This window comes from Curtobacterium sp. TC1, assembly GCF_019844075.1.
Lineage (GTDB): Bacteria > Actinomycetota > Actinomycetes > Actinomycetales > Microbacteriaceae > Curtobacterium.
The window spans coordinates 3,594,912-3,954,930 of the sequence record NZ_CP081964.1 but is presented as its reverse complement, the minus strand read 5'-3'; the positions used below and the strand labels follow the sequence as shown (position 1 = coordinate 3,954,930).

Below are 360,019 nucleotides of genomic sequence, written 5' to 3'. Positions count from 1 at the left end.
GTCGCGCTCGTCTCCAGGTGTGTGTCGTGCGTTCGGTGCCGGACCGGGGTGCGTCCTGCTGGGTCGGACGTGCCGGGGCGCCGCGGGTGGTGGCGCTCAGCGGACCGTGTCGTTCGCCGGCGGTTCGTCGGTGGCTCGGGGGCTTCGTCGACGCCTCGTACCGCGCGTGTTCCCACAGGGTTGTCCACAGTGTTGTCCACGACCGCCCGGATCCGTCGGACAGGAGTACTTCCCTGTCGTACCGGGGCGCGGGGCCGATCGATGACCCCACTGTAAAGGACCGGGCCGGGTGGCACCGAACGGAAGTTGTCCCCAATGTGGAGAATGGACCGCGGCGGTGTCGACGACGCCCCGGCATCGAGGCCGGCCCCGATCGGCGTTTGACCTGCCCGCTGCTGTCACGTACCGTTAACCAGTTGACTGCGGCCGATTGGTCGCGCCCATCTGCGTCGTTCGACACCGAGCGATGACACATACATACGTGACGGCTCGCCGCGAGCAGCCGTGTGGAGAGATCATGAGCAAGCGCACCTTCCAGCCGAACAACCGTCGCCGCGCCAAGAAGCACGGCTTCCGCCTCCGCATGCGGACGCGTGCCGGCCGCGCCATCCTGTCGGCGCGTCGCGCCAAGGGCCGCACCGAGCTCTCGGCCTGATCAGGCTCATCGCCTGATCCGGTCCTCGGTCTGACCCCGGCATCGCAGTGTTGGCCAGCGCCAACCGCATCGTCCGCGGGGACGACTACCGGAACGTCGTGCGTCGTGGTCGCAAGAGCGCCACGGCGCACGTCGTCGTGTCCGTGGTCCGTCGTTCGGCGGACCCCACCGGACCGTCACGGTTCGGGTTCATCGTCGCGAAGACGGTGGGCAACGCCGTGACCCGGAACCTGATCAGGCGGCGGCTCAAGGCGATCGCGCACGGCATCCTCGCCGACTCCCCCGTGGGGTACGACGTGGTGGTCCGAGCACTGCCAGCCGCATCGCAGGCCGGATGGCCTACCCTGCTCGAAGACGTCGTGCGCTCCTACGCGCGCGGGGTGGAGAAGGCAGCATGAACCGCATCCAGTGGACCCGGCTGGCCTGGGTCGCCGCGTTGCTCCCACGCAACGCGTGCGTCGTCGTGCTCCGCGCCTACCGTGCCGTGATCTCCCCGCTGTACGGCAACGTCTGCCGGTACCACCCGTCGTGCTCCCGGTACGCCCTCGAAGCGATCCAGCAGTACGGCGTCGTCCGCGGATCCGCGATGGGCGCCTGGCGCATCGCTCGCTGCAACCCCTGGGCTGCAGGCGGCATCGACGACGTCACGGAACGTCGTCGCCCGTTCGTCGTCAACCGGTTCGGGTTCGTCCTCGCGCCGATCCCGCAGCAGCCGCACCCCGCGGTCGGAACGGCCCGGCCGGTCCTGCTCCCCCAGCGCACTCGAAAGGCGTAGCCGTCCCCATGGACATCATCGGTACGATCCTCTGGCCGCTCAAATGGGTGGTCTCCGCCATCCTCGTCGGCTTCCACTGGATCTTCGAGAGCATCGGCATGGACCCGGGCGCGGGTATCACCTGGGTCCTCTCCATCATCTTCCTGACCTTCGTGGTCCGCGCCGCGCTGATCCCGATCTTCGTGCGGCAGATCAAGTCGCAGCGCCGCATGCTCGAGGTCGCGCCGCAGCTCAAGAAGATCCAGGACAAGTACAAGGGCAAGAAGGACCAGTTCTCGCGCGAGGCCATGAGCCGCGAGACCATGGCGCTCTACAAGGAGACCGGTACCAACCCGCTGAGCTCCTGCCTGCCGCTGCTGCTGCAGATGCCGATCTTCTTCTCGCTGTACTCGGTGCTGCACGAAGCACAGATCAACAAGACGGGCATCGGCCTGCTGACGAACGACCTCGCGGCGTCGTTCGGCAACGCGGCCCTGTTCGGCGCTCCCCTGCACGAGACGTTCACCAACGCCTCCGGGTGGGAAGTCCGTGCGATCGCCGGCTTCATGATCGTCGTCATGACGGCCTCGCAGTTCATCACGCAGCTGCAGCTCGTCGCCAAGAACATGTCGCCGGAGACCAAGGCGTCGCCGATGTACCGCCAGCAGAAGATGATGCTGTACATCCTCCCGCTGGTCTTCGTGATCTCGGGTCTGAGCTTCCCCCTCGGCGTCATGTTCTACTGGCTCGCCTCCAACCTCTGGACGATGGCGCAGCAGTACTTCGTCATCCGCAGCATGCCGACGCCCGGCTCCGAGGCGGCGCTGGCGCGTGAGGCGCGTCTGGCCAAGAAGGCCCAGCGTCGCGGGATCGCCAACCCGGTCCTCGCCGAGGCCGGTGCCGGTGCTGGTGCCGCCGAGGTCGAAGCCGTGCGCGTCACCACCCAGCGTTCGCAGCCGGTCGGCAAGCAGCGCTCGAAGAAGAACGGGAAGAAGTAAGTGACCGAGCAGGACACCGCCGCAGCCGTCGACACCACTGAGGTCCCGGACGAGGACGCCCGTGACGAAGCCGACATCGCTGCGGACTACATCGAGGAACTCCTCGACATCTGCGACCTCGACGGAGACATCGAGATCGAGGAGCGCGCCGGTCGCGTCTACCTGTCGGTCACCGATGACGGCGAGGCGCTCCGCGTCCTCTCGAAGCCGGACACGGTCACGGCCCTGCAGGAACTCACCCGCATCGCCGTCCAGGCCGAGACGGGCGAGTTCAGCCGGCTCATCCTGGACGTGGGCGGCTCCCGTGATGCTCGTGCCGACGAGCTGCAGCGACTGGTCGACACCGCCGTCGAGCGTATCGAAGCCGGATCGTCGTCCGCAGCACTCCCCCCGATGTCGTCGTACGAGCGCAAGTTGGTCCACGACCTCGTCGCTGAGAAGGGCTTCCACTCGGAGTCCGAGGGCGAGGGTCGGGACCGCCACACGGTCGTCACCCGATGACAGATGACGCGGTGTCCACGGACGTTGCTCCGGTGCTCGAGGCTGAGCCTGCGGCTGCGTCCGTGCTCTTCGGCGATCAGATCGAGACGGCTCGGTCGTTCACGAACGAGCTGGCTCGGCGGGGCGAGGAGCTGGGCCTGATCGGCCCGCTCGAGTTACCGCGACTCTGGACGCGACACATCCTCAATTCTGCGTTGCTGGCTCCCCTCCTGGAGGCCCGTGGCCGGGTCGCCGACGTCGGCTCGGGTGCCGGGTTGCCCGGTCTCGTGCTCGCGATCGCCCGTCCGGACGTGCACTTCACGCTCATCGAGCCGATGGAGCGTCGGGTGGACTGGCTCACGTCCGAGGCGGCTCGACTCGGCCTGTCGAACGTGACCGTCGTCCGTGCCCGCGCTGAGGACGTCTCTGATGACATCGTGGTCGACCAGGTCACGGCCCGCGCCGTCAGTGCACTGTCGAAGCTGATCCCGATCACGGTTCCGCTCGTTCGGTCCGGCGGTCAACTCATCCTGATGAAGGGTGCGCGGGTTGACGACGAGATCGAGAAGGCTCGGAAGGTCATCCTCCGCACGCACCTCTCGGACGTCGAGGTCCTCGAGCTCGGGGACGGTGTGGTCGAAGAGACCACACGTGTCTTCCGGGCTACAGTTGACTGACGCTGCGGCCCGGACCAACGGGTTCGACCATCAGTGGCTCCACGTTTCACGTGAAACATCGAACCGGGGAAGAGGCATTCGTTGAGCTCATCGACCGATTACGACGCGTCGACTCCGCTTGCTCGCGAAATCGCCGACTTGAACCGCCGGCGTCGGGCCATCGCGACGCAGCAGTTCCCACTGCCATCCAAGACGCGCATCATCACCGTCTCGAACCAGAAGGGCGGCGTCGGGAAGACCACGACGACCGTCAACCTGGCTGCAGGCCTCGCCCACGGCGGGGCTCGTGTCCTCGTGATCGACCTCGATCCGCAGGGTAACGCGTCAACGGCGCTCGGTGTCGACCACCAGGCTGAGGTCGCCAGCATCTACGACGTCATCGTCGACGAGGCTGCGATGGCCGACACGGTGCAGCGGTCCCCCGAATCCGACACACTCTGGTGTGTTCCGGCGACGATCCACCTGGCCGGTGCGGAGATCGAGCTCGTGTCGCTGGTGGCGCGGGAACAGCGCCTGCGTACCGCGCTCGACCTGTACCTCCAGTCGCTGGAGGAGCCGTACCACTACGTCTTCATCGACTGCCCGCCGTCGCTCGGCCTCCTGACGATCAACGCCTTCGTCGCGGCGCAGGAAGTGCTGATCCCGATCCAGTGCGAGTACTACGCGCTCGAGGGACTCAGCCAGTTGTTGCGGAACATCGAGCTCATCGAGCGGCACCTCAACCCGAATCTCCGGGTCTCGACCATCCTGCTGACGATGTACGACGGACGGACAAACCTGGCGAACCAGGTCGCAAACGACGTGCGTGAGCACTTCGGTGACCAGGTCCTCAAGGCGATGATCCCCCGATCAGTCCGGGTGAGTGAAGCGCCGAGTTACGGACAGAGCGTCGTGGCGTACGACGTGAACTCCACAGGGTCGCTCTCCTACCTGGAGGCGGCCGCCGAGATCGCAGCACGAGGAGCGCAGGACTGATGGCACCCAAGCGAACAGGATTGGGCCGTGGCATCGGCGCGCTCATCCCGACGGCAACGGACCAGCAGGATCGTCCGGTCGACGTGTTCTTCCCCACCGGTGGTTCCCCGGCATCGGCGCCGACGGCCGACGAGCTCGTGGCCGTCCCGGGTGCGCGGCTCGCCAACCTCAATCCGCTGGACGTGATCCCGAACGCGCAGCAGCCCCGCAAGGAGTTCCGCGAGGAAGAGCTGCAGGAGCTCGTCCACTCCATTCGCGAGATCGGCGTACTGCAGCCCATCGTGGTCCGCCCGATCCCCGGGGCTGCGGGGACGGAGCCGCAGTACGAGCTCATCATGGGCGAACGGCGGCTCCGTGCGACCAAGGAACTCGGACTCAGCGTCATCCCGGCGATCGTCAAGGAGACGCCGGACGACGCGATGCTCCGTGACGCCCTCCTCGAGAACCTCCACCGCGCGCAGCTCAACCCTCTCGAGGAAGCTTCGGCGTACCAGCAGCTCTTGGCAGACTTCGGGATCACGCAGGAGCAGCTCGGTCAGCGCATCGGCCGATCGCGCCCGCAGATCACCAACACCATCCGTCTGCTCCGGCTCCCCTCCCCCGTGCAGCGCCGGGTCGCCGCCGGTGTCCTGTCCGCTGGACACGCTCGCGCGATCTTGGCTGCTCCGGATGCTGAGGCGATGGAGTACCTCGCCGAGAAGATCGTCAACGAGGACCTGTCGGTCCGTGCTGCTGAGGCCATCGCGCAACAGCTCGCGACGAAGACCCCGCCGAAGCAGGCACCGCAGCCCTCCAAGAACCAGGCGCACTTCAACGACCTTGCCGAGCGCATCGGTGACCGGTTGAACACGCGGGTCAAGATCGCTGTGGGCGCCCGGAAGAGCTCCGTGACCATCGACTTCGCGAACGGCGACGACCTGAATCGGATCCTTTCGGAGCTCGGGATCAGCGACGTTTCGTCCTGACGGCCCGCCAACGGCGCTGTGCGGCCCGTAGCGGGCTTCGCAGGTCCGGTGCGGGTGTCCGGAGCAGCGAGGGAGCATTCGGCCCGATACGGGGCGCATAGCCGTTCAGCTGGTTGAGGTTCACGAGCAGCGAACGCGAAAGCCGAACGTTTCACGTGGAACACTGCCAAGCTCGCACCATGAGATCTCGCAATCCCGAGCCGCTCTGGCGTGACGTCGTAGGTCGAGAACTCCGCGCTCGTCGCCGCGGCCGCGGGGACACCCTGCACGACGTCGCTCGTCGCGCAGGGGTGTCACCGCAGTACTTGTCGGAGATGGAACGCGGGCGGAAGGAGCCGTCGAGCGAGATGCTGGCAGCAGTGGCCGGCGCGCTCGAGAGTTCCTTGCTGGACCTGACGGCAGCCGCAGCAGAACAGCTCCGCGAGCGAGCACGTTCCGCAGGTACTGGTGGCGAACAACTGCGGAGCAGTTTCGTCCTCGCAGCCTGAGGCGTCGTCGGGCAGCGCCGTCCGTCAGCGTCGAGTGATCACGTGGTCCACGAGCCCGTACTGCTGGGCCTGACGGGCGGTGAAGACGCGATCGTGATCCGTGTCGGCCCGGAGTCGCTCGACACTCTGGCCGCTGTGCTCGGTGAGTAGGTGCTCGATCTCGGCCCGTATCCGGACGACCTCGTCAGCCTGCAGGATGAGTTCGGGAATGGCCCCCTGTCCCTGCGCCGCGGGTTGGTGGAGCACGACCCGAGCATGCGGCAGGGCCGACCGCTTTCCTGCTGCGCCCGCGGCGAGCAGGACGGCTCCGACACCGATCGCTTGCCCCACACAGGTGGTCGCGACCGCGGCGCGGATGAACCGCATGGTGTCGTAGACGGCGAGCATGGCACTCGGGTCGCCGCCGTCGCAGTTGACGTAGAGCTGGACGTCCGAGTCCGGGTTGTCCGACTCGAGGAAGAGGAGTTGCGCGATGAGGGCGTTGGCGACGCCAGCATCGATCGCGGTACCGATGTAGATGATGCGCTCGGTGAGCAGGTGCGAGTAGACGTCCAGGACGCGGTCGCCGCGAGCATCCCGCGCGATGACGTTCGGGATCGTGTACGCGCTCAACGGTCTCCCTCCCCGACCGCAGGTCCGCCGAAGCCGGTCACGGTGGAGCTGGGCTGCTGGGGCCGGATCACCGAGAAGTCGTCGACGATCACGTCGACGAAACCGTAGTCGAGGGCCTCCTGCGCGGAGTACCAGTGGTCGTGCAGCGAGTCCTCGAAGATGCGGTCGACCGTCTGACCGGTGTCCGCTGCGATGAGTCCGAGCACGGTGTCGCGGGTGTCACGGAGGTGGTCTGCCTGCAGCGCCACGTCCACTGCACTCCCCCCGATCCCTGCAGATCCCTGGTGCATCAGGATCCGGCTGTGCGGCAGTGCTCGTCGCTTGCCGGGAGTACCGGAGGACAGCAGGAACTGGCCCGCGCTGCAGGCGATCCCGAATGCGAGGGTGCTGACGTCGTTGGGGATCACCCGCATGAGGTCCCGGAGGGCGAGCATCGCCGGGACCGAGCCTCCGGGCGAATGGATCCAGAGCGCGATGTCGCTCCAGGGGTCCGCCGTCGCGAGCTGTACCAACTGCGTCATGAGGACGGTGCCGTTGTCGTCGTCGAGGGCGCCGTCGAGTACGAGCACGCGATGGTCGAAGAGGGCACGCCGGTACTCGATCGTGAAGGCTGCGGGTGGTGGTGAATCGGTCATGCGTCCACCGTGCCCCGGGAGATGACCACACGCATCCGATGCTGCTCAGAGCGGATCAGCTCTCAGCAGCGAACCGCGGGTGCCGACGTTCCACGTGGAACATCGACTCTCGCGCACTCCGATGTTCCACGTGGAACGTCGAGCTCGCGGATCAGGCGTGGTGGTCGCGGATCGCCTGTTCGGCGAGCTCTGCGTACGTCCACCCGAGATCGAAACCGGATGCGGAGAGTGCCTGCGGCAGCAGGGAGGTCTCGGTCAGACCCGGGAGCACGTTGGCTTCGAGGAACCAGGGCGTGCCCGCTCCGTCGATGATGAGGTCCACACGCGACAGATGGCGGAGGCCGAGCGCCGCGTGGGCTGCGACTGCGGCGTCCGCTGCAGCTGACGCGAACTCGTCCGACAGCCTGGCCGGGGTGTAGAACGTCGTCTCCCCCGCGTTGTACCGTGCCTCGAACCCGTAGATCCCGTTCCGCGGCACGATCTCCACGGCGGAGAGTGCCACGGGCCCGTCGCCGGTGTCGATGATGCCGACTGCGACCTCGGTGCCGCGGATGAGCTGCTCGACCACGACGTCGTCGCAGTACGTGTACGCGGTCACCATGGCGCGCGGCAGGTCGTCGACGTCGTCGACGAGGGTCACGCCCTGCGCGCTGCCACCGCGTGCTGGCTTCACCGCGAGTGGGACCGGGTGCTCGCCCGCGATGGCCTCGAGCACTCCGACGGCACCGAGTTCGCGGAACACGTCGTGGGACAGCGTGACGGAGCGAGGGGTTCGCACGCCTGCCCGCGCGACCAACGCGGAGGCCGTGGGCTTGTCCCATGCCAACCGTGCCGACGTGGAACGTGAGCCGACGAACGGGATGTCCACCGCCTCCAGGATGCCCCGCAGGGCCCCGTCTTCACCGGAGGCGCCGTGCAGAGCCGGCCACACGACGTCCGGGCGGGTTTCGGCGAGAGCCGGCAGGAGCAGTGCGTCCGCGTCGCGGAGGTCGACCTGCCAGCCGTACCCGGTCAGCGAGTCGGCGACCCGTCGACCGGAGCGCAGGGAGACGTCGCGCTCGTGCGAGATCCCTCCCGCGACGACGACGACGTGACGACGGGTGAGCTCAGCCATGGGGGTCCTCCGGTGTGGAACGACGGTGCTGGTGGGCTTCGCACCGCAGAAAAGCGCTGATCAGGAGATGTTCGGCGGCGGGGCGCTGACCGAGGACGTCTCACGCACGACGCCGTTCGGCCGCGTGCTCGGGCCGAACGTCTCGATCAGCTCGAGCTCGTCGTTCACGACGTTGGCGAGCCGCTTCACGCCGACGCGGATCTGCTCGGGAGTGGGGTAGCAGAACGACAGACGGATGTGTCCCCCACCGCGACCGTCTGCGTAGAAGGCCGTCCCCGGCGTGTACGCGACGAGCTCCTTCACCGCGCGCGGCAGCATGCCCTTGGAGTCGAGCGACTCGGGGAGCGTGAGCCAGACGAAGAAGCCACCGTTCGGCTTCGTCCAGGACAGGTCCGGCAGGAACTCCCCCAGGGCGGACAGCATGGCGTCACGACGCTCTGCGTAGATGCCCCGGAAGGTGTCGACCTGACCCTTCCAGTCCGCGGCGTCCAGGTAGGCGTTCACGACGTACTGGCCGAAGGAGTTCGGGGCGAGGACGGCCGACTCGTTGGCGAGCACGAGCTTCTCGCGGATGGCATGCGGCGCGAGCGCCCAGCCGACGCGGAAACCGGGTGCGAGGGTCTTCGAGAAGGACCCCAGGTACACGACCCCTTCTTCGTCGATGGAGCGGATGGCCTGCGGTGCCGGCTCGTCGAACCAGAGGAGCCCGTACGGGTTGTCCTCGAGCACGAGGATGTTGTTCGACCGGCAGATGTCGAGCACCTCGATGCGGCGCTCCCGACTCATGGTGACGCCGGCCGGGTTGTGGAAGTTCGGGATCGTGTAGAGGAACTTGATCCGCTTCCCCTGCGTGCGCAGGTTCGCGATCGCCTCGCGCAGCGCCTCGGGCACCAGTCCGAGTTCGTCGGTCGTCACGTGGACGGTCTCGGCCTGGTACGACCGGAACACACCGATCGCGCCGACGTAGGACGGGGACTCGGCGAGCACGACGTCGCCCGGATCGATGAACAGCCGCGTGACGAGGTCGAGTGCGTGCTGCGAGCCCGTCGTCACGACGACGTCCTCGGCGCTCGCACGGATGCCCTCGAGGCTCATGACGTCCACGATGTGCTCGCGGAGCGACCGGAGACCCTGACCGCCGCCGTACTGCAGCGCCATGGCGGCGTGCTCGTTCATCACGCGGTCCAGGGAGCCCGTGACGAGCTCTCTGGGCAGTGCGGAGACGAACGGCATGCCGCCGGCCAGCGAGACCACCTCAGGGCGCGAGGCGACGGCGAACAGGGCTCGGACCTCGGAGGCGCTCAGCCCGGCGGTGCGCTGGGCGTAGGAGTCGTACCAGGGGTCGAGGCTGTTGCCGTTCGTCATACCGTGCTCCGATCAGTGAGACATTCCCGCCACACTACGACATCGACCCCGGAAACCCGGGCTCCGCGGCGGGGGCCGATCCGCAACGGGTGGCACGCGAACGCCCCGCCCGCGTCTGCTGAGCAGGACGAGGACGGGGCGTTCGGTGGTGCTGGTGCGACCTACGCGAGGAACTCGGCGAGGTCGGCCTCGAGCGCGGGCTTCGGCTTGGCGCCGATGACGGTCTTGACGACCTCGCCGCCCTTGAAGACCTTCATCGCCGGGATCGAGGTGATCTGGTAGTTCATGGCCGACTGGGGGTTGTCGTCCACGTTGAGCTTCACGATCTCGATCTTGCCGGCGTGCTCTTCGGCGATCTGGTCGAGGATCGGCGAGACGGCGCGACACGGGCCGCACCACTCGGCCCAGAAGTCGACGAGGATCGTCTTGTCGGACTTGAGGACCTCGTCCGAGAAGGTGGCGTCGGTGACAGCCTTTGCGTTGGACATGGGTGTCCTTTCGTGAGAAGTCGGTACTGGGTGTGGAACCGCGGACGGGCCCCCGGCATTCCGGGGGCCGTACGGGTCAGGCGGAGATGGTGACCGGCTCGACCGGGGTCTCGCCCACAGCAGCGTCGGTCAGCGTGTCCTCGAGGTCGGCGAGGTACTTCTCCGCGTCGAGGGCAGCGACCGCACCGGAGCCGGCAGCCGTGATGGCCTGGCGGTAGGTGTGGTCGAGCACGTCACCCGCGACGAAGACCCCGGGAACGCCGACGGCCTTGGACGTGCGGCCCTCGACGGCGATGGTGCCCTCGGGAGCGAGCTCGAGCTGACCGTGCACGAGGTGCACACGGGGGTCGTTGCCGATCGCGATGAACAGGCCGTCGAGGGCGAGTTCGCTCTCGGTGCCGTCCACGGTGTCCTTCAGGGTCACGCCGGTCACTGCGGAGTCACCCTGGATGCCGATGACCTCCTTGTTCCACGCGAACTCGATCTTCGGGTCGTTGTGGGCACGGTCCTGCATGATCTTCGACGCGCGGAGGGTGTCCTTGCGGTGGATCACGGTGACCTTGTCGGCGAAGCGGGTGAGGAACGTCGCTTCTTCCATCGCGGAGTCGCCACCGCCGACCACGGCGATGTTCTTCTGGCGGAAGAAGAAGCCGTCGCAGGTCGCGCACCACGAGACACCGTGGCCCGAGAGGCGCTCTTCGTCGGCGATGCCGAGGTGGCGGTACGCCGAACCGGTCGCGTAGATGACCGCGAGGGCTTCGTACGTCTCGCCGGAACCGACGGTGACCTTCTTCACGTCGCCGGTGAGGTCGACGGAGACGGCGTCGTCGTACAGGACCTCGGCGCCGAACTTCTCGGCCTGTTCCTGCATCTTGATCATGAGGTCGGGGCCCTGGATCCCCTCGGGGAAGCCCGGGAAGTTCTCGACCTCGGTCGTCTTGGTGAGTTCCCCGCCCGTCTCGACACTGGACGCGACGATGAGCGGCTTGAGCTCTGCGCGCGCGGCGTAGATGCCGGCGGTGAACCCGGCCGGACCGGAACCGATGATGATGAGCTGGCGCATGCCTGACTGCCCTTCCGTTGCGTGCTGACCGGGTCAACACATGGTACCGGCGCGGCATTCCGCGACGTCCGGGAAGCGTGCGGTCAGCGACCGAGCTTGCTCCTGACCATCCCGACGGCGTTCTTGATCTCGCCGTTCTTCGCGACGACGAGCGCCCCGAAGTACACGAGGACCATGACGGCGCCGGTCAGGACGATGGTGATGAGTGCCCCGGTGCGGTCGGACATCGCGAACCCGGCTGCGGAGAACGCGCCGAAGAAGTTGACGACCAGCAGGCCGACGACGCCGGCGATCAAGGCCGCGATGATGAACTGCACGTGCGAGCGGGTCACGACCGCTCCCTCGATGCTGCCGAGCTTCCGACGCACCAGGACGAGCGCGACGATCGTCTGCGCGGTCCCGGCGAGGGTGGTGCACGCGGCCACACCGATGCCGATCACGGAGGTCGGGAACGTCGACACCGCGAGGGCACCGATGACGAACAGGACGGACTGGATGCACTGCATCAGGAACGGCGTCCGGTGGTCGTGCATGGCCCAGAACACGCGCTGGATGATGAACAACATGCTGAACAGCACCAGGCCGGGCATGTAGGCGACCAGGACGGCACCAACCTGCAGGGCGCTCTCGAACGTGCCCTCGTACAGCCGGCCGAACGGCACCGCGACGACGACCAGCGCCACCGACGCGAACACGGTGAAGAGCCCCACGATGCGCAGGGACAGCGACAGGTTCCGTCGGACGGATGCCAGGTCGCCGCGCGCAGCGTCGTGGCTCATCCGGGTGAAGTACGCCGTCGCGATGGACACCGTGATGATCGAGTGCGGCAGCATGAAGATGAGCCACGCGTTGCCGAGCACCGCGTTGCCGGGTCCGTCACCCTGACCCTTCCACGCGACGGCCGACTGCACGATGCCGGCGACCTGCGTCACCAGGATCATCGCGAAGAGCCACCCGGCAGCGGTGCCCGTCGACTTCAGGCCGACGCCGCGCCACCGGAAGTCCGGTCGGAACGACAGCCCTGCTCGCCGCCAGAACAGCGGGAGGAACGCCGCCTGGGCGAACACCCCGAAGGAAGCGCTGCCGGCGAGGAGCGCGATCTTCGCGGGTGTCCATTCGTCAAGGGCGCTGCCGCTGGTGCCGTACAGGGCGATGAACACGACGAGGCCGGCGATCGCGATGACGTTGTTGAGCAGAGGAGCCCAGGTGAACGGCCCGAAGACCTGCTTGGCGTTGAGGACCTCACCGAGCAGCGAGTACATCGCGTAGAACAGGATCTGCGGCAGGCACCAGAACGCGAAGGCGATGGCGAGGTCGGTCGCAGCGGGACCCCGGGTGTCCGAGGACGTCGTGTACAGGCGCACCAGGAGCGGTGCCAGTGCCGTCGCGACGATCGTGATGACGATGAAGACCGACCCGCCGAGCGTCACGATCTTGTTGACGTACGCCTGCCCGCCGTCCGTCCCGTTCTTCATGGCGCGGACGATCTGCGGGATGAGCACGGCCGACAGCAGGCCGCCTGCGATGAGCGCGTAGATGTTGTTCGGCAGCTGGTTCGCGACCGCGAACGCGTTGGCCGAGGGGCTCTTGTTCTGCCCGATGGCGTAGGCGAGCACGAAGGTCTTCGCGAAGCCGAGGATCCGGCTCACCATCGTCCCCGCCGCGAGCATCGCACTCGCCCGCCCCAGGCTGCGCTCCGCGACCGGTTCCGCGTCGACGTCGGGCTGGGGCTGGGTGGCGCTGATGGTCGGCTCCTCGGGGTCGCGGGCGTCCGCGACGCGGCTGGTACGGGCGTCGGACGGGAGGCCCGGTTCGGCCCCGGCACGGGCGATCGCGTCCTGCAGGCGGTCGCCGCCAGGAGCTGCGACAGCGGCCGGCACGGCGGACGCGCCGGGCGCACCCGGCTGCACGGCGAGCGGGCGGTTGGGGTCGTCGTCGTCCTCGTCGTCGAGTTCGCCGTTGCGACGGCGGATGCGCTTCCGGATGCTGCGGAAGATGCCGAAGCCGAAGATCGCGATCAGGGCGACCGCGGCGGCGGCGGTGATGACGGTCTCCCACTGTGCCTGGACGTTGAGCTCGACGGTGGCCGGCTGCGCGACGGCGACGCCGGTCGGGCTCGACAGCGACATGGTCAGCTCGACCTTGCCGTTCGCGACCGACTGCACGGGCACGGTGGCACGGGTCGACGAGTCCGGCTGGATCTCGACCACGATGTCGTTGCGGACGATGCGGAGTGCGGAGTTCGACGGCTGGACGGCCAGGTGCACCGTCACCGGGTAGTCCGAGCTGTTGCGGATCGAGACCGGGAGCGACGACCGGTCCCCGAGCAGGGTCAGGCTGCTCGAGTCGACGATCCCGACCTCGGTGGTCTGCTTCGCCCAAGCCGCGGTGCGGGCGTCGACCGCGGCCGTGAGTCCCTCGTCGTCGCCGCGCCACGCGTTCGAGGCGAGGGCGAGCAGCCGGAGGCGTGCCGGTGCCGTCAGTTCGGTGGGGGTGTCGAGGATCGTGGCGAACGCGGAGAGCCCCTGTTCGCCCTGCACCAGGCGCTTGAGCTGCGCGATGCGGTCGGCGCCGGTGGACGCACTGTTGAGGGTGAGCGACCCCGCGACGGCCTTCGACGCGGTGGAGAGGTCGGCCGGCGCGACCCAGGCGGTGCTCTCGAGGGCGTCGAGGGTCTGGCTGAGGCGCGTGGAGTCCGAGGGCCAGTCGCGACCGAGGGTGAGCAGGATCGGCCCGGTGGTGCCGCCGTCACGCGCCGAGGTGGCGAGCGTCGCGGTCAGTTCGGACATCGCCGACGACCAGCTCTGGCGGTCCGGTGCCGTCGCCGCATCGCGCAGCAGGGACGACATCGACTGGTCGGAGACGAGGACGTGGTCGTCGCCGATCTTCTCGGACGCCGAGATCGTGGCGTTCGCGCCGGCGGAGGTGTTCCCGCTCGAGACGATGGTCGTGTCCTTGTCGGCCCGCTGCAGCGCCGTCAGGTCGGCCGCGGTCACGGTGCCGTCCGCCGGCCATGCGATGGAGTCCATGGAGTAGGGGAAGTCCAGCAGCTGTTCCGTGGTGGGCAGCGTCTCCGTGGTCTCACCCGTGCCGGAGCCGGAGCCGGCGTCGGTGGTGGCGTCGTCGCTCGGGGTCGCTGTGCTGCTCGGGCCGGAGGTCTGCCCGGGGGTGGCGGTCGGCGTCGGCGCGGGCGTCTCGGCACCGGGGAAGTTCTCGGACTTCACGGACTGGTCGAGCGAGATCGGGGAGAGGATGCCGTCCGACCCCGCCTGGCGCAGGCCGGTGACGTCGGCGTCGGCGTAGGGCAGCGCGAAGGTCTCGTTGCGCAGGGCCTCGAGCCGCTGGAGCCACGCCGTCGCCGCGGACGGGGCGTTCTCGCCGAGGATCCGGATCGAGGCGATGATGCGTGGGTCGACCGCGACGGCGACGTTGTGGTCCTCGGCCGCGTCGAGCTGCTGGGTGAGGGTGCCGTCCACCGAGGTCGCGGCGGCCAGGACGGCCGCGCTGAGGATCCCGTCCGTGGACTTCGGGACGGTCACCGGCATCGCCACCGAGACGCTGACCGGCACCTGCTCGAAGTCCGGGTACCAGGTGATCGCGGAGCGGGCGACGGCGAAGGTCTCACCGGCCGTGTACTCCGCCGCGATGCGCCGCGCACCGAACGAGGAGTACCCGCCGAGTGCCACGTTGCCCGAGACGATCTCGACCGAGTCGATGGTGACCGATCGGTGCGCCGGGACGGCCGGGATGTCCACGGAGTCCATCGGGGCGCCGAGGTAACCGGTCGTGGTGGTGTCGGCAAGCCACTCGGCGAGGACGTCCCGTGTGCTCACGGAGCGGAAGATGTCGAACTCCGCGGTGCCCGCCGGCAGTGCGGTGTCGGTGTCGTTGGTGACCGTCACCGAGAGAGTGAGGCCCTGGTCGCGCTGCACGATCCCACGGTGCGCAGGAGCGACCGAGATGGTGGCCTTGCCGGCGTCGGCGGCAGCCGGATCGGCGAGGTGGGTCGTGGCCGACGAGACCGTCGCAGCATCGGCGTGCGGGGCGCTGACGGGCGCGACGACCAGGCCGAGCGCGACGAGGGTCGACGCGGCTGCGGCGAGCGTGGTGCGGAGGATGTGCATACGGAAGCGGGCCACGGGGTCGGTTCGGGCCGAGCACGAGTGTATGAGGCGCGACCATGAACAGGTCCCGTGCGCGCGGGGTTGGGGAGAACTCGGGGCGTCGATCTGGGAGGATGAGGACCGTCATGCAGTCCGTTGCCCAGGCCGTCGAACGACTCGACGCACTCGCCACCACCGAGCCCGTCGACCTCCTCGCTCGGGCCTTCGCCGACGCCGGACACGAGCTGGCCCTGGTCGGCGGTCCCGTCCGCGACGCCTTCCTCGGTCGTCCCGTCACCGACCTCGACTTCACGACGAGCGCCCGTCCGGACGACATCCTGCGCATCGTGGAGCCGATCGCGAGCGCCACGTGGGACGTCGGCCGCCAGTTCGGCACCATCGCCGCGCGGGTCGGTGGCGAGCAGGTGGAGATCACCACCTACCGCAGTGACGTCTACGACGGCGAGACCCGGAAGCCCGAGGTCGCGTTCGGGGACACCATCGAGGACGATCTGCTCCGTCGCGACTTCACCGTCAACGCGATGGCGCTCCGGCTGCCGGCGCGCGAGCTCGTCGACGTGCACGGCGGCGTCGAGGACCTGCTGGCCGCCCGACTCCGCACCCCGCAGGCCGCCGTGGTCTCGTTCCGCGACGATCCGCTCCGGATGATGCGGGCAGCGCGGTTCACGGCGCAGCTCGGGTTCACCGTCGACGACGACGTCCGTGCCGCCATGCAGGACCTCGTCGACTCCATCGACATCGTGTCCGCCGAGCGGGTGCGCGACGAACTCGTCAAGCTGCTGAACACGAGCGACCCGGTGCCCGGCATCCGGCTGCTCGTGGACACCGGCCTCGCCGAGCGGTTCCTGCCCGAACTGCCCGAGATGCGGCTCGAGATCGACGAGCACCACCACCACAAGGACGTCTACGAGCACTCCCTGACCGTGCTCGAGCAGGCCATCGGGTACGAGGCCGAGCGGCACGCGGGCGACCCGCCGGACACCGTCCTGCGGCTCGCGGCGCTGCTGCACGACATCGGCAAGCCCGCCACCCGCAAGCTCGAGCCCGGCGGCGCCGTCAGCTTCCACCACCACGACCTCGTCGGCGCGAAGCTCGCGAAGAAACGACTGCGCGCCCTGCGCTTCGACAACGACACGATCGCCGCCGTGTCCCGGCTGATCGAGCTGCACCTGCGCTTCTTCGGGTACTCCGACGGTGCCTGGACCGACTCCGCCGTCCGCCGCTACGTGCGCGACGCCGGACCGCAGCTCGAGCGGCTGCACGAGCTCACCCGCTCGGACGTCACCACGCGGAACCGTCGCAAGGCCGACCGCCTGGCGTTCGCGTACGACGACCTCGAGGACCGCATCAAGGTCCTCGCCGCGCAAGAGGAGCTGGAGTCGATCCGGCCCGACCTGACCGGCGACGACATCATGCGGATCCTCGACATCCCGCCGGGGCGTGGGGTGGGCGAGGCCTACCGCTTCCTGCTCGAGGCGCGGATGGACGACGGCCCCCTCGGAGCGGACGCCGCCGAGGCGCGCCTGCGCGACTGGTGGGCCGCGCGGGACGCCACCAGCTCCTGACGCGACGCCGGCGCACTGGACGCGACCGCCCGACGGGCGTGACGGTTCTCCACAGACCGGTGGCGCGCCTCCAGGCCGTCGGGTAGTCTGTGCAGGTTGCCCGGCGCGTGTCTGCGTGCCGTGGCACATGCATCAACCCTCCTGCCCCGGGAACTGCCCGGGGCCGCTGAGACCAGAGGAGGTGGGTTCCGCATGCACCAGTACGAACTGATGGCGATCCTCGACCCCGAGATCGATGAGCGCACCGTCGCTCCCAGCCTGGACAAGTTCCTCGCTGTCATCCGCAACGACGGTGGCTCCGTCGACAACGTGGACGTCTGGGGCCGTCGCCGGCTCGCTTACGAGATCGCCAAGAAGTCCGAGGGCATCTACGCCGTCGTCGACTTCACGTCCTCCCCCGAGGCCGCCAAGGAGCTCGACCGTCAGCTCGGTCTCTCCGAGGCCGTGCTCCGCACGAAGGTCCTCCGCGCCGAAGAGGGCATCGCGCAGGTCGCCGCCCAGAAGCAGCGCGACGAGGCACGTGCGGCCCGCAAGGCCGCCAACGCGTCCGCAACCGCGACCGCGAGCGCCGAGTAACCCGTGGCCGGCGAAACCGTCATCACGGTGGTGGGCAACCTCACCGCGGACCCCGAGCTGCGCTACACGCAGAACGGGCTCGCGGTGGCGAACTTCACCATCGCCTCCACGCCTCGCACGTTCGACCGTCAGGCGAACGAGTGGAAGGACGGCGACGCGCTGTTCCTCCGCGCGAGTGTGTGGCGGGAGTTCGCCGAGCACGTGGCGGGGTCACTGACGAAGGGCTCGCGCGTCATCGCGCAGGGTCGTCTGCGTCAGCGTTCCTACCAGGACCGTGAGGGTCAGCAGCGCACGAGCATCGAGCTCGAGGTCGACGAGATCGGCCCGTCGCTCCGGTACGCGACCGCACAGATCACCCGCGCAGCGGGTGGCGGCGGCGGTCGTGGCCAGGTCGGCGGCGGCAACGGCGGCGGTCAGCAGGGCGGCGGCAACGGCGGCTGGAACAACAACGGCGGCGGCAACGCCTCCGCTGGTGGCCAGTCCGACGAGCCGTGGTCCCCGCAGGGTGGCCAGCAGGGCGGCGGCAACGCACAGTCGAACGACGTGTGGAGCACCCCCGGCGGCAACTTCGACGACGAGACCCCGTTCTGATCCTCCTGGTTCCGACGGACACACAACTCTTCTTCTAAGGACAAATCACTATGGCTGGAAAGAGCACCGGCGACCGCCGGAAGCCTCGCGGCAAGGGCGGCAAGAACGCCGCTCCCGCGAAGTCGATCAAGGTCGGCGTCATCGACTACAAGGACGTTGCGACCCTTCGCAAGTTCATCTCGGAGCGTGGAAAGATCCGCGCCCGTCGCATCACCGGCGTCTCCGTCCAGGAGCAGCGCCTCATCGCCCGTGCCGTGAAGAACGCCCGTGAGATGGCGCTCCTCCCCTACGCCGGCTCCGGCCGCTGATCGGAGGTCGACACATGTCGAAGCTCATCCTCACCCACGAGGTCTCCGGCCTCGGTTCCGCTGGTGACGTCGTCGACGTCAAGAACGGCTACGCCCGCAACTACCTCATCCCCCAGGGCTTCGCTGTCGCGTGGTCCAAGGGCGGCGAGAAGCAGGTCGAGTCGATCCGTGCCGCGCGCACCGCGCGTGAGCTCGCCACCATCGAAGAGGCACAGGACCTCAAGATGAAGCTCGAGAACGCGACCATCTCCCTGGCGGTCAAGGCCGGCAAGGACGGTCGTCTGTTCGGCTCCGTCCGTCCGGGCGACGTCGCTGACGCCGTCCAGGCGCAGGGCGTCGGCTCGCTCGACAAGCGCAAGGTCGAGGTCCCCGCGACCATCAAGACCGTCGGTGACCACGAGGCCACCGTGCGTCTGCGCGAGGACATCACTGCCGTGATCTCGCTCAAGGTCGTCGCTGCCAAGTAGCACTGACGTTCCGCTCCACGACGGGCGGGTCTCCTCCGGGAGGCCCGCCCGTCGTTGCGTTGACGGGTGCTTCGCATGGTGCGGGGCGCGGGGCGTGCGTGGTTTCACTTGGTGAGCAGAAAAGGTCGGGTCCCGCTCCCCCACTCGACATCTTCTGCTCACCATCAACGCACGGTCGTCCAGTGCGGACGGGAGGCCCGGCTCGGCTTGCACGGGCGGGCTCGGCTTGGCTGGCTGGTTACCTCTCAGGCACGATCCGGCTTGCTGGGAACGGCCCGAGAACACTCCCCACAGGGAGGGCGCTTGTCAAGTCGTTTTACACAGCAGAAACGTGTCAAATCGGAACCTTCAACGACTACTTGAACCCCACTTTTCCACACATGGTGTGAAGTGGAAAACCCCAGGTCAGGCGGTCGAAAGTGTGTTCCCATAGGCCTGTTTCCACAGGCCCGTCCACAGTTGTCCACACAGCATCCCGGCGTGTTCCGCAATCCCTCCACAGAGTTATCCACAGGGCCGTTTGTTGGGGATAACTCTGCGGCCGTAGCTTGGCCCAGCGACTCGGGGATGTCGGTTGCTGGGGGTAGAAAGTCGTTGCGGGTGTCGGGCCGTCGTGTCCGGTCCCGCGTCGTTCAACAGAGGAGAGAGTGTGTCGATCGCGCATCTTGAGCCCGCACCGCAGGAGTACGCGGAGCGCGGCATGGAACGCACCCCGCCGCACGACCTGCTGGCCGAGCAGTCGACCATCGGCGGCATGCTGCTGTCGAAGGACGCCGTCGCCGACGTCATCGAGACGGCCCGCGGCGTGGACTTCTACGTCCCCAAGCACGAGGTCATCTTCGACGCGATCCTGTCGCTCTACTCGCACGGCGAGCCCACCGACGTCATCGCCGTCACCGACGAGCTGACCAAGACCGGACTGCTGTCCCGTGGCGGTGGCGCCGAGTACCTGCACAGCGTCACGAGCATGGTGCCGACCGCGGCGAACGCCGGGTACTACGCCGGCATCGTCGCCGAGAAGGCCGTCCTCCGTCGCCTCGTCGACGCCGGTACGCGCATCGTGCAGATGGGGTACGCGTCCGAGGGAGAGGTCACCGACCTCGTCAACAGCGCCCAGGCCGAGGTCTACAACGTCGCCGGCGGCGTGCAGACCGAGGACTACGTCCCGCTGACCGACGCCATCTCGGCCGCCCTCGACGAGATCGAGGCCGCCAAGGGGCGCGACGGCCAGATGACCGGTGTGCCGACCGGCTTCGCGCAGCTCGACGGCCTGACGAACGGCTTCCACCCCGGGCAGCTCATCATCGTCGCCGCACGACCGGCGCTCGGTAAGTCCACTCTCGCGCTCGACCTGTGCCGCGCAGCCGCGATCAAGCACGACCAGACCGCCGCCTTCTTCTCGCTCGAGATGGGTCGCGCCGAGATCGCGATGCGACTCCTGTCCGCCGAGACCAGCGTTCCCCTGCAGAACATGCGCAAGGGCACCGTCGACTCCCGCGACTGGACCACCATCGCGCAGACCCGCGGCCGCATCAACGACGCCCCGTTCTTCATCGACGACTCCCCCAACATGACGCTGGTCGAGATCCGCGCCAAGTGCCGTCGACTCAAGCAGCAGCACAACCTCAAGCTCGTCGTCATCGACTACCTGCAGCTGATGACCTCGGGCAAGAAGGTCGAGAGCCGCCAGCAAGAGGTCTCCGAGTTCTCGCGTGCACTGAAGCTGATGGCGAAGGAGCTCCAGGTCCCCGTCATCGCGCTGTCGCAGCTGAACCGTGGCCCCGAGCAGCGTGCCGACAAGAAGCCCGCGATCTCCGACCTCCGTGAGTCCGGGTCGATCGAGCAGGACGCCGACATGGTCATCCTGCTGCACCGCGAGTCGGCGTACGAGAAGGACAACCCGCGGCAGGGTGAGGCCGACCTGATCGTGGCGAAGCACCGCAACGGGCCGACGGACACCATCACCGTGGCGTTCCACGGGATGTTCTCGCGGTTCGTGGACATGCCGCAGTAGGCGCGTGTCGCCGCGCACATAATCTGTCTCCTTCGCACACAACTTGTCTCCATGCGCGCGGGCGGGGGCGACGGTTGGTCGCTCACCCTGAGTCCTGGGAGCGCGCGCGAAGCGTCCGCATGACGCACCTCCACCGATAGGAATTGCGGACCACCCAATTGAGACAAGAGCTCCGGACAGCCTGCGCTAGCAGGCGCGTCAGCGGCGCACCGATTCGCCTACGGCAGGTAACTCCGCGTTCTCGGTGTCGCCGAGTCCGGTCGACGACCGGCTAGCGGGACGCGATCTGCGGCATGCTTCAGGCATGCCCAAAGTGAAAGCACTCGCTCCAAGAGGTTTGGCGCTCGTTCGAGTCCTTGCAGTGTGTGCGCCGCTCGTTGGGGCGGCAGCAGTCATCTTGGGCATCGCGCAAGCTCGATCCGGAGACGCCATCGGCTACCTACTTGTCGCCCTCGGCGCCTTGATGTTCCTGCTCACGTACTACTTCATCCGAATCATCCGAATCATCCGGATCGTTCGCCGCTGAGCCATCGCGATGCGAGACCGTGCGTTCGCCGTTACGTTGAGCCGGTGAAGTTGCCAAAGTACCCGCGCCCGTTTGCGTGGTTCATGGTGATCGCAGCCAGTCTCATGCTCGCCCTCGGACTGCTGAACCTCATCATCAACACCACCAAACCCGGATCGTGGCTTCTGTTGATCGTGCTCATGCCGTGGGCACTGTACGCAGGCCTGAAGAGCTTGCGGGAGGGCGACGACCGGTAGCGGATCGTCTATCCAGACGGTCAGTTAGTGCCGCCAGGAGCTAAGTTGAGCCGATGAGCAACCCGAATGCTTCTCAACGTTCGAAGACGACTCTGGTCATCGCCGGGGTCGTCCTGCTGGTGGCGGGCATCGCGATGGCCATAGTTGGCTTCAGCGACTCCGGCGCGTTCCTCGGCGTGATGGGATCGATCATCGCCGTATGCGGTGTCGCCGCGTCGGTGGTGGCGTTCCGAAGGAAGCCGGCCCGCTGACGGATCGGCTATCGGACGCGTGAGCTGAGACGATGGGGTGTGCCCGATACGACTGCGCTTCTTGTCATCGATCTGCAGCGCGGCGTCTTGCAAGGCTGCTTCGACGCCGACGGCGTGCTCGGTCGCACCGCGCAGCTCGTCGAGCGCGCGCGATCGACCGGCGTGCCGGTGGTGTGGGTACAGGACCACGGCAGCTTCGCGGAGGGCACCGATGCGTGGGCACTCGCGGCACCGCTCGAACGCAGGGCGGGCGAGCCGCTCGTCCGGAAGGAGTACCGCGACTCCTTTGCAGACACGCGCCTCGCCGACGTCCTGGACGCTTTGGGTGTGCAGCACCTCGTCGTTGCCGGCGCCCAGAGCGACTACTGCGTCCGGACGACCACTCAAGCAGCGGCCGCGCGTGGGTTCGACGTCACGCTGGTGTCCGACGCGCACACGACGACGGATGCCGAGTACGACGGCGTCCTCATCACCGGCGAGCAAATCGTCGCACACACGAACATGTTCTTCGACAGCCTGCGCTACCCCGGCCACAGGTGTGCCGCCGAGCTGCACGACCAGGTGCAGTTTCAGGCCGGCCGGTGAGCGATCGGCTACAGGACGTCTTGCAGGACGCTGCTTTCTTCGGCGGCCGACAGACCCGAGCGACGTGAGCGGCCCAGCCCCCGGAATCGTTCATCCTCGAGGACGTCGGCCACGGTCGATTCGAGCGGTCGAACACGTCCAGTCATCTGCTGGAAGATCCGCGCAGATCGCTGGGCCATGGCTGCGTCAGATAGCGGCAACCACAGCGGCAGCGATCGGGGTCCTGCCCAGTACCGGACGTCGTGCGCAAGCAGCACCTCGTCCTCGACCTCCTCGAATGCGCCATCGAAGTTGGTGACAGCCGAGACTCGTTCGAAGAACGTACTCATGGGGATGACATCCCCAACGGCATTGGCGACTCCGACGTAACCGCCCCGCGCTGCCCGGCTGAGCCAGGCCGCGAGATCAGCGACGTCGATCACTTGAACGAATCGACCGGCCGTTTTCGGAATGAGCGTTGGACCGCTGCTGCTCAATCGTGCCGGCCAGTACCCAAATCGGTCGCTCGGATCGCCGGGGCCGACGATGAGGCCAGGTCGGGCAACGAGCAGTCGGGCGCCCAGCCGGGCCGTGCTGCTTCGCTCGGCCGCGACGTTCGCGTCCGCGTACTCCGCGAGGTTCGTCGGTTCCACCAGCGTTGCTGACTCGTCCGCTCCTGGCTCATCGTTTCGGGCGTACACGGAGACCGTCGACACAAGTGTCCAGTGCGCTGCAGTGTCAGCAAGTTCCGCGAGGGCTGGTTCTACGAGCTCCGGCTCGCTGGACAGTTCGATCACCTCATCCCACGCGCCCCGCACCGACTCGTATGCGTCGGCTGCAAGCCGATCCGCGCGCACGAACCGTGCGCCTTCCGGCACCGCTCCAGACTCGCCTCGCGCAAGACACGTGACCTCGACTCCCGCCGCTACGAAATCGCGCACGATCGCTCGCCCCAGCCACCCAGTTCCACCCAATACCAGTGCTCGCATGCCCCCAGCCAACCGACCCGACGGCTCCGCCGGACGCACGTCCGCTCAGAGCGCACGCGCACGGGCGCCGGGACAGATCCCGTCGAGCCCTCCCTCTCGGTTACGCGCCTTGGCTAGACCGTCCGCTAACCGATCGGCTGCCGGGCAGATGCATTGACATCTCCTGATTGCCCCGGTGAGCGGCTGAGATTTCGGAATCGGTGCACCGTCGCTTGCGGGACATGATCAGGAGGCCGTTACGGTCGAACCATGGCGAGCATCACCTACCCGGCGCCGCTCCGAGCAGGGGGACGCATCGAGGTTCCGGCACCGTCGATGGGCGTCCCCGCGCATCTCCTCGCGCGTTTGCACGCTGCGGTCGATGCGCTCACGACCCTCGGCTTCGACGTTCGACTGCGCCCGCACGCGGTGACGGGTGGTCTGACCCCGGCGCCGGCTGCTGCGCGAGCGGAAGACCTGCACGCTGCGTTCGAGGGAGCTGACGTCGTCCTTCCACCATGGGGCGGGGAGCTCGCCATCGAGTTGGTCGAGGGGATCGACTGGAACGTCCTCGCCGAAGCTCGCCCGTGGTTCGTGGGGTGGTCGGACATCTCGACGTTGCTGCTGCCCCTGACCACGCGGACCGGGCTCGCGACGCTCCACGGCGCGAATCTCATGGATGAGCCGTACGAGCTCCCCACCGAGTTCGCGCGGTGGACCGACGTCGCGGGGCTTCCGCCGAACAGCACCTTCGAGCAGTACAGCGCACCTCGCCGACGCAGCCGTCCGTGGGGAGCGTGGGCGGACGAGCCGTTGGACCGCGATCGGGCCTACGACGCCCCTACGAGGTGGCGGTCCCTCGACGGAACGAGTGACGTGAGGATGCGCGGCCGTCTGATCGGTGGCTGCCTCGAAACGGTGTCGTTGCTTGCTGGAACGCCCTACGGTGACGTGCCTGGATTCGCGCGGAAGTACGCCCCGGAGGGCACGATCGTCTACCTCGAAGCGGCGGAGTCGAACGCGATCACCGTCCTTCGGATGCTCACCTCGCTGCGTCTCGCGGGCTGGTTCGATGACGCGAACGGCATCCTGATCGGGCGTACCGACGGCGCCGCAGTGCCGGAACTGAGCCAGGAAGACGCCGTGCGACACGCGCTGGGCGACCTCGACGTGCCGGTACTCCTCGACTTCGACACCGGGCATCAGCCTCCGCAGATGCCACTGGTCAACGGCGCCCTGGCGGAAGTCCGACTCAACGGAGCGGGCAGTTCGATCGTGCAGCACCTGGTGCCGTGATGCGACGGCTCGGCGATCCCCCAACCGAACGCGTCGGAGCTACAGGCCCTTGCGCTTGTTCGTCTCCCAGTAGCCGAGTACGACGTCGTGCTCTTGCGGCAGCTCTCGTTCCACAAGGAGAAGGAGACGACGTCCCTGACGTTCGTGGGAGCGGGCGGCAGCCTCGGTCGGCCAGCCCGCTTCGATACCGTAGTTCTCGGTGAAGTCGCGGGCCCAGGCACGGATCTCGCTCGTGAGACGCGGCGAGAAGGACGGTGTGCCCTCGGCGCACGGCCCGTCGTCGTCCCACAGTGGCCAATCGACGTTGTACTCGTTCATCAGCCGGTAGTGCACATCCGAAGGATCGCACAGGTCGGAGCCGTTTCCGATGCCCGCCGGTTGTCCACGGACACCGGATAACGTCTGCGCATGACGTCTTGGTGGGACCGCACCGATCCGACGGACCGCCCGGAGTTGACGAACCTGCAGCACAATCCGGTGGCGCCGAACGGCACGGCCGCGCTGAAGCAACTGTTCGCGGCTGGCGCGCAGTTCCCGGCGCAGCAGTCGGTCATCTCCCTGTCCTACAACGACATCGTCTGGACGTTCTCGCAGCGGGTCGATGCGAAGTCGGGTGACCCGATCCTCGCCGCCGACCTGTTCCGTGTCGACAGCGGGAAGATCCGTGGGCACTGGGACGTGGTGCCGGCCAGCTGAGCGCGGGCATCCGAACGAACGACCCAGCGTCACCGGTGCGCCGGACCCGGACCTGCGCCAGAATCGGACCATGACCGACAACCGTGGCGAGCAGCCGCGCGTGATCGCCGTGAGCCGGGACGACGTCCATCGGTTCAGCAAGCCCGTCGTCGACGAGGTCACCCTGGTCGCGGGCTGGGGCATCGAGGGCGATGCGCATGCCGGGACGACCGTCCAGCACCGTTCACGAGTCGCGCGTGACCCTTCGCAGCCGAACCTGCGTCAGGTCCACCTGCTCCACGCCGAGGTGTTCGACGACGTCGCCGAGGCCGGGTTCCGCGTCGAGCCCGGCCAGATGGGCGAGAACGTCACGACCCGCGGTGTCGACCTGCTCGGTCTGCCCACCGGGACGCTGCTGCACCTCGGCGACGAGGCGTGCGTCCGTGTGACGGGCCTGCGCAACCCGTGCCAGCAGATCAACGGGTTCGAACCGGGCCTGTTGCGCGAGGTGCTCGGGCGGGACGAGGACGGTGCGGTGGTGCGGAAGGGCGGCGTGATGAGCGTCGTCGTGACCGGCGGTGTCGTCCGCACGGGTGACAGCATCCGGGTCGAGTTGCCCTCCGGCGAGCGGCAGGCGCTCCAGCCGGTCTGACGGGCACCCGAGCACGCGAGCTCGGCGCCCTACTCCCCCGCCGCCGCGGCCTGGTCGTACAGACTCGTCGCCAGGTCGTTGAGCACCTCGTGCAGCTCGCCGCCGTGTGCGCCGTCGACCGCCCGGAGTATGGCGGCGTACCGCTGCCGGTAGTCCGTGACGACGTCGTCGCCGGCCGGCAGCAGCCGCAGCAACGACCCACGACGGTCGTTCGGGTTCGGCGCGCGCTCGAGGAGTCCGGCGGTGCTCATCCGGTCGATCATGTTCGTCACCGCGCCCGAGGTCAGGCCGAGGTACCCGGCGACCTCGGTCGGCGTGGAGTACCCGGTGTCGCTGATGAGCACGAGCGCCCGGAGGGCGTTCTCGTGCACTCCGGCGCGCGCGCTGAGCTGGTTCACCAGGCTCGCGTTCGCGCGCACGACAGCGGTGAACGCGGCCATCAGGTCGGCGGCGTCGTCATCGTGTGCGGCGGGTGTCACGGGGGAATCCTTCCATGTCGGGAACCAGGGGGACACGAGCGTCCCCCGCACTGGGGTAGGTGTGCGAGTGGCTAACTTGGTCAACCGATGACTATCTTAATGATTGAAGCAAATCCGCCCGAGTGACTTGCTCCCCAGACCACCGCGAACCACCGAACCGATGAGGTAACACCGTGTCCACCAAGCTCCGCACCTCCGCACTGAAGCGGATCCGCTTCGCACCCGTGGCCCTGCTGGCCGGCATCTTCGCCGCGGTGCTCCTCTCCCTCTCGCTCACCGGCACCCTGTCCGGGTTCGCGGCGAGCATCACGAACAGCAGCAACACCGCCGGCAGCGGCACGCTGATCATGCAGGAGCAGAACGCCGGCGCGACCGTCACCTGCCTCAGCACCGACGGTGGTTCGGTCTCGACGAACTCCGCGACCTGCTCGACGATCAACAAGTTCGGCGGCAGCACCACGATGACGCCGGGCAACACGGTGAACACCGCGATCTCCATCAAGAACACCGGGACCGCGGCCGCCAGCACCTTCACGCTGAACCCCGGCGCCACCTGCACCCAGTCGGCGAACGGCTCGGCCAACGGCACCGCGACCGACCTCTGCGCCAAGATGAACCTGGTCATCACGTCCGGCTCGACCACCGTCTTCAGCGGCACGCTCGCCAGCTTCAAGGGCGCCGCAGCGTCGGCCTTCACGATGCCGCAGGCCCCGGCCGCCGGTGCCAGCGTCCCGTTCAACTTCGCGGTGACCCTCGACTCGTCGGCGGGCAACACCTACCAGGGCCTCGCGGCCTCGGTCCCCATGACCTGGACGTTCACGGCCTGATCCCGCTCCGGGCCGGCACCCCCCAAGCCGTCCCGGGACGTCCCGTGACCCCAGACCGGCGACGCTCGACCGACCCCCCCCTCCGGTCGAGCGTCGCCACCCCCGTCCCACCGAGCGCAGCACGCGCTGAGCCGCACCCCACCGAGCCGCAGGAGCACGACATGAGCCAGACCGCAGCGATCCCGCTCAGCGGCACGCTCGACCGTCCGGTCCTCCGGGGCCGTGCGGTCACCCGCTCCGAGTCCGTCCTCGCCTGGTTGCTCGCCCTGGTTGCCGCTCTGCTGCTCACCGCGGCGATCCTGTTCCTGTCCGCCGGCGGCCGTTGGTTCGTCGTCGAGACCCCCTCGATGGGTGAGGCCGCCCCGGTCGGCACCCTGGTGCTCGACCTGCCGGTCGACATCACCACCCTGCACGTCGGCGAGATCGTCTCGTTCGAGACCTCCGCGAACCCCGACATCGTCTACACGCACCGCATCATCGCGATCGACGCTGACGGCGGTCTGCACACCCGCGGCGACGTGAACGGCGCCGTCGACCCGTGGACGCTCTCGCAGGCCGACGTGATCGGTACCCCGGCGCTCCTGGTCCCGCACCTCGGCTGGCTGTTCCGTGCCGCCCCGATCCTGCTCATCGGCACGCTCCTGATCCTCACCCTGACCAGCGCCTTCACGGACCGGGTGACCCGCACCTGCCTCCGGATCGCCGGCTCCGCGCTGACGGTCTCGTACGCCGCGTTCGTCCTCAAGCCGTTCGTCAACGTGACGACCATCACGAACACCTCGAGCCCGACGGGCGTCGAGGCCACCGTCATCTCGTCCGGCATCTTCCCGGTCCGCGTCGACGCCCACGGCGGCAACACCGTGCACCTGGTCGACGGCGAGGTCGGCCGCGTGGTCATCCACGAACTCACGAAGAACGGGCACTACCAGCTGACGTCGAACATCGACCTCGACCCGCTGGGGTGGGTGGCGCTCATCGCCCTGTGCCTGGTCCCGCTCGTGGCCTGCCTGGCGGTCGGCCGCGTCGAGGCGGTGCGTCCCTCGTGATCCTCCGTCACCTGCGCGACGGCCGCGTCGTCGCCCTCCTGCTCGTGGTCGCCCTGGCCGTCGTGGTCCTCCTCAACCAGTTCGCCCCGACGCGCTCGGCCTACAGCGCCACCGTCCGGAACGACACGAACACGGCCGCGACCGCCCCGTACTTCACCTGCACGGGCGCCGTCGGAGCGGACACCGCGAACGCCCTGTTCGCGTACCGGCTCACCGAGTCGTCGAACGCCAGGACCGCCACGGACTGGTCCGGCCGCGGCGTGAACGGCACCTACCAGGGCTCGATGACGGCGGCCACCCCCGACCCGATCGCCTGCCCGCGCGACACCGGCAGCGCCTACGTGCTGAACGGCTCGACCAGCTACGTCACCGCCTCGCGCTCGTACGCCAACCCGACCACCTTCAGCGAAGAGGTCTGGTTCAGGACGACGGTCGCCGGCGGGCAGCTCATCGGCTTCGGCAGCAGCCAGACCGGCGGATCCGGCCAGCACGACCGGAAGCTCTACCTCAACACCAGTGGACAGCTCGCGTTCGGCACCTACAGCGGCACGACCCAGGTCGTCACGTCACCCAGGGCCTACACGGACGGCACGTGGCACCACGCCGTGACGACGATGTCGCCGACGAACGGCATGCGTCTCTACGTCGACGGCGCGCTGGTCGCCTCGAACGCTGCGTTCAAGGCCCCCGAGAACTTCACCGGCTACTTCCGCATCGGGTACGACACCGTCAGTGGGTGGCCGGGCTCCCCCGCGAACCCCTACTTCACCGGGTCCATGCGGTACGCGGCCGTCTACGGGACGGAACTGTCGGCCACCCAGGTCGCCGCCCACGCAGCAGCCGGACGCTGACGCGCCCAGAGCCCCCGCCGCGCGAGGTTCCGAAATTTTGGGACCTCGCGCGCGTGCGGCGCCCCGATCGGAACCTCGGCGGGTCGCACGCGGTGTGTCGTGGAACCTCGGCGGCACGCGGGCGGGGTGTCGTGGAACCTCGCGCAGCCCGACACCGCCGCGAGCCTTCCGTCAGGAACCGGGGCGGGCGCACCAACCCCCGAATTCGGGGCGACGAATACCGCTGATCAGGCCTTTTCGTGCTGGGTACCGTGCCAGGATCGTCAGGTCCTGAGACGTCGGCGTCTCCGTCCGACCGTCTCGAAAGGCGCCGCCCCCATGTCGTTCTGGGCCCTCTTCCTCATCGCGCTCGGTGTCTCCGCAGACGCCTTCGCCGTCGCCCTCGGCAAGGGCCTGCACATGAAGCGCTTCGACGTGCGGCACGCCCTCGTCATCGCGCTGACGTTCGGTGCGTTCCAGGCGCTCATGCCCCTGCTGGGCTGGCTGCTCGGGTCGGCGTTCGCCCGCTCCATCGCGGACTTCGACCACTGGATCGCGTTCGGGTTGCTCGCGCTGATCGGCGGCAAGATGCTGTGGGAGGCGTTCTCGAAGCACGAGGACACCGAGCAGGACACCGACCGCCTGCCGATCCGTGAGCTCCTGGTCCTGGCGATCGCGACGAGCATCGACGCCCTGGCCGTCGGCGTCACGTTGGCGTTCCTGCCGGTGTCGATCGGCGGCGCGGTGCTGCTCATCGGTGTGACGACGGCGGTGCTGTCCTTCGTCGGCGTGGTGGTGGGCCGCCGTGTCGGAGCCCGGTTCGGCAAGCCCGCCGAGATCGCCGGCGGTGTGGTGCTCATCCTGATCGGCGTGAACATCGTGCTCGAGCACACGGGCGTCATCGGCTGAGGCTGCGGAACGGGCGCCGTCCGTCAGATGTCGAGGACGCCGTCCACCGCTTCGTCGCGCGGCGCGATGTGTCCGCTGCCGATGTCCTCGTCGAGGTGCACCGTCACGTACGTCCAGTCCTCGACGTGGCCGGCGTCGTCGAACACGCGGTACCGCCGACGGAGCCGCAGGTACGGCACGTCGCTGTGCTCGAACGACACGACCACCTCGGTCGCCGGCCACTCCCCCTCGACGACGACCTCGACGGCCCGGTAGGCGCTCGCCGCACGGCGGGGCTCCGGGTGCTCGCGGGTCCACAGGATCCCCGGGTCGGCCAACGACTCGAACACACCGACCAGTTCGGCGACCGCCCGCGCCTTCGTCGAGTCGTCCGTGTCGTGCAGCGGCCACCGGGCGCCCTCGACCCCGCTGAGGTCGAACCGCTCGGTCCACGGGGCGCGAGCCGCTTCGAGCCGTGCTTCCTCGGCCTCCCACGACGACTCGTCCTCGTCGTCGTCCACCGTCCGTGCCGGCGGGGCATCGGTGGTGATCGAGGTCGGCAGTCCGTCGGTGACATCGACGTCCACTTCGCGGTACTGGTACGCGATGCCCCTGCCACCCATGGCGTCCGGAGCCCGGCGCGGGCCGGTCGGCGCGAACCGGACGGTCAGCACCGAGCCCTCACGACCGACGCCCTCGACCAGGTGGTCGACGGCGATCGTCGCGCGGGTGCCGTCCGGTCGCACGAGCACGAGGTCGGTCGCCGGGGTGGGCAGTGGCGGACCCGGGTCCGCGAGGGGCTCCATCGACGTGACGAAGCCCTCGGACTCGTCGCCGAAGCCGAAGCTCCAGGTGTACGGGCCCTCCTCGTCCTCGTCGTCGAGGAGTTCTGGGTCGTCGTGGGCGTGTTCGGCGGCCGCCTCGGCCTCGACCGTCGCCGCCCACTCCTCCGGTGTCGGCCAGAACGGCTCGGCCGGCGCCCACGGCAGGGTCTCCGGGTCGACGCCGTCGAGCGGATCGTCCCCGGCAGCGTCGTCGGGATCTGCGTCGACGTCTCCATCGACTTCTGAGACGTCTTCCTCGTCGTCGTCCATCCACATCGATGCGTCACGAGGGTCACCGATCCACAATCCGTCCACGTCGGCACCGTGCGGCCGACGATCGCCGAGCTCGACCGCGCACGTCACACCGGTCGGCGTGACGTGCACGGCGGATCGGGACACCTCGTCGCCGCCGTCACCGTGCGACTCGTAGACGATCCACGCGCCCTCGGTGGTCGCCAGGACGCGGACGTCGTCGACCGCACGTCGTCACCCGTGACGACCGCTGCGACCGGACGCGTCCCGTCGGGCACGATCGTCGCGTCGCCGACGGCGACGGCGTCCGCGGGGTCGAGGAAGCTGCTCATGCTGCGACCGTACTGCAGCCGTGTGGCCGGGCCGAGAACGGACGGGAGGCGCGGTGCGGGCCCGCCCCGCGCCTCCCGTCCGCCCCGCTGCTGGTCCACCTGCCGCACACGCCTCCGCCACCCGGCGCATGATGGCCACATGTCCCGCATCCTCGTCACCGGATCGACCGACGGCCTCGGGCGGGCGACCGCCGACACCCTGTTGCGCGACGGGCACGAGGTCGTCGTGCACGCCCGAAGCACGGCACGGGCGGAGGCAGTCGCCGACCTGCTCGACCGTGGTGCCACGCTCGTCGTCGCCGACCTGTCCGACCGCGACGCGGTGATCGCCGCCGCGCGCGATCTCGACGCCGGCGACCCGATCGACGCGGTCGTGCACAACGCCGGCGTGATCTCCGGCCGTGCGCTGATCCCGGTCAACGTCGTCGCGCCCTACCTGTTCACCGCCCTGCTCCGGACGCCGACCCGGCACGTGTACCTGAGCAGTGGGATGCACCGCGGTGGCCGGCCCCGACTGGACGGCGTCGACTGGGACGGCACCGCGGAGACGAACACGTACTCGGACACCAAGCTCTTCGTGACCGCGCTCGCCGCCGAGGTCGCCGAGCGCCGGCCCGGCGTCCTGAGCAACGCCGTCGACCCGGGCTGGGTGCCGACGAAGATGGGCGGCGCGGGGGCGTCGGACGACCTCGAGCTCGGGCACCGCACGCAAGAGGCCCTCGTGACCGACCCCGACGCAACCCTCAGCGGCGGTTACTGGTTCCACGGGCATCGGCAGGAGCCGCACCAGGCGGTCGCTGACCTCCGGTTCCGCCGCCAACTCGTCGACGCCCTCGCGACGGCGACCGGCATCACCTTCTGAAGCAGGACAGGAGCGACATGTCGACGGTCAGGGTCCACAACTTCGCGATCTCGCTCGACGGGTACGGTGCCGGAGCGGACGACGGCTGGACCGGGTGGTGGGGCGACGAACCGCCGTTCCACACGCCCGTGTTCGTGCTCACCCACCACCCGCGCGAGCCCCTCGAGATGGCGGGCAGGACGACCTTCCACTTCGTCGACGCCACCCCGGCGGAAGCGCTCGAGCTCGCCCGGGGCGAGCGCCTCTGGGACGGACTCGAGGGGATCGAGGAGCGCTTCGCCGTCGAGACGGTCGCGTCGCCGTCGGGGGTCGTGCACCGCACGTTCACGCGGGCGGCGCGCTGATCGCAGGGCGGGCACTGATCGCACCGACGTGCGAAAGGGAGGCGCGGTGCCAGGCCGCCACGGGCCTCCCGTCCGCACTGCGCGCCACGTCGACGGCCGCCGGCCGGGTCCTGGGGGTGCCCCGCGGGTGGCAGGATGGATCGACCCCCTCGCCGACCAGATGTGGAGCGTGCAGTGACACAGGCCCCAGGCCGTCGCGAGCGGAACCGACAGGACAAGCTCGACCGGATCACGGCTGCTGCCGGCGAGTTGTTCGCCGAGCACGGTGTCGACGACGTGACGACCCAGCAGATCGCCGAGCGCGCGGACATCGGAGCCGGCACGCTCTTCCTGTACGCGAAGACCAAGGGCGAGTTGCTGCTGCTGGTGCAGAACGCGAAGTACGACGAGGCCCTCGCGCAGGGCCGTCGAGCTGCTGAGGCGACCGACGACGTGCTCGATGCGGTGCTCGCGCTCGTGACGCCGATCGTCGCCTGCAACCGGGTGCAGGTGTCCAACGGGCGGACCTACCTGCGGGAGATGGCGTTCGGCGATCCGGGCGAGCCGCACCATGCGCGAGCGCTCGCGATCTCGGGTCAGACCGAGCAGTCGGTCGCGGGGATCCTGATCGACCGCGGTGGTCTCGACGACGCACGGGCCGCGACGCTCGCGCACGTGGTCTCGGCGGTGGTGTTCGTCTCGATGGTGTCGGCCGTCGACCCCGAGACCACCGTGACGAGCGTCGTCGAGTCGATCCGGGCGCAGCTCGAGGCGGTCCTGCCGCGCTGATCCGGGCCGGGTGTCAGGCGGCGAGGAACTCCGCGGCGACCGGGGCGAACTGCTCCCAGTACTGGAAGACGCCGCCGTGGCCGGAGTTCGGGTAGATGACCAGCTCGGAGCCGGCGATGCGGCGGTGCAGGTCCTCGGAGAGGACCGAGGGCACCATCCGGTCGTGGTCGCCGTTGGCGATCAGGGTCGGCTGCGTGATCACGGACAGGTCCGACGGTTCGGACCGGCCGAAGCGCTGGATGGCTTTGAGCTGGGTTCGGAACGCCTTGGCGCTGATCGCCTCGTCGCGGTCGGTCGTGCGTTCCTCCAGACGCGCGATGAACGCCTTGCCTGCCTGCTGACCGACGGCATCGCGGTTGAAGAACAGGAACTCCTTCGGGTCCGACCGGGTGAGCGTGGCGCGCAGGATGTCGTAGTACGTCGTGCGAGCGACCTTGTCCATGTCCTTGCCGCCGCGGGGTCCGGTGCCGGTCAGGACGAGGCGGCGGACGAGACCCGGGTGCGCGACGACGAGGTCCTGCGCGATCATCCCGCCCATCGAGAACGAGAACACGTCGATCTGTTCGTGGCCGAGGGCGGTGATGAACGTGTACGCGTCATCCGCTGCCGTGTCGAGGGTGTCGGGGAAGGTGCCGCTGGAGACGCCGACGCCGAGCTGGTCGAAGGCGATCACGTGCCGGGTCGCGGCGATCGCGTCGACGATCCGCGGGTCCCAGTTGTCGAGCGTCGCTGCGAGGTGCACGAAGAACACGACGGGGATGCCACCGGTCGGCCCGAGCTCGCGGTACGCGAAGGTGGCACCGCCCGCGTGCACGGTCTTGGTCGGTGCGTGGGCGTACGAGGTGATCGCGGGGTCGGTGGCGCTCATGGTGGCGGATCCGTTCGGTCGTGGGTGGGGTGTCAGTTGCTGGTGACGACGGTCTTGCCGCGCACGCGGCTCGTCCCGATCGACGCGAGCGCTTCGGGGGTCTGGTCGAAGTCGAACGTGGCGCCGACCACCGGGCGGATCGCGCCGGCCTGCACGAGGTCGGCGATCTGCTGGAGCTGCGCGCCGTCCGCTCGCATGAACAGGAACTCGTACGTGACCCCGAGTCGCTTCGCCTGCGCGCGGACCTTGCGGCTGATGCCGGCGATGACCAGTCGGATCACCGGGTTGAGCCCGGCCTCCTTCGCGAAGGCGGGGTCGGGTGTGCCGTTGATGCTCACGACCTTCCCGCCGGGGCGCAGCACGCGCAGGGACTTCTCGAGGTTCTCGCCGCCCAGGCTGTCGAGGACGAAGTCGTAGTCGGACAGTTCCTGCTCGAAGTCCTGGGCTCGGTAGTCGATCACCACGTCGGCACCGAGCTCGCGGACGAACTCGGCGTTGGCGGCCGACGCCGTGGTGGCGACGTGGGCACCGAGGTGCTTGGCGAGCTGGATCGCGATCGTCCCCACGCCACCGGAGCCCGCGTGGACGAGCACCTTCGTGCCCGGTCCGACCCCGCCCTTCTCGACGAGCGCTTGCCACGCGGTCAGGGCGACGAGCGGCATCGAGGCAGCCTCGGCTGCGCTCACGTTCGACGGCGCGCGGGCGACGTCGGCTTCGTCGACGGCGATGCGCTCGGCGAACGTGCCGATGCGGTGGTCACGGGGGCGGGCGAAGACCTCGTCGCCGGGCTTGATCCGTCGGACGCCTGCGCCGACCGCGATCACGGTGCCGGCGACGTCGTGGCCGAGGACGAGCGGGGTCTTGTACGGCAGGATCAGCTTGAACTCGCCCTGGCGGATCTTCTCGTCGAGCTGGTTCAGGCCGGCGGCGGTGACGGCCACGAGGACGTCGTGGTCGCCGACGACCGGTTCGGGGACCTCGGTCTCGCGGAGGGGCTGCTTGTACTGGTCGAAGGTGAAGGCGCGCAGGGGGTACTCCGGGAGTCGATTCGATGAGAAGACTCAATTCTGAGTGCACTCAGTAACTGATGTCAATCGCCCGACCCTGGGCGACCCCGACGACAAGGGACTACCGTCGGCCGCAGGTGACCCGAGCCCCCGGCTGCCGGCACGATCTCCCCGTCCGATGCCGACCGGAACAGGCCATGTCCTCCTCGCAGTTGAACGTCCCACCAGCCCCCACTGGTCTGTCTCTGCACGAGTCGACGAGCTGGACGGCCCTCGACGGCGAACTCTGGGAAGCCCACGCCGGCCCGTTCCACATCGGCACCGTCGTGTTCACGCACCGGTACGAGGTCCGTGGGTGGTCCGGCGAGGTGTTCGGCGACCACACGAGCCTGGAGAGCGCGAAGGCACAGCTCGAGGCATTGGCGCGGTGGAGCCTCGGTGAGCGACCGTGGTCACCCGACGCGATCGCCTGACCCGTCCATCGCGTCGTCGTAGATCCCGATCAGGCGGTCCAGGAACGCCTGTACGGTGGCGCGCTCGCTGTCGTCCATGTCGGCGACGACGTCTTCGATCCCCTCGATCAGCGGCAGCACCAGGTCGTGCGCACGATCGGACGACCGCTCGGCTGCGGTGACCACGAGCTTGCGGCCGTCGCTGGGGTGCCGCTCCCGCGTGACGTGGCCGGCGGACTCGAGTCGGTTGAGCACGAGGGTCATGGCAGCGGTGGAGATCTCCAACCGTCGCGCGAGCTCGGTCGGAGTGGACTGGCCGTGGCTGATGAGGTGGTCCATCGCCTCGAGCCCGGCCGCGTCGACGTCGAGCGCTCTGGCGAGGTGTCGCTCGAACCGCTGCTGGCGGACCCCGACCTGTTGGACCCGTGCGCGGATGTCGTCGTCGGGCAGCGCTCGTCCGTCGCGACGGGCGGCTTCGCGGTCGCGTCGGTCCTCGCGGTCGCGTCGATCGTCGCGGTCGCTCCGCGCGTCGCGGCCTCGTCGTCCGTCGGTGGGCGCTGTCGGTTCGTCGTGCGGCACGGGGTCGATGGTAGTCGTGTACATTGCCAATCTCATTGGTAATCAAGATTCGAGGCAACATGTCGACCGATCGCAAGCGCGTCCTCATCTCCGGTGCGAGCATCGCCGGGCCCGCCCTGGCGTACTGGCTGGACCGCTACGGCTACGAGACGACGATCGTCGAGCGCGCCCCCGAGCTCCGGACCGGCGGCCAGAACGTCGACGTGCGGGGTGCTGGGCGCGAGGTGTCGCGACGGATGGGCATCGAGGACGACATCCGCGCCGCCACGACGGGTGAGGTCGGCACGCGGTTCGTCGGCCGTTCCGGCTCGGTGATCGCGGAGTTCCCGGCGGGCACCACGGACTCGGGCGGTGCCACGGCTGAGCTCGAGATCCTGCGCGGTGACCTCGCACAGCTGCTCGTCAGCCGGACCACCGACACCACCGAGTACCGCTTCGGCGACCGCATCACCGGCATCGCGGACAACGACGGCGGCGCCGGCGACGGCGTGACCGTGCAGTTCGAGCACGCCGCGGACGAGCGGTTCGACCTGGTGGTGGCAGCAGACGGCATCGGGTCGAGCACCCGGCGTCTGGTCTTCGGCGACGAGCCCGAGATCCGGTCCCTCGGCCTCGAGACGTCCTACGCGACGATCCCCCGGACCGACGCCGACGACGACTGGTGGCGCTGGTACAACGCACCGGGTGGCCGATCGGTCACGCTGCGCCCGGACCCGCACGGCACGATCCGCGCGACGCTGTCGTTCGTGACCGACCGGACGCGGGAGCGCGCCGGCTCCGAACGACGATCGATCGAGGAACAGCGCCGACGCCTGCGCACCGTGTTCGCGGACGCCGGGTGGGAGGCGGGTCGTGTGCTCGAGGGCATCGACGCCGCCGCCGACCTGTACTCCGAGTCGATCGGGCAGGTCCGTGCGCCGCGGTGGTCCGAGGGTCGGGTCGCGCTCGTGGGTGACGCCGCCTACTGCGCCTCACCGGTCAGCGGCATGGGCACGAGCCTGTCGCTCACCGGGGCGTACGTGTTGGCCGGTGAACTCGCTGCCCACGTCGACCACCGCGATGCCTTCCGCGGCTACGAGCGCATCATGCGGCCGTACGTCGCGCAGGCGCAGCAGCTGCCGCCAGGGGTCCCGCGGGTCGCGAACCCGAAGAGCCGGCTCGGGATCGCTGCGTTCGGTGCCGCGGTCCGGGTCGCCTCGACGCCGTTCATCGGTCGACTCGGCGATCGGTTCTTCACACCTCCGGCGGACGCGATCGACCTGCCCGACTACGCGCACCTGGGCTGACGTGCCACCTACAGGAGCCCGGTCAGGACGCCGCCGTCAACCCGGATCGCGGCGCCGTTCGTCGCGGAGGACAGCGGGCTCGCGAGGTAGGTGACGAGCGCCGCGGTCTCGGCCGGGTCGATGAAGCGCTCGAGCAGGCTGGTCCGGTTCTGACCGATGATCGTGGCCCGCATCGCCTCGACCGGAAGAGCCTGCGCCTCGGCGATCGCCTCGACCGTCGTCGCGACACCGTCGGAGTACGTGGGACCGCCGAGGACGGTGTTGATCGTGACCGGGCCGCACCACGCTGGTGCGGTAGGTTCCTGCCCAACGCATTCCGGACGCGAGAGAGGGGACGCGGATGGCCCAGGGACACCGCTCGCCCCCCACGATGAGCGACGTCGCAGCCGTCGCCGGCGTCTCGAAGAAGACCGTCTCGAACGTCCTGTCGGGCTACGAGCACGTCTCCGCCCGCACCCACGACCGGGTGATGGCTGCGGTGGACGAACTCGGCTACGAGCTCAACGTCTCGGCCCGGAACTTCCGCGCCGGCCGGTCGAAGGTCATCGGCCTGGCGGTGCCGGAACTGCGACAGGCGTACTTCGCCGAGCTCGCCGACGCCGTGATCCGCGCCGCCGGTGCCGTCGGGTACACGGTGCTCATCGAGCAGACCGCGAGCGGCGTGCGCGAGGCGGACGCGATCACCCGGATGCGCGAACACTCGATCGACGGCATCATCTACAGCCCGCTGACGGTGCGGTCGAGCGATGCTCCTGCGCTCGAGGTGAAGTTCCCCCTCGTGGTGCTCGGCGAGCCGATCCCGGACAGCCCGGTCACGTTCATCACGATGTCCAACGCAGACGCCCTGCACGACGCGACGGCGCACCTGCTCGACGCGGGCCGTCGATCGATCGCGTTCATCGGGTCAGAACCGTCGGGGCCGGTACGGACGGCGCAGGAACGCCTGCGCGGGTACCGCGAGGCGCTCGCCGAACACGGCGTCCCGTTCCGGCAGGAGCGGGTCGTGCCGACGGCGCTCTGGCACCGCGCCGAGGGTGCGGCGGCGGCGCGGGCACTGCTCGACTCCGGCGTCGAGGTCGACGGGATCGTCTGCTGCAACGACGCCCTGGCGCTCGGGGCGATGAGTGCGTTGCAGCTCGCCGGTCGGACCGTGCCGGACGACGTCGCGGTCGTCGGCTTCGACGACATCGAGGAGTCGGCGTACGCGACGCCCGCGCTGACCACGGTGTCGGCCGACCTGGACCGGGTCGCGGCGACGGCGGTCGGGGTGCTCGTCGAGCAGCTCGAGCAGGACGCGGCCGTCGGCCCGGGTGTGCTGCGCTCGCCGCATGCACTGGTCGTGCGGGCGTCGTCGGCGCCCGTCGCCGTGGAACGCACGGTCTCCGTCTGAGGTCTTGACCTGCCCGACGAGCACGGACTACTGTCCAGATTTACACCGGTGTAAATCCGGCATGGACGAGGTCCCGCACACCGATGTGCGGGACGGATGGCAGGTTTTCGATGAAGAAGCACATCGCGGTCGTCGCGCTCGCAACAGCGGCGGCGATCTCCCTGGCCGGGTGCGCCGGCTCCCCCGGATCGTCCGCGAACGCCCACGTCGACCTGACGTTCTGGCACGGGTACACCGAGGCCGACGGCAAGGTCCTGGACGGGATCGTCAAGGACTTCAACGAGTCGCAGGACAAGGTCACGATCACGACCCAGACGAAGACGTGGGCGGTCATCGACGACACGATGCTCCCCGCGCTGACGGCGAAGAAGGGCCCGGACATCGTCGCGATGACCTCGGACCGACTGCCCGTCTACGCCGAGAAGCAGGCCCTCGTCGACCTGAGCGACTTCTACGACGACGACACCAGCAACACGGGGGAGCTGAAGGAGCAGGCCGTCGCGATGGAGCAGGTCGACGGCAAGGAGTACGGCGTCCCGAGCGGCTTCGTGCCCCTGTCCGTGATCTACAACAAGAAGCTCTTCGCCGAGGCCGGCATCGACGCGTTCCCGACGACGTGGGACGAGTGGGTCGCCGACGCGAAGAAGCTGACGAAGGACGAGAACGGCGACGGCACCCCGGAGCAGTACGGGCTCGTGCTGCCGGACCACCAGACGGTCGGCAACGGCATCTGGCCGAGCCTGTTCGCCGGCAACGGCGGCTCGATCACGAACGACGCCGGGACCGAGTCGACGATCGACTCCGCTGCGAACGTCGAGACGCTCGAGTACTGGGCGAAGGCGATCCGGCAGGACAAGATCTCGCCGACCGGTGTCGACGGCATCGCGGCCGACAAGCTCTTCACCGCCGGCAAGACCGCCATGGAGATCGGCGGCCCCTGGATGGCCGGCGTCGCGAAGGCGTCCGACATCGACTACGGGATCGCCGCGATCCCGGCCGGGCCGAAGGCGCAGGTGGCCTCCGCCATCGGCATCTCGCTCGGCGTGACCGCACAGACCGACGACCCGAAGCAGGCCGCTGCCGAGGACTTCCTGCGGTACTTCAACGAGAAGAACGTCGCGACCAAGTGGGCGCTCGGGTCGGGTTGGCCGTCCCTGCGCACCGACGTGACCGCCGCCGACGTCGACGCGAACCCCACCGTCGCGGCGCTGACCGGTCTGCCCGGCACGACGATCCCGCTCCTGCCGGGGGTCGTGAACAGTGGCGACGTGCTCACCGCCCTCGACACCGCGACGCAGAAGTCGATCGCGGGCGGCGACCCGGAGTCGCTCCTCGGCACCGCCGACACCGACGTGCAGTCAGCCCTGGAGTAGAGGACCACGATGACCACGCAGCAACTCGGCCGACGCCGTCGGTACCGACCCCCGGGACAGCTCGGCGGCCGGACGCCCCTGAACGGGACCTTCCGCCGCCGTGCGACCGTCGTCGGATTCCTCGCACCCGCGATCGTCATCCTCGGGGCGTTCGTCCTCTGGCCGATGCTCTCGGCGCTGCGGCTGTCCTTCACGGACGCCAGCGGGTTCGGTGACCCGAGCTGGGTCGGCTTCGCGAACTACGTCCGGGTCTTCACCGACCCGGACGTGGTCCGGTCGATCGGCAACACCGCCCTGTACTCGGTGCTGTTCACCCCGGTCGCGATCGCCGTGGCGCTCGTGCTGGCCCTGGCGCTCAACCACCCGGCGCTGCCGTTCCGCGGGTTCTTCCGCTCGGCGCTGTTCCTGCCGTTCATCGTGTCCTTGGCGGTCGCCGCGTTCGCGTGGTCGTACCTGCTCGACCCGCAGATCGGCCTGCTGAACCACTGGCTCCAGGTGGGCGGCATCCGGCTCGGCAACGTCCTGCAGGACCCGGCCCTGGCGATGCCGACCGTGGTGCTCGTCGCGGTCTGGAAGAACTTCGGCTTCTACATGGTCATCTTCCTGGCGGGGCTGCAGGAGATCCCGACCAGCCTGTACGAGGCGGCGCAGCTCGACGGTGCGAACGGCCGCCAGCGGTTCGCGAACGTGACGTTCCCGATGCTCAGCAACACCATGGCGTTCGTCGTCATCGTCGCGCTCATCGCCGCACTGCAGGCGTTCGACCAGATCTACGTCCTGACCGGCGGCGGGCCGTACCGGTCCACCGAGACGATCGTCATGCAGATCTACCAGTCCGGGTTCAAGGACCTCGACCTCGGCTTCGCGTCCGCACTGGCCTACGTGCTGCTCATCGCGACCCTGCTGCTGAGCCTCGTGCAGTTCCTGTTCTTCGGCAAGCGCGGAGAGGACACCGCATCATGACCGCACTCCCCCGTCCGGCCACCGCGGTCCGGCGCAGGACCGTGGCCCGGCGCCCACCGTCGATGCGCTGGCTCGGCTTCGCCGCGGTGCTCATCGTCACCCTCGCGGTGCTGCTCCCCGTGCTCGTGATCGTGTTCACGGCGTTCAAGCCGGCGAGCGAGGTGAACGCCTACCCGCCGACGCTGTTCCCGCACACGTGGACGCTCGACAACTTCCGGGCGATCTTCACACAGCTGCCGTTCGGCCGGCTCATCCTCAACAGCTTCGCCTTCGCCGGCGGGGTGACGGTGTTCGCGCTGGCGTTCGACGCGCTCGCCGCCTACGCGCTGGCCCGGCTCGACTTCCGGGGCAGCAAGGTCCTGCTCATCGTGATCATCGCCAGCCTGATGATCCCGTTCCAGGCCACCCTGATCCCGATCTACCAGCTCGTGTCCGACCTCGGGTGGGTGAACACCTTCGCCGGCCTCATCGCACCAAGGGCGGCGGACGCCTTCGGGATCTTCTTCCTCCGGCAGTTCTTCGTGTCGCTCCCCCGCGACCTCGACAACGCGGCGCGGATCGACGGGGCGTCCGAGTGGCGGATCTTCCGGAGCATCATCCTGCCGAACGCCGTACCGGCACTGCTCACCCTCGGCATCTTCACCTTCGTCAACAACTGGAACGACCTGCTCTGGCCGCTGGTGTTCACCACCGACCAGGACATGGGGACCATCACCTCGGGGCTGACCCTGCTGACCGGACCCGGCGGCATCATCCCGCAGGGCGTGATGATGGCCGGCGCCCTGATCGCCGTGCTGCCCCTCGCCGTCATGTTCCTGCTCGTGCAACGCCGCTTCATCGAGAGCGTCGCCAGCACCGGGCTCAAGTGACGACGACACCGCGCGTTCCCCTCGGGGGAGCGCCCACCACGAAACGAGACACCATGCACTGGTCCGACGACGGGCGGCTGCACTTCGCCCTGGGCATCGAGGACACCTTCGTCCCGCAGGCCCGGCCGGGTGAGCGCCCCATCGACGAGTACGAACTCACCGACCACTACCGGCAGTACGCCGCCGACCTCGGTCTGGCGGTCGACGTGGGTGCCGAGCTGCTCCGCTGGGGCGTGCCCTGGTACCGGGTCGCCCCGGAGCCCGGTGTGTGGGACTGGTCGTGGGTCGACGGTGTCATGCAGCGCTTCCGTGAGACCGGCCTGCGGCCCGTCGTCGACCTGCTGCACTACGGCACACCGCTCTGGCTCGACGGTCAGTTCGCGAACCCCGACTACCCCGCGCACGTCACGGAGTACGCCGCCCGGTTCGCCGCCCGGTACGGCGACGTCGCGACCGACTACACGCCCGTCAACGAGCCCGTCATCCACGCCCTGTTCTCCGGCGAGTACGGGTACTGGCCTCCGTACCTGACCGGCGCCGAGGGTTCTGCCCGGATCGCCTCGGCGCTGGCGAAGGGGTTCGTCTCCACCCAGCACGCGATCGCCCGTGAACTCGGTGACGCCGCCACCTTCGTGCACGTCGACGCCGGCATCCGGTACGTCGGCGACGTCGATGCCCCCGAGCACCGCGACACCGTGGCGCGGCTCCGCGCCCAGACGTTCCTGGTCGAGGACCTCGTGACCGGCGGCGTCGACGAGAGCCATCCCCTCGTCGGACGGCTGCGCTCCGGCGGGGTCACCGACTCGGACCTCGACTGGTTCCGCCAGCACGCGGTGCGGCCGGACGTGATGGGCGTCAACTACTACCCGCTGCACTCCACCGAGGTCTTCGAGACCGGCGTCCACCACGGCGGCGGCTTCGCCGACCCGCGTCCGTACCGGGACACGGGGGCCGAGGGGCTCCGCGACGTGCTGACGACCTACGCCGAGCGGTACGGCGCTCCGGTCATGCTGACCGAGACGTGCGTCACCGGGTCCGTCGACGAACGCATCGGCTGGCTCGACGACTCCGTGGCCGCCGTGCACGAGCTCCGGGCCGAGGGCGTCCCGGTGGTCGGGTACACCTGGTGGCCGCTGTTCGACATGTACGAGTGGACCTGGCGGCACACGGACGAACCCCGCCAGGAGCACCTGCTCACGATGGGCCTCTTCGACCTCGTCGAGGACGGCGACGGCGGGCTCGACCGCCGTCGCAACCCGGTCGCCGACGCCTTCGCCGCGCACGCGCGGCAGGAACGAGCCGTGGCAGCGGCCCTGTCGGCGACCCAGTGACGGTCTGGAGGCGCGGGTCGGGTCGGTCCCGAGCCTCCAGTCCGTCTCCGCGCACCACCACTGCACCACCAACCGAACGGAGCACCATGTCCCTCCGCCTCGGCGCCGCTCCGGCGCCTCGTCGACGCCGAACGCTCGCGCTCGTCGTCACCGCTGCCGCCGCTGCGGCGGCGCTCGTCGCCGGTGTCACCGGCCCCGCTCCCGCCCAGGCGGTCACGACCGGCAACGGAGCCCTCGTGTACTCGCCGGCAGCGGGCACCGCCTTCAACCCCGAGGGCGGACGTGCCGCCGGCACGACCTACGCCAAGAACATCGTCCTGAAGAACAGCGGATCGGCGAACGGCCAGCAGTTCGTCACCTTCGACCAGCTCGTGCTCGAGAACGGCGTGCAGGTCTACCCGATCTACCGCAGCACCGACAACGGCACCTCGTGGAGCCGCGTCGCCACCGTGAAGCCGAGCACGCAGTTCCCGACGCTCACTCGCACCGCGCAGCCCTCGCTGTACGAGACCCCGATCCAGCTCGGCACCATGCCCGCCGGCACCCTCCTGCTGAGCGGCATGATCATGCCGACCGACCGGTCGAGCAGCCGCCTGGTCATGTACAAGAGCCTCGACCACGGGCTGAGCTGGTCGTTCGTGAGCACTGTCGACACCGGCGGTCCGGCCACGTACGACCCGAGCCCGAGCTCGACGACCTCGACGGTGTGGGAGCCGTCCGTCGCCGTCGATGCGAACGGCGGGCTGGTCACGTACTTCTCGGACGAGCGGCAGAAGGCGAAGGGCGTCCTGCAGGCCGTCAGCTACCGACGGTCGACGGACGGCGGTCTCACCTGGGGCGGCCTGGTGAACGTCTCGGCGCCGACGAACAAGAGTGACCGGCCCGGCATGATCACGGTGACCCGGATCCCGAACGGCAACTACGTGGCGACGTTCGAGGTCGTCAACCGACCGAGCCAGACGAACAACACGGCGCCCGTGTACTTCAAGACCTCGCCGGACGGGCTGACCTGGAGCCCGGAGACGAGCATCGGCACGAAGATCGCGCTGCCGGACGGCCGTGGGGTCGGTTCCTCGCCCGAAGTCCGCTGGGTCCCGACGACGGGCAACGCGAACGGCATGATCGTGGTGTCGTCGAAGTGGTCGCTCGACAGCGCCGGCAACATCGACGGCGGGCAGAACTTCGTCGTCAACCGCAACCAGGGCTCCGGTTCGTGGGAGCAGCTGCCCTACGCCGTCACGTACGACGCCCGCGACGCCGAAGGCGGCACGTTCAGCGGCTTCGCCCAGGGCTTCGACTCGAGCGCGGACGGCAAGACGCTCTACCAGGCGACGAACGTCGAGAACCTGGCGACGACCTACAACGACGTGCGGGTCGGGTCGATCCCGATCAACGCGCTGCGGTACGAGGCCGAGTCGGCGGTGCGGAGCGACACGAGCACGGTCACCCAGGCCGACGCCGTCGGCGGTGCGAAGGTCGGCAACATCAACAATCCGACCAGCTCCGTGCAGTTCACGGTGCAGGCGGCGACCGCGGGGACGTACACCGTCAACGTCCGGTACGACAACGGCACCGGGGCGACGAGCACGCACGCGCTCGCCGTCAACGGAACGTCGGCCGGGACGGTCAGCTACGCGCCGACCGTCAACTGGGGGCGCTTCGGGTGGGCGCAGAAGACCGTCACCCTGAAGGCCGGCGCGAACACGCTGACCTTCACGAAGGGCACGGGCTTCGCGGAGCTGGACCAGATCCAGGTGTTCCAGCCCTGACGCCGCACCTGCTGCCCTGGTCGTGACCAGGTGGCGGACGGGCGCACCCGCTCGGCGGCGACGCGAAGCGTCGCGCGGGTGCGCCGACCGAGCCTGCGAGGGAGGATGTGCGGGCGCGCACCGTGCCTCCCGTCCGTTCTGGCGTTCCGTCTCAGGCCGCGACCGCTCCGTCTGCCGGCTCGCGCAGCGCCGGGCAGTGCTCGGCGGTCGGGTGCTCGCTGATGGCGATGACCTCGTCCAGCCGACCGCGGGCTGCTTCGAGCTCCGCCATCTGCGCCGTGATCCGATCGCGCTCGGCGACGAGCAGCGCGAAGGACTCCGGGGTCGCGTGCCCGCTGTCCACGCACGGCAGCAGCTGCACGATCGTGCGGCTCGGCAGGCCGGCGGCGAACAGCTGCTGCACGAGCTGCACGCGTTCCACCGCCGGTGCGTCGTAGACGCGCTGCCCGCTGGTCGTCCGCGACGCCGTGAGCAGTCCCTGCTCTTCGTAGTACCGCAGCGAGCGCACGCTGGCGCCGGTCTCCGCGGCGAGGTCGCCGATCCGCATGCCGACTCCGATCCGGGGCTTGCCCCTGACATCCATGTGAGGTCTTAGCGTAACCGAGCCGCTGCGGGAGACACCCGCACGGCAGGAGGAGACACCATGGACATCGCTGGATCGGTCGCACTCGTCACCGGCTCGAACCGGGGCATCGGACGCCGCTTCGCCCTGCAGCTGCTGGAGCGCGGGGCCACCAAGGTCTACGCGACCGCACGTCGACCGGAACTCGTCGACGTCGAAGGCGTGGTGGCGCTGCCGCTCGACATCACCGACCAGGCGTCGATCGAGGCGGCGGCCGCAGCCGCGGGCGACGTCACCCTGCTCGTGAACAACGCGGGCATCTCGACGACGGGCTCGCTGCTCACCGACGACCTGACGGACGCGCGCCGCGAGATGGACACGCACTACTGGGGGAACCTCGCGATGATCCGAGCGTTCGCACCGGTGATCGAGCGCAACGGTGGCGGTGGCATCGTGAACGTCCTGTCCGCGCTGTCCTGGTTCGTCTACCCGGGATCCGGTGCGTACGCGGCGGCGAAGGCCGCCGAGTGGAACCTGACGAACGCCGTCCGGCTGGAGCTCGCCGGCAAGGGGATCAGCGTGCAGGGGCTGCACCTCGGCGCGGCCGACACGGACATGATGGACGGCTACGAGGGACCGAAGGTCGACCCGGCCGACGTGGCGCGGGCTGCGCTGGACGGCGTCGAGCGCGGCGCGGCCGAGGTCGTCGTCGACGAGTGGAGCAGCGCGGTGAAGGCGTCGCTGTCGCAGGACCCGTCGGCGTTCTACGCGCAGTTCGCCTGAGCGGGGCGGCGCCGGGGTCGCACCCGGCGCCCCGCCGCGGTGCAGGGCGGGGCGCGTCCCGCAGCCGGTCGGCTGGGAGGGCTCACATCCCCGGGTCCCACACTGACGCCACGGTGTCGCCGTACCGAGTCCGAGATCCTCTCGTGCTCCCGCGGGGAGCCGCCAAGGGAGTCATCATGACGGACCAGTCCGAGGCGGCCTCGACGCCGCTCGCGCTCACGAGTGTGGTGGCCTCCGGCCTGCCCACCGAACTCGGCAAGCCCACGGCGGCGAAGTACTACGACGTCCCGGCGGTGTTCAACCGCCGACCCGACGCGGTCGAGATGGCGGGCCTGCGCGGTGCCGAAGGGCACGCGCAGCTCGTGACCGCCGGCTACCCCGACGTCACGCTGGACGTGCAGGACCGGCGTCTCGTCATCGGCAACACGAACCTCGGCCAGCTCGAACGCGGTCTCGCGACGGTGGTGGCGACGATCGTCGACGTCGTGAGTCGGGCCGCGCTCTTCGACAAGGAGCAGGTCCGCGACGCCGCCCGCATCGAGTTCGACGACCGCGCCGCTCGAGCCCGCGAGGTCACGCGGGCGGCGGAGCGGATCCACTTCGTGCCGGAGCCCGCGCGCCTCCACGCCGGGTGACGGTGTCCGGGCCGTCGACGGCTCGTGCCGTCGCCGGCACGTGCCGTCGACGGCCCGGGCAGGCGACGGCTGCGGAGCACTGCGCTAGCGTGGCAGCACGCGGGGACCGGATCAGCCCCCGCGTTCGACCCGGACCAGGACGGTGTCCCTCTGATGAACGACTTCACGACGGCGGTGACCGCACTGCAAGCCGCCCCCGACGGCGCGGACATGTGCCCGCCGTTCCTGTCGACGCTGCCCGTCACCGGGGTCGGCATCTCGACGCTCGGCAACCCGCTCGGGTCGGGGACGGTGTGCGCGAGCGACGCGCGAGCGGAGCGGATCGACGAGATCCAGTTCGACCTCGGCGAGGGCCCGTGCTGGCAGGCGCTGACGACCCGCCGCCCGGTTCTGGAGTCCGACCTGTCCAACACGACGAACACCGGTTGGCCGCTCGCACTCGAGGAACTCCTGCGCGCCGGGGTCGGGGCCGTGTTCTCGTTCCCGATGCGCATCGGGACGATCCCGGTCGGCGCGGTCGACCTGTCCGTGGACAGTGAGCGCACCCTGACCGTGGGCCAGATCCGCGGCGCGGTGGAACTCACCGAGGTCACCGCCCGTCGGGTACTCCGTGGTGCGCTGCTCGCGGCGGCCGCGGACGGGCGTGCCGACATGGAGACCAGCCGGTACTCCCGACGTGAGGTGCACCAGGCGACCGGCATGGTCGCAGCGCAACTCGGGGTGGACGTCTCCGACGCCCTCCTCGTGCTGCAGGCGCACGCCTTCGCCACCGAACGCACCGTCCGCGACGTCTCGAACGACGTCATCGCTCGCCGCATCGACCTCGCCCGGCCGTACGGTTCCGAGAACTGAGGAGCACGCCCCATGGCACCGACCCGCGAGCGCCGGCTCATCGACACCTTCGTCACACTGACCGACACCCTCGTCGACGAGTACGACGTCGTCGACCTGCTGCAGAACCTGGTCGACAGCGTCGTCGACATCTTCGACGCCTCGGCCGCGGGGATCCTGCTGGCGAACCAGAACCAGGAACTCGAGGTCGTGGCGTCGACCAGTGAACGATCGAGCTTCGTCGGACTCCTGCAGCTCGATGCCGGCGAGGGCCCGTGCGTGGAGTGCTTCGCGACCGGGCGTCCCGTGTCCGTCGGCGACCAGGCGGAGATGCAACGCCGGTGGCCGACGTTCGCCGCCGCGTCCGCCGAGTCGGGGTACGCGTCGGTGCACGCGATCCCGATGCGGTTGCGGGACACGACGCTCGGATCGCTCAACCTGTTCCGCGAGACCGAGGGTGCGCTGAACCGTGACGACGCGCTGGCCGCGCAGGCACTGACCGACGTCGCGACCATCAGCATCCTGCAGCAGCGCACCCTGCAACACGCGGCACTGACGCAGGCGCAGTTGCAGCGAGCGCTCGACAGTCGGGTCGTGATCGAGCAGGCCAAGGGCTTCGTGGCGTACACGCACTCGGTCGAGACCGATGCGGCGTTCGAGCTGCTGCGACAGTACGCGCGGTCCCACCAGGAGCGGCTCGCCGACGTCGCCCGCGCGATCGTCGAACGCCGTCTGGTCCTCCCCGCCTGATCCCGTGTGTCCCCGGTCCTGACCGGCGTACGATCACCAGCAAGTCGTAGCCCCGGACCCCGGTTGCAGCCGCAGCACTGGATCCAGGAGGACACCATGGGCGACGAACTGGTCGTACCGACGGGCTACCGGAAGACCGAACGACGGTCGCCCCGAGCCGACACCACCTCGACGTACACCGCGCTGCTCGCGCAGGTGCGCACCGCGGGGCTCCTCGGCCGGCGCACGGGCTGGTACTGGGGTCTCATCGCCGTGCTCGCCGTGCTGCTCGGCATCACGGGTGGGGCGTTCGCCGTGCTCGGCGGCTCCTGGTACCAGCTGATCGTGGCCGGCGTGCTGGGCGCACTGTTCACGCAGTTCGCCTTCCTGTCCCACGAGGCCGCACACCGTCAGGTCTTCGCGTCGCACCACTGGAACGACCGAGCGGCCCGCTACGCCGGCACGTTCCTGACCGGGATCAGCTACGCGTGGTGGATGAACAAGCACACCCGGCACCACGCCAACCCGAACACGGTCGGCAAGGACCCCGACATCTCGTTCGACGCGATCTCGTTCCGGCCCGAGGACGCCGCCAGCCGGACCGGCTTCCTGCGCGTGCTCGTCCGGGTGCAGGGCTACGCGTTCTTCCCGATGCTCTTGGTCGAGGGTGTGAACCTGCACTGGCAGTCGATCCGCACGTACACCAGCCGCGGCCCGGTGAAGCGCCGGTGGGCCGAGGGATCCGTCTTCGTCGGGCGGTTCGTGCTCTACCTGGGCGTCGTGTTCTGGTTCCTGCCGGTCGGCATGGCCTTCGCGTTCCTCGGCGTGCAGCTCGCCGTGTTCGGGTTCCTCATGGGCATCGCGTTCGCACCGAACCACAAGGGCATGCCCGTCATCGAACCCGGCCGCCGCGTGGACTTCTTCTCACGCCAGGTCCTGACCTCGCGCGACATCGGGGGCGGCGCGTGGGTCGAGTACTTCATGGGCGGGCTGAACCACCAGGTGGAGCACCACCTGTTCCCGAGCATGGCGCGCCCGAACCTGCGCGCGGCCCGGGACATGGTCCGGAAGTACTGCGCGGACCAGGGCGTGCCGTACACCGAGACGACGCTGGTGCACTCCTACGTCATCGTGGTCCGCTACCTCAACGAGGTCGGTCTGGCGGCGCGCGACCCGTTCGCCTGTCCGATGGTCGAACGGCTGCGCTGACCCACCGCGACGGCGGAGCAGGGCCTGTCCTGTTGGCGCAGCCCTGGACCTGACGGGTACCCATCGGCGAGCATGGACCCGATCAGGGACGGCGGGCACAGGGGCTCGCCGCGGGAAGGGCAACCATGCGTCCTGTCAGGAACACGCTCACCACCGGGGCGGTCATCGCACTCGTCGTCGGCCTCACCGCCACGGCGGCACCCGCGCAGGCGGCGACGCCGAGCGCGTCGGCGGCCGGCAGCCGTTGCGCCGCGGGGACGCTCTCGGTGCAGACGCTCCGGACGGGGTGCACGGTCGCGTCCGGCACGGTCGTGTTGCCGGACGGCCGCACGTTCGCCGTGCCGGACCCCGGTGAGAGCGTGATGGCGAGCAGCTCCGCGGCGCCGGGTGCTCCCGAGCTGGCGGAGGTCGTCATCGCGAACACCGGCACCGGGGGTGTCGCGGTCCGCATCGACGAGGCGTGGAGCGGTTCGGCACCGGCGGTGCGCCGGGAGCAGGCGCGGAGCGCCGCGGCCAGCGAGGCGGCTGCCGCGCCGGCCGCCACGACCGCGGCCACCACCAAGTGCACCAGCACGGCCAACGCACGGAACGGGTACCGCTGGTCGAGCACGGTGCAGTGGTACTACAACGAGTCCGGCCAGAAGTCGTCGTACGCCAAGGACGCCCTGCGCAAGGCGGCGAACGCGTGGACGGGCACGATCTCGTCGTGCGACCGCACCGTGACCTCGTCCGCGCGGAACTCCTACGTGCGCCTGGCGACCCAGGCACCCGGGCTCACCGACAAGGGCGCGTGCTCGAAGAGCAACGGCTACAGCGTCGTCGGGTGGGGCAAGCTGCCCTCCGGGACCCTCGGCGTGACGTGCGTCTGGTACGACGGCAACGGCATCGCCAAGGAGTCCGACCAGCGGTACGCCACGAGCTACAAGTGGAGTTCCACGGCCACCTGCTCGGGCGCCCGGTTCGACACCCAGGCCGTCGCCACGCACGAGTGGGGGCACCTGTACGGGCTCGGCCACGTGAAGACCGGCACCGGTCAGGTCATGGAGCCGTCCGGCGGGTACTGCGACACCGGATCGCGGACGCTCGGGCTCGGTGACATGACCGGCATCGCGGCGATCTACTGACGCGTGGCACCGGGCAGCGCCCGACCGTCAGACCTGTCGACGCCGTCAGACCTGTCGACGCCGTCAGACCTGTCGACGCCGTCAGACCGCGTCGGCATGCAGGAAGTCCGCCACCGGCGTCGATCCCGAGTTGAACCGGATGGTGTTGCCCGCCGTGCCGGGGGTCTCGAGCACGTCGGCGATCACGTGCGCGACGTCGCCACGCGGCACGTCGGTCGAGGAGCCGTCCCAGTCCACCGAGCCCGTCGCGTCGTCGTCCGTCAGGGTGCTCGGCGCCACGATCGTCCACTGCAGACCGGAGTCGCGCACCACGGCGTCGGCGATCGCCTTCGACTGCGCGTAGGCGAAGAAGTCGTCGTCCTGCGGCACCCCGTGGTCGAGCTGCGACCCGGACCACGAGACCATGACGTAGCGGTCGACGCCGGCCTGCTTCGCGCCCTGCACCGACAGGATCGCGGCGTCGCGGTCGATCGCCCACGTCCGGTCGACGGACCCGCCGCCGGCACCGGCGGACCACACGACGGCGTCGTGCCCGCGGACGAGCTCCGCGAAGTCGGTCAGGGACTGCTGCTGGATGTCCGCGACCCGGGGCTCGCCGCCGTGGGCCCGGATCTCGTCGGACTGGTCCGCGTCGCGGATGACCGAGGTGACCGTGTGGCCGCGCTCGCTGAGGATGCGGGTGGTGAGGAGTGCGACCTTGCCGTGGCCGCCGAAGACGATGACGTTGCTCATGCGGCGGACGCTACTCGGGCCGGCTCAGTACCCGCAGTTCGTGAGGACCCTCGGAGCGCTCGCGGCCCACGTGCGTACGGTCGGACCTGATCACGACTGGAGACACGATGAGCAAGCAGCACGAGCAGCACACCCTGGTCCGCACCCTGGTGCTCGGCATCCTGAGCGGTGGCCGCAGCGCCACCCCGCTCGCGGTGCTGGCGCTGAACCACGACCGGTCCTCGCTGAAGGGTTCGTGGCAGGACTGGAAGGTCTTCAGCACCCCGCTCGGCCGCGGACTCCTCGTCGCCTCGGCCGTCGGTGAGCTCATCGGTGACAAGCTGCCGATGACCCCGAACCGCATCTCCCCCGCCGGCCTCGTCGGTCGCATCGGCTCCGGCGCACTCGTCGGCGCCGCGCTCGGGACGACCGGCAAGCGCGACCTGCGCATCGAGGGCGCGATCCTCGGAGGCGTCGGTGCGATCGTCGGGTCGTTCGTCGGGTGGGGTGCCCGCAAGCTCGTCGGTGCCACCACGCGCCTGCCCGACCCGGTCGTGGCGCTCGCCGAGGACGCCGCGACCATCGCCGGCTCCGTGAAGGTCATCACCGCCGACTGATCGGCGCGAGGCGGCGGGCGGCACGCCTCACCGCGCGGCGAGCACTCCGGCGGTCGCGAGCCGGACACGTTCCCGGGCCCGCTCTTCGTCGTCCCCGAACCGGTCGACCCCCCACGACACCGTCGTCAGCAGTTCGAACACCGCAGCGGCCTCCACCGCGGACGCGGTTCCCGCCGCCCGAGCACGATCGAGCAGCTCCGCGGTGCGTGCGGTCAGTCGTGCGCACAGTGTCCGGATCGGGGAATCCTCGTCCTCGATCGCGTCGGCGATGCACGAGGGCAGGTTCTGCCACACGCGCAGCTGCCACGTCAGTCGGAACATCCACTCGCGCAGCGCCGAGTCGGCGTCGAGGGCATCCAGTCCCGCCGAGTCTTCGATGATCGCGCGGACGCTGTCGTCCATCACGGCCGCGAGCAGGTCGTCGCGGGTGGGGAAGTTCCGGTAGAACGTCGCGTTCCCGACTCCGGCGCGGGTGGCGATGCCGTCGATGGGCGCGAGTATGCCGTCGGCGTCGAACACCTCGCGCGCTGCGGCGAGGATCGCGTCCCGGTTCCGCTGGGCATCGGCACGCATCTGCACTCCTGGCTTGACGTAAGTGGGGAACGTCCCCACATAATGATCCGGGGAGGTTCCCCGTTTCGTCAGCCTACTGCAGGAGTGATCATGTCCAACCAGCTCGAGAACCGCACCGTCCTCGTCACCGGCGCCAACGGGGGCCTCGGAACCGAGTTCGTCCGGCAGGCGCTCGATGGTGGTGCGCGCCGGGTCTACGCAGCGGCTCGCTCGCCGCGCGCGTGGGAGGACGACCGTGTCCAGCCGCTCGTGCTCGACCTCACCGACCCGTCGTCGATCGCGGCCGCAGCCGCGGCGGCGCCGGACGTCGACCTGCTGGTGAACAACGCGGGCATCGCGCCCGCTGCGGACGCCTCCATCGCCGCACCCTCGGACGAGTCCCTCGAGCGGGTCTTCGCGACGAACACCTTCGGCACCATCCGGATGTCGGCCGCGTTCGCACCGATCCTGGCGGCGAACGGCGGTGGTGCGATCCTCAACGTCTTGTCGCTCGCCGCGTGGACCCCGATCCCCACCGTGTACGCCGCGTCGAAGGCGGCTGCCTGGTCCGCGACCAACGGGCTCCGGGTGGAGCTCGCACCGCGGGGCACCACGGTCACGGGACTCATCGTGGGCATGGTCGACACGGCGATGGGGGCTCGGTTCGACGTCCCGAAGTCCCGCCCGGAGGACGTGGTCGCCCAGGCCTACGAGGGCACCGTCGCCGGTGTGTTCGAGGTCCTCGCCGACGACGACTCACGTTTCGTGAAGAGCCTGATGTCGGAGCCCGCGGAAGCACTCGCAGCCGCGACCGAGGCCGCGATGCGCGCCGTCGTCGCGGAGCCCTCCGCGTAGCGGGTGGAGGCACGGCGCCGCGCGCGCTTCGTGAGCAGGAACGGTCGGGTCGCTCATCGGCACCCGACCGTTCCTGCTCACGATCCGAAGCGGCTCGGCCTACCGTGTGCCGCATGCGCATCGTCGTCATCGGAGCCACCGGCCACATCGGCACGTTCCTCGTCCCCCGCCTCGTCCGCGGCGGTCACGAGGTCGTCGCCATCAGTCGCGGTACCAGTACCCCCTACGCCGACTCCCCCGAGTGGCAGCAGGTCGAACGCGTCACCGCGGACCGCGAGCAGGCGGATCGCGAGGGTACGTTCGGCACGCGGATCGCCGCGCTCGGCGCCGACGCCGTCGTCGACCTCGTCGGCTTCACCGAGTCGTCCGCCGCCGCCCTCGTCGAAGCGCTCCGCGGGACGGGCACGCACCTCGTGCACTGCGGCTCGATCTGGCGCGCGGGTGCATCCCGTGTGCTGCCGATCACCGAGGACGACTTCACGCCGCCCTTCGGTGACTACGGCGTCCAGAAGGACGCGATCGCCCGGATGCTCAAGGAAGAAACCGCGTCAGGGGGTTTGGTGACGACGACGCTGCACCCTGGCCACATCAGCGGGCCGGGCTGGATGCCGATCGGTCCGCTCGGCAACCTCGACCCGTCGGTGCTGACGCGGCTGTCCGCCGGCGAGACCATCGAGGTCCCCGGTCTCGGCGCCGAGACGATGGCCCACGTGCACGCCGACGACGTCGCCCAGGCCTTCCAGCTCGCCGTCGAACGCCGCGATGCGGCGGTCGGCGAGGACTTCTTCATCACGGCCCCGACGGCGCTCACCGCGCGTGGGTACGCCCACCTGGCAGCGTCGTGGTTCGGCCAGGAGGCCCGGCTCGAGCCCGTCAGCTGGGACCGGTTCCGCGAGACCACGACTCCAGAGCACGCTGACGCCAGCTGGGAGCACCTGTCACGCAGCCAGGTGTTCAGCGTCGAGAAGGCCCGCCGTCTGCTCGGCTACACGCCCGCGTTCACCGCCGGACAGACGGTGCTCGATGCCGTCCGCTGGCAGGTCGACCACGACCAGCTCGAGGTGGCTGGCCCCCTCGTCATCTGAGGAACGCACCCTCACCACGTCGTTGCCCTTGCGCTCGATATTAGTTGCAGCTATTATCAGTCGCAGGTAATGTCGCCGCACGCAGATCGGGACCTGGACTCCGCTCCGGTTCAGGACACCGCGATGATCAAGCGTGTACGGCAGTCCAAGCAGCATCCGATCTGGCTGGTGTCACACCCCTACGTCGCGGGAGTGGCGCTCCGCTTGATCTGCTGGTTCCCGCCGGACGAGGACCGAGTCGTGGTGGCACTGTTCTCCGGCGACAAAGCGTCAATGGGTGACGTGTTCTACGACACGGTCGGCGTCCGAGCTGATCGCCTGATCAACCGATGGCGGAACGAGACCGAGGAAGCATGATGGGCAAGGAAGACTTCGTACGTGGGAACGACCGCCTCGAACAGATGATGCAGCGGCCGGGCGTCGCAGACGCGGTGGCCGCACTCGAGGTCGAAGCGGACGAACTCGACCGCATCCACGCGATGAGCCTCGCGATGGTCCGCGAAGCCGGCAAGCGCACCCAAGCCGAGATCGCGCACGAGCTCGGCATCAGTCAGGGCGCGGTGTCCCAGATGGAGCGGCGAGAAGACATGCTGCTCTCCACGCTCCGCAGCTACATCACCGCGACCGGTGCCGAGAACCCACGCATCATCGTGACCGTCAACGGTCACGACGTCGAGCTCGCGATCTGAGCGTCAGTCGGCCGGCGCACCCTCGTTCACCACGGCGAGCCCGTTGAGCGTCCGTGGGTAGCCGATCACGGGCACCAGGACGGTGAGCACGTCGAGCAGTTGCTGCCGGGTGTTCCCGACGTGCAGGTTGCCCGCGACGTGTCCCTCGACCTGCGCGTCCGCACCGCCGAGCGCGACGAGGACCGCGAACGTCAGCAGCTCACGTGTCGGCAGGTCGAGCCCGTCCCGTCCGACGGTGTCGCCGAAGCAGTTGCCGGACAGGAACCGCTGGAAGTGCACGGTGTCGTCGGCCGCGTCCTCGTACATCGCGTCGACACGTCCGGCGCCGACGACGGCGCTCTGGACCGCACGGCCCCGTTCGAGTCGGTTGCCGGGGGTGGTCGTCGACTGACCCGGCAACGGTAGCTCGACACCGCGCGCGATCAGCACGTCGTTCGTGATCGTGAGGAAGTCCGAGGCGCGCCCGGACCCGACGTAGGCGACGGCCTGGTACCCGATCTCCTTCGCCTCGACGGGCGTCAGCGAGCCGTCGAGCGCGGTGCCGAGCAGCTGTCGGAAGGCAGTCTGCGCGCCGGCGGCGATCATCGCGCCGAGCTGCACGACCGCGCGGTCGTGGCTGCTGAGCGACGCGTGCTGCAGTGTCTCGTCCACGAAGTCGGCGTGGTACTTCGCGAACTCGGGGTCGGTCTCGGCGAACGTCATGTCCCGACGCTACGACGGCCCCGCCGACCGAGGGAGGTACGGTCCTCCCCCCTTTCACCGTGGATGACCGGCCTAGCGTGGCAGCCGTGCCCGGCGAGACCCGCGGGCACGGAGAGGAAACCATGGAGTACCGCCAGCTCGGACGCACCGGCGTCGAGGTGAGCCCGCTCGCGCTGGGCACCATGATGTTCGGTCCGTGGGCGAACGCCGACGTGGACGACTCGATCCGGATCATCCACCGCGCGCTCGACGCCGGCATCAACTTCGTCGACACCGCCGACGCCTACTCGGACGGCGTCTCCGAGGAGATCGTCGGCAAGGCCATCAAGGGCCGCCGTGACGACGTCGTGCTCGCCACCAAGTTCTTCATGCCGATGGGCGAGGGCCCGAACCGTTCCGGGGGCTCGCGCCGCTGGATCATGCAGGAGGTCGAGAACTCCCTGCGCCGCCTCGGCACCGACCACATCGACCTGTACCAGGTGCACCGTCCGTCCCCGACGACGGACGTCGAGGAGACCCTGGGCGCCCTGACCGACCTGGTCCGTCAGGGCAAGGTCCGGAACATCGGCTCGTCGTCGTACTCGGGCGCCGAGATCGTCGAGGCCCAGTGGGCCTCCGAGCGCCGCGGCCTGGAGCGCTTCCGCACCGAGCAGCCGCCCTACTCGATCCTGGTGCGCGGCATCGAGGAGGACGTCCTGCCGACCACGCAGCGCTACGGCATGGGCACCCTCGTCTACAGCCCGCTCGCGGGCGGGTGGCTCAGCGGTCGCTGGCGCAAGGACGCTCCCGGCACCCCGACGGCGAAGCACCGCCCCGCGGCCCGGTTCGACATGTCGACGCCCGCGAACCAGCGGAAGCTCGACGTGGTCGAGGAACTCGCGCTGCTGGCGGAGTCGCAGGACATGTCCCTGATCGAGATGTCCCTGGCGTGGGTCATCCGGCACCCCGGCGTCACGAGCGCGATCATCGGCCCGCGCACCATGGAGCAGCTCGAGTCGCAGCTCCCCGCCGCCGACCGTGTGCTCAGCGACGAGGTCCTGGACCGCATCGACGAGCTCGTCGCACCCGGCGTGACGATCAACCCCGACGACAACAGCTACGGGCAGCACACCCTCGTGCCGGCCGCACGTCGTCGGTGAACGCGACCGACTGACGGACGGGAGGCCCGTGGCGGCATCGCCACGGGCCTCCCGTTCGCCGTCTGGTCACGCGCAGTGCCGGTCGGCGTCAGCGACGCCGGAACAGCTCGCCGAGGTGCCACGGGCCGGGCGCGAGCCGCACGGCGGCCTCGGCGCGAACGCGCTCCTCGAGCGCACGGTCGCGTGTCAGCTCGTGGATCTCCTGCTCGGCGCGCCAGCGGAACCGAACCCGGCCCAGGAACCCTGGCGGTGTGGCGGTTGCGGTCGTCGGGACGGACTCGGTCTCGCTCATGCGTCCTCTGGTTCCGGGACGGCTGCGGCCGTCGTGGCGACGAGGTTCGCGAGCAGCTGCAGGCGCTCCTCGGACGGTGAGCCCGGCTCGGTGCCGTAGGCGATGAGCGTCAGACCGGTGTCGGTCGTGAGCTCCATGGTCTCGTAGGTCAGGTCGATGTCGCCGACCTCGGGGTGGTGCACCCGCTTCTCGCCGTTCAGGTGGCGCATGACGCCGTGCGCGGCCCACCGCTGCCGGAACTCCTCGCTGCGGGTGGAGAGCTCACCGATCAGGTCGGTCAGGCCCTTGTCGTGGGGCTGTCGGGCGGCCTCGGCGCGGAGCACGGCCACCATGTCGCTCGCGACGATGTCCCAGTCGCGCCAGAACTCCCGACCGCGTGGGTCGAGGAACGCGAAGCGGGCGGTGTTCGGGGTGCCGGCGGGGTCGAGGAACAGCGGCGAGTACAGCGCGCGTGCCAGGGCGTTGCCGGCCAGGAAGTCGGAGCGGCCGTTCCGGACCCACGCGGGCATGGTCATGCCGTCGAGCATGCGCTGCACGGGCGGCCGGACCTTCGACGTCGGGGGCTTCCGCCGCGTGGTCGCCGAGGTGTTCTGCACGCGGGCCAGGTCGAAGAGGTGCGCGTGCTCGGCGTCGTCGAGGCGCAGCGCACGCGACAGTGACTCGAGCACGCTCTCCGAGACGCCGGTGAGGTTCCCGCGCTCGAGGCGGATGTAGTAGTCGACGCTCATGCCGGCGATGAGCGCGAGCTCCTCGCGACGGAGCCCCTTGACCCGTCGGACGCCACCGAAGTCGGGCAACCCGACCTGCTGCGGTGTGACCCGCTCGCGGCGGGTGCGGAGGAAGTCGCGCACTTCGCTTCTGGTGTCCATGCGTCCACGGTAGGACCGTGCGGGCCGGGGAAGCAGGGGTTGCTGGTACCCGTCAGACGACGTCGTGGGCACGTTCCGCGATGCGTTCCGTCGCCGCCCACGAAGCGAGCAGGCGGAGCGCGTCGGCGGTCGGGCTGCCCGGGGTCGCCGGGTAGATCGTCAGCGCGAGTCCCGGGTCCTCGGCGAGTTCGAGCGTCTGGAAGTGCAGCTCGAGCGGGCCGACGACGGCGTGGTGGAAGGACTTCACGCCGGCGTAGTGGCGCCGGACGTCGTGCGCGGCCCAGAGCGCGCGGAAGTCGTCGCTCCGCATCGAGAGTTCCCCGATGAGCGCCGCGAGGTCACGGTCGTTCGGCGTGCGGCCGGCCTCGCGCCGCAGGATCGCGACGTTCGTGTGCGCCGCCCGCTGCCAGTCCTGGTAGAAGTTCCGCGCCTGCGGGTCGAGGAAGATGAAGCGCGAGAAGTTCATCGGTCGGGCCGGCGCCGACACCAGGTCCGAGTGCATGGCGTAGCCGAGGGCGTTGGCGGCGACGATGTCCTGGCGGTTGTTGATGATCATCGCCGGAGCGTCGGTGATGACGTCGAGCAGGTACTGCAGCTCCGGGCGGACCGCGGCGACCGGCACGACCGTGCCCGCCCGCCGCGGGGTCGCGTTCTGGTGCCGGGACAGGTCACGGAGGTGTTCCAGCTCGGCCGCGTCGAGCTGCAGTGCGCCGGCGATGGCCTCGAGCACGCTGTCCGAGACGCCCTGCAGGTTCCCCCGCTCCAGTCGCGTGTAGTAGTCGATGCTGACGCCTGCCAGCCGGGCGACCTCTTCGCGCCGGAGCCCGGTGACCCTGCGGCGGGTGCCGAACGTCTCGACCCCGGCCTGCTCGGGGGTGATGCGGGCGCGACGGCTGGACAGGAAGTCGCGGGCTTCGTCGCGGTGGTTCATGTCGTCACGGTAACGGGCCGGGGAGCGTGCGAGCGAGGGGCTGTCGGAACCCCCGTGGCAGCGCTCCGTCGGCTCACCCCGCGGCGCGGGTCAGGGGCACGGACACGATGCGGTCGTCGCCCTCCACAGGGTCACCGCGGCCGTCGGTGTTGTTCGTGACGAACCACAGCGTGTCCGACGGTCCCTCGAGCACGGTCCGGATCCGGCCGAAGTCGCCCTGGAAGTACTCGGTCGACGAATCCGGGTCGTCCGCCGGGATGGCCCGGAGCACCTCGCCGCGCAGGTTGGCCACGAACACGGTGTCGTCGACGACCGTCAGGCCACTCGGGGAGGCCTCGTCCGTCGACCACTGCTGCACCGGGTCGACGAAGCCCTGGTCCTCGCCGCCCTCCCCCTCGACCTCGGGCCAGCCGTAGTTCTCCCCCGCCTCGATGACGTTCAACTCGTCGAGGGTGTTCTCGCCGAACTCCGACGCGAACATCGTGCCGTCGGACGACCAGCCCATGCCCTGCACGTTGCGGTGCCCGAGGCTCCACACCGGGGACCCGTCGACGGGGTTGTCGTCCGGCACGTCGCCGTCCGGGGTGAGCCGCAGGATCTTGCCCGCGAGCGAGTCCTCGTCCTGCGCGTCGCTGCTCGCGCCGGCGTCCCCGACGCTGGCGTAGAGCATGTCGTCGGGGCCGAACGCGATCCGGCCGCCGTCGTGGAACGTGTTCGACGGCAGTCCGTCGATGATCGTCGTGGCGTCGCCGAGCGCCCACGAGCCCGTGGTGCCGGTCAGGTCGTACCGCTGGATCCGGTTGCCGTCGTCGGCCGTCGAGTACACGAACAGGTCGTCGTCGTGCAGGGCCAGGCCGAGCAGTCCGCCCTCGCCGCCGTGGCGGACGCCCTCGACCGTGCCGACCTCGCGCGTCGTGCCGTCGTCCTGCAGCTCGAGGACCTTCGCGGAGTCGCGCTCGCTGACCAGGGCGTCGCCGTCGTCGCCGGTGCGGACGACCGACCATGGTGCGTCGAGCCCCGTGACGACGTCGGTGGTGTCGCCGTCGGGCGCGACCTGCCCGGTCGGCAGGTCGGCGGGGGCGGTGGCGCGGGCGCTCGCCGACGAGCCGCGGTCGTCGTCGGGTGCGGCACCGGCGCAGCCGCTCAGGGCGAGCGCGGCCACCGCGGCGATGCCCGCTGCGGACCAGGCGCGTCGGGCTCGGGCGGGGCTCGGGTGCTGGTGCGGGTGTTCGCTGCTGTCCACGGTGGTCCTCCCGGATCGTGCGTCGATCACACACGTCGTGTTCGGGAAACGGCTGAGGGGTACGACCGGCACCTCCCTCCGGTGCGCACATCGGCCTACCGTCGGGGCCATGGAGATCCAACCGAAGCAGCCGACCGTCAAGAACCCGGCCGCGCAGTTCACCGGCGACGTGTACCTCGACGCCATCGCCAGCCCGAAGGAGGACGGCCAGTCGATGACCGTCGCCAAGGTCCGGTTCCTGCCCGGCGCGCGGACCGCGTGGCACTCGCACGCCAAGGGGCAGACCCTGCACGTCACCGAGGGCGTCGCGCGGATGGGGACCCGTGACGGCGGCGTCGTCGAGGTCCAGACCGGGCAGACCGTCTACACGCCGGCCGGTGAGGAACACTGGCACGGTGCGACCCCGACGGACTCCATGGAGCACCTCGCGATGCTCGACCTCGCCGACGACCCGGCGACCACCACCACCTGGCTCGAGCACGTCACCGACGAGGAGTACTCCGCATGACCACCATCGCCATCATCGGGGCCGGCAAGGGCCTCGGACTCGCCGTCGCCGAGCGCTTCGGCCGTGAGGGCTTCTCGATCGCCTTGGTCTCCCGCAACCAGGACCGGCTGGACGGCCTCGCCGCGTCGCTGCGCGAGCAGGGCATCACCGCCGCCGGGTTCGCCGCGAACGTCCGTGACGGCGACTCGCTCCGCACCGCCCTCGAGCACGCGACCGAGCAGCTCGGCCCGATCGAGGTGCTGCAGTACAGCCCGCTCCCCGCCAAGGAGTACATGCGCCCGGTCCTCGAGACCACCGCCGACGACCTGGTCGGTCCGATCGAGTTCTCGGTCTACGGCTCGGTCAACGCGGTCCGGCAGGTGCTGCCCGGCATGCGGGCGATCGGCCACGGCACGATCCTGTTCGTCAACGGCGGCAGTGCGGTCCGGCCCGGCGCCCGAGTCACCGGCACCTCGGTCGCGTTCGCGGCGGAGAGCGCCTACGCCCAGCTCCTGCACGACGCCGTGCGCGACGAGCAGGTCCACGTCGGCCAGCTCATCATCCCGTTCGGCATCGACGACGGGCAGCCGGAGCACTCCGGCGCGTCCATCGCGGACCGGCTGTGGGCGATCCACGCGGAGCGCGGCGAGTTCCGCACGTACGCGGAGGCGCTGCCCGACCCCGCCTGAGCGCGGTCGTCACCATGTGACGGACGGGAGGCCCGGTGCCAGCTGGCACCGGGCCTCCCGTCCGCCCTCGGGTCACGTCGAGAGCACCGCGACGGCACGCGCGGCGCGTGCGGCGACCTCGGTGGCCGTCGGCGCCGGAGCCAGGCCGAGCAGGCGCTCGCGGTGGAGCTCCCCGAGCAGCAGCGTGAAGAGTTCGGCGGCGGTCTCCGGAGTCGCGCCGGCACGGACCAGGGCCTGCTGGGCGGCGATCGGGCCGGCCTCGTGGAACTCGCGGGCGAGCTCGGGCGACCGGGTCGACTCCGCGATGACGAGCCGGTGCAGGGCGACGGCGCGGTCCGAGAGCAACGCGCCGCCGATCGACGACGCAGTGGCCTCGAGGTCGCGGGTCGGCCCGTCCGCGTACGTGTGCTGCCGCCGGACGACCGCGCGGAGCAGCGCGGGCTTGTCGCCGAACGCGGTGTAGAGCGTGCGCTTCGTGACCCCGGCCTCGGCGGCGATGCGATCGAGCGCGACTCCTGTGAAGCCGTGCTCGAGGAACAGGTCGGTCGCGACGTCGAGGATCCGCTCGTCGCGGGCGACCCGCTCGTCGGCGGTCGGACGTCCTCGCTTGTTCACGAGACCAGCCTACCCGTAATGATACGCTCCCGTCTCATTGACGAGGAGGGTCCATGACCGATGTGGTCTGTCACGTGGCGATCGCCGACGACTGGGAGATGAGCCGCGGGTTCGGCGAGTACGAGGTCGCGACCCGCGGGGTGCCGCTCGAACCCGACGGGTACGTCCGCGCGACGACGCCGGACCGGGTGTCCGAGGTCGTCGCCGAGCGGTACGGCGACCTCGCACTGCCCCTGCTCCGGATCGACCTGAGCGTCGCGGGGCTCGCGGCCGCGGGGGTGCCCGTCGAGTGGGTCGACGGGCTCCCGCGGATCCGGGGGCCGATCCCGATGGACGACGAGGTCGTGCTGGCCGAGGTGCCGATCGCGATGGGTCCTCGGACGTAGCAGCGCTGTCAGGGGCCGCCGCCCGGCGGTCGAGGCCCTAGCGTCGTGACGTGGATCCGAACGCGTTCGACAGCGTGGCCGGTGTCGGGCTGCTGCTGCTCATGCCCGTGTCGGTGCTGTTCGTCGCCGCCGCGCTCCGACGACTCGCGGTGCCGCGGTGGTCGTGGGTGTTCTACCTGCTCGGGGTGGCCGGCGTCCTCGTGCTGCTGCACGGCGCGGGGCACACCCGGTACGAGGTGGAGGACCACTCGCACTTCGGGTGGCACTTCGGTCAGTTCGTCGGGCTCGGTCTCGGACGCATCGGGGTCGGTGTCAACGCGGTGGTGGCGACGGCGTGGATCGTGTTCCGCTCGCCCCGCGCCGACGAGGTGCTGCCCCGGCGGGAGACCCGGCTGGTCGTCGCGTCGTACCTGACCATGGCGCTCGCGGCTGCCCTCCCCGCGACGTGGTGGGCCGTCGGGCTCGGGATCGTGCCGATCGCGGTCGAGCTGCCGGTGGTCGCAGTGGGTCTGTCGTTCCTCACCGTCGCGGTGTGGCTGCGCGAGCGACGGGTCCGCAGGGCGGGCGAGGTCCGCCAGCAGCCGGAGTCGACGTGGCCCCTGGGCGCGGTGGTCGCGATCGCGGTGGTCGGGTCGCTCGCCGTCGGTCCGTTGCTCACGGGGAGCGGGTTGCCGGACGGGTCGGTCGGCCCTGCTCCGGACGTCGCGGTGACCGCCGCACCGACGACGGACCCGGACTGGCCCGGGCCGGTGCCGACCACGACGACGACGCTCGACGCCGACGCGATCGAGGCGGACACCCGCTCGTTGCTCGAGGACACGGTCCGCTGGGCCGGCCCCCTCGACGACCTGTCGTCACCGACGCCCGCCGCTGCCCGGCCGCCGCAGGACCTGGCACCGCGGGTGCAGGCGGGGTGGGACGCAGCGGGCTACGCGGCGGTCGACCGGGCGATGGGCACCGACCTCGTCATGCCGCTCCGCGGGGACGCCGCGGTGGAACGGATGCGGCTCGGCGGTGGACCCGGCGGGGTGCACGTCGACGTCGAGTCCTTCTGCACCGGCACGTGAGCACGACACCCGCGCCCTAGGCTGGAAGGGATGTCCAGCGTCCTCCTCACCGTGCACGTCGTGGCGGCGCTGCTCACCCTCGGGCCCGTCGCGGTCGCCGGGAGCACGTTCCCGAAGCCCGCACGCGCGCTCGTCGCCGATCCGGACGACCAGGCCGCTCGAGCCGTCGCGACGGTCCTGCACCGGATCTGCCACGTGTACTCGATCATCTCGCTCGCCGTCCCGACGTTCGGCACGGCGCTGGCGTTCGAGGTCGGGGCGCTCGACGAGGCCTGGCTGCTCGTGTCGATCGGTCTGACCGCCGTGGCTGCGGCGATCCTCGCGCTCGGGGTCCTGCCGGAGCAGCGCCAGGTCCTCCGCGGCAACGGGACCGAGCGATCGCCGCGGAAGCTCGCGGCGCTGGTCGGTTCGTTCAACCTGGTGTGGGTCGTGGTCGCCGTGCTCATGGTGGTGCAGCCCGGCGCCTGACCGGGCCGCCCCGCCTCAGTGCGCCCGCCGCACCGCCACCCGGCGTCGGCCGTGCGCGGTGAGCCACGCCCCCGCGGTCACGACCAGCGGCAGCCCGATCGCCAGCAGGGCCAGCATCGACCAGTCCGGCACGAACGGCATGTGGTTCGTCCCCACCACGGGCTCCGTGAACCGCAGGGTGAGCGCCCGCATCGGCAGCAGCCCCAGCAGGGTTCCGATCACCGCGCCCACCGAGGCCAGGATCGCCGCCTGCCAGGTCGACACCCGCCGCCGGAGTCGTGGTGCCGCACCGATCGCGTCGAGCACCTCGTCGTCTCGGCGGCCGTCGGACCGTGCGAGCCCGATGGCCACCGCAGTCGCACCGATCGTCACGGCCGCGGCCAGCGCGAGCACGATCGCGCGGATGAGCGCGCCGTTGTCGACCGGACCGGCTTCGTAGGAGAACTGCGGGCCGTCCCACCGGGCTCGGTCCGCGCCGCCGAAGCTCTGCCAGGCGGAACTCAGCTCGTCCCACTGTTCGGGGGCGATGTCCCCGGGCAGCGTCGTGACGAGCATGCCGTCGACGGCCGGGACCCCGTACTGCGCAGCGGTCGCCTTCGTCATGAAGACGCCGACCTGGATCCGCGGCGACTGCACGTCGAGCACCGCAGGGATGGACAAGCTGGCGTCCGGCTTCGTCCTCGTCGTGATCGTCGGGCTCTCCCACGTGCGGTCGTGGAACGTGTCGATGCGGACCGCGCCGTCGTGGGCGTACTCCGGCCACAGGGACACCGCCTTGCCGCCCTCGAGCGCATCCCGCACGGCAGCCGACGGGCGGTGGCCGGTGAGCACGGCGTAGTCGTCGACGGTGCCCGTCCAGATGTGCGGCGTACTCGCGTCAGCGGTGTCGAGGTAGTACGCGCAGCCGGTGGTGTCGTTCGCGGGGCAGTCGAAGTCCGTCCACCGGTGCGGCAGCGTCACGGACGACGGGGTGTCGCCCGCCCAGCCCTCGGCCACGCCGAGCACCCGGATCCGGTCGTGGTCGAACACCCGGGCCACGACCTTCGCCGCGTGTGCCGTCAACGCCGCGTCGTGACCGCTGGAGGCGCCGTCCTCGCTGGAGAGCTGCACCTCGGTCGTCGCCACCCCGACGGCCGTGCGGTACTCGTACCCACGGACGTACTGGGCGTGGCTCGACGCACTCCACGTGATCACCACCGACGCGACGAACACGACGCTCATCACGCTCGCGAGCACCGGCACCGTCCGGACCGGGTTGCGCCGGGCATCGCGGGCGGCGAGACGCGCCGACAACCCGAGGCGCGACGACAGCCGCGTGACGAGGGCGAGGAGCCACGGCGAGCAGATCGCGATGCCGAGCTGCATCAGACACGGACCGAGCGCGACTCCGGCACCGGCCACCCAGGCCCAGTGGTCGTCCTGCACCGGGCGGTCGTTGAGCATCAGCACCCCGACGCCGCAGGCCAGCGTCATCACGGCGCCGGCGACGACGAGCGCCGGCCCCCAGACGCGGCGCCGACGGCGGGCCGGACGGTCGACGGGCGCGGGACGGAGCGAACCCCGCAGCGCTGCGAGCACGTTGATGCGCGTGGCGGCCCGAGCGGCGACGAGGGCCGAGACCAGCCCGGCCAGGATGCCCGCGGCCGCGACCACGAGCAGCAGGAGCGGGGGCACGTGCAGGCCCGGGAACGACACGACGTCGCCGTTGTCGATCAGTCGGAACACCACGACGCCGAGCCCGGTGCCCGCCGCGACGCCGAGGACCGCGCCGATCGACCCGAGCACGAGGCCGGACCCGGCGACGATCGTCCGGACGAACCGCTTGTCCCCGCCGACACTCGTCACGATCGCGTACGAACGGGTGTCCGCCCGGGTCCCGACCAGGAACGCGGCCCCGGCGAGCAGCGCGACCTCGAACATCGCGAAGACACCGAGCAGCGCCATCGCACCGAGGTACCACAGGAGCGAGGAGCTCATCTGGCCGCCGGGCAGGCGGGCGTCCGGCGGGTCGAGGACCACGGGGCGTGACTGCACGACGATGCCGTGCGCGTTGAGCTGCCGGATCTCCGACCAGGTCGGGGCGTCGGACGGCAGGTAGACGGTGACGTCCGTCAGACCGACGTCGTCGGTGGTGTCGGTCGTCGACAGCGTCGTCCCCCAGGGCAGGAACACCCCCTGCTCGCTCGGCGCCGAGCCGAGGTCGCGCATCGTCCCGGTGATCGTGAACCGCTTCGTGACGGGGTCGGTGAGGTCGACGGTGTCACCGATGTGCGCACCGAGCCGGTCGAGGGTCGCGGGCGTGACCATGAGCTGGTTGCGTGCGGTCGGTGCCGAGCCGTCGAGGACGCGCCAGTGCCCCTCGAGGGACGGGTCCCAGACGCTGCCCTCCACCGCGGCCAGACCCACCGGGCCCCGCGGACCCTGCACCACGACGGGGGTGCTGCCGACCGGGATCGACAGGGCACCGTCCGGCACGTGGGCGAGGACGTTCGCGAACGGGGCGTCCTCGTCGGCCTTCGTGACCGGGCTGTTCCGCTTCGAGTCGGTGAACTGCCACTGCACCGGGTCCTGCCGCATGCCGGGCAGGTCCGGTCCGGACACCCGCATCTGCGCCGCCGCCTTGCCGAGGTCGTAGTCCAGCGACTCCGAGGTCGTGGGTTGCGTCGACTGCACGACGACCGCCACCGCGGCGAATCCGGCGGTCGGGATGCCGATGAGCGCGATGATCAGTGCCGCACGACCGGCCTTCGCGAAGGCCAGTCGACGCCCCAGGCGGAGCGCCGGTCGGAGGGCGAACGGCGTCCGGCCGATCCCCCGACGCCGACGCCGGCTCACGACGCGTTCCGGTCCGCCAGGGCGAGTTCGACGCCCGAGTACACGGTCTCGTCGACCACGCGACCGTCGCGCAGGAAGACGATCCGGTCCGCCCAGGCCGCGTGCCGGGCGTCGTGGGTGACGAGGAGCGCACCGGCTCCGGCGTCCACGTGTCGTCGGAGCATGCGGAGCACGACCTCGCCGGTCTGCGAGTCCAGTGCGCCGGTCGGCTCGTCGGCCAGCACGAGCCGACGTTCACCGACCACGCCCCGGGCGATCGCGACGCGCTGTTGCTGGCCGCCGGACAGGTCGTCCGGGTAGGCGTCGGCGCGGTGTGCGAGTTCGACGTTGTCGAGCGCCAGTTCCGCGGCGCGGCGGGCCTGCGATGCCTTCCAGCCGTCGAGTTCGAGCGGCAGCGCCACGTTCTCGACGGCGGTGAGCGAGGGGATCAGGTTGAAGTCCTGGAACACGAACCCGATGAGGCGACGGCGCAGGGCCGCGAGTTCCTTGGCAGGCCGATCGGACACGAACGCGGCGTCGATCAGGACCTCGCCGCTCGTGGGCGGCAGCAGGGTGCCGGCGCAGGCGAGCAGCGTCGACTTGCCGGAGCCCGAGGTCCCCATCACGGCGACCATCTCGCCGCGCTGGACGGCCAGGTCGATGCCGGCCAGGGCCGTGACGGCCTTCGCACCGGAGCCGTAGTGCACGCTGACGGCGTCGAGCTGCAGGAGCGGTGCGGCGCTCACCGTGCGCTCCGCGCGACGTCGGCAGCGGTCGGGGACGAGGAGCCGGCGTCAGCCGCCGGGTGCTCGTCCGGCCGGTACCGCGCCACGGTCGACTCCACGTGGTCGAGCCAGCGCACCTCGGCCTCGGCCTGGAACACCATCGACTCGAGCACGAGCGACCACGCCAGGTCGGTCGCCGGGTCGGCCGTGCGCTTGAGCCGCGTCAGGTCCTGCAGGTTGCGGATCGCGGCCCCGCGCTGCACCTGCACGAGCTTGGCGACGTCGACGCCGGGCACGGTGACCGCGAGGGCGAACTTGATCGCCAGCTCGTCGCGGCCGCGCTTGGCCGGCACCGGCTCACTGAACCAGCGCGCCACTTCCCCGCGACCCGCGTCGGTCACCGTGTAGACGACGTGGCCGTCGTCGTCGGTGTCGCCGCGGGCCACGAGGCCGTCGCGTTCCAGGCGGTCGAGGGTCGTGTAGACCTGGCCGATGTTCAGCGGCCAGCTCCCGCCGGTGCGGTGCTCGAACTCCCCCCTGAGCTGGTACCCGTACCCGGGTCCCCCCACCAGCAGCGCGAGTACGCCCATCCGTACGCTCATGACACTTCCCCCGTCTCTCGTCCACCGTGGACATACCGAGTATGCCCATACCGCGTATGCATCCGCAAGCGCGGAGGTGGAAAGCGCGGGAGACGGACGGGAGGCACGGTGCCAGCTGGCACCGTGCCTCCCGTCCGCCCTTGGGTCGCGTCCGCGACCGAAGGGTCAGGAACCCAGCTTCGACAGCTCCTCGAACTCCTCGTCGGTGAGCTCGATGGTCGCGCCCTGCAGGTTGTCCTCCAGGTGCGAGACGCTCGACGTGCCGGGGATCGGCAGGACGACGGGCGAGCGCTTGAGCAGCCAGGCGAGTGCGAGCTGTGCCGGCGACGCGCCCTTCCGCTCGGCGATCTCGGTGAGCGGCGAGTCCTCGCCGGTCAGGCCGCCCGTCGCGAGCGGGAACCACGGGATGAACGCGATGCCCTGCTCGGTCGACCAGTCGAGGAGTTCCTCGGCGTCGCGCTTCTGCAGGTTGTACAGGTTCTGGACGGAGACGATCGTGGCGATCTCCTGCGCGGCCTTGACGTCGTCGACCGACACCTCGGACAGCCCGATGTGCCGGATCTTGCCCTCGTCCTGCAGCTTCTTCAACTCGCCGACCTGGTCCTCGAGCGGGACCTTCGGGTCGATGCGGTGCAGCTGGAACAGGTCGATGCGCTCGAGGCCCAGACGGCGGAGGCTCATCTCCGCCTCCTGCCGCAGGTACTCCGGACGGCCGACCGGCGGCCACTCGTTCGGGCCGGTGCGGGTGAGTCCGGCCTTCGTCGCGATCACGACGTCGTCGCCGTAGGGGTGGAGCGCTTCGTGCAGGAGGTCCTCGGCGACGTAGGGGCCGTAGGAGTCGGCGGTGTCGAAGAAGTCCACGCCGAGCTCGACGGCGCGCTTGAGCACGCGGACGGCCTCGTCGTGGTCCTTCGGGGGTCCCCAGACGCCGGGGCCGGTGAGCTGCATGGTGCCGTAGCCGAGACGGTGCACCTCGAGGTCGCCCCCGATGCGGAAGGTGCCGGAGGCGGCGGCCGGACGGTTGGTGGTGTCGGTGCCAGTGGTCATGCCCCCGGTCTACGCCGGAGGCGTTGCCGGTCCCTGAGTCGGTGTCCCCCGGGTGTCGCCCTCGTGCTCGTCGAGCCAGGTCCGCCAGGCCGCGGCGTCCGGCAGCACCAGGTCGACGATGTCCATGCGGTCATCGTAGGACGCGGCCGGTCGGTCGGCCGGCCGGCCGGCCGACCCGAGACTCGGTGTGGGCGACTGTTCTCGCGGTGCGCGCCACGAGAACTGTCGCTCACACCGAGACTCGCGTGCGTCGGGCCGAGACTCGTGCGTCAGACCCAGTTCGGCTGGTCCAGCACGCCCGTCGGGTCCGCCTGTTCCGCGATGCGGTGCAGGCGCGAGGTGTTGTCCCCGAAGTAGGCCGACGGGTCCGTGATGGCCGCGTCGCAGTAGTTCGCGTACGCCGCGTCGCCCCACGCTGGACGCATGGCCCGGCGGAACCCGCGCACGTACGCGTCGAACGGTGCGGGGTCCGCGCCGTCGGTGAAGACCGCCGTGTACTGCACGGTCATGAGCGCGGACCGCCACGGGAACGCCGAGTCGGTGCGGCCGACGTCCGCCACGACGCCGCCGAGGGCGTCGAGCGCGACCCCGCCCTCCAGGTTGCCGTCGACGTCGCCCGCCGCTGCCGCCTGCGCGACGAGCACGTCGATCTGTGCGTCGGTGAGCTTCGTCGATCCGATCGACGAGGTCGCCGCCTCGGACACCCGCTGGGGCTTCCCCGCCAACGCGGACATGGCGGCGCCGTAGGTCAGTTCCTGACCGGTGTGCGCCAGCGGCTTCGCACCCGTGGCGGCGATGAAACCGTCGACGGAGGTGTCGGCGCCGGTCTTCGAACCGGTCCACACGCCGGTCACGGTGACCGTCGGGGCGGTGTGCCGACTGCCGTTGAGCAGCTTGAGCGTCGACCACAGCTCCGGCTCGGCGGTGGGCGCCCAGTCCTGCCAGGCGCGCACCACGGCAGCGGCCGCCGACCACGCGAACGTGATGGTGAAGAGCAGGACGGGAGGCGCGGCCTGCGTCCGGTACGTCAGTGCGGTCACGACGCCGACGGTTCCACCGCCCCCACCGCGGCAGGCCCAGAACAGGTCGGGTTCGCGGGACGTCGAGACCTCGTGCACGGAGCCGTCCGGGGTGACGAGCGTCACGCCGGTGAGCTGGTCGCAGGTCAGCCCGAACGAGCGGACGAGCACGCCGACCCCACCGCCGAGGGTGAGCCCGCCGATGCCGACGGTCGGGCAGGACCCGGCGCCGATGGCCCGACCGGCCTTCGCGAGCGCGGCGTAGACGTCCCCGAGCTGCGCGCCCGGACCGATCGTGACGGTGTCGTCGTCGTGCAGTTCGATGTCGTCGAGGTCCTGCGTGCTGATCACGAGCGACCGCGGGACGTCGGTGCCCGGGGCGCCACCGGCCGACCACCCCGTGTACGAGTGCCCGCCTGCTCGCAGTGCGACGGGCGTGTGGGTCGTGCGCGCGAACGCGAGGCCGGCCTGCACGTCGGGGATCCCCGCGACCCGGAGGATCCCCTGTGGGTCGGCGTCGTCGTAGCGCGGGTTCTCGAGCACGCGTGCGCCGTCCCACCCGTTCGACCCGGACCGGAGCAGCGTGCCGGAGACCGCGGCGGCGAGGGCGTCCCACGAGTCGGGGCCGCCCGGCGTCGGCGTGCTCGTCGGCTCGGCGGAGCCGCTGGCAGTCGGGCGCGGCGAGCCCGAGGGAGCGGGGCCCGGTCGGGTGCACGCTGCCAGGACCCCGGCGAGCCCGAGTCCGACGCCCCCGGCGAGCAGGGTGCGCCGGGTCGACGTGCGGCTCACGAGCCGGCGAGTCCCCCGCCGGCACCGGTGATGCCGGGGTGTGCGGACTTCGCGAGGCCCTCGGTCATCGAGTGCGCTGCCTCGGCGTCGGCGAGGGAGCGGGCGACGAGGGTCGGGTCGACCGGTTCGAGGTGGGCGAGGCGCTTCGCACGACGGCGGTTCTGCACCTCGAGCACGGTGAGCAGCGCGGCGATGGCCACGACCACTCCGACGACGATCCACACGACGACCATGACGTTCCCCTTCCGTCCCGGGGCGTCCACCCCGTGCTCGCAGCGTAGCGCCGGCGGTGCGACGCCATCCAACGGAGCCGGGATCTGTCGCCGTTCCGTGACCGTCAGGCGGTGCTGCTGATCCGGACGGCGCCCGCCCACCCGTGCACCCACTCGGGCAGTTCGCGGTCAGCTGGTGCTCCGCCCACGGCGATCACACCAGAAGGCCGCGCTGCCCCCGCGTGGACCTTGGAGGATCCACACGAACGGTGCCCGTGTCTGACCGGCACCGGCAGTGCCTTCCTCCGAGCGGCGCACCCGGAGTAGACCTGCAGCATGCAGACACGCAAGCTCGCAGACCTCGAGGTCGGACCCGTCGGCCTCGGCACCATGGGCATGAGCGCCTTCTACACGGGCGCCGGAACCGACGACGCGGAGTCGATCCGCACCATCCACCGCGCGATCGACCTGGGCGTCACCCTGTTCGACACGGCCGAGGCGTACGGTCCCTACACGAACGAGGACCTGCTCCGCCGGGCCCTCGCCGACCGCCGCGACGACGTCGTGATCGCGACGAAGTTCGGCCTGATCACCCACACCGCCGGCGAGGAGACGCCCGCCCGGGGCCGCGGCATCAGCTCCGCACCGGAGTCCGTGCGCGAGGCGCTCGAGGGCTCCCTCCGCCGCCTCGGCACCGACCACATCGACCTGTACTACCAGCACCGCGTCGACCCGGCCGTCCCCATCGAGGACGTCGTCGGTCAGCTCGCCGGCTTCGTGCAGGAGGGCAAGATCCGGCACATCGGGCTGTCCGAGGCCGGACCCGAGACCATCCGCAAGGCCCACGCCGTCCACCCGATCACCGCCCTGCAGAGCGAGTACTCGCTGTGGACGCGCGACCCCGAGGGTGACGTGCTCGACACCCTGCGTGAGCTCGGGATCGGCCTCGTGCCGTACTCGCCGCTCGGCCGCGGCTTCCTGACCGGTGCGATCACGAAGCCGTCCGACCTGGACTCCGACGACTTCCGCCTGGCGAACCCGCGTTTCCAGGAAGAAGCGTTCGCGCTGAACATGCGGATCGTCGACGCGGTCAAGGAGATCGCGACCGAGGCCGACGCAACTCCGGCGCAGGTGTCGCTCGCCTGGCTGCTCGCCCAGGGCGACGACATCGTCCCGATCCCCGGTACGAAGCGGGTCTCCCGCCTCGAGGAGAACGTCGGCGCCGCCGACCTGACCCTCACCGCGGACCAGCTGTCGCGCCTGTCGGCGCTGCCGGTCCCGACCGGCGACCGCTACCCCGACATGTCGACCATCGGTCGCTGACGCAACCGGACGACGGCCTGGAGGCCCGTGGCGGATCCGCCACGGGCCTCCAGTCCGTCTCGGCGTGCGTTTCGGGCCGGAGCCCGGTGACCGACGCGACCCACGTCCGTCATCCCGGGGAAACACGAGCTGCATAGCGTCCGGAGCACAGGGAGACCACCGCTCGAAGGGGACGCCATGACGACCGAGAAGACACCGCGCACGACCCGGAGTGACGACGGAGTGGACTCCGTCCCACCACTCGCGAGACTCCTGCCGCTCGGCCTGCAGCACGTGCTCGCGATGTACGCGGGCGCGATCGCCGTCCCGCTCATCGTCGGCGGTGCGCTCGGGTTCGACAGTGCCGACCTGGCGTTCCTCATCAGCGCGGACCTGTTCGTCGCGGGCCTCGCCACGATCGTGCAGTCCGTGGGCTTCTGGCGGTTCGGGGTCCGGCTGCCGCTCGTGCAGGGCGTCACCTTCGCCGCGGTCGGCCCGATGATCGCGATCGGCACCGAGCACGGCATCACCGCCGTCTACGGGGCGACGATCGCGTGCGGGGTCTTCATGGTGGTCGTCGCGCCGTGGTTCGCGCAGCTCGTCCGGCTGTTCCCGCCGATCGTCACCGGCACGGTCATCCTCATCATCGGCTTGTCGCTCATGAGCGTCGCGGCCGGTTGGGTGACCGACGGCGGGGAGGACGGTGCTGCGGACCCGCTCGACGTCGCGTTCGCCGCCGGGGTGCTGCTCGCGATCGTCCTGGTCGAACGCTTCGCTCCGCGCGGTCTCGCGCGGGTGTCGGTGCTGTTCGGGCTGCTGCTCGGCACCGTCGTGGCCCTGTTCGTCCCCGGCATGGTCGACGGGTCGGGCATCGGTGACGCGGGCTGGTTCGCCGTCGTCACGCCGTTCCACTTCGGGCTGCCGACGTTCGACCTCGCCTCGATCGTGTCGATGCTCGTCGTCGGACTCGTGATCATGACCGAGACCACCGGCGACGTGATCGCGGTCGGCGAGGTCACCGGCCGCCCGGTGTCGAAGCGCACGCTCGCTGACGGCCTGCGGGCGGACGGGCTCGGCACGGTCGTCGGCGGGGTGTTCAACACGTTCCCGTACACGGCGTTCGCGCAGAACGTCGGGCTCGTCGCACTGACCGGCGTGCGCTCCCGGTACGTGGCGACGGCGGCCGGCGGCATCCTCGTCGTGCTCGGCCTGGTGCCGAAGGTCGCTGCGGTGGTCGAGGCGATCCCGCACGCGGTGCTCGGTGGTGCCGGCGTCGCCCTGTTCGGCATGGTGGCGGCTTCGGGCATCAGGACGCTGTCGAAGGTGCGGTTCGACAACCGGAACGTCCTCGTGGTGGCGCTGCCGCTCGGCATCGCGCTGCTGCCGACCGTTGCCCCGGAGATCTACGGGCAGTTCCCGACCTGGTTCACGCTGGTGTTCGACTCGGGGATCTCGGCCGGTGCCGTCGCGGCGATCCTGCTCAACCTGCTGCTCGGGTCGCGCTCCGTGGCCGAGCGGTACGGCGAGGACCCGGCGGTCGGCTCGTACGACGGGGTGCGGTCGACGGCGCCGATCGCGTTGCCCGACTCGGGCAGGTCAGGAGCACGTTGATCGACACCCGTCCCGAGGACGGAATCAGAACGTCGTGTCCCTCGGCTTCCGCTTGAACCGTGATTCCTTGTAGGCATCGACCGCGGCGCGACTCGATCGCCATTGTCCATCAGTCCCCCTGATCGCCTCGAGTCGCCCACGAGCCGCCGCTGCTTTGAGGGCGACGAGGGAGAAGTCGTCATCGACCAAGGCGGGAAGCGGAACGTACTTCGCGGGGCCAGCGATGTTCGGGATGAGGGTGTGCAGGTTGTCGATGACTGACCGGCTCAGCAGTTCCGCCAGCGGACCGAAGTCTTCGTTGTCTGCGCGGTCAAGCGCTTTGAGGTACTTCTTCCGCTGGTCCTTGAAGACGATTGCCGGTGGCCAGCCGAGTCGCACCAGGATGAGGTTCAAACAGAGGCGGCCGGTACGGCCGTTCCCGTCGATGAACGGGTGGATGTGCTCGAAGTTCCGGTGCATCTGCGCGAGCCACTCCGGGACTTCGGCCAAGAGGATCGACCCGTCGGCCACCCCGACGCCGAAGTCGTTCGCGCGGTCGACCCAGTTCGTCAGTTCCGCATGGACGAGCGGGAACGACGGCGGTGTCATTCCGTGCGCGAACGGCGCGATCTCGTGTTCGCGGAAGTTCCCGGGACCCTCACTGTCGTTGGCGTCCGGATGCGGCGTCACGTCCCAGGCGCCGCTGAGTGCGACCTTGTGGATCTGGCGAACCTCCTGCAGGGTGATGAGCTGATCGCCCGCCGCTGGCTGGAGAGCTTGCTCGTAGACCCATTTCGCAGCCTCGCCGTACCCGAGGACTTCGAGGTAGTCCTTGAGTTCTTTCGCGCCCACCGCGCGCCCCTGCTCGAGAAGCTGTTCCACTTCGCGCAGCACGAGCGTGTTGCCCTCGATCGCGGTCGAGTGGTGTGCCTCGAGATGCCAGAGCCTGTCCCAGAGTCCCTTTGCTTCGTATGGTTTCGGGAGACCGCCGTAGTTCGCGAGCTCGTCGATTGCAGCTTCGAACCGTTTGTCCACGGCTTGGCGGGCCGGCCGGCCCCGCTTCGGTACGGAAGCTGATATTTCGTAATTTGTCACGGCTCGCCCTCGCTAACGAAACAGAACAAGATCGATCCTGTCACGGCTCAGCCGCTGGATGAAACACATCAAATATCGCGGTGAGACGACGGCGTGCAGGTGCTCCCCGGGACTGGTCGACGAGCAGTGCGAGGAAGTCCCAGGCGCGGTGCGGTCAACTCCCTCGGTAGGTGCTGTAGGCGAAGGGGCTCAGCAGCAGCGGGACGTGCAGGTGCTCGGTGCCCGTGACGCGGAAGGCCACGGTCACGAACGGGTGGAAGGTCGGGGTCCCGGCATTGGCGAAGTAGGCACCGGTGTCGAACCGCAGGACGTGGTCGGTGCGCGCGAGCACGTCGGGGCCGAGCGCGGCGCGACCGTCGGCGTCCGTCGTGCCGGTCGCGACGACGGCACCGTCGACGGTCGCGGCGCGACCGTCGGCGTCCGTCGTGCCGGTCGCGACGACGGCACCGTCGACGGTGCTGAGCGTCAGGCCGACGCCGACCGCCGGGGTGCCGCTGGTGGCATCGAGCACGTGGGTGGTCAGGTGCGGGACGGCGAAGGTCGCACGGATGCGGTGCAGGGCGATGTCGGCGAGGGCAGCCGCGGCTTCCTGCGTCTCGACCGCCGGGTCGCCCGCGAGGCGCCGGTCGAGCTCGGCCAACAGCTCCTCGGGGGTCCGGCCGGCGGCCCGCACCAGGAACACCCGACCGAAGCGCTGCTCGTACGCGGCGTTGCCGTCGGCGATCCGGCGGGCGACGTCGTCGTGGGCGGTGCGCATCGACGACTGCTCGCGGGCCGACGAGGCATCGGTCGTCCGTTCGCCGATCCGCGGGTGCTGGGCGAGGGCGTGGTCGAGTTCCGGCGCACCCCACGACGCCGCCTCGGTGCGCGCGCGGTCGAGCAGCGCCGGCACCGTGCCGAACGGGCGCGCGGCCACCAGGGCGTCGACCCACGCGGGCACGTCGGCCCATTTCCGGATCACCGCGGCAGCGTCGGGGGCGGTCGCGTCGTCGAGGTCGCCGAGGTCCATGCGCCGAGGCTACGGAACGACCGTTTCACCCGCGTTACCGGGCGGTTTCCCCCGCAACGCGACCCGCGGCCCTGAAACGCTCGCGTCTGCCGGACGGGAGGCCCGTGGCGGCCCCGCCCCGCGCCTCCCGTCCGCCGTCCGTCGCGTTGCGGACGCGAGACGCCGGCGTCTCAGACCTCCGTTGCGAAGAACGCGGCCCGCAGCTGCAGGTCCTCGATGCGCCGCAGGCGCGCGGCCTCGACGTCGTAGCCCTCGTACGCGGGCGGCGGCAGCTTCCGGACGTTCCGCGAGCACTGGAAGTCCTGGCAGACCAGCGTGCCGACGGTGTTGCCGTTGCGGCCGGCCGGCCCGGACCGCTTCGCGCTGTAGAACGCGACGTCGTTCGGCAGCTTGACGTCCTGGCACCACGAGCACTGGGCGCGCGAGCGCGACGAGGCCTCGGCCTGCCGGAACAGGATGCCGATCAGTTCGCCGTCCAGGGTCGGCACGACGGCGTACGCACGCCGACCGATCTTCGGGTCGCGCCAGCCCAGGAAGTCGAGGGCGTCCCAGTCGATCGCCTCGAAGTCGGCGGGCAGCGTGATGTCGGTCGTCTCCTTGCGGGAGGCGTTGACGAAGGACGTGCGGAGGGTCTTCTCCGTGATGGGGAGCATGGTGCATCGCTTTCGAGCGGGCCCGGGGCGTGCGGACGCACACCGCACCGGGCGGAGGAGGTCAGGGTTCGACGAGGGCGGCCGTGCCTGCGGGCACGACCGGGGGCCTCACGCCCTGATGCCGGCGAAACGGGCGCCGACCACCTCCTGGAAGCTCACGCGACCAGCCTACGTCGACGTGTCAAGCGGCGGGGACGGCCGTCACCAGGACGAGGGCGCCCTCGTAGGTCGGCCGGATCCGCAGCGCCCCGTGCCGCCGGTCCCACTCGCCGGAGTCGAGCGCGGCCACCGAACGCCGTGCGGTGAGCTCGTCGACGAAGCTCCACGCCGAGTTCGCCTTCCGGGCGCCCGGGTCGAGCAGGCGCTCCGGCCGGGCGTAGTACGCCTCGGAGAAGCCGTCGACGCACGTGAACGGGATCGGCAGCGGGGTGTTCGTGACGGTGTCGTCGCCCAGTGCGGCGGCGATGCGGTCGAGCGCGGGGTAGCGCCGGGCCTCGGTCGCCATCACCTCTGGTGCGTACTCGGCGAGCCAGAAGTCCTCGACGCGGGCCGGGTCGCACGTCAGGATCACGATCGGACCCCGGGTCACCCGGCGCAGCTCGGCCAGCCCGCGCTCGAGGTCGCCCCACTGGTGCACCGAGAACGTCGTCATCGCAGCGTCGAACGTGTCGTCGTCGAAGGGCAGGTCCTCGGCGGTGGCGTCGATCGCCGTCGACAGGGTGTCCGGTCGTTGGGCGCGCATCGATGCCGAGGGTTCCACCGCAGTGACCTGCCGGTCGGTCGGCTCGTAGGACCCGGCACCGGCACCCACGTTGAGGACGGTGCGGGCGTCGCCGAGGGCCTTCGCGATCGCCCGGGCGAACGTCGGCTCGGGGCGCCGGTACTGCCGGTAGTCCTGGCCGATGCGGGCGTAGTCGGCGTCCCCCGCTGATCCGTCCGTCGTCCTGGTCACGTCCCCAGCCTACGAACCGTGCACCGGGCCGACCAGCGGTTCAGTCGACCGACTCGGACTCGGACTCCGCCGCGCGCAGGGCCGCGTACTGCTCGGCCCGCTCCGTCGCCGCCCAGGTGCCGAGCAGCGCCAGCGACCGTTCGGTCTCGCTGCCCGGCTCGGCCGAGTACGTGAACAGTGTCAGGCCGGGGTCGGCGACCAGGTCGAGCGCCTCGTACGCCAGCCGGAGTTCCCCGACGATCGGGTGGTCGATGCGCTTCCCGCCGGCACGCTGCAGTCGGACGTCGTGCGCGGCCCACCAGCCGCGGAACTCCTCGCTGCGCGTGGAGAGCTCCCCGACGAGGGTGATGAGTCCGGGCTCGCACGGGTTCGACACCGCGGCCGCACGGAGCACGGCGACGGCGTCCTTCGCGGTCTGCGCCCAATCCGGGAAGAAGTCTCGGGCCGCCGGGTCGAGGAACGTGAAGCGGGCGGTGTTCACGGGGCGCCCGGGGCCAGCGAACATCGGCGAGTACAGCGCGCGACCGAGTTCGTTCGTCGCGACCACGTCACCACGCTCGTTGCGTACCCACGCCGGCGCCCCGGTGATCGCGTCGAGCAGGCGCTGCACGCCGGGGCGGACCCGGGTGGGCACGTTCCGGTGCATCGTCTTGACGCCGGAGTTCGCCAGTCGGGTCAGGTCCCACAGGTGGACGCGCTCGTCCTCGTCGAGCTGCAGTGCGCTCGCGAGGCCCTCGAGCACGCTGTCCGAGACGCCCTTCAGCGATCCGCGCTCGAGTCGTGTGTAGTAGTCGACGCTGACGCCGGCGAGCATGGCGACCTCGTGGCGCCGGAGCCCCGGGACGCGGCGGACGCCGCCGCCGAAGGACGGCATGCCGACCTGCTCCGGCGTGAGGCGCGCCCGTCGGGAGGACAGGAAGTCGCGGATCTCGTTGCGCACGTCGATACCCATGGGGAGAGCGTACGTGGCGGCGCTGTCCGTCCGGCAGGCACTGGCGGTACCCGCCGGGCGGACGGGAGGCCCGTGGCGGCGCCGCCACGGGCCTCCCGAGCACCAGCGGTCGCGTCTACCGGCCGACGTCGGCCGTGATCCGCACCCGCGCCACCCGGTGACCGTCCATGGCGGTCACCTCGAGGCGGTGGCCGCCGGCGGCGACGACGTCGCCGACCTCGGGCACGCGGTCCAGGTGGACCTGCACGAGCCCCCCGACGGTCTCGTAGTCGCCGTCGGGCAGCGCCGGGCCGCCGTCCGCGACGAGGTCCTCGAGCACCGTCGACCCGTCCACGCCGTCGTGCTCGGCCGTCGGTTCGTCGTACTCGTCGCGGATGCGTCCGACGAGGTCCTCGAGCAGCGCCTCGAGCGTGACCATGCCCGCGCTGCCGCCGTACTCGTCCACGACCAGGGCGATCTGGTGCCCGTCGGTCCGCATGTCCGCGATGGCGCCCGACAGCGACTTCGTCTCCGGCAGCGCCAACACGGGGCGGACCAGGGTCGACACCGGTGCGGACGGGTCGCTCGGCCGGAGCAGGTCGCGGAGGTGCACGAAGCCGTCGACCTCGTCGCGCCCGCCGGAGGTCACGAGGTACCGGGTGTGCCCGACCTCGATCGCGTGGTCGGTGGCCTCGGCGATGGTCAGTGCGGCGTCGATCGTCGACACGTCGTACCAGGGGCGCATCGACTCGCGGAGGATCCGGTCACCGGCGTCCAGCGCGCTCCGGGCGATCCGGCGGCCCTGCTCGTCGACACCGGTGTGCTCGTCGACGAGTCCGCGGAGCTCTTCGGTGCTCATCGACTCACTGCGGGCGTTCGGGTCGCCGCCGAGTGCACGGACGACCAGGTTCGTCGAGGCGGACAGCACCCAGATCACCGGGCGCATCAGGGTCGCGAAGCGGTCGAGGGTCGGCGCGACGAGCATCGAGAAGCCCTCGGCGCGCTGCAGGGCGAGTCGCTTCGGCACGAGTTCACCGAACACGAGCGACAGGTAGGCGATGACGAGGGTCATCAGCACGAGGGCGACCGTCTCGGCGGCGCCCTGACCGAGACCGAGGCCGGTGAACAGGGGCGCGACGTCGGGTGCGATCGACGAGGCACCGTACGCAGCCGAGAAGAACCCGGCGACGGTCACGCCGATCTGCACGGCCGCGAGGAACCGGTTCGGGTCGCGTCCGAGCTCGGCGACGCGAAGGCCACGGGAGCCCCGGCGTTCGAGTTGCTGCAACTGCGACTCACGGAGCGAGACGAGTGCGATCTCGGCAGCGGCGAAGACCCCGCCGACGAGCACGAAGAGGATGACGAGCCCGAAGGCGATCCAGGTGTCGGCGCCCATCAGCGGGCAGCTTCCTCGGATCGACGACGGGCGGGCGGTCTGTGGTGATCGTCCATGCCTGTGAGTCTGCACAGGGCTGCTGGGATGTCACCCCACCAGCGCTCGACGTCTGCTGTGCGTGCCTCGGCGCTACGTGGTGAGCGAGCGGCCGATGCGGGCTTCGAGCCACGCCTCGGGGTCGATCGGGGTCACGCCGTCCATCAAGACCTCGAGGTGCAGGTGCGCGCCCGTCGAGACGCCCGAGGAGCCCACGAGGCCGATGAACTGGCCCGCCTCGACCTGGTCGCCGACCTTGAGCGGCGACGACCCCGGGATCATGTGCCCGTACAGCGTCGACACCTGGCGGCCGTCGATCTCGTGGTCGATGATCACGGCGTTGCCGTACGAGAAGTACGTGCCCGAGATCCGGACGGTGCCGGCGGCGACGGCGCCGATGGGCGTTCCCATGCCGGGCGTGAAGTCGAGGCCCTGGTGCAGCGAGGAGCACGCGCCGCACGGTGCCGCGCGGTAGCCGAAGCCCGAGCTCATCTGCACCGGGCCGGGGAACGGGGATCGGACGGCTCCGCCGTAGGACACGGCTTCGCCTGCGATCCCGCTCGCGTCCGCCGTGCCGCCCGCCGTGACGACCGTGCGTGTCGTGCCGCCGCCGACGGTGAACCCGTCGCGGTCGAGCCCGGTCGCGGTGACCGCCTGGGTGACCGCGTAGTCCTGGGTGCGCACGATCGGCGCGATGGTCGAGGTCGCCATCGAGGTACCGGCGCTGGCGTGGGCGGGCATCGCCGAGGCGGCGAACATCGCGATCGCCGCAGCCGCGCTGGTCAGGGTGATCCGCCCGGCTCGACCGGACCGGGAGGCCCGTGGGGCCTTCGTGACGCTCGTCACGGTGGCAGCGGGGCGGCGGACCACGCGCGTGATGCGGGTGTCGACGTGTTCGGTCGTCGCGCGGGCTGCGGTGGCGCGGCGGCCGACGGGCTTCGCGACCGTTGCTGCTTCGATGACCTTCGCTGCCTTTGCGGGCCTCGCGACCTTGGCGGACTTCTCCGGCTTGTCCGCTCGGCGCTGGGGCTTCCGGGCTGCGGCGCGCTCGGCCTCGAGGGCAGCGCGACGGGACAGGTGCACCACCGGGGTCTCCGGGTGCTGGTCGAGTTCGGGTGCAGTCGTCATGGCCGCCCACCATTCTGCACGACTCTGTCGCTTTGTACAGGCCTCACCGTGATCTTTTCGTTACCGCAGGGCTGGGAGGCACCTGATCACCGCGGGCCCCGACGTCCCCCGACCGTCCGACATCGGTAGCGTCGTGGGAAAGCGACGGAAGGACCCGCACCATGGCCCGATCGCCGCGAGAGCGGCCCGCGCAGGTCGACCTCGGCACCGCCGACGTCGTGCTCGCCGGCACCCAGGAACTCCTGCCCGTGCTCCGCGCCGCCGCGGTGCGCGCGGGCATCGACGCTGCCCGCATGCGGGTCATCGGGGTCGACGACCTGCCGGACCCGGAGGAGACCTGGGACGCCGAACTCGCGGTCATCGCGATCCGCCGCCCCGGTGACGACCCCGCGTTCCACCGCGCACAAGAGGCCGCCGAACTCATCGACCCCCTGCTCGTGCCGCACGCCGTCCGGATCGTCGTGACGGTCTCGGGTCTGACGCGGCTGGCGCCAAAGGTCGAGCGCACCCTGACCTCCGAGGTGCTGCACCAGATCGACGCGGCATCGGCACCGTCGGGGTTCGAGCGGCCGTTCCGCAGCATGCGGATGCGGCTCGGGCTCGCAGCACTCCGGGCCGCCGGCGTGCGGGTGTTCCGCGTCTCGATCGGCACCTGACCGGCGTGACAGCCGTCAGCGGGCAGGCGCCCCGCGGAGCTCGAGGGCGATCTGCTCGGCGTCGAGGTTCTGCAGCATCGACTCGAGCACCTCGGCGTCGAACGTGCCGTCGTCGCGGGCATCGAGGATCGCCGCGCGCTGCGCCTCGAGCACCGCGAGCCGTCGGGCCTTCTCGCGGCCCATCCACGCCCGCAGCTCGGCCGGGTCGGCGGCCCGGAGCTCCTCGTTCGTCGCCGGCGGCTGCTCACGCGTCCCCGGGACCTGTTCGGCAGCACCGCGCATGAGGTCGAGCAGTCGCCGGCGTTCCTCGGTGTCCTTCGCAGCGGTGTCCGGTGCCGGTGCCGCGATCCGCCGGAGCAGCGGGCCGATCGTGCCGCCCTGGACCACGAGCGACAACAGGGCGACCGTGAACGCGATGAAGACCAGGAGCGATCGCTGCGGCGTGCCCTCGGGCAGGGTCTGCGCAGCGGCGACGGTCACCGCTCCACGCATGCCCGCCCAGACCACGGCGGTGCCCTCCCGCCAGCCCAGCGGTGCCTTCGTGTAGTACGCGATGTCCGCCAGGGTGCGGCGGACGCGCGTCGTGAACCGGTCGAGCTCTCGTTCCGAGGGTGCGCGGTTGCCGGGCCGGTGCTCGCGGATCACCTCGCTCATCGCGTCGCGGTCGCCGGCGTGCATCTCGGCGAAGCGCTCCTGCATCCGCTCGCCGCGCTTGGCGCTCGCCGACAGCGCCAGCAGCAGCGGCACGACGTACGCCGCACGGACGAGCACGGTGAGCACGAGGGCGCCGACGGCGATCAGCAGCGCCGGAGCGATGCCCGCGTGCTCCCGCTGGACGTCGCCGAGGATCGACGCGAGTTCGAGCCCCATCGTCAGGAACACCGCGCCCTCGAGCACGAGCTCGATGGTCTGCCAGTTCTGCGCGTCCGACAGTCGGTGGCCCGGCGGGAGTTTGCGCGGCCCGACGATGCCGGTGAACAGACCCGCGACGACCGCGGCCACGAGCCCGGATCCGCCGAAGTGCTCGGTCGGCAGGGCAGCGACGAACGGCACCGCGAAGGACAGTGCCGTGTTCACCGCGGCACTCGGCACCCGGGCGCGGACGAAGACGTTCAACCAGCCGACGAACCAGCCGATGGCCACGGCGATGGCGACGGCCTTCGCGAAGTCGCCGAGCGCGCCCCAGAACGAGAACGATGCACCCGCGGTGAAGATCGCCGTGCGCAGGAGCACGAGCGCGGTCGCGTCGTTGAGCAGCGATTCGCCGTCGAGGATCGAGATCGCCCGGCGCGACACCGAGGTCTGCTTGACGATCGAGGTGGCGACGGCGTCGGTGGGACTGACGATCGCCCCGAGGGCGATCCCCCACCAGAACCCGAGGTCCGGCACCACCCAGGCGAAGAACAGGCCGAGCACCAGGCTCGACGCGATGACGAGCAGCACCGACAGGCCGCTGATGGCGCCGAACTCGCGCCGGAAGTTCATCGACGGCATCGACACCGCTGACGAGTACAACAGCGGTGGTAGGACCCCCGCCAGGATCCACTCCGGTTCGATGTCGGCGTCCGGGACGAACGGCAGCAGGCTCGCGACGATCCCGACGACGACGAGCACGAGCGGCGCCGCGACCCCGATGCGGGGCCCGAGCACGGCAGCACCCGCGATGGCGATGACGGCGATGACGCCGACCACGAGGAGTTCGGTCACCGGTCCAGCGTGGCACCGTCCGCGCGATCAGGTCCCGTCGGGCTCACCGCTGTGGAGAACACTCGCCTGGACCGAGGGGTGTGGAGGGGCGGCGTGGGCGATGACCGCGACGCTGCCGACGGCGAGCACGAGGGCCAGCGCTCCGGCGGTGCAGGCGGTCCCGAACCTGCGGAGTCGCCCGCGCCCGCTCCGGTCGCGCGGGGCGAACCGTGCCGGCCCGCGGCGGGGCTCCGGGCCGACGAGCCACGGACCGGACCCGTCGACGTCGTACGAGAAGGGCCCACTGCCGTCCGGGGCGTACCGGTACGGGCCACTGCCGTCCGAGGCGTAGGCGGAGCGCAGGTCCTCCGCGGTCCACCCGAAATCCTCCGGCGTCTGACGTGTCGTCGACATGGTCACCCTCCTGCGGCTCGGGAACTGCGGAAGACCAGTCCACCGGGCATTCCTATGTGTCGCCAGTGCGCCTCCAGGACGTCTGCCGAGCACCTGCCGAACGCAGGTCGCACCATGTATCTTGATGTCGAGACATCCTGCGCCACGAGTACCGTGGACGTACCGACGGTCGAACAAGGGAGTACCCGCCAGCATGGCCAAGATCATCTACACCCTCACGGACGAGGCGCCGTTCCTCGCCACCCACTCCTTCCTCCCGGTCATCCAGGCCTTCGCCGGCACCGCTGGTGTCGACGTCGAGACGCGCGACATCTCGCTCGCCGGCCGGATCATCGCCCAGTTCCCCGAGCGGCTCACCGACGAGCAGCGCGTGGACGACGCCCTGGCCGAGCTCGGCGAGCTCGCGAAGACCCCCGAGGCGAACATCATCAAGCTGCCGAACATCTCGGCGTCGATCCCGCAGCTCAAGGTCGCGATCAAGGAACTGCAGTCGCAGGGCTACGACCTGCCGGACTACCCCGACGAGCCGAAGACGGACGAGGAGCGCGACGCCCGCGCCCGCTACGGCCGCGTCCAGGGCAGCGCCGTCAACCCCGTGCTGCGCGAGGGCAACTCCGACCGCCGCGCGCCCCTGTCCGTCAAGAACTACGCCCGGAAGCACCCGCACCGCATGGGTGCGTGGAGCAGCGACTCGAAGACGAACGTCGTCACCATGGGCGTCGACGACTTCCGGTCGAACGAGAAGTCCTGGATCGCCCCCGCCGACGACGTCCTGACGATCACGTTCGTCGCCGAGGGCGGCGAGACCCAGGTCCTCAAGCAGTCGATCCCCGTCGTGCAGGGCGAGGTCGTCGACGGCACCGTGCTGCACGTCGCCGCGCTGGAGACCTTCCTGCAGGAGCAGATCCAGCGCGCCGCGGCCGAGGACGTCCTGTTCTCCGTCCACCTCAAGGCCACGATGATGAAGGTCTCCGACCCGATCATCTTCGGCCACGTCATCAAGGCGTTCTTCCCGTCGGTGTTCGAACGCTTCGGGGCCGACCTGGCCGCCGCCGGACTCACCCCGAACGACGGCCTCGGCTCGATCCTCGCGGGGCTCGACGTGCTGCCGAACGGCGCGGAGATCAAGCAGGCCTTCACCGACGGCATCGCCGCGGGCCCCGAGCTCGCGATGGTCGACTCGGACAAGGGCATCACGAACCTGCACGTCCCGAGCGACGTCATCGTGGACGCCTCGATGCCCGCGATGATCCGCACCTCCGGCCACATGTGGGGCCCGGACGGCGACGAGCACGACACCCTCGCCGTGATCCCGGACTCGAGCTACGCCGGCATCTACCAGACCGTGATCGACGACTGCCGCGTCAACGGTGCGTTCGACCCGGCGACGATGGGCTCCGTCCCGAACGTCGGCCTGATGGCGCTGAAGGCCGAGGAGTACGGCTCGCACGACAAGACCTTCGAGGTCCCCGGTGCCGGCGTCGTCCGCGTGACGAACGCCGCCGGCGACGTCGTCATCGAGCACGACGTGGAGCCCGGCGACATCTGGCGCGCCTGCCAGACCAAGGACGTCGCCATCCGCGACTGGGTCAAGCTCGCCGTCACCCGTGCCCGCGCGTCGGAGACCCCGGCCGTGTTCTGGCTCGACGAGACCCGTGCGCACGACGCGAACCTGATCGGTCTGGTCCGCGGGTACCTGGGCGAGCTCGACACCGAGGGCCTGCAGATCGAGATCCTGTCGCCGGAGGACGCCATGCGCTTCTCGCTCGAGCGCATCCGCCGCGGCGAGGACACCATCTCCGTCACGGGCAACGTCCTGCGCGACTACCTGACCGACCTGTTCCCGATCATGGAGCTCGGCACCTCGGCGAAGATGCTCTCCGTCGTCCCGCTGCTCGGTGGTGGCGGACTGTTCGAGACCGGCGCCGGCGGTTCCGCGCCGAAGCACGTCCAGCAGCTCGTGCAGCAGAACTACCTGCGCTGGGACAGCCTCGGCGAGTTCCTCGCGCTGGCGGTCAGCCTCGAGCACCTCGCCGGTGTGACGGGCAACGAGCGGGCGAAGATCCTCGGTGAGACGCTCGACCGTGCCACCGGGACCTTCCTCGAGCAGGACAAGTCCCCGGGCCGCAAGCTCGGCTCGATCGACAACCGCGGCAGCCACTTCTACCTGGCCAAGTACTGGGCGGAGGAGCTCGCGGCGCAGACGCAGGACACCGAGCTCGCGGCGGCGTTCGCCGACATCGCCGGGAAGCTCGACGCCCAGGAGCAGCAGATCGTCGACGAGCTGAACGGCGTGCAGGGCCACCCGGCCGACATCGGCGGCTACTACCGCCCCGACGACGCCAAGACGAGCGCGGTCATGCGCCCGTCCGCCACGTTGAACGCGACGCTCGCCGCGCTCTAGGAGCACCACCTGACGGACGGGAGGCCCGGTGCCAGCTGGCACCGGGCCTCCCGTCCGTCGTCACGCGCGCCGGCCCCCGCTCGTCGCCCCCGTCACCCGCCCGTCACCCGCCCCCGAGGTTCCGAAATCTCGGCATGTCGCGTCGCGCACGGCTCGTTTCCGGAACCTCGGCGAACCTGAGCGGCGTGTTGTGGAACCTCGCGGCGGCGCGACCTCGGGACGGCGCGACCTCGCGGCGGCGCGACCTCGGGACGGCGCGACCTCGGGACGGCGCGACCTCGGGACGGCGCGACCTCGCGGCGGCGCGACCTCGCGACGGCACGAACTCACCGCCCGCGCCCGTCAGGAGCGCGGCACGGGCGGACCCGCGGCGAGCAGCACCACGAACACCAGGGCGACCGCCACCACCCCGATGCCGACCGCGACCACCGGACGACGCACCACGAAGAACAGCAGGCGGTCCCAGAAGCCCGAGTGCGCGTCCGGCGAGCGGCGCCACGAGCCCTCGAGCATGCCGCGCCGGGCCACCGCGACCTCGAACGGCACCGTGGCGTACGGCACGACGGCACTCGCCCAGCCGAGCAGGAGCGCGCCGACGGACCAGCGCTGGTTGACCGCGACGACGGTCGTCACCACCAGGTAGGCCAGGAACACGAAGCCGTGCACCCCGCCGCCGATCCGGACGCCCCAGTCGCCGGCGTCCAGGCCGTACTTGAGCACCATCCCGGCGATGAGCATGGTCCAGGTCACGAGTTCGGCGACCGCGGCGGCGCGGAACAGGGAGCGGGGAGTCATGCCCACATCGTCGCGGACCGCCCCTGGAGAAGACCCGCTAGCGTGGAGCCATGTCAGTGCCGACCGAATCCCGTCCCCTGAACATCGTCGTCTGGAACGAGAACGTGCACGAGACCCGCGGTGACGCGACGGTCATCGGGCACTACCCGGACGGCATGCACACCGTGATCGCCGCAGCGCTCCGCGAGCACCACCCCGACGCCACCGTGAGCACCGCCACGCTGCAGGAGCCCGACCACGGCATCACTGCCGAGCGCCTGGCCACGACCGACGTCCTGTTCTGGTGGGGCCACGCCGCCCACGAGGAGGTCAGCGACGCCGTCGTCGACCTGGTCGTCGACGCCGTTCACGCCGGCATGGGCCTGGTGGTACTGCACTCCGGGCACTACTCGAAGCCGTTCAAGCGCCTGATGGGCACCACCTGCTCGCTGAAGTGGCGGAACGACGGCGAACGCGAGCTCGTCTGGACGATCGCGCCGGAGCACCCGATCGCCGCCGGGGTCCCGCACCCGATCGTGATCGACCGGCAGGAGATGTACGGCGAGTTCTTCGACATCCCGCGCCCCGACGAGGAGGTCTTCCTGTCGACGTTCGCGGGCGGCGAGGTGTTCCGGTCCGGCGTCGCCTACCGCCGCGGTCTGGGGAAGGTCTTCTACTTCTCCCCCGGCGACCAGGAGTACCCCGTCTACCACCACTCGGACATCCAGCAGGTGTTGTCGAACGCGGCGTCGTGGGCGGCCCCGGTGTCCGAGCGGCGCACGCTCAGTGCCGACCCCCACCCGCGGGACTGGTTCCTGACGGACTGAGCGGGTAGACAGGGCGTGTGACCAACCATCTCGACGGTGCGGACCGACGCACCGCGGTGATCGAGGCGCTCGAGGTCTTGGGGGCAGGCCCCGAGGAGCGTTTCGACCGCATCACCCGCATGACCCACGAGGCGTTCGGCGTGCCGCTGACCTTCCTCAACCTCGTCCACAGTGACGTCGTCACGACGCAGTCGACGTTCGGCTGGCACCAGGGTTCGAGCGTGCCCGCGAGCGAGCAGTTCTGCGCCACGACGGTGCTCAGTCCGGAGCCGATGGTGATCCCCGACGCCTCGCTCGACGACCGGTACGCGCACACCGCGGCGGTGGCGGAGCACGGGATCCGCTTCTACGCGGGGGCGCCGTTGACGATGCTCGACGGCACCCGGGTCGGCACGCTGTGCATCATGGACGCGACCCCGCGCGAGATGTCGGCCGCGGACCTCGACCTGCTCCGCGACCTCGCGCGCTGGGCCGAGCGCGAGCTCGGTCAGGCGATCGACCGTGGTCGGATCAGCCGTGTGCGCGAGAGCCTGGTCCCCGAACGCGTCGAGGTCCCCGGCCACGACCTGGACACGCTCGCGCTGCGTCGTCAGCAGGGCGGCGGGGACGTCGCCGACTGGCGACTCGCCGCCGACGGTGCGCTGCACGTCACCGTGGGCAGCGTCGCGGCGGCCGGCCGCGCGTCCGGCCTGCTCGCCTCGGCCGTCCGTGGTGCCGTGGTCGCGCGGACCGAGACCGCCATGCCGGACGCGATCGGCGGTCTGGAGGCCCAGATCACCGCCGACCTGTCCGCTGCGGACGCCGTCGGCTCGCTCTTCCACCTGCGGCTCGACCCGACGTCGGGGCACGTCGACTTCGGGGACGCGGGCCACGGCCTCGCGGTGCTCATCCGCGCCGACGGCAGCAGCCGTGCGTTGCACTCGCTCGACCTGCCGCTCGGCCTGCAGCCGGAGTCCGTGCCGAGGTCCCCCGCCACGCTCGACCTGGCGGCGGGCGATCGGCTGGCGGTGTGCACCGAGGGTGTCCTGGCGCTCGAGGGCATCCGGCACCTCGATGACCTGGCCGACCTGGTGCGGTCCGAGCCGGCCGGTGCCGCGGCCGTCGAGCGGATCCGCGCGCTCGTGCAGGCGGACAACCGCCGGGACGTCACCGTCGTGCTGCTGGGCCGTCACTGAACGGCGTCCTGCCGCACCGCGGTCAGGAACGGAAGCGGTCCTGCCGTGATCGCGGTGCCCCGGTGAGCGCGACGACGAGCAGCGTGGCCAGCAGCCCGAAGCCGGCGAGCTCGATGCCGAGACCGGCCAGCTGCCAGTAGGCGCTGCCGACCACCTGCGGCTGCGTGATCGACTCGGGCCACCACGCGTCGATGAGCGGGAACGAACCGGGGAACGGGTCGAGGCCGAACACCACGAGCCCGCCGAGCAGCAGCACGACGCCGAGCAGGGCCATCGCCCCGCGGGAGCGCCCGAGCATGTGCACCACGAGCGCGGCCGCCATGCCCGCCAGGCCGACGACGGCGATCAGGAACGCGACCACGACCACGGTCTGCGGCGCGAGGGCCACCCAGTCGAGCACCGCGATCGGCAGCAGCAGCCACCGTCCGGTCCGCGCCCACCGCGCGGGGTTCCGCCATCCGTCCATGGCCGCCAACCGTAGGGCACCCGCCCGGACGCGGGCCGTGCGTGCCCCGGGAGCGGGACTACGATCGGGAGGTGATGGCGCAGGACGGACGCACCCGGCAGCAGCGCGCGCTCGAGACCCGCGCGGCGATCATCGGGGCCGCGGCCGCCGAGTTCGACGACCGCGGGTACCTCGGTGCGTCGATGGACGGCGTCGCCGAGCGGATCGGTCTGACCAAGGGTGCGCTCTACTTCCACTTCGCCTCGAAGGCCGACCTGGCCGGCGCCGTGATCGTCCAGCAGCACGAGGTCTCCCGGCGGTACGGCGAGGCCGCGATCGCCCGGAGCAGGACACCGCTCGAGGCCCTCATGTGGATGTCGCAGGGACTGGCGACCCAGATGGTGACCGAGGTCGTCGTGAGCGCCGGCATCCGTCTGTCGACCGAGGTCGCGACGCGCGACGTCCCCCGTCAGGACCCGTACACCGACTGGATGGCGGTGATCGCGCAGACCGTCCGCCAGGCGATCGACGCCGGCGAGGTCGACGCCCGGTGGGACCCGGACCTGGTGGGTCGCGTGGTCATCCCCGCCTACACGGGCGTGCAGACGGTGTCGGACGTGCTCGCCGACCGCACCGACCTGTACGAGCGCCTGCGGGAGCTCTGGACGGTGCTGCTCGCCGCGCTGGTCACGGAACGTCTGCGACCCGAGGTCCCCCGACTCGTCGCGATCATCGCCCCGGAGTGACGCGGGTCCCCCCAGGGAAACACCCACGTCACCGTCCTCCCGAGGATACCCAGCGGTCGGTTTCCGCACCCGCCCCCGTTCGCGGGCATGTGTCCGGCGGCCCACTAGCCTGGATCGGTGCCCACCCCACCGGCAGAGGTCGACGTCGACGTCCCGCTCGTCCGGGCGCTGCTCCACGACCAGCACCCCGACCTGGCGGACCTGCCGCTCGTGGTGGTCGCCAACGGCTGGGACAACGTCATCGTGCGGCTCGGCGACGAGTACGCCGTGCGCCTGCCGCGGCGGGAGCTCGCGGCACGCCTGGTCGAGCACGAGCAGCGGTGGCTGCCGGAGATCGCCGTCCGCGTCGCACCGATCGCGCCTGTGCCCGCCCCCGTGCGCGTGGGCCGTCCTGCGCTCGGGTACCCCTGGTCGTGGAGCGTCGTCCCGTGGCTCCCCGGTGCGCCCGTCGGTGAGCGTGCCGCCGGGGTACGGGTCGCCGAGGCGCTCGGGGAGTTCGTGCGACGGCTGCACGTGCCGGCTCCGGCCGAGGCGCCGGCGAACCCGTTCCGTGCGGTACCGCTGGCGACGCGCAGCGACGCCGTCCTGGCGCGACTCGCCACGCAGGACGTGCCCCGGGCCGTGGAGCTGGCAGCGGCCTGGCGGACCGCGGCGGCGCTGCCGACGCACACCGGGCCTCCCGTCTGGGTGCACGGCGACCTGCACCCCTTCAACGTGCTCGTCGACCGCGCGCCGGACGGCGACGAACGCCTGTCGGCGGTCGTCGACTTCGGCGACGTGACCTCGGGGGACCCCGCCGTCGACCTCGCCACCGCCTGGCTGACGCTCGACCGGGAGGCCCGCCACGCGTTCCGGGCGCTGGTCGCCGCCCCGGACACCACCTGGGGACGCGCCCGCGGGTGGGCGATCGCGCTCGCCTCCGCGCTCGCGACGTCCGACGAACGCGCCTTCCGGAGCGTCGCCCGGCGCAGCATCGACGCGGTGCTGGACGGCTGAGACCCCGCGGGGCTATCGTGACCGCACCAACCGTGCACAGCCGATCGGAGGGGCCCTCATGACCCTCGAGTTCCGCGTCCAGCACGACGTCGCCACCGACGCCTCTCCCGCTCCCACCCGATCCGACCGAACCGGCCTGCGCGGGTTCCTCGACCGCCTCGCCGAGCGCCGCGCCGCCGCGCGTGTCCGACGGGTCGAGGCCCGGCTGCAGGAACTCGGCGAGCTCGAGCACCTGCTGTCCGAGGCGCGCGGCGTCGTCGAACGCGGCTGGATCCAGCACGCCTGGTTCGCGTACCTCGACGAGCACGGCCGGACGCGGAACGCCACGAGCGCCGCCGCGATGGACGTGCAGGGTCGGCCGCTCGTCGCCGCCTGCCTGGTCGGCGCCGTCGTCTCGGCCGCCGGCGGACCGCACGCCGTGCACTCGCCGCGGGTCCAGCACTCGCTCGACCTCGTCTGGCACGCGCTCGCCGTGGACGAGGGTGCGCCGGTGCTGTGGTGCCCAGCGCCCGACGTCCGGATGGGCCGCGTGCGTGACCTGACGAGCTGGAACGACGCCCCCGCGCGGACCTCGGCCGAGGTGGCCGGGCTGCTGCTCACCGCGGAGCGCGTGGCCGTGCAGGAATCGGCACGCCTGCAGGACGTCGTGGTGGCTCGATCGAGGGCATGAGCAGCACCGACGCCGTCCCCGAGGTCCACCCCGCGACGACCACCGGTCTCGCGTCCAGCGGGAACGCGGCCCTGTCGGACGAGGGAGCATCGTCGGACACCGATCCCCTGGCCTCGGCCGCCGGGGTGAAGCGGACGCTGCACCGGTACCTCCAGAAGCACCGCGCCGCGCTCCTCGGCAAGCTCGACGGCCTGGCCGAACGGCAGGCCCGCTGGCCGGTGACCCCGACCGGTACGAACGTGCTCGGACTCGTGAAGCACGTCGCGGGGGTGCAGGCCGGCTACTTCGGCGAGGTGTTCGGCCGACCGCTGCCGGACGCGCCCGCCTGGCTCGACTCGGAGGACGGCGACGACATGTACGCGTCCCTCGACGAGACCCTGGACGACGTCGTGGCCTTCCACCACCGCAGTGCCGCGCACGCCGACGCGACCATCGAGGCACTCGACCTGGACGCCCGCGGCACCGTCCCGTGGTGGCCGGAGGAGCACCGCGAGGTCACGCTCCACCGGATCTTGGTGCACATGGCGTACGAGACCGCCCGGCACGCGGGGCACGCGGACATCGTGCGCGAGATGCTCGACGGACTGGCGGGCGACGGGGACGGCAACCTGGCCGACAAGAGCCCGGAAGAGTGGGTCCTCTGGCGCGAGCAGCTCGTCGACATCGCCGAGCGCTCCGGACTGCGGGGCCTGACCACGTAGCCGATGGCCCCTCACGATCGTTACCGTTCTCTCAGGCTCGACGGTCGAACCGCCCGTTGAACAGGGGTTCTCGTCCGGCCACCTGCACAGGAAACGATCGCTTCCACTGCGCTTCGTCGTGCGACCGGTCCGTGCCCTGCGTAGCTTTGGCGCAGCTTGTGCCCCGACCCGTGGGCAGTTCGGCCGACCGGAAGGGGAGCGCCCACCCGTGTTCCAGTACGTCGTGGAGCGATGGAGCCAGATCTGGTTCTCGTCGTGGCAGCACTTCTCGCTGGTGGTCCAGTGCACGGTGCTCGCCACGGTCATCGCCGTGGTGCTCGCCACACTCGTCTACCGCAGCCCCCGGCTGACCTCCGTCGCGAACGGGGTGTCCGCCATCGGCCTCACCCTGCCGTCCTTCGCGGTCATCGGCCTGCTCATCGTCCCGCTCGGCTTCGGCGTGCTGCCGTCCGTCGTGACGGTCGTCTTCTTCGCCGCCCTGCCGATCCTGCGCAACGCGGTCGTCGGCCTCGCCGAGATCCCGCCCAGCGTCGTCGAGTCGGCGCGGGGCATCGGCATGAGCCGGTTCCGGACCCTCGTGCAGGTCGAACTGCCGATGGCCTGGCCGATCATCCTGAGCGGCGTCCGCGTGTCCGCACAGATGGTGATGGGCATCGCGGCCATCGCCGCGTACGCCCTCGGTCCGGGGCTCGGCGGCTTCATCTTCTCCGGACTCTCGCGCCTCGGCGGCGCGAACGCCCTGTACTCCGTGGTCGTCGGGGTGATCGGCGTCGTCCTGCTCGCCCTCGTCCTCGACCTGCTCCTCATCGGCCTCGGCCGCCTGACCATCTCGAGAGGTATCCGTGTCCAGCACTGACTCCGCCACCACCACCGCGCCCGACGGGGACGTCACCGGCCGCAGCATCCTGCTCGACGAGGTCACCAAGCGGTACCCCGGACAGTCGAAGCCCGCCGTCGACGGCATCACGCTCGAGATCCCCGCCGGCAAGATCGTCATGCTCGTCGGCCCGTCCGGCTGCGGCAAGACGACCACGCTCAAGATGATCAACCGGCTGATCGAGCCCACCGAGGGCCGCATCGTCGTCGGGGACGACGACGTGACCGGCATCGACGCCGACGAGCTCCGCCGCCGGATGGGCTACGTCATCCAGGCCGGCGGCCTCTTCCCGCACATGACCGTCGCCGCGAACATCGCGATCGTGCCGAGGATGCTCGGCTGGTCGAAGGAGAAGATCGCGGCGCGCGTCGACGAGCTGCTCGACCTCGTCTCGCTCGACCCCGACACCTACCGCGACCGCTACCCCCGCGAACTCTCCGGCGGCCAGCAGCAGCGCGTCGGCGTCGCCCGGGCGCTCGCCGCCGACCCGCCCGTCCTGCTGATGGACGAGCCGTTCGGTGCGGTGGACCCGATCACCCGGCAGCGGCTGCAGGACGAGCTCCTGCGGATCCAGGAAGAGCTGCACAAGACGATCGTCATCGTCAGCCACGACTTCGACGAGGCCGTGAAGCTCGGCGACTGGATCGTCATCTTCACCGAGGGCGCGCACATCGTGCAGTACGACACCCCGGAGCGGATCCTGGCCGAGCCGGCGAACGAGTTCGTCGAGAACTTCATCGGCTCGGGTGCCGGGCTGAAGCAGCTCACCCTGAACCGGGTCCGCGACGTCGAGGTCGTCTCCGCGGTGACCTGCTCCCCCGGCGAAGAGGCGAAGGCCGTCCTGCAGCGCATGCAGGAGGCCGGGGGCCACGGGCACGCCGTCGTGGTCGACCGTCGGCAGCGGCCGATCGGCTGGCCGTCGCGCCGGCAGCTCGAGCGCCTGGACCGGATCCCGGACGGCGTCGACCCGGAACTGCCGATCGTGGGCGAGGCCTCGACGCTCAACGACGCGCTCGACACCATGCTCGTCTCCAGCGCGGGCGCCGCACTCGTCACCGGACGGGGCGAGGCGTTCCGCGGTGTCATCACGGTCGAGGTCGTCATGGAGGCCATCACCCGGTCGCGTGCGGCCGCCGCTGACGACCGCGCGTACACGCCGGTCGGCACGAACACCAACCAGATCGAGACGCTGCCGTCCTCGCCGGCGGCGCCCGTGATCGCGCCCTCCGGGGAAGACCTGTGAGTGCTGTCGCCGCCGGGCCCGCCACCGGCGCCAGCACGTCCTGGAAGGGCCTGCTGTTCCAGCCGATCGCGATCCTCGTCGTGCTCGCCGGGTTCGCGATCTGGCTCGCCACGGCGGACCTGACCCCGACCGAGCGCACGACGCTCAACCCGTCGGACATCCTGGCGCTCACCGGGCAGCACCTGGTGCTCACGCTGCAGTCGACGGTGCTGGTGCTCGTCATCGGCATCCCGCTCGGCATCGTCCTCACGCGCGGACCGCTCCGTCGGGCGAGCCCGTACGTGCTCGCCGTCGCGAACTTCGGGCAGGCGGCCCCCGCGGTCGGCCTGATCGTGCTCCTCGGGGCGTGGCTCGGCCTGAACTCGTGGTCCGCCGTGGTCGCGCTCGTGCTCTACGCGATCCTGCCGGTGCTCCGGAACACCATGATCGGTGTGCAGAGCGTCGACGCCCGACTGGTCGAGGCCGGCCGTGGCATGGGCATGAGCGCGTTCAGCGTGCTGATGCGCGTCGAACTGCCGCTCGCGGTGCCCGTGATGCTCTCGGGCATCCGGACCGCCCTCGTGCTGCTCGTCGGCACGGCGAGCCTGGCGACCTTCATCGGCGCGGGAGGCCTCGGTCTGCTCATCACCACCGGGGTGAGCCTGTTCCTGCCGAAGGTGCTGGTGTCCGGCGCGCTGCTGGTCGCCCTCCTCGCCCTCTCCATCGACTGGCTCGGCCGCTTGGTCGAGACCGTCGCACGACCGAAGGGACTCCGATGAACCGCCGTACCCGCCGCCTCCGCCGCGGGGCCGCCGTCGCCCTCGCCGGCACCACCGCGCTCGTCCTGGCCGGCTGTGGCCTGCAGCCCGCGACGTCCTTCGTCCCCGAGGCCGGTCCCGGCACCATCGAGCGCATCGACGACCTGCCGGACGACGCCCACATCACCGTGACGTCGAAGAACTTCACCGAGCAGCTCGTCCTCGGCAAGGTCGCCGTGCTCGCGGCGAAGGCCGCCGGGTTCGACGTCACTGACGAGACGAACGTGCCGGGAAGCGTCCCCGCCCGGCAGCTCATGACCACGCACGACGCGGACATGACGTACGAGTACACCGGCACCGCGTGGCTGACCTACATGGGCCACGCCGAGGGGATCCCGGACAAGACCGAGCAGTGGGAAGCGGTCAAGCAGGAGGACGCCCGCAACGGGCTGACCTGGCTCGAGCCGGCGCCGATGAACAACACCTACGCGTTCGCGGTCCGGGACGAGGCGGTCAAGGAGCTCGGGGACGTCACGACGCTCTCCGACATCGCGAGGCTGCCCGTCGACCAACGCACCTTCTGCGTGGAGTCGGAGTTCAACTCGCGTGCCGACGGGTTCAAGCCGATGCTGAAGAAGTACGGGTTGGAGCTCGGCGGTTCGGGTGAGAACGGGATCCCCAGTGACAACGTCAGCATCCTCGACACCGGCACGGTCTACACGGCCACCGACCGCGGCAAGTGCAACTTCGGTGAGGTCTTCACGACCGACGGCCGCATCAAGTCCCTCGGTCTGACGGTGCTCGAGGACGACAAGGGCTTCTTCCCGGCGTACAACGTCGCCCCGGTCCTCGACTCGAAGACGCTCAAGGAGTACCCGCAGCTCGCCGACGTCTACGACCAGATCTCGCCGAAGCTCACCGACGCCGTGCTGCAGGAGCTGAACCGTCAGGTCGACGTCGAGGGGCGCGAGCCCGCCGACGTCGCGTTCGACTGGATGGTCGAGGAGGGCTTCATCACGAAGCCGTGATGCGGGCCGCGGCGTCGCGGATCGACGCGACCACCGCGGCACGCACCTGCTCCGGGTCGGAGCCCTCGTGCCGGGCGGCGCTGCGCAGTCCCGTCATGCACATGCCGAGCAGCATCTCGGCCGCCTGCGGTGTCGCGGCGTCCGGCCCCCAGGCGGGGTCGCGTTCGAGGATCGTGCGCACCGCGCCGGTCATCGCCTCGGCGACCGTGGTCATCCGCGCGACCTGGCGGCGCATCAGCTGCGGGAACCGCACGATGACCTCCTTGCGCTCGAGTCGCTCGTGCTCGTCGCCGAACGACGAGCCGAACACCAGGAACGCCAGGTCGACCACGGCCTGCGCCGCCGGCTCCCCCGCGACGGCGGCCAGGTGTGCGTCGAGGGTGGCAGGGTCGAGGTCGAGCTCGGTGTGCCCGAGGACCGCGTCCTCCTTGCTCTCGAAGTAGTTGAAGAACGTCCGCGGTGACACCTCGGCGCGGGCGGCGATCTGCTCGATCGTGGTGCGGTCGATGTCCTGCTCGAGGGCCAACGATCGAGCCGCCTCCGCGATGCGGTTGCGGGTCTCGATGCGCTTGCGGTCGCGCAGACCCATCTCGGTGGCGGGCGCGGTGTCGGACATGGCCCGACTGTAACCGGAACGTCACATGATCTACAGCAAACGCAAACTTGCAGTCGTGCACCGGACACTACGGTGGGGCCATGACCACTCCCGTGCTCGAGGCCCGTGACCTCGCCAGGACCTACGGCCGAGGCCCGACGCGGTTCGACGCGCTCAAGGGGGTGTCGCTCCAGGTGCACCAGGGCGAGAGCCTGGCGATCGTCGGCAAGTCCGGCTCGGGCAAGTCGACGCTCATGCACCTGCTCGCACTGCTCGACAAGCCGTCGACCGGGCAGGTCCTGCTCGACGGCACCGATGCGGCGACCCTCGGTGCGCGGCAGGTGAACCGCACGCGCAACAGCACCTTCGGGTTCGTGTTCCAGCAGTTCTTCCTGACCCCCAAGACCTCGGTGCTCGACAACGTCGTTCTCCCCCTCAAGATCGCCGGCGTCTCCGGTGCTGAACGGAAGCGCCGCGGCATGGCGGCGCTCGACTCCCTCGGCCTCGCCGACAAGGCGAAGAACGACGCCAACGACCTGTCCGGCGGGCAGAAGCAGCGCGTGGTCATCGCACGCGCGCTGGTCGGCGAGCCGAGCGTCATCTTCGCCGACGAGCCGACCGGCAACCTCGACACGAACACCGGGCAGGTGGTCGAGGACATGCTCTTCGGCCTGCAGCGCGAACGCGGGATCACGCTCGTCGTGGTGACCCACGACGAAGAACTCGCCGCCCGCTGCGACCGCAGCGTCAACGTCCGCGACGGACTCATCGTCGGCGGATCGGACGGCGTGCCCACGGCCGGCGCCGCCGTCGACCAGCAGGCCACGCACGGAAGGCACTCCGCATGAACTTCCTCGACCTGCTCCGCACCGCGGTCGCGAACACCTTCCGGTCGAAGCTGCGCACGACCCTGACGGTCATCGCGATCTTCATCGGCGCCTTCACGATCACGCTCACCTCGGCGATCGGCACGGGTGTCAGCAACTACATCGACACCCAGGTCTCCTCGATCGGCGACACCGGCTCCCTGACCATCACGAAGGCCGTCGACACCGCGTCGACCGACAGCGGCCCCGCGGAGTACGACCCCGACGAGTCCGGCCAGAGCGTCGACCGTGGTCCGGCGTCGTTCTCGTACCTGTCGCAGTCCGACGTCGACGACATCCGTGCGATCGACGGCATCGAGAGCATCCGTCCGGCGGTCGCCCTCGCACCGAAGTACGCCGAGCACGGAGACGACGGCAAGTACGTCGTCTCGCTCACGGCCAACGCCGGCGAGCTCGACGCCGACCTGGCGAGCGGGAAGCAGCTCGACGACGACACCGACACGAACCAGGTGATCCTGCCGACGAACTACCTGGAGAACCTCGGACTCGGCAGCGCGAAGGCCGCCGTCGGCAAGGAGCTCACCTTCGCGGTGGACGACTACCAGGGCAAGGAGCACACCCTCACCGCCACGGTGGTCGGTGTGCAGAACGAGTCGTTGTTCGGAGGCGGGGCCGGGGCGAACGCCGCGCTCACCGACGCGATGCAGGCCGCGCAAGAGGTCGGCAAGCCGGACTCGATCGCGACCTCGTACGCCAGCGCCACCGCGACGCTCGACTCCGGGGCCTCCGCGACCACGGTCAAGAAGGCACTGTCGGACGACGGGTTCCTCGGGCAGACCATCCAGGACCAGCTCGGTCAGTTCCAGACCGTCATCAGCGGCATCGTCGGGGTCCTGAACGCCTTCGCCGTCATCGCCCTGGTGGCGGCGGGCTTCGGCATCATCAACACGCTGCTCATGAGCGTGCAGGAGCGCACCCGCGAGATCGGCCTGATGAAGGCCATGGGCATGGGCGGCGGCAAGGTGTACACCCTGTTCTCGCTCGAGGCGGTGTTCATCGGGTTCCTCGGCAGCGCGATCGGTGCCGGTGTCGCGATCCTGCTCGGCACGGGCATCTCGAACGTCCTCGCCGGCACGGTACTCAAGGACCTGCCGGGCCTGCAGATCATGCAGTTCGCACCGAGTTCGGTGGCGACGATCATCCTCGTCGTGATGTTCATCGCGTTCCTCGCCGGCACCCTCCCCGCACGCCGCGCCGCACGGCAGAACCCGATCGAGGCGCTCCGGTACGAGTAGGGCTCCGCGTGCATAGTCTCTGACGGGTGGCGGCATTCGGGCGGGACCTCGGCGACGGGTACACGCTGACGCTGCGCGACCTGACGACGGTCGACCCGGTGCTGGAGCTCGTGCGCGCGAACCTGGACCGGCTGCGTGCGGCCGAACCGTGGGCGTGGGACCCGCAGGACCGCGAGACCATCGGGCTGCACACCGAACGGCTGCTCGGCCAGTTCGCGATGGACCGCGCGCTCCCGTGCGTCATCCGGTCCGACGACCGCATCGTCGGGGTGGCGTCGCTGACCTTCGACCCGTACCTGGGCCAGGCGTCCCTCGGCTACTGGGTGGACGCCGGACACGAGGGTCGTGGTGTCGCAGGGCGGGCCGCCGGCGTGCTGGTCGAGGTCGCGCGGGCACGCGGCACCGCACGGCTCGAGATCCGGACCGGCGTCGACAACGTCCGCAGCCGCGCGCTCGCCGAACGGCTCGGGTTCGCCCACGAGGGGACCCTGCGGGGTGCGCTGCCGCTCGGGCCCGTCCGCGCCGACGTCGCCGTCTACGGCCTGCTGCTCTAGGCGCGTCTCCCCCGCCGACGTGCGCGCGCGTCAGGAGCTTTGCGTCAGGAGCCCTGCGTCGCGCCCTGCCAGACGGCGAACACACCGCCGACGACCGCCAGCACGAGCAGCAGGATCCAGACGGCCAGCGCGACGAGGTTCAGGAAGATCCCCCACCCCGCGCGACCACGGGCGAGCGGTTCCCGGCTCCGGGAAGCGACCCCCAGGCACAGCCCGACGATCGGTGCGACGAACGTCCATCCGGCGAGCAGCGAGCAGATCCCGAGGACCAGGCTCGCCGTCCCGAGACCGGTGCGGGGGGATTCCGAGTACGTGACCATGCACCCGACGCTACGGAACCGCTCGGGGTGCGTCGTCCCTCCAGGGCCTGATCCGGGTCCGCCTGCGGACGGATGGTCACCCGCCGCCGGTATCGTCGGAGCATGGCCTTGTTCGGACGACGCAACCACGACGTGCGCGATCGACCCATCAGCCAGGTCGAACTGAAGCGTGCCGTCGACGAGGGCTTCCTCATCGCGAAGGCCGCGGTCACGATCGCGGTCGGCAACCGGATCATCACGAACGCGCTGCGTGACCAGGGCTACTTCGACCACGCGCTGATCGCCGAGGCTGCGCGCGAGGAACTCCACCGCATGGCCGAGGAACAGCGTGGCGACGCTGCCCGCATGCGGGAGATCCGGTCGACGTCGAGCAAGTCGAAGGGTCGCTCACGCCACCAGCACGACTACCGGCGGGGCGACGACCTCAAGCTCCGCACGCGTGAGGCGACGTACGAGCAACTCGCGACGATGCTCGACAAGCGCCGCGACGACCAGCACTTCGTCGACGGCATCGTGCTCGCTGCCCGAGCCCGCGCCTGGGACGACATCGGCACCACGGTCGTCGGGCGTCTCGGCTGGGCCCAGCGTCCGGCCGACGACTACGAGATCGGCCGTGACGACCGCCTGCAGCAGATGCTCGACGAGGACTTCGCGACGTTGCTGGCCGAGCACCCCGTGGGCTCGACCCCGGTCGACGCCGACGAGCCCGACGACGCCGACGGCGACGAGGACGGCTCCGACCCGGCCGACCCCGACGTCGCCCGCCCCTGACCGCTACCACGCGCAGACACGAGTCCCTAGGCTCGGACCATGGTTGATGCGGTGGTCGTCGGGGCCGGACCGAACGGACTCGCGGCGGCGGTGACGCTCGCCCGAGCGGGCCTGTCCGTCGAGGTCGTCGAGCGGAACGACACCATCGGCGGTGGGGCGCGCACCGCGGAGCTCACGCTGCCGGGGTTCCTGCACGACGTCTGCTCGGCCGTGCACCCGATGGCGCTGCAGTCCGAGTTCTTCCGGCTGTTCCGGATGGAGGAGCGCATCGAGCTCCGCCTGCCCGAGGTGCAGTACGGGCACCCGCTCGACGGCGGTCGCGCGGGCATCGCGTACCAGGACCTCGAGCGGACGGCCGCCGAGCTCGGTGTGGACGGCCCCGCCTTCCGGAACCTGATGGGCCCGCTCGCCCGTTCCGCCGACCAGGTCGCCGACTTCGCGACCGACGCCCTGCTGCACGTGCCGCGGCACCCGCTCACGGTGCTGCGGTTCGGCCTGCGCGCCCTCGAGCAGGGCAGCAGCGCCTGGAACGCCCGCTTCCGGCAGGACGCCGCGCCGGCGATGGTGTCCGGCGTCGCCGCACACTCCATCCAGCACATGCCCTCGCTGTCGACGGCCGCCGCGGCCCTGTCGCTCGGCGCCTACGCACACGCCCGCGGCTGGCCCGTGCCGATCGGCGGCAGCCAGGCGATCGTCGACGCGCTCGCCGACGACCTCGTCGCGCACGGCGGCCGCATCGTCACCGGGCACGAGGTCCGGTCGCTCGGTGACCTCACCCCGGCGAAGGCGGTGCTGTTCGACACGAGCGTGCCCGGCATGCTGCGGATCGCCGGTTCGCAGATCCCGACCCCGAAGCGCGGTGCGCTCCGCCGGTTCCGGTTCGGCAACGCGGCCGCGAAGGTCGACTTCGCACTGTCCGACCCGGTGCCGTGGACGAACGAGGCGCTGCGCAGGGCGGGCACCGTGCACATCGGCGGGACGCGAGCCGAGATCGCCGCGGCGGAGGGCTCGGTCGCGCACGGCCGACACGCCGAACGGCCGTACGTGCTCGGTTCGGAGCCGACCGTCGTCGACCCGACCCGTGCACCGGGGGGCAAGCACGTGTTCTGGGCCTACGCGCACGTGCCGGCGGGGTCCGACGTCGACCAGACCGAGGCGATCACGCGGCAGGTCGAGCGGTTCGCTCCGGGGTTCCGCGACACGATCCTGCAGTCGTCGAGCCGCACGGCGGCGCACATGTCGGACCACAACCCGAACTACGTCGGCGGCGACATCGCTGCCGGTGCTGCGAGCTTCTGGCAGCTCGTGAAGCGCCCGGTGCTGTCCAGCGACCCGTGGCGGATGGGCGGCGGCATGTACCTGTGCTCGGAGTCGTCCGCGCCCGGACCCGGTGTGCACGGCATGGCTGGTTGGCGTGCCGCGAAGAGCGCGCTCCGGCACACCTTCGGGCTGCCCGACGACGTCGACCTCACCCCGGAAGGCTGAACACCATGGCCAAGAACGTCCGCATCCTGCACTGCTCGCCCGAGGACGTCTTCGACGTGCTCGCCGACGGCTGGCTCTACACGACCTGGGTGGTCGGCGCCTCACGCATGCGCGCGCAGGAGCCCGGGTGGCCGCAGGTCGGCACGCACCTGCACCACTCGTTCGGCGCGTGGCCGGTCGTCATCGACGACGTCACGACCTCGTTGGTGTGGGACCCGCCGCACCGCATGGTGATCCAGCCGAAGGGGTGGCCGATCGGCGAGGCACGCGTGGAACTGACCGTGGAGCCGCACCGCAAGGGCTGCAAGGTGACGATCGTCGAGAACGCGGTCGCCGGTCCGGGCTCGTACGTCCCAGACTTCCTCATGCAGCCGCTCATCTGGGTCCGCAACCACGAGACGTTGCGCCGGCTCGGGTGGGTGGCCGTCGGACGCGCGGCGAACGCCTGAGACGTCCCCACGGACGGACGGGAGGCACGGTGCCAGCTGGCACCGTCCCTCCCGTCACGGCCGTCGTGCCGCTGGCGCGTCACGCCGGAACCGGCGTGTGGGGCCCACCTCCCGTCCGTCCTCGTGGTTGCGTCGACTACTCGGCGCGCGAGAACTCGCTGGCGCGCGCCACCTGGTCGTCGGTCAGGGCGACGCCCGTGTAGCGCTCGAACTGACGTGCTGCCTGCAGCGCGATGACCTCGGCTCCGGTGATGACGTGCTTGCCGGCCTGGCGGCCGGCGCGGACCAGCGGGGTCTCCGACGGGAACGCGACCACGTCGAAGACCGTGTGGGCCGCCTCGATCCGGTCCTGGGCGAAGGCGAGCGCGTCCTGCTGGTCGCCGCGCATGCCGAGGGGCGTGACGTTCACGACCAGGTCGGTCTCCCCCGCCTCGCGCTCCTCGGCGACCCACTCGTAGCCGTACTGCGACGCGAGTGCCGGGCCGGTCTGCTCGTTGCGGGCGACGACCGTCAGGTGGTCGAAGCCGGCGCCACGGAACGCCGCGGTGACGGCCTTCGCCATGCCGCCGGAACCGCGGAGCAGCACGCGAGAAGCGGTGTCGACGTCGTGCGAGGCGAGCAGCGCGGCGATCGCCTCGTAGTCGGTGTTCGACGCGGTGAGCACGCCGTCGTCGTTCACGACCGTGTTCACCGACTGGATGGCGGCGGCGGACTCCTCGATGTGGTCGACGAGCGGGATGATCGCCTCCTTGAAGGGCATCGACACCGAGCAGCCTCGGATGCCGAGGGCACGGATGCCGGCTACGGCGCCGGGCAGGTCGGTCGTGGTGAACGCCTTGTACAGGAAGTTGAGCCCGAGCTCGTCGTACAGGAAGTTGTGGAACCGGGTGCCGATGTTGCTCGGCCGGGCCGCGAGCGACATGCAGACCTGCATGTCCTTGTTGAGGATGGGCATGTCGCCCAGTCTCCCACCGTCACGCCGATGGAGCGGTCCACGCGGACCGTTCGTCGTGCTCGGGGTACCGTCGGACGCGATGACTGAGATCCCGGAGACCATGCGCGCTGTCCGCTTCGACGAGTGGGGAGACCGGTCCGTGCTGCACGTCGCCGAGGTCCCCGTCCCCGAGGCCTCCGCCGGCCGGGTGCTCGTGCGCGTCCGCGCCGCCGGCATCAACCCCGGCGAATCGGCGATCCGCCAGGGGCTGTTCGACGGCGGGTCCGCAGACGCGCTGCCGTCCGGACAGGGCACCGACTTCGCCGGCATCGTCGTCGCGGTCGGCGAGGGCGTCGACGGCGTCGACGAGGGCGAAGAGGTCCTCGGGTGGTCGTGGGACCGCGCGAGCCAGGCGGAGTACGTGTCGGTGCCGGCCGAACAGGTCGTGCAGAAGCCGCGCCTGCTCGACTGGACCGTCGCCGGCGGGCTCGACATCGTCGCGACGACCGCGGCCGCCGCCGTCCGTGCCGTCGATCCCCGTCCCGGCGAGACCGTCGTCGTGTCCGGGGCTGCCGGTGGTGTCGGCGGGTTCGTCACCCAACTGCTGACGAACGAGGGCATCGACGTCATCGCGATCGCGTCTGAGGCGAACCACGAGTGGCTCCGGTCGAAGCGAGCACGACCCGTCGCGTACGGCGAGGGCCTGCAGGAGCGGATCACCGAACTCGCGACCAACGGCATCGACGCCGTCATCGACACCTACGGACCCGAGTACGTGCACCTGGGGATCGCCCTGGGCGTGCCGGTCGACCGCATCGAGACGATCATCGCGTTCGAGGCCGCAGCCGAGGTCGGTGCGAAGGCATCCGGCAGTGCGGACACGGCCGACCCGGAGATCCTCGGCGCCCTCGCGATGCAGGTGGCGAACGGCGAGGTCGAGGTGCCGATCGCGGCCACCTACCCGCTCGACCGGGTGCAGGACGCCTACGAGCAGCTGGAGCAGCGGCACACCCGCGGGAAGATCGTGCTGATCCCCTGACGGGTGCCGGGGGCCGTTCGGCGGCTCGGTGTGCGGCGGGGGCTCGGGGGTCGGGGGTCGTTCGGGGGTTGTCCCCACCGTGCTCCGGGGTACTGCCCGGATGCCCTTGCTCGTCGCTGGTGCGTAGCGTCGTCCCCATGAGCACACTCTCCCGTCCCCGCAACGGCCGCATCCTCGCCGGTGTCTGCGCCGGCCTCGCCGATCGCTTCCGCCTCTCCCGCACCCTCGTCCGCATCGGCTGGGTGATCCTGAGCCTCTTCCCCGGCCCCTTGTGGATCGCCTACGTCGTCCTGTGGTTCGTGGTGCCGGCCGAGGGCAACGCCCGCCGCTAGCCCACGCGCCGAGTCTCGCGGTGAGCGACAGTTCTCGCGCTCGTGGGTCCGTGATCTGTCGCTCAGCCCGAGACTCGACGCGGCCAGTCCGAGACCCGGTCCGTCCGGACGGGTTAGTGTGGCGGCGTGCCGGTCTCCGTCTTCGATCTGTTCAGCGTGGGTGTCGGTCCCTCGAGCTCGCACACCGTCGGGCCGATGCGGGCCGGTGCCGAGTTCGCCACCCTGGTGGCCGGGCTCCCGGTCGCGTCCGTCGCCGTCGACCTGTACGGCTCGCTCGCGTCGACCGGGCAGGGCCACGGCACCCTCGGCGCCGTGGTCGCCGGCCTGATGGGGTCCCACCCCGAGACCGTCGACCCGGACGCGATGTCAGCGGCGCTCGATGCCCTCGAACGGGACGGCGTGCTCCGACTCGACGGCGGAGCGCCCGTGCCGTTCCGGCTCGCCGACATCGTGCTGCACCCCCTGACCATGCTGCCCCGGCACCCGAACGCCATGCGGCTGCGCGCCCGTGACGCGTCCGGTACCGACCTGGCCGACGAGACCTACTACTCGATCGGCGGCGGCTTCATCGCGCGCGACAGCGAGGACGAGGGCGACGGGGCCGTCGTCGCGGGCGCGGCGATCCCCGTCGACGACCGTGTCCCGTTTCCGTTCTCCAGCGGCGCGGAACTGCTGGCCGCCTGTGCCGCGTCCGGCCTGCCGATCAGCGGGGTGGCGCTCGCCAACGAGTCGGTCACCCGGACCGACGCCGACGTCCGCACCGGACTGCTCGGCATCCACGCCGTCATGGACTCGTGCGTCGAGCGCTCCGTCCGACGGGACGGCTGCCTGCCCGGTGGCCTGGACGTCCGCCGCCGCGCCAGCACCTGGCACGAGCAGCTCACCCGAGAGGACCCCGACCACGACCCGCTGTTCGCCATGGAGTGGGTGAACCTCGTCGCCATGGCGGTGAACGAGGAGAACGCCACCGGTGGCCGGGTCGTCACCGCGCCCACCAACGGCGCCGCCGGCATCATCCCCGCCGTCCTGTACTACGCGCTGACGTACGTCCCCGCGATCACCGCCGCCGACCGGGACGACGCCGTGGTGCGGTTCCTGCTCACCGCGGGCGCCATCGGCTCGATCTACAAGGAGCGTGCGTCGATCTCCGGCGCCGAGGTCGGGTGCCAGGGCGAGGTCGGATCCGCTGCCTCGATGGCGGCCGCCGGGCTCGCCGAGGTCCTCGGGGGCACACCGGAACAGGTCGAGAACGCCGCCGAGATCGCCATGGAGCACAACCTGGGGCTGACGTGCGACCCCATCGGCGGCCTGGTGCAGATCCCGTGCATCGAGCGGAACGCGATCGCGGCGAACAAGGCGATCAACGCCGCACGCATGGCCCTGCGCGGGGACGGTGTGCACCACGTGTCACTCGACCAGGTCGTCGAGACGATGCGGCAGACCGGGGCGGACATGTCGTCGAAGTACAAGGAGACCGCCATGGGCGGGCTCGCGGTGAACGTCCCGCTCTGCTGAACGGGCTCCCTGTCGCTGCGGGCGCTGGCGCTGCTCGCGTTGTCGCTGCTTCCGCTCAGCCGTGCAGGAGCGTCAGCAGTCGTGCGGTCTCAGTGGAGATCGCCTCGCGCCCCGCCGACACGTACTTCCGCGGGTCGACCAGGTCGGGTCGCTCGTCGAGCACGGTGCGCAGGGCACGGGTGAACAGGCCGTTCAGGTGCGTCGAGATGTTGATCTTCGTCATGCCGGCGCGCACCGCCCCGCGCAGTTCGTCGTCGGACAGACCCGACGAGCCGTGCAGGACCAACGAGACCGGTACCGCGTCGCGCAGGCGTTCCACCAGGTCGCGGTCGACCGAGGCCTCGCGGGTCTGCATCGCGTGCGACGTCCCGACGGCGACGGCCAGGGCGTCCACCCCGGTGTCGGCCACGAACGCGGCGGCGTCGGTCGGGTCGGTGCGGACGCCGGGAGCGTGCACACCGTCCTTGCCGCCCACCTCGCCGAGCTCGGCCTCGATGGCGACGCCGGCGGCGTGACACCGCACCGCGAGGTCGTGGGTGGCGGCGACGTTCGCCGCGAAGTCCAGGTGGGAGCCGTCGTACATGACGGAGTCCACGCCGAGGTCGATCCCGGCGGCGACGAGGTCCGGGTCCTCGATGTGGTCGAGGTGGACCAGGACGTCGACGTCGGCGGCCCGGGCGATCGCCTGGGTCGCGGTCGTGATCGGCGCGAGCCCGCCGTGGTACCGGACGCAGTTCTCGCTGATCTGCAGGATGACGGGCAGCCCGGCCTGCTCGGCCCCGGTGACGATGGCCTCGGCGTGCTCGAGCAGGACGACGTTGAACGCGCCGACCCCGCGGTGTGCCGTGCGGGCGGTGTCGAGCAGGCCGGTCAGGGCCAGGTCGGTGATCATGCTGGGGTCCTCGTTCGGTCGGGGTGGGTCAGGAAGCGGTGGACGTCGCCGGGGTCGACCTCGCCGGCCACCGGGCGCAGGACGGCGGCGGCCCCGTGGGCGGCAGCGGACCGGAGGGCCCGGAGCAGGGTGTCGTCAGCGAACGGTGCACCGGGGACCTGCTGGGTACCCGCGCCGACCAGAGCGCCGACGAGACCGGCGGTCGCCGCGTCGCCCGCGCCCGTCGGGTTGCCGGACACACCGGGCACCGCCGGGACCTCGAGCACGCGGTCCGCGGTGTGGGCGGCGATGCCGTGCGCCCCGCGGGATACCACCACGACACCGGCACCGAGTTCCAGCAGCCGGAGCGCGCCGGCACGTTCGTCCGTGGCACCGGTGGCCTCGAGCAGTTCCTCGCGGTTCGGCTTGCAGACCGTGGCGCCGGCGCTCGCCGCCGCCAGCAGTGCGGCACCGGAGCAGTCCACGACGCTCAGGACGCCGTGCCCGTGCGCCGTGGCGACCCAGCTCGCGACGACGTCGGGCGCGGTTCCGCTGGGCAGCGAACCGGACACGACGAGGGCGGTGGTGTCGGCGTCGGCGAGCAGTCCGCCGACCGCCGTGGCGACGGCGTCCCACTCGACGGCCGTGAGCACCGGGCCGGGCTCACCGAACATCGTCGGGTGGGCGATGTCGTCGACCACGGTGACCGTCGTGCGGGTCGTACCGGACACCACGACGTCGGTGTGGTCGAGGCCCAGGCGGTCGAGCGCGGTCGAGATCCAGCGGCCGGGCGTCTCCCCGAGGGGCAGGACCGCGTGCGTCGCGACACCGGTCGCCGCCAGGACCCGGCCGACGTTCAGGCCCTTGCCACCCGGGTGCCGCGCGACGTCGAGCACCCGCTGGGTCTCGCCGATGCGCTGTTCGGCGACCCGGTACGTGACGTCGACGGCGGGGTTCGGCGTGACGACGACGATCACGCGACCACCGCCGGTGTCAGGGGGCTCCGCACCGAACCGGTGTCGGGGTCGAGGACGAGGAGGTCGGCGGGCGCGCCGACGGTGAGCGGCGCCGGTCGACCGAGCAGCCGAGCCGCGCGGGTGGCAGAGGCGGCGACGACCTCGGGTACCGCGACCCCGCTCGTCAGCAGCCGGCGGACCGCGTCGGCGACGGTGATCGTGCTGCCCGCCAACGACGACCCGTCGGCGAGCATCGCGACACCGCCGCGGACCGAGACTGCGGACCCGGCGATGGTGTGGTCGCCGTCGGGGCAGCCCGTCGCCGACATCGCGTCGGACACGAGGACCAGGCGGTCCGGTGCGCTCCGCTGGACGAGCTCGATCGTGGTCGGGTCGAGGTGGTGTCCGTCGACGATGCACTCGAGCAGGACCCGGTCGTCGGTCAGGGCGACCCCGACCGGCCCCGGCGTGCGGTGGTGCAGCGGTGGCATGCCGTTGAACAGGTGAGTGACGACCGAGGCACCGGCGTCGATCGCGCGGCGGGTCTGCTCGGCGGTGGCGTCGGTGTGCCCGATCGCCACGACGACCCCGGCGGCGACGAACCGCGCCACGGTGTCGAGGGCGCCGGGGAGCTCGGGTGCGAGCGTGACGATCCGCAGCGCGCCGTCGGCGGCCGCCAGGTACGCCTCGACCTCGAGGGGGTCCGGGGCGTGGAGCAGGTCCATCCGATGGGCTCCGCGGCGGGCCGGGGACAACCACGGCCCTTCGAGGTGCAGGCCCGCCAGCGTGCCGTCCGAGGTGAGCGGTCGAAGGCGCGTGAGCGCTGCGACGGTGTCGTCGGGGCGTCCGGTGGCGATCGAGGCGACGAGGGTCGTGGTCCCCCGCGACCGGTGGTGTGCCGCCGCTGCCCGGGCATCCTCCGTGGAACAGGTCGCGAAGTCGTGGCCGAGGGCGCCGTGGGCGTGCAGGTCGACGAAGCCCGGCACGACGGTGCCCTCGACGGTGACCGCAGTGCCTGCGCGCGGCGGTGTGCCGACACCGACCGCGAGCACGGTGGCGTCGTCGCCGAGGAGGATCCAGCCGTGGTGCAGGTCGTGGGCAGCGGTCACGATGCGCGGCGCGCGGACGAGCGTGGTCACAGCAGGACTCCGCTCTCGAGCAGCCGCCGAGCGAGCAGGCCCGCGCCGATGGCTCCGGCAGCGTCGCCGTGGGCGGCAGGCCGGACCTCCGGAGCGCGGACCCCGACGAGCCGTTCGGCCACCGCCGTGCGCAGCGGCCCGAACAGCAGCGGGCCGGACTCGGCGAGTCCCCCGCCGACGATGACGGTGTGGCACCCGGCGACCGCGGTCGTCCACGCGAGCGCGTCAGCGAGGACGGCGACGCAGTCGTCCCAGACGGCGGTCGCCACGGGGTCGCCGTCGCGAACCCGGAGCATGGCTGCGTGCGCCGACGCGGAGCCGGAGCGGCGTGCGACTCCCCCGGCCGACGCGATCTCCTCGACCCGGAGCCCCGCGTGCGGTCCGGACGGGATCAGCACCTGGCCGATCTCCCCCGCCCATCCGCCCCCGGACACCACCTGGCCGTCGACGACCAGCGCACTGGCCAGCCCGGTGCCGACGGGCACGAAGGCGACCGATCCGTGGGACAGCGCCGTGTCGCCGGTGTGGGTCTCGGCGAGGGCGCCGGCGCGGACGTCGTGGCCGAAGGCGAGCGGGACGTCGATGCCGCGGCGGACGAGCTCGGCCTGCACGAGGCCACGGATCGGCACGTCCTGCCATCCGAGGTTCACCGCGAGGACGACGGTGCCGGCGGCCTCGTCGACGACACCCGGCGTGACGAGCCCGACGGCGTCGAGACGACCGCGGTCGAGCGCCCGGGCAGCCAGGTCGGCGACGGCGACGGCCAGTCGGTCCGCCGACGGGTCGTCGCGCGGCGTCGGGACCCGGGTCTCGTCCAGGACGAGTCCGTCGGTGTCGGTCAGCCGAGCCTTGGTGCCCGTGCCGCCGACGTCGACCCCGAGCACCGCGCCTGCGCCCGCCATCAGGTGAGGATGACCGACCGCGTCAGGGAACGGGGGTTGTCCGGGTCCAGCCCGCGACCCTCGGCCAGGGCGACGGCGAACCGGTGCACGACGACGAGCCCGGCGATGGGGTCGAGGTCGTGCTGCACGAAGCGCGCACCGGTGGCGGCGACCTCGTCGGAGAGCCCCTGCGGCGCGGCGCCGAGCGACCAGACGAGCCGGCCGGGCTGCGCGATGGCGATCGGCCCGTGCCGGTAGTCCATCGCCGGGTAGGACTCGGCCCAGAACTGTGCGGCCTCCCGCGTCTTGAGCGCGGCCTCGAACGTCAGACCGACGGCGGCACCACGGCCCACGAAGGAGACCTGCTCGGCGTCGAGCAGGTCGTCGATCGGCACCGTCAGGGCGGTCTCGGCCTGGGTGGCGAGGGCGTCGACGTCGTCGCCGATCGACGCGCGCAGCAGGGCGAGCGCCGTGGTGGCGAACCGGGTCTGCACGACGGAGCGCTCGTCGGCGAAGGGCAGTGCGACCACGTCGTCGGCGACGGCTGCGGCGGGGCTGTCCGCGACGGCCGTGATCAGGACGGTGCGCTGCGACGGCAGGGCCTGCAGCAGGTCGACGATCTCGGTCGTGGTGCCCGAGCGGCTGATGGTGAGCACGCGGTCGTACTCGCGCGATGCGGGGTACTCGGAGCCGGCGAAGGCGTCGGTGACCCCGAGGCCGGCCTGTTCACGGGCGACGGCGTAGCTCATCGCGATGAACCAGCTCGTGCCGCAGCCGATCACCGCGACGCGTTCGCCGGGCTGGGGGAGTGCGTCCGAGAAGGTCGGCAGGAGTGCTGCGGCAGCGCGCCAGGTCTCCGGCTGGGAGGCCAGTTCGGCGCTCACGAAGGTGTCGGTCATGGGAGCCTTCCGGTCCGGTTCGATCCGGGTGATCGATGATCAGGAAGCGTAGCGAGCGATCGTGCGCGATGGAAGACCAAAGCGTCATTTCCGATCACCGAGCGGTCGCAACGGCACCGTAGGATGGCCGTCATGACCCCCCAACAGCGGCTGAACGCCCTGCTCGAACTGGTGAGCGAGCGCGGCAACGTGTCGATCGCCGAGATCGGGGAGCTGCTGGGGATCTCGGCGGCGACGGCCCGACGGGACCTCACGACGCTCGCCGACCAGCGGCTCGTGACGCGCACGCACGGGGGAGCAGCGGCGCTCGGGGCCGGCTACGAACTGCCGCTGCAGTACAAGATCGTGCGCCAGGCCGAGGCGAAGACCGCCATCGCGCGCGCCGCCGCACGACTGGTGCAGCCCGGCGAGACCGTCGGGCTCAACGGCGGCACCACCACGACCGAGGTCGCGCGTGAACTCGGCAAGAGCGAGCGGTTCATCCGGGCCGATGGCGAGTTCGGGATCACCATCGTGACGAACGCGCTCAACGTCGGCTACGAGCTGTCCGTCCGCGCAAACGTCAAGATCGTGGTCACGGGCGGGGTGGCGCGGCGGCAGTCGTACGAGCTCGTCGGACCGCTCGTCCGGGACGCCCTCGACGAGTTCGCACTCGACCTCGTGGTCCTCGGGGTGGACGGCCTGACCGGGCAGTACGGCGCTACGACCATGCACGAGGGCGAGGCCGAGGTCAGCCGGCACTTCGCGTCGGTCGGGCGACGGGTCATCGTGGTCGCCGACTCGACCAAGATCGAGCGGTCGACCTTCGCCAGGATCTGCCCGCTGGACCGCATCGACGTCCTGGTCACCGACCAGCCCGTCCCGCCGGCCTTCGCAGCCGACCTCGCCAGCGCCGGCGTGGAGCTCGTCGTCGCCGACTGAGCAGGCGGACGAGCGCCCGGATCCCGGGCGCGACGTTTCGATCGTGTAAAACCCTCCCGCCGTGGACCCATGAGCGATCCGTGAGCGCCTATTGTGCATTCATGATCGATTCGGCATCATTGGCGTCACAATCACGCAAGGGAGCGAGATGAGCATGGGCGTTGACAACGGGAAACTCCGCGTCGCGGTGATCGGCATGGGCCAGCGGTCCGCCATCGCACGGCACGTCGCCGAGGCGGTCGCCGCGGAACCGGCACTGCGGGCGCAGGTCGTCGCCGTGGCGGACGTCACCGCAGCGGGCCGCGAGCGCGGGCGGGCCGAGTACCCCGACGCGTTGGTGGTCGAGCACCACCGGGACCTCACCGGCCAGGTCGACGCCGCGATCGTGACCACCCCGGACCGGACGCACGCCGAGATCGCGATCGACCTGCTCCGCGCGGGCATCGCCGTCTACCTCGAGAAGCCCCTCGCGATCACGGTCGAGGACGCCGACGCGGTCCTCAACACCGCCGCCGAGACGGGCACCCCGCTCTACGTCGGCCACAACTTCCGTCACGCGGCCGTCGTCCGCCTGATGCGCGAGATCGTCGACCGCGGCGAGATCGGCGAGGTCAAGGCCGTCTGGTGCCGGCACTTCGTCGGCAACGGCGGGGACTACTACTTCAAGGACTGGCACGCCGACCGCGCGAACGTCAACTCGCTGCTCCTGCAGAAGGCCAGCCACGACCTGGACGTCATCCACGCGCTCGGCGGCGGGGACACCAGCCGCGTCGTGGGCATGGGGTCGCTGTCGGTCTACGGCGACGTCACCGACCGGAGGGACCGCAGCGGCGAGCTGATGGGGGACTGGTTCTCCCACGACAACTGGCCGCCGCTCGCGCAGACCGGGCTGAACCCCGTCGTCGACGTCGAGGACGTCTCGATGGTGATGATGACGCTCGACAACGGCGTGCAGGCCAGTTACGAGCAATGCCACTTCACCCCGGACTACTGGCGGAACTACACGGTCATCGGCACCGAGGGCCGCCTCGAGAACATCGGCGACACCGGCGGTGGCGTCGTGAAGGTCTGGACGCACCGTCGTGGCTGGGACACCGCGGGGGACCGCGAGTACCCGATCGACGGCGTCGAGGACGGCCACGCCGACGCCGACCTGATCACCATGACCGAGTTCCTGCGGTCCGTCGCCCTCGGCGAACCGACGGAGCTGTCCCCGATCGCGGCGCGCGCCGCGGTCGCCGCCGGTGCCCTGGCGACCCGCTCGCTGCGGACCGGCTCCGTCCCGATCGACGTCCCGCCGCTGCCGACCGAGACGATCGCGCACTTCAGCCGGCCCGCCACACCCTCCACACGACCCGCTCCGCACCCCACCCACCCCGCCCAGACCGTCGGTTCCTGACGGCCGTGCGAAAGGACCTCCCGATGACCGCACACATCCCCGCCCGAGGGACCGGCGTCCGCCGGATCCTCGTCGGCGCCGTCGCCGCGCTCGGCGCGGCCGCACTCCTCGCCGGGTGCTCCACGTCCTCCGGGGCGTCGAGCTCCGGCGGTGACTACACCGCTGCCGCGAAGGACACCAAGGCGAACCTGACGTACGCCGTCTGGGACGAGAACCAGGTCAAGGCGATCAAGGCCAACCTCAAGGGCTTCAACGAGGAGTACCCGGACATCAAGGTCAGCGTCGACGTCACGCCGTTCGCCAACTACTGGACGAAGCTGCAGACCCAGGGCTCGAGCAACACGCTTCCCGACCTGTTCTGGATGAACGGCCCCAACTTCCAGCTGTACGCGGCCAACGGCAAGCTCGCGCCGATCACCGGCGAGATCAAGGCCGGAGACATCGACCCCGCGAAGTACTCGAGCGCGCTGAACGACCTGTACACGTACGACGACACCCAGTACGGCGTGCCGAAGGACTTCGACACCATCGGCGTCTGGGTGAACAAGGCCCTGTTCGAGAAAGCCGGCATGGACCTGCCGTCGAAGGACTGGACCTGGGACGACTTCCAGGAGACCGGCGCCGAGCTCAGCAAGAAGCTCGAGGCCGACGGCGCGTACGGCGCTGCCGGCGGCATGGACGGCCAGACGACCTACTACGACACGATCTTCCAGGCCGGGGGATCGGTCGTGAACGCCGACGGCACGAAGTCCGAGTACGCCTCGAAGGCCTCGGAAGCGGGCCTGCAGTTCTGGACGGACCTGATCGACTCGGGCGCTTCGCCCTCGATCAAGCAGCTCACCGACACCACCGCCGACCAGTGGTTCACGTCGGGCAAGCTCGCGATGTACCAGGGCGGCAGCTGGTTCCGCTCGGCCCTGACCGGCACCGCGATGGAGAAGGACGTCGTCGTGTACCCCCTGCCGAAGGGCAAGGAGCAGGCGACCGTCATCCACGGTGTCTCGAACGTCGTGTCCGAGGCGAGCAAGAACAAGGCCGCGGCGCAGGCGCTCCAGGTCTACCTCGCCGGCGAGACCGCCCAGCAGCAGCAGGGCGACATGGGCGCCGTCATCCCCGCCTACGAGGGCACGCAGTCCGCCTTCACGAAGACGATGCCGGACGCCGACCTGCAGGTGTTCCTCGACGCCGTCGACTACGCCAAGCCCCTGCCGGTGTCGAAGAACACCGCCGCCTGGAACACCCTCGAGACCAACCTCCTGCCGAACGCCTTCGACGGTTCGACCCCGGTCGACGACGTCGCGAAGCAGCTCGCGCAGAAGATGGACGCCGCCCTCGCCAAGGAACAGTGAGTCCCGAGCCGATGACGATCAACACCGAGCGGCCGCAGGCCGCCTCCGCCCACGCCCGGACGACGCGGTCGTCCGGGCGGGGCGCCCCCGGCCCGACGGCCGGCGGCACGCGCGCACCCCGACGGACGGACGGCTGGTGGCCGTGGCTGTTCGTCCTGCCGCTGCTCATCGGCGTCGGTACGTTCTACATCTGGCCGATCATCCAGACGTTCTGGTACTCGTTCACCAGCTGGGGCGTGTTCGGCGGGGCGACGTTCAGCGGCGTCGCCAACTACGTCCGCCTCGCCGGTGACCCGCAGCTGTACCAATCGCTGCTCAACACGATCGTCTACACGGTCATCGTCCTGGCCGGCATCCCGATCGCGGTCTGGCTCGCCAGTCTGCTGAACACCCCGGGCCTGCGGTTCGCGCAGTTCTACCGGGTCCTCTTCTTCCTGCCCTACGTCGCCATGCCGGCCGCGATCGCCCTCGTCTGGCGCATCATGTTCAACGGCGACTACGGCATCGTGAACTGGTTCATCGGACTGTTCGGCATCGACGGTCCGTACTGGATCTCCACGCCCGGGTTCGCGCTCGTCGCGGTGAGCTTCGTCGGCCTGTGGTCGTCCCTCGGGTTCTCGATGATCATCCTCGGCGCGGGTCTCAAGGACATCCCCCCGGAGCTGTACGAGGCCGCCGAACTCGACGGCGCGAGTCGCTGGCGGCAGTTCCGTTCCGTCACGGTCCCGCTGCTCAGCCCGAGCATCTTCTTCGTGGTCATCGTCACGACGATCTCGAGCTTCCAGCTGTTCGACCTGCTCTACGCCATCCTCGGCAGCACCAACCCGGTGATCCCGAAGACGATGTCGCTCGTCTTCTACTTCTACAGCGCCGGGTTCATCGACAACGACAAGGGCTTCGCGGCCGCGATCGCCATGGTGATCTTCCTGCTCATCGGCATCGTCACGCTCGTGCAGTTCCGCGTCCAACGGAAGTGGGTGCAGGCATGACCGCAACCGTCACACCGCCACGGGCCGCACGCCGGCCCGGCCGCCGCGGCGGCAGCCACTGGTGGATCCACGTCGTCCTCGGCGTCGGCGGCTTCGCGATGGCGTTCCCGTTCGTGTGGCAGATCATCATGTCGCTGTCCACGAACGCCCAGGTGCAGTCCGTCACCCCGACGTTCTGGCCGGGAGAGCTGCAGTGGCAGAACTACGCGCAGGTGTTCGAGCGCCTGCCGTTCCTCAGCCAGCTCGGCACGTCCGTGTACGTCACGATCATCCGCACGCTGGCGCAGATCGTGCTCTGCACGCTCGCCGGCTACGCCTTCGCCCGCATGCGGTTCCGGGGCCGGGCGGTCCTGCTCGCGATCGTGCTGTCGATCCTGCTGGTGCCGTCGCAGGTGTACCTGATCTCGCAGTACCAGATCGTGCAGGGGCTCGGATGGCTCGACACCCTGATGGGGATCGTCGCACCGGGGCTGTTCAGCGCGTTCGGCACCTTCCTGATGCGGACGGCGTTCCTGAACATGCCGCCCGAGCTGGAAGAGGCTGCGCGCATGGACGGCGCCAACCCGTTCCAGACGTTCTGGCGGATCATGCTGCCACTCGCCCGTCCCTCGATCAGCGTGCTCGCGATCACGACCGTGCTGTGGTCGTGGAACGAGCTCCTCTGGCCGCTCGTGGTCTCGACGCGTGCCGAGGACATGCCCCTCGCGGCCGGCCTCGCGACGCTGTCGAGCGACCGGACGATCGACTACCCGGTGCTCATGGCCGCGAGCCTGATGGCCATGGCCCCGGTGCTCATCATGTTCGTCGTCCTGCAGCGGCGGGTGATGGACGGGCTCGCCTCGTCCGGTCTGAAGTGACCGCCGACACCCCCGGCCAGGAGGCCCGTCCCGCGTCCGTCGCGGTCCTCGCCGCCGCCGTGGGGTCGCCGGACGACTCCGCCACGGTGGCGGCCGCACTGGCCGCCACCGTCGCCGACGCGGACCCCGCACAGCGGGACGCCCTGCTGGTCGCCGCGTTCCGCGCGGCCGTACCCGGCAACGCCGTGGCGCTCGAGGCGCGGGGGCTCCCGCGCAGCCTGGCCGAGGCGTCCGTCGCCGACGTCCACCGGAAACTCGACCGGTACGGCCTGCGTGGCACGGGGGTGGACTGGCTCGTCTCGGTGGCGACCGGTCGCGTGGTGGCCGTGGGGCGCCTCCAGTACGAACTCGGCGACCGCCTGCCGGACGGCCGGCCGGCCTGGGGCGTCCACGTCCCGGAGACCGGGCCGCTCGACCCGGACGCCTGCGACCGGTCGTTCGCCCGCGCGCCGGAGGTCCTGCGAGCCCTCGCGCCGGCGCTCGCCGCCGAGCGGTGGCAGTGCCGCTCGTGGATCCTCGACCCCGGCCTGGCCGCGGTGCTCGGTCCCGAGGCGAACCTGGTGCGCTTCGCCCGACGGTTCCGGCTCGCACCGCCCGGCCCGCACGACGGCGCCGAGGGCGACGAGAGCGTGGCGAAGTTCGTGTTCGGCGTGCCGCTGGCCACAGCTCGGGCCTCGAACGCGTCCGGTCGCCTGCCCCGGGCGGTCCTCGACCGGTGGGCGGCCGGGGCGCACTGGACCGAACGGACCGGGACCGCATCCGTCTGATCGCGCGGAGCCGTCAGCGCGTACCGTGCAGCGCATGACGAAGCCCGACCACGACCACCTCGACGACGGCGTGGACATGACGTTCGAGGAACGACGCCAGGACACCTTCCGACGCATGTCCGGGTCCGACGCGCACGACGCCGACCCCCGGGTCGAGGTGTCCCGCGCCGAGGACGGCGACGTGCGCATCGACGTCGCCGACACCGCAGCCGTGCGCCCCGGCGGTCCGAAGCGCGCCTGAACCGCCACCCCGTCAACCAGTGACGGTGGGGCACGGCATGATCGTCCCGTGCACCTCGTCCTCCGCCGCGTCGACGGCGGCGTCCTCGCGACGCCCCTGACCGACGCGGGGACCGCTGACGGCGAGCCGATCCGCCTGGACGAGCCGGGCCTCCCGGCCTTCGTCGCCGCGCACGACGCACCGGGCGTGCGCTGGGTCTGGGACGACACCGCACGCTGGTACCCGGCCGTCCTCGCCTCCGGTGGGCGCGTGGGCCGCTGCGTCGACCTGCGGTTGTGCCGACGGATCCTGCGCGCCGCGCTGGCTGCGCGTGGTTCCGCACTCGCGGCGGCACCGGCGGACGCGCTCGACGCTCCGGCGGCCGAGGTCCGGGTCGTCCGGCCGACGCAGGCACAGCTCTTCGACGACGCCTTGTTCACCGCGTCGGAGCCGGACGACGACCTCGACCCGGTCGCCGAGTTCCGGGCGCAGCTCGCGGCGGTCGCGGGGTCGACGGCACCCGGCGCGCTCCGGCTGCTGACGACCGCCGAGTCCGCCGGAGCCCTCGTCGCAGCGGAGATGCTGCACGCCGGCCTGCCGTGGCGCGCCGACGTCCACGAGCGGCTGCTCGAGGAGACGCTCGGGCCGCGTGTGCCCTACGGTGTGCGACCGCGGCGGCTCGAGGAGATCGCCGCCGTCGTGCGCGAGCGCCTCGACGACCCGACGCTCAACCCGGACTCGCCGGCCGACGTCCTGCGATCGCTGCGCCGTGCCGGGCTCATGGTGACGAGCACCCGCAAGTGGGAACTGCAGGAGATCGAGCACCCCGTCATCGAGCCGCTGCTCGAGTACAAGCGACTCGCACGGCTCCTGACGGCGAACGGGTGGACGTGGCTCGACGACTGGGTGCGCGACGGCCGGTTCCACCCGAAGTACGTGGTCGGCGGCGTCGTGACCGGGCGCTGGGCGGCCGACGGCGGGGGAGCGATGCAGTTGCCGAAGGGCATCCGCGGGGCCGTCGTCGCGGACCCCGGCTGGAAGCTCGTCGTGGCCGACGCTGCACAGCTGGAGCCGCGCGTGCTCGCGGCGATGGCCGGTGACCGGGCGATGGCCGCCGCCGGCGACGGGCGCGACCTGTACGACGGCGTCGTGGCCTCGGGCGCCGTCGAGACCCGGCAGCAGGCGAAGGTGGCCATGCTCGGCGCGATGTACGGCGCCACCCAGGGCGAGGGCGGACGGCTCGTCCCGCGCCTGGTGCGGGCGTTCCCGCGCGCGCTGGACCTGGTCGAACGCGCCGCTCGGGCGGGGGAGCGCGGCGAACCCGTGACGACGTTGCTCGGGCGGACGTCGCCCGTGCCGGAGGCGTCGTGGTTCGAGGCGCGGAACCAGGCCTACACGGTCGAGGGGACCCCGGCGATGCAGCGTGCCGTCGAGTCGCGGGCCCGGAGCTGGGGGCGGTTCACCCGGAACTTCGTGGTGCAGGGGACCGCGGCCGAGTGGGCACTCGCGTGGATGGGATCACTGCGTTCCCGGCTCACCGCACGGTTCCCCGGGGCGGTGACGGACGGCCCGCACCTGGTGTTCTTCGTGCACGACGAGATCGTGGTGCACGCGCCGGAGGAGCACGCCGAGTGGGTGGCGACGCAGATCCGCGAGGCCGCGGTCGATGCCGGACGCCTGCTGTTCCAGGAGTTCCCGGTGACGTTCCCGCTGTCGGTCGCGGTGGTGGGCGCGTACTCCGAGGCGAAGGACTGACCGACCGGGCCTGGTTCCATGGTGTCGTGACGACTCCGTACCGAAGGTCAGACCACCAGGGTGCCGCTGTGCTGCTCACCGTGCTGGCGGTGGTCTGCTGGGTGGCCACGCTCACGCTGCCGATCGTCGCCCTGTCGTTGATGCTCCGCGTCGAAGCACCGGTTGAGCGGGCCGTCCCGATCGTCATCGCGTGGTTCCTGACCCCCTTCATGGCCGCGGTCGGGGTGACCGTCGGTCTCGTCATCCTCCAGCGCTCTCGCCGGAGTGTTGCGGCGGTGCGAGGCGGCTCTCCCGGCCGGTGAGGCCTGCAACCGGCCGATCCAGGGTGAACATTGTGTCGGTGACATATGTATGCCAGTGTTCTCGCATTGACGAAAGGAATGCGATGAAGCACTCACTTGCCAGCTTTGCAGCAGCGGTCCTCCTGGCCGGGAGCCTGGTCGGCACCAGTCCAGCGACTGGTGCCCCGTCCTCGGTGGCGGCCGGACCGTCTGACGTGGAGATCGTGAACGCGCTTGCATTCGGCGCTGGCGATCTCGCCGGGCGACTGGGCACTGAGGTCGGGACCGACGTACTCGTGTCAGACGATTTCGACGTTGATGGCTACCGCGCGAAAGCGCGCGCAGCCAGCTCGGAGGTGTTGTCCGCCGAGAAGGAACGTCTGCGGCCCGTCCTGCAGGGTCTCAGGAGCGGGAATGTGTATCGCGTCCAGACGGCTTCCGCCGAGCTCGGTGTGATCGTCGTCGATCACACACGCAAGCAGATGGAGGCGGAGGGTGTCGACCCTGCGGCTCTTCCGTCAGCACAGGGGAGCGGTCGGTGCGGCGTCGCGGTGGTGTGCGTCGCGTACGCGGCGGTCGGCGCACACAACGCCGCGGTAGCGACTGCAGCGGTAGCGGTCGTTGTCTCCGTAGCGCTGTGGTGCGGCGCTTGGACCTGGTGCGGGAAGGCCGCGACCGGGTCCGAGAGCACAGCGGCGCGAGAGCGTCTCGCCGTGCAGGTCGCCTCGATCATCCAGTAGGCGTCGGTGCTCAACCCAGAGGTCCGTGCCCTTGCGCTGTGCGTGGCGGTGGTCGCCGTCACCGTGAGCGGTGTGACCGCGCTGTCCCTCCCCACGGCCGATCATCTCGGGCCTGCCTCGAAACGTGTGGCCAACGTGGCGCGGGAGGTCATCCCGGAAGGGTGGTCTTTCTTCACGAAGTCGCCACGAGAGTCGTTCGTGGTTGCGTACGACGACGAAGGCAATGCAGTGGGCACTGCCCCGAACTCGCAGGGGAAGTGGTCCTTCGGGTTGAACCGCGCTTCTCGACTCGGCGGGATCGACGTCGAGCGGGTCATGCGGAAGCTGGACCCTGGGGATTGGCGTCGCTGTGAGGAAGGCATGGACGTCACCGTGTGCGGCGAGGGACTGGAGCATCAGTCAGTCCGGGTGACGAATGAACTGAACTCCTTGTGCGGGAAGATCACACTCGCACGGGAGGAGCCCGTGCCTTGGGCGTTCCGCGGCATGGACCCGCTCATCGAGGAGATCGCTGTGGTGGAGGTTCGGTGCAGATGAACCTGCAGTCCCTCGCCCGGGGAGTGCGTTCAGAGTGGAGAGATCCGGCCTCGGCAGGGCGGGGACTCCTGGACGCCGCAGTTCGGTTCATCGATGAGGTCTCGCCGTACAGCTCATCGCTGGCGGTTGCACGCACTCTCCTCGCGCTGTCCACGCTCCTCACGGTGCTTGTGACGCCGAGCGCAGCGCTCTTCATCGAGACTCCGGACAACCCGGATGGCGTCGTGTGTGACGCAGCAACCGCTCGGTGGTCATTGTTCTGTATGGCTGGAGGTGCCACGCCGGCGACCATGACTCTCGTGGTCGTGGTCATGCTGGCGGTACTGAGCGGTTACCTCCCCGCGGTCACCGCAGTTCCGCACTGGTGGGTGGCCTGGAGTCTCAACATCTGCTCTCCGATCCGCGATGGCGGGGACCAGGTGGCGGCCGTACTCACACTGCTCTTGGTCCCGCTTCTCCTCCTCGACCGTCGGCGCAGTCACTGGTCACCAGACCGTCGGTGGAGTGCGCGGCCGTGGGGAGTCCGAGGGGTGGCCTGGGGTGTCCTGGTGATCGTCTGGGTCCAGGCCTCCGTCTTGTACGCCAACGCGGCGATCGCGAAGTTCGCCGTGGCGGAGTGGGCGAACGGGACCGCGCTCTGGTACTGGATCCAAGAACCCAGCTTCCGGCCCCCGGCGGCGTTCCTCTGGCTTGCCGAGGTCGCACAGGACGCGCTCGCTGGCGCGGTCATCGTCAACTACGGCGTCCTGGCACTCGAGCTGCTGGCAGCGGCGCTGCTGTTCGTGCGTCCAGAGGTCAGGAGGATCGCCCTCCCGATCCTGCTCGCCTTCCATTTCTCCATCGGTGTCATGTTCGGTCTCTGGTCGTTCTTCCTCTCGATGGCGGCACTTCTGGTGCTCTACCTCCGGGCGCCCCGCAACGATCGGATGGACGCATGAGTGTTCTCTCCTGGCAACGCTTCGACATCGGCCTCCGACTCATCCTCTGCAGCGGCCCGCTGCTGGTTTGCGTCTTCTCCCTCGCCGAGTTCCCGGAGGCGAGTGGCTGGTGGATGCTCGGTGTCGGGAGTGGTGCGCTCGTGATGATGCTCGTTGCTCCGGTGGTGGCGATCATCGCCACGCGGGACGCAGTCTGGTTCGTCGCAGTGCCCTTCTGGGCAGTCCGCATCGCGATCACCGACATTGCATCGGTGAACAGCGTCGACGTGCGCCCCATGGAAGACTTCGGAGGATGGGGCGTCAAAGGAGCAAGTCGCCGCGGTGGCCTGCTCCTGGCCGCGCAGGGACAACAGGCTGTGCGGATCGCCAGGCCGAACGGACAGGTGTTCCTCGCCACATCCGGCGATGCGGAGCGCGCAGTCGCAGCGATCGATCGTGCGCTGGGTGCACGCCGGTAGCGCCGGTGTCACCGTGGGGCGGGACAGCGGGCGACCGGGTGCTCCCGCATTCGACGACGAGGTCCTCGAGGCCGTGCACGGCCTCGATCGCGTCGACGGACGGCGGAACCCCGTAACCGACCCCACCGCACCTGGGCAGGGTGGACGGATGGACACCGAACGCGGGAACGCCGCCGACCGCACCGTCGGCGAGGTCGACCTCACCCGCTGGCGCACCCGCGCAGGCCGCGCGACCGCTCGGGGTTGGACCGCCCTCGGCCACCGGTACGGCGCGATGCCGCTCCTGCTCCTCACGCTGGCCGTCGGCATCGGGATCGCCGTCGTCGCGACCTGGATCGCCTCCGAGGTCTACGACGCGGTCCGCGAAGCCGACGACGTCGCCGTGCTCGACCGGCCGGTGCTCGACTGGGCGCTCACCCTCCGGTCGCCCGTGGGGGATCGTCTGGTCACGTGGTGGACCGACATCGCGGGCACGATCGGGATGCCCATCGTCGCCCTGGGCTTCCTGGTCGGCTTCACGATCCAGCGCCGTGCGTGGACGCCACTGGTACTCCTGGTCGCCGCGAGCGGCGGTTCGCTGCTCATGACGATCGCGGGCAAGGACCTCATCGGTCGGGCGCGTCCGCCGCTCTCCGACGCGGTGCCACCGTACGAGCACTCGCCGTCGTTCCCGTCCGGCCACACCCTCAACGCGACGGTCATCGTGGGGACGATCGTGTACCTGTTGCTCCTGCGGCAGTCGCGGGTCGTCACGCGGGTGTGGACGATCGTCGTCGGGACTCTGTTCGTGCTGTCCGTCGGGGCCTCGCGGGTGTTCCTCGGGCACCACTGGCTCACCGACGTTCTGGCAGCCTGGGCGCTGGGACTCGCCTGGCTCGCCCTCGTGATCACGGCGCACCGGCTGTACCTGACGGCGCTCCGCCACGGTGCCGAGCCCGCCCCGGACCGAGCCGGATGAGTGGCCCCGTCAGCCGCTACCGGTAGGTTGCCCGTCATGGAAGAACGGGTCTTCGGCGGCAGGTACCGCGTCACGGGCACGCTCGGACACGGTGGCATGGCGTCCGTGTACCGGGCGGTCGACGAGCAGCTCGGACGTGAGGTCGCCGTCAAGGTGTTCCGCATCGGACCGGTCGACCACGGTGAACGCGCGCGTGCCGAGTCGGAGATCCAGACCCTCGCGACGCTGCGCAGCCCGGCCCTCGTCACCCTGTACGACGCAGCCCTCGACGACGCCGACGGCGACTCGTACCTCGTCATGGAACTCGTGCCCGGCAGTGACCTGGCCACCCGGCTGCGCGAGGGACCGCTCGACCCCACGACCGCCGCCCGCGTCGGCGCACAGGTGGCCGACGGGCTGAGCGCCGTGCACGCGCAGGGCATCGTCCACCGCGACGTCAAGCCCGCCAACGTGCTCCTCGAGCGCGACGGCAGCCACGTCAAGCTCGCGGACTTCGGCATCGCCCTGCTGCGTGACGCCTCGCGTGTGACGGGGACGGGCACCGTGATGGGGACCGCCGCGTACCTCGCGCCGGAGCAGGTCCTGGCGCAGGAGATCACCGGCAAGGCCGACGTCTACGCGCTCGGGCTGGTGCTGCTCGAGTGCTTGACGGGCAAGACACCCTTCCCGGGCAGCGCCATCGAGTCCGCGACCGCACGACTCACCCGCAGCCCGGAGATCGACCAGCACCTGCCGACGGCCTGGCGCACGCTCCTGCACGTGATGACGGCGCAGGACCCGTCCGAGCGCCCGAGCGCGGGCGAGGCGGCCGAACGACTCCGCGCTCTGGGTCGCGACGAGCCCGGAGCCGCCACGCAACTCCTGCCCGGCGGCCCCGGAACGCTGACGGCAGCGGGCGCCGGCGCGGCAGCGGGTGCAGCCGCCGCCGCAGCCACGGCTCCGATGGCCGCGCACGCGGACGACGCGACCCGCGTGATGCCGGCGAGTGGTGCCTCCCGTCCGGGTGGACAGCCGGGCGCGGACGACGCGACCCGCGTGATGGACGCCCAGCAGCCGAACGCGGCGGACGACGTGTCGACCACCGTCCTCGGTGCCCAGCGCGGCGCCGGCGGCCCGACCGGCGGCGGAGGCGGGGTGCCCCCCGCGGCCCCGCCCGTCCGACCGGGCTCCGGTGACGACCCGTCGAAGCGCGAGAAGCGCCGCAAGGGGCCGATCATCACGGCGATCGTCGTGGTCGTCCTGGTGCTGATCGGCATCGGGGTCGCGGTGTTCGCGCTGAACGGCGACGACGACGGCACACCGGCCCCGACGGACACGACCTCGACCGCACCGACCGAGCAGCAGCCCAGCGAGGAAGAACAGCAGCCGAGCCAGGAGCAGCAGCCGAGCCAGGAGCAGCAGCAGCCGAGTCAGCCGGCCGAGCAGCAGCCCTCCGAGCCGGCGGAGCAGCCGTCCGAGCCGGCCGAGCAGCCGAGTGAGCCCGCCGAGCCCAGCCAGGAGCCGTCCGTCGGTCCGGAGCCGAGCGCGCCGGTCTCGAACCCGGTGCAGGAGCCGCAGGACGGCGCCGACCCAGCCGACGGCGCGGCCGACACCACGACCGACACGTCGGCGGACGCAGGTCCCGGCAACTCGGAGAACGCCCCCGGGCAGAACAAGGGCTGACACAGAACAAGGGCTGACACGCCGAGCGTTTTCGTCCAGACGCTGGAACAAATACGCTGGACCCGTGCGAGAACTGCAACGGAGCGGTGGGCCGACGACGGCCGTCGCGGCGCGGAACGGTGTCGGCTTCGGATCGTCGGAGGGGTGGCTGGTCGAACGACCGGCGGGTGACGGTGCCGTGGTGGCGCTCGTCCCCGGCTCCGGCGGCCGGGTGGTCGCACCCGGCGACGAACTGTCGTGGGTCTGGTTCCCGGAGCGCACGCTGCCGCAGGGCGCGGCCGAGCCCACCGAGGCGGACCTGCCGCACTTCTGGGACGCCACGGCCTTCGCCGTCGACGTCGTCTTCACCGACGGCACGCGACTGAGCGACCACGGGCCCGCGCGCGGCGGACACGCACGCGACCAGTACGGCGACGCGCTCACGCCCGACGCGCAGGACACGGCCCGCAAGCAGTGGGTCGACCAGTGGAACCGTCGCGCGGTGGACCTCACGCCGTTCGCGGGGCGGGTCGTCGACCGACTGGAGGCCCGGCTCGGCTCCGACACCCAGCCGTCGGACGCCGACGGCGAGCGTCCAGCCCTCCGCGGCTGGCTCGACGACGTCCGCATCGGCCCGGCTCGGCCGACGCCGGCCACGCCGCTCGACCACGTCCGCACCACCCGCGGCACACAGGCTTCGTCACGGTTCTCCCGCGGCAACAACGCCCCGCTCGTCGGCGTCCCGCACGGCGGTGTGTTCGGCCTGCCGATGACCGACGCGTCGAGCAACCGCTGGCCGTACGCGTACCAGGAGCACGCCCGCACCGAGGCCGACGGGCGGGTCCGGCCGGCGATCCAGGCCTTCGCGACGAGTCACATCCCGTCGCCGTGGATGGGCGACCGCGGCGTGTTCCAGGTCATGCCGTCACCCCTCGACACCCCCGACGTCGACCGGGCCGCACGTGCCCTCGGGTTCGACCACGACGACGAACTCGACGGTCCGCACCGGTACCGCGTCGCCCTCGACCAGGGTGTCACGGCCGAGATGACCGCGGGGGAGTTCGCCCTCGGGTTCCGCTTCACCGGGACCCGCAGCATCGTGCTCGACCACCACGGCCGGGTGTCCGACGTCTCCGTGACGATCACCGACGGCACCGCCGTGGTCGAGGCCGTCCTCGACGACCGCCCCGGCACCCCGCCGCACCACGTGCACGTCCGGATCCCGTCCGTGACCGCGGACCACACCAGCATCAGCGAGCACGAGCTGCGCGGCTGGCTGACCGTGGACGGCGGCGGTCCCGTCGACGTCCTGCTCGGTATCTCGACGGTCTCGATCGAGGACGCCCGCGCGAACCTCGACGACGCCGGCACCTTCGACACCATGTGCACCCGCGCCGAGGCGCTCTGGACGGCGAAGCTCGCGACGCTCTCGTTCGACGGAGCCACAGAGGACCAGCTGACGAGCCTGTACTCCGGCCTGTACCGGCTGTTCCTCTACCCGAACCGTGCCGGCGAGACCGCCCTGACCGGATCGCCGCACCACCGCTCGCCGTACGGAGCCGTCCTCGCCGACCCGATCCGCGACGAGCCCGGGCCGGAGGTCGTCGAGGGGCCGTTCACCACGACGAACGGGTTCTGGGACACCTACCGCACCGCTTGGCCGCTCCTCGGGCTCCTCACCCCGGAGACCGCCGGTGCGCTCGCGCAGGGCTTCGTCGAGCACCACCACGACGGCGGGTGGACCCCGCGCTGGAGCGCCCCCGGCGCCGAGGACTGCATGACGGGCACCACGAGCGACACCGTCTTCGCCGACCTCGCGGCGAAGGGCATCACCGGGTTCGACCTCGCCGAGGCGTACCGGAGCGCGGTCCGGAACGCGACCGTCCCGCCGCGTGACGAGCGGGTCGGACGGAAGGGGAGCCTCCCGGGCGCCTTCCGTGGCCACGTCGACACGGCGACGTCCGAGGGGATGTCCTGGACCCTGGACGCCGCGATCAACGACTGGGGACTCGCCGTCATGGCGGGCCTGCTCGCGTCACGGGCGAACACGCCCGCGGACCTGTCCCGGTACGAGGCCGAGGCGGAGTGGTTCGCCCGTCGATCGCTGCAGTACCGGCACGTGTTCGACTCCGAGCGGGGCTTCTTCATCGGCCGCGACCCCGACGGCTCGTGGCGGGTCGGCACCGAGTTCGACCCGCGTGACTGGGGCGACGACTACACCGAGACGAACGCCTGGGGCACGGCCTTCACCGCACCCCACGACGGCGCCGGCATCGTGGACCTGCACGGCGGGCCGGCGCGGTTCGACGCCGCGATCGACGCGTTCTTCGCGACACCCGAGACCGGCGCGACCGTCCGTTCCGGCGCGTACGGCTTCCCGATCCACGAGATGACCGAGGCCCGCGACGTCCGGATGGGCATGCTCGGCCTGTCCAACCAGCCGGCGCACCACATCCCGTTCTTCCCGATGTTCACCGGGCGGCACGACGACGCGCACCGCATCGTGCGGGAATCGCTGGAGCGGCTGTTCGTCGGCTCCGACCTCGGCCAGGGCTACCCCGGCGACGAGGACAACGGCGAGATGAGCGCCTGGTACGTCTTCGCGACGATCGGCCTGTACCCGCTGGCGCCGTCGACCGGCACCTACGTGCTCGTGCCGCCGTCGGTCCGCAGGACGGTGCTGCAGCAGCCGGGAGGAACGCCCACCGTCATCGAGGTCGCCGACGGTTCCGCAGGTGCGTACGTCGCGTCGGTGACGGTCGACGGGTCGCCCTGGACGTCGGTCAGCATCCCGCACCACGTGGTGGTGTCGGCGTCGCACATCGTCTTCACGCTGTCACCCGAACCGCAGGGCTGGGCGTCGGACACCCGCCCGGTGTCGGCGTCCGAGGTGCACGGCTACCGGGACGCCCCCGTCGACCTGCTGCCCGTCGGGGCGTCGCCGCTGGTCGACGACACCGGGCGCACGGTGTCGGCGCTCGCCGCGGGGGAGTCGGTCTCGTTCGACGTGGACTGCCCCGCCGCCTCGCTGTACACGGTGACGGTCGCGACTCCGGGGTCGTACTCGTGGCAGGTGTCCCTCGGTGAGACGGTCACGGCGGTCGACTGTGCCGAGTTCACCTGGGCCGGGCAGACCCGGGTGTTCCGGATCATCGGCGGCGGCTCGTCGTTCGTCTTCACCGCGGGCACCGACGTGGCGCTGACGCAGCTGGAGCTGATCGCGGCGGACGGACAGCGTTGACGCGTTGTTCACCAGGCCGGAGCATGCTCGGCCCATGTCGATGAGCACACCGTTCGATCCGGAACAGCAGGGCGCCGCCATCCCCGTGGACGGCTCCGACGAGGCGGAACTCGAGATCGAGGAGGACCGCGGCGCCGACGTCGGCGAGGACTCCGCCGACCCGAGCGTCTCGCCCGTCAGCCACCACGACGAGGACGAAGCCGGCGGTGGCCCGGTGTTCCGGCGCCCGCAGGCCGGCGAGCGGCTGCACCCGGACGACCTCTGATCGCTTCGGGGGTCCACGGGGGTTTCTTGGGCGATTGCCAAGCGGCTCGGGCATGCTCGTGCGCATGTCGATCGCGAACTCGTGGGACCCGTCTGGTGGCCGTGCAATCCCGGAGGACCAGGCGAAGGAGGACGGGCTCGAACTCGACGAGGACCCGGCGATGCTCGGGATCTCGTTCGACGTCGTGGGCGGTGCCTCCGCGGACCCCGCCGGGGTGTCCCCGGTCGACGTGCACGTGCCGACACCGCGGTCTGCCGACTCCGCCTCCGACGACTAGCGCGCGCCTGGTCGAATCGGGCGTACCTGGTCCGGAGTTTCGACCAGGTACGCCCGGAAGCACCTTGCATCGCGCGCGTTCTGGGAAGGAACGTCAGCGTGCGCCGACGCCGGGGACGCGGTACTTGAACCCGACGTGCGAGCCGGTGAAGCCGAGGCGCTCGTAGAACCGGTGCGCATCCGTCCGGGCGGCGTCCGAGGTGAGCTGCACGAGCGGGGTCCCGAGGTCCGGAGCCGCGATGTCGGTGACCCAGCGCATCAGGGCACTCCCGATGCCGCCGGACCGGAGTGCGCTGCTGACCCGCACGGCCTCGACGAGCAGCCGGGTCGAGCCACGGCGGGCCATCCCCGGGATCCGGGTGAGCTGCAGCGTGCCGACGAGCCGCCCGTCGGCGTCCTCGGCGACGAGCAGTGCGTTCGCCGGGTCGTCCGCGATCGATCGGAGTGCCGCGGCGTACTGCGGGCGGTCCTCCGGCGCGGCGACGTCCCCGCGAGCGGCACTGATCGGGTCGTCGGAGAGCAGCGCCATCAGTGCGTCGAGGTCGCTGTCGACCGCGTTCCGCACCACCACCGAACCGGCGCGGGCGGACAGACGGACGGGCAGGGCGAGGTCGTGGAGCACGACCCCACCCTGCCCGATCGACTCACGGAACGGTGTGCCCCGCGGCGTCGAAGATGCGGTACCACTCCTCGCGTGACAGCTCGACGTCCGAGCCGGCCGCCGAGTCGCGCACGCGCTGCGGGTTCGTGGTGCCGAGGACGACCTGGAAGTGCGCGGGGTGGCGGGTGATCCACGCGACCGCGATGCCGGTCGGTGTGACACCGTGCGCGGCGGCGACCTCCTCGAGCACGTCGTTCAGCTCGGCGTACTGCTCCCGGTCGCCCAGGAAGACGCCGTCGAAGAAGCCCTTCTGGAACGGCGACCAGGCCTGCAGCGTGATGTCGTTGATGCGCGAGTAGTTGAGGATGTCGTTGTCGCGGGAGATCGACTGCTCGAGGCCGCCCATGTTCGCGGTCAGGCCCTGCGAGATGACGTTGGCGTGGGTGATGCTCAGCTGCACCTGGTTGAACGCGAGCGGCTGGCGGACGTGCTTCTTGAGCAGGTCGACCTGGCCGGGGATGTGGTTCGAGACGCCGAAGTGGTGCACCTTGCCCGCGGCGTGCAGCTCGTCGAAGGCCTTCGCGACCTCTTCCGGCTCGACCAGGGCGTCGGGGCGGTGCAGCAGCAGGACGTCGACGTGGTCGGTCTGCAGTGCCTCGAGCGACTCGTGCACGGACTCGAGGATGTGCTCGTACGAGAAGTCGAAGTACGCACCCTTCGGCGTCGGCCGGATGCCGACCTTGGTCTGCAGCACGATCTCTGCGCGCTCCGCGGGCGACAGCGTCACGGCGGCACCGAACCGCTCCTCGCAGCCGTGCCACTCGCCGTAGACCGCGGCGTGGTCGAACATGTTCACGCCCGCGTCACGCGACGCGCTGTAGAGCGCGCGGATGTCCTCGTCGCTCATGTCGTTGATCCGCATCAGGCCGACGACGACGTCGGATGCGGTGAGGTCCGTCTGTGGCAACTCCAGTGTCTTCACGCCGTCGATCCTGCCAGCCGGTCCCCGGCACAGGCAGGCCCTGCCAGTACCTCAGGCGCCGAAGGACCTAGTGGACCGAGAACCCGCCGTCGACCGCGATCGACTGCCCCGTGACGTACGCCGAACCGGGACCGGCGAGGAACACCGCGGCGGCGGCGAAGTCCGAGGCGAGTCCGTTCCGGCCGACCAGCGTCCGTGCCGCGAGGGCGGCGACGGTCGCGGGGTCGGCGCTGAGCCGCTCGTTGAGCGGGGTGCGTACGAAACCGGGGACGAGGACGTTGGAGGTGACCCCCTGCGCGGACCAGGCTTCTGCCTGGGACCGGGCCAGTGCCTCCAGGCCGGCCTTGGAGACCCCGTACGCGCCACTGGCGGCGAAGGGGCGGTGGGCCTGCTGCGAACTGATCGACACGATCCGCCCGTACCCACGGGCCGCCATGCCGGGTGCGAGCCGCTGCCCGAGCACGAACGGCGCGTCGAGGTTGACGGCCATCGTGGCGTCCCAGGTGGCCTCGTCGAGGTCGGCCATCGGTGGCCGGAGGTTGATGCCGGCGGAGTTCACGAGGACGTCGACGTCGCCGGCCTCAGCGGCGAGTGCGTGTGCTCCGGCGCGCGTGGACAAGTCCGCGACGATGCCGTCGGCCGAACCGCCAGCGGCACGGATGTCATCGACCGTCGCATCGATGGTGGACCGTGTCCGAGCTACGACGAGCACGTGCGCTCCCGCGTCCGCCAGGGCGACCGCGATCGCCTGTCCGATGCCGGAACTGCCTCCCGTCACCAGGGCGGCGCGTCCGTCGAGACCGAAGAGCTGCTGCAGCGACATCCGGCCAGGCTAGCCAGGCCCCGTACGCTGGGCCGGTGCGTGACGACCTGCTGCCGATGCTCGCCTGCCCCGTGTGCGCCGAGCCGCTCGGCCGGGTCGACGGCGGCCAGGTCGGCTGCGCGACCGGGCACCGGTTCGACGAGGCGAAGCAGGGCCACCTGACGCTCCTGCCGGCGAAGCGTCGGGCGCTCACCGCGGACACCCCGGAGATGGTCGACGCCCGGCTGCGGTTCCTGGGGCGGGGCCACTACGCGCCCGTCGAGCGGGCGCTCGCCGCGGTCGTCGCCGAGGCGACGGCGCCCGGCATCGTGCTCGACGTCGGATCCGGTCCGGGGACGTACCTGGCGCATGCGCTGCGCGCGGCGGACGGGAGGCTCGGAGTCGCGTTGGACTTGTCGGCGGTCGCGATCCGACGGGCGGCCCGCGTCCACGAACGTGCCGGAGCCGTCGTCGGGGACGTGACCGAGCGCCTCCCGGTCGTCGACGGCGCTGCCGCGGTCGTGCTGGACGTCTTCGCGCCGCGCAACCAGACCGAGTACGCGCGGGTGCTGCACCCCGAGGGCCTCCTCGTGGTGGTGACCCCGCGCACCGGACACCTGGCGGAGCTGGCCGAGGCGACCATCACGGTGGATCCCGAGAAGGAGCGGCGGCTGCACGACTCGCTCACGCCGTCGTTCGGGCTGCGGTCCTCCGACGACCTGACGTGGACGATGGACCTGTCCGCCGAGGACGTCCACGACGTCGTGCACATGGGGCCGAGCCACCACCACGTCGACCCCGAGCAGGTGTTCGCGCCGACGAGCGTGACCGCGGCCGTGACGGTGAGTACGTGGAGCCGCGTGGGCTGATCCTCCGACCGGGTCAGCGCTCGGCCACGTCCCGCGGACTGCCCTGTTCGGCCCGCCGGCGCGCGGTGTGGGCTCGCCCGCGCGCACGGTCGACCGCGATCCCGATCCGGGCGAGCAGCAGCACGGCGCCGACGCCCCCGGCTCCGATCGGCGTCACGAACAGGCCGAGGTCGATCCCGGGCATCCGCCACCAGTCGATCGACCACGCGGCGACGAGGGCGAACGCCAGCAGCAGCCCGGCTCGCCACCACCAGCGTCCCGGCAGCCGTCCGACGCCGAGCGCAGCCAGTACCAGGAGTGCCCAGCACCCCTCCGGTGCGAAGGACCGCGGGTCGTTCGTCCCGCAGGTGGACACGGCGCACTCCCACTCGACCTGGTCGGCCACGCCGGCGTACCAGTGGAACAGCAGCGCGGCAGCGACGACGGCGACGAGTGCGACCGGCGGCCCGATCCAGCGCCACACGCGGCCGAACCGGGAGCGGCGTCGGCGGGCGGCCACCCGTCCGTCCCCGAGCTCGTAGCCGGGCATCGGACGGAACTCGGGCATGCCAGCACGCTACCGGCGGCCGCTTTCCGTGTGGAAGCGGTTCACAAACGTCCGAGCGTCGGTACGGCCGGGACCGTCCCGGCCGCACCGCCGCGTCACTCGGTCGGCGCCGCGACGTCGAGCTGCCAGACCACGCCGAACCGGTCGCGGAGCTGCCCCGCGAGTGGCGCCCAGGCTGAAGGGGCGAGCGGCTGCCGGATCTCGGCCCCGTCGGACAGCACGGCCCAGTACCGCTCGATCTCGGTGGTGTCGTCCCCGTGCACGAACACGTAGAAGGCGTTCGATCCCTGGTCGTAGGGCTGCCCGGGCCAGACGTCGAAGGCCATGACCCGGAACCCGGCGTCGGTGGCGACCTGGCCGAAGACGACCCGGTCGGCCCAGGCGGGATCGTCGAGGGCGCCCATCTGCCCGTAGGTGGCGGCGGTGACCTCGCCGCCGAAGACCGATGCGTAGAAGTCGAGGGCCTCGCGGGCGTTGCCGTCGAAGTTGAGGTGGGTTGTCGTCTCGATGCTCATGGAACGAGGATGACCGGCAATGCGGTCAGATCATGTCCGCTTCTTCGCCGAGGATGATCGACATGGCCGGACCCTCCTCGCGCATGCTCGCGCTGCTGTCGTTGTTGCAGGTGCACCGCGACTGGCCGGGCGACGAGCTCGCCGGCCGTCTCGAGGTCAGCCCTCGCACGGTCCGCCGCGACGTCGACCGCCTCCGTGAGCTCGGGTACCAGGTCGAAGCGCTGCGCGGTCCCGCCGGCGGGTACCGGCTCGCAGCGGGCTCCGACCTGCCGCCGCTGCTGTTCGACAACGACCAGGCCGTGGCGATCGCCCTGGCGCTCGCCGTCGCACCCGCCTCCGGAGCGGACATCGCGGAGTCAGCCGCCCGAGCGCTCGCGACGGTCCGGCAGGTCATGCCCGCGCGGCTCCGGTCGCGGGTCGACGCGGTGCAGGCCGTGACGACGTCCGGCCGGACCCGCACCGACCCGGACGTGCTCGTCGCCGTGAGCAAGGCCGTGCACCTGCACGAGGTCCTCCGCTTCACGTACGCGGGCGACGACGACCTGCACCCACCCCGCCGCGTCGAACCGCACGCCGTCGTCGCACGGAACGGCCGCTGGTACCTGCTCGGCTGGGACCTCGACCGCGGCGACTGGCGCACGCACCGCATCGACCGGATCACCCCGCGGATGCGCACCCGGGTCCCGTTCACGCCGCGACCCGTCCCCGGCGGCGACCCCGTGGCCTTCGTGTCGGCGCGGTTCAAGGGATCGGCGCAGGCAGACGTGTGGCCGTGCACCGGCTCGGTGACGATGACGGCCGCCGACGCCCGGACCGTCACGCCCTACCTGCCCGAGGACGCCGTCGTCGAGTCTCTGCCCGACGACCGGAGTCGGGTCACGCTCGGCTCGTGGTCCTGGCCGGGGCTCGCCGGAGCGTTCGCGGGGTTCGCGGTCGACTTCGTCGTCGAGGGTCCGGACGACCTCCGTGACGCCACCGTCGCGTCGGCAGCTCGACTCCGGGCGGCGAGCGCGCGTTAGCGGGGCGCATGCGTCCGCCAGGGCGGCGTGAGGAAACCGTTAGGAGCGGTCGGGAGGCCCGGTGCAGGACCCAGCATCGGTCTCGGCACCACACGTGGTGCCGTCCGCGTCGCCCGGCGCGGACACCGCAGACCTTCTGGAGTCCCTCGTGTTCGACGTGTTCGTCGTCGCCGGTGTCCTCGCCGTGTTCGGCGTGGTGGCACTGATCGCCAAGGGGGTGGAACGGCTGTGATCGGCATCACCATCGCGGCCGCCGTCCTCGGCATCGCCGCAGTCGTGTACCTCGTCTGGGCGCTCGTGCGTCCGGAGCGGTTCTAGTGGGCGCCGTGGGCGTGGGCGCCGCCGACGTCTGGGCGGGGATCGTCCAGGTCGCCACGCTCGTCCTGCTGCTCGTCGTCGCCTACCGCCCGCTCGGCGACTGGATGGCGAAGGTCTTCACACCCGTCCGGCACAACCGGGTCGAGCGCGCGGTCTACCGGCTGATCGGGGTCGACCCGGACGCCGAACAGTCGTGGCCCGTGTACCTGCGCGGCGTCCTGCTCTTCAGCGTCGTCGGGCTGCTGCTCGTCTACCTGCTGCAGCGCGTCCAGGTCGTGCTGCCCGGCGACCTCGGTCTGCCCGCCGTGGGCCCGTCGCTCGCGTTCAACACCGCGGCGTCGTTCGTCGCGAACACGAACTGGCAGTCGTACTCACCCGAGGTGACCGTCGGCTACACCGTGCAGATGGCCGGCCTCGCGGTGCAGAACTTCCTGTCCGCCGCCGTCGGGCTCGCCGTCGCCGTCGCCCTGGTGCGCGGGTTCGCCCGCCGCAAGTCCGGCACCCTCGGCAACGTGTGGGTGGACGTCGTCCGCGGTGTCGGTCGCCTGCTGCTGCCCGGTGCGTTCGTGTTCGCGATCGTGCTCGTCGCCGGCGGTGTCATCCAGTCGTGGGGGAGCGGCACCGACGTCACCACGCTCATCGGTGGCACGCAGCACATCCCCGACGGGTTCGTCGCGTCGCAGGAGGCGATCAAGGAACTCGGCACGAACGGCGGTGGCTACTTCAACGCCAACTCGGCACACCCGTTCGAGAACCCGCAGGCGTGGACGAACCTGGTCGAGGTCTTCCTGATGCTCGTCATCCCGTTCTCGCTGCCCCGCACGTTCGGGCGGCTCGTCGGTGACGACCGCCAGGGGTACGCGATCCTCGCCGTGATGGGCGCGATCTTCCTCGTGTCCCTGTCGGTGATGTCGATCGCCGAGCTCGGCGGCGGCGGACTCGCGACGCACGCAGCCGGAGCGGCGATGGAGGGCAAGGAGACCCGGTTCGGGATCCTCGGCACCACCCTGTTCGGCACGACGTCGACCGCGACCTCGACCGGTGCGGTGAACGGCATGTTCGACAGCTTCACCCCGATCGGCGGGATGATGGCGATGCTGAACATGATGCTCGGCGAGGTCACCCCGGGCGGTGTCGGCTCCGGCCTGTACGGCATGCTCGTGCTCGCCGTCATCACGGTGTTCATCGGCGGCCTGCTCGTCGGCCGGACGCCGGAGTACCTCGGCAAGAAGATCCGCGCCAAGGAGATGACCTTCGCGGCGCTGTACATCCTGGTGACGCCGACCCTGGTGCTCCTCGCCACCGGGCTGTCCCTGGTCATCCCCGGCGTCCGCGAACAGGTGCTCGGCACGTCGATCTTCAACCCCGGCAACCACGGGCTGTCCGAGCTGCTCTACGCGTTCACCTCGGGCGCGAACAACAACGGCTCGGCCTTCGGTGGACTCACCGCGAACACCACGTGGATGAACTCCTCGCTCGGCGTCGTGATGCTGCTCGGCCGCTTCGTGCCGATGGTGTTCGTCCTGGCGCTCGCCGGGTCCCTCGCCGCCCAGGACCGAGTGCCGGAGACCGCCGGCACGCTGCCCACCCACCGCCCGCTGTTCATCGGGCTGCTCGGCGGCGTCGCCGTCATCGTCACCGCTCTCACCTACTTCCCGGTGCTCGCACTGGGCCCGCTCGCAGAAGGACTGTCATGACCGTGACCACCGAGCCGGAACCGCGCACCGCAGTGGAGCCGGCCACCCGCTCGTCCGCATTCGGACCCCGTCAACTGGTGGCGGGCCTCCCGGGCGCCCTGCGGAAACTCGACCCGCGACTCATGTGGCGGAACCCCGTCATGTTCATCGTTGAGGTCGGCGCAGCACTGACGACGGCCGCCGCCGTCGTCGAGCCGTCCGCGTTCACCATCGCGATCGCGGTGTGGCTCTGGCTCACCGTCGTCTTCGCCAACCTGGCGGAGTCGGTCGCCGAGGGGCGAGGCAAGGCGCAGGCCGACACCCTGCGGAAGACCCGCTCGACCACGAGCGCCCGCCGGGTGCTCGGCTACGACCAGGCCGACGCAGCAGCGGACGGCAACGAGACCGAGGAGGTCGCATCGGTCGACCTGGCCAAGGGCGACGTCGTGGTCGTGGTCGCCGGCGAGGTGATCCCGGGCGACGGCGACGTCATCGACGGCATCGCGTCCGTCGACGAGTCGGCCGTCACGGGGGAGTCCGCACCGGTCATCCGCGAGTCCGGCGGTGACCGCAGTGCCGTCACCGGTGGCACCCGCGTGCTGTCGGACCGGATCATCGTGCGCATCACCTCGACCCCTGGTGAGACCTTCATCGACCGGATGATCCGCCTGGTCGAGGGCGCCGCACGCCAGAAGACGCCGAACGAGATCGCGCTGAACATCCTGCTCGCCTCGTTGTCGATCGTCTTCGTGATCGTCTGCCTGACGATGCAGCCCATCGCGGGACTCGTCGGTGCGACGGTCAGCGTGCCGGTGCTCATCGCCCTGCTCGTCTGCCTCATCCCGACCACCATCGGGGCCCTGCTCTCCGCGATCGGCATCGCCGGCATGGACCGGCTCGTGCAGCACAACGTGCTCGCGATGTCGGGCCGCGCGGTCGAGGCCGCCGGAGACATCACCACCCTGCTGCTCGACAAGACCGGGACGATCACCTACGGCAACCGTCGGGCGTCACGGGTGGTGCCGGTGCCGGGCATCGACGAGGCCTCGCTCATGGAGGCAGCCGCGCTGTCCAGCGCTGCCGACTCGACACCAGAGGGGCGCTCGATCGTGTCGCTCGCCGCGGACGCCGGGGTGACGCCGGCACTGCCCGACGGCGCCGTCGAGGTGCCGTTCACCGCGCAGACGCGCATGTCCGGTCTGGACCTGCCGGACGGGTCGCAGATCCGGAAGGGGGCCGCTGCTGCTGTACTGGCCTGGGCGGACACCCCCGACGCTGGTCTCGTGGCCGCGATCGACTCGACCGTGGCGGAGATCTCCGACCAGGGCGGGACGCCGCTCGTCGTCGGTCGCCGCTCCTCGGACGGCGCGGTCGCCCTGCTCGGCGTCGTGCACCTGAAGGACGTCGTCAAGGACGGCATGGCCGCACGGTTCGCCGAGCTCCGGTCGATGGGAATCCGCACGGTGATGATCACCGGTGACAACCCCCGCACCGCGGCCGCGATCGCGCACGAGGCCGGCGTCGACGACTTCCTCGCCGAGGCCACCCCGGAGGACAAGCTCGCGTACATCAAGCGCGAGCAGGAGGGCGGCAACCTCGTCGCCATGACCGGTGACGGCACCAACGACGCCCCGGCCCTGGCGCAGGCGGACGTCGGCGTCGCGATGAACACCGGCACGACGGCGGCGAAGGAGGCGGGCAACATGGTCGACCTCGACTCCGACCCGACCAAGCTCATCGACGTCGTCCGCATCGGCAAGCAGCTGCTCATCACCCGCGGGGCCCTGACCACCTTCTCCATCGCCAACGACGTCGCGAAGTACTTCGCGATCATCCCGGCGATGTTCCAGGCGGCGTTCCCCGGGCTCGCAGCGCTCAACGTCATGGGGCTCCACAGCCCGTCGTCCGCGATCCTGTCGGCGGTCGTCTTCAACGCGCTCGTCATCGTGGCGCTCATCCCGCTGTCCCTGCGTGGCGTCAAGTACCGCGCGGCCGCAGCGTCGTCGATCCTCGGCCGCAACCTGCTCGTCTACGGGCTCGGCGGCGTGGTCGTCCCCTTCATCGGCATCAAACTGATCGACCTCGTGGTCGGTCTCATCCCGGGGTTCTAGTCATGGCATCTGCACGTTCCACCGTCCGTTCCACCGGTGTGGCGATCCGCCTCACCCTGCTCGCCACCGTCGTGCTCGGCGTCGGCTACCCGCTCGCCGTCTGGGGGGTCGGCCAGGCGGCGTTCCACGACCAGGCCAACGGCTCGATGGTCACGGACTCGTCCGGCACGGCCGTCGGCTCCTCGTTGATCGGGCAGTCGTTCACCGGCAAGCAGGCCGATCGCTGGTTCCAGTCGCGGCCGTCCGCCGCCGGCGAGGACGGCTACGACGCGCAGGGCTCGTCCGGCTCGAACCTCGGGCCGAACAACCCGGACCTGCTGCAGGCCGTCGAGGAGCGGCGTGCGGCACTGGCAGAGGCCGACGGGGTCTCGGAGGCGGACGTCCCCGCCGACGCGGTCACCGCCTCGGGTTCGGGTCTCGACCCGGACATCAGCCCCGAGTACGCGTCGCAGCAGGTCGCGCGCGTGGCAGCGGCGCGGGGCGTGTCCGAGGACACGGTGCGGCAGTTGGTCGCATCGCACACCGAGTCGCGGCAGCTCGGGTTCCTCGGCGAGCCCGTGGTGAACGTGCTGGCCCTGAACCTCGCGCTGGCGAAGCTGTCCTGACGTGCGGTCACCTCGCCGCCCAGCTCGGCCGTCCGCCGATGCCGCCGATCAGATCGTCGTGCTCGTCGATCAACCGTCGGACGGCATCGGCGTGACGGTCGCACGGGCCGACGGTCTCGGCGAGGTGTGCGAGCAGTTCGAGGGAGTGCACCGGCGTGCGCTTCGGCAGCCCTTCGAGTCGAGCGACCAGGTCGGCGGGGGAGCGGAAGGTCGGCGGCGGGATCCGGAAGCTGCGGCCCCAGAGTCGCGTGTGGTGGGCGCAGCAGTTCCGGACGTGCGTGATGTGGTGCAGGCACGGACGGAGCGTTCCCGCAGGCAGGCGGAACGCGAGGGCCACCGCATCGTGCAATCGGGGTTCCAGGGCGCCCGTCAGCCGCGACAGTTCACCGAAGCTGAGCTCCTCGGCCAGCATCCCGAAGGGAACCTGATCGAGCGCTCGCTCTCGCCAGACCTTCTGCGTCACCGGGTCGTTTGCTCGGTTGAGTACTCCTGCTGCGCGCCGCAGCAACGAGTCGTGGTCGAACGTGTCCCGGAACGCCTTCGGGTCAAGGTGCCAGAGCTTGCCGAAACGGTGCCGTGCCGCGCGGTCGACCCGCCCGCGCAAGGCGATCTCGATCCGTTCGGTCAGTGCAAGCGCGATCGATCGGAACTCGCTGTCGAAATCGTGCGTCCGCAGGACGGATGCGTCGGATGTGTCGAGCGCACGCACATGCAGTGCATGGCGGAACTGGTCGGCACGGTACAGCGACATGGGGATGCTGGCGTGCGCCATGGTGCGACTCCGAGATCGAGCGAAGAACGTGGGATCTCGGGCAAGCCGGCAGCAACTACAGCATGGGGAACGAACGTGAGCGAAGAAAAGAGTGCCCCGCGCCGACAAGCGACGCGGGGCGGTACAGTCCCACCCGATTTGAGGAAGCCGAGGCTCGAGCCTTGGTGGGAACGGTTACGAGGAGAATATCAGTCGACCGGCTGCCCCGCAACAGCGGACGCGAGAGGATGAGCACGTGAAGCGCGGCAAGCTGCGGGTCCTGCTCGGTGCCGCACCGGGCGTCGGCAAGACGTTCACCATGCTCGAAGAGGGCCGCCGGCTGCTCGACGAGGGCCGTGACGTCGTCGTCGCCGTCGTCGAGACGCACGAGCGCGCCGCCACCGCCGCCCTCGTCACCGGACTCGAAGTGGTCCCCCGCCGCTCGGTCGCGCACCGTGGTGTGGAGCTCGACGACCTCGACCTCGACGCCGTCATCGCCCGGGCACCCGAGGTCGCCCTCGTCGACGAACTCGCGCACACGAACGCTCCCGGCAGTGCGAACGAGAAGCGCTGGCAGGACGTCGAGGCACTGCGTGACGCCGGCATCGACGTCACCTCCACGGTGAACGTGCAGCACATGCAGTCCCTCGGCGACGTGGTGCGGGAGATCACCGGCACCGTGCAGCGCGAGACCGTCCCCGACGCCGTGGTGCGCGCGGCCGACCAGATCGAGGTCGTGGACCTGGCCCCGGCAGCGCTGCGCGAACGGCTGTCCGACGGACTCGTGTACCCGGCCGCCCGGATCGATGCGGCGCTGTCGAACTACTTCCGGCTCGGCAACCTGACGGCCCTGCGTGAGATCGCGCTGCTCTGGCTGGCGGACGAGGTCGACGACGCGCTGAAGGCCTACCGCGCCGAACACGGCATCGAGCACCGCTGGGAGACCCGGGAACGGGTGCTGGTCGCCCTGACCGGCGGGCCCGAGGGCGAGACCCTGCTCCGTCGCGGTGCCCGTATCGCCGCCCGCAGTGCCGGGGGCGAACTCGCGGCCGTGCACGTGACGACGAACGACGGTCTGCGCGTGCGGCACCCGGGGGCGCTGGGCAAGCAGCGGACCTTGCTCGAGCAGCTCGGCGGCACGTACCACCAGGTCGTCGGCGACGACGTGCCGTCGACCCTCGTGCGGTTCGCGCGGTCGATCGACGCGACCCAGATCGTCATCGGCGTCAGCCGACGCAGTCGGCTCGCTGCCGCGATGACCGGTCCGGGGATCGGCAACACCGTGATCCGGGAGTCCGGCGACATCGACGTGCACGTCGTCACCCACGAGCGTGCCGGCGGCGGGATCACCCTGCCGAAGCTCGGTGGCAGCCTGTCGCGCGGGCGGGTCCTCGCCGCCTTCGTGCTGTCGGTCCTGGTCGGGCCCCTGCTCACCTGGGCGCTGTCGATCGGCAGCGACCCCGACGCCATCACCGTCGACGTGCTGGCGTACCAGTTGCTCGTGCTCGTCGTGGCGCTCGTGGGCGGGATGTGGCCAGCGGTGTTCACGGCCGTGCTGTCCGGGCTGAGCCTCGACTACTTCTTCGTGCAACCCCTCTACATGGTCACCGTCCAGCAGCCGTTGCACCTGTTCGCCCTGGTCATGTACGTGATCAGTGCGGTGCTGGTCAGCTTCGTGGTCGACCGGTCCGCGCGCCGATCACGTGCCGCCCGCCGCGCCTCGGCCGAGTCCGGGCTCCTGATGGGCATCGCCGGCAGCGTGCTCCGTGGTGACGACGCCCTGCAGGCACTGCTCGACCGCACCCGTGAGGCCTTCGGCTTCGCCGGCGTCCGGATCCGCCAGGGCGACGAGGTGCCGGCCACCTCCGGCGAGTTCGGCTCGACGCCGGACGCGTCCACGACGCTGGCTTCCGGGGCCGTCCTCGAGTTCGCGGGTGTGCCCGACGACCCGACCCAGCGCCGACTGCTGCGGGTCGTCGAGCAACAGCTCGACGCCGCCGTCGAGCACCGCGAGCTGACCCGCACGGCCGTCGGCGCCGAGCGCATCGCCGCCGCCGACCGGGTCAGGAGCGCGCTGCTCGCGGCCGTCGGCCACGACGTGCGCCGACCCATCGCAGCGGCCTCCGCCGCCGTGCAGACGCTTCGTGCGCCCGACATCGACCTGTCACGGGCCGACCGGGAGGCGCTGCTCGCGACCGCCGACGAGAGCCTCGGTCAGCTGGCGGTGCTGTTGGCAGACCTGTTGGACGTCAGTCGCGTGCAGGCCGGTGTCCTCGCGGTCACCCCGGCTGCGATCGCGCTCGAGACGGTGGTCGCCCCCGCGCTCGACGAACTGGAGCTCGGCCCCGACGACGTCGACCTCGACCTGCCCGCCGACCTGCCGCCGGTGCTCGCCGACCCGGTCCTGCTGCAGCGGGTCGTCGTGAACCTCCTCGCGAACGCGGCCCGGTACGCCCCGGACGGTACCCACGTGCGGATCGCCGCGAGCGCGTTCGCCGGCGGGGTCGAACTCCGTGTCGCCGACCACGGCCCCGGGATCCCCGAGGACCGCCGCGACGAGGTGTTCCAGCCGTTCCAACGACTCGGCGACACCGACAACGAGACCGGCCTCGGGCTCGGCCTGGCCCTGGCGCGCGGGTTCACCGAGGGCATGGGCGGCACGATCGAGGTCGACGACACCCCGGGCGGTGGGCTCACCGTCGTGGTGCGGCTGCCGATCGCCGGGCACGTGGGAGTGGAGCTCCGATGAAGGTGTTGATCGCCGACGACGACGCACAGCTCGTCCGGGCGCTCTCCGTGACGCTCGCCGCACGCGGGTACGACGTCGTGACGGCGAAGGACGGCCGCGCTGCGATCGACGCCGTCATCACCGAACGCCCCGACCTGGTGCTGCTCGACCTCGGCATGCCCCGGCTCGACGGCATCGGTGTCCTCGAGGGCATCCGGGGCTGGTCGCAGGTGCCGGTGCTGGTGCTGTCCGGACGGACGGACTCGTCCGACAAGGTCGACGCGCTCGACGCCGGCGCCGACGACTACGTGACGAAGCCGTTCCAGATGGACGAGCTGCTGGCGCGGCTGCGGGCCCTCGGACGGCGTCGCGTCCCGACCGGCGTGGACACCGTGCCGACGATCCGGATCGGCGACCTGGTCGTGGACCTCGTGGCGAAGCAGGTGACCCCGGCCAGCGGTCCCGCGATCCGGCTGACCCCGACCGAGTGGCGTCTGCTCGAGGTGCTCGTCACGAACCCTGACCGGCTGATGACCCGCGAGATGCTCCTGACCGAGGTGTGGGGACCGTCGCACGGCAACGACTCCGGGTACCTGCGGCTGTACATGGCGCAGCTGCGGCGGAAGCTCGAGCCCGACCCAGCGCACCCGCGGTACCTGGTGACGGAGTCCGGCATGGGCTACCGCTTCGCCCCCGTCGGGGTCACGCCCGGGAACTGAAGGCCGCGAGCTCGGCACGGGTGCGGGCGCCGTGCTTCCGGAGCAGGTTCGCCACGTGGTACTTCACGGTGTTGACGCTGATGCCCAGGCCCTCGGCGATCTCGCGGTTGCCGACGCCCGTTGCGAGCAGCCGCAGCACGTCGCGCTCCCGCGGGGTGAGGTCGTCGTCCGCGACCGAGTCCACCTCGGTCGGTGACGGGTCGAGGGGCAGCGAGATGTCGAGCACGGAGCCCCAGTCGGGTGTGCTCGACACCTGGACGCGCCCGTCGAGGGTCACGACGCGCTCCGCGATCGGCCGCATGGCGTCGTCGTGCACGTCGAGGGTGCCGGACCCGTCGTCACGGAGCTGCATGAGCAGGTTCCGGCCGTCGCAGTCCCACTGGATGCGGACGCGCTTGGCCGCACCGCCGTCGACCAGGGCGAGCACGGCGGTCCGGACGATGGCCCGGGCCGCGTGGGCGACGTCACCGGGCAGCGCACGGCCGGTCGTGGGCGGTTCGACGAACTGCACGTCGAGGTCACCGAACCGGACGAGCGGGCGCAGGTCGGCGCGCAGCCGTGAGAACGCTCCGGTGACCGGCTCGAGCAGGGTGCTGCGCTGGTGATCGGTCTCGGTGCGGAGGTCGACGAGCGCGGCTGACGCGATCTCGACGGCCTCGGCCCGCGCGGCGGCGTCGGACACCCGCGGTGACCGGAGCACGGCGAGCACGGACTCGAGGGTGAGCGCCTGACGGTCCGCCTGCTCGGCGACCGTCCTGGCGTGTTCCGAGGCGGCGAGCCGACTGGCGGAGCCGCCACGGGCCTCCCGGTCCGTTCCCGATGCGTCCATGGGAGCCGAACCTACCTGTCCCACCCGTGCGGACGGGGCCACCCGATCGGGTGGGGAGCCTGCCGACGCGGGTAGCGGTGCACCAGGCCGCGTGGCGGCATGCTCGTGGACATGGCAGAACCCACCGTCCCCGCAGCGTTCGACGTGATCGTGCGCGAGGTCACCGACCTCGCCGCGAACGTCGACGACGCGTCGGCTGAGCGCGCCCTCGACCTGATCGACCGGAGCCACCGGGTCTTCGTGCACGGCGCCGGCCGGTCCGGCCTGGCACTGCGCATGACGGCGATGCGGCTCATGCACCTCGGTCGCGACGTCCACATCGTCGGCGAGACCACCACGCCCGCGATCCGCCCCGGGGACGTGCTCCTCGTCGCGAGCGGATCCGGCACGACCAGCGGCATCGTGCAGGCGGCCCGCACCGCGCACGACGTCGGAGCGTCCGTCGTCGCCCTGTCGACCACCGACGACTCCCCGTTGTCCGAGGTCGCCGACGTCACCCTCGTGCTGCCGGCAGCGACGAAGACCGACCGCTCCGGCACGGCCTCGGCCCAGTACGCCGGCAGCCTCTTCGAACAGGCCGTCGCCCTGGTCGGCGATGCCCTGTTCCACACGCTCTGGTCCCGCGGCGGGCAGTCCGCCGACGACCTCTGGCCCCGACACGCCAACCTCGAATGAAAGGCATCCACATGCAGCTCCAGTTCGCCATGGACACCCTGACCACCGAAGCCGCCCTCGAACTCGCCGCCGCGGCCGCGCCGCACGTCGACGTCCTCGAGCTCGGCACGCCCCTGATCAAGAGCGCCGGCCTGTCCGCGGTCACCGCGATCAAGGAAGCCCACCCGGACAAGATCGTCTTCGCCGACCTCAAGACCATGGACGCCGGCGAGCTCGAGGCCGACATCGCGTTCTCGGCCGGTGCCGACCTGGTCACCGTCCTCGGTGTCGCCGGTGACTCGACCATCGTCGGGGCCGTCAAGGCCGCGAAGAAGCACGGCAAGGGCATCGTCGTCGACCTGATCGGCGTCTCCGACAAGGCCGCCCGTGCTCGTGAGGTCGTCGCACTCGGTGCCGAGTTCGTCGAGGTCCACGCCGGGCTCGACGAGCAGGCGGAAGAGGGCTTCACGTTCTCGACGCTGCTCGACGCCGGCAAGGAGTCGGGTGTCCCCTTCTCGATCGCGGGTGGTGTGAACGCGTCCTCCGTCGCCTCGGTGCAGGAGGCCGGTGCCCGCATCGCCGTCGCCGGCAGCGCGATCTACAGCGCGTCGGACGTCGGCGCCGCAGCTGCCGAGATCCGCGCCGCCATCAAGTAGCGGGTCACGGTCGCCCGTCTCGGGCGACATCGTGAGCAGGAATGGTCGGGTGTGCACGTCGCACCCGACCATTGCTGCTCACGAAGCGAACGCCGCCGGTGCTGATGCGCCGTACGGTGGTCGCATGAACCGAGTGCTGCGGTGGACCGCGTGGATCGTCGCCGTGCTGCTTGTGGTCGTGGTGGTGTTCCTCGTCTGGGCGCACATCGTCATGCAGGGCACCCGGAGCGCTGCGCTGCAGGTCTGGCGCGACGACCGCGTGTCGGTCCAGGACGCCGGTGACTCCGTCGTGATGACCCCGACGGGGCAGGCCGACGGCAAGGGCATCGTGTTCATCCCGGGTGCCAAGGTCGATCCGTACGCGTACATGGCGACCTTCCGGCAGGTGGTCGCGAACGGCACGACGGTCGTCATCACGAAGCCGACGCTCAACCTCGCGTTCTTCGACACCCGGCCGCTCTCCACCTTCGAGGCGCACGCGCCGGACGTCGCGACGTGGGCAGTCGGTGGGCACTCGCTGGGCGGTGTCCGCGCCTGCCAGCTCGCGCAGGACGCGGACGGCCTGCTGCTGCTCGGCAGCTACTGCGCGAACGACATCAGCACGTCGTACATCGACGTGCTGAGCGTCTCGGGCTCACGTGACGGGCTCTCGACGCCCGACAAGGTCGACGCCGCCCGGCACCTGCTGCCGTCGACCGCGACGATGACCGAGGTCCAGGGTTCGAACCACGCCGACTTCGGCGCGTACGGCGACCAGCCGGGCGACCGCACGGCGACCATCAGCCGCGAGGACGCCCGCCAGCAGATCTCGTCGGCGATCGAGGCGTGGGCGCGCGACCTGCCGCCGGCCCCCGGCCTGCGCTGACGGCGCGGCCTGCGCACCCGTGCTGGAGCGGTCCTAGACTCGATGAGAGCAACGTCCACGACCCCGTTCTCCCTGAAGGGCTGCAGATGACGACGCCGACCCGGCGCACACCCGCGCGACTCGCGGACACGCGAGCGCTCCTGTTCGACCTGGACGGTGTCCTCACCCCCACCGCCGACGTGCACATGCGTGCCTGGAGCCGGCTCTTCACGCCGTACCTCGAGGCGCACGGGGTCGCGCCGTACACGCAGGCCGACTACTTCGCGTACATCGACGGCAAGCCGCGGTACGACGGCGTGCGCTCGCTGCTCGGGTCGCGGGGCATCGACCTGCCGGAGGGCACCCCGGACGACGGCCCGGACGCCGACACCGTGTGCGGTCTCGGCAACCGGAAGAACGGCGAGTTCACCGCCGAGCTGGACGAGCACGGCGTCGAGCCGTACCCCGGCTCGCTCCGGTTCCTCACCGCCGCGATCGACGCCGGCTTCCACGTCGCGGTCGTCTCGAGTTCCGCGAACGCCGTCTCGGTGCTGCGGACCGCCGGCATCCTCGACCGGTTCCCCGTCGTCGTCGACGGGCTCGTCGCACGTCAGGACGGCCTCGCCGGCAAGCCCGCCCCCGACACCTACCTCGACGCCGCCGGACGGTTCGGTCTGACCGCCGCCGAGTGCGTCGTGGTCGAGGACGCCACGAGCGGTGTCGAAGCCGGCCGGAACGGGGCCTTCGGCCTCGTCGTCGGGGTCGACCGCGGAGCGGGCGCCGACGCGTTGCGCGCGCACGGTGCCGACGTCGTCGTGACGGACCTCGCCGACCTGGTCGCGGACCTTCCCCGGGCGACCACCAGCACCACGTAGGCCAGCGGACCGGAGGCGAGCCGCGCCTCCCGGTCGAACCGACGTCCCCACGCCACTCTCCCTTCCCACGGAGCACCATGAACCCCATCACCTCGGACCCGCTCGACCGCGTCCGGTACCCGATCGACGAGTGGGCACTCGTCGAGACCGAGTACACCCCCGACGAGCAGGGCGTCGCCGAGACGAACTTCGCCGTCGGCAACGGGTACCTCGGCCTGCGCGGCAACCTCGACGAGGGCCGCGGTGGCGTGCAGTACGGCACCTACATCAACGGGTTCCACGAGACCTGGCCGATCCGGCACGCCGAAGACGCCTTCGGGTTCGCCAAGACCGGGCAGACGATCATCAACGCGCCCGACGCCAAGGTGATCCGGCTGTACGTCGACGACGAACCCCTGGTGCTGGCCGAGGCGGACATCCTCCACCACACGCGGCGGCTCGAGTTCCGCGGCGGCTACCTGTTCCGCGAGACCGAGTGGTCGACGCCGTCCGGCAAGCGCGTGCTGATCCGGTCCCGCCGTCTGGTGTCGTTCACCGACCGCCACCTCGCCGTGATCGACTACGAGGTCACCGTGCTCGACGCGGACGCCTCGATCCTGCTGTCCAGCCAGATCCTGAACCGCCAGGACGTGCAGGACGAGTACCACGCGGGGATGCGGGCAGCGGCGAACGCCTTCGACCCGCGCAAGGCCGAGGCCTTCACCGACCGGGTGCTCGAACCGAAGCTCAAGCGCAGCACCGGCGCCCGCTCGCTGCTCGGCTACCAGGCGTCGAGCTCCGGCATGACGATCTGCGTCGGCGTGGAGCACCACCTCGAGACCGAGAACAGCTGGGACGAGTCGTCGTCGATCGACGACGACCTGGCGAAGCACGTCTACCGCGTCCAGGCGCGCGCCGGCCAGCCGATCCGACTCGTGAAGCACGTGGTCTACCACACCTCCCGCGGAGTCCCGGTGCGCGAACTCGCCGACCGCTGCGACCGGACGCTCGACCGGGCGCACGCCGAGAACATCGACGAGACGTTCGAGAAGCAGCGCGTCTGGCTCGACGACTACTGGGCGCGGAGCGACGTCGAGATCGCCGGGCAGCCGGCCATCCAGCAGGCCGTCCGGTGGAACCTGTTCATGCTCGCGCAGGCCACCGCCCGCACCGACGGACACGGCATCGCCGCCAAGGGCGTCACCGGCTCCGGGTACGGCGGACACTACTTCTGGGACATGGAGATCTACGTCCTGCCGTTCCTGTCCTACACGGCGCCGATCGTCGCCCGGAACGCCCTGCGCTTCCGCTACAACATGCTCGACGCGGCACGCTCACGGGCACGTGAGCTGAACCAGCGCGGCGCGCTCTTCCCCTGGCGCACGATCAACGGCGAGGAGTCCAGCGCGTACTACGCCGCCGGCACCGCGCAGTACCACATCGACGCCGACATCGCGCATGCCCTGATGCAGTACGTGCGGGCGTCCGGAGACACCGAGTTCCTGAAGCGCGGAGCGATCGACGTGCTCGTCGAGACCGCTCGGCTCTGGGCCGACCTCGGCTTCTGGCGCTCCAACGGCGACAAGAAGTTCCACATCGACGGCGTCACCGGACCCGACGAGTACACGACCGTGGTCGACGACAACCTGTACACGAACGTCATGGCGCGGGCGAACCTGTGGTTCGCGGTCAACGCGTGCCGCGAGCTCGCTGCCGACGACGTCGAAGAGTACGACCGGATGATCCGACGCACCGGCCTGCGCCCCGACGAGCTCGTCGAGTGGGAGCACGCCGCCGAGTCGATGGAGATCCCCTTCGACCCGCACCGTGGCATCCACCCGCAGGACGCCCAGTTCCTGGACAAGGAACTCTGGGACCTCGAGAACACCCCCGAGTCCAAGCGCCCGCTGCTGCTGCACTACCACCCGCTGGTGATCTACCGGTTCCAGGTGCTCAAGCAGGCCGACGTCGTGCTCGCGCTGTTCCTGCAGGGGCACGAGTTCACCGCGGCCGAGAAGCGCCGCGACTTCGACTACTACGACGCGCTCACCACGGGCGACTCGACGCTGTCGGCGGTCGTGCAGTCGATCATGGCGGCCGAGGTCGGGTACCACGACCTCGCCGACCAGTACTTCCAGACGGCGCTCTACGTCGACCTGGCCGACCTGCACGGCAACACCTCGGACGGCGTGCACATCGCGTCGACCGGCGGCATCTGGGGTGCACTCGTCAACGGGTTCGGCGGCATGCGCGACCACGGCGGCCGGATGACGTTCAACCCGCGGCTGCCGCGGCACTGGGACGCCCTGACCTACCGCCTGACCGTGCGTGGATCGCGCGTCCGGGTGGACCTCGGGCAGGACTCCATGACCTTCACGGTCGAGACGGGCTCGGGCTTCACCGCGTGGGTGCACAACCAGCAGTGGGACATCGAGGCCGGCGAGCCGACCGTGGTGCCGCTGCCGCACCAGGGGCCGCGGATGTCCGGGCACGCCCCGACCACGAGCGACATCCAGGGCACGCTCCGTGCGGACGGCTCCGTGATCACGGCGTCGATCCCGACGATCTCGCTCGAGCGCGACTTCGACGTGGACGAGACGACCACGTAGGGCGGCGGTCCGGCTGTCGGGGGGCGCTCGACCGGTCAGCTCGCGACGAGCTCGACCTTGAACCGTTCGGCATCCTCCAAGAAGGCAGCACGGTGATGCGGCCCGCCGACGAACGGGTGGCGGTCCTCGTAGAGGCGGCCCCAGCCGTGCGCCGGTGCGTCCGTCCACAGCTGCTCGACCTGGTCGGCGTCGCCGGCGTGGAACGCCAGGTGGCTCAGTCCTGGCCGCCGACGGTCGTGCGCGCCGTCGAGCGGGGCGGCCTCGAGCACGACGTAGACGTCACCGAGTCGCCAGCTGCGGCCCTCCGGCCACTGCTGGAACGGCGCGTACCCGAGCTCGCCGAGCAACCAACCCCACGCGCTGCTCGCCGTGTCGAGGTCGCGCGTGCGGAGCTCGACGTGGTGCAGGGCGCCTCGGGTCACAGGAGCTTCCGGAGGGTGTTCGTGTTGCGCGTCGTGGTCGAGCGCTTGAAGCGTGCTGCCCCGGCCCGCTTCGCGAACACGGTGTCCGTGCTCGAGCCCTTCGGGCAGGACCAGTACACGACTCCGTCGCCCCGGGCGACCTGCTCGACCGTGGCGTCGACTGCGAGGTCGGTGAGCAGTGCGTCGAGGGCGTCGTCGTCGGAGCCGAACACCACGTAGTCGTGCCGGTCGTCCGCCCGGTCGAACGGGAACCCTTCGATCACCGCCGCCAGGTCCTCGTGGCGGACGAGCACGATCCACGCGTCGTAGCCGAAGCGGTCGCGGAGCGCCTGCTCGATGGTCGTCTTGAGGGTGGAGGCGTCGGCATCCGTGCCGAACACCACGTTGCCGGACGCGAGCACCGTGCGGACGTCGGCGAAGCCGAGCCCTCGGAACAGGTCCGCGAGGTCGGCGCTCCTGATCGTGATGCCGTTGACGTTCACTCCGCGCAGCAGCGCGATCCACTTCGCCATGCCCGAACCGTAGCGCGGCACTGGTCGGTTCAACCGACCAACTACACAAGAATCGTTGCGCAAGAACTGTTGTGCATCTAAGGTCGGACCATGACCGTTCGCAGACTCGACGACGCCGCCCACATGCGCGCCCTCGCCCACCCGACCCGACTGCGGATCGTCGGGCTCCTGCGCTCCGGTGGGCCGCAGACCGCGGCGATGCTCGGCGAGGAGATCGACGAAGCGCCCGGCACGATCAGCTACCACTGCAAGCGGCTGGCGGACGCGGACTTCATCGAGCCGGCTCCGGAGCTCGGTTCGGACCGGCGGGAACGGTGGTGGCGGGCGACGGCGGACCACACGTCGTGGGATCTCGCCGACGCGTTCGACGATCCGGAACGCATGCTCGCGACGACCGCGCTCGACCACACCGTCGCCGATGCGTACGCGGCCGAGTACGGGCGGTTCATCGACCAGGCGCCCGTCCTGGGGCGTGAGTGGGTCGCGGCGTCGACCAGTTCCGACGAGGTGCTGCGACTGACCGTCGAGGAACTCAGCGGGCTCGGCGCCGAACTGCGTGCCGTGGTCGGGCGATGGACGGCCGTGAGCGACGCGCACACGCCAGGCGACGGCTCGGAGCGCGTCATCGCCGTCACGCAGAGCTACCGGATGGGGCGAGCGTGAACGCCCGGGCCCGGCTGCGTGCACTGCTCGCGGTCCAGGCCGTCTCGAGGACCGGGAACGTCGTCACGACCGTGGCCGTGCCCTTCGCCGTCCTCGCGCGGGGTGGCTCGGCGACGGACGTCGGGATCGCCGCCTTCGCCGCGACGGTGCCGATCGTCCTCGGCGGCCCCTTCGGCGGAGCGCTCGTCGAGCGGGTCGGGTTCGTCCGGTCGAGCGTGGCGTCGGACCTCGTCAGCGGTGCGACCCTGCTGGCGATGCCGGTGCTCGCCTGGACCGTGGGTCTGCCGTTCTGGGCGCTCCTGTCGCTCGTCTTCGTGAGCGGCCTGTTCGACCTGCCGGGGGAGTCCGCACGTCGGGTCCTGCTGCCCGGACTCGCGCGATCGGCCGGCGTTCCACTGGAGCGGGCGGTCGGGCACTTCGAGGCGTCGCAGCGACTGTCGGTGCTCATCGGCGCACCGCTCGGCGGTGTGCTCGTGGCGGCTGCCGGCCCGATGGCGGCACTCGTCTGCACCGCGGTGGCGTTCGGCACCGCAGCCCTGCTCGCTGCGGTGCTGGTCCGTCCGGCGGAGGACGACGGAGCGGGCGCGGGCGCTGACGCGGCTCCGACCAACGGGTACTGGCGGGACATCGCCGAGGGCTTCCGGTTCTGCGTCCGCGACCCGTTCTTCCGGCTCGTGATCGCCCTCGTGCTGGTCACGAACCTGCTCGACGCGGCCCGGTCGACGACGTTGCTCCCGCTCTACGCCGCCGACACCCTCGGTGGGGCGCAGGCGCTGGGCTTCGTGACGGGAACATTCGGCGGTGCGGCGTTCCTCGGGTCGGTGGCCTTCGGGTACGTCGCGCACCGCGTTCCCCGTCGGATCACCTTCGTCCTGTGCTTCGTGCTCGCCGGCGGGCCCTCGCTCCTGGTGCCGGCACTCGGCCTCGGGCTGCCGTGGATGCTCGCCGCGGCGGCGCTGTCGGGGCTCGCCGCCGGGTCGCTCAACCCGATCCTCGGCGCCGTCGAGCTGGAGCGCATCCCGGAGCACATGCGCGCCCGGGTGTTCGGGCTGCTCGGAGCCGGTTCCTGGGCGGGGATCCCCCTCGGCGGGTTGCTCGCCGGCTTCGCGGCCGATGGCATCGGCGTCCAGGCGACGTTCGGGGTGGTCGTCGTGCTCTACACGGTGGTGACGCTCGCGCCACTGACGGGTGGCGCCTGGCGCCTCATGGAGCGACCGGATCCGGAGCGGGCGCCGGCCGAACGCGTGACGACGTAGTCCACACTCGACGCGGTGCTCACGTCCAGGTCCGCGCGACGCCCCAGCCGTTGCCCTCGGGCACGATGTCGACCACCAGCGTGTCCCCGTCGTCGGCGGTCGCCTGGAACCGCCAGCCGACCGTGCGCTCGGGTGCGTGGGTGATGGCGGTCGGCAGTTCGGCCCGTGTGACGGTCAGACGGGTCGGGGTGTCGCTCACCCGCCAGCGGCGTCCGGCCCAGACCAGCCGGCTCGGCGCACCCTCGGCCCACCACACCGTGGCGGCCGTCTCCGTGATCATCATCGGGTCTCCTCGTTCGAACGTGTGTTCGAATGCTAGGTCGACTGACGCGACCCCGCAAGAGCTCGCCGACGCGACGGCGGGTCGCGGACGACGCCGCCCGCAGGTGCAGACGCCGTCGTGTAGACGGGGAGCATGACGAACGACGATCAGGGCCCCGACGCACAGCACCAGGTCCCCGAGGGAGTGTCCGACGCCACGGTCGAGGCACTCGGCACGCTGTCCGCCGCGGTCGAGGTCATCGAGCACGCCCGCGGTCTGCTCTACGGCTTCCACCGCATGACCGGCACCGCCGACCTGAACCTCGGCGAGGCCGTCGAGCAGCTCCGGAAGGCGGGGCACACCGAACTGGCCGACCGCATCGACACGGAGCTCGTCGGCCGCAACGTCATCGCCGGCCGCTGGACGTTCCAGGTCGTCGAGGACTACGACGACGGGTACTACGCCCTCGCCAAGGAGCTCGAGCGCACCGCGCGGGACGAGCTCGTGCAGGGACGCCGCCACCTGTTCGAGGCGGGCATGAAGGAGGACCGGCGGACGGACGGTCGACGCCACCACGAGGCGACGCCGAGCGACCTGTCGGACTGAGCACGGGCCTCCCGGCCCGCTCTCGCAGACTGACCGTCCCGGCGACCTGGCTTCAGCCGACGCCGAGCAGCGCCTCGAGCGGTCCGCGCGCGAAGTACAGCAGGAAGCCCGCGGCGACGACGTAGAGCAGCCACGAGACCTCACGGCCACGGCCGGACAGCAGCTTGATGAGCACCCAGCTGATGAAGCCGGCGCCGATGCCGTTCGCGATCGAGTAGGTCAGTGGCATGACGACGATCGTCAGGAACGCGGGCAGGGCCGAGCCGAAGTCCGACCACGAGATGTCCGCCACCTGCGCCACCATGAGCGCTCCGACGACGACGAGTCCGGCCGCGGCGACCTCGAGCGGGACGACCTGCGTGAGCGGGGTGAGGAACATCGACGCCAGGAACAGCAGGCCGGTGACGACGGAGGCCATGCCGGTGCGGGCGCCCTCGCCGATGCCGGCGGCGGAGTCGATGAAGACGGTGTTCGACGACACCGAGGCGCCACCACCGGCGATGGCGCCGACGCCCTCGACGACGAGCGCCGACTTCAGGCGGGGGAACGTGCCGTCGGGCTTCGCGACGCCGGCGGCCTTCGCGAGGCCGGTCATGGTGCCCATCGCGTCGAAGAAGTTCGTGAACACGAGGGTGAAGACGAGCATCGACGCGGCCAACGGCCCGATGCGGCTGAACGCGCCGAACAGGTCGGCGTGACCGACGAGCGACAGGTCGGGGAACGCGAACAGGGCGCTCGGCAGGCCGGGCGCGTTGAGGTTCCAGCCGGTCTTCGAGTCGACCGAGGTCGGCACCTGGAAGATCGCCTGCAGGATGATCGCGATGATCGTGGTCGCGACGATGCCGATGAGCAGCGCACCCTTGACCTTCCGGGCCATGAGCGTGCCGATGATCACCAGGCCGATCAGGAACACGATGGTCGGCAGGGCGCCGACGGAGCCGTCCTCGCCGAGCTGCAGGGGCGGGGACGCGAGCCCGGACGAGCGCACGAAGCCCGAGTCGACGAGTCCGATGAAGGCGATGAACAGGCCGATCCCGACGGTGATCGCGGCCTTCAGCTGCGCCGGGACGGCGGTGAAGATCATCGTCCGGATCCCGGTCAACGCGAGGACCACGATGATCACGCCGTTGATGACGACGAGACCCATCGCCTCGGCCCACGTGACCTGCTGCACGACGCTGACGGCCAGGAACGAGTTGATCCCGAGGCCGGCGGCGATGCCGAACGGCAGGTTCGCGATGACGCCCATCGCGATGGTCATCAGCCCGGCGACGAGTCCGGTCGCGGCGGCGACCTGTGCGTTCTCGAGCCAGCCGCCGGAGACGTCCTTGGCGGCCTGGTCGGCGCTGAACCCGCCGAGGATCAGCGGGTTGAGGATCACGATGTACGCCATCGTCACGAACGAGACGAGTCCGCCTCGGATCTCACGCGGGATCGTGGATCCGCGCTTCGTGATGGAGAAGTATCGGTCGAGGCCGGTCGCGAAGCGGTTCCGGGGTGTGGTGTCGGTCTGCGGGGCGCTCACCACGAGAGTTTAAAGGATGCTGGGTTTCGGGGGTGTCACACGGATCTCACAGGTTGCGGCAGCCGGGAGGCCCGTCCCACGCCGATCGCGCACCTCGCGCTGGGCGCCGGTTCGCGTTCTCCGGCCATGGCTGGTGTTGGATGGGTGGGTGACGTCACGCATGGACCGTGCCCGCGTCGAGGCCGCGGTGCGCGAACTCCTGCTCGGCATCGGCGAGGATCCCGATCGCCCCGAGCTCGAACGCACTCCCGCTCGGGTCGCCGACTCGTACGCGGAGTTCTTCTCCGGTATCGGAACGGACGCCGTCGCCATCGCCCGCGACGGCACCGTGCACGCCGAGGACGGTGAGCGCGGGCGTCTCGTCATCGTCCGCGACGTGAAGTTCCGGTCCGTCTGCGAGCACCACCTGTTGCCGTTCCTCGGGGTCGCGCACCTGGCCTACGCGCCGGGCGACCGCCTGATCGGACTCGGCACCCTCGCCCGGGTGCTCGACGCCGTGGCCTCGCGCCCGCAGCTGCAGGAACGGCTGGGCGAACAGGTCGCCGCGACGATCGCCGAGGGGCTCGGCGCCGAGGGTGTCCTCGTGGTCCTCGACGCGCAGCACCAGTGCGTGACGACCCGCGGGGAGCGCCAGACCGGTTCGACGACCGTGACGGTGGCGGCGACCGGTTCGCTGGCCGACGCCGCGGGCCGGGCCGAGGCGATCGCGCTCATCGGCGCGGGGCGTGTGACGGACACCACGCACGTGGCGAGCGACGGGGCGGACGCATGACGGGCCTCCCGGGCGTCGCAGCCGGACCCGGCTGGGTGGTGCCCGACCTGCGTGACCCGGTGCGCACGATCGGCCGCCGCACCATCGACTTCGACCACCGCATCGCCGTGATGGCGATCGTGAACCGGACCCCGGACTCGTTCCACGACCGCGGCGCCACGTTCGAGCTCGACCGGGCCGTCGAGGCCGCTGTCCGGGCGGCCGAGCAGGGTGCCGACTGGGTCGACATCGGCGGCGTGAAGTTCGCCCCTGGTCCGGAACTGCCCGCCGCCGACGAGGTCGACCGGGTCGTCCCCGTCGTCGAACAGCTCGCCCAGCAGTCCGACGTCGTCATCAGCGTCGACACCTTCCGCCCGGAGGTCGCCGCGGCGGCGATCGCGGCCGGCGCGAGCGTCGTCAACGACACCACCGGCCTGTCCGACCCACGGATGGCTGCCGTCGTCGCGGACTCCGAGGCCACGATCGTCATCACGCACTCGCTCGCCGAACCCCGTCGTCCGCTCGAGGCACCGCCGCAGTACGACGACGTCACCGCGTCCGTCGTCGGGTTCCTGCGGGAGCGCGTCGACCGGGCGCTCGCCGCGGGCGTCCCCGAGTCGCGGATCGTCGTCGACCCGGGCCACGACCTCAACAAGAACACCGTCCACACCCTCGAGCTGACCCGGCGGCTGCCCGAGGTCGTGGCGCTCGGCTACCCGGTGCTCGCGGCGGTGTCGAACAAGGACTTCGTGGGGGAGTCGCTCGGGCGCCCGCGCGGCGAACGCCTGGCGGGCTCGCTCGCCGTCGCGACGGTGAGCGCGATGCTCGGTGCGCGGATCGTCCGGATGCACGACGTCGCCGAGAGCGTCGACGCGATGCGCATGGTCGAGGCGACGCTCGGCTGGCGGGCACCGGTGGAATCGAGGCACAACACGTGAACCTCCTGCCCCCGTCGATCGCGGACCTGTCCGACGACGACCTGCTCGACCTGTACACCGCGGGTGCCCCGGCGCCGTGGCTGCGGGTGAACTTCGTGGCGACGCTCGACGGGTCCGCCTCGGCTGCCGGTGTCTCGGGGTCGCTCGGCGGCCCGGACGACCTGCGCGTGTTCGACCTGCTGCGCCGGGTGGCCGACGTGGTGCTCGTCGCCGCGGGCACCGTGCGCGACGAGGGCTACGGGCCGATGGTCCTGCACGACGCCGACGTGACCTGGCGTCGGGCGCACGGCATGCCCGACCACCCGGTGTTCGCGATCGTCTCGCGGTCGCTCTCGCTCGATCCTGCTTCGCGGGTGTTCACCGAGGCGCCGGTCCGGGCCGTCGTCCTGACCTCCGCTGCGGCGGCTGCGTCGGAGACCGGGGTCGCGCTGTCGTCCGTCGCCGCCGTCGTGCCGTGCAGTCCCGGGGCCGATCCCGGATCGGTCGACGTGTCGCTCGTCCGCGACGCACTGGTGGCGCGGGGGCTCGGCACGATCCACTGCGAGGGTGGTCCCTCGTTCCTGGGTTCGCTCATCGCCGCGGACGCCGTCGACGAGCTGACCCTGACGATCGACCCGTCGCTCGAGGGCGGTGCCGGCCCGCGGATCGCCCGCGGCGGTTCCCCGGAGCTGCGGCGGATGCGCCCGGCGCACGTGCTCCGCGGTGCGGGTGACGTGCTGCTCACCCGGTACGTCCGGGCGGAGCCGCCCGCCCCGGTGCCGGTCGACCGCGTCGGCTAGGGTCGGGCGCGTGATCGACATCGTGGCGTCCGGGGTCCTCTTCGACATGGACGGGACGCTCGTCGACTCGACCGCGGTGGTCGAGTCGACCTGGACCCGGTTCGGGCAGTCGCGCGGCATCGACCCGGCCGAGATCCTCGCGTTCTCGCACGGCCGCCAGGCGATCAGCACGATCCAGCACTTCCTGCCCGACCTGGACCGCGAGGAGCAGCTGCGCATCGCCGCCGAACTGGTCGCCGAGGAGAGCGCGAGCAGCGAGGGCATCTCCGAGATCCCCGGCGCCGCGGCCTTCGTCGACCGGCTCCTCGCCGCGGGGGTCCCGGTGGCGCTCGTGACGAGCGCGCCGCGCGACCTCGCCGCCGGGCGGATGGCCGCCGCGGGACTGACGATGCCGACGGCGTTCGTGCCGTCCGAGGACGTCGAGCACGGCAAGCCCCACCCCGACGGGTACCTGCGCGGTGCCGCGCTGCTCGGGGTCGACGCCTCCGACTGCGTGGCGTTCGAGGACGCCCCCGCCGGCCTCGAGTCGGCCATCGCCTCAGGAGCGACCACGGTCGTCGTCGGCCCGCACGAGTCCGACGTCACGGCCGGGCTGCACCGCGTGTCGGGGTACGACGGCATCACCGTCGAGGCAGAAGGGTCCGCTTTCCGCATCCGCGGCTGAGCGGTCGCTGCGTCCTGCGGGCACGCTCGGCGCTCCCCGACGACCCTCGGGTGCGCGGCCGGAACCACCGGGCCGCACGTGCGGCCGGAACCACCGGGCCGCGGAAGGAGCGACCATGGCAACCCTGGACGGCAAGAAGGTCCTCGTCATCGCGACGAACTACGGCGTGGAGCAGGACGAGATCGTCGTGCCCGTCGACCAGCTCCGCGAGCGCGGTGCGACGGTGACGGTGGCGGCGCAGGAGTCCGGTCCGATCGCGACCCTCGTCGGCGACAAGGACCCCGGGAAGTCCCTCGACCCGGACACCACCATCGCCGGTGTCAACGTGACCGGGTACGACGCACTCGTCGTCCCGGGCGGCACCATCAACGCCGACACCCTGCGGCAGGACAACTCGGCGGTCTCCCTCGTCACGGCCTTCGTCGAGGCGAACAAGCCCGTCGCGGCGATCTGCCACGGCCCGTGGACACTCATCGAGGCGGGTGTGCTGCGCGGGAAGACGATCACCTCGTTCCCGTCGTTGCAGACCGACGTCCGGAACGCGGGTGCCGAGTGGGTCGACCACGAGGTCCAGGTCGACGGCGGGATCATCACGTCGCGCAACCCCGACGACCTGCCGGCGTTCGTCGACGCGATCGAGAGCGCGCTCACCGCGTGAGCACGGTGCGGCGCCGCTGACGGCGCCGCCGCTGACGCCGCCGCCGCTGACGGCGCCGTCGTCAGTCCAGTGCGACGGGGCCGGTCGTCCGGAGCACCGCGGGTCCGAGGGTGAGCACACCGTCGGACTCGGGGTCACACCGGACCCCGCCCCGTCCGCGCATCGCCCGGAACGCCCCCGGCGCGACCTCGTGGTCCATCCACGCGCACGGGTTCGCCGGCCGGTACCCGCGGAACAGCACTGCACCGCTGCCGGGGCTCTGCAGCGAGAACCGCTCGCCCCGGAGCGCTTCGACGTCGGCACCGCGCAGGAACACGTTCCGCCGGGTCGCCACGGGGTCGACCGGTACGCCGAGCGACCGTCCGACGTCCTCGAGTCCCTCGAGCCCGATGACCGTCACCGAGGCGTGCACGTGCGCCCGCGCTGCGAAGTAGCGGTCGCCGACGATGCCGAGCCCCGCGCGGAGTTCGATGCGGTCCCGCAGCTCGTCCGGGTCGTCCGGTCGGACCGGTACCGCTCCGTCGGCTGGCCGGCCCTCGTAGCGGTGGCGGCGTGCCACGAGCAACAGCGCGATCTCGACGTCGGCGCGGAACGGCAGGTCGACGTGAGCGGCGAGGTCGACGGAGCCGACCCGGTGGTCAGACGCGGCCACGTCGTCTCCGGAGGTCACCCGCCCAACGCTAGCCGGGCCTCCCGGTCGACGGCGGTCCTGTCGGCGGGACGAAGTCGTCTCGGTCTCGGCGGCACGCCGGCGTCGCTGCGGCGGCGCCCGGGTTCCACAACACGCCGTGCGCGCGCCACCGAGGTTCCACAAGTGCGCGCACAGAGCGCCGACATGCCGAGATTTCGGAACCTCGAGCCGCCACGCCGCCACCGCCGCCCCGTCCGATTTCCGCCAGTCGCGGTCGGTGGTGCGTGCCAGGCTGGGCCCGTGACCATCCCCGGAACCGACCAGCTGCACGCCGAGCGCTACCGTGTCGTCGCGTCGCGCGACGCACGCTTCGACGGCCAGTTCGTCACGGCCGTGCACTCCACCGGCATCTACTGCCGCCCGAGTTGCCCGGCACGCACGCCCCGCGAGACCGGCGTCACCTTCTACCGCACGAGCGCCGCGGCGCACCTGGCCGGCTTCCGCGCCTGCAAGCGCTGCCTGCCCGAGGCGACCCCCGGCAGCCCCGAGTGGGACCTGCGCGAGGACGTCGCCGGACGCGCCATGCGCCTCGTCCTCGACGGCGTCGTCGAGCGCGACGGCGTCCCGGGGCTCGCTGCACGGGTCGGCTACTCGGAACGCCAGCTCAACCGCATCATGACGGCCGAGCTCGGCGCCGGACCGAAAGCACTCAGCCGCGCACACCGCGCCCAGACGGCACGCACGCTCCTGACGTCGTCGGACCTGCCCATCGCGGACGTCGCGTTCGCCGCCGGGTTCGCGAGCATCCGCCAGTTCAACGACACCGTCCGCGAGGTCTTCGGCGTGACCCCCTCCGAACTGCGTGCGCGCCGGACGCCACGGCCCACCCCGGACGGCGTCCTGCACGTGCACCTGCCCGCGCGCCCGCCGTTCGACGCGCAGGGGCTCCTCGACTGGCACGCGCTGCACGCCCTGCCCGGCCTCGAACACGTGGACACCGACGACTCGGGGCGGGTCACCTCCTACGGGCGATTGCTCGACCTGCCAGGAGGCCCGGGCTGGTTCAGCGCGTCGGCTGCGGTCGCGGGGACACCCGGCTCCACGGCCCCCGGTCGTGGCACCGGGATCGACCTGCGGGTGCGCGTCAGTGACCTGTCCGACCTGCCGACGCTCGTCGCCCGCGTCCGGTCGTACTTCGACCTCGACGCTGACCCGGTCGCCGTCGACGCCGTGCTCGGCTCCGTGCCCGAGCTCGCCGCAGCCGTGCGGCGGGTCCCCGGGCTGCGGCTGCCGGGGGCGGTCGACGCGCACGAGATCGTGTTCCGCACCCTGATCGGGCAACAGGTCTCCGTCGCCGCGGCCCGGACGGCACAGACGCGGCTCGTCGCGGCGCTCGGCGCTGCCGTGCCGGCGTCGATCATGCCGGACGGCCTGCTCTTCCCGTCCGCCGCCGTCATCGCCGTCCGCGGGCACGAGGTGCTGCGCGGTCCGGCTGCCCGCGTCGACACCATCCTGCGGGTCGCCGCGGCGCTCGCCGACGGGTCGCTCGTGGTCGACGGCGGGCAGTCCCTCGACGAGCTGCGGGCCCGGCTGCTGGCGGTGAAGGGCATCGGGCCGTGGACCGCCGACTACGTGGCGCTCCGGGTCCGGCACCACCCCGACGTGTTCCTCCACAGCGACCTCGCGGTGCGCAACGGTGCACAGGAACTCGGGCTGCCCGGAACGGCGCGTGCGCTCTCCCTATGGTCGGAGCAGGTGGCGCCCTGGCGGAGCTACCTGACGATGCACTGCTGGCGACCGATCATCGACCGCGCGATCGCGACGGCCGCCAGTGCACCCGCGCACGGCACCGCCCGTGCGCGCCGCGCAGACGACGACCCTCGGAAGGACGAACGATGACCGACGCAACCATCCAGACCCTGGACACCCCGGACGGGGCCTTCACCGTGCTCGAGGACGCGGAGGGCCGGGTCCTCGCCTCGGGCTGGACCGACTCCGTCGACCGGATCCTCGGGCGACTCGCCGACCGGTACCGACCCAGTCGGATCGTCGACGGCACGGTCGCCGCCGCCGACGCCGTGGACGCCTTCTACTCGGGCGAGGTCGAGCACGCCATGCAGGTGCCGGTGCGACAGTTCGGCACCGACCTGTTCACCGAGGGGTGGCGGCAGCTCCGGCGCATCCCGGCCGGCGGCACCCTGACCTACACCGAGTTCGCGGGGGCGATGGGCCGTCCGGACGCCGTGCGGGCCGCAGCGAGTGTGTGCGCGAGGAACGCGCCCGCGCTCTTCGTGCCGTGCCACCGGGTGCTGCGGTCGGACGGCACGCTCGGGGGCTTCGCGTGGGGGCTCGACGTCAAGCGGTCGTTGCTCGAACGCGAATCGGTCGGCACCACGGCGCTCGTCTGAGTTGTACAAAACGCTCTAGAATGTACAGGTGAGCGAAGTGTCGATCTCCGAAGCACGTGGCCGCCTGGCGTCGATCATCGACGACGCCCGGCACGAACCCGTCTACCTGACCCGGCGCAACAAGCGCGTCGCGGCGGTGGTGGACGCGGATGTCCTGGACCGCCTGCTCGAGGCGGCCGAGGACCTCGACGACCTGATCGCGTACGACGCTGCCATCGCGGAGAACAAGCGCATCGGCGGTGAGAACGTGCAGTGGGACGATCTCAAGCGCGAGCTCGGGCTCGGATGACCTGGTCGGTCGAGGTCATCCCGTCCGCGCAACGTGTCATCCGCAAGCTCCCGCCCGACGGTCGTCGGCGTATCGAGGGACTCCTCGCGATCCTCGCCGAACACCCGCAGCCCCCGGCAGCTCGGAAGCTCGTGAACCGACCCGGTTGGCGGGTCCGATCGGGCGACTACCGCCTGATCTACGAGATCGACGACGGCCGACTCGTCGTCGTCGTCGTCGATGCCGGCCATCGCCGGGCGATCCACCGCGACCGCTGAGCGGCGTACGAGCAGAATCGGACCGGTCGTCTCCCCCTGGTTGCGGGTGGTGACGTGGGAGCGCTCCGCTGTCATGCTCAGAGGACCGACCCGCCCGGTCCCTCCCGAGGACCCGACGCAGCGCCGTCGTACCCTCTCGGAAGGCCCCAATGGACCAGCACGTCGACCGCACGGTCGTCTCCGCCGACGGCACGGTCCTCGCCGTGTCCGACGCCGGGGCCGGTCCGGCGCTCGTGGTGGTCGGCGGCGCCTTCGACCACCACGGCACCCCCACGGTCGAGCGCCTGACCGGTGGACTGCGGGACCGGTACCGGGTCATCACGTACGACCGGCGTGGGCGCGGCGCGAGCGGCGACACGACCCCGTGGGCGATCGAGCGCGAGGTCGAGGACCTCGCGGCCGTCGTTGCGAGTGTGGACGGACCCGTCGCCGCGCTCGGCCTCTGCGTCGGCGCGGGAGTGGTCCTGCGTGGCCTCGCCGCCGGTGTCCCGCTCGGGGGTGCCGTGCTGTGGGAGCCGCCGTACCGCGCGACGGTCGACCCGCACGCCGACGACGTCGTCTTCGCCGACCTGCTCGACGAGCACGTCGCCGCCGGCCGGCGAGCCCAGGCCGTCCGGGCCTTCCTCGCGCACGTCCTGGGTGTGCCGATGGGGCAGATCTCGGCGCTGCGCCTCCGCGGAACACTCTGGCGGTCCCTGGTCGTCGACGCCCACGTGCTCAGCCGCGACGTGCGGGTGCTCAACGGCCTGGCGATCCCGGAGCGGGTCGCGGCAGCGGTCGGCGTGCCCGTGCTCGTCGCCGCGGGCAGCGACGGCCACGAGTGGATGCGGCACGCGGCCCGTGCGGTCGTCGAGGCCGTGCCGGGCTCGGACTACGTCGAGGTTCCCGGGCAGGGCCACGTGCCCGACCCGGTGGCGATCGGTGCCGTGCTCGACCAGTTCACCGCGAGGGCAGTCACGCGGGGCTGAGAGGATGGCGTGGTGAACCCAGCTCGTGCTGGGGAGTTCAGCTCTCCTGCGAAGATGGTGCCGTGAACCCAGCTCGTGCTGGGGAGTTCAGCTCTCCTGCGAAGATGGTGCCGTGAACGCACCTCGTCTCGGTCTCCTGCTCGACGTCGACGGGCCCATCGCCAGCCCCGTCTCCCGCACCATCGCGATCCCGAGCATCATCGAGGACCTCGTCGCCCTCGCCGCCGAGGGCATCCCCGTCGTCTTCAACACCGGCCGGAGCGACGCCTTCATCCGGAGCGAGGTGGTCGGACCCCTGCTGGCCGGTGGTCTCGCCGAGGGCGGTCGCGTGCACGCCGTCTGCGAGAAGGGCGCCGTCTGGTGCTCGATCGGCCCGCAGTACGAGGGCGGCATGGGCGAGCTCACCGTCGCCGAGGACCTGGCACTCCCGCGCGACTACGCCGACGAGATGCGCGAGCTCGTCCGCACCGACTACGCCGACCTGGTGTTCTTCGACGAGACGAAGCGCGCCATGGTGTCGATCGAGCAGCGGGTGGAGGTGCCGAACGCCACGTACCTGGCCCGTCAGCCGGAGTTCGACGCGAAGGCGATGGCGGCCCTCGAACGTCGCGGCCTCGGAGTGCGGCGTCTCGACGACGTCCGGCCGGACGCCGACGGAGCCGTGCAGTGGCGGATCGACCCGACGATCATCTCGACCGACGTCGAGTCCGACCGGAGCGGCAAGGACATGGGGGCCGCGCGGTCGCTCGAGCTCCTCGCGCAGGACGGCGACCTGCCGACGGCCTGGCGCACGATGGGCGACTCGCGCAGCGACTACTCGATGGCCGATTGGTTGCACGCGAACGGCCACGACGTCGCCCACGTCGACGTCCGTCCCTCGGACGGCGTGCCGACGACGCCGTACCCGGTGCTCACCGCACCCGACGGGGTGATCCACGACGAGGCCGGAGCGCGGTTCCTGCGCGACTGGCGCCGATCCGCCTGAGCCGAGCCGGGCCTCCCGGTCGGTGGCCACCATGCGCCGGACGGACGCCACGCGTCCCCGCTGTTTGCGTGCCGGGGTGGTACACCAGTAATCTCGCGGGGTCCGCCGCCCAGCCGATGACGGGATCCACCCCATGGCAACGAAGCTCCGCATCAAGTCGATCGAGGCCTCACTGGCCGACTCCGAGGAGCAGGGCCGGTCCCTGAAACGCTCCCTGAAGACGTTCGACATCGCCGCGATGGGCATCGCCGTCGCGGTCGGTGCCGGCATCTTCTCGGTCGGAGCGAACGCCGCCGCGAACTTCGCCGGACCGGGCGTCATCATCTCGTTCCTGCTCGCCGCCGTCACCTGCGGCCTGGCGATCATGTGCTACGCCGAGTTCGCCTCGACGATCCCCGTCGCCGGCTCCGCGTACACGTTCACCTACGCCACGATGGGCGAGCTGCTCGCCTGGATCGTCGGCTGGGACCTCATCCTCGAGACCCTCACCGCCAGCGCCGTCATCGCGAAGTACTGGGGCATCTACCTCAGCACCGCGTTCGGGGTGTTCGGCGTGGACCTGCCCGACACGATCCAGCTCGGCTCGATCCCGTTCACCTGGGGTCCCGTCCTGATCGTCGGCATCTTCACCGTGCTGCTCGCCTTCGGCACCCGCTTGTCGTCCCGGGTCTCGGCGGTCATCACGATCATCAAGGTCGCCATCGTCGTGTTCGTCATCGTCGCCGGTGCGTTCTTCGTCAAGGCTGCGAACTTCACCCCCTTCATCCCGCCGGCCGAGCCGGCCAAGGGCGCCGAGGGCAGCGTCTGGACCCAGTCGCTCGTGTCCTGGTTCACCGGTGCCGAGCCTGCCCAGTACGGCGTCTTCGGGCTGCTCGCCGCGGCGTCGCTCGTGTTCTTCGCGTTCATCGGCTTCGACGTCGTCGCGACCAGCGCGGAGGAGACCGAGAACCCGCAGAAGACGCTGCCGCGCGGCATCTTCATCGGCCTGGGCATCGTGACGCTGCTGTACGTCGGCGTCAGCATCGTCATCACCGGCATGGTCTCGTACCAGCGTCTGGCCCAGGAGGACGCGCCCTCCCTGGCGTCGGCGTTCGACATCGTCGGACTGCCGTGGGCCGCCGGCATCATCGCCATCGGCTCCCTGATCGGCCTGACGACCGTCGTCATGGTGCTGCTGCTCGGCCTGTCCCGCATCGTCTTCGCGATGAGCCGCGACGGTCTGCTGCCGCGCTGGTTCTCGAAGACGAACCCGAAGACGCAGACGCCGGTCCGCGTGCAGGTCGTCGCGGGGATCGTCGTCGCGCTGCTCGCCGGTTTCACCGCGGTCGACAAGCTCGAGGGCATGATCAACATCGGCACCCTGTCGGCCTTCGTGCTGGTGTCGATCGGCATCATCGTGCTCCGCAAGTCGCGCCCGGACGCCCCCCGTGCCTTCCGGGTGCCGTGGTCCCCGGTGATCCCGATCCTGTCGGCCGTGCTGTGCTTCTGGCTGATGCTGAACCTCGAGGTCGAGACCTGGCTGCGCTTCGTCGTCTGGCTCGTCATCGGCTTCGCGATCTACTTCGGCTACAGCCGCCGCAACAGCCGCGTCGGCAAGGGCATGCAGTAGGGGGTCCTGCGCCTCCTACGCGCCGACGACCAGCAGGACGCCGAACGTCAGCATCACGACGGCGACCAGGCCGTCGAACACCCGCCACGTCAGCGGCTTCGCGAACAGCGGCCGGAGCAGTCGCCCGCCGAACCCGAGCGCACCGAACCACAGGCAGCTCGCCGCGACGGCTCCGACGGTCCAGAGCCAGCGGTCGTCCGGGCCCTGCTGGTTCGCGACGGACCCGAGGAACACCAGCGTGTCCAGGTACACGTGCGGGTTCGCCCACGTGAAGACGAGCGTGGTCGCCACCGCCGTGCGCATGGTCACCGCCTGGCCGGGAGGCGCGGTGCGTGTCCGCCCCGCCGCCACCGTCCCGGGCCGGGCGGGTCCACTGCCCGCGGCCGGCTCCGGTACGCCGTCGTCCGACGCCTGGTCGGCGACGCGAGTCGCGATGGTCACGTCGTCCGCCGCCTCGTCGGCCACGCGCATGGCGTCGCTCGACGGCCGCAGTGCCCGTCGCGCGGCGAGCACGCCGTAGGTCACCAGGAACGCGGCCCCGACGAACCGGACCACCAGGAGCGCCACGGGGAACCGGTCGACGACGGCCCCGACGCCGAGCACCCCCGCGACGATGAGCACGGCGTCCGACACCGCGCACACGACGACCGCCGCCGCGACCACGCGCAGGCCCGAGCTGACCGCCAACCGGAGCAGGTAGGTGTTCTGCACGCCGATCGCGACGATCAGGGCGAGTCCGGTGCCGAGGCCGGCGAGCAGGGGGAGGAGTGCGGTCACGTCGACGACGCTAGGCCCGGCCACGCCTGTAGACCAGCTCACGTTCCTTCAGCACCGTAAGCTGCACTACATGGTCCGGTTCCAGCGTGAGCACCTCGAGACCCTGTTGGCAGCGGTCGACCACGGCACACTCGACGCGGCTGCCCGAGCGCTGGCGATCACCCCGTCGGCGGTCTCCCAGCGGATCAAGTCGATGGAACAGCAGGTCGGCCGGGTCCTGCTGCAGCGGACGACGCCGGTGGCACCGACCGCCGACGGTGCGGTCGTGCTCCGACACGCACGCCAGGTGCGGTTGCTCGACGACGAGACCGCTCGGGCACTCGGTGAGACCGACGCCCACGGAACGGGGGCTGCCATGCCGTCGATCCCGCTCGCCGTCAACGCCGACTCGCTCAGCACGTGGTTCCTCGACGCCCTCGCACGCGTCCGCGCCGACACCGAGGTGGTCTTCGACCTGCACCGCGAGGACCAGGACCGCACCGCCGAACTGCTGCGCGCCGGCACGGTGATGGGCGCCGTGACCGCCGAGGCGGATCCCGTGCAGGGCTGCTCGTCGGTGCCGCTCGGCATCGACCGGTACCGGGCCGTGGCATCGCCGGCGTTCGTCGGCCGCTACCTGGCCGACGCCGACACCGAACGACGCATGCTGAGTCGCCTCGACCGGGTGCCGCTCGTCGACTACGACCGCGACGACGACCTGCAGCAGGGCTACCTCCGCCGGGTGCTCGGCCACGCGCCCGCCGGTCCACGCCACTTCGTCCCGACCTCGGCCGACTTCGCGCGGGCGGTCTCGCTCGGCTTCGGGTGGGGGATGCTGCCCGAGGCGCAGTGCCTCGGTGCCCTGGCACGGGGCGAGCTGCTCGAGCTCGCCCCGACGCGCCGGGCGGACGTCGCACTGTGGTGGCAGCGGTGGAACCTGGCGTCGCCGTTGCTCGAGCGGGTGAGCGACGCCGTGCGGTCGACCGCGGCCGAGTGGCTGCATCCCGTCTCCCGGTGATGCGAGCCGTGCCTGTGCCCGTGCCCGTGCCCGAGACCGCGCCTGCGGCTCAGGTCTGGCAGCGCGGACACCAGTAGGTGTCCCGCAGGGTGAGTTCCGAGTCGCCGAGGTCCCCGCGCCGGATCCGGGTGCCGCACCGCAGGCACGGCTTGGCCGCGCGTCCGTAGACCCAGAACCGACGCCCCGGGCGGTCGATCCCCGTCGTCACCCGGTGGCTGCGGTCCCGGTTCGCCAGGATGAGCCGGCTGGCCAGGGCGATCGTCCGCGCGGGTTCGTGCACCTCGGCCACGGGCCTCGTCGGCAGCACCCCGCGCAGGAAGCAGAGCTCGTTGCGGTAGACGTTGCCGAGGCCGGCGAGCACCCGCTGGTCGAGCAGTGCCAGGCCCACCGGACGCGCAGGGTCCCGCGTCAGGTTCTCGAGCGCCAGGTCGGCGTCCCAGTCGGGGCCGAGCAGGTCCGGACCGAGGTGTCCGACGACCTCGGACTCCTGGTCGCGGGGGACCACCTCGAGCACCCCGAGCGTGAACCCGACGGTCGAGACGTCCTCGGCGTCGAGGATCGCGCGTGCCTGGTGCGCCGGACGTCGCCAGCGCTCACCGGGGGCGTAGACGTCCCACCGCCCCTCCATCTTCAAGTGTGAGTGCACGGTCAGGTCCCCGATCCGGTGCAGCAGGTGCTTGCCGCGGGGCACGACCTCGTCGACGGTGCGACCGACCAGGTCGACGGTCGCGAACGCGGGCACCCGGAAGTCGCTGCGGGTCAGGACCTTGCCTGCGAGCGCCGTGTGCAGCCGGTGCGCCGCCCGGTAGACGGTGTCGCCCTCAGGCACGGAGCCGGAGTCCCTGCGGGGTGGCGGTGAAGCCGGCTTCGCCCAGCGCGGTGCCGAGCGGGGTCCCGAGGACGAACTCGCCGTCGACGCGTTCGACCGCGAGCTTCCGCAGGCCCGTCCGCACGGTGCCCGCGATCGACGCGGCCGCGACGGCGAGGTCGGCGGGGTCGTCCGTGAAGGTCAGTACCGACTTGCCGCCGCGCTCGACGTACACCGCGAGCCGGCCGTCGACGGTGGTGACGAGCGCTCCGGCCTTGCGCCCGGGCCGGTGGCCGCGGGAGCCGGTGGTGGCCGGTGTCGGGGTCGCCGGTGATGCCGATCCGGCCGTGTCGGCGGCCGTGTCGTCCGCGTCGCCGGCGGCCCGGTCCTCGGACGGCCAGGGCAGCGACGCACCGTACGGGTTCGCGGGGTCGGTCGCCGCCAGGGTCAGTGCCTCGCGCTTCCGGTCCGGGTCGACGCGCTCGTCGTCGTCGAGGTCGCGTGCGTAGGTGCGGAGCCGGTCGATCGTCGGCCCGGTGGCGAACTGTGCGGCGCCGAGGCCCTCGATGAAGTACCCGCGGCGCGCACGCCCGGACTCCTCGAACCGCGACAGGACCCGGTACACGCCGGCGAAGCCGCCCCGGACGCCCTCGACCTGCACGGCGCCGCGCGTGACGACCCCGTACCGCTCGAGTAGCTGTTCGGCGGTCGCGGCGGCCCGCAGGGTCGAGTCGGACTCGGCCAGCGGGAGCAGGGACCAGCGGCCGCCGACGGACGGTGGACCGGACTGCGTCGGCATCGTCGGACGTCGGCGCCCGCGGTACGCACGGGCCCGCGGGGCACTGCTGCTCTTCGCCTTGCCACCGAGCATCGAGCGGAGCGGCGCGAACGTGTCGTTCGTGATCTGTCCGGCCCAGACGAGGTCCCACAGCGCCGTCGTCAGGGCCTGGTCGTCCGTGCTGCCGACCGCCTGCCCGAGCTGGCGGAAGAAGTACGCACCGCCGCCGGCCAGGGCACCGAGCACGTCGCGTTGCAGCTCGGTGGTCTCGTCGCCGGAGGGCTCGGCGAGCGTCGTCGACGCCGTCTCGGCCAGGTGCAGGCGCACCCACCCGTCGTTGCCGGGCAGGGTCCCGCCACCCGACCACAGGACCTCGCCGGTGGCGGTGAGTTCGTCGAGCATGTTCGTGGAGTAGTCGGTCACCCGCGCGGGCAGCACCAGGGTCTCCCAGGCGCTCGCGGGCAGCGCGACCCCGGCGAGCTGGTCGATCACCTGCAGGACGCCGTCGACCCCGCGAAGGCCGCCGCGGGTGCCCGGGGTCTGCACGTGCTGCCAGGCCGGCAGGAACCGCGCCAGGGTGTCGGGGGACACCGGCTCGACCTCGTGCCGGAGCGCGGCGAGGGACTTCGTGCGGATCCGCCGCAGGACCTCGGCGTCGCACCACTCGGCGCCCTGACGATCCGGCCGGAACTCGCCCTCGACCACACGACGGTCGGCCACCAGGCGGCGCAGGGTGTCCTGCACCACGGCGATCCCGAGGCCGAGTCGGCCGGCGGCTTCCTGTGCGGAGAACGGCCCGTGCGACCGGGCGTACCGGCCGACCAGGTCACCGAGTGGGTCGGCGACGGGTTCGACGAACGCGGTCGGTACACCGATCGGCAACGGGACCCCGAGCGCGTCGCGCAGGCGCGAGGCGTCCTCGATGACGGCCCAGCGGGTGGCTCCGGCGTGCGAGAACGACAGGACGCGGCGGTCCCGTTCGAGCGCGGTGAGCACCGTCTGCACCTCGGTCGCAGCGGCGGAGCGGTCGTCCGACGCCGCCAGCCAGCTCCGGTCGACGGCTTCGTCGAGGTCGAGCGCGCCGACGAGCCGCAGCACGTCGACGAGCCCCTCGGCGTCGCGGGCGCGACGGTCCGGTGACAGTCGCTGCAGGTCCTGCTCCACCGAGGCGATGACCGCCGGGTCGAGCAGCTCCCGCAGCTCGGCGCGACCGAGCAGCTCGCCGAGCAGCGTCGAGTCGAGCGAGAGTGCCGCCGCCCGGCGTTCGGCGAGCGGGGAGTCGCCCTCGTACATGAACGCGGCCACGTACCCGAACAGGATCGAGCGGGCGAAGGGCGACGGGGTCTCGGTCTCGGTCTCGACCAGGCGGATGCGACGACCGGCGATCTCGTCGGCGATCCCGAGCAGGGCGGGCACGTCGTAGACATCCTGCAGCACCTCGCGCACGGTCTCGAGCACGATCGGGAACGACGGGTACTTCCGGGCCACCTCGAGCAGCTGCGAGGCCCGCTGCCGCTGCTGCCACAGGGGCGATCGCTGCCCGGGGTTCCGCCGGGGCAGCAGCAGGGCGCGCGCCGCACACTCGCGGAACCGCGCGGCGAACAGCGCTGACCCGCCGACCTCGTCGGTGACGAGCGCTTCGAGGTCGTCGCGCTCGAACACGAACAGGTCAGCACCCGGCGGTTCGGCGTCGGTCTCGGGGATGCGCACCACGATGCCGTCGTCGGCGGCCATCGCGTCGCCGTCGATGCCGTGCCGTTCGCGCAGCCGCGCCGCGACCGCCAGGGCCCACGGTGCGTGCACCTGCATGCCGTACGGCGAGTGCAGGATGAGCCGCCAGTCGCCGAGTTCGTCGCGGAAGCGCTCGACCACGAGCGTGGTGTCGTTCGGCACGTGGCCGGTGGCCGCGCGCTGGTCGCGCAGGAAGGTCAGCAGGTTCGTGACGGCGCGCTCGTCGAGGCCACCGGCGGCGACCCGGGCGCGGGCGTCGTCGTCCGAGGAGCCCTCGACCTCGCGCACGAACGCCCCGGTCGCACGACCGAGTTCTGCGGGGCGGCCGATGCCGTCGCCCTTCCAGAACGGCACCCGGCCGGGCTGTCCGAACGCCGGGCTCACGATGACCCGGTCGTGGGTGATCTCCTCGATGCGCCAGCTCGTCGCACCGAGGGCGAAGACGTCGCCGACGCGCGACTCGTAGACCATCTCCTCGTCCAGCTCGCCGACGCGCGACGCCTTCTCGCCGACCATGAACACGCCGAACATGCCGCGGTCCGGGATCGTGCCGCCGCTCGTCACCGCGAGGCGCTGGGCGCCGGGGCGTCCGGTCAGGGTGCCGTGCACGCGGTCCCACACCAGCCGCGGGCGGAGTTCGGCGAACTCGTCGCTCGGGTACCGTCCGGTCACCAGGTCGAGCGTGGCGTCGAACGCCGAGCGGGGCAGGCCGCTGAACGGGGCGCTGCGTCGGACCAGGTCGAACCAGTGCTCGACGTCGACGGTGTCGATCGCCCCGGCCGCGACCGTGTGCTGCGCCAGGACGTCGAGGGGGTTCGCCGGCACCGAGATCGACTCGATCTGCCCCGTGACCATCCGTTCCACCGTGACCGCACTGTTGACGAGGTCGGCGCGGTGCTTCGGGAAGAGCACCCCTCGGGAGATCTCGCCCACCTGGTGCCCGGCACGGCCGACGCGCTGCAGGCCGCTCGCGACCGAGGGCGGTGCCTCGACCTGGACGACGAGGTCCACCTCGCCCATGTCGATCCCGAGCTCGAGCGAGCTCGTCGCGACCACGCACCGCAGCCGACCGGACTTCAGGTCGTCCTCGATGATCGCGCGCTGGTCCTTCGACACCGAGCCGTGGTGGGCTCGGGCGAGCACGGGCACTGCAGTGTCCGAGCCGCCGCCACCGGTCTGCCCGGACGCGCCGATCACCTGCGCCGGCGGTCGCTTCGCGCCCTGGGGTGCGACCGCGTGTGCCGAGGTCCGCGCGGGTGACTGCGGGCGACCCCGCGCCACCGGCAGCCCGTCGTCGGCCGGCGAGGCCCCCGCCGGGACCAGCGCGTCGGCGGCCTCGGCCGGAGCCGACGCAGCGAGGACGCGCTCTTCGTGGATCTCGTTGAGCCGCGCGGTGAGTCGCTCGGCCAGACGCCGCGAGTTCGCGAACACGATCGTCGACCGGTGCTCCTCGACGAGGTCGACCACGCGTTCTTCGACGTGCGGCCAGATGGAACCGTTCGACGGTGCGTCGGACGCGTCCGCACCGACCGGTGGAGCACCGAGCTCGGCCATGTCGTCGACCGGCACGACGACCCGCAGGTCGAAGGTCTTTTGCGCCGGCGGGGCGATGATCGTCACCGGCGCCCGACCCCCGAGGAACCGCGCGACCTCTTCCGGCGGTCGGACCGTTGCGGACAGCCCGATGCGCTGCACGGGCTTGTCGAGCAGGTCGTCGAGGCGCTCGAGCGAGACGGCCAGGTGTGCCCCGCGCTTGGTCGAGGCGACGGCGTGCACCTCGTCCACGATGACGGTGTCGACGTTGACCAGGGTCTCGCGTGCCTGCGAGGTGAGCATGAGGTACAGCGACTCGGGCGTCGTGATGAGGATGTCCGGCGGCTGGCGGAGCAGCCTCTGCCGGTCCGAGGACGGGGTGTCACCGCTGCGCACCCCGACGGTGACCTCTGGTGGTTCGGTGCCGAGCCGCCGGGCCGTCTGCGTGATCCCGACGAGCGGGCTGCGCAGGTTCCGCTCGACGTCGACGCCGAGGGCCTTGAGCGGCGAGACGTACAGGACCCGCGTGCGCTGCTTGGCCGGTGGGCGATCCGTCGCGCTGATGAGCCGGTCGATCGACCACAGGAACGAGGCCAGGGTCTTGCCGGAACCGGTCGGTGCGATGACGAGTGCGTGCTGTCCCGTCGAGATGGCGTCCCAGGCGCCCGCCTGTGCCGGGGTCGGGGCGTCGAACGCGCCCCGGAACCACTCCGCGGTCGCGGGGGAGAAGCGCTCGAAGACGTCCGTCATGGTCCGCCCATCCTGCCCGGCACCCCCGACAGCAGGCCCAGTGCGAGGTACCCCTTGACAGAGCGACACTTAGCGATCTATCGTAAACACATCGCGATACGACGAAGACGAAACCAGTCAGACCGGTCGCGAGCCGACTCAGCACCAAGGAAGGACGCACCATGCGCCCCATGCACGACGACAACGACAGCAACCACCACCCGCGCGGCCCCCGGTTCGGCGGCGCGCGGCAGCACCACGGCGCCGGCTTCCCCGGCCGCGACCGCGGTGACCACGAGCACGGCGGCCGAGGCGGCCGTGGCTTCGGCCCGGGCTTCGGGCCGGGCATGGGCTTCGGCCCTGGCTTCGGTGGCTTCGGCGGACCCGGCTTCGGTCGCGAACGCCGCCGCCGCGGTGACGTCCGTCTCGCGATCCTCGGCCTGCTGGCCGAGGGGCCGCAGAACGGCTACGCCGTGATCAAGACCATCGCCGAGCGCACCGGCGGCGCGTGGAAGCCGAGCCCGGGCTCGGTCTACCCGACCCTCCAGCAGCTCGTCGACGAAGACCTCGTGGTCTCGTCGGGCGACGGCCGCAAGACGCTCTTCGAGCTCACCGACGCCGGCAAGGCCGAGGCCGAGGCGAAGGCCGACGAGATCGCGGCGGCACTCGACGCGGCGCCCGGGATCCCGGACGCGCAGCGCGAGTTCTTCGAGGCGCTCCGGAAGACCATGGGCGTCCTGCAGATGTACCGCACGACCGCGACGGAGGACCAGGCCAAGGCCGCCACCGCCAAGGTCGACAAGCTCCGCAAGGACCTGCTGCAGATCCTCGCCGACTGACGGACAGGGGGCCCGGTGCCAGCCCGCCCCGTGCCTCCCGTCCACATCGTGAGCAGCAATGGTCGAGTCCGCACGTCGGACCCGACCATTGCTGCTCACCGAGCGCGCCGAACCCCGCGCCCCTACCCGCCGATGAACGCCGCCACGTCCGCCAGTTCCGCTGCCGACACCGCGTGCGGCAGCCCTTCGTACGTCCGGTCCGTCACGGTGGTGTTCGCCGCCGCCCACGCCTGCGTGCGCGCGGTGGCCTCGGCCGGGATCACCGGGTCGAGGTCGCCGTGCCCGAGGAACACCCGCGGTCGGACGTCGGCGACGGCCTCGTCACGCGAGTCCGTCGCCCCCGGCACGACGAACCCGGAGAGCGACACCGCGAACGCGAACGCAGCCGGTCGCGCACGCAGCAGCTGGAGCGCCATCGACCCGCCCTGCGAGAACCCGAGCAGCCCGATCCGCGGGTGGTCGGCGGCGACGGAGTCGATCCACGCGAGCACCCCGGCGGCCGCGCCGTCGACGGGCTCGAGTGCAGGGGAACCGGGTGTGCCGAGCGGGTACCAGCTGAACCCCTGCCCCCACGGCATCGGTGCCCGCAGCGACGCCATCGTCCAGGCTGCCGGCAGCGCGGGGGCGAGTCCGAGCAGGTCGTGCTCGTTCGACCCCACGCCGTGCATGGTCACGAGCAGCGGGGTCCCCGCGCGTTCCTCCGCGGGACGCGTCCACTGCACCAGGTCTGCATCGATCATGTGGACAACGCTAACCGTCCCCAAGTCCCGCGCCTTCCGCCGAACTCGACGCCGTCCCTGGTAGACACGGTGCATGGCCTCGTTGCAAACCCCCGACCCCGACTCCGGCTGGCTGTCCGACGAGGAACTCGCCAACGCGCGTCGTCGACTCCCCATCTGCTACGTCGAGGCGATCCCCGTCCGCACCGACGGGCTCGGCGTCGTGACCGAGGTCGGGGTGCTCCTGCGCGTGGCCCCGAGCGGTTCGATCGTGCGCACCCTGGTGTCCGGTCGTGTGATGTTCGGCGAGTCCATCCGCACGGCGCTCTTCCGCCACCTCGAGAAGGACCTCGGGCCGATGGCGTTCCCGCAGCTGCCGTCGAGCCCGACGCCGTTCACCGTGGCCGAGTACTTCCCGCTCCCCGGCGCCTCCGTCTACACCGACGAGCGGCAGCACGCGATCTCGCTGGCCTACGTCGTCCCGGTGACCGGCACGTGCGAGCCCCGGCAGGACGCCCTCGAGCTCACCTGGATGACCCCGATGGAAGCCGCGTCCGACGGTGTCGCCGACGACATGGAGGGTGGCCGCGGTGCCCTGCTGCGCGCGGGCCTCGCGTCGGTCGGCGCGCTCGTGTGACGACCGGCCCGGTACTCGAACAGGCAGCACCCGGACACGACGAAGCCCCCGGATCCGATCTGATCCGGGGGCTTCGCAGCGCGGTGCTGGACCGGCTTGTTACTTGGTGTCGCGGTCGTTCTTGAGGCTGTCGGCGACGCCGGAAGCGGCGTCCTTGACGTTCGTACCCGCCTGCTTGGTGTCGGCCTTGACCTGATCGGTCTTGCCCTCAGCCTTGAGGTGGTCGTTGTCCGTCGCGTTCCCGACGGCCTCCTTGACCTTGCCTGCCGCCTTCTCAGCGGCGTTCTTGATGTCTTCGATCCCAGCCATAGGCACTCCTTCCAACAGCGGACGTTTCCCCGTCAGCCGCTCGCGCGGCATCCGGTGCAGGAGAACCTACGCCCGTCGCGGTGGTGGGCTCGCAGCCGGCCTCAAGGTTGTCCCCCGCGGGTCAGCGCGGCCGGGTCGGGCAGGTCAGTGGCGGTCTGCAGCGCCGGCCGGACGGGAGGCGCGGCGCGAGGAGCCACGACGGCCCCCGCCCGACTCCTGGCCGGCTCCACGGCCCGCGGCGTAGCCGCCGTCCGAGGACCAGACCGCCGACGACCCACCGCGCACGGTGTCGCTGCCGGCGCGACGGCTGCCGCCGCTGCGGCGACCGCCCGTCGAGCCCGCACCCGCCGCAGCGGAGCGACCGGCGCCCTCGGACCGCGCGCCACGAGCCGGACGGCCCTGACGGCCCCCGGCCGAACCGGCGGACTCGGAAGCCGAGCCGGAGCGCGCGGGCTGACCCGCGCCTCCCGGACGACCGCCGCGACCACGACGACCGCGGTCACCGGCGGAATCGGCGGAACGCTGCTTGGGCTGACGCTGCTGCTGTGCGGGCTCCTCGGCGACGTGGCGGATCGGGGCGATCTCGCCGACGAGCGTGGTGACCGCCGGCGACGTCGCGGTGACCTGCTGCGGGGTGACCTTGATCGCGGCGGCGCGCATCATCTGCGCGACGTCGCGACGCTCGGCGGGCATCGTCACCGTGACGACGTCACCCGACGAACCGGCGCGGGCGGTACGGCCCGAGCGGTGCAGGTACGCCTTGTGCTCGGTGGGCGGGTCGACGTGCACGACGAGCTCGACGTTGTCGACGTGCACACCGCGGGCGGCGACGTCGGTGGCGACGAGGACGAGGGCCTCGCCGGACGAGAACTTCGCGAGGTTCCGCTCACGGGCGCCCTGCGACAGGTTGCCCTGCAGGTCGACGGCCGGGATCCCCTGGCTGCTGAGCTGCTTGGCGAGGCGCTTGGCGTGGTGCTTCGTGCGCATGAAGAGGATGCGGCGACCGTTGCCCGAGGCGAGGGTGCTCACGAGGTGCTTCTTCGCGTCGGCGTCGGCGACCTCGAACAGGTGGTGGGTCATCGCCTCGACGGGGCTGTTCGCCTCGTCGACGGAGTGCATCACCGGGTTGTGCAGGAACTTCTTGACGAGCTTGTCCACGCCGTTGTCGAGCGTGGCCGAGAACAGCAGTCGTTGTCCGTTCTCGGGGGTCGCCTGCATGATCTTGGTGACACCGGGCAGGAAGCCCATGTCGGCCATGTGGTCGGCCTCGTCGAGGACGGTCACCTCGATGTCGCCGAGGTTCACGTGACCCTGCTGCATGAGGTCGGCGAGCCGGCCCGGGCAGGCGACGACGACGTCCACGCCGCCGCGCAGGGCGTCGACCTGACGGCCCTGACCGACGCCACCGAAGATGGTGGTCGTGTTCAGGCCCATGGCCTTGGCGAGCGGGGCGAGGGCGACGTCGATCTGGGTCGCGAGCTCACGCGTCGGGGCGAGCACCAGGGCGCGGGGGCGGCCGGCGCGGCGCTTGCGGCCGCTGGCTGCGAGACGGGCGACGAGCGGGATCGCGAACGCGATCGTCTTGCCGGAGCCGGTGCGGCCACGGCCGAGGACGTCCTTGCCCTGCAGGGAGTCGGGGAGCGTGTCCTCCTGGATCGGGAACGCGGTCTCCTTGCCCTGGTCGGCGAGGACGGCGACCATCGGCGCGGGGACGCCGAGGTCGGAGAAACGGAGGTCATTGGTGGTCATGGTGACCTTTCGAGCCGGATGAGACCGGCTGTGGGCGCGCTCTGAGGCAGCGCGCGGGCGGGATGCGCGCCAACAGAGGTGGCTGGCGCAGTCGCCGCAGCAGAGAAGCCTGGGCACCTTCGGGAGGTGCTCGATCATCGACCAGAGGATCGGTGGAACGTGGTCGGGAGTTCGGGGCGTCCGTACGACGCACGAGACGATCGGCGTCTCGAGTACCACCAGCATAGCGCGTGCACCCCGCAGAACCCAGGACCGGGCAGTTCGACGTGCGCATGCGAGAATTCCGGGGTGCGCACGCGAACCGTCCTGATCACCACCGCGATGGCCCTGGTGGCCGTCCTCGGCACGGCCGGCTGCGCCGAGGCTGCTCCGACCAGCGCTGCGGCGAGCTACCGCAACCTGCCGACCTCGGGACGCCCCGACTACCAGCTCGGCGGCTCCTACACACCGCCGTCCGGCGTGACGATCGTCGAACGGGACAGCACCGCGAAGCCCGCGAAGGGCACGTACGACATCTGCTACGTCAACGGGTTCCAGACCCAGCCCGAGGCGGCTCGCACGTGGACGAAGTCGTATCCGTCGGCGATCCTGCGTGACCAGGCCGGCAAGCCGGTGTCCGACCCGGGGTGGCCGGACGAGATGCTGCTCGACACCCGGACGGCGGCGAAGCGCGCGCTCATCACGAAGGTGATCGCGAAGACCGTCGCCCGGTGCGGCGCCCGCGGGTTCGACGCGGTCGAGTTCGACAACCTCGACTCGTGGACCCGCAGCGGGAAGCGGCTGACCCGTGCCGGCAACCTGGCGCTCGCGAAGTCGCTGGTGGCCGCCGGACACCGGCACGGCCTGGCCGTCGGGCAGAAGAACACGCCGCAGCTCGGGGCGTCGGGGCGGAAGCAGACCGGGTTCGACTTCGTCGTCGCCGAGGAGTGCGTGCAGTACCGGGAGTGCGCGGCGTACACGAAGGTCTACGGCGGGCGGGTCATCGACGTGGAGTACTCGGACACCCTCGAGCGCTCGTGGGGCTCGGTCTGCAAACTGAAGAGCCGCCCGGCCATGACGATCCTGCGGGACCGTGACCTGGTCACCCCGAAGGACGACGCGTACGTCTACGAGCGCTGCTGAGCGCGGGTTCCTTCCCAGAACGCCCGCGATGGAACGTCGAATCGGGCGTACTGGGTCGGAACTTCCGACCAGGTACGCCCGGAAGCACCAGGTACGCCCCGGAAGCCCCGCGCCTACGCGGGCCAGGCGTCCTTGAGTGCGGTGGCCGCCTGGTCCGCCGACAGACCCGCCGCGCGGGCAGCGGCCGCCAGGGCACGTGCGGCGTCGGCGACCGCGTCCGGCACCTCGGCCGGCCGCACCACGCGCGTCCCGGCGCCGCGCGCGGTGTGCACGAGCCCGGCCTCCTCGAGCAGCTGGTAGGCCTTCGCGACCGTCCCTGCGGCGAGTCCGAGTTCATCGGCCAGGCCGCGCACGCTCGGCAGTCGTTCGCCGTCGACGAGGTACCCCGCACCGATCTGCGCCGCGATCTGCGAACGGACTTGCTCGAAGGGCGGCACGCGTCCGCCGGCGTCGAGTGCGACCAGACCTGTCATGCGTTCCACCCTAGAAGTCGTACTGCTCGCCGACCGGGATCGGCACCGGCACGGTGTTGCCGGGAGGCGCGAGCGGGCACGCCCACGCCGGGTCGTACGCGCACGACGGGTTGTACGCGAAGTTGAAGTCCAGCACGAGCGAGTCGGCGTCGTCGCCGCCGAGGTCCGAGCCCTTGATCGTGTCGAGCAGGTAGCGTCCGCCGCCGTACGTGCCGCGGGCCTTGCCGGCGCTGGAGTCCTTCACGGGGACGAACAGGCCGCCCGCGTAGCCGCCGTGCGACCAGACGTCGAGCGTGCCGACGCCCGGGACCGTCACGACGCCGAGGCGGTCGAAGTGCACGGTGCCGTCGGTTCCGGTCTCGTAGTCGAACGCGGCGGCCTCGGCCGGTTCGATGCGGACCTGGAACCGCCAGGCGGGGTCGTAGTCCGGCACGGGCAGCGACTCGAAGTCGTGGGCGTCCTCGTCGAGGAGCGGCGACGCGGGGTGCTCCGCGAACATCGCGTCGCGGGTCTCCCGCCACAGCGCGTGCGCCGTCTGGGGGTCCGGCGTCGCGCGGACACGGCGGTACAGGTCGAACGTCATGCGCCGCCAGTCCACGGTCGCCAGCGTGCTGCGCACACGGTCGTCGGTCGTCGGCTCCTGGGGGCGCGTCTGGCTCACGTGGTCGAGGCTACGCCCGCTCCGCGGTGGACGGGAGGCCCGACTCGCCTCGGTCAGGCAGCATCCGTCCGCCAGGTGGGCGCGAGCGCACGCATCCGGTACGCCCGCCACTGCCAGATGACCCACATTCCCGGCCACAGCAGTGCGCCGAGGGGCCACGGCCGCATCCGGTAGGTCAGGCGGTCGATGAGCAGCGTCCGGTCGCCAGGAGCCGGCACGACCGCCATCCGGTGGCGCATCGTCATCCGGCCGAACAGCCCGCTCGTACCACCGCCGTTGTCACGCTGCACGGGGACGCCGTCGATCTCGTACAGGTCGAGGTCGACGTGCGTGTCGCCGCTCGGCACCAGGCCGAACGCGCTCGCGGTGATGGGGTGCGGGCGCCCCGGTTCCCACCGCTCGGGGAACCCCTCGGCGCTGCGCGAGCGGTACACCAGGAACGGTTTCGTCACCGCGACCATCACGGACGGGGACAGCAGGGCGTCGCGCACGGCGGCCACCGGCGCGTCGAGGACGATCCGGATACCGACGTGCATGACGAGGACCCTACGCTCGCGGCCACAGCCGCTCTCGGCAAATGTGAAATACGAGTATGTGAGTGTGTACAGCATGCGAACCACTCATCACCGCCTCCCTCTGATCGCCGCCCCAGCCGTCCTCCTCGTCCTCGCCGGCTGCGCGGCCGGAACACCTCCCGAGGCCGACGCGCACGACGCCGGCACGTCGTGGTCGTACGAGGGCGCCGGGTCACCGGAGCGCTGGGGCGCCCTCGCCGACGAGTACGGCACCTGCGGCGCCGGCGAGCGGCAGTCCCCGATCGACCTGCCGGCAGCTCGCGGTGGCGCCGACCTCGACCTCGTCGGCTCCGGCGCCGTCCGGGGTCTGACGGCGGACAACGGGCACACCGTGCAGTTCACGGCCGGCGACGGCGCCTCGACGACCATCGCCGGCGAGGACCTCGACCTGGTGCAGATGCACTTCCACGCGGGTTCGGAGCACACCGTCGACGGCGAGCCGGCCGACGCGGAGTTCCACTTCGTGCACGCCGACGGCCGCGGCGACCTGACCGTCGTGGGGGTCCTCGCCGAGCGGGGCACGCACAACCCCGCCTACGAGAGCTACCTCGCCGGGGCGACGGCGGGGGCCGGCCGCGAGAGCACGGTGGACATCGAGGCGATGCTGCCGGCAGTCAGGTCGTTCGCGACGTACGAGGGCTCGCTCACCACGCCGCCGTGCACCGAAGGCGTGCGGTGGATCGTGCTCGAGGAACCGATCGAACTCGGCGCCGACCAGCTCGCCGACCTCGAGGCGGCGCACGTCGAGAACGCGCGTCCGGTCCAGCCACTCGGCGACCGGACCGTCCGTCACACGCTCTGACGGTCAGGCGTGCCGGGCGGACCGGCGGCGGGACCCCTCGGCGCGGTCGTGCTGCCGGAGCCGCTCGGCCAGGGACAGCCGGACAGCCGGCCACTCCGACGCGATGATCGAGAACACCACGGTGTCGCGGAGTGTGCCGTCGCGGCCGATCGAGTGGTTCCGCAGGACGCCGTCCTGCTTCGCGCCCAGGCCGGCGATCGCAGCGCGGGACTGGTGGTTGTGCCAGTGCGTGCGGAACTCGACCGCGATGCACTGCCAGGCCTCGAACGCGTGGGACAGCATCAGCAGCTTCGACTCGGTGTTGATGCCCGACCGCTGCGCCGACTTCGCCAGGAAGGTGCTGCCGATCTCGACGTGCCGGTTGCCCGGGTCGATGTTCGTGAAGGTCGTCGAACCGACCACGCGACCGGTCGGACGGTCCCGCACCGCGAAGGGCACCATGCGGCCGGCCTCGTGCTCGGCGAGACGCCGGTCGATCTCGTCCTCGACCTGGGCCGGCGCGGGGACCGAGGTGTACCAGGTCCGCCACAGATCGCCATCGGTCACCGCTGCCCGCAGGTCGTCCGCGTGCTCCTGCGAGAGGGGCTCGAGCGTCACACGGTCGCCGGTCAGGGTGGGCGCGGGGGCGATCTCCATGGAAGTGCATCCTACGGTCGTCGACCCTGGCGGAGCCTGTCGGGACGGTCACCCTGTGGAGAGGGACAGCATCGTCCGGACGGCTATCGTGACGGACGTGGCAGAACGCACCCAGGAGCAGTACCAGGTCCGGTTCGCGTGGGGAGCCGGCGGGGCCGCACGCATCGCGCACGGCGCACACCTCGTCGTCTGGGTGGACGTCCTGCCGGGCTCGCCGGACACGGCGGCGCAGCGCCGCGCGCTCCGGAACGCGACCGCCCGGGTACCGGACGGTCCGGAGGTCGTACTCGGCCACCTCGGCAACGCGACCGCGATCGCGGAACGGGTGACGGGCCTCCAGGCAGAACGCGGCGACCGCTGCGTCGTCGCCGTCGTCGCCGCCGGGCTGCACCACGTCGGCGCCCTGGACGACGCGGCCGAGGCCGCCGGCGAAGCCGTCGACGTGCCCGACGCCCCCGACTTCGCGGTCGAGGACCTGCTCGCGGCCGGCGCCGTCGTCGACGCGCTCGCCGCAGTCGGGATCGACCACACCGCGCCGGAGGCGGCCGCCGCCTGCGCGGCGTACACGGGGCTCCGACGCGCGGTGAAGCACCTGGTCACGGCGTCCGAGAGCGCGTCCGTCCTCGGACGCGAACACGTGCACGCGGCACTCGCCGTCGGGCCGGACCTGGTCGTCCTGCGGGAATCACGGGGCCGGGCGTAGCGTTCGGGCGGACAGGGCCGGCGCGCCGTCCAGGCCGTCCGGCACCAGTGAGCGAAGGAGCAACGCATGAAGGCAGTCGTCGGCGACACGGTGATCGCGGAGGCCCCGGAAGAGGACCTCATCAAGATCGAGGGCAACTGGTACTTCCCGCCGTCGAGCGTGAAGTCCGAGCTCTTCACCGAGAGCCCCACCCAGTACCACTGCCCGTGGAAGGGCGACACGCAGTACTTCACGGTGAACGTCGACGGGCAGGCGCTGCAGGACCGTGCGTGGTCCTACCCGACGCCGATCCCGTCGTCGTTCGACCGGGTCGGCAAGGACTACTCGGGCTACGTCGCGTTCTGGAAGGACGTCACGGTCGTCGAGTGACGACCGACGTCGTGTCGCGCACCGCGTCGACGCGCACCGTCGGTGCTCAACCCGTCAGGGTGAGCACGATCAGCGCGACGTTGAGCGCCACGATGACCGCCGCGATCACCCACGCCACCACGCGGGTGGTCGCGGCGTTCACGTCGGGACCCATGACGCTCCGGCGGGACGTGTAGACCACCAGCGGGACGATCGCGAAGGCGATCCCGAAGCTCAGCACGACCTGGCTCACCACGAGCAGCATCGTCGCATCGGCACCGACCGCGAGCAGCACGATCGCCGGCACCAGGGTGATCACGCGCCGTGCCACGAGCGGGATCCGCACGTGCAGCAGCCCCTTCATGATCTCGGCGCCGGCCATGCAGCCGACCGAGGTCGACGCCAGCCCGGACGCCAGCAGACCCACCGCGAACAGCACGCCGACAACGGGTCCGACGTGCTCGGCGATCGCCCGCTGTGCGCCGGGGATCGAGTCGGTGTCCGCGACGCCGGGCAGCGTCGCCGCGGCGAGGACGAGCATGCAGATGTTCACACCACCGGCGACGACCAGTGCGAGGCCCACGTCCCACCGGGTGGCGACGAGCACCCGGCGGCGCTCGGGACCGGCGGGCACGTCGCCGTGCCGGTCGCGGGCCAGCGCGGAGTGCAGGTACACCGCGTGGGGCATGACCGTCGCGCCGAGCATCGACGCCGCGAGCATCACCGACTCGGAGCCCTCGAACCGCGGCACCAGGCCGCTGACGAGCTCGCCGGGGGAGACCTGGGCGAACAGTAGGCCGGCGCAGAACCCGACGGTCAGGATCGCGAGCATCGCGGTGACGACGGCTTCGAACGTGCGGGTCCCGCGGCGACTGTGCAGGGTCAGCAGGAGCATGGAGACGACGCCGGTGATGAGTCCACCGGCGACGAGCGGCAGGCCGAACAGCAGGTGCAGGGCGAGTGCGCCGCCGATCACCTCGGCGACGTCGGTCGCGGCCGCGACGATCTCGGCCTGCCCCCAGAACAGCAGCCGCGGAGTGCGGCGCATCCGCAGCCCGAGGTGCTCCGGCAGGGACTTGCCCGTGACGACGCCGAGCTTGGCGGACAGGTACTGCACGACCACGGCGCTGGCGTTCGCGGCGACCAAGACCCAGAGCAGTAGGTAGCCGTACTTCGCACCGGCGGTGAGGTTGGCGGCGACGTTGCCGGGGTCGACGTAGGCGATGGCTGCGACGAACGCCGGGCCGAGCAGGGTGAGCCCGGCGGCGCGGCGCCTCGGAGTGCCCGTGGGCTCTTCGGTGGTCCTGGCGGCGGCGGTGTCGGTCACGGCACCCAGCATGCCAGAGAATTCGGCACGCCGAATCTTTTTCTTCGCGGGTCCTCGTCGGAGGGTCGGAGGGTGGTCAGTCCGCTGCGCGCCGAGCTCGGTGCGCCCGGACCTTGGCGCGGTTCCCGCACCGCTGCATGGAGCACCAGCGGCGGGTCCCGCCCCGCGAGGAGTCGTAGAACACCAGCGCGCAGTCGTCTGCCGAGCAGCGGCTCAGGCGCGTCGGGCGGCTGTCCGCCTCGACGTCGTCGAATCCGACCTCGGTGAACAGCGCGACCGCGTCGCGCGCGACGCTGGACAGGGCCTGGGCCAGGCGGACGCGGTTGGCTCCGGCGCGGCGTCGGCCACCCGGGAGGCTCGGGGGCACGTCCGGCAGGGCGGCGAACAGGTTGACGGTGTCGATGTCGTCGGGCGCGGGGCGCGTGCGGCCGGTCCCGGCACGCAGGCCCGCCGCGACGGCGGTGCGTTCGGCCGCGGTGGTCGCCGGGCCGGGGGCCGCGGCGACGGCGAGTCGGGCGATCGCGGCGCGGAGCGCGCGGGCGTCCTGCAGTTCGCGCGCGCTCGCCCCGACGTCGATCGGCTCGGTGTGGTCGCTGAGCCACTCGTCCAGGTCCGCCGGGCTCGCGAGCAGTTCGCCGAGCTGCGACCGGGGGCGCCGGCCGTCCGGGTCGTCGGCGAACCCGCCGGTGTGCGCGAAGTCCAGGGCGATCCGACCGGCGTCGAAGAACCAGGTGGATCCGGCGTCCGTGCGGATGTGCTGCCCCGTGTGCATCCGCCCAGGCTAACGGGTTACCGGCGCGCCTCCGCGCGCCGACGGACTCATGCGGTAGTCGAGGCCACGGTCGAGGGGTCGTCCGCCGCGCTCCGACGTCGCCAGACGATCGCGTTGCGGGCATCGAACCGGCGGGAGCACTGGGCGCACGCGAGCGGACGGGTGGGCGTCCGGTAGCGGAAGTGCTCGTGTCCGGCGGGGCAGGTCCCGATCCACGGCGCGAGCTCGCTGGCGATCGGGCCGTCGTGCAGCCGCGAACCCGTGTACCCGATGGCGGCCGCGGTCCGCTTCCACTTCGGGCCGTGACCGGCGCGGGCCCCGGCGAGGGCGTGGGCGACCTCGTGCAGCAGGACCTGTTCGGCGTCGTCGTCCGAGAACCGTGCGGCGAGGTGCCGGCTGACCGTGATGCGCTTGCGGGCGAAGTCGCACTGCCCGGCGCGGGTCTTCGCGTGGTCGAAGCCGAACGCCCAGGAACCGGCGCCGAGGTGCTCCGTGATGAGTGCCTCGGCGCGGGAGCGGACCGTCTCGAGTGCGGTCACTGGTCGGCGCGGGGGTCGGCCTGGCCCTTCTTGGCTGCCCGGGCGGCGATCCGGCCCCAGATGTCGTCGGCCTCGGTGCGGGCGGCGTCCGGCGCACCGAGCACCCGGCGGCGGATCGGCGGCACCTGCTTGACCGGTTCGGCGACGCGCATGGTCGGTTCGTCGTCCTCGGCGCGGCGAGCGGCGACCTCGCGGGCCGTCCGCGGCTTGTCGGCCGCTTCGGCGGGGTGCGTGATCGAAGCGCGCATCGCGGCCTCGACCGCGGTGCGCAGGGCGTCGGTGCGCTCGGACGGCGCGCCCGCCTGCCGGAACGCCTGGTAGGCGCGGGACAGCGCGGCGCGGGCCTCTTCGAAGCGGTCGTTCTCGAACAGCGACCAGCCCTCGATCTCGGCGGCGGCGCCCTCGAGCTCCGGCCACTCCTCGGTCGCGGCGGTGTCGCGGGCCAGGGCGGCCTCGGTCGCCGCGCGCTCGTGCCGACCGAGGTCGTGCAGGATGTGCGCGCGACGGATCCGGGCGGCGACCTTGTCCTGGCGCTCCCCGGTGAACATCGCCAGGCGGAAGACCTCCTCCGCGACGACGAGCGACTCGTCGAGACGGCCGAGCAGACGGAGGAGCTCGGCGCGTTCCGCGAGGGCTTCGGTACTGCGGCTCTGACCGAGGTCGCGCAGACGCTGGTGCACGGCGTCGACGTCGACCGCCGGTCGCAGGCTGATGGGCGCGAAGGTGCTGCCCGGGCTGACCCCGGCCGTCACGGGAGCCGCGTGGCGCGGTTCACGGGACGGGTCGGACGGGTCGGGCGGCTGACGGTCGTCGGGCGGGAGGGACATCGGTTCGAGGGTAGCCGCGCTCTGCCGGGAGCGGCCGGTGCGACGCGCTCAGGCTTCGTGTCGACGGACGCAGAACGACCCGCCGTGCCGGAGCACGACGGGCCGTCCGAGCGGCTGGTCAGCGGATCAGGACATCCCGCTCGCGGCGACCGCCGCGAAGCCGATGGCGATGCCGAAGGCGATCACCGCGACCACGGCGACGATGATCGCGACGACGCCCCAGGCACGCCCGCGCTTGGTGACGGCCGCGATGATGCCCTGCACGATCGCCCACAGGCCGAGGGCGGTGCCGAGGTAGAACATGAGCGACCCGGTGACGGCGTTGGATGACGTCATCAGTTCGGTGATCTGCGAGTCGCTCGGCGTCGCTCCGCTGTTCTCCATCGAGTCGCGGAAGGCCTCGGAGCCGCCGAAGGCCTGTCCGAACAGGTACCCGCCGATGACGCCGACGACGAGCGCCGCGAGACCGACGACGAACGCCACGACGCCCAGGGTCTTCTTCTTGGCCTTCGGCTCCTCGTAGCTCTGCCACGCCGGTGACCCGGAGCTCGCGGGCGCCGCGGCGTACGGCTGCTGCCCGTACTGCTGCTGGCCGTGCTGCTGCTCGCCACCCCAGTTCGGCGTGCCCGACGGCTGCTGGCCGTACGGGTCCTGCTGCTCGCCGTACCGGGGAGCGGGCTGCCCGTACTGCGGCGTCGAGTCGCTCCGCTCGCCGTACCGCGGGGCGTCGGCGGCGGGCTGCTGCTGCGGGGCTCCGCCCCAGCTCGGCGCCTGGCCGTCGCCCGTCCGGTCCTGGTTGCTCCGGTCGTCGTTCGTCATCAGGGGATCCCATCGCTCGGTCGCGCACCTGCGCGGTCGTTCAGACCATCCTGACAGCCGCACCCGCCGAGTGCCCGGGAACGGCCTCGCGCGCCGCCCCGTCGTCGGCGTGGGATCAGCCGCCGAACACGCTCCGGTTCGGCTCCGGCGACGCCACGGCCGTCGCGTCGGTGACGATCGGGGCCCCGGCGATGAACGCCCGCAACTCCGCACCGTGGACGACCTTCGCCGGCATCGGGTCCGACGAGTACCGCCGCGGCATCTCGGCGATCGGCAGGTCGGTCGGGGAACCGAGCAGCACGATGTTCCCGAACCGACGGCCCTTGAGCATCCCGGTGTCCGCCACCGCCGCGACCGACGGCAGCACGGCCTGCAGCGTCGACGCCTGCCCACGCGCGAACGCCAGCCCCGCGCCGTCGGCGACGTTCACGGCGACGATGCCGGTCGGCGAGAGGAACGCGGCGACCTCGCGGTAGAACTCGATGCTCGTCACGTGCGCCGGGATCTGCGAGCCGCCGAAGACGTCGACCACCGCGAGGTCCACGGTGCCGCGCAGCCCGGTGGGGAGCTTGCCGAGGACCTCGCGCGCGTCGCCGTACCGCACCCGGATCGACGCGCCGCGTGGGAACGGCAGGACCTCACGGACGTGGTCCACCAGGTCGCGCTCGAGTTCGATGACCTGCTGGCGCGAGCCCGGCCGGGTCACGGCGACGTACCGGGGGAGCGTCAGTGCACCGGCGCCGAGGTGCAGCGCGGTGACCGGGCCGGAGGGCAGCAGGTCGATCGCGTGCCCGATCCGCCGGATGTACTCGAACGCCAAGTGGGTCGGGTCCTCGAGGTCGACGTGCGACTGCGGTGTGCCGTCGACGACGAGCGTGAAGGACCCGGGGCGGTGCCGGTCCGGCTCGACCACCGAGTACCCCGCACCGATCCGGAACCCGTCGAACGCATCAGCCATGCCGTCAATCGAACACCACCGGACCGGCCCCACGATCACCACCCGTGCCCCCACCCCTGGTTGGTGTGCCCGTGGACGCCCCGGAACGAGGCTGGGGTCACCGGTCGGGAACGCCCGCCGGACCACCACGAAAGGCACCCACCATGTCGGTCCAGCTCCTCGCGAACGTCCTGATCGGCGTCGCACTCGTCGGCTTCCTCGGGTACCGCCAGACGACCTGGCAGTACCTCGACCCGGCGCGCATCTGGCGCACGCCGATGATCATGGCGGTCGTCGGCGTGGTCGTCCTGGCGCAGACGTCGGCGACGGTCACCACGACCGACGTGGTGTTCCTCGGTATCGAGGCCCTGATCACCATCGGGGTCGGCCTGACGATGGGCACCATCACCCGGTTCCGCACCGTCGCCACCCCGGACCGCACGGGTCGGACGATCCAGTCCCGCACGGGCTGGCTCGGGGCGTCGCTCTGGATCGTGCTCATCGTCGTCCGCATCGGCCTCGACGTCCTCGGGGGCCACCTCGGTGCGCACCTGCTGACCTCGACCGGCACGATCCTCCTCGTCCTCGCGCTGAACCGTGCCGCCCGCGCCCTGGTGATCGACCAGCGCATCCCGCGCGGAGACCGCGGTGACCGCGGTGACCGCGGAGACCGCGGCGACCGGGCCCCCGGCGGCCGCACCACCCGCGGCATGATGGTCCGGTGACCCTGCTGAGCGGACAGGACCCGACCGACCTCCCCGGGGGTCGGTCCCGTTCCGCCACGGCCTGGGGGCTCAACGCCCTCGGTGTCGCCGTCGTCGCGTTCTGGTTCGTGAAGAACGGCCTCGAGCAGCAGCTCCCCGCGTGGGTGTGGGTGGTCGGTGCGGTGGCGCTCGCCGCGTGGGCCCTCCGCGAGTCCGGTCGGACGCAGCGGGTCCTCGTCGTCGCCGGCGTCGTGATGATCGTCGCCGGATCCCTGACGGTCGTGGCGACCGACTCGCTCTTGATCGTCCCAGTGATCGTCGGGATCGTGCTGCTCGGCGCGAACCTCCGGGTGCCGGTCTGGGCGGCAGCGGTGGCAGCGGTGGGGGCGGTCGTGGTCATCGCGGTCTGCGCCACGATCGAGCACGCCTCGGTCCAGTTCGTCCTCGGCACGAGCGGCGGGCTGTTGCTCGGCGTCCTCATCGGTTTCAGCCGCCGGCAGTTCCGGATCGCGGCCGACCGTGCGCAGCAGGCCGAGCGCGAGCAGCAGCGGGCGCAGCTCCTCGCCGACCGGTCCCGGGCCTCGCGGGACATCCACGACGTCCTCGCGCACTCGTTGGGCGGCCTCGTGCTGCAGCTCGACGCGGTCGAGGCCCTGCTCGAGGCCGGCCGGGTCGACGACGCGACGAAGCGTGCGGGCGAGGCCAGGACCCTGGCGGCGGACGGCCTGGCCGAGGCTCGTCGCGCCGTGCACGCACTGCGCGACGACGCGGGGCCCGACCCGGCCACGGCCCCGGAACCGGCCGTGCGGACGATCCCGGCCGACGTGCCGGACGCGAACCGGGCCTCCCGGACCTCCGATGACCACGTTCCGGACCGCGCCGACCTGACCGCCATCGTCGACGCCCACCGCTCCTTCGGTGGCACCATCGCGGTGCAGGGCGACGCGATCCTGGCCGCACTCGACGAGGCGCACCGCTCCGCCGTGGTCCAGGTCGTCCGCGAAGCCCTCAGCAACGCCCGCCGGCACGCCCCCGGCCGTCCCGTGTCGCTGTCCGTCATCCGCGACGGCGACGCCGTCGACGTCGTCGTGGCCAACCCGCTCACCGGCGGCGGACAGGGCCTGCTCGGGATGCACGAGCGCTTCGCGGAGCTCGGCAGCAGCGCCAGGGTCGAGGCGGAGCGGTCCGACGACGAGTTCGTCGTCGCGATGCACCTGCCGGTCGACGCCGTGGCCGTCACCGAGGGGGAGGCCTCGTGACCATCCGTGTCCTCGTCGTCGACGACCAGGCGATCGTCCGCGACGGCCTGGTGACGGTGCTGTCGCTGGTGCCGGACCTGCAGGTGACCGGTGCGGCCGCCGACGGGGCCGAGGCGATCGCGGCGGTGGACCGCGACGCCCCCGATGTCGTGTTGATGGACCTTCGCATGCCCGGCACGGACGGGCCGACGGCGACCGCGCGCATCGTCGCCGACCACCCGCAGGTGGCGGTGCTCGTGCTGACGACCTACGCGGACGACGAGTCCATCGTGACCGCGCTCCGGGCGGGTGCCCGCGGGTACCTGACGAAGGACGCCGGGCGGTCCGAGATCGCGACGGCGATCCGGGCCGTCGCGTCGGGACAGTCGACGTTCGACGCGACGGTGGGCGCGCGGCTGGTGGCGCAGCTCGCGGGTGGCGGGGTGACGGCGTCCGCGCCCGCTGTGCCGGCGCTGCGCGAGCGGTTCCCGGACCTCACCCCGCGCGAGGCCGACGTGCTCGAGCACATCGCGGCGGGCCGGACGAACCCGCAGATCGCGGCGGAGTTGTTCCTGACGGTGCCGACGGTGAAGTCGTACGTGAACCAGGTGTTCGCGAAGCTCGGGGTGGCCACCCGCGCCGAGGCGGTCGCGCGCGTCCTGCGCTGACGCTCGGTGTCCGGTACCGGCGCGTACGTGAATGCGTACACATGGACGGCCAGCGGACGCCAAGACTCGTTCCGTACCGTTCATGCGGTCGTCACGCGGAACCGCGTCGATGCGTGCGGTGCCCCACACCGCGCGCGTCCGCCCTTCCGACGTGACCACGACGTGCCGTCGAGCGCCCCCACCGCTCGACCGTGCGCGTCGCGGGTGTGCTCCGCGCGCCCCTTCCGGTCACCCGCGCGCGCTGGCCGTGATCACATCGCACCCGTCATGTAAAATACGGGATGCAACACTCCGCCGAGCCGCAGGAGACCCGACATGACCGCCGACACGATGAGCGTGCCCACCACGCGCCTGGGCGCACCGACGACCCGCGCCACGCCGCGCACGACCGCGAACCGACCGACGCGGGTGATCCGCGCCTCCCGTCCGGCCCATGCCGACCACGAGACGGCGCCCACCTGGATGCGCGTGGTCGGGACGGTCCTGCTCCTCGGCGGGCTCGGCCTGACCGCGGCGGTGACCGCCTGGCCGGGCGACGCACCGGAGGCCGCCCTCATCGTGCCGGCGCTGGTCGCGGTCGTGGCGGGTGTGCTGCTGCTGCTCGCACGAGCCGGGTTCGCCGTCACCGACACGCACGTCACGCTGCACTTCCGGCCGCTGCCCCCGCGGCGCATCGCGCGGCGGCGCATCACCGACGTCCGACTCGTCGAGGCGGACGCCCGCACCTACGGCGGAGTCGGCCTGCGGATCGGCCGCGGCGTGCGCGCCCTGATCCTCACTCCCGGACTCGGGATCGAGCTCACCGACGACCGTGGTCGCGTCACCTTCGTGCGCACCCGCCGACCCGAGGATGCCTTCCGTGCGCTGGCGGGACGGCAGGGTCGGTCGGGAGGCTCGGGGCACGTCGAGCGCGAACGCCTCGGCTGAGCGGGTGGCCGCGTCCACGGCACGGGCCGGGTGTGCTGGCCAGGTGCGCGGGCGGGGAATTCCGCGGACACCGGGCGGCTTATACACGCCACTGCCGAATCCGGTCAAGCCAGGACTGGACAGCACGTCTCGGCGCGAACTATGATGACAGTTCGCGCTCCCTGGCATCCGTGTCGTCATATTGCGGTCGACGCAGAGTTCTGAGCCTCCAGGCTCAACTCGCCCTGGTGCAGCCGGACCCGTATATGGCGGCGGGTCCCGCTCACGGAGATCATCCCACACGTGCACCGACGTTCCGCGTCAGGCACGCGTCGGCGTGGTCACAGGGCATGAACTCGCGGGGATCGCCGAGCGATCAATCTACTCACCTACATGCTGCTCGTCAGTATCGGCCCGACGGGGCCTACGGAGGTCACACCCTTGGCTGCTGCGCCCAACGCATCCACCAACCCCAAGAACGGTCGCAACCACTCGCGACTCTCGTTCGCCAAGATCACGGACACCCTCACGGTTCCTGATCTGCTCGCACTCCAGACGGAGAGCTTCGACTGGCTCGTCGGCAACGACGTCTGGAAGGCCCGTCTCGCAGAGGGACAGGAGCAGGGTCGCACCGACCTCGCCCTGCACTCCGGGTTGGAGGAGATCTTCGAGGAGATCTCCCCGATCGAGGACCTCGGCGAGACCATGCAGCTCTCGTTCACGGCTCCCGAGCTCGAGGACCCCAAGTACTCGATCGACGACTGCAAGGAGCGCGGCAAGACCTACGCCGCTCCGCTGTACGTCAACGCCGAGTTCATGAACCACATGACGGGTGAGATCAAGACGCAGACGGTCTTCATGGGCGACTTCCCGCTCATGACCGAACGCGGCACGTTCATCATCAACGGCACCGAGCGCGTCGTCGTGTCGCAGCTCGTCCGTTCGCCCGGCGTGTACTTCGAGCGCCAGCAGGAGAAGACGTCCGACAAGGACATCTACTCCGCTCGCGTCATCCCCTCGCGTGGTGCCTGGCTCGAGTTCGAGATCGACAAGCGCGACCAGGTGGGCGTGCGCATCGACCGCAAGCGCAAGCAGTCCGTCACGGTCTTCCTCAAGGCGCTGGGTCTGACCAGCGAGGAGATCATGGAGGAGTTCCAGGGCTTCGCCTCGATCGAGTCGACCCTCGAGAAGGACGCCATCCTCACGAAGGAAGAGGCGCTCAAGGACATCTACCGCAAGCTGCGCCCGGGCGAGCAGGTCGCCGCCGAGGCCGCGCGTGCGCTGCTCGACAACTTCTACTTCAACTCGAAGCGCTACGACCTGGCGAAGGTGGGCCGCTACAAGGTCAACCGCAAGCTCGGGATCGACGCCCCGCTGTCCGACTCGGTGCTGACCGTCAAGGACATCGTCGCGACGATCAAGTACCTCGTGTCCCTGCACGCCGAGAAGACCACGCTCGACGGCGTGCGCGACGGCGAGCCGGTGCAGCTGCGCCTCGACGTGGACGACATCGACCACTTCGGCAACCGTCGCATCCGCGCCGTCGGCGAGCTCATCCAGAACCAGGTCCGCACGGGTCTGTCCCGCATGGAGCGCGTCGTCCGCGAGCGCATGACCACGCAGGACATCGAGGCGATCACGCCCCAGACGCTCATCAACGTGCGTCCGGTCGTCGCCGCGATCAAGGAGTTCTTCGGAACGTCCCAGCTGTCGCAGTTCATGGACCAGAACAACCCGCTCGCGGGCCTGACGCACAAGCGTCGTCTCTCGGCCCTCGGCCCGGGTGGTCTGTCCCGTGAGCGTGCCGGCGTCGAGGTCCGCGACGTCCACCCGTCGCACTACGGCCGCATGTGCCCGATCGAGACCCCGGAAGGCCCGAACATCGGCCTGATCGGCTCGCTCGCGTCGTTCGGTCGGATCAACTCGTTCGGCTTCATCGAGACCCCGTACCGTCGCGTCGTCAACGGCGAGGTCACGAAGACCATCGACTACCTCACCGCCTCGGAAGAGGACGAGTTCGTCGTCGCACAGGCCAACGCTCCGCTGACCGACTCGTTCCACTTCGCCGACGACAAGGTCCTCGTCCGCAAGAAGGGTGGCGAGGTCGAACTCGTCGCCAAGGGCGAGGTCGACTACATGGACGTCTCGCCGCGCCAGATGGTGTCGGTCGCGACCTCGCTCATCCCGTTCCTCGAGCACGACGACGCGAACCGCGCCCTCATGGGTGCGAACATGCAGCGTCAGGCGGTCCCGCTGCTCCGTTCCGAGTCGCCGCTCGTCGGCACCGGCATGGAGGGCTACACCGCGATCGACGCCGGTGACGTCGTCACCGCCGACAAGGCCGGTGTCGTCTCCGAGGTCTCGGCCGACGCCGTGACCCTGCAGCTCGACGAGGGTGGCACGCAGACCTTCTACCTGCGCAAGTTCGACCGCTCCAACCAGGGCACGAGCTACAACCACCGCGTGGTCGTCTCGGCCGGCGAGCGTGTCGAGCAGGGCGAGGTCATCGCCGACGGTCCCGCGACGGAGAACGGCGAGCTCGCGCTCGGCAAGAACCTCCTCGTCGCGTTCATGCCGTGGGAGGGCTACAACTACGAGGACGCGATGATCCTGTCGCAGAACCTCATCAAGGACGACACGCTCTCCTCGATCCACATCGAGGAGTACGAGGTCGACGCCCGCGACACCAAGCTCGGCAAGGAGGAGATCACCCGTGACCTCCCCAACGTCAGCCCGGACCTGCTGGCCGACCTCGACGAGCGCGGCATCATCCGCATCGGTGCCGAGGTCCGCCCCGGCGACATCCTCGTCGGCAAGGTCACGCCGAAGGGCGAGACCGAGCTCTCCGCTGAAGAGCGCCTCCTCCGCGCCATCTTCAACGAGAAGTCGCGTGAAGTCCGCGACACCTCGCTGAAGGTGCCCCACGGTGAAGAGGGCACGATCATCGGCGTCAAGGTGTTCGACTCGCAGGACGGCGACGACGAACTCGGCTCTGGTGTCAACCAGCGCGTGGTCGTCTACATCGCCCAGAAGCGCAAGATCACCGCCGGTGACAAGCTCGCCGGTCGTCACGGCAACAAGGGCGTCATCTCGACCATCCTCCCGGTCGAGGACATGCCGTTCCTCGCCGACGGCACCCCGGTCGACATCGTCCTGAACCCGCTCGGCGTCCCCGGCCGCATGAACTTCGGTCAGGTCCTCGAGATCCACCTCGGCTGGCTCGCCAAGCAGGGCTGGAACGTCGAGGGCATCCAGGAGTGGGCGTCGGCGCTCCCCGAGGCAGCGCACAGCGCCGCTCCCGGCACGAAGGTCGCCACCCCGGTGTTCGACGGTGCGTACGAGCGTGAGATCGAGGGCCTCCTCGACTCGACCCTCCCGAACCGTGACGGCGAGCGCCTCATCGGCTCGTCCGGCAAGGCGCAGCTCTTCGACGGCCGCTCCGGCGAGCCGTTCCCGGAGCCCGTCTCGGTCGGCTACATGTACATCCTCAAGCTGCACCACCTGGTCGACGACAAGATCCACGCCCGTTCGACCGGGCCGTACTCGATGATCACGCAGCAGCCGCTGGGTGGTAAGGCGCAGTTCGGTGGACAGCGATTCGGTGAGATGGAGGTGTGGGCGCTCGAGGCGTACGGCGCCGCCTACGCCCTCCAGGAGCTCCTGACGATCAAGTCCGACGACATCCTCGGCCGCGTGAAGGTCTACGAGGCGATCGTCAAGGGCGAGAACATCCAGGAGCCCGGTATCCCCGAGTCCTTCAAGGTCCTCATGAAGGAGATGCAGTCGCTCTGCCTGAACGTCGAGGTCCTCTCGGCCGACGGCCAGGCGGTCAGCCTGCGCGACAACGATGACGAGGTCTTCCGCGCTGCGGAGGAGCTGGGCATCAACATCTCCTCGCGGTTCGAGTCGTCGTCCGTCGACGACATCTGATCCCGCCCGTACACGAAGCCTGAATCAAGCAAGAGAGAAGAACATTGCTCGAAGCAACTTCCTTTGACGCCATTCGGATCGGCCTCGCGACCGCCGAGGACATCCGTCAGTGGTCGTACGGCGAGGTCAAGAAGCCGGAGACCATCAACTACCGCACCCTGAAGCCCGAGAAGGACGGTCTGTTCGGCGAGCAGATCTTCGGTCCTTCCCGCGACTGGGAGTGCGCCTGCGGCAAGTACAAGCGTGTCCGGTTCAAGGGCATCGTCTGCGAGCGCTGCGGCGTCGAGGTCACCAAGTCCTCGGTCCGTCGTGAGCGCATGGGCCACATCGAGCTCGCTGCCCCCGTCACGCACATCTGGTACTTCAAGGGCGTCCCGTCGCGCCTCGGGTACCTCCTCGACATGGCGCCGAAGGACCTCGAGAAGGTCATCTACTTCGCGGCGTACATGATCATCGACATCGATGAAGAGGGCCGTCACGCGGACATGCCGGGTCTCGAGAACGAGATGCGTCTCGAGATCAAGACCCTCGAGGGCCAGCGCGACTCGATCATCGCCGACCGCCTCAAGAAGCTCGAGGACGACCTCGCCGCCCTTGAGGAAGAGGGTGCGAAGGCCGACGTCAAGCGCCGCACCAAGGACACCGCCGAGAAGGAGATGTCCCAGGTCCGCAAGTCGTTCGACGAGGACATCACCCGTCTCGAGCGTGTGTGGGAGGACTTCCGCAACCTCAAGGTGGGCGACCTCAAGCCCGAGGACGCCGTCTTCCACGAGCTCCAGGACCGGTTCGGGATCTACTTCGACGCCTACATGGGTGCCGAGGCGATCAAGCTCCGGCTCGAGGCGTTCGACCTGGCCGCCGAGGCCGAGGCGCTGCGCCTGCAGATCGCCGAGGGCAAGGGCCAGAAGAAGATCCGCGCGATCAAGCGTCTGCGCGTCGTCAGCTCCTTCCTCGCCACCGGCAACTCGCCGGCAGCGATGGTGCTCGGCGTCGTGCCGGTCATCCCGCCGGAGCTGCGCCCGATGGTGCAGCTCGACGGTGGCCGTTTCGCCACGTCGGACCTCAACGACCTCTACCGTCGTGTGATCAACCGCAACAACCGTCTCCGCCGCCTGCTCGACCTCGGTGCCCCCGAGATCATCGTGAACAACGAGAAGCGCATGCTGCAGGAAGCCGTCGACGCGTTGTTCGACAACGGTCGTCGTGGACGTCCGGTCACGGGTACCGGCAACCGCGCCCTGAAGTCCCTGAGCGACATGCTCAAGGGCAAGCAGGGTCGTTTCCGCCAGAACCTGCTCGGCAAGCGCGTCGACTACTCGGGCCGTTCGGTCATCATCGTCGGCCCGCAGCTGAAGCTGCACCAGTGCGGTCTGCCCAAGCAGATGGCGCTCGAGCTCTTCAAGCCGTTCGTGATCAAGCGCCTGATCGACCTGTCGCACGCGCAGAACATCAAGTCGGCCAAGCGCATGGTCGAGCGTTCGCGTCCGCAGGTGTGGGACGTGCTCGAGGAGATCATCCGTGAGCGCCCCGTGCTGCTGAACCGTGCGCCGACGCTGCACCGTCTGGGCATCCAGGCGTTCGAGCCGCAGCTCGTCGAGGGCAAGGCCATCCAGCTCCACCCGCTCGTGTGTGCCGCGTTCAACGCGGACTTCGACGGTGACCAGATGGCCGTGCACCTGCCGCTGTCGGTCGAGGCCCAGGCCGAGGCCCGCATCCTGATGCTCGCCTCGAACAACATCCTGAAGCCGTCCGACGGCCGTCCGGTGACCCTGCCCGCACAGGACATGATCATCGGTCTGCACCACCTGACGACCGTCCGCGAGGGCGCCGTCGGCGAAGGCCGTGCGTTCTCCTCGGTCGCCGAGGCGATCCTGGCCAACGACCAGCACACGCTGCACCTCAACGCGATGGCGAAGATCCGCATGTCGGGTGTCCACTTCGCCGAGGGTGAAGCACCCGAGGGCTACGAGCAGGGCGACACCGTGCTGCTCGAGACGACCCTGGGCCGTGCGCTCTTCAACGAGACCCTCCCGGCGAACTACCCGTTCGTCCAGAAGGTCACCGACAAGGGTGTGCTCTCCGCGATCGTCAACGACCTCGCCGAGCGCTACTCCAAGACCGAGACGGCCGCTGCGCTGGACCGGATCAAGGACGCCGGCTTCTACTGGGGCACCCGCTCCGGTGTGACCGTCGCCCTGTCGGACGTCGTGACGCCTCCTCGCAAGAAGGAGATCATCGCGGGCTACGAGGTCCAGGCCGCCAAGGTGCAGGGCGAGTTCGACAAGGGTCTGATCACCGACTCCGAGCGTCGTGCCGACCTGATCAAGATCTGGACCGAGGCCACCAACGAGATCGCGCAGGAGATGCGGGACAACTTCCCCGTCGACAACACGATCAACCGCATGGTGTCGTCGGGTGCTCGTGGTAACTGGCTGCAGGTCCGCAACATCGCGGGTATGCGTGGTCTGGTGAACAACCCGAAGGGCGAGATCATCGCCCGCCCGATCATCAACTCGTACCGCGAGGGCCTGACCGTGGCGGAGTACTTCATCGCCACGCACGGTGCTCGCAAGGGCCTTGCCGACACCGCGCTCCGTACCGCGGACTCCGGGTACCTCACCCGTCGTCTCGTGGACGTCTCGCAGGACGTCATCATCCGCGAGGACGACTGCGGCACGACCCGTGGCCTCGAGCTGCCGATCGCGACCGTGGACGCCGACGGCAAGCTGGTCCGCGACCCGCGCGTCGAGAACACCGTCTACTCGCGCACCCTGGCCACCGAGGCCGTGGACGCGAAGGGCACGGTCGTCGCCGAGGCTGGCGAGGACGTCGGTGACGTCCTCATCGACAAGCTGCTCGCTGCCGGTGTCGAGAGCATCAAGGTGCGCTCGGTCCTGACCTGCGAGTCGGCCGTCGGTGTCTGCGCGAAGTGCTACGGCCGTTCGCTCGCCACGGGCAACCTGGTCGACATCGGTGAGGCGGTCGGCATCATCGCCGCCCAGTCCATCGGTGAGCCCGGTACCCAGCTGACGATGCGCACCTTCCACACGGGTGGTTCGGCCTCGGCCGACGACATCACCCAGGGTCTGCCGCGTGTCACGGAGCTCTTCGAGGCCCGTACCCCGAAGGGCGCGTCCCCGATCGCCGAGGCCCCCGGCCGCGTCGTCGTCGAGGACACGGACAAGGGCCGTCGGATCATCCTCACGCCGGACAACGGTGACGAGCCGTTCATCTACCCGGTGCTCAAGCGTGCGACGCTCCTCATCGAGGACAACCAGCACGTCGAGCTCGGCGAGCAGTTCATCGCCGGCACCGTCGACCCGAAGGAAGTCCTCCGGGTCAAGGGTGTCCGAGAGGTCCAGAAGCACCTGGTCAACGGTGTGCAGGACGTCTACGGCTCGCAGGGTGTGCCGATCCACGACAAGCACATCGAGGTCATCGTCCGTCAGATGCTCCGCAAGGTCACCGTCGTCGACCACGGCGACACCGACCTGCTGCCGGGTGAGCTCGTCGACCGGTCGCGCTACAACGCGCTGAACCGTGCGGCGCTGCAGGAGGGTCGCAAGACCGCCTCGGCTCGCCAGGAGGTCATGGGCATCACGAAGGCGTCCCTCGCGACCGAGTCGTGGCTGTCCGCCGCTTCCTTCCAGGAGACCACCCGCGTGCTCACGCAGGCGGCCATGGAGGGCAAGCAGGACCACCTCGTCGGCCTCAAGGAGAACGTCATCATCGGTAAGCTCATCCCCGCCGGGACGGGCCTCAGCCGGTACCGCGACGTGGACGTGAACGCGACGGAAGAAGCGAAGGCGGAGCGGTACCCCAACCGCATCTTCGCGGACGACTCGTCGTTCTCGGACGCCGACCTGAGCTTCGTCGACTTCGACAGCTTCTCGTCGGACGACTTCACGCCCGGGACCTACAACTGATCCTGAGCTCCACCGGAACGGCCCCCGCATCCTCGGATGCGGGGGCCGTTCCCGTTCTCGGCCCGCGATCGCGACGACGGGGCGGACGGGAGGCCCGGTGCCAGGCCGCCAAGGGCCTCCCGGCCGGTGCGCGGTGCCGTCTAGAGCGCGCGGTCCGCGCCGTTGTCGCGTCCCGATCCGCGACCGGTCTCGTCGACCAGGGAGAACAGGCTGAGGACGTTGCCGTCGGGGTCGCGGACGTCGAACCAGTCCACGGCGCCGTCGACGCACTCGACGGGGCCGATGTCGATGCCGAGGGCGCCGATGCGGGCGTGCTGTGCGCCGACGTCGTCGACGCCGAACCGAACGCTCACGGGGTTCTCCTCGGCGGAGTCGTCCTCGTAGAGCTGGATCCAGATCCCGCCGACCTCGTACTCGGCGACACCGTCCTCGGGTTCGAGGTCCGGTTCGGCGCGCTCGAACACGGCGCCGTACCAGAGGCAGGACGCCTCGATGTCGGTGACGGGCAGCCCCACGGTCACGCTCGTGATCTCCATGTCTCATCATGGTCCCGGTCGGGCCCGCTCGTCGAGGGTCTTCCCGCGGTCTCTCGCTGCGCGGCGGAACTGGCAGGGTGGAGGGATGGCGACCCTGCGCGAACGGATCACGGCCCCGGCACACCTCTCGTTCCCCACGGCGGTCGGCGGGCTGACGTTCCGTGCCGGCGCGCTCGACGACGTCGGGGCGATGCACGCCGTCGCGGTCGCGTCGGCCGCGGTCGACGACCCGCACGCTCGGCCCTCCACAGCCGACCTCGAACGGTCGTTGTCCACCGAAGGGTCGGACGTCGCCCGGGACACCGTGGTGGGCGTCGATGCTGGAGGGCATGTGCAGGCCTACGGCATCGTCATCGACGTCCCCTCCCGGGTCACCGCCGCGCGTGCGGTGCTCGAGGGGACGGTCCACCCCGACCTGCGCGGGCGGGGGATCGGACGACGGGTGCTCGCGTGGCAGGTCGGCCGTGCCCGGCAGCGCCTGGCGACGCTCGACGTCGACCTGCCGGCCACGCTCGACGTCGGTGGGCGGCAGGGGTCCTCGGCGCTCCGGCTGGCGGCACACTTCGGCTTCGCACCGGTGCGCACCTGGCTCGACATGCAGGTCGTGTTCGACGACCGGGGGCGGGACTCCGAGGCGGTCCCCACGCTGCCGGACGGACTCGTCCTGCGGCCCGTCACGGTGGACGACATCGAACCGCTCCGGTCGGCCAAGAACGACGCCTTCCGCGACCACTGGGGTTCCCAGCCGATGGTCGCGTCGGACTGGCGGGGGTTCCTCACCTCGGACAAGAGCCGGCTGGACCTGTCGCGGGTCGTCGTGGGCGCTGACGGCACCGTCCTCGCGTTCACGATCGTCGAGGTCGAGCCCGACGGGTTCGCCGCGCGGGGCCACTCGTACGGGTACGTGCACTGGGTCGGTGTCGTCCGTGCCGCACGGGGGACGGGGCTCGCGCCGATCGTCCTCGACGCGACCCTGCTGGCGATCCGTGCCGACGGCCTGTCCGCGGCGGTGCTGCACGTCGACGCCGAGAACCCGAGCGGAGCCGGTCGCATCTACGAACGACTCGGCTTCGTCGCCGGCGAGGTCCACGTCACGGCGTCGACGTCGCTCTGACCGTCGTGGCGGGGCTCCTGGACCCCAGTTCTGGGTGCATCCAGACCCCCTCCGCCCCCTCCTTCTGGGACTGCGGCCGACGACTGTCGCAGAAGTAGCGTGGTCGAGCGCCACATCCCTGGTGGTGCGCATCCCGACCACGTCTCGCCGCGCGCGAGTCCAAGGAGGCACAGGACTCATGGCGACCCTGTCCGAGATCCTCATCCTGAACGGCGCTCTGCCGATCGAGCACCTCGACTCGATGACGGGCGACGAGGACCTCGACGAGCGCGCCATCCGCGGCCTGGTCGACCAGGGCGTCGTGAGCGAGGCGCAGTTCATCACCGCCCGGGCGGCCTCGAACAACTCCCGCACCGTCCCGCTCACCGACTACCCGGTCGACGGCACGGCGGTCTCGATCCTGCCCGCGGCGCTCTGCCGCCGGCACGGCGTCCTCGGCGTCGGCTTCGAGGGCGAGCTGCTCATCCTCGCGATGGTCAACCCGACCAACGTGCTGGCGATCGACGACGCACGCGCCGCGTCCGGCCGACCGATCAAGCCGCTCCAGGTCGACGAGCGCGACCTGCTCACCGCGCTCGACCGCTACCTGCGTGCCGACGACGAACTCAACGACCTGACCTCGTCGCTCGAGGAAGAAGCCGCCGTCAGCTCGTCGGCCCAGGTCGACCTGGCCGACGGCGCCCTCGACGACGTCCCGATCGTCCGCTTCGTCAACCTGCTCGTGTCGCAGGCCATCCAGGACCACGCCTCGGACATCCACATCGAGCCCGGCGAGCACGAGGTCCGGATCCGGTACCGCATCGACGGCGTGCTGCACGAGATGGCCCCGGCACCGAAGAACATCCAGAACGGCGTCATCAGCCGTCTGAAGATCATGAGCGACATCGACATCGCCGAACGTCGCAAGCCACAGGACGGCCGCATGTCGGTCCGTCACGGCGGCCGCCAGATCGACCTCCGCGTGGCGACGCTGCCCACCGTGTGGGGCGAGAAGGTCGTCATGCGGATCCTCGACAACACGAACACGTCGTTGACCCTCAAGGACCTCAACCTCCTCGAGCAGAACTTCCAGGCGTACCAGCGGTCGTACTCGAAGCCCTACGGCATGATCCTGGTCACCGGGCCCACCGGCTCAGGCAAGTCCACGACCCTCTACACGACGCTGAACGCCGTCGCCAAGCCGGAGATCAACGTCATCACCGTCGAGGACCCGGTCGAGTACCGGATGGCCGGCATCAACCAGGTGCAGGTCAACCCGAAGGCCGGACTGACGTTCGCGTCCGCACTGCGCTCGATCCTGCGGTCCGACCCCGACGTCGTCCTGCTCGGCGAGATCCGCGACCACGAGACCGCCCAGATCGCCATCGAGGCATCCCTCACCGGTCACCTCGTGCTCTCCACGCTGCACACGAACGACGCCCCGTCGGCGGTGACCCGTCTCACCGAGATGGACATCGAGCCCTTCCTGGTCGGTTCCGCCCTCGACTCCGTCGTCGCCCAGCGTCTGGCGCGACGGCTGTGCGACCGGTGCAAGGCGCCCGCCGTGTACGAGGCCGAGCAGCTCCGCGCGCTCGGGTTCCTGCGCCCCGGCGACGAGGTCCCGGCGTTCTTCGCCCCCATCGGCTGCGCGGTCTGCTCGAACACCGGGTACCGCGGCCGCATCGCCCTGCACGAGGTCATGACCGTCACCGAGGAGATCGAGCGCCTCGCCGTCTCGCGTGCCTCGAGCGCTGAGATCAGCCGTGTCGCCCAGGCGCAGGGGATGCTCACGCTCCGCCAGGACGGCTTCGAGAAGGTCAAGCTCGGTCTCACGAGCGTCGACGAGATCCTGCGCGTGGTCGCGTAGGCACGAGAGAGCGCAGCAGATGACCGACTCCGTGTACGACATCACGATCCCCGGCGACGAGCCCGTCGCCGGCTGGCACCCGGGCAACCCCGGCACCGAGGTGGGCTCCCGGCGCGCAGCACGCCTGGCCGCTGCCGCCGCGGCGGCGCCGCCGGAGCAGGTCTACGACCTCGGCGACGACACCGCTGCATGGCCGGCACCGTCCGGCTCGCCCGTCGCCGTGCCTGTCGCCCAGCCGCTCGCCACCCCGGCGACGCCGCCCGCCGCGGTGCCGTCGTCGACCGCGACGTACGGATACACCGAGGCCCCGACGCAGCAGCTGCCCGTCGCTCCGGTTGCGCCCGCACCGACCGCCACGCTCGGCGGCGACATAGACTTCGCCCGTCACGCCCGTGAGGTCGCCGATCCCGACCTCATCACCGCGCTCGCGCAGGTCGTCTACCAGGGCGCCTCCGACCTGCACGTCACCGCGGACGCCCCGCCCACCGTCCGCGTCGACGGCTCGCTCCGTCCCGCGGTGCCCGGCGGCGCGTGGTCGCGCGGCAAGGTCATCGCGGCCCTCAAGACGCTGCTGTCGGTCGAGCAGGCCGGCCAGTTCGACGAGGAGCAGGAACTCGACTTCGCGTACTCGCTGTCGCCGGAGTACCGCTTCCGCGTGAACTTCTACCAGCAGCGCGGCAACTGGGGCGCGGCCTTCCGCATCATCCCCACGAAGATCAAGACGCTCAAGCAGCTCGGCATCCCCGAGCACGTCGGCGACTTCGCCGGCCTGCCCCGCGGACTCGTCCTGGTCACCGGCCCCACCGGCTCCGGCAAGTCCACGACCCTCGCCGCCCTGATCGACCTGGTGAACGAGAGCCGTGCCGACCACATCGTGACGGTCGAGGACCCGATCGAGTTCATGCACGAGCACAAGCGGGCGATCATCAACCAGCGCGAGGTCGGCGCCGACACGCACTCCTTCGCCGCCGCGCTCAAGCACGTGCTCCGCCAGGACCCCGACGTCATCCTGATCGGCGAGCTCCGCGACCTCGAGACCATCTCCGTCGCGCTCACCGCCGCCGAGACCGGTCACCTGGTGTTCGCCACCCTGCACACGCAGAGCGCCCCCGGCACCATCGACCGTGTCATCGACGTCTTCCCGCCGCACCAGCAGGGCCAGATCCGCACGCAGCTCGCGGCGACCCTGCAGGGCGTCGTCTGCCAGACGCTGGTGCCGAAGGCGAACGGCGTCGGTCGCGTCGTCGCCACCGAGATCATGACGATCACCCCCGCCATCGGCAACCTGATCCGCGAGGGCAAGACCTACCAGATCACCTCGGCCATGCAGGCCGGGCGTGACCTCGGCATGCACACCATGGACCAGGACCTCGCCGAACTGGTCAACGTCGGCACGATCTCACGCAAGGCCGCGATGGAGAAGGTGCACGACGAAGAGGGCTTCGGCCGGCTGGTGCAGCGCGTCGAGTCCCCGTCCGACTCATCGGCAGCCGCGATCGCCGCCAGCGGGATCGACTTCGGCGACAAGTTCTCCGGAGGCCACTGATGTCACTCGCATTCGACTACCGCGGGCGCGACGGTGCCGGCAAGCTCGTCAAGGGGCGCCTCGACGCCTCGTCCGAGGGCGCTGTCGTCCAGCGGCTGCGGGGCATGGGCGTCTCGCCGATCGCGATCACCGAGTCCAAGGCCGGCACGGGGCTGCAGACCGAGATCAAGATCCCCGGGTTCGAGAAGGGTGTCGGCCTCAAGGACCTGGCGATCATGTCGCGGCAGGCCTCGACGATGCTCACCTCGGGCCTCTCCCTGCTCCGGGCGCTGTCGATCCTGGCCGACCAGACCGAGAACAAGAAGCTCAAGGACATCCTCGGCAAGGTCCGTGACGACGTCGAGCGGGGCGTCTCGTTCTCCGACGCCGTGGCGAAGTACCCGGTGGACTTCCCGCCGATCATGATCAACATGATCCGCGCGGGCGAGACCGGCGGGTTCCTCGACCAGGCCATGGACTCCATCGCCACGAACTTCGAGAAGGAGCACAAGCTCCGCTCGACCATCAAGTCGGCGATGACCTACCCGGTGGTCGTGCTGTGCATGTCGCTGGCCGCGGTCGTCATCATGCTCGTGTTCATCGTGCCGATCTTCCAAGGCATGTTCGAGTCGCTCGGCGGGCAGCTCCCGTTGCCGACGCTGATGCTCGTCTACCTGTCGCAGGCGATGGTGTACGTCGGGCCGGTCCTCGCGGTCGCCGTGGTCGTCGGCTGGTTCTGGTGGCGCGCGAACAAGAACACCGACCGTGTGCGTCGGGTGATCGATCCGCTCCGGATGCGCCTTCCGGTGTTCGGGCAACTCAACCGCAAGATCGTGATGGCCCGGTTCGCGCGCAACCTGTCGAACATGATCGGAGCTGGCGTCCCCATTCTCGAGGCATTGCAGATCGCCGGACAGGTGTCGAACAACTTCGTCGTCGAGCAGGCGTTGGGACGCGTTTCTGAAGCGGTTCGAAAAGGGGAATCAATCGCCGCCCCGCTCGAGCGGGAATCAGTGTTCCCGACGATGGTGACGCAGATGATCGCCGTCGGTGAGGACGCTGGTTCGATGGAATTGATGCTCGAGCGGATCGCGGTCTTCTACGACAACGAGGTCGAGGCATCGACAGAAGCGCTGACCTCGTTGATCGAACCGCTGCTCATCGGGTTCCTCGGGGTGGTGGTCGGCGGCATGATCGTCGCCCTGTACCTGCCGATCTTCCAGATCTCGTCGCTCGTCAAGTAACGATCCGACAGCACGGGCCACCCTCTGACGGGGGTGGCCCGTGCTGTTCCACCCCCGGTACTGGGGGTATTTCGCACCCCCGATCACCCCCGTTCTCGGGATTCTGCACCGAACCTCGCGTGAATACGCTCGTCACCGGCGGCCGAGCAAGTGCCGGACACTTTCCCCATCACATTCCCGAAAGAATGGAAACACCATGTACTTCGCTCTCATGGGCAAGCTGAACGCTCGCCGCAAGGGTCTTCTCGAAGAGAACGAGAAGGGCTTCACGCTCATCGAGCTCCTCGTCGTCGTGATCATCATCGGCATCCTCGCCGCGATCGCCATCCCGGTGTACCTGGGCGTGCAGAACAACGCGAAGGACTCCAGCGCAAAGTCGGATGTGTCGAACTTCAAGACTGCGGTGGTGGCGATCCAGTCGTCGACGGGTTCCCTTCCTGCCGCTGGTACGTACAGCGCCTCGGCCGCGCTGACCGATGCTCTGAAGTCCAACGGTGCCAGCCTCAGCGGGAACACGACCTCGATCGTCTACACGACCGGTGGCTCCGCCGCGGCCCCGACCTTCAAGGTGGTCGGTGTCAGCTCCACCACTGGCAAGTTCTGCGCTTCCGACAGCTCGGGTGTCGTCACCGGCGACTCCTGCTGACCCTCCCCGACAACGGGCCGTGACGACCGTCACGGCCCGTTGTCACAGCCATTGATCTGACAGAGAGGCAGAACGTGTTGCTGCGCATCGTCGACCGCCTCCGGGCGGCTCGTGAGTCCGACGAGGGCTTCTCGATCATCGAGGTGATGGTTGCGATGACCGTCTTCGCGATGATCGCCGCGGGTGTCGCAGCGGGCATCGTCTCCACGCTCTACCTCACGCAGGACAACCGTTCGCGCGAAGCTGCGCTCAACCTGGCGAACCAGGCGCTCGACGCGGCACGCAGCACGAAGGACGTCTTCACGCTCGACGACGACACGACGCGGCAGTCGATCGGCAACCAGGCGTACACGATCAAGCAGACCACCAACTGGATCAACTCAGACGGCTCCGACAACTCGTGCGGCGCCGGCTCGGGGGTCCTCGCCTACAAGCGCGTGTCGATCACCGTCTCCTGGACGAGCGGTACCTCGCCGCGACAGAAGAACGTCGTGCTCGACACCCTGATCTCCCCTTCCGCTGCGGTGTCGAGCGCGAGCGCGTCCACGATCGTCGTCGGGGTCCAGACCGCGACGGGCGGACCGAACCCCGGCGTCGCCGTGACGATCACGCCCGTGTCCGGCGGCGCGACCGGCTTGTCGAACCCGCCGGCGGTGACCGACACGAACGGGTGCAGCTACGCGGTCGGCGTCACCCCGGGAACCTACAAGGTGACGATCGCCAAGGCCGGGAACATCGACAAGGACGGTACGACCGCTCCGTCGTCGTCGGTGGCGACCACCGCCGGTGGCGTCGGCAACGCGACCTTCCTCTACGACCAGGCGATCACCGTCACGGCCGGCGCCCCGCTGAACCTCAAGGACGGTGTCACCGCGAAGCTGCCGACGTCGCTCCCGATCACCTACCGCTACAACGACACGGTGAAGACGTTCACCACCACGACAACCGTGCTCTTCCCGTACCAGTGGACCGCGATCGCTGGCGCCTACACCTCGACGTGCAAGGACGTCGACCCAACGGCATGGCCCACGGCGAGCAACCTGACGACGTCACCGAACATCTTCAACGGGGTCGACGGCTCGACGCCCGGGTACAACCCGACGACCGCGCTCACCGCGACCGCGCGCGCTCCCATGGGGGTGTTCGACGTGAAGATGGGCGGCGTCGACACCGTCCTCGTCGCGACGGTCAAGAACACGGCAGCCGTGACCAACGGCGATCCCGGGTGCGCACCGTCGACGACGTACACCTTCACCGGCATGACGCCCTCGGCCGCGACGACGATCGCACTGCCGTTCGGCACGTGGACGCTGCGCGGCACGACCGTACTCGGTGGCGTGCTGAGCAGCAACACGCAGACCATCGCCTCGAACCCGAACGTGACGAACCTCAAGGTCTCCTCGAGCGGCAACATCGTGACGCTCGACCCCCGAACGGTGCCGACCTCGTGATCGGCCGGATCCGCCAAGTCCTCGACCGCGCCCGCACCGACCAACGGGGTATCACGCTCGTCGAGCTCATCGTGGGCATGAGCCTTTCGCTCCTCGTACTGACGATCGCGGGCTCGTTCCTGGTCGCGTCCCAGAAGGCCTCCGTGACGGCGAGCTCGATCAGTCAGAACACCCGAGCTGCGTCGACTGCCATGAACGAGATGGGCCGCATGCTCCGGGCGGCGACCGACAACCCGGTGCCGACCGGCGACGACTCGCAGTTCGCCTTCCAGTACGCCAGCGCGACGTCGATCCGCTTCTTCGCGTACGTGAACCTCGACTCGACACTCTCCCAGCCGGTCCAGGTCCAGCTGACGCTCGATCCGGTCACGAAGCGGATCACGGAGACGACGTGGAAGGGTAGCGCCGTCTCCGGCAACTCCTCGTACTTCTCGTTCCCGCTGGCCCTCGGTGCCACGCTGACGTCGACTCCCACGTCGAAGCGCACGCTGGTGTCCTCCGCGGTGAACGGCGTCGCGTTCTCGTTCACCGATGCGTCGAACAACGTGCTCGGAACGCTGACGTCACCGGTCTCGGTGACGGACCTGCCGAACATCCGATCGGTCAGCGTGACGCTGACCGTCGGGTCGAGCACCACGGACCCGAACGCCGTGACCCTGACCAACAGGGCCAGCATGCCGAACATCGTGATGGGAGCCTCCTCGTGATCCGACTCCTCCACGTCATCCGTTCCCGGGACGACGAACGTGGTGTCGCCCTCGTTGCCGTCGTGGGCATCGGCATGGTCGTGATGATCCTGGTCGCGACGATGGTCGCGATCGCGACGTCGGGCGCGAAGGTCACCGCGACGGACCGATCCTGGAACCGAGCCATCGCGGCGGCCTACGCCGGGGTCGCCGATTACCAGTCGCGGCTCAACGCCGACAACACCTACGGCAACTACGGGCAGTCGAGCGCACCGTTCAGCGCCGCGTCGAACAGCACCTTCAGCAAGGGCACCGGCGACAACGCGGCGTTCAACTACCAGTCCGGTCAGCAGTGGGTGTCCGTCCCCACCGGCGACGGCTCCGCCAGCGACTCGTCGTTCCGGTACGCCGTCGACAACAGCAAGCTCTCATCGCAGGGCGTGATCCGGGTGCAGTCGACCGGGCGTTCCGGCACGACGACCAGGACCGTCGTCGCAAACGTGCGGCCGGACGGGTTCTCGAACTACCTCTACTTCACCAACTTCGAGTCCGGCGACCCGACCGTCACGAACGAGAAGGGCGTCGGGACGCTGCCGTGCACCTCGGTGTACCGACCGGTCGCGACCTCGGCGACCTGCGACCAGATCCAGTTCGGCGGCGGTGACGTGCTCGAGGGGCCGGTGCGGTCGAACGATCAACTCAAGGTGTGCGGCGCGCAGTTCAAGAGCACGGTCCAGAGCGTCTACGGCGTGAGCAGCAGCGGGTGCACGCTCGGGCGGTACGCCTCGAACCCGACGACGTCCTCGACGTTGACCCCGCCGGCCACGATCGGTGACCTGCGCGACTACACGCGCTCCGATCTGCCCTCGACCACCAGCACCGTCGAGGGAGCCGGCTGCATCTACACCGGGCCGACGAAGATCACGTTCAACGGTGACGGCACGATGACGGTGCGCTCGCCGATGACGATCGCGACGCAGGTCACCGGAGCGACCGCGACACCGGGGGCGCAGATCACCGGCGTGAACAGTGACACGTCGGCAGCCGCGGCCAAGTGCGGGGCTCCCACCGACCTCCGGAGCGCCAGCGGGGCCCGAGTCACGATCCCGAAGAACAACCTGATCTTCGTGCAGAACGAGCCGAGCGCACGTGCGGCCGGGACGACGCCGGACCCGAACTACTGGAAGGGCAACGCCACCCTCAAGAACGTCGCGACAGCGTGTGATTCGACCTCGGACGCGAGCACCGCGACCACCCTGAAGCCGAACGGTGTCGGTTTCCCCTTCGTCGGTTCCTCGGCGAACAACTCCGAGACAGATCCCACCGCTGGCGGTGGCACCTCGGTGACGGCGCCGTACGGCTGCGATCGCGGTGACGCGTTCGTGCAGGGCACGGTCGACAAGGCGGTCACCATCGCCGCCGAGAACTACCTCTACGTCACCGGCGACATCCGGTACCCGGCGACGCGGTCCGCGTCCACGGTCCTCGGGCTGATCGGTCAGCGTGCGGTCTGGGTGTGGAACCCGATCAACACGAACAACGCTGCGATCCTGTCGAACGATCGCGAGATCGACGCAGCGATCCTCTCGAACACCGGCACGTTCGTCGTGCAGAACTGGACACGGGGTTCGTCGAACGGCCGGGGGACCCTCACGGTCAGCGGGTCGATCGCGCAGAACTTCCGCGGTGCGGTCGGTCTGGCGAGCGGGCAGGGCTACACGAAGGCGTACACGTTCGACTCGAGCTTGGCGACCTACACGCCGCCGAAGTTCCCGCAGCCGACCGTGACGACGTACCGAGTGGCCACCCAGGTCGAATCGAAGACGGCGTACGACCGGAACGGAGCGCCAATCTCGTGACCAGCGCCGTCTCGACCCTCGCGGCGTTCGTCGCTGCGTTCGGAGCGGTGTTCGGGCTCGCCGTCGGTTCGTTCCTCAACGTGGTCGTCCATCGGGTCCCGGCCGGGATGTCCGTCGTCGCCCCCGCATCCGCGTGTCCGAAGTGCGGGCGCGCGATCCGGGGCTTCGACAACGTTCCGTTGGTGTCCTGGTTGGTCCTCCGGGGCCGGTGCCGTGACTGCGCCGAACCGATCTCCGTCCGGTACCCGATCGTCGAGGCCTCGACCGGGGTGTTGTTCATCGCGGTGGTGTTCCGGTTCCTGCCACAGGACGGCTCACCCGGTGCGGTTGTCGCGGGTCAGACGGTCCTGCTCGTCGCCCTGCTCTTCGTCATGGCGGTGAGCGTCGCGTTGGCGCTCATCGACATCGACACGCACACGTTGCCCAACAGGATCGTCCTGCCGATGTACCCGGTGCTCGTCGGGCTCCTGGCCGCTTCGAGTGTCCTCACCGGCGACTGGGGTGCCATGCTCCGGGGTCTGCTCGGTCTCGTGATCCTCGGTGGCGTCTACCTGGTCCTCGCGATCGCGGCACCACGGGGGATGGGGTTCGGGGACGTGAAGCTCGCCGGTGCACTGGGACTCCTACTCGCGTACCTCGGATGGGGACCCCTCGCTGTGGGTGCTTTCGGAGCGTTCCTCCTCGGCGGTACCTTCGGGATCGTCCTCCTCCTGACCAGGCGTGCGGGTCGCTCGACGGGGATCCCGTTCGGCCCGTGGATGCTCCTCGGCGCGTGGGTGGGCGCGTTCTCCGGGGTCCTGATCTGGAACGCCTACCTCCGACTCCTCGGTCTCGCCTGACGAACCGGGCTGACACCCCCCAGAGCCCGGCTCGACCGGAAGGAACACGATATGACGAAGAACATCGTCGGCATCGACATCGGCGCCGAGTCGATCCGCGCAGTCGAGGTCGCCGACGCCGAGAAGGCGAACCCGACGATCGTGCGCGTCGCTGAGGTCCCGGTACCGAAGGATGCGACGAAGCAGGGCGAGGTCCTCGAAGCGAACACGGTCGCGGCGGCATTCCGCGAACTCTGGTCGATCGGCCGCTTCCGAACCAAGGACGTCGTCCTGGGCATGGGAAACCAGCGCGTCCTCTCGCGTGACCTCACCGTGCCGAAGGCGCCGCTCGCGCAGATCCGCGAGTCGCTCCCCTTCCAGGTCCAGGACATGCTCCCCGTTCCGGTCGTGGACGCGATCCTCGACTTCTACCCGGTGTCCGAGAGCGTCGGGGAGTCCGGACCGGTCGTGAACGGTTTGCTCGTCGCTGCGATCAAGGACGCGGTCCTCGCGAACGTGCGCGCTGCGGAGCTGGCCGGACTGCGCCCGGTGGGTGTCGATCTGATCCCGTTCGCCTTGTCACGGGTCCTGGCGCCCCGGGTCGCCGGCGCCGGGACGGTCGCGATCGTCGACTGCGGTGGCAACACGACGTCGGTCGTGATCGCCAACGACGGGGTCCCCACGTTCGTGCGCATCATCCCGACGGGTGGCGATCACGTGACCAAGACGATCGCCACCCGGCTCGACGTCTCCCTCACCGAAGCCGAGGCGATCAAGCGGCACTTCGGTCTGGTCGGACGAGCGCAGACGCCGGACGACGCCCGTGCCGTGGCGGTGACGCGTGAGACGGTCGGTGAACTGCTCACCAGCGTCCGGAACACGGTGACCTACTACGCCAACACTCGACCAGCCGATGTCGTGCGGGGCATCGTGCTCGTCGGTGGCGGTGCGGCACTCCCCGGCTTCCGGGAGAGTCTCGGTGACTACTCCGGCTTGCCGGTCGCCGTCGGGGACCCGTTCGTGTCCGCTCGGACGGCACGGGGCATCACCCCGGAACTCCTCCGTGAGCGGTCGGCTTCCATCTCGGTCGCCTGGAGCCTCGCGGTCGGAGGCCGAGCAGCATGACCAAGATGATCGAGACCGGTTCGACCGCCCGACGCCGGCCAGCCAAGGCGGTTCCCGGCAGCAGCACAGAGGCGACCTCTCGCACGGCGAGAGCCGGCGCGAAATCGCGTGTCCTGGTGGTCGGAGGACCGCCGCGAGTGGACCTGCTCCCCACCGAGGTCCACGTCAGCCGGCGGCAGCGCGCCACGATCCGGCGTGCGTGGGCGGGCGTGCTGGTCGTCGCCGTCGCAGTCGGACTGGCGACTGCCTGGGCGATGGCGGACCGCATGTCCGCCGAGCAGGACCTGGCCGCAGCCCAGAGTGAAACGGCGACGCTCGCCAAGCAGCAGGGGCAGTACCGGGACGTCCGTGTGGCCGAATCCGAGAGCGCGTTGTTGCAGAGCGCGCAGACGGTCGGCGGATCGACGGAGATCGACTGGGCGACGACGCTTGCGTCGGTGCGGTCGAGACTGCCGGCCGGGGTGCAGATCACCGGACTCACGATCGACTCCGCCGGCGCCGAGGAAGCGTACGCGCAGTCGGACGACCCCCTGCAGGGGCAACGCATCGCGACGCTCACCTTCGACGCCACGAGCGACGCCCTGCCCTCGATCCCGGACTGGCTGACCGCCGTCGGCGGGGTCAACGGGTTCGTCGATGCGAACGCCAACTCGGTCGCCCGGTCGCAGGACGGCGGCGGGTACGCGGTGAACATGACCATCCACCTCGACGAGAAGGCGTTCGACGGTCGGTACGCCGCCAAGAACGCGGAGAAGGACTGACCATGTCGCGCAACCGCCTGAGTCTCTTGCTCGCCGTCCTCGCGATGGCGGTCGTCGCCGTCGGCGGGTTCTTCCTCGCTGTGCAGCCGCAGCTCGCACAGACGGCATCAGCGCACACCCAGACGGCGGCCGTCGAGCGGACGAACGACACCAGCCGGAGCGAACTCGCACGCTTGCGTCAGCAGGCGGCGGACTTGCCGGCCATGAAGCGCGAGCTCTCGACCCGCGCGACGTCGGTGCCGGACACGGCTCGGCTGTCGGCGTTCATCGATCAGCTCAACACGATCGCCGCCGCTTCCGGGATGCAGGTTTCGTCGTTCACGGCGAGCGACGCGACGGCGTACTCACCCGCGGTCGCGGCGGAGCCCACGGCCGCTGGGCAGGCCGGCGCAACACCCTCGGCATCGCCGTCGTCGACGGCCGAAGCGGTACCGTCCGCTCCGGAGGCGCCCAGCCTCGTCACGGATGCAGCAGTCACCGGCCAGAACTTCTCGGTGATCCCCGTGACGGTCGCGGTCGACGGCTCGTTCGACCAGGCGCTGCAGTTCGTCAAGGGAGTACAGGGAGGCGATCGGCTGTTCCTCATCACGACGATCTCCTCGACGGAGAAGAGCGGCGAGGACGGAACCGCCAGCAGCAGCAGTTCGTGGACCTTCGGCGGATCGATCTACGTGCTCGATCGTTCCGCAGACGGGGCTGCCGCGACCACAGCGACAACCTCCGCGAAGGGCTGACCCGACCCCCGCGGACTGGGGTGTGACGCGCCACGCCGACCCCCCTTCCGCGACACCCGTCGGCCTGCGTACGATGCTCACGAGGCCGTGATCGCGGCTGCTCATCCTCTCTCGAACGGTCGGCTCGAATCGGCCGTTCCTCGTCGTGCCCGGAGTCGCGCGTGTTGGTCGGAATCGTTGAATTCCTCGGTTGGTTCGGTGCAGTAACCGTGCTGGCAGGTTACATACTCTTCTCCACGGGGAAGCTCCCGAACGGGCCGGTCTACCAGCTCTTCAACCTCGTCGGGGGCCTCGCCGTCGCGGTCAACGTGGCCGCACACCACGCTGTGCCGTCGACCATCGTCAACGGCATCTGGGCGATCGTGGCCGTGGACGTCCTGGTGAAGATGGGACGCGCCCGTCGCGCGGCGAAGCGCGGCGAGCCGGCGGTCTCCGAGGCGACCGTCCTGCACGCCGAGCCGGCGTCCACCACCGGGGTCCTGCCGATCATCGGCCCCGCCCTGCGCGACCACGAGTCGGAGGAGCCCTCCGAGGCGGACGCAGCCCCGGGCCTCCAGGCCGCACCGGCCGCCAGCACGACGCAGGCCGCTCCGATGACCGAGACCGTCCCGATCATCACCGCGACGATCGCACTCGCCCTCGTCGCCGCAGCACAGCAGCAGGTGGACCACGCCGACCACCCGGAGCGGACCGAAGCCACCCGCTGACCGCCCCGGCGGCGATACGATCACCTCATGTCCCGGTGGTTGATCGCGACGATGACGTCCGTCCTCTTCATCGCGCTCGTCGTCGCCGTCGCGGGGTTCGAAGCGCTCCTCGCCGACGTCGAGGCGATCGCGCAGCCGGACGCGACCCCGTACCTCGGCCCGGCCATGGTGATCGGCGCCGCCGTGGTGGTGTTCCTCGCGACCGCGGTCGGCGCGCGAGAGGGCAACCCCGGCGTCACCGGCCTGCTCGCCGCCGCGACCGCCTACCTGGTGATGCTCGGCGTCGGCGCCGTCGGGTACGCGGCGATCCGCCGCGACCTGACCGAACTCCTCGTCTTCCCGGCCGGCTACGCGCTCGGCCCGTTCGTCGTCGGGTCCGTCGTGGTGGCGCTCCTGTCGGTGATCGGCGGGATCTCCATGGCCCGGCACCAGGCCCGGACGACGGCTCGCACTCTTGACGCAGACCGGCGGCAGGAGTCGACGGTCGCGGGCGACGACATCGCCGGGCGGTAGTCTGCCCGGGCACGACGCACACGCAACGGGGGAACCATGAGCGACCAGCACACACCGGATCCGGACCAGCAGCGCGGCTGGGGAGCCGTGCCGCCGGTGGCGTCGATCCGTGGGACGCACGAGGGGCCGGCAGGCGCCGGGTTCACCACGCCCGCGCCGCGCGGTCCGCGCCGGAAGCTCCGCCGCGGCCAGCTGATCGGGATCATCGCCGGCAGCACCGCGGTCGTGCTGTTGCTCGTCGCCGGCGTCGTCGGGTTCTCGGTCGGCTCGGCCACCCACTCGGCCGACCGCCCCGTGCGGGCGTTCCTCGACGACCTGACCGCGGGGAAGGTCACCGATGCCCTCGACGCAGCGGGCATCGACCGGACGAAGGCCGACGTGCTCCTCACCGACGCCGCGTACGCGAAGGCGACCGCGAAGGTCACCGGCTACCGGGTGGCTGCGACGCGCACGGACGGCGACACCGCCACCGTCCGCGCCTACCTGCGCCAGGCCGGCCGGGACGTCGCGGCGACCTTCACGCTCGACAAGACCGGCACCGACTGGGGTGTGTTCCCGGTGTGGGAGCTGCAGGCGCCGGAGCTCGGCAGCGTCGACGTCAGCGTCCGGGGGCCGTCAGGCGCCTCGGTGCAGGTCGCGGGGACGTCGACGAAGACCTCGAAGGACGGCACGGTCGGTCTCCGCGCGCTCCCCGGGACCTACGCGGTCACGTACGACGGTGGCAAGTGGACGAAGGCGACTGGTGGCAGCGCCGTCGTGGGCGGGTTCGGTGGCAGCACCTCTACGCCCGTGCAGATGACCGCGGCGCTCACGAACGCGGGGGAGCAGGCGTCGAAGCGGGCCGTGGACGCATGGGTCGACGGCTGCATCGCCTCGAACGACGCCGCACCGGCCGGGTGCAGCTTCTACGCCTACGGCGAGAACCCCGCGTACACGTACACGAACGAGAAGTGGACGCTCGAGTCACGGCCCACGGTCGCCGTCGGCAGCTGGACCTCGAACGGGTGGCTGGTCTCCACCACCACCTTCGGTCGGGCGACCTTCACGGCGGACATCGCCGGCGCGGGCGGTACCGGGACGGCTTCGGCCGGGCCGCTCAACGTCAACGCGAGCGGGTACATCACGGGGTTCTCGAGCTCCGGTGCGACGTTCCGCTCGGCGGTCGGCAACGGGTCCTCGGACACCGGCTCATGACGGTGTCCGGCGTGGTGCCGGCCCGGATTGATTTCGTTCCGTTACGCGGGTAGTCTCTTCTGGGTGTGCGCCCTCGGGCGCGCCCGAAAAGTCCGGCGAGCGAGATCGCCCAGCCGGACCACTCCGTCCCCCGCAGGTTCCTCCGCCGTCAGGCGGTCATCAGCGTGGGACGAGGAAGCCGGCGGATCGCGCCGGCCAGAGAGCACGAGCGAAGAACCAGGAGAACAGTTGCCTACTATTCAGCAGCTGGTTCGCAAGGGTCGTACGCCGAAGGTCACCAAGACCAAGGCGCCCGCCCTGAAGGCGAACCCCCAGCAGCGTGGTGTGTGCACCCGCGTCTACACCACCACCCCGAAGAAGCCGAACTCCGCACTGCGCAAGGTCGCTCGTGTGAAGCTCTCGAACGGCACCGAGGTCACGGCGTACATCCCCGGTGAGGGCCACAACCTCCAGGAGCACTCGATGGTGCTCGTCCGTGGCGGTCGTGTGAAGGACCTCCCCGGTGTGCGGTACAAGATCATCCGTGGCGCCCTGGACACCCAGGCCGTGAAGAACCGTAAGCAGGCTCGCAGCCGCTACGGCGCGAAGAAGGGTTGAGTTAGATGCCTCGTAAGGGTCCCGCCCCCAAGCGTCCCGTCGTCGCCGACCCGGTCTACGGTGCGCCGATCGTCAGCCAGCTCGTCAACAAGATCCTGCTCGACGGCAAGAAGGGCCTCGCCGAGCGCATCGTCTACGGTGCACTCGAGGGCGTCACTGCCAAGAACCAGCAGGATGCTGTCGTCACGCTCAAGAAGGCGCTCGACAACGTCCGTCCGACCCTCGAGGTCCGCAGCCGCCGCGTCGGTGGCTCGACCTACCAGGTCCCGGTCGAGGTCAAGCCGCACCGCGCGAACACCCTCGCGCTCCGCTGGCTGACCTCGTACGCCAAGGCCCGTCGCGAGAAGACGATGACCGAGCGTCTCATGAACGAGATCCTCGACGCGTCGAACGGTCTCGGTGCCGCGGTCAAGCGCCGCGAGGACACGCACAAGATGGCCGAGTCGAACAAGGCCTTCGCCCACTACCGCTGGTAGTCCCGGCACCGTCCGGGCACCGGTGGTCGAGAACCCCGGCGCCCGGACGGCCGCCAACCTCTCCTACAACTCTTCCGGAGGAACCCTGTGGCACAGGACGTGCTCACCGACCTGAACAAGGTCCGCAACATCGGCATCATGGCGCACATCGATGCCGGCAAGACCACGACGACCGAGCGCATCCTGTTCTACACGGGCATCACGCACAAGATCGGTGAGGTCCACGACGGCGCTGCCACGATGGACTGGATGGCGCAGGAGCAGGAGCGCGGCATCACGATCACGTCGGCCGCGACGACCTGCTTCTGGGACAACAACCAGATCAACATCATCGACACCCCCGGTCACGTGGACTTCACGGTCGAGGTGGAGCGTTCGCTCCGCGTCCTCGACGGTGCCGTCGCCGTCTTCGACGGCAAGGAGGGCGTCGAGCCCCAGTCCGAGACCGTGTGGCGTCAGGCGGACAAGTACAACGTCCCGCGCATCTGCTTCGTCAACAAGATGGACAAGCTCGGCGCGGACTTCTACTACACCGTCGACACGATCATCAACCGCCTCGGCGCGGAGCCCCTCGTGCTCCAGCTGCCGATCGGTTCCGAGAGCTCGTTCGAAGGCGTCGTCGACCTCGTCCAGATGCGTGCACTCACCTGGCGCGGCGACGCCAAGGGTGACGTCGCGATGGGTGCGAAGTACGAGATCGAGGAGATCCCGGCCGACCTGCAGGACCGCGCCGCCGAGTACCGCGAGAAGCTCATCGAGCGCGTGGCCGAGGCGGACGACGTCCTCATGGAGCGCTACCTCGAGGGCGACACCGACTTCTCGGTCGCCGAGATCAAGGCCGCGATCCGCGCCCTCACCGTGAGCAGTACGCTCTACCCGGTGCTGTGCGGTTCCGCGTTCAAGAACCGCGGTGTCCAGCCGATGCTCGACGCCGTCATCGACTACCTCCCGTCCCCGCTCGACGTGCCGCCGATGATCGGCCACGACGTCAAGGACGAGGAGAAGGAGATCATCCGCAAGCCCGACGCGTCGGAGCCGTTCTCGGCCCTGGCGTTCAAGGTCGCGGTGCACCCCTTCTTCGGTCGCCTCACCTACGTCCGCGTGTACTCCGGCTCGATCGAGTCCGGTGCACAGGTCATCAACTCGACCAAGGGCAAGAAGGAGCGCATCGGCAAGATCTTCCAGATGCACTCCAACAAGGAGAACCCGGTCGCCAACGTGACCGCTGGCCACATCTACGCGGTCATCGGCCTCAAGGACACCACCACCGGTGACACCCTGTGCGACCCGACCAACCAGGTCGTCCTCGAGTCGATGACGTTCCCGGAGCCGGTCATCGAGGTCGCGATCGAGCCGAACACGAAGGCCGACCAGGAGAAGCTCTCCACGGCCATCCAGAAGCTCGCCGAAGAGGACCCGACGTTCCGCGTCGAGCTCAACGCCGAGACCGGTCAGACGACGATCAAGGGCATGGGCGAGCTCCACCTCGACATCCTCGTCGACCGCATGAAGCGCGAGTTCCACGTCGAGGCGAGCGTCGGCAAGCCCCAGGTGGCCTACCGCGAGACCCTCACGAAGGTCGTCGAGCGCTACGACTACACCCACAAGAAGCAGACCGGTGGTTCCGGCCAGTTCGCCAAGGTGCAGATCGCGCTCGAGCCGATGGAGGTCACGAGCGAGAAGGTCTACGAGTTCGTCAACGCGACCTCCGGTGGCCGTGTCCCGCGCGAGTACATCCCGTCGGTCGACGCCGGTATCCAGGACGCCATGCAGGTCGGCATCCTCGCCGGCTACCCGACGGTCGGCGTGAAGGCCACCCTCAAGGACGGCGCGGCGCACGACGTCGACTCGTCCGAGATGGCGTTCAAGATCGCCGGTTCGATCGCCTACAAGGAAGCGGCCCGCAAGGCCGGTCCGGCGATCCTCGAGCCGATCATGGCCGTCGAGGTCCGTACTCCTGAGGAGTACATGGGCGACGTCATCGGTGACCTGAACTCCCGTCGTGGCCAGATCGCCTCGATGGAGGACGCCTCGGGCGTCAAGGTGGTCCGCGCGAGCGTGCCGCTGTCCGAGATGTTCGGCTACGTCGGCGACCTGCGGTCGAAGACCTCTGGTCGTGCGGTCTACTCGATGACCTTCGAGACCTACAGCCAGGTCCCGGCCAAGGTCGCCGAGGAGATCATCGCGAAGAACGCGGGGGAGTGACGCTCGAGCGTCTCTCCACAGGCGGGGGTGCCCGGCGACGGGCCCCCCGCCACCAAGTAAAGTAAAGACACACACCGCGCATCAACGGTCGCGAGCCCATCCAGGGCCGGCCGGGGATGACGCTTCCGAGTCCTGAGGAGGACCCACAGTGGCCAAGGCCAAGTTCGAGCGCACCAAGCCGCACGTCAACATCGGAACCATCGGTCACGTCGACCACGGCAAGACCACGCTCACGGCGGCGATCACCAAGGTTCTGCACGACCAGTACCCGGACCTCAACGAGGCCCGTGACTTCGCGCAGATCGACAACGCTCCCGAGGAGCGCCAGCGCGGCATCACGATCAACATCTCGCACGTCGAGTACCAGACCGAGAAGCGTCACTACGCGCACGTCGACGCCCCCGGTCACGCCGACTACGTGAAGAACATGATCACGGGTGCGGCGCAGATGGACGGCGCGATCCTCGTGGTCGCCGCCACCGACGGCCCGATGCCCCAGACGCGTGAGCACGTCCTGCTCGCCCGCCAGGTCGGCGTCCCGTACATCGTCGTCGCGCTGAACAAGTCCGACATGGTGGACGACGAGGAGATCCTGGAGCTCGTCGAGCTCGAGGTCCGCGAGCTCCTCGGCTCGCAGCAGTTCGACGAGGACGCTCCCGTCGTGCAGGTCTCTGCGCTCAAGGCGCTCGAGGGCGACGAGAAGTGGGTCAAGTCGGTCCAGGACCTCATGGCCCAGGTCGACGAGCACGTGCCGGACCCGGTGCGCGCCACCGACCAGCCGTTCCTGATGCCGATCGAGGACGTCTTCACGATCACCGGTCGTGGCACGGTCGTCACCGGTCGCGTCGAGCGTGGCACGCTCAACCTGAACGAGGAGGTCGAGATCGTCGGCATCCGCGCGACGCAGAAGACCACCGTCACGGGCATCGAGATGTTCCGCAAGCTGCTCGACCAGGCGGTCGCCGGTGACAACACCGGTCTGCTCATCCGTGGCCTCAAGCGCGAGGACGTGGAGCGCGGCCAGGTCGTCGTGAAGCCGGGTTCGGTCACGCCGCACACCGAGTTCCAGGCGAACGCGTACATCCTGACGAAGGAAGAGGGCGGGCGTCACAACCCGTTCTACGCGAACTACCGCCCGCAGTTCTACTTCCGCACCACGGACGTCACCGGCGTCATCACGCTGCCCGAGGGCACCGAGATGGTCATGCCCGGCGACACCGTCGCCATGACGGTCGAGCTGATCCAGCCGATCGCCATGGAAGAGGGCCTCCGCTTCGCCATCCGTGAGGGTGGTCGTACGGTCGGCGCCGGTACGGTCGAGAAGATCCTCAAGTAACTCCGGTTACCTGCCTCAGCGGGGTCGAGCCTTCGGGCTCGGCCCCGCTTTGTCGTCTCCCGTCCACGCGCCACTGACGGCCGCTCACTGCTCGCACGGGCGTCGGACGGGAGGCCCGGGGCGGGTCCGCTGCGACGGCGCCGGTCCGCCCCGTGTGGCGTCCCAGGCATCGTGGAGTTGGCTCGGACAGGTGACCCGCCTGCGCCGTTCCACGACCTCCGGTCGTGGCTACCACCGTGTCCGGAGCGGACGCGGCTTCTCGTACCGTGATCCCGATGGTGCGACCGTCACCGATGCCGCGGTCCGTCAACGGCTCGAGGACCTCGTCATCCCGCCGGCGTGGGACGACGTCTGGATCTCGCCGTACGAGAACGGCCACGTGCTCGCGACGGGGATCGACGGCGCCGGTCGGCGCCAGTACATGTACCACCCGTCGTGGCGCGAGCGCATGGACCGCATCAAGTACGACCGGGCCCTCGCCCTCGCCGAGTCCCTGCCGGTCGCGCGTCGCGGGGTCACGATGGACCTGCGGCGTCCCGAGCCCGACAGACAACGTGCGCTGGCCGCTGCCTTCCGAATGCTCGACCAGGGTTCGCTCCGGGTCGGCTCGGAGCGGTACGCCACCGAGCACGGCAGTCGCGGACTCTCGACGCTGCTGTGTGCGCACGCGCACGTCTCCGGCGACGACATCGAGCTCGACTTCCCGGGCAAGAGCGGGCAGGAGTGGTCGTCGTCCATCCACGACCCGGACCTCGCCACGGTGATCGCCGGCATGAAGCGCCGTGGGCCGAACGCCCGACTGCTCTCGTTCCGCGAACGCCGTGGGGACGAATGGGAGCCGCTCTCCGCCGAGGACATCAACGCCTACGTGAAGGAACGTGCGGGCGACGAGTTCACGGCGAAGGACTTCCGCACCCTGCACGGCACGGTGGCCGCGGCCGTCGACCTGGCTCGGACCGGTCCGCTGTCGTCGGAGGCGAAGCGGAAGCGCGCCGTCTCCCACGCCGTGAAGGCCGCGAGCGAGGAGCTCGGGAACACCCCGACGGTGTGCCGGCAGAGCTACATCGACCCGCGGTTGCTCGACGCCTACGAGCACGGAGAGACCATCGATCCGGCTCGGATCCACGCTGCCGAGTCCGAGGTCCGGGCGCTGCTCTACCGACAATGACCCCGGGGGCGTCCGGATGACGTAGCGTTGGTCGACGTGCCGGACCACCCCACACGGCACGGAAGGACCCACAACAGTCGTGACTGACGAGTGCATCCACGGTTTCCCCACCGAGCTCTGCGACATCTGCGCGCCCCGCCAGCGTGAGGAGTCGGCGATCCCTGCCGCTCCGACGCCACGGCGGACCCGCATCACCACCAACCTGCGCGTCGACCCGCCGGCCTCCGGCCCGGGGACGTCGCTCCGTTCGCCGACGTCACTCCGGTCGTCGTCGGCCGAGCTGCCGGAGGCCCGGGTCTTCGCGTCGCTGCGCGCGCACCACGTGACCCACATCGACAACCTCGACGGCATCGTCGGGTCCGGTGCGATCCTGGCGGCCGACCAGGCGGAGCCCGCCGTCGACGTCAGCAGCCCGGAGACCCGTGCCGCCCGCGCCGAGGCCGAAGCGCCCGACGGCAGCACCATCGCCAGCCACGTGCCCTTCACGCTGTCGCCGGACGCCGTCCGCTGGGACGAGCTCCGCACCGGCGCCGAGGGCGAGCGGTGGTCCGACGCCGCGCGCCGCACGCGCGCCGTCGACTACGTCGTGCTCGTCGTCCCGGTGTCGGCGTTCGGCGCCTCGGTGGTCGTCGCCGACCAGGACGCCGACGCCGACGACGCACGGTTCGCGGTCGGCCCGGACGCTGCGACCAACCTGATCCGTCGCACCGACTTCTCCGACCCGGAGATGCTCGGACTCGAGCTCCTCGCCGGGCCGAGCGTGCCGTTCTCGTCGGTCGCGGTGATCGGCGTCCCGAACGACAAGGCACGGCAGACGGTCCGTGCGGTGCTCGCCGACCACGGCGGACACGCGCCGCGCGTGGCGGTCTTCCCGCCGTGGTTCGTGCCCCCGGTGACGGCCGAGTAACCGTCTCCACGAGCGCCCTCCGGACCATCTCCGGAGGGCGCTCCGCGTTGCGGCGGGGAGCCGTGCCTCCCGACCGTCCGATCCGCGTGGATCCGGGGAAGCGAGCCGGTGTCGACACGCCCGGCATTCCGCGACACGCCCGGGTTGCACGTGGGCTCGGGACATGCGAGACTTGTCCGGTTCCGAATTCCCCGCGGGTGCGAGTCCGCAGGATCACTGCTCTGGCAGTGCACAACCCCCCTGTTCAGCAGGGCTGGGTTGGGCCGCAGGCAGCAGAACACGACTCCCCGAGGTCATGACGGACGCGACACTGTTGCGCCCGGAGTGCGAGGAAGTCGATTGCCCACGCTGGACGGCCAAGGTCGCCCGCGCGGTTGACAGGTGAACAGCGGTCATCCCCAGCGGATGCGGCCGGTTGGTTCAGGAAAACAGCACGGTCTGCAGGAATGCAGAGCCGAGCGGCGTCAGGCGGCCAGAGGGTGCGCGGCGCAGAGAGGACAAGAGACACATGGCGGGACAGAAGATCCGCATCCGGCTCAAGTCGTATGACCACGAGGTCATCGACACGTCGGCCCGGAAGATCGTCGACACGGTGACCCGTGCCGGTGCGACCGTGGTCGGCCCGGTGCCGCTCCCCACCGAGAAGAACGTGATCGCAGTGATCCGTTCCCCTCACAAGTACAAGGACTCGCGCGAGCACTTCGAGAAGCGCACGCACAAGCGGGTCATCGACATCGTCGACCCGACGCCGAAGGCCGTGGACTCGCTCATGCGACTCGACCTGCCGGCAGACGTCAACATCGAGATCAAGCTGTAAGGGGGCTGACCAATGGCGAACTCAACCAAGACCGTCAAGGGCCTCCTCGGCAAGAAGCTCGGGATGACCCAGGTGTGGGACGAGAACAACAAGTTCATCCCCGTCACCGTGATCGAGGTCGGCCCGAACGTGGTCACCCAGATCCGCAACGCTGAGCGCGACGGCTACGAGGCGATCCAGATCGCCGCCGGTGCCATCGACCCGCGCAAGGTCAACAAGCCGGCCGCCGGCCACTTCGAGGCCGCTGGCGTGACCCCGCGTCGCACCCTCACCGAGATCCGTACCAACGACTCCGCTGAGTACACGCTCGGCCAGGAGCTCACCGTGGACAGCACGTTCACGGCGGGCCAGAAGGTCGACGTCGTCGGTACGTCCAAGGGCAAGGGCTTCGCCGGTGTCATGAAGCGCCACGGCTTCCACGGCGTCGGCGCCTCGCACGGTGCACACCGCAACCACCGCAAGCCCGGCTCGATCGGTGCTTCCTCGACCCCGTCGCGTGTCTTCAAGGGCATGCGCATGGCCGGTCGTATGGGTGGCGACCGCGTGACCGTCCTCAACCTCACGGTGCACGCCGTCGACGCCGAGAAGGGTCTGCTGCTCGTCAAGGGCGCCGTCCCCGGTGCTCGTGGCCGCTCCGTCTTCGTCCGCACCGCCGTGAAGGGTAAGTGATCATGGCCACCACGACCGCAACCACGATCGACGTCCTCGACGCATCGGGTGCCAAGTCCGGCACCGTCGAGCTGCCCGCAGCTCTCTTCGACGTCGAGACCAACGTCCCGCTGATCCACCAGGTCGTCACCGCGCAGCTCGCAGCCGCGCGTCAGGGCACCCACAAGACCAAGAACCGCGGCGAAGTCCGCGGTGCCGGTCGCAAGCCGTTCAAGCAGAAGGGCACCGGCCGCGCCCGTCAGGGTTCCGTCCGTGCTCCCGAGCACACCGGTGGTGGCGTCGTCCACGGACCGACCCCCCGCGACTACTCGCAGCGCACCCCCAAGAAGATGATCGCCGCAGCGCTGCTCGGCTCGCTCTCGGACCGCGCCCGCGGTGGCCGCATCTCGGCTGTCGACGGCTTCGTCGAGGCCGACGTGCCCTCGACCAAGGTCGCCCGCACGCTCCTCGAGAAGGTCGCGCCGGTCAAGCACGTGCTGATCGTGCTCGAGTCGAACGACGAGCTGACGCTCAAGTCGATCCGCAACCTGCCGAACGTCCACGCGCTCTCGTACGGCCAGCTGAACGCCTACGACGTCCTCAAGTCGGACGCCGTCGTCTTCAGCAAGAGCGCCCTCGACGCCTTCATCGCGTCGAAGACCGCGAAGGAGATCACCGCATGAGCGGCTTCAACAAGGACCCGCGCGACGTCATCATCTCGCCGGTCGTCTCGGAGAAGAGCTACGCGCTCATCGACCAGGGCAAGTACACGTTCATCGTGGACCCCCGCTCGAACAAGACCGAGATCAAGCTCGCCATCGAGAAGATCTTCGAGGTCAAGGTCGCGAGCATCAACACGCTGAACCGCCCGGGCAAGACCCGTCGCACCAAGTTCGGTCTCGGCAAGCGCAAGGACACCAAGCGCGCCATCGTGACGCTCAAGTCCGGTTCGATCGACATCTTCACGGCTGTCGGCTGAGGACCAGAGGGATAAATCATGGCTATTCGTAACTACAAGCCGACGACCCCCGGTCGTCGCGGCTCGTCGGTCGCCGACTTCGCTGAGATCACCCGTTCGACTCCGGAGAAGTCCCTGCTTCGTCCGCTGCCGAAGACCGGTGGTCGCAACAGCTCCGGCCGCATCACCACGCGTCACATCGGTGGCGGCCACAAGCGCCAGTACCGCGTGATCGACTTCCGTCGCTCCGACAAGGACGGCGTGGACGCCAAGGTCGCTCACATCGAGTACGACCCCAACCGCACTGCGCGCATCGCGCTCCTGCACTACGTGGACGGCACGAAGCGGTACATCATCGCGCCGAACAAGCTCAAGCAGGGCGACGTCATCGAGCAGGGCCCCGGCGCCGACATCAAGCCCGGCAACAACCTGCCGCTGCGCAACATCCCCGTGGGTACCGTCGTGCACGCCATTGAGCTCCGCCCCGGTGGCGGCGCGAAGATGGCCCGCTCGGCCGGCGCCTCGGTGCGTCTCGTCGCCAAGGACGGCCCCTACGCGCAGCTCCGTCTGCCGTCGGGCGAGGTCCGCAACGTCGACGCACGCTGCCGCGCCACGATCGGCGAGGTCGGCAACGCCGAGCAGTCGAACATCAACTGGGGCAAGGCCGGCCGCATGCGCTGGAAGGGCGTCCGCCCGACCGTGCGTGGTGTCGCGATGAACCCGGTCGACCACCCGCACGGTGGTGGCGAGGGCAAGACCTCCGGTGGTCGTCACCCGGTCAGCCCCTGGGGCCAGGCCGAGGGTCGCACGCGCAAGCCGAACAAGCCGAGCGACAAGCTCATCGTCCGTCGCCGTAACGCCGGCAAGAAGCGCAAGTAGGAGTTCAGAAGATGCCACGCAGTCTGAAGAAGGGCCCCTTCGTCGACGAGCACCTGCTCCGCAAGGTCGTCACGCAGAACGAGGCCAACACCAAGAACGTGATCCGTACGTGGTCGCGTCGGTCGATGATCGTCCCGAACATGCTCGGGCACACCATCGCCGTGCACGACGGCCGCAAGCACATCCCGGTGTTCGTCACCGAGTCGATGGTCGGTCACAAGCTCGGCGAGTTCGCGCCGACCCGCACCTTCCGTGGTCACGTGAAGGACGACAAGAAGGGCCGTCGCCGCTAACGCGGGGACGCAGAGGAGGAACGAAATGGTGGAGTCGATCGCACGCGTGCGACACATCCGCGTCACGCCTCAGAAGGCCCGTCGCGTCATCGAGCTGATCCGCGGCAAGCAGGCCCACGAGGCGCTCGCCATCCTGAAGTTCGCCCCCCAGGGCGCTTCGGAGCCCGTGTACAAGCTGGTCGCCTCGGCGATCGCGAACGCCCGGGTGAAGGCTGACTCGACGAACAGCTTCCTCGACGAGCGCGACCTCTACGTGAGCCGCGTCTTCGTCGACGAGGGTACGACCCTGAAGCGGTTCCAGCCGCGCGCCCAGGGCCGGGCCTTCCGCATCAACAAGCGCACCAGCCACATCACGGTCGTCCTCGCGACGCCGGAAGAGGCCGAGGCTGCCGCGACGAGCAAGAAGGCGAGCAACTAATGGGCCAGAAGGTCAACCCGTACGGCTTCCGTCTCGGGATCACGACGGACCACGTCTCGCACTGGTTCACCGACAGCAAGAAGGCCGGTCAGCGCTACGCCGACTACGTGGCCGAGGACATCAAGGTGCGCGAGTACCTGAAGAAGACCCTCGACCGCGCCGGTGTCGCCCGCATCGAGCTCGAGCGCACCCGTGACCGTGTCCGCGTGGACATCCACACGGCGCGTCCGGGCATCGTCATCGGCCGCCGCGGCGCCGAGGCGGAGCGCGTTCGCGGTGAGCTCGAGAAGCTCACCAAGAAGCAGATCCAGCTGAACATCCTCGAGGTCAAGAACCCCGAGACCGAGGCCCAGCTCGTCGCGCAGGGCATCGCCGAGCAGCTCTCCGCTCGTGTCGCGTTCCGTCGCGCCATGCGCAAGGGCCTGCAGGGTGCACAGCGCGCCGGCGCCAAGGGTGTCCGCATCCAGGTGTCGGGTCGTCTCGGCGGCGCCGAGATGTCCCGTTCGGAGTTCTACCGCGAAGGCCGTGTGCCGCTGCACACCCTCCGTGCGAACATCGACTACGGCTTCTACGAGGCCCGGACCACGTTCGGCCGCATCGGCGTGAAGGTCTGGATCTACAAGGGCGACATCACGAACAAGGAGCTCGCTCGCGAGCAGGCGAACCAGCGTTCGTCGCGCCCCGAGCGTCGTGGCGGCCCGCGCGGTGAGCGTGGCGACCGTGGCGGCGACCGTCGTGGCGGCGACCGCGGTGACCGCCGCCCGCAGCAGGCCCCGCAGGACGCGCCGGCCGGCGCAGGAGTTGAGGCGTAACCATGCTTATTCCCCGTCGAGTCAAGCACCGCAAGCAGCACCACCCGAAGCGTTCGGGTCAGGCAACCGGTGGTACCAAGGTCAGCTTCGGCGACTACGGCATCCAGGCCCTCACCCCGGCGTACGTGACCAACCGTCAGATCGAGTCCGCTCGTATCGCCATGACGCGTCACATCAAGCGTGGCGGCAAGGTCTGGATCAACATCTACCCGGACCGTCCGCTCACGAAGAAGCCGGCTGAGACCCGCATGGGTTCCGGTAAGGGCTCGCCCGAGTGGTGGGTCGCCAACGTCAAGCCGGGTCGTGTGCTCTTCGAGCTCTCCGGCGTCACCGAGGACATCGCCCGTGAGGCGCTGACCCGTGCAATCCACAAGCTGCCCCTCAAGGCACGCATCATCAAGCGCGAGGAGGGCGACGCATAATGGCGATCGGTTCCAAGGAGCTCCGTCCGACGGAGCTCGACACGTTCGAGAACGAGCGTCTCGCTGACGAGCTGAAGAAGGCCAAGGAGGAACTCTTCAACCTCCGCTTCCAGTCGGCCACCGGCCAGCTGGAGAGCCACGGTCGTCTCCGTGCCGTCAAGCGCGACATCGCACGCATCTACACCGTCCTCCGCGAGCGCGAGCTCGGCATCCGTGCCACTCCCGCGCCCGTCGAGACCGCCACCAAGGCCAAGAAGACGACGAAGAAGGCTGACAAGCCGGCTGAGTCGACCGAGGCCGAGACCGCCGAGGAGAAGTAATGGCGAACGAAGAGAAGACCTCCGCCGCCCTCACTCGCGGCTACCGCAAGACGCGTCGCGGCTACGTGACCAGCGACAAGATGGACAAGACCATCGTGGTCGAGGTCGAGGACCGCGTGAAGCACGCGCTCTACGGCAAGATCATCCGTCGCACGTCCAAGGTGAAGGCCCACGACGAGCTCGGCACCGCTGGTGTCGGCGACCTCGTCGTGATCAGCGAGACCCGTCCCCTCAGCGCTTCCAAGCGCTGGCGCCTGGTCGAGATCCTCGAGAAGGCCAAGTAGGCCTCGGCCTGCTTCGGAATAGGAGACAGCAGTGATTCAGCAGGAATCCCGCCTGAAGATCGCCGACAACACGGGTGCCAAGGAGATCTTGACCATCCGCGTGCTCGGTGGTTCGGGTCGTCGCTACGCCGGTCTCGGTGACGTCATCGTCGCCACGGTGAAGGACGCCATCCCCGGCGGCAACGTGAAGAAGGGTGACGTCGTCAAGGCGGTCATCGTTCGCACCAAGAAGGAGACCCGTCGTCAGGACGGCTCCTACATCAAGTTCGACGAGAACGCGGCAGTGATCCTCAAGGCCGACGGCGACCCGCGCGGCACGCGCATCTTCGGTCCGGTCGGTCGCGAACTCCGTGACAAGAAGTTCATGAAGATCATCTCGCTCGCGCCGGAGGTGCTGTAAGCCATGGCGAACATCAAGAAGGGTGACCTCGTCCAGGTCATCACGGGCGCGACGCAGGAGCGTGGCGGCGACCGTGGCAAGCAGGGCAAGGTCATCGAGGTCCTCAAGGACAAGCAGCGCGTCGTCGTCGAGGGCGTGAACTTCGTCACGAAGCACGTCCGCGTCGGCCAGACGCAGCGCGGCTCGAAGACGGGTGGCATCGAGAAGCACGAAGCCTCGATCCACGTGTCGAACGTCGCCCTCGTCGACCCGAAGACGAAGAAGCCGACCCGCGTCGGCTTCCGTACCGAAGAGGTGGAGAAGGGCGGGGTCAAGAAGACCGTCCGTGTCCGCTACGCCAAGAAGTCAGGTGAGACGCTCTGATGACTGACACGACTGCAACGACTGAGGCCCCCAAGGCCCAGCCGCGCCTCAAGCAGAAGTACAAGGACGAGATCAAGGCCACGCTCACCGAGCAGTTCGGCTACGCGAACGTCAACCAGGTCCCCGGCCTGGTCAAGGTCGTCGTGAACACCGGTGTCGGCGAGGCCGCTCGCGACTCGAAGATCATCGAGGGGGCCATCAAGGACCTCACGGCGATCACGGGTCAGAAGCCCCAGGTCAACATCGCTCGCAAGTCCATCGCGCAGTTCAAGCTGCGCGAGGGTCAGGCGATCGGTGCGCACGTCACCCTCCGTGGTGACCGCGCCTGGGAGTTCCTCGACCGCCTGATCTCGCTCGCACTGCCCCGCATCCGCGACTTCCGCGGTCTCAGCGACAAGCAGTTCGACGGGAACGGCAACTACACGTTCGGTCTCTCGGAGCAGTCCGTGTTCCACGAGATCGACCAGGACCGCATCGACCGTGTCCGCGGCTTCGACATCACTGTCGTGACCACCGCGAAGACGGACGACGAGGGACGCGCGCTGCTCCGCCAGCTCGGCTTCCCGTTCCGCTCCAGCGAGCAGACGGTCTAAACTACTTCGGGCGGTGCGGGCCGGAGGATTCACGTCCTCCGGCCCGCACGCACGAACACACCGATCCTGGGGAACCGCCCCGGGATCACTCGATCGCTCAGGTCGGCATTCGTGGAACGGGTGTCGAAACCAGGCGAGAAATGGACGAACATCATGACGATGACCGATCCGGTCGCAGACATGCTGACCAGATTGCGGAACGCGAACTCCGCGCACCACGACGCCGTCGCGCTCCCGAGCTCCAAGCTCAAGAAGAACATCGCCGACATCCTCAAGCGTGAGGGCTACATCAGCGAGTGGAAGGTGGAGGACGCCCGAGTCGGGCAGACCCTCACCATCGACCTGAAGTACGGCCCCGAGCGCGAGCGTTCGATCGCCGGCATCAAGCGCGTGTCGAAGCCGGGCCTCCGGGTCTACGCGAAGTCGACGGAGATCCCCCAGGTCCTCGGTGGCCTCGGCGTGGCGATCCTCTCGACCTCGTCCGGGCTGCTGACCGACCGCGAAGCCGAGCAGAAGGGCGTGGGTGGGGAAGTCCTCGCCTACGTGTGGTGATCGACAATGTCACGAATCGGACGTCTTCCCATCGACATCCCCGCCGGCGTGACCGTCTCCGTTGACGGTCAGAGCGTGGCGGTCAAGGGCCCGAAGGGCGAGCTCGCGCTCGTCATCGCGGAGCCCATCCAGGCCAAGGTCGAGGAGAACCAGGTCCTCGTCACCCGTCCGGACGACGAGCGCGAGTCGCGTTCGCTCCACGGCCTGACCCGTACCCTCATCGCCAACAACATCATCGGCGTGACCCAGGGCTACACCAAGGGCCTCGAGGTCGTCGGCACCGGTTACCGCGTGCAGGCGAAGGGCTCGAACCTCGAGTTCGCGCTCGGGTACTCCCACTCGATCACCGTCGAGCCGCCCGCGGGCATCAGCTTCGCGGTCGAGGGCAACAACAAGGTCACGGTCGCCGGTATCGACAAGCAGGCAGTCGGCGAAGTGGCGGCGAACATCCGGAAGCTCCGGAAGCCCGAGCCCTACAAGGGCAAGGGTGTCCGTTACGCCGGCGAGAACGTGCGCCGCAAGGCCGGAAAGTCAGGTAAGTGATCATGGGACTCCTCAAGACACGAGGCAAGAGCAAGGCGGCCGCCAAGGCGCGTCGTCACAACCGTCTCCGCAAGAAGATCACCGGCACCGAGGCTCGTCCCCGTCTCGCCGTCACCCGCTCGTCGCGTCACGTGTTCGTGCAGGTCATCGACGACGCGAAGGGTCACACCCTCGCAAGCGCCTCGACGATGGAGGCAGACCTCCGCTCGTTCGACGGCGACAAGACCGCCAAGGCCCGTCGCGTCGGTGAGCTCCTCGCCGAGCGCGCGAAGTCGGCTGGCGTCGAGGCCGTGGTCTTCGACCGCGGTGGCAGCAAGTACGCCGGTCGCGTCGCCGCGATCGCCGATGGTGCCCGTGAAGGAGGGCTGAACCTGTGAGCGACAACGCGAACACCAACGAAGACGCCAAGACCGAGGCCGTCGAGGCCACGGACGCCGTCGAGACCACCGAGGCGAGCACGGAGGCCACCGAGGCCACCGAGGCACCCGCCGAGGGCACCGACACCGCCGCGAAGGGCAAGGAGGCGGAGGCACCTGCCGTCGCCGAGCGTCCCGTCGAGACCGCTGCCGGTTCCGCGTCCAACAACCGCGACTCGGCCGACAACCGTGGCCGTCGTGGTGGTGGTCGTGACCGTCAGCAGGGCCGCGACCGCAACAACCGCGGTGGCGACAGCCAGTTCCTCGAGCGCGTGGTGACCATCAACCGCGTGTCGAAGGTCGTCAAGGGTGGTCGTCGCTTCAGCTTCACGGCGCTCGTCGTCGTGGGTGACGGCAACGGCCTCGTGGGCGTCGGCTACGGCAAGGCCAAGGAGGTCCCCACGGCGATCTCCAAGGGTGTCGAAGAGGCGAAGAAGAACTTCTTCCGCGTCCCCCGCGTCGGCAACACCATCCCGCACCCCGTGCAGGGTGAGGCCGCTGCTGGCGTCGTCCTCCTGCGTCCCGCTGGTCCGGGTACCGGTGTCATCGCCGGTGGTCCCGTCCGCGCCGTCCTCGAGTGCGCCGGCATCCACGACGTCCTGAGCAAGTCGCTCGGTTCGTCCAACACCATCAACATCGTGCACGCGACCGTCGAGGCTCTGAAGCAGCTCGAGGAGCCCCGCGCCGTCGCGAGCCGTCGTGGCCTCGACGTCGAGCGGGTCGTCCCGGCTCGTCTGCTCCAGGCCGAGGCCGCAGCACTGCGTGCCGCGACCGAGAAGGCAGGTGCGTGATGGCAACGCTGAAGATCACGCAGATCAAGTCCGTTATCAGCGAGAAGCAGTACCAGCGCGACACGCTCCGCAGCCTGGGTCTCAAGCGCATTGGCCGTACGGTCGAGCGTGAGGACAACGCCCAGAACCGCGGGTACATCGCGACGGTGGCGCACCTCGTGAAGGTCGAGGAGGTCGACGCATGAGCGACGAGAAGAACGAGCGCGTGCAGGTGCTGAAGCTGCACCACCTCCGCCCCGCCGAGGGTGCCAAGAAGGACCGCACCCGTGTGGGTCGCGGTGAGGGCTCGAAGGGCAAGACCGCTGGGCGTGGTACCAAGGGCACGAAGGCCCGTTACCAGGTCCGGGTCGGCTTCGAGGGTGGGCAGATGCCGCTGCACATGCGCACCCCGAAGCTCCGCGGGTTCAAGAACCCGTTCCGGGTCGAGTACCAGGTCGTGAACCTGGACAAGATCTCGGAGCTCTACCCCGATGGTGGCGACGTCACCGTTGCGGGCCTGGTCGCCAAGGGCGCCGTCCGCAAGAACGAGAAGGTCAAGGTTCTCGGTCAGGGTGACATCACCGTGAAGATCACGGTCACGGTCGACAAGGTCTCGGCGTCCGCCGCCGAGAAGATCGTGGCTGCTGGCGGCACCGTCTCCCAGTAACCCCCGTCGGCGGCCCGTGCGTTTGCGCACGGGCCGCCGTTACGGTTTCCTTGACAGTGGCCGGCATCCGTCGGCCAGGTCGGCTCTGCCGACCGACACCGGAACGGTCGCGATCGTCGGCCCCGGTCCCAGAAGTTCGGAGTCCTCGTGTTCAGAGCGGTCGCGCGCATCATGCGCACCCCTGATCTTCGCAAGAAGATCGGCTTCACCCTCGCGATCATCGCGCTGTTCCGCCTCGGGTCGTACATCCCGGCACCGTTCGTCGACTACGCGGCCGTGCAGAGCTGCCTCGCCAGCGCCTCGTCGTCGGGTGGTCTCTACGACCTGATCAACCTGTTCTCCGGCGGCGCGCTGCTGAAGCTCTCGGTCTTCGCGCTCGGCATCATGCCGTACATCACGTCGTCGATCATCGTGCAGCTCCTGCGCGTGGTCATCCCGCACTTCGACTCCCTCTACAAGGAGGGCCAGTCCGGTCAGGCGAAGCTGACGCAGTACACGCGCTACCTCACGATCGCGCTGGGCGTGCTGCAGTCCACCACCCTGATCACGGTCGCCCGCTCGGGTGCCCTCTTCGGCACGAACGCGTCGTCCTCCTGCTCGTCGATCATCTCGAACGACAGCTGGTACGCGATCATGCTCATGGTCGTCACGCTGACCGCCGGTACCGGCCTCATCATGTGGATGGGCGAGCTCGTCACCGAGCGCGGCATCGGCAACGGCATGTCGCTCCTCATCTTCACGTCGATCGCGGCGCAGTTCCCGTCGGCGCTCTGGGCCATCGAGCAGTCGCAGTCGTTCGAGCTCTTCCTGTTCGTCATCCTGGTCGGACTGGTCATCATGATGGCCGTCGTGTTCGTCGAGCAGTCGCAGCGGCGGATCCCGGTCCAGTACGCCAAGCGCATGGTCGGCCGACGCACGTACGGCGGCAACAACACCTACATCCCGATCAAGGTCAACATGGCCGGCGTCGTGCCCGTCATCTTCGCGTCGTCGCTGCTGTACCTGCCGGCCCTGGTCGCGCAGTTCAACAAGCCGTCCGACGGCTCCGAGCCCGCGGCCTGGGTCACCTGGATCGAGAACAACCTCGTCTCCGGCGACAACCTGTTCTACATGGTGCTGTACTTCCTGCTCATCGTCGGGTTCACGTACTTCTACGTGGCGATCACCTTCAACCCCGAAGAGGTCGCCGACAACATGAAGAAGTACGGCGGGTTCATCCCCGGTATCCGTGCCGGTCGTCCGACCGCCGAGTACCTCGACTACGTCCTCACCCGGGTGACGCTGCCCGGCTCGCTCTACCTCGGTTTCATCGCGCTCATCCCGCTGGCAGCACTGGCGCTGTTCGGCGCGAACCAGAACTTCCCGTTCGGTGGCGCGAGCATCCTGATCATCGTGGGTGTCGGTCTCGAGACCGTGAAGCAGATCGACTCGCAGCTGCAGCAGCGTCACTACGAAGGGCTTCTCCGTTGAGCGCACGTCTCATCATCGTCGGACCCCCCGGAGCGGGGAAGGGCACCCAGGCCGGACGGATCGCCGAGTCCTTCGGGATCCCGGCGATCTCGACCGGTGACATCTTCCGCAAGAACGTGGCAGAGGGCACGCCCCTCGGTGTGCAGGCCAAGGCGATCATGGACGCCGGCGACTACGTGCCGGACTCCCTGACGAACGAGCTCGTGAAGTTCCGCCTGAACGAGGCGGACGCGGCCGAAGGGTTCCTGCTCGACGGGTACCCCCGCACGGTCGGGCAGGTCGAGTACCTCGACGCGCTGCTCGCCGAGCAGGGCACCGGGATCGACGCGGTGGTGCAGCTCGTCGCCGACCAGGACGAGCTCGTGGGCCGGCTGCTCAAGCGCGCCGAGCAGCAGGGTCGCAGCGACGACAACGAGGAGACGATCCGTCGTCGCCAGCAGGTCTACGCCGAGCAGACGGCGCCGATCGTCGGTGCCTACGGCGACCGCGGCCTCGTGCTCGACGTCGACGGCCTCGGCCCGATCGACGAGGTCGGCGACCGCATCCAGGCCGCACTGACGGCTCGCGGGCTCACCGCGGGCGTCTGACCCAGCGTGGTCCGCTTCCGCAAGCCCTCGATCTACAAGACGCCCGACGAACTCCGCGCCATGGTGCGCCCTGGTCTGCTGACCGCTGAGGCGCTCGACGCCGTGCGTGCCGCGATCCGGCCCGGCATCACGACGGGTGCGCTCGACGAGATCGCCGAGCGGACGATCCGCGCCGGCGGCGGGATCCCGAACTTCCAGCTCGTGCCCGGCTACCGGCACACGTTGTGCGTCTCCGTCAACGACGAGATCGTGCACGGCATCCCCGGCGACCGCGTGCTCGCCCCCGGCGACATCGTCTCGGTGGACGCCGGCGCCGAGGTCGACGGCTGGAACGGCGACAGCGCGTTCACCACGGTCGTCCCCGGCGGGGACGCCAGCGTCGCTGTCGCCCGGCAGAACCTCTGCGACACGACGGAGCGGTCGCTCTGGTACGGCATCGCAGCGCTCGCGCAGGCGAAGAACCTGTACGAGGTGGGCTCTGCGGTGGAGGACGCCATCGACGAGACCGGTTCGTGGGGCATCGTCGAGGACTACACCGGGCACGGCATCGGTCGGTCCATGCACGAGGACCCGCCGGTCTTCAACTACCGCGTCCGCGGCGCCGGTCCGGCCGTGAAGCCCGGCCTGGTGGTGGCCATCGAGCCCATGGTCACGGCGGGGTCGATCGACAGCACGACGGACGACGACGACTGGACGGTCCGCACCGCGGACGGCAAGGACGCCGCACACTGGGAGCACAGCGTCGCGGTGCACGCCGACGGTGTCTGGGTCCTCACGGCCGCCGACGGCGGCGCCGCGGGCCTGGCCCCGCTGGGTGTGACGCCCGTCCCGATCCCGTAGGTCGGGCCTCCCGTCCGCCCCGGTCGTGACAGCCTGGAGGCGCGGCTCGCTCTCGACCCGTCTGCCGCCGCGCGCAGGCGCGTGCGTCCAGTGCCCCGGGCGCGCTGCGCCGTCGGCCTCGTCCGGCGGTCAGTTGCCGACGGAGCAGGTCTGCTCGGAGGCGCTCTGCCCGGTGATCGACGACGGCAGCGGGGTCGACGTCGCGGTCCTCGTGGCGGACGAGCTCGGCGCGGACGACGTACCGGACGCCGCGCCGCCCGACGCGGACGACGAGCTCGTGTCGGACGGCGTCGTGCCGGTCGTCGGTGCGCTCGTCGCCGTGGCCCCGGCGGTCGGGGACTCCTCGGACGCGCGGCCGGTGCTCGAGTCGCTCAGCGACGACTTCACGTCGTTCTGCAGCGCCACGTTGAGGGTGTGGGCGGTCTCCTGGTCGACGATCACGCGTGCGCTGTCGTCGGGGTCGTCGGCGACGGGGTACTGCACGAAGAGCATGTTGGCGGTGCTCATCCCGCGCAGCGCCGAGGCGAGCCCGACGAGGGTGCGGGTCTGCGCCAGACCGTCCGACAGCGTCATGTTCGACAGGGCCGCGCCGGCGAGCTTGTACAGCGTGATGGGGTTCGACAGCGTCCCGTCGGACGTGACCTTGCGGAGCAGGGCGGACAGGAACACCTGCTGCGAGCTGATCCGGGCCAGGTCGCTGCCGTCGCCGACGCCGTGGCGGGTGCGCAGGAACGCGAGCGCGTCCGTACCCTCGAGGTTGTGGGAGCCGGCGGTCAGGTGCAGGCCGGTGAAGGTGTCGTCGATGGGCTCCGCGACGCAGACGTCGACGCCGCCCAGGGCGTTCGACATCTCGATCACGCCGTCGAAGGTGATGAGCCCGGCGTAGGGGATGCTCAGACCGGTGAGGTTCTCGACCGTGTCGACGACGCACGAGACGCCGCCGTTGCCGAGTGCCGTGTTGAACATGGCGGAGGTCGACGCGGGGTACGTGGTGCCGGTCGCGGGGTTGGTGCACGCGGGGATCGGCACCATCAGGTCGCGGGGGAAGCTGACCGCGGTGAGCTGCTGGTGGTCCTGCGAGATGTGGATGAGCATCGTGACGTCGTTGCGGGCACCCTCGACGTCCTCGTCGGAGTCGAACTGCCCCACGCGGGTGTCGCTGCCGATGAGCAGGATGTTCGCCCCGCCCTTGATCGCCGTGATGTCGGCGGTCTTCGCGGTGCTCTGGTCGTCGGTGCTGAGCTGCACGGTCTGCGGTGCGGTCGCGAGCTGGGCGCCGGCGATGGCGGCGACGCTCGTCCCGCTCACCAGCACGACGGCCAACGCCGAGGCCACCACCGTCACGAGCGTGGTCCAGCCGCGGCGGCGGGCCAGCTTGCCGTGTGCGGCGAAGGGGCGTCGGGTGACGTCGGGCACGTGGTCTCCGTTCGGTGGTCCGCGCAGGGTGCGTCGGCGGCGGACGTGGCTGCGGAGCAACGCTACGGTCCTGGCGCAAGCGCGGGCCCGGAGCGCGCCGTCAAACCACTGTGGAACACTCAGGCACGTGACCGGAAGCCCCAGGTGAGGGGGCGTGCCGTGTGTGCACTTGGCAATTGCGGGTTTACCACATAAGATCGATCTTTGGTGTGTCATGCCCTCTCGGGTGTGGCGACCGACCCGCAGACCGGTTCGGGGATCACACCTGTTCCACAACCAAGCGACAGTGAGGCTATGGCCAAGAAAGACGGCGTCATCGAGATCGAAGGCTCGGTGCTCGAAGCTCTGCCCAACGCGATGTTTCGCGTTGAGCTGACGAACGGACACAAGGTCCTCGCGCACATCTCCGGGAAGATGCGCCAGCACTACATCCGCATCCTCCCCGAGGACCGCGTGATCGTGGAGCTGAGCCCGTACGACCTGACCCGCGGCCGGATCGTCTACCGCTACAAGTGATCCGCGAGCTGGAAAGGAACGGCTCGGCAATCCTGCCGCGCACGAAGCCAGCGAGCACGAGGAAAGAACAATGAAGGTCAACCCCAGCGTCAAGCCCATGTGCGAGCACTGCCGAGTGATCCGCCGCAAGGGCCGCGTCATGGTGATCTGCAAGAGCAACCCGCGTCACAAGCAGCGCCAGGGCTAGTCCCGGGCGCGTGACCGGCACCGACGCTGTCCCTCGGACAGCAGGCTGCTCGAGCACGACCCACAACTGAAGATCGACAACGCAGTACCAGAACCCGGTCGCACGACGACCGGGGGACACCTCGGGTCGGAGGCCCGGGCACCGGTACTGCTCCACACCTCCATCGACAACAGGAGCAGCCATCACATGGCACGTCTAGCAGGCGTCGACATCCCGCGCGAGAAGCGCGTGGAGATCGCACTCACGTACATCTACGGCGTCGGCCGTACCCGCGCGGTCCAGGCTCTCGCCGAGACCGGTATCTCCGGTGACATCCGCGTCAAGGACCTGACCGACGACCAGCTCGTCGCCCTCCGTGACTTCATCGAGGGCAACTTCAAGGTGGAGGGTGACCTCCGCCGTGAGGTGGCCGCCGACATCCGCCGCAAGGTCGAGATCGGTAGCTACGAGGGTCTTCGCCACCGTCGTGGTCTCCCGGTGCGCGGTCAGCGCACCAAGACCAACGCGCGTACCCGCAAGGGACCGAAGCGCACCGTGGCAGGCAAGAAGAAGGCTCGATAGGAGACCCCGATGGCTACCCCCAAGACTGCCGCGCGCAAGCCGCGCCGCAAGGAGAAGAAGAACGTCGCTGTGGGCCAGGCCCACATCAAGAGCACGTTCAACAACACGATCGTCAGCATCACCGACCCGTCGGGTGCCGTCCTCAGCTGGGCGTCCTCGGGTGCCGTGGGCTTCAAGGGTTCGCGCAAGTCGACGCCGTTCGCGGCGCAGCTCGCCGCCGAGTCCGCTGCGCGTCAGGCGCAGGAGCACGGCGTCAAGAAGGTCGACGTCTTCGTGAAGGGTCCGGGTTCGGGCCGCGAGACCGCGATCCGTTCGCTCCAGGCCGCTGGCCTCGAGGTCGGCTCGATCAACGACGTCACTCCGCAGGCGCACAACGGTTGCCGCCCGCCGAAGCGTCGTCGCGTCTGACGCGAGGAGCAACCGGCCGCGCCCTGCTCGTCCCCTGACGGGGTCGGGCAGGGCCCGCGGCCATTCCTGGTCGTTCGATCGCGCACATCGGTGCGCGTGATCACAACTCAACAGACCCGTCGGGGCCCACGCGGCCCCGTCGTACCGCCAAGTGTCATATAGCGGACACTTCGCCGAAAGGAATCCCACAGTGCTCATTGCACAGCGCCCCACCCTGACCGAGGAGTCGATCTCCGAGCACCGCTCGCGCTTCGTCATCGAGCCGCTCGAGCCGGGCTTCGGTTACACCCTCGGCAACTCGCTGCGCCGCACGCTCCTCTCCTCGATCCCCGGCGCGGCTGTCACCAGCATCCGCATCGACGGTGTCCTCCACGAATTCAGCACCGTCCCCGGTGTGAAGGAAGACGTCACCGAGATCATCCTCAACATCAAGAGCCTCGTCGTCTCCAGCGAGCACGACGAGCCGATCACCGCGTACCTGCGCAAGCAGGGTGCCGGTCAGGTCACCGCAGCGGACATCTCCGCTCCGGCCGGCGTCGAGATCCACAACCCGGAACTCGTCATCGCGACCCTGAACGACACCGCGCGGTTCGAGCTCGAGCTCACGATCGAGCGTGGCCGCGGCTACGTGTCGGCCACGCAGAACCGTTCCGAGTTCTCCGAGGCCGGTCAGATCCCGATCGACTCGATCTACTCGCCGGTCCTCAAGGTCACCTACCGCGTCGAGGCGACGCGTGCCGGTGAGCGCACGGACTTCGACCGCCTGGTCGTCGACGTCGAGTCGAAGCCGGCGATCACGCCGCGTGACGCCATCGCGTCGGCCGGTCGCACCCTGGTCGAGCTGTTCGGGCTCGCCCGCGAGCTCAACACGGCCGCTGAGGGCATCGAGATCGGCCCCGCGCCGGTCGACGCCGTCCTCTCGAACGAGCTGCAGACGCCGATCGAGGACCTCGACCTGTCCGTCCGCAGCTACAACTGCCTGAAGCGCGAGGGCATCAACACGGTGTCCGAGCTCGTCGCCCTGTCGGAGACGCAGCTCATGAACATCCGCAACTTCGGTCAGAAGTCGGTGGACGAGGTCAAGGACAAGCTCACCGAGCTCGGCCTGTCCCTCAAGGACACCGTCCCCGGATTCGACGGCGCCCACTTCTACAGCGGGTACGACGAGGACGAGTCCAACAACTGATCTCGCGCTCACGCGCAAGCGCGCTGACACCGCGCGCACCACTTTCACCACTGGAGAACTGACATGCCGAAGCCCACCAAGGGCCCCCGCCTCGGTGGCGGTCCCGCTCACGAGCGCCTGCTCCTGAGCAACCTCGCCAACGCCCTCTTCACGCACGGTCGCATCACGACCACCGAGACGAAGGCCAAGCGCCTCCGTCCGGTCGCCGAGCGGCTCATCACGTTCGCGAAGCGCGGCGACCTGCACGCTCGTCGTCGGGTCATCGCGACCCTGCGCGACAAGTCCGTCGTGCACACGCTGTTCACGGAGATCGCCCCGCAGGTCGAGGACCGTCAGGGTGGCTACACCCGCATCACGAAGCTCGGCTTCCGCAAGGGCGACAACGCCCCGCTGGCGTCGATCGAGCTCGTCCTCGAGCCGGTTTCGGGCACGCCCGCGCCGGTCAAGCGCACCGCGGCTCCGGCCGCCGCCGCTCCGGTCGAGGAGCCGGCCGCCGACGAGACCACCGAGGAGGCCCCGGTCGAGACGGTGCCTGTCGAGGACAGCGAGACGACTGAGGAGTCCGCTCCGGTCGAGTCGGAGACCGAGACCGAGGCTGCTGCCGAGGTCGAGGCCGACGCCGCCGAGAAGAGCGACGACGCCAAGTAGCACCCCGCGTCACCACGACGAAGCCCCCGCGACCCAGGTCGTGGGGGCTCCGTCGTGTCCGGGAGCGGCCGTCAGCCGCCCCGACGTCCGGAGAACGCAGGACCGTCGCCTTCCCAGTGGGCGCCCCGTAGCGTGTCCGCCCGACAGGGAGAGTCACCACATGGAGTTCCAACACATCGCGGGAGTCGGTCGCCGCGCATGGCGGTGGAGCCGCACGTCCGGCACGCAGCCGAGACTGCTGCACGCAGCCAAGGCCGCCGGCGCCGCGGCACTGGCCTGGGTCATCGCCAGGCACGTGCCCGGGGTCGCGTCCGACTACCCGTACTACGCACCCCTCGGGGCGATCGTCGCGATGCAGACGACGGTCTACGCGGGGCTGCGCAACGGCATCCAGACGCTCGTCGGCATCCTGCTCGGCATCGCCGTCGCGGGCTTCACGATGCTTGTGGGGGACCCGGGGATCCTCGCCGTGGCCCTGGCCGTCGGCATCGGGGTGCTCGTCGGCGGGTTCCGGGTGCTCGGCGAGGGCAGCACCTGGGTCTCGACGGCGGCGTTGTTCGTGCTCCTCGTCGGCGGGGCCAACGCGGAGGGCTACTCGTTCGGGTACCTGGTGCAGATGGGCATCGGCGTGGTCGTCGGCCTGCTCGTGAACTTCCTGGTGTTCCCGCCGCTGCACTTCTGGGACGCGGAGCGCCGGATCGACGAGGTGAACGCCGTGCTGGCCGCGCACCTGGAAGGCCTGGCGGACGTGCTGGAGAGCGGCAAGCGGGACGAGGACGCCTGGAACCGGCAGCAGGACAAGCTCGACCGTGCGATCGCCGACGTGCGCGCGCGAGTGTCCGTCGCCCACGAGAGCCGGAAGATCAACCCGCGTGGGGCGCTCCGCGGGTCCCGCGCACGGCTGCAGCAGGACGGCGCCAGGTTCCGCGCGTTGGAGCGCGTCGCCTGGTACACGACCGACCTCACCGAGCTCGTGGCGCGGTCCGGTCCGGTCTCCTCGAACCTCGGCCGGCCCGACCCGGCCTTCACGGAGCCGCTGGCCGCTGCGATCCGCCAGCTCGCGTGCGTCATCCGCGGGGACTGCCCGGAGGACGAGGGCGACGAGGCGATCGAGCGGCTCGAGCACGCGCTCGACGCCTCGCGCGAGAACCCCTCGCACGTCGCGGTGACGGCGTCGGCGCTGGTGGCGCTGCGGGGCATCGTGGAGTCCGAGCGCCGCGCGACGGACAACCTCGACACCCGCACCGGTCCGTCGGCGTTCCACCGTCCGCGCGGCTGACGCGAGGACCCCGTGACACCGGCGCTCCGTAGACTCGCACCGTGACCGTCCCACCCCGCATCGCCGTCCTCGGCCCAGTCACGGTGACGGGTGCGGACGGCGAGCAGACGGCGGTGCCGGGCGCGCTCGCTCGGTCGTTCCTGACGGCGCTGGTGCTCGCGCGCGGCCACGCCCTGACCACCGAGTCCCTGATCGACGACCTCTGGCCGGACGTGCAGCCGCGGGGTGCCCGTGCAGCGCTGCAGACGCTCGTGTCCCGACTGCGCCGGAGCGTGGCGGACGGCCTCGTGGTGTCGACGAGCACCGGGTACGCGTTGGGCGGCGGCCCCGAGGACGTCGACCTCGCCCGTGCCGAGCGTGCGGTGGGCGAGGCGGAGCCGGCAGCGGTCCGTGCGGCCCTCGACCTCTGGCGTGGTGACCCGGGGGCCGACGTCGACGGGGACCTGGGCGCGGCACTCGCGGACCGAGCGGCAGCGCTCCGGCGGACACTCCGGCGCGCGCTCGGCGCTGCACTGCTCGACGAGGGCGACGCCGACGAGGCCGCCGCACTCTGGGCGGCGGAGGCGGTCGCCAACCCCTACGACGAGGTCGCGGTCGCCGGCTCGATGCGCGCCCTCGCCGCCGCCGGCCGCACGAGCGAGGCCATCGCCGCCTTCGCGGCGCACCGTGACCGCCTCGCCGACGAACTCGGCGCCGACCCCTCGGCCGACCTGGTCCGCCTCAACGCCGAGTTGCTGCGCCGATCCGGCCCTGCCACGGGCAGCGTCCGCCGCGTCGGCCTGCGTGCTGCGCCGAACACCTTGGTCGGGAGGCAGGAGGACCTCGCCGCCGTCTCGGACCTGCTGTCCACCGGGCGGCTGGTCACCATCCTCGGTGCGGGTGGGCTGGGCAAGACCCGCCTCGCACAGGCGGTCGCAGCCGACCTGCCGCCGACCCAGGGCGTCGTCGTGTTCGAGCTGGCGCCGCTTGCCACGGGCGACGACGTCGTGCCGGCACTCGGTGCACTGCTCGGGATCGCCGAGTTCCGGTCCACCCGGTCGCTCCGGGACGCCGTCGCCGCAGACCTGCGCACCCGGGTGGTACGAGCACTCGCCGACGGACCCACCGTGCTCGTCCTGGACAACTGCGAGCACCTGGTGGCCGAGATCGCCGCCTTCGCCGCGGACCTGCTCGCGACCGTGCCCACCCTGCGGATCCTGACGACCTCGCGCGCCCCGCTCGCCATCGCCGGTGAGGTCGTGGCTCCCCTGGCGCCGCTGCCCGTCGCGGCCGACGGCGCCGCGGTCCGGTTGTTCACCGAGCGGGCGCGGGCCGCACGACCCGGCGCGGTGCTGCCCGTGGACGCCGTTCGCCGGATCTGCACGCGGCTCGACGGCTCGCCACTGGCCATCGAACTCGCGGCGGCTCGGATCCGCGGCATGAGTGCCGACGAGATCGAGCGCCGACTGGACGACCGGTTCGCGCTCCTGCGTGGCGGTGACCGGAGCGCTCCGGAGCGGCACCGGACCCTGCTCGCCGTGATCGAGTGGAGCTGGCGCCTGCTCGACGACGGGGCGCAGGACCTGCTGACGCGTCTGGCACTGTTCCCGGACGGGCTCGCGGTCGACGCGGTCGAGGCCGTCGCTGCTCCGGACCGCCGTGTGGACGCGCTCGACGACCTCGCCGAACTCGTGGAACAGTCGCTCGTGCAGCTCGTCGAGCACGAGGGCGAGCCCGTGCGGTACCGGCTGCTCGAGACCGTGCGTGAGTTCGGGGCCACCCGGCTCGAGGCGCGCGGTGCGACCGAGGCGGTCCGCACGGCGATGATCGGCTGGGGGCGTGACTTCGCCGCCGACCGCAACCTGCTCACGATCACGGGTGCCGCACAACTCGACCGGTTCCGTGAGGTCGCCCGCGAATCCGACAACCTCGTCACCCTGCTCCGCTGGAGCCTGGCGGCCGACGACACCTCGGCGGTCGCGCACCTGTTCGCGGCCCTCGGCGGCTACTGGTCGCTGCGCGGGGCGCACGGTGAGGTCGTCGCACTCGGCCCCGAGGTCGTCCCCGTCCTGCGCCGTACCGGACCGGTCGCCGAGGACCGCGCCGCCACCGTGCTCGGGCTCGTGGTCACCGGCGGGTCGTCCGCGTTCAGCGACAAACGGACCGCTGCCCTGGCGGTGTCGACCCTGCGCCGGGTGATGCGCGACGGCACCACCGGGTTCGCCGTGCTCGACGCCCAGGCGGCCCTGCTGCTCACCCTGGGGCGACCGGCCGACGGTCACACCCTGCTCGCCCGCTACCGCGACGACCCGGAGCCGGGTGTCGCCTGCCTGGCGAACATGCTCAGCGCGCCCCTGGCCGAGAACGACGGGGAGTCCGCTGACGCTCTGCGGTACGCGACCCGCGCCGCAACCCTCTCGCGCACGAGTGACGACGCCTGGACCACCGGGTCGATCGCCGTCACGATGACCCAGCTCCTGGCGCAGACCGGCCGGCACGCAGAGGCCCTGCGCTCCGCCGAGGTCGCCCGCGAACAGCTCGAACGGTTCGGGGCCGACGACGACCTGTACGAGATCGGCTGGACCGTCGGGCTCTGCGCCGCGAGCACCGGCGACGTCGTCCGTGCCCGGCAGGTCGCCGACGACCTGCAGCACCGGCCGGTCGAGGCCCGCGGCGGGTTCGACGAGGACCGGGTGCAGATCGGCGTCCTCGCGATGGCGATCGGCGCGGAGTGCTCGCGCTGGGAGGGAGCCCTCGACGACGCCGCGGCGGAGTACGCCCGCGCGTGGGACTCGGTGCTGCCCCTGCGCAAGCAGACACCCCACTGGACGCTCATGGCGGGCTCGGCGCGGATCGCGGCACGGGACGAGGCGGCGGTGCGCCGGTCCGACGGAGCCGTGACGGGCCTCCCGGTCGACGACGTGGCGGTCGCGAGACGCCTGCGCGTCGGTGCGCTCGTGATGCTGCGCGTCCACCCGTGGTGGCTGGACCTGCCCGTGATCGGCACCGCCCTGCTCGGGTTGGCGCTCGCCGCCGCCCGTGACGGACAGCGGGAGCACGCAGCCCGGTGCTGGGGGCTGGCGATCCGACTCGGTTCGCGGCAGGACTTCGGCGTGCTCGCACACACACGGATGCGGCAGGTGCTGGCCGGAGCCCTCGGAGCCACGGTGCTGGCGGACGCCGAGACGGCCTCGGCCGGATCGAACCGGGCCGAGGCCGTCTCGCAGGCGCGGCTCCTGCTCGAGGAGCTGCGGTTCCGCGTGCGCTGACGGCGCCCGTCAGGCCTTCCGCATGTACGCGCGGACCGTCAGCGGTGCGAACACCGCGACGACGACCGCTGCGCCGAGCAGGCTGATCCAGAGGTCGACGCCCACCGTGCCGTGGTTCACGAGGTCGCGGACCGCCGTGATCAGGTGCGAGATCGGGTTGACCTCGGAGAACCAGCGCAACCAGTCCGGCAGGGTGTCCGCCGGCACGAACGCGTTCGACAGGAACGTCAGCGGGAACAGCACCATGTTGGAGATGCCGGAGACGCTCGACGCCGTCCGCGCGACGACGCCGAAGTAGGCGAAGATCCAGCTGATCGCCCAGGCGACGACGATGACGAGCAGCCCGGCCAGGACGACCGCGCCGAAACCGCCGGCCGGACGCAGACCCATGATGATGCCGACCGTGAAGGTGATCGTGGTGGCGATCGCGTACCGGACGGTGTCGGCGAGCAGTGCACCCGCGAGCGGGGCGATCCGAGCGATGGGCAGGGACTTGAAGCGGTCGAAGACGCCCTTGTCCATGTCCTCGCGCAGCTGCACGCCCGTCACGATCGACGACGTGATGTTCGTCTGCACGAGGATGCCCGGGATGATGATCGGGAGGTAGCTCGCGACGTCACCGGCGATCGCGCCCCCGAAGATGTACGTGAACATCACGGTGAAGACGATCGGCATCAGGGTGACGTCGAACAGCTGCTCCGGGGTGCGCCGGACCTTGATCAGGCCGCGGTACGCCATCGTGAGCGACTGCCGGACGGTGGCGCCGAGGCCCGTCGCACCGACGCCGGGGCGCGGGGTGATCCGGGGCGCAGCGGTGCCCGTGGTGGTGGTGATGGTGGTCATGCGATGCTCCCTGCGAGTTCGCGGTCGGTGCTGTCGTTGTCGTCGTCGTCGGTGGTCACCGGTGCGCCGGTGATGGTCAGGAAGACCTCGTCGAGGGTGGGCTTCTGCACGCTCATCTCGGCGAGGGTGATGCCGGCCTCGCGGAACGACACGAGCAGGTCGGTCACACGGTCCGGGTCCGACATCGGTGCGGTGAGGCGCGACCCCTCGGGGCTGGCCACCGCGTCGACACCGAGGGTGTTCCGCACGATCGAGCGCGCGGCGTCGAGCCGGAGCGCATCGGTCAGGCGGAGCTGCAGCGACGAACTGCCGATCGAGGCCTTCAGCTCGTCGCTCGTGCCCTCGGCGACCACCTTGCCGTGGTCGATCACCGCGATGCGGTCGGCGAGCTGGTCCGCCTCGTCCAGGTACTGCGTCGTCAGCAGCACCGTCGAACCCGTCGCCACCAGCTCGCGGATGGTGTCCCACATCTGCGCACGCGTCCGGGGGTCGAGCCCCGTTGTCGGCTCGTCGAGGAAGATCAGCGGGGGCTGGGCGATGAGGCTCGCGGCCAGGTCCAGCCGGCGACGCATGCCACCGGAGAAGTTCTTGAGCGGGCGCGACGCGGCCTCGGTCAACCCGAAGCGCTCGAGCAGCTCCACGGCCTTGCGCTTCGCGTCGGCGCGGGACAGCCCGAGCAGGCGCGCGAAGACCACCAGGTTCTCGGTCGCGCTGAGCGTCTCGTCGACACTGGCGTACTGACCGGTCACCCCGATGAGGGTGCGGACCGTCTGCGCCTCACGCCGGACGTCGTGCCCGAAGATCCGGGCCTCGCCGCCGTCGGCCTTGAGCAGGGTCGCGAGCACGGAGATGGTGGTGGTCTTGCCGGCGCCGTTGGGACCGAGCACGCCGTAGACCGTACCGGCCTCCACACGGAGGTCGACGCCGTCCACTGCGCGGTTCGTCCCGAAGGTCTTCACGAGGCCGGAGGCCTCCACCGCGAGCGGTGTCGTGGTCATCGGAATGTCCTTTCGTCGATGTCGAGGACGATGGTGCCGCGGGGCGCTCACGCGGCACTGACGTGGCGCTGACATGGCTACCGTGGGGACGTGAGCGAAACGGTGCGACTGCGGCTGGACATCGCGTACGACGGGGCCGCGTTCTCCGGGTGGGCGCGGCAGCCCGGCCTGCGGACCGTGCAGGGTGCACTCGAAGCCGCCCTCGCCACCGTCTTCACCCGGTGGGGCGAGCCGCCGCTGCTCACCGTCGCCGGACGCACCGACGCCGGCGTGCACGCCACCGGACAGGTCGCCCACCTCGACCTGTCCGCCGAGCAGTGGGACGCGCTCAGCGCCAAGCGCGGCTCGGGGCGCTCGCCGCTGGACGGACTCGTCAAACGCGTGAACGGCATCGCGGCACCCGAGGGAGACGTCGTCGTCACCCGGGCCTCGCTCACGCCGGACGGGTTCGACGCCCGGTTCTCGCCGCTCTGGCGACGGTACGAGTACCGGATCGCGGACGCCGGCGCCCCGCGCGATCCACGTCGGCGCGGGCACACGGTCTGGCACGGGGCGAGTCTCGACCCGGCAGCGATGGAGCGCGGTGCGCTGCGGCTGCTCGGGCTGCACGACTTCGCGACGTTCTGCAAGCCGCGCGAGGGCGCGACGACCATCCGGACGTTGCAGGAGTTCCGCTGGGACCGCGAGCCGGACGGCGTGCTGGTGGCGCGCCTCCAGGCCGATGCGTTCTGCCACTCCATGGTGCGCGCGATGGTGGGGGCGACCATCGCCGTCGGCGAGGGGCGGTTCGGGCCGGAGCGGCTCGAGGAGCTGCGCGTCGCCGAGACGCGCACGAGCGCGTTCAAGACCGCGCCGGCCAGGGGACTGACACTGACCGAGGTGGGGTACCCGGCCGACGAGGAGCTCGCCGGGCGGGCGGAACAGACGCGGGCGCGGCGATCCGCGGACGGTACCGTCGAGCCATGAGCCCGCGCGAACCCCGCTCCGTCGTGTCCGTCGCCCCCGGGGTGACCTTCGTGGAGGGGCCGGTGTCGAACTGGGTGGTCCTGGCCGAGGAGGACGGGGTGTCGCTCATCGACGCGGGGTACCCGGCCGATCCGGACCTGGTGCTCGAGACCGTGCGTGCGGCCGGCCACGACCCCGCCGATCTCCGGCGCGTGTACGTGACCCACGGTCACGTCGACCACATCGGCGGCATCCCCGGGATCCTCGAGCGGTACCCGCACGTCGAGGTGCTCGCCCACGCCGACGAGCTGGCCAACGTCCGCGGGCCCGGCCGACAGCAGGTCACCCCGGCGGAGATCGGCGGTCGGCTCACCAGTCCGCGCGTCCTCGCCTGGCTGGCGCGGGCGATCCGCTCGGACGCCCTGCGGCCCACCACCGTGCCGTCGGCGCGCGCGTTCACCGGCGTTGACTTCGCAGGACGGGCGATCACACCGTTCCCGGCGGTCGGACACACGGACGGCTCCACGGCCTACCTGCTGCCCGCGGCCGACGCGATCGTCACGGGTGACGCGGTCGTCAGCCGGCACGACACCCAGCCTCGGTCCTGGGCCCCGCGCCCGCGCATGATCACGCCCTTCTTCACCGCGGACCAGGACCGCGCGCTCGAGTCGGCACGCGCACTGCCGTTCCCGGCGCTCGTGCTCCCCGGTCACGGCCCGGCCGTCCGACGCGTGGGCGGGACCTGGCTGCCCATCGGCTGATGTTGCCGAGCGCAATCATTTACCTCGACGCAACCTGAGGGACTCCGCAGGTCGGTAGCGTGCGGGCATGCCCAACCTCCTCGGGCGCACTCTGCTGTGCGCCACGGCTGCCGCGACGCTCCTCGCCGCCCCGCTCGTCACCGTCACCGCCGCCACCGCGAACCCCGAGGGGAGCGGCCTCGTCATCGAGGAGGCCTACCTGAAGGCGGGCAGCAACGGCGCCTTCTACAACCAGAAGTTCATCGAGATCGGCAACCCGACCGACGCCCCGGTGTCGCTCGACGGCTGGTCGCTGCAGTACCGCTCGGCGACGAGCACCGGCGCCTTCTCGACGAGCGCGCTCGAGGGAACGGTGCCGGCCGAGGGCACCTTCCTGGTGTCGATGGCCGGCAACGGCGGGGCCACCGCGGTCGGTGCGGACCTGCCGACGGCGGACGACACCGCGTCGCTGAACCCCTCCGGCACCACGGGCACGATCGTGCTGTCGAACACCGCCACACCGCTGGCGCTCGCCGCCGGCCCGGTGCCGACCGGTACCGCGGGCGTCGTCGACCTGCTCGGCTACGGCGCCTCGAACACGTACGAGGGCACGGTGCGCACCGTCGAGGGCGCGAACGGCGTGCCGAACGGCCTCGTGCGTCAGGGCACCACGGACACCGACGACAACGGTGCGGACTTCTCGGGGACGACGACCCTGACGCCGCGGAACGCCGCCGGTGCGACGACCGCGCCGACCGACCCGACCGAGCCCACGGACCCGACGGAGCCGACGGACCCCGGCGCGCCCGCCGAGGCCGTCACCATCGCCCAGCTGCAGGGCACCACGGACACCTCGCCCTACGCCGGCACGACCGTCACCACCGACGGCGTCGTCACCGCGGTCTACGCGTCCGGCGGCTTCAACGGCTACACGATCCAGACCCCGGGCACCGGCGGCGCGATCGACCTCGGTACCCACACGGCCTCGGACGCCGTCTTCGTCTTCTCGTCCGCGACCGCCGGGCTGGTGGCCGAGGGCGACCACGTGCGCGTCACCGGTGCGGTCTCCGAGTACTTCGGCCTGACCGAGCTGACGGTGTCGAGTGCTGCGTCGTTCGAGAAGCTCACCGACACCGTGGTCGCCCCGCAGCCCGCCGTGGTCGCGTTCCCGTCCTCGGACGCACAGCGGGAGTCGCTCGAGAGCATGCTCATCGCGCCGCAGGGCTCCTACACGGTCGCCGACAACTACACGACGAACCAGTACGGCGAGGTCGTCCTCGCCAGCGGTGCGGGCCGCCTCGTCCAGCCGACCGAGGTCGGCCGTCCGGGCAGCGCCGAAGCGAAGGCCGTCGAGGCGTCGAACGCCGCGCGCAAGGTGACGCTCGACGACGGTGCCAGCACCAACTTCCTGACCAAGGCGAACCAGGGCATCCCGGTGTCGTGGCTCACCCAGGGGCCGGTCACCGTCGGCGCGACCGCCACGTTCTCGCAGCCGGTCGTCCTCGACTACCGCAACAGCGGGTGGAAGTTCCAGCCGACCGCGCCGATCACCGGCGCGACCCCGGCAGCCGACCTGCCCGCGTCGTTCTCGACCGTGCGGCAGGCGACGCCGCAGGACGTCGGCGGCGACCTGAAGCTCGCCGGGTTCAACGTGTTGAACTACTTCCCGACCACCGGCGACCAGCTCACCGGCTGCTCGTACTACACCGACCGCGCGGGCGACCCCGTCACGGTCAACTCGGGCTGCGACGCCCGCGGTGCTGCCGAGGAAGAGGACTTCCTGCGTCAGCAGGTCAAGATCGTCAAGGCGATCAACGGCCTCGGCGCCGACGTCGTCTCGCTCGAGGAGATCGAGAACTCGGCCCGCTTCGGCCAGGACCGCGACGCCGCCGTGGCCACCCTCGTCGACGCGCTCAACGCCGCCACCGGCGAGGAGACCTGGGCGTACGCGAAGTCGCCCGCGACCGTGCCGGCGAGCGAGGACGTCATCCGCCTCGCGCTCATCTACAAGCAGGACCGCGTCGCACCCGTCGGCGAGTCCACGATCCTGCTCGACGACGCCTTCACGAACGCCCGCCAGCCCGTCGCGGACGCGTTCCGCCCGGTCGGTGGCACCGAGGACGACGACTTCCTGGTGATCGCGAACCACTTCAAGTCGAAGGGCTCCGGTACCGGCGAGAACGCCGACCAGGGCGACGGCCAGGGCGCCTCGAACGCCGACCGGGTGCGGCAGGCGAAGGCCCTCGTGACCTTCTCCACCGACATGCAGGCGCAGTACGGCACGGACAAGGTGTTCATGCTCGGCGACTTCAACGCCTACAGCAAGGAGGACCCGGTGGTCGTCCTCGACGACGCCGGCTACACCGACCTCGGCCCGGCGCTCGACGCCACCGAGTACTCGTACGTGTTCTCCGGCCTGAGCGGGTCACTCGACCACGTGTTCGCCTCACCCGCCGCTGCCGAGACGGTCACGGGCGTGGACATCTGGAACATCAACTCGGTCGAGTCGGTGGGCCTGGAGTACAGCCGCTACAACTACAACGCGTCGGACCTGTACACCGACGACGTGTTCCGCGCGAGCGACCACGACCCGATCCTGGTCGGCTTCGACCTCGACGCCGCGGGGACGGACCCGGGCACGGACCCCGGGACGGACCCGACCCCGGTGCCGACGCCGACGCCGACACCGGTGCCGACCCCGACACCGGTGCCGACCCCGACCCCGACGCCGGTGCAGCCGGTCGACGGGATCACCCCGCCGGCTGGCCCGGCGGCGCCGTCCGAGTCGCTCCTGACCGAGGCGAACCGCGGTGGGGTGTCCGCCCCGGCGACGGCCCGTGCAGGGGAGACCATCACGGTGACGGTCGGCGCGGCGGCTGCGGGTGACACGGTCGACGTGTGGCTGTTCTCGACCCCGACGCTGATCGGGACCGCGGAGGTCGCGGCCGACGGCACCGTGCGGGTGACGATCCCCTCGGACACCCCCGCTGGTGCGCACCGGCTCGCGGTGACGGCTGCTGACGGGAGCCTGATCGGCTGGACCCCGATCACGATCACGGCGGACGGACAGCTCGCGTTCACGGGTGCTTCCGGGCTCGGCGCGGGAGCACTGGTCGCGTTCCTGCTGCTCGCGGCGGGTGCCGGCGTCATGATCGTGCGCCGCCGCAGGGCGGCAGCCGCCGCCGCTTAGTCACCCCGCGCCGTGGGCGCGAGTGCAGGACGGACGGGAGGCCCGTGGTCAGGCGGTCACGGGCCTCCCGTCCGGCAGTGGCTGCGTTTGACCGACGCGACCCGGATCCGCTAGGCTCTCACCTTGGTCTGTGCGCCACGCGCGCCGGACAGTCAGATGAGCCCTCCACCCGGGCGTTCCGCCGGCTTCTGCCGCGGGGAACCCCGACCGGAGTGGGATTCACGGACTCCTCACCTCGACACGAAAGCAGCACTCCTGTGACTCGCACGTTCTCACCGAAGCCGGCAGACGTCCAGCACGACTGGATCGTCATCGACGCGACCGACGTCGTCCTCGGCCGTCTCGCCACCCACGCCGCGGCGCTCCTGCGCGGCAAGCACAAGGCCACCTTCGCCCAGCACATGGACATGGGTGACTACGTCATCATCGTGAACGCCGACAAGGTCGCCCTGACCGGCTCGAAGCTCGCGAAGAAGGTCTACTACCGCCACTCGGGCTACCCGGGCGGCCTCACGGCGACCTCCTACCCGGAGATGCTCGAGAAGCACCCCACCCGCGCCGTCGAGAAGGCGATCCGCGGCATGCTGCCGAAGAACACCCTCGGTCGCGAGCAGCTCAAGAAGCTGAAGGTCTACGCCGGCGCGGAGCACCCGCACTCCGCGCAGCAGCCCAAGGCGTACATCTTCGACCAGGTCGCACAGTAGTTCCGGCCACGACGACTTCAAGGACATAGAGAAACTCATGGCTCAGATCGCTGATTCCCTCGACCAGACCCCGGAGAGCTTCACCACGGAGAGCGCACCCGCCGCTGCCGAGGCCGCTCCCCGTCAGATCCTCAACGTCTCCGGCGGTGCCGTCGGGCGCCGCAAGGAGGCCATCGCGCGCGTTCGCCTCGTCCCGGGCTCCGGCACGTTCGTCGTGAACGGTCGCTCGCTCGAGGACTACTTCCCGAACAAGCTGCACCAGCAGCTCATCAACGACCCGTTCAAGGTCCTCGAGCTCCTCGGCTCGTACGACGTCGTCGCCCGCATCACCGGTGGCGGCCCCTCGGGTCAGGCCGGCGCGCTCCGCCTCGCCATCGCCCGCACCCTGAACGAGATCGACCGCGAGAACAACCGCGCGACCCTCAAGAAGGCCGGCTTCCTCACCCGTGACGCCCGCGTCATCGAGCGCAAGAAGGCCGGTCTCAAGAAGGCCCGCAAGGCTTCGCAGTTCTCGAAGCGCTAGTCGTCACCGGCTGAAGATCGCAATGCCGCGTCTGTTCGGTACCGACGGGGTTCGTGGTCTCGCCAACGGCGAGCTGACGGCCGCGCTCGCGCTGGGTCTTGCCCAGGCGAGCGCGGCCGTCCTCACACACGGACACCATGCCGACGCCCGCCGGGCGTCCGGTCGGCCGCGCCCGCGCGCGGTCCTGGCGCGCGACCCGCGCGTCTCCGGTGAGTTCCTCGGTTCCGCTGTCGCGGCCGGACTCGCCTCCGCCGGCGTCGACGTCCTCGACGCCGGGGTCATCCCAACCCCCGCTGCGGCGTTCCTCGTCGCGGACATCGACGCCGACTTCGGCGTGATGATCTCCGCGTCGCACAACCCCGCCCCGGACAACGGGATCAAGTTCTTCGCAACGGGTGGTCGCAAGCTGCCGGACGAGGTCGAGGACCGCATCGAAGCGGCCATGCACGACCACTCCGCGCCGACCCCCACCGGCATCGACGTCGGGCGCATCTCGCGGTTCGCCGACGCCGAGGACCGCTACGTCGTCCACCTGCTCGGCACGCTGCCGCACCGGCTCGACGGCATCCACGTCGTGCTCGACTGCGCCAACGGTGCCGCCGCCGGCGTCTCGCCCGAGGTGTTCGTGAACGCCGGGGCACGCGTGACGCTCATCGGTGCCGACCCTGACGGCTGGAACATCAACGACGGTGTCGGTTCGACCCACATCGACAACCTGGCCCGTGCGGTGCTCGAGCACGGCGCGGACGTCGGCATCGCGCACGACGGCGACGCGGATCGCTGCCTGGCCGTGGACGCCGCGGGCAACGCCATCGACGGTGACCAGATCATGGCGATCCTGGCGCTGTCGCTGCAGGAACGCGGTCGGCTGAAGGACGACACCCTCGTCGCGACGGTCATGTCCAACCTCGGCCTCAAGCGGGCGATGGCCGACGCGGGCATCACCGTGATCGAGGCCGGCGTGGGTGACCGGTACGTGCTCGAGAAGATGACCGAGGGCGACTACTCCATCGGTGGCGAGCAGTCCGGCCACATCATCTTCAACGAGTACGCCACCACGGGCGACGGCATCCTGACCGGGCTGCACCTGGTCGCCGAGATGGCGCGAACGGGCAAGTCCCTGCAGGAGCTCGCCTCGTGCATGACGGTGTTCCCGCAGGTCCTGCTCAACGTCCGGGGCGTCGACCGTCACGGACTCGCCGACCAGGGCGTGCAGGACGCCGTCGCCGCGGCGTCGGCAGCGCTCGGGGACACCGGGCGCGTGCTGCTCCGACCGTCGGGCACCGAGCCCGTGGTGCGCGTGATGGTCGAGGCCGCTTCGCAGGACGACGCCCAGCGCATCGCCGAGGAGCTCGCCGCCGTCGTGCAGGAGCGCTTGGCGCTCGACGCCGCGTAGGGCGAGTCTGCTCGGGGCTGGGGTCGGCGCCCGCTGGGGTCGGCCCGCTGGGGTCGGCGCCCGCGCCCCGCGGCGGTCGTTGCGCCCCGACTCTTCGGGGCGCGATGCCCGTACCGGGGCGCGACGCCGCGCCCGTGCCCACGCTTCCCTGTGCGGTGCCGCGGCCCGCACAGCTCAGATCTTGCGGAGCAGGACCGAGTTCACCTTGTGGTTCGCGCCCTTCTTCAGCACCAGGGTCGCGCGGGAGCGCGTCGGCAGCACGTTCTCGAGCAGGTTCGGCTCGTTGATCGCCCGCCACACCTGCGTCGCCGTCTCGACCGCGTCCTCGCGTGAGAGCGACGCGAACCGGTGGAAGAACGAGTCCGGGCTCGAGAACGCCTCTTCCTGCAGGGCGAGGAACCGGTCGACGTACCAGGACTCGATGTCCTTGGTCTTCGCGTCGACGTAGATCGTGAAGTCGAACAGGTCGGACAGCGCCAGCCGTCCGTGCACCGGCGGGGCGAGGACGTTCAGCCCCTCGACGATGAGGATGTCCGGCTGTCGGACGACGATCTCGGCGTCCGGAACGATGTCGTAGACCAGGTGCGAGTAGTACGGCGCCCGGACCTCGGTCGCGCCGCTCTTCACCTGGCTGACGAACCGCAGCAGAGAGCGACGGTCGTACGACTCCGGGAAGCCCTTGCGGTCCATGATCCCCCGGCGCTCGAGCTCGGCGTTCGGGTACAGGAAGCCGTCGGTCGTCACGAGCTCGACCCGAGGGGTGTCCGGCCAGCGCTTCGTCAGCTCACGCAGCAGACGGGCGACGGTCGACTTGCCGACGGCGACGGACCCGGCGACACCGATGACGAACGGCGTGCGTCCGGCTCGCTCACCCAGGAACCGGCTCGTCTCAGCGTGCAGATCGCGGGCACCGGCGGCGTACAGCGTGAGCAGCCGCGACAACGGGAGGTAGACCTCCTGCACCTCCTGCATGTCCAACCGGTCACCGAGGCCGCGCAGCTGCACGACCTCGGTCTCGGTGAGCGACAGGTGCTCCTTGGGTGCGAGCTGCGACCACTCGTTGCGCGGGATCTCCACGAACGGGGTCGGGTGCGCGACGGCGGTCTCCGGGATCGGCATGGGGACGAGCGTACAGACGGGAGGCCCGGGGTACGTGAGCCGGTCGGCTCACGTACCCCGGGCCTCCCGTCCAGTGCTCGGTGCGTGTCCGCAGGACGCGACGCGTCAGGCGGGCAGGGCGGCCTCGATGGCCGCGATCACCTCGGGGGCGTCCGGCTTCGTGGTCGGACGGAAGCGCGAGACGGTGCCGTCGGGCGCGACGAGGAACTTCTCGAAGTTCCAGCTGACCCGTCCGGCCTTGCCGTCGGCGTCCGGGGTCTCCTTGAGCGCCTGGTAGAGCGGGTGCGCGCTCTTGCCGTTCACCTTGACCTTCTCGGACATCGGGAAGGTGACGCCCCACGTGGTGGAGCAGTACTCGTCGATGGCCTCGGACGAGCCGAGCTCCTGCAGGAACTGGTTGCTCGGGAACCCGAGGACCGTGAAGCCCCGAGGGCCGTACTGCTTCTGGAGGGCCTCGAGCTGCTCGTACTGCGGGGCGAGGCCGCACCGCGACGCCACGTTCACGACCAGCACCGCCTTGTCCGCGTACGAACCGAACGTGGTGTCCTCGCCGTGCAGCGTGGTGATGGCGATGTCGTCGAAGCGTCCCATGGCCGAAACGTTATCCCCAGCCCTGCTGCTTCGCAGGGTGCGCGCTCAGGCAGACCGTAGGATCGCTTCCATGTGTGGAATCGTCGGCTACGTCGGCAGCAACAGCAGCCAGGACGTCCTCCTCGGTGGCCTCCGTCGCCTCGAGTACCGCGGCTACGACTCGGCGGGCATCGCCGTGGTCGACCCCGCGGGGGACCTCGTCTCCGCCAAGAAGGCGGGCAAGCTCCAGGCCCTCGTCGACGAGCTCGAGTCGTCGCCGATCCCGGACGGCACCACGGGCATCGGGCACACCCGCTGGGCGACCCACGGTGGCCCGACCGACGGCAACGCGCACCCGCACCTGGCCGACGGCGACAAGCTCGCCCTCATCCACAACGGCATCATCGAGAACTTCTCCGAGCTGCGCGCCGAACTGCAGGCCGAGGGCATCGAGTTCCGCAGCGAGACCGATTCCGAGGTCGCCGCGCACCTGGTCGGTCGGGCGTTCCGCGAGACCGGTGACCTGACCGCCGCAATGCAGCAGGCCGTGCAGCGACTGGACGGGGCGTTCACGCTCCTCGTCGTGCACGCCGACCAGCCCGGCGTCGTCGTCGGTGCCCGTCGCAACTCCCCGCTCGTGGTCGGCCTCGGCGACGGCGAGAACTTCATGGGCTCGGACGTCGCCGCGTTCGTCGCGTACACGCAGCGGGCGCTGTCGATCGGGCAGGACGAGATCGCCACGATCCGCCCCGACGGCGTCGACGTCATCCACTTCGACGGCACCCCGGCCACGCCGAGCGAGTTCGAGGTGAACTGGGACGCCTCCGCCGCCGACAAGGGCGGGTGGTCCTCGTTCATGGCGAAGGAGATCAGCGAGGAGCCCGAGGCCGTCGCCAAGACGATCCTCGGCCGCGTCCACGACGGCGCCGTCACCCTGACCGACCTCGACCCGATCGCCGAGCGCCTGGCGACGGTCGACCGCGTCATCGTGATCGCCTGCGGCACCGCTGCGTACGCCGGTATCCTCGGCAAGTACGCCATCGAGCAATGGGCCCGCATCCCGGTCGAGGTCGAGCTCGCGCACGAGTTCCGCTACCGCGACCCGGTGCTGAACGACCGCACGCTCGTCGTCTCGATCAGCCAGTCCGGCGAGACCATGGACACGCTGATGGCCGTCAAGTACGCCCGCGAGCAGGGCGCGCAGGTCCTGTCGATCTGCAACACCCAGGGCGCGACCATCCCGCGTGAGTCCGACGCCGTGATCTACACGCACGCCGGACCCGAGGTCGCCGTGGCCTCGACGAAGGCCTTCATCGCCCAGGGCGTCGCGCTGTACCTGCTCGGACTGCACCTGGCCACCCTGCGCGGCACGCTCACGACCGCGCAGATCGCGGAGCAGGTCGCGGAACTCGAGGGCCTCGCCCCGAAGTTGCAGCAGACCATCGACGACGCCGCCGGCATCAAGGACCTCGCGCGCTGGATGGCGGACACCCGCAGCGTCCTGTTCCTCGGCCGCCACGTCGGCTACCCGATCGCGCTCGAGGGTGCGCTCAAGCTCAAGGAACTCGCGTACATCCACGCCGAGGGCTTCGCTGCCGGTGAGCTCAAGCACGGCCCGATCGCGCTCATCGAGCCTGGCCAGATCGTCTTCGTCATCGTGCCGTCCCCGCGTGACCCGCGCTCGCTGCACCCGAAGGTCGTCTCGAACATCCAGGAGATCCGCGCCCGCGGTGCCCGGGTGATCGCCATCGCGGAAGAGGGCGACGCAGCCGTGCTGCCCTTCGCGGACGAGGTCCTGCGGATCCCGCTCGCGACCCCGCTGTTCGAGCCGCTGCTCGCCGTGGCGCCGCTGCACATGTTCGGCATGGAGCTCGCCGCGGCAAAGGGCCTCGACGTGGACCAGCCGCGCAACCTCGCGAAGTCGGTCACCGTCGAGTAGTCGCACGATGATCATCGGCATCGGGGTCGACGTGGTGGACCTGGAGCGGTTCGAGCGGGTGCTGTCGCGCACGCCGGCGATGCGTGCGCGACTGTTCACCCCGGCCGAGCAGGTCCGTGACGGCGAACCACGGCCGATCGCGTCACTCGCGGCACGGTTCGCGGCGAAGGAGGCCCTGATCAAGGCCTTCGGGTCCAGCGCGGGGCTCAGCTGGCAGGACCTCGAGGTCGTGTCGGACGACCAGCGCAACCCGTCGCTGACGCTGCACCAACAGGCGCGACAGGTGGCGGATGCGCGTGGCGTGAGGAGCGTGCACCTGTCGCTCTCGCATGATGGAGGGATCGCGACCGCGTTCGTGGTCCTGGAGGGGACGGTTCAGTGAGTGCGTTCACCGGGATGACGGTCGACCGTGAGGCCCTGATCGAGAACTACGCGACGATCGCCGAGCAGGTCGCACCGTCCGGTGTCATCGCGGTGGTCAAGGCCAACGCCTACGGCCACGGCGCGCTCGACGCCGCTCGGGCCTTCGTGGACGCCGGTGCCGAGTGGCTCGGCGTCGCGGACATCGACGAAGCCGTCGCGCTCCGTCAGGGTGGCATCGACGAGGACGTCCGGATCCTCGCGTGGCTGCACGCCCCCGACGAGGACTTCCGCCGCGCGGCGCAGTACGACATCACCCCGGCGGTGTCGAGCGTCGAGCAGCTGTCGGCCGCTGCCGATTCCGAGGTCGGCGCCGTGCACATCTGCGTCGACACCGGCCTGAGTCGCAACGGTGCAGTCGAGTCCGAATGGGCCGAGCTGTTCACCACCGCCGGGGCCCTGGCGAGGGGCGGCAACCGCACCCGTGTCGAGGGGCTGATGTCGCACCTGTCCAACGCGTCGCGCACGGACGACCTCGACCAGGACGCCGCACTGCAGCGCGCGCTCGACGGCCTCGCCGCGAACGGGATCGTGCCCGACCTGGTGCACCTCGCCGCGAGTGCCGCGAGCATCGCCGTGCCGGAGACGCGCCGCGACCTGTCCCGCGTCGGACTCGCCCTGTACGGCCTGAGCCCGTTCGCCGATCGCACCTCCGCCGACCTCGGCCTCCGGCCGGCCATGCGTGTGACCGCTGCCGTGCTCCGCACCGTCGACGTCCGCGCCGGCGAGGGCGTGTCCTACGGCTACACCTGGCGGGCGTCGACCGACACCCGCCTCGCGGTCATCGGTCTCGGGTACGCCGACGGCTTCGACCGCGACTTCGGCAACCGGGTCTCGGTCCGGATCGGCGACCGCACGTTCCCGGTGGTCGGACGGGTCGCGATGAACGCCATGCACGTCGACGTCGGCGACGCCGACGTCAGCATCGGCGACGAAGCCGTGCTCTGGGGCGACCCGGCGAACGGCGACCCCGCGGTCGAGGACTGGGCCGCCGCGATCGGCACCATCAACTACGAGGTGGTCGCCCGGGTCGGCCACAGCGTGCACCGGAGGACGACGTGAGCTCCGCACCCCTGCGCCAGGCACGGATCGACCTGGACGCCTACCGCGCGAACCTCGACCTGGTCCGCGAGTGGATGGACCCCGTCGCAGTCATGGCGATCATGAAGGCCGACGCCTACGGGCACGGCCTCGAACCGATCGCGCTCGCCGCGGTGGACGCCGGCATCCGGTGGATCGGTGTGCTCACGGTCCCCGCGGCCCTGCGCCTGCGGTCGATCGGCGTCGGCGAGGACGTTCACCTGTTCACCTGGCAGCACGACCCGGACCTCGACTTCCGCGACGCCATCGACTCGGCTGTCGACCTCGGCGTCTCGAACGTCGCCGAGCTGCAGCGCATCGTCGACGCCGTCGACCAGCGCCCGGCCCGGGTGCACCTCGGCGTCGACTCCGGGCTGCACCGCGACGGCGCGACCCCGGCGGACTGGCCCGCACTCGTCGAGCTCGCCCGCGACGCCCGGCGGAACGGCCGCATCGAGGTCGTCGCCGCGTACACGCACCTGGCCGAGTCGTCCGACCACGAGGACAGTGCCGCAGTCGCCGTGTTCGACGCCGCGATCGAGATCGCGGAGGACCTGGGGCTCGACGTCCCGATGGAGCACGTCGCCGCATCGCTCGCCGGCTTGGAGCGCAAGGAGTTCCGCAAGGACATGGTCCGGATGGGTGCGAACCTGTTCGGCATCCCCGGCGCCGACGGTGTCTCGGCCGCCGACCTCGGGCTCGAACCCGTGATGACCCTGACGGCCTCGGTCGCCAAGACGAAGCGGGTCCCCGTCGACACCGGCGTCTCGTACGACTACACGTACCGCACCACCTCGGAGACCACCCTCGCGCTCGTGCCCGTCGGGTACGCGGACGGCGTCCCGCGTCTGGCGCAGGGCCGCGTCGAGGTCGCGATCGGCGGCAAGCGCTACCCGATCGCCGGCCGTGTCGCGATGGACCAGTTCCTCGTCGACGTCGGCGACGACGACGTGCAGACCGGTGACACCGTGACGCTGTTCGGCACCGGCGAGCACGACGAGATGACGGTCCTCGACTGGGGCCGTTCGCTCGGCACCATCGGCGAGGAGATCGTCTGCCGCATCGGGACCCGCGTGCCTCGGTTCTACGAGGGCCACGACATCGAGGGACGCGTCGGGGAGTACCTGCGGGGCGACCAGTCGTGACCGAGGCCGCACACGTCCTGCTCGACACGGCCATCGACGGCACCGACGCGATGGGCGAGCTCGGAGCGCGGTTGGCCGCTGTCCTGCGTGCCGGTGACCTGGTCGTGCTCACCGGGCCGCTCGGTGCCGGCAAGACGACCCTGACCCGAGGGCTCGGCGCTGCACTCGGCGCGCGCGGCCAGGTGTCCAGCCCGACCTTCGTCCTCGCCCGGACGCACCCGACCACGGCCGGCCCGGACCTGGTGCACGTCGACGCCTACCGGCTGTCGGACCCGGTCGAGCTCGACGACCTCGACCTCGACTGGGACGCCGCGATCGTCGTCGTCGAGTGGGGCCGCGGCATGGTCGACGGCATCAGCGACAACGTGCTCGACGTCGAGATCACGCGGGCGACCGGCGCGGACGCGGCCGACCGCGGGGCCGACGAGGACCTCGATCCCGACGACGTGCCCGACGAGCCGCGCCGGGTCGTCGTCACCGCGACGGGGCCGCGCTGGGCGGGCGTCGACCTCTGACCCTGCAGCGCGTGGACACCGGTGCGGTCGACGGCCTCCGCACCTTCCTCGTCGGTGCCGACCTGACCGTCGCCGGGCTCGACCGTGCTGGCCTCGGCCCTGCCGGTCTCGAGCCGACCGTCCGGCTGTGGGTCGACCGTGCCGACGACGGCCGCGTGGTCGGCAGCACCGATCCGGTCGTTCCGGCGGACCGGGCAGCTCGCGCACGAGGTCGCCTGGTCCCTCGACCTGACCGCGGTGTGAGCCGGCACGGCCGGGCGACAGCGGGCGTCCCGGTGCCGCCCAGCCGGCTCCGGGAGGATGCGGTGTGCCGACGCTCATCGTGACCGCCCACCCGGACCCCGACTCGCTCACCCACCACCTCGCGGCTCGCCTGCGGGACGCCCTGCCGGCCGGGACGGTCGAGACCGCCGACCTGGCGGCCGAGGGGTTCGACCCGCGCTTCACGCTGGCCGACCGGCACACCTACCGGACCGGCACGGACGCCCCGGCCGACGTCGTCGCCGAGCAGCAGCGCATCGACCGCGCCTCCGACCTCGTCCTCGTGTTCCCGGTCTGGTGGTGGTCCGTGCCCGCGGTGCTCAAGGGGTGGATCGACCGCGTGTTCGTGAACGGCTGGGCGTTCGACGTCGACCCGGACGGCGGCATCCGTCGAGCGCTCGGACGGCTCACCGTCCACCTGGTGCCGATCGCGGGCGACGACGCCGGCGTGTACGAACGGCACGGGTACGCCGAGGCGCTCCGGACGCAGGTCGAGCACGGGATCGTCGACTTCTGCGGTGCCCGCCGGGGCGCCACCGTGTTCGTGCACGACTCCGAGACCGAGGACGCCGAGGCCCGTGAGCGCGCGGTCGCGGCGGCGGTGGAGGGTGTCCGCCGAGCGGTCGTCGACCGTGCACCGGCCGGCGACCGGTAGCCTCGCAGCAGATCTGGTCAGCGCGAACGGGGGAACCATGCGCATCGTCCTCGACACCGGCGGCTTCAGCGACGTGGAGGTCGGCACGGTGGACCGTGACGACACCGAGTTGGTGTTCCGGTCACCTGCAGGCGCGGTCGTGGCACGCCATCCGGTGACCGCAGTCGCCTGTCTGGACGTCCGGGCGACCGGCCCGCAGTCGACGCCGGCGCCGGCCATCGCCACGACGTCCGGAGCGGACGAACCGTCGTCCCCACTGGTGGTCCGGGCTGCACCGACCGGCAACCCGCAGGTCGACGCTGCTCGGCTCGACCGGCCCGCCGCCTACGCGCCGTGGACGCCGCAGGAGGACACCGGGCTCGAGGCGATGACGGCGGCGGGGATGTCCGTGGCGGACGTCGCGATCGTGCTGCGTCGCCAGGACGGCGGTGTGCGGTCACGGTTGCGGCACCTCCGCGAGGCAGCGGACGAGGCCGCGACGAGCACGGGCGCGACGTCGCCCACCAGCACGGTCCGTTTCGACTAGCCGCCGCGTCCCGCACCTGCGCCACGCGGCCCCGCGTCGGCTCAGCCGACCGGGACCGTCTCGCGACGCTTCTGCTGCCAGGGGGTGGCCGGTGCGTCCTCGCCGTTCCAGACCTGCACGACGCCCCAGCCGGCTGCGATGAGCGGGACCGCGAGCAGCGCACCCGTCACCCCGCCGAGCACGGTGCCCGCCGTCAGCCCGACCAGGATGACGAGGCCGTGCAGTCGCAGGGTCTTGCCCATGAGCACCGGCTGCAGGAAGTTGCCCTCGACCTGGTTGACGAGCACGACGATCGCCACGACGACGACGGCCTTCACCGGGCCGAGTGCGACGAGGGTCACGAGGGCGGCCAGGGTGCCGGCGATCGGGGCGCCGATCATCGGGATGAACGAGGTCACGAAGGCCACCACGGCGAGCGGGATCGTCAGCGGGACGCCGAGCACGGCGAGTCCGCTGCCGATCGCGAGCGCGTCGAAGGCGGCGACGGCGGCGGTCCCGCGCACGTACCCGCCGAGCGTCGTCACCACGCGGTCGCCGATCCGACGGGCACGGGCGTACTGGTCGCCGGTGAACGGGCGGAGCAGGAACTCCCACAGCGCCGGGCCGTCCTTGAGGAAGAAGAACAGGATGACCGCGGTGAGCACCGCCCCGGTCACGAAGTTCGTCACCGCGGAGATGCCGGCGATCGCGCCGGCTCCGAACCGGGCGCTCGTGACGAAGTCGACGACGCCGGACACCGCGTCCTCGATCTGCCCGTCGGTCACCCGGACGGGCAGCTCGTGCAGGAGGTCCTGCAGTTGTTGCAACCCGTCGACCGCCGATGCCTGCAGCATCGGCCACTGACCGGCGAACGTCGAGACGAGCAGCCACAGGACACCTGCGCCCGCGGCGAGGACGGCCACGAACGCGATCGAGGTCGCGAGCACCGAGGGCACCCCGTGCCGGCGCAGCCAGGCGACCAGGGGGTGCAGCGCCGAGGCGATGATGAGCGCGAGGAGCAGGGGGATCGTGACGAGGCTGAGCGTGGTCGCGGCGGTGACGATCGCGCCGAGCACCACGACGATCACGACCGTCTGCATGCAGCGGACCGCGAGCCGCCCGTAGGGGTCGGTCCAGGTGCTCGGTCGGACGGACGTGGGCGCGGGGGAGCGGCGCAGGTGCATGGCGGGGTCTTCCGGTTGGTGCCGACGGGACCCGCACGACCGTACCCGGCGGGCCGCACCGGCCGCGCGGATCCGGTCCCCCGGGGTCAGCAGTCGGCGTCGAGGTGCGTGCCGCTCGTCACTGTTCGACGCGCCGTGTTGCCTCGCGCCGGTCGAGCTCGGCGAGCAGCGTCGCCGTGTTGCGGAGCACCCGCGGGGTGGTCACGACGGTGGCGACGAGCGCCGCGACGAAGAGCGCCGCACCGAACCAGAACACCGGTTGGCCGGTGACAGCGAGCCAGACGGCGAGGGCGGTCGCGGGCACGTACAAGACCGTGGCGGTCCACCGGAGCGGCTGGTGGAGCCGCTGGCGCGCGAGCAACGCCTGCCGCCATGCCGCGGTGTCCGCATCCGGCGGTAGCGTGCCGGTCCGCACCGCCCTGCCGAACGCAGGCCGCTGCGCGACGTCGCCGTGTGTGCGCCGGACCCGCCCGACCCACGACCCCAGGAAGACCCCGAAGAAGGTGCCGGCCACCAGGGAGACCAGCGCTCGCGGTCCGGCCCCGAGTTGCGGCACGGTCAGGAAGGTCGACCCGAACCACGCGGCGGCGAACGCGACGCCCACGACGACGCCCGCTGCCCAGGCCGGCTTCTGCTGCATCCACCCCACGGCGCCGAGCCTGCCACCGGCACCCGCACGACCGGTCGGAGCGGGATCGCGACGGAGCTCCCTGCCCACACGCCGCCTACGATGGACGGGTGCTCCTCGCCATCGACACCTCCGCCGGAACATCCGTGGCCGTCGTCGACCCGGCCACCGGCAAGCCCATCGCGACCCGTGACACCGAGGACAGCCGCCGGCACGCCGAGGTGATCGGCCCGTTCCTCGCCGAGACCCTCGCCGAGGCCGGCATCACCGGCGCGGACGTCACGGGTGTCGTCGCCGGCATGGGCCCCGGCCCGTTCACCGGCCTGCGCGTCGGCATCGCTGCCGCGCGCACCTTCGCCGCGGCGGTCGGCGTCCCCGTCCTGCCGCTCGTCAGCCACGACGCGGTCGCGGCCGATGAGCGCGACGGCCGACGGGACGGACCGTTCGTCGTCCTGACGGACGCCCGCCGGCGCGAGGTCTACTGGAGCGCGTACGACCAGACCGGCACGCGGGTTGCGGGTCCGGGTCTCGCCAGGCCCACCGATCTCGACGAGGCGATCCGCGCCTCCCGGCCCGAAGCGGTGGGCTGGGACCGCGTGACGGCCCTGTCCATCCCTGCCTGGAGGCTCGGATCACTCGCCGCGGACCGCCTGCGGTCCGGCACGGGGTTCGACCAGGACACCCCCCTGTACCTGCGGGAACCCGACGTCACGGTGCCGGGTGCGCCGAAGCGGGTGAAGCAGTGACCCTGCCGGACGGGCTCCGCCTGCGGCGGGCGCACCCGCAGGACCTCGACGACATCATGTGGCTCGAGCACGTCTCGTTCCCGACGGACGCCTGGTCGGCGTCCCAGATGTCCGGAGAGCTGTACTCGCCGCACGGGTACTACATCGTCATCGAGACCGTCGACGAATCCGCGGCACCGATGGTCGTCGGGTACGCCGGACTGTCCTCGCTGGCAGGCAACCCGGTCGCCGACGTGCAGACCATCGCGGTCGCTGCGGACCAGCGCGGCAAGGGGCTCGGGCGGGTGCTGTTCACGGAGCTCCTCGACGAGGCCCGCCGCCGTGGTGTGCGCGAGGTCTTCCTCGAGGTGCGCGCCGACAACCCGGTCGCGCAGTCGATGTACACGGCGTTCGGGTTCGAGCACATCGCGACCCGGCCGCGCTACTACCAGCCGGACGGCGTCGACGCGTGGGTGATGCGGGCCGAACTGCCCGGCCCGGACGCCGAGCGGTCGTCGGGCGTCGGACCCATCGGACAGGAGGCCCTCGGTGAGCGGGACTGAACCACTGGTGCTCGGCATCGAGACGAGCTGCGACGAGACTGGTGTGGGCATCGTGCGGGGGAGCACCCTGCTCGCGAACGTCATCGCGTCGAGCATGGACGAGCACGCCCGGTACGGCGGTGTCGTGCCCGAGGTCGCCGCACGCGCCCACCTCGAGGCGATGACCCCCACGCTCCACGAGGCGCTCGAGCGGGCCGGGGTCACCCTCGACGAACTCGACGCCGTCGCCGTCACCGCCGGACCCGGTCTGGCGGGTGCGCTCATGGTCGGGGTGGGGGCTGCGAAGGCGCTCGCCGTCGCCACCGGCAAGCCCCTCTACGGCGTGAACCACCTGGTCGGGCACGTCGGTGCCGACGTCCTGCGCACGGACGGCAGCGACATCGAGCTCCCGACGGTCGCGCTGCTGGTGTCCGGCGGGCACACGTCGCTGCTGCTGGTGAAGGACCTGGTCGGCGACGTCGAACTGCTCGGCGAGACGATCGACGACGCCGCGGGCGAGGCGTTCGACAAGGTCGCACGGCTGCTCGGTCTGCCGTACCCCGGCGGGCCGCAGATCGACCGTGCCGCGGCCGACGGTGACCCGAAGGCAATCCGGTTCCCCCGCGGCCTGACGCTGCCGAAGGACCTGGCCGCGCACCGCTACGACTTCTCGTTCTCCGGACTGAAGACCGCCGTCGCCCGCTGGGTCGAGCGCTGCCGTGACGAGGGGCGCGAGGTGCCCGTGGCCGACGTCGCGGCGAGCTTCCGCGAGGCCGTCGTCGACGTCCTGCTGACCAAGGCCCTGAACGCCTGCCGCGACACCGGCGTCGACCGGCTCCTGCTCGGTGGCGGTGTGGTCGCGAACGCCCGGCTGCGGCAGGTCGCCGAGGAACGCTGTGCGGCGGCGGGGGTGCAGCTGCGGATCCCGCCGTTCGACCTGTGCACGGACAACGGCGCCATGATCGCGGCCGTCGGGGCGCGCCTGGTTGCCGAAGGGCACGCGCCGAGCGACCTCGGGATCGCGGCCGACTCGACGTTGCCGGTGACGACCGTCCAGGTCTGACCAGTTCGGCCCCGGTCCTTCTTCGGGAGCCTGTGGGAGGATTCACGCGGGCGTCGGAGAGACCGGACGCCCGAGAGGGGTGGACGGTGTCCGATCAGAACGAGTGGCCGAAGCCGGGCGAGACGCCGAACGGCCCAGCGAACGGACAGCCCGACGGCACGCCCGCCCCGGACGCCCCGCAGGCTCCCGAGCAGCCGCAGAACCCGTACGGACAGCAGCACCCGTCGAACCCGTACGCGGCACCGCAGCAGCCGAACCCCTCCGGCCAGCCCCAGCAGTCCAACCCGTACGGGCAGCAGCACCCGTCGAACCCGTACGCGGCGCCGCAGCAGCCGCAGCAGCCGCAGAACCCGTACTCGGCCCCGCAGGCGCCCCAGGACCCGTACGGTGCGGCCCAGAACCCGTACGGCCAGCAGAACCCGTACACGCAGCAGCAGGGCCAGCAGAACCCGTACGCGCAGCCGCAGGGCGGCCAGAACCCCTACGCGCAGCCGCAGCAGCAGCCGTACGCGCCCGCTGGCGCCTACGGGTCGACCGGCTACCAGCCCTACGCGCAGCGCCCGAAGACGAACACCCTGGCGATCCTCTCGATCGTGTTCGGTCTCGCCGCCATCCCGATGTGGTTCATCGCGATCCTGCTCGGTCCGGCCGGCGCGATCCTCGGCCACGTCGCGCTCGGCAAGATCAAGCAGAACGGTGAGGCCGGCCGCGGCCTCGCTCTCACCGGCATCATCGCCGGCTGGGTGATGGCCGGTGTCTGGCTGATCTGGATCGCCTTCATCATCTTCCTCGGCGTGATCGGCCAGAGCTCGTACTCCACCTACGACTACGACTCGGGCACCGGCGCCTTCATCAGCTGAGCCGCTCGCACAGGACCGCGCTGTGCCGCCCGTCCAGGCGGGTGAGCACGAGCGTGACCCGGCCGGTCCCGCGCAGCCGCAACCGTTTGCGGAACTGCGCCGGGTCGACGTCGACGCCGCGCTTCTTGATCTCCACGGTGCCGATGCCGTCCGCGGCGAGCCGTGCCGACAGGCGCTTCACGTCGAGCGGCATGGTGTCCAGCACCCGGAAGCCCTGGGCGAACGGCGTCGTCACGGCACGGTCCGAGGTCACGTACGCGATCCCGTCGGAGACCATGTGGCCGTCGAGGGCGCGTGCCAGGTCGCCGATGAGCCGTGCGCGGATGACGGCGCCGTCCGGCTCGTACAGGTAGGCACCGAGCGGGCCCACCTCGGCGTCCTCGGCGTCGGCCGGGCCGGTCATCTCGGCGATGCCGTGCGCACCGATCACGGTGGCCGCTCGGCGGATCCCCGGCCGGGCGAGGGGCCCGAACCACAGCGCGAGCTCGACGACCTCGCGGTCGACGGAGGTCCACTGCGCCTCGGCGGTGTCGGGGATCAGGTCGCGGTCGATGCCGGGTCCGAGCTTCACGCCCGTCGGGGTGCTCGTCGCGGCGGCGAACACGGTGTCCAGGGACGGCGACCAGTCGTCGGGGTCGGCCAGGCGACGGGTGTCCGAGTGGCCGGAGGTCCGACGTGCGGGGTCCATCCAGATGCCGTCGACGCGGGAGACGTCGAACGCGGCCGCGTCGCCCAGTTCGACTCGTGCGTTCGGCCACACCGCGAGGTTGTGCGTCGCGACCGCAGCGGTGACCTCGTCGCGGTCCACCGCGGTGACGTCGAGGTCGAGCGCGGCCATCGCCATCGCGTCGCCGCCGATGCCGCAGCCGAGGTCGGCGACACGCGTGAGTCCGGCCGCGGCGAACCGCCCGGCGTGCTGTGCGGCGACCTGCAGGCGGGTCGCCTGCTCGAGTCCGGCCTCGGTGAAGAGCATGCGGGCGGCGAAGTCGCCGAACTTGCCACGGGCCTTCTGCCGGAGCTTCGCCTGGGTCAGGACCGCCGAGACGAGCTGCGGGTCGTGGCCCTCGGCCCGGAGCCGGGACACCACCCGGACGATCTCGCCGCCGTCCGAGACGCCGGGGGTACGGTCGAGCAGGGCCATCCCGTCAGGGGTCAGCAGTGCGGCGAGTTCGGCGGCTTCCATGTCCCGATCCTCCCAGGTGCTGCATGTTCCCCTGATGTGCTGGCACTCGGATTGACCGAGTGCCAGTGGCCCCCTAGAGTTGGCGTTGGCACTCTCCTGTGCGTAGTGCCAACCCGGTTTTCATCTGTACCGAGTCCGTACCGAGAAAGAAGAGGTCACCGTGGCCGTCAGCATCAAGCCGCTCGAGGATCGCATCGTCATCCGCCAGGTCGAGGCGGAGCAGACCACCGCATCCGGTCTGGTCATCCCCGACACCGCGAAGGAGAAGCCCCAGGAGGGCGAGGTCGTCGCCGTGGGTCCGGGTCGCATCGACGACAACGGCAACCGCGTCCCGCTCGACGTCGCCGTGGGTGACAAGGTCATCTACTCCAAGTACGGGGGAACCGAGGTCAAGTACTCGGGCGAGGACCTGCTGGTCCTGTCGGCTCGTGACGTCCTCGCGGTCGTCGTCAACTGAGTCCAGTACTCCTCTCGGACGCCCCGTTCGGCCTGTCGGCTGGCGGGGCGTCCGTGCGTTCAGGGCGACCGGGAGGCCCGTGGTCCGTCCGGCTCGTCGGCGGTCGTTCCTAGGATGGTTCCGTGAGTGAACCGAGTCCCGCGCGACCCGTCCGCAGCGAGGCATCCGTCGGCGTGGTGCAGGCGATCATCGCGTACGGGCTCTGGGGCCTCATGCCCCTGCTCTTCGCGGCGATGGCCCCGGCCGGCGCGTTCGAGATCGTCGCCTGGCGCATCGTCTTCGGGCTGGTGTTCTCTGCGCGGTTGCGATCGCCGTCACCCGCTCGTGGCTCCGCACCCGCACCCTGATGGCGCAGCGCCGGGTGATGGCCGTGATGGGCCTGGCCGCGGTCCTCATCCTGGTGAACTGGACCGTGTACGTCCTGGCGACCACCACCGGCCACACCGTCGAGGCAGCACTCGGGTACTTCATCAACCCCCTGGTCACGATCGCACTCGGCGTCGTGGTCCTGCGCGAGCGGCTGCGGCCGGCGCAGTGGGCGGCCGTCGGCATCAGCGTCGTGGCGGTCGTCGTGATCGCCGTCGGCTACGGCCAGGTGCCGTGGATCTCGCTCGTGCTCGCCTGCTCGTTCGGTCTCTACGGCTTGGTGAAGAAGCGCGTCGGCGGCACGGTCGACGCACTGAGCGGCCTCACGATCGAGACCGTGTGGCTGCTGCCGATCGCGGTCGTGGCGCTGGTCGTCCTCGGTGCGACGGGCCTCGGCGGCGGCGTGACGTTCACGAGCGAGGGCTGGGTGCACGTCCTGGTGACGGTGCTCACGGGGCCGGCGACGGCGGTCCCGCTCCTGCTGTTCGCGTCCTCGGCGCGGCGGGTGAGCCTGTCGACCCTCGGGTTGACGCAGTACCTCGCGCCCGTGATGCAGCTGCTCGTCGGTGTGGTGGTGCAGCACGAGGCGATGCCGCCGGCGCGCTGGTTCGGCTTCGGCATCGTGTGGTTGGCGCTCGTGGTGCTGACGGCGGACTCGTTCGCCGCCGCGCGGGCGTCCCGCCGTCGAGCGCTCGCACCTGCTCCGGCCGAGCCCGCCTGACGGGCGCACGCCGGGCCTCCCGTCCGCCCGTCCGCTCCGCCACCTGCACGCAAAAGCGACAGTCCCCCGCGGATGACCCGCGGGGGACTGTCGCTTTCGTGAGGTGGAGCCGGTGCCCTACTTCTTGACCGCGCCCTGGATGGCGCTCTGGTAGACGGGCTTGTTGTCGCCGTCGAACTTGTAGATGCCGATGTAGGCGCTCGACGGGTCGTTGTTGTCGTCGAACGGACCGATGCCGGACGGGCCGGTGTAGTGGATGTCCTTGCCGTCGTCGAGGAGCGCGACGCACTCCTTGAAGGTGGCGCACTCGGTGCCGCCGTCGGCTCCGGAGACCGCGGCCATGTTCGCCTGGATCGTGCCGGAGTCGGTGCCCTTGCCCTTCACCGCAGCCAGGGCGGCGAGGACGGTGGCGTCGTACGACTCCGCCGCGTACGAGTAGTCGGCGAGCGTCTTGCCCGACGAGTCCTTGTAGAAGGCGGACAGCTGCTTCTTGAAGTCGTCCTTCGGCGAGGCACCGGGGATGGTGCCCTGGGCGCCGGTCAGGGTGCCCTTGTCGAAGTCCTTCGAGTAGTCAGCCGTGTTGCCGTCGGACATGTAGATCTTCGCCGTGTTCCCCTGCGAGACGAGCTCCGGGATGATCGACTTCGTCTCGTCGAAGGCCAGGACGACGATCGCGTCCGGCTTGGCTGCGAGCGCGGCCGTCACCTCGGACGAGAACGTGGTCTGACCGGGCGGGAACTCCTGGCCCTCGCCCTTGCCGCCGTAGACGACCTGGCCACCGGAGGCCTCGACCGCGGACTGCACCGAGTTGCGGAGGCCCGTGCCGTAGGTGTCGTTGAAGACGAGGAACGCGACCTTGGCGTTGCCGTCACCGGTCACGAGCTGACCGAGCGCCGAACCCTGCACCGAGTCCGGCGGAGCGGTCCGGTAGTAGTACGACGAGTAGCCCGAGAGGTCGCTCGCGGTGTTCGCGGGCGAGATCTCGACGATGCAGTTGCTGGTGAGCTGGTCGATGACGTTGAGGGTGACCGACGAGGACTCGGCGCCGATCGCGACCGGGACCTTCGCGTTCACGAGCTTCGTCGCAGCCGAGCTCGACACGGTCATGTCGTTGCTGTCGCCGGAGTCGGTCGCGGGGTCGATGGTGACGTCCTTGTCGAGGACGCCGCCCGCGGCGTTGATGTCCTTGACCGCGAGGCCGACACCGGACTCGGCCGGCGGGTTCAGGTAGGCGAGCGAGCCGGTGAGCGGCAGGATCGTGCCGATCTTCAGCGCGTCGGTGCTGGGGGTGTCGGGGGCCTTGCAGCTGGCGGCGGGGTCCTTCTTCGCGTCGCTCGACGCCGAGCTGGAAGGGGAGTCGCCGCTGCTGGTCGTGGAACACGCTGCGAGCAGGACGGCTGCTGCGCCTGCCAACGCCAGTGCCGTGGTGGCACGGGTGGTTCTGATCATCCGTGGAGCCCTTTCTCTGCGCGGAGGCGTTGCCGCTTCGGGTCGAACGCGGCGCCTCCACTGGATGTCGAGAAACGTAGGGTCCATGTGTTTCGCCCGTGTGACGGGGCGGTACGCAAAACTGTTTCGTTACCGAGCCGTGACGTTCCTGTGCGGAGGATCAGGGATCGGCGCCCGGACCGGACCGGCGTCAGCCGTCGCGTTCAGCCGCGGAACGCAGAACTCGTTGCCCTCCGGATCCGCGAACGCGACCCACCCACCGTCGTCGTGGCGGAGGTCCGCGAGTTCGGTCGCCCCGACGCCCCGCAGCCGCTCGACCTCGGCATCACGCGTGCGGTCGGTGGGACGCAGGTCGAAGTGGATCCGGTTCTTCACGGACTTCGCCTCGGGGACCTGGATGAACAGCACCTGGTGCGAGCCGTCGGGTGCGGTGATCATGCACTCCTCGTGTCCGGGGGCGTTCGGGTCGTCGGCGATGTCGACGTATCCGAGGACCTGCTTCCACCACTCCGACAGGGCGTAGGCGTCACGGCAGTCGATCGTGGTGTGGGAGACGGCGCTGACCATGCCGTGACGCTACTGCCCGCGGACGACGAACGCCCCGCTCCGGTCGGGAGCGGGGCGTTCGGGGTGCAGCCGGCTCAGCTGCGGTAGTTCGGCGCCTCGACGACCATCTGGACGTCGTGCGGGTGCGACTCCTTGAGCCCGGCAGCCGTGATGCGGACGAACTTGCCGCGGGCCTTGAGCTCCGGGATCGTGCGGCCGCCGACGTAGAACATCGACTGCCGGAGCCCACCGGTGAGCTGGTACACGACGTTGCCGACCGAGCCGCGGTAGGGCACCTGGCCCTCGATGCCCTCGGGGATCAGCTTGTCGTCGTTGGGGACGTCGGCCTGGAAGTAGCGGTCCTTCGAGTACGAGGTCTTCTTGCCGCGGGTCTGCAGCGCGCCCAGGGAGCCCATCCCGCGGTACGCCTTGAACTGCTTGCCGCCCACGAAGACCAGGTCGCCGGGGGACTCGTCGGTGCCGGCCAACAGCGAGCCGAGCATGACGGTGTCGGCACCGGCGACCAGGGCCTTGGCGATGTCGCCCGAGTACTGCAGGCCACCGTCGGCGATGATCGGCACGCCGGCTTCGCGTGCTGCGAGGGAGGCCTCGTACACGGCGGTGACCTGCGGCACACCGACGCCGGCGACGACGCGGGTGGTGCAGATCGAGCCGGGGCCGACGCCCACCTTGACGGCGTCGACACCGGCGTCGATGAGTGCCTGCGCACCGGCACGGGTCGCGACGTTGCCGCCGATGACGTCGATGTCCGCGAACGACGGGTCGGCCTTGAGCCGGCGCACCATGTCGAGCACGCCTTCGCTCTCGCCGTTGGCGGTGTCGACGACGAGCACGTCGACGCCGGCGTCACGCAGGGCCTCGGCACGCTGCCAGGCGTCACCGAAGAAGCCGATCGCGGCACCGACGCGCAGTCGGCCCTCGTCGTCCTTCGTGGCGTCCGGGTACTGCTCGCTCTTGTCGAAGTCCTTGACGGTGATGAGACCGCGGAGCTTGCCCTCGGCGTCCACCAGCGGCAGCTTCTCGATCTTGTGCTGCGCGAAGATCGCGATGGCTTCTTCCGGGTCGATGCCCTCCATCGCGGTGATCAGCGGCGCCTTGGTCATGACGTCGCGCACGAAGGTGGTCGATTGCTCGAACGTGGCCACGAACCGCATGTCGCGGTTGGTGATGATGCCGACGAGGGTGCCGTCCGCCTCGACCACGGGCAGGCCGGAGACGCGGAACTGACCGCAGATCGCGTCGACCTCGGCCACCGTGGCGTCCGGGGTGGTGGTCACCGGGTTGGTGATCATGCCCGACTCGGAGCGCTTGACCTTGTCGACGTAGGCCGCCTGGTCCTCGATGGACAGGTTGCGGTGCAGGATCCCGATGCCGCCCTGCCGCGCCATGGCGATGGCCATGCGGGCTTCGGTGACGGTGTCCATCGCCGCGGAGAGCAGCGGGACGTTGACGGAGATCCGCCTGGTGAGCCGGGACGCGGTGGACGCCTCGCTCGGGATGACGTCGGTGTGCCCCGGCAGGAGCATGACGTCGTCGTACGTGAGTCCGATGAATCCGAACGGATCCGGCTGGTCCATGGGTCCCCTTCGTGGGCGAGTGAAGTGGTCGAGACACCGGGAACGCAACGGCGGGTTCCGGATAGGACATGGTAACGCGCGTGGGCCCTCCCGCTATTCCGCGTTCCGCCTGGGGGAACGGATCGCGCCCCCTTCGGACGCGTTCCTCCACAACGTCACAGTTCGGGTACGAATCACACAGGGAACGTGTTGGAAACACGGGTGTCACAAAATCCCCATAGGTTCCTCGTCATCCGAACGAGAGGCTCTTCCGTGGGATCCATCACTCCTCCGGGACGGGCGCAGCCGCGTCTGTTCCGCCTCCGCCAGGCGCGACGTCGACCGGTCCTCGCGGCCGTGCTCGTCGCCGCGTTCCTGGCGACCTTCCTGATCGACTGGGCGGTCACCCTGCCGGCCTTCAGCGCCACGTCGGCGCCGGCGACCAGTCAGTCCTGCACCGTCAGCCCCGACAACGGGTGCATCCAGGGCACGATCACCGACTCCGAGCGCGAACCGGCCGAGGACGTCGACGTCGACGTCGCCGGCCCCGGTGGCTTCGCCGAGACGGCGACGACGAACGCCGACGGCCGCTGGTCGGTCAGCGTCGACGAGGCCGGCGAGTACACCGTCAGCGTCGACCAGGCCACCCTGCCGAAGGGCCAGTACCTGACGAACGCAGCCGACGCCGAGCGCAAGGTCCAGGCGACGCTGAACGCCAACGTCGGACAGATCTTCCAGCTGTCCGACCAGAAGGGCGCGACGACCACGTCCGACTCGTCGAGCGTCAGCCCGCAGCGGGCATGGCAGCAGTTCGCCTCGGGCATCCGCCTCGGCCTGCTCATCGCGCTCGCGTCGATCGGCCTCTCGCTCATCTACGGCACGACGGGGCTGTCGAGCTTCTCGCACGGCGAGCAGGTCACCCTCGGCGGGCTGCTGGCCTACGTGTTCGCGAACCAGCTCGGCTGGAACATCTGGGTGACCGGCATCGTCGTCACGCTGTTGTGCGCGGCGACCGGGTACCTGCAGGACGCCGGGATCTGGCGACCGCTGCGGCGCAAGCGGATCAGCCTCACGCAGCTCATGATCGTGACGATCGGTCTGTCGATCGCCGCCCAGTACGCGTTCCAGTACTTCTTCGGCGCAGCGACCGTCCGCATCCAGCAGGGCAACCCCGAGACGGTCCGGTTCGCCGGGGTCACCCTCACGGTGCAGTCCTACGTGGCGATGGGCATCGCGCTCGTCGTCCTGGTCGCCACCGGGCTGTTCCTGGCGAAGACCCGCTTCGGCCGGGCCACCCGCGCGGTGTCGGACAACCCGGCCCTCGCCGCAGCGTCCGGCATCGACGTCGACCGGGTCATCCGCTTCGTGTGGACGCTCGCCGCCGGTCTCGCCGGGCTGTCCGGCGTGATGCTCGGCCTCGTCCTGAACGGCGTGAACTGGCAGACCGGCCTGCAGCTGCTCCTGCTCATGTTCGCCTCGGTCACGCTCGGTGGCCTCGGCACGGCCTACGGCGCACTCGTCGGGTCGATGATCATCGGCGTCGTCGTCGAGCTCACGAACCTCGTGCTCCCCGGTGACTTCAAGTACGCCACCGCCCTCGTCATCCTCATCCTCATCCTGCTGTTCCGGCCGCAGGGCATCTTCGGCCGCGCCGAGCGGGTCGGCTAAGGGAGCACGCGCATGGACTACATCCTCAACCTGCTGTCCTCGCTCACCCAGGAGGCCCTCGCCCCGACCACGGCGGCGTTCGCGCTGGCGGCCATCGGACTGAACGTGCACTTCGGCCTGACGGGGCTCGTGAACATGGGCCAGGCGGCGTTCCTGCTGCTCGGTGCCTACGGCTTCGCGATCTCGATCACCAACGGGCTGCCGTTCGTGATGGCGGTGCTCATCGCCCTGCTCGTCGCCATCGTGTTCGCGATCATCCTCGGCGTCCCGACCCTGCGGCTCCGCGGCGACTACCTGGCGATCGTGACGATCTCCGGCGCCGAGATCATCCGCATGGTCGGCCGTTCGAGCCTGCTCACCACGACGACCGGCGGCTCGAACGGCATCACCGGGTCGAGCTACCGCGACCCCTTCACCGCCCTGAGCCCGCTGCCCGACGGCACCACGACGATCCTCTGGTTCACCTACGCCAACAACGGTGTCAACGGCTGGTGGATCCGCATCGCGGCCTGGGCGCTCGTCGCCCTGTTCACGCTCGTGCTCTTCCTGCTCATGCGCAGCCCCTGGGGTCGTGTCCTGAAGGCGATCCGCGAGGACGAGGACGCCGTCCGCTCCCTCGGCAAGAACGTCTACTCGTACAAGATGCAGGCGCTCGTGTTCGGTGGCGCACTCGGTGCGATCGCGGGCATCATCTACGTCCTGCCGAGCTCGGTGCAGCCGGACGCCATGGGCCGCTCGATGACGTTCTTCATCTGGACGGCGCTCATCCTCGGCGGTGCCGCGACGGTGTTCGGTCCGGTGCTCGGCGCCGTGCTCTTCTTCGTCCTCCGCCTCTTCATCCGCACCCTGGCCGGCGACTTCATCCCCGACTCGATCATGAACGCGCAGCAGGCGGAGCAGTTCTCCTACGTGCTCGTCGGCGTCGCGCTCATGCTCCTGATCGTGTTCCGTCCACAGGGGTTGCTCGGCAACAAGAAGGAGCTGACGTTCAGTGTCTGAGACCTACGGCTACACGAAGGCCGACCCGATCCTCACCGTCGACGGCGTCACCCGGCACTTCGGCGGCATGACCGCCGTGGACGTCGACCACCTCGAGGTCCAGCGCGGTTCCATCACGGCCCTGATCGGCCCCAACGGTGCCGGCAAGACGACCTTCTTCAACCTGCTGACCGGCTTCGACAAGCCGAGCCCCGGCGCGAGGACGCAGTTCAACGGCGCGACCCTGCAGAAGACGAGTGCGACCCACATCGCCAACCGCGGCATGGTGCGCACGTTCCAGCTGACGAAGGCGTTGTCGCGGCTCACCGTCATGCAGAACATGCTCCTCGGCGCCCGCGACCAGCCCGGCGAGAACTTCTTCGCGGCGCTGATCAAGCCCGTGTGGGCGAAGCGGGAGCGCGAGATCACCGCGAAGGCCGAGGACCTCCTCGCCCGCTTCAAGCTCGACGACAAGGCCGACGACTACGCCGGCTCGCTGTCGGGCGGGCAGCGGAAGCTCCTCGAGATGGCCAGGGCGCTGATGTCCGACCCGACGATGATCATGCTCGACGAGCCGATGGCGGGCGTGAACCCCGCGCTGACGCAGTCGCTGCTCGGGCACATCCAGTCCCTGCGCGACGACGGCATGACCGTGCTCTTCGTCGAGCACGACATGCACATGGTCCGGCACATCTCGGACTGGGTGGTCGTGATGGCCGAGGGCAAGGTCGTCGCCGAGGGGCCGGCCGACACCGTGATGGACGACCAGGCGGTCATCGACGCGTACCTCGGTGCGCACCACGACACCGACCTGGGCGACGACTCGCTCCTCACCGAGGAGACCTTCGAGGAACTCGCGGAGGAAGTCGCGGAAGAAGACGCGGCGGACGCAGCAGCAGAGGAGAAGACCCGATGACGGACGCAGTCGACCCCACGAACGCGAGCAGCGCCTCCAATCCGTCCCAGGCGGCCACGCTGGAACGCGAGCCGGTGCTGAGCGCGAAGAACCTCGTCGCCGGGTACCTGCCGGGCGTGAACATCCTGAACGGCTGCGACCTGGACTGCTACCCCGGCGAGCTGATCGGGATCATCGGACCGAACGGTGCGGGCAAGTCCACGCTGCTCAAGGCCCTGTTCGGTCTCGTGTCGATCCGCGAGGGATCGGTCACGCTGCAGGGTGAGGACATCACGAACCTCAAGGCGAACAAGCTCGTCCAGGCCGGCGTCGGCTTCGTCCCGCAGACGAACAACGTGTTCCCCTCGCTGTCCATCGAGGAGAACCTGCAGATGGGGCTGTACCTGCGGCCCCGCAAGTTCGCCGAGCGACTCGAGGTCATCTACGACCTGTTCCCGGTGCTCGCGCAGCGGCGCGGCCAGCGGGCCGGCTCCCTGTCCGGCGGTGAGCGACAGTCGGTCGCGATGGCACGCGCGCTGATGATGGACCCGAAGGTGCTCCTGCTCGACGAGCCGAGCGCGGGCCTGTCGCCGGTGCGGCAGGACGAGACGTTCCTGCGGACCCGACGGATCAACAAGGCCGGTGTGTCGATCGTCATGGTGGAGCAGAACGCGCGACGCTGTCTGCAGATCTGCGATCGTGGGTACGTGCTCGACCAGGGGCGGAACGCGTACTCGGGCACGGGGAAGGAACTCGCGGACGACCCGAAGGTCATCGAGCTGTACCTCGGGACGCTCGCCAAGGACGTCGACGCAGGGCGCTAGCGCGCTGTGTCGACTGCGGGTGCCGCTGTGGGGGTGGTATCCGCGACGGGTGGGGCCGTGCGTGGTCGCTTCGCGCCGCACGGCCCCGCTCCTGCACGTGGGGTTCCGTCGGCTCGCGACGGTGCGTGGGGCCCCGTCGGCTCGCGACGGTGCGTGGCCGGGTCCGGACCGGACGGGAGGCCCGCCCCGCGTTCGCCGGGTCGGTATCGTTCCGCAGGTGCAGAGACTGTCGGCGGGTGCGATGGACGCCCTGGTGTGGGTGGTCTTCATCGCGCTGTTCGTCGGGGCGGCGCTGCTCGTGAAGGTGGCGGCCGCGCTCCTGGTGGTGCTCGTGGTGCTCGCGCTGCTGCTCGGTCTCGTGCTGCGTGCGCTCCGGAAGCGCCGCCGGACCCCGCGCCGCCAGCGCTGACCGCACCGTCCGGTCCGTGCACGCCCCCGGACCCGCCCGGTAGGCTTGCCGGGTGAGCGAAGTCGAGATCGGTGCAGGCAAGCGCGGACGTCGGGCGTACGCGTTCGACGACATCGCAGTGGTCCCCTCCAGGCGGACGCGTGACCCGCGCGACGTCAGCGTGCAGTGGTCGATCGACGCGTTCACCTTCGCGTCGCCGATCCTCTCCGCGCCGATGGACTCCGTGTCCTCGCCGGCCACGGTCATCCAGATGGGCAAGCTCGGCATCCTGGGCGTCCTCGACCTCGAGGGGCTGTGGACCCGGTACGAGGACCCGACGCCCTACTACGACGAGATCAAGTCGCTCACCGACGGCAACGTCACGAAGCGCATGCAGGAGATCTACTCCGAGCCGATCAAGCCGGAGCTGATCACCGCCCGCTTGGCCGAGATCCGTGCCGCCGGGGTCCCGGTCGCCGGCTCGCTCAGCCCGCAGCGCACGCAGGAGTTCTCGAAGACGGTCGTCGACGCCGGTGTCGACCTGTTCGTCATCCGCGGCACGACGGTCTCGGCCGAGCACGTGTCGCAGAACGAAGAGCCCCTCAACCTCAAGAAGTTCATCTACGAGCTCGACGTCCCGGTGATCGTGGGCGGTGCCTCGACCTACACGTCGGCGCTGCACCTGATGCGCACCGGTGCCGCCGGTGTCCTCGTCGGGTTCGGCGGCGGCGCTGCGTCGACCACGCGCGCCGCGCTCGGCATCCACGCGCCGATGGCCACCGCGGTCGCCGACGTCGCCGGCGCCCGTCGTGACTACCTGGACGAGTCGGGCGGCCGCTACGTGCACGTCATCGCCGACGGCGGTCTCGACACCGCCGGCGACATCGTCAAGGCGATCGCGGTCGGCGCCGACGCCGTCATGCTCGGCACCGCGCTCGCCCGTGCCACCGAGGCGCCCGGCGGCGGCTTCCACTGGGGTGCCGAGGCGCACCACCCGGAGCTGCCCCGAGGTCGTCGGGTCGAGGTGGGCACGATCGCCCCGCTCGAGAACGTGCTGAACGGTCCGACGCCGACCCACGACGGCCGTGCCAACCTCGTCGGTGCGCTGCGCCGATCGATGGCGACGACCGGATACTCCGACGCCAAGGAGTTCCAGCGAGTAGAAGTGGTCGTGGCGCCGTACCACCAGTGATCCTGGTGGCACCCGTGCACCGACGCGGGTGACGCCTCGGCGCCGACCGTGACCCGGAGGCGACGATGGCGAAGTCCAGCACCACGAAGCAGACCAGTTCGGCCGGACGTCCTGGCGACGTCGTGCCAGGAGCGGGGTTCGACCCCGCGGCCAAGCTCGGCCCCGACGAACGCGCGGCCGCGATCGAGACCCTCAAGACGAAGGAGCTCGACGTCCTGGTCGTGGGCGGCGGCATCGTCGGTGCGGGCAGTGCGCTCGACGCCGTCACCCGCGGTCTGACCGTCGGCATCGTCGAGGCCCGCGACTGGGGTTCCGGCACGTCGAGCCGTTCGTCGAAGCTCGTGCACGGCGGCATCCGCTACCTGGAGCAGCTGAACTTCGGGCTCGTGCGCGAGGCCCTCATCGAACGCGGGCTGCTGCTGCAGCGGATCGCCCCGCACCTGGTGAAGCCGGTGCGCTTCCTGTACCCGCTCAACCACCGCGTGTGGGAGCGGTTCTACATCGGCATCGGCATGGCGATGTACGACGCCTTCAGCTGGTCCGGTGGACGCCCGCCCGGGGTCCCGCACCACCGGCACCTCAGCCGCACGCAGGTGCTCCGCTCGATGCCGTCGCTCAAGAAGGACGCCTTCGTCGGCGGCATGACCTACTACGACGCCCAGGTCGACGACGCCCGCTACGTGGCCTCGCTCGTCCGCACCGCGGTGTCCTACGGTGCCCATGCCGCGAGCCGGATCCGGATCGAGGGCTTCATCAAGGTGGGGGAGCGCGTCGTCGGCGCGCAGGCCCACGACATCCAGACCGGGGAGCGGTTCGAGATCCGCGCGAAGCAGGTCGTGAACGCCACGGGTGTCTGGACGGACGACACGCAGGCGATGATCGGTACCCGCGGGCAGTTCAAGGTGCGGGCGTCGAAGGGCGTGCACCTGGTCATCCCGCGCGACCGGTTCCAGTCGAACATGGGCATGATCCTGCGCACCGAGAAGAGCGTGCTGTTCGTGATCCCGTGGGGCCGGCACTGGCTGGTCGGCACGACCGACACCGACTGGTACCTCGACAAGGCGCACCCGGCGGCGACCGCTGCGGACATCGACTACATCCTCGAGCACGTCAACAAGGTGCTCCGCGTCCCGCTCACCCGCGAGGACGTCGAGGGTGTCTACGCGGGCCTCCGGCCGTTGCTGGCGGGGGAGTCCGACCAGACCTCGAAGCTCAGCCGCGAGCACGTCGTGGCGCACACCGTGCCCGGGCTCGTCGTCGTCGCCGGCGGCAAGTGGACGACCTACCGGGTGATGGGGAAGGACGCAATCGACGAGGCCGTCGCCGCGATGGACGGCAAGATCCCGGCGTCGACGACCGAGGACATCCCACTGCTCGGGGCCGAGGGGTACCCGGCCGCGTGGAACCGTCGCGCACGGACCGCCCGCAGCTTCAACGTGCACAAGGTCCGCATCGAGCACCTGCTGAACCGCTACGGCACCCTGGCCACCGAGGTGCTGCAGCTCGTCGAGCAGGACCCGACCCTGGCCGAGCCGCTGCCGGGCGCCGACGACTACATCGGTGCCGAGGTCGTGTACGCCGCCTCGCACGAGGGGGCCCTGCACCTGGAGGACGTCCTCGCCCGCCGCACCCGCATCTCGATCGAGGCCTGGGACCGCGGTGAGTCGGCGGCCCCGGTCGCCGCGAAGCTCATGGCCGACGTGCTCGGCTGGGACCAGGAGACGACCGAGCACGAGGTGTCGAACTACCTGAAGCGCGTGGCTGCGGAACGCGAGTCGCAGCTGCAGCCCGACGACGAGAGCGCCGACCGCGTGCGGCTCGAGGCGCCGGACATCGCGTTCGGCTTCGACGAGGACGACGTCGTCGTGGGTGGCGGCCGCAGCAGCGGCGCGGAGGGCGCGAAGGCGTCGGACGAGCAGGTGGTGGGGGAGAAGACGAGCGAGCCGGAGTAGCGACCCGTCAGGCGGCCAGCGTCCCCGCCACGGTGCGACCACGGCGTCGCTCGCCGACGACGAGCACGACCGGGATCGCGACCAGAGCCACGAGGCTGGTGCTGTAGAGGACACCGGCCCAGATGGTGTGGTCCTCGCCGCCGATGCCGTAGCCGTCGGCCACGTCCATCCCGAGCTGGAACCCGGAACCGAACACCTGGACGGCGCCGGCGGCCACGATCGCCAGCAGCCAGGCGGCGGCGACGTGCGCCGTCGTCCGCCGGACCAGCGTCACGATCAGGACGGTGACCGCCAACGCGATGCCGACTGCCGCGATGACGAGCACCGCCACGACGTCGGTCCGCACCTGGTACCCCTGCGCGTCGAGGTGGCCGTAGATCGCACCGAGCGACTGCCTGGGCACCGCGCCGAGCGGATCGAGCACGAGCGCGTTGAGCGCCAGCAACCCCGCGTACAGCGCGACGACCAGCGTCCCGACGACCCCGACGACGATCCGAGTGTTCCCCATCCACAGAACAGTAGCGACCGGAATGCGCCGGGCCGTGCGGTGGTTAGCATGGGAGTACTCGAAAAGGGAGCCATCATGGTCGACGTCCATCGCGTCAAACTCCCCGGAGTCGGCGTGCTGCACAGCTTCTACACCGACGACGGTGGCAAGTGCGGTGTCATCACGCACCGGTCGGGTCACTCCGACCTCATCTCGTTCGCCGACGTCTCCGACGGCGCGGACAAGTCCGAGAAGGTCTCGCTGCGCCTCAGCGAGGACGAGGCGCACACCCTCGCCGAACTCCTGGGCGGCACCCGGATCACCGAGGGCCTCGACAAGCTCGACGAGATCCCCGGCCTGTCCATCGACTGGTTCTCGGTCGACTACGACGACGCGATCGCCGGCAAGCCCCTCGGCGACCTGCACGACTCCGGCTTCATCGGCCTGACCGTCGTGGCCGTCGTCCGTGGCGACAGCGCCAACCCGGCACCCTCGCCGGACTTCGTCGTGTTCCCCGGGGACACCATCGTCGTCGCCGGCTCCCCCGAGAAGGTCGCCAAGGCCTTCTCCTTCTACCGCAGCGGAGAGCTTGCGGCCGCATCGGCCGAGGCCCCGCGGAAGAGCTAGGGCATGCACCTGGGCGGTGAACTGCTCACCATCGGTGTGCTGTTCGTCATCGCCTACGTGCTCGGGCGGCTCGGCAAGACCATCGGTCTGCCGGCGATCCCGATCTACATGGTCGTCGGGCTCATCGCGAGCCCGCACACTCCGTGGATCGGCCTGAACGTCGAGTCGCACACGATCGAGCTCATCGCGACGTTCGGGCTGATCCTGTTGCTGTTCAACCTCGGGTTGGAGTTCGACCAAGAGGAGTTCTACGGCAACGCCGGCAAACTCCTCGTGTCGGGCGGCACCTACGTCGTCATCAACATGGGTGTCGGCTTCGCCTTCGGGTTCTCGCTCGGCTGGGGCACCCGAGAAGCCCTGATCATCGCCGGCATGACGGCCACGTCGTCGAGCGCGATCGTGACGAAGCTCCTCATCGAGCTGCGACGGCTCGCGAACGACGAGACCCCGATGATCCTGGGCGTCACGGTCATCGAGGACGTCTTCATCGCCATCTACCTGGCGATCGTCTCCGTCGTGCTGTCCGGCGACACCAACGCCTGGGCCGTCGTGGGCAAGCTCGCGCTCGCGTTCGGCTTCCTGATCGTGATGTTCACGCTCGCCCGGTTCGCCGGCAAGTGGGTGTCGAAGATCTTCGCGACGCGTGACGACGAACTGTTCACGGTGTTGTTCTTCGGGCTCGCCGTCATGTTCGGCGGCATCGGCGACCTGCTCGGCGTGACCGACGCCATCGGCGCCTTCGTCATCGGCCTGCTCTGCGGCGCCACCCGGTACCGCGACCGCATCGAACAGCTCGCCCTGCCGATGCGTGACGTCTTCGCCGCGTTCTTCTTCGTGAACTTCGGGCTCGGTCTCGACCTGTCGACCTTCGGCGAGGTGCTCTGGCCGGTCCTCGGTGCGATCGGCATGACCGTCGTGCTGAACGCGGTCGCCGGGCAGATCGTCGCGCGCATGAACGGCTTCAACGTCCAGCAGGGGATCAACACCGCGGTCATCCTGGTGAACCGTGGCGAATTCGCGCTGATCCTCGCGACGCTCTCGGCTGCCGCCGGACTGGAGGCGCGGATCACCGCGTTCGCGGGCCTCTACGTCCTCGTCATGGCGATCCTCGGGCCGCTGCTCGCGGTGAACTCGGAGCGGATCGGCCGCCTCGTGGTGCGTCCCGCCCGCCTCGCCCGCCTGCGCGGGCGGCTCGGCGGTCGTCGTGCGGTCGCCGCGGCTGCCGCCGCCGAGGCCGCCGAGGCCGAGGCGGACGAAGCAGCGTCCGCCGCCGCGGCCCGCCGTGCCGAGCGGGACCGCCAGTTCGCGGAGGAGTTCGCGCTCGTGGAGGCCGCTGGCAGGGACGAGCAGGACAATGGGTCCCCGGAGGCGACCGACGAACCCGTCACGTCGCCCGTCGAGATCCCCACCGAGCGCCCCGAGCGTCCGGTCCGACAGCGCGATCCGGAGTACTGATACAGATGTGGGCCGTTGCCCGACGACCGAGGTGGATCGCGCTGCTGGTGCTGGCGCTCGTGCTGGCGGCGGTGTTCGCGGGGCTGGGCAAGTGGCAGCTCGAGCGGAGCATCGCCAACGGCAAACCGCTGCCGGCGACCACCGAGACCCGCAAGACGCTCGAGGCGATCACCGCTCCCGAAGAGCCCGCGAGCGAGACCATCGCCGGCCAGAAGGTCACCGTCACCGGCACCTTCGTCGCCGGCGACACCACGATCCTGACCGGCCGCACCGGGGGTGGGACGTACCAGACCGTGGGACACATGGTGGACTCGGATGGTGGGGCGAGCCTCCCGGTCGTCATCGGCTGGTCCGACCAGCGGTCAGCCGCCGTCGCCGGTGGTGACCGCCTGGCGGAAGGACAGACGATCACGGTGCAGGGCCGCTACTACCCGGCCGAGTCGCCCGACCAGGACACCTACAAGCAGGCGGAGTACTCCGCCGTGGCACCGGCGCGCTTCGTGAACACGTGGCAGGCCTTCGATGACCGGATGTACCTCGGGTACGTCGTCGCCGACGGTGCCACCGCGCAGGCCGCCGACCTCGGCACCATCGCCGACCGCGCGCCGTCGCGCGAGGTCCAGTTCGACTGGCTGAACCTGTTCTACGCGATCGAGTGGGTCGTCTTCGCCGGCTTCGCGGTGTTCCTCTGGTACCGGTTCGTGAAGGACGCCTGGGAGCGCGAGGAAGAGGAGCGGCGTGAGGCTGCCCTCAGCGTCGACGGGGCCCTCGCCGACCGACGGTAGGCTGGTCGTCATGGCCCTGACCGTCCGAACCCGCGACGTCCCGAAGATCCCGGGTGCGGTGAAGTGGTACCGCGTCTCCGCGTACATCACCGGTGTGCTGCTGCTGGCCCTCGTGATCGAGGTCATCATCAAGTACACGCCGCTCCAGCTCGAGATGCAGCTCGGCAACGGCCCGTTCTTCGTGCCGAACGGCACGGCCGGCGAAGCACCCGGCACGTTCAACCTGTCGATCGCGATCCTCATCGCGCACGGCTGGCTGTACGTCCTCTACCTCTTCACGGACTTCCGTCTGTGGAGCATCATGCGCTGGAGGCCCTCCCGCTTCCTGCTCATCGCCCTCGGTGGCATCATCCCGTTCATGTCCTTCGTGGTCGAACACCGCATGCAGCAGAAGGCCATGGACACCTACCACGAGCTGATCGCTGCCCAGCAGCGTGAGAAGGAGGCCGCTCGGTGAGCGAGACCGAACAGCGTCCCGTCCTGGTCGTCGACTTCGGGGCCCAGTACGCGCAGCTCATCGCGCGTCGGGTCCGTGAAGCGAACGTCTACAGCGAGATCGTCCCGCACGACATCACCGCGGACGAGATCCGCGCCAAGGACCCGGCAGCCATCGTGCTGTCCGGTGGTCCGTCGTCCGTCTACGAGGACGGTGCCCCGTCACTCGACGGCGACATCCTCGAGCTCGGTGTCCCCGTGCTCGGCATCTGCTACGGCTTCCAGGCCATGGCGACCGCCCTCGGTGGCGAGGTGGCGAACACCGGCCTGCGCGAGTACGGCGCCACGTCCGTCGACGTCAGCGGGACCGACAGCGTCCTGCTCGGTGGGCAGCCCGTGTCCCAGGTCACGTGGATGTCGCACGGCGACTCCGTGGCGAAGGCACCCGAGGGCTTCGAGGTCCTCGCATCGAGCGCCTCGACCCCCGTTGCCGCCTTCGCCTCCGACGAGCGCAAGCTCTACGGCGTGCAGTGGCACCCCGAGGTGAAGCACTCCGAGCACGGCCAGGCCGTCCTCGAGAACTTCCTGCACCGCGCCGCCGGGCTGCCCGGTGACTGGAACTCGAGCAACGTCATCGACGAGCAGGTCGCCCGGATCCAGGCCCAGGTCGGGTCGAACCGCGTCATCGCCGGCCTGTCCGGTGGTGTCGACTCCGCCGTCGCCGCAGCCATCGTGCACAAGGCCGTCGGAGACCAGCTCACCTGCGTCTTCGTCGACCACGGGCTGCTCCGCGCCGACGAGCGCAAGCAGGTGGAAGAGGACTACGTCGCCTCCACCGGGGTCCGGCTCATCACGATCGACGCCGAGCAGCAGTTCCTCGACGCCCTCGCCGGCGTCAGCGACCCCGAGCAGAAGCGCAAGATCATCGGGCGCGAGTTCATCCGGACGTTCGAGGCCGCGGCCGAGGCGCTGGTGCTCGAGGCCCAGGCTTCCGACTCTGACGCTGAGGTCAAGTTCCTCGTGCAGGGCACGCTCTACCCCGACGTCGTCGAGTCCGGCGGCGGAGCCGGTACCGCGAATATCAAGTCGCACCACAACGTGGGTGGCCTGCCCGAGGACATGACCTTCGAGCTCGTCGAGCCGCTCCGTGCGCTCTTCAAGGACGAGGTCCGTGCCGTCGGTCGCGAGCTCGGTCTGCCCGAGGTCATCGTCGGCCGCCAGCCGTTCCCCGGACCGGGGCTCGGCATCCGCATCGTCGGTTCGGTCGACAAGCAGCGGCTCGAGCTGCTCCGCGCGGCCGACAAGATCGCGCGCGAGGAACTCACCGCGGCCGGCCTCGACGGGGAGATCTGGCAGTGCCCGGTCGTCCTGCTCGCCGACGTCCGCTCCGTGGGTGTCCAGGGTGACGGTCGCACGTACGGGCACCCGATCGTGCTCCGTCCGGTCTCGTCGGAGGACGCCATGACCGCCGACTGGACGCGCCTGCCGTACGACGTGCTCGCGAAGATCTCGAACCGCATCACGAACGAGGTGCCCGACGTCAACCGGGTCGTGCTCGACGTCACGTCGAAGCCGCCGGGGACGATCGAGTGGGAGTGACGCTCCCCTGAACGACCGGAGGCCCGGCACGCACTGCGTGCCGGGCCTCCGCGCTTCCGGGCACGCGTCGGGGCGCGCGTCGGGCTTCCCCGAGGTTCCGAAATCTCGGCATCTCGCGCCTCCTCCGGGGTACCCGTGGAACCTCGGCGTCGCACCGGCGGCGTGTTGTGGAACCTCGGCGCCTCGGGCACGGCGAGTCACCACAACCCCACAGCCCCACAGCCCCACTGATCCGGGAACGACGAAGGGCCCCGGCAGCGCCGGGGCCCTTCGTGGACGCGGTGGGACTAGTTGCGCGCGCTGCTCGCGATGATCGCGAGGATGCGCAGGATCTCGAGGTAGAGCCAGACGAGCGTCACGATGAGGCCGAACGCCGCGGTCCACGCGTAGATCCGGGGAGCGCCGCGCTGGACACCGGTCTGGATCTGGTCGAAGTCGAGGATCAGCGAGTACGCCGCCATGACGACGACGAAGATGCCGATGAGGACGCCGAGCGGGATGCCGAAGAGCGTGATCCCGAGGGCACCGAACGCGGTGTTCGTCACGCCGGTCCACATCAGGACCAGGTTCACGAGCGAGAACGCCATGTACCCGACCATCGCGATCAGGAAGAAGCGCGTGGCCTTGGGCGTCGCACGGACCTTGCCGGAGGCGAACAGCGCGAGCGTGATGCCGAAGACCGCCAGCGTGCCGAACACCGCCTGCGTGACGATGCCGCCCCACATCGAGTTGTACGCGCCGGAGATGCCACCCACGAACAGCCCCTGGGCGAACGAGTACGCCAGGACCAGGCCGGGTGACGGCTTCTTCTTGAACATGTTCACGAGCGCCAGGACGAAGCCGACGATCGCGCCGATGATCCAGACGATCGGGGGTAGGTTCCAACCGGCCACCGCACCGACGAGCAGCACGCCGAAGGCGAGCAGCGTCTTGACGATGGTGTCCTCGTACGACATGCGGTCGGTGTCGACCGTCGATGCCGCCGGGCGGTCGTACATGTACTGCAGCTGCTCGGGGGTCATCCCGCCCTGTGCCTGCTGCGGGGTCTGTCCCCAGCCGGCCTGCTGCTGACCAGCGCCGCGCCCGCCCCCGGTGTTGGGTCCCTGGGCGTTGAAGGCGGGGGACTGGTCGAAACCGGGCTTGAAGGCCATGGTGTCCTCTTCCTCGGAGATATGAGTCCTCTCAGCCTAGGTGCGCTCGGTCGCGGAAGGCTGAGGATTCGCGGCGAGCGGACACGGGCCCGGGGGCCCTGACGACGGGCAGCCTATGGGCGCCCGCTGCACGCACGCCTCGAAGACGTCGAGAGTCCGCCGTCGAGCGGGCCGACCCCCATGGCACCACCGGGTACAGCCAGGTCACGAGCGCGACCGAGATCGTCATGAGCAGGAACCAGGCGACGATCTTGGTCGGGGCAACCGGCTGCCACAGGGTGAGCTGCGCGGGGTAGCTCCACGCTCCGGCCCAGGTCGCGACGTTCTCGGCGAACCAGATGACCACGGCGACGAGTCCCATCGCCACGAGCACCGGCATGCGCACCGTCGCCCGGTGGATCCGGACGTGCATGGTCGTGCGGGCGAAGAGCAGCACGACGAGCGCGAGCAGGACCCAACGGGCGTCGGGCAGGAAGTGGTGCCCGAAGAAGTTCAGGTACACGCCGGCAGCGACGACGGCGAGCAGCCACTGCCGGGGGTACCGGTCGAACCGCAGGTCGAACAGGCGGTGCACACGGACCATGTACGACCCGACCGCGCCGTACATGAACCCGGAGAACAGCGGGACCCCGGCGATCACGAACAGCCCGCCGGGTTCGTACGACCACGAGCCCATGTGCGTCTTGAAGACCTCCATGGCGGTGCCGACTACGTGGAAGAGCAGGACGACCCGGAGTTCCCGCACGGTCTCGAGCCCGAACACGAGCATGCCGAGCTGCAGCAGCACCGCCACGACGGTCAGCGCGTCGTTCCGGAAGGCGACGGGCACGGTCAGGTGCACCACGGCCATGGAGCCGAGCAGCAGCGCCCCGAACGCGCACGCCCACGCCTGCTTCGCGCCGAACACCAGGAAATCGGTGACGAACAGCCGGACGGGCCGGTGCGGCTGGTGCCCGGCGTCGAGCAGTCGGCGGGCGGCACGGTCGATCCGGGCCTCGACGGCGGTGGAGAGCGATCGGACGGTCATGCAGTGATGGTCAGCGCCGATCCTGAGATGCACGGGCTCCGGCCGGGCGCGTGTGTCCCGCGACACAGGACGGTCCGCCGTCACCCTGTCCCAGTAGGGTCGCGCCATGACCCTCGTGATCGCCCACCGCGGTGCGTCCGGCTACCGCCCCGAGCACTCGCGGAGCGCGTACGAACTCGCCATCGAGCTCGGTGCCGACGCGATCGAGCCGGACCTGGTGCCCACGAAGGACGGCGTGCTCGTGCTCCGCCACGAGAACGAGGTGTCCGGCACCACCGACGTCGCGGACCACCCGGAGTTCCGGCACCTGCGCACGACGAAGACCGTCGACGGCCAGAGCCTGTCCGGCTGGTTCACCGAGGACTTCACCTGGGCCGAGCTGCAGACGCTCCGCACCCGGGAACGTCTGCCCGCCCTGCGGCCCGGGTCGGCCGAGCACGACGGCGAGGAGCCGATCCTGCGCCTCGAGGACCTGCTCGCGATCCTCGACGCCGCGCCTCGTCCGGTCGGGCTGGTCGCCGAGGTCAAGCACGCGGCGTTCTTCGACCGCGCGGGCTTCCCGATGGGCGAACTCGTCGACCGCACGCTCGGTGACGCCGGGTGGCGCCGGGACGAGCGGCTCACGGTCGAGAGCTTCGAGAAAGGCGTGCTCCGCGAGCTGCGCGAGCGGCACACGGGTGGTCGGCTGGTGTACCTCCAGGAGGCCCGTGGCAGCGCCGCCGACGAGGTCGCGTCCCACGGATCGCTGGCTCCCACCTACGCCGCGGAGCGTTCCGAGGACGCCCTCGCGGCCTTCGCGACCGAGTTCCACGGCATCAGCGTCGACCTCGGCACGCTGATGGCCGGGGTGGACAGCGTCGCGCTCGAGGACCCGACGCCGGTGCGGAGCGCGCTCGTCGACCGTGCCCATGCGGCGGGGCTCGCCGTCTACACGTGGACCCTCCGGCCGGAGAACCGGTTCCTGCCCGGGCCGTTGCGCCGGGGCGGGGACGTCGCGGCCTTCGGGGACTGGGAGCGCTGGTACACCTCGGTGATCCGGACCGGTCTCGACGGGGTGTTCGCGGACCACACCGACCTGGCGGTCCTCGCCCGGTCGGCTGTCGGGGGTCCCGCTTAGACTGTCCCGAACATGACGATCGTGCTCGACCCCTTCGAATCGACGCCCGAGCCGGGCGCCGGTGCCCGTGCGTACGAAGACCCGTTCACCGCGGGCCTGAACCCCCAGCAGAAGGAAGCCGTCGAGTACCGCGGCGAGTCCCTGCTGATCGTGGCCGGCGCCGGGTCCGGCAAGACGAGCGTCCTCACGCGCCGCATCGCGCTGCTGCTCGCCAACCGTGAAGCCTGGCCGTCGCAGATCCTCGCGATCACCTTCACGAACAAGGCCGCGGCCGAGATGCGCGAGCGTGTCCGGGCGCTGGTCGGCGGCGAGTCCGACGGCATGTGGATCTCGACGTTCCACTCGGCGTGCGTGCGCATCCTCCGGCGCGAGGCCGAGCGGTTCGGGTTCGCGCAGTCGTTCACGATCTACGACTCCGCCGACTCCAAGGCCCTGCTGAAGCGGATCATCAAGGACCTCGAGGCGGACACGCTCGGGCTCACCGTGGGCGCAGCGGCGTCGAAGATCTCGAAGCTCAAGAACGAGCTGCAGGACATCGACTCCTACGCGCGCAACATCAACGTGAACGACCCGCAGGAAGTCATGTTCACCGAGGTCTTCCGTCGGTACACGAACGACCTGCGCCGGGCGAACGCCTTCGACTTCGACGACCTCATCGGCCAGACCGTCTTCCTGTTCCGGGCCTTCCCCGAGGTCGCTGCGCTGTACCAGCGGCGCTTCCGCTTCATCCTGGTCGACGAGTACCAGGACACGAACCACGCGCAGTACTCACTGATCCGCGAGCTCACGCGTCCGGTGCCGGTCGAGCAGGTCGACAAGCTCGAGGACTCCGGCCAGCACGTCGCCCGCATGCGCGAGCGCGACGGCTCGATCGCCGGGGCGTCCCTGACCGTCGTCGGTGACTCGGACCAGTCCATCTACGCGTTCCGTGGGGCCGACATCCGCAACATCGTCGAGTTCGAGCGCGACTTCCCGAACTCCAAGGTGATCCTGCTCGAGCAGAACTACCGGTCGACGCAGACCATCCTCGACGCGGCGAACGCCGTCATCGCGAACAACTTCGACCGTCAGGCGAAGAACCTGTTCACCGACGTCGGCGCTGGCGAGAAGATCGTCGGCTTCACCGGGTACACCGGCCACGACGAGGCACAGTTCGTCGCCGACGAGATCCAGCGCCTGCGCGAGGACGGCATGGACTACCGCGACATGGCGGTGTTCTACCGGACGAACTCGCAGACCCGTGCGCTCGAGGAGATCTTCATCCGCGCCGCCATCCCGTACCGGGTGCTCGGCGGCACGAAGTTCTACGAGCGTGCCGAGATCAAGGACGCCATGGCGTACCTGATCACCGTCGCGAACCCGGCGGACCCGATGGCGCTCCGTCGGGTGCTCAACGTGCCGAAGCGCGGCATCGGCTCCGTCACCGAGACGACCCTGCAGCGCTACGCCGACGAGCACGAGACCACGATGCGCGATGCCCTGCGGCACGCCGACGAGCTCGGCTTCGGCCCGAAGGTCCGCAACGCCATCACGGCGTTCGCCGCGCTGCTCGACTCCGTGTCCGAGAAGGCCCAGACCCAGCCGGTCGTCGACACCCTGACGCAGTTGCTCGACGGCTCCGGCCTGCTCGAGAACCTGCGGAAGTCGCCCGACGCGCAGGACGCCGCCCGCGCCGACAACATCGACGAGCTCGTGGCGGTGACGCGCGAGTTCCAGAAGAACAACCCCGAGGGCACGCTGACGGACTTCCTGACCGAGGTCTCGTTGGTGGCTGCGGCGGACGAGCTCGACGACTCGTCGGGCACGGTGTCGCTCATGACGCTGCACACGGCCAAGGGTCTGGAGTACGAGGCCGTGTTCCTGACCGGGGTCGAGGAAGACCTGCTGCCGCACCGGATGTCCGCGAACGAGCCGGGTGGCCCCTCCGAGGAACGCCGCCTGTTCTACGTCGGCATCACCCGCGCGAAGAAGGTCCTGTTCCTGTCGCTGGCGATGACGCGCGCGCAGTTCGGCGACGTCAACGTCGCGATGCCGTCGCGCTTCCTGCAGGAGATCCCCGAGGGGCTCATCGAGTGGAAGCAGTCGCCGGGCATGGCGAACAGCCGTGGCGGCACGCAGCCTCGTGCGCTGAACGCCAAGCGCGAGGGTGGCATCGGCGGTGGCGGCGGCGGTGGGTACCGCGGTGGCGGCGGTTGGGGCGGTGGCTCGTACGACCGTGCGGCAGCCGCGTCGAAGACCCGCCCGAAGACCGAGTGGGCGAACCGGGTGTCCGGCCAGGTCCGTGACAACGGGGACATGGAACTCGTCGCCGGTGACCGCATCACGCACGTCGACTTCGGTGAGGGCACGGTGTCCGCGGTGACCGGCCAGGGCGCGAAGCGCATCGCGGAGATCGCGTTCGACTCCGCCGGTCGCAAGAAGCTGCTCATCAAGATCGCTCCGATCGAGAAGCTCTAGCCAGAGCTGGCTGAACGTCCGTACACCCCGCCGGTTCCCCGGCGGGGTGCGTTCGTCGTGGGCACGAGGGCGTCGCGCCACGCCCGAGACCTGAGAGTCCACCCCTGTTCGGGTGACACCGAAAACAAGGTGAGGTTAGCCTTACCTAACGTGACAGCTCTCAATCAGACAGCCCCCATCGAGATCCTGACCGCGGCCACCGCCGAGCGCTACCGATCGACGGTCGGGTCGATGGTCGACCGGCTCGCCGACCGCTTCGCCACCGTGGACCGCCCGACGACCGCGACCGACCCGGGTGCGCTCCACGACCGGGTGCGCGCCGTCGACCTGGACGCCGCCCCGGTCGGGACGGAGCAGGCGCTCGCCGAACTCGACGACCTGTTCGTCCGCGAGGCGGTGTGGTTCCACGACCCCGGCTACCTCGCGCACCTGAACTGCCCGGTCGCGCTCCCAGCGGTCGCCGCCGAGTCCGTCCTCGCGGCGGTGAACCCGTCGGTCGACACCTGGGACCAGTCCCGCATCGGCACCGACATCGAACGCCACGTGGTCGACTGGCTGGCCCGCAGGGCTGGGTTCGCTGCCGGTGACGGAGTGTTCACCTCGGGTGGCTCGCAGTCCAACCTGCAGGCGCTGCTGCTGGCACGCGAAGCCGTCGGCGTCGCCGGCACCGTGTTCACGACGGCGGAGACCCACTTCAGCATCGCGAAGTCCGCTCGGCTCCTCGGGCTCGAGGCCGTGGTCGACGTCGCCACGGACTCCGCCGGTCGGATGCGGCCGGCAGCCCTCGCCGAGGCGATCGCCCTGACCCGGGCGGCGGGCGGGACCCCGATCGCGGTCGTCGCGACCGCCGGTACCACCGACCGCGGGGTCATCGACCCGATCGAGCCGATCGCCGACGTGTGCGACCTCGAGGACGTCTGGCTGCACGTCGACGCCGCATACGGCTGCGGACTGCTCGTGTCCCCGACGCGTCGGCACCTGCTCGCCGGCATCGAGCGGGCGCGCAGCGTGACGACCGACCTGCACAAGTCCTTCTTCCAGCCGGTGTCCTCGAGCGCACTGCTCGTCCGCGACCCGGCCGACCTGCGCCGGACGGCCTGGTACGCCGACTACCTGAACCCCGAGGACGCCGCCGAGCCGAACCAGGTCGACAAGTCGCTGCAGACCACCCGTCGCTTCGACGCCCTGAAGCTCTGGGCCACCCTGCGCGCGACCGGCGCCGACGCGATCGGCACCGCGTTCGACGCCGTCATCGACCTCGCCGCCGCCACCCACCGGATCGTCGAGGAGCACCCCGACCTGGTGCTCGTCGCCCCGACGCAGCTCAGCACCGTGCTGTTCCGCTGGCAGCCGGCCGGGGTGACCGACGAGCAGGCCGACGCGCTCGTCGCCCCGATCCGCGCAGCCCTGCTCGCCGAGGGCCGGGTCCTCATCGCGAAGACCGTGATCGACGGCCGCCCGTGCAACAAGCTCACCCTGCTCAACCCCGAGACGACCCCGGCGCAGATGCGTGCCTCGCTCGACCACGTCGCCGCGACGGCAGCACGGGTCCGCGCGACCACCACCGCCCCGGAAGGAGCAACGCGATGACCACCGACCGCACCGTGCACGACCTGATCGGCATCGGCATCGGCCCGTTCAACCTCGGCCTCGCCTGCCTGACCGACCCGCTCGACGACCTCGACGCGGTGTTCCTCGACGGCGCCGACGGCTTCGCCTGGCACCACGGCATGATGCTCGACGACGCCACGATCCAGGTGCCGTTCATGGCGGACCTGGTGACGATGGCGGATCCGACGTCGCCGTTCTCGTTCCTGGCGTGGCTCAAGGAGACCGGCCGCCTGTACCCGTTCTACATCCGTGAGGACTTCCACCCCCTGCGCAGCGAGTACGACGCCTACTGCCGCTGGGCCGCCGATCAGCTCGACACCCTCCGCTGGGGTCGGTCCGTCACGGCGGTCGTGCACGACCCGACGACGGACGTGTTCACGGTGCACGCCGAGACCGATCAGGGTCCCGAGACGTACCGCGCACGCCACGTCGTCGTCGGCATCGGCACGGAGCCGTCGGTCCCTGCCCCGCTGCGCGAGATCGCCGGGCCGGCGATCCACTCCGCCGAGTTCCTGCCGAACCGGGACGCCCTGCGCGACGCCGGGTCGATCGCCGTCGTCGGCAGCGGGCAGTCCGCCGCCGAGGTCTACCGCGAACTGCTCGAGGACATCCGGCAGGACGGCTACCGCCTCGACTGGATCACCCGGTCGCCGCGGTTCTTCCCGATGGAGGACACGAAGCTCACCCTCGAGATGACGAGTCCGGAGTACACGGACCACTTCCATGCGCTACCCGAAGCCGTCCGCGACCACCTCGGGCGCGAGCAGCGCGGGCTCTACAAGGGCATCAGTGCCGACCTCGTCGACGAGCTCTACGACCAGCTGTACCGGATCAGCGCACGTGGCCCGATCCCGACGAGCCTGCGCACCGAGACCAGCGTCGTCGACGCGGAGTGGCTCGCCGACCGGGGCACGTACCGGCTGACACTCCGCCACGAGCAGCTCGGCGAGACCTACGAGCACGAGGTCGAACGGCTCGTCCTCGCCACCGGTTACCGACCACGGGCGCCGCGGTTCCTCGACCCGGTCGAGCACCTCGTCGCCCGCGACTCCCAGGGTCGCCTGGCCGTCGCGCGCGACCACCACGCCGACACCCTCGGCGGGCGCATCTGGGTGCAGAACGCCGAGGAGCACACGCACGGCCTGACCGCGCCCGACCTCGGCATGGGCGCGTGGCGGAACGCGTCGATCATCCGGTCCGTCACGGGTCGCCCCGTGTACGGCCTGGAGGCCCGGATCGCCTTCCAGGAGTTCGGCCTGCCCGACACGGACCAGTCGACGGCCCCGGTCGCCGGTGCGCACCGCGCGCCGGACCGGCAGGTCACCGAGCGCGCGGAGGTGCCCGCATGAGCGCCGATGTGACGAGCACTGCACCGGCCGGTGCGCCCGAGGCGACGGTGTCCACCGGAGCCGCTCCGGGCCTCCTGACCGTCGAACCCGTGGACCCGGACCGCGACGCCGCCGTCGTCCAGTCGTGGCTCGCCCACCCCGCGTCGTCGTGGTGGGAGATGGGCGACCTCGACGTGGACGGCGTCCGGGACTACCTGACCGGCGTGCAGGCGGACCCGGCGCAGGCCGCGTGGCTCGGCCGCCGCGACCGCGAACCGTGCTTCCTGGCCGAGACCTACGACCCCTCGGCCGTCCTGCTCACCGACGTGTGGGCGGCGGAGCCCGGCGACGTCGGCATGCACCTGCTCGTCGCGCCGGTGCCGGCCGGGGGCCGCGTGCACGGACTGACGAGCGCCGTGATGCGCGCCGTCGTCGAGCACTGCCGCGACGCCCTCGGGGCACGTCGGATCGTCGTCGAACCGGACGTGCGGAACACCGCGGTGCAGGCGAAGAACGCCGAGGTCGGGTTCCGCGCGTTGCGAGCGGTCGACGTCGACGGCAAGCGGGCGCTGTTGTCGGTCCTCGAGACCGACCGCATCGGTGTGTCCGACGTCGACGGGCCGGCCGCGCACCTGCGGCCCGAGCACCTGGAACCCGCTGAGCGGCACCTCGTCGCGAAGGCCATCGCGGAGTTCACGCACGAGCGGCTGATCGCGCCCACGCAGGACGGCGACGGCTGGCGGTTGGACGCGGGTGACTCCACCTACCGGTTCCGAGCGCGGCAGCACGTGCTCGAGCACTGGTCGATCGACGAGGCCTCGCTCACGCGGACCCGCGGCGGTGCCCCGGTCGCGCTCAGCGCCCAGGACCTCGTACTCGAACTGCGCGACGTGCTCGGGATCCCGGACGAGCTGCTCGGCACGTACCTGGAGGAGATCGCCTCGACCCTGGCGAGCGCCGCCGCGAAGCACCGGCGGGGTGGGCCCTCGGCCGCGCAGTTGGCGCGCGGGCGGTCCGACGGCGGCGTCGCCGGCGTCACCGCGTCCTTCCAGGACGTCGAGTCGGCGATGACCGAAGGGCACCCGGCCTTCGTCGCCGCGAACGGGCGGATCGGGTTCGGGCTCGACGAGTACCGGGCCTTCGCGCCGGAGTCCGGCGGCCGGTTCCGCTACCGGTGGCTCGCCGCCCGACGCTCGCACACGCACCTGGCACTCGCCGCCGACCGGACCGAGCAGGCGCACTGGGAGTCGGAGCTCTCCGAGACGGTCGTGGCCGGGTTCCGCTCCACGCTGGAGCGTCGCGGGCTCGACCCCGACGACTACGTGTGGCTCCCCGTGCACCCCTGGCAGTGGCAGCACCGCATCGCCGTGACCTTCGCGCCCGACCTGGGACGCCAGGACCTGGTCGACCTCGGCGAGGGGCCGGACGAGTACCAGCCGCAGCAGTCCATCCGCACCGCGTTCAACCGAACCGATCCGACGCGCTCGTACGTGAAGACGGCGCTCGCCGTGCAGAACATGGGCTTCCTGCGGGGGATGTCGCCCGCGTACATGCGGAACACCCCGGCCGTGAACGACTGGGTCGCGTCGATCGTCTCCGCGGACCCGACACTCGCGTCCGTCGGGTTCTCGGTGCTCCGGGAGCACGCCGCCATCGGGTACACCGGCGACGCGTACCACCGGGTCGACGTGTCCTCGCCGCAGCGGAAGATGCTCGCGGCACTGTGGCGGGAGAGCCCGCTGCCGCGGGTGACGGACGGCGAGCGACTGCTGACGATGGCGGCGCTGCTGCACCGAGATGCCTCGGGCGACGCCGTCGTCTCCGCGCTGATCGAGGCGTCGGGGCTACCCGCCGACGCGTGGGTGCGGCGCTGGCTCGACGCGTACCTGCTGCCCGTCGTGCACTGCCTGACCGTGCACGACCTGGTGTTCATGCCGCACGGCGAGAACCTCGTGCTCGTCGTGCGCGACGGCGCCGTCGTCCGTGCCGTGATGAAGGACATCGGGGAAGAGGCGGCGGTGCTCGGGCGGCACGACGACCGCCCGGTGCCGGCCGACATCGACCGGATCGTGCACCCGGTGTCCGACGACGAAGCAGCGCTCGCCGTGTTCACCGACGTGTTCGACGGGGTGCTGCGGTTCGTCGCCGCGATCCTCGACGACGACGGGGTCCTGCCCGAGGGCCGGTTCTGGGAGGTCGTGGGGGAGTGCATCGACGCGCACGCCGCTGCACACCCGGACCGCCGCCGACCGTTGGACCTGCGGGTACCGACGTTCGAGCACTCGTGTCTGAACCGGTTGCAGCTACGGAACACCCTGTCGATGGTCGACCTGGCGGACCAATCGGCGTCGCTCATCCGGGCGGGGGCGATGGCGAACCCGATCGGGCGGTAGGCCGGTTCCGCTCCCACTCGCACAACCAAAGTGCACTCGCGCCGCGGAATCCCGCGGTTCGAGTGCACTTTGGTTGTGCGGGGTGCGGGGTGCGGGGCGCGGGGCCGACTCGACTACGGCTGCAGGCGGGTGGCCGACCAGACGCCCTCGGCGAGCACGTACTGCAGGCGGCGGTGCATCCGGTCGCGACTGCCGTGCCAGAACTCCACGACGTCGGGCTCGAGCCGCCACGCCACCCACCCAGCCGGCCGTGGAACGGCGTCGTCGGACTCGTCGAGCAGCACGTTCGCGTCGTCGATCAGGTCCTGCAGCGTCCGCGGTTCGAGCACGGCGGACTGGTCAGCGATGGCGGTGGCCGCACGGGACTTCGGTGAGCGGTCGGCGAACAGCGCGTCTGATTCGTCGTCGGACAGCTGCACCGCCCGGCCCTCGAACCGGAGCTGCTGCATCGTCTCGCGCCAGTAGACCTGCAGCGCCGCGTGTGGGTTCTCGGCGAGCTGACGACCCTTCGGGCTGAGCGTCGATGTGCCGAACACGAGCCCGCGGTCGTCGAGTCGCTTCACGTCGACCGTGCGGGCGGACACTCGACCGTCCGCCCCGGCCGTGGCGAGGGTCATCGACATCGGCTCGGAGACGTCGCGCTCGTCCGCAGCGTCGAGCCATTGCTGCGCGAGGTCGAGCGGTGACGCCGGGGGTGCATCGAACTCGGGCAGGTGCAGGGAGTCGTCACCGGACAGGGAGGAGGACATGCGTCCACCCAACCGTGCTCAGTCCTGCCACGTCCAGGCTGCCGGGGGACGCCCACCCCGCGGCCCCGCGCTCGCCGTGGCATCGACCCGCGCAAGCGCGGTGTTCGTGCGGAGCGTCCGGTTGAGGTTGCCCGGGTCCGGTGTCGTCCCCGTCAGCGCGATCCGCAGCCGAGCGGCATCGGCCGTGGTGAAGGGGTCGCCGAGCAGTGCTCGTGTGAACGGCAGGTCGGACCAGAGGAGTACCCGGGCGCGCTCGAGGGCTGCGTCGACGATCCGGTCGTGGTCGAACGGCAGGCCGAGCGGCAGGCCGAGCGGCAGCGAGCTGACGTCGTGCCACGTCGCGTCGGAGTCCGCTGCCGGGTCGATGACCGCGAGGAACGCGATGCTGATCGCGGCGCTCCGCGGATCGCGGTCGGGTCCGTCGAACGCGCCGACCTGTGCGAGGTGGTGCACCGCCGTCGGGCCGACCCCGGTCTTGGCCCGCAGGGCGCGCCGTGCACCGTCGGCGAGGATCTCGGTGCCGTCGAGGAGCACGCCGGGGAGGGCCTGCTCTCCGGCGTACGGTGCGTACGCCCGCCGCGCCGTGGCGACCCGGAGACCGCCCGCCGTCGTGAACGACATCGGGACGACGTCGATCGCGATGAGCGGTTGGTCGCGGACCGCCGCTGCGGCGTCGTTCACGCGGTGGCCGCCCGGCGGGTGGCTCGGGCCGTGCGCTCGTGGCGGAGCGTCTGGCGGACGTCGGCGAAGGACTGGAGGCGCGTGAAACGTCCGTCAACCCACACCGGCTGGAGCAGGCTGGTCGCCTCGTCGTCCGCTGTGGCCTGGTCCGTCTGCCGGATCTCACCGGTCTCGTCGCGGTGCAGGGCGATGCGGCCCTTCGCGCTCTTCTTGCCGCTGCCGGTCTTCGGGTCCTTCTGGATGTCGACGGGCTCGCCGTCGACGAGTGCCCACGTGGCCTTGACCGCGCTGCCGAGGTTGTCGCGGGTCATGTACTGGTACGTGTACGAACCGATGCCGAGCACGATGTTGTCGCTCGAGTACCCCTTGGCGGCCAAGCGCTCGTAGATGCGACGGGCACGGTCGAGCGTGATGCTGTCGCCGTAGATGACGCCGATGTGCTGGTCGAGGACCTTGAAGCCCTGCTCGTTCACGGTGTGCCCGAAGATCTCGTCGAGCAGTTCGACGACGCCCTTCTGCTCGTGGCTGCGGTCGGTGGCGAACAGTTCGGCCTCGTCGACACCGTGCACGGTGCCGGTGACGATGTCGACCGGGTCGCCCGAGTCGGGGCGGATGACGAGCTTGCCGTCGCGACCGGTGATGCGGTCCTTCAGCTGCGGCAGGGTCTCGGTGATGACCTTGAACAGGTCGAAGCCGTCACTGACCGCCGAGACGATGCCCGTCGGGTACACGTCGAGGATCTGTTCGAAGGTCGCCAGCTCCCCGTCGGCGCCGCGGACGCACATCACGCTGTGCTCGGTGGCGGGCACGCTCGCGGCCACCCAACCGTTGTCGCCCGGGTAGTAGCGGTCGATGAAGTCGAGCGACGGCATCGAGTCGGTGCCGAGGAACGACAGGAGGTGGCCGGCGCCGCCGGCGGCCGCCGACTCGATGCTCGACTGCCCACGGAACGAGAAGTCGTGCGCGGCGAAGTCGATGCCGGCCGGGACCGCGCCGGTGCGGGCAGCCCAGTCCTCCATCAGGTCGCGGTACTCGAGCGCCTTCGTGGCGACCGTCGACGGGTGCCAGATCGAGGCCGACAGTGCGGTCTCGATGTAGTTGGGCAGCCAGTAGAACTCGTCGATGGTGTTCTCGACGGTCAGGGTCGCGACGCCGATCGGCGCGAGGGTGCCCTCGGGCAGCGCACGGATCTCGAGGGGCAGGTAGCCGAGGCGGTGCAGGGCCCGGACGTGGTCGGTGCCGATGTGGTTCGGGCCGAAGTAGCTCTGCAGCGCTTCGTCGAACAGCCGGACGACCTCGTCTTCGTCGGCGGCGAAGAACGGCGCCCAGGCTTCGACGAGCGAGCGCTGGATGAACGCCTGCAGCCCGAAGACCACGGCGTGCGTCGACTCGGGCATGTGCGCGTTCGACCGGTTCGTCCAGTTGATCAGGATGCGGGTGGTGCCGGCCGGGTAGACCTGCCGGTGCGAGTGCTTGTAGCCGTCGACGGCCAGCAGGGGCGCGATCGGACTCGCCGTGGTGATGCGCGGCTCGATCCCCGTGGTCGTGCGGGGGCTGTCGGCGGTCGTGGTGCTCGTGGTCTGCGTCATCGGATCTGCTCCGTCAGGTAGGGGGTGAGTGCGATCGTGCGCAGGCCGTCGATGGCGTTCTGCGCGGGGTACGAGTCGGTGGTGACGAGCTCGCCGAAGTGGTCGGCGAGCTGTGCTGCCCGGCCGGAGAAGACGCCGTGCGAGACCCAGAGGCCGAGGCGTTCCTTGGGCAGGCCCGTCGAGCCCGCGAGGCCCATGAACGTGCCGCCGCCGTCGCAGATGTCGTCGACCACCAGGAACCGGCCGGTGTCGGGCAGTGGTTCGCAGGTGAAGCCGTCGAGCTTGCCGGTGTCGGGGTTGCGGTGCTTCTCGGCCCGGTAGAGCGGCAGCCCGCACGCCTCGGCGACCGCGGTGGCACGGGGCACTGCGCCCTTGTCGGGGGCGATGATGCCGGTGTACGCGGACTCGCCGTCCAGCTCGGGGGTTCCGACCACCGCGTCGCGGACGACCTGCTCGCTCGTGACGACGGTCAGGTTGTCGACGAGTCCGACGATGACCGGCGAGTGCGGGTCGAACGCGATGACCTGGTCGAGGTGGAAGCCGTTGAGGACGTCGGCGTAGACCTTCGCGCCGAACGGCAGGCCGCGGTCCTGCCGCGCACCGGGCAGGTAGGGGACGAGTGCGACGGACCTCGATCCACGCTGCCGCACGGCGTCCGCCCACATGCCGAGCATGAGGAGGTCGTCGCCGTTCGTGCCGCGCAGGGTCGCGATCTCGGTGAGGCCCCCCGGCTCGGCGGTGTCGTTCGCGACCTTGACGTGGGCTTCACCGGCGGGGAACCGCATGGTGGAGAACGTCGGTGTCGTCTGGTTGCCCTGGACGTCCCAGGTGCTGAGTTCGACTGCCATGACTCGACCGTACCACGGTACTTGTCAGTGTGACAAGAAACCGTCTCGACTCCCCGCCCTCAGGGCGTCGGGACCTGGACGGAGACCAGTTCGCCGTCACCCAGGTGCACGATCGCGGAACCGACCTGGACGCGCTCGACGATGCTGCTCCGCGGCAGACGCATGCCGAGCAGGTCGCCCTCGGTGATCGCCTGGGGGCTGAGCAGCGCTCCCGAGCGGTTGCGCTTCATGTCGACCTGCCAGCCGGTGAACCCGACACCGAACTCGGCGGTCAGTCCAGCTGCGACGATCGCCTGACCGTTGTCGGCCGCACGCTTGACGAACCCCTGCAGCCAGCTCTTCGCCGGGGCGTCCTTGACGAGTTCGGCGTCGTCGATCACCAGGACGCGTCGACCGGGCTGCCCGTCGAACAGGGGTGCGAGGTCGTCCTCGGTCAGATCGGCACCCTCGTGCGCCGCCAGGACACCCGGTTCCGCGGCCAGCCCCCGGAGCGGGGACTGGCGCGGGGTCACGAGCACGACCTCGCCACCCTCGCGCAGGACCGAGCGGGTCATCGAGAGCAGGACGGCGCTGCGTCCGGACTTCGCGGGCCCCCCGACGACGAACGAACCGGCCGTGGCCAGGTCAGGCCCGATCGCGGTGAGGTCGTCGCCGCCGATGCCGACCAGGCCGAACAGGCCGGCGTCGTCGTCGCGCATCTCCCACGCGCGCTCGAACGGCACCGGGCCGGACAGCTGGTCGACGCGGAAGGGACGTCGGCTGCGTTCGACGGCCCGGTCGCGTTCCGTCGCGAAGGTGGCGAGAGCCGTGATGGCGGCTGCCTGCGACTGCCCGGTGCCGGCCGCGGCGAGCAGCGCGATCTGTGTCTCCGTCGCGGAATCGGAGGCGAACGCACGTCCGTCGGAGACCTGCTCCGGGAGCTTGCGCGGGTTGAGCGACGCCAGCCCGTAGTCGCCCCGGTCCGACAGCCGGAGGACGAGCTTGTCCTCCACCAGGGTGGCCATCCGACTCGAGAGCAGCTGTCGGTCTCCGGTGACGACCAGGTGGATGCCGACGCTGGCACCTTCGCGGAGCAACGTCATCACCTGGTCGGTCGGAGCGCCGTGGTCGAGCTCGCCGAGTGAGCCGACGAAGCCCTCCCAGCGGTCGAGCATGAAGACGATGTGCGGCAGGCGTTCCGCCGGCACGACGGCAGCGGCACGCTGCTCGACGATGCTGGCGAAACCGCCGTCAGCCAGCACCTGCTGGCGCCGGGCGAGCTCCTGGGCCAGCTTGGTGAGCAGCCGCTGGGCTCGTTCGGTCTGGACACGCTGGACGACGGCGCCGGCGTGCGGGAGTGCCTGGATCGGCAGCAGCGCACCGTTGCCGCAGTCGAGTGCGTACACGTGGACGTCGGCCGCCGAGGTGTTCCGGGCGATGGCTGCCGCGAGGGTCCTGAGCACCTGCGACCGGCCGCTCCGCGGGGCACCGACGACGTAGAGGTGCCCGTCGGAGTCGAGGTCGAGGCTGCGCACCCGCTGCGCCTGCTCACCGGGGAAGTCCTGCAGCGCGAACGGCAGCGGCCCGACCCGGGCATCCGTGGCGGAGCTGTCGTCGAGTTCCCACGCGCGGTCGTTGAGGTCGGTGAAGAGCAGCGTCTCCGGCAGGGCATCGAGCCAGGGACGGTACGGAGCCGGACCGCCGAGCTCCGCCGCGGCCTCGGTCACGGCGCCGACGAGCTCCTGCAGGTCGGTTCGCTCGTCGGTGTGCTGCACCTCGGACTTCGGTGGTGCGGGCGGTGCGGTACCGAGCGCCGACCACGAGACGGCACCGGCCCAGACCTGCTTGCGCTGGGTCGACTGTCCGGGGCGACGGCCGCCGACGCGACCCGACTGGAACGGCAGCAGGGCCCCGGCGCCCAGACGGATGTACCCGCGGCCGGGGGTGCTCTTCTGGATCTGGGCCGCGTCGCCGGCGTCGATCACGTCGGTGCTCTCGCTCGAGTCGGTGACCCGCAGCGCGATCCGCAGGTTCGTGTTCGCGCGGATGTCGCTCGAGACGACACCGGTCGGACGCTGCGTGGCGAGGATGAGGTGGATGCCGAGGGATCGACCGCGCTGGGCGACGTTCACCAGGCCGGTGACGAAGTCGGGCAGCTCCCGCACCAGGCTCGCGAACTCGTCGATGACGATGAGCAGCCGCGGCATCGGCGGCAGCGGTTCACCACGACCGAGGCGGTCGAGGTAGTCCTCGATGTCCTTCGCCGCCGCATCGGCCAACAGGTGCTCGCGACGACGGAGTTCGGCACCCAGGGACTCGAGCGCTCGCTCCACCAGGTGCGTGTCGAGGTCGGTCACCATGCCGACGGTGTGCGGCAGCGGCGCGAAGTCGCGGAAGGCAGCCCCGCCCTTGTAGTCGATGAGGACGAAGTTCATGCCCTCCGGGGTGTTCGTGGCCGCGAGCGACGCGACGATCGTCTGCAGGAGCTCGGACTTGCCTGAACCCGTCGTGCCGGCGACGAGGCCGTGGGGGCCGTCCTTCCGCAGGTCGAACGCGAACGGGCCGTCAAGGCTCTCGCCCACGACGACCTCGGTGGTGCGTGGGCGCACCGACCACTTCCCGGTGATCGCCCGGGCCGTCGGCGGTTCGAGCAGCATGACGTCGAGCAACCGCGACGACGTGGGCAGTCCGCCGGCGTCGCTCTCGTCATCGGCGTCCACCATCGGCGCCACCGCCCGGGCGACCGTCTCGAACCAGCCGTCCGGGATCCGGTCGGGCCGCACGTCGGTGACCGTCGCCTGGCGCTGCGCGGCGACCCGGATGCGTTCCGGCCCGACGGTGACGACGACGGAGCACTCCTCGGGCAGCAGCCGTGCCTCTTCCTCGATGCAGATCGCCCGGACGCCGACCGCCGGCCCTTCCTTGAGGATGCGGATCAGACCGGGCAGCGCGCGGAGCCGCCGAGCACCGTCGAGCACGACGACGATGTCCGGACCGGGGATCCCGCGCGTGTTGGACTCACGCACGGCCCGCTGTCGCGCATCGATCAGCTGACCGACCTCGGCAACCCGGGCGCCGAGCGTCTCGGCGTCGTTGCCGATCGCGATCACGGCGTCCTGCCCGAAGCCCGGTCGAGCCTGCGGGATCCACCGCAACCACGCCCACTCATCGGCCGACCGGGCGTCCGTCAGCACGACGAACTGCGTGTCACGCGGGCTCTGGAGCACCGCGAGCTGCGCCACGAACCACGACGTCAGGTGCCGCGTGTGCTCGTCTCGGCCCGCGACGCCGACGACGCCCTGCACGCCGAGGTCGACGATCACCGGCACGTCCTCGGCCAGCTTGTCGACCGCGCGACGGTGCTCGAGCGCCGACGGGTCCTCGAGCACGACGCCGGACGGGACGTCAGCGGTCCCGACGCGGAGCGTCAGGTAGTCGGGATCGGTCCGGCGTCGCTCCCACAGGCGAGCGCGACGCCGCAACGCGACGTCGAGCACGGTTGCCGGGTCTGGTGCGCTCGTCCGCAGCTCGCGCTGGTACCGGACCACTGCCTCCAGGGCGTCGGCCTCGACCGCCTTCTTGGTCTCTTCGTACTCGGCAACGCGCTGCTTGTGGGTCTTCTTGCCGTTCCGACGGTCCCACCAGGCGTTGCCGAACATGATGATCGGCGACATCAGACCGAACGCGAGGTACGCGACGTTGTGGAAGATCGAGATCATCACGGCGGCCATGCCGAGCGGCGCGAGCGCCGCGATGATCGGGATGGACCGACGTGACTGCTGCGCCGGCACGGCCGGCAGCTTGAACACGGACGGGTGGTCCTCGGGCAGGAGCCGCGGCGGCCGCGTGTAGTCGAGCGAGCCGCCGCCAGCGGTCAGGGTGATCGCCGCTCGGTCGGCGTCCGGCACCGCGACCGACAGCAGGGTGTCGCCGATCGTGACGATGCTGCCCGGCTCGACCGGGGTCTCGTCGTCGACCTCGGAGCGGTCCACCAGCACCGTGGAGCCTTCGGTCGGCGTGATCGTGAACCGACGGTTGAGGTCGAGCCGAAGGATCGCGGCGTACTCCGGTGCGCTCCGGTCCGGCAGGGGCACCGTCGCGTCGGGCGCCGAACCGACGTGGGCGATGCCCGCCTCGAGCACCACCACGGTGCCGGCACCCGGTCCGCCGACGATCCGCACGCTCGGCAGGTCACCGGGCAGGGGCAGGACCGGTGCGGGTGCGCCGAACGTCAGCCGAGCGCCCTCGAGCAGCACACCATCACCGATGCGTGCGTGCGGGGTGGTCGGGACGGAGTCGACCGCGACGTCGACGATCGACGTGGCCCCTTGCCCGAGCCGCTTGGCGACGACCTCGACGATCTCGCCGAGCAGGGTGTCCTCGTCGCACTCCACCACGAAGTCGGCGGAGGCGCTCGACGGAAGGTGGCTCGCGGTGAACGTCAGGCGCACGTGTGGCGCCCCGCACCGGAGATCGTGGTCGTCGTGGTCGCAGCGCGGTGGTCGGACGAGGCCCCCCGCAGCGTCATGCTGCCGCTCATGGGTCGATTCTCGCAGGTTCCTGCGACGCGCAGGCCGGGTTGCGCCTGGCTTGTGGACGGGCGGTCGGACAGGGGAGGTGCGGTGCGGGGAAGCGGTGTCGGCTCACCCATGCACACGGAGGCGGTCTGGACGTGGCGAGTCGCTACCCTTCGTGCTGTGAACGAGGCCCCACCGGAGATCCTTGAGTTCCGTCCCAAGCAGTTCTCCAAGTGGCGGATCATCTTCGGCGGGCTGGGGCCGACAGCGCTCTCCTCGCTGATCGGCGGAGTCGTCGTGCTCTTCCCTGGCGCTCGCGGATCCGCATTCGCATGGGCATACTTCGCGGCGCTCTCCGCGATCATGGCGTGGCCGACCATCGCGCTCGCCACCTGGCACCGCCGGGTCGCGACGATCCGAATCGCCGATGATTCGGTCGAGTTCCGAGGAATCGTCCGGAGACGGTTCCTCCCGCGGGACGAGCGCCTGTGCCGCCTTCGGTCGGCGTTCACAACTGGCCCGCCAACGAGGTCCTCTTCATCGTCCACGGCGGAAGCCGGAGGCGTCGGATCAGGATCGACTCCTGGAACTGGACCACGCCGAGGATCCGCGAGATCAGTGGGGTACTGCGTGCTCGGACACGATTGCCGAGCAAGGCGAAGAAGATCGAGCAACTGGTGCCGGGTGCTACCCGCTACTGGGAGCGGTCGCCTGTGAAGCTGTTCACCCTCGTCATGGCGGGATGTTCCTTGGCGCTCATTGGGGTCATCGTCGTGTTCGGGGTCATCTTCCCGATGGGGTGACACCAACCCGCGCAGCAAGCGGGAACATCCGTCCCGGACGGCTCGTCAGCGTCTGCTCCGCGCTTGATCGGATGCCTGCACATGCCGGCTGCCGATGCTGACACCGACCACCAGCGCGAACGCCCACGATGTACCGGACGATCGCGAGCACGATCATCGTGTCGCAGGCGAATGCGACCCAGCGGCGTCCGGGCGTGTGGGCTTCCTCGGTGGTGCGATCGTTGTCCTCAACGTCCTTCGGAGTCCGGGGTGAGCACCAGTGCGGATCCGCTCGTCGGGAGGCGGCGGCAGTCGACGAGCCTGCGAACCTCGACCCGCCCGGAGCGGACCTGCCGATGTGTGCGTGTCGGGCTGCAGCGGCACGAGCCACTCCGGGGGGAGGTCGACGCGGACCTGCACCGACAGGCCCCCACGCTCGAACGCCGTGACGTGACCGACGACCTCGTCACTGCGATGGAGTCCGGCTCGCCAACCTTCGATGCCCGGAACGATGACCACCGGCGAAGCACCGCCGACCTCGACGTCGTGGCTGTCCCCGGGCCCGACGAGGCGCTGGAGCTGCGCTGTCAGGTCCGGCTCGGCCGGTTCCCACCGGACGCGGACCACGAGGACCTCCGCCGGGAGCGCTGCCCGATGGATGAAGTACTGCTCGTTCGGTCGGGTCGCCTGTGCCACCGCACCGAAGAGCGTCTGGAGGAACATCAGCTTCGGATGCGGGCTGAAGGCCCTCCGCGGCAGGACCTCCCGCGCCGCGGGTTGCGCCCACTTCACGATCTTCTTGACAGGGGCATCGCCGAGGTCGCTCGGCACCGGCAGCCACACCCCGTCGACTCCTTGGGCCACGATCTTCAATTCAGTCGCCCCTACCTGTTCGATTCGCTTCCGGAGGTCGCGGGTCAGAGCGACACCGGTGACCCTGCGCCCGGTGACGACGTTCAGCGCGGTCCTGACCACGATGAGTTGCGTTCATCAGCTCATCAGGCGAGTGCGCCGGGGGCTGTCACTCTGCGCCCGGGGTCACCACGAGCCCGAGGGCGAACTGATCGACCAGCGGAGCCGCGAACGACTCATCCGCGCGCTTCGGGATGACGGTCGTCATGACCGCGGTGACGGGCTCGGTGAGCTGCGCGATGGGCTGGACCCACCGGATCGTCGTGGAAGGGGTCGCGCGGCGGTAACGCGAAGGTGCTGGTGTCTCCGTCCGGTCGAGGATCCGTGTCGCTGTTCCGAGCGCCGTCGTCACCGTCGACACGTCCGGCTGTCCCATCCGGTTGGGAAGGGGCGCCAGCGCCTCGTCGACGGCACGATCAGCCGCCGCGAGACCGCGCTCGTACTGAACGATCGTGTAGGCGACCACTTCGACTGTCGGCGCATCGGTGGTGAGGACGAAAAAGTCATGGGCGTCCAACGCATCGCGCAGACGCGCCAGTTCGATCATCGTCGTCTCGACCGAGGCAGCCGCCCGCTTCGGGACCGGATGGCGCGCATGCCCGATCGCGTTCACCGCAGCCGCTCGACCGACTGTCTCCGGGCCTCCGTCGACGAACTTCGTCCAAGCGTTCACGTGGTCGAATTCGAGTGCCATCACGTCGCCTTCCTGATCGTCTGATCGGTGGATCGGCATCCGTTCCGGAGCCAGGAGAACATGTCCAGTACGCCGCGCTGAGCGCGGATGGCGCGATGGCGGTAGAGACACCACTGGAACGGGGTACTCGCGATGGCGAGCACCGCCGCGTACCAGGCGGCCCCCGGTTCGTCGAACGAGACGAGGATCGCACAGACGGCTGCGAAGAGGACGAACCATCCGACCACCGACGCGAAGACCCGTGACGGTCGGAATCCGTGCGGGCGTGGTTCGGCCCACGGAAGACGCCGACCGAGCTCGGCGCCGACGACGGTGAGCAACACCGCGATCGACGCGAAGCCGAGCGTCAGCGCGATGGCCTGTGTGGACGCTCCCCCGATCCGGGCGAAGACCGAAACCATCAGCTGGAGCACGGTGGCGAGCGCGAGGGGAAGCAGCGGGACGACGCCGAGGGAGGTCCACGTGACGAGCGACGCTCCCGGAACGCCGGCACCGCGGTTCGTGTCGAAGCGGACGGCACCGGAAGATCGACGCTCTGCCGAACCGTCACGGAGGATCGACAGTTCCGTCAGCAGCGCGTCGAGGTGCTGCTCGGACCAGAACCGCAAGGGGAGCTCGGCTCGCACGACGTCGGCGCCGTCGATCAGGACGATCCGGGGTTTGCGTCCACGTACCACGCGAGCGCGCACGACTGCTGAAGCAGCTCCGGTCGCCAGAGGAGTGGCGAGGAGGATCGTCCTCCACCGCCCGTCGTTGATGGCGATCATCCCGTGGTCGACGTCGATGTGGGCATTCCGTCGGAACCAAGGCGGGCCGTCCGTGGGACGCAGGACTCGCTCCCCGAAGGTCGTCGGACGGGGCCTCCGCCCGAGGACGCCGAGGACGACGTTGACGAGCGCCGTCGCCGACGCTGCCACGCACACCCATCCCATGACGACCAGTCCGTCCGACCATCCCCTGGCGAAGACGGTCAGGATGAGGGGGAGTGGGAGCAGGGCGGCGGCGAGGAAGAGCGCGACCGCGGTCGTGGCCCGTCGGGATCGCACCATCGCGTCGGTCGAGAGCGGCACGTGGGCGGTTGCGTTCGACGCCGTGCTGAGTCCGGCCGTGGAGTCCGGGTCGTAGGAGATCGCCAGGCCGAGTCGTTCAGCCAGGTCCTCGAAACCGCTCGAGGCGACTGCCTGTCGAGGCGTCGCCGGCGGAGCCGGTTCCATCCACCACGCATCGATGGGGAACACGTGGACTGTGTCGCGGGTGGTGAGCACTGCCGCTCCGGACGAGTTCACCACACCGAGCTCCTTGGGGAGCGCTGACCAGGGCGCCCACGCGATGGATCGCACGTCGGCGCACACCACCTGGCTCCGACCATCCGTGGCGACAGCCCGCACGGACCCGTCGACGACGACCAGTCCGACCCGTTGCCCGGTCGCAGCCGCGCGACCACTCACCGTCGCAGCGCGGACGACCAGCTCAGCGGACAAGGTCGATGCCGAGCGCCACCCGATCGACCTGGTCGGCGACCCAGTCGGCGTAGACGAGCTGTGTGGTGTTCGCGTTCACGGACAACATCATGTCCCCGGGCAGGACCCACGACCAGTCGAGACTCTCGCTCACGATCAGGCCCGCGGCGTCCTGCGCCGTCGGCGCTGGTACGGCGATGCGTTGCCGAAGGCGGAGGGCCGGTCCGAGCGCCGTGTCCCGCATGTCCTCGTCGACCTCGATCGGATCGTCGTGGCGCGCTCCGCGACGCAGGACACCAGGCGTCGTGCCGAGGAGTGGAACGACGGTCAGGGCCACCCAGGATGCGATCGATGCATCCGACCCGTCGAGGATCGCCCATGCGGCGTCCGCCCCGCGCGCCGCGAGCAATCGGCCGAGCTCCAGCAGGTCCTCACGGTCGCGCGGTGCCGTGTCCCCTCCGATCTCGATGCGGTCGGATCGGACGTCGAGCCGGGACATCGCATTCGTGACCGGGACGTGCAGTTCGGTCATCCTGTCCAACCGAACCCAGCCATGAGCACGTCGAAGTGGCCGACGCGCGCTTCGACGTCCGACGCTCCCGGCGCGACCAGGGAGACCACGACGAAGGTGCCGACCTCGTCCGGGATGGGAACGAGGTAGTCCACCGTCGTCTGCGTCACCTCGACGTCGGCGTGGACGGTGGTGAAACGGTGGAGCGCCCGCACCGCCGCCTGGTTCGCAGCCGACAGTGGGCTGACGTCGTTGGCGACTGCTCCTGCGCGGTGCAGAGCGGCGCCCACTGGTTCGAGCGACCGCCGTTCCGTCCGGATCATCTTGCCCGCAGGAAAGTCGACGACCTGTGTGTCGCCGGAGGTGCTGATGCCCGCGGCGAACGTCTCGAGCGGCAGGGTCCCGACGGACGCCCCGAGGTGAGCGACCGACACGGAGAAGCTCATCGGGAGGCGGATGCCTTCCACCTCGCCCTCGAACGAGTACATGTCGACGCCGCCGGCGTCCGCAGCGGCCGCGAACGACTTCCGGAGCTCGTCGCGCAGCCGCCACCGAGCGGCGGCCCCGTCCGAGTCGCTGAACTCCCCCCGCGGAAGCGTGCGTTCGACGACTTCTCCGACCGCGCGGTCGAGGTCTCCGGTGAGGCGCGTCCGCACCCACCCTGTCGGGAGCTGCAGGCGGTACCCGGTCACAACGACCCGACCTGGACCGACGTCGCGTTCTTCCAGTACTCCCCGGTCCAGAGATCGTGGACGTCCCCCGCGAAATCGTTGACACCGTCCCAGAGACCCTTTGCGCCGAGCACCGATGCGGTGACCGCGGGCACGAGGATCTTGGGCAGCGCCTGCTGTGCGACCGGTCCTCCGTTGGCGAGTTGCCGGATCAAGACCGGTGCGATGGCTCCGTTCGTGACGGAGTTGTCGACGATGGTCACCCATGCCTTGCCGCTGACCTCCGCTGCCCTCGCCTGGATCTCGGCGTACTTCGCCGAGTAGACCGGCCCCTCGGCCACACCGGCAGCACGTGCGGTGTTCGCTGCTGAACGCGCTCCGGATTGTGCCGTCGACCGTGTCAGCGCAGGCAGTGCGGACGACGCAGCCCGTGCTGCCCCGAGTCCGACCGCGGAAGCAGCCACTCCGACCGCCGCCCAGATGACATCGGACGTGGTCGCGTCTCCGGCTGCTGCCTGTGCTGCCGTGATGCCGAAGACCAAGCTCGACACGATCAGTCCCGCCACGGCGAACGCGATGAGATTGACCCCCGGGATCGCCAACGCGACGATCACGGCGGCCACGACGAGGACGAGCGCCACAGCGTTCAGCACACTCTTGATGACCTCGAGGACGCCCTTCGCGTCGTGGATCGCCTGCTTGACGTGGTCGAACCAGCCGTCCTTCATGCCGTCGTCGGCACCGTTCCGGATGCGGTTCGCCACACGGTCGGCGAGGTCGCCGTACTCGCCGCCTTCGCCCAACGCACCCGCGAGTCGACGGATGGTCGCCTTTGCGGCGTCGATGTCGCCCTGGGCCGACTCCACCGCCCGGTCCTGCGCGTCGACCTGGTCCTGGTGTTCGGGCGTGTCTACTTCGGCGGTGATCGTCTGGCTCGCTGCGGCCTGGTGCGCAGCCTGGGCGTCCTGCGCGGCCAGGAGTGCGGCGTCCGCCTCTCGCTGGATGCCGTCGAGGCCGGCGGCCCACTCGTCGAGCGCCGCGGCCAGTTCGGTGTAGCGGCCCTTGGCCTTCGCGATCGCACCGGCGAGGTCGCTGGCGGAGTCGCGGAACTTCGTCCCGGACTCGCTTTCCCACCCGTGACCGTCCCCGAGGCGCTGGAGACGGGTCACCTGCTCGTCGATCGCCTGCTCGACGGATCGGGCGTTGGTCGCGGACTGCCGGATCTCAGCGGTGTCCCCGGGGACAGGGTCGGTGGGCAGGTCGAGAGCGCTCCAGTCGACGGGCCGCGCCATCAGCTGTCCTTCCCGAGGATCTTGTTCGCCAGGTCCATCTCGGTCTGGGTGAACCCCTCGTGCGCGGACTCGGCCATCTCGGCCACCGCCTTGATCGACTCCATCAGACGTCCTCGTCGGATGTCCCAGTTGCTGCCGAACTCGGCGATCGCACTCGTGATCGTCGATGAACCGACACCGGTCTTGTAGTCGTCGGCGGTCGCCGCAACGTGGTCGAAGTCGCTGTGCAGTCTCGACAGGTCGGATGCGAGATTCCCGATCAGGTCGAGATCGAGGTTGATGCTGCCGCCCACGGTCCCCCCGTTGGTCCAGTCGTTGTTCGAAGTGTGTGCTGCCGCAGCAGCGAGAGCGGTGGCCGACGCCCGAGGACGCCGGCCACCACCGTTGCGAGCCGGTCTCAGCCGATGCTGGACGCGAGCTGCTCGTCGGTCGACTCGAGGGTGTTCGCCGCGCTCTCGAGGAACCCGGCCATGCCGTCGATGGCCTGGATCGTCTGCGTCGCGCCGGAGTTGAACTCCGAGTACGTCGAGTCGAAGGCCTTCGAGGACTTGTCGGTGACGTACCCCGACGAGACGAGGTTGTCGATCTGGCTCTTGAGCTGGCTCAGCTGGTCTTCGATGGCCTTCTGGCCGTTGCGAAGCTGCGAAGCCTGGTTGCGAAGATCGTCGTAGGTGACGTTGACATTGGCCATGGCGCATGCCCTCCCGATGCGTATGTGAAGTACCGGGCGACCCCCGGCGCGGTTCGACGATACTTGATCGCATTGCATCTCGCACCACTTCTGAACAATCACCATAACGAGGGGTACACGGTGGCTCGACGCCGGAAGGACGACGACACTCCGAAGCGCCCGGTGGTCACGCGTGCCGACGTCGAGCGCGACCGGCAGGCGGGGTACCTGTCCCGGGCCTGGGTGCTGCCCGCGGCACCGGTGTCGGACGACGAGCCGGACGCCGTCGTCCGGACCGAGCAGCCGCTGCCGACGATCGGCATCGTGCCGCGACTCGTGCTCGAGGTCGCGCCGGGCAACGTCGTGCCCCTCGACCAGCCGGTCATCCTGGGACGACGCGTCCCGACCGCGCCGGGGCGACGAGCGGTCCTGCTCGACGACCCGGGGAAGTCGGTGTCGCGCGAGCACGCGGCCATGCGGCCGACGGGTGACGGCGGCCTGGTGGTCGAGGACCTCGGATCGTCGAACGGCACGGTGGTCGTCCGCGCCTCCGGTGCCCAGGAACCCAGCGTGGGCGGTGCGCAGGTCATCGCCCGGCCCGGTGACGTCGTGATGGTGGGGGACTACGCCGTGCGGGTACTCGCCGGCTGAGCAGCAGCAGTGCCAGCAGCAGTGGCGTGTCGCCCGGCCGTCCGGCGCATCGCCCGCAACAGCAGCGGCCCCGGCAGCCGCAGCAGGGCCCCGGGCAGGACCGACCGCACACCCCCGACCACGGCGACCGTCCGCTGGAACCGACGCTGCTCGCGCGGCCCCCACGCGAACCCGTACGCGGCGCGCAGCTGCTCCGGCAGCATCCCCACCGTGACGACCCTGACCAGGGGCATCGCAGCGCGCACCCAGAGCGGCGCGAACCGCGGGTGCAGCAGGTCCCGCACCACCCCGCGGGCGTCATCGGTGACCTCGAGCCGGTCGAGCGTGTCCGCCCAGTACCGGTCGAACGCCGCCACCGACGTCGGCCAGCGATCGGCGGGCACCCGCAACGTCGTCGCGATCGGGGCGTAGGCGGCGAGGACGTCCTCCGCCCGCTCCGCCGTGACGGGCGCACCGAACAGGTCGTGCGCCCGACGTGCCGAGTCGAACAGGGTCGCGGCCACCCACAGCTGCCGGTCGACGTCGTCCGCGCCCGTCACGGGGACGTGGGCCCGGTTCACGAAGCCGGCGGCGATCGCGGCGTCCTGCTCCGTGCCGGAGACGACGGCGTACACGAACATCAGGGTGTGGGCCAGCCGCTGCTGCGGTCGACGGGCGAAGTCCGAGTGCCGGCGGACCCCTGCCGCGACGACCGGGTCGGCGATCTGCAGCAGGATGGCGCGGCCGCCCGCGGCCACGGGTGTGCTGTCGGCGAGGAACCGACGCAGGTCGCGTTCCGCAACGTGACCGGACGACGGACGGGAGGTGGGCCCCACCAGCCGGTTCCGGCGCACCGCGCCAGCGGGGTGACGGCCGTGACTGGAGGGACGTGGCGGACCCGGCGCCGGGCCTCCAGGCCGTGGGGTGGTCACGACGTACCCCGTCGGCGTCGCGCCCGCAGCACGGGGACGAGATCAGCGGCGATCGCCGCGAGGAGCGCGACCGCACCGGTCGCGAGGGCGATCACCAGGTACGTGCCGTCGACCCGGACGTCACCCGTCAGGGCGAGCAGGGTGGCGACGAGCCAGATCGCGGGGAGCGGCCAGCGGTGGCTCGGTGCTCCGGTGACGACGGCTCCGACCACCGCGACCGCGAGGAGCGGGACCCATCGTCCCGCGGGCTCCGAACGCGCGGCGAGGTGCGCCGAGGCCGCGACGAGCAGCATCGCCGCGATCGCCACCAGACGGGCGGCCGACGGCGTGCTGCGGACGCTGGCACGGACACGACGGAACACGGCCCGATGCTACGGGCCGTGTTCCGCGGGTCCCTGGGGACCGCTGGTCAGAGCGGCTTGGTGCCGAGGTCGTTGCCCAGGTCCGGGCGGTCCTCGTCGGCGTCGTGCTCCCACAGGTCGGGCGACCCCTCACGCGGGGAGCCGCCGGTCGGACCGTCGTCGGTGCCGTCACCGGGCTGTGGCTCGACCGTCTCACCCGCGACGGCGTCGTTCGTCACGGTCTCGAGGGACTCCTCGGACTCGTCCACCTCGTCGGGGCCGACGTGCTCGCGGTCGATGTCGTCGTCGCGGCGCTGCTGGGCCTCGAAGTCGTCGACGGGGCTGATGCCGGGATCGCTCATGGTGTCCTCCTGGGTGTGGGTGGTGCCGGGTGTCGGATGGTGTTCAGGCGCTGACGAAGTGGACGTCGCCGGAGCCGAGCGCGAGCTGTTCCGCCAGACCCTTCTCGTCGGTCGCGCCCCAGCGCTCGGCGATCTTGCCGTCACGGAACTTCGAGACCTGGATGCCGCGGACCTCGAAGGTGCGACCCGTCGGCGCGTGGCCCTGGAACGGACCGGTGTGGGTGCCGCGGATCGTGAACACCGCGGTGATGTAGTCGTCCGTGACGACGAGCGGGTCGGGCTCGAGCGTGAGGTCCGGGAACGCGGTGGTGAACTCGGTCCAGAAGTCGACGATCCCCGCGAGGCCGGGCTGCTGGTCGGGCGCGGGGTCGTGGTCCACGACGTCGTCGGCCCAGACCTCGGGGAAGCGGTCGAAGGCGCGCGCCTCCAGGATCTCGCCGAGTCGCTCCTGCGCCTGCTGGTTCTGTTCCGCGGTCATGCGGGGTCCTTCCGTCGGGGTCTTCCGGTGTACGCCGGTCCCCCTGGGACGACCCGGGACGCCGGGGGAGTTCACCTCGACGTCACCTGCTCGTCACGAGGGACGTGCACACTGCCGGTGCTCGGGGGAGTGGAGCGCGGTCGCCGACGGGTGGTCGAGCGACCGCGCCTTCCCCCGTGGGTCGCGGGGGGCGGATCAGACCCGCTCGAGCAGATCCCGCTCGGCGATGTCCGCCAACGCGAGCGTGCGGTACCCGGCCGACTCGAAGAAGACGGTGATGCGGTCCTCCTCCGTGCTCATCACCACGCCGGTGCCCCACTCGGCGTGCTCGACGCGGGCATCCGGCGGCCAGACGTCGTCGTTCGCGCCGTCGGCCACGTGGGCTCCGCCGTCGAAGGCCGTCCCCGAGGAACAGGTGTCGCAGTTGCCGCACGGCTCCGGGAGCTCGTCGCCGAAGTAGCCGAGCAGGAACTGCCGTCGGCAGCCGGTCGTCTCGGCGAGTTGGCGCATCATCGCGATCCGCGACTCCTCGACCCGTTCGCGCTCCGCCGCGCGGTCCGCCGTCGCGCGGGCCGCGTGGGCCGCGGTCGCCGGGCCGTCCGGCACCCGCGTGACCCCGTCGACGTCGTCGCGCAGGACGCCGGCGTCGAGCAGGGCGTTGAGGGCACGGCCGGCGGTGCGGGACGACAGACCGGAGGCCTCCGCGAGCGCCGACCGGGCGATCGGGCCGGTGGCCGGGACCGCGTCGAACACGGCGCGGACCGACGCGGGTCGGGGCGAACCGGACGCGAAGAACGTGCGCAGGCCGAAGTCCTCGGCCCGGTAGTGCAGGGTCGCGCCGGCCGGCTCGGCATCGCGGCCGGCCCGCCCGATCTCCTGGTAGTAGGCGTCGACCGACTCGGGGACGTCGGCGTGCACGACGAAGCGGACGTCGGGTTTGTCGATGCCCATGCCGAACGCGCTCGTGGCGACCACGACGTCGACGTCGCCGTCGAGGAACCCCGTGTGGACCGCCTCGCGCTCCGTCACCCGCATGCCGGCGTGGTACGGCCGCGCGCGACGACCGCGGGCGGCCATCGCGTCGGCGTACTCCGTCGTCGCGGCGCGGGTGGCGACGTAGACGACGGTGGCCCCGTCGAGTCCGACGACCTGGTCGACCACGGCCGCGCGCTTCTCGGCGTCCTCGGCGTGCCGGACCACCTCGAGCCGGATGCCGGGGCGGTCGAACCCCGAGGCGAGCACGAACGGGTCACGCATGCCGAGCCGTTCGACGATGTCGTCCCGCACGGGAGCGGAGCCCGTCGCGGTCAGTGCGAGCACCGGCGGCCGGCCGAGGCGTTCCACGACCTCGCCGAGCGCCAGGTAGTCCGGTCGGAAGTCGTGCCCCCAGGACGAGATGCAGTGCGCCTCGTCGACGGCGACGAGCGCGACACCGGCGTCGCGGAGTCGCTCGAGCACGTCGTCCTTCACGAGCTGTTCGGGTGCCAGGAACACGTAGCCGACCTCGCCCGCCGCGACCGCGTCCCAGGCCTCGGCGACGTCCCGGGCCTTCCTCGTGGCGTTCATCGCGACCGCGCGGGGAGCGTCCACGTGGTGCTCGAGTCCGACGACCTGGTCCTCCTGCAGCGCCACGAGGGGCGAGACGACGATGACGACGCCCTCCAGCTCGAGGCCGGCGACCTGGTAGATCGCCGACTTCCCCGATCCGGTCGGCATCACGGCGAGCGCGTCGCGCCCGTCGAGCACGGCGTCGATGACGGATTCCTGGTCGGGGCGGAGGTGCCAGCCGAACACGTCGGCGGTGCGGGTACGGAGTGCAGCGTTCACCGATCCACCGTGCCGGGAGCTCGCTGGGGAACGGGCCGGGACAGCGCGCACCGGACGTCCACGGTCCGGCGCTAGGCTGGCTCCCGGCCGTTGTCTCGACATCGAGCGACCCTCGATGTGGAGTGCGCGACCGGGAAACCGATGCCGATCGCACGAACCGTGCGGGAAGAAGAACAGCGTGGATCTTTTCGAGTATCAGGCCAGGGACCTCTTCGAGTCCTACGGCGTCCCCGTGCTGCAGGGGATCATCGCCGACACCCCGGAAGCGGCGCGAGCGGCGGCCGAGCAGATCGGTGGCGTCGTCGTCGTCAAGGCCCAGGTGAAGGTCGGTGGGCGCGGCAAGGCCGGCGGCGTGAAGGTGGCGAAGACCCCTGACGAGGCGTTCGAGCACGCGCAGGCCATCCTCGGCCTCGACATCAAGGGCCACACCGTCGAGCGCGTCATGATCGCGCAGGGGGCGGACATCGCCGAGGAGTTCTACTTCTCCGTGCTGCTCGACCGGGCCAACCGGTCCTACCTCTCGCTCACCAGCGTCGAGGGCGGCATGGAGATCGAGCAGCTCGCGGTCGAGAAGCCCGAGGCCCTCGCCCGCGTCGAGGTCGACCCGCTCACCGGGATCGACGCGGCCGCCGGTCGCGCGATCGCCGAGCAGGCCGGGTTCCCGGCGGAACTCGTCGACCAGGTGGCCGACGTCTTCTCGAAGCTCTACGACGTCTACAAGGGCGAGGACGCGACGCTCGTCGAGGTGAACCCCCTCGTCCGCACGGGCGACGGCCAGATCCTGGCGCTCGACGGCAAGGTCTCGCTCGACGAGAACGCCGACTTCCGGCACCCCGCGCACAAGGACCTCGAGGACTCCGCCAGCGAGGACCCGCTCGAGGCCAAGGCGAAGGCCCACGGCCTGAACTACGTCAAGCTCGACGGCCAGGTCGGTGTCATCGGCAACGGTGCGGGCCTCGTCATGTCGACGCTCGACGTCGTCGCCTACGCCGGTGAGCGCCACGGCGGTGTGAAGCCCGCGAACTTCCTCGACATCGGCGGCGGCGCCTCGGCCGAGGTCATGGCCAACGGCCTCGACGTCATCCTCGGCGACCCGCAGGTGAAGAGCGTCTTCGTGAACGTCTTCGGCGGCATCACCGCCTGCGACGCCGTCGCGAACGGCATCGTCGCCGCACTCGGCATCCTCGGTGACGCGGCCACCAAGCCGCTCGTCGTGCGCCTGGACGGCAACAACGTGGAAGAGGGTCGTCGGATCCTGGCGGAGGCAGCGCACCCGCTCGTCACCGTCGCCGCGACCATGGACGACGCGGCCGAGCAGGCCGCCGAACTCGCCGCCGCAGCGGCCTGAAGGGACTGACCATGTCGATCTTCCTCAACAAGGACTCCAAGGTCATCGTCCAGGGCATCACCGGCGGCGAGGGCACCAAGCACACCGCACTGATGCTCAAGGCCGGCACCCAGGTCGTCGGCGGCGTCAACGCGCGCAAGGCCGGCACCACCGTCACCCACGGCGACGTGTCGCTGCCCGTCTTCGGCACCGTGCGCGAGGCCATCGACACCACCGGTGCGGACGTCTCCATCGTCTTCGTGCCGCCGGCCTTCGCCAAGGACGCCGTGCTCGAGGCCATCGACGCCGAGATCCCGCTCGTCGTCGTCATCACCGAGGGCATCCCCGTGCAGGACGCCGCCGAGTTCTGGGCGCACGCCAAGGCGAAGGGCGGCACGACCCGCATCATCGGCCCGAACTGCCCCGGCATCATCACGCCCGGTGAGTCGCTCGTCGGCATCACCCCGGCGACGATCACCGGCAAGGGCCCGATCGGCCTCGTCTCGAAGTCGGGCACCCTGACCTACCAGATGATGTACGAGCTGCGCGACCTGGGCTTCTCGACCGCCATCGGCATCGGCGGCGACCCGGTCATCGGCACGACGCACATCGACGCGCTCGCCGCGTTCGAGGCCGACCCCGAGACCGAGGCCATCGTGATGATCGGTGAGATCGGCGGCGACGCCGAGGAGCGCGCAGCCGAGTTCATCAAGGCGCACGTCACCAAGCCGGTCGTCGGCTACGTCGCGGGCTTCACCGCCCCCGAGGGCAAGACGATGGGCCACGCCGGAGCGATCGTGTCCGGTTCCGCCGGCACCGCCGAGGCGAAGCAGCAGGCGCTCGAGGCCGCCGGCGTCAAGGTCGGCAAGACACCGTCCGAGACCGCCGCGCTGCTGCGCGAGGTCGTCGCCGCCCGCTAGCGACCACTGCCCGGCAGACGGCCGGGACGAAGCCGGGAGGCTCGGTGCGGGTTCCGCGCCGAGCCTCCCGTCGTTCCGGGGTCGGCTCACGTATCCTCGCTGCGATGAACCGCCTGGGAACCGCTCTGCTCGCCGCGATCGAGGCGGTCGTGACGGTCGGCGTCGGCATCGGGATCGCCCTGGTCCCGCTCACCCTGCTCTGGGGGTTCGAGTACGGCCTGCAGGTCGACTGGGACGTGTTCTGGAAGGCGACCGGCAGCGTCTGGCTCGTCGGCCACGGCGTCGACGTCTCGTTCCTGCTCGGGTCGGCGGTGGCGAAGAGCTCCGGGGTCAGCGGTGCCGCCGACCCCATCGACGTGACGCTCGCGGCGCTCGGCTTCGCGGTCGTGACCGCCTGGCTCGGTGCCCGAGCCGGTCGTCGGTTCGCCGAGACGGAGCACCGCACCACCGGCCTGCTGGTCGGGACGGCGGTCGTCGCGGTGCTCGGCCTCGGCGTCGCACTGTCGTCGACCTCCGCCGCCACGCAGCCGACCATCTGGCAGTCCGTGGTCCTGCCCGCCCTGTGGTTCGGGATCCCGGCGCTCATCAGCTCGGAGGTCTGCCGACGACGGCGCGACCTGCCGGCGGACCCCGCCACACAACGCGTCATCGACCTGCTCGACCGGGTGCCCGTGCTCTGGCGGACCGTCGCCGGGTTCGGGCTCCGCGCCGGCACCGCCGCGACCGCTGTCGTCGTCGCGTGCGCCGGAGTCGTCGTCGGGCTCCTGCTCTTCACCTCGTTCGCCGAGGTCATCACGCTGTACGAGCAGTCCCACGCCGGTGTGATCGGCGGGATCGCCCTCACCGTCGGGCAGCTCGCGTTCCTGCCGGACTTCGTCGGGTGGGCGACCTCGTGGCTGATCGGCCCCGGGTTCGCCATCGGCACCGGGTCGAGCGTGTCCCCGATCGCCACGACCCTCGGCCCGATCCCCGGCCTGCCGGTGTTCGGCGCACTGCCGACCTCGGGCCACACGTTCGGGCTCGTCTGGATCCTGGTGCCGGTGATCGCCGGCTTCGCGATCGGCGGCTCGATGCGCCCGCGACTCGTGCGTGCGCTGGGGAACGCCGACTCCGCACTCCACCGAGCGCTCGCCGGTGTCGCGACGGGCATCGTGGCCGGGGTCCTGACCGGGCTGATCGCCTGGGTGTCATCCGGATCGTTCGGCCCCGGACGACTGGCCGACGTCGGACCCCACGCCCTGGTGGTCGGTGGTTTCGCCGCGCTCGAGATCGGCCTGCCGGCGGTCATCGCCCTCGCCGCGGGCAGCGACCTCGTCCGCCTGCCCGACCGCGGCTGGACACGGGAGCGCTGGACCGAGGCGGACGACGACGCGGACCGCAGCGGGGCCGAGGCCGGGACGGGATCGCTGCTCGCCGCGCTCGACCAGGCCGGCGCGGGACGGACCACCGACGTGCACCGGTTCGTGGTCGAGGAGTCCCACGACGGCTCGACCGCTGCCCGCCCGCGCGCCACGGTCGACAGCCCGACGGAACCGATCGCCGACGAGACGGTCGTGCCGGCGCTCAGCGGAACGCCTCGGACACCCCCGCGCGATCCCGACCACGACGTGGAACTGCCGGCATGGGCGAAGACCGACGCCGTCGCCTCGGAGCGCCTGGCCGACGAGGGTCCGACCGAGCCCCGCTCGTCGGGCCGTGCCGCGATCGGTGCCCTGCGCGATCGACTGCACGATGCCGCCGACGGTGTGCGCGAGCGCGCTGGTGGACTCCGTGAGCGAGCCGGAGGACTCCGCGACCGCGTGACCGGTGCCGACGCCGAGCAGCAGCGCCCCGCACCCGCTCCGGAACGGCCAGCGGCGGAGACTCCCGCGCCGACGACCGCAGCCGCCCACACCGACGCGCAGCCGGCGTTCCCCTGGAGCACCGAGGAGTTCGTCGCCGGACGGGACGACGTGGACGACGAACCAGCAGGACCCGAGGCTCCCGCCGCCGCTCCCGCCCGGTCGGCCCGTCCGACGAACTGGGACGTCACCGACCAGATCCCCGACGAGGAGCTGCCCTGGTGGCGCCGTCCGAAGGACGACCACTAGCGCCGACGTCACGACGCGCGGGTCCCGGTAGGGTTGGTGCCGTGCTCGAACTGGTCGTCCTGATCTCCGGTACCGGGTCGAACCTCCGAGCCCTGCTCGAAGCGACCTTCGACGCCGAGTACCCCGCCCGTGTCGTCGCCATCGGTGCCGACCGCGACGCCGAGGGCCTCGGTCTGGGCGAGGAGTTCTCGATCCCGACCTTCACGGTGCCGTTCTCGCGCTACGAGACCCGCGCCGAGTGGGGGCAGTCCCTCGCCGAGCAGATCCGCCCGTGGTCGCCCGACCTGCTCGTGCTGTCCGGCCTCATGCGCCTGCTGCCCCCGGCCGTGGTGTCCGAGTTCGCCCCGGCCATCATCAACACCCACCCGGCGTACCTGCCCGAGTTCCCCGGCGCCCACGGCGTGCGGGACGCCCTCGCGGCTGGCGTCACGGAGACCGGTGCGAGCGTCATCGCGGTCGACGACGGCGTGGACACCGGCCCGATCCTCGCCCAGGAGCGCGTCCCCGTGCTCCCCGGCGACTCCGAGTCGACGCTGCACGACCGCATCAAGCCGGTCGAGCGCCGCCTGCTCATCCAGACCATCCTCGACATCGCCAACGGCACCACCGACCTGAAGGGCACCCCGAGCGCATGAGCGTGCACGCAGCCGACCCCAGCCTCTACCGCGACCGTGACGTGGTGCCGGTCCGCCGCGCACTCATCTCGGTGAGCGACAAGTCCGGCCTGCTCGAGCTCGCCGGCGCCCTCGCCGAGTCGGGTGTCGAGATCGTGTCGACGGGCTCCACCGCCCAGACCATCCGCGACGCGGGCTTCGCCGTCACCGACGTCGCGAGCGTCACCGGGTTCCCGGAGTCGCTCGACGGCCGGGTCAAGACCCTGCACCCGTCGGTGCACGCGGGCCTGCTCGCCGACCTGCGCCTCGAGTCGCACGAGCAGCAGCTCGCCGACCTCGGGATCGCGGCCTTCGAGCTCGTCGTCGTGAACCTGTACCCGTTCGTCGAGACCGTGGCGTCGGGTGCCGACACCGCGACCGTGGTCGAGAACGTCGACATCGGCGGCCCCGCGATGGTCCGCGCCTCGGCGAAGAACCACCCGAACGTGGCGATCGTCGTGGCGCCGTCGTCCTACGCCGAGGTCGTCGAGGCGGTCCGCGCCGGTGGTACCTCCCTCGAGCTCCGCAAGCGTCTGGCCGCCCAGGCCTTCGCGCACACCGCGGCGTACGACAGCGCGGTGGCGTCCTACTTCGCCAGCGACGTCGTCGCGGCGGCGGCAGCGCCGACGACCAGCGGGGACATCGCGACGCCCGGCGTGTTCGACGAGCACCTCAGCGTCACCGCCGACCTGTCCGCCACGCTCCGCTACGGCGAGAACGCGCACCAGGCTGCCGCGCTCTACACGAGCACGGACGGCACCGGCATCGCGCAGGCGACGCAGCTGCACGGCAAGGAGATGTCGTACAACAACTACGTCGACGCCGACGCCGCCGTCCGTGCGGCGTTCGACTTCGACACCCCCGCCGTCGCGATCATCAAGCACGCCAACCCGTGCGGCATCGCGATCGCCCCGGCCGACGCCGCCGACCCGATCGCCTCCGCCCACGCCGCCGCACACGCCTGCGACCCGCTGTCCGCCTTCGGCGGGGTCATCGCCGCGAACCGTCCCGTCACCGTGGCCATGGCGGAGACCGTCAAGGACATCTTCACCGAGGTCGTCGTCGCGCCCGGCTTCGACCCCGAGGCGCTCGAGATCCTGTCGCGCAAGAAGAACATCCGCCTGCTCACGCTGCCGGCCGACTTCGCCCTGGCTCCGCGTGAGGTCAAGCAGATCTCCGGCGGCTTCCTGGTGCAGGACGCCGACCGCTTCACGGCGTTCGACCAGTCGACCTGGACCCTCGTCGCCGGTGAGCCCGCCGACGACCAGACCCTCGCCGACCTGGCGTTCGCGTGGAAGGCGAGCCGTTCGGTCAAGTCGAACGGCATCCTGCTGGCGAACCAGGGCGCGAGCGTCGGGGTGGGCATGGGCCAGGTCAACCGGGTGGACTCGTGCCACCTGGCGGTGAACCGTGCCGGTGACCGTGCGAGCGGCAGTGTCGCAGCGTCCGACGCGTTCTTCCCGTTCGCCGACGGCCTGCAGGTGCTGCTCGACGCCGGTGTGCGCGCGGTGGCCCAGCCCGGTGGCAGCGTCCGCGACGACGAGGTCATCGCCGCAGCGAAGGCCGCCGGGGTCGCGATGTACTTCACGGGCGAGCGCCACTTCTTCCACTGAGGCGAGCGCCAGTTCTTCCACTGACGTGAACAAATCGTGGCACCCTATTGCGCGCTGCGAGTCACTGTGAATAGTCTGTAAGGCTCCGCGACAGGCAGCCGACGATCCCTCGGGACCGGTGGCACCGCGGACACAACGGTGACGAAGACGACGACTGGAGTGACGATGGACAACATGACCGGAACCGTGGCGACGGCCGCCCGCGCAGGTCTCGTGTCCGTCGTGGGGACCACTCCCGCACGGCGATCCCTGATCGCACCGCGACCGCGCGTCGCGGCCGCCGTCTAGCCAGGCCGTTCCCACGGCCTCGCGGCGCCGCACGACCAGCGTCCGCGAACCACCCGCCTGAACCCGGGGGACGAGTGTCTCCCGGTGCCCTCCGGCCCGACCGACGTCACGCGAGTGACGGCGGAGGCGCGACCACGCGCCCGGCCGATGATCACCACGCAACGCCACACCGAGCCTCCAGGTCGAGGCCGCGCACGCACCGCACGCCCGCCGCACGCAAGTACGCACGCAGCAGGCGGTACCGCGCAGCGCGACCCGGGGACCCGGCAGACGCATGAGGACGCAACGCATGTCCAAGTCGCCCACCACGGCGCGCCCGTCCACCTTCCGCGCGATCGCGCGGATCCACCCCTACGTGAAGCCCTACCAGGGCCGCCTCATCGCCGGCATGGCCGCGGCGTTGGGTGCCTCCCTGGTGGCGCTCGCCATCCCCTACGTCCTGCAGTGGCTCGTCGACGGTCCGCTGTCGACGCGCGACTCCGCACAGATCTGGCCCGCCGGTCTCGCCGTGCTCGCCCTCGGTGTGCTCGAGGCGTTCTTCATCGCCTCGCGCCGCCGCATGGTGATGCGCCCGTCGACCCGCATCGAGACCAGCATGCGGAACGCCCTGTACGCGAAGCTGCAGGACCTGCCCGTCGCCTTCCACGACCGCTGGGAGTCGGGGCAGCTGCTCTCCCGATCGGTGTCGGACCTGTCGCTCATCCGCAGGTGGCTCGCATTCGGTGTCGTCCTGCTCGTGGTCAACATCGTCACGATCGTCGTCGGGTTCGTCGTCCTGTTCACCTTCGGGTGGCTGCTCGGGCTCATCTTCCTCGTCGCGTCGATCCCGCTGTGGATCAACGGGCTGCTGTTCGAGCGTCGCTACTCCGTCGTCGCGCGCCGCAGCCAGGACCAGGTCGGTGACCTCGCCACGAGTGTCGAGCAGTCGGTGCACGGCATCCGCGTCCTCAAGGCGTTCGGTCGTGGCGGCGCCAAGCTCGAGGAGTTCAGCGAGCAGGCGGAGGCCCTGCGCGGCACCGAGATCAAGAAGGCGAAGGCCATCGCGAGCATCTGGCTGTGGCTGTTGCTCGTGCCGGACGTCGCGTTCGCGCTGTGCCTGCTCGCCGGCATCTGGCTGGCGTCGCAGGGCGAGATGACCGTCGGGCAGCTGTTCGCGTTCTTCGCGACGGCGACGGTCCTGCGGTTCCCGATCGAGTCGATCGGCTTCTTCCTGTCGATGACGTTCGACACCCGCACGGCGGTCGACCGGTTCTTCGAGGTGATGGACTCCGAGAACACGATCACGGATCCGGCGCACCCGAAGACCATCGCCGAGCCGCACGGTGCCCTGTCGTTCAACGGCGTGCACTTCCGGTACCAGGACTCCGCGCCGCAGTACCCCGACCTCGTCAACGGGATCGAGCTGCAGCTGGAACCGGGCGAGACCATGGCACTCGTCGGGCTCACCGGCAGCGGCAAGACCACGCTGCTCTCGCTCGTGCCGCGGCTCTACGACGTGACCGGCGGATCCGTGACGATCGACGGTGTCGACGTCCGCGACCTCACGCGCGAGGAACTGCGCCGCCACGTCGCCGTCGCCTTCGAGGACGCCACCCTGTTCTCGACGACGGTGCGGCAGAACGTGCTGCTCGGCCGTCCGGACGTCGAGGGCGACGAGGCCGAAGCGCTCATGCGCGAGGCCCTCGACATCGCGCAGGCGTCCTTCGTGGACGACCTGCCGGACGGCGTCGACACCCGTGTCGGCGAAGAGGGACTCTCGCTCTCCGGCGGCCAGCGCCAGCGGCTCGCGCTGGCCCGTGCGATCGCGGCGCGACCGTCGGTGCTGGTGCTCGACGACCCGCTGTCGGCACTCGACGTCGACACCGAGGCCCGGGTCGAGGCCGGCCTGCGCCGCGTCCTGGCCGACACGACGTCGCTCATCGTGGCGCACCGTCCGTCGACGGTGACCCTCGCGGACCGCGTCGCGCTCATGGAGAACGGCAGGATCACGGCGGTCGGCACCCACTCGGAGCTGATGGCCACCAACGAGCACTACCGCTACGTCATCTCGTCACTCGACGACGATGACGCGACCGCACGACAGGAGGCGATGGCATGAGCCAGCAGACGGACCAGAACCGGCTGGGAGGCGCGGCACCGGTCACCGACGACGCTGCGGGCACGCAGGCTGCCGCACCGATCACCGCCTCGATCACCACCCTGGGCGTGCGCGGCGAGGAGCGCGACGACTTCACGAAGGCGGAGAGCAAACGCCTGCGGCGTCGCTCCCTCGCGCTGCTCGGGTCACTCGCGGCCCCGCTGAAGCTCCGACTGGTGCTGCTCGGGATCGTCGTCGTGGTCTCCACGGCGGGCACTGTGGCGGGGCCGGCGCTCATCGCGTGGGGCATCGACAACGCCCTGCCGGCGGTGCTCGACCAGAACGACTGGGTGCCCGCGTTCGCGGTCGTCGGGACGTACGTCGTCGTGGCCGTCCTCGGTGCGGTGCTGACCGCCTGGTACACCGTGCTCGCAGCGCGGATCAGCCAGGCCATCCTGTTCGACCTGCGCAAGCGGGTGTTCCTGCACACGCAACGGCTGTCCCTCGAGTTCCACGAGACCTACACGTCCGGTCGGATCATCTCCCGCCAGACGAGCGACCTCGACTCGATCCGCGAGCTGCTCGACTCCGGCCTGAACCAGCTCATCCAGGGTGTGCTCTACATGGTGTTCACCGGAGTGGCGCTGGTGGTGCTCGATCCGACCTCGGGGCTCGTGCTCGCGGTCTCGCTCGTGCCGCTCTGGTTCCTGATCCGCTGGTTCCAGAAGAACTCGCAGACCCTGTTCCGGTCCACCCGCACCACCTCGGCGCGCGTGATCGTGCACTTCGTCGAGACGATGACGGGCATCCGCGCGGTGCAGGCCTTCCGCAAGGAGTCCCGCAACCGCGACGAGTACGGCGGCTACGTCGAGAGCTACCGGGTCGCGAACACCAAGGTGTTCAACCTGTTCGGCACGTTCGACCCGGTGCTCGTGCTCATCGGCAACCTGACACTCGCGGCGGTCGTCATCGTCGGCGGCTTCCGGATCGTCGGCGGGACGCTCGAGGTCGGCGCGCTGCTCGCGGTCGCGCTGTACGCCAAGCGCTTCTTCGACCCGGCGCAGGAACTCGCGATGTTCTACAACGGGTACCAGTCGGCCTCGGCGGCGATGGAGAAGATCTCCGGCGTCCTCGAGGAGCGGCCGAGCGTGCCGGACCCCGTGAAGCCGACGAAGCTGGCCGACGCCACGGGGAAGATGGACTTCGACGACGTCGTGTTCGCGTACAACGCGGGCAAGGTCGTGCTGCCGGAGTTCGACCTGCACATCCCGGCGGGGCAGACCATCGCCCTGGTGGGGTCGACGGGGGCGGGGAAGTCGACGCTCGCCAAGCTCATGGCGCGCTTCTACGACCCGTCGCAGGGCACGGTGCGGCTCGACGGCGTGGACCTGCGCGACCTCGACACCAAGGACATGCGCCGCGCGATCGTGATGGTCACGCAGGAGGCGTACCTGTTCTCCGGCACCGTCGCGGACAACATCGCGCTCGGCAAGCCGGGGGCCTCCCGCGCCGAGATCGAGGCGTCCGCCAAGGCGGTCGGGGCGCACGAGTTCATCATGGCGCTCCCCGACGGGTACGACACCGACGTGAACAAGCGCGGCGGTCGTGTCTCGGCGGGGCAGCGACAGCTGCTCTCGTTCGCACGGGCGTTCATCGCGGACCCGAAGGTGCTCATCCTCGACGAGGCCACGGCGTCGCTCGACATCCCCTCGGAGCGGCTCGTGCAGGAAGGGCTCGAGACCCTGCTCGCCGACCGGACCGCGGTGATCATCGCGCACCGCCTGTCCACCGTCGCGATCGCCCACCGCGTGCTCGTCATGGAGCACGGCACGATCGTCGAGGACGGCACCCCCGCCGACCTCATCGCCGGCACCGGGCGGTTCGCCCAGCTGCACGCGGCCTGGCGCGACTCGCTCGTGTAGGACGCGGCCGGGCTGCGCCACGTGGTTGGCTTGCTCCATGAGCAACGACAGCGTGCAGCCCGGCGGCGTCGCCCTCCGCGACCCCTTCTACGGCGCACCCTTCACCGAGGCCGTCCGGCGGTTCTGGCGGAAGTACACCGTGTTCACCGGTCGGGCCTCGCGTGCCGAGTTCTGGTGGTGGTGGCTGACGTCGCTCGCGATCGGCCTCGTGCTGCAGCTCGCCCCGCAGGCGTTCACGCCGGACACCGCGCTGTTCGAGAACCCCGTCGGGTCCTACCTCTTCGTGCTCTGGGGCCTCGCGACCCTGGTCGGTTCGCTCGCCCTCGGCGCCCGACGGCTGCACGACGCCGGCCTGTCCGGCTTCTGGCAGTTCCTGCACGTCGTGCCGGGCATCGGCTCGCTCGTCCTGTACCTGCTGTGCCTGATCCCGACCAGCCCGAAGGGCGCACGCTTCGACGCCTGACGGCACCGCACTGTCGTCGGGCAAGATGGTCGGGTACACGACCAGTAGATGACCAGGGGGACGAGATGTTCGGTTTCGGCAAGAAGAACGCGACCACGACGACGGAGACTGCTCCGGCGGCACCGGTGACGGAGCCGCCGGCCGACCAGGCACCGGCTGCCGACCTGGGACTCGCGAAGGGGCGCATCAGCCTCGAGAAGCGGCAGGTCATCAGCCTCACCAAGACGGCGAAGATCACGGTCACCATCTCGTGGCCGAACAGCACCGACTACGACGTCTACGCGCTGGTGCAGTACGTGGACGGCCACGTCGAGACGGTCTCGCAGTTCGGCACCAAGACCGACCAGCGCTTCACGGCTTCGACCACGGACGGCGCGGTGGTGCACCTCGGCGACCAGCGGCGCGGCACCGGCACGACGACCCTGGCGGACGAGGTCGTCGAGATCACCTTGAACCCCGCCATCGCGCGCATCGTGCCGATCGTCTACTCGGCGCAGTCGAACGGCACCGGGTCGTTCCGGCGCTACCAGGTCGGCATGACGATCGACAACGGTGCCGGCGACGTCGTCGAGATCGCTGCGCGCGACGCCGACGCGAACGACAACGTGTACACGTGCGTCCCCGGCGTGATCACGAACGGCGACCAGGTGCGCATCGAGAAGCTCGAGACGTACTCGAAGCCGCGGTCGGAGAAGCGACCGGTGATCGACGCCGACGGCACGGTGCGGATGGACGCGGGCGCCGTCAACGCCTACAAGTGACCCTCGCCCCCGGGCTCCGTCAGAACGGATCCCGGGGGAACCCCGGGTCGTCCGCATCGGCGGTGGGGTCTCCGTCCGTGGACGGCGACCAGCGCGCACGGCGCATGTCGAGCCTCCAGGCCGCCGTCCCCTGCACGAGCGGCGTGCCCTCCGCGCGGTAGTGTTCCAGCGCCCGGGCCTCGTGGTGCAGCGGCGGGTGCCCACCCGCGCGCACCACGCGCCACCACGGCAGGTCCGCACCCTCGTGGGCCATCACCTTGCCGACCGCACGGGACGCGCGCGAACCGAGCGCTGCGGCGACGTCGCCGTACGTCATGACGTGACCCGGCGGGATCATCCGGACGACCTCGGCCACCGCCGCCCCGAAGTCGTGCTCGGGTGCGGGGACGTCGCCGTCGACCAGCACTACAGCGTCAGGACCGCGAAGTGGTCGCCGTACTGGGTCTCGCGGACGACCTCGAAGCCCACGGCGCGGAAGAACGCCTCGGGGCTGTCGTCGCCACCGGGCTCGTAGACGACCGTCAGGCGTTCCTGGCCACGGCTGCGTGCCTCGTCCGCCAGGCCGTGCACGGCGAAGCGGCCGACGCCGCGACCCTGCGCGGAGCCCGCGACGTTGACCCGCCAGATGGCGCTGCGCAGCTCTTCCTGCGCATTGTCGGCGTCGAACGAACCGATGATGAGGCCCAGGACCTCGTCGCCGTCGAGGACCACCCGGGTCCACGCGGAACTCGGCTTGACGTCGGACTCGGCGACCCCGTAGGTGGTCGGCTGCACGAACTGTTCCTGACCCGGCTTGAGCGTCAGGGAGTTCGCCGCGGCAGCGGTCTTCGCGGAGAGCGGTTCGAGACGCAGGTCGGCCATGCGGCCAGGGTAACGGTGCGACCCGTGCGGGGGCCAGCGCGGACCGGAGACCGAGACCGCACCGTTGCCGCGGTATGGTCGCGGAATGGCAGAACATCGGCGTGGAGCGAACCTCCCGTCGATCGGCGGGTTCAACCGCACGGTCGTGCTCGATGCCGTCCGACGCTCGCCGGACGGCCTGAGCCGCGTCGAACTCGCCTCGCGCACCGGCCTGAGCGCGCAGACCGTGTCGAACGTCACCCGGTTCCTGATCGAGGCCGGCATGATCGTCGAGTCCGGCACCGTCGTCGCCGGTCGGGGCAAGCCGCGCACCATCCTGCGGCTCGAACCGGGCAGCCGCTACGCCGTCGGCGTGCACGTCGACCCGGCCGTGGTCACCTACGTGCTGCTCGACCTGGCGGGTACCGTCGTCGCCTCGTCCACCACCTCGACCCCGACCGCTGACGACCCGTCCGAGGTCGTCCGCACCATCGGCTCCGCCGTCGACGGCCTCATCGCCGACGCGGGCGTGGACGTCGACGGGGTGCTCGGCGTCGGGATCGCCAGCCCCGGCCCCATCGACGTCGACGCCGGCATCGTGGTCGACCCGCCGTTCCTGCCCCGGTGGCGGGACGTGCCACTGCGCGACGCGCTCGCCGAAGCCACGGGCCACCCGGTGCTGCTCGAGAAGGACGTCACGGCCGCAGCGGTCGGCGAGATGTTCCTGGCGGGGGAGTCCTCGGCCCGGAACTTCGCGTTCGTGTACTTCGGCACCGGCTTCGGCGTCGGGCTCGTCGTCGACCACGAACCCGTGCGCGGGGTCGGGTCGAACGCCGGGGACGCCGGGCACATCATGGTCGACCAGCGGTCGCTCGCCGGCACCCCGGACGGGTCCGGCACCCGGGGCGAGGTCGGCGCCGCCGTGGCGCCGGACCGGCTGGTGCGGATCGCGCGGGAGCGGGGTGTGGCGTTGACCGCCGGGTCCGAGGGATCGCTCGACGCGGTGGACCGGGCCTGGGACGAACTGGCCGAGGCCATCGACGCCGGGGACGAGGCCGCCGTCGCGCTCGCCGCCGAGGCCGGCACCGTGATGGGCGACGCAGCGGTCGTCATCGTGAACCTGCTCGACATCGACCGGGTCGTCTTCGGCGGACCCTTCTGGTCGCGCATCGCGAGTGCGGCGTTGCCGGCCGCCCGCGCCGCGATCGTCGGATCACCGTTGCTCGTCCCGAAGCACCCCGTCGACGTGGTCGAGAGCGACCGCGGTGCCGACGTCGCCGCGGTGGGTGCCGCGTGCCTGGTGCTCGACGCAGCGTTGTCCCCGCGGGCGAGCGGGCTGCTCATCCGTCGCTGACCACGGTCGAGGATCTCCGCCACCTCCCGCTACGCTGCGAACCGACGGATCCGCCAGGTGCGCGGCGAACGACGGGGGACAGATGACGGACAACGGGACCGACGGCACGATCGACCGACGCTGGGCGAAGGTGCGACCGCTCGTCTTCCGCACGATCATCGGCGCCGTCGTCGCGGCCGGGCTCGTCGGGATCGTGGCCGTGCTGCTCGGTGACTTCGGACGGGTCGCGGTGCAGCTGCTCCTGACGATCGTCGTGGTCGTCGTCTTCGCGCTGCTGTCCTGGTACGACGCCGACGTGTCGTCGCGGCGATCGGGCACGTTCGCGTTCGCCAGCATCGTGACCTCGATGTACCTGCTCGTCGCCGGGCTGTACAAGGTCTGGCTCGCCCCGACGAACCCGTCCGGTGGGGACGACCTCTGGCTCGTCGCCGAGCGGTTCTGGCACTGGATCTGGCTCGTCGGCGTCGCCCGGGTGGCGCTCCTGCACGTGCACCTGCTGCTCGTCATCCACCGCCGGTACCCGACCCCGGCGCTCCAGGTCGTCGCCAAGGCCACCGTCGGCGTCATCGCCCTGCTCGCGCTCCTGCTGTCGATCCCGCTGCTCGCACCCGACGTGGACTACGCGCGGGGGTACTGGCGACTCGTGTGGGTGGTGGTCATCCTCGACCTGCTCGGAACGGTCGTCGTGCCGCTCAGCAACGCGCTCTTCCGCCCGCGGGGCACCGCCTCGGCGCCGGCGGTCGGTTCGTGGCCGACACCGGAAGCGCAGCCGGCAGCGCCCCCGATCGCGCCCGCGGCGCCCATCGCGACGTGGGGTGCCACCCCGGTGCCGGACGCCCCGACGGCTGCCACGGCCGTCGGTCCGGTCAGCGGGCACCGGTACCGGTACGAGCCGCGTCCGGCGTCGTCGCGTGCCCTGGCGTGGCCGCGGTACGTCGACGGCACGCCGCTGCCGGCGCTGCCCGACGGGTCGCCGGACTTCTCCGGGGTCGCGCAGGGCTGAGCGTTGCGCGCGCTGAGCCATCGCGGTCGCTGAGGGGTTGCGGGCACTGAGGGGTCGCGGCGCTGGGCCGTCGCGCGACACCTGTCGTTCACCGTCCGGCCATCGGTCGGACGCGCAGGTGCTGAACAGTCGTGCAGGTCTCCCCTCCCCTCCCGAGAAGGACCTGCATGCGCACTCCTGCCCTGCACCCCCACTCCCTGCGGCTCGGTGCCGCGGTCGTCACCGTGCTGGCCGTCGGTGCCGGCATCGTCACGGCCAGCCCGGCCCTCGCCGCCGTCGGTGACGACGACCCGAGCGTCGGTGCCGCCGCCGCGAACGGCCTCGTCGTCAACGAGGTCGAGTCGAACGGCGACGACACCGACTGGGTCGAGCTGCAGAACACGTCGACGGCGTCGATCGACCTGACCGGCTACGCGTTCCTCGACGACGACAGCTCCCACGACGCCTCCGTCCTGCCCGCCGGCTCGACGATCGCCCCCGGCGGGTACTTCGTCATCGACCAGCTCTCGGCCACCGCACCCGGGTTCGACTTCGGGCTCGGCGGCGCCGACACCGCGCGGGTGTACGACCCCGCTGGCGACCTGGTGCTCCGGTACTCGTGGACGAGCCACGCGGTCGTCACGTACGGCCGGTGCGCCGACGGGACCGGTGCGCTCGTCGACACCACCACGTCGACGAAGGGCACCGCCAACGACTGCTCCTCCCCCGTGCGCATCAACGAGGTCGAGTCGCAGGACGGCACCCCCGGCGACTGGGTGGAGCTGACCAACGTCGGCAGCGCCACGGTCGACCTGGGTGGGTACGTCCTGCAGGACAGTGAGGACGACCACGCGTACACGATCCCCGCCGGTACGACCGTCGCGGCCGGTGGCTTCACCGTCCTCGACGAGGCGGACTTCGGCTTCGGACTCGGCAAGGCCGACTCCGCCCGGGTCGTCGATCCGCGGGGTGCGCTGGTCGACTCGTACTCGTGGACGGCCCACGCTGCCGCCACGTACGGCCGCAGCCCGGACGGCACCGGCGACTTCGCCGACACCGCCGAGCCGACGAAGGGCACCGCGAACCGGTTCGCCGGCGTCGTCACCGCCGAGCCCTGGCCCGGCGGCCCGGACGAGACCGTGCTCGACGACGAGGACACCTTCACCGGTGACCTGAGCGGCATCGACTGGACCGCCTCCAGCACGTCCGAGGACGGCCAGCTCTGGGCCGTGCAGAACGGCGACGGCCTGCTCTACCACCTGACCTCGGACGGCCGGGGCGGCTGGGCACCGTCGAACGCGGCGGGCACGGACCTGCGGTACGCCGACGGCACGGGGACCCCGGACGCCGAGGGCGTCACCGTCACGAGCGACGACCCCGGCGCCGTCTACGTGTCGACCGAGCGGGACAACGACGTGTCGAAGACCAGCCGCCCGTCGGTCCTGCGCTACGCCACCACCGACGGCTCCGAGGGCACCCTGCGGGCCACCGACGAGTGGAACCTCGCCGCGGACTTCCCCGGGCTCGGTGCGAACGCCGGCCTCGAGGGCGTCACCTGGATCCCGGACTCGTGGCTCACCGAGCACGGCTTCGCCGACGAGCACACCGGCGCGGCCTACGCACCGTCGAGCTACGCCGGACACGGTGAGGGTCTGTTCTTCGTCGGGGTCGAAGGCACCGCGAGCGTGTACGCGTACGCGCTGATGGCGGACGGCTCGTTCCAGCGCGTGGCCACCATCGGTACGCCCTTCGCCGTCGTCGCCGACGTGCAGTTCGACCCGACCCTCGACGCGCTCTGGGTGGTGTGCGACGACGCCTGCGCCGGACGCACCGCGCTGTACGAGCTGACCGACGGTGCCTTCACCGCCGCGAAGGTCTTCGAGGCACCGTCGAACGCCGACCGGAACCTCGCCAACGAGGGCTTCGCGGTCTCCGGCGTCTGCACCGACGGGAAGCGGGCAACGTTCTACGCCGACGACAACGACACGGACGGGTTCTCGCTCCGGACGGGGACGTACCCGTGCGAGGGTGGCGACACCGACCCGGGCACGGACCCGACGCCGACGCCGACGCCCGCTCCTGGTGGCGGTGGATCGACGCCCGCGCCGACTCCCGGGACCGGCGGGTCCACGCCCGCGCCGACCCCCGGGACCGGTGGATCGACGCCGACCCCGTCGCCGGCCGCTCCGATCGCCCCGGTGGTCCCGTCGGAGACCGGCCTGACGGACACGAATCGTGGAAGCGTCTCGGCCCCGTCGTCCGCCCGCGCGGGGGAGACCATCACGGTCACGGTGGGCACGCAGTACGCCGGCGACCGGGTGAACGTGTGGCTGTACTCGACCCCGACGCTGCTCGGCACGGTGACGGTCGCCGCCGACGGCACGGTGCGCGTCACGATCCCGGCCGATGCTCCGGCCGGCGAGCACCGCATCGTGGTGACGGCCACCGACGGCACGGTGCTGGGCTGGACCCCGATCACGATCACCGCTGACGGGCAGCTCGCGTTCACGGGTGCCGAGGGCCTCGGTGCCGGCGCACTCATCGCGTTCCTGCTGCTCGCGGCGGGAGTCGGCGTCCTGGCCGTCCGCCGCCGACCCGCGGCTGTGGCTGCGGAGTAGTCCCCAGTCGCCGCGGGCGCAGTTCGTGAGCAGGAATGGTCGGGTTCGCACAGCGGACCCGACCATTCCTGCTCACCATGTGCGGTGGGCGCGACCGCGGGGCGGACGGGAGGCGCGTGGCGGGGGCGCCACGGGCCTCCCGTCCGCCTGTGGGTGCGTCAGCCGTCGGTGCGCAACGTGTTCGAGTCGTCCTGACCGGGGATGGCGTCCTTCGTGGTCCAGCCGTACCAGCGGCCGTCGATCTCGGTGACCGCGCGGCCGTCGCCGCAGGTGACGAGGCCCTTCGTCGGGAGCTCCTCGGGCAGGAAGTCGGCGGTCATCGCGGTGCCGCCGTACGACTCGTCGAGCGGGGTGCAGTCGTCCACATCGACGCCGTCCTTCGAGGCGAACCCGATGACGTACCCGGGTGCCGAGGCGTTGAGACGCACGTCGATGTCCTTCGCGTCCTCCGGCACCCACTCCGGCATGAAGAACGCCATGTCGTCCGACTCGCCGGAGCGCGGCGCGTCGGAGTACGTGGCGAAGTGCTTCTGCGGGGTCTTGTTCGGGACGATGTCCTCGAGCACGCTGCACCCCGCGGTCAGCAGGAGCGCGGAGAGCGCGGCGGTCGAGGCGAGGGCGATGCGGAGGGTCCGGCGGGCGGTGGTGGGGCGCGTGTCGATGCTCATGCAGCAAGTCTCGTGACGGATCGCCGGCTGAAACATCACGTGCACACCCGGAGTCGTGCGGGGGTTACCCCTACTCGATGGACCACCGGGCCACCCGTCGCCGTTCGGCCCGCGCGGACGGCCACGGCACCGCAGTAGCGTCGGAGCGTGAGCATCGACGTCCTCCGGTACACCGCGTTCGCCGCCGAGCCCGGGGGTGGCAACCCCGCCGGGCTCGTGCTCGACGCGGCCGGACTGTCCGACGACGACATGCTCGCCGTCGCCCGCGAGGTCGGCTACCCCGAGACCGCGTTCGTCGTCGGCGCGACGGCGACGGGCCTGCAGGTGCGCTACTTCTCGCCGGCCGCCGAGGTGCCGTTCTGCGGGCACGCGACGGTGGCGCTCGCGGTGGTGCTCGCCGAACGTGACGGGCTCGGTCGCCGCGTGTTCACGACGGCCGCCGGCGAGGTCGCCCTCGACGCCACCACCGGTCCGGACGGGGCGGTGCAGGTCGCGATGACGAGCGTCGAACCGGCGACGCGGGACATCGATCCGGACCTGCTGGTGCGGCTGTTCGACCTGCTCGGGCTCGAGGCCGCGGACATCGCGCCGGGGTTCCCGGTGCTCGAGTCCTTCGCCGGCAACTGGCACCCGGTGCTCGTGCTGCACGACCGCGAGTTCTTCCACCAGTTCCGCTTCGCACCCGGGCCCCTCGCCGAGCTCAAGCGCGAGGCCGGCTGGCGGGGGACGGTGACGGTGCTGCACCGGACCGGGGAGCGTGAGTACGAGGCGCGCAACCTGTTCCCCGCCGGGCGCATCACCGAGGACCCGGCGACGGGCTCGGCGGCGGCCTCGACCGGGGCGTACCTGCGCGAGGTCGGTGCCGTCGAGCCGGGGGACCGCGTCACGATCCGGCAGGGGCGCCACGTCGGTCGTCCGAGCCTGCTGCTCGTGGACGTGCCGGAGTCCGGCGGGATCACCGTGACGGGGAGCGCGACACCGATCTCCTGAGCCGCAGCGCGCGGGATGGAATGCCGAATCGGGCGTACCTGGTCGAAACTTCCGACCAGGTACGCCCGATTCGGCAAGGTACGCCCGAACCAGCGCGAGAAACTCCTTGACACGGATAAGTCCATACGCTGGACTAATCCTGCGCGCGGGCGATGGAGCCCGCGGACGTCACCCGTGCAAAGGAGCACCGATGAAACGCACCCGCATCATCGCCGGACTCGCAGCCGTGGCCGTCGCCGCGGTCGGCCTGGCAGGCTGCTCAGCCTCGGGGTCCGCCTCGAGCGACACGATCAAGATCGCGTACCAGAAGTTCGGCGCCTTCCAGCAGCTCGACGCCCAGATGAAGGTCGTCAAGAAGGAGTACGAGAAGGACAACCCGGGCAAGAAGGTCACGCTCGTCCCGATCCAGGCCCAGGGCAACGACTACTACACGAAGCTCGCGCTCATGAACAAGGCGCCTGCGACGGCTCCCGACGTCATGTACGAGGACACGTTCCTCGTCAAGGCCGACGCCGAGGCCGGCTACCTGCTGCCACTCGACAAGTACACGGACAAGTGGGACGAGTGGGACCAGTTCTTCGACAACGCCAAGCAGGCCGGCCAGGGTGACGACGGCAAGATCTACGGCGTCCCGATGGGCACCGACACCCGAGCCCTCTGGTACAACAAGGACATCTTCAAGTCCGTCGGACTGCCCGTGCCGTGGGAGCCGAAGACCTGGGACGACGTGCTCGCCGCGGCGAAGACGATCAAGGACGAGAAGCCCGACCTCATCCCGTTCAACATCTACTCGGGCAAGGCGCAGGGCGAGGCGTCGACCATGCAGGGCTTCGAGATGCTCCTGTACGGGGCGGACGGCCCCGGCAACACCCTCTACAAGGACAAGAAGTGGGTCACGGGCTCGGAGCAGTTCGTCGACTCGCTGCAGTTCGTGAAGGACGTCTACCAGGGCGGCCTCGGCCCGACACCGCAGCAGGCGCTCGACACGAACGTCGGCACGACCATCGCCCAGACGTGGCTGCCGAAGGGCAAGCTCGCGATCGACCTCGACGGTTCGTGGCAGTCCGGCACGTGGCTCAAGTCCGGCACCGCGCCGTGGGCCGAGTGGAACGACGTGATGGGTCAGGCGCCGATGCCGACGCAGAACGGTCAGGACCCGGGCTACAACTCGATGTCCGGCGGCTGGACCCTGGCGGTCGGCGCGAAGTCGAAGAACCCGCAGGCGGCGTTCGACTTCATCACGAGCTTCCTCGACAAGGACGGCTCGCTGAAGTACGACACCGAGAACAGCCAGATCGCCGTCCGTAAGGACGTCGCGGACGACACCGCCTACACCGACGCCAACCCGACGTTCAAGTTCTTCTCCGGGCTGGTGGAGAACACGAACTTCCGCCCGGCGACGAGCGACTACTCGCAGGTGTCCAACGCGATCCAGGTCGCGATGGAAGCGGTCATGACCGGGCAGCAGACGCCGAAGCAGGCGGCTGCGGCGTACGACAAGGCCGTCACGCAGGTGGTCGGCAAGGAGAACACCGTCTCCGCTGGTTGACGGACGTCACCCACTGACGGCCGGGAGGCGCGGGGCGGTCCCGCACCGCGCCTCCCGGTCCGTCCTTCCCCACCTTCGGAACCCCTCCGCACCCGGAAGGCACCCATCGTGTCCAGCACCCCCCTCGCGCCGACGCTGTCGGCGCCCGGTGCGCCGAAGCGCACCGATCCACCCGTGCCGCGCAAGCGGCGACCGCTGCGGAACGTCGGCCGAGCGGTCCCGCTCCTGCCCGCCCTCGTCCTGCTCGTCATCTTCCTGCTCGGCCCCGTCATCTCGTCGTTCTACGGGTCGTTCACGAACTCCGCGCTCACCGGCGCGGGCGCTGCCGACCAGCAGTTCGTCGGCTTCCAGAACTACGTCGAACTCTTCCAGGACCCGGACTTCCCGAAGTCCGTCGTCCTGACCATCGTGTTCCTGCTCGCCTCGGCAGTGGTGGGCCAGAACGTGCTCGGGCTCGGCCTCGCGCTCCTGATGCGGTCCGCCAACAAGGCCGTCCGGGCGATCGTCGGCACCTTCGTCGTCGCCGCCTGGGTCCTGCCCGAGATCGTCGCCTCGTTCGCCGCGTACGCGTTCTTCAACGACGAGGGCACGCTCAACAGCTTCCTGGCGTCGATCGGCATCAGCGGTCCGAACTGGCTCTACACGTTCCCGATGTTCGCCGTGATCCTGGCGAACATCTGGCGCGGGACCGCCTTCTCGATGCTCGTCTACTCGGCCGCCGTGCAGGAGGTCCCCGAGGAGATCACCGAATCGGCGGAGGTCGACGGCGCGACCGGATGGCAGCGTCTCGTGTACATCACGCTCCCGGTGATCCGGCGGAGCATCTCGACGAACCTCATGCTGACGACGCTGCAGACGTTGTCGGTGTTCACCCTCATCTTCGTGATGACCGGTGGCGGACCGGGCACGAACTCGTCGACCCTGCCGATCCTGGCGTACCAGGAGGCGTTCAAGTTCTCGCAGCTCGGCTTCGGGACCGCGATCGCGACCATCCTGCTCGTGGTGGGGGCGGTCTTCTCGATCATCTACATCCGCGCGCTCAAGCCGGAGGTGGACTGATGGCCATCACTGCCCCGTCCCTCGACCCGACCACGACCCGTGCGGTGACCGCTCCCGGTTCACTGCACATGACGTCACCGCGCGGCCGCACGATGCGGTGGGTGGCGAACGTCGTGCTGCTTGTCATCGCGGTGTGCTTCGCGGTCCCGCTGCTCTGGCTCGTCCTCGCCTCGGTCGACACCCAGGCGTCGCTGTCGGTGAAGCTGCCGACGCAGTTCACGCTCGACAACTTCGCGAAGGTGCTCACGCCCGAGCTGTCGTTCATCCCGCTCGCGAACAGCCTGCTGCTCTCCGGCGGGACGGCGATCGTCACCGTGGTCTTCGCACTGCTGGCCGCCTACCCGCTGTCCCGCTACAAGATGCGGGTCAACAAGCCGTTCCTGTACAGCATCCTGTTCGGGACCGGCCTGCCGATCACCGCGATGATGGTGCCCGTCTACGCGCTGTTCGTGTCGCTCAACCTGATCGACAACGTGTGGGGCTGCATCTTCTTCCTCGCCGCGACCAGCCTGCCGATGGCGATCTGGATGGCGAAGAACTTCATGGACTCGGTGCCGATCTCGCTCGAAGAAGCAGCGTGGACCGACGGCGCCTCGATGATGACCACCCTGACGCGGATCGTCATCCCGCTCATGCGGCCGGGCATCGCGGTGGTGTTCATCTTCGTGTTCATCCAGGCGTGGGGGAACTTCTTCGTCCCGTTCGTCCTGCTGCTCTCGCCCGAGAAGGTGCCCGCCGCGGTGAGCATCTTCAACTTCTTCGGACAGAACGGGGCGGTCGCGTACGGACAGCTCGCCGCGTTCTCCATCGTCTACTCCGTGCCCGTCATCGCCCTCTACGTGATCGTGTCCCGAGGCCTCGGCGGCGGCAACGCCCTCGCCGGCGGCATCAAGGGCTGATCTGCTGGCCCCGGCCGGCTCACTCGAAAGGAACCACATGCACCAGGACGAACCGCTCGTCGAGGCCCGGATCGCCCGCCTCGTCCGCGACCGTGTCGACCCCGCCGTCCACCGCCGCTCGGCGCCGGTCACGATCGAGGCGTGGGAGGTGCCGGGTGAGCCGGTGCCGTTCGACTCCGCCGTCCAGCAGGCGTACGAACCGTTCACCGTGGGCAGCGCCTGGGGTGGCCGGCCGTGGGGGACCACCTGGTTCCGGATCACCGGCACCGTGCCGACGGACTTCGGTACCGCGCCCGGGACCACCGCGGAGCTGCTCGTCGACCTCGGGTTCACGAAGCGGCACCCGGGGTTCCAGGCCGAGGGACTGGCGTACCGCACCGACGGCTCCACGATCAAGGGCATCGAGCCGCGGAACGACACCGTGCCCGTCGAGGTCGGGCCCGGGGAGTCCTTCGAGCTGTACGTCGAGGCCGGTGCGAACCCGGACATCGGCGGCGACTCGTTCCAGGGTGCGACGCCGCTCGGGTCGCGGTCGACCGCAGGCGAGAAGCCGATCTACCGTGTGCGCGCCCTCGAACTCGTGGAGCGCGACGACACCGTGTGGGAGCTGCAGCAGGACTTCTGGGTCCTGCGCGGCCTGATGGCGGAGCTGCCCACGGACGGCACACGGGGCGCCGACATCCTGCACGCCCTCGAGCTCGCCGCGGACGCCCTCGACCCCGACGACGTCGCCGGCACCGCCGCCGACGCCCGCGAGGTCCTCGCTCCCGTGTTGGCCGTCCCCGCCAGCGCCGCCGCACACCGGGCGATCGCCGTCGGCCACGCGCACATCGACTCCGCCTGGCTCTGGCCGGTGCGCGAGACGATCCGCAAGTGCGCCCGCACCTTCTCGAACGTGCTCGACCTGATGGACCGCGACCCCGACTTCACGTTCGCCTGCTCGTCCGCGCAGCAGTACGCGTGGATCCGCGACGGCTACCCGTCGATCTGGGCCCGGATCAAGCAGCGCGTCGCCGAGGGCCGGTGGATCCCCGTCGGTGGCATGTGGGTCGAGTCCGACACCAACCTGCCCGGTGGCGAAGCACTGGCACGACAGTTCGTCGCCGGCAAGCGGTTCTTCCTCGAGGAGTTCGGCATCGACACCCCCGAGGCCTGGCTCCCCGACTCGTTCGGCTACTCCGGGGCGCTGCCGCAGATCGTCCGAGCGGCCGGCTCGAAGTGGTTCGTCACGCAGAAGCCGTCGTGGAACGAGACGAACGTCATCCCGCACACGTCCTTCCACTGGGAGGGCATCGACGGCTCCCGCATCCTGACGCACCTGCCGCCGGCCGACACCTACAACTCCGACGTCTCCGCCGCCGACCTGCACCGCGGTGAGCGGAACAACAAGGAGCGCGGCGTCGCGAACACCTCGATGCTGCTCTACGGTTTCGGCGACGGCGGCGGCGGCCCCACCCGCGAGATGGTCGCCGCAGCCCGACGCCAGCACGACCTGGACGGCTCGCCGCGCGTGCAGCTCGGCACCCCGGCCCAGGTCTTCGAAGAGCTCGAACGGGTGCTGCCGACCCCCGGCGTGTGGTCCGGTGAGATGTACCTCGAGTTCCACCGCGGCACCTACACGTCGCAGATCCGCACGAAGCAGGGCAACCGCCGCTCCGAGCACCTGCTGCGCGAGGCCGAGCTCTGGGCGTCGACCGCAGCCGTGCGCCTCGGACTCGACTACCCCTACGAGGAACTCGAGCGCGCCTGGCACACCGTCCTGCTGCAGCAGTTCCACGACATCCTGCCCGGGTCCTCGATCGCCTGGGTCTACGAGAACGCCGAGGAGAACTACGCGCAGATCGCCGAGGTCCTCGAGGGGCTGATCGGCAACGCGACGACCGCGCTCGCGAACGGGGGCGCTGCGGCGCTCGCCGGGGTCGGTGCGTCGTCGTCGACGGCTGCGGGCGGCAGCGGCTTGCTCGATGCGCCGACCGGCTCCGACGCCGTCGGTGGCAGCGGCTCGTCCGGCAACGTCGTGCGCTTCAACGCCTCGCCGGTCGCGGCGGGAGACGCAACCGCCCTGGGTGGTTCGCTCGGCTCGGCGCCGCGACCCGTGCCTCCCGTCCGCTCCGGCGACCACTTCGTGTTCGACACGGGCGTCGTCACGGCGACCATCGACGCAGCCGGCCACGTCGTGTCGCTCGTCGACCGCGCCAGCGGCCGCGACGCGATCGCACCGGGTGCGGCCGCTGCCGAGTACACCGTGTTCCGCGACACCCCGAACCAGTGGGAGGCGTGGGACGTCGACCGTGCGTACCAGCGCAACGGCACCGTGCTGACGGCCTCGTCGGTCGCGATCGACGGCTCCTCGCTCGTGGTGGAACGGTCCTTCGGGTCGTCGACGCTCACGACCCGGTACTCGGCGGTCGCCGGGCTCGCAGAGCTGGTGATCGAGACCGAGGTCGACTGGCACGAGCACCAGAAGCTGCTGAAGCTCGCGTTCCCCGTCGACGTGCGTGCCGCGGCGGCCTCGAGCGAGATCCAGTTCGGGCACATCGACCGGCCCACCCACCAGAACACCTCGTGGGACCACGCCCGTTTCGAGACGTCGGCGCACCGCTGGGTCCACGTGGCGGAGCCCGGGTTCGGTGTCGCGGTGGCGAACGACTCCACCTACGGGCACGACATCACACGTTCCACGCGGGCCGACGGCGGGACCACGACGCTCGTGCGCGAGTCGCTGCTGCGCGGGCCGACGTTCCCGGACCCCAACGCCGACCAGGGGCACCACGTGTTCCGGACGGTGCTGCGGGTGGGGGCGTCGGTGCTCGACGCCGCCGACTCCGGCTACCGGCTGAACCTGCCGGTGCGGACGGTCGCGGGTTCGACCACGGTTTCGCCGCTGGTCTCGGTGTCGTCGCCGCAGGTGTTCGTCGAGGCCGTGAAGCTCGCCGAGGACCGCTCCGGAGACGTGATCGTGCGGCTGTACGAGGCGTCCGGCGGTCGGGCGACCGACGTCGGGGTGTCGTTCGGGTTCGACGTCGCGTCCGTGACGGCCGTCGACCTGCTCGAACGTGGGCTGGGGGACTCGTGGGAGTCGGGGGAGCCGGTCGTGCTCACGCTCCGGCCCTTCGAGATCGTCACCCTGCGGGTGCGCCGGGCCTGAGGCAGCGGGGCCCTCGGTCCCCCTCGGGGGAGAGACCGCGGCGCCGGACGGGACACGGGTGCGTTCCGTCCGGCGCCGTGTTGCGTGTGGGGGGTGGCTGGTGGGTTCGGGTGTAGGTGGTCGTTTCGGGCGTACCCGGTCGGAAATTCCGACCAGGTACGCCCGATTCCGCTTGGCATCGCGTCCGTGCTGGGAAGGAACGTCCTCCCTCCACAGGCGGGCAGGCCTGGAGGCCCGTCCACAGACCTCGACGTCGGCCGACTGGGCGCGTGGCCGGTCGGGCATCGTCTCCACCATGAACGAACCGCTGCCCATCCTCCGGGCCTCGCCCACGCGTGAGGCCGGACTCGACGCCACCACCCTGCGCCGCCGGACCCGGCTCCACGGTCCGGGCAGACTCGTCCGGGCAGGGCCGAACGCGTTCGTGGACGGGGCGGCGTGGGATGCGGCTGGGCCACGGCAGCGGTACGTGACCCGTGTGCACGCGCGGCTCGGTCGGCTCGGCACCCGCGCGACGGCGTCGCACGACTCCGCGGCCGCGGTGCACGGGCTGCCGGCGCTCGGCGGGTGGAGCGTCCCGGTACACGCGACCGTGCCGGAGTCGATGTACCGGGGCAGGAACGCCGAGCTGGTCCTGCACACGCGACCGGTGTCCGGCGCCGAACGGGTACGGGTCGGCGACCTCGCAGTGACGGCGGTCCCACGGACGGTGATCGACATCGCGATGGCCGGCGACTTGCGGACCGGGGTCGTCGTGGCAGACGCCGCGCTGCGCAGCGGGATCGCCGCGGACGAGCTGTGGCGAGCGGTGCACCCGAGTGCTCGCGGGCGTGCTCGGGCCGCACAGGTGCTCGACCTGGCCGACGGGCGTTCGGGTTCCCCGGCGGAGTCACTCGCGCGCGTGGTCTTCCGCGAGCTCGGGCTGCCCGCTCCCGTGCTGCAGCAGGAGTTCGTCGTCGACGGTCGCCGGTCCGCCGTCGACTTCTGGTTCCCGACCGAAGGCGTCGTCGTCGAGATCGACGGACGCGCGAAGTACACGCAGGAGCGCTACCTCGGCGGCCGGAGCCAGACCGAGGTGTTCCTCGACGAGAAACGTCGTCATGCCAGGCTGCTCACGGTGCCGGGTGTCCGGACGATCATCCGGCTCGAGTGGCGTGACCTGTTCGACCTCGATGCGCTGGCGCTGCGACTCCGCGCCGCCGGGCTGCCGTGCGCGCTCCGCCCGGTCCGGAGCGCTCGGTCCACCGCGGTCGGTGGGCGTCAGTGAGCCGGCTCAGCGCGGGCTGGTTAGCGTGGCGGCATGGCAGTGCAGGAGATCTGGCTCGTCCGCCACGGTGAATCGCTCGCGAACGTCGCCGCCGCCCGGGCCGAGGCCGCGGGCGACGACGTCATCGACGTCGAGTACCGCGACGCCGACGTCCCGCTCAGCCCGCTCGGTGAGGCCCAGTCGCGGTCGCTCGGACAGGAACTCGCCGACCGCGGCATCGACGACGTGCCCGTGGCGCTGTGGGTCTCGCCGTACCTGCGCGCGCAGCAGACCATCGAGATCGCGCTCGGGGCCGGCGGGCTGGCCGAGCCGGAGAAGCGGGTGGACGAGCGGCTCCGCGACCGCGAACTCGGAGTCCTCGACCTGCTGACCCTGCAGGGTGTCCGGAACCGACACCCCGACGAGGATCGTCGCCGGCAGTGGCTCGGCAAGTACTACCACCGGCCTGCGGGCGGCGAGTCCTGGGCCGACGTGATGCTCCGGCTCCGGTCGGCACTGAGCGACGTCGAACGGATCGAGGGCACCGAACGGCTCGTCGTCGCGGCCCACGACGCCGTCGTGATGCTGGTCGTGGCGGTGTGCCTGGACCTCGACGAGCCGACGCTCATGGAGTTCGCCCGGACGCACGCGGTCGCAAATGCCTCCCTCACCCGGCTCCGCCGCGACCGTGCGGGTGCACCGTGGGTGCTCGAGGAGTTCTCCTCCGTCGGCCACCTCGACGACGACGAAGTCACCGCGCACACCGGACGGAAGGACGACGAGCATGCCCGCTGAACCCATCACCCCGAACTTCCTGCGTGACTGGCCACTCCCCGATGCCGGTGCCGGCAAGTACGGGCGTGGGCAGGTACTCGTCGTCGGCGGCGCCGCGCGGACACCGGGAGCCGCGATGCTCTCGGCGCTCGCCGCACTGCGGGTGGGAGCAGGGCGGCTCACCCTCGCAGTGGGACGGAGCATCGCGAACGAGGTCGCCGTCGCCGTGCCCGAGTCCGGTGTCGAGCCGCTCGACGAGGACGCGGACGGTCACGTCGCCGTCGGCGCGATCGAGGGGATCGCGGACTCGGCCGCGAGCGCGGACACGGTGTTGGTCGGCCCGGGACTCGACGACCCCGACGGTACCCGTGACCTCGTGGCCGGTCTCGCCGGCGTCGTCGGACCGCAGACCACGATCGTGCTCGATGCGTTCGCCCTCGGGGTGGCGGCCGACGTCCGAGAGCAGCTGGAACCGCTCCGGGGCCGGCTGGTGATGACGCCCAACTCGGGCGAAGCCGAACGGCTCCTCGGTCGGGAGGGCAGCGATGACGACGTGGCCGACGCGATGGCGATCGCCCAGCGGTTCGGTGCGGTCGTTGCCCTGGGGGACGCCATCGCGACACCGAAGGGGCGATCCTGGATCAAGGGCACCGGCTCCGGAGGACTCGGGACCAGCGGGAGCGGCGACGTCCTGTCGGGTGCCGTCACGGGCCTGCTAGCTCGTGGCGCGGAACCGGCGCAGGCGGTTGCGTGGGCGTCGTACGTGCACGCTGCCGCGGGGGACCGTCTCGCGGTGCAGGTCGGGCCGCTCGGCTACTTGGCGAGCGAACTCGTGACCGAGATCCCACGGGTGCTCGTCGAGCTCGGCGCCTGACCGCGCCCCTTCTTTCCCAGAACGCTCGCGTTACCTCACGCTTTCGGGCGTACCTGCCAGGAACTTCCGACCAGGTACGCCCGAATCGACCAGGTACGCCGCCCGTCCCGCCCGTCCCGCCAGCCCCGCCCCGCCGCCGCGCCCCCGCTCAGCCCTGCAGCGCCTCCACGGCCTTCGCGATGCGCCGGGCTCGGGTCTCCGGCGCCTTCGCCTGCGACACCGGGTCGGCGAGCGCCCGCTGCCGCGAGTTCGACAGGGTGTCGAACGCTGCACGCACCCCGGCGTCCTGCAGCGCCGCCGCCAGGTCGTCGGGCAGGTCGATGACCCGGGGCTGCGTGTCGACGACGAGCGTGACCTCGACGGTGTCCCCGGCAGCGATCCCGGCTGCCTCGCGGTGCTCGGCCGACAGCGGCACCAGGAACTGCTCGTCCATGACCCCGACGGTGGACCGGTAGGTGTAGCCGCCGTTGATCGTGACGACCACGGGCGGGCGCTTCCCCGAGCCGAGCGCATCGATCACGGACGACGGGACCGGGAGCCCGGTGGCCGTCTTCCTCGCCAGCAGGACCGTCGTCGTGAACTGCATCCCTGCCTCCAGGCCGTGAACCGGAGCACGCACCGAGCGTGCCGCCAGGCGAGATCGTACAGCCGCACCCGCTGTTCCGCAGCCGTTCACCGGCGCAGCACGGGCCGGAAACCGGCCGCCTCCACGATCGTCCCGGGCCGAGAACAGCGGCCCCACCTGAAGCACCCGCAGCACCCACCCGCAGCACCCGCAGCACCCACCCGAAAGGCACCTCCCGTGCAGCACAAGCGCACCCTCGCCGGCATCGCCCTGGCCGCCGCAGCGATCGTCACCCTCGCCGGATGCTCGGCCACGAGCTCGGCCAGCACGACGAAGGACGACACGAACTGGAAGACCGCCACGAGCGCCGAGGCATCCGGTGGCATGGACGCCCTCGTGAAGGCCGCGAAGGCCGAGGGGCAGCTCAACGTCATCGCGCTGCCGCCGTCGTGGGCCAACTACGGCAAGATCATCGACGGCTTCACGAAGAAGTACGACATCACGGTCAACTCCGCGAACCCGAACGGCTCGAGCGCCGACGAGGTCGCCGCCGTGAAGTCACAGAAGGGCCAGTCCACCGCGCCCGACGTGCTCGACCTCGGCAACGCCGTGCTGCAGGAGAACCTCGGCCTGCTCACCGACTACAAGGTCGCGAACTGGGGCGACATCCCCGCCGACCTGAAGGACGAGGACGGTGCCTGGACCCGCGATTACACCGGCCTGATGTCGATCGGGTACGACTCGTCGAAGATCTCCGATGCCCCGAAGGACCTGACGGACCTGCTCGGCTCCGAGTACAAGGGCAAGGTCTCGATCGCCGGCGACCCGACCCAGGCGAACCAGGCTGCGTCCGCGGTCTACCTGGCGGCCCTCGAGAACGGCGGCTCGGCCGACGACATCACGAAGGGCGTCGACTACTTCGGTGACCTCAAGAAGGCCGGCAACTTCCAGAACGTGTTGCCCACGCAGGCCACGGTGGCGTCGGGTGAGACCCCGGTCGTCATCCAGTGGTCGTACAACAACCTCGCGTGGGGCCCCGCAGCGGGTGCGAGCGGCAACAAGAACTGGAAGACCGTCGTGCCCGAGGGTCAAGCGCTCGGCTCGTACTACTCGCAGGCCATCACCAAGGACGCCCCGCACCCTGCGGCCGCCCGCCTGTGGCAGGAGTACATCGCCAGCCCGGAGGCCCAGAACCTGTACCTGCAGGCCGGTGCCTTCCCCGCGACGCTCTCCGCGATGGAGAAGTCGGGCAAGGTCGACCAGGACGCCCTCGATGCCGCCGGTGGCGCGCCGAAGGACTACGTCGAGCTGACCGACGCGCAGGTCGCCGACGCCGCGAAGGTGCTGTCGGCCAAGTGGTCCGCCACGATGGGTTCCTGACCAGCATGACCACCGCATCGGCGGGCGCGCCCGCGCCAGCGGCGAGCGCACCGGCGACGAGCGTGACGAGCCCCGTGCTCCCGACGTCCGCACGAGCGTCCGCCGATGCCGTCCGACGTGGCACCGGACCCCGTGTCCGGCGCCGCGTCGGCCTGGCCTGGCTCGGCCTCACCCCGTTCGCCGCGTACGTCCTGCTCTTCCTCGCCGTCCCCGCGGTCATCGCGGTCGGCAGCGGGTTCTTCACCGACGACGGCGCGTTCACCCTCACGAACCTCGCCGCGTTCGCCGATCCGTCGGTCCTGCGGGCCTTCGGCGGCTCGTTCGGCCTCTCTGCGGTGTCCGCCGTGATCGGCGCCGTCATCGGAGCGCTCGTCTGCTGGGCGCTGTCGGCACTGCGGCCCGACGGGCTCGTCCGGTCGATGATCGACTCGGCCGCGAGCGTCCTCGCCCAGTTCGGCGGCGTCATGCTCGCGTTCGCGTTCATCGCCACGATCGGCGCGCAGGGGCTCGTCACCACGTGGCTCGTCGCCGCCTTCCACGTCGACCTCAACGCGGACGGCGCCTTCCTGTACACGGTGCCCGGGCTCGTCATCCCCTACGTCTACTTCCAGGTGCCGCTGATGGTCCTCACGTTCATGCCCGCGCTCGAGGGCGTCAAGGCCCAGTGGGGCGAGGCCGCCGCCACCCTCGGCGCCTCCCGCGCCACGTACTGGCGCCGGATCGCCCTGCCCGTGCTCGCGCCGGCCTTCTGGGGTTCGTTGCTCCTGCTCTTCGCGAACGGGTTCTCGTCGTTCGCGACCGCCGCGGCACTCATCTCGCAGGGCGGCATCGTGCCGCTCACGATCCGCACGCAGCTCACCAGCGAGACGCTCATCGGCCTGCAGAACGTCGCCGGGGTGCTCGCGTTCGGGATGGTCGTCGTGATGGCGGTCGTGATGGGTGCGTACGCACTGCTGCAGCGTCGGGCCGCCAGGTGGCAGCGATGAGCGCGGCAGCGCCGATGGGGCCGTCGCGTCCGACGTCGGTCGCGTCCGGTCGGACGGGAGGCGCGGCCCGCGTCGGCCGCTTCGGTACGGCCCCGTCGCGGGTCACCGCCACGGCCGTGCTCACGGTGGTCGGGCTCGCGTTCGCCGTCCCGCTGGTCGCCCTGGTGCAGTTCACCTTCCGGCAGGGGACCGACGGCGGCCTGACGCTCGCGCACTGGACAGCCGTCACCGATCCCGTCAACGCGTTCACCTACCAGCCGGTGTTCGACGGGCTCCGGGCGTCGCTGCTGATCGCGGTGATCACCGTCGGCATCGTGCTGTTCGTCCTGCTGCCCGCCCAGATCACCACGGCGCTGCGCTACCCGAGGCTCCGCCGCGTGCTCGAGTTCGTCTGCATCGTGCCGATCACCGTCCCCGTCGTGGTGCTCGTCGTCGGCTTCATCCCCGTCTACCAGGTGGTCTCGCGGGTCTTCGGGTCCGGGGCGTGGACGCTGGCCTTCGCGATCGGCATCGTCACACTGCCGTTCGCGTTCCGCCCGATCGCCGCCGCCATCACCGCGACGGACATGACGGTGCTCTCCGAGGCTGCCCGGTCGCTCGGGGCCTCGTGGTGGACGGTCACCTGGCGGGTGCTCCTGCCGAACCTCCGCCGGGGCATCACCGCCGCGTGCTTCCTCACCATCACGGTGGTCCTCGGCGAGTACACGCTCGCGGCGTTCCTGTCCCGCACCACCTTCCAGACCGCGCTCGTCCTCGTGCAGCAGACCGACCCGTACGTCGCCGCGATCTTCTCGGTCGCCGCCCTCGTGTTCGGGTTCGTCCTGCTCGTCGTCATCGGCCGCATCGGGACGGGCCGTCGTGCCGGCCGTGTCCGCGCCGTCCGCAGCACCCCCGTCAAGGAGCCCGCATGACCGTCACCGCACCGGCAGCCCCGGCGTCCCTCGCCACCACCGGCGCCGTCGTCGAGCTCGAGGCCGTCGAGAAGCACTACGGCACACACCGGGCCCTGGCCGGACTGTCGCTCCGCGTCGAACCGGGCGAGTTCGTGTCCCTGCTCGGCCCGTCGGGCTGCGGCAAGACGACGGCGCTCCGAGCACTCGCAGGCCTCGAGGCCATCGACGCCGGCGCCATCCGCATCGACGGTCAGGACGTCGCCGCCACCCCGGTGAACAAGCGCGACATCGGGATGGTGTTCCAGCAGTACTCGTTGTTCCCGCACATGACGGTGCGGCAGAACGTCGCGTTCGGCCTCGAGATGCGCCGTGTCCCGGCCGCCGAGCGCCGGAGCCGCGTGGTCGAGGCACTCGACATGGTGCACCTGGGCGAGTTCGCCGAGCGCTACCCGCACCAGCTGTCCGGCGGCCAGCAGCAGCGCGTCGCCCTCGCCCGCGCCCTGGTCACGCGGCCCCGCGTCCTCCTGCTCGACGAGCCGCTGTCCGCCCTCGACGCCAAGGTCCGGGTCTCGCTGCGCGACGAGATCCGCCGGATCCAGAGCGACCTCGGCATCACCACCGTGTTCGTCACCCACGACCAGGAAGAGGCGCTCGCCGTCTCCGACCGCATCGCCGTGATGAACGCCGGCGACATCGAGCAGATCGGCACGCCGGAGGAGCTCTACCGTTCCCCGTCGTCGGCGTTCACGGCCGACTTCGTCGGGCAGTCCAACCGCCTGCAGGGCGACCTGCGTGGCGGCGACGTGTTCGTGTACGGGTTCCGCGTGCCCGCGCTCGACGCCTCGGTCCCGGACGGGCCCGTGCTCGCCTACGTCCGACCGGAGGACGTCGCCTTCGCCCCGGAGGGCATCACCGGCACCGTCGTGTCGTCGAGCTTCCTCGGGTCGATCCGCCGCACCACCGTCCGCCTCGACGACGACACCGTCGTGACCGTGCAGCACGAGGTCGGCGACCGTCGTGCCGCGGGCGAGCCAGTCGCCGTCCGGCTGCTCGGCGCACCCGTGGCGGTCGCCCCGCTCGCGTAGGTCGCGGCTCCGTGCGCCCCGAGACTCGGCTGGGGCGACAGTATTCGCGACGAACCCGGCGAGAACTGTCGCTCACCGCGAGTCTCGGGCTGGGTGGGTCAGCGCTGGAAGCGCGCCTCGCGCTCGTCGGCCAACGCTGCCGTGATGCGGGCACGCATGTTCGGGTGCATCTCGGGCAGGTCGTCGAGTCGTGCCCAGAACGCCTCGGTGTTCTCGCCGTCGGCGGGGTTCGGGGTGCCGGACACGTAGCGACAGGCGAACACCAGGTCGAGGTACTGCGCCCGGTCGCCGTTCGCGTACGTCAGCTCCGGCAGCACCTGCACCCACGCCAGCCGTTCCGCGACGGCGACGACGTCGGCCTCTTCCAGGACCTCGCGCTCGGCGGCGACGGCGGGTTCCTCACCCGGGTCGATGATGCCGGTGACCGGGGTGAAGGAGCCGTTGTCGGCTCGGCGGACCACGAGCAGCTCCTGGTCGGCACCGGAACCCCGCGTGACCACGGCGGTGACGCCCGTCAGCCACAGCGGATCGGTACCGATCTTCGAGCGGAGGGACAGGACGAAGTCGGGGGTGGGCATGGGCCCACGCTACCGATCCCGCCCTGTCGGAGACTGGTCATGACCAGTAGCATGGGGGCGTGGAGATCATCATCCTGCCCACGCCGGCTGAGGTCGGTCGCGTCGCCGCGGCCAAGATCGCGTCCGTCGTCGCCAAGAAGCCGTCCGCCGTCATCGGTCTCGCCACCGGATCCAGCCCGCAGGGCATCTACACCGACCTGCAGCGTCGGGTCGGTGCCGGCGAGATCTCGTTCGCCGAGGCTCGCGGGTTCGCCCTCGACGAGTACGTCGGCATCCCGCTCGAGCACCCGGAGTCGTACGCCAGCGTCATCGCGCGCGACGTCGTGGCGCCGCTCGGGTTCGACCCCTCGCGGGTGCGGGTGCCCGACGGTCGTGCCGACGACCTGGAGTTCGCCGCGAAGGAGTACGACGCCGCGATCCGTGCCGCCGGCGGGATCGACGTGCAGATCCTCGGCATCGGCGCGAACGGGCACATCGGGTTCAACGAGCCGACGTCGTCCTTCGCCTCGCGCACCCGGATCAAGACCCTGGCGCCCTCCACCCGTGACGCCAACGCGCGGTTCTTCGACTCTCCCGAGCAGGTCCCGACGCACTGCATGACGCAGGGCCTCGGCACCATCCTCGAGGCCCAGCAGCTCGTCCTCGTCGCGCAGGGCTCCGCCAAGGCCGACGCGGTCGCCGCCGCGGTCGAGGGGCCGCTCAGCTCGTTCGTCCCCGGGTCGGCCCTGCAGCTGCACGAGCACGCGACGGTCGTCGTCGACGAGGAAGCCGCGGCCGGCCTGCAGCTCGCCGACTACTACCGCTACACGTACGCGAACAAGCCGGCCTGGCAGGTGTTCGAGTAGGACCGACGATCAGCCGTCTGCGCGCTGCCGGAACGCGGTGTGCAGGCGGCTGAGACCGTCGTCCAGGGTCTCGGCCGAGCACCCGAAGTTCAGCCGCGCGAACCCCCGACCCTGGCGTCCGAACGCCGGGCCCGAGGCCAGTGCCACCTTCGCCTCGTCGAGCAGCAGCGCCGCGGGGTCGTCGCCCCACGGCAGGGCGCGCAGGTCCAGCCACGCCAGGTAGGACGCCTGCGGTTGCCGGTACTCGGCACCGGGCAGGACGTCGCCGATCCGCTCGGCCAGCGGTGCGGCGATTGGCGGCGAGCTCGGTGAGCAGTGACGCGAGCCACGGCTCTCCCTCGCTGAACGCGGCGACGCTCGCGGTGTAGCCGAGGATGCCGGTGCGCTCGACGACCTCGGTCGGCAGGGCGTCGAACCACGCACGGGCCCGCTCCGAGGCGCCGACGATGAGCGCGCACTTCGTCCCCGCGAGGTTCCAGGCCTTGCTCGCACTCGTCAACGAGACGCCGAACGCGGCTGCCTCCGGACAGGACTCCAGGAACGGCGTGAAGACCGCGTCGGCGTGCACGAGCGGCGCGTGGATCTCGTCCGAGACGACGACGGCGTCCCACTCGGCGGCCAGCTTCGCGAGTGCGACGAGCGACGCGCGGTCGTGTACCAGCCCGAGGGGGTTGTGCGGGTTGCAGAGCAGCACCGTGCGGGCCCCGTCGGCGAACGCCTGCGTGAGGCCGTCCAGGTCCATCCGCCAGCCGGCGGTGGTGTCGAACGGGTCGGCGGGGCCGTCGGGTGCGAGCAGCGGGACCTCGGTCACGGTGCCGCCGGCCTCGGACACGTACTCCCAGAACGGCGGGTACACGGGCGGCATGATGACGACCTGGTCGCCGGGCTCGATGATCCGCCGCAGCATCTCCACCGCGGCGACCGACACGTCGGTGGTGGTGCGGACGAGGTCGGGGTCGACCCGCCAGGCCCACCGGCTCTCGGCGAAGTCCGCGAACGCCTCGGGCAGCGCCCGACCGTGGCCGACGTACCCGGTGTCGCCGTTGGTGACCGCGGCGACGAGGGCCTCACGCACAGGCTCCGCGAGCATCGAGTCCATCTCGGCGACGAACATCGGCAGGACGTCCGGCGGGTACGCCGTGTACTTCTCGCTCGTACGGCTGCGGTGCGCATCGAACACGGAGACCATGACGCTCATGCGCCCATCCTGACAGTGCCCGCCGGTTCGTGGCGGTTCCGGTCCTCAGGCTGGACGGAGCCCGGCGAGCAGGATCTCGACGTAGCGCTCCGGATCGCTGACCCGGGTGCCGCCCGCGACCGCCGCTTCGCGCAGCCCGCACAGCAGTCGGCGGAGGTCGTCGGCGTCGACGTCGGTCCGGACGATCCCCTCGGTGCGTCCCCGGACGAGCAGCGCGTCGACGGACACCACCAGGTCGCCGGCGAGGGCAGCGGTGTCCGCGCAGGAGAACCCGCCGTTCGTCAGCAGGTCGCCGAGCGCTGCGTCGTCCACCATGCTCCGGAACGCGGCGGTGACGACCCCGCGGAGCGCATCGGCCGCGTCCGGCAGCACGACGGCGTCGCGGACCTGGTCGAGCATGTCCTCGAGCGCGTCGATCGCGAGCGCTTCGAGCAGGTGCTGCTGGCTCGGGAAGTGCCGGTAGGCCGTCCCGACCCCGACTCCGGCCTCGTGCGCGACGGCGTTGAGCAGGGCGGGTTCTCCCCGGTCGACGAAGGTGCGGGCGACGTCGAGCAGCGCCGTCCGGTTGCGCTGGGCATCGGAGCGCAGCGCCTCGGGCCGGGCCATCGCGATCGTCATGTGGACACTCTATCCGGTTGTGCTACCGTTCCGGATGAATCATCCGATTCGGTACGGCGAGCGAGCAGGAGACGACGATGGACCGCTTCGAGTGGGAACCGGCAGCGATGCCCGACCAGCACGGCAGGACCGTGGTGGTCACGGGCGCGACCGGTGGGCTCGGCCTCGTCGTCGCCACGACCCTCGCCTCGGCCGGCGCCCGCGTCGTCGCCGGGGTGCGCGACCTCGACAAGGCGGCTCGCGTCCTCCCCGCAGGTCTCGACCTGGAGGCGCGGCTCGTCGACACGTCCTCCGTCGCGTCCGTCACGGCGTTCGCCCGGCAGCTCGGCGCGGACGGCATCGTCGTGGATGCCCTCGTCAACAACGCCGGTGCGACCCTCGGCACGTTCGGGCGCACCGACGAGGGCATCGAGCGCACCTGGGCGACGAACGTCGTCGGACCGGCCGTGCTCGCCGAGGCGATGCTCCCGCTGCTCGGCGGGCCGTCGCCCCGTATCGTGCTCGTCGGCTCGAACCTGTCGCAGCGCACCCGCCGCGTACCCGGGCCCGGCGGGGTGGACGGTCCGGACGACTACTCGCAGTTCGGTGTGTACACCGACTCGAAGACCGCGGCCGCAGCGCTGAGCGTCGACCTCGGCGAACGACTCCGTGCTGCCGGTTCGGACATCCGGTCGGTGATCGCGCACCCCGGCATCGCGGCGACGGGGATGAACGACCAGGCGGAGACCCTGACGCAGCGCCTCGGCGGTATGGTCGCCCGCAGCATGGCCCGGACCGCGGCGGACGGCGCTCGCTCGACCCTCTGGGCAGCCACCGCCCCGGACGTCACCGAGGGGGTGTTCGTCGGACCGGCCCTCCGTCGGGGTGACCGGCGACTGCACGTCGTGCCGGTGAAGGGCCCGGCGGCGGACCCGGCGTTCCGCGCGCGGGTCCGGGCGTTCGTCGACCAGGTCGCGGTGCGCGCCGGAGCCTGATCATCAGTTCACGTGGACAGGAGGTGCCGGACTGCCGCTTGCGCGATGCGCGGCGGCATCGCGTGGCCGCCGTCGAACAACTCGGTCTTCGCGACGCCTGGACGGAACGCGTCGAGGGCGCGCTGCACGCCGGCGAGGGGGAACAGTCCGTCGTCCCGTCCCGCCGTGACGAGCACCGGTTGACGGACGGCAGACGCGACCAGGGGGACGTCGCCGGCGGCGGTCAGCCCCGGGACGAACCACGCTGGGTTGTGGTGGATCCGAGCGGCCTCGAACGAGGCCAGCGTCCCGAGCCCGCAGCTCACCACGCCCCGCGTGAACCGGGCGTCCACGGCGAGTGCGAACAGTGCCACCTGACCGCCGAGGGAGTGCCCGATGACGCCGAATTCGGTGTCTGCGGCGCTCGTATCGATCATCCAGGACGTCACCGTGGCGATGTCGTGCGAGTGCTTCGCCTGCAAGCTGCTGCCGTTCGCCACACGGAAGAGCGCGTCGAGACGTTCGTCGGCCGCCGGGTCGTCCGTCCAGTCGCGTCGGCGTTCCTCGAAGCCGATCAGATCGGGGATGACCACGCGTGCTCCGCCGCGAGCGAGCATCGCGCCGTAAGCGAGGCTCGGGTCCCCGACTCGTCCGGCGGCCTCGCTCTTCCCGGACGCGAAGTCGCCCGCGTGCTGGTGGACGGCGATGACGTCTGTTCCGGTGCCGTGGTCCGGTGTCAGGACAAAGCACGGGATGGTGTCGCCGTCGGCGGTGTCCAGCTCGATGCGTGCCCACTGGACCAACCCGTCGCGACCGAGCGGTTCCAGACGGACTGCGACCGGACGGAGTTCGTCAGGGGACGGCAGCCCGAGCAGTTCTCGCACACGTTCTCGGGCCGGTTCGTCGGTCGTCGACACCATGCCCGGACGCTACCAGCGGCGATGGGACCTGCCGGTGAGTCCCGAACACGTCGACTGTGGTGAACAGCAGGAGAGCGCTCGGTGACGGACCGCGCGTCCCCCGTCCGAGGGGGCTAGCGTCGCCGACGTGAACCGTTCCCGCGTGCACCGTCGCCCGCTCGTCCGCCCGCTCCCGCTCGCCGCGGTGGCCACGATCGCCGCGCTGCTCGGGACGGGGGTCGTCGCCGCGCCGGCCGTCGCCTCACCGTCAGGGCAGGCGACGCATGCGGGGCGGACCGTCTCCGACCCGGCTCGGTACGTCGACCCGTTCATCGGCACGAGCGGCGACGGCAACACCTGGCCCGGAGCCACTGCCCCGTTCGGCATGATGCAGTGGAGCCCCACCGGCACCGCAGGCGACCAGACCTCGACCCCGGTCGCGAACGGCTACTCGTACGACGTGAACCGGCTGCGCGGCTTCAGCCTGACGCACCTGAACGGCGCCGGCTGCGCACCTGGGGCCGCGGGTGACGTGCCGATCATGCCGGTCACGACCCCGATCACGACGTCGCCGTCGGCCGACAGCACCGACGCGGTCTACGCCGCCGGCTACTCGCACGACGACGAGTCTGCGAGCCCCGGGCGCTACGGCGTCGCGCTCGACAACGGCGTCCGCGCCGACCTCGCCGTCACCACCCGTGCCGGGATCGGCGAGTTCGCGTTCCCCGCCGGGAAGGCCGCGAACCTGCTCTTCCGCACCTCGAACTCGATCAACGGCAGCGATGCCGCTACCACCCGCGTCGACGCCCGCACCCGCACGGTGAGCGGCAGCGTCCTGACCGGCGGCTTCTGCAGCCGCCGCGCCAACGGCGGCGGGGCCACCAACCCCGACCGGCGCAGCTACTACCGGCTGTTCTTCACAGCCACCTTCGACAAGGCGTTCACGAGCACCGGCACCTGGCAGGACGGCACGGTCCGACCGGGAGGCACGTCCTCCTCCGGTGGGGAGGGCTACCTCACCGGCGCCGACCGTGCCGGACGCGGCTCCGGCGCGTGGGTCGGGTTCGACGCACGTCGCGGTGCGACGGTGCACGCGAAGATCGGCATATCGTACGTGAGTGCCGCAGGAGCGATCGCGAACCGCGACGGCGAGGTGACCCAGCGCTCGACCGTCGCCAGCGTGGCGGCCGGCACCCGGGCCTCCTGGAACCGCGAACTGTCGCGTCTACGCGTCGGAGGCGGCACCGCGGACCGCACCACCCAGCTGTACACGTCCGTCTACCACGCACTCATGCAGCCGAACACGTTGAACGACCGCGACGGCCGCTACCTGGGGCCGGACCAGCGGGTGCACCGGATGGACCGGGGACACCGGGCTGTCTACGGCACGTACTCCGGGTGGGACCAGTACCGGGCGCAGATCCAACTGCTCGCACTGCTGCGGCCGGACGTCGCCGGGGACATGGCGCAGTCGATGCTGCGGTTCGCCCAGCAGAACGGCGGGGTGTGGGACCGGTGGCTCCACCTCGGAGCGCCGACGCACGTGATGACGGGTGACCCCTCGGCTGCGACGCTCGCCACCTGGTACGCGATGGGG

At 70.6% G+C, this 360,019-nt stretch carries 373 protein-coding genes and 2 pseudogenes (1 of these 375 running past the window's edge); 255 read left to right on the top strand and 120 right to left on the bottom strand.

The genetic code is table 11. The features are described from left to right. The first annotated feature begins 517 nt into the window (after nt 1-517). From rpmH to KZI27_RS20040, 9 genes are all read left to right on the top strand, one after another. Nucleotides 518-655, top strand: coding sequence for a 50S ribosomal protein L34 (gene rpmH, locus KZI27_RS20080; protein ID WP_022889115.1), 138 nt, complete (start codon nt 518-520; stop codon nt 653-655). Between the two features lie 47 nt (nt 656-702). Beyond that, nucleotides 703-1,053, top strand: a complete 351-nt coding sequence (gene rnpA, locus KZI27_RS20075) for a ribonuclease P protein component (RefSeq protein WP_222658970.1) — start codon at nt 703-705, stop codon at nt 1,051-1,053. Next, entirely contained in the window at nt 1,050-1,430 is a 381-nt protein-coding gene (gene yidD, locus KZI27_RS20070; RefSeq protein ID WP_111083680.1) for a membrane protein insertion efficiency factor YidD, read from the top strand. The genes rnpA and yidD overlap by 4 nt, the downstream gene beginning before the upstream one ends. An 8-nt stretch (nt 1,431-1,438) precedes the next feature. After that, nucleotides 1,439-2,407 carry a membrane protein insertase YidC gene (gene yidC / locus KZI27_RS20065; protein ID WP_222658969.1) on the top strand — a complete coding sequence of 323 codons (969 nt, stop codon included), beginning with the start codon at nt 1,439-1,441 and terminating at the stop codon, nt 2,405-2,407. Beyond that, the gene (locus KZI27_RS20060) at nt 2,408-2,908 is read left to right on the top strand and encodes a protein jag (protein WP_111083678.1); all 501 of its coding nucleotides are present in this window, start codon (nt 2,408-2,410) and stop codon (nt 2,906-2,908) included. Continuing rightward, nucleotides 2,905-3,564: a 16S rRNA (guanine(527)-N(7))-methyltransferase RsmG gene (gene rsmG / locus KZI27_RS20055; RefSeq protein ID WP_222658968.1), complete on the top strand. Its 660-nt coding sequence runs from the start codon at nt 2,905-2,907 to the stop codon at nt 3,562-3,564. The genes KZI27_RS20060 and rsmG overlap by 4 nt, the downstream gene beginning before the upstream one ends. Before the next feature lie 81 nt (nt 3,565-3,645). Beyond that, nucleotides 3,646-4,539 carry a ParA family protein gene (locus KZI27_RS20050; protein ID WP_315971205.1) on the top strand — a complete coding sequence of 298 codons (894 nt, stop codon included), beginning with the start codon at nt 3,646-3,648 and terminating at the stop codon, nt 4,537-4,539. Then, nucleotides 4,539-5,504, top strand: coding sequence for a ParB/RepB/Spo0J family partition protein (locus tag KZI27_RS20045; RefSeq protein ID WP_222658966.1), 966 nt, complete (start codon nt 4,539-4,541; stop codon nt 5,502-5,504). The genes KZI27_RS20050 and KZI27_RS20045 overlap by 1 nt, the downstream gene beginning before the upstream one ends. A 179-nt stretch (nt 5,505-5,683) precedes the next feature. Then, on the top strand, nt 5,684-5,992 hold the full coding sequence (locus tag KZI27_RS20040; RefSeq protein ID WP_222658965.1) for a helix-turn-helix domain-containing protein: 309 nt from the start codon (nt 5,684-5,686) through the stop codon (nt 5,990-5,992). Nucleotides 5,993-6,016: 24 nt separating this feature from the next. On the opposite strand, the gene KZI27_RS20035 is transcribed toward KZI27_RS20040, so the two are convergent. From KZI27_RS20035 to KZI27_RS20005, 7 genes are all read right to left on the bottom strand, one after another. Continuing rightward, nucleotides 6,017-6,604: a ClpP family protease gene (locus KZI27_RS20035; protein WP_222658964.1), complete on the bottom strand. Its 588-nt coding sequence runs from the start codon at nt 6,602-6,604 to the stop codon at nt 6,017-6,019. Then, on the bottom strand, nt 6,601-7,239 hold the full coding sequence (locus KZI27_RS20030; protein ID WP_222658963.1) for a ClpP family protease: 639 nt from the start codon (nt 7,237-7,239) through the stop codon (nt 6,601-6,603). The genes KZI27_RS20035 and KZI27_RS20030 overlap by 4 nt, the downstream gene beginning before the upstream one ends. 151 nt (nt 7,240-7,390) lie before the next feature. Further along, complete coding sequence (locus KZI27_RS20025) at nt 7,391-8,353, bottom strand: D-alanine--D-alanine ligase (protein ID WP_222658962.1); 963 nt, start codon at nt 8,351-8,353, stop codon at nt 7,391-7,393. 60 nt (nt 8,354-8,413) lie between these two features. Next, nucleotides 8,414-9,718, bottom strand: coding sequence for a PLP-dependent aminotransferase family protein (locus KZI27_RS20020; RefSeq protein ID WP_123311304.1), 1,305 nt, complete (start codon nt 9,716-9,718; stop codon nt 8,414-8,416). A 161-nt stretch (nt 9,719-9,879) separates the two neighbouring features. Then, complete coding sequence (gene trxA / locus KZI27_RS20015) at nt 9,880-10,206, bottom strand: thioredoxin (protein ID WP_017887828.1); 327 nt, start codon at nt 10,204-10,206, stop codon at nt 9,880-9,882. A gap of 76 nt (nt 10,207-10,282) precedes the next feature. Next, entirely contained in the window at nt 10,283-11,269 is a 987-nt protein-coding gene (trxB, locus tag KZI27_RS20010) for a thioredoxin-disulfide reductase (RefSeq protein WP_123311306.1), read from the bottom strand. Nucleotides 11,270-11,352: 83 nt separating this feature from the next. Then, nucleotides 11,353-15,408 (bottom strand): DUF6049 family protein, encoded by a 4,056-nt coding sequence (locus tag KZI27_RS20005; protein ID WP_222658961.1) that lies wholly within the window; start codon nt 15,406-15,408, stop codon nt 11,353-11,355. A gap of 110 nt (nt 15,409-15,518) precedes the next feature. Between KZI27_RS20005 and KZI27_RS20000 the strand changes: the two genes are divergently transcribed. The 10 genes from KZI27_RS20000 (at nt 15,519) to KZI27_RS19955 (ending at nt 22,512) form a co-directional block, all read left to right on the top strand. After that, the gene (locus tag KZI27_RS20000; RefSeq protein ID WP_222658960.1) at nt 15,519-16,958 is read left to right on the top strand and encodes a CCA tRNA nucleotidyltransferase; all 1,440 of its coding nucleotides are present in this window, start codon (nt 15,519-15,521) and stop codon (nt 16,956-16,958) included. Between the two features lie 192 nt (nt 16,959-17,150). Continuing rightward, nucleotides 17,151-17,534: a 30S ribosomal protein S6 gene (gene rpsF, locus KZI27_RS19995; protein ID WP_222658959.1), complete on the top strand. Its 384-nt coding sequence runs from the start codon at nt 17,151-17,153 to the stop codon at nt 17,532-17,534. A gap of 3 nt (nt 17,535-17,537) precedes the next feature. Then, on the top strand, nt 17,538-18,125 hold the full coding sequence (locus KZI27_RS19990) for a single-stranded DNA-binding protein (RefSeq protein ID WP_123311310.1): 588 nt from the start codon (nt 17,538-17,540) through the stop codon (nt 18,123-18,125). 50 nt (nt 18,126-18,175) lie between these two features. Then, the gene (rpsR, locus tag KZI27_RS19985) at nt 18,176-18,433 is read left to right on the top strand and encodes a 30S ribosomal protein S18 (protein WP_017887834.1); all 258 of its coding nucleotides are present in this window, start codon (nt 18,176-18,178) and stop codon (nt 18,431-18,433) included. A 14-nt stretch (nt 18,434-18,447) separates the two neighbouring features. Beyond that, nucleotides 18,448-18,900 carry a 50S ribosomal protein L9 gene (gene rplI / locus KZI27_RS19980; RefSeq protein ID WP_111083665.1) on the top strand — a complete coding sequence of 151 codons (453 nt, stop codon included), beginning with the start codon at nt 18,448-18,450 and terminating at the stop codon, nt 18,898-18,900. A gap of 649 nt (nt 18,901-19,549) precedes the next feature. After that, complete coding sequence (dnaB, locus tag KZI27_RS19975) at nt 19,550-20,914, top strand: replicative DNA helicase (protein WP_111083664.1); 1,365 nt, start codon at nt 19,550-19,552, stop codon at nt 20,912-20,914. Nucleotides 20,915-21,218: 304 nt separating this feature from the next. Beyond that, the gene (locus tag KZI27_RS19970; protein ID WP_222658958.1) at nt 21,219-21,440 is read left to right on the top strand and encodes a hypothetical protein; all 222 of its coding nucleotides are present in this window, start codon (nt 21,219-21,221) and stop codon (nt 21,438-21,440) included. Between the two features lie 44 nt (nt 21,441-21,484). Beyond that, nucleotides 21,485-21,676 carry a hypothetical protein gene (locus KZI27_RS19965; protein WP_222658957.1) on the top strand — a complete coding sequence of 64 codons (192 nt, stop codon included), beginning with the start codon at nt 21,485-21,487 and terminating at the stop codon, nt 21,674-21,676. A 53-nt stretch (nt 21,677-21,729) separates the two neighbouring features. Continuing rightward, on the top strand, nt 21,730-21,927 hold the full coding sequence (locus KZI27_RS19960; protein ID WP_222658956.1) for a hypothetical protein: 198 nt from the start codon (nt 21,730-21,732) through the stop codon (nt 21,925-21,927). Nucleotides 21,928-21,966: 39 nt separating this feature from the next. Further along, entirely contained in the window at nt 21,967-22,512 is a 546-nt protein-coding gene (locus KZI27_RS19955) for a cysteine hydrolase family protein (RefSeq protein ID WP_222658955.1), read from the top strand. 8 nt (nt 22,513-22,520) lie between these two features. On the opposite strand, the gene KZI27_RS19950 is transcribed toward KZI27_RS19955, so the two are convergent. After that, the gene (locus tag KZI27_RS19950) at nt 22,521-23,480 is read right to left on the bottom strand and encodes an NAD-dependent epimerase/dehydratase family protein (RefSeq protein WP_222658954.1); all 960 of its coding nucleotides are present in this window, start codon (nt 23,478-23,480) and stop codon (nt 22,521-22,523) included. A 249-nt stretch (nt 23,481-23,729) separates the two neighbouring features. On the opposite strand from KZI27_RS19950, the gene KZI27_RS19945 reads away from it, so the two are divergent. Then, entirely contained in the window at nt 23,730-24,755 is a 1,026-nt protein-coding gene (locus KZI27_RS19945; RefSeq protein WP_222658953.1) for a S66 peptidase family protein, read from the top strand. 39 nt (nt 24,756-24,794) lie between these two features. Here the strand turns inward: KZI27_RS19945 and KZI27_RS19940 are convergent, their stop codons facing one another. Beyond that, nucleotides 24,795-25,088 (bottom strand): hypothetical protein, encoded by a 294-nt coding sequence (locus KZI27_RS19940; protein WP_222658952.1) that lies wholly within the window; start codon nt 25,086-25,088, stop codon nt 24,795-24,797. Nucleotides 25,089-25,163: 75 nt separating this feature from the next. Between KZI27_RS19940 and KZI27_RS19935 the strand changes: the two genes are divergently transcribed. After that, entirely contained in the window at nt 25,164-25,451 is a 288-nt protein-coding gene (locus tag KZI27_RS19935) for a hypothetical protein (protein WP_261784002.1), read from the top strand. Nucleotides 25,452-25,521: 70 nt separating this feature from the next. Beyond that, the gene (locus KZI27_RS19930; RefSeq protein WP_222658951.1) at nt 25,522-26,082 is read left to right on the top strand and encodes an MOSC domain-containing protein; all 561 of its coding nucleotides are present in this window, start codon (nt 25,522-25,524) and stop codon (nt 26,080-26,082) included. A 29-nt stretch (nt 26,083-26,111) separates the two neighbouring features. On the opposite strand, the gene KZI27_RS19925 is transcribed toward KZI27_RS19930, so the two are convergent. Then, entirely contained in the window at nt 26,112-26,561 is a 450-nt protein-coding gene (locus tag KZI27_RS19925; RefSeq protein WP_222658950.1) for a MarR family winged helix-turn-helix transcriptional regulator, read from the bottom strand. Nucleotides 26,562-26,734: 173 nt separating this feature from the next. Between KZI27_RS19925 and KZI27_RS19920 the strand changes: the two genes are divergently transcribed. The 4 genes from KZI27_RS19920 to KZI27_RS19905 all read left to right on the top strand — a co-directional run bounded on the left by KZI27_RS19920 (nt 26,735) and on the right by KZI27_RS19905 (nt 30,173). Next, nucleotides 26,735-27,388, top strand: coding sequence for a hypothetical protein (locus KZI27_RS19920; protein ID WP_123311379.1), 654 nt, complete (start codon nt 26,735-26,737; stop codon nt 27,386-27,388). Between the two features lie 161 nt (nt 27,389-27,549). Further along, nucleotides 27,550-28,434, top strand: a complete 885-nt coding sequence (locus KZI27_RS19915; RefSeq protein WP_222658949.1) for a S26 family signal peptidase — start codon at nt 27,550-27,552, stop codon at nt 28,432-28,434. Then, nucleotides 28,431-29,285, top strand: a complete 855-nt coding sequence (locus KZI27_RS19910; protein ID WP_222658948.1) for a LamG domain-containing protein — start codon at nt 28,431-28,433, stop codon at nt 29,283-29,285. Before KZI27_RS19915 ends, KZI27_RS19910 begins: the two co-directional genes overlap by 4 nt. Before the next feature lie 318 nt (nt 29,286-29,603). Next, a complete protein-coding gene (locus KZI27_RS19905) occupies nt 29,604-30,173 on the top strand; it encodes a manganese efflux pump MntP family protein (protein ID WP_111083644.1) in 570 nt (189 codons plus the stop codon). 23 nt (nt 30,174-30,196) lie between these two features. Here the strand turns inward: KZI27_RS19905 and KZI27_RS19900 are convergent, their stop codons facing one another. Continuing rightward, complete coding sequence (locus KZI27_RS19900) at nt 30,197-31,291, bottom strand: hypothetical protein (protein ID WP_222658947.1); 1,095 nt, start codon at nt 31,289-31,291, stop codon at nt 30,197-30,199. Between the two features lie 44 nt (nt 31,292-31,335). After that, a complete protein-coding gene (locus KZI27_RS19895; RefSeq protein WP_222658946.1) occupies nt 31,336-31,560 on the bottom strand; it encodes a hypothetical protein in 225 nt (74 codons plus the stop codon). Nucleotides 31,561-31,699: 139 nt separating this feature from the next. Here KZI27_RS19895 and KZI27_RS19890 point away from each other — a divergent pair, with 139 nt between their 5' ends. The 3 genes from KZI27_RS19890 to KZI27_RS19880 all read left to right on the top strand — a co-directional run bounded on the left by KZI27_RS19890 (nt 31,700) and on the right by KZI27_RS19880 (nt 33,534). Next, nucleotides 31,700-32,422: an SDR family NAD(P)-dependent oxidoreductase gene (locus KZI27_RS19890; protein WP_222658945.1), complete on the top strand. Its 723-nt coding sequence runs from the start codon at nt 31,700-31,702 to the stop codon at nt 32,420-32,422. Between the two features lie 17 nt (nt 32,423-32,439). Next, entirely contained in the window at nt 32,440-32,766 is a 327-nt protein-coding gene (locus KZI27_RS19885; protein ID WP_222658944.1) for a hypothetical protein, read from the top strand. A gap of 135 nt (nt 32,767-32,901) precedes the next feature. After that, nucleotides 32,902-33,534: a TetR/AcrR family transcriptional regulator gene (locus KZI27_RS19880; RefSeq protein WP_222658943.1), complete on the top strand. Its 633-nt coding sequence runs from the start codon at nt 32,902-32,904 to the stop codon at nt 33,532-33,534. 13 nt (nt 33,535-33,547) lie between these two features. Here the strand turns inward: KZI27_RS19880 and KZI27_RS19875 are convergent, their stop codons facing one another. Beyond that, complete coding sequence (locus KZI27_RS19875; protein ID WP_222658942.1) at nt 33,548-34,402, bottom strand: alpha/beta fold hydrolase; 855 nt, start codon at nt 34,400-34,402, stop codon at nt 33,548-33,550. A 32-nt stretch (nt 34,403-34,434) separates the two neighbouring features. After that, nucleotides 34,435-35,343 carry an NADP-dependent oxidoreductase gene (locus tag KZI27_RS19870; protein ID WP_261783999.1) on the bottom strand — a complete coding sequence of 303 codons (909 nt, stop codon included), beginning with the start codon at nt 35,341-35,343 and terminating at the stop codon, nt 34,435-34,437. A 263-nt stretch (nt 35,344-35,606) separates the two neighbouring features. Between KZI27_RS19870 and KZI27_RS19865 the strand changes: the two genes are divergently transcribed. Continuing rightward, nucleotides 35,607-35,882 (top strand): hypothetical protein, encoded by a 276-nt coding sequence (locus tag KZI27_RS19865; RefSeq protein ID WP_222658941.1) that lies wholly within the window; start codon nt 35,607-35,609, stop codon nt 35,880-35,882. Here the strand turns inward: KZI27_RS19865 and KZI27_RS19860 are convergent. Next, nucleotides 35,862-36,464 (bottom strand): MarR family winged helix-turn-helix transcriptional regulator, encoded by a 603-nt coding sequence (locus KZI27_RS19860; RefSeq protein WP_222658940.1) that lies wholly within the window; start codon nt 36,462-36,464, stop codon nt 35,862-35,864. The genes KZI27_RS19865 and KZI27_RS19860 overlap by 21 nt on opposite strands. A 35-nt stretch (nt 36,465-36,499) precedes the next feature. Here KZI27_RS19860 and KZI27_RS19855 point away from each other — a divergent pair, with 35 nt between their 5' ends. Continuing rightward, complete coding sequence (locus KZI27_RS19855; protein WP_222658939.1) at nt 36,500-37,726, top strand: FAD-dependent monooxygenase; 1,227 nt, start codon at nt 36,500-36,502, stop codon at nt 37,724-37,726. Nucleotides 37,727-37,734: 8 nt separating this feature from the next. On the opposite strand, the gene KZI27_RS20330 is transcribed toward KZI27_RS19855, so the two are convergent. Beyond that, nucleotides 37,735-37,899 carry an SDR family oxidoreductase gene (locus tag KZI27_RS20330; protein WP_261783998.1) on the bottom strand — a complete coding sequence of 55 codons (165 nt, stop codon included), beginning with the start codon at nt 37,897-37,899 and terminating at the stop codon, nt 37,735-37,737. 197 nt (nt 37,900-38,096) lie between these two features. Between KZI27_RS20330 and KZI27_RS19845 the strand changes: the two genes are divergently transcribed. The 6 genes from KZI27_RS19845 to KZI27_RS19820 all read left to right on the top strand — a co-directional run bounded on the left by KZI27_RS19845 (nt 38,097) and on the right by KZI27_RS19820 (nt 45,421). Continuing rightward, nucleotides 38,097-39,116, top strand: a complete 1,020-nt coding sequence (locus tag KZI27_RS19845; protein WP_222658938.1) for a LacI family DNA-binding transcriptional regulator — start codon at nt 38,097-38,099, stop codon at nt 39,114-39,116. Between the two features lie 110 nt (nt 39,117-39,226). Beyond that, nucleotides 39,227-40,489: an ABC transporter substrate-binding protein gene (locus KZI27_RS19840; protein WP_222658937.1), complete on the top strand. Its 1,263-nt coding sequence runs from the start codon at nt 39,227-39,229 to the stop codon at nt 40,487-40,489. A gap of 9 nt (nt 40,490-40,498) precedes the next feature. Further along, nucleotides 40,499-41,452 carry a carbohydrate ABC transporter permease gene (locus KZI27_RS19835; protein ID WP_132099213.1) on the top strand — a complete coding sequence of 318 codons (954 nt, stop codon included), beginning with the start codon at nt 40,499-40,501 and terminating at the stop codon, nt 41,450-41,452. After that, nucleotides 41,449-42,321, top strand: a complete 873-nt coding sequence (locus KZI27_RS19830) for a carbohydrate ABC transporter permease (protein ID WP_123937084.1) — start codon at nt 41,449-41,451, stop codon at nt 42,319-42,321. Before KZI27_RS19835 ends, KZI27_RS19830 begins: the two co-directional genes overlap by 4 nt. 53 nt (nt 42,322-42,374) lie before the next feature. Next, nucleotides 42,375-43,652, top strand: coding sequence for a family 1 glycosylhydrolase (locus KZI27_RS19825; RefSeq protein WP_222658936.1), 1,278 nt, complete (start codon nt 42,375-42,377; stop codon nt 43,650-43,652). A gap of 86 nt (nt 43,653-43,738) precedes the next feature. Continuing rightward, nucleotides 43,739-45,421, top strand: a complete 1,683-nt coding sequence (locus tag KZI27_RS19820) for a CBM35 domain-containing protein (protein ID WP_222658935.1) — start codon at nt 43,739-43,741, stop codon at nt 45,419-45,421. Nucleotides 45,422-45,572: 151 nt separating this feature from the next. Here the strand turns inward: KZI27_RS19820 and KZI27_RS19815 are convergent, their stop codons facing one another. Continuing rightward, nucleotides 45,573-46,004, bottom strand: a complete 432-nt coding sequence (locus tag KZI27_RS19815) for a MerR family transcriptional regulator (RefSeq protein ID WP_259586778.1) — start codon at nt 46,002-46,004, stop codon at nt 45,573-45,575. Between the two features lie 60 nt (nt 46,005-46,064). On the opposite strand from KZI27_RS19815, the gene KZI27_RS19810 reads away from it, so the two are divergent. The 6 genes from KZI27_RS19810 (at nt 46,065) to KZI27_RS19785 (ending at nt 51,294) form a co-directional block, all read left to right on the top strand. Beyond that, nucleotides 46,065-46,766 carry an SDR family oxidoreductase gene (locus KZI27_RS19810; protein WP_222658934.1) on the top strand — a complete coding sequence of 234 codons (702 nt, stop codon included), beginning with the start codon at nt 46,065-46,067 and terminating at the stop codon, nt 46,764-46,766. Nucleotides 46,767-46,942: 176 nt separating this feature from the next. Further along, nucleotides 46,943-47,401 (top strand): hypothetical protein, encoded by a 459-nt coding sequence (locus KZI27_RS19805; protein WP_222658933.1) that lies wholly within the window; start codon nt 46,943-46,945, stop codon nt 47,399-47,401. Nucleotides 47,402-47,554: 153 nt separating this feature from the next. Then, on the top strand, nt 47,555-48,253 hold the full coding sequence (locus KZI27_RS19800; protein WP_222658932.1) for a GAF and ANTAR domain-containing protein: 699 nt from the start codon (nt 47,555-47,557) through the stop codon (nt 48,251-48,253). A 12-nt stretch (nt 48,254-48,265) separates the two neighbouring features. After that, complete coding sequence (locus KZI27_RS19795) at nt 48,266-48,982, top strand: GAF and ANTAR domain-containing protein (protein WP_123311427.1); 717 nt, start codon at nt 48,266-48,268, stop codon at nt 48,980-48,982. A gap of 96 nt (nt 48,983-49,078) precedes the next feature. Continuing rightward, nucleotides 49,079-50,170, top strand: coding sequence for a fatty acid desaturase family protein (locus KZI27_RS19790; RefSeq protein WP_222658931.1), 1,092 nt, complete (start codon nt 49,079-49,081; stop codon nt 50,168-50,170). A gap of 125 nt (nt 50,171-50,295) precedes the next feature. Then, complete coding sequence (locus KZI27_RS19785; RefSeq protein WP_222658930.1) at nt 50,296-51,294, top strand: matrixin family metalloprotease; 999 nt, start codon at nt 50,296-50,298, stop codon at nt 51,292-51,294. A gap of 81 nt (nt 51,295-51,375) precedes the next feature. Here the strand turns inward: KZI27_RS19785 and KZI27_RS19780 are convergent, their stop codons facing one another. Next, on the bottom strand, nt 51,376-52,026 hold the full coding sequence (locus tag KZI27_RS19780) for an SDR family oxidoreductase (RefSeq protein ID WP_222658929.1): 651 nt from the start codon (nt 52,024-52,026) through the stop codon (nt 51,376-51,378). Between the two features lie 107 nt (nt 52,027-52,133). On the opposite strand from KZI27_RS19780, the gene KZI27_RS19775 reads away from it, so the two are divergent. After that, nucleotides 52,134-52,622: a DUF4126 family protein gene (locus KZI27_RS19775; RefSeq protein WP_123311434.1), complete on the top strand. Its 489-nt coding sequence runs from the start codon at nt 52,134-52,136 to the stop codon at nt 52,620-52,622. A 27-nt stretch (nt 52,623-52,649) separates the two neighbouring features. On the opposite strand, the gene KZI27_RS19770 is transcribed toward KZI27_RS19775, so the two are convergent. Continuing rightward, nucleotides 52,650-53,195 carry a TetR/AcrR family transcriptional regulator gene (locus tag KZI27_RS19770; protein ID WP_222658928.1) on the bottom strand — a complete coding sequence of 182 codons (546 nt, stop codon included), beginning with the start codon at nt 53,193-53,195 and terminating at the stop codon, nt 52,650-52,652. Between the two features lie 90 nt (nt 53,196-53,285). Here KZI27_RS19770 and KZI27_RS19765 point away from each other — a divergent pair, with 90 nt between their 5' ends. From KZI27_RS19765 to KZI27_RS19750, 4 genes are all read left to right on the top strand, one after another. Continuing rightward, entirely contained in the window at nt 53,286-54,029 is a 744-nt protein-coding gene (locus tag KZI27_RS19765) for an SDR family oxidoreductase (RefSeq protein WP_222658927.1), read from the top strand. Nucleotides 54,030-54,142: 113 nt separating this feature from the next. Beyond that, nucleotides 54,143-55,114 carry an NAD-dependent epimerase/dehydratase family protein gene (locus KZI27_RS19760; protein WP_222658926.1) on the top strand — a complete coding sequence of 324 codons (972 nt, stop codon included), beginning with the start codon at nt 54,143-54,145 and terminating at the stop codon, nt 55,112-55,114. Between the two features lie 123 nt (nt 55,115-55,237). Then, the gene (locus tag KZI27_RS19755; protein WP_222658925.1) at nt 55,238-55,471 is read left to right on the top strand and encodes a hypothetical protein; all 234 of its coding nucleotides are present in this window, start codon (nt 55,238-55,240) and stop codon (nt 55,469-55,471) included. Then, a complete protein-coding gene (locus tag KZI27_RS19750; RefSeq protein WP_260232967.1) occupies nt 55,468-55,803 on the top strand; it encodes a sigma factor-like helix-turn-helix DNA-binding protein in 336 nt (111 codons plus the stop codon). Before KZI27_RS19755 ends, KZI27_RS19750 begins: the two co-directional genes overlap by 4 nt. 3 nt (nt 55,804-55,806) lie before the next feature. Here the strand turns inward: KZI27_RS19750 and KZI27_RS19745 are convergent, their stop codons facing one another. Then, nucleotides 55,807-56,505 (bottom strand): carboxymuconolactone decarboxylase family protein, encoded by a 699-nt coding sequence (locus KZI27_RS19745; RefSeq protein ID WP_222658924.1) that lies wholly within the window; start codon nt 56,503-56,505, stop codon nt 55,807-55,809. A 122-nt stretch (nt 56,506-56,627) separates the two neighbouring features. Between KZI27_RS19745 and KZI27_RS19740 the strand changes: the two genes are divergently transcribed. Then, nucleotides 56,628-57,644: an aldo/keto reductase gene (locus KZI27_RS19740; RefSeq protein ID WP_222661522.1), complete on the top strand. Its 1,017-nt coding sequence runs from the start codon at nt 56,628-56,630 to the stop codon at nt 57,642-57,644. Nucleotides 57,645-57,732: 88 nt separating this feature from the next. Here the strand turns inward: KZI27_RS19740 and KZI27_RS19735 are convergent, their stop codons facing one another. The 4 genes from KZI27_RS19735 to KZI27_RS19720 form a co-directional block, all read right to left on the bottom strand. Then, entirely contained in the window at nt 57,733-57,936 is a 204-nt protein-coding gene (locus KZI27_RS19735) for a hypothetical protein (RefSeq protein WP_222658923.1), read from the bottom strand. Continuing rightward, entirely contained in the window at nt 57,933-58,805 is an 873-nt protein-coding gene (locus tag KZI27_RS19730; RefSeq protein ID WP_222658922.1) for a helix-turn-helix transcriptional regulator, read from the bottom strand. The genes KZI27_RS19735 and KZI27_RS19730 overlap by 4 nt, the downstream gene beginning before the upstream one ends. A gap of 52 nt (nt 58,806-58,857) precedes the next feature. Then, nucleotides 58,858-59,736, bottom strand: a complete 879-nt coding sequence (locus KZI27_RS19725) for a helix-turn-helix transcriptional regulator (protein ID WP_222658921.1) — start codon at nt 59,734-59,736, stop codon at nt 58,858-58,860. A gap of 73 nt (nt 59,737-59,809) precedes the next feature. Next, the gene (locus KZI27_RS19720) at nt 59,810-60,979 is read right to left on the bottom strand and encodes a PQQ-dependent sugar dehydrogenase (RefSeq protein ID WP_261783997.1); all 1,170 of its coding nucleotides are present in this window, start codon (nt 60,977-60,979) and stop codon (nt 59,810-59,812) included. 109 nt (nt 60,980-61,088) lie between these two features. On the opposite strand from KZI27_RS19720, the gene KZI27_RS19715 reads away from it, so the two are divergent. Both KZI27_RS19715 and KZI27_RS19710 read left to right on the top strand, forming a co-directional pair. Next, nucleotides 61,089-61,487 (top strand): cupin domain-containing protein, encoded by a 399-nt coding sequence (locus tag KZI27_RS19715; protein WP_222658919.1) that lies wholly within the window; start codon nt 61,089-61,091, stop codon nt 61,485-61,487. Then, on the top strand, nt 61,484-62,155 hold the full coding sequence (locus tag KZI27_RS19710; protein ID WP_222658918.1) for an SDR family NAD(P)-dependent oxidoreductase: 672 nt from the start codon (nt 61,484-61,486) through the stop codon (nt 62,153-62,155). Before KZI27_RS19715 ends, KZI27_RS19710 begins: the two co-directional genes overlap by 4 nt. Before the next feature lie 72 nt (nt 62,156-62,227). On the opposite strand, the gene KZI27_RS19705 is transcribed toward KZI27_RS19710, so the two are convergent. After that, nucleotides 62,228-62,770 carry a TetR/AcrR family transcriptional regulator gene (locus KZI27_RS19705; protein ID WP_222658917.1) on the bottom strand — a complete coding sequence of 181 codons (543 nt, stop codon included), beginning with the start codon at nt 62,768-62,770 and terminating at the stop codon, nt 62,228-62,230. A gap of 53 nt (nt 62,771-62,823) precedes the next feature. Here KZI27_RS19705 and KZI27_RS19700 point away from each other — a divergent pair, with 53 nt between their 5' ends. From KZI27_RS19700 to KZI27_RS19690, 3 genes are read left to right on the top strand one after another with little or no spacing between them, the layout of a single operon-like run. Then, a complete protein-coding gene (locus KZI27_RS19700; protein WP_222658916.1) occupies nt 62,824-63,156 on the top strand; it encodes a hypothetical protein in 333 nt (110 codons plus the stop codon). Between the two features lie 50 nt (nt 63,157-63,206). Continuing rightward, on the top strand, nt 63,207-64,223 hold the full coding sequence (locus tag KZI27_RS19695; protein ID WP_222658915.1) for a DUF3488 domain-containing protein: 1,017 nt from the start codon (nt 63,207-63,209) through the stop codon (nt 64,221-64,223). A 30-nt stretch (nt 64,224-64,253) separates the two neighbouring features. Further along, nucleotides 64,254-64,691, top strand: a complete 438-nt coding sequence (locus KZI27_RS19690) for a hypothetical protein (RefSeq protein WP_123311473.1) — start codon at nt 64,254-64,256, stop codon at nt 64,689-64,691. Nucleotides 64,692-64,706: 15 nt separating this feature from the next. Here the strand turns inward: KZI27_RS19690 and KZI27_RS19685 are convergent, their stop codons facing one another. From KZI27_RS19685 to KZI27_RS19660, 6 genes are all read right to left on the bottom strand, one after another. Beyond that, a complete protein-coding gene (locus KZI27_RS19685; protein ID WP_222658914.1) occupies nt 64,707-67,526 on the bottom strand; it encodes an ABC transporter permease in 2,820 nt (939 codons plus the stop codon). Next, on the bottom strand, nt 67,523-68,251 hold the full coding sequence (locus tag KZI27_RS19680) for an ABC transporter ATP-binding protein (protein ID WP_222658913.1): 729 nt from the start codon (nt 68,249-68,251) through the stop codon (nt 67,523-67,525). Before KZI27_RS19680 ends, KZI27_RS19685 begins: the two co-directional genes overlap by 4 nt. Continuing rightward, nucleotides 68,248-68,832 (bottom strand): PadR family transcriptional regulator, encoded by a 585-nt coding sequence (locus tag KZI27_RS19675; RefSeq protein ID WP_258373137.1) that lies wholly within the window; start codon nt 68,830-68,832, stop codon nt 68,248-68,250. Before KZI27_RS19675 ends, KZI27_RS19680 begins: the two co-directional genes overlap by 4 nt. A 165-nt stretch (nt 68,833-68,997) precedes the next feature. Next, nucleotides 68,998-69,879: an aldo/keto reductase gene (locus KZI27_RS19670; RefSeq protein WP_222658912.1), complete on the bottom strand. Its 882-nt coding sequence runs from the start codon at nt 69,877-69,879 to the stop codon at nt 68,998-69,000. 269 nt (nt 69,880-70,148) lie between these two features. Then, complete coding sequence (locus tag KZI27_RS19665; protein ID WP_222658911.1) at nt 70,149-71,687, bottom strand: FAD-binding oxidoreductase; 1,539 nt, start codon at nt 71,685-71,687, stop codon at nt 70,149-70,151. Further along, nucleotides 71,684-71,920, bottom strand: a complete 237-nt coding sequence (locus tag KZI27_RS19660; RefSeq protein ID WP_222658910.1) for a hypothetical protein — start codon at nt 71,918-71,920, stop codon at nt 71,684-71,686. Before KZI27_RS19660 ends, KZI27_RS19665 begins: the two co-directional genes overlap by 4 nt. 315 nt (nt 71,921-72,235) lie before the next feature. Here KZI27_RS19660 and KZI27_RS19655 point away from each other — a divergent pair, with 315 nt between their 5' ends. Together KZI27_RS19655 and KZI27_RS19650 are read left to right on the top strand one after the other, a co-directional pair. Continuing rightward, entirely contained in the window at nt 72,236-73,222 is a 987-nt protein-coding gene (locus KZI27_RS19655) for an aldo/keto reductase (protein WP_222658909.1), read from the top strand. A 177-nt stretch (nt 73,223-73,399) separates the two neighbouring features. Continuing rightward, nucleotides 73,400-74,812: a nucleobase:cation symporter-2 family protein gene (locus KZI27_RS19650; protein WP_261783996.1), complete on the top strand. Its 1,413-nt coding sequence runs from the start codon at nt 73,400-73,402 to the stop codon at nt 74,810-74,812. A 24-nt stretch (nt 74,813-74,836) separates the two neighbouring features. Here the strand turns inward: KZI27_RS19650 and KZI27_RS19645 are convergent, their stop codons facing one another. The 8 genes and pseudogenes from KZI27_RS19645 to KZI27_RS19615 form a co-directional block, all read right to left on the bottom strand. Continuing rightward, nucleotides 74,837-75,886: a Fic family protein gene (locus KZI27_RS19645; RefSeq protein WP_261783995.1), complete on the bottom strand. Its 1,050-nt coding sequence runs from the start codon at nt 75,884-75,886 to the stop codon at nt 74,837-74,839. A 154-nt stretch (nt 75,887-76,040) separates the two neighbouring features. Further along, entirely contained in the window at nt 76,041-76,436 is a 396-nt protein-coding gene (locus KZI27_RS20500) for a hydroxyisourate hydrolase (protein WP_261784253.1), read from the bottom strand. Then, nucleotides 76,437-76,895 (bottom strand): annotated as a pseudogene (gene uraD / locus KZI27_RS20495) (2-oxo-4-hydroxy-4-carboxy-5-ureidoimidazoline decarboxylase); the annotation flags it as partial. 170 nt (nt 76,896-77,065) lie between these two features. Then, nucleotides 77,066-77,548, bottom strand: a complete 483-nt coding sequence (locus tag KZI27_RS19635; protein ID WP_222658907.1) for an FBP domain-containing protein — start codon at nt 77,546-77,548, stop codon at nt 77,066-77,068. A gap of 181 nt (nt 77,549-77,729) precedes the next feature. After that, a complete protein-coding gene (locus KZI27_RS19630) occupies nt 77,730-78,500 on the bottom strand; it encodes a class I SAM-dependent methyltransferase (RefSeq protein ID WP_222658906.1) in 771 nt (256 codons plus the stop codon). 40 nt (nt 78,501-78,540) lie between these two features. Further along, the gene (locus KZI27_RS19625) at nt 78,541-79,452 is read right to left on the bottom strand and encodes a helix-turn-helix transcriptional regulator (RefSeq protein WP_222658905.1); all 912 of its coding nucleotides are present in this window, start codon (nt 79,450-79,452) and stop codon (nt 78,541-78,543) included. A gap of 115 nt (nt 79,453-79,567) precedes the next feature. Next, nucleotides 79,568-80,827 (bottom strand): hemolysin family protein, encoded by a 1,260-nt coding sequence (locus tag KZI27_RS19620; RefSeq protein WP_222658904.1) that lies wholly within the window; start codon nt 80,825-80,827, stop codon nt 79,568-79,570. A gap of 129 nt (nt 80,828-80,956) precedes the next feature. After that, nucleotides 80,957-81,991 (bottom strand): M23 family metallopeptidase, encoded by a 1,035-nt coding sequence (locus tag KZI27_RS19615; RefSeq protein ID WP_222658903.1) that lies wholly within the window; start codon nt 81,989-81,991, stop codon nt 80,957-80,959. A 161-nt stretch (nt 81,992-82,152) separates the two neighbouring features. Between KZI27_RS19615 and KZI27_RS19610 the strand changes: the two genes are divergently transcribed. After that, nucleotides 82,153-82,647 carry a hypothetical protein gene (locus KZI27_RS19610; protein WP_123311502.1) on the top strand — a complete coding sequence of 165 codons (495 nt, stop codon included), beginning with the start codon at nt 82,153-82,155 and terminating at the stop codon, nt 82,645-82,647. A gap of 15 nt (nt 82,648-82,662) precedes the next feature. Here the strand turns inward: KZI27_RS19610 and KZI27_RS19605 are convergent, their stop codons facing one another. Further along, a complete protein-coding gene (locus tag KZI27_RS19605) occupies nt 82,663-84,354 on the bottom strand; it encodes a cation:proton antiporter (protein ID WP_222658902.1) in 1,692 nt (563 codons plus the stop codon). Between the two features lie 27 nt (nt 84,355-84,381). After that, nucleotides 84,382-84,747: a hypothetical protein gene (locus tag KZI27_RS19600; protein WP_222658901.1), complete on the bottom strand. Its 366-nt coding sequence runs from the start codon at nt 84,745-84,747 to the stop codon at nt 84,382-84,384. Between the two features lie 193 nt (nt 84,748-84,940). On the opposite strand from KZI27_RS19600, the gene KZI27_RS19595 reads away from it, so the two are divergent. Beyond that, entirely contained in the window at nt 84,941-87,151 is a 2,211-nt protein-coding gene (locus KZI27_RS19595; protein WP_222658900.1) for an NADP-dependent isocitrate dehydrogenase, read from the top strand. Between the two features lie 342 nt (nt 87,152-87,493). Here KZI27_RS19595 and KZI27_RS19590 read toward each other — a convergent pair whose 3' ends face one another. After that, entirely contained in the window at nt 87,494-87,946 is a 453-nt protein-coding gene (locus KZI27_RS19590) for a DUF3817 domain-containing protein (RefSeq protein WP_222658899.1), read from the bottom strand. 50 nt (nt 87,947-87,996) lie between these two features. Between KZI27_RS19590 and KZI27_RS19585 the strand changes: the two genes are divergently transcribed. Then, a complete protein-coding gene (locus tag KZI27_RS19585; protein WP_261783994.1) occupies nt 87,997-88,752 on the top strand; it encodes a ThuA domain-containing protein in 756 nt (251 codons plus the stop codon). 17 nt (nt 88,753-88,769) lie between these two features. After that, on the top strand, nt 88,770-89,927 hold the full coding sequence (locus tag KZI27_RS19580; protein ID WP_222658898.1) for a PP2C family protein-serine/threonine phosphatase: 1,158 nt from the start codon (nt 88,770-88,772) through the stop codon (nt 89,925-89,927). Between the two features lie 22 nt (nt 89,928-89,949). Here KZI27_RS19580 and KZI27_RS19575 read toward each other — a convergent pair whose 3' ends face one another. Beyond that, a complete protein-coding gene (locus KZI27_RS19575) occupies nt 89,950-90,393 on the bottom strand; it encodes a hypothetical protein (protein ID WP_222658897.1) in 444 nt (147 codons plus the stop codon). A gap of 74 nt (nt 90,394-90,467) precedes the next feature. Here KZI27_RS19575 and KZI27_RS19570 point away from each other — a divergent pair, with 74 nt between their 5' ends. From KZI27_RS19570 to KZI27_RS19535, 8 genes are all read left to right on the top strand, one after another. Next, the gene (locus tag KZI27_RS19570; RefSeq protein WP_222658896.1) at nt 90,468-91,118 is read left to right on the top strand and encodes a ScbR family autoregulator-binding transcription factor; all 651 of its coding nucleotides are present in this window, start codon (nt 90,468-90,470) and stop codon (nt 91,116-91,118) included. Nucleotides 91,119-91,235: 117 nt separating this feature from the next. Then, nucleotides 91,236-92,114, top strand: coding sequence for an aminoglycoside phosphotransferase family protein (locus tag KZI27_RS19565; protein ID WP_222658895.1), 879 nt, complete (start codon nt 91,236-91,238; stop codon nt 92,112-92,114). Between the two features lie 58 nt (nt 92,115-92,172). Further along, the gene (locus KZI27_RS19560; RefSeq protein WP_123311519.1) at nt 92,173-92,784 is read left to right on the top strand and encodes a hypothetical protein; all 612 of its coding nucleotides are present in this window, start codon (nt 92,173-92,175) and stop codon (nt 92,782-92,784) included. Further along, nucleotides 92,781-93,485 carry a DinB family protein gene (locus KZI27_RS19555; protein ID WP_222658894.1) on the top strand — a complete coding sequence of 235 codons (705 nt, stop codon included), beginning with the start codon at nt 92,781-92,783 and terminating at the stop codon, nt 93,483-93,485. The genes KZI27_RS19560 and KZI27_RS19555 overlap by 4 nt, the downstream gene beginning before the upstream one ends. 208 nt (nt 93,486-93,693) lie before the next feature. After that, nucleotides 93,694-94,341, top strand: coding sequence for an ABC transporter permease (locus KZI27_RS19550; protein ID WP_123311523.1), 648 nt, complete (start codon nt 93,694-93,696; stop codon nt 94,339-94,341). Continuing rightward, the gene (locus tag KZI27_RS19545) at nt 94,328-95,605 is read left to right on the top strand and encodes an ABC transporter ATP-binding protein (RefSeq protein WP_222658893.1); all 1,278 of its coding nucleotides are present in this window, start codon (nt 94,328-94,330) and stop codon (nt 95,603-95,605) included. The genes KZI27_RS19550 and KZI27_RS19545 overlap by 14 nt, the downstream gene beginning before the upstream one ends. Then, complete coding sequence (locus tag KZI27_RS19540) at nt 95,602-96,363, top strand: ABC transporter permease (protein WP_222658892.1); 762 nt, start codon at nt 95,602-95,604, stop codon at nt 96,361-96,363. The genes KZI27_RS19545 and KZI27_RS19540 overlap by 4 nt, the downstream gene beginning before the upstream one ends. Continuing rightward, a complete protein-coding gene (locus KZI27_RS19535; protein ID WP_222658891.1) occupies nt 96,360-97,370 on the top strand; it encodes a glycine betaine ABC transporter substrate-binding protein in 1,011 nt (336 codons plus the stop codon). The genes KZI27_RS19540 and KZI27_RS19535 overlap by 4 nt, the downstream gene beginning before the upstream one ends. On the opposite strand, the gene KZI27_RS19530 is transcribed toward KZI27_RS19535, so the two are convergent. After that, nucleotides 97,357-97,986 (bottom strand): TetR/AcrR family transcriptional regulator, encoded by a 630-nt coding sequence (locus tag KZI27_RS19530; protein WP_222658890.1) that lies wholly within the window; start codon nt 97,984-97,986, stop codon nt 97,357-97,359. The genes KZI27_RS19535 and KZI27_RS19530 overlap by 14 nt on opposite strands. A gap of 80 nt (nt 97,987-98,066) precedes the next feature. Between KZI27_RS19530 and KZI27_RS19525 the strand changes: the two genes are divergently transcribed. From KZI27_RS19525 to KZI27_RS19515, 3 genes are read left to right on the top strand one after another with little or no spacing between them, the layout of a single operon-like run. Next, complete coding sequence (locus tag KZI27_RS19525; protein ID WP_222658889.1) at nt 98,067-98,813, top strand: ABC transporter ATP-binding protein; 747 nt, start codon at nt 98,067-98,069, stop codon at nt 98,811-98,813. Beyond that, nucleotides 98,810-100,087 carry an ABC transporter permease gene (locus KZI27_RS19520; protein ID WP_222658888.1) on the top strand — a complete coding sequence of 426 codons (1,278 nt, stop codon included), beginning with the start codon at nt 98,810-98,812 and terminating at the stop codon, nt 100,085-100,087. Before KZI27_RS19525 ends, KZI27_RS19520 begins: the two co-directional genes overlap by 4 nt. Before the next feature lie 26 nt (nt 100,088-100,113). After that, entirely contained in the window at nt 100,114-100,641 is a 528-nt protein-coding gene (locus tag KZI27_RS19515) for a GNAT family N-acetyltransferase (protein ID WP_111083574.1), read from the top strand. A gap of 44 nt (nt 100,642-100,685) precedes the next feature. Here KZI27_RS19515 and KZI27_RS19510 read toward each other — a convergent pair whose 3' ends face one another. Continuing rightward, nucleotides 100,686-100,961, bottom strand: a complete 276-nt coding sequence (locus KZI27_RS19510) for a hypothetical protein (RefSeq protein ID WP_222658887.1) — start codon at nt 100,959-100,961, stop codon at nt 100,686-100,688. A 102-nt stretch (nt 100,962-101,063) separates the two neighbouring features. On the opposite strand from KZI27_RS19510, the gene KZI27_RS19505 reads away from it, so the two are divergent. Genes KZI27_RS19505 through KZI27_RS19495 form a run of 3 tightly spaced genes read left to right on the top strand, consistent with a single transcriptional unit; the run spans nt 101,064 to nt 103,666 of the window. Next, nucleotides 101,064-101,732: a hypothetical protein gene (locus KZI27_RS19505; RefSeq protein ID WP_111083572.1), complete on the top strand. Its 669-nt coding sequence runs from the start codon at nt 101,064-101,066 to the stop codon at nt 101,730-101,732. A gap of 39 nt (nt 101,733-101,771) precedes the next feature. Next, complete coding sequence (locus tag KZI27_RS19500; RefSeq protein ID WP_222658886.1) at nt 101,772-103,217, top strand: phytoene desaturase family protein; 1,446 nt, start codon at nt 101,772-101,774, stop codon at nt 103,215-103,217. 5 nt (nt 103,218-103,222) lie between these two features. Continuing rightward, nucleotides 103,223-103,666 carry an SRPBCC family protein gene (locus tag KZI27_RS19495; RefSeq protein ID WP_123311539.1) on the top strand — a complete coding sequence of 148 codons (444 nt, stop codon included), beginning with the start codon at nt 103,223-103,225 and terminating at the stop codon, nt 103,664-103,666. A 136-nt stretch (nt 103,667-103,802) separates the two neighbouring features. Here the strand turns inward: KZI27_RS19495 and KZI27_RS19490 are convergent, their stop codons facing one another. After that, the gene (locus tag KZI27_RS19490; protein ID WP_222658885.1) at nt 103,803-104,621 is read right to left on the bottom strand and encodes a shikimate 5-dehydrogenase; all 819 of its coding nucleotides are present in this window, start codon (nt 104,619-104,621) and stop codon (nt 103,803-103,805) included. Between the two features lie 79 nt (nt 104,622-104,700). On the opposite strand from KZI27_RS19490, the gene KZI27_RS19485 reads away from it, so the two are divergent. The 3 genes from KZI27_RS19485 (at nt 104,701) to KZI27_RS19475 (ending at nt 107,486) form a co-directional block, all read left to right on the top strand. Further along, the gene (locus KZI27_RS19485) at nt 104,701-105,639 is read left to right on the top strand and encodes an NADP-dependent oxidoreductase (protein WP_261783991.1); all 939 of its coding nucleotides are present in this window, start codon (nt 104,701-104,703) and stop codon (nt 105,637-105,639) included. Between the two features lie 137 nt (nt 105,640-105,776). Further along, nucleotides 105,777-105,971 (top strand): PspC domain-containing protein, encoded by a 195-nt coding sequence (locus tag KZI27_RS19480; protein ID WP_222658884.1) that lies wholly within the window; start codon nt 105,777-105,779, stop codon nt 105,969-105,971. A gap of 126 nt (nt 105,972-106,097) precedes the next feature. Continuing rightward, a complete protein-coding gene (locus tag KZI27_RS19475) occupies nt 106,098-107,486 on the top strand; it encodes an L-serine ammonia-lyase (protein WP_222658883.1) in 1,389 nt (462 codons plus the stop codon). Between the two features lie 55 nt (nt 107,487-107,541). On the opposite strand, the gene KZI27_RS19470 is transcribed toward KZI27_RS19475, so the two are convergent. Genes KZI27_RS19470 through KZI27_RS19450 form a run of 5 tightly spaced genes read right to left on the bottom strand, consistent with a single transcriptional unit; the run spans nt 107,542 to nt 112,232 of the window. Beyond that, entirely contained in the window at nt 107,542-108,378 is an 837-nt protein-coding gene (locus KZI27_RS19470) for a class II fructose-bisphosphate aldolase (protein WP_222658882.1), read from the bottom strand. After that, the gene (locus tag KZI27_RS19465) at nt 108,375-109,334 is read right to left on the bottom strand and encodes a 1-phosphofructokinase family hexose kinase (RefSeq protein WP_222658881.1); all 960 of its coding nucleotides are present in this window, start codon (nt 109,332-109,334) and stop codon (nt 108,375-108,377) included. The genes KZI27_RS19470 and KZI27_RS19465 overlap by 4 nt, the downstream gene beginning before the upstream one ends. Next, nucleotides 109,331-110,452 (bottom strand): N-acetylglucosamine-6-phosphate deacetylase, encoded by a 1,122-nt coding sequence (nagA, locus tag KZI27_RS19460; RefSeq protein WP_222658880.1) that lies wholly within the window; start codon nt 110,450-110,452, stop codon nt 109,331-109,333. Before nagA ends, KZI27_RS19465 begins: the two co-directional genes overlap by 4 nt. Further along, nucleotides 110,449-111,354 carry an ROK family protein gene (locus tag KZI27_RS19455; protein WP_222658879.1) on the bottom strand — a complete coding sequence of 302 codons (906 nt, stop codon included), beginning with the start codon at nt 111,352-111,354 and terminating at the stop codon, nt 110,449-110,451. Before KZI27_RS19455 ends, nagA begins: the two co-directional genes overlap by 4 nt. Further along, nucleotides 111,354-112,232, bottom strand: a complete 879-nt coding sequence (locus KZI27_RS19450; protein ID WP_222658878.1) for an SIS domain-containing protein — start codon at nt 112,230-112,232, stop codon at nt 111,354-111,356. Before KZI27_RS19450 ends, KZI27_RS19455 begins: the two co-directional genes overlap by 1 nt. Before the next feature lie 132 nt (nt 112,233-112,364). Here KZI27_RS19450 and KZI27_RS19445 point away from each other — a divergent pair, with 132 nt between their 5' ends. From KZI27_RS19445 to KZI27_RS19360, 18 genes are all read left to right on the top strand, one after another. Then, nucleotides 112,365-113,153 (top strand): DeoR/GlpR family DNA-binding transcription regulator, encoded by a 789-nt coding sequence (locus tag KZI27_RS19445; RefSeq protein WP_261783990.1) that lies wholly within the window; start codon nt 112,365-112,367, stop codon nt 113,151-113,153. A 148-nt stretch (nt 113,154-113,301) separates the two neighbouring features. Continuing rightward, nucleotides 113,302-114,552 (top strand): Gfo/Idh/MocA family protein, encoded by a 1,251-nt coding sequence (locus KZI27_RS19440; RefSeq protein ID WP_222658876.1) that lies wholly within the window; start codon nt 113,302-113,304, stop codon nt 114,550-114,552. Nucleotides 114,553-114,575: 23 nt separating this feature from the next. Next, nucleotides 114,576-115,901 carry an ABC transporter substrate-binding protein gene (locus KZI27_RS19435; RefSeq protein WP_222658875.1) on the top strand — a complete coding sequence of 442 codons (1,326 nt, stop codon included), beginning with the start codon at nt 114,576-114,578 and terminating at the stop codon, nt 115,899-115,901. A gap of 11 nt (nt 115,902-115,912) precedes the next feature. After that, nucleotides 115,913-116,890 carry a carbohydrate ABC transporter permease gene (locus tag KZI27_RS19430; RefSeq protein WP_222658874.1) on the top strand — a complete coding sequence of 326 codons (978 nt, stop codon included), beginning with the start codon at nt 115,913-115,915 and terminating at the stop codon, nt 116,888-116,890. Beyond that, on the top strand, nt 116,887-117,747 hold the full coding sequence (locus tag KZI27_RS19425) for a carbohydrate ABC transporter permease (protein WP_261783989.1): 861 nt from the start codon (nt 116,887-116,889) through the stop codon (nt 117,745-117,747). Before KZI27_RS19430 ends, KZI27_RS19425 begins: the two co-directional genes overlap by 4 nt. Next, on the top strand, nt 117,744-118,514 hold the full coding sequence (locus KZI27_RS19420; protein WP_222658873.1) for a hypothetical protein: 771 nt from the start codon (nt 117,744-117,746) through the stop codon (nt 118,512-118,514). The genes KZI27_RS19425 and KZI27_RS19420 overlap by 4 nt, the downstream gene beginning before the upstream one ends. Before the next feature lie 34 nt (nt 118,515-118,548). Beyond that, complete coding sequence (locus KZI27_RS19415) at nt 118,549-118,755, top strand: hypothetical protein (protein ID WP_111083557.1); 207 nt, start codon at nt 118,549-118,551, stop codon at nt 118,753-118,755. Nucleotides 118,756-118,803: 48 nt separating this feature from the next. Then, nucleotides 118,804-120,489 (top strand): bifunctional 3'-5' exonuclease/DNA polymerase, encoded by a 1,686-nt coding sequence (locus tag KZI27_RS19410; RefSeq protein WP_222658872.1) that lies wholly within the window; start codon nt 118,804-118,806, stop codon nt 120,487-120,489. Nucleotides 120,490-120,557: 68 nt separating this feature from the next. After that, nucleotides 120,558-120,791, top strand: a complete 234-nt coding sequence (locus KZI27_RS19405; RefSeq protein WP_222658871.1) for a hypothetical protein — start codon at nt 120,558-120,560, stop codon at nt 120,789-120,791. Nucleotides 120,792-120,985: 194 nt separating this feature from the next. Beyond that, on the top strand, nt 120,986-121,510 hold the full coding sequence (locus KZI27_RS19400; RefSeq protein ID WP_222658870.1) for a hypothetical protein: 525 nt from the start codon (nt 120,986-120,988) through the stop codon (nt 121,508-121,510). A 6-nt stretch (nt 121,511-121,516) separates the two neighbouring features. Then, nucleotides 121,517-122,047 carry an SdpA family antimicrobial peptide system protein gene (locus KZI27_RS19395; protein WP_222658869.1) on the top strand — a complete coding sequence of 177 codons (531 nt, stop codon included), beginning with the start codon at nt 121,517-121,519 and terminating at the stop codon, nt 122,045-122,047. Then, nucleotides 122,044-122,985 carry a sporulation-delaying protein SdpB family protein gene (locus KZI27_RS19390; protein ID WP_222658868.1) on the top strand — a complete coding sequence of 314 codons (942 nt, stop codon included), beginning with the start codon at nt 122,044-122,046 and terminating at the stop codon, nt 122,983-122,985. Before KZI27_RS19395 ends, KZI27_RS19390 begins: the two co-directional genes overlap by 4 nt. Continuing rightward, nucleotides 122,982-123,443: a hypothetical protein gene (locus KZI27_RS19385; protein WP_222658867.1), complete on the top strand. Its 462-nt coding sequence runs from the start codon at nt 122,982-122,984 to the stop codon at nt 123,441-123,443. The genes KZI27_RS19390 and KZI27_RS19385 overlap by 4 nt, the downstream gene beginning before the upstream one ends. 148 nt (nt 123,444-123,591) lie before the next feature. Then, on the top strand, nt 123,592-124,401 hold the full coding sequence (locus tag KZI27_RS19380; protein WP_222658866.1) for a phosphatase PAP2 family protein: 810 nt from the start codon (nt 123,592-123,594) through the stop codon (nt 124,399-124,401). A 36-nt stretch (nt 124,402-124,437) separates the two neighbouring features. Then, entirely contained in the window at nt 124,438-126,063 is a 1,626-nt protein-coding gene (locus KZI27_RS19375) for a serine/threonine-protein kinase (RefSeq protein ID WP_222658865.1), read from the top strand. 64 nt (nt 126,064-126,127) lie between these two features. After that, nucleotides 126,128-129,283 carry a GH92 family glycosyl hydrolase gene (locus KZI27_RS19370; protein ID WP_261783988.1) on the top strand — a complete coding sequence of 1,052 codons (3,156 nt, stop codon included), beginning with the start codon at nt 126,128-126,130 and terminating at the stop codon, nt 129,281-129,283. 34 nt (nt 129,284-129,317) lie between these two features. Beyond that, nucleotides 129,318-129,548: a hypothetical protein gene (locus KZI27_RS19365; protein WP_222658864.1), complete on the top strand. Its 231-nt coding sequence runs from the start codon at nt 129,318-129,320 to the stop codon at nt 129,546-129,548. Nucleotides 129,549-129,612: 64 nt separating this feature from the next. Continuing rightward, entirely contained in the window at nt 129,613-129,825 is a 213-nt protein-coding gene (locus tag KZI27_RS19360; protein WP_222658863.1) for a hypothetical protein, read from the top strand. 93 nt (nt 129,826-129,918) lie between these two features. Here KZI27_RS19360 and KZI27_RS19355 read toward each other — a convergent pair whose 3' ends face one another. The 3 genes from KZI27_RS19355 to KZI27_RS19345 all read right to left on the bottom strand — a co-directional run bounded on the left by KZI27_RS19355 (nt 129,919) and on the right by KZI27_RS19345 (nt 132,230). Then, complete coding sequence (locus tag KZI27_RS19355) at nt 129,919-130,446, bottom strand: GNAT family N-acetyltransferase (protein WP_222658862.1); 528 nt, start codon at nt 130,444-130,446, stop codon at nt 129,919-129,921. A gap of 22 nt (nt 130,447-130,468) precedes the next feature. Continuing rightward, a complete protein-coding gene (locus KZI27_RS19350) occupies nt 130,469-131,407 on the bottom strand; it encodes an aldo/keto reductase family oxidoreductase (protein ID WP_222658861.1) in 939 nt (312 codons plus the stop codon). A 67-nt stretch (nt 131,408-131,474) separates the two neighbouring features. Continuing rightward, on the bottom strand, nt 131,475-132,230 hold the full coding sequence (locus KZI27_RS19345) for an SDR family NAD(P)-dependent oxidoreductase (protein ID WP_222658860.1): 756 nt from the start codon (nt 132,228-132,230) through the stop codon (nt 131,475-131,477). Nucleotides 132,231-132,265: 35 nt separating this feature from the next. Between KZI27_RS19345 and KZI27_RS19340 the strand changes: the two genes are divergently transcribed. Further along, nucleotides 132,266-133,078 (top strand): putative RNA methyltransferase, encoded by an 813-nt coding sequence (locus KZI27_RS19340; RefSeq protein WP_222658859.1) that lies wholly within the window; start codon nt 132,266-132,268, stop codon nt 133,076-133,078. Between the two features lie 13 nt (nt 133,079-133,091). On the opposite strand, the gene KZI27_RS19335 is transcribed toward KZI27_RS19340, so the two are convergent. Beyond that, nucleotides 133,092-133,625 carry a hypothetical protein gene (locus KZI27_RS19335; protein WP_222658858.1) on the bottom strand — a complete coding sequence of 178 codons (534 nt, stop codon included), beginning with the start codon at nt 133,623-133,625 and terminating at the stop codon, nt 133,092-133,094. Nucleotides 133,626-133,720: 95 nt separating this feature from the next. Further along, nucleotides 133,721-134,140 carry a VOC family protein gene (locus tag KZI27_RS19330; protein ID WP_222658857.1) on the bottom strand — a complete coding sequence of 140 codons (420 nt, stop codon included), beginning with the start codon at nt 134,138-134,140 and terminating at the stop codon, nt 133,721-133,723. A gap of 62 nt (nt 134,141-134,202) precedes the next feature. Between KZI27_RS19330 and KZI27_RS19325 the strand changes: the two genes are divergently transcribed. The 6 genes from KZI27_RS19325 (at nt 134,203) to kdpC (ending at nt 139,869) form a co-directional block, all read left to right on the top strand. Beyond that, nucleotides 134,203-135,159 (top strand): helix-turn-helix transcriptional regulator, encoded by a 957-nt coding sequence (locus KZI27_RS19325; RefSeq protein ID WP_222658856.1) that lies wholly within the window; start codon nt 134,203-134,205, stop codon nt 135,157-135,159. A gap of 61 nt (nt 135,160-135,220) precedes the next feature. Next, nucleotides 135,221-135,391, top strand: a complete 171-nt coding sequence (locus tag KZI27_RS19320) for a hypothetical protein (RefSeq protein WP_181437361.1) — start codon at nt 135,221-135,223, stop codon at nt 135,389-135,391. Beyond that, nucleotides 135,388-135,477, top strand: a complete 90-nt coding sequence (locus tag KZI27_RS19315) for a potassium-transporting ATPase subunit F (RefSeq protein WP_017887940.1) — start codon at nt 135,388-135,390, stop codon at nt 135,475-135,477. Before KZI27_RS19320 ends, KZI27_RS19315 begins: the two co-directional genes overlap by 4 nt. 14 nt (nt 135,478-135,491) lie before the next feature. Beyond that, nucleotides 135,492-137,174 carry a potassium-transporting ATPase subunit KdpA gene (gene kdpA / locus KZI27_RS19310; RefSeq protein ID WP_222661509.1) on the top strand — a complete coding sequence of 561 codons (1,683 nt, stop codon included), beginning with the start codon at nt 135,492-135,494 and terminating at the stop codon, nt 137,172-137,174. Further along, the gene (kdpB, locus tag KZI27_RS19305) at nt 137,171-139,264 is read left to right on the top strand and encodes a potassium-transporting ATPase subunit KdpB (protein ID WP_222658855.1); all 2,094 of its coding nucleotides are present in this window, start codon (nt 137,171-137,173) and stop codon (nt 139,262-139,264) included. The genes kdpA and kdpB overlap by 4 nt, the downstream gene beginning before the upstream one ends. A 2-nt stretch (nt 139,265-139,266) precedes the next feature. Then, complete coding sequence (gene kdpC / locus KZI27_RS19300) at nt 139,267-139,869, top strand: potassium-transporting ATPase subunit KdpC (RefSeq protein WP_222658854.1); 603 nt, start codon at nt 139,267-139,269, stop codon at nt 139,867-139,869. Between the two features lie 7 nt (nt 139,870-139,876). Here the strand turns inward: kdpC and KZI27_RS19295 are convergent, their stop codons facing one another. Beyond that, on the bottom strand, nt 139,877-140,749 hold the full coding sequence (locus KZI27_RS19295; RefSeq protein WP_222658853.1) for an Abi family protein: 873 nt from the start codon (nt 140,747-140,749) through the stop codon (nt 139,877-139,879). A 127-nt stretch (nt 140,750-140,876) separates the two neighbouring features. Between KZI27_RS19295 and KZI27_RS19290 the strand changes: the two genes are divergently transcribed. Further along, on the top strand, nt 140,877-143,369 hold the full coding sequence (locus tag KZI27_RS19290; RefSeq protein WP_222658852.1) for an ATP-binding protein: 2,493 nt from the start codon (nt 140,877-140,879) through the stop codon (nt 143,367-143,369). Next, nucleotides 143,366-144,067: a response regulator gene (locus KZI27_RS19285; RefSeq protein WP_222658851.1), complete on the top strand. Its 702-nt coding sequence runs from the start codon at nt 143,366-143,368 to the stop codon at nt 144,065-144,067. Before KZI27_RS19290 ends, KZI27_RS19285 begins: the two co-directional genes overlap by 4 nt. Here KZI27_RS19285 and KZI27_RS19280 read toward each other — a convergent pair. Continuing rightward, nucleotides 144,051-144,896 (bottom strand): helix-turn-helix transcriptional regulator, encoded by an 846-nt coding sequence (locus KZI27_RS19280; RefSeq protein ID WP_123311607.1) that lies wholly within the window; start codon nt 144,894-144,896, stop codon nt 144,051-144,053. The two genes, KZI27_RS19285 and KZI27_RS19280, sit on opposite strands and share 17 nt — an antisense overlap. Before the next feature lie 111 nt (nt 144,897-145,007). Between KZI27_RS19280 and hxlB the strand changes: the two genes are divergently transcribed. The 5 genes from hxlB to KZI27_RS19255 all read left to right on the top strand — a co-directional run bounded on the left by hxlB (nt 145,008) and on the right by KZI27_RS19255 (nt 150,513). After that, nucleotides 145,008-145,571, top strand: a complete 564-nt coding sequence (gene hxlB / locus KZI27_RS19275; protein WP_222658850.1) for a 6-phospho-3-hexuloisomerase — start codon at nt 145,008-145,010, stop codon at nt 145,569-145,571. An 11-nt stretch (nt 145,572-145,582) separates the two neighbouring features. Next, on the top strand, nt 145,583-146,206 hold the full coding sequence (gene hxlA / locus KZI27_RS19270; protein ID WP_027466791.1) for a 3-hexulose-6-phosphate synthase: 624 nt from the start codon (nt 145,583-145,585) through the stop codon (nt 146,204-146,206). 124 nt (nt 146,207-146,330) lie between these two features. Continuing rightward, nucleotides 146,331-147,071 (top strand): alpha/beta hydrolase, encoded by a 741-nt coding sequence (locus KZI27_RS19265; protein WP_123311609.1) that lies wholly within the window; start codon nt 146,331-146,333, stop codon nt 147,069-147,071. A gap of 86 nt (nt 147,072-147,157) precedes the next feature. Continuing rightward, complete coding sequence (locus tag KZI27_RS19260) at nt 147,158-147,925, top strand: HAD family hydrolase (protein ID WP_222658849.1); 768 nt, start codon at nt 147,158-147,160, stop codon at nt 147,923-147,925. Nucleotides 147,926-148,002: 77 nt separating this feature from the next. Further along, a complete protein-coding gene (locus tag KZI27_RS19255) occupies nt 148,003-150,513 on the top strand; it encodes a glycoside hydrolase family 65 protein (RefSeq protein ID WP_222658848.1) in 2,511 nt (836 codons plus the stop codon). 35 nt (nt 150,514-150,548) lie between these two features. On the opposite strand, the gene KZI27_RS19250 is transcribed toward KZI27_RS19255, so the two are convergent. After that, nucleotides 150,549-150,935, bottom strand: a complete 387-nt coding sequence (locus KZI27_RS19250; RefSeq protein WP_222658847.1) for a VOC family protein — start codon at nt 150,933-150,935, stop codon at nt 150,549-150,551. Further along, complete coding sequence (locus KZI27_RS19245; protein WP_222658846.1) at nt 150,932-151,447, bottom strand: DUF1697 domain-containing protein; 516 nt, start codon at nt 151,445-151,447, stop codon at nt 150,932-150,934. Before KZI27_RS19245 ends, KZI27_RS19250 begins: the two co-directional genes overlap by 4 nt. A gap of 90 nt (nt 151,448-151,537) precedes the next feature. On the opposite strand from KZI27_RS19245, the gene KZI27_RS19240 reads away from it, so the two are divergent. Together KZI27_RS19240 and KZI27_RS19235 are read left to right on the top strand one after the other, a co-directional pair. Further along, complete coding sequence (locus KZI27_RS19240) at nt 151,538-152,110, top strand: ArsR/SmtB family transcription factor (RefSeq protein WP_222658845.1); 573 nt, start codon at nt 151,538-151,540, stop codon at nt 152,108-152,110. Beyond that, nucleotides 152,107-153,366, top strand: a complete 1,260-nt coding sequence (locus KZI27_RS19235) for an MFS transporter (RefSeq protein ID WP_261783987.1) — start codon at nt 152,107-152,109, stop codon at nt 153,364-153,366. The genes KZI27_RS19240 and KZI27_RS19235 overlap by 4 nt, the downstream gene beginning before the upstream one ends. A 19-nt stretch (nt 153,367-153,385) precedes the next feature. Here KZI27_RS19235 and KZI27_RS19230 read toward each other — a convergent pair whose 3' ends face one another. Beyond that, complete coding sequence (locus tag KZI27_RS19230) at nt 153,386-153,649, bottom strand: hypothetical protein (protein WP_123311624.1); 264 nt, start codon at nt 153,647-153,649, stop codon at nt 153,386-153,388. A gap of 132 nt (nt 153,650-153,781) precedes the next feature. Here KZI27_RS19230 and KZI27_RS19225 point away from each other — a divergent pair, with 132 nt between their 5' ends. Continuing rightward, nucleotides 153,782-154,234, top strand: coding sequence for a hypothetical protein (locus tag KZI27_RS19225; RefSeq protein WP_222658843.1), 453 nt, complete (start codon nt 153,782-153,784; stop codon nt 154,232-154,234). 52 nt (nt 154,235-154,286) lie between these two features. Here the strand turns inward: KZI27_RS19225 and KZI27_RS19220 are convergent, their stop codons facing one another. Beyond that, nucleotides 154,287-155,762 carry an NCS2 family permease gene (locus KZI27_RS19220; protein ID WP_222658842.1) on the bottom strand — a complete coding sequence of 492 codons (1,476 nt, stop codon included), beginning with the start codon at nt 155,760-155,762 and terminating at the stop codon, nt 154,287-154,289. A gap of 157 nt (nt 155,763-155,919) precedes the next feature. On the opposite strand from KZI27_RS19220, the gene folE reads away from it, so the two are divergent. The 5 genes from folE (at nt 155,920) to KZI27_RS19195 (ending at nt 159,549) form a co-directional block, all read left to right on the top strand. Further along, entirely contained in the window at nt 155,920-156,531 is a 612-nt protein-coding gene (folE, locus tag KZI27_RS19215) for a GTP cyclohydrolase I (RefSeq protein WP_222661508.1), read from the top strand. After that, entirely contained in the window at nt 156,528-157,448 is a 921-nt protein-coding gene (gene folP, locus KZI27_RS19210; RefSeq protein WP_222658841.1) for a dihydropteroate synthase, read from the top strand. Before folE ends, folP begins: the two co-directional genes overlap by 4 nt. Beyond that, nucleotides 157,445-158,227 (top strand): pyrimidine reductase family protein, encoded by a 783-nt coding sequence (locus tag KZI27_RS19205; protein WP_261783986.1) that lies wholly within the window; start codon nt 157,445-157,447, stop codon nt 158,225-158,227. Before folP ends, KZI27_RS19205 begins: the two co-directional genes overlap by 4 nt. 10 nt (nt 158,228-158,237) lie before the next feature. Further along, nucleotides 158,238-158,891 carry an HAD-IA family hydrolase gene (locus KZI27_RS19200; protein ID WP_222658840.1) on the top strand — a complete coding sequence of 218 codons (654 nt, stop codon included), beginning with the start codon at nt 158,238-158,240 and terminating at the stop codon, nt 158,889-158,891. Between the two features lie 115 nt (nt 158,892-159,006). Then, a complete protein-coding gene (locus KZI27_RS19195) occupies nt 159,007-159,549 on the top strand; it encodes a type 1 glutamine amidotransferase domain-containing protein (protein ID WP_222658839.1) in 543 nt (180 codons plus the stop codon). Nucleotides 159,550-159,610: 61 nt separating this feature from the next. On the opposite strand, the gene KZI27_RS19190 is transcribed toward KZI27_RS19195, so the two are convergent. Next, complete coding sequence (locus KZI27_RS19190) at nt 159,611-160,147, bottom strand: molybdenum cofactor biosysynthesis protein (protein ID WP_222661504.1); 537 nt, start codon at nt 160,145-160,147, stop codon at nt 159,611-159,613. 339 nt (nt 160,148-160,486) lie between these two features. Between KZI27_RS19190 and KZI27_RS19185 the strand changes: the two genes are divergently transcribed. The 7 genes from KZI27_RS19185 to KZI27_RS19155 all read left to right on the top strand — a co-directional run bounded on the left by KZI27_RS19185 (nt 160,487) and on the right by KZI27_RS19155 (nt 166,696). After that, nucleotides 160,487-162,079, top strand: a complete 1,593-nt coding sequence (locus KZI27_RS19185; RefSeq protein ID WP_410004039.1) for a DNA-3-methyladenine glycosylase 2 family protein — start codon at nt 160,487-160,489, stop codon at nt 162,077-162,079. Beyond that, on the top strand, nt 162,076-162,588 hold the full coding sequence (locus KZI27_RS19180; protein ID WP_111083519.1) for a methylated-DNA--[protein]-cysteine S-methyltransferase: 513 nt from the start codon (nt 162,076-162,078) through the stop codon (nt 162,586-162,588). Before KZI27_RS19185 ends, KZI27_RS19180 begins: the two co-directional genes overlap by 4 nt. A gap of 28 nt (nt 162,589-162,616) precedes the next feature. Continuing rightward, nucleotides 162,617-162,877 carry a type II toxin-antitoxin system Phd/YefM family antitoxin gene (locus tag KZI27_RS19175; RefSeq protein WP_261783983.1) on the top strand — a complete coding sequence of 87 codons (261 nt, stop codon included), beginning with the start codon at nt 162,617-162,619 and terminating at the stop codon, nt 162,875-162,877. Continuing rightward, on the top strand, nt 162,874-163,134 hold the full coding sequence (locus KZI27_RS19170) for a type II toxin-antitoxin system RelE family toxin (RefSeq protein WP_222658838.1): 261 nt from the start codon (nt 162,874-162,876) through the stop codon (nt 163,132-163,134). The genes KZI27_RS19175 and KZI27_RS19170 overlap by 4 nt, the downstream gene beginning before the upstream one ends. Nucleotides 163,135-163,283: 149 nt before the next feature. Then, the gene (locus KZI27_RS19165) at nt 163,284-164,102 is read left to right on the top strand and encodes an alpha/beta fold hydrolase (RefSeq protein WP_222658837.1); all 819 of its coding nucleotides are present in this window, start codon (nt 163,284-163,286) and stop codon (nt 164,100-164,102) included. Between the two features lie 112 nt (nt 164,103-164,214). Next, nucleotides 164,215-165,087 (top strand): hypothetical protein, encoded by an 873-nt coding sequence (locus KZI27_RS19160; protein ID WP_222658836.1) that lies wholly within the window; start codon nt 164,215-164,217, stop codon nt 165,085-165,087. A gap of 133 nt (nt 165,088-165,220) precedes the next feature. After that, the gene (locus KZI27_RS19155; protein ID WP_222658835.1) at nt 165,221-166,696 is read left to right on the top strand and encodes an APC family permease; all 1,476 of its coding nucleotides are present in this window, start codon (nt 165,221-165,223) and stop codon (nt 166,694-166,696) included. Nucleotides 166,697-166,711: 15 nt separating this feature from the next. Here KZI27_RS19155 and KZI27_RS19150 read toward each other — a convergent pair whose 3' ends face one another. Beyond that, nucleotides 166,712-167,473, bottom strand: a complete 762-nt coding sequence (locus tag KZI27_RS19150; protein WP_222658834.1) for a LysE/ArgO family amino acid transporter — start codon at nt 167,471-167,473, stop codon at nt 166,712-166,714. A 70-nt stretch (nt 167,474-167,543) separates the two neighbouring features. Here KZI27_RS19150 and KZI27_RS19145 point away from each other — a divergent pair, with 70 nt between their 5' ends. Further along, entirely contained in the window at nt 167,544-168,470 is a 927-nt protein-coding gene (locus KZI27_RS19145; protein WP_222658833.1) for a LysR family transcriptional regulator ArgP, read from the top strand. 49 nt (nt 168,471-168,519) lie between these two features. Here the strand turns inward: KZI27_RS19145 and KZI27_RS19140 are convergent, their stop codons facing one another. After that, the gene (locus KZI27_RS19140; protein WP_222658832.1) at nt 168,520-169,299 is read right to left on the bottom strand and encodes an Fpg/Nei family DNA glycosylase; all 780 of its coding nucleotides are present in this window, start codon (nt 169,297-169,299) and stop codon (nt 168,520-168,522) included. Next, nucleotides 169,292-174,070, bottom strand: coding sequence for a DEAD/DEAH box helicase (locus KZI27_RS19135; RefSeq protein ID WP_222658831.1), 4,779 nt, complete (start codon nt 174,068-174,070; stop codon nt 169,292-169,294). The genes KZI27_RS19140 and KZI27_RS19135 overlap by 8 nt, the downstream gene beginning before the upstream one ends. Nucleotides 174,071-174,231: 161 nt before the next feature. Between KZI27_RS19135 and KZI27_RS19130 the strand changes: the two genes are divergently transcribed. Then, nucleotides 174,232-174,888 carry a PadR family transcriptional regulator gene (locus KZI27_RS19130; protein WP_222658830.1) on the top strand — a complete coding sequence of 219 codons (657 nt, stop codon included), beginning with the start codon at nt 174,232-174,234 and terminating at the stop codon, nt 174,886-174,888. Nucleotides 174,889-175,010: 122 nt separating this feature from the next. On the opposite strand, the gene KZI27_RS19125 is transcribed toward KZI27_RS19130, so the two are convergent. Further along, nucleotides 175,011-175,628, bottom strand: a complete 618-nt coding sequence (locus KZI27_RS19125) for an alpha/beta hydrolase (protein WP_222658829.1) — start codon at nt 175,626-175,628, stop codon at nt 175,011-175,013. A gap of 73 nt (nt 175,629-175,701) precedes the next feature. Here KZI27_RS19125 and KZI27_RS19120 point away from each other — a divergent pair, with 73 nt between their 5' ends. Beyond that, nucleotides 175,702-176,244: an NUDIX hydrolase family protein gene (locus KZI27_RS19120; RefSeq protein ID WP_222658828.1), complete on the top strand. Its 543-nt coding sequence runs from the start codon at nt 175,702-175,704 to the stop codon at nt 176,242-176,244. 99 nt (nt 176,245-176,343) lie between these two features. Here KZI27_RS19120 and KZI27_RS19115 read toward each other — a convergent pair whose 3' ends face one another. Next, nucleotides 176,344-176,553, bottom strand: coding sequence for a CsbD family protein (locus KZI27_RS19115; protein ID WP_123311664.1), 210 nt, complete (start codon nt 176,551-176,553; stop codon nt 176,344-176,346). A 144-nt stretch (nt 176,554-176,697) separates the two neighbouring features. Beyond that, nucleotides 176,698-178,302 (bottom strand): DEAD/DEAH box helicase, encoded by a 1,605-nt coding sequence (locus KZI27_RS19110; RefSeq protein WP_222658827.1) that lies wholly within the window; start codon nt 178,300-178,302, stop codon nt 176,698-176,700. Nucleotides 178,303-178,590: 288 nt separating this feature from the next. Here KZI27_RS19110 and KZI27_RS19105 point away from each other — a divergent pair, with 288 nt between their 5' ends. Then, nucleotides 178,591-179,424, top strand: a complete 834-nt coding sequence (locus KZI27_RS19105; protein ID WP_222658826.1) for an endo alpha-1,4 polygalactosaminidase — start codon at nt 178,591-178,593, stop codon at nt 179,422-179,424. A gap of 113 nt (nt 179,425-179,537) precedes the next feature. Here the strand turns inward: KZI27_RS19105 and KZI27_RS19100 are convergent, their stop codons facing one another. The 3 genes from KZI27_RS19100 to KZI27_RS19090 form a co-directional block, all read right to left on the bottom strand. After that, entirely contained in the window at nt 179,538-179,897 is a 360-nt protein-coding gene (locus KZI27_RS19100) for a GntR family transcriptional regulator (RefSeq protein WP_228511368.1), read from the bottom strand. Between the two features lie 10 nt (nt 179,898-179,907). Continuing rightward, nucleotides 179,908-180,480, bottom strand: coding sequence for a DUF1684 domain-containing protein (locus tag KZI27_RS19095; RefSeq protein WP_222661499.1), 573 nt, complete (start codon nt 180,478-180,480; stop codon nt 179,908-179,910). A gap of 131 nt (nt 180,481-180,611) precedes the next feature. Next, nucleotides 180,612-181,094, bottom strand: a complete 483-nt coding sequence (locus tag KZI27_RS19090) for a hypothetical protein (protein WP_222658825.1) — start codon at nt 181,092-181,094, stop codon at nt 180,612-180,614. A 73-nt stretch (nt 181,095-181,167) separates the two neighbouring features. On the opposite strand from KZI27_RS19090, the gene KZI27_RS19085 reads away from it, so the two are divergent. Continuing rightward, entirely contained in the window at nt 181,168-181,935 is a 768-nt protein-coding gene (locus KZI27_RS19085; protein WP_222658824.1) for a carbonic anhydrase, read from the top strand. Nucleotides 181,936-181,938: 3 nt separating this feature from the next. Here KZI27_RS19085 and KZI27_RS19080 read toward each other — a convergent pair whose 3' ends face one another. Beyond that, entirely contained in the window at nt 181,939-182,571 is a 633-nt protein-coding gene (locus KZI27_RS19080; RefSeq protein WP_222658823.1) for a GNAT family N-acetyltransferase, read from the bottom strand. Nucleotides 182,572-182,668: 97 nt separating this feature from the next. On the opposite strand from KZI27_RS19080, the gene KZI27_RS19075 reads away from it, so the two are divergent. Beyond that, the gene (locus tag KZI27_RS19075) at nt 182,669-183,274 is read left to right on the top strand and encodes a hypothetical protein (RefSeq protein WP_261783982.1); all 606 of its coding nucleotides are present in this window, start codon (nt 182,669-182,671) and stop codon (nt 183,272-183,274) included. A gap of 66 nt (nt 183,275-183,340) precedes the next feature. Further along, entirely contained in the window at nt 183,341-183,643 is a 303-nt protein-coding gene (locus KZI27_RS19070; protein WP_111083501.1) for a DUF427 domain-containing protein, read from the top strand. Between the two features lie 46 nt (nt 183,644-183,689). On the opposite strand, the gene KZI27_RS19065 is transcribed toward KZI27_RS19070, so the two are convergent. The 6 genes from KZI27_RS19065 to KZI27_RS19040 all read right to left on the bottom strand — a co-directional run bounded on the left by KZI27_RS19065 (nt 183,690) and on the right by KZI27_RS19040 (nt 188,864). Further along, nucleotides 183,690-184,949, bottom strand: coding sequence for an Nramp family divalent metal transporter (locus tag KZI27_RS19065; protein ID WP_222658822.1), 1,260 nt, complete (start codon nt 184,947-184,949; stop codon nt 183,690-183,692). Between the two features lie 76 nt (nt 184,950-185,025). Next, nucleotides 185,026-185,721 carry a CGNR zinc finger domain-containing protein gene (locus KZI27_RS19060; protein ID WP_222658821.1) on the bottom strand — a complete coding sequence of 232 codons (696 nt, stop codon included), beginning with the start codon at nt 185,719-185,721 and terminating at the stop codon, nt 185,026-185,028. A gap of 47 nt (nt 185,722-185,768) precedes the next feature. After that, nucleotides 185,769-186,260: a SprT-like domain-containing protein gene (locus tag KZI27_RS19055; RefSeq protein WP_222658820.1), complete on the bottom strand. Its 492-nt coding sequence runs from the start codon at nt 186,258-186,260 to the stop codon at nt 185,769-185,771. Then, on the bottom strand, nt 186,257-187,087 hold the full coding sequence (locus KZI27_RS19050; protein ID WP_222658819.1) for a hypothetical protein: 831 nt from the start codon (nt 187,085-187,087) through the stop codon (nt 186,257-186,259). Before KZI27_RS19050 ends, KZI27_RS19055 begins: the two co-directional genes overlap by 4 nt. A gap of 126 nt (nt 187,088-187,213) precedes the next feature. Continuing rightward, nucleotides 187,214-187,906 carry a hypothetical protein gene (locus KZI27_RS19045; RefSeq protein ID WP_222658818.1) on the bottom strand — a complete coding sequence of 231 codons (693 nt, stop codon included), beginning with the start codon at nt 187,904-187,906 and terminating at the stop codon, nt 187,214-187,216. 115 nt (nt 187,907-188,021) lie between these two features. Then, nucleotides 188,022-188,864, bottom strand: coding sequence for a spermidine synthase (locus KZI27_RS19040; protein ID WP_123311686.1), 843 nt, complete (start codon nt 188,862-188,864; stop codon nt 188,022-188,024). Nucleotides 188,865-189,007: 143 nt separating this feature from the next. Between KZI27_RS19040 and KZI27_RS19035 the strand changes: the two genes are divergently transcribed. The 6 genes from KZI27_RS19035 (at nt 189,008) to rpoC (ending at nt 200,215) form a co-directional block, all read left to right on the top strand. Next, nucleotides 189,008-189,568 carry a hypothetical protein gene (locus KZI27_RS19035; protein ID WP_222658817.1) on the top strand — a complete coding sequence of 187 codons (561 nt, stop codon included), beginning with the start codon at nt 189,008-189,010 and terminating at the stop codon, nt 189,566-189,568. Continuing rightward, a complete protein-coding gene (locus KZI27_RS19030; protein ID WP_222658816.1) occupies nt 189,565-190,806 on the top strand; it encodes a sensor histidine kinase in 1,242 nt (413 codons plus the stop codon). Before KZI27_RS19035 ends, KZI27_RS19030 begins: the two co-directional genes overlap by 4 nt. Beyond that, nucleotides 190,803-191,453: a response regulator transcription factor gene (locus tag KZI27_RS19025; RefSeq protein WP_222658815.1), complete on the top strand. Its 651-nt coding sequence runs from the start codon at nt 190,803-190,805 to the stop codon at nt 191,451-191,453. Before KZI27_RS19030 ends, KZI27_RS19025 begins: the two co-directional genes overlap by 4 nt. Before the next feature lie 315 nt (nt 191,454-191,768). After that, nucleotides 191,769-192,380, top strand: a complete 612-nt coding sequence (locus KZI27_RS19020; protein ID WP_222658814.1) for a hypothetical protein — start codon at nt 191,769-191,771, stop codon at nt 192,378-192,380. A gap of 420 nt (nt 192,381-192,800) precedes the next feature. Further along, nucleotides 192,801-196,289, top strand: coding sequence for a DNA-directed RNA polymerase subunit beta (gene rpoB / locus KZI27_RS19015; protein ID WP_222658813.1), 3,489 nt, complete (start codon nt 192,801-192,803; stop codon nt 196,287-196,289). A gap of 44 nt (nt 196,290-196,333) precedes the next feature. After that, complete coding sequence (gene rpoC, locus KZI27_RS19010; RefSeq protein WP_123311697.1) at nt 196,334-200,215, top strand: DNA-directed RNA polymerase subunit beta'; 3,882 nt, start codon at nt 196,334-196,336, stop codon at nt 200,213-200,215. A 140-nt stretch (nt 200,216-200,355) separates the two neighbouring features. Here the strand turns inward: rpoC and KZI27_RS19005 are convergent, their stop codons facing one another. Further along, the gene (locus tag KZI27_RS19005) at nt 200,356-200,751 is read right to left on the bottom strand and encodes a VOC family protein (protein ID WP_222658812.1); all 396 of its coding nucleotides are present in this window, start codon (nt 200,749-200,751) and stop codon (nt 200,356-200,358) included. 85 nt (nt 200,752-200,836) lie between these two features. Here KZI27_RS19005 and KZI27_RS19000 point away from each other — a divergent pair, with 85 nt between their 5' ends. The 44 genes from KZI27_RS19000 (at nt 200,837) to map (ending at nt 236,715) form a co-directional block, all read left to right on the top strand. Further along, nucleotides 200,837-201,865, top strand: a complete 1,029-nt coding sequence (locus tag KZI27_RS19000) for a GNAT family N-acetyltransferase (protein ID WP_222658811.1) — start codon at nt 200,837-200,839, stop codon at nt 201,863-201,865. A 178-nt stretch (nt 201,866-202,043) separates the two neighbouring features. Beyond that, complete coding sequence (locus KZI27_RS18995) at nt 202,044-203,711, top strand: GspE/PulE family protein (protein ID WP_222658810.1); 1,668 nt, start codon at nt 202,044-202,046, stop codon at nt 203,709-203,711. Nucleotides 203,712-203,730: 19 nt separating this feature from the next. Further along, a complete protein-coding gene (locus KZI27_RS18990; RefSeq protein ID WP_222658809.1) occupies nt 203,731-205,257 on the top strand; it encodes a PilT/PilU family type 4a pilus ATPase in 1,527 nt (508 codons plus the stop codon). Then, nucleotides 205,257-206,480: a type II secretion system F family protein gene (locus tag KZI27_RS18985; RefSeq protein WP_222658808.1), complete on the top strand. Its 1,224-nt coding sequence runs from the start codon at nt 205,257-205,259 to the stop codon at nt 206,478-206,480. Before KZI27_RS18990 ends, KZI27_RS18985 begins: the two co-directional genes overlap by 1 nt. A 196-nt stretch (nt 206,481-206,676) precedes the next feature. Next, nucleotides 206,677-207,126 carry a type II secretion system protein gene (locus tag KZI27_RS20395; RefSeq protein ID WP_315971203.1) on the top strand — a complete coding sequence of 150 codons (450 nt, stop codon included), beginning with the start codon at nt 206,677-206,679 and terminating at the stop codon, nt 207,124-207,126. A gap of 74 nt (nt 207,127-207,200) precedes the next feature. Beyond that, nucleotides 207,201-208,577, top strand: a complete 1,377-nt coding sequence (locus tag KZI27_RS18975) for a prepilin-type N-terminal cleavage/methylation domain-containing protein (protein ID WP_222658807.1) — start codon at nt 207,201-207,203, stop codon at nt 208,575-208,577. Beyond that, nucleotides 208,574-209,284 (top strand): type II secretion system protein J, encoded by a 711-nt coding sequence (locus tag KZI27_RS18970; RefSeq protein WP_222658806.1) that lies wholly within the window; start codon nt 208,574-208,576, stop codon nt 209,282-209,284. The genes KZI27_RS18975 and KZI27_RS18970 overlap by 4 nt, the downstream gene beginning before the upstream one ends. After that, the gene (locus KZI27_RS18965; RefSeq protein WP_222658805.1) at nt 209,281-211,122 is read left to right on the top strand and encodes a hypothetical protein; all 1,842 of its coding nucleotides are present in this window, start codon (nt 209,281-209,283) and stop codon (nt 211,120-211,122) included. The genes KZI27_RS18970 and KZI27_RS18965 overlap by 4 nt, the downstream gene beginning before the upstream one ends. Next, nucleotides 211,119-211,961: a prepilin peptidase gene (locus tag KZI27_RS18960; protein ID WP_261783980.1), complete on the top strand. Its 843-nt coding sequence runs from the start codon at nt 211,119-211,121 to the stop codon at nt 211,959-211,961. The genes KZI27_RS18965 and KZI27_RS18960 overlap by 4 nt, the downstream gene beginning before the upstream one ends. A gap of 51 nt (nt 211,962-212,012) precedes the next feature. Beyond that, on the top strand, nt 212,013-213,065 hold the full coding sequence (gene pilM, locus KZI27_RS18955; protein ID WP_222658804.1) for a type IV pilus assembly protein PilM: 1,053 nt from the start codon (nt 212,013-212,015) through the stop codon (nt 213,063-213,065). A gap of 137 nt (nt 213,066-213,202) precedes the next feature. Next, entirely contained in the window at nt 213,203-213,826 is a 624-nt protein-coding gene (locus KZI27_RS18950) for a hypothetical protein (protein ID WP_222658803.1), read from the top strand. A gap of 2 nt (nt 213,827-213,828) precedes the next feature. After that, nucleotides 213,829-214,560 carry a hypothetical protein gene (locus tag KZI27_RS18945; protein ID WP_222658802.1) on the top strand — a complete coding sequence of 244 codons (732 nt, stop codon included), beginning with the start codon at nt 213,829-213,831 and terminating at the stop codon, nt 214,558-214,560. A gap of 161 nt (nt 214,561-214,721) precedes the next feature. Then, nucleotides 214,722-215,267: a CBU_0592 family membrane protein gene (locus tag KZI27_RS18940; protein WP_410004015.1), complete on the top strand. Its 546-nt coding sequence runs from the start codon at nt 214,722-214,724 to the stop codon at nt 215,265-215,267. Nucleotides 215,268-215,294: 27 nt separating this feature from the next. Next, nucleotides 215,295-215,780 (top strand): DUF6121 family protein, encoded by a 486-nt coding sequence (locus tag KZI27_RS18935; RefSeq protein WP_222658800.1) that lies wholly within the window; start codon nt 215,295-215,297, stop codon nt 215,778-215,780. Nucleotides 215,781-215,816: 36 nt separating this feature from the next. After that, complete coding sequence (locus KZI27_RS18930; protein WP_222658799.1) at nt 215,817-216,974, top strand: hypothetical protein; 1,158 nt, start codon at nt 215,817-215,819, stop codon at nt 216,972-216,974. 228 nt (nt 216,975-217,202) lie between these two features. Beyond that, on the top strand, nt 217,203-217,571 hold the full coding sequence (gene rpsL / locus KZI27_RS18925; protein WP_017885540.1) for a 30S ribosomal protein S12: 369 nt from the start codon (nt 217,203-217,205) through the stop codon (nt 217,569-217,571). Nucleotides 217,572-217,576: 5 nt separating this feature from the next. Then, nucleotides 217,577-218,047, top strand: a complete 471-nt coding sequence (gene rpsG / locus KZI27_RS18920; protein WP_055950927.1) for a 30S ribosomal protein S7 — start codon at nt 217,577-217,579, stop codon at nt 218,045-218,047. An 87-nt stretch (nt 218,048-218,134) separates the two neighbouring features. Continuing rightward, complete coding sequence (gene fusA, locus KZI27_RS18915) at nt 218,135-220,252, top strand: elongation factor G (protein WP_222658798.1); 2,118 nt, start codon at nt 218,135-218,137, stop codon at nt 220,250-220,252. 148 nt (nt 220,253-220,400) lie between these two features. After that, nucleotides 220,401-221,588, top strand: a complete 1,188-nt coding sequence (tuf, locus tag KZI27_RS18910; protein ID WP_123311734.1) for an elongation factor Tu — start codon at nt 220,401-220,403, stop codon at nt 221,586-221,588. Nucleotides 221,589-221,778: 190 nt separating this feature from the next. Then, nucleotides 221,779-222,756: a DNA topoisomerase IB gene (locus tag KZI27_RS18905; protein ID WP_222658797.1), complete on the top strand. Its 978-nt coding sequence runs from the start codon at nt 221,779-221,781 to the stop codon at nt 222,754-222,756. A gap of 79 nt (nt 222,757-222,835) precedes the next feature. Next, complete coding sequence (locus KZI27_RS18900; RefSeq protein ID WP_222658796.1) at nt 222,836-223,663, top strand: DarT ssDNA thymidine ADP-ribosyltransferase family protein; 828 nt, start codon at nt 222,836-222,838, stop codon at nt 223,661-223,663. 508 nt (nt 223,664-224,171) lie between these two features. Continuing rightward, the gene (rpsJ, locus tag KZI27_RS18895; RefSeq protein WP_017885534.1) at nt 224,172-224,480 is read left to right on the top strand and encodes a 30S ribosomal protein S10; all 309 of its coding nucleotides are present in this window, start codon (nt 224,172-224,174) and stop codon (nt 224,478-224,480) included. 12 nt (nt 224,481-224,492) lie between these two features. Further along, nucleotides 224,493-225,149 (top strand): 50S ribosomal protein L3, encoded by a 657-nt coding sequence (gene rplC / locus KZI27_RS18890; RefSeq protein WP_017885533.1) that lies wholly within the window; start codon nt 224,493-224,495, stop codon nt 225,147-225,149. Between the two features lie 2 nt (nt 225,150-225,151). Continuing rightward, nucleotides 225,152-225,811, top strand: coding sequence for a 50S ribosomal protein L4 (rplD, locus tag KZI27_RS18885; protein WP_123311740.1), 660 nt, complete (start codon nt 225,152-225,154; stop codon nt 225,809-225,811). Then, entirely contained in the window at nt 225,808-226,107 is a 300-nt protein-coding gene (gene rplW, locus KZI27_RS18880) for a 50S ribosomal protein L23 (protein WP_111083468.1), read from the top strand. Before rplD ends, rplW begins: the two co-directional genes overlap by 4 nt. 18 nt (nt 226,108-226,125) lie before the next feature. Next, nucleotides 226,126-226,965 carry a 50S ribosomal protein L2 gene (rplB, locus tag KZI27_RS18875; RefSeq protein ID WP_111083467.1) on the top strand — a complete coding sequence of 280 codons (840 nt, stop codon included), beginning with the start codon at nt 226,126-226,128 and terminating at the stop codon, nt 226,963-226,965. Between the two features lie 11 nt (nt 226,966-226,976). Then, the gene (gene rpsS / locus KZI27_RS18870) at nt 226,977-227,258 is read left to right on the top strand and encodes a 30S ribosomal protein S19 (protein ID WP_017885529.1); all 282 of its coding nucleotides are present in this window, start codon (nt 226,977-226,979) and stop codon (nt 227,256-227,258) included. A 25-nt stretch (nt 227,259-227,283) separates the two neighbouring features. Further along, the gene (gene rplV, locus KZI27_RS18865) at nt 227,284-227,676 is read left to right on the top strand and encodes a 50S ribosomal protein L22 (protein WP_111083466.1); all 393 of its coding nucleotides are present in this window, start codon (nt 227,284-227,286) and stop codon (nt 227,674-227,676) included. Then, nucleotides 227,676-228,488, top strand: a complete 813-nt coding sequence (gene rpsC, locus KZI27_RS18860) for a 30S ribosomal protein S3 (RefSeq protein ID WP_017885527.1) — start codon at nt 227,676-227,678, stop codon at nt 228,486-228,488. Before rplV ends, rpsC begins: the two co-directional genes overlap by 1 nt. Nucleotides 228,489-228,490: 2 nt before the next feature. Next, nucleotides 228,491-228,910 carry a 50S ribosomal protein L16 gene (gene rplP, locus KZI27_RS18855; RefSeq protein WP_111083465.1) on the top strand — a complete coding sequence of 140 codons (420 nt, stop codon included), beginning with the start codon at nt 228,491-228,493 and terminating at the stop codon, nt 228,908-228,910. Then, complete coding sequence (gene rpmC, locus KZI27_RS18850) at nt 228,910-229,230, top strand: 50S ribosomal protein L29 (RefSeq protein ID WP_111083464.1); 321 nt, start codon at nt 228,910-228,912, stop codon at nt 229,228-229,230. Before rplP ends, rpmC begins: the two co-directional genes overlap by 1 nt. After that, nucleotides 229,230-229,514 carry a 30S ribosomal protein S17 gene (gene rpsQ / locus KZI27_RS18845; RefSeq protein ID WP_111083463.1) on the top strand — a complete coding sequence of 95 codons (285 nt, stop codon included), beginning with the start codon at nt 229,230-229,232 and terminating at the stop codon, nt 229,512-229,514. Before rpmC ends, rpsQ begins: the two co-directional genes overlap by 1 nt. A 31-nt stretch (nt 229,515-229,545) precedes the next feature. Beyond that, nucleotides 229,546-229,914: a 50S ribosomal protein L14 gene (gene rplN / locus KZI27_RS18840; protein ID WP_111083462.1), complete on the top strand. Its 369-nt coding sequence runs from the start codon at nt 229,546-229,548 to the stop codon at nt 229,912-229,914. A 3-nt stretch (nt 229,915-229,917) separates the two neighbouring features. After that, entirely contained in the window at nt 229,918-230,277 is a 360-nt protein-coding gene (gene rplX, locus KZI27_RS18835; protein ID WP_111083461.1) for a 50S ribosomal protein L24, read from the top strand. Continuing rightward, the gene (rplE, locus tag KZI27_RS18830; RefSeq protein ID WP_222658795.1) at nt 230,277-230,870 is read left to right on the top strand and encodes a 50S ribosomal protein L5; all 594 of its coding nucleotides are present in this window, start codon (nt 230,277-230,279) and stop codon (nt 230,868-230,870) included. Before rplX ends, rplE begins: the two co-directional genes overlap by 1 nt. A 153-nt stretch (nt 230,871-231,023) precedes the next feature. Beyond that, nucleotides 231,024-231,422 (top strand): 30S ribosomal protein S8, encoded by a 399-nt coding sequence (gene rpsH / locus KZI27_RS18825; protein ID WP_017885519.1) that lies wholly within the window; start codon nt 231,024-231,026, stop codon nt 231,420-231,422. A 6-nt stretch (nt 231,423-231,428) separates the two neighbouring features. Further along, entirely contained in the window at nt 231,429-231,965 is a 537-nt protein-coding gene (gene rplF / locus KZI27_RS18820; protein WP_111083459.1) for a 50S ribosomal protein L6, read from the top strand. A 2-nt stretch (nt 231,966-231,967) separates the two neighbouring features. Then, complete coding sequence (gene rplR, locus KZI27_RS18815; RefSeq protein WP_031259041.1) at nt 231,968-232,342, top strand: 50S ribosomal protein L18; 375 nt, start codon at nt 231,968-231,970, stop codon at nt 232,340-232,342. Further along, entirely contained in the window at nt 232,339-233,172 is an 834-nt protein-coding gene (gene rpsE / locus KZI27_RS18810) for a 30S ribosomal protein S5 (protein ID WP_222658794.1), read from the top strand. The genes rplR and rpsE overlap by 4 nt, the downstream gene beginning before the upstream one ends. Next, entirely contained in the window at nt 233,172-233,357 is a 186-nt protein-coding gene (gene rpmD, locus KZI27_RS18805; RefSeq protein ID WP_173168934.1) for a 50S ribosomal protein L30, read from the top strand. The genes rpsE and rpmD overlap by 1 nt, the downstream gene beginning before the upstream one ends. Beyond that, complete coding sequence (rplO, locus tag KZI27_RS18800; protein WP_027466723.1) at nt 233,354-233,818, top strand: 50S ribosomal protein L15; 465 nt, start codon at nt 233,354-233,356, stop codon at nt 233,816-233,818. Before rpmD ends, rplO begins: the two co-directional genes overlap by 4 nt. Before the next feature lie 147 nt (nt 233,819-233,965). After that, nucleotides 233,966-235,288 (top strand): preprotein translocase subunit SecY, encoded by a 1,323-nt coding sequence (secY, locus tag KZI27_RS18795; protein ID WP_111083457.1) that lies wholly within the window; start codon nt 233,966-233,968, stop codon nt 235,286-235,288. Further along, nucleotides 235,285-235,875, top strand: a complete 591-nt coding sequence (locus KZI27_RS18790) for an adenylate kinase (RefSeq protein ID WP_222658793.1) — start codon at nt 235,285-235,287, stop codon at nt 235,873-235,875. Before secY ends, KZI27_RS18790 begins: the two co-directional genes overlap by 4 nt. Before the next feature lie 6 nt (nt 235,876-235,881). Next, nucleotides 235,882-236,715, top strand: coding sequence for a type I methionyl aminopeptidase (gene map / locus KZI27_RS18785; RefSeq protein WP_222658792.1), 834 nt, complete (start codon nt 235,882-235,884; stop codon nt 236,713-236,715). Nucleotides 236,716-236,844: 129 nt separating this feature from the next. Here map and KZI27_RS18780 read toward each other — a convergent pair whose 3' ends face one another. Further along, a complete protein-coding gene (locus tag KZI27_RS18780) occupies nt 236,845-238,131 on the bottom strand; it encodes an LCP family protein (protein WP_261783974.1) in 1,287 nt (428 codons plus the stop codon). A gap of 294 nt (nt 238,132-238,425) precedes the next feature. Here KZI27_RS18780 and infA point away from each other — a divergent pair, with 294 nt between their 5' ends. The 8 genes from infA (at nt 238,426) to KZI27_RS18740 (ending at nt 246,164) form a co-directional block, all read left to right on the top strand. Next, the gene (gene infA / locus KZI27_RS18775) at nt 238,426-238,647 is read left to right on the top strand and encodes a translation initiation factor IF-1 (protein WP_017885509.1); all 222 of its coding nucleotides are present in this window, start codon (nt 238,426-238,428) and stop codon (nt 238,645-238,647) included. A gap of 70 nt (nt 238,648-238,717) precedes the next feature. Continuing rightward, nucleotides 238,718-238,834: a 50S ribosomal protein L36 gene (rpmJ, locus tag KZI27_RS18770; protein ID WP_071276701.1), complete on the top strand. Its 117-nt coding sequence runs from the start codon at nt 238,718-238,720 to the stop codon at nt 238,832-238,834. A 186-nt stretch (nt 238,835-239,020) separates the two neighbouring features. Continuing rightward, nucleotides 239,021-239,395: a 30S ribosomal protein S13 gene (gene rpsM, locus KZI27_RS18765; protein WP_058728274.1), complete on the top strand. Its 375-nt coding sequence runs from the start codon at nt 239,021-239,023 to the stop codon at nt 239,393-239,395. Nucleotides 239,396-239,404: 9 nt separating this feature from the next. Then, nucleotides 239,405-239,803 carry a 30S ribosomal protein S11 gene (gene rpsK, locus KZI27_RS18760; protein WP_017885507.1) on the top strand — a complete coding sequence of 133 codons (399 nt, stop codon included), beginning with the start codon at nt 239,405-239,407 and terminating at the stop codon, nt 239,801-239,803. Nucleotides 239,804-239,993: 190 nt separating this feature from the next. Beyond that, on the top strand, nt 239,994-240,989 hold the full coding sequence (locus KZI27_RS18755) for a DNA-directed RNA polymerase subunit alpha (protein ID WP_071259847.1): 996 nt from the start codon (nt 239,994-239,996) through the stop codon (nt 240,987-240,989). A gap of 63 nt (nt 240,990-241,052) precedes the next feature. Continuing rightward, nucleotides 241,053-241,637 (top strand): 50S ribosomal protein L17, encoded by a 585-nt coding sequence (gene rplQ, locus KZI27_RS18750; RefSeq protein ID WP_222658790.1) that lies wholly within the window; start codon nt 241,053-241,055, stop codon nt 241,635-241,637. A gap of 160 nt (nt 241,638-241,797) precedes the next feature. Further along, nucleotides 241,798-242,916 carry an FUSC family protein gene (locus KZI27_RS18745; protein WP_123311752.1) on the top strand — a complete coding sequence of 373 codons (1,119 nt, stop codon included), beginning with the start codon at nt 241,798-241,800 and terminating at the stop codon, nt 242,914-242,916. 41 nt (nt 242,917-242,957) lie between these two features. Next, nucleotides 242,958-246,164, top strand: a complete 3,207-nt coding sequence (locus KZI27_RS18740) for a BTAD domain-containing putative transcriptional regulator (protein ID WP_222658789.1) — start codon at nt 242,958-242,960, stop codon at nt 246,162-246,164. Nucleotides 246,165-246,173: 9 nt separating this feature from the next. Here the strand turns inward: KZI27_RS18740 and KZI27_RS18735 are convergent, their stop codons facing one another. Next, nucleotides 246,174-247,007, bottom strand: coding sequence for an ABC transporter permease (locus tag KZI27_RS18735; RefSeq protein ID WP_222658788.1), 834 nt, complete (start codon nt 247,005-247,007; stop codon nt 246,174-246,176). Then, complete coding sequence (locus KZI27_RS18730) at nt 247,004-248,005, bottom strand: ATP-binding cassette domain-containing protein (RefSeq protein WP_222658787.1); 1,002 nt, start codon at nt 248,003-248,005, stop codon at nt 247,004-247,006. The genes KZI27_RS18735 and KZI27_RS18730 overlap by 4 nt, the downstream gene beginning before the upstream one ends. A 90-nt stretch (nt 248,006-248,095) precedes the next feature. On the opposite strand from KZI27_RS18730, the gene truA reads away from it, so the two are divergent. The 6 genes from truA to glmM all read left to right on the top strand — a co-directional run bounded on the left by truA (nt 248,096) and on the right by glmM (nt 255,503). After that, a complete protein-coding gene (truA, locus tag KZI27_RS18725; RefSeq protein ID WP_261783973.1) occupies nt 248,096-248,971 on the top strand; it encodes a tRNA pseudouridine(38-40) synthase TruA in 876 nt (291 codons plus the stop codon). Continuing rightward, on the top strand, nt 248,968-249,711 hold the full coding sequence (locus tag KZI27_RS18720) for an MBL fold metallo-hydrolase (protein WP_222658786.1): 744 nt from the start codon (nt 248,968-248,970) through the stop codon (nt 249,709-249,711). Before truA ends, KZI27_RS18720 begins: the two co-directional genes overlap by 4 nt. A gap of 67 nt (nt 249,712-249,778) precedes the next feature. After that, on the top strand, nt 249,779-252,880 hold the full coding sequence (locus KZI27_RS18715) for an ExeM/NucH family extracellular endonuclease (RefSeq protein ID WP_222658785.1): 3,102 nt from the start codon (nt 249,779-249,781) through the stop codon (nt 252,878-252,880). Between the two features lie 257 nt (nt 252,881-253,137). After that, the gene (gene rplM / locus KZI27_RS18710) at nt 253,138-253,584 is read left to right on the top strand and encodes a 50S ribosomal protein L13 (RefSeq protein ID WP_071259898.1); all 447 of its coding nucleotides are present in this window, start codon (nt 253,138-253,140) and stop codon (nt 253,582-253,584) included. 37 nt (nt 253,585-253,621) lie between these two features. Beyond that, complete coding sequence (rpsI, locus tag KZI27_RS18705; protein WP_111083442.1) at nt 253,622-254,107, top strand: 30S ribosomal protein S9; 486 nt, start codon at nt 253,622-253,624, stop codon at nt 254,105-254,107. Nucleotides 254,108-254,129: 22 nt separating this feature from the next. After that, entirely contained in the window at nt 254,130-255,503 is a 1,374-nt protein-coding gene (glmM, locus tag KZI27_RS18700; protein ID WP_222658784.1) for a phosphoglucosamine mutase, read from the top strand. Between the two features lie 174 nt (nt 255,504-255,677). On the opposite strand, the gene coaA is transcribed toward glmM, so the two are convergent. Together coaA and KZI27_RS18690 are read right to left on the bottom strand one after the other, a co-directional pair. Then, complete coding sequence (coaA, locus tag KZI27_RS18695; protein ID WP_222658783.1) at nt 255,678-256,622, bottom strand: type I pantothenate kinase; 945 nt, start codon at nt 256,620-256,622, stop codon at nt 255,678-255,680. 105 nt (nt 256,623-256,727) lie between these two features. Then, on the bottom strand, nt 256,728-257,213 hold the full coding sequence (locus KZI27_RS18690; protein WP_222658782.1) for a glutathione peroxidase: 486 nt from the start codon (nt 257,211-257,213) through the stop codon (nt 256,728-256,730). A gap of 70 nt (nt 257,214-257,283) precedes the next feature. On the opposite strand from KZI27_RS18690, the gene glmS reads away from it, so the two are divergent. From glmS to KZI27_RS18655, 7 genes are all read left to right on the top strand, one after another. After that, nucleotides 257,284-259,131 carry a glutamine--fructose-6-phosphate transaminase (isomerizing) gene (gene glmS, locus KZI27_RS18685; RefSeq protein ID WP_222658781.1) on the top strand — a complete coding sequence of 616 codons (1,848 nt, stop codon included), beginning with the start codon at nt 257,284-257,286 and terminating at the stop codon, nt 259,129-259,131. A 7-nt stretch (nt 259,132-259,138) separates the two neighbouring features. Next, nucleotides 259,139-259,513, top strand: coding sequence for a holo-ACP synthase (locus KZI27_RS18680; protein WP_222658780.1), 375 nt, complete (start codon nt 259,139-259,141; stop codon nt 259,511-259,513). Further along, entirely contained in the window at nt 259,510-260,613 is a 1,104-nt protein-coding gene (alr, locus tag KZI27_RS18675; protein WP_258373124.1) for an alanine racemase, read from the top strand. Before KZI27_RS18680 ends, alr (KZI27_RS18675) begins: the two co-directional genes overlap by 4 nt. Next, on the top strand, nt 260,610-261,776 hold the full coding sequence (gene alr / locus KZI27_RS18670; protein WP_222658779.1) for an alanine racemase: 1,167 nt from the start codon (nt 260,610-260,612) through the stop codon (nt 261,774-261,776). The genes alr (KZI27_RS18675) and alr (KZI27_RS18670) overlap by 4 nt, the downstream gene beginning before the upstream one ends. Further along, a complete protein-coding gene (gene tsaE, locus KZI27_RS18665; RefSeq protein ID WP_261783972.1) occupies nt 261,773-262,291 on the top strand; it encodes a tRNA (adenosine(37)-N6)-threonylcarbamoyltransferase complex ATPase subunit type 1 TsaE in 519 nt (172 codons plus the stop codon). Before alr (KZI27_RS18670) ends, tsaE begins: the two co-directional genes overlap by 4 nt. A 307-nt stretch (nt 262,292-262,598) precedes the next feature. Continuing rightward, nucleotides 262,599-263,207 carry an NAD(P)H-dependent oxidoreductase gene (locus KZI27_RS18660; protein ID WP_222658778.1) on the top strand — a complete coding sequence of 203 codons (609 nt, stop codon included), beginning with the start codon at nt 262,599-262,601 and terminating at the stop codon, nt 263,205-263,207. 37 nt (nt 263,208-263,244) lie between these two features. Next, complete coding sequence (locus KZI27_RS18655) at nt 263,245-263,733, top strand: hypothetical protein (protein ID WP_222658777.1); 489 nt, start codon at nt 263,245-263,247, stop codon at nt 263,731-263,733. Nucleotides 263,734-263,774: 41 nt separating this feature from the next. Here KZI27_RS18655 and KZI27_RS18650 read toward each other — a convergent pair whose 3' ends face one another. Next, complete coding sequence (locus KZI27_RS18650) at nt 263,775-264,896, bottom strand: AI-2E family transporter (protein ID WP_222658776.1); 1,122 nt, start codon at nt 264,894-264,896, stop codon at nt 263,775-263,777. Between the two features lie 118 nt (nt 264,897-265,014). Beyond that, the gene (locus KZI27_RS18645) at nt 265,015-265,545 is read right to left on the bottom strand and encodes a hypothetical protein (RefSeq protein ID WP_222658775.1); all 531 of its coding nucleotides are present in this window, start codon (nt 265,543-265,545) and stop codon (nt 265,015-265,017) included. A gap of 89 nt (nt 265,546-265,634) precedes the next feature. On the opposite strand from KZI27_RS18645, the gene tsaB reads away from it, so the two are divergent. The 4 genes from tsaB (at nt 265,635) to KZI27_RS18625 (ending at nt 268,714) form a co-directional block, all read left to right on the top strand. Then, entirely contained in the window at nt 265,635-266,270 is a 636-nt protein-coding gene (gene tsaB, locus KZI27_RS18640; protein ID WP_222658774.1) for a tRNA (adenosine(37)-N6)-threonylcarbamoyltransferase complex dimerization subunit type 1 TsaB, read from the top strand. Next, nucleotides 266,267-266,812: a ribosomal protein S18-alanine N-acetyltransferase gene (gene rimI, locus KZI27_RS18635; protein ID WP_222658773.1), complete on the top strand. Its 546-nt coding sequence runs from the start codon at nt 266,267-266,269 to the stop codon at nt 266,810-266,812. The genes tsaB and rimI overlap by 4 nt, the downstream gene beginning before the upstream one ends. After that, nucleotides 266,799-267,854 carry a tRNA (adenosine(37)-N6)-threonylcarbamoyltransferase complex transferase subunit TsaD gene (gene tsaD / locus KZI27_RS18630; RefSeq protein WP_222658772.1) on the top strand — a complete coding sequence of 352 codons (1,056 nt, stop codon included), beginning with the start codon at nt 266,799-266,801 and terminating at the stop codon, nt 267,852-267,854. The genes rimI and tsaD overlap by 14 nt, the downstream gene beginning before the upstream one ends. A gap of 86 nt (nt 267,855-267,940) precedes the next feature. After that, nucleotides 267,941-268,714 (top strand): DUF4190 domain-containing protein, encoded by a 774-nt coding sequence (locus KZI27_RS18625; protein WP_222658771.1) that lies wholly within the window; start codon nt 267,941-267,943, stop codon nt 268,712-268,714. Here KZI27_RS18625 and KZI27_RS18620 read toward each other — a convergent pair. Further along, on the bottom strand, nt 268,707-269,897 hold the full coding sequence (locus KZI27_RS18620; RefSeq protein ID WP_222658770.1) for a class I SAM-dependent methyltransferase: 1,191 nt from the start codon (nt 269,895-269,897) through the stop codon (nt 268,707-268,709). The two genes, KZI27_RS18625 and KZI27_RS18620, sit on opposite strands and share 8 nt — an antisense overlap. A 160-nt stretch (nt 269,898-270,057) precedes the next feature. Between KZI27_RS18620 and groES the strand changes: the two genes are divergently transcribed. The 3 genes from groES to rarD all read left to right on the top strand — a co-directional run bounded on the left by groES (nt 270,058) and on the right by rarD (nt 271,441). After that, nucleotides 270,058-270,354 (top strand): co-chaperone GroES, encoded by a 297-nt coding sequence (groES, locus tag KZI27_RS18615; protein ID WP_110893972.1) that lies wholly within the window; start codon nt 270,058-270,060, stop codon nt 270,352-270,354. A 122-nt stretch (nt 270,355-270,476) separates the two neighbouring features. After that, nucleotides 270,477-270,701, top strand: coding sequence for a hypothetical protein (locus KZI27_RS20390; RefSeq protein WP_315971202.1), 225 nt, complete (start codon nt 270,477-270,479; stop codon nt 270,699-270,701). Further along, nucleotides 270,701-271,441, top strand: a complete 741-nt coding sequence (rarD, locus tag KZI27_RS18610; RefSeq protein WP_315971201.1) for an EamA family transporter RarD — start codon at nt 270,701-270,703, stop codon at nt 271,439-271,441. The genes KZI27_RS20390 and rarD overlap by 1 nt, the downstream gene beginning before the upstream one ends. A 117-nt stretch (nt 271,442-271,558) precedes the next feature. On the opposite strand, the gene KZI27_RS18605 is transcribed toward rarD, so the two are convergent. The 3 genes from KZI27_RS18605 to guaB form a co-directional block, all read right to left on the bottom strand. Next, on the bottom strand, nt 271,559-272,890 hold the full coding sequence (locus KZI27_RS18605) for an ABC transporter substrate-binding protein (RefSeq protein WP_123311793.1): 1,332 nt from the start codon (nt 272,888-272,890) through the stop codon (nt 271,559-271,561). Between the two features lie 129 nt (nt 272,891-273,019). Further along, on the bottom strand, nt 273,020-273,457 hold the full coding sequence (locus KZI27_RS18600) for a VOC family protein (protein ID WP_222658769.1): 438 nt from the start codon (nt 273,455-273,457) through the stop codon (nt 273,020-273,022). 74 nt (nt 273,458-273,531) lie between these two features. Next, complete coding sequence (guaB, locus tag KZI27_RS18595; RefSeq protein WP_123293173.1) at nt 273,532-275,034, bottom strand: IMP dehydrogenase; 1,503 nt, start codon at nt 275,032-275,034, stop codon at nt 273,532-273,534. 252 nt (nt 275,035-275,286) lie between these two features. Here guaB and KZI27_RS18590 point away from each other — a divergent pair, with 252 nt between their 5' ends. The 7 genes from KZI27_RS18590 to KZI27_RS18560 all read left to right on the top strand — a co-directional run bounded on the left by KZI27_RS18590 (nt 275,287) and on the right by KZI27_RS18560 (nt 282,910). Continuing rightward, on the top strand, nt 275,287-276,681 hold the full coding sequence (locus tag KZI27_RS18590; protein ID WP_260232981.1) for a branched-chain amino acid ABC transporter permease: 1,395 nt from the start codon (nt 275,287-275,289) through the stop codon (nt 276,679-276,681). 12 nt (nt 276,682-276,693) lie between these two features. Beyond that, complete coding sequence (locus KZI27_RS18585; protein ID WP_123311797.1) at nt 276,694-277,680, top strand: branched-chain amino acid ABC transporter permease; 987 nt, start codon at nt 276,694-276,696, stop codon at nt 277,678-277,680. After that, the gene (locus tag KZI27_RS18580) at nt 277,673-278,575 is read left to right on the top strand and encodes an ABC transporter ATP-binding protein (RefSeq protein ID WP_123293178.1); all 903 of its coding nucleotides are present in this window, start codon (nt 277,673-277,675) and stop codon (nt 278,573-278,575) included. The genes KZI27_RS18585 and KZI27_RS18580 overlap by 8 nt, the downstream gene beginning before the upstream one ends. Further along, entirely contained in the window at nt 278,572-279,378 is an 807-nt protein-coding gene (locus KZI27_RS18575; RefSeq protein WP_261783970.1) for an ABC transporter ATP-binding protein, read from the top strand. Before KZI27_RS18580 ends, KZI27_RS18575 begins: the two co-directional genes overlap by 4 nt. Before the next feature lie 217 nt (nt 279,379-279,595). Beyond that, entirely contained in the window at nt 279,596-279,787 is a 192-nt protein-coding gene (locus KZI27_RS18570) for a hypothetical protein (protein WP_222658768.1), read from the top strand. Between the two features lie 52 nt (nt 279,788-279,839). Next, complete coding sequence (locus KZI27_RS18565) at nt 279,840-280,958, top strand: GuaB3 family IMP dehydrogenase-related protein (RefSeq protein WP_123311799.1); 1,119 nt, start codon at nt 279,840-279,842, stop codon at nt 280,956-280,958. A 65-nt stretch (nt 280,959-281,023) separates the two neighbouring features. After that, nucleotides 281,024-282,910, top strand: a complete 1,887-nt coding sequence (locus tag KZI27_RS18560) for a glycerol-3-phosphate dehydrogenase/oxidase (RefSeq protein ID WP_222658767.1) — start codon at nt 281,024-281,026, stop codon at nt 282,908-282,910. A 7-nt stretch (nt 282,911-282,917) separates the two neighbouring features. On the opposite strand, the gene KZI27_RS18555 is transcribed toward KZI27_RS18560, so the two are convergent. Beyond that, nucleotides 282,918-283,418 (bottom strand): hypothetical protein, encoded by a 501-nt coding sequence (locus KZI27_RS18555; RefSeq protein ID WP_222658766.1) that lies wholly within the window; start codon nt 283,416-283,418, stop codon nt 282,918-282,920. A gap of 75 nt (nt 283,419-283,493) precedes the next feature. On the opposite strand from KZI27_RS18555, the gene KZI27_RS18550 reads away from it, so the two are divergent. The 5 genes from KZI27_RS18550 to guaA are packed head-to-tail and all read left to right on the top strand — an operon-like array spanning nt 283,494 to nt 288,298. Further along, nucleotides 283,494-284,024, top strand: coding sequence for a cation:proton antiporter regulatory subunit (locus KZI27_RS18550; protein ID WP_071260110.1), 531 nt, complete (start codon nt 283,494-283,496; stop codon nt 284,022-284,024). Between the two features lie 3 nt (nt 284,025-284,027). Continuing rightward, nucleotides 284,028-285,479 (top strand): cation:proton antiporter, encoded by a 1,452-nt coding sequence (locus KZI27_RS18545; protein ID WP_222658765.1) that lies wholly within the window; start codon nt 284,028-284,030, stop codon nt 285,477-285,479. Nucleotides 285,480-285,484: 5 nt separating this feature from the next. After that, nucleotides 285,485-286,264: an SURF1 family cytochrome oxidase biogenesis protein gene (locus KZI27_RS18540; RefSeq protein WP_222658764.1), complete on the top strand. Its 780-nt coding sequence runs from the start codon at nt 285,485-285,487 to the stop codon at nt 286,262-286,264. A 10-nt stretch (nt 286,265-286,274) separates the two neighbouring features. Next, the gene (locus KZI27_RS18535) at nt 286,275-286,721 is read left to right on the top strand and encodes a DUF3817 domain-containing protein (RefSeq protein ID WP_123311809.1); all 447 of its coding nucleotides are present in this window, start codon (nt 286,275-286,277) and stop codon (nt 286,719-286,721) included. Next, the gene (gene guaA, locus KZI27_RS18530) at nt 286,718-288,298 is read left to right on the top strand and encodes a glutamine-hydrolyzing GMP synthase (protein ID WP_123311811.1); all 1,581 of its coding nucleotides are present in this window, start codon (nt 286,718-286,720) and stop codon (nt 288,296-288,298) included. Before KZI27_RS18535 ends, guaA begins: the two co-directional genes overlap by 4 nt. Before the next feature lie 287 nt (nt 288,299-288,585). Here guaA and KZI27_RS18525 read toward each other — a convergent pair whose 3' ends face one another. Further along, nucleotides 288,586-289,449, bottom strand: a complete 864-nt coding sequence (locus tag KZI27_RS18525; RefSeq protein WP_222658763.1) for a Bax inhibitor-1/YccA family protein — start codon at nt 289,447-289,449, stop codon at nt 288,586-288,588. A gap of 31 nt (nt 289,450-289,480) precedes the next feature. After that, nucleotides 289,481-290,476, bottom strand: coding sequence for a DUF817 domain-containing protein (locus tag KZI27_RS18520; RefSeq protein WP_222658762.1), 996 nt, complete (start codon nt 290,474-290,476; stop codon nt 289,481-289,483). 106 nt (nt 290,477-290,582) lie between these two features. Here KZI27_RS18520 and KZI27_RS18515 point away from each other — a divergent pair, with 106 nt between their 5' ends. The 5 genes from KZI27_RS18515 (at nt 290,583) to KZI27_RS18495 (ending at nt 299,382) form a co-directional block, all read left to right on the top strand. Continuing rightward, nucleotides 290,583-291,593 carry a glycerophosphodiester phosphodiesterase family protein gene (locus KZI27_RS18515; protein WP_222658761.1) on the top strand — a complete coding sequence of 337 codons (1,011 nt, stop codon included), beginning with the start codon at nt 290,583-290,585 and terminating at the stop codon, nt 291,591-291,593. Nucleotides 291,594-291,605: 12 nt separating this feature from the next. Then, the gene (locus tag KZI27_RS18510) at nt 291,606-294,050 is read left to right on the top strand and encodes an ATP-dependent helicase (protein ID WP_222658760.1); all 2,445 of its coding nucleotides are present in this window, start codon (nt 291,606-291,608) and stop codon (nt 294,048-294,050) included. A gap of 231 nt (nt 294,051-294,281) precedes the next feature. Then, nucleotides 294,282-295,640, top strand: a complete 1,359-nt coding sequence (locus tag KZI27_RS18505) for a pyridoxal phosphate-dependent decarboxylase family protein (RefSeq protein WP_222661492.1) — start codon at nt 294,282-294,284, stop codon at nt 295,638-295,640. Then, nucleotides 295,637-297,010 carry a lysine N(6)-hydroxylase/L-ornithine N(5)-oxygenase family protein gene (locus tag KZI27_RS18500; protein WP_222658759.1) on the top strand — a complete coding sequence of 458 codons (1,374 nt, stop codon included), beginning with the start codon at nt 295,637-295,639 and terminating at the stop codon, nt 297,008-297,010. Before KZI27_RS18505 ends, KZI27_RS18500 begins: the two co-directional genes overlap by 4 nt. After that, on the top strand, nt 297,007-299,382 hold the full coding sequence (locus tag KZI27_RS18495; protein WP_222658758.1) for a GNAT family N-acetyltransferase: 2,376 nt from the start codon (nt 297,007-297,009) through the stop codon (nt 299,380-299,382). Before KZI27_RS18500 ends, KZI27_RS18495 begins: the two co-directional genes overlap by 4 nt. 113 nt (nt 299,383-299,495) lie before the next feature. Here KZI27_RS18495 and KZI27_RS18490 read toward each other — a convergent pair whose 3' ends face one another. The 5 genes from KZI27_RS18490 to KZI27_RS18470 are packed head-to-tail and all read right to left on the bottom strand — an operon-like array spanning nt 299,496 to nt 307,679. Next, nucleotides 299,496-300,131: a pyridoxal 5'-phosphate synthase gene (locus KZI27_RS18490; protein ID WP_222658757.1), complete on the bottom strand. Its 636-nt coding sequence runs from the start codon at nt 300,129-300,131 to the stop codon at nt 299,496-299,498. 18 nt (nt 300,132-300,149) lie between these two features. Beyond that, complete coding sequence (locus KZI27_RS18485; protein ID WP_222658756.1) at nt 300,150-300,812, bottom strand: NUDIX domain-containing protein; 663 nt, start codon at nt 300,810-300,812, stop codon at nt 300,150-300,152. Beyond that, nucleotides 300,809-302,401, bottom strand: coding sequence for a nicotinate phosphoribosyltransferase (locus KZI27_RS18480; RefSeq protein WP_222658755.1), 1,593 nt, complete (start codon nt 302,399-302,401; stop codon nt 300,809-300,811). Before KZI27_RS18480 ends, KZI27_RS18485 begins: the two co-directional genes overlap by 4 nt. Further along, complete coding sequence (locus tag KZI27_RS18475) at nt 302,398-303,249, bottom strand: phosphoribosyltransferase family protein (protein WP_222658754.1); 852 nt, start codon at nt 303,247-303,249, stop codon at nt 302,398-302,400. Before KZI27_RS18475 ends, KZI27_RS18480 begins: the two co-directional genes overlap by 4 nt. 59 nt (nt 303,250-303,308) lie before the next feature. Beyond that, a complete protein-coding gene (locus tag KZI27_RS18470; protein WP_222658753.1) occupies nt 303,309-307,679 on the bottom strand; it encodes an FtsK/SpoIIIE domain-containing protein in 4,371 nt (1,456 codons plus the stop codon). 554 nt (nt 307,680-308,233) lie between these two features. On the opposite strand from KZI27_RS18470, the gene KZI27_RS18465 reads away from it, so the two are divergent. Further along, nucleotides 308,234-308,548 carry a hypothetical protein gene (locus KZI27_RS18465; protein WP_222658752.1) on the top strand — a complete coding sequence of 105 codons (315 nt, stop codon included), beginning with the start codon at nt 308,234-308,236 and terminating at the stop codon, nt 308,546-308,548. Between the two features lie 153 nt (nt 308,549-308,701). Here the strand turns inward: KZI27_RS18465 and KZI27_RS18460 are convergent, their stop codons facing one another. From KZI27_RS18460 to KZI27_RS18425, 8 genes are all read right to left on the bottom strand, one after another. After that, on the bottom strand, nt 308,702-309,502 hold the full coding sequence (locus tag KZI27_RS18460) for a hypothetical protein (RefSeq protein ID WP_222658751.1): 801 nt from the start codon (nt 309,500-309,502) through the stop codon (nt 308,702-308,704). A 46-nt stretch (nt 309,503-309,548) separates the two neighbouring features. Next, the gene (locus KZI27_RS18455; RefSeq protein ID WP_222658750.1) at nt 309,549-310,172 is read right to left on the bottom strand and encodes a hypothetical protein; all 624 of its coding nucleotides are present in this window, start codon (nt 310,170-310,172) and stop codon (nt 309,549-309,551) included. Continuing rightward, on the bottom strand, nt 310,133-311,422 hold the full coding sequence (locus KZI27_RS18450; protein ID WP_222658749.1) for an ABC transporter permease: 1,290 nt from the start codon (nt 311,420-311,422) through the stop codon (nt 310,133-310,135). The genes KZI27_RS18455 and KZI27_RS18450 overlap by 40 nt, the downstream gene beginning before the upstream one ends. Nucleotides 311,423-311,603: 181 nt before the next feature. Beyond that, nucleotides 311,604-312,125, bottom strand: coding sequence for a hypothetical protein (locus KZI27_RS18445; protein ID WP_222658748.1), 522 nt, complete (start codon nt 312,123-312,125; stop codon nt 311,604-311,606). Continuing rightward, a complete protein-coding gene (locus KZI27_RS18440) occupies nt 312,122-312,760 on the bottom strand; it encodes a hypothetical protein (RefSeq protein WP_222658747.1) in 639 nt (212 codons plus the stop codon). The genes KZI27_RS18445 and KZI27_RS18440 overlap by 4 nt, the downstream gene beginning before the upstream one ends. 32 nt (nt 312,761-312,792) lie before the next feature. Beyond that, the gene (locus tag KZI27_RS18435) at nt 312,793-314,067 is read right to left on the bottom strand and encodes a hypothetical protein (RefSeq protein ID WP_222658746.1); all 1,275 of its coding nucleotides are present in this window, start codon (nt 314,065-314,067) and stop codon (nt 312,793-312,795) included. Continuing rightward, complete coding sequence (locus KZI27_RS18430; RefSeq protein ID WP_222658745.1) at nt 314,067-314,360, bottom strand: hypothetical protein; 294 nt, start codon at nt 314,358-314,360, stop codon at nt 314,067-314,069. Before KZI27_RS18430 ends, KZI27_RS18435 begins: the two co-directional genes overlap by 1 nt. 104 nt (nt 314,361-314,464) lie before the next feature. Further along, the gene (locus tag KZI27_RS18425) at nt 314,465-314,758 is read right to left on the bottom strand and encodes a WXG100 family type VII secretion target (protein ID WP_111089241.1); all 294 of its coding nucleotides are present in this window, start codon (nt 314,756-314,758) and stop codon (nt 314,465-314,467) included. Nucleotides 314,759-314,878: 120 nt separating this feature from the next. Between KZI27_RS18425 and KZI27_RS18420 the strand changes: the two genes are divergently transcribed. Beyond that, entirely contained in the window at nt 314,879-315,388 is a 510-nt protein-coding gene (locus tag KZI27_RS18420) for an FHA domain-containing protein (RefSeq protein WP_222658744.1), read from the top strand. Here KZI27_RS18420 and KZI27_RS18415 read toward each other — a convergent pair. From KZI27_RS18415 to KZI27_RS18395, 5 genes are all read right to left on the bottom strand, one after another. Continuing rightward, nucleotides 315,361-316,203, bottom strand: coding sequence for an oxygenase MpaB family protein (locus KZI27_RS18415; protein WP_222658743.1), 843 nt, complete (start codon nt 316,201-316,203; stop codon nt 315,361-315,363). The two genes, KZI27_RS18420 and KZI27_RS18415, sit on opposite strands and share 28 nt — an antisense overlap. 92 nt (nt 316,204-316,295) lie before the next feature. Next, on the bottom strand, nt 316,296-316,661 hold the full coding sequence (locus KZI27_RS18410; RefSeq protein WP_222658742.1) for a hypothetical protein: 366 nt from the start codon (nt 316,659-316,661) through the stop codon (nt 316,296-316,298). Between the two features lie 47 nt (nt 316,662-316,708). Next, nucleotides 316,709-317,002: a hypothetical protein gene (locus KZI27_RS18405; RefSeq protein ID WP_222658741.1), complete on the bottom strand. Its 294-nt coding sequence runs from the start codon at nt 317,000-317,002 to the stop codon at nt 316,709-316,711. Between the two features lie 43 nt (nt 317,003-317,045). Then, nucleotides 317,046-317,480, bottom strand: a complete 435-nt coding sequence (locus KZI27_RS18400; RefSeq protein ID WP_222658740.1) for an ester cyclase — start codon at nt 317,478-317,480, stop codon at nt 317,046-317,048. A 195-nt stretch (nt 317,481-317,675) separates the two neighbouring features. Beyond that, on the bottom strand, nt 317,676-319,307 hold the full coding sequence (locus tag KZI27_RS18395; RefSeq protein ID WP_222658739.1) for a RecQ family ATP-dependent DNA helicase: 1,632 nt from the start codon (nt 319,305-319,307) through the stop codon (nt 317,676-317,678). A gap of 178 nt (nt 319,308-319,485) precedes the next feature. On the opposite strand from KZI27_RS18395, the gene sucC reads away from it, so the two are divergent. The 9 genes from sucC (at nt 319,486) to KZI27_RS18350 (ending at nt 331,421) form a co-directional block, all read left to right on the top strand. Then, nucleotides 319,486-320,655, top strand: a complete 1,170-nt coding sequence (gene sucC / locus KZI27_RS18390) for an ADP-forming succinate--CoA ligase subunit beta (RefSeq protein WP_222658738.1) — start codon at nt 319,486-319,488, stop codon at nt 320,653-320,655. Nucleotides 320,656-320,666: 11 nt separating this feature from the next. Then, entirely contained in the window at nt 320,667-321,554 is an 888-nt protein-coding gene (gene sucD, locus KZI27_RS18385) for a succinate--CoA ligase subunit alpha (protein ID WP_222658737.1), read from the top strand. Between the two features lie 104 nt (nt 321,555-321,658). Beyond that, the gene (locus KZI27_RS18380; protein ID WP_222658736.1) at nt 321,659-323,644 is read left to right on the top strand and encodes a DUF6350 family protein; all 1,986 of its coding nucleotides are present in this window, start codon (nt 321,659-321,661) and stop codon (nt 323,642-323,644) included. A 41-nt stretch (nt 323,645-323,685) separates the two neighbouring features. Next, nucleotides 323,686-324,279 carry a phosphoribosylglycinamide formyltransferase gene (gene purN / locus KZI27_RS18375; protein ID WP_222658735.1) on the top strand — a complete coding sequence of 198 codons (594 nt, stop codon included), beginning with the start codon at nt 323,686-323,688 and terminating at the stop codon, nt 324,277-324,279. Then, the gene (gene purH, locus KZI27_RS18370; protein ID WP_222658734.1) at nt 324,276-325,910 is read left to right on the top strand and encodes a bifunctional phosphoribosylaminoimidazolecarboxamide formyltransferase/IMP cyclohydrolase; all 1,635 of its coding nucleotides are present in this window, start codon (nt 324,276-324,278) and stop codon (nt 325,908-325,910) included. The genes purN and purH overlap by 4 nt, the downstream gene beginning before the upstream one ends. Nucleotides 325,911-326,487: 577 nt before the next feature. Next, the gene (locus KZI27_RS18365) at nt 326,488-328,296 is read left to right on the top strand and encodes an ABC transporter ATP-binding protein (RefSeq protein ID WP_222658733.1); all 1,809 of its coding nucleotides are present in this window, start codon (nt 326,488-326,490) and stop codon (nt 328,294-328,296) included. A 92-nt stretch (nt 328,297-328,388) separates the two neighbouring features. Next, the gene (locus KZI27_RS18360; RefSeq protein WP_222661490.1) at nt 328,389-330,197 is read left to right on the top strand and encodes an ABC transporter ATP-binding protein; all 1,809 of its coding nucleotides are present in this window, start codon (nt 328,389-328,391) and stop codon (nt 330,195-330,197) included. A gap of 37 nt (nt 330,198-330,234) precedes the next feature. After that, nucleotides 330,235-330,660, top strand: a complete 426-nt coding sequence (locus KZI27_RS18355; RefSeq protein WP_222658732.1) for a DUF805 domain-containing protein — start codon at nt 330,235-330,237, stop codon at nt 330,658-330,660. Between the two features lie 65 nt (nt 330,661-330,725). After that, nucleotides 330,726-331,421: a TerD family protein gene (locus KZI27_RS18350; protein ID WP_222658731.1), complete on the top strand. Its 696-nt coding sequence runs from the start codon at nt 330,726-330,728 to the stop codon at nt 331,419-331,421. A 19-nt stretch (nt 331,422-331,440) separates the two neighbouring features. On the opposite strand, the gene KZI27_RS18345 is transcribed toward KZI27_RS18350, so the two are convergent. After that, nucleotides 331,441-331,827 carry an MGMT family protein gene (locus KZI27_RS18345; protein ID WP_261783967.1) on the bottom strand — a complete coding sequence of 129 codons (387 nt, stop codon included), beginning with the start codon at nt 331,825-331,827 and terminating at the stop codon, nt 331,441-331,443. Further along, a complete protein-coding gene (locus KZI27_RS18340; protein ID WP_123311868.1) occupies nt 331,827-332,282 on the bottom strand; it encodes a GNAT family N-acetyltransferase in 456 nt (151 codons plus the stop codon). The genes KZI27_RS18345 and KZI27_RS18340 overlap by 1 nt, the downstream gene beginning before the upstream one ends. 85 nt (nt 332,283-332,367) lie before the next feature. Here KZI27_RS18340 and KZI27_RS18335 point away from each other — a divergent pair, with 85 nt between their 5' ends. From KZI27_RS18335 to KZI27_RS18325, 3 genes are all read left to right on the top strand, one after another. After that, a complete protein-coding gene (locus tag KZI27_RS18335) occupies nt 332,368-333,615 on the top strand; it encodes an ROK family transcriptional regulator (protein WP_222658730.1) in 1,248 nt (415 codons plus the stop codon). Nucleotides 333,616-333,697: 82 nt separating this feature from the next. Beyond that, nucleotides 333,698-334,618 carry a hypothetical protein gene (locus KZI27_RS18330; RefSeq protein WP_222658729.1) on the top strand — a complete coding sequence of 307 codons (921 nt, stop codon included), beginning with the start codon at nt 333,698-333,700 and terminating at the stop codon, nt 334,616-334,618. Between the two features lie 167 nt (nt 334,619-334,785). Continuing rightward, the gene (locus KZI27_RS18325) at nt 334,786-337,215 is read left to right on the top strand and encodes a lamin tail domain-containing protein (protein WP_222658728.1); all 2,430 of its coding nucleotides are present in this window, start codon (nt 334,786-334,788) and stop codon (nt 337,213-337,215) included. A gap of 158 nt (nt 337,216-337,373) precedes the next feature. Here KZI27_RS18325 and KZI27_RS18320 read toward each other — a convergent pair whose 3' ends face one another. Beyond that, nucleotides 337,374-337,883 (bottom strand): hypothetical protein, encoded by a 510-nt coding sequence (locus tag KZI27_RS18320; protein WP_222658727.1) that lies wholly within the window; start codon nt 337,881-337,883, stop codon nt 337,374-337,376. Nucleotides 337,884-338,030: 147 nt separating this feature from the next. Between KZI27_RS18320 and KZI27_RS18315 the strand changes: the two genes are divergently transcribed. The 8 genes from KZI27_RS18315 to KZI27_RS18280 all read left to right on the top strand — a co-directional run bounded on the left by KZI27_RS18315 (nt 338,031) and on the right by KZI27_RS18280 (nt 348,422). Next, nucleotides 338,031-338,873: a PhzF family phenazine biosynthesis protein gene (locus KZI27_RS18315; RefSeq protein ID WP_222658726.1), complete on the top strand. Its 843-nt coding sequence runs from the start codon at nt 338,031-338,033 to the stop codon at nt 338,871-338,873. A 190-nt stretch (nt 338,874-339,063) separates the two neighbouring features. Further along, a complete protein-coding gene (locus KZI27_RS18310) occupies nt 339,064-340,422 on the top strand; it encodes an extracellular solute-binding protein (protein WP_222658725.1) in 1,359 nt (452 codons plus the stop codon). Nucleotides 340,423-340,530: 108 nt separating this feature from the next. Beyond that, complete coding sequence (locus KZI27_RS18305; RefSeq protein WP_123311882.1) at nt 340,531-341,481, top strand: carbohydrate ABC transporter permease; 951 nt, start codon at nt 340,531-340,533, stop codon at nt 341,479-341,481. Beyond that, a complete protein-coding gene (locus tag KZI27_RS18300) occupies nt 341,481-342,380 on the top strand; it encodes a carbohydrate ABC transporter permease (RefSeq protein WP_410004014.1) in 900 nt (299 codons plus the stop codon). Before KZI27_RS18305 ends, KZI27_RS18300 begins: the two co-directional genes overlap by 1 nt. Nucleotides 342,381-342,417: 37 nt before the next feature. Further along, nucleotides 342,418-345,528, top strand: a complete 3,111-nt coding sequence (locus tag KZI27_RS18295) for an alpha-mannosidase (protein ID WP_222658724.1) — start codon at nt 342,418-342,420, stop codon at nt 345,526-345,528. Nucleotides 345,529-345,823: 295 nt separating this feature from the next. Further along, nucleotides 345,824-346,795 (top strand): hypothetical protein, encoded by a 972-nt coding sequence (locus KZI27_RS18290; RefSeq protein ID WP_222658723.1) that lies wholly within the window; start codon nt 345,824-345,826, stop codon nt 346,793-346,795. A 33-nt stretch (nt 346,796-346,828) separates the two neighbouring features. Beyond that, nucleotides 346,829-347,569: a histidine phosphatase family protein gene (locus KZI27_RS18285; protein WP_222658722.1), complete on the top strand. Its 741-nt coding sequence runs from the start codon at nt 346,829-346,831 to the stop codon at nt 347,567-347,569. Next, nucleotides 347,559-348,422 (top strand): NAD(P)H-hydrate dehydratase, encoded by an 864-nt coding sequence (locus KZI27_RS18280; RefSeq protein WP_222658721.1) that lies wholly within the window; start codon nt 347,559-347,561, stop codon nt 348,420-348,422. The genes KZI27_RS18285 and KZI27_RS18280 overlap by 11 nt, the downstream gene beginning before the upstream one ends. 148 nt (nt 348,423-348,570) lie before the next feature. Here the strand turns inward: KZI27_RS18280 and KZI27_RS18275 are convergent, their stop codons facing one another. Then, the gene (locus KZI27_RS18275; RefSeq protein WP_222658720.1) at nt 348,571-349,008 is read right to left on the bottom strand and encodes a YdeI/OmpD-associated family protein; all 438 of its coding nucleotides are present in this window, start codon (nt 349,006-349,008) and stop codon (nt 348,571-348,573) included. Between the two features lie 216 nt (nt 349,009-349,224). On the opposite strand from KZI27_RS18275, the gene KZI27_RS18270 reads away from it, so the two are divergent. From KZI27_RS18270 to KZI27_RS18255, 4 genes are read left to right on the top strand one after another with little or no spacing between them, the layout of a single operon-like run. After that, nucleotides 349,225-350,367 (top strand): ABC transporter substrate-binding protein, encoded by a 1,143-nt coding sequence (locus KZI27_RS18270; RefSeq protein ID WP_222658719.1) that lies wholly within the window; start codon nt 349,225-349,227, stop codon nt 350,365-350,367. A 5-nt stretch (nt 350,368-350,372) separates the two neighbouring features. After that, nucleotides 350,373-351,353: an ABC transporter permease gene (locus tag KZI27_RS18265; protein ID WP_261783966.1), complete on the top strand. Its 981-nt coding sequence runs from the start codon at nt 350,373-350,375 to the stop codon at nt 351,351-351,353. Then, the gene (locus tag KZI27_RS18260; RefSeq protein ID WP_222658717.1) at nt 351,350-352,264 is read left to right on the top strand and encodes an ABC transporter permease; all 915 of its coding nucleotides are present in this window, start codon (nt 351,350-351,352) and stop codon (nt 352,262-352,264) included. The genes KZI27_RS18265 and KZI27_RS18260 overlap by 4 nt, the downstream gene beginning before the upstream one ends. Then, nucleotides 352,261-353,331, top strand: coding sequence for an ABC transporter ATP-binding protein (locus KZI27_RS18255; RefSeq protein WP_222658716.1), 1,071 nt, complete (start codon nt 352,261-352,263; stop codon nt 353,329-353,331). The genes KZI27_RS18260 and KZI27_RS18255 overlap by 4 nt, the downstream gene beginning before the upstream one ends. Before the next feature lie 98 nt (nt 353,332-353,429). On the opposite strand, the gene KZI27_RS18250 is transcribed toward KZI27_RS18255, so the two are convergent. Beyond that, nucleotides 353,430-353,909 (bottom strand): NUDIX hydrolase, encoded by a 480-nt coding sequence (locus KZI27_RS18250; protein WP_222658715.1) that lies wholly within the window; start codon nt 353,907-353,909, stop codon nt 353,430-353,432. A gap of 59 nt (nt 353,910-353,968) precedes the next feature. On the opposite strand from KZI27_RS18250, the gene nagB reads away from it, so the two are divergent. After that, the gene (gene nagB, locus KZI27_RS18245; RefSeq protein ID WP_222658714.1) at nt 353,969-354,754 is read left to right on the top strand and encodes a glucosamine-6-phosphate deaminase; all 786 of its coding nucleotides are present in this window, start codon (nt 353,969-353,971) and stop codon (nt 354,752-354,754) included. Between the two features lie 463 nt (nt 354,755-355,217). On the opposite strand, the pseudogene KZI27_RS20385 reads toward nagB, so the two are convergent. Together KZI27_RS20385 and KZI27_RS18235 are read right to left on the bottom strand one after the other, a co-directional pair. After that, nucleotides 355,218-355,844, bottom strand: a pseudogene (locus tag KZI27_RS20385) (aminotransferase class I/II-fold pyridoxal phosphate-dependent enzyme); the annotation flags it as partial. Between the two features lie 153 nt (nt 355,845-355,997). Further along, on the bottom strand, nt 355,998-356,570 hold the full coding sequence (locus tag KZI27_RS18235) for a TetR/AcrR family transcriptional regulator (protein WP_222658713.1): 573 nt from the start codon (nt 356,568-356,570) through the stop codon (nt 355,998-356,000). A gap of 77 nt (nt 356,571-356,647) precedes the next feature. On the opposite strand from KZI27_RS18235, the gene KZI27_RS18230 reads away from it, so the two are divergent. After that, nucleotides 356,648-357,544, top strand: a complete 897-nt coding sequence (locus KZI27_RS18230; protein ID WP_222658712.1) for an SDR family NAD(P)-dependent oxidoreductase — start codon at nt 356,648-356,650, stop codon at nt 357,542-357,544. Nucleotides 357,545-357,552: 8 nt separating this feature from the next. On the opposite strand, the gene KZI27_RS18225 is transcribed toward KZI27_RS18230, so the two are convergent. Continuing rightward, complete coding sequence (locus tag KZI27_RS18225) at nt 357,553-358,443, bottom strand: alpha/beta hydrolase family protein (RefSeq protein WP_222658711.1); 891 nt, start codon at nt 358,441-358,443, stop codon at nt 357,553-357,555. A 127-nt stretch (nt 358,444-358,570) separates the two neighbouring features. On the opposite strand from KZI27_RS18225, the gene KZI27_RS18220 reads away from it, so the two are divergent. Further along, nucleotides 358,571-360,019: the 5' portion of a GH92 family glycosyl hydrolase gene (locus KZI27_RS18220; protein ID WP_261783964.1), read on the top strand. Its footprint extends 1,008 nt past the window's final position; 1,449 of the gene's 2,457 nt are visible here — the first part of the coding sequence; it begins with the start codon at nt 358,571-358,573; the stop codon falls past the right edge of the window.

What these genes read in the sequence shown, in the direction of transcription:
- KZI27_RS20040 (WP_222658965.1), top strand. Translation starts at nt 5,684, where the DNA reads ATGAGATCTCGCAATCCCGAGCCGCTCTGGCGTGACGTCGTAGGTCGA.
- KZI27_RS19480 (WP_222658884.1), top strand. Translation starts at nt 105,777, where the DNA reads ATGAGCACACTCTCCCGTCCCCGCAACGGCCGCATCCTCGCCGGTGTC.
- KZI27_RS18480 (WP_222658755.1), bottom strand. Translation starts at nt 302,401, where the DNA reads ATGACGCAGACCACGAGCACCACGACCGCCGACAGCCCCCGCACGACC.
- KZI27_RS19700 (WP_222658916.1), top strand. Translation starts at nt 62,824, where the DNA reads ATGACCGATGTGGTCTGTCACGTGGCGATCGCCGACGACTGGGAGATG.
- KZI27_RS18680 (WP_222658780.1), top strand. Translation starts at nt 259,139, where the DNA reads ATGATCATCGGCATCGGGGTCGACGTGGTGGACCTGGAGCGGTTCGAG.
- KZI27_RS19585 (WP_261783994.1), top strand. Translation starts at nt 87,997, where the DNA reads ATGTCAGTGCCGACCGAATCCCGTCCCCTGAACATCGTCGTCTGGAAC.
- KZI27_RS19520 (WP_222658888.1), top strand. Translation starts at nt 98,810, where the DNA reads ATGAACTTCCTCGACCTGCTCCGCACCGCGGTCGCGAACACCTTCCGG.
- KZI27_RS19040 (WP_123311686.1), bottom strand. Translation starts at nt 188,864, where the DNA reads ATGGCTGATGCGTTCGACGGGTTCCGGATCGGTGCGGGGTACTCGGTG.
- KZI27_RS18520 (WP_222658762.1), bottom strand. Translation starts at nt 290,476, where the DNA reads ATGACCGTCCGATCGCTCTCCACCGCCGTCGAGGCCCGGATCGACCGT.
- KZI27_RS18995 (WP_222658810.1), top strand. Translation starts at nt 202,044, where the DNA reads ATGGCGACCCTGTCCGAGATCCTCATCCTGAACGGCGCTCTGCCGATC.
- KZI27_RS19670 (WP_222658912.1), bottom strand. Translation starts at nt 69,879, where the DNA reads ATGACCACTGGCACCGACACCACCAACCGTCCGGCCGCCGCCTCCGGC.
- KZI27_RS20030 (WP_222658963.1), bottom strand. Translation starts at nt 7,239, where the DNA reads ATGACCGATTCACCACCACCCGCAGCCTTCACGATCGAGTACCGGCGT.
- KZI27_RS19045 (WP_222658818.1), bottom strand. Translation starts at nt 187,906, where the DNA reads ATGACGAACGACGACCGGAGCAACCAGGACCGGACGGGCGACGGCCAG.
- KZI27_RS19285 (WP_222658851.1), top strand. Translation starts at nt 143,366, where the DNA reads ATGAAGGTGTTGATCGCCGACGACGACGCACAGCTCGTCCGGGCGCTC.
- rpmH (WP_022889115.1), top strand. Translation starts at nt 518, where the DNA reads ATGAGCAAGCGCACCTTCCAGCCGAACAACCGTCGCCGCGCCAAGAAG.
- KZI27_RS20045 (WP_222658966.1), top strand. Translation starts at nt 4,539, where the DNA reads ATGGCACCCAAGCGAACAGGATTGGGCCGTGGCATCGGCGCGCTCATC.
- KZI27_RS19575 (WP_222658897.1), bottom strand. Translation starts at nt 90,393, where the DNA reads ATGGACGGATGGCGGAACCCCGCGCGGTGGGCGCGGACCGGACGGTGG.
- KZI27_RS19100 (WP_228511368.1), bottom strand. Translation starts at nt 179,897, where the DNA reads ATGACAGGTCTGGTCGCACTCGACGCCGGCGGACGCGTGCCGCCCTTC.
- KZI27_RS19960 (WP_222658956.1), top strand. Translation starts at nt 21,730, where the DNA reads ATGAGCAACCCGAATGCTTCTCAACGTTCGAAGACGACTCTGGTCATC.
- KZI27_RS19845 (WP_222658938.1), top strand. Translation starts at nt 38,097, where the DNA reads ATGAGCGACGTCGCAGCCGTCGCCGGCGTCTCGAAGAAGACCGTCTCG.
- KZI27_RS19625 (WP_222658905.1), bottom strand. Translation starts at nt 79,452, where the DNA reads ATGGGTATCGACGTGCGCAACGAGATCCGCGACTTCCTGTCCTCCCGA.
- KZI27_RS19880 (WP_222658943.1), top strand. Translation starts at nt 32,902, where the DNA reads ATGGATCGACCCCCTCGCCGACCAGATGTGGAGCGTGCAGTGACACAG.
- KZI27_RS19330 (WP_222658857.1), bottom strand. Translation starts at nt 134,140, where the DNA reads ATGAGCATCGAGACGACAACCCACCTCAACTTCGACGGCAACGCCCGC.
- KZI27_RS20020 (WP_123311304.1), bottom strand. Translation starts at nt 9,718, where the DNA reads ATGACGAACGGCAACAGCCTCGACCCCTGGTACGACTCCTACGCCCAG.
- KZI27_RS18235 (WP_222658713.1), bottom strand. Translation starts at nt 356,570, where the DNA reads ATGACGATCGCGATGGCCCGGCCCGAGGCGCTGCGCTCCGATGCCCAG.
- trxA (WP_017887828.1), bottom strand. Translation starts at nt 10,206, where the DNA reads ATGTCCAACGCAAAGGCTGTCACCGACGCCACCTTCTCGGACGAGGTC.
- rpmD (WP_173168934.1), top strand. Translation starts at nt 233,172, where the DNA reads ATGGCAACGCTGAAGATCACGCAGATCAAGTCCGTTATCAGCGAGAAG.
- KZI27_RS19085 (WP_222658824.1), top strand. Translation starts at nt 181,168, where the DNA reads ATGCGAACCACTCATCACCGCCTCCCTCTGATCGCCGCCCCAGCCGTC.
- KZI27_RS19815 (WP_259586778.1), bottom strand. Translation starts at nt 46,004, where the DNA reads ATGGATGTCAGGGGCAAGCCCCGGATCGGAGTCGGCATGCGGATCGGC.
- KZI27_RS19615 (WP_222658903.1), bottom strand. Translation starts at nt 81,991, where the DNA reads ATGACGACTGCACCCGAACTCGACCAGCACCCGGAGACCCCGGTGGTG.
- KZI27_RS18350 (WP_222658731.1), top strand. Translation starts at nt 330,726, where the DNA reads ATGTTCGGTTTCGGCAAGAAGAACGCGACCACGACGACGGAGACTGCT.
- rplV (WP_111083466.1), top strand. Translation starts at nt 227,284, where the DNA reads ATGGTGGAGTCGATCGCACGCGTGCGACACATCCGCGTCACGCCTCAG.
- KZI27_RS19435 (WP_222658875.1), top strand. Translation starts at nt 114,576, where the DNA reads ATGACCGCACACATCCCCGCCCGAGGGACCGGCGTCCGCCGGATCCTC.
- KZI27_RS18585 (WP_123311797.1), top strand. Translation starts at nt 276,694, where the DNA reads ATGGACTACATCCTCAACCTGCTGTCCTCGCTCACCCAGGAGGCCCTC.
- KZI27_RS18555 (WP_222658766.1), bottom strand. Translation starts at nt 283,418, where the DNA reads ATGGGGAACACTCGGATCGTCGTCGGGGTCGTCGGGACGCTGGTCGTC.
- rsmG (WP_222658968.1), top strand. Translation starts at nt 2,905, where the DNA reads ATGACAGATGACGCGGTGTCCACGGACGTTGCTCCGGTGCTCGAGGCT.
- KZI27_RS19020 (WP_222658814.1), top strand. Translation starts at nt 191,769, where the DNA reads ATGACCGCCGACACGATGAGCGTGCCCACCACGCGCCTGGGCGCACCG.
- KZI27_RS19385 (WP_222658867.1), top strand. Translation starts at nt 122,982, where the DNA reads ATGAGTGTTCTCTCCTGGCAACGCTTCGACATCGGCCTCCGACTCATC.
- KZI27_RS18260 (WP_222658717.1), top strand. Translation starts at nt 351,350, where the DNA reads ATGAGCGCGGCAGCGCCGATGGGGCCGTCGCGTCCGACGTCGGTCGCG.
- KZI27_RS19345 (WP_222658860.1), bottom strand. Translation starts at nt 132,230, where the DNA reads ATGTCGCTGCAGCAGCTCTTCGGTCTCGACGGACGCGCCGCCCTGGTG.
- KZI27_RS19855 (WP_222658939.1), top strand. Translation starts at nt 36,500, where the DNA reads ATGTCGACCGATCGCAAGCGCGTCCTCATCTCCGGTGCGAGCATCGCC.
- KZI27_RS19610 (WP_123311502.1), top strand. Translation starts at nt 82,153, where the DNA reads ATGGCCCGATCGCCGCGAGAGCGGCCCGCGCAGGTCGACCTCGGCACC.
- KZI27_RS18605 (WP_123311793.1), bottom strand. Translation starts at nt 272,890, where the DNA reads ATGATCAGAACCACCCGTGCCACCACGGCACTGGCGTTGGCAGGCGCA.
- KZI27_RS19120 (WP_222658828.1), top strand. Translation starts at nt 175,702, where the DNA reads ATGGCCTCGTTGCAAACCCCCGACCCCGACTCCGGCTGGCTGTCCGAC.
- KZI27_RS18340 (WP_123311868.1), bottom strand. Translation starts at nt 332,282, where the DNA reads ATGGCCGACCTGCGTCTCGAACCGCTCTCCGCGAAGACCGCTGCCGCG.
- KZI27_RS19930 (WP_222658951.1), top strand. Translation starts at nt 25,522, where the DNA reads ATGACCGACAACCGTGGCGAGCAGCCGCGCGTGATCGCCGTGAGCCGG.
- rplB (WP_111083467.1), top strand. Translation starts at nt 226,126, where the DNA reads ATGGCTATTCGTAACTACAAGCCGACGACCCCCGGTCGTCGCGGCTCG.
- KZI27_RS19810 (WP_222658934.1), top strand. Translation starts at nt 46,065, where the DNA reads ATGGACATCGCTGGATCGGTCGCACTCGTCACCGGCTCGAACCGGGGC.
- KZI27_RS19800 (WP_222658932.1), top strand. Translation starts at nt 47,555, where the DNA reads ATGAACGACTTCACGACGGCGGTGACCGCACTGCAAGCCGCCCCCGAC.
- KZI27_RS19230 (WP_123311624.1), bottom strand. Translation starts at nt 153,649, where the DNA reads ATGATGATCACGGAGACGGCCGCCACGGTGTGGTGGGCCGAGGGTGCG.
- KZI27_RS19825 (WP_222658936.1), top strand. Translation starts at nt 42,375, where the DNA reads ATGCACTGGTCCGACGACGGGCGGCTGCACTTCGCCCTGGGCATCGAG.
- KZI27_RS19750 (WP_260232967.1), top strand. Translation starts at nt 55,468, where the DNA reads ATGATGGGCAAGGAAGACTTCGTACGTGGGAACGACCGCCTCGAACAG.
- KZI27_RS19970 (WP_222658958.1), top strand. Translation starts at nt 21,219, where the DNA reads ATGCCCAAAGTGAAAGCACTCGCTCCAAGAGGTTTGGCGCTCGTTCGA.
- KZI27_RS18510 (WP_222658760.1), top strand. Translation starts at nt 291,606, where the DNA reads ATGACGATCGTGCTCGACCCCTTCGAATCGACGCCCGAGCCGGGCGCC.
- KZI27_RS19660 (WP_222658910.1), bottom strand. Translation starts at nt 71,920, where the DNA reads ATGGTCGTCGTGTGGATCGTCGTCGGAGTGGTCGTGGCCATCGCCGCG.
- KZI27_RS18490 (WP_222658757.1), bottom strand. Translation starts at nt 300,131, where the DNA reads ATGTCCTCCTCCCTGTCCGGTGACGACTCCCTGCACCTGCCCGAGTTC.
- hxlB (WP_222658850.1), top strand. Translation starts at nt 145,008, where the DNA reads ATGGCAGAACCCACCGTCCCCGCAGCGTTCGACGTGATCGTGCGCGAG.
- KZI27_RS19795 (WP_123311427.1), top strand. Translation starts at nt 48,266, where the DNA reads ATGGCACCGACCCGCGAGCGCCGGCTCATCGACACCTTCGTCACACTG.
- KZI27_RS19095 (WP_222661499.1), bottom strand. Translation starts at nt 180,480, where the DNA reads ATGACGTTCGACCTGTACCGCCGTGTCCGCGCGACGCCGGACCCCCAG.
- KZI27_RS19635 (WP_222658907.1), bottom strand. Translation starts at nt 77,548, where the DNA reads ATGCTCCCCATCACGGAGAAGACCCTCCGCACGTCCTTCGTCAACGCC.
- sucD (WP_222658737.1), top strand. Translation starts at nt 320,667, where the DNA reads ATGTCGATCTTCCTCAACAAGGACTCCAAGGTCATCGTCCAGGGCATC.
- rpsH (WP_017885519.1), top strand. Translation starts at nt 231,024, where the DNA reads ATGACGATGACCGATCCGGTCGCAGACATGCTGACCAGATTGCGGAAC.
- KZI27_RS19790 (WP_222658931.1), top strand. Translation starts at nt 49,079, where the DNA reads ATGGGCGACGAACTGGTCGTACCGACGGGCTACCGGAAGACCGAACGA.
- KZI27_RS19155 (WP_222658835.1), top strand. Translation starts at nt 165,221, where the DNA reads ATGGCAACGAAGCTCCGCATCAAGTCGATCGAGGCCTCACTGGCCGAC.
- rplX (WP_111083461.1), top strand. Translation starts at nt 229,918, where the DNA reads ATGGCGAACATCAAGAAGGGTGACCTCGTCCAGGTCATCACGGGCGCG.
- KZI27_RS19225 (WP_222658843.1), top strand. Translation starts at nt 153,782, where the DNA reads ATGACGAACGACGATCAGGGCCCCGACGCACAGCACCAGGTCCCCGAG.
- KZI27_RS18535 (WP_123311809.1), top strand. Translation starts at nt 286,275, where the DNA reads ATGGCCCTGACCGTCCGAACCCGCGACGTCCCGAAGATCCCGGGTGCG.
- KZI27_RS20025 (WP_222658962.1), bottom strand. Translation starts at nt 8,353, where the DNA reads ATGGCTGAGCTCACCCGTCGTCACGTCGTCGTCGTCGCGGGAGGGATC.
- KZI27_RS19375 (WP_222658865.1), top strand. Translation starts at nt 124,438, where the DNA reads ATGGAAGAACGGGTCTTCGGCGGCAGGTACCGCGTCACGGGCACGCTC.
- KZI27_RS19890 (WP_222658945.1), top strand. Translation starts at nt 31,700, where the DNA reads ATGTCCCGCATCCTCGTCACCGGATCGACCGACGGCCTCGGGCGGGCG.
- kdpC (WP_222658854.1), top strand. Translation starts at nt 139,267, where the DNA reads ATGGCATCTGCACGTTCCACCGTCCGTTCCACCGGTGTGGCGATCCGC.
- KZI27_RS19495 (WP_123311539.1), top strand. Translation starts at nt 103,223, where the DNA reads ATGGCCAAGAACGTCCGCATCCTGCACTGCTCGCCCGAGGACGTCTTC.
- KZI27_RS19325 (WP_222658856.1), top strand. Translation starts at nt 134,203, where the DNA reads ATGGCCGGACCCTCCTCGCGCATGCTCGCGCTGCTGTCGTTGTTGCAG.
- KZI27_RS20000 (WP_222658960.1), top strand. Translation starts at nt 15,519, where the DNA reads ATGCAGTCCGTTGCCCAGGCCGTCGAACGACTCGACGCACTCGCCACC.
- KZI27_RS18300 (WP_410004014.1), top strand. Translation starts at nt 341,481, where the DNA reads ATGGCCATCACTGCCCCGTCCCTCGACCCGACCACGACCCGTGCGGTG.
- KZI27_RS18380 (WP_222658736.1), top strand. Translation starts at nt 321,659, where the DNA reads ATGAACCGCCTGGGAACCGCTCTGCTCGCCGCGATCGAGGCGGTCGTG.
- KZI27_RS18455 (WP_222658750.1), bottom strand. Translation starts at nt 310,172, where the DNA reads ATGCCGATCCACCGATCAGACGATCAGGAAGGCGACGTGATGGCACTC.
- KZI27_RS18405 (WP_222658741.1), bottom strand. Translation starts at nt 317,002, where the DNA reads ATGAGCGATCCCGGCATCAGCCCCGTCGACGACTTCGAGGCCCAGCAG.
- KZI27_RS18545 (WP_222658765.1), top strand. Translation starts at nt 284,028, where the DNA reads ATGCACCTGGGCGGTGAACTGCTCACCATCGGTGTGCTGTTCGTCATC.
- KZI27_RS19655 (WP_222658909.1), top strand. Translation starts at nt 72,236, where the DNA reads ATGCAGACACGCAAGCTCGCAGACCTCGAGGTCGGACCCGTCGGCCTC.
- KZI27_RS18285 (WP_222658722.1), top strand. Translation starts at nt 346,829, where the DNA reads ATGGCAGTGCAGGAGATCTGGCTCGTCCGCCACGGTGAATCGCTCGCG.
- rpsG (WP_055950927.1), top strand. Translation starts at nt 217,577, where the DNA reads ATGCCTCGTAAGGGTCCCGCCCCCAAGCGTCCCGTCGTCGCCGACCCG.
- KZI27_RS18540 (WP_222658764.1), top strand. Translation starts at nt 285,485, where the DNA reads ATGTGGGCCGTTGCCCGACGACCGAGGTGGATCGCGCTGCTGGTGCTG.
- KZI27_RS19500 (WP_222658886.1), top strand. Translation starts at nt 101,772, where the DNA reads ATGGTTGATGCGGTGGTCGTCGGGGCCGGACCGAACGGACTCGCGGCG.
- KZI27_RS19770 (WP_222658928.1), bottom strand. Translation starts at nt 53,195, where the DNA reads ATGCGTGCCGATGCCCAGCGGAACCGGGACGCGATCCTCGCCGCAGCG.
- KZI27_RS18690 (WP_222658782.1), bottom strand. Translation starts at nt 257,213, where the DNA reads ATGGGACGCTTCGACGACATCGCCATCACCACGCTGCACGGCGAGGAC.
- KZI27_RS19725 (WP_222658921.1), bottom strand. Translation starts at nt 59,736, where the DNA reads ATGAACCACCGCGACGAAGCCCGCGACTTCCTGTCCAGCCGTCGCGCC.
- KZI27_RS19170 (WP_222658838.1), top strand. Translation starts at nt 162,874, where the DNA reads ATGACCTGGTCGGTCGAGGTCATCCCGTCCGCGCAACGTGTCATCCGC.
- purH (WP_222658734.1), top strand. Translation starts at nt 324,276, where the DNA reads ATGAGCGTGCACGCAGCCGACCCCAGCCTCTACCGCGACCGTGACGTG.
- KZI27_RS20330 (WP_261783998.1), bottom strand. Translation starts at nt 37,899, where the DNA reads ATGCGGGCCACGATCATCGGTCAGAACCGGACCAGCCTGCTCGAGCGC.
- KZI27_RS19415 (WP_111083557.1), top strand. Translation starts at nt 118,549, where the DNA reads ATGACGAAGCCCGACCACGACCACCTCGACGACGGCGTGGACATGACG.
- KZI27_RS18310 (WP_222658725.1), top strand. Translation starts at nt 339,064, where the DNA reads ATGAAACGCACCCGCATCATCGCCGGACTCGCAGCCGTGGCCGTCGCC.
- KZI27_RS18745 (WP_123311752.1), top strand. Translation starts at nt 241,798, where the DNA reads ATGGAGTTCCAACACATCGCGGGAGTCGGTCGCCGCGCATGGCGGTGG.
- KZI27_RS18275 (WP_222658720.1), bottom strand. Translation starts at nt 349,008, where the DNA reads ATGCAGTTCACGACGACGGTCCTGCTGGCGAGGAAGACGGCCACCGGG.
- KZI27_RS18930 (WP_222658799.1), top strand. Translation starts at nt 215,817, where the DNA reads ATGAGCGACCAGCACACACCGGATCCGGACCAGCAGCGCGGCTGGGGA.
- KZI27_RS19745 (WP_222658924.1), bottom strand. Translation starts at nt 56,505, where the DNA reads ATGACGTTCGCCGAGACCGACCCCGAGTTCGCGAAGTACCACGCCGAC.
- KZI27_RS19110 (WP_222658827.1), bottom strand. Translation starts at nt 178,302, where the DNA reads ATGACCACCAATGACCTCCGTTTCTCCGACCTCGGCGTCCCCGCGCCG.
- KZI27_RS19785 (WP_222658930.1), top strand. Translation starts at nt 50,296, where the DNA reads ATGCGTCCTGTCAGGAACACGCTCACCACCGGGGCGGTCATCGCACTC.
- KZI27_RS18515 (WP_222658761.1), top strand. Translation starts at nt 290,583, where the DNA reads ATGACCCTCGTGATCGCCCACCGCGGTGCGTCCGGCTACCGCCCCGAG.
- KZI27_RS19245 (WP_222658846.1), bottom strand. Translation starts at nt 151,447, where the DNA reads ATGGCGAAGTGGATCGCGCTGCTGCGCGGAGTGAACGTCAACGGCATC.
- KZI27_RS18265 (WP_261783966.1), top strand. Translation starts at nt 350,373, where the DNA reads ATGACCACCGCATCGGCGGGCGCGCCCGCGCCAGCGGCGAGCGCACCG.
- KZI27_RS19840 (WP_222658937.1), top strand. Translation starts at nt 39,227, where the DNA reads ATGAAGAAGCACATCGCGGTCGTCGCGCTCGCAACAGCGGCGGCGATC.
- KZI27_RS18550 (WP_071260110.1), top strand. Translation starts at nt 283,494, where the DNA reads ATGGTCGACGTCCATCGCGTCAAACTCCCCGGAGTCGGCGTGCTGCAC.
- pilM (WP_222658804.1), top strand. Translation starts at nt 212,013, where the DNA reads ATGACGAAGAACATCGTCGGCATCGACATCGGCGCCGAGTCGATCCGC.
- KZI27_RS19535 (WP_222658891.1), top strand. Translation starts at nt 96,360, where the DNA reads ATGAACCGCCGTACCCGCCGCCTCCGCCGCGGGGCCGCCGTCGCCCTC.
- KZI27_RS19440 (WP_222658876.1), top strand. Translation starts at nt 113,302, where the DNA reads ATGAGCATGGGCGTTGACAACGGGAAACTCCGCGTCGCGGTGATCGGC.
- rpsC (WP_017885527.1), top strand. Translation starts at nt 227,676, where the DNA reads ATGGGCCAGAAGGTCAACCCGTACGGCTTCCGTCTCGGGATCACGACG.
- KZI27_RS19000 (WP_222658811.1), top strand. Translation starts at nt 200,837, where the DNA reads ATGGCGACCCTGCGCGAACGGATCACGGCCCCGGCACACCTCTCGTTC.
- rpsS (WP_017885529.1), top strand. Translation starts at nt 226,977, where the DNA reads ATGCCACGCAGTCTGAAGAAGGGCCCCTTCGTCGACGAGCACCTGCTC.
- KZI27_RS19895 (WP_222658946.1), bottom strand. Translation starts at nt 31,560, where the DNA reads ATGAGCAGCTTCCTCGACCCCGCGGACGCCGTCGCCGTCGGCGACGCG.
- KZI27_RS19760 (WP_222658926.1), top strand. Translation starts at nt 54,143, where the DNA reads ATGCGCATCGTCGTCATCGGAGCCACCGGCCACATCGGCACGTTCCTC.
- KZI27_RS18730 (WP_222658787.1), bottom strand. Translation starts at nt 248,005, where the DNA reads ATGACCACGACACCGCTCGCGGTGGAGGCCTCCGGCCTCGTGAAGACC.
- rplR (WP_031259041.1), top strand. Translation starts at nt 231,968, where the DNA reads ATGGGACTCCTCAAGACACGAGGCAAGAGCAAGGCGGCCGCCAAGGCG.
- KZI27_RS18505 (WP_222661492.1), top strand. Translation starts at nt 294,282, where the DNA reads ATGGTCGACCGGCTCGCCGACCGCTTCGCCACCGTGGACCGCCCGACG.
- guaB (WP_123293173.1), bottom strand. Translation starts at nt 275,034, where the DNA reads ATGGACCAGCCGGATCCGTTCGGATTCATCGGACTCACGTACGACGAC.
- KZI27_RS19835 (WP_132099213.1), top strand. Translation starts at nt 40,499, where the DNA reads ATGACCACGCAGCAACTCGGCCGACGCCGTCGGTACCGACCCCCGGGA.
- KZI27_RS19035 (WP_222658817.1), top strand. Translation starts at nt 189,008, where the DNA reads ATGTCGGTCCAGCTCCTCGCGAACGTCCTGATCGGCGTCGCACTCGTC.
- rpsF (WP_222658959.1), top strand. Translation starts at nt 17,151, where the DNA reads ATGCACCAGTACGAACTGATGGCGATCCTCGACCCCGAGATCGATGAG.
- KZI27_RS18295 (WP_222658724.1), top strand. Translation starts at nt 342,418, where the DNA reads ATGCACCAGGACGAACCGCTCGTCGAGGCCCGGATCGCCCGCCTCGTC.
- KZI27_RS19365 (WP_222658864.1), top strand. Translation starts at nt 129,318, where the DNA reads ATGTCGATGAGCACACCGTTCGATCCGGAACAGCAGGGCGCCGCCATC.
- KZI27_RS18255 (WP_222658716.1), top strand. Translation starts at nt 352,261, where the DNA reads ATGACCGTCACCGCACCGGCAGCCCCGGCGTCCCTCGCCACCACCGGC.
- KZI27_RS19570 (WP_222658896.1), top strand. Translation starts at nt 90,468, where the DNA reads ATGGCGCAGGACGGACGCACCCGGCAGCAGCGCGCGCTCGAGACCCGC.
- KZI27_RS19180 (WP_111083519.1), top strand. Translation starts at nt 162,076, where the DNA reads ATGACCGACGCAACCATCCAGACCCTGGACACCCCGGACGGGGCCTTC.
- KZI27_RS19830 (WP_123937084.1), top strand. Translation starts at nt 41,449, where the DNA reads ATGACCGCACTCCCCCGTCCGGCCACCGCGGTCCGGCGCAGGACCGTG.
- trxB (WP_123311306.1), bottom strand. Translation starts at nt 11,269, where the DNA reads ATGCGCCAGCTCATCATCATCGGTTCCGGTCCGGCCGGGTTCACCGCC.
- KZI27_RS19740 (WP_222661522.1), top strand. Translation starts at nt 56,628, where the DNA reads ATGGAGTACCGCCAGCTCGGACGCACCGGCGTCGAGGTGAGCCCGCTC.
- rarD (WP_315971201.1), top strand. Translation starts at nt 270,701, where the DNA reads ATGGCGCAGCGCCGGGTGATGGCCGTGATGGGCCTGGCCGCGGTCCTC.
- KZI27_RS18330 (WP_222658729.1), top strand. Translation starts at nt 333,698, where the DNA reads ATGACGGACAACGGGACCGACGGCACGATCGACCGACGCTGGGCGAAG.
- KZI27_RS18445 (WP_222658748.1), bottom strand. Translation starts at nt 312,125, where the DNA reads ATGACCGAACTGCACGTCCCGGTCACGAATGCGATGTCCCGGCTCGAC.
- rpmJ (WP_071276701.1), top strand. Translation starts at nt 238,718, where the DNA reads ATGAAGGTCAACCCCAGCGTCAAGCCCATGTGCGAGCACTGCCGAGTG.
- KZI27_RS19380 (WP_222658866.1), top strand. Translation starts at nt 123,592, where the DNA reads ATGGACACCGAACGCGGGAACGCCGCCGACCGCACCGTCGGCGAGGTC.
- KZI27_RS19280 (WP_123311607.1), bottom strand. Translation starts at nt 144,896, where the DNA reads ATGGACGCATCGGGAACGGACCGGGAGGCCCGTGGCGGCTCCGCCAGT.
- KZI27_RS19135 (WP_222658831.1), bottom strand. Translation starts at nt 174,070, where the DNA reads ATGACGGACGTCTTCGAGCGCTTCTCCCCCGCGACCGCGGAGTGGTTC.
- KZI27_RS19470 (WP_222658882.1), bottom strand. Translation starts at nt 108,378, where the DNA reads ATGATCACCGACCTGGCCCTGACCGGCCTGCTCGACACCGCCCGCACG.
- rplI (WP_111083665.1), top strand. Translation starts at nt 18,448, where the DNA reads ATGTCGAAGCTCATCCTCACCCACGAGGTCTCCGGCCTCGGTTCCGCT.
- rplQ (WP_222658790.1), top strand. Translation starts at nt 241,053, where the DNA reads ATGCCGAAGCCCACCAAGGGCCCCCGCCTCGGTGGCGGTCCCGCTCAC.
- KZI27_RS18355 (WP_222658732.1), top strand. Translation starts at nt 330,235, where the DNA reads ATGAGCAACGACAGCGTGCAGCCCGGCGGCGTCGCCCTCCGCGACCCC.
- KZI27_RS19730 (WP_222658922.1), bottom strand. Translation starts at nt 58,805, where the DNA reads ATGGACACCAGAAGCGAAGTGCGCGACTTCCTCCGCACCCGCCGCGAG.
- KZI27_RS19115 (WP_123311664.1), bottom strand. Translation starts at nt 176,553, where the DNA reads ATGGCTGGGATCGAAGACATCAAGAACGCCGCTGAGAAGGCGGCAGGC.
- KZI27_RS19590 (WP_222658899.1), bottom strand. Translation starts at nt 87,946, where the DNA reads ATGACTCCCCGCTCCCTGTTCCGCGCCGCCGCGGTCGCCGAACTCGTG.
- KZI27_RS19060 (WP_222658821.1), bottom strand. Translation starts at nt 185,721, where the DNA reads ATGCACACGGGGCAGCACATCCGCACGGACGCCGGATCCACCTGGTTC.
- KZI27_RS19945 (WP_222658953.1), top strand. Translation starts at nt 23,730, where the DNA reads ATGGCGAGCATCACCTACCCGGCGCCGCTCCGAGCAGGGGGACGCATC.
- KZI27_RS19710 (WP_222658918.1), top strand. Translation starts at nt 61,484, where the DNA reads ATGACCACCATCGCCATCATCGGGGCCGGCAAGGGCCTCGGACTCGCC.
- KZI27_RS18735 (WP_222658788.1), bottom strand. Translation starts at nt 247,007, where the DNA reads ATGACCACCATCACCACCACCACGGGCACCGCTGCGCCCCGGATCACC.
- KZI27_RS18400 (WP_222658740.1), bottom strand. Translation starts at nt 317,480, where the DNA reads ATGACCGCGGAACAGAACCAGCAGGCGCAGGAGCGACTCGGCGAGATC.
- KZI27_RS18435 (WP_222658746.1), bottom strand. Translation starts at nt 314,067, where the DNA reads ATGGCGCGGCCCGTCGACTGGAGCGCTCTCGACCTGCCCACCGACCCT.
- hxlA (WP_027466791.1), top strand. Translation starts at nt 145,583, where the DNA reads ATGCAGCTCCAGTTCGCCATGGACACCCTGACCACCGAAGCCGCCCTC.
- KZI27_RS19885 (WP_222658944.1), top strand. Translation starts at nt 32,440, where the DNA reads ATGTCGACGGTCAGGGTCCACAACTTCGCGATCTCGCTCGACGGGTAC.
- KZI27_RS19935 (WP_261784002.1), top strand. Translation starts at nt 25,164, where the DNA reads ATGACGTCTTGGTGGGACCGCACCGATCCGACGGACCGCCCGGAGTTG.
- KZI27_RS18320 (WP_222658727.1), bottom strand. Translation starts at nt 337,883, where the DNA reads ATGAGCATCGACACGCGCCCCACCACCGCCCGCCGGACCCTCCGCATC.
- KZI27_RS18600 (WP_222658769.1), bottom strand. Translation starts at nt 273,457, where the DNA reads ATGGTCAGCGCCGTCTCCCACACCACGATCGACTGCCGTGACGCCTAC.
- rplF (WP_111083459.1), top strand. Translation starts at nt 231,429, where the DNA reads ATGTCACGAATCGGACGTCTTCCCATCGACATCCCCGCCGGCGTGACC.
- coaA (WP_222658783.1), bottom strand. Translation starts at nt 256,622, where the DNA reads ATGCCGATCCCGGAGACCGCCGTCGCGCACCCGACCCCGTTCGTGGAG.
- KZI27_RS19775 (WP_123311434.1), top strand. Translation starts at nt 52,134, where the DNA reads ATGAGCAAGCAGCACGAGCAGCACACCCTGGTCCGCACCCTGGTGCTC.
- kdpB (WP_222658855.1), top strand. Translation starts at nt 137,171, where the DNA reads ATGACCGTGACCACCGAGCCGGAACCGCGCACCGCAGTGGAGCCGGCC.
- KZI27_RS19260 (WP_222658849.1), top strand. Translation starts at nt 147,158, where the DNA reads ATGACGACGCCGACCCGGCGCACACCCGCGCGACTCGCGGACACGCGA.
- KZI27_RS19050 (WP_222658819.1), bottom strand. Translation starts at nt 187,087, where the DNA reads ATGTCCCTCCCGCCCGACGACCGTCAGCCGCCCGACCCGTCCGACCCG.
- KZI27_RS18990 (WP_222658809.1), top strand. Translation starts at nt 203,731, where the DNA reads ATGACCGACTCCGTGTACGACATCACGATCCCCGGCGACGAGCCCGTC.
- KZI27_RS20395 (WP_315971203.1), top strand. Translation starts at nt 206,677, where the DNA reads ATGTACTTCGCTCTCATGGGCAAGCTGAACGCTCGCCGCAAGGGTCTT.
- rplO (WP_027466723.1), top strand. Translation starts at nt 233,354, where the DNA reads ATGAGCGACGAGAAGAACGAGCGCGTGCAGGTGCTGAAGCTGCACCAC.
- KZI27_RS19005 (WP_222658812.1), bottom strand. Translation starts at nt 200,751, where the DNA reads ATGGAGATCACGAGCGTGACCGTGGGGCTGCCCGTCACCGACATCGAG.
- KZI27_RS19755 (WP_222658925.1), top strand. Translation starts at nt 55,238, where the DNA reads ATGATCAAGCGTGTACGGCAGTCCAAGCAGCATCCGATCTGGCTGGTG.
- rplP (WP_111083465.1), top strand. Translation starts at nt 228,491, where the DNA reads ATGCTTATTCCCCGTCGAGTCAAGCACCGCAAGCAGCACCACCCGAAG.
- rpmC (WP_111083464.1), top strand. Translation starts at nt 228,910, where the DNA reads ATGGCGATCGGTTCCAAGGAGCTCCGTCCGACGGAGCTCGACACGTTC.
- KZI27_RS18500 (WP_222658759.1), top strand. Translation starts at nt 295,637, where the DNA reads ATGACCACCGACCGCACCGTGCACGACCTGATCGGCATCGGCATCGGC.
- rplD (WP_123311740.1), top strand. Translation starts at nt 225,152, where the DNA reads ATGGCCACCACGACCGCAACCACGATCGACGTCCTCGACGCATCGGGT.
- KZI27_RS18365 (WP_222658733.1), top strand. Translation starts at nt 326,488, where the DNA reads ATGTCCAAGTCGCCCACCACGGCGCGCCCGTCCACCTTCCGCGCGATC.
- KZI27_RS18620 (WP_222658770.1), bottom strand. Translation starts at nt 269,897, where the DNA reads ATGGAAGCCGCCGAACTCGCCGCACTGCTGACCCCTGACGGGATGGCC.
- KZI27_RS19865 (WP_222658941.1), top strand. Translation starts at nt 35,607, where the DNA reads ATGTCCTCCTCGCAGTTGAACGTCCCACCAGCCCCCACTGGTCTGTCT.
- rpsM (WP_058728274.1), top strand. Translation starts at nt 239,021, where the DNA reads ATGGCACGTCTAGCAGGCGTCGACATCCCGCGCGAGAAGCGCGTGGAG.
- KZI27_RS19715 (WP_222658919.1), top strand. Translation starts at nt 61,089, where the DNA reads ATGGAGATCCAACCGAAGCAGCCGACCGTCAAGAACCCGGCCGCGCAG.
- KZI27_RS19820 (WP_222658935.1), top strand. Translation starts at nt 43,739, where the DNA reads ATGTCCCTCCGCCTCGGCGCCGCTCCGGCGCCTCGTCGACGCCGAACG.
- KZI27_RS19620 (WP_222658904.1), bottom strand. Translation starts at nt 80,827, where the DNA reads ATGGGCGCCGACACCTGGATCGCCTTCGGGCTCGTCATCCTCTTCGTG.
- KZI27_RS18225 (WP_222658711.1), bottom strand. Translation starts at nt 358,443, where the DNA reads ATGGTGTCGACGACCGACGAACCGGCCCGAGAACGTGTGCGAGAACTG.
- KZI27_RS18655 (WP_222658777.1), top strand. Translation starts at nt 263,245, where the DNA reads ATGCGCATCGTCCTCGACACCGGCGGCTTCAGCGACGTGGAGGTCGGC.
- rpsQ (WP_111083463.1), top strand. Translation starts at nt 229,230, where the DNA reads ATGGCGAACGAAGAGAAGACCTCCGCCGCCCTCACTCGCGGCTACCGC.
- KZI27_RS18475 (WP_222658754.1), bottom strand. Translation starts at nt 303,249, where the DNA reads ATGGCAGTCGAACTCAGCACCTGGGACGTCCAGGGCAACCAGACGACA.
- KZI27_RS19505 (WP_111083572.1), top strand. Translation starts at nt 101,064, where the DNA reads ATGGCCTTGTTCGGACGACGCAACCACGACGTGCGCGATCGACCCATC.
- KZI27_RS19125 (WP_222658829.1), bottom strand. Translation starts at nt 175,628, where the DNA reads ATGATCGATGCAGACCTGGTGCAGTGGACGCGTCCCGCGGAGGAACGC.
- yidC (WP_222658969.1), top strand. Translation starts at nt 1,439, where the DNA reads ATGGACATCATCGGTACGATCCTCTGGCCGCTCAAATGGGTGGTCTCC.
- KZI27_RS19915 (WP_222658949.1), top strand. Translation starts at nt 27,550, where the DNA reads ATGAGCCAGACCGCAGCGATCCCGCTCAGCGGCACGCTCGACCGTCCG.
- KZI27_RS19950 (WP_222658954.1), bottom strand. Translation starts at nt 23,480, where the DNA reads ATGCGAGCACTGGTATTGGGTGGAACTGGGTGGCTGGGGCGAGCGATC.
- KZI27_RS19510 (WP_222658887.1), bottom strand. Translation starts at nt 100,961, where the DNA reads ATGGTCACGTACTCGGAATCCCCCCGCACCGGTCTCGGGACGGCGAGC.
- yidD (WP_111083680.1), top strand. Translation starts at nt 1,050, where the DNA reads ATGAACCGCATCCAGTGGACCCGGCTGGCCTGGGTCGCCGCGTTGCTC.
- KZI27_RS19555 (WP_222658894.1), top strand. Translation starts at nt 92,781, where the DNA reads ATGAGCAGCACCGACGCCGTCCCCGAGGTCCACCCCGCGACGACCACC.
- rplE (WP_222658795.1), top strand. Translation starts at nt 230,277, where the DNA reads ATGACTGACACGACTGCAACGACTGAGGCCCCCAAGGCCCAGCCGCGC.
- folP (WP_222658841.1), top strand. Translation starts at nt 156,528, where the DNA reads ATGACGGGCCTCCCGGGCGTCGCAGCCGGACCCGGCTGGGTGGTGCCC.
- KZI27_RS18935 (WP_222658800.1), top strand. Translation starts at nt 215,295, where the DNA reads ATGTCCCGGTGGTTGATCGCGACGATGACGTCCGTCCTCTTCATCGCG.
- KZI27_RS19255 (WP_222658848.1), top strand. Translation starts at nt 148,003, where the DNA reads ATGAACCCCATCACCTCGGACCCGCTCGACCGCGTCCGGTACCCGATC.
- rpsK (WP_017885507.1), top strand. Translation starts at nt 239,405, where the DNA reads ATGGCTACCCCCAAGACTGCCGCGCGCAAGCCGCGCCGCAAGGAGAAG.
- KZI27_RS18335 (WP_222658730.1), top strand. Translation starts at nt 332,368, where the DNA reads ATGGCAGAACATCGGCGTGGAGCGAACCTCCCGTCGATCGGCGGGTTC.
- folE (WP_222661508.1), top strand. Translation starts at nt 155,920, where the DNA reads ATGGACCGTGCCCGCGTCGAGGCCGCGGTGCGCGAACTCCTGCTCGGC.
- rplW (WP_111083468.1), top strand. Translation starts at nt 225,808, where the DNA reads ATGAGCGGCTTCAACAAGGACCCGCGCGACGTCATCATCTCGCCGGTC.
- KZI27_RS19445 (WP_261783990.1), top strand. Translation starts at nt 112,365, where the DNA reads ATGACCCCCCAACAGCGGCTGAACGCCCTGCTCGAACTGGTGAGCGAG.
- KZI27_RS18325 (WP_222658728.1), top strand. Translation starts at nt 334,786, where the DNA reads ATGCGCACTCCTGCCCTGCACCCCCACTCCCTGCGGCTCGGTGCCGCG.
- KZI27_RS19455 (WP_222658879.1), bottom strand. Translation starts at nt 111,354, where the DNA reads ATGGCGGGCGCAGGCGCGGTGCTCGGGGTCGACGTCGGCGGCACGGGC.
- KZI27_RS19765 (WP_222658927.1), top strand. Translation starts at nt 53,286, where the DNA reads ATGTCCAACCAGCTCGAGAACCGCACCGTCCTCGTCACCGGCGCCAAC.
- KZI27_RS19335 (WP_222658858.1), bottom strand. Translation starts at nt 133,625, where the DNA reads ATGCCCGAGTTCCGTCCGATGCCCGGCTACGAGCTCGGGGACGGACGG.
- KZI27_RS19240 (WP_222658845.1), top strand. Translation starts at nt 151,538, where the DNA reads ATGACCGTTCGCAGACTCGACGACGCCGCCCACATGCGCGCCCTCGCC.
- KZI27_RS19195 (WP_222658839.1), top strand. Translation starts at nt 159,007, where the DNA reads ATGGCAACCCTGGACGGCAAGAAGGTCCTCGTCATCGCGACGAACTAC.
- KZI27_RS18715 (WP_222658785.1), top strand. Translation starts at nt 249,779, where the DNA reads ATGCCCAACCTCCTCGGGCGCACTCTGCTGTGCGCCACGGCTGCCGCG.
- KZI27_RS19485 (WP_261783991.1), top strand. Translation starts at nt 104,701, where the DNA reads ATGACTGAGATCCCGGAGACCATGCGCGCTGTCCGCTTCGACGAGTGG.
- KZI27_RS18280 (WP_222658721.1), top strand. Translation starts at nt 347,559, where the DNA reads ATGCCCGCTGAACCCATCACCCCGAACTTCCTGCGTGACTGGCCACTC.
- KZI27_RS19595 (WP_222658900.1), top strand. Translation starts at nt 84,941, where the DNA reads ATGGCCAAGATCATCTACACCCTCACGGACGAGGCGCCGTTCCTCGCC.
- KZI27_RS19145 (WP_222658833.1), top strand. Translation starts at nt 167,544, where the DNA reads ATGGTCCGGTTCCAGCGTGAGCACCTCGAGACCCTGTTGGCAGCGGTC.
- KZI27_RS19525 (WP_222658889.1), top strand. Translation starts at nt 98,067, where the DNA reads ATGACCACTCCCGTGCTCGAGGCCCGTGACCTCGCCAGGACCTACGGC.
- KZI27_RS19650 (WP_261783996.1), top strand. Translation starts at nt 73,400, where the DNA reads ATGACGACCGAGAAGACACCGCGCACGACCCGGAGTGACGACGGAGTG.
- KZI27_RS19600 (WP_222658901.1), bottom strand. Translation starts at nt 84,747, where the DNA reads ATGTCGACGACACGTCAGACGCCGGAGGATTTCGGGTGGACCGCGGAG.
- KZI27_RS18720 (WP_222658786.1), top strand. Translation starts at nt 248,968, where the DNA reads ATGAGCCCGCGCGAACCCCGCTCCGTCGTGTCCGTCGCCCCCGGGGTG.
- KZI27_RS19425 (WP_261783989.1), top strand. Translation starts at nt 116,887, where the DNA reads ATGACCGCAACCGTCACACCGCCACGGGCCGCACGCCGGCCCGGCCGC.
- KZI27_RS18230 (WP_222658712.1), top strand. Translation starts at nt 356,648, where the DNA reads ATGGACCGCTTCGAGTGGGAACCGGCAGCGATGCCCGACCAGCACGGC.
- KZI27_RS19080 (WP_222658823.1), bottom strand. Translation starts at nt 182,571, where the DNA reads ATGGAGATCGCCCCCGCGCCCACCCTGACCGGCGACCGTGTGACGCTC.
- KZI27_RS19805 (WP_222658933.1), top strand. Translation starts at nt 46,943, where the DNA reads ATGACGGACCAGTCCGAGGCGGCCTCGACGCCGCTCGCGCTCACGAGT.
- KZI27_RS18495 (WP_222658758.1), top strand. Translation starts at nt 297,007, where the DNA reads ATGAGCGCCGATGTGACGAGCACTGCACCGGCCGGTGCGCCCGAGGCG.
- KZI27_RS18290 (WP_222658723.1), top strand. Translation starts at nt 345,824, where the DNA reads ATGAACGAACCGCTGCCCATCCTCCGGGCCTCGCCCACGCGTGAGGCC.
- KZI27_RS19070 (WP_111083501.1), top strand. Translation starts at nt 183,341, where the DNA reads ATGAAGGCAGTCGTCGGCGACACGGTGATCGCGGAGGCCCCGGAAGAG.
- KZI27_RS19860 (WP_222658940.1), bottom strand. Translation starts at nt 36,464, where the DNA reads ATGTACACGACTACCATCGACCCCGTGCCGCACGACGAACCGACAGCG.
- glmS (WP_222658781.1), top strand. Translation starts at nt 257,284, where the DNA reads ATGTGTGGAATCGTCGGCTACGTCGGCAGCAACAGCAGCCAGGACGTC.
- KZI27_RS18575 (WP_261783970.1), top strand. Translation starts at nt 278,572, where the DNA reads ATGACGGACGCAGTCGACCCCACGAACGCGAGCAGCGCCTCCAATCCG.
- KZI27_RS19530 (WP_222658890.1), bottom strand. Translation starts at nt 97,986, where the DNA reads ATGTCCGACACCGCGCCCGCCACCGAGATGGGTCTGCGCGACCGCAAG.
- KZI27_RS19690 (WP_123311473.1), top strand. Translation starts at nt 64,254, where the DNA reads ATGTCCAGCGTCCTCCTCACCGTGCACGTCGTGGCGGCGCTGCTCACC.
- KZI27_RS19450 (WP_222658878.1), bottom strand. Translation starts at nt 112,232, where the DNA reads ATGACCGACACCTTCGTGAGCGCCGAACTGGCCTCCCAGCCGGAGACC.
- KZI27_RS19905 (WP_111083644.1), top strand. Translation starts at nt 29,604, where the DNA reads ATGTCGTTCTGGGCCCTCTTCCTCATCGCGCTCGGTGTCTCCGCAGAC.
- KZI27_RS19265 (WP_123311609.1), top strand. Translation starts at nt 146,331, where the DNA reads ATGAACCGAGTGCTGCGGTGGACCGCGTGGATCGTCGCCGTGCTGCTT.
- rpsJ (WP_017885534.1), top strand. Translation starts at nt 224,172, where the DNA reads ATGGCGGGACAGAAGATCCGCATCCGGCTCAAGTCGTATGACCACGAG.
- KZI27_RS19390 (WP_222658868.1), top strand. Translation starts at nt 122,044, where the DNA reads ATGAACCTGCAGTCCCTCGCCCGGGGAGTGCGTTCAGAGTGGAGAGAT.
- KZI27_RS19430 (WP_222658874.1), top strand. Translation starts at nt 115,913, where the DNA reads ATGACGATCAACACCGAGCGGCCGCAGGCCGCCTCCGCCCACGCCCGG.
- KZI27_RS19130 (WP_222658830.1), top strand. Translation starts at nt 174,232, where the DNA reads ATGCGCCCCATGCACGACGACAACGACAGCAACCACCACCCGCGCGGC.
- KZI27_RS19490 (WP_222658885.1), bottom strand. Translation starts at nt 104,621, where the DNA reads ATGCCCATCCTCAACAAGGACATGCAGGTCTGCATGTCGCTCGCGGCC.
- rpsR (WP_017887834.1), top strand. Translation starts at nt 18,176, where the DNA reads ATGGCTGGAAAGAGCACCGGCGACCGCCGGAAGCCTCGCGGCAAGGGC.
- KZI27_RS19675 (WP_258373137.1), bottom strand. Translation starts at nt 68,832, where the DNA reads ATGAGCGTACGGATGGGCGTACTCGCGCTGCTGGTGGGGGGACCCGGG.
- KZI27_RS18425 (WP_111089241.1), bottom strand. Translation starts at nt 314,758, where the DNA reads ATGGCCAATGTCAACGTCACCTACGACGATCTTCGCAACCAGGCTTCG.
- KZI27_RS19360 (WP_222658863.1), top strand. Translation starts at nt 129,613, where the DNA reads ATGTCGATCGCGAACTCGTGGGACCCGTCTGGTGGCCGTGCAATCCCG.
- KZI27_RS18560 (WP_222658767.1), top strand. Translation starts at nt 281,024, where the DNA reads ATGGCGAAGTCCAGCACCACGAAGCAGACCAGTTCGGCCGGACGTCCT.
- KZI27_RS18525 (WP_222658763.1), bottom strand. Translation starts at nt 289,449, where the DNA reads ATGGCCTTCAAGCCCGGTTTCGACCAGTCCCCCGCCTTCAACGCCCAG.
- KZI27_RS18985 (WP_222658808.1), top strand. Translation starts at nt 205,257, where the DNA reads ATGTCACTCGCATTCGACTACCGCGGGCGCGACGGTGCCGGCAAGCTC.
- KZI27_RS19090 (WP_222658825.1), bottom strand. Translation starts at nt 181,094, where the DNA reads ATGCACGTCGGTATCCGGATCGTCCTCGACGCGCCGGTGGCCGCCGTG.
- KZI27_RS19560 (WP_123311519.1), top strand. Translation starts at nt 92,173, where the DNA reads ATGACCCTCGAGTTCCGCGTCCAGCACGACGTCGCCACCGACGCCTCT.
- rpsI (WP_111083442.1), top strand. Translation starts at nt 253,622, where the DNA reads ATGGCTCAGATCGCTGATTCCCTCGACCAGACCCCGGAGAGCTTCACC.
- rplC (WP_017885533.1), top strand. Translation starts at nt 224,493, where the DNA reads ATGGCGAACTCAACCAAGACCGTCAAGGGCCTCCTCGGCAAGAAGCTC.
- KZI27_RS18250 (WP_222658715.1), bottom strand. Translation starts at nt 353,909, where the DNA reads ATGCCCACCCCCGACTTCGTCCTGTCCCTCCGCTCGAAGATCGGTACC.
- KZI27_RS19780 (WP_222658929.1), bottom strand. Translation starts at nt 52,026, where the DNA reads ATGAGCAACGTCATCGTCTTCGGCGGCCACGGCAAGGTCGCACTCCTC.
- KZI27_RS18650 (WP_222658776.1), bottom strand. Translation starts at nt 264,896, where the DNA reads ATGCACCTGCGCCGCTCCCCCGCGCCCACGTCCGTCCGACCGAGCACC.
- KZI27_RS19165 (WP_222658837.1), top strand. Translation starts at nt 163,284, where the DNA reads ATGGACCAGCACGTCGACCGCACGGTCGTCTCCGCCGACGGCACGGTC.
- KZI27_RS19735 (WP_222658923.1), bottom strand. Translation starts at nt 57,936, where the DNA reads ATGAGCGAGACCGAGTCCGTCCCGACGACCGCAACCGCCACACCGCCA.
- KZI27_RS18945 (WP_222658802.1), top strand. Translation starts at nt 213,829, where the DNA reads ATGTCGCGCAACCGCCTGAGTCTCTTGCTCGCCGTCCTCGCGATGGCG.
- KZI27_RS19875 (WP_222658942.1), bottom strand. Translation starts at nt 34,402, where the DNA reads ATGAGCGCCACCGACCCCGCGATCACCTCGTACGCCCACGCACCGACC.
- glmM (WP_222658784.1), top strand. Translation starts at nt 254,130, where the DNA reads ATGCCGCGTCTGTTCGGTACCGACGGGGTTCGTGGTCTCGCCAACGGC.
- infA (WP_017885509.1), top strand. Translation starts at nt 238,426, where the DNA reads ATGGCCAAGAAAGACGGCGTCATCGAGATCGAAGGCTCGGTGCTCGAA.